The organism is Bacillus sp. AK128 (assembly GCF_053903075.1).
Genome location: NZ_CP096379.1, coordinates 3,630,246 through 4,091,618 on the forward strand (window position 1 = coordinate 3,630,246; position 461,373 = coordinate 4,091,618).

The 461,373-nt window shown below is 36.6% G+C and carries 457 protein-coding genes, 1 tRNA gene, 1 other RNA gene, 11 pseudogenes, 1 riboswitch and 1 other annotated feature (2 of these 472 running past the window's edge); of the genes and pseudogenes, 114 read left to right on the forward strand and 356 right to left on the reverse strand.

The features are described 5' to 3' along the window. The 3 genes from M1D60_RS18180 to M1D60_RS18190 all read right to left on the reverse strand — a co-directional run. Positions 1-84, reverse strand: partial view of a hypothetical protein gene (locus tag M1D60_RS18180; protein ID WP_456276246.1) — the start only. 90 nt of this gene lie to the left of the window's left edge; 84 of the gene's 174 nt are visible here — the first part of the coding sequence; it begins with the start codon at positions 82-84; its stop codon lies beyond the left edge, outside the window. 258 nt (positions 85-342) lie between these two features. Then, the gene (locus M1D60_RS18185) at positions 343-948 is read right to left on the reverse strand and encodes a cupin domain-containing protein (protein ID WP_456276247.1); all 606 of its coding nucleotides are present in this window, start codon (positions 946-948) and stop codon (positions 343-345) included. 184 nt (positions 949-1,132) lie between these two features. Beyond that, positions 1,133-2,806, reverse strand: coding sequence for a hypothetical protein (locus tag M1D60_RS18190; protein ID WP_456276248.1), 1,674 nt, complete (start codon positions 2,804-2,806; stop codon positions 1,133-1,135). Positions 2,807-3,053: 247 nt separating this feature from the next. On the opposite strand from M1D60_RS18190, the gene M1D60_RS18195 reads away from it, so the two are divergent. The 4 genes from M1D60_RS18195 to rnjA all read left to right on the forward strand — a co-directional run bounded on the left by M1D60_RS18195 (position 3,054) and on the right by rnjA (position 6,422). Next, positions 3,054-3,545: a hypothetical protein gene (locus tag M1D60_RS18195; RefSeq protein ID WP_456279485.1), complete on the forward strand. Its 492-nt coding sequence runs from the start codon at positions 3,054-3,056 to the stop codon at positions 3,543-3,545. Positions 3,546-3,839: 294 nt separating this feature from the next. Continuing rightward, positions 3,840-4,022: a helix-turn-helix domain-containing protein gene (locus tag M1D60_RS18200; protein WP_456276249.1), complete on the forward strand. Its 183-nt coding sequence runs from the start codon at positions 3,840-3,842 to the stop codon at positions 4,020-4,022. A 4-nt stretch (positions 4,023-4,026) separates the two neighbouring features. Beyond that, positions 4,027-4,653, forward strand: a complete 627-nt coding sequence (locus M1D60_RS18205; RefSeq protein WP_456276250.1) for a class I SAM-dependent methyltransferase — start codon at positions 4,027-4,029, stop codon at positions 4,651-4,653. Positions 4,654-4,772: 119 nt separating this feature from the next. After that, positions 4,773-6,422, forward strand: a complete 1,650-nt coding sequence (gene rnjA / locus M1D60_RS18210) for a ribonuclease J1 (protein ID WP_456276251.1) — start codon at positions 4,773-4,775, stop codon at positions 6,420-6,422. Between the two features lie 129 nt (positions 6,423-6,551). On the opposite strand, the gene arsC is transcribed toward rnjA, so the two are convergent. The 7 genes from arsC to M1D60_RS18245 all read right to left on the reverse strand — a co-directional run bounded on the left by arsC (position 6,552) and on the right by M1D60_RS18245 (position 12,099). Then, positions 6,552-6,971, reverse strand: a complete 420-nt coding sequence (gene arsC / locus M1D60_RS18215; protein ID WP_456276252.1) for an arsenate reductase (thioredoxin) — start codon at positions 6,969-6,971, stop codon at positions 6,552-6,554. 21 nt (positions 6,972-6,992) lie between these two features. Then, the gene (locus M1D60_RS18220) at positions 6,993-8,291 is read right to left on the reverse strand and encodes an arsenic transporter (protein ID WP_456276253.1); all 1,299 of its coding nucleotides are present in this window, start codon (positions 8,289-8,291) and stop codon (positions 6,993-6,995) included. 14 nt (positions 8,292-8,305) lie between these two features. Next, positions 8,306-8,656 (reverse strand): ArsR/SmtB family transcription factor, encoded by a 351-nt coding sequence (locus tag M1D60_RS18225; protein WP_456276254.1) that lies wholly within the window; start codon positions 8,654-8,656, stop codon positions 8,306-8,308. Between the two features lie 201 nt (positions 8,657-8,857). Next, positions 8,858-10,201, reverse strand: coding sequence for an FAD-dependent oxidoreductase (locus M1D60_RS18230; protein WP_456276255.1), 1,344 nt, complete (start codon positions 10,199-10,201; stop codon positions 8,858-8,860). Positions 10,202-10,214: 13 nt separating this feature from the next. Beyond that, complete coding sequence (locus M1D60_RS18235) at positions 10,215-10,703, reverse strand: arsinothricin resistance N-acetyltransferase ArsN1 family A (RefSeq protein WP_456276256.1); 489 nt, start codon at positions 10,701-10,703, stop codon at positions 10,215-10,217. 17 nt (positions 10,704-10,720) lie between these two features. Next, the gene (locus M1D60_RS18240; protein ID WP_456276257.1) at positions 10,721-11,173 is read right to left on the reverse strand and encodes a MarR family winged helix-turn-helix transcriptional regulator; all 453 of its coding nucleotides are present in this window, start codon (positions 11,171-11,173) and stop codon (positions 10,721-10,723) included. A gap of 368 nt (positions 11,174-11,541) precedes the next feature. Then, positions 11,542-12,099 (reverse strand): TetR/AcrR family transcriptional regulator, encoded by a 558-nt coding sequence (locus tag M1D60_RS18245; RefSeq protein WP_456276258.1) that lies wholly within the window; start codon positions 12,097-12,099, stop codon positions 11,542-11,544. Between the two features lie 145 nt (positions 12,100-12,244). Between M1D60_RS18245 and M1D60_RS18250 the strand changes: the two genes are divergently transcribed. Beyond that, entirely contained in the window at positions 12,245-13,003 is a 759-nt protein-coding gene (locus M1D60_RS18250) for an SDR family oxidoreductase (protein WP_456276259.1), read from the forward strand. A gap of 83 nt (positions 13,004-13,086) precedes the next feature. On the opposite strand, the gene M1D60_RS18255 is transcribed toward M1D60_RS18250, so the two are convergent. The 11 genes from M1D60_RS18255 to M1D60_RS18305 form a co-directional block, all read right to left on the reverse strand. Next, a complete protein-coding gene (locus tag M1D60_RS18255; RefSeq protein WP_456276260.1) occupies positions 13,087-14,370 on the reverse strand; it encodes a diguanylate cyclase domain-containing protein in 1,284 nt (427 codons plus the stop codon). 414 nt (positions 14,371-14,784) lie between these two features. Next, positions 14,785-15,444, reverse strand: coding sequence for a class F sortase (locus M1D60_RS18260; protein ID WP_456276261.1), 660 nt, complete (start codon positions 15,442-15,444; stop codon positions 14,785-14,787). Positions 15,445-15,504: 60 nt separating this feature from the next. After that, complete coding sequence (locus tag M1D60_RS18265) at positions 15,505-16,842, reverse strand: copper amine oxidase (RefSeq protein ID WP_456279486.1); 1,338 nt, start codon at positions 16,840-16,842, stop codon at positions 15,505-15,507. Between the two features lie 242 nt (positions 16,843-17,084). Beyond that, the gene (locus M1D60_RS18270; protein WP_456279487.1) at positions 17,085-17,849 is read right to left on the reverse strand and encodes an anti-sigma factor; all 765 of its coding nucleotides are present in this window, start codon (positions 17,847-17,849) and stop codon (positions 17,085-17,087) included. A 4-nt stretch (positions 17,850-17,853) separates the two neighbouring features. Continuing rightward, positions 17,854-18,408: an RNA polymerase sigma factor gene (locus M1D60_RS18275; RefSeq protein WP_456276262.1), complete on the reverse strand. Its 555-nt coding sequence runs from the start codon at positions 18,406-18,408 to the stop codon at positions 17,854-17,856. 406 nt (positions 18,409-18,814) lie between these two features. Continuing rightward, positions 18,815-20,956: a choice-of-anchor I family protein gene (locus M1D60_RS18280; protein WP_456276263.1), complete on the reverse strand. Its 2,142-nt coding sequence runs from the start codon at positions 20,954-20,956 to the stop codon at positions 18,815-18,817. 257 nt (positions 20,957-21,213) lie between these two features. Next, positions 21,214-23,559, reverse strand: coding sequence for a beta-glucosidase (locus M1D60_RS18285; protein ID WP_456276264.1), 2,346 nt, complete (start codon positions 23,557-23,559; stop codon positions 21,214-21,216). A gap of 231 nt (positions 23,560-23,790) precedes the next feature. Continuing rightward, entirely contained in the window at positions 23,791-24,966 is a 1,176-nt protein-coding gene (gene yhbH, locus M1D60_RS18290; RefSeq protein WP_456276265.1) for a sporulation protein YhbH, read from the reverse strand. Between the two features lie 267 nt (positions 24,967-25,233). Further along, positions 25,234-25,422: a hypothetical protein gene (locus M1D60_RS18295; protein WP_456276266.1), complete on the reverse strand. Its 189-nt coding sequence runs from the start codon at positions 25,420-25,422 to the stop codon at positions 25,234-25,236. Between the two features lie 240 nt (positions 25,423-25,662). Further along, complete coding sequence (locus M1D60_RS18300; RefSeq protein ID WP_456276267.1) at positions 25,663-27,558, reverse strand: PrkA family serine protein kinase; 1,896 nt, start codon at positions 27,556-27,558, stop codon at positions 25,663-25,665. 433 nt (positions 27,559-27,991) lie between these two features. Next, positions 27,992-28,279: a hypothetical protein gene (locus tag M1D60_RS18305; protein WP_456276268.1), complete on the reverse strand. Its 288-nt coding sequence runs from the start codon at positions 28,277-28,279 to the stop codon at positions 27,992-27,994. Positions 28,280-28,513: 234 nt separating this feature from the next. On the opposite strand from M1D60_RS18305, the gene M1D60_RS18310 reads away from it, so the two are divergent. After that, a complete protein-coding gene (locus tag M1D60_RS18310) occupies positions 28,514-28,795 on the forward strand; it encodes a hypothetical protein (protein ID WP_456276269.1) in 282 nt (93 codons plus the stop codon). Positions 28,796-28,891: 96 nt separating this feature from the next. On the opposite strand, the gene M1D60_RS18315 is transcribed toward M1D60_RS18310, so the two are convergent. From M1D60_RS18315 to queG, 4 genes are all read right to left on the reverse strand, one after another. After that, positions 28,892-29,785 carry an SDR family oxidoreductase gene (locus M1D60_RS18315; RefSeq protein ID WP_456276270.1) on the reverse strand — a complete coding sequence of 298 codons (894 nt, stop codon included), beginning with the start codon at positions 29,783-29,785 and terminating at the stop codon, positions 28,892-28,894. 696 nt (positions 29,786-30,481) lie between these two features. Beyond that, on the reverse strand, positions 30,482-30,937 hold the full coding sequence (trmL, locus tag M1D60_RS18320) for a tRNA (uridine(34)/cytosine(34)/5-carboxymethylaminomethyluridine(34)-2'-O)-methyltransferase TrmL (protein ID WP_456279488.1): 456 nt from the start codon (positions 30,935-30,937) through the stop codon (positions 30,482-30,484). A gap of 101 nt (positions 30,938-31,038) precedes the next feature. Beyond that, positions 31,039-31,914: an amidase domain-containing protein gene (locus M1D60_RS18325; protein ID WP_456279489.1), complete on the reverse strand. Its 876-nt coding sequence runs from the start codon at positions 31,912-31,914 to the stop codon at positions 31,039-31,041. 74 nt (positions 31,915-31,988) lie between these two features. Continuing rightward, positions 31,989-33,122 (reverse strand): tRNA epoxyqueuosine(34) reductase QueG, encoded by a 1,134-nt coding sequence (gene queG / locus M1D60_RS18330; protein WP_456276271.1) that lies wholly within the window; start codon positions 33,120-33,122, stop codon positions 31,989-31,991. 88 nt (positions 33,123-33,210) lie between these two features. On the opposite strand from queG, the gene M1D60_RS18335 reads away from it, so the two are divergent. Next, positions 33,211-33,879: a B3/B4 domain-containing protein gene (locus tag M1D60_RS18335; protein WP_456276272.1), complete on the forward strand. Its 669-nt coding sequence runs from the start codon at positions 33,211-33,213 to the stop codon at positions 33,877-33,879. Positions 33,880-33,935: 56 nt separating this feature from the next. On the opposite strand, the gene M1D60_RS18340 is transcribed toward M1D60_RS18335, so the two are convergent. From M1D60_RS18340 to M1D60_RS18350, 3 genes are all read right to left on the reverse strand, one after another. Beyond that, positions 33,936-34,009, reverse strand: a tRNA-Gly gene (locus M1D60_RS18340). Between the two features lie 208 nt (positions 34,010-34,217). After that, positions 34,218-34,760 (reverse strand): signal peptidase I, encoded by a 543-nt coding sequence (gene lepB / locus M1D60_RS18345; protein WP_456276273.1) that lies wholly within the window; start codon positions 34,758-34,760, stop codon positions 34,218-34,220. 130 nt (positions 34,761-34,890) lie between these two features. Then, positions 34,891-35,115: a hypothetical protein gene (locus M1D60_RS18350; protein ID WP_456276274.1), complete on the reverse strand. Its 225-nt coding sequence runs from the start codon at positions 35,113-35,115 to the stop codon at positions 34,891-34,893. Between the two features lie 634 nt (positions 35,116-35,749). Between M1D60_RS18350 and M1D60_RS18355 the strand changes: the two genes are divergently transcribed. Then, positions 35,750-36,190: a cell wall hydrolase gene (locus M1D60_RS18355; RefSeq protein ID WP_456276275.1), complete on the forward strand. Its 441-nt coding sequence runs from the start codon at positions 35,750-35,752 to the stop codon at positions 36,188-36,190. Between the two features lie 62 nt (positions 36,191-36,252). Here M1D60_RS18355 and M1D60_RS18360 read toward each other — a convergent pair whose 3' ends face one another. The 8 genes from M1D60_RS18360 to M1D60_RS18395 all read right to left on the reverse strand — a co-directional run bounded on the left by M1D60_RS18360 (position 36,253) and on the right by M1D60_RS18395 (position 41,891). Beyond that, positions 36,253-36,684 carry a hypothetical protein gene (locus M1D60_RS18360; protein ID WP_456276276.1) on the reverse strand — a complete coding sequence of 144 codons (432 nt, stop codon included), beginning with the start codon at positions 36,682-36,684 and terminating at the stop codon, positions 36,253-36,255. Between the two features lie 432 nt (positions 36,685-37,116). Further along, positions 37,117-38,043, reverse strand: coding sequence for an alpha/beta hydrolase fold domain-containing protein (locus M1D60_RS18365; RefSeq protein ID WP_456276277.1), 927 nt, complete (start codon positions 38,041-38,043; stop codon positions 37,117-37,119). A gap of 120 nt (positions 38,044-38,163) precedes the next feature. After that, complete coding sequence (locus tag M1D60_RS18370) at positions 38,164-38,727, reverse strand: phosphotransferase-like protein (protein ID WP_456276278.1); 564 nt, start codon at positions 38,725-38,727, stop codon at positions 38,164-38,166. Positions 38,728-38,744: 17 nt separating this feature from the next. Beyond that, positions 38,745-39,041: a hypothetical protein gene (locus M1D60_RS18375; protein ID WP_456276279.1), complete on the reverse strand. Its 297-nt coding sequence runs from the start codon at positions 39,039-39,041 to the stop codon at positions 38,745-38,747. Positions 39,042-39,195: 154 nt separating this feature from the next. Beyond that, positions 39,196-39,912, reverse strand: coding sequence for a hypothetical protein (locus M1D60_RS18380; RefSeq protein ID WP_456276280.1), 717 nt, complete (start codon positions 39,910-39,912; stop codon positions 39,196-39,198). Then, the gene (locus M1D60_RS18385) at positions 39,909-40,631 is read right to left on the reverse strand and encodes a hypothetical protein (RefSeq protein ID WP_456276281.1); all 723 of its coding nucleotides are present in this window, start codon (positions 40,629-40,631) and stop codon (positions 39,909-39,911) included. The genes M1D60_RS18380 and M1D60_RS18385 overlap by 4 nt, the downstream gene beginning before the upstream one ends. Further along, the gene (locus tag M1D60_RS18390; RefSeq protein ID WP_456276282.1) at positions 40,609-41,511 is read right to left on the reverse strand and encodes an ATP-binding cassette domain-containing protein; all 903 of its coding nucleotides are present in this window, start codon (positions 41,509-41,511) and stop codon (positions 40,609-40,611) included. The genes M1D60_RS18385 and M1D60_RS18390 overlap by 23 nt, the downstream gene beginning before the upstream one ends. Then, a complete protein-coding gene (locus M1D60_RS18395) occupies positions 41,508-41,891 on the reverse strand; it encodes a GntR family transcriptional regulator (protein WP_456276283.1) in 384 nt (127 codons plus the stop codon). Before M1D60_RS18395 ends, M1D60_RS18390 begins: the two co-directional genes overlap by 4 nt. A gap of 224 nt (positions 41,892-42,115) precedes the next feature. Here M1D60_RS18395 and M1D60_RS18400 point away from each other — a divergent pair, with 224 nt between their 5' ends. From M1D60_RS18400 to M1D60_RS18420, 5 genes are all read left to right on the forward strand, one after another. Continuing rightward, positions 42,116-42,250, forward strand: coding sequence for a hypothetical protein (locus tag M1D60_RS18400; RefSeq protein WP_456276284.1), 135 nt, complete (start codon positions 42,116-42,118; stop codon positions 42,248-42,250). A 268-nt stretch (positions 42,251-42,518) separates the two neighbouring features. After that, positions 42,519-43,217 (forward strand): response regulator transcription factor, encoded by a 699-nt coding sequence (locus tag M1D60_RS18405; protein WP_456276285.1) that lies wholly within the window; start codon positions 42,519-42,521, stop codon positions 43,215-43,217. A 112-nt stretch (positions 43,218-43,329) separates the two neighbouring features. After that, the gene (locus M1D60_RS18410; protein ID WP_456276286.1) at positions 43,330-44,358 is read left to right on the forward strand and encodes a sensor histidine kinase; all 1,029 of its coding nucleotides are present in this window, start codon (positions 43,330-43,332) and stop codon (positions 44,356-44,358) included. Between the two features lie 99 nt (positions 44,359-44,457). Next, positions 44,458-45,399: a D-alanyl-D-alanine carboxypeptidase family protein gene (locus M1D60_RS18415; protein ID WP_456276287.1), complete on the forward strand. Its 942-nt coding sequence runs from the start codon at positions 44,458-44,460 to the stop codon at positions 45,397-45,399. A 97-nt stretch (positions 45,400-45,496) separates the two neighbouring features. Then, positions 45,497-45,697 (forward strand): hypothetical protein, encoded by a 201-nt coding sequence (locus M1D60_RS18420; RefSeq protein ID WP_456276288.1) that lies wholly within the window; start codon positions 45,497-45,499, stop codon positions 45,695-45,697. A 131-nt stretch (positions 45,698-45,828) separates the two neighbouring features. On the opposite strand, the gene M1D60_RS18425 is transcribed toward M1D60_RS18420, so the two are convergent. The 3 genes from M1D60_RS18425 to M1D60_RS18435 are packed head-to-tail and all read right to left on the reverse strand — an operon-like array spanning position 45,829 to position 48,217. Then, positions 45,829-46,335, reverse strand: coding sequence for a DUF1648 domain-containing protein (locus M1D60_RS18425; protein WP_456276289.1), 507 nt, complete (start codon positions 46,333-46,335; stop codon positions 45,829-45,831). A gap of 33 nt (positions 46,336-46,368) precedes the next feature. After that, on the reverse strand, positions 46,369-47,637 hold the full coding sequence (locus M1D60_RS18430; protein ID WP_456276290.1) for a hypothetical protein: 1,269 nt from the start codon (positions 47,635-47,637) through the stop codon (positions 46,369-46,371). A 4-nt stretch (positions 47,638-47,641) separates the two neighbouring features. Next, entirely contained in the window at positions 47,642-48,217 is a 576-nt protein-coding gene (locus M1D60_RS18435) for a hypothetical protein (RefSeq protein WP_456276291.1), read from the reverse strand. Between the two features lie 434 nt (positions 48,218-48,651). On the opposite strand from M1D60_RS18435, the gene M1D60_RS18440 reads away from it, so the two are divergent. Beyond that, the gene (locus M1D60_RS18440) at positions 48,652-49,275 is read left to right on the forward strand and encodes a nitroreductase family protein (protein ID WP_456276292.1); all 624 of its coding nucleotides are present in this window, start codon (positions 48,652-48,654) and stop codon (positions 49,273-49,275) included. A gap of 43 nt (positions 49,276-49,318) precedes the next feature. Here the strand turns inward: M1D60_RS18440 and M1D60_RS18445 are convergent, their stop codons facing one another. Continuing rightward, on the reverse strand, positions 49,319-50,218 hold the full coding sequence (locus M1D60_RS18445) for a hypothetical protein (RefSeq protein WP_456276293.1): 900 nt from the start codon (positions 50,216-50,218) through the stop codon (positions 49,319-49,321). A gap of 260 nt (positions 50,219-50,478) precedes the next feature. Then, a complete protein-coding gene (locus M1D60_RS18450; protein WP_456276294.1) occupies positions 50,479-50,718 on the reverse strand; it encodes a Parvovirus coat protein VP1-like protein in 240 nt (79 codons plus the stop codon). A 170-nt stretch (positions 50,719-50,888) separates the two neighbouring features. Here M1D60_RS18450 and M1D60_RS18455 point away from each other — a divergent pair, with 170 nt between their 5' ends. From M1D60_RS18455 to M1D60_RS18480, 6 genes are all read left to right on the forward strand, one after another. After that, a complete protein-coding gene (locus M1D60_RS18455; RefSeq protein ID WP_456276295.1) occupies positions 50,889-51,221 on the forward strand; it encodes a hypothetical protein in 333 nt (110 codons plus the stop codon). A 210-nt stretch (positions 51,222-51,431) separates the two neighbouring features. Beyond that, positions 51,432-51,551, forward strand: coding sequence for a YjcZ family sporulation protein (locus M1D60_RS18460; RefSeq protein WP_456276296.1), 120 nt, complete (start codon positions 51,432-51,434; stop codon positions 51,549-51,551). A 27-nt stretch (positions 51,552-51,578) separates the two neighbouring features. Continuing rightward, the gene (locus M1D60_RS18465) at positions 51,579-51,722 is read left to right on the forward strand and encodes a YjcZ family sporulation protein (RefSeq protein WP_456276297.1); all 144 of its coding nucleotides are present in this window, start codon (positions 51,579-51,581) and stop codon (positions 51,720-51,722) included. Between the two features lie 248 nt (positions 51,723-51,970). Beyond that, positions 51,971-52,222 (forward strand): stage VI sporulation protein F, encoded by a 252-nt coding sequence (locus tag M1D60_RS18470; RefSeq protein ID WP_456276298.1) that lies wholly within the window; start codon positions 51,971-51,973, stop codon positions 52,220-52,222. A gap of 76 nt (positions 52,223-52,298) precedes the next feature. Continuing rightward, positions 52,299-52,499 carry a YppG family protein gene (locus M1D60_RS18475; protein WP_456276299.1) on the forward strand — a complete coding sequence of 67 codons (201 nt, stop codon included), beginning with the start codon at positions 52,299-52,301 and terminating at the stop codon, positions 52,497-52,499. A gap of 270 nt (positions 52,500-52,769) precedes the next feature. Beyond that, the gene (locus M1D60_RS18480; RefSeq protein WP_456276300.1) at positions 52,770-53,414 is read left to right on the forward strand and encodes a hypothetical protein; all 645 of its coding nucleotides are present in this window, start codon (positions 52,770-52,772) and stop codon (positions 53,412-53,414) included. 78 nt (positions 53,415-53,492) lie between these two features. Here M1D60_RS18480 and M1D60_RS18485 read toward each other — a convergent pair whose 3' ends face one another. The 3 genes from M1D60_RS18485 to M1D60_RS18495 all read right to left on the reverse strand — a co-directional run bounded on the left by M1D60_RS18485 (position 53,493) and on the right by M1D60_RS18495 (position 56,781). Then, positions 53,493-55,253, reverse strand: a complete 1,761-nt coding sequence (locus M1D60_RS18485; RefSeq protein ID WP_456276301.1) for a putative ABC transporter permease subunit — start codon at positions 55,251-55,253, stop codon at positions 53,493-53,495. After that, positions 55,250-56,029 (reverse strand): ABC transporter ATP-binding protein, encoded by a 780-nt coding sequence (locus M1D60_RS18490; protein ID WP_456276302.1) that lies wholly within the window; start codon positions 56,027-56,029, stop codon positions 55,250-55,252. Before M1D60_RS18490 ends, M1D60_RS18485 begins: the two co-directional genes overlap by 4 nt. A 188-nt stretch (positions 56,030-56,217) precedes the next feature. Further along, positions 56,218-56,781 (reverse strand): TetR/AcrR family transcriptional regulator, encoded by a 564-nt coding sequence (locus M1D60_RS18495; protein ID WP_456276303.1) that lies wholly within the window; start codon positions 56,779-56,781, stop codon positions 56,218-56,220. 202 nt (positions 56,782-56,983) lie between these two features. Here M1D60_RS18495 and M1D60_RS18500 point away from each other — a divergent pair, with 202 nt between their 5' ends. Both M1D60_RS18500 and M1D60_RS18505 read left to right on the forward strand, forming a co-directional pair. Beyond that, positions 56,984-59,041, forward strand: coding sequence for an efflux RND transporter permease subunit (locus tag M1D60_RS18500; protein WP_456276304.1), 2,058 nt, complete (start codon positions 56,984-56,986; stop codon positions 59,039-59,041). Then, entirely contained in the window at positions 59,038-60,852 is a 1,815-nt protein-coding gene (locus M1D60_RS18505; RefSeq protein WP_456276305.1) for a YhgE/Pip domain-containing protein, read from the forward strand. The genes M1D60_RS18500 and M1D60_RS18505 overlap by 4 nt, the downstream gene beginning before the upstream one ends. Positions 60,853-60,948: 96 nt before the next feature. Here M1D60_RS18505 and M1D60_RS18510 read toward each other — a convergent pair whose 3' ends face one another. The 22 genes from M1D60_RS18510 to M1D60_RS18615 form a co-directional block, all read right to left on the reverse strand. Next, positions 60,949-61,323 carry a hypothetical protein gene (locus M1D60_RS18510; RefSeq protein ID WP_456276306.1) on the reverse strand — a complete coding sequence of 125 codons (375 nt, stop codon included), beginning with the start codon at positions 61,321-61,323 and terminating at the stop codon, positions 60,949-60,951. 26 nt (positions 61,324-61,349) lie between these two features. After that, entirely contained in the window at positions 61,350-61,556 is a 207-nt protein-coding gene (locus tag M1D60_RS18515) for a helix-turn-helix transcriptional regulator (protein ID WP_456276307.1), read from the reverse strand. A 569-nt stretch (positions 61,557-62,125) separates the two neighbouring features. Next, complete coding sequence (locus M1D60_RS18520; RefSeq protein WP_456276308.1) at positions 62,126-62,362, reverse strand: hypothetical protein; 237 nt, start codon at positions 62,360-62,362, stop codon at positions 62,126-62,128. Between the two features lie 132 nt (positions 62,363-62,494). Then, positions 62,495-62,914 carry a DUF1801 domain-containing protein gene (locus tag M1D60_RS18525; RefSeq protein WP_456276309.1) on the reverse strand — a complete coding sequence of 140 codons (420 nt, stop codon included), beginning with the start codon at positions 62,912-62,914 and terminating at the stop codon, positions 62,495-62,497. 95 nt (positions 62,915-63,009) lie between these two features. After that, entirely contained in the window at positions 63,010-63,393 is a 384-nt protein-coding gene (locus tag M1D60_RS18530) for a hypothetical protein (protein WP_456276310.1), read from the reverse strand. Positions 63,394-63,446: 53 nt separating this feature from the next. Continuing rightward, entirely contained in the window at positions 63,447-63,791 is a 345-nt protein-coding gene (locus tag M1D60_RS18535) for a DUF4181 domain-containing protein (protein ID WP_456276311.1), read from the reverse strand. 77 nt (positions 63,792-63,868) lie between these two features. Continuing rightward, entirely contained in the window at positions 63,869-64,477 is a 609-nt protein-coding gene (locus tag M1D60_RS18540) for a group-specific protein (protein WP_456276312.1), read from the reverse strand. An 82-nt stretch (positions 64,478-64,559) separates the two neighbouring features. Further along, positions 64,560-65,015 carry a GNAT family N-acetyltransferase gene (locus M1D60_RS18545; RefSeq protein ID WP_456276313.1) on the reverse strand — a complete coding sequence of 152 codons (456 nt, stop codon included), beginning with the start codon at positions 65,013-65,015 and terminating at the stop codon, positions 64,560-64,562. A 79-nt stretch (positions 65,016-65,094) separates the two neighbouring features. Beyond that, positions 65,095-65,475, reverse strand: coding sequence for a VOC family protein (locus tag M1D60_RS18550; protein WP_456279490.1), 381 nt, complete (start codon positions 65,473-65,475; stop codon positions 65,095-65,097). A gap of 151 nt (positions 65,476-65,626) precedes the next feature. Further along, positions 65,627-66,262, reverse strand: a complete 636-nt coding sequence (locus tag M1D60_RS18555; RefSeq protein WP_456276314.1) for a hypothetical protein — start codon at positions 66,260-66,262, stop codon at positions 65,627-65,629. 113 nt (positions 66,263-66,375) lie between these two features. Beyond that, positions 66,376-66,600: a hypothetical protein gene (locus M1D60_RS18560; RefSeq protein WP_456276315.1), complete on the reverse strand. Its 225-nt coding sequence runs from the start codon at positions 66,598-66,600 to the stop codon at positions 66,376-66,378. 158 nt (positions 66,601-66,758) lie between these two features. Further along, entirely contained in the window at positions 66,759-68,804 is a 2,046-nt protein-coding gene (locus tag M1D60_RS18565) for a DUF4179 domain-containing protein (protein WP_456276316.1), read from the reverse strand. 144 nt (positions 68,805-68,948) lie between these two features. Next, on the reverse strand, positions 68,949-69,113 hold the full coding sequence (locus M1D60_RS18570) for a hypothetical protein (protein ID WP_456276317.1): 165 nt from the start codon (positions 69,111-69,113) through the stop codon (positions 68,949-68,951). A gap of 143 nt (positions 69,114-69,256) precedes the next feature. Then, positions 69,257-69,883 carry a zinc dependent phospholipase C family protein gene (locus tag M1D60_RS18575; RefSeq protein WP_456276318.1) on the reverse strand — a complete coding sequence of 209 codons (627 nt, stop codon included), beginning with the start codon at positions 69,881-69,883 and terminating at the stop codon, positions 69,257-69,259. A gap of 128 nt (positions 69,884-70,011) precedes the next feature. Then, positions 70,012-71,079, reverse strand: a complete 1,068-nt coding sequence (locus M1D60_RS18580) for a hypothetical protein (RefSeq protein ID WP_456276319.1) — start codon at positions 71,077-71,079, stop codon at positions 70,012-70,014. Positions 71,080-71,084: 5 nt separating this feature from the next. Beyond that, a complete protein-coding gene (locus tag M1D60_RS18585; RefSeq protein WP_456276320.1) occupies positions 71,085-71,615 on the reverse strand; it encodes a sigma-70 family RNA polymerase sigma factor in 531 nt (176 codons plus the stop codon). A gap of 190 nt (positions 71,616-71,805) precedes the next feature. Beyond that, positions 71,806-71,982, reverse strand: a complete 177-nt coding sequence (locus tag M1D60_RS18590; RefSeq protein ID WP_456276321.1) for a hypothetical protein — start codon at positions 71,980-71,982, stop codon at positions 71,806-71,808. A 109-nt stretch (positions 71,983-72,091) separates the two neighbouring features. After that, a complete protein-coding gene (locus tag M1D60_RS18595) occupies positions 72,092-73,048 on the reverse strand; it encodes an ABC transporter permease (protein WP_456276322.1) in 957 nt (318 codons plus the stop codon). Between the two features lie 4 nt (positions 73,049-73,052). Beyond that, positions 73,053-73,958, reverse strand: coding sequence for an ABC transporter ATP-binding protein (locus tag M1D60_RS18600; protein ID WP_456279491.1), 906 nt, complete (start codon positions 73,956-73,958; stop codon positions 73,053-73,055). A gap of 229 nt (positions 73,959-74,187) precedes the next feature. Continuing rightward, positions 74,188-74,661 (reverse strand): DUF5412 family protein, encoded by a 474-nt coding sequence (locus M1D60_RS18605; RefSeq protein ID WP_456276323.1) that lies wholly within the window; start codon positions 74,659-74,661, stop codon positions 74,188-74,190. A 239-nt stretch (positions 74,662-74,900) separates the two neighbouring features. Further along, complete coding sequence (tyrS, locus tag M1D60_RS18610) at positions 74,901-76,145, reverse strand: tyrosine--tRNA ligase (protein WP_456276324.1); 1,245 nt, start codon at positions 76,143-76,145, stop codon at positions 74,901-74,903. A gap of 49 nt (positions 76,146-76,194) precedes the next feature. Beyond that, positions 76,195-76,413 (reverse strand) — a binding site (T-box leader). A gap of 15 nt (positions 76,414-76,428) precedes the next feature. Continuing rightward, on the reverse strand, positions 76,429-76,968 hold the full coding sequence (locus M1D60_RS18615; RefSeq protein ID WP_456276325.1) for a MarR family transcriptional regulator: 540 nt from the start codon (positions 76,966-76,968) through the stop codon (positions 76,429-76,431). A 194-nt stretch (positions 76,969-77,162) separates the two neighbouring features. Between M1D60_RS18615 and M1D60_RS18620 the strand changes: the two genes are divergently transcribed. After that, positions 77,163-77,759, forward strand: a complete 597-nt coding sequence (locus tag M1D60_RS18620) for a class I SAM-dependent methyltransferase (protein ID WP_456276326.1) — start codon at positions 77,163-77,165, stop codon at positions 77,757-77,759. A gap of 178 nt (positions 77,760-77,937) precedes the next feature. Here the strand turns inward: M1D60_RS18620 and M1D60_RS18625 are convergent, their stop codons facing one another. From M1D60_RS18625 to M1D60_RS18655, 7 genes are all read right to left on the reverse strand, one after another. Continuing rightward, on the reverse strand, positions 77,938-78,729 hold the full coding sequence (locus tag M1D60_RS18625; protein WP_456276327.1) for a CPBP family intramembrane glutamic endopeptidase: 792 nt from the start codon (positions 78,727-78,729) through the stop codon (positions 77,938-77,940). A gap of 106 nt (positions 78,730-78,835) precedes the next feature. Then, a complete protein-coding gene (locus tag M1D60_RS18630; protein ID WP_456279555.1) occupies positions 78,836-79,069 on the reverse strand; it encodes an alpha/beta fold hydrolase in 234 nt (77 codons plus the stop codon). Continuing rightward, the gene (locus M1D60_RS18635) at positions 78,999-79,658 is read right to left on the reverse strand and encodes a DUF2306 domain-containing protein (RefSeq protein ID WP_456276328.1); all 660 of its coding nucleotides are present in this window, start codon (positions 79,656-79,658) and stop codon (positions 78,999-79,001) included. Before M1D60_RS18635 ends, M1D60_RS18630 begins: the two co-directional genes overlap by 71 nt. A gap of 202 nt (positions 79,659-79,860) precedes the next feature. Further along, a complete protein-coding gene (locus tag M1D60_RS18640; protein WP_456276329.1) occupies positions 79,861-80,121 on the reverse strand; it encodes a hypothetical protein in 261 nt (86 codons plus the stop codon). A gap of 28 nt (positions 80,122-80,149) precedes the next feature. Further along, positions 80,150-81,040, reverse strand: coding sequence for an acyl-ACP desaturase (locus tag M1D60_RS18645; RefSeq protein ID WP_456276330.1), 891 nt, complete (start codon positions 81,038-81,040; stop codon positions 80,150-80,152). Between the two features lie 285 nt (positions 81,041-81,325). Continuing rightward, complete coding sequence (locus tag M1D60_RS18650; protein WP_456276331.1) at positions 81,326-82,486, reverse strand: anti-sigma factor; 1,161 nt, start codon at positions 82,484-82,486, stop codon at positions 81,326-81,328. Further along, on the reverse strand, positions 82,479-82,973 hold the full coding sequence (locus M1D60_RS18655) for a sigma-70 family RNA polymerase sigma factor (protein ID WP_456276332.1): 495 nt from the start codon (positions 82,971-82,973) through the stop codon (positions 82,479-82,481). The genes M1D60_RS18650 and M1D60_RS18655 overlap by 8 nt, the downstream gene beginning before the upstream one ends. 213 nt (positions 82,974-83,186) lie before the next feature. Between M1D60_RS18655 and M1D60_RS18660 the strand changes: the two genes are divergently transcribed. Then, positions 83,187-83,711: a DUF2179 domain-containing protein gene (locus tag M1D60_RS18660; protein WP_456276333.1), complete on the forward strand. Its 525-nt coding sequence runs from the start codon at positions 83,187-83,189 to the stop codon at positions 83,709-83,711. A 137-nt stretch (positions 83,712-83,848) separates the two neighbouring features. On the opposite strand, the gene M1D60_RS18665 is transcribed toward M1D60_RS18660, so the two are convergent. The 8 genes from M1D60_RS18665 to M1D60_RS18700 all read right to left on the reverse strand — a co-directional run bounded on the left by M1D60_RS18665 (position 83,849) and on the right by M1D60_RS18700 (position 90,263). Further along, the gene (locus tag M1D60_RS18665; RefSeq protein ID WP_456276334.1) at positions 83,849-84,202 is read right to left on the reverse strand and encodes a hypothetical protein; all 354 of its coding nucleotides are present in this window, start codon (positions 84,200-84,202) and stop codon (positions 83,849-83,851) included. Between the two features lie 209 nt (positions 84,203-84,411). Then, the gene (locus tag M1D60_RS18670; RefSeq protein WP_456276335.1) at positions 84,412-84,738 is read right to left on the reverse strand and encodes an STAS domain-containing protein; all 327 of its coding nucleotides are present in this window, start codon (positions 84,736-84,738) and stop codon (positions 84,412-84,414) included. 142 nt (positions 84,739-84,880) lie between these two features. Beyond that, the gene (locus tag M1D60_RS18675; protein WP_456276336.1) at positions 84,881-85,018 is read right to left on the reverse strand and encodes a hypothetical protein; all 138 of its coding nucleotides are present in this window, start codon (positions 85,016-85,018) and stop codon (positions 84,881-84,883) included. 14 nt (positions 85,019-85,032) lie between these two features. Next, positions 85,033-86,271: a helix-turn-helix domain-containing protein gene (locus M1D60_RS18680; RefSeq protein ID WP_456276337.1), complete on the reverse strand. Its 1,239-nt coding sequence runs from the start codon at positions 86,269-86,271 to the stop codon at positions 85,033-85,035. A 210-nt stretch (positions 86,272-86,481) separates the two neighbouring features. Further along, a complete protein-coding gene (locus M1D60_RS18685) occupies positions 86,482-87,030 on the reverse strand; it encodes a DUF3231 family protein (RefSeq protein ID WP_456276338.1) in 549 nt (182 codons plus the stop codon). Between the two features lie 176 nt (positions 87,031-87,206). Beyond that, positions 87,207-88,475, reverse strand: coding sequence for a mechanosensitive ion channel family protein (locus tag M1D60_RS18690; protein WP_456276339.1), 1,269 nt, complete (start codon positions 88,473-88,475; stop codon positions 87,207-87,209). Between the two features lie 176 nt (positions 88,476-88,651). Continuing rightward, the gene (locus M1D60_RS18695; protein WP_456276340.1) at positions 88,652-89,209 is read right to left on the reverse strand and encodes a hypothetical protein; all 558 of its coding nucleotides are present in this window, start codon (positions 89,207-89,209) and stop codon (positions 88,652-88,654) included. A gap of 196 nt (positions 89,210-89,405) precedes the next feature. Next, positions 89,406-90,263, reverse strand: coding sequence for an MBL fold metallo-hydrolase (locus M1D60_RS18700; protein ID WP_456276341.1), 858 nt, complete (start codon positions 90,261-90,263; stop codon positions 89,406-89,408). Positions 90,264-90,446: 183 nt separating this feature from the next. Here M1D60_RS18700 and M1D60_RS18705 point away from each other — a divergent pair, with 183 nt between their 5' ends. Then, positions 90,447-90,638, forward strand: a complete 192-nt coding sequence (locus M1D60_RS18705) for a hypothetical protein (RefSeq protein WP_456276342.1) — start codon at positions 90,447-90,449, stop codon at positions 90,636-90,638. Between the two features lie 44 nt (positions 90,639-90,682). On the opposite strand, the gene M1D60_RS18710 is transcribed toward M1D60_RS18705, so the two are convergent. The 12 genes and pseudogenes from M1D60_RS18710 to sigY all read right to left on the reverse strand — a co-directional run bounded on the left by M1D60_RS18710 (position 90,683) and on the right by sigY (position 98,152). Further along, positions 90,683-91,231, reverse strand: coding sequence for a GNAT family N-acetyltransferase (locus M1D60_RS18710; RefSeq protein ID WP_456276343.1), 549 nt, complete (start codon positions 91,229-91,231; stop codon positions 90,683-90,685). 152 nt (positions 91,232-91,383) lie between these two features. Beyond that, the gene (locus M1D60_RS18715) at positions 91,384-91,599 is read right to left on the reverse strand and encodes a hypothetical protein (RefSeq protein WP_456276344.1); all 216 of its coding nucleotides are present in this window, start codon (positions 91,597-91,599) and stop codon (positions 91,384-91,386) included. 98 nt (positions 91,600-91,697) lie between these two features. Next, a pseudogene (locus M1D60_RS18720) lies at positions 91,698-92,006 on the reverse strand (methyl-accepting chemotaxis protein); the annotation flags it as partial. Between the two features lie 177 nt (positions 92,007-92,183). After that, positions 92,184-92,522 (reverse strand): annotated as a pseudogene (locus M1D60_RS18725) (PAS domain-containing protein); the annotation flags it as partial. Between the two features lie 122 nt (positions 92,523-92,644). Beyond that, the gene (gene dnaN / locus M1D60_RS18730; protein WP_456276345.1) at positions 92,645-93,775 is read right to left on the reverse strand and encodes a DNA polymerase III subunit beta; all 1,131 of its coding nucleotides are present in this window, start codon (positions 93,773-93,775) and stop codon (positions 92,645-92,647) included. Positions 93,776-93,809: 34 nt separating this feature from the next. Further along, on the reverse strand, positions 93,810-94,118 hold the full coding sequence (locus tag M1D60_RS18735) for a DUF3784 domain-containing protein (RefSeq protein WP_456276346.1): 309 nt from the start codon (positions 94,116-94,118) through the stop codon (positions 93,810-93,812). A gap of 84 nt (positions 94,119-94,202) precedes the next feature. Continuing rightward, complete coding sequence (locus tag M1D60_RS18740) at positions 94,203-94,940, reverse strand: CPBP family intramembrane glutamic endopeptidase (RefSeq protein WP_456276347.1); 738 nt, start codon at positions 94,938-94,940, stop codon at positions 94,203-94,205. A 165-nt stretch (positions 94,941-95,105) separates the two neighbouring features. Further along, a complete protein-coding gene (locus M1D60_RS18745) occupies positions 95,106-95,885 on the reverse strand; it encodes an ABC transporter permease (protein ID WP_456276348.1) in 780 nt (259 codons plus the stop codon). Further along, a complete protein-coding gene (locus tag M1D60_RS18750) occupies positions 95,882-96,787 on the reverse strand; it encodes an ABC transporter ATP-binding protein (RefSeq protein ID WP_456276349.1) in 906 nt (301 codons plus the stop codon). The genes M1D60_RS18745 and M1D60_RS18750 overlap by 4 nt, the downstream gene beginning before the upstream one ends. After that, positions 96,787-96,990, reverse strand: a complete 204-nt coding sequence (locus M1D60_RS18755; protein WP_456276350.1) for a PLD nuclease N-terminal domain-containing protein — start codon at positions 96,988-96,990, stop codon at positions 96,787-96,789. The genes M1D60_RS18750 and M1D60_RS18755 overlap by 1 nt, the downstream gene beginning before the upstream one ends. A 300-nt stretch (positions 96,991-97,290) precedes the next feature. Next, the gene (locus M1D60_RS18760; protein WP_456276351.1) at positions 97,291-97,635 is read right to left on the reverse strand and encodes a YxlC family protein; all 345 of its coding nucleotides are present in this window, start codon (positions 97,633-97,635) and stop codon (positions 97,291-97,293) included. After that, positions 97,616-98,152 (reverse strand): RNA polymerase sigma factor SigY, encoded by a 537-nt coding sequence (gene sigY / locus M1D60_RS18765; RefSeq protein ID WP_456276352.1) that lies wholly within the window; start codon positions 98,150-98,152, stop codon positions 97,616-97,618. The genes M1D60_RS18760 and sigY overlap by 20 nt, the downstream gene beginning before the upstream one ends. Positions 98,153-98,328: 176 nt before the next feature. On the opposite strand from sigY, the gene M1D60_RS18770 reads away from it, so the two are divergent. Beyond that, positions 98,329-98,820 carry a hypothetical protein gene (locus M1D60_RS18770; protein ID WP_456276353.1) on the forward strand — a complete coding sequence of 164 codons (492 nt, stop codon included), beginning with the start codon at positions 98,329-98,331 and terminating at the stop codon, positions 98,818-98,820. Continuing rightward, positions 98,798-99,289, forward strand: coding sequence for a hypothetical protein (locus tag M1D60_RS18775; RefSeq protein ID WP_456276354.1), 492 nt, complete (start codon positions 98,798-98,800; stop codon positions 99,287-99,289). Before M1D60_RS18770 ends, M1D60_RS18775 begins: the two co-directional genes overlap by 23 nt. A gap of 96 nt (positions 99,290-99,385) precedes the next feature. On the opposite strand, the gene M1D60_RS18780 is transcribed toward M1D60_RS18775, so the two are convergent. Next, the gene (locus tag M1D60_RS18780) at positions 99,386-100,705 is read right to left on the reverse strand and encodes a Na+/H+ antiporter family protein (protein ID WP_456276355.1); all 1,320 of its coding nucleotides are present in this window, start codon (positions 100,703-100,705) and stop codon (positions 99,386-99,388) included. Positions 100,706-101,032: 327 nt separating this feature from the next. Here M1D60_RS18780 and M1D60_RS18785 point away from each other — a divergent pair, with 327 nt between their 5' ends. After that, positions 101,033-102,040, forward strand: a complete 1,008-nt coding sequence (locus M1D60_RS18785; protein ID WP_456276356.1) for a DUF3231 family protein — start codon at positions 101,033-101,035, stop codon at positions 102,038-102,040. 99 nt (positions 102,041-102,139) lie between these two features. Here M1D60_RS18785 and M1D60_RS18790 read toward each other — a convergent pair whose 3' ends face one another. From M1D60_RS18790 to M1D60_RS18810, 5 genes are all read right to left on the reverse strand, one after another. After that, on the reverse strand, positions 102,140-102,721 hold the full coding sequence (locus M1D60_RS18790) for a CBO0543 family protein (protein ID WP_456276357.1): 582 nt from the start codon (positions 102,719-102,721) through the stop codon (positions 102,140-102,142). A 110-nt stretch (positions 102,722-102,831) separates the two neighbouring features. After that, a complete protein-coding gene (locus M1D60_RS18795; RefSeq protein ID WP_456276358.1) occupies positions 102,832-103,149 on the reverse strand; it encodes a hypothetical protein in 318 nt (105 codons plus the stop codon). A 75-nt stretch (positions 103,150-103,224) separates the two neighbouring features. Then, entirely contained in the window at positions 103,225-103,932 is a 708-nt protein-coding gene (locus tag M1D60_RS18800; protein WP_456276359.1) for a DNA alkylation repair protein, read from the reverse strand. Between the two features lie 46 nt (positions 103,933-103,978). Further along, complete coding sequence (locus tag M1D60_RS18805) at positions 103,979-104,740, reverse strand: kanamycin nucleotidyltransferase C-terminal domain-containing protein (protein WP_456276360.1); 762 nt, start codon at positions 104,738-104,740, stop codon at positions 103,979-103,981. A 22-nt stretch (positions 104,741-104,762) separates the two neighbouring features. Then, entirely contained in the window at positions 104,763-105,221 is a 459-nt protein-coding gene (locus M1D60_RS18810; RefSeq protein ID WP_456276361.1) for a GNAT family N-acetyltransferase, read from the reverse strand. Positions 105,222-105,431: 210 nt separating this feature from the next. Between M1D60_RS18810 and M1D60_RS18815 the strand changes: the two genes are divergently transcribed. Continuing rightward, positions 105,432-106,013: a TetR/AcrR family transcriptional regulator gene (locus M1D60_RS18815; protein WP_456276362.1), complete on the forward strand. Its 582-nt coding sequence runs from the start codon at positions 105,432-105,434 to the stop codon at positions 106,011-106,013. A 220-nt stretch (positions 106,014-106,233) separates the two neighbouring features. After that, positions 106,234-107,175, forward strand: a complete 942-nt coding sequence (locus tag M1D60_RS18820; protein ID WP_456276363.1) for an SDR family NAD(P)-dependent oxidoreductase — start codon at positions 106,234-106,236, stop codon at positions 107,173-107,175. Between the two features lie 135 nt (positions 107,176-107,310). On the opposite strand, the gene M1D60_RS18825 is transcribed toward M1D60_RS18820, so the two are convergent. The 7 genes from M1D60_RS18825 to M1D60_RS18855 all read right to left on the reverse strand — a co-directional run bounded on the left by M1D60_RS18825 (position 107,311) and on the right by M1D60_RS18855 (position 111,524). Further along, positions 107,311-107,841, reverse strand: a complete 531-nt coding sequence (locus M1D60_RS18825) for an isochorismatase family protein (protein WP_456276364.1) — start codon at positions 107,839-107,841, stop codon at positions 107,311-107,313. Between the two features lie 367 nt (positions 107,842-108,208). Continuing rightward, on the reverse strand, positions 108,209-108,412 hold the full coding sequence (locus M1D60_RS18830; RefSeq protein ID WP_456276365.1) for a hypothetical protein: 204 nt from the start codon (positions 108,410-108,412) through the stop codon (positions 108,209-108,211). 16 nt (positions 108,413-108,428) lie between these two features. Continuing rightward, complete coding sequence (locus M1D60_RS18835; protein ID WP_456276366.1) at positions 108,429-108,632, reverse strand: hypothetical protein; 204 nt, start codon at positions 108,630-108,632, stop codon at positions 108,429-108,431. A gap of 30 nt (positions 108,633-108,662) precedes the next feature. Next, positions 108,663-109,130 (reverse strand): DUF2306 domain-containing protein, encoded by a 468-nt coding sequence (locus M1D60_RS18840; protein ID WP_456279492.1) that lies wholly within the window; start codon positions 109,128-109,130, stop codon positions 108,663-108,665. 27 nt (positions 109,131-109,157) lie between these two features. Continuing rightward, entirely contained in the window at positions 109,158-109,724 is a 567-nt protein-coding gene (locus M1D60_RS18845; protein ID WP_456276367.1) for a DUF7010 family protein, read from the reverse strand. 101 nt (positions 109,725-109,825) lie between these two features. Next, a complete protein-coding gene (locus M1D60_RS18850) occupies positions 109,826-110,152 on the reverse strand; it encodes a hypothetical protein (protein WP_456276368.1) in 327 nt (108 codons plus the stop codon). 175 nt (positions 110,153-110,327) lie between these two features. Further along, positions 110,328-111,524, reverse strand: coding sequence for an SEC-C metal-binding domain-containing protein (locus M1D60_RS18855; protein WP_456276369.1), 1,197 nt, complete (start codon positions 111,522-111,524; stop codon positions 110,328-110,330). Positions 111,525-111,812: 288 nt separating this feature from the next. Between M1D60_RS18855 and M1D60_RS18860 the strand changes: the two genes are divergently transcribed. Further along, on the forward strand, positions 111,813-112,124 hold the full coding sequence (locus M1D60_RS18860; protein ID WP_456276370.1) for a hypothetical protein: 312 nt from the start codon (positions 111,813-111,815) through the stop codon (positions 112,122-112,124). Positions 112,125-112,348: 224 nt separating this feature from the next. On the opposite strand, the gene M1D60_RS18865 is transcribed toward M1D60_RS18860, so the two are convergent. Then, complete coding sequence (locus M1D60_RS18865) at positions 112,349-112,579, reverse strand: hypothetical protein (protein WP_456276371.1); 231 nt, start codon at positions 112,577-112,579, stop codon at positions 112,349-112,351. A gap of 190 nt (positions 112,580-112,769) precedes the next feature. Here M1D60_RS18865 and M1D60_RS18870 point away from each other — a divergent pair, with 190 nt between their 5' ends. Continuing rightward, positions 112,770-113,318 (forward strand): hypothetical protein, encoded by a 549-nt coding sequence (locus M1D60_RS18870; RefSeq protein ID WP_456276372.1) that lies wholly within the window; start codon positions 112,770-112,772, stop codon positions 113,316-113,318. 262 nt (positions 113,319-113,580) lie between these two features. Here the strand turns inward: M1D60_RS18870 and M1D60_RS18875 are convergent, their stop codons facing one another. The 3 genes from M1D60_RS18875 to M1D60_RS18885 form a co-directional block, all read right to left on the reverse strand. Further along, positions 113,581-113,856, reverse strand: a complete 276-nt coding sequence (locus M1D60_RS18875) for a transposase (RefSeq protein ID WP_456276373.1) — start codon at positions 113,854-113,856, stop codon at positions 113,581-113,583. Then, entirely contained in the window at positions 113,829-115,397 is a 1,569-nt protein-coding gene (locus M1D60_RS18880; RefSeq protein WP_456276374.1) for a transposase, read from the reverse strand. Before M1D60_RS18880 ends, M1D60_RS18875 begins: the two co-directional genes overlap by 28 nt. Before the next feature lie 337 nt (positions 115,398-115,734). Next, positions 115,735-117,024 (reverse strand): MDR family MFS transporter, encoded by a 1,290-nt coding sequence (locus M1D60_RS18885; RefSeq protein ID WP_456276375.1) that lies wholly within the window; start codon positions 117,022-117,024, stop codon positions 115,735-115,737. A gap of 317 nt (positions 117,025-117,341) precedes the next feature. Here M1D60_RS18885 and M1D60_RS18890 point away from each other — a divergent pair, with 317 nt between their 5' ends. Then, positions 117,342-117,482 (forward strand): hypothetical protein, encoded by a 141-nt coding sequence (locus M1D60_RS18890; RefSeq protein ID WP_456276376.1) that lies wholly within the window; start codon positions 117,342-117,344, stop codon positions 117,480-117,482. A 168-nt stretch (positions 117,483-117,650) separates the two neighbouring features. Here M1D60_RS18890 and M1D60_RS18895 read toward each other — a convergent pair whose 3' ends face one another. Beyond that, on the reverse strand, positions 117,651-118,205 hold the full coding sequence (locus tag M1D60_RS18895) for a GNAT family N-acetyltransferase (protein WP_456276377.1): 555 nt from the start codon (positions 118,203-118,205) through the stop codon (positions 117,651-117,653). A gap of 202 nt (positions 118,206-118,407) precedes the next feature. Here M1D60_RS18895 and M1D60_RS18900 point away from each other — a divergent pair, with 202 nt between their 5' ends. The 4 genes from M1D60_RS18900 (at position 118,408) to M1D60_RS18915 (ending at position 122,163) form a co-directional block, all read left to right on the forward strand. After that, the gene (locus tag M1D60_RS18900) at positions 118,408-118,950 is read left to right on the forward strand and encodes a DoxX family protein (protein WP_456276378.1); all 543 of its coding nucleotides are present in this window, start codon (positions 118,408-118,410) and stop codon (positions 118,948-118,950) included. A gap of 307 nt (positions 118,951-119,257) precedes the next feature. Next, complete coding sequence (locus M1D60_RS18905; protein ID WP_456276379.1) at positions 119,258-120,067, forward strand: alpha/beta fold hydrolase; 810 nt, start codon at positions 119,258-119,260, stop codon at positions 120,065-120,067. Positions 120,068-120,082: 15 nt separating this feature from the next. Next, positions 120,083-121,252: a SpoIIE family protein phosphatase gene (locus M1D60_RS18910; RefSeq protein ID WP_456276380.1), complete on the forward strand. Its 1,170-nt coding sequence runs from the start codon at positions 120,083-120,085 to the stop codon at positions 121,250-121,252. Between the two features lie 398 nt (positions 121,253-121,650). After that, positions 121,651-122,163 (forward strand): DoxX family membrane protein, encoded by a 513-nt coding sequence (locus M1D60_RS18915; protein WP_456276381.1) that lies wholly within the window; start codon positions 121,651-121,653, stop codon positions 122,161-122,163. Positions 122,164-122,436: 273 nt separating this feature from the next. Here M1D60_RS18915 and M1D60_RS18920 read toward each other — a convergent pair whose 3' ends face one another. The 4 genes from M1D60_RS18920 to M1D60_RS18935 form a co-directional block, all read right to left on the reverse strand. After that, the gene (locus M1D60_RS18920; RefSeq protein ID WP_456276382.1) at positions 122,437-123,003 is read right to left on the reverse strand and encodes a PIN domain-containing protein; all 567 of its coding nucleotides are present in this window, start codon (positions 123,001-123,003) and stop codon (positions 122,437-122,439) included. Then, on the reverse strand, positions 122,990-123,640 hold the full coding sequence (locus M1D60_RS18925) for a MerR family transcriptional regulator (RefSeq protein WP_456276383.1): 651 nt from the start codon (positions 123,638-123,640) through the stop codon (positions 122,990-122,992). The genes M1D60_RS18920 and M1D60_RS18925 overlap by 14 nt, the downstream gene beginning before the upstream one ends. A gap of 455 nt (positions 123,641-124,095) precedes the next feature. After that, positions 124,096-124,875 carry a class I SAM-dependent methyltransferase gene (locus tag M1D60_RS18930; RefSeq protein WP_456276384.1) on the reverse strand — a complete coding sequence of 260 codons (780 nt, stop codon included), beginning with the start codon at positions 124,873-124,875 and terminating at the stop codon, positions 124,096-124,098. Next, on the reverse strand, positions 124,850-125,593 hold the full coding sequence (locus M1D60_RS18935; RefSeq protein WP_456276385.1) for a class I SAM-dependent methyltransferase: 744 nt from the start codon (positions 125,591-125,593) through the stop codon (positions 124,850-124,852). Before M1D60_RS18935 ends, M1D60_RS18930 begins: the two co-directional genes overlap by 26 nt. A gap of 449 nt (positions 125,594-126,042) precedes the next feature. Between M1D60_RS18935 and M1D60_RS18940 the strand changes: the two genes are divergently transcribed. Beyond that, positions 126,043-126,537 carry a hypothetical protein gene (locus M1D60_RS18940; protein WP_456276386.1) on the forward strand — a complete coding sequence of 165 codons (495 nt, stop codon included), beginning with the start codon at positions 126,043-126,045 and terminating at the stop codon, positions 126,535-126,537. Positions 126,538-126,615: 78 nt separating this feature from the next. On the opposite strand, the gene M1D60_RS18945 is transcribed toward M1D60_RS18940, so the two are convergent. The 8 genes from M1D60_RS18945 to M1D60_RS18980 form a co-directional block, all read right to left on the reverse strand. After that, positions 126,616-126,933: a hypothetical protein gene (locus M1D60_RS18945; RefSeq protein WP_456276387.1), complete on the reverse strand. Its 318-nt coding sequence runs from the start codon at positions 126,931-126,933 to the stop codon at positions 126,616-126,618. Between the two features lie 52 nt (positions 126,934-126,985). Further along, the gene (locus M1D60_RS18950) at positions 126,986-127,309 is read right to left on the reverse strand and encodes a hypothetical protein (RefSeq protein ID WP_456276388.1); all 324 of its coding nucleotides are present in this window, start codon (positions 127,307-127,309) and stop codon (positions 126,986-126,988) included. Then, positions 127,297-128,394, reverse strand: a complete 1,098-nt coding sequence (locus tag M1D60_RS18955) for an anti-sigma factor (protein ID WP_456276389.1) — start codon at positions 128,392-128,394, stop codon at positions 127,297-127,299. Before M1D60_RS18955 ends, M1D60_RS18950 begins: the two co-directional genes overlap by 13 nt. Further along, a complete protein-coding gene (locus tag M1D60_RS18960; RefSeq protein WP_456276390.1) occupies positions 128,391-128,885 on the reverse strand; it encodes a sigma-70 family RNA polymerase sigma factor in 495 nt (164 codons plus the stop codon). The genes M1D60_RS18955 and M1D60_RS18960 overlap by 4 nt, the downstream gene beginning before the upstream one ends. 179 nt (positions 128,886-129,064) lie before the next feature. Then, entirely contained in the window at positions 129,065-129,823 is a 759-nt protein-coding gene (locus M1D60_RS18965) for a MerR family transcriptional regulator (protein ID WP_456276391.1), read from the reverse strand. A gap of 23 nt (positions 129,824-129,846) precedes the next feature. Further along, positions 129,847-130,674 carry a VOC family protein gene (locus M1D60_RS18970; protein ID WP_456276392.1) on the reverse strand — a complete coding sequence of 276 codons (828 nt, stop codon included), beginning with the start codon at positions 130,672-130,674 and terminating at the stop codon, positions 129,847-129,849. Between the two features lie 240 nt (positions 130,675-130,914). After that, entirely contained in the window at positions 130,915-131,277 is a 363-nt protein-coding gene (locus M1D60_RS18975) for a VOC family protein (RefSeq protein ID WP_456276393.1), read from the reverse strand. 211 nt (positions 131,278-131,488) lie between these two features. Continuing rightward, complete coding sequence (locus tag M1D60_RS18980; protein ID WP_456276394.1) at positions 131,489-131,989, reverse strand: small multi-drug export protein; 501 nt, start codon at positions 131,987-131,989, stop codon at positions 131,489-131,491. Positions 131,990-133,665: 1,676 nt separating this feature from the next. Here M1D60_RS18980 and M1D60_RS18985 point away from each other — a divergent pair. The 9 genes from M1D60_RS18985 to M1D60_RS19025 all read left to right on the forward strand — a co-directional run bounded on the left by M1D60_RS18985 (position 133,666) and on the right by M1D60_RS19025 (position 139,999). Beyond that, positions 133,666-134,373 (forward strand): methyl-accepting chemotaxis protein, encoded by a 708-nt coding sequence (locus M1D60_RS18985; RefSeq protein WP_456279493.1) that lies wholly within the window; start codon positions 133,666-133,668, stop codon positions 134,371-134,373. Positions 134,374-134,405: 32 nt separating this feature from the next. Continuing rightward, on the forward strand, positions 134,406-134,615 hold the full coding sequence (locus tag M1D60_RS18990; protein WP_456276395.1) for a hypothetical protein: 210 nt from the start codon (positions 134,406-134,408) through the stop codon (positions 134,613-134,615). A gap of 96 nt (positions 134,616-134,711) precedes the next feature. Further along, entirely contained in the window at positions 134,712-136,172 is a 1,461-nt protein-coding gene (locus M1D60_RS18995; protein WP_456279494.1) for an EAL domain-containing protein, read from the forward strand. A gap of 175 nt (positions 136,173-136,347) precedes the next feature. Next, positions 136,348-136,536, forward strand: coding sequence for a hypothetical protein (locus M1D60_RS19000; RefSeq protein WP_456276396.1), 189 nt, complete (start codon positions 136,348-136,350; stop codon positions 136,534-136,536). A 120-nt stretch (positions 136,537-136,656) separates the two neighbouring features. After that, positions 136,657-137,124: a hypothetical protein gene (locus M1D60_RS19005; RefSeq protein WP_456276397.1), complete on the forward strand. Its 468-nt coding sequence runs from the start codon at positions 136,657-136,659 to the stop codon at positions 137,122-137,124. A gap of 128 nt (positions 137,125-137,252) precedes the next feature. Then, complete coding sequence (locus M1D60_RS19010) at positions 137,253-137,786, forward strand: ClbS/DfsB family four-helix bundle protein (RefSeq protein ID WP_456276398.1); 534 nt, start codon at positions 137,253-137,255, stop codon at positions 137,784-137,786. Positions 137,787-138,086: 300 nt separating this feature from the next. Beyond that, positions 138,087-138,656 (forward strand): GNAT family N-acetyltransferase, encoded by a 570-nt coding sequence (locus M1D60_RS19015; protein WP_456276399.1) that lies wholly within the window; start codon positions 138,087-138,089, stop codon positions 138,654-138,656. Between the two features lie 599 nt (positions 138,657-139,255). Then, positions 139,256-139,618: a hypothetical protein gene (locus M1D60_RS19020; RefSeq protein WP_456276400.1), complete on the forward strand. Its 363-nt coding sequence runs from the start codon at positions 139,256-139,258 to the stop codon at positions 139,616-139,618. Between the two features lie 150 nt (positions 139,619-139,768). Next, positions 139,769-139,999 carry a hypothetical protein gene (locus M1D60_RS19025; RefSeq protein WP_456276401.1) on the forward strand — a complete coding sequence of 77 codons (231 nt, stop codon included), beginning with the start codon at positions 139,769-139,771 and terminating at the stop codon, positions 139,997-139,999. Between the two features lie 261 nt (positions 140,000-140,260). Here M1D60_RS19025 and M1D60_RS19030 read toward each other — a convergent pair whose 3' ends face one another. Then, the gene (locus M1D60_RS19030) at positions 140,261-140,779 is read right to left on the reverse strand and encodes a hypothetical protein (protein ID WP_456276402.1); all 519 of its coding nucleotides are present in this window, start codon (positions 140,777-140,779) and stop codon (positions 140,261-140,263) included. Between the two features lie 173 nt (positions 140,780-140,952). Further along, positions 140,953-141,408 (reverse strand): NUDIX hydrolase, encoded by a 456-nt coding sequence (locus tag M1D60_RS19035; protein ID WP_456276403.1) that lies wholly within the window; start codon positions 141,406-141,408, stop codon positions 140,953-140,955. A gap of 201 nt (positions 141,409-141,609) precedes the next feature. Here M1D60_RS19035 and M1D60_RS19040 point away from each other — a divergent pair, with 201 nt between their 5' ends. Beyond that, entirely contained in the window at positions 141,610-142,230 is a 621-nt protein-coding gene (locus M1D60_RS19040) for an NAD(P)-dependent oxidoreductase (RefSeq protein WP_456276404.1), read from the forward strand. A gap of 293 nt (positions 142,231-142,523) precedes the next feature. Here the strand turns inward: M1D60_RS19040 and M1D60_RS19045 are convergent, their stop codons facing one another. The 8 genes from M1D60_RS19045 to M1D60_RS19080 form a co-directional block, all read right to left on the reverse strand. Beyond that, on the reverse strand, positions 142,524-144,197 hold the full coding sequence (locus M1D60_RS19045; RefSeq protein ID WP_456276405.1) for an alpha/beta hydrolase: 1,674 nt from the start codon (positions 144,195-144,197) through the stop codon (positions 142,524-142,526). Positions 144,198-144,682: 485 nt separating this feature from the next. Beyond that, complete coding sequence (locus tag M1D60_RS19050; RefSeq protein ID WP_456276406.1) at positions 144,683-144,946, reverse strand: CPCC family cysteine-rich protein; 264 nt, start codon at positions 144,944-144,946, stop codon at positions 144,683-144,685. Between the two features lie 217 nt (positions 144,947-145,163). Continuing rightward, positions 145,164-145,706, reverse strand: a complete 543-nt coding sequence (locus M1D60_RS19055; RefSeq protein ID WP_456276407.1) for a DUF3267 domain-containing protein — start codon at positions 145,704-145,706, stop codon at positions 145,164-145,166. A 153-nt stretch (positions 145,707-145,859) separates the two neighbouring features. Then, positions 145,860-146,075: a hypothetical protein gene (locus tag M1D60_RS19060; RefSeq protein ID WP_456276408.1), complete on the reverse strand. Its 216-nt coding sequence runs from the start codon at positions 146,073-146,075 to the stop codon at positions 145,860-145,862. An 84-nt stretch (positions 146,076-146,159) separates the two neighbouring features. After that, the gene (locus tag M1D60_RS19065; RefSeq protein WP_456276409.1) at positions 146,160-146,942 is read right to left on the reverse strand and encodes an MBL fold metallo-hydrolase; all 783 of its coding nucleotides are present in this window, start codon (positions 146,940-146,942) and stop codon (positions 146,160-146,162) included. A 160-nt stretch (positions 146,943-147,102) separates the two neighbouring features. Beyond that, positions 147,103-147,531 carry a hypothetical protein gene (locus M1D60_RS19070; protein ID WP_456276410.1) on the reverse strand — a complete coding sequence of 143 codons (429 nt, stop codon included), beginning with the start codon at positions 147,529-147,531 and terminating at the stop codon, positions 147,103-147,105. A 65-nt stretch (positions 147,532-147,596) separates the two neighbouring features. After that, complete coding sequence (locus M1D60_RS19075) at positions 147,597-148,046, reverse strand: hypothetical protein (RefSeq protein WP_456276411.1); 450 nt, start codon at positions 148,044-148,046, stop codon at positions 147,597-147,599. Positions 148,047-148,150: 104 nt separating this feature from the next. Further along, positions 148,151-148,543: a hypothetical protein gene (locus M1D60_RS19080; protein WP_456276412.1), complete on the reverse strand. Its 393-nt coding sequence runs from the start codon at positions 148,541-148,543 to the stop codon at positions 148,151-148,153. A 305-nt stretch (positions 148,544-148,848) separates the two neighbouring features. On the opposite strand from M1D60_RS19080, the gene M1D60_RS19085 reads away from it, so the two are divergent. Then, positions 148,849-149,388, forward strand: a complete 540-nt coding sequence (locus tag M1D60_RS19085; RefSeq protein WP_456276413.1) for a DoxX family protein — start codon at positions 148,849-148,851, stop codon at positions 149,386-149,388. A gap of 87 nt (positions 149,389-149,475) precedes the next feature. Here the strand turns inward: M1D60_RS19085 and M1D60_RS19090 are convergent, their stop codons facing one another. Further along, positions 149,476-150,489 (reverse strand): FecCD family ABC transporter permease, encoded by a 1,014-nt coding sequence (locus M1D60_RS19090; protein WP_456276414.1) that lies wholly within the window; start codon positions 150,487-150,489, stop codon positions 149,476-149,478. Continuing rightward, complete coding sequence (locus tag M1D60_RS19095) at positions 150,489-151,544, reverse strand: FecCD family ABC transporter permease (RefSeq protein ID WP_456279495.1); 1,056 nt, start codon at positions 151,542-151,544, stop codon at positions 150,489-150,491. Before M1D60_RS19095 ends, M1D60_RS19090 begins: the two co-directional genes overlap by 1 nt. Before the next feature lie 225 nt (positions 151,545-151,769). Here M1D60_RS19095 and M1D60_RS19100 point away from each other — a divergent pair, with 225 nt between their 5' ends. After that, the gene (locus M1D60_RS19100; RefSeq protein ID WP_456276415.1) at positions 151,770-152,765 is read left to right on the forward strand and encodes an iron-hydroxamate ABC transporter substrate-binding protein; all 996 of its coding nucleotides are present in this window, start codon (positions 151,770-151,772) and stop codon (positions 152,763-152,765) included. A 154-nt stretch (positions 152,766-152,919) separates the two neighbouring features. Continuing rightward, positions 152,920-153,516 (forward strand): MSMEG_1061 family FMN-dependent PPOX-type flavoprotein, encoded by a 597-nt coding sequence (locus tag M1D60_RS19105; protein WP_456276416.1) that lies wholly within the window; start codon positions 152,920-152,922, stop codon positions 153,514-153,516. A gap of 113 nt (positions 153,517-153,629) precedes the next feature. Here the strand turns inward: M1D60_RS19105 and M1D60_RS19110 are convergent, their stop codons facing one another. Then, positions 153,630-154,889, reverse strand: coding sequence for an ATP-binding protein (locus M1D60_RS19110; RefSeq protein ID WP_456276417.1), 1,260 nt, complete (start codon positions 154,887-154,889; stop codon positions 153,630-153,632). A gap of 207 nt (positions 154,890-155,096) precedes the next feature. Beyond that, positions 155,097-155,660, reverse strand: coding sequence for a CBO0543 family protein (locus M1D60_RS19115; protein WP_456276418.1), 564 nt, complete (start codon positions 155,658-155,660; stop codon positions 155,097-155,099). 163 nt (positions 155,661-155,823) lie between these two features. Here M1D60_RS19115 and M1D60_RS19120 point away from each other — a divergent pair, with 163 nt between their 5' ends. Then, positions 155,824-157,221, forward strand: coding sequence for a PAS domain S-box protein (locus M1D60_RS19120; protein WP_456276419.1), 1,398 nt, complete (start codon positions 155,824-155,826; stop codon positions 157,219-157,221). 200 nt (positions 157,222-157,421) lie between these two features. On the opposite strand, the gene M1D60_RS19125 is transcribed toward M1D60_RS19120, so the two are convergent. The 3 genes from M1D60_RS19125 to M1D60_RS19135 all read right to left on the reverse strand — a co-directional run bounded on the left by M1D60_RS19125 (position 157,422) and on the right by M1D60_RS19135 (position 163,676). Next, positions 157,422-158,432, reverse strand: a complete 1,011-nt coding sequence (locus M1D60_RS19125; RefSeq protein WP_456276420.1) for a DUF3231 family protein — start codon at positions 158,430-158,432, stop codon at positions 157,422-157,424. Between the two features lie 272 nt (positions 158,433-158,704). After that, complete coding sequence (gene abc-f / locus M1D60_RS19130; RefSeq protein WP_456276421.1) at positions 158,705-160,345, reverse strand: ribosomal protection-like ABC-F family protein; 1,641 nt, start codon at positions 160,343-160,345, stop codon at positions 158,705-158,707. Positions 160,346-161,228: 883 nt separating this feature from the next. Continuing rightward, positions 161,229-163,676, reverse strand: a complete 2,448-nt coding sequence (locus M1D60_RS19135; protein ID WP_456276422.1) for a putative bifunctional diguanylate cyclase/phosphodiesterase — start codon at positions 163,674-163,676, stop codon at positions 161,229-161,231. Between the two features lie 231 nt (positions 163,677-163,907). Then, a riboswitch (cyclic di-GMP riboswitch) is annotated at positions 163,908-163,991 on the reverse strand. 899 nt (positions 163,992-164,890) lie between these two features. Here M1D60_RS19135 and M1D60_RS19140 point away from each other — a divergent pair. Further along, positions 164,891-165,961, forward strand: coding sequence for a methyl-accepting chemotaxis protein (locus M1D60_RS19140; protein ID WP_456279496.1), 1,071 nt, complete (start codon positions 164,891-164,893; stop codon positions 165,959-165,961). Positions 165,962-166,915: 954 nt separating this feature from the next. Here M1D60_RS19140 and M1D60_RS19145 read toward each other — a convergent pair. Further along, positions 166,916-168,019 (reverse strand): response regulator transcription factor, encoded by a 1,104-nt coding sequence (locus M1D60_RS19145; protein ID WP_456276423.1) that lies wholly within the window; start codon positions 168,017-168,019, stop codon positions 166,916-166,918. A gap of 126 nt (positions 168,020-168,145) precedes the next feature. Between M1D60_RS19145 and M1D60_RS19150 the strand changes: the two genes are divergently transcribed. Both M1D60_RS19150 and M1D60_RS19155 read left to right on the forward strand, forming a co-directional pair. Beyond that, on the forward strand, positions 168,146-169,039 hold the full coding sequence (locus M1D60_RS19150; RefSeq protein ID WP_456276424.1) for a 3-hydroxyacyl-CoA dehydrogenase: 894 nt from the start codon (positions 168,146-168,148) through the stop codon (positions 169,037-169,039). 890 nt (positions 169,040-169,929) lie between these two features. Beyond that, positions 169,930-170,901: a phosphotransferase family protein gene (locus M1D60_RS19155; RefSeq protein WP_456276425.1), complete on the forward strand. Its 972-nt coding sequence runs from the start codon at positions 169,930-169,932 to the stop codon at positions 170,899-170,901. A 206-nt stretch (positions 170,902-171,107) separates the two neighbouring features. Here the strand turns inward: M1D60_RS19155 and M1D60_RS19160 are convergent, their stop codons facing one another. Both M1D60_RS19160 and M1D60_RS19165 read right to left on the reverse strand, forming a co-directional pair. Further along, positions 171,108-171,908, reverse strand: a complete 801-nt coding sequence (locus M1D60_RS19160; protein WP_456276426.1) for a LysM peptidoglycan-binding domain-containing protein — start codon at positions 171,906-171,908, stop codon at positions 171,108-171,110. A gap of 160 nt (positions 171,909-172,068) precedes the next feature. Beyond that, the gene (locus tag M1D60_RS19165) at positions 172,069-173,220 is read right to left on the reverse strand and encodes an AI-2E family transporter (protein WP_456276427.1); all 1,152 of its coding nucleotides are present in this window, start codon (positions 173,218-173,220) and stop codon (positions 172,069-172,071) included. A 339-nt stretch (positions 173,221-173,559) separates the two neighbouring features. Here M1D60_RS19165 and M1D60_RS19170 point away from each other — a divergent pair, with 339 nt between their 5' ends. After that, positions 173,560-174,078, forward strand: coding sequence for a hypothetical protein (locus M1D60_RS19170; protein ID WP_456276428.1), 519 nt, complete (start codon positions 173,560-173,562; stop codon positions 174,076-174,078). Positions 174,079-174,127: 49 nt separating this feature from the next. On the opposite strand, the gene M1D60_RS19175 is transcribed toward M1D60_RS19170, so the two are convergent. Both M1D60_RS19175 and M1D60_RS19180 read right to left on the reverse strand, forming a co-directional pair. Continuing rightward, the gene (locus tag M1D60_RS19175; protein ID WP_456276429.1) at positions 174,128-174,676 is read right to left on the reverse strand and encodes a glutathione peroxidase; all 549 of its coding nucleotides are present in this window, start codon (positions 174,674-174,676) and stop codon (positions 174,128-174,130) included. 106 nt (positions 174,677-174,782) lie between these two features. Further along, positions 174,783-175,685, reverse strand: coding sequence for a methyl-accepting chemotaxis protein (locus tag M1D60_RS19180; RefSeq protein ID WP_456276430.1), 903 nt, complete (start codon positions 175,683-175,685; stop codon positions 174,783-174,785). Positions 175,686-175,990: 305 nt separating this feature from the next. On the opposite strand from M1D60_RS19180, the gene M1D60_RS19185 reads away from it, so the two are divergent. Beyond that, complete coding sequence (locus tag M1D60_RS19185; RefSeq protein ID WP_456276431.1) at positions 175,991-176,524, forward strand: hypothetical protein; 534 nt, start codon at positions 175,991-175,993, stop codon at positions 176,522-176,524. 107 nt (positions 176,525-176,631) lie between these two features. Here M1D60_RS19185 and M1D60_RS19190 read toward each other — a convergent pair whose 3' ends face one another. From M1D60_RS19190 to M1D60_RS19215, 6 genes are all read right to left on the reverse strand, one after another. Further along, positions 176,632-177,633: a DUF4030 domain-containing protein gene (locus tag M1D60_RS19190; protein ID WP_456276432.1), complete on the reverse strand. Its 1,002-nt coding sequence runs from the start codon at positions 177,631-177,633 to the stop codon at positions 176,632-176,634. Beyond that, on the reverse strand, positions 177,623-178,183 hold the full coding sequence (locus M1D60_RS19195) for a sigma-70 family RNA polymerase sigma factor (protein WP_456276433.1): 561 nt from the start codon (positions 178,181-178,183) through the stop codon (positions 177,623-177,625). The genes M1D60_RS19190 and M1D60_RS19195 overlap by 11 nt, the downstream gene beginning before the upstream one ends. Before the next feature lie 254 nt (positions 178,184-178,437). Next, positions 178,438-178,755 (reverse strand): cupin domain-containing protein, encoded by a 318-nt coding sequence (locus M1D60_RS19200; protein WP_456276434.1) that lies wholly within the window; start codon positions 178,753-178,755, stop codon positions 178,438-178,440. A gap of 40 nt (positions 178,756-178,795) precedes the next feature. Then, positions 178,796-179,437 carry a YesL family protein gene (locus tag M1D60_RS19205; protein ID WP_456276435.1) on the reverse strand — a complete coding sequence of 214 codons (642 nt, stop codon included), beginning with the start codon at positions 179,435-179,437 and terminating at the stop codon, positions 178,796-178,798. A gap of 26 nt (positions 179,438-179,463) precedes the next feature. After that, complete coding sequence (locus M1D60_RS19210; RefSeq protein WP_456276436.1) at positions 179,464-180,000, reverse strand: hypothetical protein; 537 nt, start codon at positions 179,998-180,000, stop codon at positions 179,464-179,466. Positions 180,001-180,044: 44 nt separating this feature from the next. After that, entirely contained in the window at positions 180,045-181,142 is a 1,098-nt protein-coding gene (locus tag M1D60_RS19215) for a glycoside hydrolase family 88/105 protein (RefSeq protein WP_456276437.1), read from the reverse strand. Between the two features lie 360 nt (positions 181,143-181,502). On the opposite strand from M1D60_RS19215, the gene M1D60_RS19220 reads away from it, so the two are divergent. Continuing rightward, positions 181,503-183,803, forward strand: a complete 2,301-nt coding sequence (locus M1D60_RS19220; protein ID WP_456276438.1) for a helix-turn-helix domain-containing protein — start codon at positions 181,503-181,505, stop codon at positions 183,801-183,803. A 53-nt stretch (positions 183,804-183,856) separates the two neighbouring features. Here the strand turns inward: M1D60_RS19220 and M1D60_RS19225 are convergent, their stop codons facing one another. The 22 genes from M1D60_RS19225 to uxaC form a co-directional block, all read right to left on the reverse strand. Further along, positions 183,857-185,353: an extracellular solute-binding protein gene (locus M1D60_RS19225; RefSeq protein ID WP_456276439.1), complete on the reverse strand. Its 1,497-nt coding sequence runs from the start codon at positions 185,351-185,353 to the stop codon at positions 183,857-183,859. 195 nt (positions 185,354-185,548) lie between these two features. After that, positions 185,549-186,337, reverse strand: a complete 789-nt coding sequence (locus tag M1D60_RS19230) for an alpha/beta hydrolase (RefSeq protein WP_456276440.1) — start codon at positions 186,335-186,337, stop codon at positions 185,549-185,551. A gap of 12 nt (positions 186,338-186,349) precedes the next feature. Continuing rightward, the gene (locus M1D60_RS19235; RefSeq protein WP_456276441.1) at positions 186,350-187,264 is read right to left on the reverse strand and encodes a pectinesterase family protein; all 915 of its coding nucleotides are present in this window, start codon (positions 187,262-187,264) and stop codon (positions 186,350-186,352) included. After that, positions 187,242-188,849, reverse strand: coding sequence for a glycoside hydrolase family 43 protein (locus tag M1D60_RS19240; RefSeq protein ID WP_456276442.1), 1,608 nt, complete (start codon positions 188,847-188,849; stop codon positions 187,242-187,244). The genes M1D60_RS19235 and M1D60_RS19240 overlap by 23 nt, the downstream gene beginning before the upstream one ends. A 12-nt stretch (positions 188,850-188,861) precedes the next feature. Then, positions 188,862-189,890 carry a dienelactone hydrolase family protein gene (locus M1D60_RS19245; RefSeq protein ID WP_456276443.1) on the reverse strand — a complete coding sequence of 343 codons (1,029 nt, stop codon included), beginning with the start codon at positions 189,888-189,890 and terminating at the stop codon, positions 188,862-188,864. Between the two features lie 18 nt (positions 189,891-189,908). Continuing rightward, positions 189,909-191,465: a glycoside hydrolase family 28 protein gene (locus tag M1D60_RS19250; RefSeq protein ID WP_456276444.1), complete on the reverse strand. Its 1,557-nt coding sequence runs from the start codon at positions 191,463-191,465 to the stop codon at positions 189,909-189,911. Between the two features lie 22 nt (positions 191,466-191,487). Then, entirely contained in the window at positions 191,488-192,948 is a 1,461-nt protein-coding gene (locus M1D60_RS19255; RefSeq protein WP_456276445.1) for a family 43 glycosylhydrolase, read from the reverse strand. A gap of 40 nt (positions 192,949-192,988) precedes the next feature. Then, entirely contained in the window at positions 192,989-194,224 is a 1,236-nt protein-coding gene (locus M1D60_RS19260) for an MFS transporter (protein ID WP_456276446.1), read from the reverse strand. Between the two features lie 21 nt (positions 194,225-194,245). After that, on the reverse strand, positions 194,246-195,355 hold the full coding sequence (locus M1D60_RS19265) for a hypothetical protein (RefSeq protein WP_456276447.1): 1,110 nt from the start codon (positions 195,353-195,355) through the stop codon (positions 194,246-194,248). Between the two features lie 47 nt (positions 195,356-195,402). Next, on the reverse strand, positions 195,403-196,278 hold the full coding sequence (locus M1D60_RS19270; RefSeq protein WP_456276448.1) for a carbohydrate ABC transporter permease: 876 nt from the start codon (positions 196,276-196,278) through the stop codon (positions 195,403-195,405). A gap of 25 nt (positions 196,279-196,303) precedes the next feature. Next, positions 196,304-197,263, reverse strand: a complete 960-nt coding sequence (locus M1D60_RS19275; RefSeq protein ID WP_456276449.1) for an ABC transporter permease — start codon at positions 197,261-197,263, stop codon at positions 196,304-196,306. Positions 197,264-197,351: 88 nt separating this feature from the next. Further along, a complete protein-coding gene (locus M1D60_RS19280; RefSeq protein WP_456276450.1) occupies positions 197,352-198,905 on the reverse strand; it encodes an extracellular solute-binding protein in 1,554 nt (517 codons plus the stop codon). 216 nt (positions 198,906-199,121) lie between these two features. Then, positions 199,122-199,796 carry a rhamnogalacturonan acetylesterase gene (locus M1D60_RS19285; RefSeq protein WP_456276451.1) on the reverse strand — a complete coding sequence of 225 codons (675 nt, stop codon included), beginning with the start codon at positions 199,794-199,796 and terminating at the stop codon, positions 199,122-199,124. Between the two features lie 492 nt (positions 199,797-200,288). Continuing rightward, a complete protein-coding gene (locus tag M1D60_RS19290) occupies positions 200,289-201,044 on the reverse strand; it encodes an NAD-dependent epimerase/dehydratase family protein (RefSeq protein WP_456276452.1) in 756 nt (251 codons plus the stop codon). Between the two features lie 97 nt (positions 201,045-201,141). Continuing rightward, positions 201,142-202,437, reverse strand: coding sequence for a Gfo/Idh/MocA family protein (locus M1D60_RS19295; RefSeq protein WP_456276453.1), 1,296 nt, complete (start codon positions 202,435-202,437; stop codon positions 201,142-201,144). A gap of 76 nt (positions 202,438-202,513) precedes the next feature. Next, entirely contained in the window at positions 202,514-203,344 is an 831-nt protein-coding gene (gene kduI / locus M1D60_RS19300) for a 5-dehydro-4-deoxy-D-glucuronate isomerase (RefSeq protein WP_456276454.1), read from the reverse strand. 28 nt (positions 203,345-203,372) lie between these two features. Then, positions 203,373-204,122, reverse strand: a complete 750-nt coding sequence (gene kduD / locus M1D60_RS19305; protein WP_456276455.1) for a 2-dehydro-3-deoxy-D-gluconate 5-dehydrogenase KduD — start codon at positions 204,120-204,122, stop codon at positions 203,373-203,375. A 38-nt stretch (positions 204,123-204,160) separates the two neighbouring features. Then, a complete protein-coding gene (locus tag M1D60_RS19310; protein WP_456276456.1) occupies positions 204,161-205,156 on the reverse strand; it encodes a sugar kinase in 996 nt (331 codons plus the stop codon). Beyond that, positions 205,143-205,796 (reverse strand): bifunctional 4-hydroxy-2-oxoglutarate aldolase/2-dehydro-3-deoxy-phosphogluconate aldolase, encoded by a 654-nt coding sequence (locus tag M1D60_RS19315; RefSeq protein WP_456276457.1) that lies wholly within the window; start codon positions 205,794-205,796, stop codon positions 205,143-205,145. The genes M1D60_RS19310 and M1D60_RS19315 overlap by 14 nt, the downstream gene beginning before the upstream one ends. Before the next feature lie 45 nt (positions 205,797-205,841). Beyond that, positions 205,842-207,332: a UxaA family hydrolase gene (locus M1D60_RS19320; RefSeq protein ID WP_456276458.1), complete on the reverse strand. Its 1,491-nt coding sequence runs from the start codon at positions 207,330-207,332 to the stop codon at positions 205,842-205,844. Then, on the reverse strand, positions 207,329-208,813 hold the full coding sequence (locus tag M1D60_RS19325; protein ID WP_456276459.1) for a tagaturonate reductase: 1,485 nt from the start codon (positions 208,811-208,813) through the stop codon (positions 207,329-207,331). Before M1D60_RS19325 ends, M1D60_RS19320 begins: the two co-directional genes overlap by 4 nt. A 153-nt stretch (positions 208,814-208,966) precedes the next feature. Continuing rightward, positions 208,967-210,370, reverse strand: coding sequence for a glucuronate isomerase (gene uxaC, locus M1D60_RS19330; RefSeq protein ID WP_456276460.1), 1,404 nt, complete (start codon positions 210,368-210,370; stop codon positions 208,967-208,969). A 253-nt stretch (positions 210,371-210,623) separates the two neighbouring features. Between uxaC and M1D60_RS19335 the strand changes: the two genes are divergently transcribed. Continuing rightward, the gene (locus M1D60_RS19335; protein WP_456276461.1) at positions 210,624-211,616 is read left to right on the forward strand and encodes a LacI family DNA-binding transcriptional regulator; all 993 of its coding nucleotides are present in this window, start codon (positions 210,624-210,626) and stop codon (positions 211,614-211,616) included. Between the two features lie 186 nt (positions 211,617-211,802). Here the strand turns inward: M1D60_RS19335 and M1D60_RS19340 are convergent, their stop codons facing one another. After that, positions 211,803-212,477 carry an NAD(P)H-dependent oxidoreductase gene (locus M1D60_RS19340; RefSeq protein ID WP_456276462.1) on the reverse strand — a complete coding sequence of 225 codons (675 nt, stop codon included), beginning with the start codon at positions 212,475-212,477 and terminating at the stop codon, positions 211,803-211,805. A 284-nt stretch (positions 212,478-212,761) separates the two neighbouring features. Between M1D60_RS19340 and M1D60_RS19345 the strand changes: the two genes are divergently transcribed. Continuing rightward, on the forward strand, positions 212,762-213,505 hold the full coding sequence (locus M1D60_RS19345; protein ID WP_456276463.1) for a GNAT family N-acetyltransferase: 744 nt from the start codon (positions 212,762-212,764) through the stop codon (positions 213,503-213,505). A gap of 161 nt (positions 213,506-213,666) precedes the next feature. Here the strand turns inward: M1D60_RS19345 and M1D60_RS19350 are convergent, their stop codons facing one another. The 24 genes from M1D60_RS19350 to M1D60_RS19465 form a co-directional block, all read right to left on the reverse strand. Beyond that, positions 213,667-214,173: a competence protein ComK gene (locus M1D60_RS19350; protein ID WP_456276464.1), complete on the reverse strand. Its 507-nt coding sequence runs from the start codon at positions 214,171-214,173 to the stop codon at positions 213,667-213,669. Between the two features lie 49 nt (positions 214,174-214,222). Next, positions 214,223-214,483, reverse strand: a complete 261-nt coding sequence (locus tag M1D60_RS19355; RefSeq protein ID WP_456276465.1) for a helix-turn-helix domain-containing protein — start codon at positions 214,481-214,483, stop codon at positions 214,223-214,225. Between the two features lie 288 nt (positions 214,484-214,771). Next, the gene (locus M1D60_RS19360; RefSeq protein WP_456276466.1) at positions 214,772-215,413 is read right to left on the reverse strand and encodes a YesL family protein; all 642 of its coding nucleotides are present in this window, start codon (positions 215,411-215,413) and stop codon (positions 214,772-214,774) included. Positions 215,414-215,514: 101 nt separating this feature from the next. Continuing rightward, on the reverse strand, positions 215,515-216,156 hold the full coding sequence (locus M1D60_RS19365) for a bifunctional 2-keto-4-hydroxyglutarate aldolase/2-keto-3-deoxy-6-phosphogluconate aldolase (protein WP_456276467.1): 642 nt from the start codon (positions 216,154-216,156) through the stop codon (positions 215,515-215,517). Positions 216,157-216,159: 3 nt separating this feature from the next. Beyond that, positions 216,160-217,110: a sugar kinase gene (locus M1D60_RS19370; RefSeq protein WP_456276468.1), complete on the reverse strand. Its 951-nt coding sequence runs from the start codon at positions 217,108-217,110 to the stop codon at positions 216,160-216,162. A gap of 63 nt (positions 217,111-217,173) precedes the next feature. Further along, on the reverse strand, positions 217,174-218,217 hold the full coding sequence (uxuA, locus tag M1D60_RS19375; protein ID WP_456276469.1) for a mannonate dehydratase: 1,044 nt from the start codon (positions 218,215-218,217) through the stop codon (positions 217,174-217,176). A gap of 131 nt (positions 218,218-218,348) precedes the next feature. Then, complete coding sequence (locus M1D60_RS19380) at positions 218,349-218,666, reverse strand: cupin domain-containing protein (RefSeq protein WP_456276470.1); 318 nt, start codon at positions 218,664-218,666, stop codon at positions 218,349-218,351. Positions 218,667-218,687: 21 nt separating this feature from the next. Then, positions 218,688-220,985, reverse strand: coding sequence for a DUF4962 domain-containing protein (locus M1D60_RS19385; protein ID WP_456276471.1), 2,298 nt, complete (start codon positions 220,983-220,985; stop codon positions 218,688-218,690). 45 nt (positions 220,986-221,030) lie between these two features. Beyond that, positions 221,031-221,795 (reverse strand): SDR family NAD(P)-dependent oxidoreductase, encoded by a 765-nt coding sequence (locus M1D60_RS19390; protein WP_456276472.1) that lies wholly within the window; start codon positions 221,793-221,795, stop codon positions 221,031-221,033. Positions 221,796-222,058: 263 nt separating this feature from the next. Further along, positions 222,059-224,581 carry a DNRLRE domain-containing protein gene (locus M1D60_RS19395; RefSeq protein WP_456276473.1) on the reverse strand — a complete coding sequence of 841 codons (2,523 nt, stop codon included), beginning with the start codon at positions 224,579-224,581 and terminating at the stop codon, positions 222,059-222,061. 188 nt (positions 224,582-224,769) lie between these two features. Further along, the gene (locus M1D60_RS19400) at positions 224,770-226,602 is read right to left on the reverse strand and encodes a cache domain-containing sensor histidine kinase (protein ID WP_456276474.1); all 1,833 of its coding nucleotides are present in this window, start codon (positions 226,600-226,602) and stop codon (positions 224,770-224,772) included. Then, positions 226,599-227,639, reverse strand: a complete 1,041-nt coding sequence (locus M1D60_RS19405; RefSeq protein ID WP_456276475.1) for a helix-turn-helix domain-containing protein — start codon at positions 227,637-227,639, stop codon at positions 226,599-226,601. The genes M1D60_RS19400 and M1D60_RS19405 overlap by 4 nt, the downstream gene beginning before the upstream one ends. Before the next feature lie 170 nt (positions 227,640-227,809). After that, positions 227,810-229,420: an extracellular solute-binding protein gene (locus M1D60_RS19410; RefSeq protein WP_456276476.1), complete on the reverse strand. Its 1,611-nt coding sequence runs from the start codon at positions 229,418-229,420 to the stop codon at positions 227,810-227,812. Positions 229,421-229,533: 113 nt separating this feature from the next. Next, positions 229,534-230,412, reverse strand: coding sequence for a carbohydrate ABC transporter permease (locus tag M1D60_RS19415; RefSeq protein ID WP_456276477.1), 879 nt, complete (start codon positions 230,410-230,412; stop codon positions 229,534-229,536). A 12-nt stretch (positions 230,413-230,424) separates the two neighbouring features. After that, positions 230,425-231,396, reverse strand: a complete 972-nt coding sequence (locus M1D60_RS19420; RefSeq protein ID WP_456276478.1) for an ABC transporter permease — start codon at positions 231,394-231,396, stop codon at positions 230,425-230,427. A gap of 394 nt (positions 231,397-231,790) precedes the next feature. Further along, positions 231,791-233,029: an MFS transporter gene (locus M1D60_RS19425; RefSeq protein WP_456276479.1), complete on the reverse strand. Its 1,239-nt coding sequence runs from the start codon at positions 233,027-233,029 to the stop codon at positions 231,791-231,793. A 259-nt stretch (positions 233,030-233,288) separates the two neighbouring features. After that, positions 233,289-234,119 carry a 5-dehydro-4-deoxy-D-glucuronate isomerase gene (kduI, locus tag M1D60_RS19430; protein ID WP_456276480.1) on the reverse strand — a complete coding sequence of 277 codons (831 nt, stop codon included), beginning with the start codon at positions 234,117-234,119 and terminating at the stop codon, positions 233,289-233,291. A gap of 33 nt (positions 234,120-234,152) precedes the next feature. After that, complete coding sequence (kduD, locus tag M1D60_RS19435; protein WP_456276481.1) at positions 234,153-234,908, reverse strand: 2-dehydro-3-deoxy-D-gluconate 5-dehydrogenase KduD; 756 nt, start codon at positions 234,906-234,908, stop codon at positions 234,153-234,155. A gap of 136 nt (positions 234,909-235,044) precedes the next feature. Then, positions 235,045-235,809, reverse strand: coding sequence for a DeoR/GlpR family DNA-binding transcription regulator (locus M1D60_RS19440; RefSeq protein WP_456276482.1), 765 nt, complete (start codon positions 235,807-235,809; stop codon positions 235,045-235,047). 590 nt (positions 235,810-236,399) lie between these two features. Continuing rightward, positions 236,400-236,594 carry a hypothetical protein gene (locus M1D60_RS19445; RefSeq protein WP_456276483.1) on the reverse strand — a complete coding sequence of 65 codons (195 nt, stop codon included), beginning with the start codon at positions 236,592-236,594 and terminating at the stop codon, positions 236,400-236,402. 5 nt (positions 236,595-236,599) lie between these two features. Next, on the reverse strand, positions 236,600-237,010 hold the full coding sequence (locus M1D60_RS19450) for a PadR family transcriptional regulator (RefSeq protein ID WP_456276484.1): 411 nt from the start codon (positions 237,008-237,010) through the stop codon (positions 236,600-236,602). 2 nt (positions 237,011-237,012) lie between these two features. Beyond that, positions 237,013-237,540, reverse strand: a complete 528-nt coding sequence (locus tag M1D60_RS19455; RefSeq protein WP_456279497.1) for a sigma-70 family RNA polymerase sigma factor — start codon at positions 237,538-237,540, stop codon at positions 237,013-237,015. 720 nt (positions 237,541-238,260) lie between these two features. Continuing rightward, positions 238,261-238,776: a YkvA family protein gene (locus M1D60_RS19460; protein ID WP_456276485.1), complete on the reverse strand. Its 516-nt coding sequence runs from the start codon at positions 238,774-238,776 to the stop codon at positions 238,261-238,263. Positions 238,777-238,841: 65 nt separating this feature from the next. After that, a complete protein-coding gene (locus M1D60_RS19465) occupies positions 238,842-239,597 on the reverse strand; it encodes a DUF4230 domain-containing protein (RefSeq protein WP_456276486.1) in 756 nt (251 codons plus the stop codon). 257 nt (positions 239,598-239,854) lie between these two features. Here M1D60_RS19465 and M1D60_RS19470 point away from each other — a divergent pair, with 257 nt between their 5' ends. Next, entirely contained in the window at positions 239,855-241,405 is a 1,551-nt protein-coding gene (locus tag M1D60_RS19470; RefSeq protein ID WP_456276487.1) for a MutH/Sau3AI family endonuclease, read from the forward strand. Between the two features lie 60 nt (positions 241,406-241,465). On the opposite strand, the gene M1D60_RS19475 is transcribed toward M1D60_RS19470, so the two are convergent. The 10 genes from M1D60_RS19475 to M1D60_RS19520 all read right to left on the reverse strand — a co-directional run bounded on the left by M1D60_RS19475 (position 241,466) and on the right by M1D60_RS19520 (position 258,641). Beyond that, positions 241,466-244,027, reverse strand: a complete 2,562-nt coding sequence (locus tag M1D60_RS19475) for an SNF2-related protein (RefSeq protein ID WP_456276488.1) — start codon at positions 244,025-244,027, stop codon at positions 241,466-241,468. Further along, on the reverse strand, positions 244,020-245,303 hold the full coding sequence (locus M1D60_RS19480) for a ParB/RepB/Spo0J family partition protein (RefSeq protein WP_456276489.1): 1,284 nt from the start codon (positions 245,301-245,303) through the stop codon (positions 244,020-244,022). The genes M1D60_RS19475 and M1D60_RS19480 overlap by 8 nt, the downstream gene beginning before the upstream one ends. 1 nt (position 245,304) lies before the next feature. Beyond that, positions 245,305-247,740, reverse strand: coding sequence for a sigma factor-like helix-turn-helix DNA-binding protein (locus M1D60_RS19485; protein WP_456276490.1), 2,436 nt, complete (start codon positions 247,738-247,740; stop codon positions 245,305-245,307). 163 nt (positions 247,741-247,903) lie between these two features. Continuing rightward, positions 247,904-249,199 (reverse strand): DNA (cytosine-5-)-methyltransferase, encoded by a 1,296-nt coding sequence (gene dcm, locus M1D60_RS19490; RefSeq protein ID WP_456276491.1) that lies wholly within the window; start codon positions 249,197-249,199, stop codon positions 247,904-247,906. Between the two features lie 277 nt (positions 249,200-249,476). Then, complete coding sequence (locus tag M1D60_RS19495; protein ID WP_456276492.1) at positions 249,477-250,100, reverse strand: BglII/BstYI family type II restriction endonuclease; 624 nt, start codon at positions 250,098-250,100, stop codon at positions 249,477-249,479. Between the two features lie 225 nt (positions 250,101-250,325). Further along, entirely contained in the window at positions 250,326-252,785 is a 2,460-nt protein-coding gene (locus M1D60_RS19500) for a DUF2357 domain-containing protein (protein WP_456276493.1), read from the reverse strand. Beyond that, on the reverse strand, positions 252,757-255,030 hold the full coding sequence (locus M1D60_RS19505) for an HI_0552 family protein (RefSeq protein WP_456276494.1): 2,274 nt from the start codon (positions 255,028-255,030) through the stop codon (positions 252,757-252,759). Before M1D60_RS19505 ends, M1D60_RS19500 begins: the two co-directional genes overlap by 29 nt. 414 nt (positions 255,031-255,444) lie before the next feature. Then, complete coding sequence (locus M1D60_RS19510; RefSeq protein WP_456276495.1) at positions 255,445-256,974, reverse strand: hypothetical protein; 1,530 nt, start codon at positions 256,972-256,974, stop codon at positions 255,445-255,447. A gap of 611 nt (positions 256,975-257,585) precedes the next feature. Then, positions 257,586-257,852 (reverse strand): hypothetical protein, encoded by a 267-nt coding sequence (locus M1D60_RS19515; RefSeq protein ID WP_163178302.1) that lies wholly within the window; start codon positions 257,850-257,852, stop codon positions 257,586-257,588. 504 nt (positions 257,853-258,356) lie between these two features. Next, entirely contained in the window at positions 258,357-258,641 is a 285-nt protein-coding gene (locus M1D60_RS19520) for a hypothetical protein (RefSeq protein WP_456276496.1), read from the reverse strand. Positions 258,642-258,964: 323 nt separating this feature from the next. Here M1D60_RS19520 and M1D60_RS19525 point away from each other — a divergent pair, with 323 nt between their 5' ends. Further along, the gene (locus M1D60_RS19525) at positions 258,965-259,990 is read left to right on the forward strand and encodes a hypothetical protein (protein WP_456276497.1); all 1,026 of its coding nucleotides are present in this window, start codon (positions 258,965-258,967) and stop codon (positions 259,988-259,990) included. A gap of 378 nt (positions 259,991-260,368) precedes the next feature. On the opposite strand, the pseudogene M1D60_RS19530 reads toward M1D60_RS19525, so the two are convergent. From M1D60_RS19530 to M1D60_RS19550, 5 genes and pseudogenes are all read right to left on the reverse strand, one after another. After that, positions 260,369-262,783: pseudogene (locus M1D60_RS19530) on the reverse strand (DEAD/DEAH box helicase family protein). Next, positions 262,776-263,102, reverse strand: a complete 327-nt coding sequence (locus M1D60_RS19535; protein ID WP_456276498.1) for a pyrophosphohydrolase domain-containing protein — start codon at positions 263,100-263,102, stop codon at positions 262,776-262,778. The pseudogene M1D60_RS19530 and the gene M1D60_RS19535 overlap by 8 nt, the downstream one beginning before the upstream one ends. 17 nt (positions 263,103-263,119) lie before the next feature. Further along, positions 263,120-263,482, reverse strand: coding sequence for an HIT family protein (locus M1D60_RS19540; protein WP_456276499.1), 363 nt, complete (start codon positions 263,480-263,482; stop codon positions 263,120-263,122). 110 nt (positions 263,483-263,592) lie between these two features. Then, positions 263,593-265,389, reverse strand: a complete 1,797-nt coding sequence (locus M1D60_RS19545) for a GmrSD restriction endonuclease domain-containing protein (protein ID WP_456276500.1) — start codon at positions 265,387-265,389, stop codon at positions 263,593-263,595. Between the two features lie 402 nt (positions 265,390-265,791). Further along, on the reverse strand, positions 265,792-267,828 hold the full coding sequence (locus M1D60_RS19550; protein WP_456276501.1) for a hypothetical protein: 2,037 nt from the start codon (positions 267,826-267,828) through the stop codon (positions 265,792-265,794). A gap of 402 nt (positions 267,829-268,230) precedes the next feature. On the opposite strand from M1D60_RS19550, the pseudogene istA reads away from it, so the two are divergent. The 3 genes and pseudogenes from istA (at position 268,231) to M1D60_RS19565 (ending at position 270,912) form a co-directional block, all read left to right on the forward strand. Continuing rightward, a pseudogene (gene istA / locus M1D60_RS19555) lies at positions 268,231-269,820 on the forward strand (IS21 family transposase). Next, on the forward strand, positions 269,817-270,578 hold the full coding sequence (istB, locus tag M1D60_RS19560; RefSeq protein ID WP_456276502.1) for an IS21-like element helper ATPase IstB: 762 nt from the start codon (positions 269,817-269,819) through the stop codon (positions 270,576-270,578). The pseudogene istA and the gene istB overlap by 4 nt, the downstream one beginning before the upstream one ends. Before the next feature lie 13 nt (positions 270,579-270,591). Further along, positions 270,592-270,912, forward strand: a complete 321-nt coding sequence (locus M1D60_RS19565; protein WP_456276503.1) for a hypothetical protein — start codon at positions 270,592-270,594, stop codon at positions 270,910-270,912. Between the two features lie 89 nt (positions 270,913-271,001). Here M1D60_RS19565 and M1D60_RS19570 read toward each other — a convergent pair whose 3' ends face one another. From M1D60_RS19570 to M1D60_RS19690, 25 genes and pseudogenes are all read right to left on the reverse strand, one after another. Next, positions 271,002-271,772 carry a DUF6339 family protein gene (locus tag M1D60_RS19570; RefSeq protein WP_456276504.1) on the reverse strand — a complete coding sequence of 257 codons (771 nt, stop codon included), beginning with the start codon at positions 271,770-271,772 and terminating at the stop codon, positions 271,002-271,004. Between the two features lie 2 nt (positions 271,773-271,774). Beyond that, positions 271,775-272,620 carry a hypothetical protein gene (locus M1D60_RS19575; RefSeq protein WP_456276505.1) on the reverse strand — a complete coding sequence of 282 codons (846 nt, stop codon included), beginning with the start codon at positions 272,618-272,620 and terminating at the stop codon, positions 271,775-271,777. Then, positions 272,610-274,553 carry a hypothetical protein gene (locus M1D60_RS19580; protein WP_456276506.1) on the reverse strand — a complete coding sequence of 648 codons (1,944 nt, stop codon included), beginning with the start codon at positions 274,551-274,553 and terminating at the stop codon, positions 272,610-272,612. The genes M1D60_RS19575 and M1D60_RS19580 overlap by 11 nt, the downstream gene beginning before the upstream one ends. A gap of 387 nt (positions 274,554-274,940) precedes the next feature. After that, positions 274,941-276,173: a DUF5780 domain-containing protein gene (locus tag M1D60_RS19585; protein ID WP_456276507.1), complete on the reverse strand. Its 1,233-nt coding sequence runs from the start codon at positions 276,171-276,173 to the stop codon at positions 274,941-274,943. 307 nt (positions 276,174-276,480) lie between these two features. Further along, positions 276,481-276,782, reverse strand: a pseudogene (locus M1D60_RS19590) (nucleotide pyrophosphohydrolase). Between the two features lie 143 nt (positions 276,783-276,925). After that, a complete protein-coding gene (locus tag M1D60_RS19595) occupies positions 276,926-280,135 on the reverse strand; it encodes an AAA family ATPase (protein ID WP_456276508.1) in 3,210 nt (1,069 codons plus the stop codon). Continuing rightward, entirely contained in the window at positions 280,132-280,821 is a 690-nt protein-coding gene (locus tag M1D60_RS19600; RefSeq protein WP_456279498.1) for a hypothetical protein, read from the reverse strand. Before M1D60_RS19600 ends, M1D60_RS19595 begins: the two co-directional genes overlap by 4 nt. Further along, a complete protein-coding gene (locus M1D60_RS19605; RefSeq protein ID WP_456276509.1) occupies positions 280,787-282,211 on the reverse strand; it encodes a hypothetical protein in 1,425 nt (474 codons plus the stop codon). The genes M1D60_RS19600 and M1D60_RS19605 overlap by 35 nt, the downstream gene beginning before the upstream one ends. Continuing rightward, positions 282,196-283,500, reverse strand: a complete 1,305-nt coding sequence (locus tag M1D60_RS19610) for a toprim domain-containing protein (RefSeq protein WP_456276510.1) — start codon at positions 283,498-283,500, stop codon at positions 282,196-282,198. Before M1D60_RS19610 ends, M1D60_RS19605 begins: the two co-directional genes overlap by 16 nt. 289 nt (positions 283,501-283,789) lie before the next feature. Further along, on the reverse strand, positions 283,790-284,284 hold the full coding sequence (locus M1D60_RS19615) for a hypothetical protein (protein ID WP_456276511.1): 495 nt from the start codon (positions 284,282-284,284) through the stop codon (positions 283,790-283,792). 38 nt (positions 284,285-284,322) lie between these two features. Next, positions 284,323-285,270, reverse strand: coding sequence for a hypothetical protein (locus M1D60_RS19620; RefSeq protein ID WP_456276512.1), 948 nt, complete (start codon positions 285,268-285,270; stop codon positions 284,323-284,325). A 321-nt stretch (positions 285,271-285,591) separates the two neighbouring features. Next, positions 285,592-286,695: a P63C domain-containing protein gene (locus tag M1D60_RS19625; RefSeq protein ID WP_456276513.1), complete on the reverse strand. Its 1,104-nt coding sequence runs from the start codon at positions 286,693-286,695 to the stop codon at positions 285,592-285,594. 177 nt (positions 286,696-286,872) lie between these two features. Then, the gene (locus M1D60_RS19630) at positions 286,873-287,136 is read right to left on the reverse strand and encodes a hypothetical protein (RefSeq protein ID WP_456276514.1); all 264 of its coding nucleotides are present in this window, start codon (positions 287,134-287,136) and stop codon (positions 286,873-286,875) included. Next, the gene (locus M1D60_RS19635) at positions 287,133-287,417 is read right to left on the reverse strand and encodes an ATP-dependent DNA ligase (protein WP_456276515.1); all 285 of its coding nucleotides are present in this window, start codon (positions 287,415-287,417) and stop codon (positions 287,133-287,135) included. Before M1D60_RS19635 ends, M1D60_RS19630 begins: the two co-directional genes overlap by 4 nt. A 234-nt stretch (positions 287,418-287,651) precedes the next feature. Then, complete coding sequence (locus M1D60_RS19640) at positions 287,652-288,062, reverse strand: protein-export chaperone SecB (RefSeq protein ID WP_456276516.1); 411 nt, start codon at positions 288,060-288,062, stop codon at positions 287,652-287,654. Positions 288,063-288,095: 33 nt separating this feature from the next. Next, positions 288,096-288,338 carry a hypothetical protein gene (locus M1D60_RS19645; protein WP_456276517.1) on the reverse strand — a complete coding sequence of 81 codons (243 nt, stop codon included), beginning with the start codon at positions 288,336-288,338 and terminating at the stop codon, positions 288,096-288,098. A 20-nt stretch (positions 288,339-288,358) separates the two neighbouring features. After that, the gene (locus M1D60_RS19650; protein ID WP_456276518.1) at positions 288,359-288,871 is read right to left on the reverse strand and encodes a hypothetical protein; all 513 of its coding nucleotides are present in this window, start codon (positions 288,869-288,871) and stop codon (positions 288,359-288,361) included. 258 nt (positions 288,872-289,129) lie between these two features. Next, positions 289,130-290,050 carry a restriction endonuclease gene (locus M1D60_RS19655; RefSeq protein ID WP_456276519.1) on the reverse strand — a complete coding sequence of 307 codons (921 nt, stop codon included), beginning with the start codon at positions 290,048-290,050 and terminating at the stop codon, positions 289,130-289,132. A gap of 64 nt (positions 290,051-290,114) precedes the next feature. Next, a complete protein-coding gene (locus M1D60_RS19660) occupies positions 290,115-290,564 on the reverse strand; it encodes a hypothetical protein (RefSeq protein WP_456276520.1) in 450 nt (149 codons plus the stop codon). Between the two features lie 49 nt (positions 290,565-290,613). Continuing rightward, positions 290,614-291,177: a DnaB-like helicase C-terminal domain-containing protein gene (locus tag M1D60_RS19665; protein WP_456276521.1), complete on the reverse strand. Its 564-nt coding sequence runs from the start codon at positions 291,175-291,177 to the stop codon at positions 290,614-290,616. Positions 291,178-291,224: 47 nt separating this feature from the next. Continuing rightward, positions 291,225-291,866: a DnaB-like helicase C-terminal domain-containing protein gene (locus M1D60_RS19670; protein ID WP_456276522.1), complete on the reverse strand. Its 642-nt coding sequence runs from the start codon at positions 291,864-291,866 to the stop codon at positions 291,225-291,227. Continuing rightward, the gene (locus M1D60_RS19675) at positions 291,863-292,816 is read right to left on the reverse strand and encodes a DnaD domain protein (RefSeq protein ID WP_456276523.1); all 954 of its coding nucleotides are present in this window, start codon (positions 292,814-292,816) and stop codon (positions 291,863-291,865) included. The genes M1D60_RS19670 and M1D60_RS19675 overlap by 4 nt, the downstream gene beginning before the upstream one ends. A 273-nt stretch (positions 292,817-293,089) precedes the next feature. Then, entirely contained in the window at positions 293,090-294,004 is a 915-nt protein-coding gene (locus tag M1D60_RS19680) for a hypothetical protein (RefSeq protein WP_456276524.1), read from the reverse strand. Between the two features lie 134 nt (positions 294,005-294,138). Next, positions 294,139-294,429 (reverse strand): DUF559 domain-containing protein, encoded by a 291-nt coding sequence (locus tag M1D60_RS19685; protein WP_456276525.1) that lies wholly within the window; start codon positions 294,427-294,429, stop codon positions 294,139-294,141. 409 nt (positions 294,430-294,838) lie between these two features. Continuing rightward, positions 294,839-295,456 (reverse strand): restriction endonuclease, encoded by a 618-nt coding sequence (locus tag M1D60_RS19690; RefSeq protein ID WP_456276526.1) that lies wholly within the window; start codon positions 295,454-295,456, stop codon positions 294,839-294,841. 240 nt (positions 295,457-295,696) lie between these two features. Here M1D60_RS19690 and M1D60_RS19695 point away from each other — a divergent pair. Continuing rightward, positions 295,697-295,819 (forward strand): annotated as a pseudogene (locus tag M1D60_RS19695) (IS110 family transposase); the annotation flags it as partial. A gap of 191 nt (positions 295,820-296,010) precedes the next feature. On the opposite strand, the gene M1D60_RS19700 reads toward M1D60_RS19695, so the two are convergent. Together M1D60_RS19700 and M1D60_RS19705 are read right to left on the reverse strand one after the other, a co-directional pair. Then, on the reverse strand, positions 296,011-296,751 hold the full coding sequence (locus M1D60_RS19700; protein ID WP_456276527.1) for a hypothetical protein: 741 nt from the start codon (positions 296,749-296,751) through the stop codon (positions 296,011-296,013). Beyond that, the gene (locus M1D60_RS19705; protein WP_456276528.1) at positions 296,738-297,265 is read right to left on the reverse strand and encodes an RNA polymerase sigma factor; all 528 of its coding nucleotides are present in this window, start codon (positions 297,263-297,265) and stop codon (positions 296,738-296,740) included. The genes M1D60_RS19700 and M1D60_RS19705 overlap by 14 nt, the downstream gene beginning before the upstream one ends. 370 nt (positions 297,266-297,635) lie before the next feature. Between M1D60_RS19705 and M1D60_RS19710 the strand changes: the two genes are divergently transcribed. Then, on the forward strand, positions 297,636-297,875 hold the full coding sequence (locus M1D60_RS19710; RefSeq protein WP_456276529.1) for a hypothetical protein: 240 nt from the start codon (positions 297,636-297,638) through the stop codon (positions 297,873-297,875). Positions 297,876-298,504: 629 nt separating this feature from the next. Here the strand turns inward: M1D60_RS19710 and M1D60_RS19715 are convergent. The 14 genes and pseudogenes from M1D60_RS19715 to M1D60_RS19780 form a co-directional block, all read right to left on the reverse strand. Beyond that, positions 298,505-299,539 carry a hypothetical protein gene (locus tag M1D60_RS19715; protein WP_456276530.1) on the reverse strand — a complete coding sequence of 345 codons (1,035 nt, stop codon included), beginning with the start codon at positions 299,537-299,539 and terminating at the stop codon, positions 298,505-298,507. A gap of 89 nt (positions 299,540-299,628) precedes the next feature. Next, positions 299,629-299,853, reverse strand: coding sequence for a hypothetical protein (locus tag M1D60_RS19720; protein ID WP_456276531.1), 225 nt, complete (start codon positions 299,851-299,853; stop codon positions 299,629-299,631). Between the two features lie 316 nt (positions 299,854-300,169). Continuing rightward, positions 300,170-300,388: a hypothetical protein gene (locus M1D60_RS19725; RefSeq protein WP_456276532.1), complete on the reverse strand. Its 219-nt coding sequence runs from the start codon at positions 300,386-300,388 to the stop codon at positions 300,170-300,172. Between the two features lie 47 nt (positions 300,389-300,435). Beyond that, positions 300,436-301,416, reverse strand: coding sequence for a 3'-5' exoribonuclease YhaM family protein (locus tag M1D60_RS19730; protein WP_456276533.1), 981 nt, complete (start codon positions 301,414-301,416; stop codon positions 300,436-300,438). A gap of 27 nt (positions 301,417-301,443) precedes the next feature. Beyond that, the gene (locus M1D60_RS19735; protein WP_456276534.1) at positions 301,444-301,908 is read right to left on the reverse strand and encodes a hypothetical protein; all 465 of its coding nucleotides are present in this window, start codon (positions 301,906-301,908) and stop codon (positions 301,444-301,446) included. After that, positions 301,901-302,356 carry a hypothetical protein gene (locus M1D60_RS19740; RefSeq protein WP_456276535.1) on the reverse strand — a complete coding sequence of 152 codons (456 nt, stop codon included), beginning with the start codon at positions 302,354-302,356 and terminating at the stop codon, positions 301,901-301,903. The genes M1D60_RS19735 and M1D60_RS19740 overlap by 8 nt, the downstream gene beginning before the upstream one ends. Positions 302,357-302,557: 201 nt before the next feature. Further along, positions 302,558-302,696: pseudogene (locus M1D60_RS19745) on the reverse strand (transcription termination factor Rho); the annotation flags it as partial. A 44-nt stretch (positions 302,697-302,740) separates the two neighbouring features. Further along, positions 302,741-303,139 carry a YkyB family protein gene (locus tag M1D60_RS19750; protein WP_456276536.1) on the reverse strand — a complete coding sequence of 133 codons (399 nt, stop codon included), beginning with the start codon at positions 303,137-303,139 and terminating at the stop codon, positions 302,741-302,743. Positions 303,140-303,362: 223 nt separating this feature from the next. Then, the gene (locus M1D60_RS19755) at positions 303,363-304,022 is read right to left on the reverse strand and encodes a helix-turn-helix domain-containing protein (protein WP_456276537.1); all 660 of its coding nucleotides are present in this window, start codon (positions 304,020-304,022) and stop codon (positions 303,363-303,365) included. Continuing rightward, positions 304,009-304,551, reverse strand: coding sequence for a hypothetical protein (locus tag M1D60_RS19760; protein ID WP_456276538.1), 543 nt, complete (start codon positions 304,549-304,551; stop codon positions 304,009-304,011). The genes M1D60_RS19755 and M1D60_RS19760 overlap by 14 nt, the downstream gene beginning before the upstream one ends. Before the next feature lie 576 nt (positions 304,552-305,127). Then, positions 305,128-305,430, reverse strand: coding sequence for a DJ-1/PfpI family protein (locus M1D60_RS19765; RefSeq protein WP_456276539.1), 303 nt, complete (start codon positions 305,428-305,430; stop codon positions 305,128-305,130). A gap of 214 nt (positions 305,431-305,644) precedes the next feature. Beyond that, positions 305,645-305,896 carry a hypothetical protein gene (locus M1D60_RS19770; RefSeq protein ID WP_456276540.1) on the reverse strand — a complete coding sequence of 84 codons (252 nt, stop codon included), beginning with the start codon at positions 305,894-305,896 and terminating at the stop codon, positions 305,645-305,647. 21 nt (positions 305,897-305,917) lie between these two features. Beyond that, positions 305,918-306,733, reverse strand: coding sequence for a MurR/RpiR family transcriptional regulator (locus M1D60_RS19775; RefSeq protein ID WP_456276541.1), 816 nt, complete (start codon positions 306,731-306,733; stop codon positions 305,918-305,920). Between the two features lie 588 nt (positions 306,734-307,321). Further along, the gene (locus tag M1D60_RS19780) at positions 307,322-308,758 is read right to left on the reverse strand and encodes a DDE-type integrase/transposase/recombinase (protein ID WP_456276542.1); all 1,437 of its coding nucleotides are present in this window, start codon (positions 308,756-308,758) and stop codon (positions 307,322-307,324) included. Positions 308,759-308,923: 165 nt separating this feature from the next. Between M1D60_RS19780 and M1D60_RS19785 the strand changes: the two genes are divergently transcribed. The 4 genes from M1D60_RS19785 to M1D60_RS19800 are packed head-to-tail and all read left to right on the forward strand — an operon-like array spanning position 308,924 to position 313,072. After that, positions 308,924-309,778, forward strand: a complete 855-nt coding sequence (locus M1D60_RS19785) for a cell division protein FtsQ (protein WP_456276543.1) — start codon at positions 308,924-308,926, stop codon at positions 309,776-309,778. Then, the gene (locus tag M1D60_RS19790) at positions 309,775-311,481 is read left to right on the forward strand and encodes an ABC transporter ATP-binding protein (protein ID WP_456276544.1); all 1,707 of its coding nucleotides are present in this window, start codon (positions 309,775-309,777) and stop codon (positions 311,479-311,481) included. The genes M1D60_RS19785 and M1D60_RS19790 overlap by 4 nt, the downstream gene beginning before the upstream one ends. Then, a complete protein-coding gene (locus tag M1D60_RS19795) occupies positions 311,460-312,278 on the forward strand; it encodes an energy-coupling factor transporter transmembrane component T family protein (RefSeq protein WP_456276545.1) in 819 nt (272 codons plus the stop codon). The genes M1D60_RS19790 and M1D60_RS19795 overlap by 22 nt, the downstream gene beginning before the upstream one ends. 17 nt (positions 312,279-312,295) lie before the next feature. Then, positions 312,296-313,072, forward strand: coding sequence for a PHP domain-containing protein (locus tag M1D60_RS19800; RefSeq protein WP_456276546.1), 777 nt, complete (start codon positions 312,296-312,298; stop codon positions 313,070-313,072). Between the two features lie 117 nt (positions 313,073-313,189). Here the strand turns inward: M1D60_RS19800 and M1D60_RS19805 are convergent, their stop codons facing one another. The 3 genes and pseudogenes from M1D60_RS19805 to M1D60_RS19815 all read right to left on the reverse strand — a co-directional run bounded on the left by M1D60_RS19805 (position 313,190) and on the right by M1D60_RS19815 (position 313,959). Then, positions 313,190-313,588, reverse strand: a complete 399-nt coding sequence (locus M1D60_RS19805; protein WP_456276547.1) for a topoisomerase DNA-binding C4 zinc finger domain-containing protein — start codon at positions 313,586-313,588, stop codon at positions 313,190-313,192. Positions 313,589-313,603: 15 nt separating this feature from the next. Beyond that, positions 313,604-313,708, reverse strand: a pseudogene (locus tag M1D60_RS19810) (nuclease-related domain-containing protein); the annotation flags it as partial. Further along, complete coding sequence (locus M1D60_RS19815) at positions 313,669-313,959, reverse strand: nuclease-related domain-containing protein (protein ID WP_456276548.1); 291 nt, start codon at positions 313,957-313,959, stop codon at positions 313,669-313,671. The pseudogene M1D60_RS19810 and the gene M1D60_RS19815, both read right to left, overlap by 40 nt. A 913-nt stretch (positions 313,960-314,872) precedes the next feature. Here M1D60_RS19815 and M1D60_RS19820 point away from each other — a divergent pair. From M1D60_RS19820 to M1D60_RS19835, 4 genes and pseudogenes are all read left to right on the forward strand, one after another. After that, a pseudogene (locus tag M1D60_RS19820) lies at positions 314,873-315,091 on the forward strand (methyl-accepting chemotaxis protein); the annotation flags it as partial. Positions 315,092-315,262: 171 nt separating this feature from the next. Then, the gene (locus M1D60_RS19825; RefSeq protein WP_456279499.1) at positions 315,263-316,093 is read left to right on the forward strand and encodes a methyl-accepting chemotaxis protein; all 831 of its coding nucleotides are present in this window, start codon (positions 315,263-315,265) and stop codon (positions 316,091-316,093) included. Positions 316,094-316,651: 558 nt separating this feature from the next. Further along, complete coding sequence (locus M1D60_RS19830; protein WP_456276549.1) at positions 316,652-317,950, forward strand: phytoene desaturase family protein; 1,299 nt, start codon at positions 316,652-316,654, stop codon at positions 317,948-317,950. Next, positions 317,934-318,794 carry an RNA polymerase sigma-70 factor gene (locus M1D60_RS19835; protein ID WP_456276550.1) on the forward strand — a complete coding sequence of 287 codons (861 nt, stop codon included), beginning with the start codon at positions 317,934-317,936 and terminating at the stop codon, positions 318,792-318,794. The genes M1D60_RS19830 and M1D60_RS19835 overlap by 17 nt, the downstream gene beginning before the upstream one ends. Positions 318,795-319,001: 207 nt before the next feature. Here M1D60_RS19835 and M1D60_RS19840 read toward each other — a convergent pair whose 3' ends face one another. The 4 genes from M1D60_RS19840 to M1D60_RS19855 form a co-directional block, all read right to left on the reverse strand. Continuing rightward, a complete protein-coding gene (locus M1D60_RS19840; RefSeq protein ID WP_456276551.1) occupies positions 319,002-319,286 on the reverse strand; it encodes a hypothetical protein in 285 nt (94 codons plus the stop codon). A 16-nt stretch (positions 319,287-319,302) separates the two neighbouring features. Continuing rightward, positions 319,303-319,665 carry a hypothetical protein gene (locus tag M1D60_RS19845; RefSeq protein WP_456276552.1) on the reverse strand — a complete coding sequence of 121 codons (363 nt, stop codon included), beginning with the start codon at positions 319,663-319,665 and terminating at the stop codon, positions 319,303-319,305. A 42-nt stretch (positions 319,666-319,707) separates the two neighbouring features. Further along, positions 319,708-320,109, reverse strand: a complete 402-nt coding sequence (locus M1D60_RS19850; RefSeq protein WP_456276553.1) for a hypothetical protein — start codon at positions 320,107-320,109, stop codon at positions 319,708-319,710. A 76-nt stretch (positions 320,110-320,185) separates the two neighbouring features. Beyond that, complete coding sequence (locus tag M1D60_RS19855) at positions 320,186-320,650, reverse strand: hypothetical protein (protein ID WP_456276554.1); 465 nt, start codon at positions 320,648-320,650, stop codon at positions 320,186-320,188. Between the two features lie 570 nt (positions 320,651-321,220). Between M1D60_RS19855 and M1D60_RS19860 the strand changes: the two genes are divergently transcribed. Then, positions 321,221-321,697, forward strand: a complete 477-nt coding sequence (locus M1D60_RS19860) for a GNAT family N-acetyltransferase (protein ID WP_456276555.1) — start codon at positions 321,221-321,223, stop codon at positions 321,695-321,697. A 619-nt stretch (positions 321,698-322,316) separates the two neighbouring features. Here M1D60_RS19860 and M1D60_RS19865 read toward each other — a convergent pair. From M1D60_RS19865 to M1D60_RS19880, 4 genes are all read right to left on the reverse strand, one after another. Further along, entirely contained in the window at positions 322,317-323,519 is a 1,203-nt protein-coding gene (locus tag M1D60_RS19865) for a hypothetical protein (protein ID WP_456276556.1), read from the reverse strand. A gap of 15 nt (positions 323,520-323,534) precedes the next feature. Further along, entirely contained in the window at positions 323,535-324,476 is a 942-nt protein-coding gene (locus tag M1D60_RS19870) for a hypothetical protein (protein WP_456276557.1), read from the reverse strand. Further along, positions 324,455-325,918 carry a hypothetical protein gene (locus tag M1D60_RS19875; protein ID WP_456276558.1) on the reverse strand — a complete coding sequence of 488 codons (1,464 nt, stop codon included), beginning with the start codon at positions 325,916-325,918 and terminating at the stop codon, positions 324,455-324,457. Before M1D60_RS19875 ends, M1D60_RS19870 begins: the two co-directional genes overlap by 22 nt. Before the next feature lie 166 nt (positions 325,919-326,084). Then, positions 326,085-326,204, reverse strand: coding sequence for a DUF4023 domain-containing protein (locus tag M1D60_RS19880; protein WP_456276559.1), 120 nt, complete (start codon positions 326,202-326,204; stop codon positions 326,085-326,087). A 371-nt stretch (positions 326,205-326,575) separates the two neighbouring features. Here M1D60_RS19880 and M1D60_RS19885 point away from each other — a divergent pair, with 371 nt between their 5' ends. Next, on the forward strand, positions 326,576-326,854 hold the full coding sequence (locus M1D60_RS19885; protein ID WP_456276560.1) for a hypothetical protein: 279 nt from the start codon (positions 326,576-326,578) through the stop codon (positions 326,852-326,854). Between the two features lie 231 nt (positions 326,855-327,085). Here M1D60_RS19885 and M1D60_RS19890 read toward each other — a convergent pair whose 3' ends face one another. Genes M1D60_RS19890 through M1D60_RS19910 form a run of 5 tightly spaced genes read right to left on the reverse strand, consistent with a single transcriptional unit; the run spans position 327,086 to position 331,712 of the window. Further along, positions 327,086-327,904 carry a carbohydrate ABC transporter permease gene (locus M1D60_RS19890; protein ID WP_456276561.1) on the reverse strand — a complete coding sequence of 273 codons (819 nt, stop codon included), beginning with the start codon at positions 327,902-327,904 and terminating at the stop codon, positions 327,086-327,088. Continuing rightward, complete coding sequence (locus M1D60_RS19895) at positions 327,904-328,764, reverse strand: carbohydrate ABC transporter permease (RefSeq protein WP_456276562.1); 861 nt, start codon at positions 328,762-328,764, stop codon at positions 327,904-327,906. Before M1D60_RS19895 ends, M1D60_RS19890 begins: the two co-directional genes overlap by 1 nt. Positions 328,765-328,824: 60 nt before the next feature. Beyond that, a complete protein-coding gene (locus tag M1D60_RS19900) occupies positions 328,825-330,090 on the reverse strand; it encodes an ABC transporter substrate-binding protein (RefSeq protein ID WP_456276563.1) in 1,266 nt (421 codons plus the stop codon). Between the two features lie 20 nt (positions 330,091-330,110). Beyond that, positions 330,111-330,890: an endonuclease/exonuclease/phosphatase family protein gene (locus tag M1D60_RS19905; protein WP_456276564.1), complete on the reverse strand. Its 780-nt coding sequence runs from the start codon at positions 330,888-330,890 to the stop codon at positions 330,111-330,113. Between the two features lie 15 nt (positions 330,891-330,905). Next, the gene (locus M1D60_RS19910; RefSeq protein WP_456276565.1) at positions 330,906-331,712 is read right to left on the reverse strand and encodes an HAD-IIA family hydrolase; all 807 of its coding nucleotides are present in this window, start codon (positions 331,710-331,712) and stop codon (positions 330,906-330,908) included. Between the two features lie 266 nt (positions 331,713-331,978). On the opposite strand from M1D60_RS19910, the gene M1D60_RS19915 reads away from it, so the two are divergent. Beyond that, positions 331,979-332,542 carry a glycerol-3-phosphate responsive antiterminator gene (locus M1D60_RS19915; protein WP_456276566.1) on the forward strand — a complete coding sequence of 188 codons (564 nt, stop codon included), beginning with the start codon at positions 331,979-331,981 and terminating at the stop codon, positions 332,540-332,542. Positions 332,543-333,112: 570 nt separating this feature from the next. Here the strand turns inward: M1D60_RS19915 and M1D60_RS19920 are convergent. From M1D60_RS19920 to M1D60_RS20040, 25 genes and pseudogenes are all read right to left on the reverse strand, one after another. Beyond that, entirely contained in the window at positions 333,113-334,219 is a 1,107-nt protein-coding gene (locus tag M1D60_RS19920) for a glycosyltransferase family 2 protein (protein WP_456276567.1), read from the reverse strand. A 39-nt stretch (positions 334,220-334,258) separates the two neighbouring features. Beyond that, complete coding sequence (locus M1D60_RS19925) at positions 334,259-335,797, reverse strand: phytoene desaturase family protein (RefSeq protein WP_456276568.1); 1,539 nt, start codon at positions 335,795-335,797, stop codon at positions 334,259-334,261. A 63-nt stretch (positions 335,798-335,860) separates the two neighbouring features. Next, entirely contained in the window at positions 335,861-337,252 is a 1,392-nt protein-coding gene (locus M1D60_RS19930; protein WP_456276569.1) for an aldehyde dehydrogenase family protein, read from the reverse strand. Further along, complete coding sequence (locus M1D60_RS19935) at positions 337,245-338,747, reverse strand: phytoene desaturase family protein (RefSeq protein WP_456276570.1); 1,503 nt, start codon at positions 338,745-338,747, stop codon at positions 337,245-337,247. Before M1D60_RS19935 ends, M1D60_RS19930 begins: the two co-directional genes overlap by 8 nt. Continuing rightward, positions 338,737-339,633, reverse strand: a complete 897-nt coding sequence (locus M1D60_RS19940) for a phytoene/squalene synthase family protein (protein ID WP_456276571.1) — start codon at positions 339,631-339,633, stop codon at positions 338,737-338,739. The genes M1D60_RS19935 and M1D60_RS19940 overlap by 11 nt, the downstream gene beginning before the upstream one ends. Positions 339,634-339,766: 133 nt before the next feature. Continuing rightward, a complete protein-coding gene (locus tag M1D60_RS19945; RefSeq protein WP_456276572.1) occupies positions 339,767-340,654 on the reverse strand; it encodes an alpha/beta hydrolase in 888 nt (295 codons plus the stop codon). A 182-nt stretch (positions 340,655-340,836) separates the two neighbouring features. Then, the gene (locus M1D60_RS19950) at positions 340,837-341,754 is read right to left on the reverse strand and encodes a MerR family transcriptional regulator (protein WP_456276573.1); all 918 of its coding nucleotides are present in this window, start codon (positions 341,752-341,754) and stop codon (positions 340,837-340,839) included. Between the two features lie 133 nt (positions 341,755-341,887). Next, on the reverse strand, positions 341,888-342,928 hold the full coding sequence (fni, locus tag M1D60_RS19955; protein WP_456276574.1) for a type 2 isopentenyl-diphosphate Delta-isomerase: 1,041 nt from the start codon (positions 342,926-342,928) through the stop codon (positions 341,888-341,890). Between the two features lie 52 nt (positions 342,929-342,980). After that, positions 342,981-343,844, reverse strand: a complete 864-nt coding sequence (locus tag M1D60_RS19960; protein ID WP_456276575.1) for a phytoene/squalene synthase family protein — start codon at positions 343,842-343,844, stop codon at positions 342,981-342,983. Continuing rightward, a complete protein-coding gene (locus M1D60_RS19965; RefSeq protein ID WP_456276576.1) occupies positions 343,841-345,286 on the reverse strand; it encodes a phytoene desaturase family protein in 1,446 nt (481 codons plus the stop codon). Before M1D60_RS19965 ends, M1D60_RS19960 begins: the two co-directional genes overlap by 4 nt. Then, positions 345,277-346,764: a phytoene desaturase family protein gene (locus M1D60_RS19970; protein WP_456279500.1), complete on the reverse strand. Its 1,488-nt coding sequence runs from the start codon at positions 346,762-346,764 to the stop codon at positions 345,277-345,279. Before M1D60_RS19970 ends, M1D60_RS19965 begins: the two co-directional genes overlap by 10 nt. A 301-nt stretch (positions 346,765-347,065) precedes the next feature. Then, positions 347,066-347,308, reverse strand: a complete 243-nt coding sequence (locus M1D60_RS19975; RefSeq protein ID WP_456276577.1) for a hypothetical protein — start codon at positions 347,306-347,308, stop codon at positions 347,066-347,068. Between the two features lie 75 nt (positions 347,309-347,383). Continuing rightward, positions 347,384-350,611: a UvrD-helicase domain-containing protein gene (locus M1D60_RS19980; RefSeq protein ID WP_456276578.1), complete on the reverse strand. Its 3,228-nt coding sequence runs from the start codon at positions 350,609-350,611 to the stop codon at positions 347,384-347,386. Beyond that, a complete protein-coding gene (locus tag M1D60_RS19985; RefSeq protein ID WP_456276579.1) occupies positions 350,608-353,316 on the reverse strand; it encodes a PD-(D/E)XK nuclease family protein in 2,709 nt (902 codons plus the stop codon). Before M1D60_RS19985 ends, M1D60_RS19980 begins: the two co-directional genes overlap by 4 nt. A gap of 462 nt (positions 353,317-353,778) precedes the next feature. Next, on the reverse strand, positions 353,779-354,726 hold the full coding sequence (locus M1D60_RS19990) for a methyl-accepting chemotaxis protein (RefSeq protein WP_456279501.1): 948 nt from the start codon (positions 354,724-354,726) through the stop codon (positions 353,779-353,781). A gap of 39 nt (positions 354,727-354,765) precedes the next feature. Beyond that, positions 354,766-355,485 (reverse strand): annotated as a pseudogene (locus tag M1D60_RS19995) (cache domain-containing protein); the annotation flags it as partial. A 55-nt stretch (positions 355,486-355,540) separates the two neighbouring features. Continuing rightward, positions 355,541-355,981 carry a chemotaxis protein CheW gene (locus tag M1D60_RS20000; RefSeq protein ID WP_456276580.1) on the reverse strand — a complete coding sequence of 147 codons (441 nt, stop codon included), beginning with the start codon at positions 355,979-355,981 and terminating at the stop codon, positions 355,541-355,543. Positions 355,982-356,432: 451 nt separating this feature from the next. Then, positions 356,433-358,193 (reverse strand): methyl-accepting chemotaxis protein, encoded by a 1,761-nt coding sequence (locus tag M1D60_RS20005; protein ID WP_456276581.1) that lies wholly within the window; start codon positions 358,191-358,193, stop codon positions 356,433-356,435. An 829-nt stretch (positions 358,194-359,022) separates the two neighbouring features. After that, positions 359,023-359,964, reverse strand: a complete 942-nt coding sequence (locus M1D60_RS20010) for an MBL fold metallo-hydrolase (RefSeq protein WP_456276582.1) — start codon at positions 359,962-359,964, stop codon at positions 359,023-359,025. A 124-nt stretch (positions 359,965-360,088) separates the two neighbouring features. Then, a complete protein-coding gene (locus M1D60_RS20015) occupies positions 360,089-360,718 on the reverse strand; it encodes a hypothetical protein (protein ID WP_456276583.1) in 630 nt (209 codons plus the stop codon). Between the two features lie 26 nt (positions 360,719-360,744). Further along, positions 360,745-362,208 carry a PD-(D/E)XK nuclease family protein gene (locus tag M1D60_RS20020; protein WP_456276584.1) on the reverse strand — a complete coding sequence of 488 codons (1,464 nt, stop codon included), beginning with the start codon at positions 362,206-362,208 and terminating at the stop codon, positions 360,745-360,747. Between the two features lie 102 nt (positions 362,209-362,310). Then, positions 362,311-362,571: a hypothetical protein gene (locus tag M1D60_RS20025; protein WP_456276585.1), complete on the reverse strand. Its 261-nt coding sequence runs from the start codon at positions 362,569-362,571 to the stop codon at positions 362,311-362,313. Positions 362,572-362,615: 44 nt separating this feature from the next. After that, positions 362,616-362,789: a hypothetical protein gene (locus M1D60_RS20030; protein WP_456276586.1), complete on the reverse strand. Its 174-nt coding sequence runs from the start codon at positions 362,787-362,789 to the stop codon at positions 362,616-362,618. A gap of 328 nt (positions 362,790-363,117) precedes the next feature. Continuing rightward, the gene (yfkAB, locus tag M1D60_RS20035) at positions 363,118-364,224 is read right to left on the reverse strand and encodes a radical SAM/CxCxxxxC motif protein YfkAB (RefSeq protein WP_456276587.1); all 1,107 of its coding nucleotides are present in this window, start codon (positions 364,222-364,224) and stop codon (positions 363,118-363,120) included. Positions 364,225-364,551: 327 nt separating this feature from the next. After that, entirely contained in the window at positions 364,552-365,514 is a 963-nt protein-coding gene (locus M1D60_RS20040) for a Gfo/Idh/MocA family protein (RefSeq protein ID WP_456276588.1), read from the reverse strand. 327 nt (positions 365,515-365,841) lie between these two features. On the opposite strand from M1D60_RS20040, the gene adhP reads away from it, so the two are divergent. Continuing rightward, the gene (adhP, locus tag M1D60_RS20045) at positions 365,842-366,864 is read left to right on the forward strand and encodes an alcohol dehydrogenase AdhP (protein WP_456279502.1); all 1,023 of its coding nucleotides are present in this window, start codon (positions 365,842-365,844) and stop codon (positions 366,862-366,864) included. A 185-nt stretch (positions 366,865-367,049) separates the two neighbouring features. Here adhP and M1D60_RS20050 read toward each other — a convergent pair whose 3' ends face one another. From M1D60_RS20050 to M1D60_RS20070, 5 genes and pseudogenes are all read right to left on the reverse strand, one after another. Beyond that, on the reverse strand, positions 367,050-368,624 hold the full coding sequence (locus M1D60_RS20050) for a methyl-accepting chemotaxis protein (RefSeq protein ID WP_456276589.1): 1,575 nt from the start codon (positions 368,622-368,624) through the stop codon (positions 367,050-367,052). A gap of 445 nt (positions 368,625-369,069) precedes the next feature. Then, positions 369,070-369,897 carry a DUF2935 domain-containing protein gene (locus tag M1D60_RS20055; RefSeq protein ID WP_456276590.1) on the reverse strand — a complete coding sequence of 276 codons (828 nt, stop codon included), beginning with the start codon at positions 369,895-369,897 and terminating at the stop codon, positions 369,070-369,072. A gap of 287 nt (positions 369,898-370,184) precedes the next feature. Beyond that, a complete protein-coding gene (locus M1D60_RS20060) occupies positions 370,185-371,498 on the reverse strand; it encodes a 6-phospho-beta-glucosidase (RefSeq protein ID WP_456276591.1) in 1,314 nt (437 codons plus the stop codon). Between the two features lie 18 nt (positions 371,499-371,516). After that, positions 371,517-372,509 (reverse strand): N-acetylglucosamine kinase, encoded by a 993-nt coding sequence (locus M1D60_RS20065; RefSeq protein ID WP_456276592.1) that lies wholly within the window; start codon positions 372,507-372,509, stop codon positions 371,517-371,519. Positions 372,510-373,124: 615 nt separating this feature from the next. Then, positions 373,125-373,220 (reverse strand): annotated as a pseudogene (locus M1D60_RS20070) (undecaprenyl diphosphate synthase family protein); the annotation flags it as partial. Between the two features lie 207 nt (positions 373,221-373,427). On the opposite strand from M1D60_RS20070, the gene M1D60_RS20075 reads away from it, so the two are divergent. Further along, on the forward strand, positions 373,428-373,679 hold the full coding sequence (locus tag M1D60_RS20075; RefSeq protein ID WP_456276593.1) for a hypothetical protein: 252 nt from the start codon (positions 373,428-373,430) through the stop codon (positions 373,677-373,679). Between the two features lie 111 nt (positions 373,680-373,790). Here the strand turns inward: M1D60_RS20075 and M1D60_RS20080 are convergent, their stop codons facing one another. Next, complete coding sequence (locus tag M1D60_RS20080; RefSeq protein WP_456276594.1) at positions 373,791-375,203, reverse strand: diguanylate cyclase; 1,413 nt, start codon at positions 375,201-375,203, stop codon at positions 373,791-373,793. A gap of 693 nt (positions 375,204-375,896) precedes the next feature. Further along, positions 375,897-376,199 carry a hypothetical protein gene (locus M1D60_RS20085; protein WP_456276595.1) on the reverse strand — a complete coding sequence of 101 codons (303 nt, stop codon included), beginning with the start codon at positions 376,197-376,199 and terminating at the stop codon, positions 375,897-375,899. Between the two features lie 136 nt (positions 376,200-376,335). On the opposite strand from M1D60_RS20085, the gene M1D60_RS20090 reads away from it, so the two are divergent. From M1D60_RS20090 to gerPC, 4 genes are all read left to right on the forward strand, one after another. Continuing rightward, positions 376,336-376,563: a spore germination protein gene (locus tag M1D60_RS20090; RefSeq protein ID WP_456276596.1), complete on the forward strand. Its 228-nt coding sequence runs from the start codon at positions 376,336-376,338 to the stop codon at positions 376,561-376,563. A 95-nt stretch (positions 376,564-376,658) separates the two neighbouring features. Further along, positions 376,659-376,880, forward strand: a complete 222-nt coding sequence (locus M1D60_RS20095; RefSeq protein ID WP_456276597.1) for a spore germination protein — start codon at positions 376,659-376,661, stop codon at positions 376,878-376,880. Positions 376,881-376,905: 25 nt separating this feature from the next. Then, positions 376,906-377,121, forward strand: a complete 216-nt coding sequence (locus tag M1D60_RS20100) for a hypothetical protein (RefSeq protein WP_456276598.1) — start codon at positions 376,906-376,908, stop codon at positions 377,119-377,121. Positions 377,122-377,163: 42 nt separating this feature from the next. Then, positions 377,164-377,676 carry a spore germination protein GerPC gene (gene gerPC / locus M1D60_RS20105; RefSeq protein WP_456276599.1) on the forward strand — a complete coding sequence of 171 codons (513 nt, stop codon included), beginning with the start codon at positions 377,164-377,166 and terminating at the stop codon, positions 377,674-377,676. Between the two features lie 3 nt (positions 377,677-377,679). Here gerPC and M1D60_RS20110 read toward each other — a convergent pair whose 3' ends face one another. The 6 genes from M1D60_RS20110 to M1D60_RS20135 form a co-directional block, all read right to left on the reverse strand. Then, complete coding sequence (locus M1D60_RS20110) at positions 377,680-378,522, reverse strand: ATP-binding cassette domain-containing protein (protein ID WP_456276600.1); 843 nt, start codon at positions 378,520-378,522, stop codon at positions 377,680-377,682. A gap of 6 nt (positions 378,523-378,528) precedes the next feature. Next, positions 378,529-379,203: a cobalt ECF transporter T component CbiQ gene (cbiQ, locus tag M1D60_RS20115; protein ID WP_456276601.1), complete on the reverse strand. Its 675-nt coding sequence runs from the start codon at positions 379,201-379,203 to the stop codon at positions 378,529-378,531. Between the two features lie 65 nt (positions 379,204-379,268). After that, a complete protein-coding gene (locus M1D60_RS20120; protein ID WP_456276602.1) occupies positions 379,269-379,568 on the reverse strand; it encodes a PDGLE domain-containing protein in 300 nt (99 codons plus the stop codon). Then, positions 379,568-380,212, reverse strand: coding sequence for an energy-coupling factor ABC transporter permease (locus M1D60_RS20125; RefSeq protein WP_456276603.1), 645 nt, complete (start codon positions 380,210-380,212; stop codon positions 379,568-379,570). The genes M1D60_RS20120 and M1D60_RS20125 overlap by 1 nt, the downstream gene beginning before the upstream one ends. A gap of 14 nt (positions 380,213-380,226) precedes the next feature. Beyond that, a complete protein-coding gene (locus tag M1D60_RS20130) occupies positions 380,227-381,381 on the reverse strand; it encodes an agmatinase family protein (RefSeq protein ID WP_456276604.1) in 1,155 nt (384 codons plus the stop codon). Positions 381,382-381,522: 141 nt separating this feature from the next. Continuing rightward, positions 381,523-382,005 (reverse strand): Hsp20/alpha crystallin family protein, encoded by a 483-nt coding sequence (locus M1D60_RS20135; RefSeq protein WP_456276605.1) that lies wholly within the window; start codon positions 382,003-382,005, stop codon positions 381,523-381,525. Positions 382,006-382,131: 126 nt separating this feature from the next. Here M1D60_RS20135 and M1D60_RS20140 point away from each other — a divergent pair, with 126 nt between their 5' ends. Further along, positions 382,132-382,422, forward strand: coding sequence for a hypothetical protein (locus tag M1D60_RS20140; RefSeq protein WP_456276606.1), 291 nt, complete (start codon positions 382,132-382,134; stop codon positions 382,420-382,422). A gap of 118 nt (positions 382,423-382,540) precedes the next feature. Here M1D60_RS20140 and M1D60_RS20145 read toward each other — a convergent pair whose 3' ends face one another. The 10 genes from M1D60_RS20145 to kduI (M1D60_RS20190) all read right to left on the reverse strand — a co-directional run bounded on the left by M1D60_RS20145 (position 382,541) and on the right by kduI (M1D60_RS20190) (position 391,581). Continuing rightward, a complete protein-coding gene (locus M1D60_RS20145) occupies positions 382,541-382,948 on the reverse strand; it encodes a hypothetical protein (RefSeq protein ID WP_456276607.1) in 408 nt (135 codons plus the stop codon). Positions 382,949-383,255: 307 nt separating this feature from the next. Continuing rightward, on the reverse strand, positions 383,256-383,876 hold the full coding sequence (locus M1D60_RS20150; protein WP_456276608.1) for a bifunctional 4-hydroxy-2-oxoglutarate aldolase/2-dehydro-3-deoxy-phosphogluconate aldolase: 621 nt from the start codon (positions 383,874-383,876) through the stop codon (positions 383,256-383,258). A 90-nt stretch (positions 383,877-383,966) separates the two neighbouring features. Beyond that, positions 383,967-384,914, reverse strand: a complete 948-nt coding sequence (locus M1D60_RS20155; RefSeq protein WP_456276609.1) for a sugar kinase — start codon at positions 384,912-384,914, stop codon at positions 383,967-383,969. 42 nt (positions 384,915-384,956) lie between these two features. Further along, on the reverse strand, positions 384,957-385,712 hold the full coding sequence (gene kduD, locus M1D60_RS20160) for a 2-dehydro-3-deoxy-D-gluconate 5-dehydrogenase KduD (RefSeq protein WP_456276610.1): 756 nt from the start codon (positions 385,710-385,712) through the stop codon (positions 384,957-384,959). Between the two features lie 46 nt (positions 385,713-385,758). Beyond that, entirely contained in the window at positions 385,759-386,766 is a 1,008-nt protein-coding gene (locus M1D60_RS20165; RefSeq protein ID WP_456276611.1) for a zinc-dependent alcohol dehydrogenase, read from the reverse strand. 84 nt (positions 386,767-386,850) lie between these two features. Continuing rightward, a complete protein-coding gene (locus M1D60_RS20170; protein ID WP_456279503.1) occupies positions 386,851-388,146 on the reverse strand; it encodes a TRAP transporter large permease in 1,296 nt (431 codons plus the stop codon). A gap of 27 nt (positions 388,147-388,173) precedes the next feature. Further along, a complete protein-coding gene (locus tag M1D60_RS20175) occupies positions 388,174-388,674 on the reverse strand; it encodes a TRAP transporter small permease (protein ID WP_456276612.1) in 501 nt (166 codons plus the stop codon). A 16-nt stretch (positions 388,675-388,690) separates the two neighbouring features. Then, positions 388,691-389,722 (reverse strand): TRAP transporter substrate-binding protein, encoded by a 1,032-nt coding sequence (locus tag M1D60_RS20180; protein ID WP_456276613.1) that lies wholly within the window; start codon positions 389,720-389,722, stop codon positions 388,691-388,693. Between the two features lie 23 nt (positions 389,723-389,745). After that, positions 389,746-390,711, reverse strand: a complete 966-nt coding sequence (locus M1D60_RS20185; RefSeq protein ID WP_456276614.1) for a C-terminal binding protein — start codon at positions 390,709-390,711, stop codon at positions 389,746-389,748. 39 nt (positions 390,712-390,750) lie between these two features. After that, positions 390,751-391,581: a 5-dehydro-4-deoxy-D-glucuronate isomerase gene (gene kduI / locus M1D60_RS20190; protein WP_456276615.1), complete on the reverse strand. Its 831-nt coding sequence runs from the start codon at positions 391,579-391,581 to the stop codon at positions 390,751-390,753. Positions 391,582-391,856: 275 nt separating this feature from the next. On the opposite strand from kduI (M1D60_RS20190), the gene M1D60_RS20195 reads away from it, so the two are divergent. Continuing rightward, positions 391,857-392,618 carry an IclR family transcriptional regulator gene (locus M1D60_RS20195; RefSeq protein WP_456276616.1) on the forward strand — a complete coding sequence of 254 codons (762 nt, stop codon included), beginning with the start codon at positions 391,857-391,859 and terminating at the stop codon, positions 392,616-392,618. Between the two features lie 692 nt (positions 392,619-393,310). On the opposite strand, the gene M1D60_RS20200 is transcribed toward M1D60_RS20195, so the two are convergent. Next, positions 393,311-393,460 carry a hypothetical protein gene (locus M1D60_RS20200; protein ID WP_456276617.1) on the reverse strand — a complete coding sequence of 50 codons (150 nt, stop codon included), beginning with the start codon at positions 393,458-393,460 and terminating at the stop codon, positions 393,311-393,313. Between the two features lie 301 nt (positions 393,461-393,761). On the opposite strand from M1D60_RS20200, the gene M1D60_RS20205 reads away from it, so the two are divergent. Next, on the forward strand, positions 393,762-395,015 hold the full coding sequence (locus tag M1D60_RS20205; RefSeq protein WP_456276618.1) for a SulP family inorganic anion transporter: 1,254 nt from the start codon (positions 393,762-393,764) through the stop codon (positions 395,013-395,015). A gap of 36 nt (positions 395,016-395,051) precedes the next feature. Here M1D60_RS20205 and M1D60_RS20210 read toward each other — a convergent pair whose 3' ends face one another. From M1D60_RS20210 to M1D60_RS20255, 10 genes are all read right to left on the reverse strand, one after another. Then, the gene (locus tag M1D60_RS20210) at positions 395,052-396,599 is read right to left on the reverse strand and encodes an ABC transporter substrate-binding protein (protein WP_456276619.1); all 1,548 of its coding nucleotides are present in this window, start codon (positions 396,597-396,599) and stop codon (positions 395,052-395,054) included. Positions 396,600-396,908: 309 nt separating this feature from the next. Continuing rightward, positions 396,909-397,439 carry a chromate transporter gene (locus M1D60_RS20215; RefSeq protein WP_456276620.1) on the reverse strand — a complete coding sequence of 177 codons (531 nt, stop codon included), beginning with the start codon at positions 397,437-397,439 and terminating at the stop codon, positions 396,909-396,911. Continuing rightward, positions 397,436-398,011 carry a chromate transporter gene (locus tag M1D60_RS20220; protein WP_456276621.1) on the reverse strand — a complete coding sequence of 192 codons (576 nt, stop codon included), beginning with the start codon at positions 398,009-398,011 and terminating at the stop codon, positions 397,436-397,438. Before M1D60_RS20220 ends, M1D60_RS20215 begins: the two co-directional genes overlap by 4 nt. A 28-nt stretch (positions 398,012-398,039) precedes the next feature. Next, a complete protein-coding gene (ggt, locus tag M1D60_RS20225; protein WP_456276622.1) occupies positions 398,040-399,650 on the reverse strand; it encodes a gamma-glutamyltransferase in 1,611 nt (536 codons plus the stop codon). 169 nt (positions 399,651-399,819) lie between these two features. Beyond that, complete coding sequence (locus M1D60_RS20230; RefSeq protein WP_456276623.1) at positions 399,820-400,812, reverse strand: ABC transporter ATP-binding protein; 993 nt, start codon at positions 400,810-400,812, stop codon at positions 399,820-399,822. Continuing rightward, a complete protein-coding gene (locus tag M1D60_RS20235; protein ID WP_456276624.1) occupies positions 400,769-401,812 on the reverse strand; it encodes an ABC transporter ATP-binding protein in 1,044 nt (347 codons plus the stop codon). Before M1D60_RS20235 ends, M1D60_RS20230 begins: the two co-directional genes overlap by 44 nt. A gap of 5 nt (positions 401,813-401,817) precedes the next feature. Next, the gene (locus tag M1D60_RS20240) at positions 401,818-402,477 is read right to left on the reverse strand and encodes a DUF1028 domain-containing protein (protein WP_456276625.1); all 660 of its coding nucleotides are present in this window, start codon (positions 402,475-402,477) and stop codon (positions 401,818-401,820) included. 13 nt (positions 402,478-402,490) lie between these two features. Continuing rightward, positions 402,491-403,324 carry an ABC transporter permease gene (locus M1D60_RS20245; protein ID WP_456279504.1) on the reverse strand — a complete coding sequence of 278 codons (834 nt, stop codon included), beginning with the start codon at positions 403,322-403,324 and terminating at the stop codon, positions 402,491-402,493. 60 nt (positions 403,325-403,384) lie between these two features. After that, a complete protein-coding gene (gene nikB, locus M1D60_RS20250) occupies positions 403,385-404,341 on the reverse strand; it encodes a nickel ABC transporter permease (RefSeq protein WP_456276626.1) in 957 nt (318 codons plus the stop codon). Between the two features lie 70 nt (positions 404,342-404,411). After that, a complete protein-coding gene (locus M1D60_RS20255) occupies positions 404,412-405,983 on the reverse strand; it encodes an ABC transporter substrate-binding protein (RefSeq protein ID WP_456279505.1) in 1,572 nt (523 codons plus the stop codon). A gap of 263 nt (positions 405,984-406,246) precedes the next feature. Between M1D60_RS20255 and M1D60_RS20260 the strand changes: the two genes are divergently transcribed. Beyond that, the gene (locus M1D60_RS20260; protein ID WP_456276627.1) at positions 406,247-406,696 is read left to right on the forward strand and encodes an Lrp/AsnC family transcriptional regulator; all 450 of its coding nucleotides are present in this window, start codon (positions 406,247-406,249) and stop codon (positions 406,694-406,696) included. Between the two features lie 396 nt (positions 406,697-407,092). Here M1D60_RS20260 and M1D60_RS20265 read toward each other — a convergent pair whose 3' ends face one another. From M1D60_RS20265 to M1D60_RS20280, 4 genes are all read right to left on the reverse strand, one after another. Then, the gene (locus M1D60_RS20265; protein ID WP_456276628.1) at positions 407,093-408,760 is read right to left on the reverse strand and encodes a glycerol-3-phosphate dehydrogenase/oxidase; all 1,668 of its coding nucleotides are present in this window, start codon (positions 408,758-408,760) and stop codon (positions 407,093-407,095) included. Between the two features lie 243 nt (positions 408,761-409,003). After that, complete coding sequence (gene glpK, locus M1D60_RS20270) at positions 409,004-410,494, reverse strand: glycerol kinase GlpK (protein ID WP_456276629.1); 1,491 nt, start codon at positions 410,492-410,494, stop codon at positions 409,004-409,006. 106 nt (positions 410,495-410,600) lie between these two features. Beyond that, entirely contained in the window at positions 410,601-412,613 is a 2,013-nt protein-coding gene (locus M1D60_RS20275) for an alpha/beta hydrolase family protein (protein WP_456276630.1), read from the reverse strand. A gap of 232 nt (positions 412,614-412,845) precedes the next feature. Continuing rightward, positions 412,846-413,346 (reverse strand): glycerol-3-phosphate responsive antiterminator, encoded by a 501-nt coding sequence (locus tag M1D60_RS20280; RefSeq protein ID WP_456279506.1) that lies wholly within the window; start codon positions 413,344-413,346, stop codon positions 412,846-412,848. Between the two features lie 1,184 nt (positions 413,347-414,530). On the opposite strand from M1D60_RS20280, the gene M1D60_RS20285 reads away from it, so the two are divergent. Then, positions 414,531-415,103: a methyl-accepting chemotaxis protein gene (locus tag M1D60_RS20285; protein ID WP_456279507.1), complete on the forward strand. Its 573-nt coding sequence runs from the start codon at positions 414,531-414,533 to the stop codon at positions 415,101-415,103. Positions 415,104-415,239: 136 nt separating this feature from the next. Here M1D60_RS20285 and M1D60_RS20290 read toward each other — a convergent pair whose 3' ends face one another. The 3 genes from M1D60_RS20290 to M1D60_RS20300 all read right to left on the reverse strand — a co-directional run bounded on the left by M1D60_RS20290 (position 415,240) and on the right by M1D60_RS20300 (position 418,076). Next, entirely contained in the window at positions 415,240-415,677 is a 438-nt protein-coding gene (locus M1D60_RS20290; RefSeq protein ID WP_456276631.1) for a DUF6376 family protein, read from the reverse strand. Between the two features lie 711 nt (positions 415,678-416,388). Further along, complete coding sequence (locus M1D60_RS20295) at positions 416,389-417,363, reverse strand: sensor histidine kinase (RefSeq protein ID WP_456276632.1); 975 nt, start codon at positions 417,361-417,363, stop codon at positions 416,389-416,391. A gap of 14 nt (positions 417,364-417,377) precedes the next feature. Continuing rightward, positions 417,378-418,076 (reverse strand): LytR/AlgR family response regulator transcription factor, encoded by a 699-nt coding sequence (locus M1D60_RS20300; RefSeq protein WP_456276633.1) that lies wholly within the window; start codon positions 418,074-418,076, stop codon positions 417,378-417,380. A gap of 173 nt (positions 418,077-418,249) precedes the next feature. Here M1D60_RS20300 and M1D60_RS20305 point away from each other — a divergent pair, with 173 nt between their 5' ends. Together M1D60_RS20305 and M1D60_RS20310 are read left to right on the forward strand one after the other, a co-directional pair. Further along, positions 418,250-419,002, forward strand: coding sequence for an ATP-binding cassette domain-containing protein (locus M1D60_RS20305; protein ID WP_456276634.1), 753 nt, complete (start codon positions 418,250-418,252; stop codon positions 419,000-419,002). Next, positions 418,992-420,149: an ABC transporter permease gene (locus tag M1D60_RS20310; protein WP_456276635.1), complete on the forward strand. Its 1,158-nt coding sequence runs from the start codon at positions 418,992-418,994 to the stop codon at positions 420,147-420,149. Before M1D60_RS20305 ends, M1D60_RS20310 begins: the two co-directional genes overlap by 11 nt. 117 nt (positions 420,150-420,266) lie before the next feature. Here the strand turns inward: M1D60_RS20310 and M1D60_RS20315 are convergent, their stop codons facing one another. Together M1D60_RS20315 and M1D60_RS20320 are read right to left on the reverse strand one after the other, a co-directional pair. Then, the gene (locus M1D60_RS20315; RefSeq protein ID WP_456279508.1) at positions 420,267-421,169 is read right to left on the reverse strand and encodes a glycerophosphodiester phosphodiesterase; all 903 of its coding nucleotides are present in this window, start codon (positions 421,167-421,169) and stop codon (positions 420,267-420,269) included. Positions 421,170-421,262: 93 nt separating this feature from the next. Then, positions 421,263-421,454, reverse strand: a complete 192-nt coding sequence (locus tag M1D60_RS20320; RefSeq protein WP_456276636.1) for a hypothetical protein — start codon at positions 421,452-421,454, stop codon at positions 421,263-421,265. Positions 421,455-421,517: 63 nt separating this feature from the next. On the opposite strand from M1D60_RS20320, the gene M1D60_RS20325 reads away from it, so the two are divergent. After that, on the forward strand, positions 421,518-422,828 hold the full coding sequence (locus tag M1D60_RS20325) for a YheC/YheD family endospore coat-associated protein (protein ID WP_456276637.1): 1,311 nt from the start codon (positions 421,518-421,520) through the stop codon (positions 422,826-422,828). Between the two features lie 51 nt (positions 422,829-422,879). Here M1D60_RS20325 and M1D60_RS20330 read toward each other — a convergent pair whose 3' ends face one another. Next, a complete protein-coding gene (locus M1D60_RS20330; protein WP_456276638.1) occupies positions 422,880-424,064 on the reverse strand; it encodes a diguanylate cyclase domain-containing protein in 1,185 nt (394 codons plus the stop codon). 211 nt (positions 424,065-424,275) lie between these two features. Between M1D60_RS20330 and M1D60_RS20335 the strand changes: the two genes are divergently transcribed. From M1D60_RS20335 to M1D60_RS20345, 3 genes are read left to right on the forward strand one after another with little or no spacing between them, the layout of a single operon-like run. Further along, positions 424,276-424,830 carry an RNA polymerase sigma factor gene (locus tag M1D60_RS20335; RefSeq protein ID WP_456276639.1) on the forward strand — a complete coding sequence of 185 codons (555 nt, stop codon included), beginning with the start codon at positions 424,276-424,278 and terminating at the stop codon, positions 424,828-424,830. Then, positions 424,820-425,131, forward strand: coding sequence for a hypothetical protein (locus tag M1D60_RS20340; RefSeq protein WP_456276640.1), 312 nt, complete (start codon positions 424,820-424,822; stop codon positions 425,129-425,131). The genes M1D60_RS20335 and M1D60_RS20340 overlap by 11 nt, the downstream gene beginning before the upstream one ends. Then, on the forward strand, positions 425,128-427,344 hold the full coding sequence (locus tag M1D60_RS20345) for a carboxypeptidase regulatory-like domain-containing protein (RefSeq protein WP_456276641.1): 2,217 nt from the start codon (positions 425,128-425,130) through the stop codon (positions 427,342-427,344). Before M1D60_RS20340 ends, M1D60_RS20345 begins: the two co-directional genes overlap by 4 nt. Before the next feature lie 94 nt (positions 427,345-427,438). On the opposite strand, the gene M1D60_RS20350 is transcribed toward M1D60_RS20345, so the two are convergent. Beyond that, positions 427,439-428,692 (reverse strand): APC family permease, encoded by a 1,254-nt coding sequence (locus tag M1D60_RS20350; RefSeq protein ID WP_456276642.1) that lies wholly within the window; start codon positions 428,690-428,692, stop codon positions 427,439-427,441. Positions 428,693-428,825: 133 nt separating this feature from the next. Here M1D60_RS20350 and M1D60_RS20355 point away from each other — a divergent pair, with 133 nt between their 5' ends. Then, positions 428,826-429,716, forward strand: a complete 891-nt coding sequence (locus M1D60_RS20355) for a LysR family transcriptional regulator (RefSeq protein ID WP_456276643.1) — start codon at positions 428,826-428,828, stop codon at positions 429,714-429,716. Positions 429,717-429,883: 167 nt separating this feature from the next. Here M1D60_RS20355 and M1D60_RS20360 read toward each other — a convergent pair whose 3' ends face one another. The 3 genes from M1D60_RS20360 to M1D60_RS20370 form a co-directional block, all read right to left on the reverse strand. Continuing rightward, positions 429,884-431,044: a DUF4317 domain-containing protein gene (locus tag M1D60_RS20360; RefSeq protein ID WP_456279509.1), complete on the reverse strand. Its 1,161-nt coding sequence runs from the start codon at positions 431,042-431,044 to the stop codon at positions 429,884-429,886. A gap of 209 nt (positions 431,045-431,253) precedes the next feature. Continuing rightward, positions 431,254-431,622 carry a VOC family protein gene (locus M1D60_RS20365; protein WP_456276644.1) on the reverse strand — a complete coding sequence of 123 codons (369 nt, stop codon included), beginning with the start codon at positions 431,620-431,622 and terminating at the stop codon, positions 431,254-431,256. A 31-nt stretch (positions 431,623-431,653) separates the two neighbouring features. Then, on the reverse strand, positions 431,654-432,004 hold the full coding sequence (locus M1D60_RS20370; RefSeq protein ID WP_456276645.1) for a VOC family protein: 351 nt from the start codon (positions 432,002-432,004) through the stop codon (positions 431,654-431,656). A gap of 117 nt (positions 432,005-432,121) precedes the next feature. On the opposite strand from M1D60_RS20370, the gene M1D60_RS20375 reads away from it, so the two are divergent. From M1D60_RS20375 to M1D60_RS20395, 5 genes are all read left to right on the forward strand, one after another. Continuing rightward, positions 432,122-432,979 (forward strand): helix-turn-helix domain-containing protein, encoded by an 858-nt coding sequence (locus M1D60_RS20375; protein WP_456276646.1) that lies wholly within the window; start codon positions 432,122-432,124, stop codon positions 432,977-432,979. A gap of 77 nt (positions 432,980-433,056) precedes the next feature. Beyond that, the gene (locus M1D60_RS20380) at positions 433,057-434,094 is read left to right on the forward strand and encodes an ArsR/SmtB family transcription factor (protein ID WP_456276647.1); all 1,038 of its coding nucleotides are present in this window, start codon (positions 433,057-433,059) and stop codon (positions 434,092-434,094) included. Positions 434,095-434,207: 113 nt separating this feature from the next. Continuing rightward, positions 434,208-435,188, forward strand: a complete 981-nt coding sequence (locus tag M1D60_RS20385; protein ID WP_456276648.1) for an ABC transporter ATP-binding protein — start codon at positions 434,208-434,210, stop codon at positions 435,186-435,188. Next, the gene (locus M1D60_RS20390; RefSeq protein ID WP_456276649.1) at positions 435,185-435,967 is read left to right on the forward strand and encodes an ABC transporter permease; all 783 of its coding nucleotides are present in this window, start codon (positions 435,185-435,187) and stop codon (positions 435,965-435,967) included. Before M1D60_RS20385 ends, M1D60_RS20390 begins: the two co-directional genes overlap by 4 nt. A gap of 3 nt (positions 435,968-435,970) precedes the next feature. Further along, positions 435,971-436,759 carry an ABC transporter permease gene (locus M1D60_RS20395; RefSeq protein ID WP_456276650.1) on the forward strand — a complete coding sequence of 263 codons (789 nt, stop codon included), beginning with the start codon at positions 435,971-435,973 and terminating at the stop codon, positions 436,757-436,759. A gap of 106 nt (positions 436,760-436,865) precedes the next feature. Here M1D60_RS20395 and M1D60_RS20400 read toward each other — a convergent pair whose 3' ends face one another. The 4 genes from M1D60_RS20400 to M1D60_RS20415 form a co-directional block, all read right to left on the reverse strand. Then, the gene (locus tag M1D60_RS20400; RefSeq protein WP_456276651.1) at positions 436,866-437,090 is read right to left on the reverse strand and encodes a hypothetical protein; all 225 of its coding nucleotides are present in this window, start codon (positions 437,088-437,090) and stop codon (positions 436,866-436,868) included. An 83-nt stretch (positions 437,091-437,173) separates the two neighbouring features. Next, positions 437,174-438,160, reverse strand: coding sequence for an NAD(P)/FAD-dependent oxidoreductase (locus tag M1D60_RS20405; RefSeq protein WP_456276652.1), 987 nt, complete (start codon positions 438,158-438,160; stop codon positions 437,174-437,176). Positions 438,161-438,284: 124 nt separating this feature from the next. Next, entirely contained in the window at positions 438,285-440,027 is a 1,743-nt protein-coding gene (locus tag M1D60_RS20410; RefSeq protein WP_456276653.1) for a sensor histidine kinase, read from the reverse strand. Beyond that, positions 440,024-440,737, reverse strand: coding sequence for a response regulator transcription factor (locus tag M1D60_RS20415; RefSeq protein WP_456276654.1), 714 nt, complete (start codon positions 440,735-440,737; stop codon positions 440,024-440,026). The genes M1D60_RS20410 and M1D60_RS20415 overlap by 4 nt, the downstream gene beginning before the upstream one ends. Positions 440,738-440,890: 153 nt before the next feature. Between M1D60_RS20415 and M1D60_RS20420 the strand changes: the two genes are divergently transcribed. Next, a complete protein-coding gene (locus M1D60_RS20420) occupies positions 440,891-442,081 on the forward strand; it encodes a DUF418 domain-containing protein (protein ID WP_456276655.1) in 1,191 nt (396 codons plus the stop codon). Positions 442,082-442,151: 70 nt separating this feature from the next. On the opposite strand, the gene M1D60_RS20425 is transcribed toward M1D60_RS20420, so the two are convergent. Both M1D60_RS20425 and M1D60_RS20430 read right to left on the reverse strand, forming a co-directional pair. Further along, positions 442,152-442,895 (reverse strand): YqjF family protein, encoded by a 744-nt coding sequence (locus M1D60_RS20425; protein ID WP_456276656.1) that lies wholly within the window; start codon positions 442,893-442,895, stop codon positions 442,152-442,154. A 645-nt stretch (positions 442,896-443,540) separates the two neighbouring features. Continuing rightward, positions 443,541-443,960 carry an RDD family protein gene (locus tag M1D60_RS20430; protein WP_456276657.1) on the reverse strand — a complete coding sequence of 140 codons (420 nt, stop codon included), beginning with the start codon at positions 443,958-443,960 and terminating at the stop codon, positions 443,541-443,543. 266 nt (positions 443,961-444,226) lie between these two features. Between M1D60_RS20430 and M1D60_RS20435 the strand changes: the two genes are divergently transcribed. Both M1D60_RS20435 and M1D60_RS20440 read left to right on the forward strand, forming a co-directional pair. Then, the gene (locus M1D60_RS20435; protein WP_456276658.1) at positions 444,227-444,391 is read left to right on the forward strand and encodes a hypothetical protein; all 165 of its coding nucleotides are present in this window, start codon (positions 444,227-444,229) and stop codon (positions 444,389-444,391) included. Between the two features lie 41 nt (positions 444,392-444,432). After that, positions 444,433-444,681: a hypothetical protein gene (locus tag M1D60_RS20440; protein WP_456276659.1), complete on the forward strand. Its 249-nt coding sequence runs from the start codon at positions 444,433-444,435 to the stop codon at positions 444,679-444,681. 106 nt (positions 444,682-444,787) lie between these two features. Here the strand turns inward: M1D60_RS20440 and M1D60_RS20445 are convergent, their stop codons facing one another. The 3 genes from M1D60_RS20445 to M1D60_RS20455 all read right to left on the reverse strand — a co-directional run bounded on the left by M1D60_RS20445 (position 444,788) and on the right by M1D60_RS20455 (position 447,158). Beyond that, positions 444,788-445,210: a DUF2935 domain-containing protein gene (locus M1D60_RS20445; protein WP_456276660.1), complete on the reverse strand. Its 423-nt coding sequence runs from the start codon at positions 445,208-445,210 to the stop codon at positions 444,788-444,790. A 114-nt stretch (positions 445,211-445,324) separates the two neighbouring features. Beyond that, the gene (locus tag M1D60_RS20450) at positions 445,325-446,641 is read right to left on the reverse strand and encodes a hypothetical protein (RefSeq protein WP_456276661.1); all 1,317 of its coding nucleotides are present in this window, start codon (positions 446,639-446,641) and stop codon (positions 445,325-445,327) included. After that, positions 446,610-447,158, reverse strand: a complete 549-nt coding sequence (locus M1D60_RS20455) for an RNA polymerase sigma factor (RefSeq protein ID WP_456276662.1) — start codon at positions 447,156-447,158, stop codon at positions 446,610-446,612. The genes M1D60_RS20450 and M1D60_RS20455 overlap by 32 nt, the downstream gene beginning before the upstream one ends. A gap of 454 nt (positions 447,159-447,612) precedes the next feature. Between M1D60_RS20455 and M1D60_RS20460 the strand changes: the two genes are divergently transcribed. The 5 genes from M1D60_RS20460 (at position 447,613) to ssrS (ending at position 452,681) form a co-directional block, all read left to right on the forward strand. Then, a complete protein-coding gene (locus tag M1D60_RS20460; protein ID WP_456276663.1) occupies positions 447,613-448,197 on the forward strand; it encodes a hypothetical protein in 585 nt (194 codons plus the stop codon). Positions 448,198-448,231: 34 nt separating this feature from the next. Continuing rightward, entirely contained in the window at positions 448,232-449,428 is a 1,197-nt protein-coding gene (locus M1D60_RS20465; RefSeq protein ID WP_456276664.1) for a DUF4085 family protein, read from the forward strand. 66 nt (positions 449,429-449,494) lie between these two features. Then, on the forward strand, positions 449,495-451,231 hold the full coding sequence (locus M1D60_RS20470) for an ABC transporter ATP-binding protein (protein ID WP_456276665.1): 1,737 nt from the start codon (positions 449,495-449,497) through the stop codon (positions 451,229-451,231). Positions 451,232-451,541: 310 nt separating this feature from the next. Continuing rightward, positions 451,542-452,366 carry an alpha/beta fold hydrolase gene (locus tag M1D60_RS20475; RefSeq protein ID WP_456276666.1) on the forward strand — a complete coding sequence of 275 codons (825 nt, stop codon included), beginning with the start codon at positions 451,542-451,544 and terminating at the stop codon, positions 452,364-452,366. 119 nt (positions 452,367-452,485) lie between these two features. Further along, a non-coding RNA gene (ssrS, locus tag M1D60_RS20480) (6S RNA) lies at positions 452,486-452,681 on the forward strand. Positions 452,682-452,735: 54 nt separating this feature from the next. On the opposite strand, the gene M1D60_RS20485 is transcribed toward ssrS, so the two are convergent. Then, complete coding sequence (locus tag M1D60_RS20485) at positions 452,736-453,386, reverse strand: SDR family oxidoreductase (RefSeq protein WP_456276667.1); 651 nt, start codon at positions 453,384-453,386, stop codon at positions 452,736-452,738. A gap of 230 nt (positions 453,387-453,616) precedes the next feature. Between M1D60_RS20485 and M1D60_RS20490 the strand changes: the two genes are divergently transcribed. Both M1D60_RS20490 and M1D60_RS20495 read left to right on the forward strand, forming a co-directional pair. Beyond that, positions 453,617-454,756: an NADH-dependent flavin oxidoreductase gene (locus tag M1D60_RS20490; RefSeq protein ID WP_456276668.1), complete on the forward strand. Its 1,140-nt coding sequence runs from the start codon at positions 453,617-453,619 to the stop codon at positions 454,754-454,756. A 96-nt stretch (positions 454,757-454,852) separates the two neighbouring features. Further along, positions 454,853-455,410: a thioredoxin family protein gene (locus M1D60_RS20495; RefSeq protein ID WP_456276669.1), complete on the forward strand. Its 558-nt coding sequence runs from the start codon at positions 454,853-454,855 to the stop codon at positions 455,408-455,410. A gap of 213 nt (positions 455,411-455,623) precedes the next feature. Here the strand turns inward: M1D60_RS20495 and M1D60_RS20500 are convergent, their stop codons facing one another. Continuing rightward, on the reverse strand, positions 455,624-456,334 hold the full coding sequence (locus M1D60_RS20500; protein WP_456276670.1) for a M48 family metallopeptidase: 711 nt from the start codon (positions 456,332-456,334) through the stop codon (positions 455,624-455,626). A gap of 140 nt (positions 456,335-456,474) precedes the next feature. On the opposite strand from M1D60_RS20500, the gene M1D60_RS20505 reads away from it, so the two are divergent. After that, positions 456,475-457,575 carry a DUF4003 family protein gene (locus M1D60_RS20505; RefSeq protein WP_456276671.1) on the forward strand — a complete coding sequence of 367 codons (1,101 nt, stop codon included), beginning with the start codon at positions 456,475-456,477 and terminating at the stop codon, positions 457,573-457,575. Between the two features lie 120 nt (positions 457,576-457,695). Further along, a complete protein-coding gene (locus tag M1D60_RS20510; protein WP_456276672.1) occupies positions 457,696-458,127 on the forward strand; it encodes a hypothetical protein in 432 nt (143 codons plus the stop codon). A gap of 133 nt (positions 458,128-458,260) precedes the next feature. Here the strand turns inward: M1D60_RS20510 and M1D60_RS20515 are convergent, their stop codons facing one another. Both M1D60_RS20515 and M1D60_RS20520 read right to left on the reverse strand, forming a co-directional pair. Continuing rightward, on the reverse strand, positions 458,261-458,575 hold the full coding sequence (locus tag M1D60_RS20515; protein ID WP_456276673.1) for a DUF3892 domain-containing protein: 315 nt from the start codon (positions 458,573-458,575) through the stop codon (positions 458,261-458,263). Between the two features lie 83 nt (positions 458,576-458,658). Next, positions 458,659-459,939, reverse strand: coding sequence for a molybdopterin-dependent oxidoreductase (locus tag M1D60_RS20520; protein ID WP_456276674.1), 1,281 nt, complete (start codon positions 459,937-459,939; stop codon positions 458,659-458,661). An 854-nt stretch (positions 459,940-460,793) separates the two neighbouring features. Between M1D60_RS20520 and M1D60_RS20525 the strand changes: the two genes are divergently transcribed. After that, on the forward strand, positions 460,794-461,373 hold the start of the coding sequence (locus M1D60_RS20525; protein ID WP_456276675.1) for a sodium/glutamate symporter. It continues 761 nt past the right edge of the window; 580 of the gene's 1,341 nt are visible here — the first part of the coding sequence; its start codon is at positions 460,794-460,796; the stop codon falls past the right edge of the window.

A 461,373-nucleotide genomic window follows, 5' to 3' on the forward strand; every position in this document is an offset into this window, starting at 1 on the left:
CTCTGGATAATTATTAGTAAGTATTCTTAACCCCAAATAAAATACAATGACCATTATAGGGATGATTAAAATAAGCTTTTTCACGATGGCACTTCCTTTTGTTCTAAAAATTTATCTTACGTGACAATAAATTACTATACAGAAATTACGGTAAAATAAAAGACCCTATCATTATACTAGTAATTCTCTTCATCATCATAGATTTCTTGCGTATTATATAAAACCGCCGTCCTCTATCATAACAGCTTCCTAAGCCATCTTCCAAAAGCTTGTCCAAATTATCAAAGGCACGAAAAAAAGAAGAGGTTTAACTCTTCTCCCTTCTCTCCAAAAGTCCATCCGCTAATAAAAGCGGTAATTCCGTTCAGCAGCCATAGCCGCAGCTTTTGTTTCATGTACAGTGCCAAATGGATGCTCAGCTGGGGCATAAATCGAATACAGTTTTAGTGGTTTGCTCCCTGTATTTATTAGGTTATGCCACTTACCTGCTGGAATAAAGATCGCGTCATCTTCATACACCTTACGCTCGAAATCAAGTTGATTTTTACTGTCACCCATTAGCGTTACGCCTCTTCCTTCTTCAATTCGGATGAATTGATCAAGGTTTGGATGGATTTCTAAGCCAATGTCTTCACCAGAGTTAATACTCATTAGCGTTAATTGCAAATGCTTACCGGTCCATAAAGCCGTTCGGAAGTTTTTATTTTTCTTGGTCACCTCTTCCATATTAATAACAAATGGTCTCTTCCCATAATCTTTAATATTATTATTTCGGCTATACGTTCCCAACTGATGATTAGCCCAAGGACTTTGATTCACATAATTGACCCAATTGTATGGATCCAAACTGTTGTGGTGATTCCAGTTAGCATGAATATAGGGGTTCATGTTCCAATTACTTTGGATTGGGTTGTACCATTGATACTGGTAAAACGGTGGTTGATGCATTGCCTTCTCCTCCATCTTCTCTCCATTTATTTCCTCCTATCTTATGTAAATACCTAGTTATAGGTAAGTTAATTTGGAAATAATGGGCACAACAATAAGTTACAATTAAATTATGTAACAATCTTGAAATTTTTTTTCAAAACAAAAACCACTCAACAAGTTTATTGTTGAATGGTTTCTTTGGTTATTCTATACCTTCAATTTTTAGTTCCCTAACAGGAAGGAAATCTTCACCTGTATCTAGGTAACTGATTTCAACTGTATCTCCTTCTTGTAAATAGATCACAAGAGGTGAGCTTTCAGAAGATACGATAAAGTTTTGCCCCGTGTTTAACAGGAATGAAACAACAGTATAATCACCGACTTTTTCCTTATACACTCTTTCAATCGTACCGCTCATTTTCTTTTCCTCAGCATCGGAACTGCCATCTACTGAGCTGCCTCCTCTTTGGAGCGCAGTTTTATACTTTCGCAATGCTTCGTTTGGAGTATTGGCATAAACAGAGATCTCAGGATTTGCTGCTGAAACAATAAAATAGTTTTGCAAGAATCCATTTGAATCTAATACAGGTGCCAACCAGCTGGCTTCTCCGTAGAAGTTATATAGAATTGGCATAGCCCCATGCCACTTCTTTTCAATGAATTTCTTTTCAATAATTTGAAGTGCACCTTCTGAGTCCATATACGATTCTTCTAAATTACCAGAATAAAACGTAGCTTTTCCTGTTCTTGCGTTTGTTAGAGAGTAGCCTAACATAGAATCGACACCCTCTTTTGGACTTGTAAAGTCAGTGAAGTAATACATTTCTCCCTCTTCGTCAAAAATAGGGCTAACATTCGCTTCCGTTCCTTCATCAGAAGGCAATTTCACATCTGACTTTCCAAAGATACTGTTCCAAAAACCATGTACATATTTACCAAAATAACTGTTTTGTAAACTTACGGCTTCTGGAGATACGGCACCGTCGATATAGGCTGGTACATCAGATAAAGGATATAACTCTGTTGCCCCAGTTTCAGGGTTAACAACAGCCACTCCTTTGGCAACAAAGCCATTTCTTGCAGATACAAACTCACCAAAGGTTCGAATATACATAGGCGTTCCTTCATCATCCACCTCTAATTGTGGGTCCCCGTAGAAAATATGAGTCGGATATTCCATACGAATCTTTCTCTCAATATTTTTATGGAAGTACGCAGATGGAGCATAATTCATGTCTGCTTTCACAAAGACTGGGTTTGCAGAAGAATCGGTCGCACTTAATTTAAAATATCCCGGAATACTATCGCCGTTCAACCATTTGAAAAAGCCTGAGAATTCCACTGGCGCAATGTAAACAAATTCTCCATTGACCTTTTGGATTTGTAGATTACCAAGTTCATAATAGCTTGTATTTGGTACCTGGCCAAATGCTTTTCTCATTTTATTCCGTGCAAATTGAGGTGGTACACTTGCAGGAGTTTTTGTTTCATCAAATGCTTCAATTTCGGTTTGCTGGTCCATTTGAGATAATTCGTACTTCTCATTTGCATTCCATACTGTCGCTGTGAGCATATAGATAGCCAGAATAAGAGTTGCTGCAAAGAGACCAGCTTTAACCATTCGCTCTTTACCCGTAGCTAAAAGTGCACCTGCTCCCGTCATAAAGATTAGATAAATCCATAACGATGAAAAGTTCTGATCTAAATTACTTAAATAGTAAAAACCGAAAGTGATCGGAACGACTAGAGCTAGTGTAAAAATAAACCCTGTTTGTCTGAACCTATTCTTCTCTTTTTTCTTATTATTCATGAAGGGTGTCAATACAACTGCGGTAGCTAACCCAACAATGACTGAAAATAGTAATATATTCCCCATAGATGTTCTCCTTTCATAACTGCTTATTAGTTAATACGTGTAACTAGGTAAAAGGTTTCAAGTAAATATTCCCGCTTGCAATATATTAATACTCTTTTGATCGAATGTAATTATCTGCATTATACACAGTTAAACTCCTCCACCCCCATGAAAGACTAATTATGACTCCAATTTTGTTTTAATTTTTATTCCATTGAGGGGCATAATAATCAAAATTAACTGAACGGAGGGAACTACATTGAAAGTTATGAGGCGATATTCAAAATCATTATTACTCTTAATGATGCTCATTTCTTGGACTTCACTTCTCCTCTTTGGGAGAAATGATTTCAAAAGGTTTTTACCAGCTGGCTTATTTATGTTGGTTGTAGTAACCATAGAAGATCTTTTTGCCCAAAAACGGAAGTGGTGGGTATGGTATGAGAAGCTCTTTCCACAACTGTCTGGGATTACCCCATTTTTATTGGGACCTTTTTTTATTGGCTCTATGTGGATATTAAAACTTAGTTATGGCAAGTTCCTTAGGTACATTGTCATCAATCTTATGGTTGATTCACTATTCACTTATTTCATCATAGATCGTTTCAAGAAATTCCGAATCGGTGGATTAGTTCATTTAAAGAAAATCCAATTATCATCGTTGTTCTTCCTAAAATCTTTGCTTTTATATGGGTTTCAATCTTTAACAGAGAAAGCAAGAACTGTTGAACGTATTCCTGCTGAAAATACACAAATTTAGGATTGCTTTTACTAAATTAAATAACCAAAAGACCTAGCTCGGTCTTTTGGTCCCCCTCTTGTACTCTACAACTAGATCCGTTCCTCTAAAATCAACAAATAAACAATTTCTACTTTTCAGCATCTTCTTTAACAACCAAAATATGAATTTATCACATATTCTTACAGAGCCACTATTTTTAGTAAGACATTATAACCGAGTCTTTTATAACCATTTATAATTTATTATAACTTTGACTAGTTGGGTCACTTTAAATATAATAAATTATAATATCTTTAAATGGAGGTCTCTCCAATGGACCAAGAAATCATGACTGTATCACAAGTAGCAAAATATCTTCAAATCAGCGAAATGACCACCTATAAACTCGTACAAGAAGGAAAAATCCCAGGCTTTAAGGTTGGTCGACACTGGAGAGTCAAAAAAGAAGACTTATCAGAGTTCATCGAAAAGCAAAAAAAAGGTGAACGGTTTTGAAGCGGTGAATACATTGATAGATAATACAGATGAAAGAGTTATTCCCGAACTAATGAAGCATACAAACCCTTCATTACTCGAACATGTTGCCCGGTATCAGTTTGCCCTTGAATATGTGCGTGGAAACGTTCTAGATTTTGCTTGTGGGGCAGGATATGGAACGCACATGATGGCAAAAACAAGAAAGAAAAATATCCACAAAGCAATTGGAATTGATGTAGACCAAGCCACGATTTCGTATGCAAAGCAAACCTACTATCACCCTTTGGTTACCTATCAACATGAAAATGCAGTGGATCCCCGTTTACCTGAGAAACTGGGTACATTTGATACAATTACTAGTTTTGAGACGCTTGAGCATGTCCAAGAAGAAGAACAATTTTTATCTAATATCTATAACATGTTAAACCCAAATGGAACTTTGGTGATTTCAACTCCTTTTGGTCAAGGACGAGGGAAACCGTGTGGCTCACCGTTTCATGTACACCAATTGACGATCACAGAATTTATGGACCTTTTTCATTCATACAAAGATGTGTCATTTTACGGACAAAATGGTGTACTCATTGAACCATTAGAATCTGGTAGAACAGAGCATTTACCAATTGGGATTGCTGTTTGTAAAAAGTAGAAACCCCTTTTTTCCCCTGTTCCTTCTAAAATTCCGCATCTATAAATGAACCAAAATAAAAAGCACTTATGAATATGTAGAACAAGACAATAAATAATGGTTAATTAACTGGAGGATTTATGGTAGAAATAGAAAATCAATCTATAAAAATTATTCCGTTGGGTGGATTAGGGGAAATCGGCAAGAATATGTATCTAGTTGAATACGACAATGAGTTAGTCATCATTGATGCTGGAATTAAATTTCCGGATAATGAATTATTTGGGGTAGATTATATCATTCCAAATTATTCGTATCTAATTGAAAATTCTAATAGAATCAAAGGAATTTTTATCACTCATGGTCATGAAGATCACATAGGTGGAATTCCATTTTTACTAAAACATGTACAAATCCCCATTTATGCAGGGAAACTAGCGCTTGGTTTTATTAAGCATAAACTTGAGGAACACAATCTTCTGAGGGAATCTACATTGCATGTAATATCAGAAGAAGATTGTATCTCTTTTGAAAACCTGAACATTTCGTTCTTTAGGACCACTCATAGTATTCCTGACTCCTATGGAATAGTCGTCAACACCCCATTAGGAAATATTGTACATACAGGCGATTTTAAATTTGATCTCACCCCAGTTGGTAAGGAACCAGATTTAATTCGCATGGCGGAAATTGGTGCTAATGGCGTTTTATGTTTGTTATCAGATAGTACAAATAGTGGGGTTCCTGGTTTCTCTATTTCTGAGCGACAAATTAGCCAAACAATCTTGGAGATTATCAAGAACCAAACAGGTAGAGTGATATTTGCTACTTTTGCTTCTAACGTCTACAGGCTTCAACAAGTTGTAAAAGCTTCAGTAGAAACGAATCGAAAAGTTGTTGTCATGGGTAGAAGTATGGAGAGGGCGATCTCTCTCGGAATTGAATATGGTTATATTGACGCACCAAAGGAGACCCTTATTTCTCCTTATGAACTTAAAAAATATCCGGCTGACAAAGTTACTATCCTATGTACTGGTAGTCAGGGTGAACCGTTTGCAGCACTTTCTAGAATAGCAGAAGGAAGACACCGACATATTGAAATCATGAACGGAGATACCGTGATCTTCTCCTCTTCTCCTATCCCAGGAAACGGGTTAAGTGTTAACCGTGTAATTAATAAGTTGTCACGTGCAGGCGCAGAGATCATTCATCATAAATTAACCAATATCCATACATCTGGTCATGGTGCACAAGAAGAATTAAAATTAATGATTCGATTAATGAAACCAACTTATTTTGTCCCCATCCATGGGGAATACCGGATGCAAAAGGCTCATCAAACTTTAGCAATGCAATGTGGAATAGCTGAACCAAATACATTTATTCTAGATAATGGTGATGTTCTATCTTTTACGTCTAATTACGTCTCAATTACTGATAAAATTCCTGCTAACCCTGTTTATGTGGACGGAAATGGAATTGGAGATGTCGGTAGAGCTTTAATTAAAGAAAGAAAAGTTCTTTCTGAGCATGGGATGATTTCCATTTTCATGCTAAGAACGAACGGAGTGGTTGTAAAAACCCCTCAGATCATTTCAAGAGGATTCGTCTATATTCGCCAGTCAGAGGAATTAATGGAGAACATTCGGGGACAGATTACTCCACTTCTTAGTGTAAAAAAGAGTCGCTATGATCTTGAAAAGGAGATTAAGGAGACTTTATCTACCTTTATCTATGAGAGGTTAAGAAGAAATCCAATCATAATCGTAAAGGTAATGGATGTAGATTGAAAATACCCTCCAGATGAAGGACAAGATATCAATATTTATGTAGAAAAAAGACAGGTTTCCCTGTCTTTTTTCTATGCCTCATGATATACACTTGAAGAGCTACCTTTGGCACGTTGGGTTTACTCTGCTCTACTTCCCAGTCTCCGCAAACTGCTTAATGCGGTCTCCAATCTCATCCCGTACACGTTGGAAGAATGCCCACTTTTCTTCTTCTGTTCCCTCTGCCTTTGCTGGGTCATCAAATCCCCAGTGTTCCCGATTAACATGTGGTGGTGTTACTGGGCAATGGTCGGCTGCATGTCCACAAAGTGTTACTACTAAGTCTGCTTTGTTTAGAATTTCCGGATCAATGGTATCAGATGTTTGATTAGAAATATCAATTCCAGCTTCTTTCATTGCTTTAAACGCATTCGGATTTAATCCATGTGCTTCTAGCCCGGCACTCTTTACATCCCATCCCTCACCTAAATGATGTTTGGCCCAACCTTCAGCCATTTGGCTTCTACAAGAATTTCCTGTACATAAGAAATAGATTGTTTTTTTTGACATATGAATAGCTCCTTTTATTGTTTAGTGTATAATGAGCAACCAAATATATAGACCAACAAGCGTAATAAACAATGTTGGGATGGTTAAGATTATTCCTACTTTAAAATAAGTTCCCCAGGATATTTTGACTCCTTTGAGAGATAAAACATGTAACCATAAAAGAGTGGCTAAGGATCCAATTGGGGTAATTTTAGGTCCAAGGTCTGAACCAATTACATTGGCATAGATAAGTGCCTCCCTGGTAACTCCTGAAGTATTGGTATCAGCAATAGCCAAGGCATCAATCATGACAGTCGGCATATTGTTCATAACCGATGAAAGAATAGCGGCAATGAAGCCCATACCAATCGTAGCAGCAAACAAACCTTGATCTGCTGTCACTTGGATTACATCCGTTAGCAGATTCGTTAACCCTACATTTCTTAATCCGTATACGACTACATACATACCAATGGAAAAGAAGACAATAGCCCAAGGTGCACCTTTTACGACTGTCGCAGTGTTAACGGCTGGGCTTCTTCTAGCCATGATTAAGAAGAAAATCGCTACAATACCTGCAATAAATGATACTGGTACTCCAATAAATTCACTAGCAAAGTAGCCTACCAATAGGATACCAAGAACAATCCAGGAGAGACGGAACATCTTATGATCACGAATCGCCTCCGACGGTACCTTTAAGTCTGATAACTGGTATTGACGTGGCAAACTTTTACGAAAATATAGAAATAACACTAAAATACTGGCTACTAATGAAAAGAAATTGGGTATGATCATTCTAGACGCGTATTCAACAAAGCCAATTCCAAAAAAGTCAGCTGAAACGATGTTCACAAGATTACTAACGACTAATGGTAAACTGGTTGTATCTGCGATGAATCCACTTGCAATGATAAATGGAAAAACCATCTTCTCTTCAAGTTTTAGATTTCGAACCATTGCTAATACGATTGGAGTTAAGATAAGTGCTGCTCCGTCATTGGCGAAAAAGGCTGCAACTAAAGCTCCGAGTATAGATACATAGATAAACATCTTGATTCCATTTCCCTTTGCAGCTCTTGCCATATGAAGGGCAGACCATTCAAAAAATCCAATCTCATCAAGAATAAGTGAAATAATAATAATGGCAATAAATGCTAATGTTGCATTCCAAACAATTGAAGTTACGTCGACCACATCATTGAAATCAACGACTCCAACGATTAATGCGAGGATCGCTCCTCCACAGGCAGACCATCCGATGGAAAGGCCTTTTGGCTGCCATATAACTAAAACTAATGTAAGTAAAAATATAAAAGATGCTAAAACGATTGAAGTCACTCTTTTTCCCCCTACTACGAATCACAAGAAATTCGTAATCCTTGTTCTTCTAACTCTTGTAATTTAAATTGTTGATCGGGAAGCTGCTGAAGTATAGTTTGAACGAAAGGATAAAATTCACCCTCTTTATGCAGAGAGTATATAATCCATTGACCTCTTCTCGTTTCCCTTACAATGCCTGCATCCTTGAGTTTCCTAACATGCTGGCTTATAGCTGGTTGACTTGCTTTGAAGATTTCTACAAACTCACATACACAACAATCACTGGAGTCCAATATTTTGACCATAGTCAGTCTGGTTTTATCACCAAGAAGTTTTAAGATGGTGGCAGCCTTATCAATTTCTAATGTATTTGATCCTTGCATGAATACACCTCCATTTTTGCCATACTTCCATGTTTAATAATATGCTCAAATCATTAAACAAAACTCAACCTAATATTACGAATTAATTATATAATAAAATGCTTATATACTTATTACAACTCTTTTTATGTAATTTTTATGTAAATAAAAATGAGCTAACAAATATCTGCTAGCTCTTATTAAGCAATAGTTATGTGCCGCTTAGTTTCCACAGCAGGAATTATTTTTAATTTCCAGCTTAATCTCCTTCAATCCTGTTCCACAGCAAAATTCATTTATTGAAGAATTACTTGCAGTAATACCTGTATTACATACTCCAGTCTCCGGAAGTTCTAAATGAACTTCTTTAGCACCTTTCAAATCTCCTGTTAAATAAGAGATTACAGACCTCACTTGCTCATAACCAGTTGCCAATAGGAATGTCGGAGCTCTTCCATAACTCTTCATTCCAACAATGTAGAAATCCTTCTCTGGTTGCCTTAACTCAACTTCACCATGAGGTCTAACTGTACCGCAGCTATGAAGATTCGGGTCAATGAGTGGAGCGAGTTCCTTTACACTCTCAACTGCTTCATCTAAATTGATGCGCACCTCACCCAAGAAAGTCTTGTCAGGTCTAAATCCTGTGCTTACAATTAGTTCATCGACATCAGATAGTTCATATTCTTCTTCATTTAAATAGCCCATTACCTGTATCTTGTCAACATTAGGTTTTAGTTGGTGAACGTAAAATGGAGTTATCACTTGGACTTGATCTGAATCAACTAGTTTTTGAATTCGGATCCCCAACTCCCCTCGGGCTTCTAGTTGATCCTTCTCTTGTCCGCCGTAAACTGCGGCAATTTGTTTTTTTCGCATGATCCAATAAATGCTTGTTTCAGGGTAATCTTCCTTTAATTTTGCTACATCAAGTAAGGCATTAATAGCAGAGTGTCCACTTCCGATTACTGCTATCTTTTTATTCGCATACCGGTCCTTTTTCTCTAACACATTTGGAATCCCATAATAGATTTTATCTTGTATGTTCCGTTCTGCTTTCGTCCATAAACCATTTGACAAAGCTGGATTGGGATTTGTCCAAGTACCTGATGCATCAATTACCACCTTTGCCTCAATGATTTCTGACTCACCTTCTACTTCAACATAAATCTGAAATGGAACATTCTCACGGTTTGTAGTTTTTAATTTATCGATACCCTTCCTTGCAATCCCAACCACATTTGTATTCAACATAAGGCTGTCTTTTATTTGAGGTAACTTACTTAGTGGTAGTAGATACTTTTTAACAAGATCTTCTCCTGTTGGTAGATCATCTCCCTTAGGTGATTTCCAGCCAGATGTCTCTAATAATTCCCTTGCAGACTTGTCGATATTGTATTGCCATGGAGAAAACATTCGAACGTGACCCCATTCTAGTACACTAGCACCTACTTGATCACCTGCTTCAATTACAATAAATCTCTCACCTTTTTGCACCAAATGGGCTGCCGCCGCAAGGCCAATCGGCCCTCCACCAATTATCGCAACTGGTAATTCTGAATTCATTTAACTACCTCCCTTATTTAAGTAATTTCTCCATCGCCATTACATCTACATATTCACCATCTAAAATTCCTTGGTTTCTAAAAACACCCACTTCACGGAAACCTCTTTTACGATATAAACCTTGCCCAAGTCTATTATATGGAAAGGTAAACAAGATCATTTTATGAAAATTTTGTTCACAAGCTTGCTTTTCGATCTCATCCAGTAATTGAGTTCCAACTCCCTTGGCTCTTGATTCTCTTGAGATGTATACCGATAAATCTGCAACTCCCCGGTAAGCTTCCCGCATATTATAGGGATTTAAAGAAGCCCACCCTGCTATATGACCATCTATTTCCGCGACCATCACTTTATATCGTTCTCCATGCTGCAAAAACCAATTTAGCATGTATTGATCATCTTTCAATTCCGTTTCTAGCGTAGCGATCCGGTCCTCAATTCCTTGATTATAGATTTTCAGAATCGTTGGAAGGTCATTAATTGTAGCTTCACGAACTAACATCCGTATTTCCTCCTGAATTAACACTTCTCCTGACTACAGTCAGTTTGATCTCGTAAAGTGGTTTTCTCCATTACATTTGCGAGTAATGCGATCGATCGCTGGACATTCTCTCTTTCAAACTCAGACATTTCCTTGAATATCCCTTCAATAAATTGGTTCATCTGTTGATCAATTCCCACCGCAACTTTTTCTCCTTTTTCGGTTAGCTGGAGTAAAGTGATCCTTTTATCCCCGGAATATGGACTTTTCTTAACAAGTCCCATTTTAACGAGAGTTTGGATTTGCCTACTAAATGTTGTAATATCGATACCTAATAGTTCAGCTGCTTGTTGGATCGAAAGACCTTCTTTTTTCTGAATCTCATAAAGAATATGACTTTGAATGGCTGAAACATCAATACCATCTACTGAACAACAAGTTTTATTTAAAATTCCAAAACGTCTTATAATGGTCTGAAAATACTCTCTCAATTTCTTTCTCCTTTACGTTGTTATATATGTTTTCATTTTTTGTAGTTAAGACCAAATTTACTTGTAATTTGCAATTGAAAAATCAAATGAATATCTTCACATCAACAAGGTTAACCAAAACACGATTACTATTTAATACATTTTTTACTATATATTTACTTTATCATATTATTTGCAAATTGCAAATATTTAAATCAAATATTTTTGATTAATTTTCCTATCGATATTGATACATTGTTTTACAGAGTTATTGACCTAGAGTTTTTCGCCTTCTGCAACTAGGTCAATGAAAAAGACAGGTCTCCCTGCCATTACGTGCATACATAATCATCAAGCCTTACAGGACGAAAAGCCTAAACCATCTGTACCTATATTCTATTTTTAAGAATACTAACCAAATGGACATTCATCTCATCAGCGGTTTCTTGAAAATCTCGACGATACCACTCAATGATTAACCCAATCATGGCATTTGCTGAATAGGAATATAAATAATTGTTTAGTTTTCCATGGTGTTCCGTATTTTGATCTTCTATAAAAATTGAACGTATTTTATCAAATAACATGTAATAGTACTCTGTCGATACTTCTTTAGATAATACGATTTTATAAAAATCCTCATATTTTTTTATATGATGGAAAATACGGACTGTTTTAGGGTCTAAATTTTCAACGTTGAGAAATTCTGTGTGACGATAAGGTTCATGATAAGATTCTTTTAAGTCTAACATGATCTCCTCGAAAAACTCCTTAAAAACATCGCCCACTTCTTGATAATGAAAATAAAATGTACCTCGATTTATATTTGCTTCTTTACAAAGCTCTGTTATTTTTATACGGGTTAATGGTTTCTTTTTTAGTAGATTTGTTAGTGCTAAATGGATACTATTTTTAGTTTTTAATACCCGCAAATCATTTTTATTCAAATAGCATCTCTCCTTTATTGAACAATTTACGCTTAATTGATTAATATTGTACATTTGATCATTTTTTGCTCATTGAATGCGATTACATTTTAATATTATTATTTTATTGAACAAATGTACAATAAATTAAAGGAGGAACTATGATATGAGATTAAAAGATAAGGTAGCCATCGTAACAGGCGCAGCTTCAGGTATGGGTAAGGCAATCGCTGAACTTTATGCAAAGGAAGGCGCAAAGGTAGTAGTTTCTGACTATAATTTTGAGGGTGCACAAGCAGTAGCAGAATCTATTAACAGCAATGGCGGTAACGCAATTGCTAACCGTACAAACGTGGCTGAATTAGCTGACTTAGAACAATTATTCACTGAAACGAAAGAAGCATTTGGAAAGCTAGACATTCTAGTAAACAACGCTGGTATTATGGACGGTATGGAACCAGTTGGAGACATTTCTGATGAAAAATGGGACCGCGTCTTTGCCGTTAACACGACTGGGGTTATGCGTGCAATGCGAATCGCTACTAATATCTTTTTAGAACAAGGTCATGGCGTCATCGTAAATAATATTTCAGCAGGTGGCTTACGTGGTGCACGTGCAGGTGCAGCCTATACAGCCTCTAAACATGCTGTAACCGGATTAACGAAAAACACGGGATACATGTATGCTCAATCTGGTATCCGTTGTAATGGTATCGCCCCTGGTGGTGTTGAGACTAACATTGGTGCATCTATGACGAGCATTTCCGAATTTGGTTACGGTCGTCAATCGACTGGTCAAGGTACAATGCCACGTGTCGGAAAACCGGAAGAGATTGCTCAGCTTGCAGTTTTCTTAGGTTCCGATGAATCTAGCTTCGTGAATGGACAGGTCATCGCAGCTGATGCTGGCTGGACTGCGTATTAATTGTTACGACTATAAAAACTGTGTTAGCAAAAATAAACGAGTTTGGGAAAACCAAACTCGTTTAACTTATATAAAATCAGTAATCACTTAATAAAAAAATAAAACTGATTTTTACCTGCTTGTTTAGCCTTATACATGGCTGTATCTGCCTGTTTTTGAAGTTGGTACAAAGTGGAATTATTACTTCCTAATTCGGAGATGCCTAAGGAAGCAGTTATTTGGAGTTCCTCGCCTTGGACTTCAAAAGGTTGTACTAGCTTATGAATTAGGCTTGCAGCAAGCTCTTTCGTTTCTTCACGACTTAAACCTGGCAGGACAATAGCAAATTCATCGCCACCTAAACGTGCGACCAACCCTCTATTTGCTATAACTGAAACCATTCTCTTCGCCGTTTCTTTAATCACTTCATCGCCACTCTGATGGCCATACTGATCATTAATTTCTTTAAATTCATCCAAATCAATAATCATCAAAGAGAGTTTACTCTGATGTATTAAGGCGTTCTTGATGTGTTCATTTGCTTTTTCTCTGAATGATATACGGTTCGCCACTTGTGTTAGCTCATCGTGAAAGGCTAAAAAATGAATACGTTCCTCAGTTTTTTCTTTCTCTAACGCGATTCCCGCTAAAGAAGAAAATTGTTGAAAAACATCCAATTCCTCTTGAGTGGGCGCTTTAGACTCTTGGCTATAGACAGCAAATGTCCCTAATAATTCTTTTTTAGAGGAAAGGATTGGCACCGACCAACAGGAATGAAGATTTTCATTAAGCACAAGATCTTTATGGGTGACCCATAATGGACTCGTGTTGATATCTTCCACAATCACGCGTTTTTTATAATAGGCTGCTGTCCCACAGGATCCCTGATTCGGCCCTACGTCTACAGACTTAAGTCCTTGCTGAAATTCTGAAGAAAGACTAGGGGCTGCGATTAATGTTAACTGGTTGGTTTCTTCCTTATATCCTAGGACAGTGCAATAATAACCATTCATAAGCTTTTCAACCGTCATACAAAACTCGGTAATCATTTCTTGATAAGGAGCACCAGTTGCAATCTTTACTAATAGCTGGTTTTGATACTGTAAGATTTGCTCTGTCCGATCTTTATTTTGGATATGCTGATCAATCATGATGATGTCAGAAAGGTAGTGAGCTAAGTCTTGTAACAATTCAATCTGATCGTTAGAAAACATATACGGTTCTGCATCGATAGCACATAATGTTCCTAATACAGATCCGTTTTTCCCTATTATTGGAGCACCTAGATAACTTTTAAATGTCTTGGTTAGTTCCATTTCTTTTGTTTTAGGATTTTCTAATAGGTTAGGTATCGATAGTGGTTCACGACCACACTCTGCTGTAAGCATTCAGTAAGTGTCTTCAAAGTCGAATTCAGATCCTTCTCGTACTAGACTACTATTCTTATTAAAAGCATTCACCACTCTGTTTGTTTTTCCATCATTAAGAGCGATAAAGAATGTATTAGTTCCAAACACACGAGACATGGTGTTAAATACCTTAGTAGTAGCATCATATAATCTTTGAGAATAAGTAAAAATACTATTCCCCTCCCCATAACAGCAATACTATTAATAAAAGAGCTTGCTTATATTTTACATAAATGTTAAATCATTATTGCTCTATTTCTACTATTATAATCATTGATTTGTTAAATGAATAGTATTTTAGTTCTTTCAAACATAGGGAGAAAACGGTAAATAGTATTTTTGTGGACTTCCTTAACTGTTTCTCTTAATAGCAAGAGAACTATACTAAATCTTTTACTGTTTCTCTTCCTTAAGCTCTGTATAAATGACTAATCGATCTATATGTCCGCCTTGTTTTCGGTCAAATGTACCGGTACATGTAATCAAGTTTAACATCCTTCTGGAAGTGTATCCAAAAATCTCAGATACGGGGGCATTTTCCTTAGGAAACACCTTTTTATCTCTAACAATAAAGGTTAGTGTCTCACCTTTTTCTCCTGTTACCACCACTTCATCACCTATTTCTAATTTCTCTAAATTAAAAAATATGGCTGGCCCTGTTTTGCTGTCAACGTGTCCGGCAAGTACAGCATTTCCTCGGTCACCAGGCTTCGTACCTGGTTCGAACCACCCGACTTCCATATAGTCTGAGGGAACTCCCATTTGACCATTTTCCAATAATCCGACGTTCATTATTTCTGCGTGAACTTCAATGGCAGGAATGGAAAGAGAGGATGGAATGACTCCCACCTCTCGATCTCGGATGATAGGTTGTTCACTCGTGCCAAAAGTAGATGGCTTATCTTCTATTTGTTGAGGTGTGTTATCTATCTTACTACTAACTTCTATAGCATTAAGCTTTGAATCATTTATTTGACTAGTGTTCTCTTTAGTTTGCTCTTGGCTACAACTAGCTAATAAAATAAAAGGGATTAGAAAGAGTAATCGCAACATATCTACTCCTTTTTTAATATACAGAAAAGAGAGGGGATTCCTCTCTCTTCCATATCTTTTTTAGTTTGTTGTCTCTCTACGAATCACAATTCCTGCTGCTATCACTGTTGCTAATATTCCGACCAACATCCATGTCCAGTTCATTTGGTCCTGAGCAGTACCACCCATACCTGTCTTAGGCATATCTGTCGGCATTTGTGTCTCGAATTTTTCAGGGAACTGATCAACAAACGCTCCAGACAAAGCTTTTGAGGATCCGAACATGTGCGCATATGCACCTCGAACTGACTCGTAAGTTGTCTCGTAATCTTCACTTATATAGCTGTCAAATGCAGCAACTAATTGATCCACGTGCATCTGAAGTCCTTCTGCTAAAACATCTGCTGGAACGCGGCCGTCTGTAGCTGTTTCGATGAAGGCTGAGAAGTCAGCACGGTATCCATCTAACTCAGTAAGCGCAGCTTTTTTCGCTTCCTCATCATTTGCTCCAGTTGCTTTCACATAATCAACAAAGAAACCGATATGAGCAGACCACATATCTTTAAACGCTATTCCTGCTTCTTCACCATAGATGGATGCGATCGCAGCAGATAAATCATCTGTATTATCACTTAAAGCTTGAGCAGATGCAGCGAAATCTTCAGAGCCATCAATCCCATTTTGCATAGCCATCATCGCAAGGCCTGCGTGCTCTGATAACAGGTGATTTAGTGTTGAACGTAAGTCTCCTGCTGGTGTAACGGCTTTCGTATGTTCATATTTATCTGGAAATTGATCAACAATCGCACTAGATAACCCTTTACTTACCATATACATGTGGTGAATGGCTTCACGCTCGTATTCGTACGCTTTTTCGTAGTCACCCGCTACATAACTATCAAATGCTCCTAATAATTGTTTTACGTGCATTTGAAGTCCTTCAGCAAGTGCTCCCGCTTCTAGTCTTTCACCAGTTGCTTGTTCTAGAAACTTTGAAAAGTGATCGCGATACTGGTCTAACTCATTTAATGCCTTTTCTTTTCCTTGTTCGTCATTAGAGCCTGATGCAACGACATAATCTACAAAGAATCCAATATGATCATTCCACATTTGCTTAAATTGATTACCAGCTTCATCACCATAGACAGATGCAATGGCTGCAGATAAATCTTCCGTGTTGGCATTTAATGCTCCTGCTGATGCTTCAAAGTCAGCAGCACCTTGTGCTCCTTTTCTCATCGTTTCAATAGCTAAGTATGCGTGCTCACTGAGAAGGTGGTCTAAAGCAGATCTAAGTTCAACAGCTGGAGTAACCACTGATGGTTTTGTTTCTTCTGCTGCGTTAACCATCCCTCCAGTTACTGGTACTAATAATGATAAGCTTAACGGAACTGCTACAAGTGCTTTCTTCCAATTCATCATCATGATCTCTCCTCTAAAAGTATTTTTTATTTGTGTTTACATGAAGCTAACGATTCAAGTTTTAATTTGGATCACTATTTTTTATTTTTTTTATAAATCAACGACTATCATCTTGTATCGTTTCTAAAGTGCCTCTTTTCCAAGATTTTTCCCACAAAAAAACAGGAGAGGTTAGAGTACCTCTCCTGCATGTGTATCACGTTCAACTAACATATTGTGAGGCAATGCCCCGTGTAGCTTTATAGTTCTGAGCTAAATACAATATTCCCTTGTGGCTGTTCACTTGACGGTGTAGGTTCTAAAGTAATAGCAATCATTTCCCAATCATGTTCACCCTTATAGTTGATGGGGAAAGCGACAGCTCCTTCGCCTAATTCATTGGGTATAAATGTTCCTGCACGATACTTATTTTCACCTTCTATGAGCCATACTTGATAGGCTTCGGTACCTTCAAGCTGTTGCAATTGTTCACCTTGTATCACAAGTGCCAATCCCTCTTCTTGTTGAATCATGGCAGCCGTTACTTTAGCAGTTATAGCCGGATCTGCGGGTATTAACTGCATGGCCTTGTTTACTTTGTTAAGTCCGTCCATGGTTGTCGCTTGTTGTATTGACTCCTTCTGGTTGAGCAAAGTATAACCATTTCCAAGTAACGAAAATAGAAGGGAGGCAGCTAGAAGAGGTGTTAACCAGTTCCTTTTTTGTTTTGGAACTGACAAAGGCTCTTTATGTTTATCGTCATTCAATATCACCAATTTTTCTAAGGGGTCTTCCATCGGCATCTCCTCGGCAAAAACATGATCAAGAATACGCTTTTTCATCTCCATTGGTGGTTCGACTGGTTCAGATAAGAAAGGTAGATCCTCTGTAAGTTCTTGTAATTCCTGAAGTTCAATTTGACATCTATTACAGTCAGATAGATGACGTTCAAATTTTTCCTTCGCAACTTCATCTAATCCTTCATTAAAATAATCAATTAGAAATTCACATCCAACCTGTTCCATCACTTCACACCCCCCTTTCCTTGGAGTTTGGTAGACTTTTTCGAAGATGCTGAAGTGCTAATCGTATTCGCCCCTTCACAGTTCCAAGTGGGATTTCACACGAGTCAGCGATTTTTTGTTGCGATAAACCTTTGAAGTAAAATAAATCGATCATTTTTTGTTGTTCTTCTCCTAACAATGAGACAGCCTTCCTAAGAGTAGTCCCTTCTTCCTTCCATTCTACAAGATCCTCCGTTGAGGGTTCATTACTATGGATGGAGTCTCGCTCTTCTATCGTGTAGGTGCTTTCTTTTCTCTTACGAATCATATCAATACTCGTGTTTCGGGCAACTGTTAATAGCCAGGATGAGAATTTTCCTTTTGATTTATCATAAATACCCTTTTTGGTCCAAAGTTTAATGAAGACCTCTTGGACCACTTCTTCAGACAATTCCTTTTGTCCTGTTATTCGATATGAAAAGGAATAAAGAAGCTTTTCATATCGATCGTACAAAGCTTCTAGCGCTCGTTTATTACCTTCTTGAACCTGGTAATAAAGCTCTACATCATGTTCTCTCATACCAATCTCCTCTTTTTATAATCAATTACAGATATCATAGCATATCCCTACATATCGTAGACTATGGTTTACAAGAACAAGGAAAGAAAGAGTTAAATAGATAACGACTAAAAAGATAGATTGGATTACTTTTTAGCATCATTTGATAAAGACTGTATAAATACAAATTGCCTCCTATTGTAGATTGAAGGCTTTGTTTAAATGTAATAACAGCAAGACTCGCACTATTTTTAGAAAGGAAGTTTTAAGCTTTCAATAATCAGCTGTCATAAGTTTAGTCAGAAACAATCCCCTAAATTATCAACATAGCATCTCACTGGGTGTCATTTTTGTTTAAGCTTCTTTACCTTTTGACGCAAAAAAACTGTCTGAAATTTATACTTTCAAGACAGTTTTTTTAGTAATATTAATTCACTTGATTCATCAATAAAGAAATAACCTTTGCTGCCTGTGCACGAGTTGCTAGATTTTCAGGATGAAACGTATCATCTGCATAACCACTCATAATCTCAAGCTCATGTGCTTTTTGTACACTCACTTTTGCATAATCACTAATTAGGGAAGCATCAGTGTAAGTAAAAGAAGATGGCTCAATTTTAGTACCAGTAACTGTTTCGTAAGCGTAAACTAGAACCGTTGCTAACTGTTCTCGTGTAATTTTTTTGTCTGCACGAATCTCCTCAGCAGGAATAATTCCTTGTGCCACAATTAGTGTTGTTAAGTCTTGTGAAGAATATTCTGGGAACGCTCTCGATAAGATGTTAGAAATTTGTCCAAATGTAATATGGTGATCAGGTGAAAACGTAGTTTTGCTTGTTCCAAGAATTAATTCTTTATTATACAGGTCTTTTACATATTCATAACTCCAGTGATTCTCTGTTACATCCTTAAAACTATATAGTTTTTCTTCCGTATTTCTTGCAATTTCATAAACCGCTACTGTTCCTGACATTTCATGTGTAGCGGCTAATAATGCGTTTCCTGTTGGACTCTTTTCAGCTGGAATAAATCTCAATCCTTCTGGTGCCACGTCTCCCTTAATATCTTCAGAAAAGTCACGGCTTGAAACCATGGACACAAACTTCGCTTTAGCTGGGTTTGTTACGTCATACACCATGATTGCACTGATCCGCTCTAATCCAATAAACGCATAAGTTTGATTTCCTACTTTACCTGTAACAATAGACTCTGGCTCTGGACCTTTCGCTGAACTTCTTTTGTCCATCTCTATTTCATCATTATCCGTGTTGAAATATTTAGGAAAAGCTTCATTCGTTATTTTTTCGAAATCTGAGCCACTATCAAATACTAGCTCCATATTAGCTGCGTCAAATATTGTGAAGCTTCTTGCACCGTATGAGTGTAGAGATTCATAGACTCCATTTACTAAACCATTTTCTGCTGTCACGTCAGTACCTGCCAATGTTTCAAGAAGTCCATCTGCAACTAGTTGATCAAGCTCTTCTTGTGTATATCCTGCATAGTTTTCAGCATTTAACTTAATTTTATCAGCGATATCACCTATAGATACTTCTTCAGAGTACCCGTCATAGTCGCGGGAATCTCCTTCATTTGGTGTTAAGATATATGTCTTTCCATTCACTTCTAGTAAATCAATCGCATCTGGCATGTAATAGCCTAATAGTGGCTGCTTTTCTAGCTTAAATTCACCATTTTCAATTGCATCAAGCTCATTTCCTTTAACAGAATGATCCTTCATTCCAAGTCCTTTTACACTCACGATTTTCATTTTTTCTAAATCCACTGTCGCTATTGCATTATTCTCTTGAAGGGACACATAAGCAATCTTACTATCAGATGAAACCGTTACATACTCTGGTTCTAATTGTTGCGCTACTGTTCCTTTTGAGCTTACACGTACACGTTCATCTAGTAAATCATTTGTAAACTTTAATAGAGTATGAGAAAGAGCCTTGTCCTTCGTTACACCATCTTGAATATCAATAATTGAGATAGAACCTTCAGGATCAACTGCATAATCATCAGCTGGTTCACCTTCGTTGGCAACGACAACCTTCTTACCATCAGGAGTAAAGGTCACCATATCTGGTAACGACCCAACTTGAACCTTTGTGATGTATTCCCCTTTTTTTGTAAGAAATACTATGTATCCAGGATCCGTCTTAGTTTTACTAACTACAGATAGAGCAACAAGATCTTCTGTTGGATGGGATGCAACACTTGTAATATCTTTTACGCTATCAATACCAAACTCTTTGAGATAAACACGTTTATTGGAAGAAATGGTTTGAAATTGATTAGTTTCTAAAGAGTTAAAGGACACAATGTCAAAAGCAGATTCTGCACCGTTTGTTACAAAAGCTGTGTGAGTCTTTTCATCGTAAGCTAAGATCTCAGTACCAGCCTCTCCTACCCCGCTATCATATTGTGCAATTTGAGAGAGATGTAGTGTACCTGCCTCATATTGATAGAACGATGGTGCATCAGCCAAAGCATTGAATGGAGTTCCAGCAGATAAAATAACACCTGCTGTCAAAACAGATACAAACGATTTTTTCAAATTCATAAGTTAACTCTCCTTCATATGGTATTTATTTCCGACTATACCAGTTTAATGTAAAAAAACGATTACACTTAAGTAAAGTTAATCCTAATATCACTTCAGGCATTAGAACCAGAACCTTCAGACATCTAGGAATGAAAATAGCAAATATCTTGCTATCTTTAACACTCCTACATACTACTTAATCAATCTCCCTTGATTCTCAACTAAAAACAAGGCGTGTAATCCATGTTGAGGATTTACACACCTTGTCTCTTTTACTACCACAAATTAATTAATTTTAAAAATCTCTCAATCATTCTTTTGCTAATTTTCCCTTGTGAAAATCGTTCGATCTGACGAAATGGCATATTCAAAACGAACATGACATTATTAGCATCTAATGGTTTTTTTACTAAGAACAGGTATTTCTGAATCCCTAGCAAAACAAGATAGACTAGCTTTCCCATTCCTTTTTTATACCGTGCTTGTGAAATCGTATCATTGTAGCCAAGTTTCCCTTTTCGATCCCAACGTGGACTTGGAGGCTTATAGCCTAATAATGAATAGAATTCTTGATCCGTTAACTTATGAACATCACCTGCATAATAATGTTCAAACTGTTCTCTATTATAAGAATGTGCTGCATCATCACCTTGAATATCAATCGTTTGAGTTAATCGGATATCATCTATTGAACTGCCAATCTGTAATTCATAAGATCCAGTTTCAACAGACCAGTCTTGAATCGACGTATTGTAGTAAGCAAAATCATGATCTTCAAACTTGAAACTTACTTCCTTTTCTTCGTTAGGTTCTAGATAAACCTTTGTGAAACCTTTTAGTTCCTTATTTGCGCGGAAAACTTTTGGTGATAATGGTTTAATATATAGTTGTGCGATTTCTTCCCCAGCTAGATTTCCTACATTTTTTACAGTAAAGGTTACCGTTTGGTTTTCGACTATTATGTCACGATATTCAAACTGCGTATAGGATAAGCCATACCCAAACGGAAACAGAACAGGTACTTTTGCCGAATCAAAATAACGATACCCAATATAAATACTTTCACGATGCTCGGAAGTTGCTTCTAGCCCAGGATAGTAAGGGGCAGAAGAGACATCTTCATATCTTAAGGGATACGACTCTGCTAGTTTTCCGCTTGGGTTATAGTTACCAAGGAGAATTTCTTTTAAAGCTGAGGCCCCACCTTGACCACCTAAATATGCATGGAGAATTCCCTTTACGTCATTAACAAAAGGCATTTCAATAGCAGAACCACCTGATAAAACCACCACAATATTTTCATGTGATTTTCCTAGCTCATGAACGAGAGATAACTGATTTTCTCTCAGTTTCATATCCGTTCTGTCCACACCTTCTGCTTCACTACCCTCATCAAGTCCGAGGAATAGTAAAACGATATCAGCCTTTTCAGCTAATTGTAATGCTCTATTTGTTAAGGAAGCACTCTTTCCACCATATCGTTTAAAGCCTGGTTCATACCCTACGATATTTAGTGATGAATGATTAAGCACATCTAGTGCGTTATCAATTTTTGTTGGGTTAATAAGGGAACTACCTGCCCCTTGATAACGAGGGTTCTTTGCAAAGTCACCAATAATCGCTACCCGTTGGTTTTCTTTAAGTGGAAGAATCTGATCATCATTCTTAAGTAGTACCATAGAGCGTTTTGCGGCCTCAATAGCTTTAACATGATGTTCTTTGAAATCAACATACGGTGTTTCCTTTAATGACTCCTTCGTGTCAAAAATCAACGTAAGCATTCGGTCTACACTTTCATTAAGGATTGTTTCGCTTAGCTCACCCGATTTAACCGCTTCTACTATTTCCTGATCGGTGATACCACCTGTAGAAGGCATTTCTAACTGATTACCCGCTATAAGTCCTTTTACACGGTCATTGTTTCCGCCCCAGTCAGTTACTACAACGCCTTCATACTTCCATTCACCATATAAAATGTCATTCATTAAATGTGTGTTTTCATTTGCATATTCGCCGTTCACTTTATTGTAAGAGGTCATGATGGTTTTCGGTTTTCCTTCTTGAATAGCATAACGGAAACCTTCTAAGTAGATTTCACGTAATGCTCGTTCATCTACCACTTCATCAATGGTCATTCTCATATGCTCCTGGCTATTAACCGCAAAATGCTTCGGACATGCAGAAATCCCGTTTGACTGAATTCCCTGCACCATATTAGCAGCAAGCTTTCCACTAAGAAAAGGGTCCTCGGAAAAATATTCAAAGTTCCTTCCACAAAGCGGATTTCTTTTAATATTTAAACCAGGTCCAAGTAAGACACTTACATTCTCACTTGCCGCCTCTTTGCCAATATAGTGACCCACTTCCTGCAGTAAATCAATATCCCAGCTGTTGGCGAGTGTCGCTGCAGTAGGAAAACAAGTAGACGGCAAGCTTTTATTTAAGCCTATGTGATCGGCCTTACCACCTTGTTTCCGTAAGCCATGCGGTCCATCCGTCAGCATAATAGAAGGGATACCAAGCCGTTCAATCGACTTCGTATTCCAAAAATTCCCACCAGACATCATAGATGCTTTTTCTTCGAGAGTCATTTTATTGATTATATCGTTATATTTAAGCATTTAATCACCTTGTTTGTTTGGAATAAACTAGAATAGCATTTGCTCGGCTTTTCCTAGTACTGTTGCTGGCAATTTTTAAAAATCATGACTGGTACATTCGTTCCACTTGATTATCGATTTACTCATATTCTTATCGTACACCTTTCTCCGCTCCAAATCCAAAGTAATATATACAGTATCGTATTATTTTTTTGTTTAAGTGAATGCAAAAAGACAGGTCTCCCTGTCTTTTTATGCATACATCTTCTTCTCTTCTTCCTTCTTAAAGAAGCTCTTCATGGCATGGAATACATCGGCTTTTTGCTTGAGGATATAGTGACGGAATTTTTCGTTTTGAATGTTTTTATAAGCGGACATTAGGGTTGAGTGGCGGTTGTATTGATTCACTTCTCCATATCCAAACATATTGGATACCTTCATAAGCTCATCTACTAGCTTAACGCAGCGTATATTATCTGAAGTTAAATTGTCTCCATCAGAAAAATGAAATGGATAAATATTATAGCGTGACGGGGAATACTTGGTATCAATTAAATCTAGTGCTTTCTTATAGGCTGACGAACAAATCGTGCCTCCACTTTCTCCCTTTGAAAAGAAATCTTCCTCAGCAACGACCTTCGCTTCTGTGTGGTGGGCAATGAATTCAATTTCAACCGATTCATACTTAGTACGTAAAAATCGTGTCATCCAGAAAAAGAAGCTTCGTGCCATATACTTTTCCCATAAGCCCATCGATCCACTTGTATCCATCATCGCTAGAACGACTGCTTTTGAATCAGGCTTTACAACCTCATTCCATGTTTTAAACTTTAAATCTTCTGGATAGATGGGGTGAAACTTTGCCTCTCCTTGGAGAGCATTCCGTTTAAAAGCACTTAACATCGTTTTCTTTTTATCCACATTTCCCATTAAACCTGTTTTTCTAATATCATTAAATTCAATTTGTTCAATGGTATTTTCATCTTGTTCTTTTCTTTGTAAATTCGGTAAGGCAAGCTGATTAAAAAATTCCTTTTCTAGCTCCATTAACGAAACCTCTGCTTCATAGTAATCTTCTCCAGCTTGATCACCTGCTCCTTCACCTTTACCTGGACCAGGTTTTGGCTTACCAGAACCATCTCTAGCGACCACATCTCCAACCTGACTATCACCATTTCCTTGCCCTACATGCTTATTCTTATCATAGTTATAACGAATCTTATACTCATCTAGTGACCGGATTGGAATTTTGATGACATCTTTACCATTTGACATGATAATACTTTCCTCTGTCACCAAATCGGGTAAATTACTCTTGATCGCCTCTTGTACTTTTTCCTTATGTCTTTGTTGATCATCATGCCCTTTTCGATGGAGGGACCAATCTTCTTTTGAAATCAAAAAGCTATCTTTACCACTTTCATTCATTATTTACTTCCCCTCCTATATTTTTTGTGATTTTTCATCACCATCATCATAAAAAAGCATATACTATCTTGACGGTTTTTTACTTCACTTTTCCTTGATGAAAGGTTGATTACTCTATCCTATGCAGCTTTGATCAATAATTGACAAATTATTTTGATAATTAGGCACCCACCTCTCAAAATTAGACAAGTTATGTTAGACGATGAAACCCTTCATTCCTGCCTTTATAAGCATGGACTTTATTAAGAGTTGCTTTACTCTACTACATTATTTTTTTGATCGTTCTTTATCAGTAAATTGCTTCGGATCTGGAATCTTGTTGTCATCTTTCACTTCTTGATTAGTGGCCATCTGCTCCATAATTTTTGAATGTTTTTCTAGTTCCTCTTCACTGTTAACCATTGAGCTGTTTTTTGGCTTATCGTGTTTTTCTTGTGCGGTTTTATTCGTTTTCATTTTGACATCACCTCTACTTATTACATACCCGAAATGGGAGTAAATGAAACGGCTTGTTAGTTTGGGTTTTGACGCATATAATTAAAATTTCCGTGCATATAATAAAAAAATTTGACGCATATATCGCGAATACGGTGCATTAACCTGTTTTTCTAGTATTCCAACCTTAATACAAGGCTACATTCAACGAACTTATATATAAAAGAGGAGTGGTATCCAAGTACCACTCCTCTTTTTAGTTTATCTATTTAATAGACTTCCCACATATCGAAGTAAATCATTAGCAGAAGTAGAGTTATAGCCGTGTTCCTCAATTAGTCTTGACACTACTTCATTAATTTTCTTCAGCTGGACCTCATCTGGTGTTTTCGATGAAGTCGTGATCTTCACTACATCCTTTAGGTCTGCGAATAGCTTCTTTTGGATGGCTTCGCGTAAACGTTCGTGTGAATTGTAATCAAAACGCTGACCCTTTCTTGCATAGGCAGAGATTCGAATTAAGATTTCTTCACGGAATGCTCGTTTCGCATTTTCAGAGATTCCAATTTGTTCTTCAATAGAACGCATAAGCTTTTCATCCGGGTTCATCTCTTCACCCGTCAGAGGATCTCGCATCTTATTCTTATTACAATAAGCCTCGACATTGTCCAAATAATTATTCATAAGGGTTTTCGCTGATTCTTCATAAGAATAAACAAATGCCTTTTGAACTTCTTTTTTAGCAATTTCGTCGTATTCTTTACGTGCCACCGAGATAAAGTTCATAAAACGCTCGCGGTCTTCATCAGATATAGATGCGTGCTGGTCCAATCCATCTTTAAGTGAACGTAAAACATCTAATGCATTAATAGATGGATTTTCCTTACGAATAATCGCAGAAGAAATCCGGTTGATCACATAACGAGGGTCAATTCCCGTCATTCCTTCATCATTAAATTCCTTTTGCATCTCATGAACATCTACATCATTAAAGCCTTCTACGGATTCACCATCATAGAGTCTCATCTTTTTGACTAGATCGATGTCACCTTTTTTCGGCTCCTTCAATCTCGTCATAATCGTAAACATGGCGGCAACTTTTAATGTATGTGGTGCTATATGGACGTTATAAACATCGCTTTCCTTAATCATTTTTTCATAAATTCGTTCTTCCTCAGATACTTTTAAGTTATAAGGGACAGGCATGACGATGATACGTGAGTGGAGGGCTTCGTTCTTCTTATTAGAAATGAAGGAACGATATTCTGCTTCGTTGGTGTGGGCGACTATTAATTCGTCTGCTGAAATAAGCGCAAAACGACCAGCCTTAAAATTACCTTCTTGGGTTAGTGATAATAAATGCCATAAGAATTTTTCATCACATTTTAACATTTCCTGAAACTCCATCATTCCACGATTGGCCTTGTTTAACTCTCCATCAAAACGGTACGCTCGTGGATCTGATTCAGAACCATATTCAGCAATCGTAGAGAAATCAATACTTCCTGTTAAATCGGCAATATCCTGTGATTTTGGATCAGACGGACTAAAGGTTCCAATCCCAACACGGCGATCCTCAGATAGGACAACTCTTTCCACAACTACATCTTCAATACGTCCACCGTATTCTTTTTCTAATCTCATTAAATTAAGAGGAGATAAATTCCCTTCAATTCGAACACCATACTCTTGGAAGAACTCTTCCCTTAGATGCTGAGGAATGAGGTGTAACGGGTCCTCATGCATCGGACAGCCTTTAATAGCATAAATAGCTCCTCTGTCAGTTCGAGAATATGCCTCAAGGCCTCGCTTTAGCATAGCCACAAGGGTCGATTTCCCCCCACTTACAGGTCCCATTAAAAGTAAAATTCTCTTTCTTACATCCAATCGCTTAGCTGCTGGATGAAAATACTCTTCCACTAGACGTTCTAATGAATCCTCTAATCCATACATCTGACGACTGAAAAAATTATATCTCTTCTTTCCATCAACCTCTTCAATTCCAGCATCCTTAATCATATTGTACACTCTCGAATGAGCGGACTGGGCGACATAAGGACGTTCTTTTACAAGCTCTAAATACTCAGCGAAGGTACCTTCCCACTTAAGACGATGCTCCTCAACACGATGTTCTTCAATTCTTCTTAATATATCCATAAGGACCTCCTTCAATTTCTCGAGTGAAGTTGAGATTATTACAATCTATGCACAGCCGTCCCTTATCATTCGCTTGGATTGGATTTTATCTTAATATTCATCCGTTTTGAGTTGAAATATAGATCATTGCAGGAAGCCGGCTTTTTACTTTACAATAACTCGTTACAACTTAAACCGATTCAATGAAACTGCACTGTATTGCCAATGTTCTATTAGAAATGTAAGTTTAATCAATATCCCATTTATTCATATAAAAGGGATATTGTAAAATAACCTATGCTTTTAAAAGGAATATGTTCTTTAGAGACCCAATTTGATTTCATATAAAACGAGATTTGTTTTGGTATATATCACCTCAACCTTTTACTCCAAAAAAAAAGAACCCTATTAAGAGGTTCCCAAAGTTTTTATGCAAATCAAATCGCTGTAACTCCTATTCAGTTACTGATGAAGCAATATGCTTTATATTCTCAAGAATTGTTGATTTATTACCACCACAATAAAATGCGGTTACCAAGTCATAGCATGTTGGTTGATCTATTAAATAACAGCGGTGTGGTCCCATATCATAAACAAAATAACTTTGTTCTTCACCTTTCATCCCATCAAACACTTTATAATGCTCGAGGTCAAATAATTCGCGAATTCCATGTTGAGCCAAGTCCATAAACTCTTCTCTCGACACTTCTCTTACTGCTTTTAGTCCAACTTTTTCGTTCATTTTAATACCTCCAGTATTTTGTCTTTTTTACGCATATCTATGATTAGTACAGATGTTGATGATTAAGGTACTGCCTGTAAATTTTATCATAATTTTATTTTTAGGTGGTAATTTCAAAACCTGCGTTTATGAAAAGGATATTTTTACCTTTTGTAGAATAATAATTATTTGAAAGGCTTGCCAAAAAATTAGTCTTTACTAATAGTTGAGGTTTTATAGAGGAGGTACATACCGATGAGACTTTACAGTATTTTTTCAGCTGTACTTATAACACTGGCGATGATTTCGTTTGGATTAAGTAAAATGCTTGACGTGTTCTTTGAGCCCCTGGCATTTATAGGCCTACTAGCTTTAATATTGGGTGGTTTATTAGGCTTTATATCTCTCTTCAAGCAAGAAATAGGACGATTGAAGCTTGTATCCATTTCTTCCTTCTTTATCATTTTATATTTGCTAACCTGGTTTGAATCAATCCAATTTATTCGAATATTGACTTGGTTAAAAAATATAGCATAACTACTGAAATAATATTTCCGTTATTCATAGAAACAACTAAAGCATGAGAGCATTGATTACCCCTCATGCTTCATTTAATTAATACGCCTTCTCATCTTACCCGCTTACAAATCCTCCACCATTAACATGGATCATCTCTCCGGTAACATAGCTAGAGTCTTTAGAAGCTAGATATACGTAGGCCGGAGCGAGTTCAAATGGCTGTCCTGCTCGCTTTAATTCTGTTTGTTCGTAGCCAAACGTCATGACCTCATCAGCAGAGAAGCTAGAAGGAATGAGTGGAGTCCAAATTGGTCCTGGTGCGACTCCGTTCACCCGTATTCCTTTATCAGCTAGCGACAGCGCTAATGATCTCGTGAACGTAACAACTGCTCCTTTTGTGGCCGAGTAATCAATTAATTTCTTATGTCCTCTGTAAGCGACAATTGATGCGGTATTAATAATAGAACTACCTTTCTCCATGAACGGTAGGGCTGCTTTCGTTAAGTAAAAAATGGAAAAGATATTCGATTGAAATGTCCGATGAAGCTGTTCTGTCGTGATATCCAAAATACTTTCGGCCACAAATTGCATCGCTGCATTATTGACGAGTACATCAATCTTCCCAAAATGCTGAACCGTTTGACCGACAATCGTTTGGCAAAATTCTTCATTCCCTAAGTCCCCTCTGAATGCAAGACAGCGTCTACCAAGCTCTTCCACTCGTTGCTTCGTTACCTGTGCATCATGATCCTCATAGAGATAGGCGAAAGCAATATCTGCACCTTCTTTTGCATAGGCGATTGCTACGGCACGACCTATGCCACTATCAGCACCAGTGATTAATGCAATCTTTCCTTTTAATTTTCCACTTGGTTTATAGGATTTTACTTCACTAATAGGTTGAGGCTCCATGACATACTGAAGTCCTGGGTGTACGTCTTGATGCTGGGGTGGAAATTGAATAGGAATTTCCTCATATTGTTGAATAGTTCCGTATTTTCGATACATGTATTGTTCCCCTCCTAACAGATATACACTAACCTATGTGATTTTTATGAATGGGGTTAATAAAAATTTAGAAAAATATGTGACAATCGTTCACTTCGTATGATTATTTCGCTATAATAGAGTTAACGTTTTGGGTAGACTAGTTTTAAAGGAGGGCGTTATAGATGGGATTAGTTCTAATTCTTGGAGTTTGTCTTGCTTTCTTAACAGCGATTTTCTCTGCTGGGTATAATTCAAAGCCTGGTATTAAAAACAAGTAATGATAAAAAAGAACCAACCTACTAGAGGTGGTTCTTTTTGTTTGCGGGCTTTCATACCCTCTATGAACCACCGGTTGCTCTTGTTTTGACCTGAAAAGGGCTTTCATAACGCCGATGAACGACCTTTTGCTCTTGTTTTGATCTGAAAAGGGCTTTCATATCTTCGATGAACAACCTTTTGCTCTTGTTTTGACCTCAGAAGGGCTTTCATAACGCCGATGAACGACCGGTTGCTCTTGTTTTGACCTGAGAAGGGCTTTCATAACACCGATGAACGACCTTTTGCCCTTATTTTGACCTCAGAAGGGCTTTCATAACACCGATGAACGACCTTTTGCGCCTGTTTAGGTCTGTCAATGTCCTTCATAACCTCGATGAAGGACTTTTTGCGCCTGTTTACATCTAAAAATGTCCTTCATACAACAGAACGCTCTCTTTATGTAAGACCTGGATAGTTCTGTTGTCTTAACGCTTCATATATTAAGATCGCGGCTGTATTAGAAAGGTTCAGGGATCTTACATTATCATTCATTGGAATACGTAAACAGCGGTCCATATTCCTCTCAATTAGATCCTTTGGTAATCCAGTTGTTTCTCTGCCGAAAACAAAGAAGTAATCCTTTTCAAGATTGCTATAGTCAAATGTAGTATGGGGCTGCTTTCCAAACTTTGTTAAGTAAAAGAATTCGCCTTCATTATATTTGTCAAATAGCTCGTCCAATGAGTCATAATAATGAATTTGAACGTGATCCCAATAGTCTAGGCCTGCTCGCTTTAACATTTTATCATCTGTTGAAAAACCAAGCGGACGAATCAGATGAAGGGTTGTGTCTGTTGCTGCACAGCTTCTTGCAATATTTCCAGTATTAGCAGGAATTTCAGGTTGGTACATAACCACATGTAGTCCCACGATTTACTCACCTCTTTAAATATTTCTACACAGTAGTATACCATTATCAAAAAGAAAAAACTTGGCCTACGCCAAGTCAAATTTTACTGATCATCTATAATATGCAAAAATGCATATTTAATGTTTGGTGTATAAGCCGTTGAATCTGTATATTCCCAGTATCTCATCCGGCTATTATAGGTATGTGCATTCACAAGTGGCATGTTATCACTATCCTTAGCGACGACAATTGTATTATGATTCCATTTTCCATCTCCCTCAAAATCATAACAAATCACATCACCAATCACTAGTTCACTTGCACTGTCCTTTTCAACCGCCCGTAAGCCCGATTTAGCATTAGGCAGATATCGCCGAAGAGCATTTGCCACAGACCAGCTGTAGCTCCAGGAACCATCCCTCATCCACCAGCCTTTTCCACGGTTCGGGTAGCCAGTCATCGGAGCTCCACCTGCATGTAAGCACTGAGAGATATAGTTCGTACAGTCTACTTCGAATTTTTCATACTTTGGATTATAGGAATCCCACCACTGCTCTGCGTAACGAACGGCTTCACGTCGATCATAAACGAAAGGCTCTCGTGACGAGTCCTCATAGATTAAATCATTTTCATCGAAGGTTTCTGCTTCTTCAATCGGTTGGATTAACTGGTCTTGTACAACCTGTTCATCCACGATCAATGCTCGTCTTTCTTCCATCAATTCCTCATTAAAAAACTGATTACCTTGCTTGATTAAATCCTTTAGCTGGACTGAATATCGGACGTCGAGTCCATTATCTCTTTCGTTTATTTCGAGTATTTGACAAACCGCTTGGCTTTTTACAATAACAGCTTTCCTATTTCTTAATCCCTGATACCGAAGCTTTAATTCATCTTCTATAACTGGGCTTCTGCTCCCTTTTCGCCCAACATTCTCATGAATACGAGTGGATACATGGTCTTCCAAAATAGATCTTATATTCATTAAGATTTCACCCCTCCACAATAGGTGTTACGTTAAAGGGTATGAGTGAAAAATTGAATTGATGAACCTTAAATGTTTAGCAGCTCTAAACCTTTTTCAATTTCCTGTAAAACATCCTGATCCTCTTCTTTTGTTCGAGCTTTTACTAAGATGTTCTCACTCGTTTGATGACCGATCTTCCCAATCGCCCATGCAGCGGTTCCTCTCATCACAGGTCTAGGGTCTTCCGTTAACACCTTGGTTAGCTCCTCCATTGCTGAATCATCTTTATAGTGAGCTAACGCAATAATAGCATTTCGTTGAATAGGCTTTTTACCTCTCCATGAACCTGAAATGGAACCAAAACGTTCCTTGAATTCACGGTTTGACATTGATAATAATGGCTTTAGAACAGGCTTGACCACTTCAGGGTCCGGTTCCATTTCGGCATGAAAATGAAAATCCTTACCCTTATTCTCTGGGCAAACTAGTTGACAGGTGTCACAGCCATATAAACGATTACCGATTTTTTCTCGGTACTGATCGGGGATAAACCCTTTTGTTTGCGTAATAAACGCTATACATTTGTTAGAATCTAGCTGACCACCTTGAATTAACGCACCAGTTGGACAAGCGTCAATACATTTCGTACATGTCCCACAGTTATCTTCTATCGGCTTGTCAGGTAGAAATGGAATCGTGGTAATCATTTCTCCTAAGTATACGTAAGAACCAAATTCAGGAGTGATGATGGCACAGTTTTTCCCGCTCCAGCCAATCCCAGCCCGCTCTGCAACCGCTCGGTCAGAGAGCTCGCCTGTGTCTACCATCGACCTGACTTTACTATCTGGAACACGCTCAAGGATAAACGCCTCAAGCTTTCGTAACCGATCACGTAATACATCGTGATAATCTTGTCCCCAGGAAGCACGACAAAAAATTCCACGGCGTTCTGATTTTGTACTTCTTGGTGCATCTTTAAGCTTAGATGGATAGGCTAATGCAATAGCGATAATGGATTTTGCTTGTGGTAACACTAACTCCGGATGAGTTCGTTTATCAAGATCAGGCTCTTCAAAGCCAGATTGAAACCCTAGCTCCTGTTGTCGAACTAGCCTTTCCTTTAATTCTATAAACGGAGATGCACTTGTAAATCCAATTTTATCAATACCAATTGTCTTACTATATTGGATCAGTTCATCTTGAAAAGTACGAATATCCATGCCAACTCACTCCTTTCTTGATTCATATCATTCAAAATTATATAGTGATAGTATCATATTTCATAGCATTCAAAAAGGAGGTAAGATTTTGAAACTAACAATTGCCCCAAATCTAATCCAAAAAATTCCTGGCTTTAAAATCGGAATTATTACATACGAGAATATTACTGTAGGTGCCTCTCCCCAAATGATTAAAGGCCGTCTTCAGCTTTATCAAGAGTCTGTTGCGATTGATTTAGAGACGATGCCTCTTGTTGATTTTAAAAAGGGCATCCAAGAATGGAGACAAGTGTTCAAACAGTTAGGTGTTGATCCAAGTAAATACCGTCCTTCTCATGAAGCATTATTAAGACGAATTGGGAAAAGGCAGTTTTTGACTACGATTCACTCTGCGGCTGATATCAATAATTTCTTTTCCATTCAGTATGGAATTCCTATCGGTATTTATGATCAGCATAAACTGAATGGAGACATCGAGCTGAGACTCGGTAATGAAACGGAAAGCTATGAAGGCTTAAACAACCGAGACATTGATGGAAGCGGAAAGCTCGTAACAGTCGATCAAACGGGACCATTCGGAAGTCCTTATGTGGATGCAAAGCGGACAGCTGTTACAGAGGAAACAACTTCAGCTCTTCAGGTGGTTTATTTGCTACCTTCGATGGAGGCAGAAGAGGCGAGTCAGCTGTTGGAAGCCATTAGTAATATGTTTACCCAGGTCAACGGAGGAACAGCACAAATCTCCATTGAACAGTAAAAAACGCAATACTTCGTTTTCATTTAAACGAAATACTGCGTTTGTAAACGTATGTATGGAGCGGGTGATGAGAATCGAACTCACGACATCAGCTTGGAAGGCTGAGGTTTTACCATTAAACTACACCCGCATGTCACTGTTTTATGAGGACAGGTATTAATATATCACGCCGAAAAATATTTGTCTACATAATTCGGCAAAAAATTCATTTGGAAATAGTAACTAGTTTTCATGTTATGCAGATCGTCTGTCATTTATTCCATGCTATACACAGGGTTTTATTGAAAAATTTTTCAAAGCAAAAAAGCGTATCTAATAGGGATACGCTTTACTATTGATTAACGACCTATTATTTTCAACTCAGTAAAAGGAAAAAATACAAGTTTCGTCGTTCCTACTACCTCTTCAATTGGAATAACACCAATATGGCGGCTATCCTTACTTAATCGCCTATTATCACCTAACACAAACAAATGACCCTCTGGAACAACTTCACTGTTAACAGGAGTATCTTGTAACGTAAAAGAATTTGTAAGCGGTCGATCGATTATGTCTTTTTTATATTCTTCTAAATACGGCTCATCGTAAGCTTCCCCGTTAATATACAAGGTATCATCAATGTATTCAATTCGGTCTCCTGGCAATCCAATTACACGCTTTATGTAATCCTTGCCTTCGGGTGCATGAAAAACAATAATATCAAATCTCTTTGGTTGTCCAATTTTTGTTACAATCATTCGATCTTGATCCTGCAAAGTAGGTTGCATGGATGCTCCTTCAACTACTATAGGTACAAGAATGAAAGTGTGAATAATAAATGCTAATGAAGCCCCAATTAACAATGCCTTCGTCCATTCCAAAAGTTCTTTAGGTCTAACCACTCAATTCACCCTTTTCTTCAATAAAATGCACCTTATCAAGAGTCACGATCATTCAATAGTATATTTTCTACTAAAAAGAGTTATTTCCTTTTTTTCTAATCCATTTATTCCTTTTAGTAAACGGTTTAGTTCATGTTAAAATGGCTTTCCCATAAACAGTGTCAATACTTTGAATCACCTTTGAACCCATAGGTAATGCACTTGATGGAGTAAATCGAAAACCAAAAAAATGTAAAGCTCCTATGGTTAGAATAGATATGACTATAATAAATTTCCACGGACTCCTTTTCTTAATGGTAAAAAGCAACACGATTCCAATCAAAGCTATTGCAAATAAAATAAGTAAAGTATACATGTATGAAACCTCGCTATAAATGTTTTCCTTCAAATGCAGCCATAAGGCCATGAGTTATTCCTTCATAAACATTTCTGTGGAAAATCATGAACTTAAAATGAATAAAAACATATATTAGTAGTCTATATATAAAGTAAATTCTATTTCATGGTGTATCTCTTGATTAGACAACAAATACAAAAAGAAGCAAACTGATGGCAAAAAGAAAAAACGCAATCTGAATGGCTATATACATGATAAATTCTACTGCTTGAAGTTTCCTGTGTTTCTTAGTCTTAACTAGATGCCGAAAGTAAAAGGAAGAGCTAAAAACAAGTATAGTTATAGAAATTGTTCGCAAAGCTTCTGCAAAGATGAGCAAGTACATGACTCCTTTCAGTTCATGCCCGTTCAAACTTTCAATTGATTCCTCTTCCCTTTTATTTTACCATATAAATCCATCACAGTTCATTGAGTTATCTAGGGCAGCACTTAAGAGAAATTCATCCCGCATATATTCTTGACTCATACCTTTTAGATAAATACTGTTTTCTATACTTTTGAGTGTTCCTTGCATAAAGAACATCAATTTATTTTTTTATAAAACATTTTTATTCAATTTTTTCCATACAATTCTTATAGAGGTGATGAAAAAGTGACGAGAGTTGCATTTACCGATAAAGACGTTGATGTGTTAGCAAGAATGATGAGGGCTGAAGCTGAGGGTGAAGGTAAATTAGGAATGAAGATGGTTGGAAATGTAATTGTAAATCGACTAAAAGCTGATTGCTTAGACTTTAAGGATCTAAGGTCAATACGTGATGTAATTTTTCAAGTACAAGGTGGAAATTATTCTTTTGAAGCAGTACAAAAAGGCAATTTATTCTATAACCCAGCAAGAGAAGTTGAAAAGAAATTAGCCAGAGAAACCTTAAAATATTGGAGAGAGCATCCTTCTAAATATTCTCTATGGTATTTTAATCCATATGGAGAGTGTCCACCTACATGGTACAATCAACCATTTGCTGGAAATTACAAACAACATTGTTATTATGAACCTATTGCTAATACATGTGAAGGTGCATATAGGTATTAAAAGAAAGCCTTTCACTACTTAAATTCTTACACAAAAGCCTGCAATTAAAGATTACCCAGTAATCATTGTTGCAGGTTGTTTTTTTGACTCTTATATTTCAAGAAAATCTGGACGGTTAAAATTGCACTTACTGATAAAGCAATTATCAGCAAAATTTGGTCATTATTAGCCAAGTTAAATGTATTGCTCAAGCCAAGCCAAAGAATGCAACTGACCAGGTTCGATCCGAATAATAATCCCCAGATTACTTCTTTAAACTTTTTATAAAACAGATTCCCTACTAAATACCTTATATATATAAAGGAAACAATTCCTATACCTAATACAAAAAGCAGAAAGCTTTTAAAAGGTAGGAGAATTGGTTCTTCCCAAGAAGTATCAATCAAAAACAAATTGGCAAAGTACATCATATTAAATACAGTAACAAAAAGGAGAACATATAAAAATAAAACCCATTCCCCTACATAAATAACTGGGAGAAAAACCCTTTTCATGAACCATTCACCTACTTTATTTCACTCTAAAATGTAACTACTACTTCACGTTTAGTTCCCTTAAGTATTATGTGAAAATAGTAGTTTTAATAAGAACTCCATTACTTTCTAGATAACTTTTTAAAAGTCTTTCTTTCCCTTAGATTTTAGTTTGGATATGTCATAAATCCACAATAAGATAAGGAAAACAGCAAATAAAATAGTTAAAGTGGTATTATTTAAATCATAAATGTAATTAAGAGATAACACTCCAAACAAGTATAAAGCTGCCAATAAAACCCTACTATATTTCTTAAACAGAAAATCACCTCAAAAAAAGTATACAGTTTATAGTACATATTTTTCATTCAAGTATTCTGACCTGGTGTGACAAGTTTAATCAATTCACACTAAACCTCTATTCTCAAAGTTCTAATTCTATAAGGAATAGCTTTAGTCACTACTAATTACATCCATTATTTTTTGTTGAGCATCTTTTGCCTCAGGAATCGGCATCACCACAAATACATGATTCATTTTAGGATAAACGAAGGTATTGATTTCAACTCCTTGTTCTGATAACTTTTCATCTAGTTTAATTGCGTCTGGATATAAGCCTTCGTGCGTTCCAATAAAATGTGTGATTTTTGGAAGTCCTTTAAAGTCACCATGTATGGGACTTATTAATGGGTCTTCTAAACTTTTATCATCTGCCCAGATTTTTGTAATGACTTCCATTCCTCCCACTGACAACATCGGATCCTTTTTTTCATATTCACCTATAAGAGGGTTTTTCAACTCCATATCCACACATGCAGAAAATAATAGTAGGTCTTTAGGTTGAGGCAAGTCGTTCATCTTTAGAAGATGTGCAAGGCCAAGTGTTATATTCCCACCTGCCGAGTCTCCCATAATGGTCAATTGCCTTGGACTTTCAACAGAGCTAAGCATTTCTTTATACAGGTTTAAGATTTTGGGGTACGTATGCTTATAGTTAAAATGAGGGACTTTCGGATAGATTGGAGCAATTATTTTGGCATTTAATGATTGAGCTAATTGATCCATGAAGATCCAGTGATAATGTAAAGGTTGATTTGTCCAAGCACCGCCATGTATATATAGAATAACTTTTTGTTTTGGTGAATTATGGTCATTTAATGTGAAAACCTGCATGTCCTCAAAAAGTTCCTCTTTTATCTTGCTAGAAAAGGTAACTTTCTCAATCGCATATGGCTTAATATTTTCAGTACCTGTTTTTTTGACAAACTTTGTGGTATTTTCTAAACTGGAAAATCCTCTTTTGGTACCTCGCAGAACTATAAACTTCTCAAATAAGTAACTTTGGATTGATCGTCTTTTTCTATAAATTTGCACTCCCATTTTTTATCTCCTCTCTCCTCTCCTAAAAACAGTTTTATGGTTCCTTCGGCTACATAAACATTTCACCAAAAAAGACAAATAAACAATGTAATTGATACATAAGTATTTTTCCCTCCTAAACTATTCTATTCTTTTGGACCACTTATTATATGTCTCTTTTACTCCATTAAGGTTATCAATATTTTGTAACCCAGAGATAATGTTCTCAACACATAGCTCTAGCGGTTCTATATCTGTCCTAACCGAAACATCGTATACTTCATTTTGTTGGTGGACAAATTGCAGCTGGCTCTTCCCTTGTCCCACTGTTCGGTTCTCTCTCTGCAGTTCTCTTCTATTAATCTCCTCTTCAAAACAATAAACACCTACAAACAATATAGGATATTTATGTAATTTCGTTAAAAAATCGTCCATAGTTTCTTTATTAAAAAGAATTTGATCAACTATTAAATTGACTCCATAATCACTGAACATCTTTATATTGTCATGGAAAAGAAACTCGGTTGGAACTGGTATTAATCTGCCGTTTTCAATACCTCGTTCTTCCATTACCTCAATAACTTTATCGAACTCATCTATACTAAGATGATAATAATCTTTTAGCTGGCTAAGTAACTTCTTTGATAAAGTCGATTTACCTGAACTAGAAACTCCATTAAGAACGATGATTTTTCCTTGATTCATTGTTTTTCTCCTCTAGGTTATTTAACTCTTAGTCTTAATTTAAAATAGAGCGTGTAGGAAATAATTACTGTTCCTATCAGTGAAGCCCCTATTATAAAAACCCCATTCCAATCAGTTAAACTTCCTGTTAAACTCCATATTTGATAAGGAATAAATAGCATGCAAAAGACAAGTAATATTCCCCATAGCATAATGATTGTGTTTTTCTCTATCTCTTTTCCCATTGAGCTAGCACTAACTTTTTCTATGGCGGTAAAGTTTTTTAACACGAAGAAAAGGGCAATAATTGCAACTACTAATAGAATGATCTTCATCCGTTCCTCCCTCACTTAGTCTTTATATTGATTATAATGCTATCACCTTCCTTTTTGGAATAAATTTGAAAACAACACTCTGTTTCTCATGTATATACAATTAAAACAAGCAGCCCGGATATAAAATCACCGGACTGCTTTATTTTGTTTTGTCTCATTTAACATATTGAATATTCCCAACGAGTCCTAAATCCTTGGGAATTTTTATATACAGAACATTGACACCAACTGAGGATTCCATCACAAACTGATTGTCTTTCTTATTTGGGTCGAACTGGTTCATTACGAACTCTTTCTGGAGCTTAAAAAATTTCAACTCTATCGATTCTGGGTCTTTAATGTTTAATTCTTCCCCATCTAATTCGACGGTCGGTGGGTGTAGTTGATCTGAGAAATCAATTCCCTGTATAAATGCCTTCGAGGTGTAGTGAGTGGCCTCAATCTTACCGTTCAGTTCACTACTTCTTTCTGCTATGACGAGCATGGATGTTTGGTCTTCATTCATATTAATGGTCAACAGCTCCCCACTATAGGAAAACTCCCATTGTTCATTAATATTAACCTCTTCTACTTCCTCGATTTTCCCTTTATATAACGCATCATAGATGATATTTGTATTGTAATCAACGTCGTCAAGATTAAGCTTTCCAAATTCCTCATCTGTATAGGAAAAAATATCACTTGGCAAAAGATAGAAGGTCAAAAGGGAGACCAACAGGATCAAACAATAAACACCACTCAACCATTTCAAATTGACTTTTGCTAGAAATCCGATTCTCTTTGACTTCAGCATAGGTGAGAAGGCAGGTACGAAAACAAGAGTCAAGACAATCAGAAATATAAAGAGTGGAAGAAAAGTAAGCATACTCATGTCCGAACCTCCATTCGATTATGAATTAAAACTGATGTCGCAAAGAACAGAAACGCAATGGCTACTGCTTTTACAAAAAACAGTAGAAAAGAAGATTCTGAGATGAAAAAGTTGATTACATCTCCATCATTCCTTAACAATAGAAAAATAACGAGAGGTGGAAACAAAAACATTAATAATTTATTTAGCTGACCAACCATTCCTATCAAGTACCCTACTGACATAAATAACAGGATATATAAAGTAGTCACGACCATCCCAAGCAACAACTCACTCAAAGCTATCGGAGTGTTTATAAGCTCTGAATTATAGTATACGAATACAATGATGAGCTTATAGAGTACACTAGACAAGATGGTTGTAATTCCTCCAATTATGCTTGCGGTAACCAGTATGAGGATGTTGGAAATACTACTAGACAACCGGTTCGTAACAAATGTAAAATCCTCATAGCGGTAGGCCTTCGTTGTTAAAAGAATCGCAGAAATGATCCCCCAAATAAATGTAAAACCAATCACGATATTTCCGGAAAAATACGAAAGGTTCACGGATAGAAACTCAGAGCTTGTGCCCCCTCCACTAGTACTTCCTAATGAAATCAAAACACCCAGAAATTGAGTAATAAACAAAGTTGAAAAAATTCCAAAGAAGGAATTCCATTTATATCGGTACTGTTTTACAATAATTTGCGATAAACTAGCTTCGGTTAAAGACATCATCAATCCCTCCCGTCGTATTACTGGTCATAAACATACATAATTCCTCAGCTGAAACTGGTGATAGTTCCATTCCCTTTCCTTTTGCATGTTCTTTCTCTTCCTTACTAAATTGATCTTCGATGACTGCATATAAAACTTCATTAGAGATTCTTTTCTTATGCAGTACTTTCGCATTCTTCGTCCACTCTTCAACTAATGACGGTGTTCCTGATAATCCAATTGCAAATTCCTTCATATCCAACACTGGCATATGCAGACATTTTTCTCCGTCCTTGATTAACAAAATATCCTCAAGTAGATTTTCCATTTCGGTTAGTAGATGACTAGATAAGATGATTGTTCTTGGGAATTCTATATAATCTTTCAATAACGCACGATAAAAGTCTTTCCTCACAGAAGCGTCCATCCCATTGGTTGGTTCATCAAAAATGGTGAGCGGACATCTCGCTGATAGTCCAACAATCATATTAAAGGTACTTTTCTTCCCTTTTGATAGATAATCGTATCGATCCGTTTTTTTAAATAAAAAGTATTTAAACAATCCTTCAGCTAGCTTCATATCCCAATTCGGATAAAACTTCCCCGCCTCTTCTAAAATTTTTGCTAAGGGCATTGAGTTCGGAAAAATCATATTCTCATCAATAAAAATGAGATTAGCAGAAACCTTTAAGCTATTAAACGGCTGCTCCGAAAATACAATGAGTTCACCAGATGTTTTATTAATTAGCCCGGCAATCATTTTTAGAATGGTTGATTTGCCCGCTCCATTTCTTCCAATCAGTCCAGTAATCTTGTTTTCTTCTATGGTAAAGGTTAGATTATGAACAGCTTTTGTCTGTCCGTACTCTTTACTAACCTTTTTACACTCAATCACATTCATCCTAAATCTCCCTCCTCTTTTAATTGAGCTTTTACCATCTCGATTAGTTCAAGCTCACTTACATGTAATCGCTTCGACTCCATGACAACTTCTCGAACGAGGCCTTTTAATGTTTGGTTTTTTCTCTTCTCGAGAATAATGGCCTGCGCATCTTTAGAAACAAACATACCAAGACCCCTTTTCTTATATAAGGTATTTTCTTCCGCTAACATATTGAGTCCTTTTGCTGCTGTTGCTGGATTGATGTTATACATATCGGCAAGTTGATATTGGGAAAAAACCTTTTCGTCTTCTTTTAAATTTCCATTTAAAATCTCTGCTTCCAGCCATTCGGCAATTTGTATATAGATCGGCTTCGTACTGTCTGTGTCTAAAATCAAACGAGTACCTCCCCTCAATACTTAGTGAGTTAGTGCATTAGTGATATAATGTACTATATTACATTTTCCATAAATATGCAATAGTTCCTTGGCCCAAATGTAAATTTTCCACACATAAGAAAACTCCTTCGCTTTAAAAAAGGAGGATCTAAGTCTAATATATAAACCACAATTCTGTTAAAATATGTTAATATTTAACTAATATAAACATTGGAGGATCATAAATGTTCGCTTTTCTAAAAGCATTATTCGTTTCATTTTTACAGTTAGGTGCATTTAAAATTGGTTTAATTCTCCTCATCCCAATATTGGTATTTACTCTTGTTAAGAAACTTAGAAAACCAAAACAAATTTATTAATCAATTCTAGAAACATATTTGAGACATTTTTTCTTCGTGTATGAATTGATGAAATAAATATGTTAGAGCTCTTGCATTTGCAAGGGTTCTATTTGTATGAACAACGATCCCCTTGTTTACCTTAGTTACTCATTATGACTTTTATAAATGTCTCCTCAAGAATCCAAAATTCAGACTGAGATAAAAAGGACATTTCACTTCAAATAGAGAATTAATTAGGGTTTCATATAGTTTGGAAATACTTGGATAGTGAGGAATCAGAATACTGATGATACAACCTAAAAACATGTTAATCGTTGATGACGATCAAAAAATCGTCGAACTTATAGAAATCTACTTAAAAAATGAGGGTTATCATACCTTTCATGCCTATGATGGAGAGCAGGCCCTCACTCTATTAGAAAAAATTCAGATTGATTTAGTTATTCTAGATGTGATGATGCCCAAAATGGATGGTCTAGAGGTGTGTAGGAAGATTAGAAAAACTAATAATCTTCCCATTCTAATGGTGAGTGCCAAGACCGAGGATATGGATAAAATCATTGGAATTATGACAGGTGCTGATGATTATTTGATCAAGCCCTTTAATCCACTGGAACTAACAGTACGAGTAAAAGCATTATTACGTAGAGCAAATATGGTACAGACCGTTGAGCAAAAAGCTGAAGAGGTCATTTATGTGGGTTCTGTTGAAATTAGTAAAAGTACTCACTCTGTTCAAGTAGACGGATACAAAATTAAATTAACATCAATTGAATTCGATATTCTTTATCTACTTGCTAGTCATAAAGGAAGGGTCTTTAGTTCAGAAGAGATATTTGAAAGCATTTGGAAACAAGACGGGACAGGGGCTAATAAAACTGTCATGGTACACATTAGTAATTTACGAGATAAGTTAGAAGAAGCAGCTGAAGGGGATCAAATCATTCATACAGTTTGGGGTGTCGGATATAAAATCGAAAAATAGCTTTTTCAAAACCATCCAAACCATTTCCAAATGGAGGCTTATTTTTTTCGGTTTCCTGATTTTGCTTCTTACACTTATTACCTCTCATTATACTGTACAAGTGGGAATGCACATGGTACTTAGCTCTGTTACATTAAATGGACTCTACCATGAAATAAGAAATTTAGTAGGGCCTTATAAATTTATGGATTTGCAGCGGACGTATGGCCCATTTTTATACCTTCTATTAAATATTGGCTTTTTCATTTTATATAGTTTCCTTTACTATCAACGTGAACAAGGGATATTGTATAGGCGGGCGGTTGAATCTCTATTAGAGGATATCGTAATCATTGCCGATGGAAATTTTCATCACAAACTGATGGCTCCCACCCAAGCCGATCTTTCCGCTATTGCAAAGAATGTTAATCTAATAGTTGATAAACTCCAAAACGCAATGGAAGAGGAACGATTGGCTGAACAAGCCAAAAAAGATTTAATCACAAATGTTTCCCACGATCTACGTACCCCTTTAACAAGCATGATTGGTTACTTAGGGCTAATTGAGCATGATCGATATAAGGATGAGACTGAGCTGAAATACTACGTCCAGATTGCCTATGAAAAAACGAAACGGTTGCATCAATTAATTAATGACTTATTTGAATATACACGCGTCCAAAATGGGGGATTGAAGTTAAAGAAGAATCCCATAAATATAGCAGAAATACTCACTCAGCTTTCTGTTCAATTTCGAATACAGCTAAGTAGTGCCCAAATGGAATGCAGATTGTATATTCCAGAAAACCAGATACTCGTCTTCGCTGATGGTGATCAGCTAGCTAGTGTGTTTGAAAATTTAATAAGTAATGCGATTAAATATGGAGCAGATGGCAGATATGTTGATCTTTATGTAACGGAAACCAATCATCACGTTCAGATTGAAGTCGTGAATTATGGATCTACAATTTCGAGTTTGGATCTTCCGTTTATCTTTGAACGCTTTTACCGAGCTGAAAAATCAAGAAGTGATAGTGACAAAAGTTCAGGCCTAGGCCTTGCGATTGCCAAAGGCATTATCGAATTACATGAAGGAACTATACAGGTTCAAAGTGACGTCGAGCGAACGGTATTCACCGTGACTCTACCGAAAATTAGCTGAAAGATTAACGTTCTTTAGAAATTCTTTACCTTTTCTTTCCAAAATTCTAAGATTTATTGTCTATACTACGTGTAAATCTTGATTTTGGAGGAAAGCATCATGAAAAAATTTAAAATTCCATTCATTTTATTCGCTACGATTGTGACAGTCGGCATTATGTATTTTTCTAGTTTTTACGTTGAGGGTCCTGAAATATTTGCAAAGTCCTATATATTAATAGATGCCGAAACTCAAGCGATCCTTGCAGGTGCAAATACAGACACGCCTTTACCTGCAGCAAGTATGACTAAATTAATGACTGAGTATATTGTGTTGAAAGAGATTAGTGAAGGCAGACTTCAATGGGATGATCAAATTACAATCACCGAACAAACGGCACAAAGTCAAGGGGTTAAAATTGAAGTTGAACCTGGAACAAAAGTATCGGTGAAGGATTTATATAGTTCGATGGTTATTGGTTCTGCTAATAATGCAGCCGTTGCCCTAGCTGAGAGGATTGCTGGAAGTGAAGAAGGTTTTACGAAGTTGATGAACGAACAAGCTCAAAAATTAGGTTTATCTGAACAAAGTGTTTTTGTCAATTCAACAGGACTGCAAAACCAACTAAATAAGGAATCCATCATGACTGCAAAGGATGTAGCCATATTGGCTGCTCACCTGATCCAAGACTATCCAGAAGTTCTTGAAACAGCAAAGCTCCCTGTCTATATCTTAGATTATAATGGCTCTCCCGTTCATACAACAAATAGGATGCTACATACTAACAATCAATCGCTTTGGTTTAAAGGAGTGGATGGATTAAAGACCGGATTTACAGATGAAGCAGGCTACTGCTTTTCTGGAACTGCCAAACAAGGAGATACTAGACTTATATCGGTTGTAATGGGAACAAATGAGACAGATGCTAGATTTATTGAAACAAAGAAACTTTTTGCCTACGGATTTCAAGAACCACATATGATTGATATTAAATCCTATGTAAAAGCAATTCGCCAAAGTATCAAGCCTCTTTTAACTGAAAAGCTATTTGTTAACGGATGATTAGTAATAACAGGTTTTTGTTCTCCATTGTTATGGACCTTGCTTTCACCGAATAGTATTAGTAAATAGGGGTATCTTTAAAAGTGAGGGGTTTTACATGAAAAATTGGTGGAACAAAAAGAAGGAAGCGAGAAGAAGAAGACGGGGTCACAAAGACCCTCGTGAATATACGGCTGGCGACTTCGTGCTAGACACACTGCTTTGGGTTCCCGAACTACTTTTCTTACCGTTTAGAATCATCTTTTGGATTGTTCGAGGACTTGGAAGATTAATTGGAAATATATTTGATATTGTCTAATGAGAGTGAATCTTCTAGTTAAGATTCACTCTTTCTATGGCTCTTTTTGTATAGTAACATCTTGATACTAAGGTGAAAATTCGGCTTTTGGGATTTTTACTCAATGCAACAATCTTTACGATAACAGCCTTCTATTTAATCTTTCGGAACTTTAAGATCCCTATCACAATGGGTATTCCTGTTCCAATAAAGGTAAACGCTAGAAAGTATTTACTCAGCCCTAATCCCCATCCTAATGCAACCGAAACAGATTCCAATAAGATGATAGAAAACAAGATAAGGCAAATATTTTTAACCTGATTTAAAACTTTTCTACTTTGTAAATAGAACTGTGCTGCATTTGATTCATTGAAACGTTTAGGATAATTGTGGGTTTCAGGCAACTTTTCAAATATTTGCATGAAAAGAGTCATAAAGACTCCTACTCCTGGTAGGATTAATAGTTCATATTTCGCTCCCCAACGATCAACTTCCCCTGCCGCATTATAATGCCCCGGCACTTGTTCCGGAAGCTGGTTCCAAATTGCGATTAAAAGAATAATCGAACCAAAAAAGCTTACAAAACCTATAAAATCCCACACCCACTCACTTCTCGTTTTTGGAATGTTTAGCTTCGGTCGTTCCCATGAATAGGACATAAGTTCTCCCCCCAACTAGAATAACAATATAATCTATATATCATCTAACGCAATTACTTCTCCATTTGATCCATTGACAGCATACTGACAGTCCAACTTCCCACATAAAAGATAGCGCTGTTGTTTAAAATCATAAACATAGTAAGGCTTTAACTCCAACAATGGTTTTAGTTTTTCATAAGCTATTTCTTTTGTTAGCGTAATTTCTTCAGCCTCTTCGTATCCCTCATACCTCTCCAACATCATCTCATTATCCATATAATTCACCACTTCATACTTTTGGGCATCTATGAAGGTTTTTAGTTTCCTCTGAAACACACGATGACTTTGATTGGTGGTCTTTAATGTAGCAATGATATATCCTCTATCTCGATGTAAAGTATTTAGTACCCATTTTTCATTATCGTTTGAATACTGTTGTCGCAAAAAATACAAAACAGCATCGATACACTTCTCCACCTCATGTTCAGTGATGGGTTTTAGATCTGGATGTGGCTCACCTGTAAAAGCTTGTTCCGCCTTGATTTCTTCCAATAATGAAAGTATTGTTCTTTGGAATGGTAGTTGATTAGGGGCTTCCCATTTCAATAATCGATTGATCGTTAAGCGAGATTTTTCATCAACAATGAACTCATAAGGAATCGTTGATGTTCTATCATTTCTAATATAAATCTCTTCTATTGCAAAAGCTGGAATCAATCGCTCTTCTGCATCTAAAGGAAGCTCCAGTAACGTAACTTGTTCTTTTGCTACATCCTCTATTTGGTCAAGAGATAGAGTATAAGCCTCTACCTGTATTTGCTCTTTTGACGGAAATTGCCCTTGGAACGAGAATAAAGTAAGCTTTCCTTCTTCATTAAACTTTATTTCAATGAAGCCTGAAGGAGAGACCGCTATTCCCTTAATGCATTCTTTAAAATGAATTGCTCCTTCTTCTTCCTTCACTAGTTGAAATTGCTCCCCATAAATTAAGCCCATCTCATTTTCAATCCACGTAATGATTTGGTCCTTGTTTAAATGATTTAATGGGAACTGTTCGGCAAAGGATTGATTACCAACAAAAATCACATGATGAAACGCAAGGCTCTTCACATCCACATCAATACATGCCGTCCCTTTAGGATTGGAATCTTCATCTTTCCAATCTGTGATGTGACTAGGAAACCACTCCATACTTAGTGTATAAATCGTTTTACCGAAGATATTGATGTTGCGAAAGAAGTGATAGGAGTTTAGGTAATAATCATGTAAGTTAAACTTCTCTCTAGTTAGATTGATTAGTTCGTTTATTCTTCTATCCATAACATCATCCCTTATGAAATGTACTTGAAACATGCTGCGCTAACAGCTGATCTATTCTATCCTTCATTTCTTCAGTCGTGACTACACATCTAATAACTCGATATCTAGTCTGAATTTTTAATTCATATCCTTTGTCAGCCTCTTTTGAAAAACCATAAAAGTTACTATTGTAATCCATGTCAGCAAATGAATAGGATTTAATTTTCCTCCAAGGAATAAACCGACTTCCCTTTAGTAACCCGTCTCTTGTAAAGGCGAACAAATTCAACAAATCTCCTGAGTATGTCAAGGGCAAAAGAACCAATAAATATATGGTCCATTCAAACTGATTGAAATAACTACCTGCTGTGAACATGCCTATTACATATAGAAGCATAATTGAATAAACGATGATTCCTACTTTTTGACTAGAGTAGGACGGTAGCTTAACTGTTTTTTGAGGATAAATTCTGATTACCGAAATCTCCTCTTCTGTCGTAGGCAATAAAATCTCTTTTTTTAAACGAATTAAGACTTCAATAAACTTATAAGCGTAATAACTAATGATGACTAAAAATAATAAATCAACTACTAGCCTCATGCTTAACACCACCTTACAATTGAAACAATTCTTTACTAACTTTAAGTAATGGGATGATTGAACTGTGTTAACCCTTCCTCTTGAAAAATCACTCCTATATACTTCTACGGTTTAACCAGGCAAAAGGTTTCTTAAAATGTAAAAATTTCCAACTAAAAAAGGGAAATCACTGTTGACGATTTCCCTCTCCTCTTTGTTTTTATAAGATGGCCAACTTTGAGTTATGACTGGCTAGCTCAGCTATTTTTATTTTGCAATTACCTTTACAACCAAGCACTTTTCTCTCGTAGTATTTAAAGTTTCCATTTTGTTATTTAGTATTCCTTTAGTTTTGACTGTTTCTAAACTTTAACAACTATTCAATAGCTGTTCAACGTGCATACTAATCCTCGTAGATCTTTCTACAATTCACGATTTTAAAGGAGAGGTTAACCTTGGCAACTACAACGGCACAAGAGACTCTGTCTGTGAAGGAAGCAATTGAAGAACGTCATAGTATCAGGAAGTTCAAGCAAGAGCCGATTTCAAAAGAACAGATCCATCAGATCTTTGAATTGGTCCGTTTAGCTCCAAGTGCTTGGAATCTACAGCCATGGCGTTTTCATATTGCTACCGATTCCGAGCTAAAAGAAAGGCTGAAGGAAGCGGCTTATGGCCAACAACAGGTTACTTCCGCTCCTGCCGTCGTCCTCGTTGTTAGCGATATGGAGGATGTCCTTGAGAATTTAGAACAAACCGTTCATCCTGGGTTGAGTCCTGAACGAAGACAAGAGGAAGTAGCTAATCTCTCTGGATTGTTTAACGGAATGAGTTCTGAGGATCGAGCTCAATGGGGATTAACCCAAACGAATATTGCGTTAGGATTCCTTCTTGTCACCTTACAAGGATTAGGATACTCAAGTGTACCGATGCTTGGCTTTGACCAACATAAGGTAAAAGAGATATTAGGTGTACCTGAACAAACGAGAATTGCTGCCATGGTACCATTTGGGGTTGCAGATATGGAAGGTTTCCCTCATCACCGTTTTGATTTAGAAAAAATCGTGAAATTTCATTAATCATAAAAGGGAGTGGTCCTTATTGAGGCCACTCCCTGCTTGTTTAATATACTTCTTTTTCAAAGGTTTCTCCGTTACTATACAAAACTTTCAGTACTAGTCGCATATCATCAACCTGCTCGACCTGGGTTATTTGGAAGAATCGTACATGAGGTGGATGAGACTGGTCATCTAATTCTAATTCTTCTTCTTGAATTAGTTGATCCCCTTCATACTTTAACAGATACACTTCTTCTAAGAAAATAGAGGAATCGATATTATCATTAATCAAAGTGATATCGGCATGATTATTACCAAGATGAAGATCAGCATGGATGAGTCCATAAAGGCTCGCTCCAAAGTAACCTATGTGTTCAGTAAGAATTTCACTGCTTTTTACCATGTCTTGATTGGATACAGAAACAAAGTACTTGAGTGTATGTTTATTATACTCTTCAACCTTCTTAGCTTCTTCTTCCATTTTAGATTGGTTATCCATATCCGAATTAGAAATCATCCCCACTTCCCATTGTGGTTCTATATCAAATTCTACAGGTATTTTTACTTGGAATAGTCCTTGTTGAATTTCCTCTGCTGGTAGCACTTTATAATTCTCTTCTTTTTCTCCGTACACATAATTAAATAATACTTCTGACTCACTTTGAAGCTCCTTTACCTGCCACTGAATAGCCAATTCTGATTGGTTAGCTTCTACATGATTTATATCCATTTTAAAGGAACTAATCCAGCTCTGTTCATTAATAAACTCATCCAATGTACGTTGCACTTGATTTGACTGATTGCTTACGTTACTAAGTATGTTATGTTGATTTTGAGATAAAAGATAGACTTCGTTCTCTAACTGCCCCACTTTGGATAGTAAGTTAATATTGATAATGATACTAACCAATAAAGTCAGAACCACAAACAATTTAAAGCGCTTATTAGTCTGTTCGTTCCCCAATTTTCGCCCTCCTTGAGTACCAAAATCCCTGCATATACAAAATGATGGAAATTAACCTAATAAGTATTTATTCTATCACATTTTGTTTTTCTATTGGTTAAAGCTTTAAAGAAGAGCCTTTTCTTAAATATAGACAAGTTTTCTAAACATATGGACATAATAACGATAGAGTTTTACCGGTCAACTCATTACAGAAGACATTGAATAATCTCACCCCTACTTATTTTAGTAGGGGCGCTTATTGTATGAAGCAGTCTTATCTAAAACGAACGGTTTAAATTCATTAATCTGTACATCACTCTTGCATCCCTTGCCATTTGTGAACGCTGATCTGTAAGTGGTCGAATCCGGTTTAAAAAAATATCATCACAAATTCTTCTTGAGCCGGTTCTTTGATAACAGAGATCGTGTTCACGACAAATCGCATCTAAGCGATTAACAGGAGCCCCTGGTCCACTACATCCCGGTCCACAATATCGGTAACCTGGAAAGCATGGCATAATTATCACTCCTTTATCCTTTTCTGTTCCGTATATCCTATGTTCAATAAGAAAACTTGGTTGTGAATTTGTCCCATTCCGGTCATTCTTTTATGCCCTTTTTAATGACAAATGGATGAACACCCTTCCTTTTTTGTTGTTTTTGAATATAACAGAATAAGGACAGGGAGGTGGTAAATGATGGGGATATAATAGAACTGGATTCTTATAGAAGATCGAAGGAAGTAAGGTCGATCGTAAAAGATTGGGAGCAACATGTCCTCCCAACATTTAAAGAAAATCAGTTAATTCCTCTCATCGAGAACCTGAAGCATTCACGGGAGACATACTTCAAGGCACTCAACGAATACCTCACCTTTCTCCAGAATTTCCAACTATTATTGGAACCATTAGCCTTGGATAAACTTCCAACCTCTAATATTCCAATTATTACGGCTGATCAATTGCGTTATATAGAAGAGTTAAAAAGAGTTTCGGACCATTTTTTAGAAAATAAACGATAGAATTATGTAAAAGGAGAGCAATCGCTCTCCTTTTGCCGTTCTTGGAGGAATATCTCTCTGCCTATGTGAAAAGTGTTGCTACTTTACAACAGCAACCTTTCTTTTGCCTTAGGTGATCATCCTCCTAATAAAAAATCAGCTAATACCCAAATTTCTAATTTTTAGGCATCTACCCACTCGAATCAAAGGGCGCTACATAGGATATATCGAATGCATCACTTTGGAGGTGTTAAGATGAGTGCAGTAACAGGATATGGTGCTGGATTCGCGTTGATTGTCGTATTATTTATTTTATTAATCATTGTCGGATCAGCTTACGTTGGATACTAACTCAACACTAAAAAAGGAGGAGTTTTCATGTTTGGTACTGGTTTAGGTTGCGGAGGTCACGGATTTGGATATACCGCTCCTGTAACAGGAGGTTATGGTGCAGGTAGCTCATTCACTTTAATCGTGGTTCTATTCATCTTATTAATCATCGTTGGAGCTAGCTGGGCTTAATAGATTAATAGATCATAAATGCAGTCCCTACTTTGTAGGGGCTTTTTTATATTTCCTCACCTTTGTATTTTCCATTTTAAGTGAACAGACCATTATCCTCATTTCCTACAGTAAAATGATAAACACCCCCTGCCTTCTGTGAAATATTTCTTTCCTTTAATTAGACGAACCTACTATTTAAAATGAATGTCCATACCCTTTTCAATCCCACACATATGCTATAGAAAAGGTTGAAAGGAGGGATTTATATGAGTGATATGTTTAAAGGAGTAGAAAAAAAGACCGGTGTTAAAATGCAGGATATTATGAAGGTCGCACAGTCCTTAAACGGAGCTAACCTTCAGGATGAAAAAACCATTAGAGGCCTGGTTCAACAGCTTTCCCAGATGGCGGGTAAAAAGGTTCCAAAGGAGCTTGAGGAAAAGATAGTAGATACGCTTGTTAAGAAAAAGCAACAAATTGATCCAGCTACTATCTCTAAAATGATCAATAAAAAGTAGTAATAGCCTCAAATGTTCTTGTTCTCCTCATCTTATTTTTCCCTAATAATAGAATGAAGGAAAGGAGGTTTTTATCTTGTATCCAGGTAGAAGAGGACCTTATCCTCCAAGAAGACCGCAACAACTTCCATCCCCCCAGAAAAAGCAGAACCTATTATCGCTCATCCAAGATGCTGATGGTAAGATTGACTTTAATAGAATTAACGGTACAGCTAAACAAATGAGACAATTATATAATCAATTTAGCCCATTACTATCAAGATTTTTGAAAAAGTAAGAAGCCTTCCCCGGCTTCTTACTTACGTTTAGGATTACATATGTAAAAGGAAGAGAGTGCTCTTCCCTTTTTAGTGAACAGGTTAAGACAACGAACAAATTAAATCTCCCCTAAATGAATGGCTACTATACACTCTCTTGCAATGGAGAGAATGTGTCTAAAAGCTCTGATTTTATAAGTAAATTAGAAAAATAAATGAGGCATGATGAGCTTGTAATTAAGAGAAACTATAGTTGCTTCATCAACTTAAATTTGGGGAGGTAACAAATAATGAATAACTTTAACCAAGGTTATGGTTCTAACGGCACATTTTCAAACAACTTTTCTGGAACAGATGCACAACATGTAAGACAACAAAACCAACAGTCTTTCCAGTATGGTCCTAATGGAGGCCAACAGCCATCATTCTACAACCAACAACCACAAGGGAATCAGTTCCAAGGTGGTCAGTTTGGTGGTCCTCAGGCTGTGTTCCACCAAGGGTTTGCGGGAACCGATGCACAACATGTTAGACAACAAAACCAACAATCAGCTCAAGGTGGACAACAACAGCCTTTCTATAGCCAACAACCATACAACAATCAGTTCCAAGGTGGTCAATTTACTACTGGCCCTCAAACTGGATTCCAACCAGGCTTTGCAGGGACTGATGCACAACACGTAAGACAACAAAATCAACAGTCTTACCAATATGGTCCTACAAATGGCGGACAACAACAATTCACTAACCAACAACCGTTCAGCGGTCAGTTCCAAAGTGGAGGCTTCGTCGGGGGTCCACAAACTGGATTCCACTCTGGATATGCAGGAACAGATACGCAACATGTAAGACAACAAAACCAACAATCAGCTCAAGGTGGACAGCAATATAGCGGTAATCAGTTTGGGCAAGGTAACTATTTCAGACAACAGTAAACTGAACAAAAAAAGCTGCGAAAGCAGCTTTTTTGTATTGACTATTAAACTCAAGAGTCCTCTTTTTTAAACAATCCATTATCCTCTAAAAAATCCACCTGCTTTGCCTCCACCTAAAGATGAACGACTCCCTTGCACCATTTCAATTTTAATCCCCTTATCAAATCGTCGAGCACTTGCCTTTGTCGTTAGGAAGGTAACCCCTAATGAGAAAATTACCATTAGCAGAATTCCTGAGATCCATACTGCGACAGGACTTGCAGCCTTCCACGAAAGCATCGTTGCCACTAAACCTGCTACAAACCCTATAAACCCTCCTGATTCCCTACTAATTTCCTGTACAAAACTGATTGCGTCAGTAGGAACAAGTAATAATACATAAGGGATAAACGCAAGAAGCACATATACATACGAAACGATAACTAAAATGAAACCAGAACTAAATGTAAGTCTATTTTGTGGATTGGCAGGATTATACTTTGCACCAATCGTTCCAATCCATAGCCCTAACCCGCTAATACCAGCAGTAATGACTGCCTTCATGATAATACCTCCAATGAACTGAAGAAACGTCCATTGCAAGAATAAGCCAATCACAATTTCAATCACGGTTAACACTAAGAACGGAATCAACCAACTAATCCATAGTTTCCCAACTGCAATGTCTTTTCCAGTTAGTGGTAGCATTTGTAGGATCCATAAGGAGTTTCCTTCCCTAGCAACAGTTGCGCTAGCGACGCTCCCATTGAACATTGAATAGATAAACAGGAAGATTCCTTGAGCAATCACCCATGTTACTTCACTTGGTCCTTGTAAATCACTAAGTTCTCCTCCACTCGATAGAAAACCAAATGCCCCAAACACAAAGAAGAAAATTAATGGCATAAAAACTAACCACTCGCGTAGATCACGTTTGATGGCGTACCACTCTTTTACACCAAGGGCAATTACTGGATGACGTAATCCAGATTTCTGTGAGTTCGTTCTCGATTTCTTCTTTCTTTTCCCGCTTCCTTCGCTTAGTCTAACCCAGCCTGTTCGGAAGCCGCGTTCAACAAGAGTTGATGTCACTAACATCAATACAATTGCAAGGGAGATGATCATCAGCAACGGTAAGGCAAATTGAAGTGACCCACTCATTGATTCTACAATTGCATGACTTGCCCATGCCACTGGCACCCAATCTGGAAATAATGGCAGGCCTTTTAACAGTAGATCAGTTAGTGGCTCATCGTTGACCGTGTTCGGTAACATGAATAATAAATAAACAAACACACCAGATAAAACGCTCATCACCGTCATAAATTCATTTGCTCTACTTGCCGGTACAATTTGAATGAGAATAAGATTAAATAAATAAGCAAATGACATTCCGATTATGATTACTGATAGTAAAACAAGAACGACCACAGGATAAAATAGTACATGCACATCCCAAATGATTCCGTACATAAACACTGGAACGATAAATAAAATGAACATTAACAATGGAACCCCAAAGAAACTTTGTAAATATTTCAGCCAAAATATATGCCTTGTTGGGATTGGCATCGTAAATAATAATTGTAAATCAGTAGCAGAATATAAGTTCTTAAAAACCTGCGGGAGTCCTAACAAAAGGATAAATCCGATCATCATTAAAAATCCATAGGATGCAATCCCAGCAAAAAGTGGTTCGGTAATCGAGCTTCCAATTTCTAGTACACTAGTAGAAATCAAGGCTAAGAATATCCCTAAAATAATGAGCATGAAAAAATAGCCTATGTAATTACGTGAAGGCTGTGATTTCAATGTGTTGACATAAATTCTCCATTGGTTGGCTAAGAGGACTTTCATCATCTTCCATCACCAGATATTTCATTAATTACAGCTTGTTGGTCCTCTCCACCCGTTAACTCTAAGAATATATCTTCTAAGCTTTGATTTTCATTTCCTTTACTTTCTCTTAACTCATCCATTGTTCCAAGTGCGATGATTTTTCCATCCAAAATGATTCCAACCCGATCACACATTTGTTCAGCAATTTCTAGAATATGTGTTGAAACAAATGCCGTCATTCCATCATCGCAAAGTTTTCGTAACAGGTTTTTCAAGTTTCGCGCACTCTTTGGATCAAGACCTACTGTTGGTTCATCCAAAAACAATACATCCGGCTCATGAACAAGTGCACCACATATTGCAATTTTTTGCTTCATCCCATGTGAGTAGCTTTCAATTAAATCGTTTGCCTGAGCAGTTAGATTAAAAACCTCCAACAATTCTTCTGCTCTTGCTTCATACTGTTCCTTTGGAATACGAAACACAGAGGCAATAAAATTGAGGTAATCCCAACCCGTTAATTTCGGATAAAGATTAGGTTGATCTGGAACATAGGCAATTTTCCGTTTTGCCTCGATTGGATGTTGCCAAATATCTGTACCGTAAATTTCAGCTGCTCCGCTAGTTGGCTCCAATAATCCGGTCATCATCTTAATGGTCGTTGTTTTCCCCGCACCATTTGGACCAAGAAAACCGAACAATTCCCCTTTTTTCACTTCTAAATTCAAACTTTTTACAGCATCATGATTTCTATATGATTTAGACAAGCTTGTTAGTTTAATAGCAAAATGACTCATTATATTCTCCCTTCGACTGGCTTATTTCCCACTATTGTTCTACGAATCAATTGATAAAAGGTTTCTATTAATTTACAATAACTCCCATGAACCATTTTACCAATAATTTACTCCTAATTCATTACGAATTAGTAACTATACCCCTTCATACTTTCGTCCAGTTACTTCAATAGGTATATTTTTCATTATCATATTCCTGATAAGCCTTTATTCGAAATATCGTTAATAATCCCAGCCATCTCCTTGGGCGATTTGTTTAGTCCATTTTCTAGCCATTTCTTGATGACATAAATACTTCCACTTACAATAAATAGACTTATATAATCAAACGTATCCTCATCCGCATGTATATTTGTTATCCAGTTTTTGTATATGTGTTCCTTCATGATCATCATCCCCTTTTTCTCAAAGTGGGTATCACTATTCTCACTTAGGAGTATCTGGCAAAGGTCACTTTTAACCGCTATATACTCTAGGACTTTTTCTGTCATCTTCAACGAATCTTCTTCCTTTGAGAAATTGTACTGAGTTAGGGTAGTGACCATGTCCTCGATTAACTCGTCCTCAATGGAGTATAGAAGATCGTACTGATTGGAGTAATGAGAATAAAACGTAGAACGATTAATATCAGCCACTTCACAAATTTCTTTAATCGTAATGCTTGAAATTGGTTTATCTTTCAGTAATTGGATTAAACTATCCTTTAAAACCATCTGGGTATATTTTTTTCTTCTGTCTATTTTCGAACTCAAAGTGGAACCATCCCTTCTTGTACTTTTGTGACAATTTTTCAAATTACCCAACACATCATTCTAATGTGTTGGAAACTAAACGGATGATACATAACTGTTTGTTGTATACCCAACACCGTGTCGATATAATAATAAAGTGAAAAAACAGAAGGCGCAAGGCGCTGAAGCTAGATTACTCGAAAGACTCAAGAGAGGGTGAATTATGAACAATCTATCAGCTCAGATCATAAAACATAAAAAAGCCGTAGTCATTGCTTTTGCTCTATTTACGATACTCTCAGCAATCGCTCAATTTTCTGTGTCGGTCAACTATAATATGGTTGACTATTTGCCTGATGACGCTGAATCTACGCAAGCATTGGAAGTAATGGAAAAGGAATTCACCGCCGCTGTGCCAAACACGAGGGTGATGATTCCCGACGTATCCTTACAGGAAGCACTCACCTTGAAAGAAGAGATTGCAGCCATTGAAGGTGTATCGGACATTATTTGGTTAGATGATGTTGTCGATGTAAAGACACCGCTAGAAATGGCCGATCAAGAAACGGTCGAAACCTACTACAAAAATGGGAATGCCCTGTTTTCGATAAGTGTTGAATCGGGGGAAGAGGTAAGAATTACTGATACCATTTATGAACTAATCGGTGAAAATGGTGCAATTGCTGGTGAAGCGATTAATACAGCCAGCTCCCAAAAAATGGCTGGGAATGAATCCATGTATGCAGCGATTCTTTTAGTCCCCATCATTATCTTTATATTAGTCATTTCAACGACTTCATGGGTGGAGCCTATTCTTTTCCTAACAGCAATTGGAGTCTCTGTATTAATTAACCTGGGAACTAATATCTTTATTGGAGAAGTATCCTTTGTAACACAATCAGTTGCTCCGATCTTACAACTAGCCGTTTCACTCGACTATGCCGTGTTTCTACTACATAGCTTCCATGAATATCGGAAGACAACCAATAGTCCAGAAGAAGCGATGCAGCTCGCGATGAAAAAATCTTTCCCAGCGATAACTGCTAGTGCAGCAACAACCTTCTTTGGATTTATTGCTCTTACCTTTATGGAGTTTAAAATTGGTTCTGACCTTGGAATCAATTTAGTAAAAGGGATTGTGTTAAGTTTTATTAGCGTTATGATTTTCTTACCTGCTTTAACGTTATGGTTTTATAAATGGATGGATAAAACACAGCACAAAAACTTTGTCCCAAGCTTTGAAGGAATCGGGAAGTTTATGCTTAAACTCAGAATTCCGAGCTTACTCATTGTGTTTGCGATTCTTGTTCCAGCATTTCTTGCACAAAGTAATACAGCTTTTACGTATGGTCTCGGAGAATTACCGGAAACATCACGTGCCGGAAGTGATTTCATCAAAATTAAAGAGGAATTTGGTGAAGCGACACCCATTGTTCTGTTAGTTCCAAGAGGTGATGTAGCTAAAGAGCTTGAGCTAGTTCGGGATTTAGAAGATCTTAATCATGTGACAAGTGTGATTGCTTATACGAATATGGTTGGGTCAGTGATTCCAACTGAGTATTTAGATGAGTCGATTACGAATGAATTCTATTCTGACAACTACAGCCGAGTCGTCATCAACACAAGTAAAGGTACGGAGGGAGACATTCCTTTTGCGATTGTCCAAACGGTTCAGGATACGGCTGCTAGCTATTATGGGGATGAAGCACTGAGTCTTGGAGAAAGTGTTACGTTGTACGACATTAAAAATACGGTAGCTAAAGATAATGTCGTGGTTAACGCGATTACGATCATTACAATTGCGATCGTTCTACTGGTAACCTTCAAATCGCTAACCATTCCGCTTGTGTTACTGATCACGATTCAAGCAGCTGTCTGGATAAATTTATCGATTCCTTATTTTACGGAAACACCGTTAGTCTTTGTTGGTTATCTCATTATCAGTACAGTTCAGCTAGCGGCAACGGTCGATTATGCCATCCTTTTAACAGAAGCATATCAGCACCATCGTAGGGAAATGCCTGCTTTTAAAGCGATTGTGAAAACATTGGATGAAAAAACATTCTCGATATCGATATCAGCTGCGATTTTATCGAGTGTAGGATTTATTTTATGGATTACGTCTTCCAATCCAATCGTTTCAGCTATTGGTTTACTGCTAGGTCGAGGGGCATTACTAGCCTTTATCCTGGTTATAACCCTCCTACCAGCTATGCTGTTTGTATTTGATAAGCTGATTAAAAAAACGACATATAAAGCAAATTATTACGAGGAGAAATGATGATGAGAAAAAAACAGTTACTTACAGTTGCAATGGCTTGTACAATCATCTTGCCTTCATTTCTTGTGAATGCAACAAATTCAAACGTTGTAAAAGCTGAAGCTATTCAAGGAAAGCTTATTTCGAAGGATGAAGTGGTATATGCAACACTTAACGCTCTTGGAAACCTGAATGATATCTATGTCGTCAATACATTAGATGTATCGCAGCCAGGAATGATTATTGATTATGGTGACTATAGCAGCGTCAAAAATTTAACTGATTTAACAGAAATCACACAAGACGGTCAGGTCGTTAACATTGATGCTCAAGATGGTAAGTTTTATTATCAAGGAAACATGGAAACTGATACTGAACTACCATGGGATATCACGGTTACCTACTTATTAGACGGTAAAGAAGTGGACCCAGAAGAGCTTGCTGGTAAATCAGGACATCTCGAGATCAAGATCGAAACAAGTGCTAATGAAAATGGAGATGTTGTTTTCTTTGAAAACTACCTGCTTCAAGTTTCGCTCTTACTCCCAAATACGTATGAGAATTTAGATACGACGGACGGGGTTATTGCTAATGCAGGAAAAGATAAGCAAATCACGTTTACGGTGATGCCTGCAGAGGAAAAATCTCTTACCGTCGAGGCAGATGTCACAGAGTTTGAGTTTGATGGAATTCAAATTGCAGCCCTACCATCTACTCTCCCAATTGATACGTCGGAAATGGATAGCATGACAGAAGACATGTCCCAATTATCGGATGCGATTAAGGAATTAAATGATGGTGTTGCCGAATTAGAAGATGGAATGTCCCAATTAAATGGCGGGGCCGCGGAGATTCGAAAAGGTTCTGTACAATATCATAATGGAATTGCTCAGGCTGGAGGTGGCTCTTCTGAACTAGTTGGTGGATCCAAATCAATTGGTGATGCACTTAACCAAATCAATGCTGCCCTTTCTGAGAATACGGCCGAATTAGACTTGACGAGTTTGACTCAATTGCCAGCAGGTTTGACGGAACTAGCGACTGGCCTCACTGCTACAGCAAATGGGTTATCAACCTTACAAGAGAACTACGTGGTTGCTTATCAAGCACTAGATGCGACTATTAATGGAATTCCGGATGTTCAGCTCACAGAAGAACAAATCACTGCCTTAAGAGCTAGTGGTGCTGACCCAGCAGTTGTAGATCAACTACTTGCAACCTATCAAGCCGCACAAACTGTCAAAGCTACTTATACGAAAGTAAATGAAGCCTTTTCTTTAGTTGGTCCTTCCTTGCAACAATCTAGTGAAGCCATTACGGTTATGAGTGGCAACATTACATCAATCGTAACAGGGCTCAACACTTCACTTAAGGAAATGGATTTAAGTGCAATTGAAGATTTACAAAAAGGAATTGCAGGGTTGGCTGCTAACTATGGTGACTTCCATGCTGGATTGGTGGAGTACACAAAAGGGATTAACCAATTATCTACCTCTTACAGTAGCCTACACTCAGGTATTGTGGAAATAGCACGTGGAACGGCTGGATTTGATGAAGGAATGACTGAACTCTACAACGGAACGAATGAGTTATACCAAGAAACAAAAGACCTTCCTGAACAAATGCAGGAAGAAATTAATCAGATGATCGCTGAATATGATAAATCCGATTTTGACCCCATTTCATTTGTCTCTCCTAAAAATGAAAAGGTACACTCCGTACAGTTCGTGATTAAGACGGAAAGCATTGAAATGGAAGAAGAAGAAACCGTTCAAGAAGAACCAGAAGAAGAAAAAGGGTTTTTGGATTTGTTGTTTGATTTATTTAGGTAAAGATGGCAGAACCCTATTCTAATTATTAAGTAAAAACGGGCTTGGAGAAATTAATCTCTAGGCCCGTTTTTTATCATCTACCTTGAATTCACCCGACTACATCCTCTTTGACAGGATGATCCAATTCGTCCAGATTGAAACTATTATAACTGAAATTAAGACTCTAACGATTTCTAAAGAGCTTAATGCCAGCAAGTTTAATTGAATCATAAGCATTAAGACGATTAACATAACCAAAACAATAAAGATGGAGTAATACATACCCTTCTGTCTAATCGCATCTATTCGCTCATCTTTATGCTTAAATTGTGGATAAAGGTGACTAATTGCAAATGTCATATAGGCTAGTGAACCCCAATTGATGAGTTCAATGATCGAAACAGAGGTTGTCATAAAGAAAAGGACAAATCTAACAATAAAAATAAATGAAATGAGTAAACCTGCAATGAAAAAACTCTTTTGAGATACCATTTTGAACCTCCTTGTTTTATAACAAATTATTTATAATCTGTTTCCTCCAAGATAAAAATGTTTTCTACATTTGTTTTAAATAGTTCAGCAATGATCATTGCTAATGGCAGAGAGGGGTTATATCTACCCTTTTCAATAGAAATAATGGTTTGCCTGGATACCCCTAACTTTTCAGCTAATGAGTCTTGGGAATAACCGAATTTCTTTCTGTATTCACTCATTTTATTTTTCATATCCTCACCACCTATTTAACAAGATTATATAGTAAAGTTTACTTTACGTAAAATAAACTTTACATTTAGTTTATTTTACAGTTCCTTCTTTATTTTAGAAACCATTTATTCAAACAAAAGAGGCTGGAACAAAACCTATTACACCAGTCTCAAAGCCGAATAATCTCTAAATTAGTCTGCCGATTAAATATAATACTGTTTTCAGTTTCTTTCATACTTATTAACCAGTTAAGTTGGAAAAACAGGGTTGTTCCATTGCGCTTCAGGCACTCGCTTTCCGCGGGGCGGGCGGTGAGCCTCCTCGGCTTCGCCTGCGGGGTCTCACCTGTCCCGCTACTCCCGCAGGAGTCGAGTGCCTTCCGCTCCATTCCACTAGGTTATAAAAATAGTTATGCAAAACCAACAAATTAATTGAAGGGAAAAAATAAAGACCCGAACTAGTAGGTGAAAGATACATCAAAGTATCGCCTAATAGTTCGGGTTTATCACTGGCTGAAATACTTATGTCACAAGGCTCCTAACATCAATCTCGGTTGTTTCATTTTTTTACTTGTAGTCACCAGATTAAGTTACTTTTTAATTGTTTTGAAGAATAGTTGAGATAATGAGTAGGAAAGTGTCGCAATCAATAAAGTTATCAACAACGGAATGAATGAAGTATTTCCAAATGTAACTTCCTGACTGAAGCTATTATTCATGGAAGATAATTCAGGAGTATAAAGAGCTGTCAGGAAGAACCCTGATAAAATCTGAGCGACTACATACAACAGAACAAAACTTAAGATAAATACAAAATATTTTTTCAATTCTTTCACTCCCTTTTACTTCTCTACGAAACAATCTTGGTAAGGTTTCATTTATGACGTAAAAATTCACAAAATAACGTTATTACTTCAATAATCATTCTCTTAGTTGTGTGTATCCAAAAAAGAAGTTCATTAATCTGGATAGGTGTCTTTTAAGAACTTTATTGATTGCAGAATTAACTCCTTTAACACTTCCGTATCGATATCATCGATTTTGTTTATGTATACACAAGCTTTTCCGGTTGTATGTTTCCCGAATTTTTGTAGTAGGTGCTCCCTGTTTGTATCACCTGTAGCAAAATATAGACTGATTTTTGCTTTCCTAGGTGAGAAACCTACTAAAGGTGCGTCCCCCTCATGCCCAGAAGCATATTTATAATGATACGAACCAAATCCAATTATACTTGCTCCCCACATTTTAGCTTCATATCCCGTAGTCTCTGCGAAAATATCTAAAAGCTTATATGCATCTTCCCGTTTTTTAGGATGATCCACCTTTTCAATAAACTCTATTACGTCCAGGTCGTTTTCTTTTGTTTTGAGTTCATACATGTACACTCACTCCTTCTTATATCTCCATTTTTGTTCATTAATAGTAGTTTTATCATTTTGATTGGGTTATAAAACTAAGATCTCTCCAACATATTTTAACCTTCAATCAAAGCATGGTAATCAACTAACTCTCCATCTACTTCTACTATAATGATAAAAGGCGCATCTCCCTTTTGGTATTCCTCGTCTGCTGAAAATACTTCTGTTCCTTTTGGTAGTTTACTTGCGTAGAGATTTCGATACCACAGAGTATTAGTAGTTTTCGCTTTGATCACACCTATTTTTGCCCCTTTGGAATAGCCTCCCTCTGGTTGGTTAAAGTTCGTCATATTTCTTGAGTAAATTAAACCGTCTAACTTAATAATATCTGCATCCTTATTTTCCTCTAAAATATCCTGTGCTGTTGGATTACCTGTAGAGGCAGTACTACATCCTGACATTAACAAACATAATAATATAACCAACTTGATGTGCTTCATAATCATCTCCTCATAGCTTTAATGTGTTCTTGACACATACACAACTGATCTACCTAAAAGAAGATATAGGCAATAACACCTAAGACAAACCAAAAACTTGCATCTAGCAAATAATTTAAATATAGTTTTGTTTCTCTTTGGAAAATAAGTTTCTCAATAGTAAACAGTATGTTTATCAGTGTACCTGCGAATGGGAATAGTAGAAATAAATTAACCTCCGGAAAAATAAACGGTAGTAGGATAATAAGTATAAAGATGATATAAAACAATGTAGCGAAACCTTTATGATCATGTTTATACCAAGTCCAACCTCTTTTTGGCGTGTTCAGCTTTCTTTGCATCACTTTATCAATGATAAAAAAACAAATGATAGCAATAGTAATTAATATAAAACCCATAATAGCTCTCCTAAAACAAAATTAATGTTAATACTTCCGATGATCACTCTAGTACTCTAAACTGACATAACGAAAGGTTAGGTGATATTACAACACTTTAATAAACTCGATATGACCTCTGGACGCTTTTTGGGAATGAATATATCTTCAATTGGCAGGACTGTATACCAAGAATGTTCAGTTCTCCCTGTTATCAATGGTTGATCAAATAGTAAATCAATTTTCAGACGTTTATTGGCATGTATAGAGGTAGAAAGTTCTTTATAAACCTTATTCATTCGGTCATGATCAAACACACTTTCAATGGCTATCTTTCCATAAATTCCGTCCCACCAAGCTAAAAAGGATTTAACACTTTCTGAATAACCAAATTCACCTTTTTCATTGTTCGAAAATAGTTTTTGATAGAGTGCTTGATCATACTTTAAGATAGCATTATGATCATACAAACCACTTTGAAAATTTTTATTTACAGCCTCTCTCCACACTTCTATAAAGGTCATTTTAAAACCTTCATCTACTATCCCACACATTGAAAAATCAATATATGGAAACTTAGGTCTTTCATCGTCATCCAATTTACTATTTAGATAAATGTTTTGAATATATATTAAGTAATTTAACGAGTAAGGGGTATTTACTTCGATTTCAAAACCACTATGTATTACTTCCTGATTTCCCTCCATATGATTACTCATCTCCTAATAATTTCTATCTATTAAACCTATCATCCTCTTAAAGAGAGAGTTCTAATAGACTTTTGATTAACTACCTATGTCCATCTTTCCGAGCTTGAATATAACCGTAATACGCACAAGTTCCATTTTGGGTTAGGTCTTTTACCTCAAAACCACATTGCTCATAGAAGCTGAAATTATTAGCGGATGTATGTGCAAACCAATCTCCATGTGGAAGTTTTTGAACACAAAGTTCCACGAGTTTTTTTCCAATTCCTTTTCCACGATATTCTGATAAAACCACTAAATCCATGATGGTAGCAGCCATAATTTGATCTGAGAGAACTCTTACCATCCCAATCATCTTGTCATAATCCCAGACAGTAAATGCCCAAGTTGAATTTTTAAATATAAGGGTAAACTTCTCTTTTTGCCAATCTGGAGTATTTCTTGACCATCCCGCATCTTTAAAAAGAGCTTCCACATAATCAGCCGGAACACCATCGGTTCCTTCTCTTATGACTAAGCCTTTGAAATATTGATACATCTTGAATCTCCTTTTTTCAGTTTATTTATACATCTAGGTACTTGTTTAACTATTAAAAGGTTTACTTTGAAACAAGACATTATGGTTGGCAAACCCCTAATGGATTATCGTCAGGGTCATAGAAAGTAAAAAACTTTGTAGTCCCTTCTCCACTCATTTTGTTTACTTTTACATTCCTAGAGCGTAATAGGCGATAAGTTTCTTCTATATCATCAGGAATAAAATTATAGTATTTTCCCACTCCAAAGTTATTCTCCGGAAACTTCATGGGTTGATGGTTTAACGTCTTAACCAGACAAACTACCGTTTGAGCTTGCTCGCCAATCTTCATGACAGCAGCATCTTCTTCCATATAAATGAGTTGAAAACCAAGAATTTCCTCATACCAGCTTGCTGAAAGTGCTGGATTTTTTACTGGTATAAAGACTCCTTCCATTCCCTTAAGTAGCGGTTTAGTCATAATTGCAATCCCCCTCAAATTAACATCATATATAAACATTCGATTAGTCATTGCGTAACCCTTCTTAGAATAATAATTCAGTCAATTTCCTTTCAAACAAAAACAGCTTCTAATCCTTTGATTAGAAACTGTTCTGCTAGGTACCTTTTAGCTATTCTCCCGCCATATAGCCAATTACTTTGTTTGTACTCTCATCAACCAATATAACTGGAGTACCTACAACAGAATTCGCATGATCTTCAAAAGAAATCTTGAATACCTCTTTCCCTTCATAATTTTTATCTAATAGTACATAGTCTTTATTAGCGATCATTTTACTGACAGCGGCACTTTCCCATTCTTCCATAGCTCGATCATTCCACCCCTGTTCTCTTAAGTAATTCCAAGCAATTTCTTTGATTTTCATATAATCAACTGAAATCATTTCATTCATCTGTTGGGCTGAAAGTTCAGATAAATTATAAATCGTATGTGAATCTTCAATATTCATAATGGTTCCAGATTTCCCATCAATCCAAAGGAAAAATGTTTCATCCCCGATAGCCACTTTATATTCAGGGTCTGCCATATTAACAACACCTGATTGTTTTTCTGCTTGAACTACTGCTTCTTTAATCATTTCGATTGTTTCTGTATCTTCAAAAACCATCTCTTCGGAAGGATTGTCCATTGGAGAAATGGTGATCTTGTTGTTAGCTTGTAAAATATTTTCCTCATGACCTTGCTGGCAGCCAAATAAAACTATGGACACAAGAAATAAAGAGAAGATAATATTCAATTTTTTCATAGCGCAACATCCTCTCTTATTGCCTTTATAAGTTAGACGAAACAGCTACTTTTTAGTTTCAAATCTACTGACTTTTTTATCCCTACAAGTTTTCACAGCAACTCATAACCATTCTACAATTCTTTTTTTATGGAAATTACTTTTGGTCTTCCCTCGATTAGTCTACTTACTTTACCTACTTTATTTTTATAAAAAATTTTAATATTTAAGTCGATAAGTGCACCTGCAATTAATCCAAGAAATATATTGGTAATTGAGAAACCCGGATTTTCCAATTCAAAAAGTAAAGCTAACACAAAGAAAACAATGCTAAAGAAAAACCCACTTCTAATTGGCATATTCTACATTCCTCCTTTTATTAAATGGAATAATATAACAGTTCTATTAAATGATGAAAAACCCTTTAAATATTTTCATACAAATGTATATTGTTCTAAACAGAGCCAAATAAAAAAGGCCTCGAGAATGTTATCTCTAAGCCCTTCTTATGGATGGATTAATCTAACTCTACATCCACACTTTCATCTATATATTTTCTAAAATCATAACCATGTATTAGAAGCTTTGTAGGAAACGTTTGTTCAACATTAGAATCTCTTATTAATTCTATTTCATACTTAATTGGATAATAGGTGGGTTGTTCCTTATTAGCTTCAAAGATTTCATAATAGTTATACTCGTCTTCTTTAAGTTCCTTGCCTTCACGATCAATCATTACCCACTCAACATGGTTATAATTCATATTGAGCATCTCAGATTCGTTATCCGTGCGAAACTCAAAGTTCAGAGATTCATATCGTCTATCCCTTGGGGGTGGAAGGGTAAGGATAAATTTCGTTTGATTTCCGTTGTTTTCGCTCTCTAAGGTGAGAGGATGATCTAGATATTCAAAGGTCTGTATAGAGTTTTCATTAGCATTTAGGTCAAAAGATACCTCATCTCCCACTCCATAGTGGATAGAGCTAAAATAGATGTTAATATCCTTAGACTTTTCAAAATAAAGTGAGTCAAAACTTTTTATGTAAGCACCGCTTTGATCATCCATATTATAAAAATTATAGAATGGAGCTTGGCTATCACCTTTCACAATACGATCAAGATGAATATCGTGAACGAAACCACTTTCTTCCGTATAATGTTCATAAATGTATTGAAGCATGGTAACCGTTGGCGCAAAAATGATCTTTTCAATGGTGACTGGGGTTCCGTCAACTTCAACTTCCTGATTGACGATATGTTCAATGGAAGCTTGTTTAGTCACTGGTATTTCGACGCTCCAATCACCTTCAAGACCTTCCACCTGATAGTTTTCATACAGCTCACTAAGCTCTCCGTTTACTTCTGTTAGCCTTGATACCTTAAGCTTTATAGTCCCACTTTCGTCAGAAATAGGTAATAGACTAAGCTTACCACTAAATACTTTTTTCTCTCCTCGCTCTATGATCTTACCTTCAAACGGCAATCTAGCTAAATGATGATTCTGGGAGCTAAAAACTTCACTCTCATTTTCAATGTATATCCCCTCAAACATATTAATTGCATATTTTTGTTGTTCATTCTTCGTATCTTCTACCTCATAGAATATAAGTGTCTGGTAATCATCCGCAATCGCCGTTTTAATGGTTACTTTCACACCGTTATGTTCTGACACAATGTTTAATGGCTCTCCCAATCCACCTTTTAAGTAGGCTAGCATTTCTTCATCTTCTGATTGATTCCAGTCAAGCCAGGTATAATACATGTAATTAAATCCATTGGACACAACCCCTAGAAGAATCACCATAGCTAAAATAGAGGCGATAGCTGTACTTTTTATAATCCGTTTCTTTCTTTGATTCTCACTCTTCTTAACAGCCGCCTCTATAAACTCACTAACACCATCCATAATTGTAGAGGGTGCCATGAATTCATCCAACTCGCTGCAGAGGGTTAAATAAGCTTGTTGAAGCAAATACAATCTATTATTACAGCTATCACACTTATGTATATGTATTTCCAGTGCGATTTGATCTCTTCTTCCTAACGTCATGTCTAGATAATCTACAAAACTAGCTTGATACCGAATGCAAGACTCATTTTCGGAGCTGTCTTCCACTTCATCTTGAAGTAATTGAATTCCCGAAAGCAGATGTGATTTAACCGTTTCAATAGGAATTTGGAGCAGATCGGAAACTTCATCATAAGGTAAATGTAGTATATATTTTAATATAATGGCATCTTTATAACTTTCGTTCAATTGACTTAACTTTGTAAGTGTTTCTCCCTCTAACGAATTAAATTCATTCGTAGAAACTTCCTTACATTCCTTTATAAAAAGATGGGTAAACGAAGTATTTACACTACCTTTTAATGGTTGCTTCTCTTCCAGTAGCTCTTTGATTACTCTATTAAAAACGACCTGAACTTGTTGGTCATCTTTTAAATAGAGTAAAGCTGCTTTATAAAATTCATCTTTTTTCGAATCCAACCAATCTATCAATGAACTTACGTCAATTTTTCTAGTTTTTTCTTTCATAAATGGGTTTATCTCTGTTCCATTCACTTTACTCTCTCCCCATACAACCTACTTCACTTTCCCACTATATTCGACGAAAGAAGACAGAATCCTCCCTTTTGCCACACCTAGTGTGATAAGTGAGAAGTTGATCAAACCTTCCAAGTGCTACTTTAGAGTAGTTAGTTTTGCTTATTCATGTGGAAACCAATAGTAATAACTTAATACTAAAATGCTGACTAGCATGATGATTCCGGTGTGTTTCGTTTTTCGTTTATTAACATCCTTGCCAAAAAAGAAATAAAGTGAAAACAGAACATATACAACATACGCTGATCCTTTTAATAAAAAGTCCATATTCCCTCCTAGAACTATTTTTTACTACTATATTCACAGGAAAGGAAACTAATATCTTCTTTTAAATTTTTGAGACTAGTTAAAGTGAATCATATTTAGTTGAAGCAAACTATTCTAAAATGAGTGGTATCGTCACTCTGTATCTATTTGGTAAAAAAGGGCTTAACTTTCAGTAACCCCAGATTAACGGATGTCTCTAAATAACCGATTATTTGATCAAACGTAAACACAGTAAGTTGCTCATTTATTACTTCCTTACCATACTCCATGTCTCCTAAGACATAAGGAACAAATTGTCTTACATCGTCTGATTTAACCTCTTCCAAATCTACTATTGAAGGAAAGTGCTCAAGTGCCTTTCTAAGCTCATTAGTAAAACCATAGTATTCTAATAATCTTCCGTTTAATATTCTAAAATCATTATGATATAACTTATATAATTCTTCATCAGCATCCATTCTGTTTTTTAACCAAGAGAGATAAAAGCCTTTAAGCCATAGATCATCAGCAAGCAAATGTGTATAGTACCCCAGTATATAGTGATTTTTATTTTCTACATGCACCTTATACTTATGTAAAAACCCTTGTTCATCGACTCTTCTTGAACAGTCCTTTACGTCACCTATAAAGAAATGTGATCGGTTCTTTTCTTCAAATGAAAAAACGGCATCCGCTGCAATACTCCCTAGCAAAAATGATGTTTTATCTTCTATTTGTAAAGATTCTGCAATTTTATTACCAATGATTAAATGCATGATTCTAGAACCCAACACGATAACCTCCTTTTAGGATATTTTAACATTATTCCTAATTAATGGTTTAATAATTCCAACAGTAATTAGATAAGAAAAGAGCGACCTTCATCTTGAAGAATCGCTCCACTACCAAACTTCATTCTTTACTTAAATGACTCCCCCACTTGAATCATGGTTTCTTTTGAAAGTAGTTTACTTGAGGTAAATGTATAAGCTATCTCCTCTTCTTCCAACCATTTTAACATGTACCCTTCGATATAAAGACCTTTGTGACCACTAATACTTACTTCTTCTTCCTTCATATTTACTTGAGTACTAAAGAATAGTTCAGGAAGATCTATTATTCCAGACCTTACTGTAAAAATCTCACCATTTTCTCCATTTAGCACAATAGAGATATCTTTTGGTGCATATGGATTATTGGGATCTCCTTCAATAATTTCATAGTTAATAATTTCCACAGGAAGTTTACTAGGTAGTTTGTGTTCTATCCCTTTATTTTTTAGTTCGGCTGCTAAATCCTCAAAGTTATAATCTACTAGTTCTAGGTTGGGATCCAGTAAATATTCCGGAGCTTCTTCCTCTTGGTTTTCTGGAATATATAGGATGACATCGCCGTAGACCTCACCATCTAGTACCACTTTATATTTCCAATACCCACTAAGAGGTGTATTCGCTTCAAAAGTAAATCTCTGTAAACTATCGTACCCAGGAGAAGATTCAGTGATCAGTTTTGGAGGACGTATAGTTATTTGCATGCCCGTGTCTTTATGAGTAGCATAAATCGCCATTGTCTTTCCTTCAAATGTTTCAAATGGTTCTGTAAAACTAACCATATAGCCGTAGGATTTTTTTGTAGTTGCAGTAAGAGCTGGGTCTGGAAAAATAGTGAACAATACTTCCCCATCCTTCACAAACTGATTGCGTGGCTCCCAATCCTGTTCAATCATTCCTGGGCTAGTTCCGCCTTGAGAAGGTTCTGGATTCACTGGAGGTTTCGTTAATTCAACAGTCAGCATAAAGGCTGCAAATGCAATCGTTATAGGTGTAATGGCAAATAGTAAATAATTTTTTAGTTTACTAGGTCTTACAATTTCTTTAGCTTGTATCACATGTTTAATCTTTGCCTTCTGAATATCTGTAAAATGTCTTCCTTTATGAGTGGAAGAATCCATTGCATTACGTAAATTTGTTAGCTTTTCGTTCACCATCCTCTTCACTCCTTTTCCAATATTTCTTTTAATTTTAATCGTCCTCTATTAAGTCTAGTTTTCACTGTGTTCTGGTTTAGTTCCAGTAAATCACTGATTTCTTCTATCGATAACTCATCGTAGTAATAAAGGATGATTACTTCCCGATATTTTACTGACAGGGATAGAACACTTATTGATAAATGTTCTTCTTCACTTCGATGAAGTAGCTCCATCTCTGGTGTACGTTCTTTAGATGAGAAAAAACGAAACAGATTTGAATCATAGATTACCTTTTTCATATAGGAGCTTTTCAACGTATCTTTACATTTATTAATCGCAATTTTATAAATCCATGATTTTAAATAGGCAACCTGATCAATATGTTCAAATTGTTTATAGCAAGTAACAAAAACATCCTGCACAATATCCTCTGCTAAGCTCCAATCCTTCACGTAATTGTAGGCAAGCTTAGTAAGTCTCTCCCCGTATTCATCCATCGTTTGCTCGAACCAACGATCCTTGTCCTCAAGTTCATGTCTATTGCTGTCATTCAAAAAGTTTCACCTCTTTTCTGCTAATGCTAAGACGACTAAATATTGATTTGGTTTCATTTTTTTTATTTTGACATATAAATAGCAAACTAATTAACAACAATACTTTAACACACAAAAAGCTTGGGATATCCCAAGCTTTTTGTGTTTGAATGTGCTGTTCTAATCAATTAAAGACCTTTTAGTCGTATATTTAATACCCTTTATTATCTCTGTTCGAGCTGTTTCTTTCTTTCAGCATTTCCAACTCAATTTGTTTCTCTTTCAAATCAATTTCTCTTAATTTTTGCTGATGCTTCAATTTATTCTTATGAGCATAATAAGTTAGAGAAAATGCAACAATCAATGGTAACCAGAGCCATTCCAACATGATGTCCCCCTCTCGTTCGTTAACTAAGAGCTGCGATATTAAGCTTTCAACACGCTACCGGAACTACTTACTATTATTAGGTAAATACTCTTTTTATACGATCACTGTTTTACGCAGCAACATCCCTCTTACGAAACACACTAAAGGCAAGCAAATGAAACACAACAAAGTATAGGACTAACATGATTACAGAGAAAGTAAGTGTCATCCCTTCTATTGGTGGTACACCGTCAAAGTAGACGGACAGATTGGTGTTTGCAAATAAGATATATTTTGTCCATTCAAATCTGCTTGCTAGCACCATCGTAGCTGTTCCACCCATGAAAAAGAGGAATAAAGAGATCCCTATCGCAAGAGAACTGTTACGGAAAACCGCTGAAATCATAAACGCCATGGTTGCAATCATTAAGATATCAATGGAGCCTAAGAAATATTGTCCGATTAGGTGGAGTGCAATATTTCGTTCAACGACCTCACCATTAGCATAAGCTAAATGAGGTACTTCACTTGATGGCATCCCAAATAGTAAAAGTCCAACTAGACTAGACATGGTATAAATAATAGTGAGTAAAAGTAAACCAAATAAGACAACTGTAAGATATTTTGATAGTAAAATCTTCGATCGACTTAGTGGTCTGATTAAAAGTAATTTCACCGTACCCCAGGAGAACTCGGAAGCAACGATACCCGCTGCAATAATAATTGTAAATAGCCCGGCAAAGCTAATGGCTGCCTTTGCATCGTTAACAAATGACCACACATGCTTTTCCGTTTGTGGAGCGATTTCGTGCTCGAGCTGGTATTCCTTTATAGCAATTTCTCGTTCATAAAACATTTTAAGGTTCGAGTTTATACCGCCCATCTCACTTAAAGATTGTTTATCGTACTCAATCTGTGTTTCTAGTTCCTGCTTCCAACTGGAGTTATTCATTGGCTGTGAATGCGACTCTTCATACTTATTAATTCCGGCATAAGCTAAGATGAAAAGAACCACTAGCCCAATCATGACATATGTACCAGGTCTTCTAAAAATTTTCACCCATTCATTTATGATTAATTTACCCAATGTCCTACTCCCCCTTACCCGCTGTTATTTCGAAAAAGCGATCCTCTAATGATTTTGAAACTGGAAATGCACTATAAACATCAATATTGGAATGGATTAATTTCTGCATAAGTGCCGGAATTGTAGCTTTTTCAACCTCAATGGTAAAACCCTTTTCTACAATCGTTGCGTTAAATTCCTCTTGTAACCAACCTTCAGCTTCTCCTAGAATTCCTGTTTCAAAGGTATACATTAGTTGGTCATTTTGTACAAAGTCACGGACCTGCTGTACATCTACTAAACTTCCATTTTGGATAATCGCAATTCGATCACACATCATTTCCATTTCCGATAATAAGTGGCTCGATACAATTACACTTAATCCCTTTTCCCTGGTAAGCATACGCAGATGATCTCGAATTTCTCTTATACCTGCAGGATCCAAACCATTTGTTGGTTCATCTAAGATTAATAGCTTCGGACTATGTAATAAACATTGCGCTAAACCAAGGCGCTGCCTCATACCTAATGAATAAGTTCTCACTTTATCATTTATTCTAGCTGTTAACCCAACAAGCTCAACCACTTCATTGATCTTTTCTTTTGTAATTCCTTTATGCATTCGAGCGTATTGAAGGAGATTTTGGTAACCTGATAAAAACTTGTACATTTCTGGGTTTTCAACAATCGCACCGATGTTGCTGACTGCTCCTTCAAAATCCTTCTTTATGCTTTTCCCACAAACAACGATATCACCTTCTGTAATTCCCATGAGACCCACAATCATTCGAATGGTCGTTGTTTTCCCTGCTCCATTGGGTCCTAAGAAACCAAAAACCTCTCCTTCTGTAACCGTAAAACTAATACCATTAATAATGCTCTTCCCTTTAATCGTCTTTTTGACGTTATCTAATGTCAGAACCGGTTTCATCATCTTCCTCCTACATCTCTGTTTTGTAGTACATAAGTCCAACCTCTTCTTATTACTGAATTTCCTTTTTTATCCTTATTTATATCTACGGCTGACCTTCCATTTGGTTTCACATAAACCTAAAAAGGGTTTCTTAATGAGCAAAAAAAAACACCCCATGGGTTAGTGTTTTCTAACAAAAGGGGTGCAGTTCTCCATACAGTGTTCATTTTAAAGCCAACAAGGTATATCAATCTTGATAGCAAGTCTCATATTCATCCTTCATTAATAAACTTTTACAAGCTAATCCAGTTTCGTGATAAATCTCTTTCCCAATATCTAATTCGACACTTCTATTTAAATCTGGATTATTTGAATCGTTATTTAAAATAGAAAGGGTATCTTCATCCACCCATTTAATCATAATATCTCTTTTGGCATCACTATAATAAACAGTTTTCACTTTATTTTTCTCATGATTGTAGGTAATTTCAACCCATACATTAACACCACCTGCTGCCCCACCGTATAGTTCATAATAGGCATTAGCCGTATATTCTTCGGTTGGTGATAATATAGGGCCAGGTCCCGCTTGGACCGAAGTTCGGTCAATTTCACTAAATGTAAAAAAGTACATTTCATAAATATAAATGAAGGAAACTATAACAATCCCAGATAATGTTGCAATCAATAATTTTTTAGGGAAAGGTCTCTTTCTAATCAAAGAACCTACTATAAAAGCACATAAAATCAAGAATAATATAACGGTAATGAAAGTTAGTAAAATACCGACTAGAATTAAAATTGTAATCCCCCGTTCTTTATGAAGATTCATGAAAACATATTGACTTAATTTTGATAAACACATATGTTTGTATTCAATTAAAAAAGTATTATTCCTCCCTGGGTTAATATAAAGAACAAAAATAAAGGTACAACATTAAAGTTGCACCTCTACATCGATTACTTCTTTATCTTTACAAACTTTCGTTTACCTACCTGTAGTATTAATCCATCCGTAATAGACACTATTAATTTAGGATCCTCTACTCTTTCTCCATTTATTTTTACTCCTTTGTTTTCAACCATTCTTCGTGCTTCACTTTTTGAGTTTAGTAATTGTAAATCAACGAGTAAATCAATCACTGGTGTTTCGCCGTTTCCGTTCCATTTCACCTCTGGCATCTCATCAGGTAATGTCCCTTCCTGGAAAACAGAGACGAAATGCTGCTCTGCTTTAATTGCTTCTTCCATGCCATGGTACATTCTAACAATCGTTTTACCTAATAACATTTTCGCATCCCTCGGGTGTAAGGATCCTGCATTTAGGTCTTCTTTTACTTTTTGAATTTGTTCTGGAGTAAAATCTGTGATTAGTTCAAAGTATTTAACCATTAGTTCATCGGGAATAGACATGGCTTTTCCGTACATTTCTTGCGGTCTTTCATCAATCCCGATGTAGTTGTTCTTTGATTTAGACATCTTTTCTACACCGTCAAGACCCTCTAATAATGGCATTAACAAAGCCACTTGTTTCTCTTTTCCAAACTTTTCTTGGTAATGCCTTCCCATTAAAATGTTAAAGTGCTGGTCTGTTCCACCCAGTTCTATATCGCAGTCTAGCATCACTGAATCATAACCTTGCATTAGAGGGTAAAAGAATTCGTGCAGAGAAATTGGTTTGCCCATAGCAATTCGTTCTTCAAAGTCATCTCGCTCTAACAAGCGTGCTACCGTTATTTTCCCTGCAAGCTGAATGACATCTTCAAAATTCAACGTTGATAACCATTTAGAATTGTAATGTAGCTCAACCTTTTCCATATCAATAATCTTTGCAAATTGTTCGAAATAGGTTTGCGCATTATGCTTTACTTGCTCATCCGTTAGCTGTTTTCTTGCAACTGATTTACCAGTTGGGTCACCAATTTTACCAGTGAAATCCCCAATTATAAGTTGAATGATATGTCCGTTCTCCTGAAACTGCCTCATCTTGTTTAGGACAACCGTATGTCCTAGATGAACATCTGGCGCTGAAGGATCTAGTCCTAACTTAATCTTAAGTGGTTTATTTTCTAATACTGACTTTGCTACTTTATTTTCTAGCTCTTCAGCTGGAATAATTTCTTGAACTCCTTGGCTGTACATCGTCATTTGTCTCTTTACTTCTTTTATTTGTTTCTCGTTTAATTGTTCCAGTACATGACTCATCCTAATTTCCTCCCAAAAATAAATATAAAAAAACCACATCCCTAAAAAATAAAGGGACGTGGTTAACTTTTACACGCGGTACCACCCTAATTGAAGGATCAACAAATCCTCCCACTTAAGCGAGTTAACGGCTCGACCGTTCTTTGCTTATCCACAAAGAAAGCTCAAGGAATGTAATTCGTGTTATCTATGTATCGGTTTGCACCAACCACCGACTCTCTGTACACAGGGAGATAACTACTACTGGGTTTCCTGTCATTGCAGCTACAATATTTTATTGTTATTAAAAGTTATTATCTCTAATAACCGTTCTAAGTAATTTAGTTATTTCTATTTGCTCATTTGTTGAAAGGCTTGCAACAATTTCAACTTCTCCTTTATGGAACCGAGGGTAAAGTTGCTCCATTACTTGCTTACCCTTATCAGTTAGTGCAACATAGGTAATTCTTCGATCTCTATTGTCTGTTTTCCTAAAACAAAGTTCTTTATTTTCGAGGGTTTTGGTTATATTACTGACAGTGGCTTTTGAAACACCTGAAGACTCCGCTAGCTTCTTTGTCTCAACTGATTCCCATATCCACAAATCATAAAGCATGGAAAATGCAGTCCATGATAATCCGTATTCTGATAAAACTTCCTGCTCCATTTTGTTCTTTAACCCTTGGGCAACACGATATAAATTAGTTACTACAGCAATTGCATCAAGATCTAGAGATTCAATAGGTATTTGCGTTAAACGATTAATGGTATCAATTTCTTCAGGTAGAAGTTCTCCTTCATTTTTATAGGAATGAATTAGAATCCCTCCTTTTTTCTGAATCATTAGCTATGAAACGATATTAACAAATAGATCTGGATTATGCAAGCAGGCTTCTAAAGTAAATTTCTTTATTCCAACCTTATGCTTCTCCAGTTTTTTTGGGGAGGCAGTAAAATAGGAGATTACCTTTAAACTTTGTTATAATATGACCACTATGTAGCATTCGTTTTTATCAACAAGGAGTTGAATATGGAATTATGGAAGATAACGTGTTTGAAGAGATGGCAAAAAGATATGATACAGAACCAAGAGTGGAATTAGCAAAAGTAGTTGCAAATGAAGTGAAATCCGAATTACAGAATTGTCAATCAAAATCCTTACTTGACTATGGGAGTGGGACGGGGTTAGTTAGTTTAGAATTATCAGATCTAGTAGAATCTGTATTGTTAGTAGATTCCTCTAAACAAATGTTGGAGGTTGCCAAAGCTAAAATTTCTAGCAGAGGAATTTCCAATTCAAACGTGCTTTTTTCTGATTTCACTGGGGAAACACCTGAACTAAAGGCAGACATCATTTTAATGTCATTAGTTCTCCTTCATATCCCAGATACGAAGAAAATTGTACAAGAACTGTTCAATATTTTAAACGATGGTGGAAAACTAATTATTGTTGATTTTGATAAAAATGATCATATCAATCATCCAAAAGTTCATAACGGTTTTTCGCATGAAGAACTGAAAAATATTTTGTCCGAAGTTGGCTTTCATTCAATAGAAATGAAGACATTCTACCACGGTAAAAGTATCTTTATGAATCAAGATGCCTCCATGTTTATATCCAACTGTATCAAGTGATTTACTCTTTGTTCACACATAAAAAAGAACCACTCCTATCAAGGAGAGTCTTTGACCTCTACATAGGTTTGGGATCCCGATTGATGTGACTGGTTCTTTGGACTTTGGATTATTGTTAATTGGACTTAAGATGTTCTTCTAAACAATCTACGGTAGTTACCCCATGCCAAAACTAACATTAGAGTTTGATTAGACCACTACTAACCATTAAAAAATTTAAGACAATATGCCATATGATTGTTGGAAAGATACTATTGGATCGAACGGTGAGGCCTCCGAAAAACAAACCTCCTAATGCGAAGAACATACAACTGATCCAAGAGAATCCAAGTGAGTAATGTTGTAATCCAAATCCAATACTTGTTATGATCACAGCCCATTTGTCTCCTACTTGCTCTGAAAATAGTTTGAGTAGTAAACCTCTCCATATGACTTCTTCAAGTGTTGCATTAATAACCGAAAATAGCAGTATTCCTAGTAAGGCACTTCTAATAAATTCAAGATGATCCATATAAAAAGGTAGAAGGGACAAAATATTGATTGATATGGCAATCATCAGAAACTTACTTATAGTAGTGTTATGGAATCCAGTCCATATAAATGGAAACCAAATAAGATTATTCCATTCAGGTTTTTTCCAATAAAGGGATACCTTTCTTCCTAGAAACAGAAATACAATAATAAGTGGAATGATTAAGAGTATAAGATAAACTCTCTCTAAGACAGAAGGCTCTAGATTCCAATGTGACCTGGCATATAAATATAAGTAAAATCCGAATCCCAATGAAAGAATTGTGAGCATAAATTGTTTAATATTCTTATCTGCTTTAAGAAAGAAGAAATAGGTTAGAAGACTCCAGGTTAGTAAAATTAAATAATTATTTATTTGGAGTACGACAATCATGGAAGCAAAGAATATCAGACAAATAAATTTAATAGATTGTTCATTTAAACCTGAAAAGCGACTCATCTTTATAAGGTCCTTCCGCAAACTCATTTTGGTTACGCTCATTGCCAGTTGATATTCCTACGTAGAATGAACTTAATCCACACCAATGAAAAAAGTAAAATTATAGTTAGTAATGTTCTTTTAAGAAATCTTGAATCTCATTATATATAACGACAAGATCACCTTCTGATGGAAAGTGTCCCATATCATAGATTTTACATGCTGTTAAATTTGGAATGATATTGTTAGCAACCTTGCTTATTTTGCTAGCAGGGAAGAACACATCCTTTTCACCTGTAATGACTAAGGTTGGTGCTTTGTAATTGTCCTTTACGATGGATAAACCGAATCCATAATTCAATAGCGATTAAATTCCCCATCCAACTTAGCCAAATAGCTACAATATACCCAATTGTAAAGTGATCAATGGAATAGCCGACAATCGCAGACCACATTCGAAATGTGATGGCTGCAAATGTAACCGCATAGCTCCGATACATCCATTCCTCATGAAGAACCAGTTGTTTTTTGCGAATATATTGATAGGCTTTAAAAGTCGTATACAACCACGCTAGATCTAAGCATAAAAATCCAAGGATGGCGAAAATTCCTCCATGTGCGTAAAACGATAAATAGATCCCCACTGTAGAACTAATCAGAATCATGAGGACGTAAGCTTTTCCTAAATTCCGATGAAGAAGTAAGTTCCGATTTCTCAGCTTTTTTATAAATAAAAATGGCCCCATAATCAAAGGAAGAGCAGCTGTTACTATATGAATATACAATGCTATGTTCCATAACCCATTTTTCATTTCAAACATTACCATTCCTTCTCTAATAAGGATGGCGTTGGTCTCAACGGGATCTAATACAAAATAACGAACAATTGCCGATATTGCTAAAACAAACGTTAACAAAAAAATTAATACAAACCCTATTTTCTTCATCATTTTGTTCGTCTTTCCCCTCAAGTAATTTCCAGTTATATCTATATATTACTAAATAGTTCTAGGAGATTGGTAGTATTTTCTTAATAAGGCCCCTCACTTCACCCTAACCTAATGCAGGACATAAAAAAGAAGGAGCTTTTGCTCCCTCTGCCTATTATTACTATACTTTAGCTACATACGCACCTAAATGCTTGTTCAGTAATTAAAATTTATATTCTATATCCAGAATATCCTCAATCTCTTCTTGAATTTCTTTATTTACTGAAAGTGCACGTTTCTTTCTTAATTCAAGATCCATTCCTTTATCAATAAACTGATTGGTATGTTTGTCAAAACACTCAAAACAAATCGAGTAGAATTCTTTTTTCTCTTTCTTTAAAAAATCAAATTCCCATGTCTCAAGTTCTAAGTAACTTACTTTATCTTTTGTTTCTTTATCACATATTTCACAGGTAGGTTTCATAATAAAGATTTCCTTTCATACGATTCTTTTATTTTTTGGCTAGCTGACGGTCTCTGATTCTCTTTAGACGGCCGTGATATTTTAAGATATTCTCTTGTGATTGTTTAGCCTCTTCGCTAGTAGGTTGTAGGTTAGCAATATCCCAATACGTGACAATCACATCAAGTACCTGGTCAAAGTATTGAAGTGGGCCATAATTGGCATCAATCGCAATGGTTTTCATTCTTTCATTGAAGTCAGGCATCACCGCACCAGGCATCGAGAAATTAATAATGACATCTTCAAAGAAAACAATGAAATTCGGATCAAGCTCAAGATGTGCTTTCACTGTGTCACGATAAAATGCATAATGAAGGGCTTCATCTTTTGCTAAACGTCGAAGTAGTGTCGCTAAATCTTTATCATGCGGAGCAGCTATTTTTGCTACATTATTATAAAAAACGAGTGTGGCTAACTCTTGTAATGACGTATAGGCCATCGTTGCTAGTGGGTTCGTAAAATCTGGAAACCAACCACTTTCCACAACTCTTTTTCTCAACTCATGTAATCTTTTTGGATTCACATTTCGTGTCACTAATAGGTATGTTTCCAATAAGCTAGAGTGCTGGTCTTCTTCAGCGGTCCAAGTACGAACGAAGTCATTAATGACTTCCATTGAGTTTTTAAATGTATAGTCCAGATGCGAAGTATACCAAGGTAAATTAACCTCTGTCAGTAACGCTGTTTCAATGGCTACAATCACACCCTCTGGAAGTGTAACTTGACTTTCCTCCCAAGGAACTCGCTTGAAAGACATAGCCTTGTCCCATGGAATAAATTCATGATAACTCCAATCAATATTGGCAGAACGGTCCTTATGTAATTGATACAATTCTTTAATGCGTGGTTCTAAACGTATATCTAAATCAGAATTTAACATGATATTCTCCTTACCTACTTTGTTTTTTATAGCTATTCTAATTATCCCTCAATAGGAATCTAGTAGAAAGTGACATATGAAGGGTATCATATATGATAAATGTCACTAGTTTTCTAATTAGCTATCTTTTTTAAAGGCCTTGTTAAAACTCGGTGTTGATTTTCGTTACAGGTGGACATTATATTAGCCCACTTGGTACCATCACAATTCTTATTTATTTTCTAAAATTAAAGTTCCACTCGGATTAACTAACTGAGATCTGTTATGAGGCAACTTTCCTTTTCCCTACTGCTCTTCCCAGTTCCAAAATGCTACTTCATCTACTTCCAACTCAGCAATCCATTCTTCATCCTTTAGTTTTAAAATCTCTTTTGTAGGGCCTGTGATTACTGCTCCATAGTGCTGGAATCCATTCTTGTTGAGATAGTCAATTCGTTCATCCAGTTCAAGTTCATGGAATACTAGATTGTTCGCTTTTCTCTCATTAGGCTCTAGAAAGGCTAACGTCTTCATGAATTGCTTTTGAAGCACTTCTTGGTCACCCGTTTCATATTCCGGTGAAGTAGCACCTTCAGATATCACTTTTGGACCAAACCATCCACCCTCTTCTATCTTTCGGTCCGTGACAATAAAATCATCTTCATGCCAGATTGGATAGCTTGGAAATCCGATCGGTTCAAAAACGATTCCTTCATTAAAACCTGTTGTTTCTCTTCCTGTATCAACAGCTAACCAAAGTAGGTCCATGTTTTTCCCTTCAAATGAATCAAATACTTCCTTTGTTTCAAGTAGTTTAGAAAAGGATACATAAGCAGAAACGACTGTCCCATCAGAGATCTCCTCTAGTTGTGACCAATCCGACATCCCTCTAGAACCCATACCTGGATACGTAAACGCTGGTCGATCCTGAGAAACCCTTCCATAATGTTGTTCTTCCGGAATAGCCATCATCGAAAATAGAAAATTCACTTTCAACTCTCCGACCTCGATGCGATCATGCCCTACCATTTTACTTAAATCTCGTGTCGCCTCTAAACCAAAATAGGCTTTCGTGTTTGTACTCGTCCCCCCTAGATAACCATAGGGATTCGTAACCGTAAGCGTGTGATCAATCACGTTTCGTAACACTTCAAGTCGGTCAGGCTTTCCCCACGAATAATAAATACCCGTAAATATACCTGATAACATGGTGAATGCTATAAATAATAAGAGTGCGGTTAACGCTGTTTGAATTCTAGCATTCCATTTCCCTCGTCTTAAGATTTTTTTCTGCTTCTTATCGTTTACATTATTTTTTTTAGCGTGATCTTCTGGCTGATCATTCTCTTGCAAAAATTCCTGATATTCTTCTAGCTTCTGTAACTCTTTTTCAAAGGCTTCCAACTCTGCTTCAGATAACTCGCCTTTTTCATAGGCTTCTAGTTTCCGTTTAAATTCATCACTCATTTTCTTCCGCCTTTCTGCGCCTAATCGCCTGCCTGCCTCTAAATAACAATACTTTAAAATGACTTTGTTGGATGTTCATAACCTCTGCCCCTTCCGTCTGAGACAATCCATGGAAATCATGGAGCAGCACCGCGAATTTATGTTTTTCTGGCAAGCTGTCTAACAGCATAACAATTTCACTAATTTCTTCTTTTAAAACGATAGTATCCAACATAACCTTCTTCTGGTCGAAGAGATTTGAGAAGAAACCTTGTTCCTTTATTACCATTCGTTTATGCTTCCGGTAATAGTCGATGTAAGCTCGGTACGCCACAGAAAACAACCAGGATTTAACGGTTTCCCCATCGTAATGTTCAATATTAAGGTGAGCCCGAAAAAAAGTTTCCTGAACTAAGTCTTCTGCGGTGTGGTGATCATGACTAAGGGAGAGTAGGAAACGATAAATATCTTGAAAATAATGATTATAAATACTGTCAATAGATTTCACTTGCTCCCCCCTTCATAGATAAAACGGTTGAGATACAAAACGGTAACAAGAAAATGAATTATTTTTTGGAATGAATACTGATTTAGGGTAATGAAATTATAACAAAACAAGCTTATCATAGTTGGACCTATTCATGATTTCTACGTTTTAGTAAATGCTAAAGTAAAGAGTCTTAGTTAACTTGAATGAAACCTTAAAGAAAGGGAGATTCCATTGTCTAGCATCCTTCTTATTTTCTTATTACAGATTATACTGGTACCAATCCTATCCCTCCGGATTATTTTTGTTGTGAAGAATATGATCCTACCTGCTGCTATTTTTGGATTTTTAGAAGCATTAATTTATGTGTTTGGGTTATCTATCGTCCTTAGCGGAGAGCAAAGTATAGCGGAGATGCTTGTATATGCAACAGGATTTTCAGCAGGTATCTATTTAGGAGGAGTTATTGAAAATAAATTAGCATTAGGGTACACAACCCTGACCGTCAATTTATTGAATAAGAACATGGAGCTTGTCTCAAATCTTCGTGATAATGGATTCGGGGTGACGGTATTTGAAGGAATGGGAAAAGAGAGTATTCGCTATCAGCTTCAGATTTTAACGAAGAGAAATGTGGAGGATAAATTAATCAATATAATTGAACAATACGAGCCTTATGCCTTTATGATTTCCTATGAGCCTCGGAGATTTAAAGGTGGCTATCTTCTAAAATCGATGAAAAAGAAAAGCAAAAAATAATACATACATAGTATTAGTTCAACCATCCTTATTATTATCACCATTTACATATAAATAGTTAAAACGCTTAGGACTTTAAGTTCCTAAGCGTTTATTTTGCGGCATTTTCTACATAACTCTAACTTTGTTCCTCAAAGTTACTTAAGAAGGAATTTTTCTATTGTCCTATGTTCTATTTGGGTATCAGTATAGATGAAAGATACTTCATCCCCACCATTAATAGACGCCAATTGTTTCTTTGCTTCATCTGTTAGTTGGAAAGGAGTTAATGAACCATCCATTGTAATTTCAACTAAACCATTTTCAAGTTCACCGTTATAAACTCCTTTACCCTCAAGGTTTAAATCCTCTATTCCATCCTTCGACTTCACTTCTTCTGCTGAAACCTTATTTCCAGCTAGCTTCAGATCCTCAATCCCACAACCAGTTAACAAGCCTACACCCATTACACAAACAGAACTGAATAATACCATTTTCTTCGTTAATTTCATTTTACACCCTCCGTTAATTCCTATTTTTTCCAATCAACTATTTAGACTAATGATTGTTAGAGTTTGTTACAGAGGAATATAAAATTTTAATATTGAAATTAAACAATCCAGAAATTAAGATTATAAAAAATGCTTAGGATTACTATGTCCTAAGCTTGTCCAACATTATATTGAATTAGTGTGAGTCATTATCATAATAAATTACTAATTTAGCGGTATGCTCTTTCGGAAGTTACAAGAAACATCTGATCTAATTTTGCCATTATGATTAATTCTCGGACAAAAGAATCCTCAATAATCAGTTCCACTACTTTTGCAGAATCTTTAATTGAATTTTTTAAAGTCACAAGCAGTCCTATCCCTCTGCAATCCAAATCCGTAACTTTCCTAAGATCAATCACATATCTCTTCGCTTCTTGGTTTAAGGTAGTTAATAAATCATGCTGTATAAAAGAAGTAGTGCTAGTCCGTAGCTTCCCAAACAGGGTAAAGATTTGCTTTTCTTCTAACATTTCTGCACGGCAATTATGTGTCATGGTCTATCTCTCCTATTTGTTTGGTTTCTTACTATATTTTTCGATAAAGTGGATAGGTTTCTGAGGGTAAGTAGGAATGATAGAGATAAAAAAAATGGCACAGGTTTTTGCCTGTGCCACAAAATATAATGATTATGTAGAATTATAATGTGAAAGAAAACATGCTATATGGTTCTGGTAGATCGCCTTTACCAGCCTCTTGAGAGACAGAATAGCTTATAGTTGTTGCTACAGCAATTACCACTAATAAAATTGAAATTTTCTTAACTAAGCTCTTCATTCAATTCACCTCCTTTAACTAATAAGTTTCCTTAATAATTCATTAGCACTCTTATATTGTCTGTTTCTTTCATAATAGGAAGCTAGTAGTTCGATATATTCTTTTACTGTATCAATTTCATTTTTAGCTTCAAAATGAGGAATTGCTACATTAATTAGATAATTCTCGAAGAGCTCTTCATTCTCTTGCTTTTGGATGAAATACTTTAATACAGTGAATTTAACACGATAATCCTGATCTTGGTTTTCTACTGCATTTTCAAATCCCTTTTCTAGCCAATCAAACGCAAGTTTAAATTCTTTTTGCTTGTAATATTCCGTAGCTAGTAGGTGCATAGTGCTTGTCTTTGAAGAGTTATCCTCCTTTGTTACAAGGGATTCAAAATAATATTGAATAGCTTTAGCAGAGTCTCCCTCTTCTGAGTATAATAATCCAAGATTATGGTAAACTTTCCCCCTTAGAAGAGAGTTAGTTCTTGATGTATGTTCTAAAATTTCATTAAAATAAACTTTAGCTTTCTTGTATTCACATAATTTAATATAGTTAAGCCCTAGCAACAACTTACAATTTGTAACAAGTTCATCTTTTTCTTTCTTAATAAATATATCTATAGCTCGGTTAATATAAAACGTTGAAATAGAGATTTGGTCTAACTCATGATATGCAAGAGCTAAATGGTAATATACTTCTTCTTTGTCTTCTTCTAAGTACCTCTCTGCCAATAGGTAATATTCTATTGAATCCTGATAGCTTCCATATAAATATTGATAGAGTCCGCAATACCGATAGAAATACTGAGCTGTCCATTCAGATTGATAATTAATATGTGATGCTACCTCAATAAAGAAAGTGTCAGCCTTTAATTTATCTCTATTCATAATAGCCAATCTTAATTCAAATAGAGCCTTTATTAAGTAAGCTTCCGGCTCAATAAGATTAGGAAAATGACTCATAATTTCATTGAACTTAAGTTCAGCTTTCTCTTTATCTCGGTCTCTTATAATACTATGCAATCTATCAAACTCTGTCTTTATCATTTCTAAATTATCATCTTGTTTATCTATCTCTTCACTGGATATACCTAGTCTTTCGCAAAACTTATCTAGAACTTCTGTACTAGGTTCTGCTATTCCATTTTCTATTTTTGAGAGATAAGATATTGAACAGATTCCCGCGGCCATCTCACTTTGCGTGATCTTCTTCTGTGTACGGATATATTTGATATTTTTACCTATCCCATACTTATTCCTCATTTCTGAATCTTTAGTCACTTTTATTATAGCAGATTATAATTGGAAAAGTATAGGAAATTTTTTAAAAATTTCCTATACTTAAATAAGGAAAATGATATTATTTTTCCTAACTTTATTTTTATAACTTTTTTCAAATAACGAAAGAGGAGATCCATAAACTAGTGGTATCTCCTCTTCTAATTACTTCCTATCAATACATTTTAGAATTGGTTATGACTTCGGTAACCCTGGTGGTGAATAATACGGTGGTACTTTGATCCAGCCTCTTTTTCGGAGAAGTGTTTTAGTAGTAGCACCGAAAGTTAACAGCTCCGCGTAAAATTCTGTCCATATTAATCCAACATCTGATCTGATTGACTGAGAATTACCTAAGGCGCATTCCATACCAGCAGCTGCAACTTTTAGAGATACCCCATTTGCAATCTCATCATCCGTAAACTTCACGCCTAGTGGAATTTCATTTGGCTCTGATAGTGGTTTTTTCTTTGGGCCAGGAGGAAGTGGAATTCCTTCTTTTTGCATAAAACTTGATAACCTTTGGGATTGACTTTCGCATAGTTTTTTCGCATCCACAAGTAATTCTTTTACTTCATCGTCTGTAGTTGTGTTTAGACCTACTTCCTCATATCTAATGGCCTCATCAAGAACCGTTAAGTACGTCCAAAAACTCATTACTTCTCCTACATGTAGTGGTGCCTTATCTTCATGATCAACGATTGTTTTTAACGTATTCCAAACTGCTTCAAAGGGATTAGACAATTGTACACCTCCAACTATTTTCAACTTTTATTATGATTTGTAACACCCGAAAAATAATTCCAAAAATAAGTGATTCATCTAAATTTATTAAGAAAAGGAATTTTAAATAAATCCACATACAAAAAAGCTCAGGGGTGAAAAACTACTCCCTAAGCTTTGTGTTTGCTACTAGTCAACTAACCAACACTCTTATAACGTACTGGTTTCTTACCCGTTTCACCGATAAGATCCTTCAAATCATTTCCGGATGGATTCTGGAATACTTTTAGCTCGAATTCACTTGCCACTGCTAATAAGTGATCAAAGATATCAGATTGAATGGATTCGTAAACTTCCCATCTGATGTCTTTCGTGAATGCATAGATTTCAATTGGTAACCCATGTTCACTAGGAGGTAGCTGTCTCACCAATAAAGTCATCTCCTGGTTAATTCCTGAATGATGTTTTAGGTAATTATGGATATAGGCTCTAAACACTCCGATATTTGTGAGCGATCTTCCATTTACACGATTTTCTTCATACATATCAAATCTTGCGTTGTACTCAGAGATCTCTCTTTCTTTTGACGAAACATAATCTTTTAGATAGTGAATTTGTTTACATTTCTCGAGCATCGTTCCCGAACAAAAAGAGATGCAGCTTGTATCTAGTAGGATGGAGCGCTTGATTCTACGTCCACCTGAGCTCTCCATTCCTCTCCAGTTAATAAAGGAATCTGAGATGAGCGCATAACTTGGGACACTCGTAATCGTTTTATCGAAGTTTTGAACCTTTACGGTATTCAAAGAGATATCAATGATATTCCCATCTGCTCCGTACTTTGGCATTTCAATCCAATCTCCAACCCGAACCATATCATTGGCAGCCAATTGTATACCTGCTACAAGTCCTAACAACGAATCTTTAAACACTAACATCAAAACAGCTGAAAGAGCTCCAATCCCGCTTAGTAGAATGAGTGGACTCTCTCCCATCAGGTTCGAAATGACGAGAAGACCACCTAGTATTAACACCATAATATTAACAACCTGAATATACCCCTTGATTGGTTTAATCTTAGATATCTCATAGGTCTGGTAAATATCATTAATGGTTGTTAATAGGGCATGGAAAACCATTAGACTTACGATAATGAGATAAGTAGCAGCACCCTTTTCAATCATCATTTGATAGTCCGGTAAAGTCGCAGCGAAATAATAAATAATAATCGCCGGAACAATATGTGATAGTTTATCGAATACCTTTCTCTTCAGCACCATTGTTGCCCGTGGGAATTTACTCTTTGAAACATAGTGGGTGATCAGTCGGATGACCACCTTTTTCGAGATAAAATTGGCAATGATGCAAATGATACCTATAAAAAGAACCATTATGGTTATAGAAAGATACTTAGCTAAAGCTGGAGCGAGCTCCCAATCAACTAACAATTGTTGAATATATTTCATCAACTTTCCTCCTTCTGTAGGACTCTAGGTGAATAGACAACTAAAACACAAAGAAACTAATCATGACAGCCACTTGTCCAATTAGCTCTTTTTTAAGTTATATGGTGATGGTTGTCTATTTATAACCATTAAGAAGGAAAAGAGATCGAATTTAAATAGGTAGGTGTTCCCTGTCCCTACTTCAGATCATCGATAGAAACAACATCTACAATGTGTAGAGAATCTCCCGAGAATATACAAAACATATCTATAACATCATTTTGCTGCTTAGTATTTCGTATCACCAATCCTTCGTACCCATGACCCATAAGATATTTACGAAATTCAGTATTGGCTTCTTCTTTATTTAAAAGGATGGCTTGATCCTTCCAGGTTAGCTTTCTTTTTTTTGAACCTAAATAATCACAATAGTTGTCACGTTCCCTCATGAATAAATCATATGAATCCTCGGTATTTGATTGATACTCCTTAAGATTTAGTTCATCAAAATACACTTTATAAATCCATCCTCTAACTAGCCGGTCCACCTGTACTACTTTAGGTTCTCCATCCTCCCAAAATTCTGTGTCTGACTCTTTAGTAACCGTTTCAGTTCCTACAGCATTAGGTTTCTCAGAATTAATATCAGATGTAAACCAAAATCCGATCGTATTGATATCATCCCTTAAATGCTGAACTACACTTTCTTGATTAAAGCTTTCAAATTTTCTTATCGAACCATGATAAACGATCAACAGCATGCCAACCTTTCTAAAGAAATTAACTAGTAAACTTTAAACACACCGAACATGCCCTTATTTCATTTAATAATCTTTGATATTTTTTTAAGTTTAACAACCTTTCTTCATTTAATACCCTAGAAATAGCAAAACGCTTAGGATCAACTGACTCCTAAGCGCTGAATTGCTATTTTCACTCACTCAATATGTCTTAATCCTTCTGATAACCATTTACGAAGTACTCTATTGTTTCCAGCTCTTCTTCATTTAGTTCTCTATTTTGAATATGCTTATAGCTTGATTTTATCTGCTCGGGATCACCTTTATATTGCTCAGTTAGTGTAGCTACAGCCTTTAGCAAATTAATTTCTTGCATGTATTCATTTCGATCAATTGCTTCACCATGGGATAGGATGTATGTCTCTGCATCGAATATCTCTAGTTCTTGGATTAATGTTAACGTGCGTTTTGTTGTATAGTTCCTCTTAGCAGAAAAAATATCTGGATAAATACTATCCCCGAGAAATAATATCTTTTCTTCCTTAACATAAACAACAACCGAGTCTTGTGAATGGTCTCCCCCTACATGCTTCAACACACATGTGACATCTCCTAGGTCTATTTCAAGCTTTTGGTCAAACGTGATTTTCGGTAAGACAATATGTATATCTCTATCTGGACCAAATTCTTCTTTTATACAATTCGCACAGAATTCAATCTCTAGTCCGTCTTTAACACGTTCATCTAAAGCCTCATCTGTCCATTCATAATCGAGCAGTTTAGTCATTTCTTCTTTAGTCAGTGAGGATGAAATAGACACTACATCCTTTAGAGCCGACATTCCCAAAATATGATCCCAATGCCAATGAGTTAAAACAAGGAAATTGGGCTTTAATATATTTTGTTCTGCTAACTTTTCTAAAAATAATCTGGTATGTGCTTCTGAATTACCAGCATCAATCATCACGTTCATTTCCTTGCCTATAACCATCGCTAAAATCGGTCTGTCCGTTTCTGAAACAGGAGTCATATACCAAAATGAATCGCCTATTCTTTTTAATTCCTGCATAATAGTTACCTCCATTTACGCTAAAAAGTATTACTTTTCTTTCACTTTTCCTTCACTATACTTCCTTTATCAGAATAGAAAATCAACCTCGCTATTTTATTCTTAAGGTTCCATAAGGGGAGCACACAGAATAACTTTGAGTTCTTTTACGTAACCTAAGTTTGTTTAGGGGGTGAAACGAACATGGCTAATCAAGATAAAAACAATAAAAATGTTTCAGAAAATATTAAAGAAACAGCTGGTGCTGCATTCCATTCGATCCACCAAGGATTAGAAGCCACAGAGAATGCCGCAATGAATGCTGTAGATGCAACTGCAAAAGCAATTAGCAATGTAACTGACAAAGATAAGAATGCGAATAAGCGGAACGATTAAATAACGCCATTATTTGGCGTTATTTTATCTATCTGTTCTTAATTTCAGCTTATTTTAACTAGTGAGAACATAATTAGGTCATGAAACGCTCCTCTTGAGAATTGATAATCTCTAAGCATCCCTTCTTCTATAAACCCTAGCTTTGTTAGTACCTGCTGTGAAGGGAGATTTTCTCTTCTTACCGTTGCACCTATACGATGAATTTCAGTTTGGTCAAAAGCATAGCTTATAACTGTCTTTAATGCTTCTGTTACATAGCCTTTACCCCATTCTGATTTAGTAATCTCATAACCAATCTCTACTCTTTTATGATGGGCATTCATATTATGAAATCCTATTGAACCAATAAGATGATTGGTATCTGCATGGGCAATCCCCCACCGTATAGCTTTCTTTTCTTCATATCCTGTTTGGAATTGGGTAACAAGCGAAATAGCTTGTTGAATGCTTGTAAAAGATTCAATTCCATAAAATTCAGTTACTTCATCATCAGAAAAATATTCATATATATTTTCAGCATCTTTTTCAAAAATTGGTCTTAATTTTAGCCGTTCTGAATGTAGAACCGGAAATTGATTAAAAAGATTTTGCATCTAACTGCTCACTACTTTCTAATATTAAATTATAGCCAAACCAAATAAAAAAGCAGTTCATGTGGGTACTAGTATAGAAATTATACACCAATACTGAACTACTAGTTTATGACTCTATGCTTTTCTCTTATTATGAGGTTGATCTGCTAGGATCACAAAGGAGATTTATGGTCTCTATTCTGGTTCGCTTTCTTCTGCGCCTGCCAAGTGTTAATCATACTAGGAACACCCGCCACCATACTCACGATAAAACTCCACATGACATAACGCCAATCCCCTGTAAAAAGAGACACACCTATAAAAAACACTAATTGACCGACAAGTGCAAACCATGAAGCCACCCAGGCAAGCTTTAGATTTTCTTTCATTTCCAGCACTCCTTAGTAAGAGAGTAATATATGTTATGTAATATGTATGTAATCATTCATTCTTAAATATACGCCTACCTCATCAGTAGGAGGTTTTCTTACTTGCCCACCCAGCGATTAAATAAATCAATCATTTCCTTAAACTCCGTTTGTTTATCTACAACGCTATGTTGCAAGTCTTGGGTTATAACGCTTACTCGATCTACTTCTTCCGTTATATTACCTGCACTGTTATTTACTTTCTTAATGGCCTCATCTACGTTAGCTGCTAATTTCCTTACTTCATCGGCAACAACTTTGAACCCTCTTCCTTGTTCGCCTACACGTGCTGCTTCAATCGCTGCATTTAATGCTAGAATATTAGTCTGTGCGGAAATATGACGAATCGTATTAGAGATTTCGAGAATAGATTTCGTGTGCGTTTTAAGTTCGTGGATTGCCTTAATTTTTTCTGCTGTATTCTGTTCAACTACCTCTACAAGCTCAACTGGTAATTCTTTTAACTTAGACATAATGTCTAATGTCTCGTTTTCCCGTTCGGTAATGTCAGTTGCAATCTTAAGAACACCACTCACATTTCCCACTTCATCCACAATAGGGATATAGGTAGCTTCTAACCATAGAAGTTGGCCTGCCTTGTTTACCCTTTGAATTTTTTCTTGGAATTTCTGGCCTTTTAATAGATTATTCCAAAGATCATCATATTCCTTGCTTCTAGCATAATCTGGCGTACAAAACTCTTTATGCTTCAGTTTATACATCTCTTCTGGCTTATACCCCATTGCATTTGCGAATAGTTCGTTAACCCAGATTACTTCCCTATTCAAGTTAAATTCAATCATAGCTAGGTTTGATTCTAGAGAGAATAGAACGGATTCATGATCGAATACTTGAGAACTTCTTTTGCTAATGGTACTAGTCATAATAGTCTCCTTTGTTCATATAAAATCTAGTATAAAAGTCATAGTAGTATAGTAACATATCTCTAACTTATCACTACTAATTTACAAGAATAAAATAATAGACTATCATGCAAGTAATTTTATTAAGACGACCGAACAGGAGAAATAAGCTGAAGGTATGAATCATTCCCTACAGGTATTACTAATATAGGCCGCATCGTCCCTTGGAAACATAACTGTACTTCCACTTCCTTGATGGCCTTTAAGGCATCCATCATAAAGTTTCCATCAAGAGTGATGGTTAACTCTCCATCTCCTAATATCTTCTTTACAGGTTGGGTTTCTTCGATTTGTCCCATTTCGGTAGATTTGGTGGCCATTATAATTTTTGAACCCTCACTAAGTCGAAAGTTAATATTGTTATTTTTCCATTCGCTTGCAAATATACTAGCCCTGTCAATACCTCTTAATAGTTGATTCGTATCAAGTGTTATAATCGTGCTTGTCTCTTCTGGAATTAAACTCGATACATTCGGATAAACTCCTTCTATTAATCTGGAATATAAAGATAAGTTATGAGATTTAAATAAAATAGTCGTCTCGTTCGCGAAAATATTAATATCGGTTTTATTACTTCCAAATAGTTTCACAAACTCATGTAAAGCCGAACTAGGAACAATAAATGAGCCCCTTAACTCAGAGCTAACTTCACATTTCCTTAAGGCTAGTCGATGAGAATTGGTTGCTACACAAGTAAGTAAATCTTCTTCGAATGAAAAGTTTACCCCTGTAAGGACTGGTCGTGTTTCATTTTTAGAAGTTGCGAAAACGGTTTGCTTAATCATCTCTACTAACTGATCACTGGTTACTCTAAAATATTGGCTTGCTTGTAACTCTGGTAAAGACGGAAACTCTTCACCTGAAAAGCCATTTAATTTGCTAATAATGTCTTCCGATTGAATCGTTACCGTATGATCATGTTTCGCCTTTATGTAAATGTCACCAGGCAGTTTTTTCGTTATTTCGCTAAAATACTTCGCTGGAATAACAACACTCCCAGTTTGAAACACTTCTAGCATTCTACCTCCGTCACTACATTCTGGAACCTTTCTTTCGATAATAATTTCAGAATTACTTCCGATTAACATAATATGATCCGTTTTAGCGATTATTTTGATACCAGTTAATACGGGGAGTGTCGTTTTGGATGATACGGCTTTAGTAACATCAACTATTGCTTTATTCAAGTAATCACTATTTATTTTAAACTCCATTACTTATTCCCCTCACATCTTCTTGTATCCATTTTCATTTCATAAATCGATTCCCAACATTAACGTAAAAAATGGTGATGACAAGAATCCCAATAAATAAAACAAGACCCATTACAAATAACCACATTAATTGATAGGCCTCACTCAGTGCCCAACAGACCATACTAAATGCCAAAGCAAACATCATTTTCCCCATAAACTTACTCAACGCTACTTCATCATACTTTTCTTTTTCTTCATCCGACTTTGTATTATAACCAGCGATCAAGAACGCCCCTTTCCCAGTGGAAAAAATAATCCCGAATACAATAAATACTATTGTAACTACAATGATTGCCGTCATGTTTACCTCATTTATAAAAGATTTGTTTAGTAAATGCCAAAGACAATATCCTTTTCCTATTTGATCTTCTATCAATACCCAAATTTATTTCTCTAGAGTAGCTTCCTCATCGCCAATCTTCGCAACGTAATCCATTAAGAAGTGTAGAACGATTACCGGAAGAAGTGAGTCTAACGAGAGGTATAACATCGCAAAGAATAAACCCATTAGCCCTGTTTTGATTACATTTTGGAATCCCTGGTAGGTGTGAGCAAGTCCGAATACTAAAGAGGAAATGAATAGAACAATCCAAATTGATAAGGTCGGAAACAGTTGCAGCAAGGCGAATATTAAAAATCCTCGGTAAATAATTTCCTCTGTAATCCCTGCTGTCCATGACACATACGTCCATACCTTTTTATCCTGTTTAGAAACAGGCATAATATCGACAAACTGACTCTTCTCTAATTCCTGTTGCTTCATTTTAACAATGTCATTCTTCGTCTTCTCGCTCACCCTTGCAGCCACCATGTAATAGGCTAGACTCAGAATATAGACAGCTACCAATCCCATTACAATATATGTTACCCATGGTCCTAGGATTTCGGTATTAATCTGAATCCTCTTTAAGCCTATATCGTCAAAAGTTAACGGGCCAACTACAACCAAGCTTAGAATAAAAACTGTCGGGGCCCAGAGTCCAATCATAACCTTCTTATAATATCGAACTCGTTCACTTGGGTTGAGTTGAACCCTCCCCTTAAAGTGTTGATAATCATAATATCCGTAGATAGGCTCATAGGATAATAGAAAAACAATAATAAGCCAATACCAGATTTCCATTCCTTTTCCCCCTGCAATCTGATAGGAATTGAAGTATCCCGCAATTTCCATTTGTTTAGTAAATTGTTAATTATAACCAATAAAATTATACCATGCATAGCCAGATTACTAGGCATTTATTTTCATAAAAAAACTCCTCAACCATGAAGAATGAGGAGTTGTTCTTTATTCCAATAGCTCTTTTTGTTTAAAAATTTGGATGGATAGGAACAGAATACCGATAATGATTCCGAATGTGACCACCATTGCTAGTAAGAAAGTAGATGGTAGCTCACCTGCCTGTAGTAAAATTCCGGCATGCTCGGTCATGGTAGCTGGACTCCACTTCATATATTTTGTTATAAGTGAAGTAACGGTTGAAATAATGACAACCACAAAGAGGGTCACAAAAGCAACACCACCGTTTCCTTTCATTACCGTACTAAAAAATAACGTCAACGTTACCACAAACACTAACCATAAGCTATAAATCGCTACACTCTGAAAGATCGGCTTGAACGATACATTTTCAATAAGTAAATTCGTATAATACCAAGATGCTGCATAACCGATCAGCAGTGAAAATAAAGTAATCGTAATGAACCCCGCCCATTTCGATAAAATGTAGGATGAATATGGAACAGGTTTCATCATGACCATTCCTGCTACACCGCTTTGTCTCTCGCCTGAAACGATTCCCATTCCACTGAGTACAAGAATAAGTACACCAATCATCCCAAAATTAGCTAATACCTCCATTAATACTTGTGGGCCCGTTGGAGTCGGTATTTCGATTCTTGCTCCTTCAGGAAGGCCACCAAAGGTTTCTAAAATTTGTGGCAGGTAATAGGCACTCACTGGCTGCATGATTCCTAGTAAAATAAAGACAAGAGGAATCCACATTAACTTATAATTACGAACCATTTCCGTCATTTCTTTTCGATAAAGTACAGCAAAGTGTGTCATGCTTTCACCACCTTCATAAATAGATCTTCTAATGTTGTTTGTGCGATTTCAAACTTTTGAATCGGAAGTCCTCTCTCAGCAATTTCTTTTAATAGAGCTTGTTTTCCAGTATCCATATCGTTTAGTACGATGCTTGCCTGGTATCCTTGAATATTCACTTCAGAAACAAAGCTATACTTCTCAATGCTTTTAAGCCATTCGTCAGCTTGGGACTCGAATTCAATCCGAATAATCGGCTGTTGATGTTGACCGATTACGGTTTTCATTTCACCAGACACAGCAATATTTCCGTCATGCATAATCAACAGATCATCACTAATTTCTTGTGCATCGTGGAGAACATGTGTGGAAAATAGAATCGTCGTTTCGCGCTTCATCTCTCTCATCATGTCAAGAACTTCTCGTCTCCCTAGTGGATCTAGCGCAGATACAGGCTCATCTAAAATAAGTAACTTCGGACGGTGAATCAGCGCTTGTGCCAACCCAAGACGTTGCTTCATTCCTCCAGAATAACCACCAATCTTTCTTTTCTTCGCATGGAGTAGGCCTACACGCTCAAGCAATTCTTCGCTTCTTTTTTCCGCTTCCTTGCGACCTAGTTTAGCCAGTTCACCTACAAAAACAAGAAACTCCCTCCCGCTCATCCAATTATAGAAGGCTGGGTATTGAGGCAAATATCCAATAAATTCTCGTATGTCTTTTACCTTAGTCCCTTGAAACTGAATATTTCCTGAAGTAGGTTCCAATAATCCAGAAAGCATTTTTAAGGTTGTCGTTTTTCCGGCACCATTTGGTCCAAGTAACGACACACATTTACCTTCATCAATCGTAAAGCTAATACCTTTTACTGCATTCGTATTCCCAAACCGTTTAACTAAATCAGTTGCTTGTAATAGCTCCATTAATCATTCTTCCTTCCAACAACGAAGTAAAGTACCGGACCAATTAAGCTAATAAAGATAATCACCGGAATCCATACCAATTTTGGACCATTCGTGTTTTCCTCTCTTATACAAGAAATTAACGCCGTGATCATCAGTAGGAATTGAATTACAATAATCGGTGCAATAGCTCCCCAAGGTACTTCATTTATTAATTCGTTCATTTTTTTCTCCTCCAAAATGTTTATTTACCCTTAATACGATTACGTTTGGAGAATCGTTCACTCTGGATAAAAAAAATCTCAGGAATTTTTATCCTGAGATTTTACGTCTGAATATTTTTCTTACAAAAATAAGATAGATGATCAGATATGTTGGGAATTGAATGAGACCCAGAAATCCCCATAACCAGGCATTATGTCCTCTCTTTCGTGCATCCCAAAACATCCATGAGCCCTGGCATAACAGAATGAACGCCACCCCGATCCATACATACAACGGTACACTACTTAATTCATTGGTGTTCATTCACTACTGACCTTCTTTCTTTTTTTATGAAAAGCTAAAGGCAGTAAGATAATGCCGATCAGTTGAAAATAAAGAAATACAATTGGTTGACGATACACAACCGCAACGACGACAATTAACAGTAGTAAAGCTGTTGAAATAAAAACGAGTAGGTCCTTCCACTGCTTTTTGCGTAATCTTGCTTTCTCCCCTTCAACATGCTCTTGAAACCACTGAATATTTGGAGTAAATACTGGATTCCATTCATCTATTTTGTCTAATCCTTCTTTTAGTTCCTTAATCGTTTGTTCCTCTTCTTGATCCAAGAGTGAATCTCTATGATTAGGATGATTCTTCTTCACGTTCAGTCAACTCCCTTCGTAGGTTTTTTAAACCATTTGATACTCGAGATTTTACTGTTCCTTCTGCGATCCCCATCATTTGTCCAATTTGCTCATAAGAATATCCGTAATAGTGCTTTAACACGATTGGCATTCTAATTTCTTCATTTAATTTAGCAAGTGCATCCAGAACATCCGACCATTCATCATTCCTCACACCCGCTTGCCATTTCATTTTTCGGAGTGCCTGCTCTTGGTCATGATAATTTTTCTCTCGCTTCTTTCTTCTCTGCTGATCAATGTAAAGGTTCGTTGCAATCGTCATGAGCCATGAGGAAAACTTGGACTTCCCATTATACAGGTGGATTTTTTCTATACACTTCATCATCGTCTCTTGCGCTAAATCCTCTGCAAACTGTGGATGAAGGGTAACTTTCATTAAATATTTCACAAGGAAAGAATAATTCTGCTGTAACAGCGTCGAAAGTGCCAAAGAATCTCCCTTTTGAGCCTTGAGAATCAAATCCTTTTCATCCATGTCTTCTACTCCATCATTCAAGATTTATATGTAATACGATTAACCAGTACAAATCGTTCATTTTCTTATGATCAACTATTATCTTAGGAAATAGAGACGGGTTAGTCCTCCATAAATTTGGATATTCCCTTTATCTTCATGGCATACTACCAATAAAACCTAAAGTGGAGGATTATATGGAGTTTGTAGCATTTTTCTTTATTTCATGGCTAGTAATTTCATTATTTGGTGTAATGAAAAAAGAAACAAATCTGATAGAGAATACATTCATTTTTTTGTTAATCCTCGTAATTAATATAAACTTTTCATGGATAATTAACGATGAATGGGGTCTAATTTCAAATACTAAAAAGGCTTTTCCCTATATAGCCTTTCTTTTAAATCGAAGTATCATTATCCCTCTACTTATTTTAATACAACTAAATGTTCTGTTAATGGCTAAAAAACTAGTTAAAAGAATAATCATACTTATTTCTACTGTCATCCTATTAGATGGTTTAAGTCTGTTATCCATCCGTCTTAACGTAATCGAATTCAAAGAATGGAATTTGTGGTATGAATCAGCTTATTTTTTTAGCCTTTGTCTATTATCCATTCTATGTTTCAAGTTTTTCACAAAAGTCTCTAAACGCGAGGTGAAGACCCATGATGCTATGGGAAAGTTATGATCAAAACGAAGCATATATCATTATCATGTTACTTGTTGCATATATAACACTTTATGCTCTCCCTAAAAAACTCTCCCCTCAAATCACCATTTTATTTCTGGTCTGGGGCTTTGCTAGTTCCACCTTATTTGATTTCACGATAGGAGGAGGAATGTTAGATTTTTACAAAGTAAATGATTCTAATAAATATGAGCTCACAGACTTAATGACATACTTTTTATTTGCTACATTCAGTTATTTTTTCATTTATTTTTATCAGGTTTTAAATATAACCAAGAAACTCTTTATTCCTTATATTCTAGGATGGACCGTCATTGGGTTATTTATGGAAAAAGTGTCTTCCTTAATGGGTGTGACACATTATCAACATGGATATCAAATGTACTTTTCATTGGTTGTATTTTTAGTGGTTCAGACAACAACCGCCCTATACTATGAGTACATTAAGAAAAATTTAAACATTACTTAGTAAAATCTACACCTACAAATATACTATAGTAAATCTTTGTATATATAAAAAGACCAAATCATCTAAGATTTGGTCTCCACTACTAGTGTTTAGAACTTATAATATAACCGCTGCAGCAATCCATCCAAATAGAATTAACAAGATATTATAATGAAGGAAAGTCGGTACACATGTATCCCAGATGTGATTGTGCTGGCCGTCTGCATTTAATCCTGATGTTGGTCCTAGTGTACTGTCAGATGCAGGTGAACCGGCATCCCCTAACGCTCCCGCTGTACCAATAATCGCAATAGTTGCCATTGGACTTAAGCCAAACTCAAGACTTAATGGTACAAAGATCGTAGCAATAATCGGAATCGTAGAAAATGATGATCCAATTCCCATTGTCACCAATAAACCTACTAGTAACATCACTAGAATACCAAGTTGCTGGTTACCATTTAACAGGCCTGAAGCTTGCTCTACCAATAATTCTACATGCCCTGTTTCTTTTAAAACGCTAGCAAATCCAGATGCAGCTAGCATAACAAATCCAATAAAGGACATCATTTTCATACCGTTTGTTAGGACAGTATCTGTGTCCTTCCATTTTACTTTCCCACTTAAGGCGACAATGATGATCCCCGCTAAAGCACCCATAATCATGGAATCTGTTGATAATTGAACAATTAATGAAGCGATAATTGCAATTCCTGCTAAAATAAGACCTGTTGCTGTATATGATTCTTTCTGCGTCTCTTCAGTTATAGAGATGTCTTCATATGTTCTTTTCTTACGATAAGAGAAGAACACAGCAATTAACAAACCGACTACCATACCGATTGATGGAACAAGCATCGCAACCGGGATATCCTCTCTCGCTATAGTGAGCCCACTTTCAGCCATGTTCGTTTGTACAATATCATGGAAAATCGCACCGAACCCTGTAGGCAATAACATATACGGTGTAATTAAACCGAACGTAATCACTGATGCGATCAAACGGCGGTCTAGTTGTAATTGGTTGAATACTAGTAATAAAGGTGGAACAAGGATCGGAATAAATGCAATATGAATCGGAATTATGTTTTGAGAAAAAATCGACATGATTAATAGAATAAGAATAATAGCAACCTTTGATAACGATTTTCTCTTGGATTCGCCTTGCTTCCCGACTATTTTTAGTGCAGCATTCACTAATGCTTCCGGCAGGCCTGTCCTAGAAATGACAACAGCAAAGCTACCAAGTAAGGCATAGCTAAGTGCCACTTCCGCACTATTACCTAAACCTCCACTAAACACTTCAATGGTATTGCTAAGTCCGAGGCCCCCAACCACTCCCCCGACTAACGCACCTATAACTAATGAAACGACTACATTTAAACGAGCCAAGCTCAATACAAGCATGACTACTACTGCAATAATGACTGCATTCATGATGAATCCTCCTAAGTTGTATCAGTTATTATCCTTTAGTTTGGTAAATCACTAATATGTTAACGTATTAAAAACATTAAAAATAGTAACATGGTAGATTTGTAGTGTCAATAATTAAAGGAGTTTGCTTTGATGAGTAACAGTTGATTATGAACGAATTGGGAATTTTAATTGAAGTAAATGAAGGTGTTTTGTGGAAAACTCAGAAAATAACACTTTAACTTTGTGGGTAAAATTTAGCGGGAGAGTGGTTGTAATTCAGTGTGAACGTATGAATCTGCCACAAATTACACAACCTAAAATTAACTATTTTAGGGAGGATTTTTCATGCCAGAAAAAGCAGCAATTACATCTTCTGAATTAGGTACCTTATGGCTTACATATCAAGAAAAAACAATGATTCTTCGAATGTTAGAGTACTTTATTGAAAAAGCAGATGATGAAAAAGCTAAAGATATTATGACTAATTTGCACACAGACCTCGAAAAATATGTTGAGAAAATTGTTCAGATTTATAAAGAAGAAGGGGCGGTAATCCCGGTAGGATTTACATCCCAAGATGTAAACAAGGATGTACCAAAGCTATATGATAATGGTTTTGACATTATGTTTGTTCGTCTTTTAAAAGAAATTAGCATAGGGTTACATGCATTAAATTTCACGATGACCTTTCGCGAAGACATCACTATGTTGTTTGAAGAACTAACTGCTCTCACTCAAAAGTATTTCAGGATTTGCTCTCAATATTTGCTTGAAAAGGGGCTGCTGGTTAGAAGTCCTTACGTATCGATGCCAAAATCAGTTGAGTTTGTTAAAGACAATAGTTATCTAGCTGCAGTAGCACTTAATCCTTTTAGCCAAAAACGAACTTTAAATACAGTGGAGGTTGCTCATCTTCATAAAGCAATTGAATCAAATCTTACAGGCGTTCAGATGATTCTAGGGTTTGGACAGTGCGCGAACGATGTTGAAGTAAAAAAGTTCTTTAATGAGGGCGCAGAGCTTGCTAAAGGCATTATAAAGGAAATAAGTGAAGTTATGATTGAAGTAGATCTGGCCATTCCTCAGACACCAGGTGGAAATGCAACTGATTCAACTGTAGCTCCATTCTCTGATAAGTTAATGATGTATTGTACAAGCCTTTTTTGTAGCTTCTCTATGGGAAGCAGCTCATTAGGTACTGCTTTTAGTTTACGTAATGATCTACCTGCAAAAATGGGGATTTTCATGAAAGATATATTTGAATATGCTCATAAAGGTGCGAAGATCATGATTAAAAATGGTTGGATGGAAGAGCCTCCTCAACTTGAGGACCGTAAACAAAAGATGAAATGAGTGGTAATGAGTTAGTTGTTATAGAGGACTATCTTCCACATTCAAAATAACTTGGTTAAAAACAGCAGTAATAAAAGAACCGTGAATTGTCACGGTGCTTTAAGCATTTTTTTCAATCACTTTCACTTTCAGTATTGCCCACCTTATTAGGATCCCACCTACAATATAAATGGGGAAAGAATATAAGTAGTTCCAATGATAGATTTCATAAATTCCTAACCACACAGTTATTGGCTCCAATATAAAAGAAAAAACAAAAGAACTGACCATTAAAGCAATCAAGAACGATTTCCAAGTATTATAATATTGATAGATAATCATATAAATAATAGGAAGATGGATCTTATGGATTTCAAATATTGAATTTATTAAGGGAATAAGCTGATCTGGATATGACCAAGCAACTAATGAGACTCCAATTATGTCTAACAAAAACGTAATCGTACCAATTAAAAGACCAAATGCAGAAATCTCAATAATTCTTCTCTTGTCCAACAATTTAATCCAAATGATGAAAAATATTAGCGAAGAAATTAAAAGTAACCACCAATTGAAAGAAAATAAGGTTTCAGTCAACCAATGTTCGATTGATAAGTCTCTCAGTTTAAGCTTTAACCGAATGATTTCTTCCCATCTACTGTTTATTGATAACATAACGAAATGTGGTGTAAATGTTTCCACATATGCACCCTCCCAAAGATAAAACTACACCTTAGAATGTCCTAACTTATAGTTTTTATTCTTTAGCTAGCTGGTCCTTTTATGGAAGTAAGTACAGTACTCAAATAAACTTACTTGAATAATTCTTCCTTTGTAACAATACGCCACTTATTTGCTACAAGCTTGTCTAAATAATCATCGATCCCTATTTCCTCTACTTCTATCGCCAATGGACTTAGAGACACATAGCATTCATTTGTCTCGTAATTTATTGTCACTTTCACAACCTCATATCCATTATGAAATCTTGAGTCAAATCCAGAATCATCAATGATATCTCCTTTAACAGGACGAATTTGTGATTCGATCGTCTTCATTACCATTTCCGACCTGCTATTTTCATTTCCCGCCTTTGTAGAGGTTATAAAAATAATCAAATTAATTTTCATAACTTTTCCTTTCTTTAATCCATTTTATTCTTGACCATAGAAAAAGCCCTGATTAGACGCAAGGCTTAATTTCTATTAACATCTTACATATTTGCGCTTAAAACCAAGTCTTCCTTTATCTGCTTGCTTTTGAATATCTTCGCGAGCGTTCAAGAGACTGCTTTTTTTCTCGTCGCGTCTCACTTCTACTGTACCTATTTCCTCTGCAGTCTTCACTGCTTTTTCATGTAGTGGTAAATAAGAAACCCCCACGGTATACACAAAATTATTCATCGCAGATTTCGTTCGTTCGGGCGCTTCATGAATGGTCTTCTTGACATGATCAAGCATATCGGAAATCTTGGACTCAGAGAATTCATGATCTTTACGATTTCCTAGTAGCCAACAGTAGCAGCTGTAACCCGCTGATATTTTCAATTCATCACCGCTCGCAATCCATTTGTCAGCAATATCTTGAGCAAGAGGTGATTCAGATAATGTGACGGCAACCACATAATCAGAAATCATATAAAAATATGCACCCTCGATCCAACGTTCAAAATCGGACTCCGTCATAGCTTTCGGATCCGCAATGATTCCTGCAAAATACATGGCATCATAATTACCTGTTGCATAAAGCTCTTCCGCTAAAGGTTGATTTATTTTAATTTTCTTAGCTAATGGTTTCATTGCCCCTGTAGCTACCCCAAAAACCGGCTCGTGTGCACCATTGGATATGTACATTTTTTTAGATCGTGCCTTACCGAGCGCTTCTAGCTCCTGCATTACCGTTTCGAAATCCATGTGGTTCACTTCCTTCCTGTATATATTAATTTTAACCAAATAGAAATTAAAAAGGCAGTTTGTTTAATTTATAAGTAATCCCTAATTCCTCATACCATTCATTCAGACCCATCCATAAATTCTCACAGAGAGTATAGACTTGTTCTATATCCCCTAGTTTCCCTTCCATAACCTTACGCACTAATTCCTCAAAACCAAAAGGCCTTGATTTCATTACAAGTGATTCTTCATACACCCTAGCTCTTGTACTAAAAATCTGTCTATTTGCCAACCCAATAAGTTTAGAGGTTTGCCAAACTAAGTCTGTAGCTCCCATCGGAATATAGCTTACGTTCTTTCCTACATAATTATTTCTGATTTTCCCCATCGTCTCATATGGTTCCCAAATCATAAATTCCCGCATTACCTTTTTAATAGCTATATCGGATACCTGTAACGGTAGTTCTCTCAACTCTTCAAATATATTCTTAGGATCATAGATTGCTAAAATATTGGTGAATACTCCAGCTTTAATGGACCAGGAATCATCTACTTCTACGGCCTGTTCCAATAATTTCTTTTTCTGTTTAAAACTAATTTCGATTTTGAATGGATCATATACAAATTCATAGCCTTTAAGACTCGTTCCATCTCTTGTCACGACATGCAATTCAATGTCAGAATAGGGACCATCCGTCCCTAAAGCGATAGAACCATATGCTCCAATTGCTAACACCTCGTCACCATAAACTTTTAATAATCTATCCTTAATCTTGTCAATCATGTCTATCTTTTCTTCTCTACTAGTTGGTCTTGGGTAAGGTAACATGATTTTCTCCTTTCACAAAAACTTATGAAGGAAAGTACTCCATAGGCTCTGTGCAGTGAACATAACCATTCTTCTTATAGTAATTAATAGAGTCTTCACTTGGCCATACGATCACAAATTCATACTTGTTCTCTTTAATCCAGTTGTTAATAACCGTAAGCATTTCACTACCAATTCCTTTATTCCGATAACCTGGAACAGTATATACATTTGTCATGTACGCAAATGGATGAGTTGTTCTACCTGGACGTGGAACCTTTTGGATGAGTTCTATGTATATATGTGATACAACTTTCCCCTCTTCCTCCGCCACCCATATGAACCATTGATCCTGCTTTATGGCACTTTCTAAGAAGGAACGGCACTCTTTTTCAAAGTCTGCGAATGATGAATCTTTTTTACTTTCATCATACTCAATCGTAAAGTCCCATCTCATTTGAATTAATTCAGTAATGTCTCTTTCTTTAGCAAGTCTAATCATATTCAAAAATTCTCCTAACTTTCATTCTTCAAACAAACTGCTATACAGAGAAATTCCACAAATCGCTAATCAATCCTGCTTAATTAGGAAGCTATTTTACTCAATAGTTTCAGAAAAGGAGCCTTTAATAAAGATTAAAATCCCCCTTGCATTATTCCTAAATCTGGAATAAAATACAATTAACCAATGGTCAATTAAAGGAGTTAAGGTATGTCACCTCGTAAACCAGCTTCACAGGAACTAACAAGAGAAATGATCTTAAGTATAGCTCGTATTCAATTCAGTGAAAAAGATTTTGAGCAAGTTTCTATGCGAGCCATCGCTAAAGAGTTGGGCTGTACACATGGCTCTCTTTATTATCACTTTAAGAACAAAGCCGAATTATTTTACGCTATTGTGGAGGAAAGCTTCCATGTTTTAAACAAACGTCTGGAAGAGACCTTAAATGACCCTCAGGATCATGACGTGCAGCTTTACCTGGTTTATCTTCGGTTTATTGAGTTTGGGTTAGATCATCAAAGTCAGTATGAGTTAATGTTTATGAAGAAGAATGCTGAAGTAGACAGTCTCTGCCAAGAAGCTGCTACCACCAGTTATCAAAAATTCGCCCATGCAGTCGATTCGCTTTCCGTTAAGACGCTTACTGCTCAAGAAATCTACTCTTCTTTTATCGCACTTCATGGCTTTGTGTCTCATCATATCGGCTATGTTAGCAATTTTGAAGAAGCAAAAGAGGAAGCAGATGCCTATGTTCAATTCATTTTAAAGGCTATAAATAAGGCTCTTTTCTAAGACTTTGTTGGCTTTCGTGTCATTCAATTTGGCTGTACACCATTTTTATATAAGCTAAATGGAGGATTGATTAGAAAAGAGCAACTCTCTTAAAGTATAGCAACATCTTGATTTTTACGTAAAGCAACTCTCTATATGAAAACAGTCAAATTGAAAAATTACCTACGAGGTATTTTTTTGAATATTATTAACCACTGGTTAATTAAAAGGAGGAATTAATATGAAAAAAGTATTAGTATTAGGAGCAACAGGTGGAATGGGTTATGCATTAGTGAAGGAATTAGCATCAAGAGGAATTGAAACGATTGCCTTTTCTAGGAATGAAGATAAATTAAATAGACTATTTGACGGAATGAATCAGGTTAGAATTCATGTTGGTAATGTGTTAATCGAACAAGAGGTTATGAAGGCAGCAGAAGGAGTCGAGGTCATCTTTAATGCCATTAGCTTTCCTTATCAGGAATGGGCTGAACATCATCCCCTTTGTATGGAGAACATAATAAAAGCTGCCCAGGTCCATCATTGCAAGGTTGCTCATGTTGATAATATTTATGCTTATGGTAGTCAGCCATCAATCCTGATTGGCGAAGAAACTCATAAGGAACCTCATACGAAAAAAGGAAAGCTTCGACTTCAGCTTGAAACACAATTAAAGGAAAGTAGCCTTCCTTACTTAATTGTTCACTTTCCTGATTTATATGGTCCTAATGCTGAAAGTACCATTTTACATGAAACATTGAAACATATTGTTCTCAATAAAAAGGCACGTTTTGTAGGAAAACCTGATGTAGCAAGAGAGTTTTTATATACATTAGATGGAGCAAAAGCTATGGTTGAATTAGCTATTCGTGATGATGCTTACCATCAAAACTGGAATATTCCTGCTACCCATTCCATCACAGGTGAGGAACTTTTCAATATGATTAGGAAACTAACAGGTTACCAGCTTAAGATTTCGATCGTCACCAAGAATATGCTTCGCTTCGTTGCCCTTTTCTCCCCATTTATGAGGGAGTTTCTAGAAATGACCTATTTGCAAGAATCACCTGTACTTCTATGTGGTGACAAATATGAACAAAAAATAGGTATCCTGCCACGAACACCCTATGAAGAAGGGTTAAAAGAAACGTTAGATTGGATGAAGTTAAAATCCTTTTCATAGTTATAATTCTTATAAACCAGCGAGTGGTCCAAAAGACACAAAGAATCACTGGATTATATTTGAATCCAGTGATTTTTTAAGTCTCTTCCCTTGAAAAGATGCATCTACATGCACCTCATCATAAACCATTTTATTTTACTTATATTCTTCCACATACTCTTCATAATCTAACACTTCAATTGTCTCGGACCAGTGCAGGACAGTCCCAACAAAATCTTTTATATCAAGACCTTTCATTTCGTAGGTCTCCTCTGTATTCACAGTACCCGTCGCTTCTTCTATAAAGGTCACTTTATATCCTCGGTCGAAAGCGGCAATCGCTGTAAACATACAACAAAATTCAGTATTGAATCCAACTATAAATACATGTTCTACTCCTAATTGCTCTAGCTTATCGGATAATTCAGTTTTATAGAATGAGCTTGGCGTCTGCTTTTCAATGACACAGTCAGCATATTCTTTTAATGAATCATGTAATTCTGATCCAGCTGAGTCTCTGTAAAGTGGACTTTCCTCCATCTCATCGATATGTCGCATAAAAATAACGGGCAATTCCTGATCCTTAAAATCCTTGATGACCTTTTCCATTTTGGAAAGTTCTTGTTCAAAATCACCAAAGTTAACAATTCCATTCTGTACATCAATTACTAGTAGCGCTTTTTTCATAGTTTCAGTTACACCTTCTTATTTAGTTTAGTCGTACTAATTCCTTCCATAAACATCTATATAACTCCTTCTTTTTACAAAAAAAGTCCATTTAATCTTAATTTTGGATGACTTGGAGTCTAGTTCATGTTATTCAGCTTTATAACCGTTTGCGGACTGGCAGTATAGTCATCATTCCAAACCCTGTTTTCGATCATTCCACGAAAATTACAGCTAATTCCGTGATTTTTTCTATAATTCCATGAAAACAACCATTAATTCCGCGATTTTTTTGTTTATTCCACGATTTCTTTACGTAATTCCGCGAAAATGAAAAATCACTAAAAAAGACAGAAGAATAAGGCTCTCTTCTGTCCGCTCAACCGCTCTATTTCAGTTTCTCTTTTCTCTCCAGCGACTCTACTCGTTGTTTTAGAGATTCTATTTCGTAATGAAGCTTAGTATCCTGATTTCGTTTTGACTTTTGGGACATCTTAAACAGCTGACTTGCACTCCAAAACACAATAAAAAGACATAATCCAAGTATGAAAATAACAATGAGGACACCTGCTACTCTTTCGAGAATCATCATTTCACTTCAGACCCTTTCATCTATTCCCTGAACTTTTCTTAAAGAAATTGGTTATAACGATTAGCACGATCCCGATTATGATGGCAGGTATAGAGTAAGAAGAGAATTCGCTAGACTCCTCTCCAAGTATACCAATATGTTCATTAAACATAATGCCAAACATAAATACTAGAAAGCCTAGCCAATAGATTACTTTTCCAATCTTCGTATGGTTTTTCATTTTATACTCCTTACTACCTCACGCCCTATGTTACAGCCTTAAAGACATCCCCTTTTTACTACGAGGTTTGTAACGATTCGCCACCTTAAAGATAAACGGTGTTCCAATAATCGTTGGCAAGAACCAGAATATCAGCACCGGCACCTCATTGATCACTGGAATGTTTGGAGTATTCACGACAATAGTTGCCGTCACAATCCCAATATAGGAACCTAGCATTCCACCAATATGGCTTACAATCCAGCCTTTCCATCTTCTTTTTCCGGCCACATACCCTAGAACGCAAAGCGCATAGGAAAATACTCCAATATAGAAAAGATAGGCACTCTCTTCCCAGTGTAAAATGGACATCGTAACGGAAGTTACAAATACCAACACATAGGATGCATGATAAATCTCACCCGCTACCGTATGCTTCCCTTTACGTTTCTTATAAGACATTGCAAAAATACCACTGATGAGACAGATCAAGCCAGTTACAATATGAATAATCAACATTAAATGAAACAAAACACCATCTCCAAATTAGGCTTTAAGTGCTGGGGGTGTAACGCTCTCTGTTTTTAACTCCTTCTGAATCAGAAGGACCCCGATTAAATAAGTAAGCGAAATAGCAATCGGGACAAGCGTAAATGCCTGGTCAATTAACCAACCACCTAAAATAAAGGATGAAATACAAGCTGCTAACGTCACAAACAAATAGGCTTTGCTTTTATAAATCCACATATAAGGAAGAAAGTGTGAACCTCCAAGTAAACCAATCGTAAACGGTAGGTACTCAGGCATATTTTGATAAACGATAATAAAGACGGGAATAAAGAATGCCTGTGGAGCTGCAATAATGCCACCTAACGTACCTAAAGGATTTTTAGACGAGAAAAAATCCACACCAAGAGGCTTGCTGAGTAATAATCCCAGTGGAAAAATTGCCCCTAATCCAAAGATCCAAACTAAATGAACCACTTCCATTGGTAAAAACAACGGTAAAAAAGTAAAAACAAAAAATACAATTGAACCTGCTAACAGAATCGGAAACCCCTTTTTCGCTTCTGCTATAACCTCAGAATGTAAGTTTTCTAGAGTTTTTGCCATAATGGTACCCTCTTTTCAAGTAAAATACATATCGTTACTAATATACCAATTTTTGTATATACTTTCCATGTATTTCACAGCACCCCTTTGGCCCCTTCTTCTTACATCAACAAGCTAACAACAATTCCAATCACGAAAAATAAGACCGAACCGAGAACAAGTGGATTTAAGCCTAACGAAAATGAAGAATAATTCATTTGATAATTGCTCTTGGAGCCGTTTATACTGGTCGCTACCTTGGCTTCATTTGTATTAGACGTCATTCCACCGCTACTAGAAAAAAAGATAAATAGTACACTAAAAGCGATCGCTACATAGAACATCGCATCTAAAAGGTGAAGGCTTGTCATTTGATTCACAAGATAGGATATCCCGAATTCAATCGCGATCACAATAAGCGTAAAGATTACATATTTCATTTTCCCCATGGTACTACCTCCCCATTTTTTCCTTTCATGTATTACGTTTAATCTGATAAAAAGGTTTCAGAAAATTAGCAATCCGTTTTCTTTTCAGCAAAAAAATAAAGAACAATTTATCAAAAAATTGTTCTTCTAGATTTTAAGATTGATATACCTTGTTTATATAAGGCGTTTCCTAAACTCACTTCCCACAACATTTCTTAAACTTTTTCCCACTTCCACAAGGGCACAATGCATTTCTACTTATCTTAACTTCTATTTTACTGGTGGTTTGCTTCAAAGGTAACTCAGATTTCTCCATTTTACGCAACTCCATTGAGGAGTGCCCTTTAAGAAACCATTCCCTTGTGTTATTCATTAAATAAACAACATGATCCATTAATGCTCTAACAGCCTCGATATGATCAAACTCAAATTTATTAGCAAGGAACTGCATAATATGGTTCGGACTTTCTCCCACTCTATTAGCGTAAACACATTCTTCTACAATGTCGTCTGCTTCCGCCTTACTAACCTCAAAGTTTTTTGTAAGAAAGCTGACCAATTGAAGATAGCTTTGATTCCTTTCAACAAAACCTGGTTCACCAGCCGTAAGTAGTTGTTGCTTAGTAAATGGATAAAAAGAAACATCTTTTCGCATCTTGTGCTCATTCTTTACTTTTACTGGGTCAAACACTCTACTATTGGAGTAGCCATCCTTACTTATGCTGATAACCTTTCGATAAGATTTCAACTCGTGGATTACATCCAGGTACTCCCTAAGATGAAGATTTTCTTTTGTATACTTTTCAATCATTTCTTCTAACTGTTGAAGCTCTAACGTTCCATAATAGTATAAAAGACCAGCTGTAAGCTTAATCCATTCTGTATTTCGATTAACCTTTGCTCTTACCTGCAAATTGTCTTTTAAAGCTGTGATTGGTTCAATCAGTTCAACAGGTACAGCCAATATCTTTTTGCCATTTAAAGTACCTGTGTAAAAAAAGCCACACTCACGAAGATAGGTAATTTGACTAGCCTCTAAATCTGGTGCCATCATATGCCCACCATTACCTGCCAAATCCAATAGCATCTTAAAGCGCTCGATATCCCAATATTGGCAAACAAATTCTAGATTCCTCGGAATTCTTTCCTCTAATAAGGAAATAAGCTCTTCCTTCTTCAAGTGACTTGCATTAGGTATGTTTAATCTTTTTCTTATTCCATCCAATTCAGTCTTCGTATATGTTCTAAGACCTTCATTTAGGGTAAAAGGAACATTAATTTGTCCCCAGTTTCTTTTATACTGTTTCTCTTTCTGCTTTCTGCTATATTCCTGTAACCCTTGTAAGGCATGAATCATTTGTTTTTCTATTGCTCTATTAACCTTGTCACTCATCTAATCACCCTATATTATGTATTAAATAATTATATCTTCTACTATAAAGAAAATCCCTGATACATCAATACTTACCTTCAAAATTATGATGATCTATCAGACATCTTTTTTCGTAATTGATACTCAATAGATTTGTGGCATGTAGCTGGGAGAATGAATCAGTCAGTTTAAAAAAACAAATACAAGCAGTTCAGTTCTACATTTTGACTGTATTAGCATATAATATGTGTATTCATTTTTAGGTTCATCATGTATATTGGATATATTCCATTAAGGGTGAGTGAAGTGATGAAAAAGTGTATTAGTTTTCTAGTCCTACTATACTCGCTTTTAATTTTTTCAACTGTACATCAAATCGAACATAATCAATTTGATGCAGTAGTACAAGATGTCGAAAATCTAAGTATTTCAGTACCTGATACGTTACCCATTGATGATGATCTAAAAGGCAAAGTTATATATTCCATTGGAATCTTGTTCTCTACGCTTCTAGTTATTCAACTAGCCAATCAGCTTTACTTGCTGATTAGATGTACAAGAATTTATAGATTATTAAAGTCTCGCTACTATCATTCTAATTATGTGGATGCACTCCTTTAAATTTTTGATATCAAATTAAAATTTGAGGAGGATTCCATATGATGTTGTTCAGAATGATTATGACTACTGTATTTTCAGTAACGGCTCTTTCTTTACTTTCTTACCAGAGTATTGAGATCTTCAATGCTTTTGTTGATTATTTTCATCACAAACAATAGTGACTTTAAGAAGAGTGTGACTTTTGGTTACACTCTTCTTTGTTTAAAATATTTACCGGAATTCAACTAACTAAAAAATCCTAATGCATATTTAATGCCTTCTTCTACTTCTTGCGTTTCATATCCTTCTAAGTCTTCCTTTGATATTTCGAGCACCGTTTTGGATAAGGAATAGCCACTGTCCAAGTTCACATCAAGCGTAACCTCATATCCAGTTTCAGTTGGTTTAATGTCGATAATATCGTAATCACGTATCGCTGTACCTATTTCATATTCTACTGGTTCTAGATCAGACATCCGTTTATCCTCCAGGTTATTAATCAATCCATTCGGATGTATTTTAACCAATTTTCTCTGAGAATACGCACTTAATTTTTTGATGAACTTACATTTCAGACCACTTGAAAAATATGTAATATTTTAGGAAATTTATAGATGTTATAATTAGATGAATAAAGTTACGATTTTTAACAGGGAGAGTGGCACATTGTTTAAATTTATTTTTTATTTAGTAGTATTTTTTATAATTGGCTATTTTTACGGTGAGATTACAGCAGGTACTATTTTTGAAAATGTTTTTATCTTCATAATAGGCATATTTATCTTTATTTTCTTCACTGAATGGATTTCTAGTCGACTTAAGAAAAATAAGAACACGGAAGAAAAGGAATCTAACCAGCAGCCTGAAGAAACATGGGATGACGTGCTAGAAAGTGCAAAGAAGGATTTCGAGAAAACGTGGAATGTAACTTATGGAAATAACGAGCTACAAATTGTTAATCGATATAATCATGAACAGTTATACATCAATGGACATTTAGTATCGGAGAAAAAGAGAACAGGTTGGTATTCTTGGGTGATTCCTTTTCAAACGTTAACTGGTACGATTGAGGAACAGAATCAAACACGGTTAGTAAAGGTCAAATTGGGCGGCTTAGTGAGCTTGAATTGTAAGGTATATGTGGATCGGGAGTTGATTTTTAAGAAAAAGGTTTCATATAACTTACTATCAGGTGGAGTCAAAGAGAGCGATTAACATTAACAGAAGCTAATAAGACTCAGAGTCAGGATGATCTTTTATTGGAATTGCAATAGACGGAGAAATTTCCCTTAATTAGCAAATAGGGTTGAAATTAGCTTAAATAGCCGGAGATATGAGACCGTCGATTAAGTTGTAGTTTATATCGCTTCTAACCCTTATTTCACATACTTTGTGAAATCTTATAGATTTTTTCACAAACTTTCAGTAATTTTTATGTATTTTCCCTTTATTAGGCCTTCTACTGTTCCTGATTTTCCTAATTTGGGCAGACGGGGGCCTTTACCCGATTCTCGCATTTTTTGTAACGATAAATGGGTTGGATGGGTTCAGCTAATTTCTTTACCATAATTTTCACATTGATGACCATGGCCGTTAATTTGGACGTGATCCTTAATGATTCTCTTCCTCTCGTTCTTGGTTTCCTGAGTCCATGATGGTTGGCAGCTTCATGATTTGTTCTTTCCACATCGTATCGCGCTCTTAATGCACTTTTTCCAGCCTTGGTTAGATTATGGGATTTTCCTTGTTCCATGATTTCATAAAAATCACTGATAAAGACGGTTCGTCCTTTTTTATTGGTCGTACATTTTTTAAATAATGGGCAAGTTTGACAGGTTTTCTCTTCAAATTTAAATTGATAGCCTTGGTTAGATTATGGGATTTTCCTTGTTCCATGATTTCATAAAAATCACTGATAAAGACGGTTCGTCCTTTTTTATTGGTCGTACATTTTTTAAATAATGGGCAAGTTTGACAGGTTTTCTCTTCAAATTTAAATTGATAGCCTTGACTAGGGTTATTTCGCACCTTTTTTGAAGTCGAGTACCCTTGAGGACAGGTGACCTCGTCCAATTCTGCATCATAAACAAACCAATCGCTATCTAACAAACCCGTTGGGTTTGTATATTTTTGTATAGGAGCGGTCATTAAAATTTTCATCTCTTGTATTTTCTGGCGATTTTCACCAGTGCCATAGGATGTATCCCCGATGAGTTGTTTCGGTATTATCCCGTGATAATAGATCACTTCCTTCACCATCGGGACAAGACGATCCCCATCCCACTCGTTTCCAGGGATGGGTTCGGTATTCAAGACTAATCCGTTCTCTCTTGACTCTATCATTTGGACTTTATCTCCGGTAAACTTCATGGATTTCGATTTGTATCCACTCCGGATCTCTGAATCATAGGCACTTCGGATTCGATCTTGTGGTTTTTCTTTTCTGGATAATTCTTGGTATTGAAGTGGTTCCTGTTCGGCGCCTTCGGGCTTATCTGAATCAATCGGTTTGGTGTTCTCTTGTAAAATTTGATAGAGGATGGCTTGAAGCTCCAAACAACGAAGCTGTTGTTTTGTATTCCCCCATTTCCAGAATAAAGGTTTTAACTTTTCACTTTCTAGCCAATGTAACAGACTATAGGCTTCTACCACCAGGCGGCTGAATAAGACCAATCGATCATTTTCAGGAGTTCGGTCGGAGAGTCGTTTCAGAAAGCTGTTGAGCGCACAGTCTTGTAAAAGTGAAGTATACAATTTTGGATATGTACGTTTGATGTGTTGAACAAGTTGAAGGATTCCTTGTTGGATTAAACGGTAAGCTCCCACCTTCGCAATGTTCGCATACGTATGAAAGGAATCAATCAGCCAGCGATCATTTTCTTTCCCCCATAGCCCTTTGGCCAAAGCTTGGGCAAGGATGTGGTGATGACAGGCATCGAATAGGTCAGAACCCATGCGATCTCGGTCCATTCCTAAAGTACTATGATCGAATCCGGTAAAAGATACAGGTACTCCCAAAAAACGTTTTAAATGGAGATGATAAAGTATGGCCTCTTCCATTTCACGATCTGAGTAATTGTGATAGCGTTGCGAAAAATGAATCTTTAATTTTAAGGAAGGAGCATACGGACGTTGTCCCTTGGGGGAATACAAGGGTGCACAGAGTTGATCTGCGAAGGAAAAGTCAACCACTTGATCGATTCGACTCCAGAAAGGATGTGGAGGAACCGAAGAGAAGACTTCATAATCTGAAAAGGTTAACTGACCAAATGTTTTATACTGAATGTGTGCCATCACAATCACTCCATACATTAGATATATTTAAATTTTACCGTACATATGGAGTGAGGTGTGAGTAAATTAGAGGATCTTGACACAGTTTGTGAAAAAGGGAGATTTATTAGTTAATCGACGGTCTCGATATTCCGCCTATTTACTCAAAAAACATAAAAATGGGGGAGTTTTCATGGTGTAACCGGAAAAACTCCCCTTATTTAGCCTCAAAAGAGTCCCATTCCTAATTTAATCGGAAAATGTCCGGTTATTTCGCTTGTTACTTAATTAACAGACTTCTGATCGGAGAGTACTTCGTTAACATTAAAAAAAGCCCCCGAAACCGGAGACTACTACTCTAAGCTAACACCTTTTCAACCACTTGCTTCTTCTGCCTCTCAAACAATTGATACATCGCAAAATAAATCAATGCACTAATTACGCAAAGTACCGTCAGCATCACAAACGTCCACTGATACCCCACCCACATTGAAAGGGAAATCGAGATCGGTGCGATGGTTCGGCCTATTGAAAATCGTAAGCTTGCAGCTGCAAAGTATTGGCCTCGCATGTGATCAGGTGCAATTTTCGAAACAAAGCTCTGCTGAATCCCCACCACCATAATCTCAGCCATCGTGAATATAGCCATTGCGCCTAATAGAATCCAAAGCATGGTCGATTGTCCAAATAGAAAAATACCTACTCCATAAAGAAGGGCCGACGCTATAAACACATCTCGTTCTCTAAATTTATCTACCTGCCTAGTAATCACCACCGTTAATAACGCAACCATGAACCCGTTAAAGGCCACAATTAGACCAAACGCCTTTTCTCCACCAAGTTCAAGACGCCAATCACCAATGCCAATCAATGTTTGGAGTGGAACTAATTCTTTCGTATAAACAGCCATTAGAAGATCTAGCTGCATGAAGGTTTGAGCTGACAATACACCTGCGATAATAAATAATAAAAAAATGCGGTCTTGAAAAATAACCTTATAGTCTGCAACCTGCTTCGTAATAGCACCAATCCAAGTTTCTTTCTCTATTTTCTTCACAGCCTGATTTTGAAGGGAAGGTGCGGTCTCGGTCACCATCTTTTGTAAAACAAATCCTATTACAAAGCTTGTGAGACCTGCTGTCATCAGCAATTCAAAACGGTGCTCGAAAAAGAAAATCCCACCAACAATAGGACCAATCACAACCGCTATGTTAATACCTGTATAAAAAATAGCAAACACCGAGTTCCGATTCTTCTCCTCCACTACATCAGCTACCATCGCTTGACTGGCTGGCCAGTAAAAAGAACCGAACACCCCAATCACCGTAAAACAAATGAAGCTAATTACGGCGGACTCAAACCAAATCGAATTCGCAAAGGCAAAAATCAAAAAGAAGACACCTTGCCCAAATGTGGATATGACCATCATCCGCTTACGACCGAAATGGTCTGCACAATAGCCCCCCACTAAATTAGCAAACACCCCAAATACCTGGGACAAAATTAATAATAAACCTGCTTTGTCCTTGCCAAACTCATCGGAAAAATAGATGGCCATAAACGGGAAAAACATCCAAAACAATACATTAACAAAAAACTCACCACATAAACGAACCTTTAAGTTTAAATCCCAGTCTCTTAATCTCATGTTTTACCTCTTCGCTGTTTTTAACACACAAAAGAGATTATACGCCATTGGACAACCTTTTGGATATACAATTCCAATTTGATTTTAAAGTGGAATAAAATCTTGGAGCATTATTACCTGTTTTAAATCTTTTGTTCAGTTAATTAGATTTGTGAAAAGATGATCCATCAAACGAAATAGCCGACCCTCTATTCATAATAAAATTAGATTTAATAAAAATTTGTTCTATATAAATGAGGCTTAATGAGAGAAACTATCTTAGTATTGGCTCTAAGATGACCAAGCGATCACAAACTTTAATGGGGGATTAGCAACTGATGAGTGAAAAAAAAGAAAAGGAACTGAAGGAACAGCTAAGTGTACTTACAGGTCGCAGGGAAAGAATGCAAACCAACCTTTACGAGGTTGAAAAGGAAATCACGGAAATCACAAAGAAACTCTCCAAGCTTAAGAAATAACCCACCCGGACTAAAAGCCTAATTACATAAGTTGTGTAATTAGGCTCATCCATTAACTCCAAAGATGTAAAATGTACACAATGTATACGTTGGGTTTTGTGAAGATTTGTAGAAATAATTAAAAATAAGCCAATAAATTAAGCCTGGTTTATCACCAAGCTTAGTTTGTTACGTTTGTCTTTTTAGCCATTCTTCTCTTGTTAATTGCATCGTAATAGAGTCGATCCATTCTCCTTCGTATTCTAATTCGTTTTCATCGATGCTTTCTACGACAAACCCAATTTTTTCATAAACATTCTTAGCTCTTGGATTGAAGGCATAGACACCTAATGTTAGATGATTCAGTTTCGTGTTTTGAAAGATGTAATCAATGAACAGCTGAGTCGCTTCCGTGCCTAAGCCTCGGTTTCTTCCTCTTGGTCCAATCAGTATTCTGAAATTCATACTTTGACTTTTCTCGTCATAGAGATTTGCTACTACTTCACCCACTAAGATATCTTGTTCCAAATCCACAATCGCAAGATCTAATCGATCATTTTGCTCATTTCTTGTTTGGTACCATTTGAAAATAGATTCCCTATCAAAATCAGGGGTACTACCTGTTAGTTTAATCACTTCTGGGTCCTTCAAGCATTCCTCTATATAAGGGAAGTCTCCCTCTTTAAAAGGCCTTATAATTATTTTCTTTCCCATAATTTGTGGTTTATAACTTAAATCAATCATTTTTCTCACACTCCGGTTTTATGTAAATGCATGATTGTTACTTCGACAATTTAAAAACTTTATCCTTTATTTATGACGTGTGATTGATATCACAGCGAAGGTAATCATGATGAGGTAAATTATAAGTACGAACTAGTTCAAAATAATTTGTGAATCGCTTCACAATATCACTTCCCTATAAGGGAAATAGGAGGAAATTAAAATGGTTGTAAATTTCATAAGAACTCATAAAATTAGTGCATATATTTTAACGGCTATACGCTTGTTTCTAGGCTTTGCTTGGTTGACGACAGGATGGGGAAAACTTACCGGTGGTGGATTTGATGCAACAGGGTATTTGAAAGGAGCCATTGCTAATCCTGTCGCTGGCCCGAATGGAATTGTTTATGGTTGGTATGTTACATTTTTAGAAAATGTAGCTCTACCGAACGTGGCAATCTTTAACTTCATCGTACCACTAGGTGAATTCTTAGTAGGTTTAGGTTTAATTCTTGGTTGCTTTACAACAGCTGCTGCATTCTTCGGAGTCCTGATGAACTTCGCATTCGTTCTTGCTGGAACAGTGAGTCAAAACCCTACTGACATTCTGATGGGAATGATCATCATGGTGGCCGGATACAACGCAGGGCGATACGGCTTAGACCGTTGGGTGTTGCCGATGATTAAGAAGATGATGGTAAGAACTCCCAACAATCCCGACACTCCTAATAAGGATGAGGAGAACCGTAAGGCGGTTGCTGCATAGTTACGGAGATCAAGACATGGAACGCTACCATGTCTTGATCTTTTTAGTTTGGCTACTTATTTTTTCCTTGAATGAAAAAGACGTTCCCATTTATCCCCCATCACATCCTGAATCCTTTTAATGAATAACTTCAGTTAACAACTATGTAAGAATTCTAAATAATGGCCAAAACAATTAGTTACACGCTTCAAATGGATTAATTCAAAACATAATGCAATGAAATTAGGTATAATATGATGTAGGAACTGATTGATTAGTATAAGTAAAGCAAGCATGATAAATAAAATATTTAATAGGGATGATCGATATGAATACCAACATTGTTCAACGAAATAATATCACTATTACAGGAAAAGGTACGCAACCTATTCTATTTGCACCTGGTTTTGGGTGTGATCAGAGAATGTGGAGATTTGTTACACCTGCGTTTGAAGAACAGTATCAAGTCATTTTATTCGATTATGTTGGTTCAGGGAAAAGCGATCTATCTTGTTATGACATAAATAAGTACAGCACCCTTTCTGGATATGCCCAGGATGTGTTGGATGTCATTCAATACTTAAATTTAGAAAATATAATTTTTGTGGGTCATTCTGTTTCCAGTATGATTGGATTACTAGCTTCTATTCAACAGCCACAACGATTTAGTAAGCTCGTGATGGTTGGTCCGTCTCCTTGTTATATTGATGACCTTCCCCACTACAAAGGTGGATTCACTAAAGAAGGAATTAACGGAATACTTACTTTAATGGAGAAAAATTATATTGGATGGGCACAGACATTAGCTCCTGTCATTGTAAAAAATGAAGACCGCCCTGAGCTCAAGCAAGAATTGGAAGAGAGCTTTTGTTCCACAGATCCAGTGATTGCTCAAAATTTCGCCAAGGCAACGTTTCTATCAGATAACCGAGAAGATTTAAAAAAGGCGACTGTGCCTTCGTTAGTTATGCAGTGCTCTGATGATTCTATTGCACCAAGAGAAGTTGGTGAATATGTTCATAGAAATCTACCAAACAGTTCGATCGTTTACTTAAAGGCAACCGGGCATTCACCCCATATGAGTCACCCTGATGAAACAATATCAGTCATAAAGAACTATTTAGAAATAGGTGTGTAGAGAAGAGGAATTAATATGGAACCACTTTTAGATGAAGCACCGTGTGGGTATGTGTCGTTCCGTGATGACGGAATTGTTACGATGGTCAACGCAACACTAGCTACATTATTGGGATATGAAAAACATGAAATAATCGATAAACATTTCAATAATCTGCTCCCACTTTCAGGGCAAGCTTTTTATCAGATGTTTATCTTACCCTTGCTCAAGGTTGAGTCATCTATTCGGGAATTATACTTGTCTCTCCAAGCCAAAGATGGCAGGGAGATCCCCATTCTGCTTAATGGAAACCGCAGAAAAAGGGCAGATGAATTTGTAAACGAATGTGTGCTAATCAAAGTGGAGAATCGAGACAAGTTTGAAAATGAGATCATTTTAGCAAAAAAAGAAGCAGAAGTTGCTCTTCAAGATAAAGAAAAAGCCTTTAAAAAAGTGGAACAGTTGTTAGTTGAGAATGTGAAGTACCAGGAGCAAATGCAAGAAGAATTATCATTAGCGAAAAACATCCAAAAGCTTTCAACCATGGTATCTATGAACAAGAAGGAAATCAATATTCAGAGTTATTATACCGCTTCGAATGATCTGTCAGGAGACATTTTCGGCTATTATCCAGTTGGTGAAAATAAGTACGGGATTATCCTTCTAGATGTCATGGGGCACGGCATTTCATCAGCACTTATATCGATGTCGCTTCGATCATTATTTCAAGCTTTAGTCTCTAATGGCAGCTCTCCTCTTGAAATTGTTCAAGAAATGGATACCTATTTACATTTATTATTTCAGGACCAACATGATTTACAACACTTTTCTACCCTTTTATATGTAGAAATAGATGTATTTACTAAAAAAGTAACGTATCTAAATGCTGGTCATCCTTCCGGTATTATTCAAAACCCAGATGGAAACCAAACTGAATTATCTTCCATCTCACCACCTATTGGCGTGATGCAAGGACTTACCTTTCATCAAGAATCATGCTCCTACATTGAAGGTTCCCGATTATTTCTATACACAGACGGAGTATCAGATCTTATAGCGGTGAATGATTTAAAAGAACTCTTGAAAGAAACAAGGAATCTGTCCATACAACAGGTAAGAGAAAAACTAGCATTAGCGTTGGAAGAAAAAACGCAGACAACGTTGAACGTGGACGATCAATGTTTTCTGTTACTTGATCTACCTTAATAGAAACTGTAAGAGAATCACGATTGTGGTTCTTTTTTATTGGCTCTTTTGGTAAAGATTGTTGTTATTTTATTAGCATTGTTAAAGTATTGAGTTGATTGGAGCGGAAGTCAACGGACCCAATATAAATTCATTTTTTGTGAAATAGCAACAAAGTATGCGAAAACAGCCTTTTTATTTTTCCTTTTACTTACACTCCACGATATTTATACGACTACATCTCCATAATGAATATCAACCACTTGATACTTAAATACCTAAAAAAAAAAGTAAAATTTTCCAAGATGTGTGACTCCCATCACAGCGAGGTAAAGCACCATGATGTAAGTTATAAGTAAGAAATAGTTTAAAACAATAGGTAAAGTACTTCCCGTATAAGGGAGCAGGAGGAAACCATAATGTTGGTTAATTTCATAAGAAACAATCAAATTAGTGCGTATCTGTTAACAGCTTTACGAATTTATTTAGGGTTTGCTTGGATGGTGGCAGGTTGGGGGAAAGTTACAGGAGGATTTGATGCGACTGGTTATTTAAAAGGAGCCATCGCAAACCCAGTAGCTGGCCCAGATGGTGTGGTATATGGATGGTATGTCACGTTCTTAGAAACTTTTGCTCTGCCTAATGTATCTGTATTTAACATATTAGTTGCTTGGGGTGAATTGTTAGTAGGTTTAGGTTTAATACTTGGATGCTTTACAACTGCAGCTGCATTTTTCGGTGTATTGATGAACTTCGCCTTTATGCTCGCTGGAACCGTTAGTCATAATCCAACTGACATCCTGATGGGATTTATCATTATGGTGGCTGGCTACAATGCAGGTAAATATGGATTAGACCGTTGGGTAATGCCTATGATTAAGAAGGCTAGAAACAAGAAAAAAGAAGAAAAACAAAGACCATTTACGGTTTAGTAAATGAAAAATGATTTGATGTAGCTTTCTGAAGAAAATATATAATGATAAAAAATTGGTCAAGGTATTGGGAATTCTATACCTTGGCCATTTTAGTTAGTATTGTATTTTGCCTTAATTTACACTTTCTATAGTGTGTAAAGTTAAAAAACCCTTGACTGACCTATATGGATAAATATGAAATGGTGAGTTAATTATGGTGGATGATTTGAATTTCATTTGTGGTGGGATGTTGTTGAAGTGGAAGATGATACATATATATATTATTTTGAACTAATCCATCATCATATTATAAAGTTGACCCGGTTTAATCCGTTTAATTTCTCCAATGGCTTCAGGAAAGCGTTTCGTGTTTTTCGTTACAATATACGAACATTTTTCTTTAATGGCTGTTACCCAAACATGAACATCTTGTTCATCATAGTCCCTTAAAGGCTTTTGCATTCCGGATTCTTCAGCCAAGCAGACTGCTTCTTCTGTTGAAAGCCCGCTAATTTCCGCGAGGGCTTGTCCAATCTTCATTTCGTTTCGCCGAACAATTTCCCAGTGATGACGACCTACCACACTATTTACCGCGGGATCGTTTTCCAATATCGGATACACAAACATATCTAAGAATCCCTCTACCATCTCGATTGAATAAGTTACACCACTTATTCCATCATACGTTGCATTTCGCATGAATTCCATCAAACAAACTCTTGAAATAACTACTCTATACGATAAGGTTTGAGCAGCTAATTTCAGTAATTGTCGATTAATCCCTTCACCCCGAATCGCCCCACAAAGTACTGTTGTATCAAATAAAACAATAGGAGAGGAAAAATTAGAGGATTTCATCTTCAGTTACCTCCCCATGTTTAGCATTAAATTCATTTAACTTTTGTTCAAAGACATTCCGCTTTCGAGCTTCATCAAGGGAAACTCTAAAATGCTTCTTCGGAATCCGCCAATGACCACCTGGGGTTTGATAGGCTCCTAGATATTTTCCTTGATCACACCAACGTCTGATGGTTTGATCAGAAACACCCAAGATTTCAGCCACTTCTGTAGAGGTGTAGACTTCAGTCTGGTCTGCCCTAATAGGTATGGCCCAATCATATCTCTCTATCATAGACCTACTATAACTTTGTGTCTGTTCCTCTAAAATTTTGGCTAGTAATTTCTTACGGTCTGTTCCAGGAATTATTTCTGATAATTTCTCAATGTATTCCACCAATGATTCATAAGCTTGAGTAGTATCACTACTGTTTACAGATTCATAAACTTCCTTATCCAGTTTACGAATATGGTTCACGAATTCATTAGATGGCAAATCCATCTTGAATTCATCCAAAAACATCGATCGCAGTTTTAGTTTTGAAAATGTTCGTTCGATTAGGTTTTTGAACAAGGCTATGGCGTTTTCAAAACGTTCTTGCTCCTTTAATATTGTGACCGTATCCCATAAGATATCATCTTCACGTTCTTTCATCATGGTATACTCACCTCCTACTACTATTATAATCAACCAAATGTTGGATATTCAATATAAACCAACAAAACTCAACACTAAAAAAATTCCAGATTCGGATTTCTCTCCTGTGAGCCCCTGCCAAAGTATCAAGAGCCTTTCCCCAAATGCTTAACGCTCAAGAGGACAGGCCCAGTATATTTAGTCTACATAATTAATAATCAGTGACCATTTTAGAATGCTGCAGATAATAGAAGGTAAAGTGTTGATTCTTTAGTAATTCAGGATCATCTGTATGGTCCTTAGGAATAACAAATAATTCGAAGTACTTCCCATCCCTTTGTCTTCAACGAATTGGAAATCCAGCTTGGCTTTCTCGGTATCGTTACACAAGTTTAAAAAATAATCATGGCAATTACATTTACACATTGGATTTCATAGACATAGAAATTCTGAGCTAGCAGCCCCTGCAATTTCTATCAAATTTTCCTACAAACATAAACCATTTGATTACTATCATTCGTTAGCGGAGTTTCATTCCAATCTTTATACACACTCAAAATTTCTAATCCATTTCCACTTAACATTCGTTCCATTTCTTTTGGAAACACATATCGCAAACTTATATTTGTTCTAATCTCATCCACTACTTCTTCAGCTTGATTGATGAACTTTCTAATGGTATTGTTGTGTTGCACTTGATTTAGAGAGTCATAGGTGCTAATCGTGTATACATCGACTTTATGCTGAGTCTCCTGATCTAAGTAAGTTTTCCAATATTCCTCTGTTAGTGGTAGCAACAGCTCGTCTGCATTCGGAAACCTTGTTCCGAATATAAAGATTCCACCCGTTTCTAGGTGTTGATGGACCGATCTAAGCAAACCATCTTGAGCTTCATTTGTAAGGAAGTGTTGAAATGAATTCCCTACTGTAAAGATTAGGTTACTTTTTACGTTCAAATTCAATTTGGAGCAATCTTGTTCAACCCATTCTACTTGTAAATCAAGCTGGGCTGTTTTTCTTCTCGCTTCACCTAACATTCCTTTATGAAGGTCCACTCCTATTAACTGGTGTCCGTTCTTTGCTAAAGGAATCGTCGCTCTTCCTGTTCCACAAGCTAAATCGATGATAACTCCCTCAGTCTTAGATACCCATTTTTCTAAAAATCTTACATCATCTTTATATGTATCATTCTCTTGATCATATAAACTTGGATTATTATATTCTTCAAAATTAGCTAATGCTGATTTCTCTGTCATTAAATGTCTCCTCATTCTTTTTTTGAAATAAAGCGGTCAAAAAGTCCGGTACACCAAAGACATCCCCTGGTGGATCGATTACTTTCATGCTTCTAATCTCTACTTCCTTTAGCTCCTTAAAAATAGCCCGTAATTTCTCCTCTGTATAACCTAATCCACCTTGTAGACTTCGCAATCTATAAACGTCCCAATCTGATATTTCGGCTCCACCTAACTTCCCACCTTGAAGAAAACAGGTGATCGCAAAAAAGCCATTCGGTTTGAGAGCTTTCTTAACTAAATTGACATAAGACATTCTTCGATGCGGAGCTAAATGGTGAAAGCAGCCAGAATCATAAACGATATCATAGGCACCTTCTTCTATATCCAATTCAAAGATATTTGCATGAATAAAGTTGATTCGTACGTTCCGTTCATTTGCTCGTTCTTTTGCCCAAAGCAAGGATTCTTGTGATAGATCTACTGCATCTACCACGCAGCCTTTTTCAGCAAAATAAATAGCATTTCGCCCTGGACCACACCCTAGTTCAAGGACTCTTCCTTTTTTAAATAGGTTTTTCTCAAAGTAGCTAACTACGTTTTCATCAGGTACATTCGCAAAAAACGGAACACCCTTATTACGATCAGCATAAAACTGATTCCAAAACTGTGTAGGCTCTCTCAATAAGGAATCTAACATGTTTAGTATATCTTCTTCGTTATAAATCGTTTCTTCCAAGCAGTGCTCCCCCTCTTTTACTTTATAATTCACTCACATTCAATTGTACTAAATATTCCCATTTATTCTGTGACAACCATATTAAAATCACATTATTTTAACCAGATAGAATTTCTTGCTTCTATAGCTTTTCAGCTTATTAGAAGGTTGTAAATCGTGCAAATTTTCATCTTCAATAGCAGTTAATAGGAATATACTAACTCCGTAAAAAACATCACTATAAGCTAATAAAGCTTTTTATTTTAGATAGGTAGTCTTAGATTTTCTAAGGGATTATTACAAATGTTACTCGAATATTACATCAGTAATTTCGAGGTTTTTTACATAAATGAGAGTGTGCTTCGTTTCTCCTCATTCAAGTTCAACCAAAAAGTTGTTGAATTCCTACCTCATAGTTCATCCGTTTTTTGGAAAACTAATCTTAATTTTAAAAATAAGGAGGTAAAAAATTGATTAATAAACCTACATTTATAGCTATCATTTTCTCACTCTTGTTTGTGTTCTCGTGTTCTCAACATGTAAAAGCCCTGACATTTGAAAAATTACCAACTAAGCAAACATCTGAGCAATGGTCGGTTCAAGTCGGTGAAGCGAAAAAAGGTGCAGGATCAACTAAACCAGTGAAAGGAAAGTTTCATACGTATTCTCTCACAATTGACAAGGTTAGTAAGATGGACGTAAATACAGTGGAAATCTATTTGTATAGAAATGACCCAAGTACAACAATCAAGTATTCTCTGGTCAGCTGTCCTGAAGGAGCGGATTGTGAAAAGAAGCAAAAAGAAGAAGCAACTTTATTAGCAAAACAATTCAATGAGGGAGAATCTTATCAATTTAACAACTTCCTTCTTGCCGAAAGAGCATCTGAATTGGAGATTGAAATTGTTTGGAAAGAAGAACCGAATGGTAGGCAACTAAAGGAAACCTTTACGTTTACTGAGTAATCTTTCTAAAATGGTTTACCATAAAAAAGGTCAAGACAATGGTAGCTACCATGCCTTGACCTTTTTCATCCATTGGAATTATTTCTTCAGCAACGATTCACAAAATGGTTTACATAAGCCTTGTTCTGACATACGGTCCAATAATTCTCTAGTTGAGAACTTATTACATATATTAGTTTGGATAGCTGAGTTAAAATGCTCATACTCATAGTAGTTTACATCTTGCTCCACCTTAAATGTTGGAAATTGTTCCTTCAACATTTGAAACGCAGCTGGTTTCTTCTCAGAACTTTTTTGCAGGTATGTTAAGGTTGGAATGAATGTAACTAGGAAGTCTATTTCATGTTCAGTTAGCTTTTTCTCCGTTAACCACTCTGTAACAGTCTGCTTTTCCATATTGAAACCTCCGAACTGACTTTTCTCCCCAATTTTAAACCATCCATCCTACTTAAGGCTTCATATACGTCGCAAATTCAACAAAAAAGATAACGATAATACAAATAAACATAAATAGATATAAGGCGATGGCCCACCATGTGAAGTTTTTTTTATATCTAGTCCTTGTAAAACTAAGTAAAGCAGACAGTATACCTACTGCTGGGATGATTTGAAGAAATAAATTGGAAAAGACATCGAATCCGTCTAGGGTCATTAAGAAGATGTTCAAGTAAGCCAATGATAATAAGGCACAGACAAAGGAGACAATCCCGAGTCTTGTTTCGCGAAGCTTTGGCTCTTTCCCTTTACCACTCAGGCGCTTTACCAATTCCACAGTCGCACCTCCCCCATATTGATATTCCGGATGTCCTGATTACTTTTTAATTTCAAAATTTCCTTTGTTGGTCCTGTAATGACCCCACCATATGATTTCAAGCCGTTCTCTTCTAGAAAGTTGATTCGTTCATCAAGATCTAACCATTTTGCATGGGCAATATCAATGGCTTGCTGTTCATATTTCTGCAGAAAGTAAAGACTATCCATAAATTGTTCATCGTTTGGTTCTCTCTCATTAAACGGAGACCATCCATCTGGATCAGGCTGAGCTGGGTACCCAAGTGGAGTAATATAACCACCTTCCAAACCTACACCAGAAGCTTCAAGTCCTGTGTCAATTGCATACCAACGCCATTCCAAATTGGTCCCCTCTAGAATTCTCTGAAGGTTTTCTGGTTCCATTACCTCTTCTAAAGATACATACACTTCCGCAACTGTACCTTCTGGAAGCTTCTCTAATGTTTCCCAAGCATTAAAATCAGGGTTTGTAATTTGCGCTTGCGGGTGGTACAAGTTCTTCGTATCAAAAGTAGGAATTTCTTTTGGAGGATTTTCAATGACATAATTTCTCTTTGGAAACTGTGCTTCATTAAACCGGTACTCCACTTCCCAATCTCCTAGTTTGATGTCGTTTTTACCAACTCTTTTATATAAGTCCATATATACATTAAAGGAAAACAATCCAAATTCCCGTTCAATCTCCATCTCTTCCAAGCTCATATTTGGTTCTGTCACATAAACAGTTTGAATGGCTACTTGGATGAAATCCTCTGCTTTATGATTCCAACTATAATAGAGATAACTACACACTGTCATGAAGGGATAAATCATCAAAATAATCATGATCACATAGGCAGTTAACGAAAATCTCGCATTTCGGATACTATTCTTAATAATCTTATTAGCTTTTTCAGGCGGAAGAGCTTCTGCTTGGGTAGTCTCTTCCTGTGACTCAAACTCTTCAGCTATCACTTCCTGGTAAGCTTCGTATCGTTCTAATTCTTGTTCGATTTCTGCCGCTTCATCGTCCGAGAGATTCCCAGCATAATAGTCCTTTAACTTCCGCTTCCATTCCTCACTCATTCCTCCACACTTCCTTTCTTGTACAGCTGCCTCAGCTTTCCTCTTCCTCGAAAAATATGTGTTTTCAGCGTATTTTCTTTGATGGAAAGGATCGTCGCTGCTTCTTTATATGAGTAGCCTTGGATATCGCATAACAGGATCGCTCTTTTTTGAATGGGCTTTAACTGTTCTAACATTTTGTACAGCTCATCTTTTTCTAGTTCCTTTTGAACCAATTCATCTGTAAACTCACTAGACGGAATCATTGAAAAGTAATCTGGGTTTTCAATGTTCACTTTTTTATTTCGTCTCACAAAATCAATAAATGTATGATAGGCAATCTTTAATAACCACGGTTTCATGGCTTGAGCTGGACTCTTCTCTAACGCCGAGTATGCCTTCATAAAGGTGTCCTGAGTCAAATCCTCTGCCAAGCTTTCATCCTTACAAAGAGAGAGAAGATACCTGTAGACATCATGGATATATAGGGTATAGAGTTGTTGAATATCCAATTTCCTCCCCCTTTCACTCAAATAACGAGTAGCCCTTCCATAAAGTTGCAGTTCGTATTATTTTTTTGCAAAATAAAAAGGACTCTATATTAAGTCCTTTTTAAGGTTCATGAATATAACCACATATATTAGATAATTTTACCATAAATGCTGTATCGGAAATCAGCATTATCATTGTACTAATTCACCAGCGGTATTAAATAATCAAAGGTGTAATCATCGATATCCGAATATCTCTCTATCTTAGTCCCTTTAGGCTGAAACCCGTAACGGATGACCACTTGTATGTAGGAGAAACATAGGAATGCGTGATCTGCACTACAATCTTTCAATACAGCAAATAAGGTGGGGGGAAATTCTTCATACCGAAAACGTTCGTTTCCAGTCTCTTGAAAATGATTCAACACCTCAAACCCTACTTCTCCAACTACTTTGTCCTTAATAATCGTTTCATATTTTAGATAGACCTCGTTTGAAGATTGTAACCCCTGCTCCTCTAGTAGATGCTTTGCAGTAAGGAAATGTTCACGAAAAGGATGTGGACTTTTATTTGCTTCAAACCTTTGCCACACTAAACATTTTGGAGTCTCCCATTTTGAAAGTAATAGAGTTTGAGGATTCTCTACTTGAATCCCTCCAATAAATTTTTTTGCGGCAAGTAGTACATCTAGTTTTTTGTTCAAATCCTCGTTCCACTTATCAATTAATGTTTTCTTCTCTTGTGAGTTAGCTGCACTATATTGCTTAATATCCTGGATTGCTATATCTGCTTGTCTTAGAGAATCAATCATTTTAGCTATATGTATTTGTTCTTGGGAGTAAACTCTATATCCATTTTCCAAGCGAGTTGGTTGAATCAATCCCTTTTTGTCATAAAATCTCAGTTTACTAGGAGGTAACCCTGTTTTTTTTGAAAATTCCTGTATAGTAAAATGCATAGTTACCTCCCGTTAGCCTTATGTTAATTCGCTTTGTAGGACCAAATATTGATACGATTATTGTCAGGGTCATAAATATGGAATCCGCCCCAACCATTTATAGGGTTACCAGCAATGTCTGAAGGCTTGAGCCCATTATGAATTAGCTTATTGTATTCCTCAAAGAAAACAGCCGGTCTTATATCGAAATAGGCTCTTGCGTTCGTATCATTCGGTTTCTCGACTAGATTTTCTGTATCTTGAAGAATCCAAATATTGTCCCAAAACTGTTGATCTAGTACATTTCTGTCATACGCATCTTCTGTTCGCATATGCGCATAACCCTCTTGTTCATTGAGTTCAACCAATTCAAATCCAAGGTTCTTTTCATACCATTCAACAGATCTTTTTGGATTTTTTACATAGATAATCGTATTCACACTACCAAACCCAATGATACCTGATGCTGGATACTCCTGGTGATCACCTTGGTTTTGCTCCTCTACAATTGTTAGCCTAGTATTATCAAAAGCAAAAATATCACAGTATCTCTGACCATTTGGTAAGATCCTTAATTCTGTAAAATTGACTTGTTTATCATCAAGATAGCTTCGTGTCTGATCAAGGTCATAGGTGACAAATACTAATCTCACATTACCCTCAATATCATATGACTGAAAGTGATCGAATTCTCCTTCAAATGACTTAACCGTCACTACTCCAGATCTAGGCAGCTTCATAAACCCTTTCCTACCTACCCATGAAGTAATTTTGTCCATACATACCCATCCGAACACTTCCTCATACCAGCTGATCCCTTCATCAAATTTTTCAGGGGCTACCATGATAAAGCCTCCATCCCAACGATACATCCAAACCACTCCTTTACTATTTTTTACATATTTAGGATAAAGGTTAAACCTACTTTAAGGTCAATCCCATTTTTAAATTTTCTATCATAATAATAATTTTTTTAAAAGAACCTATCCACTATATTTCAAGATCAGCTAATAATCCATACTAGTAGATCCTCATTTAAGTCCAAGCTTCTTATACAAAATAGAGAGTCTTGCTTTCTAGTAAACAAGACTCTCCGTATTATTTACCAGAATTTATAACTGTATGACACTTATCATATTTCCATTAATGTCAGTTAGATCAAACCGTTTAGGTTCTCCATCTCTTAAGTCCGACACTACTACATTTTTTTCTATTAACTTAGTTCTTACTTCTTCTACATCCTTAACAACATAATTAAAAGGTGTGTATGTAGTAATAGGCTGAAAATTAGAAATTTGAACCAGATGAAACCCACAATTAGGGGCAATCGCAAGACCACACATTCTTTCATTTTTCCATCTTAAGTTAAATCCAAATACTTCCTGGTACCAAGATAACGATTCCTTTAGATTTCTTACAGGAAGGAATACTGCATCAATCCGTTCTACTAATCTTTCTTGCACCTGTCCACTCATTACAATCAACTCCCTAAGGTAAATAAACTCCCATTATAAATTCTACTAGAATTAATTTTTTCCTCTTATTGGAAAATACTTTTAATGATTTCCCTAACTTCCCTCTACTGTTAACAAAATAAAAAGAAGGCATAAATGACCCTCTTTTCACCATTACAATATAAATAAAGAATAGAAGGACTTTCATTACTAAAACTAACTCTTCTAGAAATCAATCATTCGAAATTAAATCTTTAAAAAATCCTTTATCTTCATAACCAAGGAAATCTACACCTAAATGAGTAAATACAGCAAATGCTAGACCCCATACGACGATGCTTGTAACCATCCAGATTGTCGTACTTTTCTTTGTGCCACCAAGTGTAAGACACATAAAAGCCGTCAGGTGACTACCAACAATTAATGGTCCAATGAACGCTAATCCCGGCAATCCATATTTTTTCCATATCTTTTGTGCACGAATTGCTCGTTTATTCGGTTCTTTCTCCGCTTCGTCTCCTTTTCTTTTTCTTCTCCAGGCTTTAATTTTGTTTATAAAAAGGATTAATAATAACACCGTTAAGATGTTACCAAACAATGCAATTAAAATAACAGGTATTTGTGGTAATCCAGCAATAATGGCCAGTGCTATGACTCCATAACCTTCAAAAAAAGGAAGGGCCGCTAAAATAAACACGACTCCATAAGCCCAAGCCAACTCCAACATATTCATATAAGATAAATCCCCCAATGCTTTTTGTATATAAGCGTCACCTATAATAATGACGACTTATTAATATTTGTGAAAGGCTATTGAATTTACTCATTTTTTATTTACTAAATGGTTAGTTAAATTCCAACTTCTTACTTTACGTATTTGGATCCATTAGGTTTCAAATTTTTTTCCCTCTGAGACTATTTCTTATAACCAATTGGATTCTCTGTGTGTTCATCCAATTCAGCAGTTAGCCTCATCCAGAACGTGATTCATTACTGCTTTAGGATTTCTAGCAAGAGCTGTTCATCTTGTCCACACTTAAATGGGGTACGGAATTCGTCCAACTCTTTTCCCTTACATTACATCTACTACTATGGCTTGTACAGGGAGTTGATTATTCTCTACTTAATTTTTCCCAACTGTTCTAATTTGAAACTTTTGGCTATCTGTTACGGTGTAGTTATTATGTTGTCCGTCACTCTCATATCTATTGTTTTCCTGACCTCAGTTTTAAAAAATATAAAAGGATGTATCCTTCTATAATGATTGAAATGGTAAGTATGTAGTTATTCTGTACAAGTTCTTTAACACTTGCTCTGACAGGTGCTCCAGCGCTTTGTTTAATGCCTCAATGTCTTCAAGCGAACATTCCGGAGCTTTTTTTGGTTAAACGAGAGATTATATTACTACCATTAATTACAAATTAAAATGTTAAAAGTTTGCATAATGGATTGGTCAGACCAGCCGATATATTTAAGGTATAGTTGTATCGTATGTGCTTAATTTTTCGAGATGAAACTGTACCCTCTTTAATGGTAGTAGAAAGAATCGCGCCCAAAATTCCAACTATTATAAAGACCTAGAAAACAGGAGTGATCAAGATGAGTTTATCCAAAAATACCATTATGTTTAATTACGCTGTCTGTGCAGTTGTTCTTTCTTTATTCATTCATGTCATGCATCGGTTTTTCAACCCCTTTGAAGACTACTTAACCCTCAATAATTTCGCTAGTCCGAGTACAGGATTGGTCACCTTTGTCATGATTATTCCAATGATTACATTACTTTTGACCATCATTTCAAAAAAATGGATTCCTGCTTGGCAAACCAAGATTCCACTCTTTAATGCATTGACCTTAACGTTTTCAAGTATTTCTATCATTGCCGGTGGAAATGGAATGGTCGAGTACCACTTCTCTATTTTCATGGTCATTGCGATGCTTGCCTACTATGATTCTATTTATCTAATTTTAGTAAGTACGGTTATATTTGCTATTCATCACTTGGTTGGGTATTTTACGGTTCCCGAGTTAATTTGTGGTATGACCGAGTATCATTTCGGACTTTTAATGCTTCATGCCGTTTTCTTACTATTAACAAGTGGATTTACGATCATCCAGATTCTTCATAAAAAGAAATATCAACAAGAAGTAGAATCAGAACGTGCTGAGAAGAAGATGCAGTTCGATGATATTTTACACAAATTAGATTCCGCTTCAAAAACAGTGGTAAATACCATCAACTATCTATTAGACAATGTCAGAAAAACACAAACAGCGTCCAATCAGATTCTACAAGTTAGTAATGAAGTTGCCGCTGGAGCAAATCAACAATTGTCAGCGATATCAAAGAATTCTGTAGCTCTTTCAGAAACATCGATTGGTATTCAGCGAATTGTAGAGAGCTCAAACATGGTGGGAGATCATGCCTCGGAAAGTCTTGAGGCAGCGAAGGTTGGAGAAACTGCTCTTTATGAAACGAGTCAGCAAATGGACTCAATTAACCATTCGGTTCAACATCTAGCTAAAATTATTGAACAACTAACCGATAAATCTAGTGAGATCGGAAACATTATTCAACTAATTACCGGGATCACGGAACAAACAAACCTACTGGCATTAAATGCTGCCATCGAGGCGGCAAGAGCCGGCGAGCACGGAAAAGGATTTGCTGTAGTAGCGGATGAAGTTCGCAAATTAGCAGAGGAATCGAAGAAATCTGCTCATCATATTTCAATCCTTGTGTCCGATATCCAACAAGGCACGAAGGAAGCCTCAACTGCAATGAACAAGGGATTAACCGAAGTAAAAGATGGAATCCATAGTGTGGAGAAAACGGCAACTTCCTTAAAACAAATTGTGGCATCTGCTGAAGATGTGACCATCCAAATTCAAGAGGTTTCAGCCGTTTCCCAGCAAATCTCAGCAGGTACCGAACAATTGTCAGTGACTACCAAGGATATGACCGAAATTAGTAAATCTACTAATCAATTTGCCGGTCATATGATACAATTGTCGAATGAACAATTACAGTTCGTAGAAGAGATTGAATCTGTTTCAGATCAATTAACGAAGATGTCAAAAGAACTTGATGAGCTGATTCACCAGTTTAAAGAGTAAACGAGTTCAATAGATTAGAAAGGATCATATTCATGCAGATACCCTACACAGACATACAACATTATCATGAATTCCATGACACATCATGGGAGATCCTTCAGACATTACGCCAACTAATAGGGGAAGGAACCTTTTTCGTGTCACACATGGACCGAGAAACGTTTTCTATCGTGAAGTCCTTAATCGATAGTGACATTATCCTTTCCGAAGGGACAAGGCTTCCATTAGAGGAAGCTTATTGACAGTATTTATTTAAAAGTAACCGTGAGTTACTAAAAATTATAGATTCTGCGGCTTCAGAATTCACCTGTAATCTAAGGATTACGAATGAATTAGGGATAAAATCTTATTTAGGGGCCCCCCTTATTACAGGGGACGGAAAAGTGTTCGGTAGTTTGGTTGTTCTTAGAACAACCGTGGATTCCTTTTCAGCGGAAGACGCGGGCCATATTAAACTATTCGCTAGCATCCTATCAACCCTTATTCATCATGAATATAACCGAATACATGATCCAATCACAGGTCTGTATACACTATCGTTTTCTATGGAGGTAAGTCAAACGGAAAAAGTCCGTTCAGGTGGCTTATTCTTCATTGATATTGACCGGTTTCGTTATATAAATGATCGCTATGGATACTCCGGTGGCAATCAGCTATTAAAACAAATAGCAGATCGGTTAAATACCAAGTTGGAAGGTAATCAATTTCTGGTAAAAGGGAGTGGAGATGAATTTATTATCTTTTCTTCGGAAGTACAAACTGAAGATCATATGAACAAATTGGCAGCCTCCATCCTCTTTCTATTCAAGCAACCTTTTCAGACCAAAGAATATGACATCTATATCACACCTAGTATCGGATATTCGTTTGTTTCTACCGAAAACATCCAACCAGATATGGTGTATAAGCAAGCTGAACTTGCGATGTATAACGCTAAATCCAATGGCGGCAACCAATATTTAAGATATACGTCAACCTTTAATCATGAAAGTGTTAGAAAACAAACGATTTTAAATGATTTAAACAGTGCGATTGTGAACAACGAATTTCATTTACTTTACCAGCCCCAATATCACTTAGAATCTATGGATTTGATTGGCGTAGAGGCGCTTGTGCGTTGGGAGCATCCAACCCTTGGGATGATTTCTCCAGGTGAGTTTATCCCTCTCGCTGAGGAATCAGGCAAAATCATTGAGCTTGGTAACTGGGTACTGAATCATGCATGTCAGGAGTACAAGCAATACCTTCACAACTCTCAAGCACAATCAGATGTGAAGCTATCGGTTAACATCTCTGTTTTACAATTTCAACAGCCAGATTTTGAAGAAAGAGTTCTAGCAGCTCTAAGCCTCAGTGGACTAGGTTCACATCAACTCGAATTAGAAATTACAGAGAATATTGCCATGGGAGCAGGTCCCCATGTTTATAAGAAGATGGCCTCCCTTAAACGAAAAGGAATCCTCATTGCCATTGATGACTTTGGTACTGGCTATTCCTCATTCGGTTATTTAAAAGAATATCCGATTACCACTCTCAAGCTTGATCGTTCTTTGATTATGGAAGTGGATCAAGACCTGAAGCAAAAAGAGATTGTTAAAGGGATTACGAATATTGCGATGGCTCTTCAGCTCCAAGTGGTATGTGAGGGAATCGAAACCGAAGACCAGCTGCAAATGTTGAAGGAAATAGGTCCAATTATTGGACAGGGGTTTCTATTGGGCAAGCCTGATAGACTACAGATGCTAGATCAGACAGCAGTCTCAACTCGATTTAAATCGAAGCCTGATCTACGTAGTTAACGGTTCCGTTACTGTAGAGAAACAAAAAAAAGCAACAGACCAAATCGCATATGATTTGGTCTGTTGCTTTTTCCTCATATATCAATGTTTATTGGGTATAAACACTTGGATTTTTTTAATTCTAAATATGTTAAAATAAATTAACAATATTTAGGATGTTTGGGAGGGGCAATTAATGAAATACATAAAGCCATTTTTAGTATTTGAATGGATTACAATCTTAGGAGTTTCAACAGCAGCTTATATAAGGTTGGATTTTCCAATTTATATTTGTATAAGCTTCGTTTTATTAGGAATTATCCTTACTCTTTTCTTTTCAAGACGCTATGAAAAGAAAGAAGAAAGTATCAATCATTCTAAATAAAATTGAGAAATTAAGAATCTGTATAGATCTGATTCAATAGGAGCTTGTTGAACTAACGAAGAAGTTTAGTCAAAGAAGAAAAATTTTATAGATCATAATCGTCTTTATAATTGGGGGAGTTTGAAGCTGCAATCGTTTAAAATGGTTATTTGGTTGTTTATCGTCATAGTAGTGGTTATAGCAGGATGCTCAGTTGAAAAGTTAGAAGGTGCTACTCCACCAATACCAATAGTTACTGTTGGAGAAGAAAAAATTGAAGTTGTGCGAGCATCCTATTGTTGGAATACTGGTTGTGTTGACTATGCTGGACCTCCTGAGATACTAGGAGGAAAATTACCCTTCCAAGTTCAAAAAGGTGCAAACATTAAAATTCGATTTGATTATGAACCAAAGCCATCGAGTATTTCTGTATCCAGAATGCTCGACACAGACCAAGAATGGGTAAAAGATGAATTAGTAGATGGTGTACTTACTGCTCCAATTGAAGAAGGTATATATTATTATGATTTTTTAGTGTATTGGCACTCAGAAGATGGTGAGTATTCATTAGGAGATTCCTATTATGCTTTTGTTATAGAAGTAAAATAACCCTAGGTATTCTTCTTCAACAAACGGGTGCGTCGATCCATGAAGGATTTTCGGTTAATGAAGTAACGGGCAGGATAATTGAATATATATTTTTCTTTTTATCTACAGTAAAAGGAGAGGATAAGAGTATGACAGAGAATAGTGAAAAAGAAATTCTATTGTTAAATAGCGACACGAATTTTAAAGCTATGCTTGAAATAATTGAATCTGTACCCAGCAGAAAAAGGGGCATATCTATTGAAACGGAAGAAAGAGATAAAAATTTCCGTGATGTATTGATGCACCTATATGAATGGCATGCAATGCTTGAGAGATGGTATAAGGAAGGTATGGATGGGGATATTCCGTTTATGCCAGCACCAGGGTATAAATGGAGTTCTATCAAGCTACTTAATATGCAAATATGGAAAAACTATCAAGATGTTACCTTGAGTAAAGCTATACAAAAATTAAAGTTAAGCCATGAAAGAGTAATGGACTTAATTAAGTCACATTCCGATGAAGAAATAATGACAAAAAAATACTATAAGTGGACTAAAACAAGTAATTTATACAGCTATTTTGCAGCAAACACTTCCAATCATTATATTTGGGCTATAAAAAAATGTGAAGTTATTGCAAATAATATAAAAGAAGGGGAATTAGAAAAGATTGTGAAATGATGTACTTAAACTATAGGGTGCATTTCTTCAAGATGGAGAAGTGCTTTTTTGTGGAAATTATTAAGATAATAGAGCAGGAATGTTTAATAAGGATTTTCTGACTTTTTACTTGGGTGGGATAAATTTAAAACAAAAAAATTAATTGAAATTGGTTTTTATATTTATTTTTATTATGACAATTAGGAGTTTTGGAACTAACATGTGCCTTGATTCAAGAAGGGATTGACACTATTTTTATAGAATTAACTAAACCAAAGAATAGAAGAAATTCGTACTCCAATAAGAAACAGGAGGATACTTATGCAAAAAGAAAATGCACTGATATTGTTATGTCCACCAGAGCTGTTTCGTTTACCACCAGAACCTTCCCTACCGAAAGGATATTATGTAAGAAATTTTAGAGAAGAAGATAAATTAAATTATAAAAAGATGTTAGAGGAAGAGGGATGGAACTTAAGTAATGAGGATATAAACGATTTCTTTTCAAGAATATTACCTGATGGACTATATTTTATAGTGGACGAAAAAACAGAAGAGATAGTTGCGTCAGCATCAGCTTTACATAATCCAAAATCAAGTTATTATACGTTTCCATTTGGTGGAGATATAGGATTTGTGTTTGCAAATCCTAAACATAGAAAGAAAGGTTTAGGCCTTTATGTTACAGCGTTAGCTGCAAACAGGTTAATATCATCAGGTTATAAAAGTATAAGAATTGTAACAAATGACCATAGATTACCAGCATTAAAGACTTATCTTAAACTTGGATTCAAACCTTTTTTATATTCTTCGGATATGGAAGAACGTTGGAAAGGTGTTTATAACGAATTAGGAATTAAATTCTATGTAGAAGAGTGTATTACACTTTAGTAATGCTCCTTATTATTCAAAAGGGGACGTATATTCATAGAGGAAAGTACCTTCTTCTTGAAGTAAAGCGTAATAATAGTTGAACAGGATATGTAAAGGTGGAGATGTTTCCGATGATAAAAAATCGAATGACATTTATTAAAATTTCAGCTCTTGTTTTGTTCTTATTTGTTGGTTATAAAACTTTTGGATACATATAAATAGAGTTTCTTTACCCACCTAAATATGAGATCTCCATCGTCAAAGGTAATGAAGAAATTATTAAACAGTTTAAGCAATTTGAAGGGAACGATAGAATCATAGCCATTGCTGATATAAGTAAACAAGAGTTTTTAAATGAACGTAAGACTAATTCGACAGAAATTAGAGATACACCATTGGTTAGCATTTTAAAATATTCTAGTGTTAAAACAGCAAAAATTGGAGTAGAAACAAATAATGTTAATGAAGCAATTGATTACCTCACAGAAGAATTAAAGTAGTGCAAATTGATTCCATCTCAATAAAAACTGTCATTGATTAAAAGCATAATTAATGGCGATAGTGAAGTACCGGGAGTTTGGTTTAAGAAGCAAATGTCTAAGGTTTAGGGGGAGCGTATGAAGAAGAAAGTTTGGTCAATATTGGTTCTAGTGATTGCGGTTGGAATTGCAATAATTGTAGCTAATCAAAAACCAAATGATGCAGATTTTGTTAGGTGGATGGAGAATACATATGAAATAAAGTGTCTTGATTATAACTGTACTACTTTCGAAATAGAATCATTAGAAGAAAGTGGAAAGGAACTAATTTTAATGCAAACCGTACAGGGAAGTGACTCCCCAGGTACATTTGTAAAAGAAGCAGATTTGAAATATCGAAATCTTGAAGATTCTTCGTATTATTTAGATATTCATGTAAAAGGATTTTTAGGGGGATTTACAGTAGAAAATGAAAATATAAGTAAGGTACCTAAGAAATAATATGACAATATTAGTCATTCCTTATTTAACGGGACTTTAGCACAAGATAGGAGAACGTCAAAACAGTTGTCTTCTTTAACTAGAAAAGCCAGATCATTGAATAAAGAAGCATGAAAGGAAAGTAATTCACAAAAAATGGAGGTATTAAAGATGGACTTATTACTCTTGATAACTATTGGTTTCATCATAAGTGGATTTTTTGTTCTCGCTTCTATGAAAAAAGGTATGGAAAGTAAGCTCGCTTATATAACAGCAAATATGGAAGACGAGGAAAGCTCAGCAAAAGCTAAATCTATAATTTGGTGGATAGCGAGTACCACAGCTTGGGGAATAGTGAGTATGATTCTTATAGTTTGGTGGTTTCATAATCACTTTGGATAACTGTTTGGTTTACATGTACTTCAACAAAATGGACCTTTAATAAGAAAAAAACAAAAATGTGTGTGCATAAGGGGTAATCCCTAAAAACTAAAGTGAAAACATTTTAACTTTACTAATCAATTCAGTTAGACCCCTTATTATAATTATGACATATCAAAAATTGAACACTACATTACCTTAAATGTATTAACCTATTGAACAAAACTTCCACAATAGTAACGAAAAAAGCATTACCATTGTTTAGTTAATGCACCTTTTAGTTTAATATCCAAATTCAATAATAGAATGAAAAATATCTTTATATATTGAACGAAAATCGCTTTCCGATTTTAAAGGTTGTGGTGGAACAAAAGTCCAAGTTTTTTCTCCCTGTTCGCTTTTAAAATACCCTTGTGCAAAAGCCATACTTTCACTTTCTTTAAGGTCGGTAATAGTAATATCTTTATCCATAAAAACTTCGTATGGCTCATTTAACCCAATAAAATAAGTTGGATAAGGTAATTCTTGATATAGTTCAGCATATTTGGCTTGTGACGTTTTTGAAAATGTTTCTTCCATAACAAACAAAGCATCATAATAATTTATATTATCAGATAATTCATCTATATTTACTTTAATCCATTCTATATTTTCAAAATCATAAAGTGGTTCTGTTCCTACTATTGCAATTTTTAATGATTGTTCTAAGGTTTTATTTTGTTCATGCGATTTATCATTTGTTTGGGAACACCCAACTAATAAAAACACAGTTAATAAAACCATTATATATTGGAGTTTCATTATTAGCCCTCCCAGCTCCACAGTCATATCAAATAAATCCATCCTCTTATTGAATTATTATTGCTTACTTCACAAGAAAAGAAAGGTACTGATCCTGCGTCGATAAGTACCTTTCATACTTCCACATTAGCACCCTTTACGTTATGTACACTTCTTTAAACACTTGTTATTAATTATGGTGAAATTGATAGGGAATATTGTTTAATGAGGTTTTTTATTATGGGATTTAGTCCTTCTGGTAACTCATTAGCTTTAAAAAACTTTGCATCATGAGTTTCTTTACTGTCTGCTTTAAGAATTCCACCCTTTATATCTTTCGAAATATATGCAACTGTAACTGGATAGAATTCATCTCCGTTTGTTAATTTAACATAATGCTGTTTCCCTGAAAAAACTCCTACTAAATCAAGTTTACCTACTTCAATGCCAGTTTCCTCATATACTTCTCTTCTTCCTGCTTCTTCTGTAGATTCGCCTAATTCCATGAATCCACCTGGAACTCCCCAAAGTCCGTCACTGCGTTTTTGTAATAAGAATTCACCTTTCTCATTGATTACAGCTACTGCAACTCCAACTAAAATTAATGGTTGGTTTCCAACCATTGTGCGTAAATCTTCTATATACCCCATATTGTCCTCCTGAAAAAAACTCTGTTTTATAACATATTTTGACAACAGTAAATAATTCCCCTTCTTTTTCCACTACTTTTAATCTAATCATTTTAAAAGCGATAATCCTTCTTAAATCAACGCACAAGGTATCTGGATAAGACAATAAAATAACTTTTATAGTAAAATATTATTAGTATTGATAAAAGGAGCCATATACTTATGAATATTCTAGTTTTAGGTGGAACTGGACGTGTTGGAAGTCATCTGGTTACTTACGCCCTTTGTGACAGGCATCATGTTACTGTTTTAGTTCGCACTCCAGAAAAGATTCAAATAACAAATGAAAATTTAACCATTATTAAAGGGAATGTTTTAAACAAAAATGATATAGAACGTGCAATGCACGGAATTGATGTAGTTATTAGTGCACTTAACACGGATGGTACAACCACTCTATCTGAAAGTTTGCCACTCATTATCGAAGCAATGGAAAACGAAGGTATTAATCGAGTAATCACTATAGGGACCGCGGGGATTCTACAGAGTAGAAATACGCCAAAATCTCTACGTTATCAATCAAGTGAATCAAAGCGAAAGTCAACCCGTGCTGCGGAAGAACATCATAAAGTTTACGATTTGCTTAAACAAACAACCCTTGATTGGACAATTGTTTGTCCTACGTATTTACCGGATGGAGAAAGGGTAGGAAAGTATCGAATAGAACGAGATTTTTTACCGAAGGATGGAGCTAAGATATCCGTACCGGATACAGCAGAATTTGCATATAAACAGATAAAAGCAAGCGAATTTATAAAATCTCGTGTAGGTATTGCCTACTAATTTATTCTTCTCTCATATTGAATTATCCCCGTTTGTTTTTGTTGAAAAAAACAAAAAAATACAGCTGATGGATCTTTTAAAGTCAATATGACAAATAACTTACCCAAGTGTATAACATGGTTATATAAGGAAAAAACAACAGACCAAATCATATGCGATTTGGTCTGTTGTTTAGTATTCTATTACATATGTTTCTCTACAGAAACGAATTCGTTTACCCGAGTAGAGGTTCCTTTTATCACTAATATTAGATCAATTGGAAAACTAGCTGGGACTTCATCCCCTCAAACCAACTACTGATTCAAATACATAAACCGTTCCATATAATACATAAAAATTTGATTATAATAGTTAGAGAAATAGAAGTCACCGTTGTGACCTGCGAATGGCATCATGAATAAAATGGAACCATTGTTATTTTGATTAAGATACGTTTCATCAAATTTTGTTGCAATGGATGAATCCACGACACCATCTGCTGTACCCTGAAAAATTAACGCAGGAGGACTATTCTCAGTAACTAGTAACGCTGGATCGATTAGTTCGTCTGTACCATCAATCCCAACATTTCTTGCTAAGCCATTTGCCGGATACACTGGGATAATCCCCTTAACTTTTAAAGCAGGATTCAATATGTCGGTAAACTGACCACTTGCCAATCCAAGCCCTACGGCATTAGCTAGCTGCCCTCCAGCTGAAGGCCCAGATACGAATACTCTATCCAAATCCCCTTTAAAGTCATCATTATACTCAACCAAATAATTAGTAAAAATACCAATGTGCCGAACCATATCGTCAATCGTAAAGTCTGCCACAATATTGTCAGGCACAGGTGCAAATTCCACAAACTTATCCTCGCTGCTTAACCCATACTGGACATCAAAAACAACATAGCCCTGGCTAGCAAAATACTTATTTACCTCTGCATTGTTTCCTGACCCTTTATCCCCAATGGTCCAACCACCACCATGAATTCGAATTAACACCGCTCGATTACCAGGGAGATCGTTGCCATTTTCAGGTGGTAGATAGGAATCAAAATATAATCTAATATCCTCGTCTACACCTTCCACCCCTTCATAAAACAAAATGTTTTCCTTCAACGTATAATCCTCTGTTCTTGTGCCGAAGAAATAATGTGGTAGTGAAAAAGGTGTGTTTAGGAAGTAAGAACTTACCTCGTCTGGGATCCCTTCTTCCCAGTCCTCCCCAAATACCCCCGAAAACTCCTGCTCTGCTTCATTTAAAGTAAATAAAGTTGAAACGACTGGAGCACTAAAACTTACTGCGATCACGATCCCTACAATCGCTAGTGAGACTCTAGTCTTTGTCCGCTTTCTTTTTAGAAGCAAAGCAGTGATTGCCAGTGTACCTATGCTAAAAAATAGTGCATAGCCTGGGAAGAACATTTCGACAGCTCCACCCGTCTTCCCCACTATGAGTTGATAGGTAACAAACATACCAACCAATAGGCACAATGCTAATAAAATTAAAGCTACTAATGCTCTAATTGATTGTTTAGCCTCACTAGACACTCCCACAAACTCAGAATTGGACCTAGCTCGTTTCGTCCAAGCCACAAACGCTCCAAAACCAAGCAACACAAAAAGCATGGCACTTGATAACCAACTAGTAGAAGCTTGGTTAGAAGGATTGCTAGACGCAACGGTATTAATCACCGGTAGCAAAGTCATAGCCAAAATCGTAAACAATAGATACCCTTGATCCAAGGCATATTTGTGACTTGGCAATGCAGCAACTACAATATTTCCTATAAACGTTAGGAGCAGGACCACGCCAAACACATGTAAGAAGCTAGCCATTTGCAAGTCCAATAAAAATAAAATAGTACAAATAATTGAAAGGATATTCAGTACCATCAATACGGATGAAATGATACGTACGGATTGGCGATCAGATTTCTTTTCCTTACTTGATATTGGATTAGATGAACTGAATGAAGGCATTTCATTTCCCCCTTCTTTTGTTAAGTTATTATTCTATTATAACTTAACAGGAGACGAGGGGACAGGGACCTCGTACCATTTGGCTCTTATCTAATATGTCTTCAATCAAAAAGCTTGGGATGCCCCAAGCTTTTTGTCTTTATTGTGATATTATTTTGGAATTCGATGAATTATCATACTTTTTCGCTTCATAATATGATCCGTTTAGAGATCAGATAAGCACTCGATTTGCTCAATAAGCGGAGGAACTCCGCTTAAATAGAAAATACCATTGAAAATGGCTCAAATAGACGGAGAAATTCCGCTTAAAGACTCCAAAAGCATGAATATAGAGGATTTTGCTTGGCATAACCGGAAATCCTCCCCTTATTTTGCCTCAAAAGAGCTTCGTTCTGAATTTAACCGGAATTTCTCCGTTTATTTTACTTTCTCTGGTTACTTAATTAAGGTCAAGGCAGCTTATTTGCATCCTTCCCTTGAACAAGCTATAACAGCTTCCAATCGGAATCTTTCACATCATCTTTGTTTGGTTTTCTTACAAACTTAATACACCTTTCCTCGCAAGCCCCAAATAATATATAGTTTTTCTGTGCTTGCTTTAAAGATGGGATATTAGCACCACCCTCATAATCAGGGTCATCATATTGTACTCCATCATCTTCCCAGAAACAGATACTGCATATGTCATAGGTTCCAGGAGGTTGTTCATCTAGTGTTTTATAGCCACAACAAGGACAAGTATATTTCATTTAATCACCCCTAATAATAAAAAGACTGCTGATGTTTGTACTTCTTAAAAATAGGTGTATATATGCTCTCACATTGGAATTCCATAAGTTGAACTTGCTAATGTGTACCACGATTATCTAAATTTAGTAGCTGGTGCTTTTATATAATTGAAACAGGCTAGCCAGCCTATCATGCCCAACTCAAACTAACTTAAGTTCATACGTATTTGAGTGACTTTTAATACTGTTTTATTTGGTAATAGCCTCTGCAAAAAACTGTATTCTTGGGTTTAATGGCAATTAGAATTGAATTAATTATATCTGAGCAAGAAATCAGAGTGTTGATCCAAGCAACATATAATAAGACTAATTTAATATTTCCTAATACATAGTACGATGTAATGACAGGCACAACCGATAATACAATAAAGGGCAAGCTCATAAAGACCCAAAATCTACCTTTGGAGAGAATTGCATTTGTATTTATCCAAAAAAATATACCGCTAAACGTTAGGCTAATATCACCTCTTTTGTTTATGACCAAGATGTGTAGATATTCATGAATGATGAAGACAAGGGAACCTGTTATGATGAGTAAAAATATATTAATAGTAGTGAAACTTATAGTAAAGAAGTTTGGTATCAGAAATATGATGATCTGAAGTACGTATACAAACTTCATATAATGTTTTCGATACCAATTATTTTGAATGAAAGGAGTCCATTCTGACAAATCCATACTTTTCTGTGGTAAGTGTCGAAACCAAATGATCATAGGCATCCACCTCCTTCATTAGAAAATTATAAAAGGTTCATGAAATATACCTATTTGTTCATGGTTTTTGAAATGCCTAGCCAACAATCATTTTGAAGCGTCTTGCCCAGTCAGTTAAATTTTCCGTAAAAAACAATAATCAGTTTTTTAGCACTTCTATTATTTTCTTAACTCGTTTAAATCAGGAATACGTTTATAAATATCAGATACCTTTTCTAAAATCTCTAATCTCATTGTATCTCCACCATTTCCCGTCATAGCAAAGTTAACAAATCCATAGATCATTTTTAACAATGATTTAGCATCATCTTCTGTAAGATGATTAACAGCATCTAGCGTATTCTCAAACTCATCAGTATCAATAGTTTCCTTCAAATTAATCCCTCCTTACTATAAAGCTAAGATGTTCAATAAAAAGGATGCCAACTCCTTCTACAAAACTTCTGTTTAATAACACTATTAAAACTGAACACTAAAACCATTAAACTTATGGATTCCTGTTCCGAATTTAGTAAGTTTATTTTCTCTTAAAAACTTAACTGCAATTTTTACTTCTTCTAAAATTTTGGGTTTAAGCCCTAAAGTGTTATGTGAACCATAAACCATTGAAATGTTTGTGATTTCAGAAATCTTCTCCAACGAATTGACTAAATCCACAGGGTTTGTTGATGGATAAAAAGCATATATGGGGGTTTCATCATATAGTAAATCCCCTGTAAACAAATAACCATTTGCTTCATCAAAAACGGATATATGACCAGGAGAATGTCCAGGAGTATGATAGATTATTAAATTTCTATTCCCCAAATCGATTACATCGCCATCAGCTAGCAACCCTGTTGGTTCCCCTTGAAATGGTTGATATGTGTTCGGATTGAATGTATTCGGAGTAGGCAATGTTATATCTCTACTAACATCTCTTCTTATTTGTTCGATTGATAAGCCTTTTATTCCATTAACTAACCAATCCTTATCTCCCTCATGAACATGTATCTTTTCAAATTCGCCATGACTTCCAATATGGTCAGTGTGGACATGAGTAGTGATCACTTCAACTGGTAAGGAAGTCAACTGATCAGTAATTCTTTTTATATTATCAATTCCAAGACCAGTATCAATGAGTGCCGCTTTTTGGTCGCCCAATAATAGAAATGAGTGTACCTTCTCCCAATGCCCATATTCACTAATTGCGTATGTATTACTATTAATCTGTTGCACAGTAAACCACAAATCTTTAATCATACATTACCTCCCATATTATTTAACTCCTTTACTTGTTCTACATTCTAACCCAATAACCTTTGCCTCTTATTGAGCTAATCTTAGAGCTTAATAACTTCAACTAAAGGCGCGATAATCCTTCTAGGATCATCGCGCCTTAAATTAAATACCATTCCTTCAGTTAATGAGCTGGAATTATGCTATCTAACTCCATTATTTCCTCATCAATTAGTCTCTTTAGTTTCTTTACCAAGTCATCTAGTTGATTAAGTTCTGTAATGATAAAGATATTTGATCGCATATAATAAGGTTTATCTTTTTTATTATCAGCTATTACTTCTAATCCGATGTGCCCTCTGCTATTATGCTTAAAGAATCTAATGGATAAGAAATGAGTGACAATTTCTGTATCATTACCTGATGTCCAGGTATATTCACTTGTTCTGGTGTGGGAAAAATCGATTATCCCTTTTCTTAACTCCTCGAGTTCATCATTTGTAGTATAAAAATCTATATATACCTTGCACCCGTTGCCTTTAAACTCCATTTGTACTTCATAAAAATCAACGTCTTCCCATATCTTTGTCAATCTAATACTAGGTTCAGGCATTTTGTAATCTCCTCAATTTACGATTTACTTAAAATTTATAAACACCCGTTCAATAAGTAGACTACTTATTGAACTTCAATTACAAAAGCAAAACTTGAACTACCTTTTTCCCAACTTGCATGGACATCGTACACATATATACCTTTTTCTTTTGGTGCTCTTAATACATTATTACTTCTTAGCGAAACTTCATCTATCTCATTATCACTAGTCCAATTACTAACCCCCAATGAATTTTCGTTAGGTTCTTTTTTAAATTCTATTTTTATTTTAGATTCAGGTGATACAACCACAGGTTTGAGTCCTTGATCCTTAACAAGTTCTGGCGGTGAACTCGTATCAGCACAAATAGAGCTAAGCAATCCATCCCAACAATATGAACCTTGTACCACTTCTACTCTTTCACCTTCAGCAGTTATAGTTGGTTCTGGTGGATTTGTATTAAATAATCCGATAACAAAGTAAATGCTCATCCCTAATAAAACTAACACTATTAAGATAATCGATTTTTTCATAAGTTTCCCCCTAAGGTATATCCTTTCTTGAAAATCTAATCTTACTGTATTAGTAAAATCCAACAATGCTTTAAACCTTATCCACAGCCTTTATTAATATTTTTTTAGTACCTTATAATCTTTAGTACATCATTAGATGGGGTAAGTTCTGCAACGGAAAAATCAGAACGTTGGCGTTGTATTTCAGCATATTGAACAACACTGTTTTCATAAAGAAAAACCAATAAATATATATCGTCCCTACTAGCTATATCGCTTGGATCTTTGAAATCAACACCTAGCTTCTTATTCATATCTTCTTGAGGAGTATAAGGTGTAATGAAAATTGCTTTGTCCCAATTAAAATTTGTCAAATCATTTATAGCTAGTTCACTATTATGTTCATCTTCAAAAAAGGAATTAATCGAGTCCTCTAATTCGGTATTTCGTTGAACACTACTTTGACTACACCCTACAAAAATCAGAAGAGCCAATATAACTACTAATAAACGTTTCATTTCTGATTACCTCACTTCTAGTTTTCTATCTTTTAGTTGAAGAACTGAATTTTTATAATCCTTTAGTATAATTTACCATATATTTCTTTAAATCCTTGCGTTTTCTCAAAATCAACTATTCTTCGAGTAGATCCTTAGAGACTACCTCTATTTCTGTCTATTAAAAAATTCTAAGTAGTGTGATTCACATCACAGCCAAGTAATAAGGAATGCTGTAAATTATAAGTAAGAACTAGTTCAAAACAATTTGTGAAAAACTTCACAATATAACAACTTCCCGCAAAGGGACATAGGAGGAAATCATCATGGTCAACTTTTTAAGAAATAATAAAATAAGTGCATATATCTTAACAGCTTTACGATTTTATTTAGGATTTACGTGGATGGTCGCAGGTTGGGGAAAACTGACTGGTGGTGGATTTGATGCAACAGGATTCTTAAAAGGAGCAATTGCTAACCCTGTCGCTGGCCCAGATGGGATTGTATATGGTTGGTATGTTACATTCTTAGAAACAGTTGCTCTACCAAATGTCGGTCTCTTTAACTTCTTAGTTCCAATGGGTGAATTCTTAGTAGGCTTAGGTTTAATCCTTGGTTGTTTCACAACGGCTGCAGCGTTCTTCGGAGTAGTGATGAACTTTGCTTTCATCCTTGCTGGAACGTTGAGCCATAACCCAACTGACATCCTGATGGGAATGATCATCATGGTAGCTGGTTATAATGCAGGTCGATACGGCTTAGACCGTTGGGTGTTACCACTCATTAAGAAGGTAATCGTAAGAAACACTAAAAATCCAGACACTCCTAATACGGATGGGGAGAATCGTAAGGTAGTTGCTGCTTAGTATACGTCATACAAAAAAGGTCAAGGCATTGGTAAAACACCAAGCCTTGACCTTTTTGTTTATGAAGGTTCACTACTTTTGTTCCGTTTAAGCTTTCATCAATAAATAGATAAAATAAGGTGCTCCAAGGGCCGATACGACGAGACCGACCGGTATTTCAGAAGGAGCCAGTAGATTACGCCCAATTGTGTCTGCAACAAGCAGCAGCAAAGCTCCCATCAGTGCTGAAGTAGGAATTAACATTTGATGTTTTGTCCCCACAAGCCCTCGTGCTAAATGAGGCGCAACCAGTCCCAGGAAGGCGATTCCTCCTCCAACTGCTACACAAGATGCGGCTAATGCCACTGATAATAGTAACAACGTTCTTCTTTCCCTCTCCACCGCAGCCCCTAATCCAGTAGCGATTTGATCGCCTAAATTTAACACATTCAAATAGCGTGACTTATAAATTGTTAATGGGATTAAAATAAGAATCCAAGGCAAGGTAGATAAAACGTACTTCCAATTCGTTGCCCAAATACTACCGGAAAGCCAAATCGTTGCTTGCATGAAATCCTGTGGATTCATTCGTAATTGAAAGATAATTAAACCAGCAGCGAAAGCTGCATTGATTCCAATTCCGACTAAAATTAACCTTACTGGTGTCACACCTTTTTTCCAAGCTAGCACATAAATAAGAACTGCAGCCGTGATTCCACCGATAAGGGCAGCTAGTGGCATGATAAAAATCGACAGTGATCCCATTGCAAACGAAGTTCCCTGGAAAAAATAAATGAATAACACAACGGCGAGTCCTGCCCCTGAGTTGATTCCTAAAATACCTGGGTCAGCGAGCCCATTTTGAGAAACACCCTGTAAAATCACACCCGAAACAGCAAGTCCAGCTCCAACTAAAAGCGCAATCACCATCCTTGGTAACCGGAATTCAAACAGGACGAGTTCGTTCCCCTCTGTGCCAGCACCGAACAATGTTTTCAACACTTCGAGAGTAGAGATTTTTGTAAAGCCTAAATTCAAGCTAACCAAAAACGTTACCAAAATAAGAAATAATATAATAGCCATTACGATAAATGGATTTGATAGTAATGCTTTCTTCTTCATTACAAACCTCTCCTTTCCCTACGTGCAAGGTAGAGGAAAAACGGTACACCAATCAACGCAGTGATTGCTCCAACTGGAGTTTCAAATGGGGCATTCACCATTCGGGCCGCAATATCTGCGACGACTAACAATACAGCTCCTAACACTGCCGCACACGGAATAATCCAGCGATAATCGACACCGACCAATGCACGAGTAATATGCGGGATAACCAATCCGATAAAGCCAACTGCTCCAGCAATTGAAACAGCCGCTCCTGTTAATAGCAAGACCACAATCGTTCCAATCAATTTCACTATAGTCGTGCGCTGTCCGAGTCCCTTCGCCACATCCTCACCTAGGCTAAGCACAGTGATGGAACGTGAAAGCATGAAGGCCAGGGATAATCCAACAATGGCAATGGGAATCATCAAGTGAACACTGATCCACTTTGTCCCCGCTACTCCACCAGCGAACCAGAAGCTCACGTCCTGCGCAATATCAAAATGAATCGCTATTCCTGTTGAGATGGATTGTAAAAAGGCCGTAACCGCCGTTCCTGCTAATGCTAGCTTGACCGGTGTTAAGCCCCCTTTTGAAAAGGCTCCAATCATAAAAACAAAACCCGCACCTAACCCAGCACCGACAAAAGACCAAAGCGTTAAACCAATGGTAGATAGATTGGGTGAAAAAGCAAACGCAATCGCAATCATAAATGCTGCTCCAGAGGTTACTCCCATAATAGAAGGAGACGCAAGTGGATTACGTGTCATCCCTTGCATAATAGCTCCAGACACGGCTAAAAATGCTCCTACAAAGGCAGCTGCCAAGGCTCTCGGAATTCGAAGCTCTTGAATAATTTGATGCTGAGTCACTTCTGGGTTAAATTGAGTGAAGCTTTCCAGAATCATTTTCAAATCTATATCCACTGCGCCAAAAATGATAGAGGTTATCATACTCACAACTAAAAGGATCAGTCCTAAAACTAATATCGTAGACGCAACAAGAGGACGAGTACTATGGCTTATTAATTCCTCTCGTGCTTCTTTTTTTTGTTCGTTACTCACTTCATCCATACTCATATATATCCGACCTTTATTTAATAATGATTTTCATTAACAATTAAGTATAACTTTCATTTTGGTACAAGGTCAATGAATGCATTGCTCCCTTTTCTCTAGTATGTCACATATTATTTAGGAATTTGGACAAAATATCGCATAGTTTTTAAAAAACCATTGTCAATGATAATGAAAATTGTTATCATCTACAATGAAGAAACACATCTAGGAGGAAAAAACATGTTTAAGTTAAACAAAAATGGATTACTAATTGCCTGTTTCCTATTTATTTCAATCCTATTAGTAGGTTGTGGAAATAACGACGAAGCAGAATCTACAGATGAAGAGCCTGAAGTACAGTCGGAGGAAGTAACCGATGAAAATACAGAAGAAGCAACAGAGCGCGTTTTAACAGATGCTCTTGGAAATGAAGTAACAGTTCCGGCAAAACCAGAAAGAGTTATTGCCTCATACTTAGAAGACCACTTAGTAGCACTTGGAGTTACTCCAGTAGCACAATGGTCTGTAGCAGATGGTGCGTCTGTTCAAGACTACCTGCAAGAATACTTAAAAGATGTTGAAACAATTCCTTACGATTTACCATTTGAAGCTGTATCAAGCTTTACACCAGATCTAATCATTATGCCTGCTGCTTCATCAGTAGAAGGTGGAAAATATGAGCAATATAACAAAATCGCTCCAACCTATGTAATTGGACAAGAAACAAATGAAAACTGGCGTGAAAACCTAGAACGAATCGCTGAAGTATTCGGACTAGAAGACAAAGCAACTGAAGTACTAGAGACGTATGAAGCAAATGCTGAAGAAGCTAGTGCAACAATCAAAGAAGCAATCGGAGAAGAATCTGCAGCTGCTCTATGGTTAGTTGGAGGTACCTTCTACATTGTAGGTGACACTGTATCAAGTGGTTCAGTATTATATCAAGACCTAGGAATCACTGTACCTGAAGTGGTGAAAGAAATTTCTGCTGCAGCTACTGGAAACTGGTCTGAAATCTCACTAGAGAAGCTTGCTACTCTAGATGCTGATCACCTATTCCTAATTAATAGTGATGGTGACGGTGCTGAAGCATTACAAGACTCTTTATGGCAAAACATCCCTGCTGTGAAAAACGGAAACGTATACGAGTACCCAGCAGCATCTAGCTGGTTATACTCTGGACCAATCGCTAACCAACAAATCATCGACGATGTGGTTGAAAGCGTAACGAAATAATATTTTAACAAGAGCCTCTCTTCTCGCCAATTGGCAGTTGAGAGGCTCTTTTTTAGTCTAATCAGACATGACGCATAAAAATCAAGTATTGATAATGATTTTCATTACTGTAAAATAGACAGTATGTGAATTCGCAAAGAAAGAGGGTAGTCTGATGGAGTTAATCAACTTTTCTGCCGATGCCATTACTACAGAAGAAGAGCTTCGTGAAATCGTCGGAACGCCACACGAACATGTCGTTAAAAAAAGTGTTTCGGTTATAGATGAACATTGCAAGAAATTTATTGAAATGTCACCACTGTTTTTCCTATCTACATCAAGTGCGGAGGGACAATGTGATGTTTCCCCCAAAGGAGACTTTCCGTGTGGAATACAGATAGTAAACAACAAGCAACTATTGATTCCGGATCGTCCAGGCAATAGACGAGTAGACTCCTTCATCAATATCCTATCCAATCCGCATGTTGGACTTCTATTCCTCATTCCCGGGCTAGAAGAAGTACTCCGCATAAACGGACGTGCAACCGTCATAAAAAATCCTGAGATTTTAAGCAAGATGAGCCTAAACGGAAAACCACCTTTACTTGGAATTGGTGTCGATGTAGAAGAGTGCTTCATCCACTGCTCACGTGCATTGAAGAAATCAAAAGTATGGAACAGTGAATCCTGGCCGGACATTGAGGACCTTCCTTCTAGTTTAGAGATATTCCATTCGGCTTTGGCACACAACGGAGTGGAATTGAAGAAATAGGAATAACAGTGAAAATGATGACCCAAATTCTAAACTGCAATAATTTATAGTTTTCATTAATAGAGGGATGATGTCGGCTTAACATCATCCCTCTTTTGTTAGTTATATAACTACTAATTGGTTTCGATCACTACTGGCAAAGAAACCTCAACGGTAGTCCCTTCATTTATGGCACTTGTTACATGAACGGTTCCATTCATACTTTGGATCGTCTTTAAAATAACCATCGACCCTAACCCCGTACCCTTTGTCTTATTACTATAGTAAGGTTCACCAAAACGAGTAATCTGTTCAGGAGTCATTCCAACCCCATTATCCTTAATGCTTATTACAATGTTTTCCTTATTCATAAAACTGGCTACATGAAGGTTCCCCCCATTAGGCATCGCTTCAATGGCATTTTTCATGATATTTAATAAACACTGCTTACAATATTCTCGGTTTCCTTTTACTTTTGCATCTATTAGTTCACTTGATAGGTTAATACTATTCATATTTGCTAGAGGAGTTAAGGTGTCAATCAAGCTATTCATTTCTTTTTCTATTGAAATACTCTCAATCTTTTCATCAACAGGCCTTGCAAAGGCAAGGTAATTACTTATAATATCCTCTGCATGATTAATTTCTCTCTTCACATGTTTAAGATATTCTAGTCTTTTTTCTTCGGTAGGATTGGTTTGATCTAATAAATGAACAAACCCCTTTGCAACCGTCAAAGGATTTCGTACCTCATGAGAAATACTAGCTGCTAGCTGACTCACAACCTCCATTTTTTCTAACTTCACGATATTGTATTTTAAACCAATTGCTTCTCGTAAAAGCTCAATAATATAAAGGACACTCAGCATGACAACAGGTGGTAGAACAATAAAATAAAACACATAGGCTTCCGTAATAACAAAGAAGTCAGATATACCTACGGAAATCAAGGTTGTGATGATTCCAACCATAAGGGTAAACAAAGGAGTATATAGCAGCTTTTCCTTCCTACTGAACCTAATGAACTTTTTCGAAAAGATAAAGACCATGACAAAACTGATTACATATACAAGTAGGGTTAAGAAGTTGTACCCATATACGATAAATCTAAAAGTTAATAAGACAACTAATAACACAAATCCTACCGTTCCCCCGCCATATAGTGCGCCTAACAGGAAGGGAATTTGTCTTAAATCATGTACGCAATACTCATCAATATAAATAGGATATTTCATCGTTAACATGATTGGCAAACTCATACAAACGGTAATGAGAATTTTTTTGTAGTGGTGAAACCTTTTCATATGTTCAAAGATGGAAAAGAAGACAAACACACTTACCAAAATATAAAATAAGTTATCGATCACATGATTGTTTATATACTCAAAGTTCATTGATATTCTCCATATTTTTCCTATATCCATTATAGAGGAAGAACCTGCTAGGATCATCCTCATTTCCATATACTTGTTTATTTCTACAAAAAATGGAAAATACCTTCATCAAGAAGCGCCAATAAAAAAAGATCACAGTATGTGACCTTCTTTTGCTTATTATTTATCCTCTGTTTTTCAACATTTGCCCCGTAAGTTGGCTACGTTTTATCTTCGAGCTTTTTCTTCTATTTTTAGTAGTTTATCTGTAAAGGTTTTGACACTCACTCCAATTAATATGTAGTAACAAAATGAATAAATATACTTCCACTTATAATATATAATGAGCTCAAATTTATGTGAAAGTGGTTCTCCAATAAAGGAAAAAACTAACGCCATTACTACCAATGCTACACCATACTCTTTCCGCAAAGGAAAAAATTGGAATATTAACATAATTACAACTGGAACCATTCCTAAATCAAAGGCAAATGCCCCAGGTCCTGGTCTTACTAACTCAACAGGATAGCCCCAAAATCCATAGTCACTTCCTGTTACATCAAAAAGCATTGTCACAAGTGCCACTATCATACCAACTAACATTGTTGAGACAATTCTACTTCGTTTACATAGCACAATATAGACGATCCATGGAACAATCAATATTCCTAATAAAAGCCACCAATTCCATGTTAGAAATTCGTTGTTATACCAACCCTCTTTGTCAACTTTCACTAATTCTGTTTGAATTTTTCTAACTTCATCCAATACTTCCCATTTGTTTTTGTCCATAGGTTCAGCCTTTTTCGTTATTTTCCAACATTGCTGATTAAATTATTCTGCTTATTTAAATAATCAATCCATATTATTTAAGTGTTTTTAAAAGGTGATTACCTACTCTTGCAGAATACTTATATAGAATGCTATTTACAGATTAGAAGGGAAGAAACATACGTTGGAATTAAATGCAGCTGAGATATTAGAACGAATAACAGATGGCTTTTTTTCTTTAGATCAGAATTGGAATTTTACTTATGTGAATAAACAGGCTTCCAATCTATTATTTCGTAATCGTGAAGATTTATTTAATAAAAATATATGGGAAGAGTTTCCTGAAGCTGTCGATTTGCTATTTTATAAAATGTACCATAAAGCTCTCAATGAACAAGTTCAGGTCAACTTCGAGGCGTATTTCCCCCCTTTATTAGCCTGGTTTGATGTTAGGGCCTATCCATCAGATAATGGAATCTCTGTATTCTTTAAGGATATAACAGCCAAGAAGCAGATTGCATTGGAAAATGAGCAGCATTACAAGTCTTTGTTTGAACACAATAATGATGCCGTCTTTTCCTTTGATTTAGAAGGAAACTATTTAAGTGTAAATGCTGCCATGGAAAAATTACTCGGTTATTCGGCTAAGGAATATTTGGGTACTTCCTATACCCCATTAGTAGCAGATGACTATTTAATACATACGAATGAATATTTTACTAGAGCAGCTAATGGTGTGACCCAAAATTACGAAACAATTGCAGTCCACAAAGACGGTCATTCTGTTCCGGTGAATGTGACCAATATCCCTATTATTATTGATGATGAGATTGTTGGGGTATATGGAATAGCAAAGGACTTGACCGAGCAAAAACAGTCTGAGGAAATGCTCTTACGTTCAGAAAAGTTATCCGTTGTAGGTGAGTTATCTGCTTCCATTGCGCATGAAATAAGGAATCCACTTACCTCTCTAAAGGGGTTTCTGCAATTACTAAAGGCATCGTTGGGAGTAGTTCCTGATTATTATGACATTATGACAGATGAAGTATCAAGAATCGAAAGTATTACGAGTGAACTACTTCTACATGCAAAACCACAAGCTCATCACTTCCATCTAGAGGACGTACAAGAGTTAACTGAGCACGTAGTTTCTTTACTTAGTTCTCAAGCATTACTTAATCGTGTTGATATTACACTAATTAGCCAAGATCTTCCGATGATTAACTGTATTGGAAATCAGATCAAGCAAGTATTAATCAATGTCTTAAAAAATGCAATTGAAGCGATGCCAAATGGAGGAGAAATAAAAGTCGATTTGGAGAAAATATCTGACCAGGAGATATGCCTGAGTATAGAAGACCATGGGTGTGGAATTCCTGAAGACTTTTTAAGTAAGATTGGCCTTCCCTTTTACACAACGAAAGAAAAAGGAACAGGGCTCGGTATGATGACTACTTTTAAGATTATCGAGAGCCATGGAGGACGAATAGATATTTCCAGTGAAGAAGGAAAAGGTACTAAAATAAAAATATTTCTTCTAGCCGAACCATTTCTGACAGAGATAGAAGTGGGTAATTTATAAATTAAAGGGCATGAACCCGCTGGCAATTTCTATTATATGATCCGTAAAGCGATAGCTGCTTAGTAAATAAATGAAACACTCAACTTACAGTAGAAAATATAAATGGGTCAAGGCATGGTAACCAACATGCCTTGACCCTTTAATGTAAGACAATAACTGTCTGATATAGATTCACCTAGCCATAATACTAGAGAAAACCACTATTTTTTCTTCGCTAATGCTTTTCTGTCATCTGTAATGGGCGGCTGTTCCATCCAACCATTACTTATTAGGAGATTAGCCCCATCCTCCGCATATTTCCCAATCTCAGCCATTAAGCGGGTGAATTGTAGCATTAAATCTCTTCTTTGGCAGACAGAAAAAGCTGTTCCATAGTAACCAACCGTGACGGCTGCTAAGGATACAACATGAAAAAGCATCAGTTTATCTGAAAAAGGTGCTTCTGTTGAGTTTGAAACCTCAGATGTCCAATTCTTAGGAGTATCAAGATTTTCCTCTGCAAAGATAGAATTGAATACTTCAATATGCTTTTTACAAATATCTCCACCTCTTTCGAAATATTTCCGAAGCTCTTTTGAACGTGCTACCTGACTAAAGGCAATTTCTAATATTACTTTTACTACTGTTTTTTGAGTGTTGTAATAAATACAGCCAATCTCTATTCCGTTTAAAGGTCTTCTCTTCCCAAACCACCCTGTTAGGTAGCTTTGCTTCGTAATAAAGTCACGATCATAAGGTGCATTTATATAGGGTGGACGATTATGTAAGCCCTTCTTCAGCATAACGTCTAAGATTCGGTCATATAACTCCATCGCTTCAGAACTACATTGTCTATAATACTTCCTTTGATCCACTCTAACCGAAGATCCAACGGCAAGTGCATAGCTGTTCATACCATGAAGGGTCATAACATAGAGATATTCCATTAAAAGTGAATCAGTAAACAAAGGAGGTGCATCAAGATTCACATCCTCTTCAGTAAAGCCTATCGGTACCGGATAACTCTCTTGATTTAGAAACACTTTAATTTGCTCTACATGTGACTTTGATAAATCCAGGGCAAATTGCAGAACTGACTCAATTTCTTGATCCTTCACATGTTTCAATGAATGTGAAAGAAAACAAATTGACATACTATCATTTAAATATTGTGTCCAAAGAGTTGATAGCTCTGGTGCTGTTAGTCGAGGATTGTGAGTCATTTCAAACATGGGATCCCTCCAAAGTAAGACATTATTTAAGAACTTCTAGTTATTATTTGTATTAATATGAAAAATCTATTCAACAATTTGGGTTATAAATCCACTCATTAATTTGCAGGGCATCAATTCTTCTTGTATAAAAGAACTGAAATTCTTAAGGTCTACCCTGTTTCCTATATCCTAATGCAATAGGAAAGAATATTATAATCACCACCATGACAACAATAAAAAACGATCACTAGAAAGTGACCGCTTTAATTTAGATTACTTATTCCTAGAGTTTACTTTTCAACAGGAAGTTCTTTTATTTGTTTTGTGAGTTCAATAAACTTTTTATCAAGTTCAGCATAGCCAGCATCATGTTGAGTCATAAAACTAAGCTTCCCTAACACTTCCTGCCTCTCTGATTCTAGTTTTAAGCGTAGTTCTTCCGTATCATCACTTTCTTGAAATGCTTCTTTCCATAGCTTTTGTATTTGTTGGTTGGAGATGATCAATTTATTTTCTGTTGCTTTTTCTAAAAAATATTGATCATGAGAAACCACTAGTAACGTACCATTATACTTCGCCAGAGTATCCTCTAATTGTTCCCGTGAAGGTAAGTCCAGATGATTGGTCGGCTCATCTAAAATAAGCACATCTTTTTCTTCTAATATATATGCCATCAATTTACACTTCACACGTTCCCCCATACTCATGGCCTTTATTGGCTCCGTCCATTGTGATGAGTTAAATCCTAAATGCTTCATTAAATTTTGGACTTTTCCTCTGTCCTTAAATGTCTCCTGGTAAAATAATTGCTCTGGTGTTTGATCTAGTGGCAAATCAAACACTTCTTGTGTAAGATAACCAATTCTCGCTGAAGGAGACATCCATACTTCGCCTTCCGCTGATTCCTGACCCATGATGACTTTTAATAGGGTCGTCTTTCCGCAACCATTAGGTCCTGTTATTGCTACTTTTTCTCCATACTGAACCGTAAAGTTGGCGTTTTGAAATAGAATTCGTCCATTAAAAGACTTTGTTAAATTTTTTACCTCTAAGAACCTTTTCCCTACTTTATTAGTTGTGTTCATAGAAAATTGTACCGCATATTCTGGCTCAACTGATTTCACGTTTACTTTTTCAAGCTCTTTTTCTAAACGTTTTTGTTTTGACTTTACCTGGGAATCCATACGCTTTGCTTTCACACGAAAATGCTCTTTAAACCCTTCTTGTTTCGTCGATTGTGCATGAGCCTTATTCGACCAAGAGGTGAGTTCATTAATCTGACCTTCAATACGTTCAACCATCTTTTTCTGTTTTTCATATTCTCGCTGCTGGGTAAGTCTTCTAAGCTTCCGACTCTCTTGATAGCTTGAATAATTCCCCCTATGTTCAATCAGTTGGGTTCCCTCAATCGACCATATTTTCGTTGCAATTGCATCTAAAAAATAACGATCATGAGAGACAAAAATAATGGTTCCTTTATAACTCTTCATTTGCTCAATCAAAATCTCAGTACTTCGTTCATCAAGATGATTGGTTGGCTCATCTAGCATTAATAGATGAGCTTCCTTTGCAAACCCACTGGCAAGTCGTGCTTTCAATTTCTCCCCACCACTCAATTTCCCAAAATCATGGGAAGGTACATGCCATTTCTCCAATAACTCCACTTCAAAATTGGTCATATCATCAGAAGTATGTGACTCCGTTTCCTGATCAAGCCTCACTACTTTTAGCCCCTGCTGCAATCGTTGGATTTGTCCTTGTGTTGGTTCTAAATCTTGATTAATCAATTGCAGCAACGTGGATTTTCCAGCCCCGTTCTTACCAATGATTCCTATTCTGTCTCCTTGCTGCACACTAGCATTTACATCTTCAAAAACGTTAACATTTACGACATCATAAGCAACATTGTGTAACTTAATTAGTTCTTTCATATCATCAATCCCTTCTTAAATAAGGGAGGATCTGGACATATTCATATAAAAAATCCTCCCATTTTACTGGAAGGATTAGCCGTACCTTAAAAGGATGAATAAAACAAATAAGCTACTGTTTTTCATAGCTTTACATGTTTATTAAAACGGGCAGACTAATCCAATTTTTGTTAATTTGAAATATACAATTTCAAACGTCTAAAAATAAGATTAGTTATCCATCGTCCACCCATCACTCCTTTTGATTTAATAAATATAGGATAGCATTGAATGATTTATAATTAAAGTGTTATGTTTACAAAATTTACCTACATTCAAAGAAAGTTGCTTTTTAATTACTAATAAAATGTCTTATAAACATAAGGCTAGAATAGAGAATTTGTAATTTTTATAGAATAGCTGAATACATGATATTCCATTTACTATAATACAACCAAAGGAACAGAGTCCCTGTCCCCTCGTTCCATGCCCCCGTTCCACGGACACTGAGTCCTCTATTCCACTGATTTCTTGTCGTTTTGGACTTGGTGCGGACTCACAGTCCTCTATTTAGGCAATCATAGCGAAAATTACTCATTTTTGAGTAAATAGAGGACTCTCGGTCCACTTTGTCGGCATTTTCACCGATTTTACTAGAATTAGAGGACTGAGGGTCCACTAGATTTCGTTACGGACACTGAGTCGTCTATTTCACCGAATTCGAACCGTTCCTCTGGGCTGCAGGTACAGAGTCCCTGTCCCCTCGTTCCACCGCTTACATTGAATTCATTACCTTTATATACAACCATAGGAAGAGAAACGGAATACTGCAAGCTATAACTAATGCAATCACAAGCACTTTACTTTTTACATTGTTTGCCATGAAGTCCACTGCTCCTTTTTTTTATTTAGAAAGTTCTGCTCGAAGTGAACTAGGAGAACCTTCCCCCTGGTATTGCCTAAATGTACTAGCTGGTAATGGTCTACTGTAGAAATAGCCTTGGATTTCGTCGCATTCCCATTCACGGAGAAAGTGTAATTGTTCTTTTGTTTCGACTCCTTCTGCTGTCACTTTGATACCCAGGTTTTTAGCGACTGATACTAGAGATTGGACGATCGCTGCATGATTTTTGTTACTGGCTAGGTCCCGGATGAAGGATTGATCAATTTTAATCCGATCTAGGGGAAACTTAGACAAGTAGGTTAAGGACGTATATCCTGTACCAAAGTCATCCATTGTAATTTGGAATCCAAAGTCTTTTAATAGATTTATTTTTTCTCTTGTTAGTTCTGTATTTTCAATAGCTAAGCTCTCGGTAATTTCTAAATCTATTTTTTCTGGAGGAATGGAAAATTCGTCTATGCTCCTAAGCAAAAATGGAATAAAATTATCTGCAATAAATTGCTTTGGCGAGATATTTACGGATAGTTGAAAGTCCTTCGGGAACTCCTTTTCCCAATCTTTAAATTGTCTTAAGGCTTCTTTCATAATCCAGTTGCCTAATGGGATGATTAAATCGGTTGCCTCTGCTAAAGGAATAAAGTCTCCCGGGCTAACAAAGCCTTTTATAGGATGCTGCCAACGGATAAGTGCCTCTGCACCAACTATTCCTTCATCTCTCGCACTATGCTTAGGCTGATAATAGAGTTCAAATTGTTCTTCTTCAATCGCAATCTTTAATTCTTCGTACATCTTAATCTTCGATAGCATATCTTTTTCTAAGGATGCTTTATATTCTGAATAACTATTTCGTCCAGCTTTTTTTGCAACATACATAGCCATGTCCGCATGTTTAATTAATGTATGATAGTCTTCTCCATCATTTGGATAATAAGAGATTCCAATACTTAATGTGATTTCCTTCTGTTCTTCCTCAATTTTAAACGGTTGTTTCATTGCGGTTTGAATAGCTTCTATCGTTTTCCTCACTTCTATAGTATCTGTGATTTCAGGTATACAAATCAGGAATTCATCTCCTCCCAGTCTAGCAATGAATCCTTTTCGTTCAACTGTATATTGTAGCCTCTTTGTAATAAGCTTGAGCAATGTATCCCCAGCAGCATGACCGAGATGATCATTGATGTCCTTGAACATATCCACATCAATAATGACAGTCGCAAACGGTAACTTCTTGTTAATTTGGTCTTCCACTTCTTTATAAATTCCTCTTCGATTTAAAAGTCCAGTAAGCTCGTCATGGTAAGCTAGGTAGTTCACCTTCTCTTGGACTTTATTTTGTTCCGTTACATCCTTAACGATTGCATAGATACCTGTAATGGAATCATCTACTTTTATTTGCGTTGCTGTTACATTTAGATTGACTAACTGCTTGTTCTTATTAAGGATAAAGGTTTCAAAACTAACACTGCTCCCTTTTAAAATCTCATGAAGAAAGGTAGTCAATTTTAAAGTTTCCTCTTGGAACAATAAATCCCTTATATTCAACTTAAGAATTTCTTCTAAGGTGTAGCCGGTTAAAGGTAGCGCGGAAGGATTTACTTCCTTAAAATTTCCTTCCAAATCTAAATTAAAAATAGCATCTGGATTGTATTGAAACAAAGAGCGAAACTGCTGTTCATTTATGTTGAGTCTCAAATTTTGATTCTCAAGCATACCATGCTGGTAAATCATTTGGTTTTCAATATAGTTAACCGTGATGATAAACAATAATATTAAGCTAGTGATAGCAATAATTGTCACCGAGAAATTTATATTTTGATAAAGTCCTTGTATAAACATATAAAGAATCGAACCAAATGAAATACTAAAAATCGTAAAAAATAAAGAAGTTTTTGTATAAGTTAAACTCCTATTAATCATTAATCGATCAATATGAAGATGTTCAAATATCCTTGCTATATTATAAATGGAAGTCGTTAATAGGATGACCACATAAAAAACATACTCACTATTAATATCAATGGAAATAGAGTACACTTCTTCAATTAAATAAATAATATAAAACAATATAAAGGCAGCAACACCAATACTTAACATTAAATAAGGAAGGATGCCTTTCTTCTTATTCGTTTCAATTTTAGAAGGCTTTACGGCAACTTTTCCAATACCACTTAAGAGAAGAAAACTAATGAAGCAAAATAAGAAGGTGTAAATACCATTTTTAAAAGTAAGCATTAAATTTTCATTTGATAGTTCAATGATTTTATTACCTAGAAGGGCCATATATGGAATGATCGTTATAATAAACCCACATATAGTAGCTAAAATAAAGGTATATAAAATCTCAGGCATTTTCTTCCCAGCAGAAGAGTTGGTTAAATGCATATTCATATTCAGCAATGTAACGCATAGAATGCAGCATAAACTTAAATATATGACTAGGTTAAACATTGACTCGCTCCTATCTTCGGCACAAAACAATACTTTACTTCTTCTCCTCGCAGATGCGCACCTTCAGTCAAGTCAATTTCACACCTCAAGATGATTGGTTATAAGCTGCTTATGTCAAACTCTATATTCTTCATTCTTAGTTCAACTTCATATCTTATGGGAACTGGTAAAAAAGTCACAAAAAAAGGTGAACGAGAAGAATCTCATTCACCTTTACAGGTCGATCTATTCTTCGGTAGCCAGGCTACCATAGTATAAACCGTAGGTCCTTGGGCTTTGCGTCCTTGCCTTTCAACAAGTTTGCCTTTATCAATCTAGTAAAATTATACCATAAGTTCACTAGGATTGAGGTGTTCATTCGACATTTTTTACATAGATTTAATATAGGGAGTGACAGGGATCTTTCGGAATCATCAGAGAATGAGTAGTCTTTTTATAAAAGATGATTTACTTCAAATAGAAGCATGAACTAATAAAACGTAATCCCCATACAGACGAGATAAAATTAAAGTAACTATCGAAATTTGTAAATCTATGTCGATATAATAATGTATATTTTATCACACCAGGAGGATCTCATGAAAAGACTAGATATGAATATTAGAACATTGTTAAGAGGAACAGCCATTGTAATAATGATTTTATTTGCTTTTACTGGATGGAGTCTATACTCACTTTTTACAAGTATAGATCAAGAAGAACAAGCACAAAAGGTGGACAAAGAGATTGCAGCGCTAGTTGTAGAGTTACAAGGAGCCTCTGATTACTTGACGAATGAAGTTAGAGCATACACTCAATTCGGGAAAAGGAATCATTATGATAATTATCGGACAGAAGTGAACAAGACTAAGACAAGGGAAAAGGTTGTTAACCGACTACAGGAATTAAAGATACCTAAGGAACTGTTAGACCTTGTCGAGCAGGCTGCTGAAAACTCAAATGCTTTAATTGCATTAGAGGAAAAGGCCATGGCAGAAGTTGAGAAAGGTGATTTAGATCGTGCTAGGTACATAGTTTACAGCAATGAGTACGAGGCTGGGAAACAATTTATTGCCGAGCCTTTAAATGAGTTTAAAGAGAAGCTTGAGAAGTGGACTGCAAGCCAGGTTGCTAACGCCATCAACCGTGTTGATTTGGGAATAGCAGGGCTAGTTATATCTTCTCTATTAGTATTAATTGCAATAATTGTTACATTTGTATTGCTATTTATGAAAATGAAGCCACTTGCGTCACTTACTGCATTTGCTGAGCAAATAGCAACAGGAGATTTAAATATTCAAGTGACTCAACCTAAATCAAAGGATGAAATTGGTCGATTAACTCTTTCCTTCATTGCAATGCATGATAGTCTTAGAAATCTATTATTCTCTGTAAATCAGGCAAGTGAAAATGTTGCAGCATCATCACAGGAGCTTCTAGCTAGTGCTGAACAAACAACGAATGCGACTCAACAAGTAGCCACGTCTATAGATGAAATATCGAGTGGTGCTGATGTACAATTAAAGCAGGTTCAAGAAAGTAATCAAGCTTTAGACGAGGTTGCCAATGGAATTCAGCTTATTGCAAACACCTCATCTGCTGTAGCAAAAGCTTCTGAAGAAACGACCATTAAGTCTGAAGCTGGTACAAATAGTATCCACGAAGCTGTTTCACAAATGAAGGCCATCGAAACTAACGTGAATACAACGGCAAAATCGATTCAAACCTTAGATGAACGTTCCAAAGAAATAGAAAAGATTGTAAGTGCCATTACTAATATTTCTTCACAAACAAATCTTCTAGCTCTAAATGCAGCAATAGAAGCAGCAAGAGCTGGAGAACACGGAAAAGGATTTGCGGTTGTAGCAGATGAGGTAAGGAAACTAGCAGAAGAATCCAATCAATCGGCTCAACAAATCACTCAGCTTATTCAATCGATCCAGTCAGACACATTATCCACAGTTGAACAAATGAAAACTGTAACAGAGGATGTCGTTACTGGAGTAAGCATTATCGAAAAAACAGGATTTGTCTTTGAAGATATTTTAAAGTCTGCTCAAAATGTTGCTAATCAGGTTGAAGAGGTATCTGCCGTATCAGAACAAATGGCAGCAAGTGCAAATCAAGTAACCCAATCATTTGAGTCAGTAAACGAAATATCTGAAAATGCTACAGCAAGAACACAAACTGTTGCCGCATTAGCAGAAGAACAAACAGCCTCAATGGAGGAAATCTCTGCATCAGCAGAGACTCTAAGCAAACTAGCTCAGGATTTACAAGAACAAGTGAATAAATTTAAATTTTAGAAGACCGGGGGACGGTTTGAGACCAGTGAAAAAGTAGACATTTCTGATATGTAAACTATTTTTCGGGATCAAATATGTCACCTAGTATAACAAACGAGCCTTAGAATCAATTCAAGAGGCTCGTTTGTTTATATACTTATCCCAGGCTCGGACGGTTCTACTGGTAACTACACACCCCAGCTAGAGTTTCACAAAATGAAGCCATATAAGGGACGTAAAAAGTTACACTGAGGGGCCTCCTAGAATTCGGTGCGGACACTGAGTCCTCTATTCCACTGATTTCTAGTCATTTTGGACTTGATGCGGACACTGAATCCTCTATTCAGTGCAATTACAGGGAAAATGACTTACTTTTAACCAAATAGAGGACTCTCTGTCCACTTTGTCGCCATTTTCACCGATTTTACTAGAATTAGAGGACTGAGGGTCCACTGGAATCCGGTGCGGACACTGAGTCCTCTATTCAGTGCAATTACAGGGAAATGACTCGTTTTTGACCAAATAGAGGACTCTCGGTCCACTTTGTCGGCATTTCCACCGATTTTACTAGAATTAGAGGACTGAGGGTCCGCTACAATCCGGTGCGGACACTGAGTCCTCTATTTCACTGATTTCTAGTCATTTTGGACTTGATGCGGACACTGAGTCCTCTATTCAGTTAAATTACAGGGAAATGACTCGTTTTTGACCAAATAGAGGACTCTCGGTCCACTTTGTCGGCATTTCCACCGATTTTACTAGAATTAGAGGACTGAGGGTCCGCCTAGTCTTACCAATGATAATCAATCCATTGCACAGCTCATGGATGACACTACTCAAAAAGCAGAATCAATCATAAAATAGATTTTTCAAGTATAAAAATCTGTAAAAATCAAGGAAAGCGCCTGTTTAACATACAGTCGCTTTCCTTTTTATTATAGATTTTTTGCTATTTATACTAGCCAGAGCTAGGATTTAGTCAATTAACCCCATTCGAAAAGCCATCGTAATAATTTGAGTTCGATTTTTGGTTTTTAGTTTAATCATCAATTTTTGAATATAATCACGAATTGTAAACTCACTTAAAAACATCAGCTCCGCCATTTCTTTGTTACTGTAACCTTCTGATAAAAGATGAAGAATTCCTAATTCCTTTTCTGAAAGATCTAAGTGATATTTTACACCCACTCCCAATTGTTTACGAGCTAAATACATTCCCATACGGACCCCAACTTGTTCTAGTACATCTAGTTTTATTTTTGAACAATCAAAAGTTTCTCCTTGTTGGTCTAACGTTAACCAACCATACAACTGTTTTTCAAATGTAATTGGAATGAAAATGATGGAAGATAGATTAAATAACTCTATTGCTGCTTGTTGTACATAAGGCTCAGGCTTTCTTAAAAATAACGGCTTCTTTAACGAGAATACTGGTTCTGATTCAATTTTACCTCGCAGTAACTGTACCTTTGGTAATTCTTCACCAATGGCTCCTGAAAACTCCTTTAACCAAGGATTATAACTTAAGAATATACATCTTTTAAAATGAAAGATGTCTTCAATTTGTGTTAGGAGGTATGGTAAATCCTCCGTACCATTACACTGAATAAGAATTTCACTAAGTGCATCTAACTTGTCTGTGTATTTCTGTTTTTCCTCAGTGGCATTAGGTGGGTCCTCAATCCATTTCAGATATAAAGTAGTTACCATTCTAAGCAACTCATTATGGAAAGAAAGTAATTCTTCTTCATAATGATGACGGTGTTGAGATAAGACACTTTTGAATGACTCAAATACGATGTCTTGAAATATATTTGATTTTGTAATGGGCATTTCTTTACTGTGCATTTGTACCCAATAATGTAAAGCATCCTCTTCAATTTCTGTATTTTTCATCTGTATCATTAAGAACGCAATAAATGCAGAAATGAACTGACGAAGTTGCTCCTTCTGGGTTTTATCTATGTCAGGGTTATTTTCCAGTCGTATCAATGAGTTCTTCAATATTTCAGAGCGGTGTATCTTATAAAATAGGAGATATTGAAAGTCAATTTTCTTCATTATTTTACCTACATTCATATAATTTTTCACACCTTAATTACCTATGTTTGTACGTATATTATGCCACGATAGTATTATAGAATAAATAGTGGAAATAATAATTTGAGTATTATTATTGATTACATATGTAAAGGAGAATAACCTATGAATTTTAAAAACATTATGGTTGCAGGTAGCGGTGTCTTAGGAAGTCAAATTGCCTTTCAATCTGCATTTTTTGGTTGTAATGTAACCGTTTACGATATTAATGAGGATGCAATTAAGCTTGGAAAGGATCGTATAACAAAATTACAACCTGTATATGCTGACTATTTTAACGACGAAGCGAAAGCAAATGCTGCGCTGGAAGGGATCTCATTTAGTTCTGATTTAGCTGAAGCAATGAAAGATGTCGATTTAGTCATTGAAGCTGTACCTGAACGTGTTGATATTAAACAAGACTTCTATCAAAAGCTGGCAGCTGTTGCACCTGAAAAAACAGTATTTGTATCAAACTCTTCCACCATGCTACCAAGTCAATTTGCAGAGTTTACTGGCCGCCCAGAAAAATTCTTAGCGCTACACTTTGCAAATTCAATCTGGCAAAACAACACTGCTGAAATTATGGGGCATCCAGGAACTGAACACCAATATGTAGAACAGGTAACTGAATTTGCACGTTCTATCGGGATGATTCCATTTGTCCTAAAAAAGGAACAACCAGGTTATATCTTAAACACATTATTGGTACCGTTTTTAAATGCAGGGTTAACTTTATGGGCAAAAGATATTGCTGACCCACATACGATTGATAAAAACTGGATGATTTCAACTGGTTCACCAAGAGGTCCATTCGGTACTTTAGATATTATCGGCATGGAAACACCTTATAATTTGAATAGAGCACGCGCCGAATTAGATCCAGCTTATGGCGTAATTGCAGACAAATTGAAGTCTGAAATGATTGATAAAGGAAAAATGGGAGCAGCTACTGGAGAAGGCTTCTACAAATATCCAAATCCAGAATACATGGATCCAAAATTTTTAAAACAAAATTAATCTACTTAGACTAACCCCTTATAAAATAACTTGGGGAAGATCCTAATGAACGAAGCAGCTTAATATAATTCAGAATTTCTGATCTAATTTAATATTTTTATCCTTACAAATAATCCTACTCAATAAACTACTCTGAGTAGGATTATTTTTTTTGCATGGTGACTTTTTTACCTCCGAAGTCGAGTATTGAATTCAGTGGTTCCTTTGTCTATTATTGCTCTTTTTTTAGATAACCCCAGTCAATCATTCTACTAGTGAAATGCTTATTAGTGATACTAATCCCTGTGATGCACCCAAAATGAGTTTCTTAGCTCTCTTACGTTTGATTAATGGAAATAAGCGGAGTGCTTCCGTCTATTAAAATTAGACCAGGTCCTTAAACTATAGAAACCAAATGTAGCTCGTTCTCCCGTCTCATGGAACGAGGTCCCTGTCCCCTCGTCACACCCTCGTCACACACCGGAATCCGGTGCGGACACTGAGTCCTCTATTTCACTGAATTCTAGTCGTTTTGGACTTGATGCGGACACTGTGTCCTCTATTCAGTGCAATTACAGCGAAAATGACTTGTTTTGGACCAAATAGAGGACTCTCGGTCCACTTTGTCGGCATTTTCACCGATTTTACTAGAATTAGAGGACTGAGGGTCCGCCTAGACTCCGGTGCGGACACCGAGTCCTCCATTTCACCGAATTCGAACCGTCCCTCTGGTCTGAACCGTCCCCGCTCCAACTCAATATCCGTTTCTATATGTTGTTGATCATAAGGTATATAAACTTAAAATGCTTTTGAAATTTACCATTTATTTGGCAGGGTTTTTTGTTATTTTATTGAATGTAACATTGGAAAATAATAGGTGAATATTACCTTATTGGAAGGGAGAGGTAAGGGTGGAAAGCAGGACAAAGAATAGACAAAATAGAGAAGTAATTGATGCTATGGTACGGAGGGGCTTTAACGGTGTAGGGATTGCAGAAGGAGTGGATGCACTTACAGAACTCAAAGAAGGCTGGTTTAATGTTGCATATAAAATCACATTAACAGATGGACGAGAGACTATTCTCAAAATAGCACCACCCCTAGATGCAGAAATTCTAACCTATGAAAAAAACATCATGTTTACTGAAGTTAACATGATGAAGTTGGTTGCAAGGGAGACAGAGGTAAGGGTGCCTGAAGTTTTTTACTATGACCAAAAGAGGGACCTCTGCGATTCTGACTATTTCTTTATGGAAAAGCTATCTGGAAGCAACTACGATCATAAAAAGAAGAACTTATCCGAAGAAATAAACAGCTCCATTAACACTCAGATTGGAAAGTTTCTCAAACAGATAAACAGCATCAAAGGTACATCCTATTTTGGCTATGAAGGCAACCCGGAGCTTCGTGGAAAGACCTGGAGGGAAGCCTTCTCAAAAATGATTTCTTCAGTCCTTGAAGATGGAGAAAGGAAACAAGTAGACCTAGGCTGCAGCTATGATGAGCTATATGCCCTGATAGAAAGGAAGCTAGATTATCTAAAAGTAGTTACCACTCCACAGCTTATTCACTGGGATTGTTGGGATGGAAATGTTTTTGTTAAGGATGGTAAGGTTGTGGGCATTATTGACTTTGAGAGGGCATTATGGGGAGATGCTCTAATGGAATCCTTATTCCGATGGCGTAATCCTCATCAATTGGCAGGGTATGAGAAACAAAACCTTACATTTGAGGAGGAAGTAAGGTCGAAGCTCTATGACTTATATATGTATTTAATTATGCTAATTGAATGTGAATACAGGCATTATAGTGATGATGGCGCTCTGAACTTTTCATCAAAAGGCTTAGCTAATACGATTGGTTGGTTCAGGGAGAAAGAATAACTTAAGAATACCTAGGGATTCTTACCGTGTAGAAGGAATCTAAAGAGGCACCCTTTTTTTTCGGGTGCCTCTCTCTGTCCTCTAATTCACTTTTTCAAATAAAGACTGTGCAAGAAATGCTTCAATCGTTTGAGCGGAAACACCTAGCCCTTAAGAATAGATGGAAAGGTAGCTGGAACAAGGTCCCTGTCCCCTCGTTACACTCGTCACAATACTTCACTTTCGATCGTATCCACAACCCAATGATCATCTTCATAATGTAAGGTGTAGATCATATATCTATGTCCTAGCATTTCTGTTTCTCGTTCTTGGATCACCCTAACTTCTCTTTCATTCAACTCTTCTATAATATATGGAGTATTAGTGTCTAACCAAGTAATTCCATCCATTGGAATCACATATAGCCCATCATCTTTTTCTTCAAAATAGTTTTCGGCAAACCATTTACTAAATCCAAGTGACATAAACGAACGAACATGGTCGACCAACTCTTGCTTGGATTCTATATTTGGGATTTTAAGTTCATCATTTCTGCTTTCAAAAATAGAATCAACTGTTTCCCTAGCTTCAGTCATTAGCTCGGCTACATCAACTTCTGGAACCGTATCTTCGTTCTCTTGGTCCACATTCACATAATCAACCACTACAATTTCTGAACCAATCGTTAAACTATAAGGGTCAATTTCTGGATTTAATTCAACTAATTCGTCTACAGATACACCATCATAGACAGCAGCAATATCTGTTAGTGTATTGCCAGGTTGTATAACGTGTGTCACCCTTTCTTCTGTTGGGACTGTTATTTCTGCTCCAACAGGAATGGCATATGGGTCATACTCATTCGCTTCCATCATATCTTCAACCGAAACATCATCATAACTTTGGGCAATTCCCCAATATGTGTCACTTGGCTCTACCGTTACTGTTTTGGATGCTGAAACGTTGACAGCCCCAAACACTAGTCCCAATCCTAGAGCCGGTACTAATAATTTTGTGGCTTTCTTCATGTCTTTCTCCTCCTTAAATAGTAACCTATTAATCTTTTTCCACGTTAGAAACTTTTAAAACATTAACTTACTATAAGAAGTAGTAGACATGATTAGTATGAAAAACATTTCTGCTAATTATCAAGCTAATATGGAATCCTAATAGTCATAAGAACACTAATTAATCTTCTATCTCATAATACCCACGGTCATCCCCATAATACTTGTTATATCGTTTCTTAAACTTATAGAAAAGATAAGAACCAATAACCTTGACAATGGCATAGCCCGGAATTCCAAGAATGACACCGATGACACCAAATAAATTACCTGCAATCAATAAAACTAAGATAATCGTTAATGGATGAATTTTCATCGTTTTTCCCATGATATTGGGAGAGACGAAATTTCCTTCTAGAAATTGGACTGCGATCCATACAATGGCTAGCTTTAGCAACATAAATGGGGAGCTGACAATTGCAATGATCGCAGCAGGAATGATAGCAATGGTTGGCCCTAAATAAGGAACAACACTTGTCACTGCTGCGACTATAGCCAATGTAAAAGCATATTCAAGTCCTATAATCAGATAACCAATAAATAATAGAATACCAATCACCGTTGCGACAATAATCTGACCCTGGATGTAAGAACCAACTTGCGTATCGATGTTATTTAAAATTTGCTTGGTATCATCTCTAAACTTCGGCGGAAATAATTTAATAGAAAAACGTTGAAACCTTTTTCCATCCTTTAATAAGAAAAATAAAATAAATGGAAAGGTTACAATAGATATAATCGTATTTGTAATCGTACTAGCAACATTCTGTATCCCTTGAAAACCACTTGAAATATAAGTTCCAATCAATTGTGGAAATTCACTTAATCTCTCTGTTACCCAGTTATAACCATCATCATAATACGGCCCTAAAAAAGAATTCTGTGCCCATTCTGTCATGTTATCTTCTAGCTGTTTTAGATAACTTGGAAATGTTTGAACTAAATCTTTCACCTGTGCTTCGATCGATGTAGCAGTTAACAGGAGAACTCCAGTTAAAGCACCAGTAAAACCAATAATAAGAATGATAATTCCCCAAATTCGTTTTATCCGAAATCTTTCGAGCAATTCAACAATTGGATTTAATAGATAATATGCAATAAATGCTAGGATTATTGGAGGTGCAATGGTCGATACAATGACCTGTAGTGGATAAAAGATAAACGAAATTTTCGTATAAATATATATGGTAATACCATTTAGAATCAGAAATGCTAATAAGTATAAAACATTTTTACCACCAATCAATTTTAAAAACCTGTTTTGTTCTTCCATTCAAGACATCCCCTTTACCCGCTGTTCGCTCAAGTACAATCTCTCACCTAAAAGGCCGAGTAACACGAAAAACGGCCACTTTGAAGTGACCACCTATTAAAAATTCAAAACAAACGTTTGTTTAAAGTAGTTATGCTTCAGAGGTAGTTTATCTCTTTTTACTATTACCACAGTTCATATCCTTTCAAACGAAAATTAAATGTTAGAAAAATGATGATTTTTTATATAGGAATCGACTTCCACCTAATATCGAATTTGTATAAATAATACAATCTGTCAGAAACTAATCATCATTACCTAATCGTATAATCTTCGCATGTAAGAGGAGTTCAAAAAATCATGTCAAATAAAATCATTATATCTACTAAAAGTGAAATTCATATGGAAGTTCATCAGAAGGACTTCTTTTCCGATTGGAAAGAAATTTTAAGGAGTTATGAAGAAGAAGGCTATTTCGATCACCTTACCAATCAATCTGAGAAAGTATTTATTACATCACCTGAACCGATTGGAATTACATCATTAGTAGACACGGATGAGAATTCAGAAATTGTTTACGCTAAGCGGAAAGAGAGAAATTTATATACGAGGTTTGTGAAACATAGACAAGGCAGCATAACCAATTCCTTTGTTGTCATTCTTAACAAATCCAGACATAAAGAAAATGAATACTTTTTAGTCACGATGTTTCCTGGAAAAGGGGCATATAGAGAGCCTGAAGATCCTAACATCTCAACAAAAGAAGAACTCAACGAATCCTTACTTTTTTGGAGTAGCCACGCGTTGGTATTTGATGAAAGTACAATTGATCGCACTACCGTCACACCAATATGTCCATATAAAGATCTTTATCATTGAATAAAATTAAGTAAAAAGCTACCCACATTTGTGGATAGCTTGTTTAGTGTTACAGCAGTGCTTCAATTTCTTTTTCAAAATCAATAGGTTCCGTTGTTGATTCGTAGCGAGCCATTACATTACCTTCTCGATCGATTAAGAACTTTGTAAAGTTCCACTTAATAGAAGAATTATCCGTCATATACTCTGGGTGTCTATCGTTAATAATTTCCATCAACAGTTTTGAAACCGGGTGACTCATATCAAAACCACCAAATGACTTTTGTTGAGACAGATATTTGAATAAAGGGTGTGCATTCTCATCTCGCACATCGATCTTTTTAAAGATTGGGAAGTTAACTCCGTAATTAATAGAACAGAATTCTTCAATCGCTCCATCTGCTAATGGTTCTTGCTCCGCAAATTGATTAGATGGAAAACCTAATACAGTAAAACCTTTAGCCTCATATCTAGCTTGTAATTTTTGCAAATCCTCTAATTGCGGTGTAAAACCACATTTAGTCGCTGTGTTAACGATTAGCAACACTTTACCTTTATATCTCGATAATGTTCTTTTTAGACCAGCAGGTGTTTCTATTTCAAAATCATAAATTGACATTGATTTTCCCCCTCCTTTAAAGCTAGATAAAATATACCACATTTTCGACAAAATTCAACAAGATTCACCAAAAATTGTACCCATAATAATAGGACATATAGACCATCTAAAGGATTTGTTTAAATGCTCCTGCTCCTTCTTTTAAACGGTTAGAAGCTTCAGCCATATTACTGAATTCTTTAACAGCTTCCTCGATCAAAGCTTGATTCTTTTTTATAGTAGATTGTGTTTGACCAATTCTTTCAATTTCAGTTGTCATTGCTTCAATATTATCATCTATTTTTTCTACGACTAATTTTACTCTTTCTGCTAGCTTTTTAACCTCGCTTGCAACAACCTTAAACCCTTTTCCATGGTCTCCTGCTCTTGCGGCTTCTATACTTGCATTCAATGACAATACTGTGGTCTGTGAGGAAATGGCTTGTATATCTTTTAAACTACTTTGGATTAAGCCAATTTGCACACTCAGGTTATCTAGTATTTCCGAATTTTTCGTTGAATCTTTTGTCACTACTTGGGTGTTGTGAGAAACATCGATCATTTTTTCGATACCTAGTTTTGAGCTATGCTGAAGTTCCTCTGAAATATGTTGTAATTCTGATACCAATTCATTAACTTTTTGTTCTCGACCTGTAATATCACTCGCAAGTTTTATAATAGCTACCACTTCTTTATTTTCATTTATTACTGGAGAATAAGATGCATGTAACCAAATGTGTTCACCATTCTTTTTAACTCGTAAAATTTTATCTTGAAAATCCTTACCACTTTTTAATTTATCCCAAAATTTTTCGTAATTACTACTATTAGCAAAGTCAGGAACACAAAAGTTTTTATGACTAGTTCCTAATAATTCGCCTACTTTGTATCCCATGCCTGAAGCAAAATTATCATTAGCCCATAGAACTCTTTTATTCAAGTCAAACATAATCATCGCATACGAACTATTAATGGACTTTAATAACAATTCTAGTGTAATTATTTTCGATAATGAATTAATATTGCTCATAAACATCATCCTTTACATGATTTACCAATGATAAAAACGACATACAAAGACATATTTCGACATACAGAAATTTTACCACACAAGAAGAATAATGTATTTAGTGTTTTAAATATTAATTCATTGTAAGTTTATACCATGTGAACCATGGGTGTGAACGAGGGGGGTGAACCATGGGGATGAACCATGGGGACAGGGACTTTGTTCCATTAGCTTCTACTCACTAGCCTATTTATCTAGTAGACTTGTTCCCAATCTCTTTGATTATCCATATAGATACATGGATGAAACTGAAGGAGGCAAATAACATGCAAGATATGAGAATGAGGCACCACTATTGGTTACAGGAGGGTGAACGTTGTAGTTGTGGGTTTCAACAACCTACAATGAGCCCAGCAATGAATCCAGGTATGAACCCAGCTATGATGAGTCCAGCAATGAATCCAGGTATGAACCCAACTATGATGTATCCAACAATGAATCAGGGTATTAACCCGTCTATGATGAGTCCAGCAATGAATCCGGGTATGAATCCAACTATGGTGAGTCCAGCAATGAATCACGGTATGAGCCCATCTATGATGAATCCAGCAATGAATCCGGGTATGAGCCCATCTATAAAGAATACAGTAATGAATCCAGGTATGAACCCATCTATGATGAATCCATCAACAAATTCAGGATTTAACTTTCAGTCCGAGATCAATCCGTCTGCACAAGTAAACCCGTATTTAAACGTTAGTCCTTATACACAAGTAAATCCTAAAACTCAAATAAATCCAAAAGCTTATTTAAATTTTGACCCAGATTTCAATTTAAATATTGGAAATCAATGGGGGTAATGAATCAAAGGTCCTACTCTTTTTTTGAGTAGGACCTTTTTCTCGGAAACATAGGGACAGGGACTTTGTTCCAAATGGCATTCAAACCTGATGGATTGAGGCACAAATTAATTTAGTATGGTTCCCTCTTTACTATAGATTTCTATTTTGTAAGAGTCCCCTTTTAAGCTTTCCTTCATCTCATCTGATTCTAGCATCTCAGTTATTCTTTTTTCTAATTCAAGGGAATAGTTTTTGCTATCTGGTTCTGAAGCAGACACAGATGATTGAATCATTATTATTGGAGATGGATGAACCGTGTATCCAACGCTTTTCACCTTAAATTGTTTATTGTTTGTCATTTGGTCCGATAAAGGTGTGACAATTTCAACGGACCATCGATTTTCTTTCAGCAACTTCGCTACGTCTATTTTTTTTACTTGGACACTATTTATTTCCGAATCATGTTTCTTTGCTACGCCTAGTACAATCTCTTTTATTAACCCCTCTTGCATTTCTGTATGTGGGACCTCGACTTGAATAAATTCTTTGCCATTCCCGTCTGTATTCACATAGAGGGAGAAGATATTGAATTGTTGGTTTTTCAACTCTATTAACATATCATCCGTTAATTCTTGATGAGGTGCTGCGAATGCCTTAACCTTTATATCATAATCGCTAAATCCTTCTATACTTAAAGTTTCTTCTACCGTATGAATCACATCACTCTTCACTTCTTTAAGATAGTCGTCTGAACCGGAAACAACAACTAACACATCCTTTTGAATAGGACTTACATTAATTCCTATTAGATCGATTCCCTTTTCTACTAAAGGAGCAGCCAATTTTTCTTCCATGCTTGGATGTGTGAACAACGTGTTTAGATAAGGAATTTTCTCTACGACACTCGCAACAGTTGGTGAAACATTTGCTGTAAAAAAGAACGCTGTTAGAAGGAATACAGGAATTGCCACAGCCAAAACCACAGGCCTAAACTTCCACCGTTTTACAGGCTCTTTTTCACCTACCATTCTTTTCTTAATCTTCATTTCAAGTGAACGGTCAAATTCGATTTCAGATAAAACGGTCGTTGTCATGCTCTGTTTAAGATTTTTTAATTTATTTTCCATATGAATCACCGTCCTTTTCATACATTTCCTTAAGTAAGTTGCGACCTCTATGAAGCCTACTTTTAACTGTATTAGGTTTAATTTTTAGTAAATCACTGAGTTCGTCAATATTGTATTCTTCAAAATAATAAAGAAAAATGACTTCACGATATTTGACAGGAAGAGATAGCACCTTCAAAGATAAACTTCTATCTTCAAATTTACCCATCATTTCCTGTTCCGGATCTCGACCTGGAGATATATGATGATCAAACAAATATTCGCTCATTTTTTTACTACGATAACTCCAAGACTTCATAACGTCTTTACAGCGATTTCCCGTAATCCGGTAAAGCCACGTTTTTATACTAGAATCACCTCTAAACCTATGTATGTTCTTATAGCAATTAATAAAGACATCCTGGGTAATATCTTCAGCTAAGGTTCGATCCTTTACGTAACTATAGGCGAGCCAGAGTATGTTTTGACCATATTCTTTTATAATAGATTCTACTGTAAGGTCTTCTTGTTCTAAGTGATCAAGAACATCTTCATGTAAACAGCTTTCCATCTTATCGCCTCCTTCCTACAAATACAGACGACGGTTTTTCTAATTGGTTCCCAAAAATTTTAAAAACATAGGGACAGGGACTTTGTTCCACTCTCAATTCCATTATGTACCAGAAGATAAAAACCAGTCTATCCCCCTTATCATGACCATAGTTCTTAGCATTACAACCTAAACAAGTCGCATTCCCTTTATGGTAAGGAACCCGACTTGTTTAGATTGACTAAATGATCGTCAATTCTTAGGATTGAATTAGCTTATGCCTTTAATAAATCCTCTCGAATAGGCGTAAAGGTATCGATAATGGCAGATTGTTCTAGTGCGGTCGCACTGTGCCTGGCATTACTTGGGATATAGATAGATTCACCTTGAGAGATAATCGTTTCTTTGCCATCGATATAAAAAGCTATTTTCCCTTTAAGGCAGTAAGTCATTTGTTCATGAACATGACTGTGTTCGTACCCTTGTGCTCCTTTTTCAAAGTGCACCTCCATCATCATGATCCCTTTACCAGGTTCAAAGATTTTCCGCTTCACGCCTGGCTCTGCATTTTCCCACTCTTGAATTTTACCCATTAACAAGACCTTCCTTTCACTAAGATAGTCAGACGATTAGTTATACAGATTCCACCTCTGAGTTATTCACTAGTAAAACCTCGGTTTTTGTAAACATTTGAAAAGATACCCACATCACAAAGTAAGCTAATAAACTCACACTAAAGAATGGAATGATTCCAGGTAAAAGGGAAATAAGAAAGTACAGTATGAACATCCCTATGATCATTCCGAATGTGTAATGCGGAAAAGAAGCTCCTAATATAAGGGCGTACTTAATGTACGTTCTGTTTTTCCAATTGTAATGTACGTAAACGGGAAAGATATAAAGTAAGACAATAAAAAACAAAAAGGTAACGACAATTACAGCGAATCTTAATACGATGAACAATATGCCTTCAGTTGGAAGGAAGGCTAAATCTACATACAAAATATATCCTAATACGAATAACATGAGACCGAGGAGATTTGACTTGAAAAACTCTTGACGATAGGTTTTCCAAAAAGTAGTAAAAACAGGAACATCCAGTTCTCCTTTAACCCATTTCCGAGTAACGGCAAACAGAGAAACTGTTGCTGGCATAAAACCAATTACTACTCCTCCAAGCAATGTAAACAGAATCCAAAGGAAGTTGACATAAGCAAACCTTGATATCCATTCACTAATTAAAAAAAATCTCCCTGATAGCCCGCCTAACTGCATCCTGTTTCACCTCCCTTAAAAGATTTCTAATTTCCATTACTTTTAGTCAATATTTCTAAAAGTTTGAGAGCTGCTTCTTTATCATCTGTATACTTTGGAATAATTGCAACCACTTCACTAGTATGTTGATAGTGTAGGTCCTTTAATAGAGTTGCTTCAGCCTGAATGGGTAGTGCATACATATGTACATCACCATCTTCATCCTGCAACTCGTATTCTTTTAACCTCGTATTCGTTATGTCATCTAGAGGATGAAGACCGACAGGATCAAAGATAGATGATAACAGTTCTTTATCCATTAAGAGGACATCTCCTGAATGATCGATAAATTCAACGAGTAATTTTTCATACATGGCGGAAAAGATTTCAACGCGAACCGTTTTATCCCCCACTAACTCTTGGTTTACCATATCTGTCAGGTTTTGTTTGGACTCCTCTGGTAAAGAGGAAAAAATAAACACTTCAAAATCCTCACTTTTCTTTTGACAGCCCGTCATAATGAAAAAAATAAGAACGGATACTAGGAATGTAATTAGTGGTTTCTTTTTTAGATAGGTTGTCATGATGATCTACTCCTATTTTTTACTCTAACAGTGTGGAAAGGCGTTTAAGAAAGTAGCTTTTGTACTTCCATACACGCAAGTACAAATGCCCCTGCACCATGTAAGTCGTTTTCGCTACGATCTCGATTTATATAGTAATCGTATACCCCGATTGATGTACCGATACAAATGTCCTTCAGAACAGCTGAATCCTCTGTTTCTATAATCTTATTTTCTATTAATCCCTCGAATCCTTTTTTCACTAGGGTTGTATACTCTTCATCAACATATTGTTTCCTAACGGCTTTGGCAATGGTATAGAGGAATAAACAAGAGCAAGACGCTTCCAACCAATTCTCTTCATTAGAACCTTTATCTACTATTTGATGCCATAAACCTGTTTCTTCATCTTGGAACTTCGTTAAAGAAAGAACTAGGTCTTGGATTACACCGATCCACTCAAGTCGTTTTGGATGATTCTCAGGTAATAGGTCAATCATGTCAATGACAGCTAGACCGTACCAACCTAATGCTCTCCCCCAAAATTCAGGAGCGGTATTTGTCTCCTCTTTCACCCATGGCTGCTGACCTTTTTCATCCCACCCATGATAATATAATCCAGTTTTTTCATCTTTTGTGTTCTTTCTCATTAATTTTTCCTGATGAATGACCATATCAACTAGGTCAGGCTCCTGAAACTCACGTGCATAATGAAGCGCAAAAGGACCTCCCATGTATAAACCGTCTAACCACATTTGGTAAGGATATTTATCCTTGTGCCAAAAACCACCTTCGCTTGTTTTATTTAGAGTAGGATATAGATTTCTAAGTTTCTCAGCAGCCAGCTTGTATTTTTCTTCACCTGTTTCTTTATAGAGCGGATAAAATAGTAAACCTGCTTGAATAGAATCTAATTCATCTCGACTAAAGTAGAAGTTACCGTAATCATCCACTAAGTTATCCACGTAATCCTTTGTATATTGGAAGTACTTCTCATCTTTTGTTTGTTCCCATAGACTTAACATTCCACATAAAAACACCCCTTGGTGATAGTGCCAACGGCTGGCAGGAGGTAACTCAGCTGGAGTGTATGTATTCATCACTGTATCGCATAGCTTGTTTGCCCAGAATAACGGAGATTTTACCTTTACATTTTCTTCCATTTTAGTCATCCCTTCATTAAATAAATTTGTGCTACCTTACTTTTGTTTGTAAGCGGTAACATTTTACAAAGTCCAAAGGCTAAGTAGACCTTCCAAGTCGAATAAACTTTGTTAGTAGTCCCCTTAAGTGATGCCCATGACTTTACCTTAAAGGAGATAGAAGATGACATCTACAATCATAAAGACAGAATAGGTACATTCTGAGCGAAAAAAGAAAACATTTGAGTAAAAACCTAATATATTGACCGCAATATTAGAAAATGATTATACCGATACTCCTCTTCATTCTATATAATGAATGATAATACACCTATATATTTTTGGAATATTAGATATAATCATTTTATAAGGGAGGTACTTATGAAGAGAAAATCAACTAACTTTTACTTGAAATTAATGACGTTTATTATCATCTTATCTACAGTCCCAGTTATTGTGGTTGGATTGTTCTCTTATTTAAAATCTTCTGAGGTTATTCAATCAAATGTTGCAAAAGAAAAACAGCAAAGTATCTATCAAATTCAAACAAATGTTGAACAGGTTTTAAAAACAGTGGATCATTCACTTACTCATTTCGTCAATTCCTCTCAGCTTAGAGAGGTGTTAAAGGAACCGTTACATGCCGAACAATTTCAGTTATACAATCAAGTGAGAGAAGAGTTAAGTCACCTTCAGACATTTGATACTGGATTGCATGATGTGCTATTAGCTAGTCTTCAGAAAAATTGGTTAATCAATAATACTGGACTACAAAGACTAGATGAAGATCAAATTGATGAAATCCATAGTAAATATCTATCTTTGCCTACAAAATCCGCATGGGTTCTAGAACGAAAGAATACGGATCTCTTCGACACAGAGAATGAGGATTCCTGTTCTTATCATATTAATCTTGTTAAACAGCTACCTCTTAATAGCGTTAATAAAACAGGTGTGGCTGTAGCAACCATTCCTATTTGCAAGATTTCAGACATTTTCTCTCAACACTCAGAACTAGAGACAACCATTATTTTAGACGAGAAACTTCAAGTAATTGGTCATACTGTTCCTGGTGGTCATATGGGGAAAGATTTTTCCAATGAGGAATACGTTAAAAACTTAATGGAGAGTAGTCAATCTTCAGGTCAATTTAATATGAAGATTAATGAAACCGATTACAAAGTCACGTACCGAAAGTCAAACTATAATGAATGGACATACATATCCTTAATTCAAATCAGTGATTTAAATAAACAATCAAGCTCTATTGGTGTGTTTACCCTCGTCATTTGTTCTTTATTACTTGTTTTATCTTTTATCATTTCATTTATTGGCTCAAATCGAATGTATAGACCGGTTCAACACCTTCAAGAAATGATACTTCAGACATTTCAGCCAAAAACTGAAATAAAGCATCGAAACGAATTTGAATTAATTGAACATCAAATTCAGCATATGTTAGATCAGAATAGTCAGCTTGAACAAAAAGTTCGGGGGCAAATCACCCAATTAAAACAATTCTTTATGGTCAAGCTCTTACAAGGGAAGGTTAGCCAAGAAGAATTAACAACAAAGCTAGCATCCTTTGGATGGAAACAGCAATGGAAACGGCTATCAGTCCTTACTTTACAAATAGATACATTGGAAGGCACCGTTTATCATAAAAAGGAAGAGGATTTATTGCTTTTTGCCATTAATACGATGGTTGAGGACCTACTACCTACTCAAAGCAGATTGACACCTATCGTGATGAATCGCACACAGGTTACGATTCTTCTTAGTAATCATGAGACGGATGAAGAATATACGGCTTTTTTAAATGAGACGGCTCAAATCATTCAAACGAGAGTGAAAGAAGAATTACATCTTCCCGTAAGTATTGGAATCAGTTTACCTTATTCCACTTTATCCTCGACCATCCATGCTTATAAGGAAGGGCTTGAAAGTTTAAAGTATACAATTCAATTAGGTAGTGAATCGATTATTTTCTTTGAAAACTTAGAAAGAGGAACGTCCTTTTATACCTTCTTTCCTAAACAAATTAAAAATGAATTATTCGACTCTATTAAAGTTTGTGACAAGCCTAAGGTAGACGAGCTATTAAATAGCTTCTTAACGACCATACTAGAAAAAGACTTAAATCATACCCAATATCAAATATCGATTGTCCGATTATTGAATGACTTAATAGAATTAATGCAAACGTTAGGAATCGATATCATTGAATTAGATAATCAAAAGTCCTTATTTGATCATTTATACGATTTAAAAACACTTTCTGAAATACAAAATTGGTTTAAAGACGTCCTTATTTATCCACTAATGACTAAAATAGAAGAACGTACCGAATCTCAATATAAAAATCTGTCTGATAAGATTATTCATATTGTTCAGCAAGAGTTTGATCAAGATATAACTCTTGATTCTATTGCATCACGACTACATTACAACCCCAATTATTTAAGTAGTATTTTTAGAAAAGAGACCAATATTTCCTTTAGTGAATATTTATCCTCATACCGCCTGAACATGGCTAAAACCTGGTTACTTGAGACAGAGATGTCGGTAAAAGAAATATCAGAAAAGCTCAAATACAATAATTCACAAAACTTTATCCGTTCATTCCGAAAAAGTGAAGGAACGACACCAGGAAAATATCGTGAGCTAAAAAAGGCTCAATAAAAGGGATGGATCTCCGCTATGAGATCCACCCCCTTTTTGTTTTACATTTGTTTTTACTTCACAAGCTCTTCGTTGAATTCCTCTATTATTTGGTTTCCGCCGTTCTCTCTCCATCTTCTAATCTCTGAATGAAATTCTTCCTCGTTCATTTCACCAATAATGAAGTGAAAGGTCGCATTATCAATAATCTTTCGTATTTCACTACCATATTCTGTATAGGTTGGTGAGAATAATCCTTCTGTTGGATTCATGACAGCGAATGTCTCATTATCCTTAACAAGAGTGTCAAACTTCATTCTTAGAGGCTCATTCTTATTTAATAATTCTTGATTACCTATACTCTTTAAGGTTAGTAAAGGCTTTACGTCTCTTTCATATAACTCTTTATTTTCAGCTAACATTTCATATGTTCCATCGTCTTTTTTTATGTGATGAATTCCTTCTATGCCTATCTCTAATAAAGACACTATATCCTCTTCTGCCATTCTGTCCAGGAAAGCTAATATCTTTTTCAGCTCCTCTTCTGTCTTAACAGACGTTTTTGGAATGGCAAACATGCCATTCTGACCACCGATGGCCCAGACATTCAGCTTACCATCGGGACCTTTAATCCGATTTGTGAAATCCATCTCGAAGGAAGGATTTAGCTTAACTGCTTCATTTCTCATATAGATTCCATCAACCATGTTTCCTATGTAGATCCCTGCTTTACCTGTTACAAATAGGTCCTGCTGCTGTTTTTTACTCGTAATGGTAAAGTCTTGATTCATTAATTTCTCATCATATAGTGTTTTCATGAAATGCATTGTGTTCCAATACGGTTCTGTTTCAAAATCAGGGATAATCTGATTGTTTATCACTCCCCACTCATTTGGTGTCCCCATATAGGAGGCAAGTGTTTTAAAAATTCCATAGGTCAAATCATTCCGATCTGTGAAGCCAATCGTATCATCCATACCATTTCCATCAGGGTCATGATAGGTAAAGGCTCTTGCTACTTCATATAATTCGTTAATAGAGGTAGGCATCGACAATCCCAGGTTTCTCAGCCAATCAGTTCGGATCACAACTCCCTGTCTTGAAATCGGTCTTTCTCGGTAGATCCCATACACTTTCCCTTCAACTGATATATTATTTAATATGATCTCATTCATTTCTTTTAAGTTGGGATAATCCTTTAAATAGGGCCCAAGCTCCCAAAACATCCCTGATCGAAGAGAGTGCTGAACAGATGATGCTTTAAGATCAGTTAATGTGACTATTTTCGGTAATTTCCCAGATGCAAACGCCATATTCAGACGATCCTCCTTAATGGCATCAGGTACCCAAATCATATCTAGCTTTGTATTTGTTCGCTTTTCAATTTCCTTTATAACGGCATCCGTTGGAGGATTCTGTTCATACAGAACAGCCATCCATTCTACATTCATGCCAGAGTAACTACTTTTATCTATTAATGGCTCCTTCCCCACTGCACGTGAGTGAATGGTACACCCTGATCCCAAAATTAATATGAATGTAAAAATAAGGAATCGTAGTTTCTTTTTCATCGTAGACCTCCAGCAATCAAGTTAATTCAAATTACAGATTAATGATAACGCTTACATAATAGAATAAATGACAATCGTTAAAGCTGTATATTTACTAGTTTCATCATACCATATACTTTTCTGAAAATTTACATATTCTTTTATTTTTTTCCATTATAAAAGGGGAGCTACGAAATGTAACTACCCCTTCTAACATTAAAAACCTTGCTCCTTTAACCAAGACTGGCATAAATGGGGCCAACTACTGACAATTGGATCCTTAGCTGCAAGTCCTAGACCGTGTCGCCCGTTCGGAAAGATGTGTAATTCGTATGGTATTCTTTTTTCACTGAGTGCCTGCGCATAAAGGAGGCTGTTTTGTACAGGTACAGATGCATCATCACTAGTATGCCATAGGAAGGTAGGAGGAGTATGTGGTGAAACGTTTCTTTCATTAGATAGTAAGTGTTGACGTTCACTTGTGTTATTTTCACCTAATAGATTTATTACGGATCCCTCATGACAATGCTGTGTAAATGATATAACCGGATAGCAAAGAATAGAAACGTCTGGTCGACTGCTTAGACGTTCTATCGGATCACTCGAATTCGCGTTACCTTCATCAAACTGAGTAGACATAACAGATGCTAGATGACCACCCGCTGAGAAGCCGAGAATCCCTATTTTTTCAGGATGAAGATTCCACTTTTGAGCGTGATAACGAACATAACGGATCGCACGCTTGGCATCAAGCATTGGTGCAGGGTAAACATAAGGTGCAACCCTATATTGTAAGACAAATGCTGATATACCAATACTATTTAACCACCTTGCCACAGGTTCACCTTCATGAGCAGCATGATGGTGATACCCGCCTCCAGGGCAAACAATTATCGCCCCATGCAGCTGGGAGGATTTTAACAGATATGGAGTAAGGATTGGTAGTTCGTCATCATAGTCTTTACTAGATAGCGGTACACCTTCAGGCCATAAGACATTCTTCATTGTATGATTCTCCTAATGTTGTTTAATAAGTGTCACTGGCCAATCGTCTGTTTGGCCAAATATCTTCTCGAGAGTAAAATCTTCAAGCTCACTTTCGCTAATCTGAGAGGACCAATTCACACGAAGATCGTAAGCTGACCCAGGCCCAGTGCTTTGATATTCAGCATACCGAGCTGTTCTTTCGTTTTGTGGGTTTCGCCAGTTATTCCAGCCTTCAAATCTAATATGCGGACCCATCCAGGTTCTTATAAATGCGGTTTGGGCATGTGGTCTCCAGGGCCGCCCAAGGTACACAGACCGTTCTTCTGCAACACCCGTAAGCTTACAATCAAAGAAGATAAACCCATATTGCTTATCTTCCGGAGTGGAGGCAGCTGTAATATAGCCCATATGTAAACTATGTATCTCACATTGATCGAAGACAGCGGTTCCAGAGCCGAATATGAAATCAACATGGCCCTCAATGTAACAATGTAAGAAATACTGCCGCCCTTTACTAGAATAAAATGTGTCTTGATAGCCTAATAGTCTAACGTTCTTAATAAATGCTCGATCACCTGATAAATATAAGGCTAATGCTTGCCCGATTTCTGGTCCATACCCCGCTGTATTTTCTACTGTGATATTTTCCATGACAAACTCATCCGCTGTAACGGTGACTGTAGGTGTTCTGAATGTACCAAGCGGTTGATTTTCGGCATCTCGCATTTGAGCATATAAGCAGCCTGAAATGATTGTTTGCTCAGCACTTTCCCCGATTAATCGGATATTCGGTTTGTTATCAGGGATTACTAATTTCTCTCTATATTTACCATTTTTTATATGAACGGTAACTGGCTCAAGGGGATGAACCCTAATTGCGTTAATCGCATCCTGAATCGTTGTAAAGTCACCATTTCCGCTTTTACAAACCGTTATTTCCATCATGCGTACCACCGCCTATCTTCTCCACTTTAAACCAATCATAGGTTGCAAAGCCTGAACTCTTCTTACTCACATGATTCAAACAAAATAAGCCTATTTGGGCGCCAATCCACTTGCCTTTAGAGGCGACAAACTCCTCACCCACAGGATGAAACATTACACCATCAAGGCTATAGCTAAATTGACAAATAGCCCCTTTTTTCACTTCAGTCCGTAAGAAGAACGTTTGATGATCCACTTGACGTATTACGGTTTCGGTTTCTTCATTGCCCTTTTCAGGAGATAATCCAGATAGATACACAAGATTTAGCCCAGCCCCGCGTTTTCTTAGCATAAGTCCTTTATACTCATAGCCTAAAATGACAAGTCCAGCTTGGTCGTTCTCATCCAGATCGAGCGATAGCTTTGTTGTCACCACAAATTCTGGTGCAGGGAACTTTTGAGTGAGGATATTGGGCGTTCCATAAAGGGTATTGACATGATTTGGTGGGTTAACCGCATATAAGACAAGACGGTTATCCTTTAGGGTAAACCATTCCTTTTTCACGTTTGCTTGCCACTGCCATTGACGTCCTAGGGAGTTCCCTGTAAATTCATCATTAATTGGGGGAACTTGAATTTCGTGCTGTTTTAACCCAACATTCGGCTTCTTCCAGCGCCTTATAGGCTCACCAATCCCAGTTTCACTATTCTTCTTACCCATCACGGGCCAATCGTTCTCCCATTCCATTGGTTGGAGATGTGTGATTCTTCCGTAGGCGTCTTTATCTTGAAAATGCAGAAACCAGGACTCCCCGCCTTGTAACTCAATCCAAGCACCTTGGTGAGGTCCATTCGTCTCTGTACGACCTTGCTGAAGCACAATTTTATCTTCATATGGTCCATATATGTGCTTCGATCGTAGAATGGTTTGCCACCCTGTGTCCACTCCGCCTGCTGGTGCAAAGATATAGTAATATCCATTCCTCTTATATAATTTAGGACCTTCAATTGTAGGGTGATTGATCCTTCCATCAAAGACATAAGTACCTTCATCAAGTAGCTCCGTGCCCTCTCGGTTCATTTTGCATATTTGAAGAATGCTTTTAAAGCCAATTCTGCTTTTGGCGAAGGCATGAACTAAATAGGCCTGACCATCATCATCCCAAAATGGACAAGGATCAATCCAGCCTTTTACTTCCTTTACCAAATGTAAGGGACTCCACTTCCCATATGGATCTGTTGTCGTACTCATAAATACACCTTCATCTGGCGCACTAAAGAACACCCAAAACTTACCTTCATGAAAGCGAATACTAGGAGCCCACACCCCGTCCCCATGCCTCGGTAAATCGTAGGATGAAAATGGAAGGGTTTCGCATACATGGTTAATGATTGTCCAGTTCACAAGATCCTTGGAATGGAGAATTGGAAGACAAGGTGACATATGAAAGCTGGATGATACCATAAAAAAATCTTCGCCTACTCGTATACAATCTGGATCGGAATAATCCGCATAAAGAATAGGGTTTTGATAGGTCCCATCCCCTAAATCAGCCGTCCATACTTCTTTATCTCTTTCGTTCACTAGTGTATATGCACTTTTCACGATAAAACCTCCCTACTTTCCTTCTACTAAAGAGCTATATAGCCAGTCAAACGATTTAGCCCCACTAATTTCATGACGACCCTCAAAATAATCGTGATTTAATTCATCACTTGAATCAAAACTCTGATAGATATTGGTTAAAACATTTACAGCATGCTTTACGTGTTCAATGGGAAAAAGATGGTCCTGTTTTCCTGCTTCTATAAATAATGGTCTTGGAGCTATTAAACCAATTAACTCAGGAAGTTCTGCGTGCTGTAAGATACCTGGAACATAATTATCTAGACAATGTTTTCGATCCATGATGCTTCCTTTAAAAGTATTGGTATAACCTGTAATAACGGTCGCTTTTATTCGATCATCAAGAATAGAAGTAAAGGCTGCAACAAGCCCTCCACCCGAGAAACCCATACAACCAATTTTTTGAGAATCTACTTCATCAAGGGTTATAAGATAATCTATTATTCGCCTACATTCAAAGACTCTTAATCCCGCTAGCGTTTTGCCCATTACTAACAGCTGACTAGCTATAGAAAAGCAGGAATTACTCGATGTAGACGCTGGATCTATATCAGCTTCAAGCCGTCTATCTCCGAACCCTATAATTTCTGGAGCCACTACAACCAATCCTTTTCTTACAAGCTGAATCGCACAGTTTTTATGAATGCCAGGCTCTCCATCGTTCACGGCACCATCTGCCTGTAATCCAACCATTTCTTTACTGCCATACCCATGACCATGTAAAGCGAGTACAGCAGGGAGTTTCAAGTGGTGGGTGTTGGTTGTTGGAATCAGTATATAAACAGGGGCCCTTAAACCACCTATCGTTGTAATTTCCACTCGTAATCGAACATATTCCTCTGTTTCTATTTTTTCTACTAGCTTTGGATAAAAGTCTTCTTTGCTAGAATAAGAAAACTCGCCCAATTGTTCTTGAAAGCGAGCTCTTAGATTTTGTTTCCATTCTTCATGATACATTCCCGTATACGGCTGATAGGTTTGGTTATATAAGTTTTCTAGAAAAGGCTTTATAAACGTCAACAAATCTCACTCCTTACCTTATTTAACGGCTACAGGATAAGGTCTACCACATACAACGACATCCTCAGCACGACCTTGTTCAATATAGAGATAAGATTTTTCATTTGTTCTTGCTTGACGCCCTTCAACATAGACATTATCAACATTTTTCAGCTTCACGACCGGGGTGTTGTCATGTAATTTTTTCATCGATACATGATCAATTTCTACATCTGACACGTTTTCCATGTGTAGTGCCGAACCTTGACGTGTTTTTATTTTGACACGATGTAGCTCCAAGCCTTTTACATACCTACAATACATGCCAGCTCCTGCCATGATAATCTGTTCTTTTACCATGTCTGGTTCGCCGCCCTGTTCGTCTGGATCCTCTGTCATTTCAAAAGTAAGGTCTCGAAGGGAAACATCTTGTACTGGCATTTCTGGAAGCCCATAAATAAATCCAGCTGCTGCTCTACAATTTTTCGCGGTGACATGACTAATTTGAATATGTTCAATTACAGGAGTCTTCTCAGAAATGGGGATCGCCTCTACACTATTGATGGTTTGATCTGTTTCATCCACTCCATGTCTATAAAAGGAATTAATTGCTAATGGACAGAATACATCCTCCATATAGATATTGGTAACAAGGATATTTTTGATGTACCCACCACGAGCACGGTTTGTTTTAATTCGTATCCCCCGGTCTGTTCCTATGAAAACACAGTTTGAAACGGTGACATTACGGATACCACCAGAATTCTCACTTCCCATCACGACCCCGCCATGACCACTCTGCATCGTACAATTGGTGATGGTTACATTCTCTGTTGGCCTTCCAACTCTTCTTCCGTCTTCATTAATTCCGGACTTTAGGCACAAGCAATCGTCACCGACATCGAAATGACAATCTGTTACTCTTACATAGGAGCAGGAATCAATATCAAAACCATCCCCATTTGGTGTGTTAGAAGGGTTTTTAAATGTCACTCCACGAACACTTACATCCTGACAATAGACTAGATGTGTGTTCCAAAATGGTGAATTTTGCAACGTTATTCCCTCTAGGGTTACATGCTCACAATTTATCAATTGTAATAATGGCGGACGTAGGAATTGAGATTCCCATTCTACAAGATTAGTATTCAAGGGTCCTATTAATTGTTGATTTAATTTCCCAATCTCTTTCGTAGTAACCGAAGAATAGGTCTCACCTTTTCTTAGCTTACGATTGATTTTCCACCAGGCTTCCCCTTGCCCATCAAAGCACCCTTCCCCTTTAATCGTCACGTTCTTCAAACCATCTCCAAAGATTAACGGAGAAAAGGCATAGCATTCATAGCCTGACCACCTTGTTTTAACAGCCGGATAGGTATCAAAATCATTTTGGAACAGGATTGTTGCTCCTGCATCAACATAAAGGGTCATGTTACTCCTTAGCCTGATAGGTCCGGTTAGGTAGGTTCCTGCCGGAAAGTAAACCGTCCCTCCTCCGTTTATCGCACAATTTTCAATGGCCGTTTCTATGGCATCTGTGTTATCAGTTATACGATCACCTTTTGCTCCATATATCGTTACATCATAAAAGATCATTAGTATGTTCCTCCTTTCACCCTCACAGTGTTCGATATTCAAAGTTTTTGTAGGTCACACAACCAGTTCCGATTGCGTCCAACCCAATTCTAAGACTTAGGAATCCACCAAATGTATTATGGTGAAAGCCAGAAGCGTCAATTACTTTATCATACTTGGTCCATTCCTCCCCTTCTTGCTTATAGTAGAAGGAAACAATATGACAATCGTTTTTAATTCGGAGTCGAATGGTTCTGCCGTTGTTTGGCAGTAGTCGGTACTTCTTAAAGGTGCGAAAATGACGGACACCTTCCTTTGAAACAGAAAGTCCTAAATGATGAGAAGTATCATAAAACAGCATAAATAAGCCTTCTACCTCCCCCTCAACTTGAACATCAATCTCTGCTTCATAGCTTTTATGACCCGTCATATATAAAATCGGTGACGGAGTGACCTCCTGTTTGCCGCTCACAACGAGTCCACCATTCCTTACTTGAAACCGTTCCTTGTCAGGCTCTCCAAGCCATTGCCAGTGAAAATCTAATGAGTCAGAAGAAAAATGGTCTATAGTAGGAAAACCATGAGCTCCTGTTTTACCCTCTGGTTTTTTCAACACTTGATTAGGACGAATATGATCTGGTACCTTCGGCCATCCGTCCTCTGTCCATTCAATCGGAACTAGCATAGTCTGACGCCCTAACGAATGGTAACCATTTTCATAGGCATGATAAATCATCCACCATTCGCCAGACGGAGTATCGATTAGCGTACCATGTCCTTGCGACCAAAAATACTCGTCTCTCGAGTTTGTTTTTATAATAGGGTTATAAGGAGAATGCTCCCATGGTCCCCAAGGTGTTTGGGAACGAGAAGTAGCAACCATATGACTTGTAGGAGGACCAGCCGTTCCACCAATGGCCAGCATTAAATGATAATAACCATTATGGTATCGCAACTTTGGGCCTTCTGGACTCAGTGCCTCTACCTCCCAATCGTCAGGATATACCCAAGGTTCATATACCTTTTGTACCTCCCCGACTACAGATAATCCATCCTCTGCAAGCTCGACCATATGTCCATCAGATAAATGCAAATAACGCTTTCCATCTGGACCGACCACATGACCAGGGTCAATTAATGTTGTATGTAAATTAATGGGGTCACTCCAAGGACCATGAGGATCGTTTGCATACACGACCCAATTCGTTTTTTCTGCAGGGAAATAGATATAATACACCCCTTGATAATAAACAAATTCAGGTGCCCATACATCCCCAACTAATTTCTCTAACGCATAGCTGATCGGCTCCCAATTGACTAGATCAGTAGAATGCCAAATGATTAAACCAGGGGTATACTTATAAGACGTATTCACCATATAATAGTCTAAACCAACACGGATAATGGAAGGATCCGCATAATTCCCTCTTAGAATAGGGTTTCGAAACGTCCCATTTCGTAAATCTCCACTCCGTATTTCTTCGTTCGTCTGTTGTGTAACCATCTTTCACCTCTCCAATTTGTCCTGTTAAAGAAAAATGCTTCTAACTACTTGAATTCACGTTTACGTTCACTGTAAGCTTTTTTTCGCTAGCTAAATAAGGGATTAGAAACTGAATAGCCATGACAGCGAGTATGATCCATGGAATGGTGGTTGGATTAATCTCCTTTGAAAAAATCATAAAGATGATAATCCCCACTCCTCTGCCAACATTAATAATTGATTCACGTAAAACCACCGACTCGACACGGAAATTTTCTTTTAGTGGAAGCCTGTCGATCCAGCTAAAATAATGAGCAGCATAGGCATTTGCTTGAAGTGGTTTAAAGAGTGAACTGATTGACATAAACAACACAACCGTCCAAATCGATAGATCCGAGAGTAAAAATATAGATGAAAAAGTAAATCCGATAGCAGAAATATATAAATATTTCACGGTAGAATTCACATCCGCAATTCGTGAAATTAAATAGCTGGCGATAATAGACATGCTCAAAAATATAACATTTAAATACCCAACAAACTGCTCCTCAGGCAAGATGTTATACAATAAAATGGGTGGGATATACATTAGGATTCCTTGAGGAAACCCAATAATGAACCAACCAATTAAGACATGTAAAAACTTTGGCTTTCGTTGAACCATTAAACCTAAATACTTCATATAATATTCTCGGTGATGGACCTGGTCTTTTCTAATGCGCATGCTACCAATCGTGGCAAAGAGGAACATCAAAAAGGCTAAAGAGAACACGATAATATAGCCGTTCAATTCATTATTCATACTAATAATAAAACCTGCTAAAGCTGGTCCACTCAAGTTAGCACCGCTCATGACAATCTGATTCCACCCTAAATAACGGTGACGATTTCCGTCATGTGAGACATCATGCACTAACGTAAAATAACCTAACCAATAGAAAGCCTGTGACATCCCTTTTAAGAGCGCAAATAAGAAAAAATAATGAATAATGTTTTCTTGTGTAAAAATGATACATAGATAAAAGAACCCTGTTAAAAAAATTCCAATCCGATACGGAATTAAGCGATCCTGTTTCTTTGCATATTTCCCCATCAAATAGGTAGTCAATGCTTGAGAGAGGATCGCCAATAAGTTAAACATCCCATTGATAAAAAGGTCATTTGTTAATCGCCAAAGATACAAGTTCACAAAGATAATCGATAGCGAATTGCCAAATTGATAGATTGCATGAATCACTAATGACATAACTGCCTGCTCTGATAATCTTTTTTCCTTCGCAATGTTAAAGAGGTTCATGAGCTCCAACACTTCTTTCTTTTATAGGAACTGATAAAATTCACGAGCTCCTTTTATGGGCGATGGCCTTAGTCCGGACAATTTATAAAGTTGCTGCCTAATAAGAGTGGTTTGGGTACTAGCATTCATATCCCCTTCATATAAGCCTTTACTTAAGTGAACGGCCTCTGGCATATTGGGGTAGAACTCTCCTTTTTTCACTTGTGCCACATTTGGCGCAGATGGAGAGGTTTCTAGCTCTCTTGAAAAACCCCCATCCTCTCGTTTGAGCTTTGCCATATTTTGAATCGTAATGTCCATGATCTCCAGTAATTCTTGATGTGGTATCTTGATGTTTGAGTAGGATAAAAGATCAATAGGATTGCGAATATAGCACATATCCTTTGCCTCTTCTGTTCGAAGACAGGTTAGAATGCTTTGATAAATCTTGTCTGTATTTGGCATTGGAAGGTTGAAACGACTATAAAATGTATGGAGTTTAAACGTACCAGATATCTTGACATACAAGCTTCCTTCTCCCCATAACCCTGTCTCCTTATCTTGGATGCTTTCCAAAAATCGGATGGCCTCATCCAAGTAGGGCTGCCTCTTCTCCACATCCATTTCACCTATATAAACACAGGAGGTTGCTAGCAAATCACAGCCTCTCCAGCTGTTACTTAAATCAATGCTTTTCCATTTATGTAAATATTCAGCTGGTGAACTCACATAGGTTGGTGCCGCATTTGCCTCTAATGGAAGAGGATACAACGGCTGACTTCCGAGTCTTATGATAGAGCCCGCAGAATAATTGATAGCCCTATGCACCATCACCTCATCCTTTTTCATAGCTGGATTCTCATCCAAGAAATAACCGGTAATCGGGTCCTGTTTTTCTTGGAAGAACTGGACAATTTCTCGCCTCATTTTATCGGGCATATAGGACAGTAGTTCGTTTCGATTCAGAATATTTAAAGCTTGAGCTGTTGATTCAATATCTGGCGTAAACTGAGGGGCTTCAATTGAGCTTTTCGCATAATAAAAGCCCCCCGTACTCGCATCATACTGACCTGCTAACCATTGAAAAAAGCCAGTAAATAAATCCTCTAACGTCTCCAATTGCGCTACATACTCCGTTTGCTCTTTACTCATTTCTTCACCTTCTCATTTTAGAAATCCATGCTTTTACACCTAGACTGTTATTCTTTAACCGAACCTAACAATGCACCTTTCGTGAAGTGCTTCTGTAAAAACGGATAAACTAATAACACAGGGAGAGTGGCTACGACAATTACCGCCATTTTTACTGTTATATCGGGTGGTGGAACGTCTGTAAATTCAGATCCGTCATAATTTAATCCGGTGGCTAATACAACAATTTGGCGTAAAAGGACTTGAACAGGCCAAAGAGCAGAATTATTTAGATAAAGAATCGCATGCATATACGTATTCCAATACGTGACCGCATAAAAAAGTGAAATCGTGGCAATGGCGGGCATTGAACACGGGATAATAATCCTAAATAAGATTCCAAAATCACTACATCCATCAATTTTGGCAGCATCCTCTAAGGAATCTGGTAGTGCCTGGAAGAAGCTTTTTAAAATGATCATGTTAAACACATTGATTGAAACAGGAATGATTAAGGCCAGCAATGAATCTAGTAATCCCGTATATTTCACGGCTAAGAAAGTTGGAATCATCCCACCATTAAATAACATCGTGAATACAAAGAAAAACATAATGAATCTTTTTCCCACTAAATCCTTTCGGGACAGTCCATATGCCGTTAAGACCGAAAGAAACATACTCCAAAGTGTTCCTCCAGCTGTGACCCCAATCGATACTAAAAGAGAACGAAAGATGGTATCCGTCGAAAAAATATACTCATAAGCTGCTATACTCCAATCCGTAGGAAACAGAACAAACTGCTTTTCAGCTAGTTCTGCACTTGTGGTAAAAGAAGCAGCGATTACATGTAGAAAAGGTATGACTGTTGCTAATGCGATTATGGCTAACAAGAACATATTAGTGTAATTAAAAATGCGACTGCCTAAAGATTTGTCTTCAACCATTGTTGCCCCTCCTTAACTAAAACTACTAGTAGATACCTTCTTGACCGTTTTTCTTGGCTAACCAGTTGGCAAATACAACGAGGATCAGTCCTACAATTCCTTTAAAGAATCCAACTGCTGTACTATAGCTAAACTGACCTTGCTTTAAACCGGCTACATATACATATGTATCAAATATTTCAGCCACTTCTCGATTGGCAGCATTTAATAATAGGTAGACGTGCTCAAAGCCTAGCTCTAAAACATCTCCGATTTTTAAGAGTAATAGAATGATAATGACATTTTTAATAGATGGAAGTGTAATATGCCACATTTGTTGGAAACGAGTCGCACCATCCATTCGTGCCGCTTCATATAATTGTGGACTAATAGAGGCCATCGCTGCTAGGTAAATAATCGTTCCCCATCCAGCTTCTCTCCAAATCACTTGTATAATATACATAGGACGGAACCAATCTGGGTTGAGAAGGAAGTTTACTTTCTCAAAGCCTAATGCCACAAGGATTCCGTTTACAATCCCTCCATCAAGCGTTAGCATGACATATCCAATGGAAACAATAATAACCCATGACATAAAATGAGGGATATAGATTAAGGTTTGTACTGTTCTCTTAAAAGCCATTAATCGAACTTCATTCAACATTAAGGCTAGAATAATCGGAATAGGAAAGAACAAGACTAAATTCAATGCAAACAAAATCAATGTATTTCCAAAGATCATCCAGAAATCGGGCTCTGTAAAGAGTCTTCTAAAATGCTCTAAACCTACCCATTCACTACCCGTAATCCCTAAGTAAGGTTTATAATCTTGAAAAGCGATAATCAACCCATACATAGGAATATATTTATAAATGATAAAATAAAGGATTCCTGGCAAGATCATTAAGTAGATCCATTTATTTTTCAAAATTTGTCTCTTCAACTCTAAACGCCTTGCTTGCTTAATGGATACTGCATCTTTTCCAACGACTATATCCGTGTTCATTAACGTCACCCTTTCTGTATATGGATAGGGCTGACATGATAAATAAAGTCAGCCCCAACCACAATTTTAGGAAAATCATATTTACGGATTATTTAGAATTCGCAAAAGAAGTATTGTATTCTTCGATGACTTGATCTCCACCTTGACTCTTCCAATTTGCTACAGCATCATCAAAACCAGCCTTATCAATTTGGCCAAGCATATACTTATACGTAGCATCTAAGATGATTTGGTTTAGTCTCTCACCTTTTTCTACAATTGTAGCTGAATCTAATGCAGCAGTCGGATCATGTACTAAGTACTTTTCATTATCAATGATAAGTTCTTCTGCTTTTGCCTTTACTTCATAAGTGTGAACCCCTTCAAATCTTCCATTTGTAGCCGGCTCCCCAATTTCAAGAGCTTGGTAAGGCTTCACTTCACGGTCCGTTAAATCCGTGTCCTCAATCGCATCTGCTTTACCATTTACAACTGAATAATGTTCTCCTTCAAGTCCCCAGAAGGTTAAATTGGCAATTTCAGGATTCATTAATTGATTGAAGAATCCTAATACTCTTTTTAATTCTTCCTCATCTTCGATTGCTGATTTAGGGAAGATAACAAGAGAACCATATCCTGGTATTGCCCATACATTAAATTCTCCATGTGGTCCCTTAATATTATTTTGTACATCTAATACGATATTTGGATTAATCTTTACAGCATCGTTGTTAAGAGTCACGACATCTGCCATTGAACCAACATACATACCAGCTGTTCCATTTTTAAATAAGGCTTGCTGATCTGGTTTACTCGTAACAGGGAAGTCTTGGTTCATATAACCGTTAGCACGAAGTTCTTTGAAGAAATCCATTGTTTCTACGTATTGTGGGAACATAAATTCAGGCAGTAATTCTCCATCCTTTTCTCCCCAACCATTTGGAACACCAAACCAAGAAGCTACCGTTTTAAATGCCCCATATACTAAATCACTGCGATCAGTCAGTCCAAATGTATCATTCTTTCCATTTCCATCTGGATCATCCTCTGTAAACGCCCTTGCCATTTCTTCAAATTCGTCCACATTCGTTGGAGTAGAGAGACCAAGCTTATCAGCCCAATCCTTACGGAAAATTAAGCCTTGTCGTGACAATGGTCTTCCTTGATAAAGAGCATAAATCTTTCCATCTACTGCAGTATTTGCTAGCACCGTTTCCTTTAAATTACTTAAATTATCAAACTCACTTAAGTAAGGTCCAATTTCCCAAAATTGGTCATCACGGATTGCTTCTTTAAATTGAAGATACGTTGTTTGATTTTTCATAAATACTGCCTCAGGGAATGAACCTGTCGCAAAGGCAGTATTTAATTTTTCTTCATAACTACTGTCAGGTACCCATTGAATCTCTAATTCTGAGTTTGTTTTTTCTTCTAATAGCTTCTCAATCTTATCTGAAGGAACCTCTGGCGTATGAAGATTCGCCATAATGGAGAATTTCACTGGCTCATTACTTTGAGCGACCTCTGTTTGTTTTCCATCAGAATTTTTTGTTCCATCCGTCGTGTTTGAAGCGCTTTCATTTGCACTTGAACAAGCTACCAAAGATCCAAGTCCTAATGAAAGTGCACAAAACGTACTTAGGAATTTTTTAGACTTAATCATGTACTTACCCCCTATTAAATTTTTTGGATGTGACTTTGCACACCCTTAGACTAATTGAAACGCTTACATTCCGCCTATAATCAATTTCTTATATTCTTTGAAAACACAGGGGTTTTAAAGGGTTATCACATAATAACTAATGAAATGATTATTAATTTGCAGAAAATTTAATCAACTATGTAGGTAACCATTTTTCTTCACGATCGCCTTCTTACATCAGCGGAGAAACTTTTCTAAAGGAATCTTTAACTCTACAATTCCTTCTACAATTAACTTCGCAATCTCTTTAGCCCCTTGTGTGGAAAAATGAGTATTATCTTCAACACCATGAGGATAATGTTCATGTTTTCCAGGTTCCAGCCAGAGAAAGACCTCTTTTGATTTATTGACACCTATAGATTCAATAAATGCTTTACTTTTGCTGGTTAAATCAATAACCGGTATATTATTTTCTAGTCCTAATTGATGAATGGCAAATGGATATAAACCGTGAGTGTCTTCCATTATTCCTTCTTCATTAAAACTTCTTCTTTGTACGGGGGTGATGAGTATGGGAATTGCCCTTTTATTCCACGCGGTATCAATATATTGACTAACGTAATACTTAAAGCTTGTCATAGCCTCTGTATACCTTTCATCATTCTTCGCGTCATTATGGCCGAATTGAATAAACAAATAATCTCCTTCTCTGAGCTGATTGGTAATCGTTCTTAACCGCCCCTCTTCAATGAAGCTTTTTGAGCTACGACCTGACGCAGCCTCATTGATTACACGGATCTCATCCGTAAAGAAATGATGTAAAACTTGGCCCCATCCTGCACGGGGAAATACTTCAGAAGAATAGGAAGAAGCGGTTGAATCTCCTGCAATGAAAATAGAAATCTTACTCATGTTAATCCCCTCTTTTTTTTATTTATTTTATCTAGTTATTGGTATTTACTTTACCAACCAGAAAGGATGACAGCTATAATCTCATTCAGTCAAACGCTACTCCATAGGTACTAAATCACATTATGATTATCGTGTAAGATGATGAGTACTGGGTCTGAAATTTGGTGATAACCTGACATATTCAGAGGTACATTGGCTATAGTCCTATTGATTACTTAACTTATTTACGGATTGATCGAGCAAAGGAGCTCCTAGTCCATTCTGTTATTTGAATAAAAGAAATTAGTGACGAACAAACAATTCCCCTTCCCCTATAGAAAAGAAATAGAGGCTGACCTCCATATCATGAAGATCAGCCTCTATATAATGACTCAAAGCAAAACTACACCTTTGTTTTGTTCGTTTGCTTTTGTGTTGATAGCCACATAACAATGGATTTCCCTATCATGTTATATGGATTGCTCACTAAAGGGTGTTCCCAATGGAAACACCCTAATCTTGCAGCAAATCAGTTGAATTTACTTTTGAACTATAGCCTAGTTCTCTCCATGCGTTTTCAGTGGACCACGGTTTCTCTGGATTACCAGATACTCCATAATACGTTCCATATTTAACAGATGATTGAATCGCTAAATCAAACATCTGGACAGTGTCTGCATGTGATAATAAAGTGTGATGGAGGCGACCTTTTTCTTTTACTGCTTGTTTTTCGTCGTCTTGAACACTTCCGATTCGTAAATTGATGACGGAAAGATGATTTGCCTCTTCTCTTGCCAAAATATGACCGATATTTTCAGATGCCAGCTTTAATACCCCATATAAGCTCCTCGATAAGGGATAGTCCTGATTTGTAATCTCTCTACCTAGTGTAGAAATTCCTTCGTATTCGTAATAATCGGTTGTATGGTTACTGCTTGCATAGACGACCTTTGGAATCCCTTTTGTGATGGCTGCATGTAAGATATAGAAGGATGATGTAAAGTGAATATCTGTCATCTTCCGAAATTGTTCTGGATGTTTTAAATCATCCTCTGTTTGAATGGTCAGTAAATTGATAAGAGCAACCGTATCCTTTGGGATATTCGTCATTAATTCATCAACGTTCGTGGCGTCCGTTTCGATAAAGGGTACACTAGAATCCGTTGGAGCCTTTTTATCTAGAATGACGATTTCATATTTGTCACGTAACCCTTTCGTTAAAATTCTTCCAATCGTTCCCGCTCCACCTATAATCGTTACTTTCTTCATTTGCTTCCTCCATTGTCAGTTTGATTCCATATCTCTTTAGACTTCTTCTAAATTCTAAAAACATACATGGAGGATGATGAAAGCGTTTGTTTATCATTTATTGCCTAATACCGTTTGGACTTGGCTGTAAATCCGGAATTGGAATGGGTCTCTTTTCCTTACTAGAACGCCATACCCCTTCCCCAACTGCTATGGAGTAGGCACCCGCTAATGCACCTGCCAAAATGTCGTATTTTCTTGTAGGGTCTACCCCTAAGAAGAGGTCCTCTTGCAAGATGGGGTCACCACCTCCATGCGAACCTTCACTCTCTAGCACATGAATGGTTTCTTTCGATCCAAAGAGTGGAAAATAATCGATTGTTTGCTTTGGAATGGGAAAGGGGACACGATTTGGTGCGTGAAATTCAGTAGTTTCTATTCTGCCTTTTGTCCCATTAATAGCGAGTCGATACCCCTCATAAGGAAGAGAAAAATTTATCGAATAGCTCAGCAATGCACCCTTGTCATACCTCACTGTCGCAACATACGTATCTTCAATATCAATTTCATGATCAAAAATACAGGCGTCAGGTCGATAATGGGTATAGTTGTTCCTTGAGGCTTCTTGTTGATTGATATGGTCGTCGTGGACAAAGCTTTCACTTCGTCGATTAGACCATCTCATATAATAGTGGCAGTTTTGTTTCTCTTGACAGGTTCCACAATAGCGCTGATCGGTTGGACTTGGATTTAGCTCGCCATTCTTTCCATAATAATTTAGCGCTCCATAGGCAAATACTTCTTCCGGTTTTTGATCTAGCCACCAATTGACTAAATCGAAATGGTGAGTGGATTTGTGAATGGAGAGCCCCCCAGATAAATCTCGATTTCGATTCCAGCGTTTAAAATAACTCGCACCATGGTAGGTGTCAATATACCAATTGAGGTCAACCGATGTGATTCTCCCAACTTTTTCTTCTAGTAGCATTTCTTTTATTTTTCGATGATAAGGCGTATATCGATAATTGAAAGCGACCGTTACTTTCCCTTTACTTTTTTCTTCTGCTTCTATTACTTTCCTTGCATCTTCTAGCTTTGTGACCATCGGCTTTTCGGTAATAATATGTAGGTCATGCTCTAATCCTTGTAAAATATAATCAACGTGCGTATCATCTCTACTCGTAACGATGACGGTATCTGCTTTTGTTTCCTTTATCATTTTTTCGAATTCATCTGGTTGATAAGAAGGAACAGCTACTAAGCTAGTGAATCTTTCTTTACATAGCATGATTCTCTTTTCATCACAATCAAGTAAGCCGACAATCTTGTTAAGATGACTATATTCTTTCAAAATAGGTTGAATAAACATACTGAAGGCTCGATTACTAAGGCCGCAAATCACGATTTTTTTCATGTTCTCCTCCTAGACGATTTAGATAAAAAATACCCGATTTTATGGACCTATTAAAATCGGGTATCTTCCTTATTTTTTATTTCAAATCTTCCATTTTAACAAATTCCATATCTTTAAAGGTATAGTTCTCGCCTGCCATTGCCCAGATAAAGGTATAGTTGTTGGTTCCTACGCCTGAGTGGATGGACCAAGGCGGGGATAGGACAGCTTCTTCGTTTTTAACGACTAGGTGGCGTGTTTCACTTGGTTCACCCATGAAATGGAACACTCTAGATTCTTCGTCCATATCAAAATATAAGTACACTTCCATACGTCGGTCATGGATATGTGCTGGCATCGTATTCCACATGTTATTTGGCTCTAGTAATGTCATCCCCATCATTAATTGACAGCTTTGAAGACCGTCCTGGTGAATATATTTATAGATGGTGCGCTTATTGGACTCACTATCTGAACCCATTTTAACCGGTTCAGCGTCCGTAATTGGAAGAACACGAGTTGGGTATTCTTTATGTGCAGTTGTAGATACAAAATAAAAACGTGCAGGGTTATCAATATCCTCACTATGGAAGGAAACTTCTTTGTTTCCTAACCCTACATATAAACAATCTCTCTTGTTCAGCTCATATTCTTGGCCTTCAACGATGACCTTACCCTTTGGTCCGATATTAATGATTCCGACTTCTCTTCGTTCTAGAAAATACTCCGTTTGTAATGTATCACCTGCGTCTAGTCTTAATGGAGATCCTGTAGGAATTGCCCCTCCAACAACCACACGGTCATAGTGAGAATACACCATATTAATTTCACCCTTTACAAAAAGGGATTGAATTAAAAATTCATTTCGTAATTTTTCTGTTGTATATTGTTTACTATCCAGTGGGTTTGTTGCATGTCTAATTTCCATTTTTCGTTCTCTCCTTTATGGGTTATGATTATGAACTCATCCATCCGCCATCTACACATAACACATGACCATTTACATAGCGTGAGGCATCAGATGCTAAAAATACGATAGGACCTTTCAAATCTTCAGGTGTTCCCCACTCTCCGGCAGGAATTCTCGACGTGATAAAATCATTTCTTTCTTTATTTGCTCGTAACGCAGCGGTATTGTCAGTGACCATATAACCAGGAGCGATGGCATTCACATTGATCCCCTTCCCAGCCCATTCATTGGCAAAGGATTTTGTTAACCCCGCAACCGCGTGCTTACTGGCTGTATACGCTGGTACTCGTAAGCCCCCTTGAAAAGAGAGCATAGACGCAATATTTATAATTTTTCCCGATCCATTTTCAAGCATATGCTTCCCAATTTCTCTCGTTAGCTTAAAGACCGCGTTTAAATTTACGTCCATCACATCATGCCAATCTTGATCGGAAAAGTTTTCCGCTTCGGCACGTCTAATAATACCCGCATTATTCACTAAAATATCGATTTCACTAGTTTTCTCTAGAGCATCCTCTACTAGCTGATACACAGCGTTCGGTGCGGATAGATCGACAATGAGTTCATAGAATCTATGGCCAGTAGCTTCAACTTTTTCCTTTGTTTCACGGAGATCACTTGTACCAACTCCAATAACATCGGCACCTGCTTCCGCAAGTCCAACTGCCATTCCTTGACCTAGCCCACGACTTGCCCCTGTGACTAAGGCCACTTTCCCTGTTAATGTGAAAGACATTTGTTACCCTCCTTTTTTAAAGTGAAAGCTGTTATGAATTACCTTGTAACGCTTTGTTTCCCCTCTACCAATTTTTGCACTTCCTGAAGGGTAGGCGCGCCGTCCCAGTCCCCTTTGTATTGAGTGGCTAATGCTCCAAGTGTATTAGCTCTTTGTAAGGCTTTTGGTAGGGAAGTTGTAAGTGCTTCTGGATGTAGTGGATCCACTTCATCTAAAAGAACCGATAAAAACCCAGCAGCAAATGCGTCCCCTGCTCCCACTGTGTCGATGACTTGCTTCACGGTATAAGGATTTGCTGTGTATGTATTCTCTTTTGTAAAACCAATTGAGCCCTCGTCTCCCAATTTTAGCGCAATGATTTTGGGACCCATTTGAAGGAATTGCTCCCCATAACCCTCATGAGTGTTAGGTCCTAACAGGAATTCTGCTTCTTCTACGCCAGGTAAGAAAATATCACAAAGCGGAATCATGGAGAGAAGCACGTTACGAGCTTCCTCCTCACTCCAAAGCTTTCTACGTAAATTAGGGTCAAACGAGATGGTAAGTCCGTTTGAACGAGCCACTTTCATGACTTCTAGCATGAATTCCTTCGTATTCGGACCGAGCGCAGGTGTAATACCTGTTACATGCAAATGACGAACACCTTCAAACCAGCTAGGATTTATACAATCTACACGAAGCTGACTTGCTGCTGACCCCCTCCGGTAATAGAAAACATTGGGATCGCCATACCCTTTCACTTCTTTAAAATAGACAGCTGTTGGATAGTGGGAATCTCTTGTTACAAAGGACACATCCACACCTTCCCCAGCAAGTGTTGAAACTACCATATCACCAAACGGGTCTGCTCCAAGCTGACTAATCCAGCGTACTTTTTTACCTAATCGAGATAAACCAATGGCAACATTGGATTCTGCCCCTGCTAGTGATTTCATAAAAAGCGGGGAATGTGTTAGTGAGCCCTCTGTGATGGATTGAAAGAGAATCATGCTTTCACCAATCGTTAGTACATCAAGCTTGTCATTTTGCGTCAACAGTCCCCACCTCTTTCACTAGGTCAACAAAGCCTTTTGCTATCGATGTGATTTCTTGGAATCTTCCTTGCTCAACAAGTTGATTATTCACTAGGTTTCCTCCAAGACCGACTGCCATCGCTCCATTCTGTAAAACTTGATTCATATTTTGAAGGTTGATTCCACCTGTCGCAATCATATCAATATGATTTAACGGTCCACGAATTTCTTTTATATAGTTGACACCAAGGGACCCGATTGGGAACACCTTAACGGCCTTGGCGCCGAGCTTATGGGCTCTCATTACCTCTGTAGGTGTCATCGTACCGGGCCACACATGGAGACCATTTTCTAATCCATATTTCACAACTTCCTCATCTAGATGTGGAGAAATAATATATTCGGCCCCGGCCGAGACTGCTTCTTTCGCCATCATTACGTCTAAAACTGTTCCTGCGCCAATTTTCAAACGATCTCCATATTTAGTTTTCAAATCTGAAATCATTTGTAAGGCACCTTCCGTATTTAATGTTATTTCTAGAAATGACACGCCTCCATTCAATAGTGCTTCAGCGATATTCTCACCCGAATCTGCTGGCACACCTCTCATAATGGCAATAATTTTTTCTTCTTTTAACTGATTGATTAAGTCCTTTGTCATCAACAATACCTCCAGTTGAATCGAGCTGTTCTATACCTACGTGACTTATAGTGTTACTCCTGTTTTAAAAATAGCAATTTCTCTAAAATTATTTTTTTCATTGTTTACTAGCTGTCCGCTCGCAACATTAATAATATAGTTTATAAAATCATCTAGTACCTCGTCTGAAGAAACGTTTTCTACTAAAGGGCCTGCATTAAAGTCAATCCAGTGCTTTTTTGTCTCATAAAGGGTGGTATTCGTAGAGATTTTAACAGTTGGAACAAACGTGCCAAACGGCGTCCCTCGTCCCGTTGTAAATAAAACCATTTGACAACCAGCTGCCGCTAAAGCAGAGGATGCTACTAGATCGTTTCCTGGTGAACTTAGAAGGTTTAAGCCTTTCTTTTGTAATCTTTCACCGTATTTCAATACATCAACAACAGTTGACGTTCCTGCTTTTTGAGTACAGCCAAGTGATTTATCCTCAAGTGTCGTAATCCCTCCATCCTTATTTCCAGGGGACGGATTTTCATAAATGGGTTGGTTGTGCTGGATAAAATATTGTTTAAAGTCATTGATTAACGCAACGATCTTATGAAACACTTCCTCATTTTCAGCTCTTTCCATCAAAATCGTTTCGGCTCCAAACATTTCAGGTACCTCTGTTAAAACGGAGGTTCCTCCTTGGGCGGCGAGATAATCGGATAATCTCCCTAGAAGTGGGTTGGCCGTGATTCCTGAGAAACCATCGGAGCCCCCACACTTTAACCCAATCTTCAATTCGGATAAAGGAACATCCACTCTACTATCCTGTTTTGCATAGTCATAGATTTCCTTTAAACGTTTTACCCCTTCCTCCACCTCATCTGAAACCTCTTGAGATAATAGGAACTTTACACGGTTTGTATTGTAATCACCTAACGACTCTTCAAATTCGTTTATGTTGTTGTTCTCACACCCTAGTCCTAACACTAGTACACCACCAGCATTTGGATGCTTTACCGCATTTGCTAGAATCGTTCTCGTATTTTCATGATCATCGCCTAGCTGTGAGCAACCATAGTTATGCTTTAAAACGAGCACATTTTCAAAGGGACTAACATCTCCTATTTCCTCTTTAAAGCGTTGAATAATTAAATCGGCAACACCATTTACACAGCCTACGGTCGGGACAATCCATAATTCATTTCGGATACCAACTGTCCCGTCTTCCCGTTTAAATCCTTTAAACGTTCGATTCTCAAGCTGAAAGGAGTTAGAAACGAGTTTTTGCTTATATTCATAGTCTTGAATGCTATCTAAATTTGTTTTTGTATTATGTGTATGAACAAACTCTCCCGTGGCAATAGCTTTAATTGCATGGCCAATGGGAAAACCATATTTCACCACATGTTCCCCTTCTTTGATATCCACTAAAGCAACCTTATGCCCTCTTTTGACAGGATCTCGTAACTGAATTTCAATTCCGTCCACCACGATTCTCTCATTTTCGGAAAAGTTTCTTAAGGCAACAGCAACGTTGTCTTCTTTCTTAATCTTTAATAGTTCCTTCATTGGGCTCCCTCACTGTTTAGTACATTTTTGTCCAATATATCCTTTAATGCGCTTCTCATACCAAGCGTTTCTATTAGATGAAGATTGCTAGTTATAGCCTCTTTTAATCCAGGAATATCATTTAAATCGAATCCCCAATGTTGTTCATACCCTAACACAGTCGTAACAAGTTGTTGTAAGCTCTCTTTTGTTCCGTCATAGTTACTCCATGAGGAACGGAAGAGCTCTAATATACGTTCATCATCTACAAGTTGGATCTCCTCACCTTCTCGCTTTCCTTTATACAACGCAATCAAAGCACTAAAGGAAAAAACTAATTTACGAGGTAATTCTTTTTTCTGATTTTGATAGGCAAGTAAAGAAGGTAGATTTCTAGCTTTAAACTTAGACATCGAGTTCAAAGCAATACTTGTAAAGTAGTGATGGATATAAGGATTTAAAAACCTGTCTACCACATCCTTTGCAAACGTTGTCAATTCTTCTTTTGGTACATCTAGCGTAGGAATAACTTCTTCATGAATCAGTTCTTCCACAAACTCTCTTGTTTCCTTATCCGTCATTGCTTCCCCTACTGTGTTTAAACCATACAAGTAGGCAACAGGTGTCATCGCTGTATGAGCACCATTCAAAATGCGGACTTTCGTGGTTCGGTAAGGCGTCATATCCTCCACGATTTTTACCTGTTTCGCAATTCCTTCTATCGGTAACTCCTGTTTAATCCACTCCGGACCTTCTATGACCCAAAGATAATACGGCTCTCCCATCACGACCAAGTCATCCCTATAGCCTAATTCGGTCGTAATCTCTTCTAGGTTATCCTTTGGAAAACCAGGTACAATCCGATCAACTAACGTACAGCAAAATGTATTGGCATCATGAACCCAGTTAATAAAGTTTTGTTCTAAGCGCCATAAGTCTGCATATTGAAGGACACACTTTTTCAGCTCTTCTCCGTTCCGGTCAACCAGCTCACAAGGAAGGATGATAAAGCCTTTATCGTGAGCTCCTTTGAACGCTTGATAGCGATCATATAATAACGCCGTGAGTTTTGCTGGAAAGCTATTTTGTGGCCGGTCTTCTAATCGATCGTTTTCGTCAAAGGTGATGCCTGCTTCTGTTGTATTCGAAACGATGAATCGCAAGTCTGGATTAGCAGCTAGCTGTAAATAGTCATCGTATTGGGTAAAAAGGTTTAACCCCCGACTAATACTGTTGATGACACTATGCTCTCTTGAAGGCTGTCCATCTTTTATTCCTTGTAGGTATACCGTATACAGTCCATCTTGTTCATTTAGTTGATCCACTTTACCTCGTTCTGTTGACTGGGCCACAACTACACTACCGCAAAAGTTAGCTTCCTTATTAAGTTGATCGATAATCCAGTCTGTAAAGGCTCTTAAAAAATTCCCTGTTCCAAACTGTAATACTTTTTCTGGATACGACCGGAATTCCTTATACGTTTCTTTTGAAAGAGTTTGCATGCTTTTCCCTCCTTTTTTTTTTGTTACATTAAGAAAGGCTGTGTTAAACTTCGTTGTTGATTTTCGTTACAGGACACTCGCGTCCTTCCACTTCAATCAACTGTGCAAAAAAATTAACATTGTACTTTAACACAGCCTATAGAAAAGAAGTCCCTATTCAAAACGGAAGTATTCTCTTGCATTTTCATAGGAAATGCCTTTTACCATCCGACTCAACAACTCCCGATCGTTTGGCACCTCACCGCTTTCAACCCAGCCTCCGATTAAATCACACACTAGTCTCCTAAAATACTCGTGTCTTGTATAAGAAAGAAAGCTTCTAGAATCAGTTAGCATCCCTATAAATCTACTAAACAAACCAACACTTGCGAGTGTCTTCATTTGGTCAAGCATTCCATCCTTTTGGTCGTTAAACCACCAAGCTGTACCAAGCTGAATTTTTCCTGGTATCCCACCACCTTGGAAGCTCCCCATCGCTGTCGCAATAACGTAATTGTCGTTTGGGTTTAGGGAATATAAAATCGTTTTTGGCAAGGCATCCTCACGATCAAGGGAATCCAGGAGCTGACATAATGGCTTCGCAACCTGACCGTCATACATGCTATCAAATCCTGTATCAGGACCCATATGCTGAAACATTCTTGTATTTGTATTTCTTAAGGCATGCATATGGAATTGCATCACCCAGCCGAGTCTTGCATACTGCTTCCCTAAAAATGTAAGTGTATAGGACTTATATTTTTTCTCTTCCTCTAAGGATACAGTTTCCCCGTTTAGCGCTTTCAGGAATATGGAATCAACCTCTTCTTTCGTTGCTTCCGCATACATCATGACATCAAGAGCATGGTCTGATACTCTTCCTCCATGTGAATGAAAGAAGTCCACTCTCTCGGAAAGAGCAGCTAACAATTCATCGTAAGTCGTAATTTCTCTTTCAACTACCTCCGCTAATTTGTTTACCCAGCTTAGATAACCTTGACGATTAATCTCTAACCCTTTATCAGGCCTAAAGCTTGGTAAAACCTTGACATTAAAATCGTTCTCTTCCTTTAGTTTCAGATGATATTCTAAGGAATCTGTTGGGTCATCGGTTGTACAGACCACTTCTACATTTGACTTTTCAATCAATTTTCTAACGGTAAAATCCTCTTGGTTCAGTAACGCATTCACTTTTTCCCAAATGTCAGGTGCACTCGTTTCATTTAAAATGTCATGAATGCCAAAGAACCGTTGTAGCTCTAAATGCGTCCAATTATAAAGTGGGTTTCCGATTGTCATGGGAACGGTTTTTGCCCACGCTAGAAACTTGTCATAGTCACTTGCCTTTCCGGTTATGTATTCTTCATCGATTCCATTACTTCTCATCATTCTCCATTTATAATGATCACCGTGAAGCCAGGCTTCTGTTATGTTTTTAAACTGTTTATTTTCATAAATCTCCTTTGGATTTAAATGACAATGGTAATCGATGATCGGCATCTCTTTAGCGTATTCATTGTATAACTCAATGGCTGTTTGGTTTGTTAGAAGAAAAGTATCATCCATAAATTTTTTCATGCTTCCACCCTCTTATTTTTTTTAAAATTACCGTGCGTTAGGATGCTTATCAGAAAATAACAACGTTGTTATTATTATGGTAAATTAAATGTTAAAAAATTTCAACTATTTTATTTTTTGTTCTATTCTGGTGATTATTCTTGACAAATTAAGTGATTTACATAAAAATTAATAGTATTATTATTGATTTTCAAGAACGTCACACAGGTTTAATAATAACGTTGTCATTACAATAGGAATATATGGGTGAATAATGATGAATATTACGATTAAGGATATTGCAACTGCAGCGGGGGTAAGTTTTTCTACCGTATCAAAAGCATTAAATGATAGCCCGCTTGTAAAGGAAGACACGAAAAAGAAAATCATTCAAATTGCGAAGGATATGGGCTATGAACCCAATTTTGCTGCACAACGACTTGTCTCCAAGCAGTCTAAAACCATAGGACTTATTTGGCCGACACTAGAAAGAGTCACGCCTTCTACGTTAGTCACAAAATTGAATGAACAAATTACAAAGCATTCCTACAATATGATTTTATCTATTGATTCGATGAAATCTTCTGTTGAAATGTTTAAACGATTCCAAGTAGATGGGATTATTGTATTTGAGGAAAATAACGAGGAACTGACGAATACCTTCGCCTCTACCATTCCCTTTGTCTCCTATGGGGTAGGTGGTCAAAACACGTTCCCCATCATCGATGTTAACTATCAGGAGGCTATGTTTCAGGCTGTAGAGTATTTATATAGCCTCGGTCATCGAAAAATTTCCTTCGTTGGTGATTTTTCACCTGTAGATCGAAAGCAAATTGAAAAATATAAGGGATTTCAAAAGGCAATGAAGCACTTTGATTTACGGATTGATCATCAAACACTCGTCAATACTGGTGGTTTAACCTGGTTTGATGGGTATACCTCGACCAAAAGGCTACTGGATTCTGGCTATATTCCAACCGCCATCATTGGATCAAGCTATGATATAAGTGGAGGAATCATACGGGCCATTCGTGAGGCACAGCTTATTATTCCAAAGGACATCTCAGTCATGGGATACGATAACATTCCACAAATGGCTAATCTTGAAACACCCCTAACGAGTGTTGGGGTTTCCGTAGACGCCCTTGCAGCAGCCATGGTAAATACCTTGCTACACTATATAAGAGATAAGGATTCTGTACCTCTTGTGCAACCATTAACGCCCACTTTAATGGAAAGAAGCTCGTGTGCTCGTACGGGGGTCTAGTGGCGTGAAACATGGGGACAGGGACCTTGTTCCACTCCCAATTCTATCCAGGCAAAAATAAAAGGGCACGAACCCAATACTGAATTGGTTCGTGCCCTTCTTTATTTGTGTCTATCTTTTTTGTTCAAAAAGCAATGCTGCTTGTTAAGGACAACACACAGGTAAGCTTAAAGCATCTTTACTATGCTAGTCAATCCACTGCACAACTTCTTCCATCACTCGTCGCGTTTTCGGACGTGCTGGATCCTCTTGGCGATAACCGAAGGCAACCATAGCTGATACGGCAAGCTTGCCATTTTCAAGAAGTCCTTCACCCTTCAAAATCGCATTTACTTTCTCATAGCTAAAGCCTTCAATTGGACAAGAGTCGATGCCGATTTGAGCGGCAGCTGTCATCATATTGCCTAGCGCAATATAGGTCTGCTTGCTCGCCCAATCAAACAATGCTCGGTCGGTTTCAAACAAACGCTGATCATCCTCTTGAAAACTTCTGTAACGATCCTTCAGTGTCTCAAGTAATTCATCAGGCATGTGCTTCACATTCTTTTGCAAGTTCCGCACATAATCAGAATCATATCTTACATCTGTACGGGCAAGAATCACAACAAAATGACTGGCAGTCGGCAGCTGTCCTTGTACTCCCCATGACACCTCTCTCAGCTTTTCACGTAAGCCCTCATTTTGGACCACAAGGAATTTCCACGGCTCGTATCCAACAGAGCTTGGAGACAAACGGCCTGTTTCTAAAATAAATGCAAAATCCTCATCGGAAATTTTCTTAGTAGGGTCAAATACCTTTGTTGCATGGCGAAAATTAAATGCTGCTATGATCTCTTGTTTTTTAGCGTCGTGATTGCTCATGATGAATTCATCCTTTTTTATTAGATTAGATTCAAAACTAGACTTGATACTAGTTTGTATTAAGACATATTGTATATGATTCACTTTCCCTAAACAAAAAATTAGCTCTATTCTATGCCACTCTTAGGTTGCGAACAAATGCGAAGCATAAATTTTATTCAAAATCTCAGTCATTCACTGTATAATGTAAGGGAATAAATGGAAAGGACTGATCAAATGATTCTGCTCAATGTAAAGCTCCCAAAATATTAATCAATCATCTAATATTTTGGGAGGAATAGAAAATGAATCAATATAAGTCGTTTACAATCTCAGAAAGACCTGACCTAGTTAATGAAATTAGCATTTTACATGGACTAGGATGGTCAAAATTCATGTTACAGGATGAAGTAGCTAATCAATATTTTGGGTATCTTCCAAAGGTATTTCCTCATTTACAATTTGTACTATTAGATCAGGATGAAAAGGCTATTGCCTGTGGAAACGCAGTCAGTTTTCATTGGGATGGAACAGTAAAAGATCTACCTAGTGGCTGGGATGATGTCCTAAAGCGTTCTGTAGAAGAATCTAAAAAAGGCATTAGGGCAAATACCGTTTCTGCAATTGCCATCGTGGTGAATCCTCTGTATAGAGGTAAGAGCATTAGTGAATTAATGGTGAGAAGGATGAAGGAAATTGTTAAGGAGCATGACTATCAGTATATGCTTGCACCTGTTCGTCCCTCTTTAAAACATAAATACCCCCTAATACCTATGGAGCAATACGCTTATTGGGTGACAAATGAAGGCCAAGCTTTTGATCCTTGGATTCGAATACATTTACGAACAAATGCCAATATCCTGTCGATTGCGAATGAATCAATGATCATAAAAGGAAAGATATCGCAATGGGAACAATGGATTGGACTATCTCTTCCTGTTACCGGAAAATATATTGTTCCTGAAGCACTTGTTCCGATTTCCGTTAATAGAGAAAGGGATTGTGGAGAATATATCGAACCTAATGTTTGGATTCAACATATATTGTAATCTTTTCGAAAAAGCCTTACACCATTAGTAGGGCTCGATTTTCGAAAAAAACTTCCCCTTCTGCCTTACAAGGCCAAAAGTACTCGTTACTTTTGGCTTTTACTTTATTCCACGAGAACCATCCTATCCTCATGATGGTGATTAAAAATAGTACAGGTATTCTATAAAGATGTAATTGGAAAAGTACGGTCTGGATTATACAACCCTTTCCGTCTTCTAGGTTTACTAAACGAAACAATACAAGATTCAGTTCGGGATAGTTGCTTCTTCATCACAGCAATTGAAATCGGAACTTCAAGGGTTTGTTGGTTACGAAAAGTTATAATTGTAGATTGGAGTTGTGGTGTTAGATAGTGGATATGTTCATAGAAAATCCAGTTACAATCGTAGGATTCAGGAGAGATGGTTGGAAAGGCATAGATATCTTCTAGAGGGTTAATGGGTATAGGAGGACATTGGTGAAACGACTTTAAGTGCCGTAGAGCTTTCTTTCTTCCTTCTAACGAGGCGCCACCTTCTAAGCAGGCGTGTTCAATGAGTTTAATCGGAGTTTCTTTACAATAATATTCACCTTGGAGATCGATGATTCTGGATCCATATGTAGGATGGTATGCAGGTACAATAGCGAGGGTGGTTGAGGATATTTCGTAGTGTTTTAGTTCTAACAAATATTATTCTCCTTTTCATTTAATGGTTTCATAGAATGCTCAAAAAGGATTATTCTTCATCTGGAAAAATTTTCTTAGCCTCGGCTTCTGCTTCAAGCACAAGCTTCGTCATGTCAATCCCACATTTTGTAATGAGACGTATGATCGTTTGTCCACCTGGAGGATTTACGCCACGTTCAATATTCCCATAATTGTTCACATGGATGCCAAGCTTATCCGCAAAATCGTCCTGAGTTTCAGCCAGTTCTTGTCGCTGCTCACGAAGCTTTTGTCCTAGTAATTTTGTAAATAACAGGTCCCTTTTTGACATCACTCTATCTCCTTTGAACCCTATTATCTTGGTAGGGATAGGAGATTTGAACAATGTATACGTTGGGAATTGTAAAGATTGCAGTAGTTTGAATTTTAGCCCTTGCTGTAAATGTGGTTACCAATAGAAAATGTTAGGAATTCGAAAGTAAAAAAGCTTATACCTCTTTATTTTTTTCCGAGGAATAAGCTTATGGTCTTTTGCAATGAAGCCGATTATCATATCACTTTGTGATGAATAGTATTTTTGTACATGTTCCTCGAATAAGCAGTAGTTCCTTCTCAATCCTTAACTGTCAGATGCTAGAAGCCTGTCAGTTTTTTCTAAACGTTGAAAGACTTTAAAGCTACACCACATACTAAGATAGGCATACATTGCGATTGAGAAAAATGGGATAAGCCCTGGTAGAATAGCTAGTACTTTATAGAGGATAAAGTATCCAACGACAATTGTTACTGTTAATATAGGTGATGTCAGACTAAAGAGAAAGCTATTTTTAATATATTCCTTCAAGGAAAACGAATAATGAACATATACAGGAAAGAAGAATAATATCGTTAAGCTATATATAAATAGTAGGCTTATCACCATGATTCGAATTAGAGTTGTTAATCCATTTTCACCAAACTTAAAAATCATTAGATCCACTACTAATATGAATCCAATAACAGCTAATATCCAGCCTAATCCGTTAATCTTCCAAAAATCTTTTTTATAAGCTGATTTAAAAGTAACATAAATCGAAATATCATGCTCACCCATAACCCACTTTCTAATAACGGTAAAAAGAGCAGAGGTTGCCGGAAATACACCCAAAACGCCAATGCCAGCCAATGTAAAAATAAACCATAAAAATTGAACATAAGCTAATCTCATTATCCATTCACAAATTCGGTAAAATCCACCATATATCCCTTGCATTTCCATCATACTCTCTCCTTTCTTTGGGATTATGAATCTTTTTTTAACATAGTAAATTATCATTTATCGTTCACTTAAGTAACATCTTAGCATGCTAACTTTGTAACACTTTAATCTCTTCTAAAAGCATGTAAATAGGATTCAACTTTTAACCTAATAAAAGATAAGTCCCCAGTTTTTGAAGCCTGTTTGGTTAAATCACTTCCAATACCTATGGCAAATGCTCCTGCATCCAGCCACTCCTTTATGTTTTCCAAGTTTACCCCTCCAGTGGGCATCACTTCCAGTTGTGGTAGTGGTCCTTTTAAGTGGTTAATCATGGACGGTTCAAATATATCCCCTGGAAAAAGTTTCACAATAGGACAGTCCGCTTGCAATGCAGTAACTGCTTCATTCACAGACATGACACCCGGTAATATAGGTACTTGGTATAAGTGACACTGTTGGACAACTCCTTGGTCAAAGGATGGGCTTACGATAAATTCAGCACCTTGTAAGATTGCTAGTCTAGCAGTCACAGAGTCTAGTACTGTTCCCGCTCCAATGATTACCTGCTTGTCTTCCTTATATTTTATTGTCATTTCCTTTATGATGTCTAGTGCAAATGGAGTAGTCATCGTTACTTCAATAAGCTTAATGCCCCCGGCGATAATCTCATCAATATATTGTAGAGCTTTAGCAGAACAATCCGCACGAACAACAGCAATTAACTTTTGTGATTGAATTTGTTGAATAATTTCTATTTTCCTCATAAGTTACCTCTCTATTTTCCTATGATTCATATCAAAGTACTGTATCTGCCTCTTGGTTGGTAGACCTTCTACATCACCCTTAAATTGAATAACATGTGCTCCGACAGCATTCGCAAACTCCGCTGCTTCTTCAATTGATTTTCCGTTCGTAATAGAATAAAGAAACCCTGCACAAAAACCATCCCCTGCACCAACGGTATCTACCACTTTGTCAACAATTTTCCCATTTATGACTTTGGTTGTTTCCTGTTGCACGATCATACAACCACCCTCACCAAGTTTTATAATCGTTGTTGGTATGTTTAGTTTTTGTACTTCTTGAATCAGTTGATTTTTATCCTTTGAATCAAACAGTAATGCTAATTCATCGATCCCAGGTAAAAAATAATCACTTAACCTTGCCAGTTCTAATACAATCTTCTTTATTTTTTCAAGAGATAATAGCTTTAATCGAATATTCGGATCAAAACATACTTTTAAGTTATGCTTTTTAGCCAATTTAATCGCTTCGAGGATAGTTGCATAACAGCTCTCACTTAAAGCTGGCGTGATCCCTGTGATATGCAATATATTTGCTTCTTTTATATACTCTTCATCTAAATCGTTAGGCGTCATGTGACTGGCAGCAGAATGCTTTCGGTAATAATAAACATTTGGGTTCCCAATTCCCGTTATTTCTTTAAACATCACACCAGTTGGGTGCTCTTCATCAATTTTCACCCTAGATACATCGACGCCTTCTCCGCGAATCGCTTTTATCAAATACTCACCAAAGGGATCGTCACCTACACGGGAAAACCATCCAACCTTTGCACCTAACCGAGCAAGGCCTATTGCTACGTTTGATTCTGCTCCTCCAAAAGATTGCTCAAATAAATGTGAATGATTAAGTAAACCATCTTTTTGGGGAGTAAATAACATCATACTTTCGCCAAAGGTTATAATATCGTTCAATTCCGTTCCTCCTATCCTACTATTCTGTATACTACTTGAAGCAATTGCTCTTCCATTCCTATATCAGTTCGATTTATGAATAGCTTCATATAGTCCATTTAAATAAACTGCTCCTAATGCTCGGTCATATAACCCATAACCAGGCCTTCCTGTTTCTCCCCAAATCATTCTTCCATGATCAGGCCGCAAAGGCCCCGAAAAACCAATGTCATGAAACGCCTTCATGACTTCATACATATCTATAGATCCACTTTCTGATCGATGGGAGGATTCTTGAAAAGATTTTTTTCCAACCCGCTTTATATTACGTGCATGCACAAAGTGGATTCTTCCTTGCTTTCCAAAATGACGAATGAGAGCTGGTATATCATTCTCTTCGTTTGCTCCTAGAGACCCCGAACACATGGTAATTCCATGATTTTGACTGTCGACTAACCCTAAAAATCGGTCCAAATTATCTTTATTTGTTATAATCCGTGGAAGTCCAAATATTGGCCAAGGGGGATCATCGGGATGAATCGCCATTTTCACATTGACCTCGTCTGCAACTGTGATTACTTTCGTTACGAAGTATTCCAAGTTCTCCCAAAGATTCTCTTCCGTAATAGACTGATATTTCTCTAATAGATGTTGTAAATCCTCAGGGTGATAGCTCTTATCCCAACCTGGTAAATCAAGTTCTCCATTTAATGGATTCATTTTTTGAACTGTTTCTTCTATATAAATTAATGTAGTCGAACCATCAGGAAGTTCATAATCTAACTGGGAACGGGTCCAGTCGAAGACAGGCATAAAGTTATAACATACTAAATGAACCCCAGCCTCTGATAAATTCCGAATCGTTTGCTGATAGCTCTCTATATATTTTTCACGCGTAGGTAGACCTAATTTAATGTCCTCATGAACCGGTACACTCTCAATTCCTTCTAATACCAGTCCTTTTGATTCGACCTTATTCTTCAATTCTAAAATCTTGTTGACTGGCCAAACCTCACCAACGGGTACATCATAAATAGCTGATATTACACCTGAAACACCAGGAATTTGTCGTATTTCGTCTAACGTTACTTTGTCGTCCACACCATACCATCTTAACGTCATCTTCAATGTAAAATCCTCATTTCAAGTAAGTTGTCTTAAAAGCTAGTAGACAGTTGACTATATGCAGAATACCCCTATGTTCAATAGGGGTATTCCAACTCTAAACTACTTTTTTGCTTTCTTACACTCTCGCCCAATTATCTATTAAGCAAATCATCTCGAAGAGGAGTAAAAGTATCAATGATGGCACCTGCTTGCAGTGCTTTAGCCCCGTGCTTTGCGCCTCCTGGTATGAAAATTGTTTCACCAGGACCGATAATATGTTTTTCACTGTCGATTGTGAATTCAAATTGACCTCTTAAGCAATACGTAAACTGCTCGTGTGGATGACTATGCTCATACCCAACTGCTCCTTCTTCAAAGTGAACTTCCATCATCATGATGGTGTCACCAGGAGGAAAGATTTTTCTTTTCACACCTGGCTCCGCATGTTCCCATTGCACGTGAGTACCCATCCTAAATCCCCCTATCAAGTATTAATATGCTTTCGTTACATCAACACAAAACGTTTTTCCATTTTCCGTTAAATAGATATGCACACCATGATCTTGGTCATCCATAAAATAAGATACGTATTTGTTTTCTCCTTTACGGTTTGGAGTTAAAAGCGTAACAATACGATGGCGTTTAGACTTTTTAGTAATGGCTTTTAAGTGCCACTCTTTAGGTAGGTCTTCTACCTCGGAAGGATCAACGTCATTAAATTCATTAGATCGATCTAAGAACAAATCACCGGAAGAACTATAAATGAAGCGACCTTCAAGTTCAGCTTTTTCACCCGCAATTTTAAATACTTGATCGTTAATTTGCATCTCATGTAAGGAATGTAATAACCAATTCACACTTCCTTCTTGAGTTAAATCAACACTGTCCACTACGACAAAATACGATTGATTGACGAAATAGATTTCTCTCTCAAACTTTTCTAGATATGGCACAGTTTCTGAATAAGCTTTCGTTGCATCTTCTCTTACATAACTATATTCATCATTGGAGAAAACCTCTAAAACCTCTCCCTGTGCTGACTTGTTAAGTACTTTATTAGAGTCCGAATACTGACCTACTCCATCGAATAATAATGTATTATGCGATTGAGTTTGTCTTCTCCACTTTTTGTGCATCGTACTATTAAACCCAATATAATAACCAGATTTAATAGCAAGTGGTTCACCAAATGCATGGATAAGAATACTATTTTGGTCTCCGTGACTATGACTTAATGAACCATATGGGCTACTCTTTGTTAAAAGCATGATATGTTCATCTGGTTGGTCCATCTTATGATGGAACGCAACCCAGCCTACATCTTTAAACCATTTTACAGGTTCTACCTCTGTTGGTGGTGTGGCTTCTACATGAGGGAAATCATGTAAATAAATCATATCGTCAAATGGGAAGTCCCACCATCCGTAATTAAAAAACTTTTGATCGGCATCTGTGTCCCAAGCCTTAACCTGCTCATAATACCATTGGTACAATCCATTTCCTGTTACACCAGCAAACTGCCTAATATTAAAGGCTGTTTTTAATCCTGGTCGCTCACCAAGATTAGACTGATCACCAAAGCTTGCTCGTCTAGTATCTTGGCTGTAACAATACAATGGGAAATCTCCTGTCTTTTGGAAGAACGGGCGTTGATAGAAATCTATTTTCATATAATTTTTAACAAGATTTAGTGCGTCAATAAGGTAGGCCATTCCCGTCGTCCAATACATGCCACCTTCAGCCCATCCACCATCTTTACCTCCCCAAGGAGTGTAGATGCAAGCGTAATATTCTAATGTATAATCAAGCCATTCCTTTGCTTCTTCTGCATCATCTAAGAGTGCAATCGAGCATGGAATAAGGACAGATGATAAGGAACGTACCGCATGGCTATCATATGGTACTTGGTGAATTTTCGAACGTTTGATATTGTGATCAGCTACCTGTTCGGTTCTTCTTAGAAGAGAATGACGAACTAATCCTTTTTCTTCAGGAGTTAAATGATGGTATAGCCAATCATAGCCCCATGCTAGTCCTGCCACAATACGGAAAGCGCATTCATCATTATAATCTCTTGACGTTGTTCCTTCTGTGTCCCATTTTGCCACATGAAGCAACCATTCCTTAGCACGATCAATAATTTGTTGATCTTCAAGGATCACACCAGCAACACTTAAGTGACGAATAGCATATAGAGTTTCTTGACAGTCCATATACATTTGTCTCCAAAGCTTAATGACACGTTTGTTTTCAGGGTAAGGACTCGGTTCTGAAATGAGTTCGCGTTCAAGCCATGGTAAAACGGACTTTTCATAGAATACATTCCAATTACAATGCGTAGCGTCTTTCTTTATATTTTCTTTGAATTTCTCGAGTTGCTCTGGACCTAACCATAGCCTTGGATGAGCATGGCTCACTCCTTCATATCGTTCCTCTCTACTAGGCAGTGATGTATCAGGAAGATTCTCCGGAATATCAAACCTTCTTGTTTCACTCCACGTCGAAAGGACGGAATCTGTTGTCGTATCGATTTGACAATAGCGCCAAAAATACGTTCCAGGCTCCATTGCTTGATTAGGTGTATAGAAATTATATGGAATCGGTTGAATGGTTTCAGTATCTTCAGGTGAAAAAACTGAACTTCTAGAAATCTGTAAGCAATACTGGTCATTCTGTAATTGTACAGGCATCCAGGTAAATCTAGGTGGATTCTCAATATGTTCTGTATTTTCATCTGGTGCATACTTAACATCTAGAATGCCACTAGCAGGTTGATAGATTGATTGCATCTCATTTCCTCCTTTATTGTTAGTTGTAAAATATTGACACAAATTTTATTTCATAAATAGTCCGCCATTAATTTCAATCGTTTCTCCCGTAATATAGGAAGCAGAAGGTGAAATAAGGAATAGAACGGCACCACTAATATCCTGAGGAACTCCTCCTCGTCCAAGTGGAACTCTAGCAGCCGTAGCTTTTCTTCCTTCTTCCGTATTAAATGTAGTATGGAATTTCGTTTGATCTATAAAACCAGGTGAGATGGCATTAACTCGAACTCCAAATGGAGCTAATTCCTTTGCCAATCCCTTGGTAAATGTAATGATAGCCCCTTTTGATGTAGCATAAGGAACTGCACCTGGTCCACCTCCATCATGTGCTGCAAGCGAGCTTAGATTAATGATGGAACCGCTTCCTTTTTCTTTCATACCAGGGATAACGGCTTTACTCATAAATGCAGCAGAAGTTACATTGACATCAAATACTTTCTGCCATAAATCAATCGTCATCTCCGCGATTGGTCGTCTCTCTACTAAATGCCCAGCATTGTTTACTAAAATATCCACTGTTCCTAGTTTTTCTTCTACTTCGGAAACAAGTGATTCAATTTGAGAAAGGTCGGTTACATCTGCTTGAATCATGACCGCCTCTCCACCCTTTTCTTCAATGAGCCTAACTGTCTCCTCTGCACCTTGACTATTACTTAAATAATTTACAGCTACCTTCGCACCACTTTCAGCTAGTTCAATCGCAATGGATTGCCCAATACCTCCGCTTGCTCCCGTAACTAATGCGACTTTATCTTTCAGATCAATATTCATATAAGCCCCCTATTCTGATAAATGATGCTACCGTGTAATAATGCTATTTTATCACTCAGCTCCTCCTACAATCGTCGGAATAGTTTTAGACTCTGTTGTCTTTTTTTTAGAATTTACTATGATTAATCTCTGTTTCATGAATAGTAAATCGTCTAGAAAATTGGTTACAGAAGAAATAGCCCCCTTTTTAAAAGGGGGCACTATAGAAAACTACTATATAGATTGGTAGGGCATAAGTGCCCGGATAGGGTAAGCAAGACGTTTTACTTTCCAATAATTAATGCCGGCCACCTTGACTCGTTACTTTCATCTTTTGAATAGATGTTAACGTTTCCATTTTGCCCTATGGTATCCACAACCATAAGAGTTACTTTCCCATCCGATTGGGCTTTTACAAAGTCAGTTACATCGATATTAATTTTTTCAGCTTCTGATGTAGCCACATTAATATGTCCAAGAAGGGTTGCCGTTTCACCAATTCCTGTCACTTTTACTGAATCTGCTGCCAAATTAGGGGCATTCTCCCATGTAATGGTTTCTTCATTCCATTGATCATTCGTTAAGCCATAAACGTCCAGTTCAACACTGGTTGTATTACTTCCAATTTTGCCAGTGAGTTCAAATAGTACGTTTCGTATTTCATTTAGTTTATTTACTTCAAACTGAAAGAAAGCTACTCGACCTTTACTAAAGTCCGAATTACTTTTCACATTAAAGTATTTATAATAGTTTTTATCAGATGTACCTGCTGATGTTAAGTCTGGATCTTCTAAACCATAGTTTGATGTAGGACTTTCAATATCAACAAGAGCATCAGCAAAAGGGATGACAACTTCCTCTTCTCCTGGAATGTCTGTCTCTTGTTTAGTTTGTTGGAAGTTAAGATAAAAATCATTTTCTACACTTTTACTGACATCATTATCATTCATAAAAATATTGCTGCCAGCTTCAACTCTAATTCCATTCGTATTTCCTTTTATTTGATTTCCTGAGATTGTAATATTAGTTGGATCACCTGAGCCGATGTTGTTCGCATTACTGTCACCTTTATCATGCGCTAATAAAATTCCAACAAACCCTTCAGCCTTGTTGTTCATAATCTTGTTATCTCTAATAATCGTTCCTGGAGCATTTAAAATATAGATTCCCTTCGCATTACTAGGTTCTGTAGTATTCATGATGGTATTATTTTCAATAATTGTATTTGGAGAACCCAAGTACACCTTGATCCCTTCACGGGAGTTCGTAATTTTATTATCATGAATATAGTTATATGGACCAGATGCATCATGATTACTTGGCGCAGTACCACCTGTGTTCCCCACACCGATTCCTGCACCGGTAATAATACCAGAAATCGTATTTTGATAGATTTCATTTAAGTATTCATCTTCACCATGTAAATCAATCGCGTCTAAGACGGTGTTCTCAAACGTGTTATTATAGATCTCATTATTATGAGCATAATACTGAAGTAATGTGCCGTGACGTATATACGGTCCTTTAAAGACACTGTTACGAACTACATTAAAGCGAGTGTCGTTTTTGTACCCTGTACGGTCGACTTTTGGTACTCCCTGGATACTCACCCCGTATCCAGCTCCACCGCCACCAACATCTGTAGCATTTTGGAATAGAGCATCTTGTACGACTATATCATGGCTGTTTTCAATGCGAACACCCATCCTTTGATATTTTTCAATGGTGACATGTTCAATTAAAATGTTAGAAGAAGGGGTATTGCCAAAGCCATCCGCAATATAAATACCGTACACTGGGCCCCCGCGATCTGGATTGTTCTGCTTTGAATCAGATGAATAGTTGCCATTGAAAGTAGACGTAATGGTCAAATTCGATATCACAATATTATTTAATCCATAAGCCCGAAACACTTTACCGCTTGGATCATCTGCATCAAAATCAGAAACTAAAAAGACATGTTTTTGGTTCTCTCCTCTAATATTCACTCCTGACTTCAAGGCGATATGTGAAGAGCCATCATTAGGTAAAGTGCTTTTTAAATTATACGTTCCTTTTGGGAGAAACACTTCATCTCCTGCATTTGAGGCTTCAATTGCTGCTAAGATAGCAGGAAGGTCATCTTGATCACTGTCTGAAGGATCTGCCCCAAAGTCAATAACATTCAATTTTTTTCCTGTTACTTTATTTGCTTTATGAATAGGATGCTTGGAACCGTCTGGATTAACGAGTCCTGGTTCTGTATATGTAACATCCTCTCTCTCTTCCGGTTTAGGTGGCACTAGTTCCATAAGTAGTAATTCACCACTTTCTGATGGGCGATAAATATGCGTCACTGCAATACTATTCCATTCGTTGGATGTATTCCCTTTCCCTACAACCTTGACATATCTTGCGACCGAATCTTCAACATCATATGCAACTAATCCGGCCTCACCCTCTTTACTTATACCATCAGTTAAGACCGTACTCCAATTCACTCCATCAGCAGAGACTTGGATATCAAAATAAGATTGCCTAGCATCTCCTTTGTAAAAAGCCAGACCTACATAGCCTACCTCTTTCGAAGAGCCTAAATCATATAAGATCCATTCTGCTGTCCCTTGAGAAGACCATCGTGTCGATAGATTATCATCTAACGTATTCTCAGGAAAATTCCCATCATGTCCACTTGCCGTTACATCTACAACTGTATGTTTACTTGGCTGCTCTTGTTCAGAATGTACCTGGATGCTTGGAATAACTAAAATGAATACAAGTACATACAAAAAAATTGTAAAACTCTTACCTGACTTTCCCCTCATCATACTCCTCCTTCATCTTTGTTTGGTTTAATCTAAAAAAAGAAACTAAATACACCTTTCGATCATAACGATTTTGTAAACGCTATCAATTCAAGGGATTTAGTATCCTTTTTTATTGTATAAAGAAGGTTAAGAGTATGTCTGTTGTTTTCTTTATATCAATTTATATATTTTTTAGAATATTTAAAATTTTAAGAAGACAGCTTTGTAGATTCAATATGCTTTCTTTGAAATGGAATCGTAATGGTAACAGTTGTCCCCTTATTTTCTTGACTACTTATCGATACCCCAAACTCATCTCCAAATAGAAGCTGTATTCTTCTATTTACATTTGCAATTCCAATTCCTAAATGACTACCAAGCTCAGATTCTTTCATTCTATTTTGTTTCAAGTGCTCCATTATTTCATCTACTCTTTCATTTGTCATTCCCTTCCCATTATCTATGACACATACTTTTAAAGAAGAGCCAGAGATTCTGGTTCGAATCTTAATCGACATGTCTTTCATTGATCGTTTCATACCATGCTCAATTGCATTCTCCACTAGAGGTTGCAAGCTTAACTTTACCATCGGGACATCATAAAATGCAGGCTCAATTTCAAGGTTTAAATGAATGGACTTTTTGTTTCTGTGCTCATGAATGACAAGGTAATTCTTGATATGTTCTATTTCATCTCCTATTGTAACCAGTTCTAAGTTTCGCACAGAATAGCGAAACATCGTTGCTAAACTATCACCCATTTCTGAGATTTCATCGATCCCATTAATCATTCCATAGGCTCCCATCGTCTCAAGTGTATTATATAAGAAGTGTGGGTTGATTTGTGATTGAAGTGCTTGAATCTCTACCTTTTGTTTTTCAAGCTCTCTCTCTTGTAATTCAATTTTTATTTGCTTATGATCTAATTCAGCTTTATATACTTGATCAACAAGTGTGGATAATCTGTCTACCATATTATTATAACTATTTAAAAGACTACTAATCTCGTCGTTTCGAGCTAAATTCGGTAGTTTCTTCCATTTACCTTCCTCAACACTTTTCATTGTTTTCTCTACCAATCGGATTGGGTGAACTATTTGTTTGATAAAATTAATTGAAATACTAAATGCAAGAAGTAAAACAAAAATAGCTGATAAAAACGCTGTTAATCGAACACCTGAAATTGGTACGAAAAGCTGCGACTCTGGAACTGCTGCAATAAGCTTCCAGTTCGTATACTCTGATGTAGAAAAATGAAAGAATGTAGACTCGTTATTCCATTGGTCAAAAAAACTTCCTTGTTTATGAAGACTAAGCTGATGTCTTCCTGTTTCATTCAGTTGGTGTCCAATCAATTTAAAGTCTGGATGATAAATGACTTTCCCCATTTCATCAGCAATCATAAAGAAGCCCCCATTGCCAAGGTTTGCCTCTTTCCACATTTTCCCTAATTGCGACGCACTAATTTCTATTGCTAGTATACCGTTGGGTACAAATGACTCCATTCCTCTTATCTTTCTTGCTATTGTAATAGATATATCACCAGATTGATTGGAAGGTTGAATAATAATTTTTCCGCTCTCTGGTGTTATGGATTTTAGGTTTTTGTATTTTTCTAACCGCTGAGAAGTAATCCCCTCATTTCGTAAGGAGATATGTCTTCCATTATCCCCAATGATATACATTCGGTCTATTTCAGGATTTTGCAAAACGATATTTTCCATCATGGTCCAAATGGCTTGATAATATTGGTAACGAACGTGCTCCTCCACGTTATCTTCCTTTAAATCTAGAAAGTACTTAACATTAGGATTTGAAACAAGTGGCAAGGTCGCTAACTCATAATCCTTAATAAAGCGGTCAGATTGAAAAGAAAGATTAGTGACACTTTGTTCAAGAAAGTCTTCAGCTTGCTGCTCAAGTAGCTTGGCTGATTGCATATAAATGATACTAGCAACAATGATAAGTGGCAAAATCATAATAATAGCAAAATATAATAGTAGTCTTTGAAACAAGTTTAAACGAAGAATCCATTTTTTCATGCGTCAATTCCTAATGATTTTCTATACTCAGTAGGGGAAAATCCAGTGTATTTTTTAAATGTTTTCGTAAAGTGGGGAGCATCATCGTAGCCAATTTCACTGCATATATCAATGATCCTCATTTCGTTACGCTCAAGAAGCTTTTTAGCCACTTCCATCCTTAAATTAATTCTATACTCTACAAAAGTTTGACCTGTTTCTCGTTTGAATAATTGACTAAAGTAAGAGGGATTAAATCCAAGTCTTTCCGCCACATCATCTAAATTTACTTTTTCACCAATCTTACTTATCATATATTCTTTTGCAGCTTCAATAGGATCTATCATCTTGCCCTTTCTTTGATGTCGTATGGCTTCAATCATTGTTTGACAGTGAGTAATAAATGCATTTGTGATTTCTTTAAACGTATTACCATTAATATCAAAAGTTAAATCTAGATTAATGCTTCCTTTTTGGTCAATCCGTTCCACTAATGTTTGTAATAGATGGTTCAACACATGCTGATAATAGGATGAATGGAGCTGCTTTTTTTCAATTTTATTTGCCCAATCAGTGATTGTCTTTATCATCATTTCTTCATTTAACACCCACAGGGCTCCTTCTAGAAGATCTAAGATTTCATCCATCTCATTTACCTCAATGAAATCAAGTTGTCTTTCTTTATAATTAGCGACTAAGCGTTCGAATGTTGTGGTTAGCTTTCTTCTTGTAACCGGTTTCAAAAGATAGTCCCTTGCGCCATGAATAATGGCTTTTTGCGCAAAATGAAAAGAATCATGTCCAGAAATAATCACCCATTGTGTGTTTGGATGAGACATTTCCCACTTACCTAGGAGAGTTAAGCCATCCATATCAGGCATGTTAATATCCGTAAAAACAATATCAAAAGTGTGAGAGACTAAGAGTTCATCAGCTTCAATTCCATCCTCTGCCTCCCATATACTTTCTATATGAATGTCTGGCAAGTCCATGTTTTCTAATTGATGACGAATACCTTTACGTATCATAAATTCATCTTCAATAATTAATATCTTCATCAGCGCTTCTCCTTCTAAAGATAATAAAGTATTCAAACTTTTTCTAAAATTAATAGAATTATAGCACAAAACATAAATTCACAGGAAAAAAATAGCATATTTTGTCATTCAAATAGCATAAATACAAAGAGGCTATCCTAAATGTAGCATTTAGAACAGCCAGTTCTTTTTTATTTTCTTGGAGCTTGGAAATCTCCTTCTTTATAACGTTTTGCAGCCTCTTCTAATGCTTTACTTCCTCCTCTTTCCTTCCATTCTTCCACAACTTTCGACCAATCACTTATAGGTTCAACACCTGTAATCATCTTAGCCATATGTCCCATAAGAAGTTTTGGTGGAACATCAGAACCAGGCTGTAAATCTGGTAACGTATCTAATGCCTCTAATGGTGGGTCAAAACGTATACCATCTCTTCCTTCATTTGCAAGAACTGTATCATATACTTTAATTAGTTCTTGCCCCTCTGGAGTCAATTCTAGCAGTCCTTTGATATAGGTTGTATCCTGAACCATCCATAAGAAGGCTGTACGATAGCGTTCAATGTTTATATCATCAATCGATTCAGGTGTATTATAATTAATTTGTCCATTACTTTCCGTGTAATCTTTTCCTTCAATTCCGTAAGTAAAGTACTTTTGTGCTTCTTCAGATAGCATCCAATCAAAGAATTTTACAATTCTTGCTGGATCTTGAGCATCTTTATTAATAGCATATGCACGGGTGACATCGCCGTATAGATAATAACCACCGCTTCCATCAGGTCCAACTGGAGCTGGAATAAGCGCAATTTCAGCATCAGGCACATTTTCCTTTAGTTGCTGCTCCCATTGTAATAATTCATTTGCATTCATAACCCACATTCCAATATTTCCGTTAACTGCTTCGTTTTTATATTGCTTAGAATCAATTGTTAAAAATTCTTTATGCAATAACCCTTCATCATACATCGTTTTATATGTTTGAAGAGCAGCTTGCATATTTTCTGAATCAAAGAACTTCGGTACAGGATTTCCACTATCATCTAATTCCCACATACTTACATATGGTTGAACATCATATGAACCAAAGAATGTATCAGAATACTTGAATTCTGCACGGCCTCCATATGGCTGTGGTACACCCATTTTTTTGAACTCACGTAAGACATTTAACGTTTCTTCTACAGTTTTAGGTACTTCAAGTCCAGCCTTATCTAGCAAGTCTTTTCGAATCCAAGTCGCACGGCGAGATGGATTTGATAGAAACTCAGGAATGGAATAAATTTTACCATCGGTATACCTTTGCTGCTCCCAGGCTTCTTCTGGAATATACTTCTTTAAGTTAGGTCCATGCTTTTCAATCAAGTCATCTAGTGGTAAGAACACGCCAGCTTCAACTGCTTGCTGCAAAGATTGCCCACTTCCTTGACCAAAGCCACCAGAAGTTTGAACTACATCAGGTATATCACCAGAAGCAAACATTAAATCCATTTTTGTTGTGTATTCTTTATGAGGTAATAACCTAATGTCTAAATCTACATTTGTTAGCTTTTCTAGCTCAAGTACGTATTCATCCTGATTAATATCAGGAGAATTTTCTACATGTGTAAATGCTAGAGTTCTCATAGAGATTGACATTTTTAGCGGATCCTCATCTACAGCAACATCATTTGGTTCATTTGTGTTCTCTTTTTCAGTTTCTAGAGTTTCTTCTTGCACAGGTTCAGCTTGACAACCTACCACTATCAAAATTGACAATAATGAGACAACAAAAAGCTGGAGTACTTTCTTATAATCTTTCATCCATCCTATCCCCCTTTAAATTTAAGCGCTTTCAAAAGCTTGAATTTATTATATTCTGAATATTACCGGGCCAACTATAGGTTAACTTTAGTACACTTGTCATTTTTTTGTTGTTATTCTTTTATGGATCCAATCATTGATCCTTTAACAAAATGCTTTTGTAAAAAAGGATATAATAATAATATCGGTAGAGTTGCAACCACAACTGTAGCCATTTGAATTCCCTCTGGTGAGTTTAGTGCCATAGAAGAAAATACTGAATTTGCTTCAACTGCCATTTCATCGTTTACAATCATTTGGCGTAATTTTACCTGTAGTGGATATAATTTCGGATCATTTAAAAAATACAAAGCTGATTGATAGTTATTCCAGTGACTTACACCGTAGAAAATACCAATTGTAGCTAAGACAGGCTTGGAGAGCGGTAAAACAATCCTAAATAAAATACCTAACTCCCCGAGTCCATCAATTCGAGCAGCGTCAATTAGGGTGCTCGGAATATTTTGAAAGAAGGATCTCATTACAAAGAAATTAAATGCACTTATCATACTTGGAATAACTAAAGCCCAAAGTGTGTCAACCATCCCAAAACTCTTAACAACTAGATAAGATGGAATTAATGGAGCTGAAAAAATCATTGTAAATAATACGAGAAAGAGAATTACTTTTTTCCCTTTATATTCCGGTCTTGATAGAGGATATGCAAGCGAAGTAGTCGCCAATAAATTGATTAAAGTTCCTCCCACTGTAATCAATACTGAGATGAAAAATGCTCTCCAAATGGAAGCGTCATGGAAGACATATTCATAGTTTATAAGAGTAAATTCAACGGGCCAAAAAAATACTTCGCCTTTCGAGATGGCTTCTGAACTACTAAATGACTTAGCCATTACAGAAATAAGTGGTAGAAGCATACTTAATCCAAGTAACGCTAGAAATAGGATATTAAATAAATCAAAAATTCTTGAGGAAAGGCTTACATTTTTTTTCATTAAGTTCAACTCCTAATATAGACTATTACCTGAGATTCTCTTACTCATAAAATTAGCAAAGACCAACAATATTAGACCAACAATGGATTTGAAAATTCCAATGGCTGTCGTGAAGCTATATTGAGCATTTTGCAAACCTACCTCATAAATGTACGTATCCAATATATCTCCATTCGCTTGGTTTAACGGATTTAGGAAAACGTAAACCCTTTCAAATCCGAAATCAAGAAAATGTCCAATATGAAGAAGAAATAAAATACTGAACGTAGGAAGTATAGCTGGTACAGTTACATGTAACATTTGATGAAAACGATTTGCACCATCAACTTTCGCTGCTTCATAAAGTTCAGGATTAATTCCAGCAAGAGCAGCCATGTAGATAATGGTACCCCATCCTACACTCTGCCATAGATACGTAAATACAAGAATTGGCCTAATGAACTCTTCAGATCCCATAAAATAGATAGGTTCATGACCTAACCACTCTATAAAATGATTTACAAATCCTGTAGTAGGAGAGAGAATACCAATAAATAATCCACTTATAATCACCCATGAAAGAAAGTGCGGCATATAAACGATTGTTTGTATTAAGCGCTTATAGATCACTAACCGTAACTCATTTAATAATAAGGCTAGCAATAAAGGTGCTGGAAAAACCAAGATATCATAAAAGCTTAGTAGTAGTGTATTTTTTAGTACACGAATGGAATCAGGGTTTACGAAAAGTGCTTCAAAATGTTTGAAGCCAACCCAAGGGCTGTCCCAGATACCAGCGAAGATATTGTAATCCTTAAACGCAATGACAGAACCCATTAATGGTACATATTTAAATATAATAAAATAAAGAATACCTGGAATTGAAATTAAGTATAGCATCTTATACTTATTAAGTTGACCTAATTTATGACGAAAGGTCGTTTTCTTATGAAGTATGACCGTTTTATTAGGATCTACTTTTTCTGTTTCAACTATAGTTTTCATCCCTCTTCTCTCCCCTTATGAAGATCTTTGATCTATCTCTTGTTCTATGTGATAAAAAGCTATAACCTCCTTAGCAAGTTTCTTTCGAATTCACAGTTGTTTTATTTTTACTTTTTTCGTATAGATTGTTGCTTTGTGTAAAAATCCCAAAAGCCGGATTTTTACTTGGTAGTACAATGTCTTTTGCTTTACATCTAGAGAGTTGCCCTTTTCTAATCATAAATACGGCTTTTGTAGTATCAATTGAGCATAGCTTTAGATAAATAGATTCAAAAGCAACAAAGTTATAGAAAAAAAGGCCTTTATATTAAATATTCTCTATTTTTTGTATTCTCATTTTATCAATCAAGTAAAATAAGTTCTTCGGTTACATTTTAGTCGCTTTGTGTTTTTTTTAGGTTCTGAGATTTACCGGAGTGGATTTTTTTTCGGAAGACCCATCTATAAAAAAGCTGATAGATATTACACAGCTAAATAAAAACAAAATAATCCAAGGAATGAATGTATAATTCTCTTGTAATCTGAAATAATCATGGAGAAATCCTCCACCCATATTCCCTAGTAATCCACCTAAGGCAAAGCTCCATCCCGTAAACCCAAAATAGGTTGCGAAGGATTGAGGATCAGCATAACTAGAGATTAAGTGGTTCATTGTAGGGACCACCATCATTTGCCCCACTGTAAATAGTAGGACCGCAAATAGCATGGACCATAAGCCTTTTGTAAAACCAAACATCAACATACTAGTTCCAAGAATGATCGTCCCTAAAGCCATAACATGTAGTTGTTCTAGTTTTTTCGATAACATTTGTAGTAATGGGATCTGTAAAACAACCATAAAAATGGCACCAGCCATATATAAATAGGCTACTTGATCAACATCCTTTAGCAACATTTCAGCTCTTACTGGAACTGCAAGGTACAGTTGTACATTTAAAGACCATACACCAATGATTAATAAACAAAATAGGAGAAACCTAGTATTTTTTCCGATTTTCTTTACTATTGGTATGAACTCCTGTTTCATCGGTGAACTTCCCTTCATCTCGGGCAGTAAAAGCCAAGATAATAGAAAAGCTAAGATAAACATAAAGGCTGAACAAAAACTTACAATGGTAAAGTCAAATTGTAGTAGAAACATCCCAATGACTGGACCTAGTATGAAACCAATATTACTTAGTGTCTCTCGGATACTGAATATCTTTGTCTTCATTTCTTCAGACGTTATTCTGGCGTATGCCCCAAAGCTTGCTGGATGGAAAAAGGCCCCTCCTATACCTGAAATGAAGGCAGCGATTGCAAAACCAACAGGGTGACTTACAACACCATACAAAACAAAACCTATAATACGAATGCCCACTCCTAATAAAATCGCTCGCTTATAGCCAATATGGTCTGCTAATAATCCACAAAAAAACCGTAAACCATTTTGTGATATCCCACTGACAGCAAGGATCAAACCCGTGAGAGAAATACTCCAATGTAAATGATGAATAAAATAAACACTTAATAACGGTACAAGCATATAAAATCCAATTGCCATTAAGAGTGTATCAACATACATGGCTAGTAAACTAGGACTCAAATAGCCTTGAACAGCTGTATCTTTCTTTATCTTCAAACCTTTCAGCATTTAACGGATCACCCTCTTTTCTTTTCTATTTAGGATACTTGATCGCATATATTCAAAATACTATCACTTCATTTAGGTGAAGGATATTGGTCTATTTTAGGTTGGAGTCGTTTTTTTGTGGGTTGATATAAAGTACAAATTTCCTTCTTATGCGCCGATTAACAAGATGCTAACCATTATCCATTAACAGGAAAAAAACAAAAAAGTGCTATATTCTCTTTTAAAAGGGAATATAGCACTTTTTCATTTTTTACAACGGTTATTTTAATTCATCCATTTTTACTAGATCCATATCCGTAAATGTATAGTTTTCTCCAGCCATTGCCCAAATGAATGAGTAGTTGCTAGTTCCTACCCCTGAATGGATGGACCATGGCGGTGAAAGAACGGCTTGCTGGTTTTCAACAACTAAATGACGAGTTTCCTTCGGTTCCCCCATAAAGTGGAATACACGTGAATGTCGTTCCATATCAAAATATAAATAAACTTCCATTCGACGATCATGAAGATGCGCTGGCATAGTATTCCACATATTATTTGGTTCTAATATCGTCATTCCCATCATTAATTGACAGCTTTGAATTCCATCAGCATGAATATACTTATAAATCGTGCGTTTATTTGATTCACTATCAACTCCTAAGTGAGTTGGTTCAGCATCCTCGATAGGCGCTATCTTTGTAGGATACTGTTTATGTGCAGGTGTTGAAACGAAATAAAATTTCGCTGGATCTAAAATTGCGCTGCTTTTAAATAAAATTTCCTTCTTTCCTAATCCAACATATAAACAATCTCGTTTGTTTAATGTATAAGCCTGACCATCCACTATGACGATACCTTCAGCCCCAATGTTAATGATTCCTACCTCACGTCTTTCTAAAAAGTAATCCGTTTTTAATGTGTCTTGGTCCTCCAGTTTAAGTTCTTGATCTGTTGGAATCGCTCCTCCAACTACAACCCGATCGTAGTGTGAATACGTCATGTTGATTTGACCTTTACAAAATAACGAATCTATTAAAAAATCATCTCTTAATCTTTCTGTTGTGTATGATTTAAAATCCACAGGATTTGTCGTATGTCTAATTTCCACTTTTTTTCCCCTTTCTAGTCATTATTCTTTTGTTCAGGAGCTCATCCATCCGCCATCAACACACAGTATATGTCCATTTACATAATTTGAAGCATTGGAAGCAAGGAAAACAACAGCACCTTTTAAATCTTCTGGAGTTCCCCATCTGCCCTGAGGAATTCTTGAAGTTATGTATTCATTTCGTTCTTGATTCGCTCTGAGCTGAGCCGTATTATCTGTTTCCATATATCCAGGAGCAATTGCATTTACATTTACTCCTCGACTTCCCCATTCATTTGCTAAAGATTTGGTTAAACCCACTACTGCATGCTTACTAGCTGTATAGGCAGGAACCCTTAATCCCCCTTGAAAAGAAAGCATGGAAGCAACATTCACAATTTTTCCGGTTCTGTTTTCAAGCATATGCTTTCCTATTTCTCTACACAATTGAAATACAGAGTGTTGATTGACTTTAATAACCTCATACCAATCATCATCTGAAAAATTTTCCGCATCCGCTCGCCGAATGATACCAGCGTTATTTACTAAAATATCAATCTTGCTCGAGAGTGATAGCGCCTCTGATACTAGCTGCTGGGCTGATTGATCCTTGGATAAATCAATCTTCAAATCATGAAACGTTCCACCAATTGATTCGATTTTATGTCGTGTACATGACATATCGCTCATTCCTGCTCCAATTACGGTTGCTCCTGCCTCTGCTAGCCCTAACGCCATGCCTTGACCTAGCCCTCGACTCGCTCCAGTTAGAAGAGCTACTTTACCCTTTAACGAAAAAAGTGATTCCAATGTATAACCTCCTTCACAGCATCTTTTGTTCTATTTTGTTCTTTTATGTTCATTATGGTTCGATTATAGCACAAAAAAATAAGATAACAACGAAAAATTATTCGTTTATCATCTTATTTTAAAGAATCTCTGAATTTCATACCCTTGCAAAATGTAGGCGGACTTGATTGCTTTTAAATTTCCCTTTTATACTTTCACTAAGATTAGAATCTGTAACAATCTCGTCGACCTCTTCTAATGAAGCAAATTGGATAAGGGCTACCTTCTCAAACTTAGTAGAATCAGCTAAAAGAGTAATATGGTCTGCAATGTTGATAATTTGTTTTTTCCAATCTGCGTGAATGCTATTAAAAACTGTTAATCCATGTTCAATCGAGACACCGGTTGAACCGAAAAGCAATCGGTTAACTCTCATTCGATTGAGCATTTCTGTTGCTTGACTGCCCACTAAAGAAGAAGATTTTTCAATTCTTGTACCACCTAAAACTATTAATTGAACATTACTCTTGGTTAGCAACACATTCGCTATGATAATATCATTCGTAATGACGGTTATTGGAAATTCACCCAAAAGCTTTGCTACAGCTAATGTCGTGCTTCCCCCATCCATCAAAATTGTTTCATTTGGCTTTATTAATTTTAGTGCCGCTCTAGCAATGGCAAGCTTCACTTCACTATGCCCTAATTGACGATCAACAATGGGTAGCATTCTTTCTTCACCTTCTGCCAATTTTGCTCCACCATGTATTCGTTTTAAAAGTCCACGTTGTTCTAATAATTCAAGGTCACCTCGAATTGTTTTTTCAGTTACTTCTAATAACATACCAAGCTCTGATACTTTGACTATTTTATTTTTATCCAGTTGATCGAGTATTCGCTCATGCCGTTCAATTGCAAGCATTCATTGTGTCCTCCGTTCACATATAGCTGAGTTAATTCATTTAAACTAAACGAATCCTACTTTTGCAAATTTCGATTTGGTTCCTATCGGGGCATCAAGGTCAATTGTGATTTGACTTACATCAACGTTTTCCCCTTTAAAAAGATAAAATAGATTTACCAAACTCATCATCTCCTAACTTACTAATCCATCCAGCACGATGCCCCAATCATGCAAGACCTACTGCCTCCAACAATTGACTCTTCTCCACCAGAATTCTGTGACATTACACGGGAAGCATTAATCCTATTCTGGTTGATGCACCAGCCTCTAATTCTAATTATCGCCCTAGAAAGGATGTATTTCAATGGATGTAGCCATAGAAATAGCCTGTGGAAGGATGTCCATAAAGATAACATTACCACATGTATTATCACACCAGAAGGAAAGGAGATTCAAACGTTTTCTATTAATTCGTGAACTCGTTCGTTATCGTCGAAGCGTTATTTAGGAACGTGCTAGGCAGCATAATCGTTTTCAAAAAGTTCTAGAGTGAGCGAATATTTAGTGTTAGGATCAGTTGTTTCAGATAGATGTTATGGGGGTCTCAGCTAGAGATATGCTAAATGCGATTGCAGATGGTGAAGATGTTCCTGGAATTCTAGCGCGTTCTCTCCCTTTGATACGAGCTCGTTCTTAGACATTTCTAGGTGGTAGCTTAATTCATTGTGAACAACTTCCTTGGCTTCTTTTAATTTGATAAAATGGATAACTTCAGTTAAGTACTGTTCCTTAAGATTCTTCATCTGAATTACCTCTCTGCGATTTCTTTTAAAAAGAAAGCCTTTCCCTCTGCTTTGGTTTCAATCGCCTTTAAAATTTTCATTCCCTTGTTACTGAGCTGATAGTATTTCACATCAGGCTCTTCCCACCCAACCGTCAAGTAGCCCTTATGCTCAAATTTATGTAATGACATATAAAGGAAGCCTTCTTCGTTTTCAATCATTTCCATTCCTCTTGTCCGCAACAGTCTGCTTAGCTCAAATCCCGTCCGTTTCTCCTTGAGTAGCTGAAAAATCGCGACTAAGACATCTTCTTCTGAATCAGTAGATAACTGGTTAATTTTTCGTTTAAAGTTTTCTTTATGTGTAACAGTAAAGGTAAGATCTTCAGAAGCCATTCGTTTCATCGCATTTTTTAAATTCTTTAATCGCTCTTCCATGTTTATACCTCCAAGCAATCTTTTAAAAGCTCTTTTGCCCGTTTTAATCTCGTCTTGATTGTATTCTGATTCAAACTCGTCATGAAGGATATTTCCTTAATCGTCATTTCCTCATAGTAGTACAAATAAATTACTTCCCTATATGGATCAGGTAAACCTAACACTGCTTTTACTAAGGTTTCGTCTTCATCTCGCTGAATCACTTCATTTTCCACTTCAGTCTCATCTACCGTATGTCTTATTTTTTCCTCAGAAAGGATAATATGGTTATGATGCCAGCTCTTTAAAAAATCCTTACAATGATTAATGGCAATCCGCCAAAGCCATGATTTTAGTGAAGACTTTCTTTGGTACTGATCTAATTTTTTATAGCATTTCACAAAAATCTCTTGAGTCAGGTCTTCTGCAATGTCCCGCTTCCCTACGTATGAATAGGTAAGCTGCAATAGCGACTGACCATAGTCATCCATTAATTGATCAATTACTTTTTCTTTATCCTGGAAACATGGGGACAGGGACTTTGTTCCAATGCCTTTTCAGAGGTAAGATAAAATCCAGTCTATCCCCCTGTAGCGGTTAAAAATACCTCAGCATAAATTATGGCTTTCTTCGTTTCATGATGTGACCTCTGTGACAACCTCAAATAAGACGAAGGCAAGATTAAAGGGCACGAACCTGAAATTGACTTGGTTCGTGCCCTTCTTTATTTGTGTCTACCTTTAGCATCAGTTCAATACAGTCATGCATGTTGAGGGCAGCACTTTCTGCTACATGCAAGATTACAGCATTTTACTATGCTAGTTAATCCACTGTACAACGTCTTCCATAACTCGACGCGTTTCATATAACAGTTTTCGTTTCCTAGGTTTACTAAACGAAACAATACAAGCAGTCCGGGATATTTGCTAATTTATCACAGCAATCGAAATAGAACTTCTAGGGTTTGTTGGTTACGGAAGGTTATAACAGTAGCTTGGAGTTTGGGTTGAAGATAGTGGTTATGATCATAGAAAATCTAGTTACAATCGTAGGATTCAGGAGAGATGGTTGGAAATGAATAGATTCTTCTAAAGGGTTATTCGGTATGGGCGAACATTGGTGAAACGACTTAAAGTGCCGGAGTACTTTCTATCTTCCTTCTAACGAGGCTCCACCTTCTAAGCAGGCGTGTTCAATGTGTTTAATGGTATGGTGTTACAAGAAAATAAAGTCTATTTCCTAAGACCCTCGGAAACAGACTCATACTTTCTTTATCTACCTAATTTATCATCAATCTCTGATGTATCTACATTCTCTCCAAACAAATCCTTTAGTTTACTCTTCGCTTTCATTTTAATTTCATCATCCACATATAAAGCGACCTGAACTAAAGCGAATAGTACAACACTTAGGTCGTCAGCATATCCTACACCAGGTGCTAAATCAGGTATTAGATCTAGAGGTAAAATAAAGTAACCTAAAGCCCCAACGATGGTTGCTTTAACTTTCAATGGCACCTCTGGCTTTTGGAGTGTGTAATAAAGTAATAGAACAGCATAGACTACAGAAGTTCCCGCTTTTTTAGCGAATTTTTGAACCTTCGTCCAAAACTTTTCCTCAGAGAAATGCTTTTCGTGTTGGTTAAGATTTTCTGCATTTAGCTTTTCTGCTTCATCTTTCAAATCAGCAACTAGTTCTTCTTCCAATTCAATTTTGTCGACTTCATCAATAGTAGATGAGGATAATTCATCAAGGTCTGTTTTCTTCTTAAATGGATTCTTTAACATGAAATCACTCCTCAGATTAGTAAATTAGAACAGGTCTGTCCAAGTAGCATGGACAGGCGTCCCTTTTATTTAAACGTGACATTCACCGTATAACCCATATTCTTAAAAAATTCCTTTAACGCTGTTTCTGCGTTTTTCTCTGCCGTATCTAGTAAACCAATAGAAATGGCTTCTTCACGAATTTGCTCTTGTGCCACAGCAGCCAGTTCAAACCCCTCATCCATTTTAAAATCACCACGGAAAATCCCACTATTGTCAACGGCTTGTATTTTATCCATCTGTAGTGAAGGTTCCTGGATCAGCTCTGCATGAGGAAGGGTTAGATTTATTTCTTTTGTTTCTTCATTAATCACCATGTCCTCAGAAGTAACCCCTTTTAAATCAACACCAGCAATAACCGTCGCAGGGACAACTAAAAGAAGTTCCCGCTTTGTTCCTGGTAGATTAATAGAGAAGAAATTCTTACTATCCTCTTGGTGTATTACCGCTTTCGTATGAGCTTCGGCTGTCGCCAGTGTAGCTAACTCCTGAACATGTTCAACAAACACAATAGACTCTTGTTTGAAGTTACTGCCCACAAATAGCTGAAACCCTCCAAAAGCGATGATCGCTAGAATCACCATGGCCAAAATAATCTTCAATCCACCAGCTTGTAAGATAGACTTAAAGATTCCTTTCGGAGGAGAAAAAGATCTTGGGTTATGATCTACCGCCATAGTTGCAGCACTTTGCTGTTGTGCTTCAGTTAATTCTTTTATCTGTCTTTTTAGCTGTGCAATTTGTTCGTCTTTTTCTTGTATAGTATCTCTATTATTATCCACTTTTTTCTCACCTTTCATTAACCATTCTTGCTTATCCTCTTAAATCACTAATCTATTCTGTGGAATTATTTAAATAATAGCACACATAAATAATTTTATACTAGAAACAATAATGTTCCAAGGAGTCTCTATCTTCCATTTTCTAGACAACGATCACCTAAAAAACTTAAGCTAATCCTTTTGGTGGGAAACTATTTTTGGTAGTATTTAGTATAAGATATATCAGATTTATATTTACTTGAGAAACGGGTGATACGATGTCCAACAATAACTTAAATAATGATTTAGAAAATGACATTAAAGTTAATATAGATTCTTTTAATCAATTTAGAAACCTTTCTACATATACCATCGGTCAAACTTTAGGTATAAATCCTTTCTTAATGGGTCCACATCTAGGCACTTCGTCTTTAGTAAAAGAAATGTACTCATACACTGCCTTAGAACACTTAGTAAAAAAGTACAAGAAAAATAAAATCTCCATTAAAACTATACGTCTACAAGATAGTGGATCACCAAAAGAATCAATGTCTTTTGAACAAATTGATTTTCAAAAGGTATCAGAAGAAAAGTGGGAAGATAGTTTTATTAAAAGTAAGTTTAAGAATACAACTTTCCTTTTTGTCGTTTTTCAGCTACAAGATGGTATTTTGTATTTTAGAGGTATGAAACAGTGGAAAATGCCTAGTGAAGTTCTTGAAACAGAAGTTAAAATTTTTTGGACTCACTTACATAATAAACTTTTAGAAGGTGTTACATTAACTCCCGTACAGCAGCAAAATAGTACTATTATCGAAAATGACCTTCCTTCCTCGACAGATAATAGGGTTATGCATACTCGCCCTAAAGCTAATGATAGTAATGACAAAACAGAATTACCCGATGGTCAGTTGATAACGAAACATTCTTATTGGCTGAATTCGAGTTTTATAGGCGAAGTTGTTTCGGATTTATCAGATTTAAAAGTAGATAATTCTATTGAAAACTCTGTATCAGAGTTATCTTCAAATGAATTCAATATACTCAAAGCAGCTATTCAAGAACCAATCTATACCATAGAGCATTTCTATCATTATGTAAAACGCCAATTACCAGGTTTTAATTTGTTCCAAATCACTGACAAATTTTTAGATGAGATAGGATATAAAATACATCCACCTTATGTCTACTCAAAAAAATATAAAAAAGTTAAAGATTACTTTGAAGAAGTTATTATTGACCAACCGTATTTCAATTCTTCTAGTAGAGACATTTTTCAAACTGACTACTTCCAAAGATACCTTAAAAACTTAGAAAAAGCCCTCTCTATTGTAAAGGTAGACAATACTTCTTATATAACGAAAAAGGCTATGGAATCAGCTGGACTTAGAAAGAAAGATTTAGAATCTTTTCAAACTGCCGTACTCTCAGCAGTAAAGAATAAAGATTATTTCACTTATAAGTCACTAACAAGAGAAGGTTTTTCTCATGATATTTATAAATACGGGTTTGATTCAATTTTTTACGAGTCTCTTATTACTCAGGTATCAAATTTTAGGTCATTAAAGATATTAGATACTACATTTTTTAAGAAGTCCAACCGAACATTAAAAAGTGAGGCTTTCTTTATAAATGTAATTGAACAGAAAAAGGAAACTTCACTAAAATTAAGTGAGCTCTGTGATACTATAGAAGAACTCTACACCGAAGTTGTGTCTTATGATTCATTAGAAAAAGTATTGTTGAAATACAATAAGAAACCCTACTATTCACCAGATTTAGAAAGACTGTTTATTGATAAAATTCATTATGTAAATTACCTTCAATAATAAAAAGATGCATAGCTCTCTATTTCTAGCTATGCATCTTTTTACAAGTTATCAGTTAGATCAATTACCAAATAAAGCTATAATTTCTTCTAAATCAACTTCTGGATCAGGTTCAAGAACGCCTCTTTCAATTGCATCAACCATTCTTTTTTCTTTTTCTTTTAACCGATGATAAATGCGCTCGTCAATGGTGTTCCTCTCTCCTTCATTCCCTTGTAGCATGAAGTAATAGTATTGTGTATAATCAGTATCCTTTAGTCCTAAGCGGTGGATACGATCACGAGACTGAAGCATGTGAGTAAGATTAAAGGAATATTCAAGGTAAATAGCATCATGACAAGTATGATGTAAAGATACTGATTCTGCTAATGTATGTGGATTTGTTACTAATACATCTATCTCTTTATTTTTGAATGCTTTTATCATCTTATCTCGTTCATCCTGAGGTGTACTACCATATATCACCCCTGCCTTAATACCTTTCAAACGTAGATCCTGATAGACTTTATCAATGGTATTTACAAACATGCACCAGATAATAGTTTGCTTACCTTCAGCATGTAAATTCTTTGCTAGATCAATCGCTGCATAATATTTTGAGGATTTAGGAACTCGTCTTATTAACTCAATCTCATCTTCAGTAAATACGATTTGATCTGATTCCATTTCTCTCCATGGATTATCTTCTTCCCCGTACATTTCAATATAATCTACTGACTTCAATAATAACTCCGGATTAGCTGAAGCTTGAATGAGACGGATATATAAATGAAAGGCACTTCTACCATATTTACGATAAAGTAAGTTAATGACTTCCTGTTCTTCAGGTGATGCAAGCACTTGTACCAAATCATCTTCATTAGCAGCCGGTACACCAAGCTCGTTTTTATTCGTTCTCCAGAAGAAAGGATAGAGTTTATCATTAATCTTCTCTACCATTACTGGACTAGGCTCTTTTAAATCATTCTTATTAAAGTTAAAGAATATCTTATACTCATCATCATATAAGATATTTAATAAGTTATATATGTCTTGATAAGTATTTGGTATCGGTGTTCCTGTTAGGGCGTATTTATAACCCGCTTTAACGGAAATACGTTTAGCAGCCTGAGCCCTTACACTCGTTAAACCTTTTATTTTATGCACTTCATCAAAGACAAGCATTGTTCGTGAATCGATTATATCTGATAATGCCGATTCATATTTAGGTAGAGATTCGTAGTTCACTAAAATCAGATTGCGATCTCCGCTTTCCAGACGAAACTCAAATTCACTTAATTTAGTCTTCTGAACATCTAATACTTTCAATGCTTTTTTATCTTCAAAATTGGCTTGAAATTCATCTTTCCAAGATAAGAACGAGTTCTTAGGACCAACCATGACAATTTTATCAACCTTATCTACTGCTCGAGAATTTAGGTATCCAAATGTCCCATAAACCATTGAGGTTTTACCTGCACCAGGAACTGAGAAGTTGGCAGCATTTCTCATCTCACACATAAAAAATGCGCTCCACATCTGCTTAGGACGTAGTGTTCTCTGTAATTCCACTCCAACAATATCTTGAAATTTATTGAAACGCTCAGCAACGATTGGGTCTAACTCTTCTTCATAGTATTTAATAGCTTTTCCATAATCAGCCCGTTCTTTAATAAAATATGCCATTGTGGTTAAAAAGTCTTTTAAAGACTTACTAACAATAAAATTAAACTTTTTCCGCTTTGCATATTTCTCCAAGATACTAATAACATCTTGTATTTCAATGTAAGATAATTCAGGAGAAAAATTAGGATAGTCACCATCATAATATGGTACTAATTTTTGTGAAATAGCCATATCTCTCGAGGTAATTTGATACGACTGCAAATTATCATATAATACAATTCTGTCGTTCTCATACGTTAATACTAATGAATCCTCAGTTAATGTATCTGTGTTCAAGATGACACGCCCCTTGTCAAACTGGATAATCTTCTTTCGTACTATTTCATTAATCTCTTTTACATACACAAAAGAGGTATTATCAGTTAAATTCCATAGCTTCTCAAATTCACTCTCAGCTCTATATAATTTTTGGATATCAAAGTCCGAACATAACCATGATGCTGTGACATCAAATGCTTCGTAGTTTGATTGAATCGCAGCTTCTGTTTCATTGTTAGAACCAGTAAAATAAATCACATTTCCATCACTGTCTTTACATAAACCAAATTTTGAATGAAAAATGCCTTTCTTCGTGAATCCAATTTTAACATCTACATGTCTCAGAGCAATTAAATGCGCCAAGTTAGAGTAGTTTTTTTCTTCTTCAAGAGAGAGGTCATCCTCTAAGCTACTCTCAATCTTGTCTTTTATTTCTTCTCGTAAGTTATAACCAGCCTTAATGGATTCAAAATCATCTTCACTAATTTCTAGTGAGACAATCAACCGCATTTTCCCACCATTATGAATTAAGCCCGAAAGCCCCTTGGCGTAGGCTGCCAAGGCTTTCGAGCTGAAATATGCACTTACACGATCATATTGTATCGCTACAGACAAAACCGGATTATAAAATTCTTCAACAATATCTGAGTTATCTGTTTTAGTATAATATGAAGGTTGTAAAGTAAGCTGATTAAACATTTAAGGCCTCTTCAAATTCTTTTATCTTTTTCTTAACTTCTTCAAAGACTACTAAAAACTCTTGCTCCGTCACAGGATCCATACGTTTTACTTGCTCAACTTCAATCCGCTTTAAATCATCGAATGCTTTATTTAATAAATCAACAGGTTTCGCTTTTGCTGATACTAAGCGCGAATCCTCTACATGCTTCTCAATAACATTTTGTGCTTCCTTACGCACATCTGCTAATTCTCTACCTGCTTCTCTTACTGTCGAGACATCAACAGAGTCTAACTCTTGGAAAGTTTCATATACTGACTCAACAATTTCGTCGAATTCCTCTAAAAATTCTTCTCTATTACTAGAATTAATTATATATTTCCCCATTTCTCGAATTTCACGAGATAAGTCACCTTTTACATCTGTTTCATTTAATTTGCGCTTTGAGAAAATGGCTGTAAATAATGCATTTCTGACTCGTAAATAGGCTGCTTGTTCCCCTTTATCTTGATGAGTTGGTGATAGAATAGTACGAATGTCAATCCCCTTAAACTGACTCTCCAGAATACGAACCATTTCTTGCAGTGGACCATCAAGTGCTAAATCACGAGCAATATAATATTTTCCTTCTGCATTAATAAAGTTTAAGAATTGTACCATTAGATCTGCTTTTTTCATCATAAGAGTAACTTCAGAAGGCTTTTTGTTTGTGCTTTCAGAATATTCCTTTTCAGTAAACAGTTTATGTTCTATTAAATCACGATACACATCCACCAAATTATCAATTGGATCATAATCTACTTGTCTTTCCTCTGCGTGCTGGAGGTTTAACTCTAGACGTTTAATATCTTTCTCTTCAATTCCTTCTTCTGGGTTAAGAATAACTGCTTCAAAGTATAAGTCTTTCCCAGTGTCACGTTTTAATTTACGTAAAGCAGTGAAACGTCTATTACCATCAATAATTCGACCATCATTTAGCACAACGCCTGCTACTCTCTGACCAAAACTATTAATATTATTCTTAGTAGCATCTAAAGCCGAGGGATTAGACTGGTAAATGAACGCCTCAAGGATCGAATTGTATGTTTCTAAGTCTTCTTTAATAAGAGCATTACCGTTGGAAATATGTTCACTAATATAAGTGGCAATACGTCCATTTTTTTCATTGTAATGACATAAATCTAATGGAATCTTATAAACCTTATAAGCTTTAGTCTCATTTCTAATGGTTAATTTACGTGCTGATTCTGTATCAGTGATTCTTGTGTTAATTAATTCATTTAATTTAATCGCCATTTTAATATATCTCCTCATAAAAAGTTTCTTTATCAATAAATAACTTATTTAATTCTTCAGAGTAATACATGTTTGTTTCCTTCGATAAATAGATTACTTTTCCAAGATCAATTTGCAAATTATATTTATCTTGTATCTCATCCTGTAAGACGTACATATTAATAGACTCGTATTCTTCAACGATGGATTGGATAAAGTCAATAAAGCTAATATCTTGGTCTGTTTTTAGGAATATACTTCCTACAGCTAAGTGAATAGTCTTTACTCTAGAGTCTGTCCATATGATTCGTTCATAGGATACTTCATCAAATCCAAATTGATCTAAATCATGAAGGAAGCCCCGTTTTCTCAAAGTATGAATAGTAAAATACTCCTCTTCCGGTGCAAATAAAAGCGCTTGTTCCCTGAAATCATGTAACATTTGTTTGGTGATACCTGCGCTTTCTAGCTTCTTAGCTGTAATATAAACATCCTTCTCGACCTTCACTATATCTAATGACCTTTCTAGTTCATACAAAGCTCTTAAAAATGATACGGTGCGATTAATATTGGTTCGATGATTAACAAAATAATCCTCTTTCAAAATTAAATTAGTAAAGTAACGGTCTACAGATTGAAACTCTCTTCTTATAACAAATTGACCTTTAATATGATAATCCACTTGTAATAAAGCATTATTATTTAAAAATTTATCATGAAAGTATTCGTCGATAGCTTTTCCTGTTAGTGCAAGCTTATCAATCATATAGATATCTTCTGTCAGCATGCTCCTTAACTTCTCTATATCATCATTAGTTAAAGGCATATAATCTACCCTAATCTCAGTTCCTACCAAGTAGTGAATATAATCGGTTTGTAATAAGGCTCTTAAAGATGTTTGTTTCAACCCGTAGTTTTCCTCCACAAATTGAGTAAAATCATCCAAAGATATTGGGGCTTGCTCATAAAACAAACCTTTTAGAAATTCATCCTTTGATACTTTACCAACTGAAAACTCAGGCATTCTAGTGTATTCAACATCGTCCAACTCTATTTTCTTCTTATAAAGATTATGCAGTTCATATCCAGTTTGAATACCTATTTCATTCATAAACTCTTCATAATCTTGATAAATTTTCATCATACTATAAATGCCAGTAGGTAATCCTAACATTTGCCTTAATTGTTCAATCGTTTTTTCATCTAAAGCATCTAAATCATAAAAACGAAATGAGTTACCTCTTTCACGTATTACTTTACTACTACGATCAACTAATCCTCTTACAGAAGTAATATCAAAAAGTAAATTCGCATGTTCTAGATTAGATTCAAATATATAGTTATTAGCTATTTCTACGAATTCGTAGTCTTTTATATTTTCTTTACCGTATTTAAAGGTTAAGTGTTCAAAAAACTCTAATTTGGAGGAATAACTAACTAGTATGTTTTCATAGTTAATGAAAAACTTATAATATTTACCAATTTTTTGTTTTTGCGAACTCTTAAAATCAAGTTCATCAAAATTATCAATCAAACTTTTACTTCCTTTTTTTAGGACTAAATTAATAAATCTGTAAACCTGTTGAGATTCACTAAACACATCCATAAAAAGGGCTTCTTCCCAGTCGAACTCAGTAAAGATATCTTCATAGAGTAAAACTTCTTCAATGACAGGTAGATTGTTAATGACTCGTTTTTCTTTTTGTCTAATTCTTTCACGACTTACATCAAACACATCACCAATTTCTTGAAGAGTCATATTATTCATTCTAGCTATAAGAATGTCCTTGTCTGCAAACTCATCTTGAAGAAATTCCTCTACTTTTTTATATTTTTTAGCGAACAGCATATCCTTAGTATAAATCAATTGTTTTTCTTCAAATTTTTTCAAAGTTTCCAATAACTCATTTTCATTTACTTCATGAGTATGGATATTGAAGTGGTTACTAATTTTCTCTTTTAGGTCACCCAGAGTCAGAAATTCTTTCGGTGCCAATTGATTAAATGCTTCATTTATAACATGAGTATATGAAGGTGTGGAAATATTCATTAGTTCTTCTTCAACTAATTCAAACGCTTCTTTAATTTTTGTTAACATTGCGTTTTTGGATGTACCTGTTAAAGAAGTTAGTGTTTCATTTGTTAAGGTTGGAATATCTAGATAATTAAAACCTAGTTCTCGTAGAGTTGTAATATTTCGAATTGAAATTCCTTTGGAGGCTAATTTAAATAAAGTAGTCTTAAATATATCCTCATCTACTAAATCTAATCTCTCGTTAATCTTTTCAACTAGAGCTGGTTTACTCTTATTCAATTTAACTACGTTTTCATTTCCAACCTGAAAATCATATAAGGTGAAATGATCATATACCAATTTTTGAATAGTTGGTAAGGCTAATCCATCATGTTCCAATAAAGTATACATACCATATGGATGATGTAAAAGTGTAGAAGGCATATCTATCTATCCCTCCTTAATAAATTTTGAATTCTATATCTTGTTTTTCTTTACGTTAAATAAAAACTTCCTACAATAAATTCTAACATGATCAGGGGAACTCTGATTGTTTTCGACAAAAATAGACAGTGGTAATTAGCCACTGCCTTGGAAGATAAAACTATTAGTTTTTAATGAAAGAAAAGATATCTAGCTGGTTTTTGTCTTGGACTTCTTCTTTCTGTTTAGTTGATCGAGTAGTTTTACCTTTCCTTGTTTTGCTTTCTTGTGCAATGATACTATTTAAAGTGTTTCCCATTTTTGTAACAAGGCCAACAACTAATGCATTCCCCATTGTAAAGTATCTAAATTTCTCTGGCATTCCTGAATTTGTCCAATCGTCAGGAAAATCATTAAGTCTTTCACATTCAATAGGAGTAAGTAATCGCAATTCACCTGTTTCAGGATCCCTTACAACGTGAGTACTTCTGTTTTTACTAGATTCACTCGTTAGCATTGTTCTACCAGGCTTGTCTAATGGATCTGGAAAAGCAACTGGTCCTTCTGCATACTGATATTTATGTCCAGTTGCTTTACTTACTCTATCTATCTTTTTAGCACCCTTCATATACGTCCATACACTCAAATCTTCTCCAAGATAGTATTTCTTATCTACATTGGTTTGAATAATTTCTCCAAGCGTTTTAGGAGGTATTGGTACCGGAATAGTCTCTTCTGTATATAACTTACTTTCTATCATGATTCCACTATTTCGAAATTGTAAAGTATATGTATTCGATACCTCTACAATGTCTTCATTTAATTCTGAATTAAATGGCGGATGTTTCTTTGAGTACTCCTTTTTAACTGGAAAACTGTCAGCAAAGAAACCTTTTCCATGTAGAACTTTCTCAAAAGACGATTTTTTTACACGTTTATAATATTTCGTAGACTCGTGGAATGCAAAAATAAACACTCTTCTTCTACGTTGTGCAAATCCATACTCCGCTGCATTAATTACTCTCCACTCAACTCCATAACCTAAATCGCGGAAAGTTGCTAACATAACAGCAAAATCACGTCCACGTCGTTTGGCAGGTGATTTTAAGAGACGATCCACATTTTCTAATAACACAAAAGGTGGACGTTTATCTTCAAGTATTCGTCGAATTTCCCAAAAAAGCACACCCTTTTTCCCTTCAATCCCATTAGCTCCAGTACGGGCAACAGAGTAATCTTGACAAGGAAAACCTCCGACTAATAGAGTATGGTCTGGTATGTCAGCTGTTTGAACAGTCGATATATCTTGATTAGAATGTATTCCTGTCATAAATTTACTGGAATAACAGTCGAAAGCATGCTGTACTTTTTTCCCGGGCTCCCATTGGTTAGCAAACAAAACTTCCCAATTGCCAGCTGCTTCCAGCCCTAAACGAAAACCTCCAACACCAGCAAAGAGTTCAATAACCGTTTTGTTCATTGCCTTTCCCCCAATATTAAAGCATTACGTGTCATAACTTGTCGATGCATGTCCATTATAAACACATTATACTATAATACCTAGAAAAGATTAAATAGGGAATAGGGGAAGGGGATAATTACCTAACGATTATATTTTTGATAATAGTTTTCTTTTTTAATCAATTTAATTTATTTATTAAAAAATCAGCAAGTCTCCACAATACCCTTGATGGTTAAATATTTACATACATTTCTAATAACAAGGTTTTACCTACAAAATAGATTCCTATTTAAATTCAAAATAACGACTGTTGAATATATTCTACCTTTTTGGATTTTTTATTAACTTTGAATGTCTCAGGAGCCTCTAGACCTATAATTACTATCGGCACAGTTAATATGTTTCTGAACGGATCTAGGTATTGAAGAAATTTCTCGTAAGTCCCTGTAGAACTATCAAAATTACCAGCTATTTTTAACTTTTTAGTGGCTGTTATAATTACACCTCCTTTTGTTTGGACTTTTTTTTCTACATGATTCAATTCACTTGCAAGTACTGGCTTTATTAAATTCCATGCAACAGCTTCACCATGGTTAAATGCTACTTCAACTGAAATGTTTACCTTTGCAAAATCGAGTGTCCACCAGTGACTCTTACCCGTTGGTTTATAAGAAGAACTATTGAATATAGGACTTTGTCGATTCCATCCCATAGACACTAACCTTTCGTCTATTAAATAATTTATTGATTCAGATATACTTTTTTTGGTCGAGCGCAAATTATTCTTAAAATGAGTTATTAAGTCTTCTTCCGTAATACTATCTAGTGCATTTTTGATATCAGTCCATTCCCTATTGAACTCTTCCTCTTTTGAAAATAATTCTTCTCCGTAGCGGAAGGAGTGTGTTTGATATTTCACTAATCTACCTCCTTTAATAAACCACTGCTTACTTAACTGATAAGTAATAAAATAAACCTATTACTAATGCGTCCGACGTATTAATAGGAACTAGTTCATTAATTTATAATCTTTACATATAAAGCATAAGATATTTATTAAGAGTAATTGGAAATAAAAAAAGACTGCACCGTAGCAGTCTTTCGAGGATAGAATAGGAGTTAAATAACATTTTCCCTCACTTTATTAATTACAAAATAAACCAATGACATTTCTAAACACTATTGATGGTCGTTTTAATAACAAATCTTCATCTACAAAAAGTTCTTGTTGATCCTTCTTAATTTTAATCTTTTTTTCTTCTTTCATAATACTTATTTCAAAGTCCATGATAGAAAGCTTGATAATGCTTGAAGCTTTATCTATATCAAAATCATCCAGCTCAATGCTTACTGCATTAGATATCCTACGAAGCATCCTCCAAATATTAGTCTCTTGAGCACTTCTCATGTAAAGCTCTGGTAACTCTTTTGCTTCTTTTAACTGGTTAATTGTTGTCATTGAATTAGATGCTATTCCATACTTCACAGGTTTTATAACTTGATTAGTATTCTCCCAGCCTTGTACATAGAATAATGTACTTCCGTTCTCTGACGTAACTTCTTCAATTTTTCCATAATCCATAATTCCGTTCGAAATTGCTACCCCGATAGTAACATACAATGCAATATATTTAGCCTCTTGCCAACCTTTCTTTAGACTATTAGAAGATATTCTAAAGAATTTTTTTTCAATAAACTCTTTGTATTCTTCCAGAGTTGATACTGTTCCTATTAACACTTTTTCATCATGAGATAATTCCCAATCCTCTTTTGCACCACGAGGTAGTATTCCTTCTATTTGTAATTCTTCCGGACTCTTTTCTATTAACCTTTTCACAAACTGTTCTACTAAGTCAGTTGCTTGAGGTAGAAACGGCAAGCCTCCTATATTTACTTGATTAATGCTTTCATACAGTGGATGCTCTTTGTACTTTTCTATCTCCTTCCATGGAAATAGAACATATGCTCCAAATGCAGTCCTTTCATATGGACCATTATTCTTATATACTATGGAATCACGATACCGGTGCATTGTGTTAATATCATCTTCAACTGGACCAGGTGTTTTATATTTCGAATGGTAACTGCCATCCTCTTGAGCATAATCCACTCTATACTTAGCATCGAATATATAATTATAAGTAAAGTTTTTACCTTTTTTTGATATGGAAAGCATAGTATCAGGTTTCTGATTAATTGTTGGTAATCCTGTTTCATGTTTTTGAAAAGAAAGGATAATACGCTCCTTTGTAATTGGATGCTCAAATATCCTTTCTGCCTTCTGACTTGTATCTAAATTTACAAAAAGACCACTTCGGTTAACTTTAATGATATCTTGACTTATCATAGTATAGTTTCGTTCTAAGATTTGCCCTAGTTTTAAGAAAGTCCAATACTCATATAAAGTCGCAACGTCCTTAACAGACATATGATAAATCTTGGATTGTAACATGAGTCCCTTTGTCACAGTTAAGTAGATTTTAAATGCATCACGATAACCAAGTGCCATTTGCATGACTATGCTCATGACTGATCGATCTAATCGACTAACTTGGTACCAAAATGGATTCTTTATTTTTCTTTTTAAAGTTGCATTCATGTCAGTAAGACCTTTGATAATCTCATGGTCAGGTTCCTGTTTCCAATGCTTATTGAGATTATAAATCGTATTAATTAAGTCTTCAATTTTTTCTGTCAGTCGCTTAATCATCCACTTCACATATTGATTCTCGAGGGTATCGTACAAAAGCTCTTTCTTTATGTTAATTCCCTCTTTGGGCATGACTGTTTTTCCCTGAATGGAAATTCCATTTTGCACCTCAACAAAATTACCTTTCTTTTGAAGATATTTCCGTGTATAGGAATTCATTTTTCTTAGCTGATCTCCTCTGACATTCACATATACGGTATTCAACTTATGGTGAGGCTGTTGCTCTATCCTATTAATTGCTTGGATGAACTGCTGAAAGTGTCTTGATATTAAGCGATAGAATTCTGTAAGACTAGGTGTTCCGTCAAGCTTGATATTAGCTCCAAGGTATGTTTTTCGAATGAAATGAAATGCTAAATTGTAAATTTCATCATTTACTTCACTCATCAGCTGCCAATAATCTTGACGGTAATCAAGCTTAACTGGGAAAATTTCCAAATCTACTTTTAATACTGTTTTTCCAGCATTTTTAATCTCAAATGTAGAGTAGCCAATCTCATTTTGGAACTCGAGATTTCCCATTAGCACAGGTATACCAGCCAAATCAGATGTTGTAATTGCATTTCGGAGGGCTTTATGTTCATGATAAAACTCAAGAAGTTGTCGTTGCTTAGGTATAACAATGATTTGGTAAACTCCATTTTCAAAAAAGATTGGCTTAACCTTCAGATTGTTCGTTAATTCATCTGTATCAATATTGTATAGTAGAGTTGATCGTAATGTAGGTCCTACAGCTATGAAATCCATAATGTCATGAGAATTGATTTTTCTGTATTGTTTAAGACTTTCATAGTGATGATGATATGGCCTACCTTTTATGACAAGTGAAATTTCATCAGTGTCTATTTTTACAAGCTCTATATCTCTACGAAATCCAGAAGGACGTGAAACCATCGTATTCTAACCTCCTGAGCATCTCAGACACCTTAGAAGTACTCATTGGATAATTAGTATCGCGTATAGTGTCTTCAACGTCTTGAATATTGAATACCCCGCCCGTAAAATACTTGTAAAGGCTCATTAATAAGGTGTCCACTCTCTCATCACTTCCTGAAATTCTGGGAAGAATTTTTTGTAAAATACAATGATCCAGTGCTTTTTCAAAGCTCATTAAATTACTAATTTCGTTATAGTTCATATAAAAACTAATTTCATCCCGTACACGATAGCCAAAATGAACATTCATTGGTATTAATATTTTGTTGATGTTCTCCAGTTCTTGTGTAACCCTTACAACTAAATCCTCATTCTCTAAGTATAAATCTTTTAAGTGTAGATACTTTGATTGGAACATACCATTTGGAACCTCTATAGGGTCTAATGTTTCTAAATCTCCAAGGAATGATATGTTGGTGAGCTCCACACGATTATATTCAATTGTACTAGCACGATCTAAAACTCTCTTACTAAAAGGGTGAGTGGTTTCATCCATATTAACTGTTCCAATTATATATACATTGGATGGTAGCTTTATTTCTCTCTTTGCCACTTCTTCTGATAATAAAGATGAGGAAACTATCTTCCCATTCTTCCATTTCCGGCTCTCCATTACACTCAATATATCGCTAAAATAGTGCTCGACTCTAGCGAGGTTCATTTCATCAAGTAACACAAAAAAAGGCTTGTCAGGATTTATCTCTGCTTGTTGAAGAACAACTGTTAATGGTCCCGGTATAAAATCGCCCTTGATATCTATATATCCTAATAAATCTGATCCGTCATTCCAATCAGGGCGGATGGAAATCAACTTAAATTGTCCGTTTTCTTCCGTTGCACCTACACTTTCTGCCAACCACTGAATGATTTTAGTTTTCCCGGTACCAGATATTCCTGATAGTATAACAAAAGGCTTTGTCTTAATGCATAAAAACAAGTTCATAACTTCTTCTTTTGTGTAGTTAAATCCCTTTTTCTTTATATATGTGTATATATGATCAATGACTTCTCTTTGAGATAAAGTTGATCTTGGCTTTTCTTTTATCGTTATTGGGTTAGTTCCATCTAGTAATTTCTTAGAAAATTGATAGCCTTCTTCTGTAATCTCAAAAATTGTAGAAGAACTCATCACTGAACTACCCACTATTCCTAAATCCCCTACAAAACTAGTTCCCCTATAAGAGTTTGGAAGATCCATTGCCTTTATCCAATCCACGCCAACACGTTGCTTCCAGTTTGCTCCAGTTGCCTTAATAAACTTTCTAGGGTCTTCCTCCTCAAAAAACTCTCTATCTACTACTCCATATCCTAAGAGACCTTTACTTCCCGAATATGCCACAATGTAATCACCGACGGAGATTTGCTGAATTAAATTTATATGTTTTGTAACGGACGGGCTAGCTTCTCGTCCGTACTCATATTGCATGGCTGCCACACCTAGTTCTTTTGATTTTTCCCAAACATAAGGTTCATTTGCATAAAAGACGTTAAACAACCAATACTTTGGGCTTTTCTCTGTATCAGTATCATTTTTTATAGGTCCTTTCGTAATTTTTTGGTAGAACCATTCTAATTCTGAGATGGTGTTTGCCATCTCAGTAGTAAAGTTATCGTGACTTAGAACTATTCCTTTTGAAAAAACCTTCCCAATTCTTACCCAGTTTTTATTATCACTATCTAGATATTCTTTAATAGTCTGTTGCATTTCGTTGTTTGTTAAATAGTCTTCTAACGTCCAATACTCTAAAAATTCTTCATCTTTATTATCTCTTGTCCATATTTTATACTGTGAACTATCAATCTCGTTCTCTTTAATCCATTCTTGTATATGATATATCCAACTATTATGTATCTTTCGCTGTTCAATTAGTTTTTCGTTTTTATATCCATGCCATTCAAAATAGACTCGTAAATTGTCACTACTAATCATTGCAGCAATGCAAGAAGGTAAATCTTGCAAATGCTTGCCCTTAATTCTGGACCAAAACCTTTTACTCAAATTCCCGCTGTTCTGCCAATTTTCTGTGTTCTCGACAACTAAACTATGGTTACCAGATTTTTTAGTAGCCTCTTGCACAATTTCCTTCCATTGAGTCCAAGCAGATACGTAATCGTTTTTTACTTGCTTAGAACCTTCTGTACCTACACGATAAATAAAGTTGTTACGATCAAATACTTCAAATGAATGATTTTTTATTTTCATATATAAATTTCAACCTTTCTCGTGAGTATAAAATTTAATGAATTATTTCAGTCTATTAATAAAATACCACAATATGGATAACAGTGTTGCTAACGTACACTATTTATTTTTCTTCGATTTTTATTGAACATGGACCCTGTTTAACATTAAGAATGGATTTCAGTAGGATAGTAAATGAGGTAGAAAGGCAGTAGCATCAGGGGCTGAAAGTGATAGCACTCTATCGGTCTTTTTTTAGCATTTACTTATTTAATTGATTGAAGGGCTTATAAACTATGCCTAACAAGGAGTGGGAGGGGCTTATAATAAGTCATATAAGGAAAAATGCATTAGGGAAATCAGGTAATAACAATTATAAATTCAAATAAAAGAATGTTAAAAGGATGATTAACATTCTTTTACTTATTAATTACTTTAAAAAAGTTCTTGGCCTGCCGTTATTCCTTGTGCTTTCCATGTAGTTAAAACCAGGTTATACTTGTTTCCTTTTGCATCATTCATACTATTAATTGAATCAATAATTTTATAGAGTTCATTTGTGAAGCCATCCGAAACCAACACTGCCTGAAAAGGAGTTAGACCATCATCTACACATCCATCCCAGTACATTCTAAGCTGATGAATAGCTTTAATTGTTGCTTTTGCTTTTTTTCCTTCAAACAAATATAACTTTGATCCATCAAATACTTTCAAGTCAACAGCTACAGGAGTTCCAGATTTTTTGTACACTTTAAATTCCCTAACAATACTGGCATCAGGATGGCTATTGTGTTTCTTTTTTTGAATCTCCAGTTGATCAACCCAATCTTTTTCACTACACTGGTTATTAAGCTTTTTCGGAGGTTCGTTTATCAAGAGTCTTAGCCACTCATAAACTTTTGCTATAGTATTATCCGCAACACGGATACCATTTTTCGCTGTTTTTCCTATTGGTAATAACTTCTCATTATTAGAGGTTATGTCCAATATAGCCAGAAAGTTATTCTGTGATGGGTGTTTTTCCTTGTCCCATATTTTTGTTATTAAGCCTGATTCAAAGACACGTCCGTTAATTCTGACTTCTACACCTGAACATCTTTGATTTGGATGATAAAACTCATGACCATCATTATGATCTACCATTTCTCCGATGTGATAATGAACTTCAACTTGCTCTTCTTTTTTATCATCTAAATAAATTGTCTTGACACCATTATATAGAGTCTGTCCCCAATTCGGTCTTATTGCTTTTACTCTCTCACTATACTTTAAAGCTTTTGATTCAATAGTAATTGTCATCTGAGAAGATGAAATGGCTCCGGAATAAACATATCCAAAGTAATTCTTTAATGAAATGAGGCAGTCTATAGGTTCTGTTTTTTTATTTACTTTATAACAAGCAGTGTAAAGTAAAGATTCACTAATCTCAAAGGAAGTTACAGTTCCATGAGGAAAGTTACCTACCCATTGACCATTTGTTTCAGAAGTGTAATGAATCGGTTGATTGTTCGTGTAAGGTGCTTCAGTATAGTAGAAACTATTATTTTTCCAATCTGATTCTGATCGAGTATACACACTCCATGCATTATTTTCAGGATTCGCTCCAGCCAAAGCTGCTTTATAACCATAACCGTAGTAATTGATAAAAGATTTTGGAGAATCATTAAAACCAATTACTAATGTTTTAGCCAAATCCATCCCTGTTCCGTAATCATGTAATGAAACCTTGAACTTAGGGTATTTCTCTGGTGCACTAAAACTTGGTTCTATCTCCAAAACTACATTTGGATTTCGAACCTTACCAATAATAAAATTACCCAAAATGTTATCAAGAAGCTCACTAAAGATTTGTTTGAGATTATCATAGTTTCCTCCTAACCCAAGCCAAAGTGTCTCGTTATTAGGACGGATATCACATACAGACGTCCCATGGTGATTTTTTGAAATTACTGTTGCTACAACCATATTTCTCTCCCCGTTCTATTCTTTATTTTATTAATTACTTCAACTGTGCTAATATTTTTCTGCTTTCCTGCATTTTTGTAAGAATGCTAATATATACACAAAACTTTTAGATTGAAGAACTCTTAGTTTAGTATTTGTTACCTACTAAACTACTTATAAATCAATATAATTTCGTGAAAAAGCTTCTTAGGAATCAACTTTAATTGCTACTTTTTTCGTTGCTTTATCAATTTTCTCACCAATTCTTCTACCTTATTTACCAAAAAGACTTCCAATCTTCGTTGCTACATCTTCAATACGAAGGCCTTTATACTCGACGTTTAAATTGTTCTTTGGCAGCTTGAACATTAATTTCCCTCCTATCTTTTAGAATTTAAACCTTTGGTGATTGCTAGTATGTTATTATCACTGTTATCAAATCACCATTTAAGGTAACAACACTACATCACCCATTCTGACCAGATTGATCTTTTTTAAACATCAAAAATAAAATTATTTTAATCAGCCCCAAGTAGAGCTTTTTGAATCATTACTTATTTACAAAAAAATAATAGAGCCTACTAAGTAATTTTTTACTCAATAGGCTCTAAAAAGTGATTTAAAATATATTATTATAAACGATCCATTTTCTTTTTAATCTCAATTTCTAATCCTAAACAATCCAAAGTCTTCAATAAGGTATCAATAGTATAGTTTGACCCACTTGTTACTCTGGAAAGTTGGGTATAACTAAAATCCTCAATCGTTTCGGCTGCTTGACGATAAGTTAAATTTTTATCTTTTAATTGATTTCTTACAACATCAGCTATTTTCCTTTTAGGTATTTGTAAAACTAAAAATTCCTTCTGCAGTTCCTTTGAAAGTTCATAATTATTCATGATTAGTTCTCCTTTCAGAGATATAAAACTAAACCTGATTCTCTTTTAGTTATTTCTAATGTATATATTTTGACTATTTACATTTGATCTCTCATTCCAACTATTATTAATCCTCAAGTTCCTACATAGTTTCCAAAACGGATCCTTAAAGTTAGGGCAATTTTAAAGACTAAAAACATCCTATTTATTTAATCATTTGTTAGTGAGTATATAGTTTAAGTTTCTACTAAACCCAATTTATTTTTATGTGTTCTTTTCTATTAATTAAATCTTTTATAACCTTTTCAAGTAAATTTGCTTAATAAGATGATAATAAAGTTAGATGTATCTTTCTGAATGATTCCAAAACTCTCATTTACGTCTAGTTGACACTAAACTCTCCTTTTAATATTTCCAATAGCAGAAAACATTATATCTTAATCTTTAAAATTTATTCTCATACTTTAATTAATTATTTAGGAGGGAGAGTTGAGAAAAACAGATTGTTCTTCTCAACTAATTAATTTATAAGTTAATAATCTCTATTTTTTCAAAGACAAATTCTGTGTCCGTTTCTCTAATATATATTTTATATTCTCTATCCATGAAATGAAAAGAAATATGCCAATAGTCTGCATTTATCCTTTCAACTAGATCCCCATCTTCAGATGAAACTATCATTTCTGGTTCACTTAAACCATAAACATCAATTGCATCAACTATTCTTAAGATATCACTCCCTCCCTTTTGATATAGACTTTCAACTTTAGCAAGAAAGCCATTTTCTAATCTTACCCTGTTAAACTTCATCTCAAAGTAATCCCCCTAAATTAATTCATCAAAGTATTATATAAACTAGTAATTAATACTTTCCAAACATATTCTGTTTTAAAATTACATATTCCTTCTAACCTCCAAAAGCTTACAATAATCGCTAAATTATTGCTCTTTCTGTTTAAGTGCTCCCAATATATTAAGTACTCTATAAAATTTGAAGTGCTTATGTTATAGGGGACTATGTAGCAATAAAGGACACATTCCCGTCACGTCGTTACATAATACTGTTAATCGAAGAGTAACAGTAACTATATATGGTATAATTTTCTAAAATATTTTTAAACTTGGAGGTTCGAATGAATAATAACTTGTTATACTTTCCTAATATTTCAATACCTAAGACACCATGGTTATATAAAACCTTGCTTTATTGGGATTCTATTGGAGTTATATCCCCTGAACATTATATGAAATCTCCTGATAGATTTGAACAGCATATGGGACCACTATTGGAATCTGGCCTAGTGAAACCATTAATGCCTCTTCATCAAATAAAAAATTTACCTTTATTCAAAGAAAAATTTCTATACTATTTGGATAATAATTACACTGGAATTAAGGGCGTGAATTCTAGTTATTCCGTAAGGATTCATTTTGAAAAAATGGATAGTATAGGCTCAGAACTTATAAGAAGAGGGTTCGCTAAACGTACCAATCACTGGGAGTGGTTACTCGTGAAGAGAGACGTCGGTAATCTATATATGTCTTACCTTGCTACTGTTTTGGCAAAATTAAATGATTTTACTCCCATAACCAATAGCGCATTGAACTTAAATATTCATACCGAAAGGTTTAAAAGGGTTGACAATCATGCGATTCATTATAATGCTATTCGTAATATAATTGTTGATTCCATCTTTCCAGTACCACTAGAAGTTGAAAATGTTTGGGATTTAATTAGATTTAAAGAAAAACATGAAGTTTCTTTGAGAGCATTCAGAACGAAGATAGAAGAAGAAATTCCGAAAATTTTAAGTGTACCAATTGATAAGAGAGAAAACTTAATACAAGAATTCACAAGGTCTATGAATGAAGAAAAGAGAGAATTATCAGAGAGATTTCATAGTAAATGGAGAGGTATAGGAGGTGCAACATTTATATATTCTATACATGGTTTAAGTATTGTTGATTCCTACATTAATAATAACTTTATTCAAATGTCTGTAGCTGCTTTGAATTTTATAAGAGATATGAACAATACTTATAAACAAACTGATATACCAATCGATTCAATGTATTATACATTAATGGCGGAAGATAGATTCGTAAATAATAAAAACAAAGCTGGCCAAAACTTGGACAAAGAGATTATTATTTTATAATTAAATATTTAGCAATGTTCCTGTTTCTATATAACTCTATAAAGGATTGAATATATAACTTCATAATAAAGGTGATTATTCCATAATTCAAAAAGCTATCCAACCTCTTTTTTAGAGTAAAAAATAACATAATCGACTGGGGGTGAACCACTGGCTTTGCTTAACTGTAAGATAATTAAATTTTTAAATATACTTTTTACATAGAGTACAAAAACGACACTCACTAATAGAGTGTCGTTTAATCCAATTTTCCGCAAACTACTCTACTTAAACTCCCTTAGATATAAGAGGAGAGAACTTTGTCCTTTCTGTCATCTTCGTAAATTCTTTTTTACTTTTATAGTCTAAGAAATATTATGGAGATTATTTCATATAACTTTATTCTTTTGTCTGCCTTCTCTCAAAATGCCTATGTAGACGATATTCACAAATCTCCTTGGTCCATTTATATATTATGTCTTCATGTTGCTGTTTCACATTCAAAGAGAGATCAAAATAATTATTTTCAAAAGTAGAGTTTCCTCCCCATTTACTCATCGGCATTCTGGAAATAAGTCTACTAACCTTTTTCTGATCATATTCCCATAAGGTCATTGACTCTTTGTCTGAGAAATCAATTCGTTTGCGGTATTCTTTTTCTGTTAGGTAGTGGTGAAAAAATGGCGCTACTTCTTCTGGAGTAATGGGTTTGAACCAAGTTTTCTTACCTCTCCTTAACATAGCTGCTAAAACTACCATTTTATAACTCTTTGTCATAATTGTCTTTTCAACTTCAATTAGCCAATCTCTATACTCATTGTAGGCTTCAATTTCTTCATCAGACAGTTCGTCAGCCCAATCCAAAAATGCAATAAATGTCTTAAATTCCTACTTGTATTCATTTACGTCAATTGTTCCTTTTAAATGTAGCTCAAGATATGTTGGTCTTCTGCCAATCTCCTCTTTCAATTGGCGATAGTTTGCTAATAACTTGTCCTTTCTAGGCTGGTGCTTCTTAGAAAGTTCTTCAAGTAAATTTATCACACGTAAGTCTACATCAAAAGTACAATTCTCAGGTACTTGAGGAATGAACGGTCTATTTTCACCCTTTTTATCACTTGGTGATAGATCGAATAGACTTAGCTTATTATCTGCATTACGATAGTTACCAATTAAATCAATAATCACACATTTTTCTTTAATAGGATGTAGGCGTAGTCCTCGTCCTACTTGCTGTGTAAAAATAGTTAATGATTCTGTTGGTCGTACAAATAATAATGTATCTACAGACGGGATATCGACACCTTCGTTAAATAAATCAACGGTGAAAATGATATCGATTTCTGCCTTGGATAATTGATCTATAGCTTGCTTTCTAGAAGTATTTGATTGAGAATGAAGTGCTACTGAACGATACCCTTTTCGCAGAAAATATTGTGATAAAAACTCTGCTTGGCGAATAGATGAACAGAAACCCAATGTACGGGTTTGCTTATTAGATACCCAAGCTTCTAGCACCTTCTCAGCCATATCTTTTTTTAATTGGACAGCTAAAAGCTCTTCTGCATCATAATATTTCCCTAGCCAGGTGATTTTCGAGTAATCGGTCTCATCGTATACACCAACATAATGAAACGGAGCTAGCCAATGACGTTCTATGGCTTCCATAAAATCAATTCGGTAGGCTACATTTCCTTCACATATCGCATATACATCTTTACTATCATTCCGATCCGGTGTGGCTGTAATCCCTAACAAAAAAGAAGGTTGAAAATAATCTAGTACACGTTGATAGGATTGTGCAGCAGCGTGATGAAACTCGTCGATCACGATGAGATCGAATTCATCTCGTTGAAAAACTTCTAAATGCCTCTTTCTACTTAACGTCTGGATAGAGGCAAAGATCACCTCTGCACCTGGATCTTTTTCTGTTCCATTGTAGATACCGTAAGCCTTGTTAGGATCTACTTTTTGAAATGAAAGTTTAGCCTGGTTCAATATCTCTTCCCTGTGGGCTACAAATAAGATACGCCTAAATCGCTGAGAGAAAAAACCAGCCAAGTAAGTTTTACCAAGTCCTGTTGCCATTACTACCATTGCTTTGTTATAGCCCTCTTCTACTGTTGATTCTAGTTGTTCCAGAGCTTCAATTTGAGCGAACCTCGGATTGATAACATCATAAGGAGATGGTTCCTCAGCAATTCTATCAGGTTGAGGTTCCTCTTGGGTTGGGGTAAACATAATATTTATTTCTTCCTGCTTCGTCATTTTATGATGCAAATGAGGGTTACTCACGTGAAAGGATTCATAATCCTTTTGGTAAAGCTTAACCGTTTCATCATTTATCGAAATGGTTTGATCGGAATAAAAGAGTTCAATAAATTGCCTCAATGCTAATTCAAATGTTTCTTCATTTGTTGTTTCTTTTAACAAAACATTCCACTCTACACCCCTTGTTAATGCAGAGTTAGACAAGTTAGATGACCCAATGATTAACGTCCCATTATCTTTATACTGAAACATATAAGCCTTTGGATGGAAGGCAACACCATAACTCTTCCAAAGTCTTAACTCAATTCCTGAATGGATATTATGCAATTTTTCAATTGCCTCCGGCTGAGTAATGTATAGGTAATCCCCTGTACAAACCTTTATTTCAGCTCCACGAGTAACCGCTTCTCTTAGTGGCTCCTCCAAGAGCTGTACCCCGGACTTCATTAAGAAGGAACTTAGTATATATATAGAAGAGGCTTCTTGAATTCTAACCTTTAACTCTTCGATCAAATTACTCGTGATTAACTGGGTATTACTCATCACTAACCTCAATTAGTAAAACCTTGTCCTTAAATCCACCTCTATCCATTTCTTTCTGTTCTCTTATTCTTTCAATTTCAGCTATAGTAGTGCCGTGATACTGAGCCATCGCATGCATAACTTCTAGTAGATCTGCTAATTCCTCTACTACTTCCTTTTGGTCTGTAGCATTTAAATATTCTCCTAGTTCCTCTTCTGCTTTCTTATTTAATTCAATTATGTATTCTTCATCATTAAGAATTTTTGTGGTGAAAGACTTTCCTGTCTTTTCAATAACCTCTGGAATTAAATCTCTTACAAGCTTGTTATATACTGGCATCTTAGATCTCCTCTTGATTAATAGATTCTTTTATCTGGTATAACCCCTCTAACACCACCACGAGGATTTTCTAAATCTCCCTTATAACGTGGAATTAAATGCACATGAACATGGAAAATAGTCTGCCCAGCTGTTTCTCCACAGTTTATTCCAATGTTAAAACCATCTGGCGTAAATTGTTTATCTAACAAATCTTTACCTCTATATAAAAGTTCATCAATGGCTAATCTTTCTTCACTAGTTAAATCGAAGTAGTTAGCAATATGTCGTTTAGGAATGATTAATAGATGTCCATTTGAGACCGGATATTTATCATAGATAGCAAATGCTAGTTCATTCTCTAGGATTTTTTCTGTTATTGAGCAGAATGGGCATGTCATAAATCTAACCTCGTTCCTAAATAATTGGAAATATACTTACAAATTGATTTTATCAAAAAAAGTATGTCGAGGTGACATACTTTTTGATTAATTATTGTTTCATTAAACTATTAGAGCAAAAAATAAAACTCTTTAATTTTACCAGCCATTGATTTTCTTCTTAACTCCAAGAATTCATCATATCTGTTATAGTCCATATCAAATATTTCTACTGGTATACTGTTTTGCTTAAGGTTGTCCATAAGTACATTAATATCTTTGATCTCACCGTACCTATTACTGTCTGAATTGATTTGTTCCTTAACTTTTTCCATATAAACATTAGGAGCTTGGTCTTTAATCGTAATATTAATTTCTTGCTGTGTGTATGCGTAATTGGCAATCTGATTATACTGACCTCTATTGTTGTATCCATTTTTCTGCAAATATTTTTTAGGAAAAATATGGTGTATATCTCCACGTTCTTCTATTAGATGTTTAACCTCTACTTCTTTAGATAAAAACCCTTTATCTCCACTCTTAATTTGAGCCATTAAATATAGATTAAAATATGGACTACTTGCAACAGAGGTATTTAATCGAGTAACCAATATATTGTTCCAGAATGCATCTGAAAGCTCTCCCTCTTCAATGTTTTTAACATAATTTTGTGGATCTGACGAATTATTAAATCTTCTTACATCAAATTCGAACATTGATTCAGGTGATCCAGAATAACGTCCTGTTAGCATCGATAACACTAGCCATTTACGTACTGTTTTATTTACGATAGCCTGGTCAACCTTCTTATCCTTCAGCAATAAATATAATACATAACCAAAATTCAGTGTATTTTGGGAACGTATAAGACTCTTATTAATAATCCCTGCTGACTTAACAATCATTAAGTATCTCTTAAAGTTTGTTTCATTGACGAATGAAAGTACACCTTCTTCTAAAGTTTTAAAAGAAGCTTCAGCAATTTCTTCTTTATATTCTCTAGTCTCAAAGTCTCTTCCAGATAATAAACTCACCAGGTTGGAAAGCCTTCCCCTGTAAAACTTAGAGGTAAAGGCCACACGAAGTAAATCAGAGTAATCAGGTATAAAAAGAGACTCATTATGATCTTTTATCCATTTAATTTTGTTAAAATAATCAGTTATTGCAAATTCCGTATCGTTTGATGCAATTGTAGAATAATCAGCTGGATTTTTGGCTAAGTGACAGAAGTAATCTATTGTCTTTCGAATGTGTACACCATTGTAATTTTCATTTACAGCAATCTTTGACATAGCAAAGTCAGCTTGACTTAAAACTACACCTTGGGAGTTTATTCGGATAAAAATCTCTGTTACCGTTTCTATGTCTAGTTCATGTGAGAGTTCAATTATACCTAAATTACTATTCCGAATATGTAATAATTTATTTATGATCTCCCCAATACTGTTTTGGTCTTGAATATTATTACTCTGACAATAACTATTTACAAAACCAAACATGTTAAATCCACTTTTAAATACACTAGAGATGTCGCTGATCCACTCAACATCTTTTTGAATTGCTGGGTTAGTAACTTCAAATTTCTCTTCTTTAGGATTGAAAGCAATACGAATTTTTTTCTTTTTATAATCTGAACCAACAACTTCTTCTCCTAATAACGCTGCAGTCATAGCAGTAATTCTTTGCTGTCCATCTATCAATATTTTCTTCCCCATTGATTGTGTTCCATCTTTTAGCTTCGTATCTGGGTTTCTCCAAGTAATAATATAACCAACTGGAAACCCTTGATATAGTGAGTCCATTAGATCTCTGACTTTACTTGAATCCCATACAAAAGGTCTTTGTATTTCTGGAATTGCTATTTCACCAGCTTTAATCCATCCTAAAATTATATCTATTGAACCATTATTAACAATATATTTTGCCATAGATAACACCACCTTTAATTTGAGCTTCACACCTTCTACATGATCATTAGTAATTTGTTTATTTCTAAAAATTAGCAGATATTAATTTTATTTCGACAATTAATTCAAATTCCCTCCAATAAAAAAACATGTACCTTTTTTGTAATAGAGTACATGTTAAATTCTTTTAACTTAGAGTGCTAATTATCCATTTTTTAATCACAAGAGTAGTTTTTACTTTAGATATACTTTGAAATCCATATAAAGATTAATGTTTTTATATTATTCATAATAACAATAACAATAAACCCGATATACAAGGGAACAATTTCCTATCGATGTTGGCGTAAAGTCACATGGATGCAATTTATAAACCAATGGAAATGTAATATCACTTTTGATTCCAATTCCTAGCCCCTTATATTAATACGTTTTACATGCTTTTAAATAAAAGTCAAATTTTTGTGCTGCATCTTCAATAGAACCTAATGCATAATAACCCTCTTTAGCATTTCCAACGCAAGAAATTAATGGAGAGGAAAGAAACTCTAACATGAATTGTATCTCATTTAAATCAGGAGGAGTATCGAATTTATCATTATTTTTCAACAGTAAATAGATTTCACGAGCTTGTACAATTCCTTTAGTAAAAGGATCGCTACTTTGCTCTGATAAACATTCTAATATTGCCTGAAGCAACAATCCTTCTCTAGTTATTTTATTACGGTCTTCTTCCAGAACTGTTAAGTCTACTAATCCTTTTTGTTCAAATATCTTTTTATAGGAATCTGATTTTAATGGCACTTCAATATGAAGTCTAATTAATGTTCCCAAAGAGTCAACATCAATGAGAACTACATCTCGATTTATTGCTCGATCAATCAATCGATTTCCTTGGAATTTTGTACCCACTATCACAGCATAATTTGCTCCATGATTGTTTTTATGTTCAACAATAGTATCAAAATCAATTGAACTTTCTGAAACAACACTATGATATGTTGATTTCGCATCTACTGTTACAGAGTATGCAAATTTAGGGGCTGTTGGTGCATTTAGAAGAATGTCCGTTTTTCCTGCACCACCTAGATGTTCAACTTTAAACCCTAATAATCTAAATGCCACCTCTAAAGCTTTTTCAAAACGCTCAGGATTTGTTGAATCTTTAGATGCTAACCTTATTTCATTTAAACAGTTATCCACATAACTAGGATTCTCATATTCTATCTTAGAATTATTCGTTTGTGATTTTTCTATTGTATTTACTGAAATATGATCTTTTATTAAATCATAGAAGTTACATCCACGGTTTGTTAGCCCATATAATTCAGTGCCAATCTCCTGTACTAAATTAGCTGTCTTTAGAATATGTAACCTTTTGCGGAGTTCTGTATGGTCTTGATATGAAAAATTATAAGAAACTTTTCCTCTTGCAGAAAGTTCCTTAAGGCTTAAATCTCCTTGATTAAGTTCTGCAAGTATTTCAAATACATAGTTGAATTTGTGATTAACACAGCATGCAAAATCTAATTCAAAATTATCGGTTGGAAACTTCCTTCCCAAGCTAGTTGTTTGGAACTGTGTCTTAGTTTTTCTTTCAATAAAACCTAGATTTGAGAGGGTAGTTAATAGTGCGTTAACCGAGCTTTCCTTAATACCGTAAGTTTCATTAGAATAATTTTTTATAGTTCTAATATCTGTTGGATTAGCCATTAGTAATAAATAGGCATAAACAGTGTCATGCATTGCATAAACATTTCCAGGAAGATATCCAAAGCCGTTTTTCCTTTTTAACTTTTCTTCAGAAGATAATTCACATAGCTCTAATGCCCACTCTGATATATGTACTTCTGCTTCATTGATAGTACTATCGAGTTCAACTTCAATATTTTCATGATTAAAGTAACCTACTAAGTTTAGAAATTTCTCACCCATATCAGTAATGCTATAGGTAAAAGAAAAATCTTCATACTTGACAAGGTCTAGATCCCTTAGCCAACCTAATCTATTATGTATTTCGGATTTCTCTTTCCAGGGCAATTTATAATCATTTCTCGCAATATCTCTTATTTCTTGGATCTGAGCAGTTTTTTTAGATAAAATATGAAGAATCTCGGAAAAAAATCTAATATTAGCATTTAAAATAGCAGCTAAATAAAAATTATCTTCTGTTTCTAGCCACTTCGAAATTTCTTCTGACATTTCCCATTCGCCATTTAACCTCTTTTTTACAATACCAGTAGGACGCAAAAAAACAAATAAACGGTCTAATGTATCTTTTCTATTGCTACCTTCAATTTCAATTGGCTTAGTATATGCTTTATTTTCTTTAAGTGCACATAATATAACCTTTAATGCTTCTGGGTAACCTTTTGAACTTCGTGGAATTTTAGGCATCGAGAAAACTTTTGTATCCCAGTCTCTTATCTTTGGATACTCTGATGTTTCAATAAAGTACATATAAACACCTCATACCTTAATAATGTAAACCTTTTCCATTATTATTATAAATCTTTTAATTAGTGTCAATATATTTTTTATTTGAAGTAATATTTTATATATCCCAATTCTAAAAATACTGAATACAGTATGGGAAAAAGTAAGGATAACATTTAACAAAATTCTTAAATATCGTACATTAATTAAATTTAACTATTTAATATGTTTAATAGGTGGACCTTGGACCTATAAAAAAAGGGATAGAATCCCTTTTGATTTTATCCCAGAACACCTTTGCCCATAAATAAATAATGAGAGCTGTTTATAGTAACCTAAAAATGGACCACAGTAGTCATTGAAAAATCCCCCAGTATATAATAATCCCACAAAGAAAAATATTCATTATGTGGGGAGTCTGGAGAGTTGATTACATTGAAGAAGAAACAAGAGGTCCTACTTATGTATTTAAGGGAGGGCAGATCGCAGAGAGAGATTGCTAGAATGCTTGAAATTGACCGTAAAACAGTTAGTAAATACATAAATGAGTATGAAGACAGGCGGAAAGAAATTGAAGAAAACAAAGATTCTATTCATATTGGGGAGCTGATACAAGAACTAGTTGAATCTCCAAAATATAAAGTAGAAAATCGTACAAGCCGAGTTATGACAACGGAAATTAAACAACAAATTATGGATCATCTTAGGGAGAATGATGAGAAAAAGCAAAAGGGTTTGAGAAAACAATTAAAGAAACCTATAGACATCTATGAGGCTTTGGATGCCGAAGGTATAGAAATTAGCTATAGTACGGTTCTTCGAACCATTCGTAAGATAGAAAAGAAAGTTAAAGAGGCTTTCATCAAAGGCTCCTATTTACCAGGAGATATTTGTGAGTTTGATTGGGGTGAAGTGAAAGTAAACATAAACGGAAAGTGGACAAAGCTTCAAATGGCGGTATTTACATCTGCCTTTGGGAACTTCCGAATGGCCTTCTTATTTACGAAGCAGAAGATGGAATGCTTCCAGGAAGCGCATGTTCTCTTCTTTAAAGAAACTGATGGCGTATATAAAACAATGGTCTATGACAATATGAGGGTCGCTGTTAAACGCTTTGTTGGTACAGAAAAAGAGCCAACAGATGGCCTCTTAAAGCTATCAATCTATTATGGGTTCGATTATCGCTTCTGTAATGTTCGCCGTGGAAATGAAAAAGGGCATGTTGAACGAAGCGTTGAAGTCATCCGAAGAAAAGCATTTGCGTTCCGTGATACCTTTGAAACCCTTGAAGAAGCAAATCAATATCTGTATCAAGTTTGTGAACGGCTTAACCAAAAACCACAGCCATCCAACCAAAATCAGACTGCGAAACAGTCTCTCATACTAGAACAGGAACTTTTCCTCCCTCTTCCCCATCCGTTCGATGCAGCTCGTGTCCAAGACGTGCGCGTGGACAAATATTCAACCGTCGTCATTGATCAAAGCCATTACTCGGTTCCTGATCATTTAGTCGAACAAAAGGTAACAGTGAAAATCTATTCAAATCGAGTTCTCTGTTTCTATGAGGGGAATAAGATAGCTGATCATGTCCGTCTTACTGGGTGTCATGAGTGGAGGCTACAACTTGAACATTATCTAGAAACGATAAAGAAAAAGCCTGGTGCATTAGCTGGTAGCACAGCATTACAACAGGCAGACGAAAAACTAAAAAATATATACAAGACTTATTATATCAGCCGCGAGAGATAATTTGTAGAGTTAATACAATATTTAAAAGGAGAATCAAGTGTTAGTGAAATTGAACAATGTATTGAAGAGCTTCGCCGAATTAATCCTGTGCATGTAACAACAGACAAGATTAAAGTTTTATGTGCAAAGAATAAAACGAAATTATCCTCCAGTCTGCCTATTTCAAAGGAATCAAAGGAAATAAATGATCAAGCTATTGCTCACCTTAAAAAGTATGATGAGCTATTCCAGATTGAGACACTAGGAAAACAGGAGGCCATTGCATGAACAAATCAAAACAAAGAATCGATGAGATCTGTACTTACACAAGTGAGTTAAAGTTACCTATGATCAAACAGACTTTTCAAGAGGTCATTAAAGACGCGAATCAAAAAGAAACATCATATGAAGAGTTTCTAGCTTTACTATTACATTTCCGTCAGGAAAATGCACAATATAATCGAATTAGAAGAGCAGAATTTCCTTATAAAAAATATTTAGAGGATCTTTCAGTCGAAGATTTACCTGAAGATGCCCAAAAGAAATATAAACACCTTAAAACGCTAGAATTCATAAATGAAGGCAGGAACTTAATTTTAGCAGGTAATCCAGGTACTGGTAAGTCGCACATGGCCATAGGCTTAGGGTTAAAAGCTTGCATGGAAGGTTATAAGGTTTGGTTTACTACGGTTCCCTTATTGATTAATCAGATTAAAGAATGTCGATCTGAGAGAACTCTTCGTTCTTTTCAAAACCGATTCGAGAGATTTGACCTCGTGATAGCGGACGAAATGGGCTACATCTCATTTGATAAAGAAGGAGCTGAGTTATTGTTTACTCACCTCTCACTGAGGGCTGGACAGAAATCAACTATCATTACAACAAATCTATCCTTCGAGAGATGGGGAGAGATCTTCCAAGATCCGATTATGACAGCTGCCATGATTGATCGGTTGACCCATCAAAGTTATTTTGTAAATATGAACGGCAACTCTTACCGAATGAAACAAACAAAAGAGTGGCTAGCAAAACAACAATTAGGGTAAGGGAGAATTATTAATGAAAAGATTAGAAGCAGTGGAGACTATGATTTTCTTTCGGTCTTATGGAGTGAAGTGCGAAGAGAATCTAGTCCAGCAGTGGTTGATAGAAAGTCAAACCGAAAGAAAATCTTCTGTAAGTGAAGAAGATTTATATCAGTTTAATGAATGGTGTAGATGGAAAGGTACTCCTTATGAAGAAGGAATTGATGAAAAAACAAAAATGGATAGATTGCTTGAAGAAAATAAAAATCTAAAAAACGAAATTAGAAATCTGCGGAATGAAAAGGCTAGAATAATAGAGCAATTAGAAGTTCACTTAGAGAAACTGCCCTTTTAATAAGTCGTTCCTCTGCCTAACTGGAAAAATTAGGTGGGGGAATTTTAAATGATTATGTGGTGGAATTTTGAGTTGACAATTACAGAGAGCTATTTAATTGAAACTAACTCAAAATCTAACAATCCATAATACCTATAGAGATAACTACTAACCATTTCCTCAACTTCCTCACTAGACAACATATCTAATATCATCGCTCCACCAACAACGTTTAGATACTTATTTGCCTGAACAAAATGATCCCTTGTTATATTAATCCCACTTTGCTGCCACTTAACAAGCGTTTTAAGAATACCTTTTGTAATATTAGGATTAGAAGTAAGGTTACTAGAAAAGAAAACAACTGATCTGGCAGAAAAGTCTTTTTCACAGAAGAATTCTGTTAGCCAATATGGATTGGTAGGATGATCTTTATCATAGGTCATGTACCCAACCCACCATAATCGAGCTAATATATGAACAAACAGAGATCTCTTATTACCATTTTTGAAAAACAAGGCTGTATTAATACGTTGATCGTTTTTATTTTCTAGTTCATTCTTTAAACGATAGTATGAAAAATTTCTTAACTGAAGATGAGCTAAGCCTGACCAAAGTCTTTCTTGAGTAGCTTGTGAAACGGTAAGATCCTTTAGTGCCTCGTATATAACCTTAACGTTCTCCTTATCACTAATTGCATAATCCTCATTCAAGTTTAGCTTGTCCATGTTTAAGTCTATCTTGGATTCTAGTACTCTTCCTTCTTGGTTAAAGTAATCGTTAAACCATTGATCGTTCTTATTATAATAATGCTCTTTATAAGCATCATAGTTTGTCCTTAAATCAATAAGAGTTTCATCGGATAAGAATTTCATTTTCATAATTAGTCCTCCGTCTTACTAAGCTGCTCAATTTCTAGGAAGCTAGTTTTGATTGGTTTTCTTAATACTAGTTGAGCTGCTTTTAGTGATGACAATGAGTCTGTCCCTACATCTTCTAGTCGATAATTGTTTGCTTCAAACGTGTTCTCTAGCACTTGGTACCATTTATATTCTTCCAAATCCTCACGACTATCTTTTATTTTAGAAAACACATAAACTAAGCTAGGAACGATCACTGAAGCTAGAATTGTGCTTTTGAATCTGGATTTCGAATGAAGTGCGTACTGATTGTATTCATACTCAGGAAGTGAAATCGTAATAACATTTGAATGAATATCTACTTCCATAAATTCATTCTTTAATGATTTCGTTACCTTTACAATGGAAGGTAAGTTTAATAGCTCTTTATTATCCTCAAACAAAGTTGTTTCGATAGCATCCCCAATCGCTAGAATATTCCCTTTTTCATAGGTAATAGGACTATCTTTGTACCATTCATTTAATGATTCATTTGTATAGTTAGCTATTCGTTCATTGGCAATGATAAAGGTATGAATTAGGAGTTTCCCTCGTAGTTTTTCAGTAGGAATTCCAATCTCCATCACATTTCTGCTAGATTTAATCGCGTTTCGAAAACTTGTTTGTGGACATTCTATATGAACTAAATAAACTGCTTGTTCGTTTTCTACTAATCTTTGAATTCCTTCATTCAATAGATTGAAGTTTACATTGATTTTCACTTCACCGAATGATTCAGTAATCCCAATCTGACCATGGAAACTGGAATTGATATAATCATCATTATTCATATAAAGAACCGGATATGGATAGGAAGTACTAATTTTCATATAACTCTACCTCCAATACACAGTAGTCAGAGTAATCGATGTCCACTTGCAATGTAAATCGTTGATCTTTAACAAGTGATTGAAGATATACTGTATTCGAACTAACCTTCTCAACGGATACATTGTGGTCATTCGTTGATGCATTTTTTATTGGTAAATCATAATCGCTTTGTTCACCAACTACCTTGAAGACTAACCGACCGCTTTCAAGTGTTTTGGTAGGTGAGATAAGGAAATTGTACTTGCCATTGCTCTTATCCATACAAAGATATCTTTGTGTAATTCGAATTGGATCCTTACTTGGTTTTCTTTCCTTTTTCTTATCTAGATCACCAGCTTCGTCCTTGTTCACTTCATTTTCCCCACCAGGATTAGAAACTCCGGATCCATCATTACCGCCTTCCGTTTCATTACTACCATTTCCATTGCCACCTTCATTACCTGAAGGTGTAATACCAAACTCTCCAGCTAGTTGATCCTCAATATCCTTTGTCTCTTTTCCTTTTCGGTTAGCTTGGCGTTTAGATTCTTGCTTCACTTCTTTCGTCACGATTGATTTAATAGAAGAGTTTAATGACTCGCTCTTCTTGGTTGAACCCGTTAAATCAAAGCTTGTATCCGGTAAGAAGTCATTTAAACCCACCGCGTCCATTTCATCCGTAATTTGTTCCTGGAATTGACTCTTTACTGTATCTCGAATAAACTTTCTTAATTCCGAAAATATTTTCTTTGCTAGTTTAGGATTTTTTTCAAAACGCTCGGGGGCCCATTCATTATGAGCAGGATTCTCTAATTGCTTGAAAATATTATTCATGTTTGTACCTGTGATCATTAGAATTCCTGTAAACGAAATAGAGCCATTTATATTCTTCTGCTCAAATATACGCATTCCAGTCTTTCTAGTCATGAGTACCCGTCTATTTAAATCTTCACCGTTTATTAGATATAAAGTTGCTTCACCTTCGTGAAAATGAATACCTTGTGGATATTTCTGTTCTGGGTATAATATTTTAAATGCTTTTTCTGAAGTTAGTACAGTATAGTAACTCTTTAAGAATTGATTTTCCTCATTGTCCTCTAACTCATGGATCAGTTCACCAATGTTATATTGATTGATTTCAAACCCGTTAATCTTAACCACTAATTTATTATTAAATATAGTAATAAAGAAGTTCTTTAAGATAGAGAGTTTAATTTCTGTTTCCCAGTTACCTTTTGGTTCAAAAGCTGAAACATAGATATCGGTACCAGTACTTTCTCTCCTATAGTCTTGATCCAGCATTAACTGACCATGAATGGCAAGTGAATTAGGATTATTGGTAAGGTATCCATTACCTAATGTTATCTCATTATCTCTTGTTCGGTACGACATTATATTTGCAACACCAATATGAGATTCATATCCTGTTACATCAAAAGAAGAATAAAACAAAGTTCGTAAGTTAGAATTTAAGAATGGCGCTGATTTTCCGATTCCAAAGCTTCCACCAGAACTTTCACCTTTGTTGGAAGAACCCGCTTCTTTTATTAATGATGACCAAGGTGATCCTAACTTCCCTTCTTTTGCACCTTCAAGCCCCTTCGTATTATAGTCACTTATACGTAAAAAATTTATTTCATCACGGTTCAAGATGGCTAATGCATCTTGAATAAAATCTTCACTCTTCTTGTTGTTACCTTTCCAGGTTAGATCACATTGTTTAAATACATCTATTAACTCGTTTCGATTAGGAAACTGGTTGCTTGAAATCGTAAAACTATTAAACTCTACCAATACTGGTTGCGTAGTATCTTTTACAGCATCCAGTGAGTTTTGGCAAATTTCTCTTGTTAAAGCATCAAGTGCATTCCCTCTAAAAGTTTCTAATCCCGCATTATTAATGGAGTTGATCATTCCACCAGTAGCAGATGGGAAATTCCAGTATGTTGTCATGGCTATCTCTCCAGTACATATTTGAATATATATATATCTAGCTTCACAACAAAATAAGCTAGTAATTGACAAATTTCGTATAATGCTATTTTACTAGAAAAGTTATAGGTTTACTAAAGTTAGATATTGTCATCGTATTTTGTACAAATAAAAAAACTCTAGTCGATATTCACTAGAGTTTAATAAAATCATTTAATTACCAGATGAAATATCCATTCTACTTAAAATTTCTTTTTGTAGTGCATTAATAAAAGCTTCCATCTCTTCAAATTTTTCATTTCTATATTTATGTCGATTTGCTTATTGTGCGAGTAAACAGCATTACTTAATTTCTTGTTATATCATTCACCTCTCTATTTTTGATTCCTTTTGTCTTAATGCCTCTTACTAATGAAGTGGTTTCTCTTTGTATTCTTCTATCCAATATGGATAATATGGGTTTTCCCAGGTTGAGCCATCATAGAATGATGTACTTTTTACTAGTGCTAAAACTTTTGATATCCCATGTGTTTCACTGAGTTCCCATCCAACATTTTCTCCAAATCTCCCTCCCTTAATAATGTTTACATCATCAGCATCACCAACAAATTCATAATTACCTCCAGAGAAATCAAAATTCGCTATGATTTTAACTGGATATCCATTATTATCAAATCCCAAGAACCCAACTTTCATATTCTTTATTGTTTTGTCCGATTTATTTGTAATAATTGCTTGGAGCATATCAGGATATAATGTCTTATAATTTGCATCTTGAACCATAATTTTTGCGTTCTCAACTATAATCAACTGCTCTGCTTTTGCATTCTCTATTTTATGTTTTCTATCCGTTTCATTTTTCTCCACTAATTTCTTCTCATAGACTGTTAACATTGCAGTAATATCAATATCATCTGGTACTATTGAAGAAGCTTCTTTAAGTAATGAAACAGACTTGTCATAATCCTGAGAATTTGCACTATCTTGAGCTTGCTTTAATACATCAACTTTATAGTTCTCTACTATTTTCTCTATTTGTTTTTGTGCTAACTCATAATCCTCATCTTCTCTTATAACCTTTTTATATTCTTTAATTGAATCAATATAGTTTTTACCCTTTTCGAATTCTACAGCCTTTTTATAAGAAATCCTTGAGTTATTAAGACTTTCAATTTCGGTGATTATAGTTTTTACATCCTGAGGTATCAAGCCAAAGGTTTTTATTTTCTCAATTCTCTCTTTCGCATTTCTAAAGTCAATATCCTCATCGATAAACAGTTTCTTAATATTAAATATTTCATCTTTTAGAATTGGCTTTATCTGGTTTTCCTTTTCATTGTTCCCCTTAATTTTTTGATCATAGATTTCAATTGCATCAGAATAGTTATTATTTTTTATGTCTTGTTTGAAACTTCTCACAGGATTTTGTAAGAAGATAGAAAGAAGTACTACCACACTCATTAATAGCGCAATTGAGGAAAATAAATAAATAGTTTTTTTATTCTTGCCAATACGAAACAAGGTCTTAGACGACTTTTCTATTACTTCATTTCCATTCTCTTGAATTGGTAAGTGAGCTCCACACTTGCTACAAAATAAATCATCCTTTTGAATTTCCGAGTTACATCTTCTACATATCAATTGACTTCCCCCAGTATAATTATTTCTACTTTTTACCAAATTAAATTTAAAAATAAATGTTCTTAATCAACAAAAACAATATCAGTTTTCTCGCCTATTTATAAAACTAAATTGGTTTATCAAAGCTCTTCTTATTTGAACATCTTTTATATGCTCATCACATACTTCAATAATTGTACACAACAGGATATTCAACGTAACTTTCTTTACTAATACTATCTATTGATGCCTTGTTAAATGGGAATGTTTTTATCTCTACTTGGCTCATAGGTAGATCTCCTCTTATTCAATACATCCCCCTGTAGACCTACTTTTTATTAACAGGATATTTTATCGCATTCTTGTCCATCTTCTTATGTACTTCCTCTTCTAAATCTACATCTAGCTTGTCCGCTAGCTGGCAGTAGATAAATAAGTACATCTGCCATCTCTTCAATTTATATTCTGCATAGATTCAGAAGTAGCTTCCTCACTACTTCTCCACTGGAAGTTCACTAGAAGCTCGTTTGCTTTTAGTGAACTCGAAATGGCTAGATTTTTTGGGTTGTGATATTCCTTCCAACCTAGTTCGTCTCGGAATTGGGTGATTTTTCGGATGATTTCTTTCATTGTTACTCCTCTGATTGTATATATTTGTAATTATATTTTAGCATTTTCTTTGTTTGTTAGAAATTTATTGAAAAGTTTTATATTAGAAAAACAGTAGGAACTTAGCGGGCCTACTGTTTTACACTTTTCTCTATTTTTCCTCATCATACTGTTTCTTTTTTAACAATCCCCACTACCTTACTCTCTGGAATTAAAGGATTGTGAGTTACAACAAATGCTTTAGAGAATTTATTTAAATATGCTTCTTCATGTGATTTTGGTGTAACGATAATGAGCTTTCTATTTAACTCTCTTTCATACAAATCAAATATTTTAACCTTCCTACTTTCATCCAGTGCACTATCAAATTCATCTAGTACAATAAAGCCAGGGCTTATGTGAAGGTTTTGGAGCAATGCAAGCGCAAAAAGCAAAGAACTTAATGATTCCTCGCCCCCAGAAACTCCTTTACCAACTCTTCCTCCACGAGCCTTCGTACTGACATCCTCCATCATACCACGATGCCCTTCTTTTCGCGCTTTTATGAATAACTTGAAATGAGTTCTCTTACTACGGTCCTCGTAAGATTCCCAACTTATGTCACCCTCAAATTGAAAGTGGTTCATATATATCTTAAATCGCTTCTGGATTTCAGCAACTCTCATATTAACCGTCGTTTCTAGTTGATCCTTTAAACTTTCCATTCTCTCTTTATCTTGATCTAATAGAATGACTGATCTCTTATATTCACTTTCAAGCCTTTCAAATTCCTTTTTTATCACTTCATAATTTTCAGGTGCTGCGGGATCAATGCCATCTTCCATCCGTGCTTGTTTAAACTTCACCCTACCATTCTCACGATTTTGTTTAATTGCAGTAACAGAAGGGAGAGTTGCAGTTAATATTTTATCTTTAGTTTCCTTATAAATTTCTCTCATGAGCTTTTCAATATCTGCTAACTCTTTTAGTACATTAATAAGCTCTAATTTAGCTGCTTCTTCCTCTTCAAGTTTACGTCCTTTTTGCTTCTCCATACTCTGAATATTTAATTGTGAATCATAAATTTTATCGTCTTTATTGTTAATGCCTCTTTCAGACTTTTTAATTCTTTGTGCTAAATCTTCAAATGTTTCTTCTAATTCTTCAATTTTTCTTTTTTGTTTCTTCACTATCTCTTTCTCTAACTCTAATTCTTGTTCTAAGGTGGCTTGTTCCTCATACTTTGCTTTCATTTTCCCAAGCTCTATATAAAATGATTCTTCTCTTTGCAAAGTTTCTAGGTAGAGATTCTGCTCGGCTCTTTGGGTTAACAATTTTTGATTATTATCATTTAATAATTTGCGTTCTTCCTCTAAATGTGACTTATCTACTCTAGCCCTTTGAAGTTTTTCCTTCAAAGTAATTCGGTCATGCTCTCCTAACATAAATGCTTCAGATTCCCGAACATGTTGGATAACACTATATAAATTTTGAATGCTTTTAGTGTCTCCTTTTATTAGTAAGTTTATGTCTCTAATCCTTGTATCTAATCGGCTTAGTGACTTCTCAACTTCTTGTTTTCTCGAAAGTAGCGCCTTTTCACTGAGTATATAACGTTCTTTCTCTTGTGGACCGCGGAATCCAAACTGATCTCTTAATATACCATTCTCAGTTGAAATAAAGCCTTCCTTAAAGAACTGTTCAACCCACCATAAAGCTTTTAAGGCATGAGGCATAACGTTCTCTTCTAATTCAGGTTTTATTGATAATTGGAGCTCTGGAAGTCTAGAAACCATATGAGTAGGGATTATATTTTTAAGGGATACATGATAAAGGTCGTTAGGTGGACTGACCTCTTTCGCATCATAAAATACAGTAAATTTTATTGCATCGAATATTTTCTCATCTTTTAATTGGCTACTTTTCTCCATTTCTATTAGTTCCCGAAGTGGATAAGCACTAACACCTATATGTTCAAAATACTTAAGAGATTCTATTTGTCGTTTTGACAGCTCTTTATTTTCTTCAAGAAGACTCTTTTCTTTCTTTAGGTCCGATTCCTGCTTACGCAGGCTTGATTCGACCTCTTTGTTTTTAATAATTCTAATATCAAGTTCATTTATTTCCTCTTGAACCTTATGACTACTCTTGTATTTCTCTAATCTATCCCTATGAACGAGATCCTGCTTTTCGTTTGTTTTTACTTGCTGTTCAAGATCTAGAATTTTCTTCACAATATCTTGCCAAGAGCTATCAATCTCATTTAAGCTTTCTTGTACTTTTTTTATTTCCTCTTTTGTTGCTTTATAATCATTTTGTGATTTAGATAACTCTGACTTAACTTCCTCTTCTGTCCTTTCAATTTTGTTTTTCTTTTTGGTCAACTCTTTTAGTTCATGATTTAGCGTATCTATATTATCTTGAATTTGTTTAATTTTTTCCGTTTTTACTTTCTGGGATTCCTTTTCAGATTCAATTTGTGAATCTAATTCAACAAACTGTTTTTTCGTTAACCCTAATTCCTCTTTCTCCTGCTCTCTTAGTCCTTTTAATAAGTTCAAATCATCATTAGCAACAAGGATATCCTCTTTAATCTGGTCAATTGTTTTTCCTAGTTGATCTATTTCTTTATTTAGATATATTTCTAGTTGTAACAGAGATTCTATATATAATGTTGCTCCTTCATTTAAACGTTTTTTATTATCTTCGTATCGGTCCAAGGCTGTCTTTTTTAGCGAAAGTTCAGCTTTCTTATGCTTGACATTATTCTCGGAATACCGGACTGTTTCTTCTGTTTCCTTCACTTTCTCCATACTTTCTTCCCAATCACGCTGCACCTTATCAATTCCATGCATCTCACTAAAAATTCTAAACCGTTCTTCAGGATGCATGACTGCAAACTGATTCACCTCTTGCTGATACCAGATTAAATAATAATGGTCTGAATCTATCTTGTATTTGTACCTTAAGTCTTTTTTATATTCAGTAAAATTATAAACTCGGTCTCCAGAGCTATATCGAATAGTGTCTTCCCACTTATCAACAGCTTCTCCTAACGAGATTGTAAATTCCTTTTTTATTGGCTGCCCCGGTTCCTGTATAATTTTTATTGAGAACTCTATAAAACTTGGAGCATCTATCTTCATTACTCCTTCATTTTTAAACAATAATGATATACTTGCTTTCCAGGTTTGATCTGAGGGAAGATTTCGAGACTTCAATCCCTCTATATCCACTTTTGAGGAATATAAGACAGCCCCAAGACAAAAAGTAATGGTAGATTTTCCTGCCCCATTTGGTCCAGTAATTAACACATGATCTTCAGTCCCTGATAGGTCAGCTTGGACCGGGGGATAGTCTCGTATTCCAGAAAACTTTAATCTCCAAGGAATCATTGGTCTTCCCCTTTCTGATACAGGTTGTATCGCTTAAAGAATTTCAGGACTTCTTCTTTATTTAACTGATTTGATTGACTGAATTCAGTTGTTCGTCTAAGGAAAGAGTCTGAAAACATATTTACACCAATTGCTGTTATTTGATACGCTTTTTCATTAGAGCTGGTATCATATTCTTCAATTGCTCCTATCTTTTTTAAAGAATCTAGATTTACTAGCATTCGTTGGTTTGCTTTTGTAGTCTGATGTCCAAAAGCTTCTAAAATTTGCTCAAACAACGTAAATTCATGCTGTAATACTTCTTGTTGATAGAATATATATAATAGTAAAGCCAAACTTTCTTTAGAAAGTGTATTTCTAGCAGCTCGAGCAGGTACTCTCATCATCACAATTACTTGATCACGCCGTTGATCATATATTAGTTTCATGTAACGACTAACAGATTGATTTACCCTTGTTATAAATGAATAGAATTGTTCGTCATTTTCCTGTAGAGATAGAAGCTTTTCCACTTCTCTTCTTGTTAACCCAAAATTCCCCGAGCGGATCGTAGCAGAAGAAGAAAAAATTATATTCATAAACGCTATTTCTTCTTTCTCAGATAAAATGCCTTTTAGTAGTTGCATAGCATTTAGGGAGTTAGTATTTATTTCATGTTCCCCCTCCGGTTGGGCCTTTTCTTCCATTTCTTTTTCGGATAATGTTGGATCCATCTTCACGATTCATCCACTCCCATTCTCTTTCATAGTGTTGTAACTGTGTTCCGTTCCTTCCATTAACCATTTCTAGTTTTTTATCGGCTACCAAAGCTGAGATAGCAGTAACAGCATTGATTGCATCACTCCATTGTGATGATGTTGCCTCAATTACTACTTGTTCAACCGGGGCCTCTTCATGATCTTCAAAATATGTTTCAATTGCTTCCGTTTTTATCATGGACTTGGTGAGTACCCAGTTCGCTTGCCTCATCAACTCGTCTAAATCTTCCTCTGATAACTCTTCTGTTGTATAAATCAATTCTTCTGTTTCTTCTTCAATTGGAGTTGATAATGGTTCATAGGTCTCCATAAAATAAATGGCTTCATCAATAGCTTCAGATGATATAGGTGCAGCCATTTTAAAAGGTATCCATAAACCATCTATTGCCTCATTTTCATATTGATTCTGTTCCATAAAACTAAAAAGCTGGTAAACATTAGGGATATCCGATTCAAGTGGAGGGTTATACATCTGAACAATAAATTCCCGTACTTTTTCAGGTTGAATGATTGAAGATAGTGGAGTATTTTGCATATGTGAAAACTTCAAATACTTATTAATAATTCCAAGACTTAAGTTTGTCCCCTCTGCAAGGGCAGATGTACCTTTTTGCATTAGATTAGAAAGCACCAAACTCTCTTCAAGAGTCTCAAAGGCTTGTATACGCTCCTTCAATTTAACATCTAATTCATGCATTAACTTATGAATCTTCTCCAATTGAGGAAGAGCTGTTCGGTCTGCTAACATTTCAAGTTCTCTATCCTTAATTAATTGGATAGCATTTTCTACATTACGGATCATACTAGCAATCTTATTTCCACCTGAAATGCCGTTATCATCGTACGCCTCACTTAAATCTGCATCACGACGTGCCTGAAAAAGAGCCCGTCCAATATCGTCTTCCATATAGTAGGCTAAAGAATCATTGGCTAAGCGAATAAGAGCATCCATCATTCTTTTCCCAACATCTCTCATTTTAATCCGCCTTGATTGCTTTGATATCCAGTTATATTTAACAAGTATATTAATTACTTGCTCAACTTTCTTTTTAGAAGGAGGATCTGAGTCTTGGTATCGATTTCGATAGCGGTAATAAAGCATTTCAGCATTTTCAATTGGCTCATCCAATCCAAGGGCCTCTTCATTTATTAATTGAATTACCCTAAGAAATCGTAGTATTTCTCCAGGAGATCCAAAAGAATAAAGTGAACTCAAGTCACTTAACACACCAGAAAGTGTCGCTAGATCATTCATTGTCTGAAAGACTTCAGGAGATGACTCATTAGCCTGAAATATCGATACTAGCTTTCTATCCATTTTTTCCACTCCTCTACACCTCCTAGTATCTGCTCTTGTTCCATTTTATTTTGTTGCAAGTAATTCTGAATTAGCCCCTCATAGGTATACCAATTGGTGACTACATCTTGATTAGGAGTAATCCACTTTTTTATAACATGATCACTCTCTGGTATAGCAGCATGTAACTCTTTTGAAATATTCAGTCCATCCGAATCATAGTCTGTCCATATCAGTACCTGGTTTAGGGAACTGTTTTTAATAAGTTGAATGATACTATGCTTATGTGATGTGCGAAGATGACCATCTACACAAACTACTAGTGAATCAGTTTCTTTTAAGAAGTCTCTTGCAGCAGCTAGTCGGGTTAGAATTGCTCTGTTTTCTACTAACCATAGATACTTCGCCCTCGTAGAATAATTTTCAACGGATATTGACAAGTCTGTCAAAGCATGTACAGGACCATACTGATGACTTGAGTATTTTCCTTCTAAGTGTCCAGAAAAATATAAGGGTGTTATTTTACCAAGACTCGTCATTCCCAACATGTGTACAGGATACTCCACTGAAGATTCTAGTTGTTCTATAAACTCGTCCTTATTCTGATCAAACCTTTTTGATCCACCAATTTCTTTAAAGTAACTCGCTCCAACTTCTTTCCAATCAAATTCCTTCTTATTAAGTGCTAATTGAGTAAATGCTAGAAGGAAATGAAGATACTTCAAATTTTTGGTTAAAGTCCATTTATCGTTAATATAATGGGATTGGTTAATTTGACTTAAATCCTTCGCGGATAAATCCAACAACGCATCCCTTAGTCTTTTTAGATTTTGGTTAAAGCTCTGGGTTTGTCCATCTACTGCAGATCGAGCAACCTTTTTCCAGTTAATAAACTCTTCTTCTATTTTTAATTCCTCAGCCCGAGCCTTTAATTCTAAGAATTTAAAAAATCGAAAACCCATTCGGTAATAGGATGCTTCTGGAGTCCTACCATCTTTATTAAACCTTAGTTCCTTCATAATCCATCCTTCAGCTAACCACTTTAGTGTTGAGCGGTCATGGTCCTTAAGTTGAATCTTCTTTTTAGGAGTTAACTTAAGATTCAATAATTCTTGGTCAAACTCAATAAACTGATTTTCATTTATACCTACAGTCAATATTGAAACTAGGCGAATTGTTCTTTCTGTTTTCTTTATTATCTTAAGATCTATAAATGCACTTTCATTGTTGCTATCAGGAGGAATTTCTAATTCCTCGCCTTTCTTTAAAACATATATATATAAATAATTTAATTCTTCTTTATTCAGCATTTTATCACCATATTTAGCTCTTTTCTTTATATTAGCAGAATTATTAAGAAAGAGTAATTGTAAGATATTAGGTGATGGAAGTAATAAGCAATATGTTTATTCAAAACAAAAGTCCTGACTAGAATAAATAATTTCTATGTCAGGACTTCATTTTTTCCAAGGAGGTTTGGTTTGGGCTATTTCATAATTTGAAGGAAAACAAAAATTAATTTATTTATGTAAAAAAGTGCTACCCTACAAGAAACACCTTTCACACACATCTTAATCTTCTTATGCTATTCAACAAGCTTCAGCTATCTATTGACATTAATTCCTGAAGGAAACTCTCGTACAACTCACCACGTTCGTATCGATTCAAATAATCAATCATTGTTTCTAAAGTCCCAATCCTTAATGCTGATTCTATGTTTGAATAATTTCCTCCTTCAATATTCGTCCTCTTTAACTTTTCTACTTCAAGCATACGCTTGGATAATTCTTTAAAACCCCTTAACGAAATTTCCTCTTTATACTCAAATTCCCTAATTAGATTAGTGTTTTCTAACTGGTTTTTATATGTATCAATCAACTCTTCATTATAACGCTCTGCCTCATCGTATCTTAGTTGATCGGGACCAAACCGGAATTTTGTTCTCCATTTTAAAAATGTCTTATCTGGAACACCTAATTCTTGCGCTCCCTCCCATTTACTCACATTTCTTAATACGCACATTTCATACATAATATCCCTTAAACTTTTACCGTACCTTTCTTCAACTATTTCCTGATACTCTTTATTCGTCATATACATGTCCCCTTACCAACAACATTTTAGCATCATAATCAAACAACATTTAAAGTAAATAAATCCATAATCATGATTGGTCCTTCGTTTGTACTCCCTTTATTTATTTCTTCAAATCCAAACGATTCATAGAATCTCACTAATCTTTCTATATTTTTTCCTCTATCTGCTTCACTTTGATTCCCAATAGGTGGGGATGCTTGCAAAACAACAAAATCTGCTCCCAACACTGTCCAATAGGATAGTAACTTCTCCATGGCCAGCGTCCCTATTCCCGTTTGCTGATACTGGTCTTCAACATTTATCGAATTTAGAAGAACACCTCTACCTTGCATCTCTTCTTCTAATATATCTTTTAATCCAACCATCAGTTTATACTCATCGCCTGAAAAGCTGTCTGCAATATCCATTACATCTGACCAAGCCTCATACAGACTAAAGTTATAGAATGAAAAACTGGAGCTACCAACTACTTCATTAGAATCGGTGTTAAAACAATAGTTCTTAATTGAAGTAGAAAATTGAATTACACCTGTTTCTTCATCCAAAGTAGATGAATAATCTATATCAATGTATTGGTAATCATCTTCTTTCTTACCTGAACTATTATTGTTTAACTCTTCAGCTATTATTATTTCTACTACCTTATCAATGATAATTTGCTTCTCTTTATTGAATTTTGTTAGATCTGCTTTATCCCATTGCATGCCAAACATCTTATAAGACTTCAAAATGTTATCTAATAGGTACCATTCTCCTTTTTGCATAGAGAGAATCAAGCCCGTTAATTGATTTGTCATGTATTTATTAATGGTTTTCATATCCGATTCCGTCAAATTCCCTTTGCTATGGATAGTTTCAACCGGTCCATTTCGAAAGGCAAAATGGACAATTGCCTTAGCCAAAACTTCCGCTAGTGCTGGATCCTTCATTTTATTCAGAGATTTAATATTTAACTTTTTATCCTTTAAGATGATCTTGGCCATTTCATAATCACTTTCTTTTATTTTCTTCTACCTCCATTTCATATAGACTAAGTTATTTTCGAAAAAATGAAAGATATAACAGTCACTTACTGATCACTTTCTATTGTTTAAGGCAAGATACTAAACCTTATGTAACCACTTAAATTCCAGAATTTAAAAGACAAAAAGTTAACCTTTTTACAGGTTAACTTTTTTTAGTGTTACCATACTTTATTCTGAGTATTTCCTTTATTAGCAGAAGGTTTAAAATAACCTTCTGTCCCATTTTTATTATACCAATCGAAAGTCATCGATCGTAAAGCAGCATTGACATAAATTCACTTAAAAATCCTCGATTGTAGTCTGATATTGTTCCTTCATTTTTTCAATAGCTCTAATTTTATCCGAATAAACAAGCTCAAACTTGCCTTTAAAATCTTCCATGTCACTTGACAGTTTCATTACAGGAATTAGGCTTTCAAGATGTTCCCTTAAAAATTTTAATCCTTTTTCTTCTGAAAGGTATTGATGTATACGATGTTTTCTATACCAACGATCCTTTTCACTATTGTAAATTAAAGGATTCATATTATCTAATTTATCCCATACATTTGGTGGTAGCATATCGTAGACATATTTACGAGTGAATCCTGCAAAATATCTAGGGCGTCTTGAAGATGTAGGATCATATGGAAGATTATATAAGCGAAACAACTGTTCAAAGTAATCACGTCGAAATTCTCGAGAATAGGGACGCAGTTCCTCAGAAATGAATTGCTCTAGTAGGATTTGAAGTTCATCCTTACCTCTAATATCCTGATAATTTGTTGCTTCATCAATTAGAGCTGTAATACCAACCCTTGCTAAGGATCTTAACAAAATTTTTGCTTTATCTAAGACATGTTGCTGGTTGGCTGTAATTAAGCCCTCTTTTTCAGCTTCCATGTAAAGGTCACAAATCATAGGAATTGTATTTGCGTCATACCATTTTCCTGTCTTTCCATTAAATTGTGCTACTTCAAATGGCATTATTGATTCGAGATAGTGCGGATACTTTTCAGTTAATAGCGTAGCTAATGTTTTAGATCCTATTATTGGAGGGAAACCTTCAATCCTCGTTTCTCCCTTTCTTGATCTATCAAGAGCTTTAAATAGACTGGTATCCTTAATTACTCTTCTTCCATCATTTAATACTGAACAAGTTAATATTGTATCACCGATATTTAAATCGGATTCATTTACAATAGCACGAGGTATTTCAATGAATTTACTAAAGTCTAAGAATTCTTTCTTTGCATCAACTATTTCCTGTTGGTCTTTGTTAAAGAAACATTCACCATTGTCATGGATCGCTGCATAGACTTTTTCTTCTTCAACCAAGAAATAACCAACCTTTTTTGCATGAGGCATTTTCAGGCATTTTTCTACAAACTGATTTTTCTCCATAATAACTGCCCACTCCATTCGGTCCGTTTTTTTATTACACTCTTACTATTATGGGACCATTATAACAAATACACATGATTAGGTCCAACTTTTATTAATTATTATAAAAAAGACGGACCAAACATCCCTCGTAACAAAGATAAACCAGTGCCCCGTACTCACAAAAAAACCGCCACTTTAGGCGAGCGAAGGTAACCGCAATAATCCTGCTTTCGTATATTCCATAAACTTAACTTTAGTCTCAAACGGCACTATAAAAATAAAATCGGTACTCTCTTGCAATCTCTTAGCCTGGTACCCTCTTTCCCTATCATTCTCAGGAACACCAAGCACCATAATCCCAAGAGCCTTACCATCATAATCACTAATCAACCTTCCAAATTCATTTTTACGAAAGCCAGTAACTAGCACGTCAGCATACTGATAATTGATACACTTCAACCAGATTGACTACGGCTTCCTGTTTCGTATTTAGAATTTTTCTTCTTCAAAACGATCCCTTCAAGTGACTGTTCCTTCGTTAGCTCGAAAAGGGCACTACCATTACCTTCAACAAACTGTGATTTTGAGAGTAAGTCAGTATCAGTCTCAATGATCTCCGCAAGTAATTCCTTACGCATCAATAATAGCAGGCTGGTTGTTGATTCTCCGAGATGAAGTAGTACATCAAAAACTACATAACTAATGCGGCAATGGGATCTTATAGACTGAGAACGGCTCATCACTCTGCGTCAAAGTACGGCTTCCAATCCTCATTAGTTACGATCAGTTCTCCGTCTAGAACAGTGCCTGGTGTAATACTTACTAGGGAAACTAACTCAGGGAATTTTGATGCAACTTCGTTCTGAGGTACAAGGGGACTATAGACATTGTTCCAAAAAATGTACCGATGCTATCCAAATTTAATAAAACACCTTCGAGTTAAAGGTGTTTGTTGGCATTATATAAGAAGCAAGTTATATTAGATCATCATTTTTATTTTTAAAGTAATTATAGACATTTATTGGTGGTAAAATAACCGGTGGAATACCTGACTGTGAGGTAAAGCTTGTGATAAAAGCTCTCAAATAAGGTAGTAAAATTGCCAGTGCATTAAACTCAAAATCTTCAATACTCACATTCTCGCATTCAAAATATCCAATTATTGTTGTCTTTAGATAAAATGGTGCTTCTCCATTCATAAAGTACTCATCAAATAATTGACATGTTAACTCAAGATTTGCTTTATCCTTATTTTCTGATAAAATTGCATTTGCACTAAAATTAAACTCAAGTTCAAACTCACCAGGTTCTACATAATTTCTTCTGAAAATTGTTTCTTCAATTATGAAATCATTGAACTTTAACGCACTCTTTAATTCACTCATAAAATACCTCTTTTAGAAAGATTAATAGATTTTTTAACTAGCGAAAGAATAACTCCTAGGAGCATATTCTTCTGTTTTTCCAGAACCGATTTTAGACTCCAAAGTGTAATTACCTTGCAATTTAAAATTCATATCTTCCTTATGATAAGAATCTCTTATTGTAATTTCCCCGTTACCTTCTTTAACGTTAAAGCCTGAGTTTAAAAGTTTGGCTAAAATCTCTTCTTTAGATAAGCCAGAGAATGATTCTCTAATCTCTTTTCTGATGTTAGACATTATGACACCTCATTTTTCGGTTATATTATTTGTTTTTGTTTTATAATTCCATTATGTTTCACACACAGTTCAATACCATTAGCAAAACGAGAGAATAATTTTCTATCATCTTGCCTGTCAATTTCTTGAAAAGTGTAGGTAAACGCTCTTACTAAGAGTATACCCCTCAAATCACATAAATAATCTAAAACTTTTCCTTCAAGGGCACTTTTTTCTTCATCTAAATCTATTCCGTTTTCTACCATTATATTAATTAATTCATCTCTTGCCTCATAAAAGTCTTTAGTGTCGTTACTATATGGGTGTGTTATATCGAAGAATTTCCCATCTGGAACATCTATAACAACTTCTAATACTTCTATAGCCAATCCAAATCTGAATATTGCCCAGCTTCTTGCCATGGATTCCTTCTCTTCAAAGAAATAGGTTCCTTTACCCAACCAGCCTATTTTATGACTTACGATAAAATTTGTCTTTTCTATTCTTTTTGCAACAGATCTTTTAGTCCCATGATACCCAACAAATAACGGCATTTCCTTACCTCATAATTCTATGTTATTATTGACAGATTTTAGAACTTTAGTCAGTACTCTTCTTATTTATTCTACATAACTAGTTAATTACCTTCAACAACATAGTCCTATTTACTGCTAAAATTAGATAAAATTTACAAACTTGATATTTGTGAGTTCTCCTACTTATATTATTTATATATCTAAAACAATAAATTGGTGCCACTGATTAAATTTGCATCACCTTTGTCCGAAAGACTAAGAAAGATAGAACTCCCTCTAAACTCCCTCTCCCCCAAAATAATCCTTATTAATCCGCTTCACAACAAACCTCTTACATTCCAAAACACCGAGACCATATTCAATCATGAGTTGAACTAACCACTCTCCGTCTATTAACGCAATCTTTTTATTGATGTTCTGAACATAGTCTTTTGCTTCAGTTGAGAATTTAGACGTCGTAATAAACACACCTTTTTTGGCCCTCTGCCCTTCTAAGCTTCCTGCAAAAGCTTGTATATCAGGTCTGCCTATCGTGTTGTTCCATCTTTTGGCTTGAATATAGATGGTTTCCAATCCAAGTTTATCTTCTTTAATGATTCCATCAATTCCCTCGTCTCCTCTTCTTCCAATTGCTTGTCCAACATCTTCTTTGGTGCCACCGTACCCCATGGCTAGTAATAGATCAACCACCATCTCAAGGAATTCGGGTGAACACTCTTTGATCATTCTTAGTAATTCAGTCGAGAGTTCCTCTCGCATGCGGTGGTAGCTCTTTTCTAGTATCTCTTCTGGTGTATCATTTTCTGTAATCTGAAAAGTTGTAGTTGAGCTCTCTTCTAGGAGTTCTTGATCCGAAATCGAGCTGAATTGGTTCTGTTCATCGAATTCCAAAGGGTAAACGTTAATGAGATTAGGATTCGATGCTAATACTTCTCGTCCACGCTTAGTGATGACATACCTAGCCTTAGAAACAGTTCTTATTAATCCACCTTTTTCTAAGTAGGTCTTTGCCCATCGAACTCGATTATTAAATTTCCTTTCTGCCCCACTTGGTAGTAATTCATTTTTATCAGCTTCACTTAATCGAATGTCTTCTGCTAGTTGTCGATAAAGATCTTTCAACAAATGTACTTTTCCATCCTCTAGAATTTTTAATATAGGTAACATAAGTGCTTGAGAATCAGGTACGGCCACCATTTAACCTCCTTTCCATTATTTTTCCAAAAAATTATTAGGACTCTATTACATCCGGTCTATCTAATTAATCTAAAACCATACTAGCTTGTGCTGCCACTTTCCTGTAATAGCCCACTACTGCTGGAAAACTACTAAATTCTTTCCTCATCTCCCGAAACGTAACACCCCTCTTTCCTCTCACCATTTTCAATTCCAGTGAATATTCATGACAGTTCAACGGGTTGGCACCAAATGTTTTCATATAGAATTCATAAGCCTCAGCAGGACTATGTGCAAAGATAAAAACGAAAACATCTGAGTTCTTTTTCATTGAGTAGATATTAATAGGTTTAATGCCTAATAGATTTTGTTGAATCAACTCCTTTACTATTTGGTGATCGGCCTGATTCAAATCTACTTTCGATGCATCATCCGTTAAGGAAAGCTTGCCAACCGCTAGTAAGTGGTAGATGTAATGGGCTATGGCTGATTCTTCATATTCTAGACTGGCCTGATATAATTCCTGCACCATCATGTGTGTTCACCTCATCATTCTTTCTTATAGGGAAGTAGTTGACGCTGAATTAAGCAACATGATCCTTTAGATTCTCAATGGCTCCTGTATGTTCGTTATACTTCACTGTGATCGTTCCAACAGGGCCGTTGCGGTTTTTGGAGACAATAATTTCGAGGGCTGAGTCGTCGGAGTCCTTGTCATAATATTTCTCACGGTATAAGAACAAGATGACATCCGCATCTTGTTCCACACTTCCAGATTCACGAATATCTGACATCATGGGGCGTTTATTGGCTCTCGTTTCTACTGAACGGTTTAATTGAGCTAGACAAATGACAGGGCATTCGAAATCCTTCGCCATTGTTTTTAAGCTCTTGGAAATTTCAGTTACTTGCAAGTGCATATTCCCTCCATAGATTTGACTAGCTTGAATAAGGGTTAAGTAATCAATAAAAATAACAGGTTTCTTGTTTGGATGTTGGTTCATGATTTTGCGCGTTTTCGCTCTCATTTCAGCGACCCTTTGCCCAGCACTATCGAAGATCTGGATATTGGTTTCATTCAGATTCCCGATGACCTCTGACCATTTATCCTTTTGGCTTTGAGTTAGCATCTTTTTTGGATTTCGCATTTTGGTGCGATTGAACCCTCCTGTGGAAGCAATCAGCCTTGAGGTAATTATCGTTCCGGCATTTCTAAAGAGAAGATGATCGGTACATCCCCTGCCCACCCTGTAGATTTTGCAAAATGGAGCATGACATCTGTTTTTCCCATGGAAGGCCTTGCCGCAACAACGATTACCTCCCCGTCCTGAAAGCCTCCAGTAATGTCATCAAGTTTTTCAATCCCAGTTGGCGCGTTCTTTACTTCCTCTTGATCCTCCCACGGAGCAGAATAGATGGCTGATAGTACCTGTTCGATGGATGAGTGATCATTGATTCTAAGCTGGTTGATTTTATCCAGTTCTGCTATGACTCTTGAAATCTCCCAATCATTCACAGCAGCAATCTTTAGGATATTATTCTTCTCACGCTCCTTCCAAACCTCAATCAAAGTTTCTTCTAGTACCTCAAACTTTTCGATATCTGCGTACGATAACACTTCAGCTAGGTATGATACCCCACCATAGGCATTAAAGTCAGTTAATGTCGTGATGGTGATTAAATCTGCACTTTTACCATCCTCAATTAATTGAATCATCGTATACATTAATTGTTGATGAATAGCACCCTCTAGCTGCTCGGGACGAATGACTGTATCCTTGATTAAGTAATTAGCTTTCATCAAACTTCCTAGAAACGTCTTTTCTGCTATACTCACCAATCTTCACCAGCCGTTACATCTAGTTTGAATTCCTTTGGTAGATCGGAGCCTACCTGTTCCACTAGCTCCGTACCCCGCTTCTTCTTCTCGTTAATTGTTTCAACTTCATCTAACGTCAAAACTGATTCATTTTCCCAGTTTTTGAGGATCCCAACCACATAATTAAGTCTCCTAACACCACTAGAACACGCTATCTCCAAGGCTTTTAATATCATTTCCTTTGGATTTAAAAAGCTAGAATCATATAACCACAACAACAGTTGTTGCTTAGCATTTACATTCGATAAACCAAAACCATTTTGATCCCAAAACTCAATAATCTCTTTGATGTCTTCTTTCTTGGAGCTCTCTCTATCTAGATCAAACTCAATACCAAGTTCAAGAGCTTTTTGTTGTTGTTTTTCTTTATGTTTATATTTATGTTTTTCTTTATGCCCACGTATCGTAAATAGGTCCCTAGACGAATCGGGGGACGACTCGTCATCTTCCAGGAATTCATCTAATTCAACCTCTTCCATTTTGTTGCAAAAAGATTCATAGACAGCTAAAATATCTTCCTTCTCCACGCATTGCGCCACATAGGCAATAAGAGAAACATCCTCGACATCCTTTAACTCAGATAAAATACAATCCATAACCGGCTTTCCACCCTTTTGCAGGTTATACCTCCCCCAGTTTTTAATGGCGATCTCTCTCGTATCAGGATTGTACCGGATCAGCTCATGATGCTCGATAAATCGATTCATCAACGACTCCACACTCTCAATCGAATACCCCATATCAAACGCCATTTGCTTTTTCGTAATCTTATAAATTCCAATCTGCGTCGTATGTGGATTCGTCAGAAGATATAAGAAAAAATACCGATCCTCTGGAGTCATCTCCTCGGAGAACATTGGGTTAAGCCAAAAATCTGTTCGAACTATTCTGTATTTGTATTTTGCCATTAAAATCACAACCCTTTCGAATAAAAGTGCCTTCATATTCTATATAGTGATTAAATGGATAAAAGGGGTTAAGGGTTTAAAAAAAATTTAAACAGCAACAAATCACCTAGCACATATTTGTGTAGGTGATTTGTTTAATAAAGTCTTATTAAGAATGGACCAGCAGGTAGTTTTACTATAGCCACTAACTATACAAGGGGCGTTATATTTTAAATTTCTTCACTTAATCCTGTAGATTGTCCCTAACATAGCACATTAAAGTGTAGGTGATTCCTATTGTTCCTTAATTATAAGTTTTTCAACTTCCTCTTTACTTAATCCAGTAGCCTCAATAATAGTTTCTAAGCTAACGTTAAGTTTTATTAGTTTTTCCGCAACTTCATGTCTTTCCTCTATTTTAGCCTTTTCTCTTGCTTTATTTAACAGGTACTGACCCAAGACTGTATCTTCGATTGATAATCCCACTTGCGATCCCTCCCTTTCAACTAATGGTTCTATTTCTTGTATCAAGGCAATCTCTTCTTCATATGGCATTATTATAATCTTATCAATGAATAAAAATAACTTACTAATATTTTCTTTTTTAATACTTCCCTCCTTCATTTTATCTTGAAAAAGGATCCTCATCAAATGTCGTTTAAAGTGATACTTCATATCCTTATTTTTCTTACTCCTAATGGCGTATAATCCTGCTAAAACCGCCAATGCAAACGGATTTTGTGATTGTAAAAGTGTGGTCTCAGATTGAGAAGCAATACTGAAGGTATTATAGTTGTAGGTAACTTTTGTTTCGAGAAATTCGTAGAAATAATGATTTTTGTTGTAAGAGGCGCGTTCCTCTGTGAAAAGCGCTATGGCATAAACCGGCTGGTCATACAAATCCATAATTCGATAGAAGGATTGAAACATTCGTTTTGGAAAATCCTTTCTATAATCTCCTTGAACCTCAATATGAATATATACCCATTGCTCGTTACCATCCTTCAAATGTAACTTGACTAATTTGTCTGAGGTTCTCTTGTTGCTGTTGGATTCTGGAATGATCGTTAGAAGTTCTTGTTCGAGGAACTCTGGTTGGACTGAAAAGTCTACCCGTTCGTACAAATCAGGAGAGAAAAACAGTAGAAATTCTTCAAATAGTGAAGTAATGACATCCTTCCACAGATAGTCATAATCTGGATTATTCAATTCATCAACACCTTTCTTTAACTTACACAATATATTCAATAAGGTTTTATAAATTCCTCCCTAGATTAACCCCCCACAAATATAAAATGTGGGTGGCTGTTTGGGATTTCTAAATATATTTTGTATTTTTCCATTTACCTTCTTAAAACTTCGCTTTTAATACTCTCATCCTCAACCAATTGCTTAATCAACTGATCAATCCGTTCAATCTCAATACTTGAATTCCGCCACCAGCTTCGACTCCATATACGAGTAACCTTCCACCCTTTAGACTCAAGGAACCTTTGTCGATATACGTCTCTTTCTTTCGCAGATGCATGAGTATGTACATTAAGTAACTCTGTCCATCGTAGTATAAAGAATATTTGGTTACGGTTGTAATTTCCCCATTTTAATATATCTTCATTATTTAAATGCCTTTCCACCTATATCTCTCCTAAAATAATATTGACATTTTTAATGTTAGTGTATATAATCGACAAGAATAAACATATAATATACCGATAAATAAGGAGCCCCATGGTCTTGAGGAATTTTCCCAACCCATGGATCGCTCCTTTTATTATACAATAAAAAGGAATGTATGTTCGTTATTAATTAATTTTTTCTTTTGTTTATTATGCCACTACCTAATAGTACATAAAGGGGACTTTGTTCCAAGTCAAGAAAGACCCAGAGGGACGATTCTAGCGGTTTCTTTATTTACTAAAGAACCACCAGAACCGCCCCTCGGTCCTCAAAGGAAACTTCCCCCATCTGCCTTGCCGCTATTTGTGGTTCAGTCACCTAATCCTATTTAAATGTTAAAAAGTTATTAAAGAGGGGTATCCCCCTTCACTCACTACTGATCATTTGTGCTATTTTTATAGTCTGTATCTCTTTTTGAACATTGTTTATTGACGTAATACTACTCTTGGATCGTTGAGCCAATTCATTAGGTAGCTTTCTAATCTCCTCTATAGAAGCATCTAAATCTTTTTCTAAAGTTTTATTTATATTTGCCCCAATTTCAGAACTGTCTTCATTTCCTTTCCAGAACTGAATAGCATTTAGCGCATTTCCCCCCATTTCCTGTATCGAATTTATATATCTCTTACATTCCAAAACACCAAGACCATACTCAATCATTAGTTGAACTAACCATTCTCCGTCTATTAAAGCAATCTTTTTATTAATATTCCGAACATAGTCTTTTGCTTCATTTGAAAACTTTGATGTTGTAATAAACACACCTTTTTTGGCCCTCTTCCCTTCTAAGCTTCCTGCAAAAGCTTGTATATCAGGCCTTCCTATCGTATTGTTCCACCTTTTGGCTTGAATATAGATGGTATCCAATCCAAGTTTATCTTCTTTAATGATTCCGTCAATTCCCTCGTCTCCTCTTCTTCCAATTGCTTGTCCAGCATCTTCTTTGGTGCCACCGTACCCCATGGCTAGTAAGAGATCGACCACCAGCTTTTAAGGAATTCGGGTGAACACTCTTTGATCATTCTTAATAATTCAGCCGAGAGTTCCTCTCGCATACGGTATTAGCTCTTCTATAGTATCTCTTGATGTATCATTTTTCTGTAATCTGAGAAGTTGTATTTGAGGTCTCTTCTAGGAGTTCTTGATCTGAAATCGAACTGAATTGGTGCTGCTCATAGAATTCCAAAGGGTAAACGTTTATTAAATTAGGATTCGATGCTAATATACGATAAGAAACGTAGTGAAGGTAAGCTTTTTAAAGTAGCTGTAATTGCAAGTGCAAACAAACTATTACAATGGATATTTGCCCTGTTAAAAAACAAAACCACTTTCCAAGATCATGCATAATAACTAAACTTATCAAGACAATGAAAAAACCTTCCAGAATAATGATAAAGGAAGGTCATTTGGCATGCATATTTTTAGTATATCATGATAGATTTTAAGATTTCATTGAAGAATGTTAGACGCTGCAAACATAATGATTAAGAACTATTATACAATATCCATTAAGACTTGTTGATTCAATAAGTAGTGCTCTATTGAGACAAGCTTATTATATCACCGTTGGAATCCACACCTATTTTTACATTTCCAAACGTGACAATTGCTTCGCGGCTGTTTACAATCTCTTCCATTCCTTTATCCATTTTTTCAGAGAAAAATAGATTAAGCGCCTCTTTACCTCTTTTTAGAGCAAGTTCTTTTGTTATTTCATTTTTAAAATAAAACGAAGGCTTATACTTATAACTAAGAGAAAATGAGTCTATCACTCCTCGCTTAGCATCAATAACTAATTGAGCCACTTGACCACTATTAGTCCCTAGTTCGTTAAAGTTCAACGTAAGAGTGGACTCATTCAAATTAATAAAATCTACATTCATTGTACTAAATTCATTGGATAGATAGTAAAGATGACTGAGGATCGTGCTAATGTCACTAAGTAGTTCGTCGTTTCCTTCAAAGTTGATGATCTCTGGGTGCTGTGAAATAACTTTCATAGTATCATGAACCGAAGTAAGCTTATATTCTTCTAGGTGATAATCAATAGAACTGTTACGAGTCACATCCTCTGCTTGGAAAGTCAAGAACAAAAGAAATGCGAGGGCTAGAGCCGCTAATGAACTGGCGAACGTTAAGATGTACTTCCACCGTCTTGTTTCTTTCTGCCGTTTTACTAGTTGATTGGATAATACTTGTAAAAACTCCCTGCGTGGTAATTCTTCGCTAATCACCTCTTGTATGACAGAACTCATTTGATTTTCGTTAGACACATTCATCCCGGCTCTCTCCTAACCACTCATTTTTTAATGCTTCTATTTCTAACATTTTTAAAGCACGATGATATGTAGTTTTTACTTTTGATTCGGACCAGCCTAGTATTTCAGCTGTCTCTTTTACACTTAAATCTTTTAATGACCTTAAAATAATAACCATTCGATATTGTGAACTTAGCTTTAATAGTTCCTTTTGAATGACAAACTTCAGCTCTTTTTGTGCAAACTCTTCTTCTGGGTGGCCATCCCTTGATTTCACTTCATCACTATGTATGGAAAATAAACTAGTAAACTTTTTCTTCCGATAATGTGAGATAGCTTTATTCCGTGCAATGGTTAAAATCCACGCCTTTATCGTTCCTTGATGGTTGTATCGGTCCATTGACTTCATAACCTGTAAAAATACGTCCTGAGTTAAATCCTCAGCTTCAGTTACAGACCCTGTAAAAAATCTTAAAAAACGATATACATCATTTGTGTAAAGACTATATATATTCTCCAATTCCCTTTGGTCCAAGATGCGCCCTCCTTCCATTTCGACTATATAACGCTTAGGTGGATAAAAAGGTTACAAATGCGCAAAATTTATTCAGAAAAACCTGGCTAGTGTTTCCTATACTCGAGGAACCTTTGAAGAAATCCGCTCTCTCAACTGCTGCACAGACAAATTAACTCCATCTTCCTTACGATGTAGCATCGCATGACATTCGACGAAAAAATGACCAATAGTAGACGAGTTGTAAGAAATAACAAAACAGCCCGCATGTTTGTACAAGCCATGGAGACTGCAACGATAAAAGGATAAGTTAAAAGGATTACTATTTTATTTCTAAGAGACAATAATATGTTGATAAATGGTATAATGAAAAGTAAAAGGAGGGATTACTATGGAGAAACTGTTAATAGAGATCTTAGGTAAATTAAATTCAATAGAAACAAAAATTGATACTCTTGAAAGTGGTCAAAAGGATATTAAAGAATCGGTTCACCGTATCGAATTAAGTCAACCACAAGATATTGTCGCCTTATTAGAGAGAATGAATAAAACTCTAGAGAACAAAACCGAAGTGTTAAACAAACGTGTGTTCAACGTAGAAACTGAAATTGAGCGCTTAAATAGACAATAAATATGAATTCACTATACCTAGCATTTATATATTGTTCTTTTTTTGCCATCTGATACATAGACACGTAAGTTCTTCATTTACTAGATTAAGGCAAGTAAGGTTAAAACCCTCAATTCCATCTACTTCTAAAAAACTTCTATTATTTTCTATCGTTTCATAAGTTTGAAAACCATTTTTCTTTTTTGCTCTTTTCTACATTGTTGTTTTCAATCCTTTACTCTGGAAATCCGCCCCTATTTAATATGATATAACTGTAAAATAGAGCCTTCTTTTTTTAGTATGCAGAGCAGTAAATATAAACCCGAACTATAGGTTAAAGATTCATTAGAACCTCTCCTGATAGTTCGGGTTTATCATTGACGGAAAGTAATTATGTATCATTCTCTATGAGATTATATACCTTGATCTCAAACCCATCGTCTAAGCATACGTTGAGTTGTTAAATTCAATTAATAAAACAGAAAAAGAATACCTTGTCCCAATAGATAAGGACAAAGTCCCTTTCCCTATTGTCCCTCCTTATTCCCAAATATAATGGTTAATTCATAGTTTTATATTTCTTTCTAATCTACCAACCTAATACTCTTCAAAGAAATCGCAATGAGCGCATTATATATACAGATTATTCCTTAACTACTCTTTTTTTTCATTCTACATGCATAGCTACAATATATTTGATTATGCGAATTTGCAGTAAATTTTTTATTACAATTTGGTTGAGCGCAGTATAAAGAAACACCAATTCTGTTTTTTTTACATGTAGCTAATAATTTATCGATGGAGCTTAAAAAGAATTCAACTTCTTTTCGTTTCTCAATAAAGGAATATGAAGCATCCTCATAGATTTTTTTGAGGATCGTATAAGAATCAAATTCACTTTGAAAAACCAAAATATACTTTGAGCCCAACTCATTTGTTGATTGATAGATCTTTCCACCATGCAAGTTATAAACTTCTATGCATTTTCGATTTATCCAGGTTAGAAATGACTTAGATCCAGAATATAATCTCACTTTCACCTTTCTTTTTTGACCATCTTTTACTACATTATAATTACCATCACCATCTAAAGTTCCTCTTAAAAAGTCAGAGAAAAATACATTAGGAATATTTATTTCATTCATTATATATGTCTTATTAGAAGTAATACCGACAGCTAAGCAAAAATCATATAAGGGATAACTAGTAAATTGAACCTGATAGTGGTCAAATATTTTCCCATTGAATTTAGGGGTAAGGTGGTTTGCATAATGTGTTCTTCCTGTAATACCACTTATAATCTCAATCAGATTATCAATAAATTCCTTACTATAACTTGAGATTTTAAATTGCTTTCTATTTTTTCTAAGCGTACCATCAGTAGCAATAATGCCCAGTAAGTATGCTATTTCCTTTGTCCATGTAATGAATTCTAGTTCATTTTGAACTTGTTCAATATTAGCACCTAGCCTTTTAGCATTGACATAACCCATGTGTGTTCTTGAACAATAATTTTTTTCTTTTAACTCACTTGGAATTACTTCAATCTTTTTTCCACACCATGCACATTTTGTCTCTATTCTTTTTCTTCTAGCTGACGAATTGTACACACCTACGCATCTATTAGAACAAAACTTCCTTTTAACATTACTTAATGCCTTTGAACATATCAGACACTTTTTCATATACAGACACTCCATTTTACATTACTGGATGCTTTAAATATAAACGCAACCGTATGGGCTATATTGCCTATCTAATTGTTATGGTATAATTAGAAGTGTTCTTTTTTCTTTTTCTCTTTAACTTCCTCTTTCCATCTAGCAATCTTCTGTTCTCGTTCCCATTCATCTGACCAAACTTTTTTTACCTTCCCACAATACTCGCAAATAAGATAGGTTCGAAAAGCCCCACCTGGAACCTCACTAAAAACAACATATTCTTTATCTTTCTCCAAATAACGATGTTTGCATCTATTTTTAAAGAGCCACTTCCACATTCCAAATCTCCTTTACTCCTCTTCATCCTTCATTAACTTCCAATTAACGTAGATATCAATGGCAAGCATAAGAGCTCCTGCCAGTGTTGAAACAACCAGAAAGTTGATCCTGTTTCTGAAAAACAGGAGTAGTACGCTTTTGCTAATTGGGTCAATGTTTTTTTTGGAAATTTCCTCATTGCTAGAATTGTCATCAAGGATCTTGTCAATGAAGATAAACTTTAGTCCAACTACCAATCCTATCCCTAGCCATATGCTGGTACAAATCGCAAAGTAATAAAAAGAGAACATCTTGTTCACCAACCTATAAAGGAGATTAAATTGCTCTGTCTAATTCATTTTTACCTATATATTCATTTGTGCTTAGTTCAATTTGTTCATGGCAGGTATCACATTCTCCCCAATGCTCTAAATGCTTTAAGTCTAGTGAGAATTGGTAACGGATGCTACCGATTGGGCAAGTAGGACATGTTGATAAAAAGTAAGCTTTAGGATATAACGGGTCAATCTTCACTATTTTCTTTTGTAGACACATACGCAGTACCTCCACATTTTTAATATTAGCAAGGGGATCGAACTTGTTTAAAAAGGAGACTTGTAAATTTTCCCTAATCCATAAATCTTAGATACATCCCCTACTTCCATGTTTACTAATTCCTTAGAAATCATATTAATTTTTGCATCAATGTTATCAATCATATGACAAAGATATGCTTCTAAAGTCATGGCCTCTGCTGTACTTCCCCACCCATTCGACAATGGGCCATGGTGAGCACTAATACAATTCATTAACTCATAGACTAACGTTATTTCTTCTACGGAAACCTCTCGTTGCTTGCGAATGACAACAAGTTTACGGTCAATCATTTGATTCACGATTTGAATATGACCAAGGAATTGCCCGACTAGCGAATATTCTGGTGCTGTTCCTCTTGTCATTTCCACGATTTTACCCAAATCGTGGAGTAAAAGAGCTGCATACAATTTACTACGATTGACAATTTCTTCGTACTGATTTGCAATTGATTCTGCAATTCTTAACAAAGATAAAGTATGGTAGGCTAAACCACCTATAAAGTTGTGATGCATTTTTGTAGCAGCTACCTGAACCATGAAATGCTTGCGATTCTCTTCAAATAACTCGCTTGAAATTTGATGGAGAATTGGAATATCAATAGCTTGAATATATTCTCGTATTTGTTGCTCCATTGATTCGGAAGTTTCCGGCGCACACTCTATAAAGTCGCGAACATCTCCTTCTCCTTCCTTTAGCATCCGATAAGTAGAAATCGTAATTTGTGGCTGACTATTGTATTCAGAAATTTCCCCTTTTACAAAAAGTAGGCTCCCTGGTCGGAATATATCCATAACTTGTACTTCGCTAAGCTCTCGGAAACCGTCCTTCCAGACCTTACCAATCACTACTTTTTGCTTTTTCGCTATGCTTACATTTAGGAATGGTTCATTTTTTTTCGTCTTACTCAAAGTGGCCTCTTTTATAAGGCAAGGGCCTTCAAAGGTGTCCCCAATTACAATGTCTAGTAAGCAGTTTTTAGTATTCATGTTTACTCTCCTTTTACTCAATGGACTTTATTCAAATGCGTTATGTTGAAGATCTTCGTCAATTCTTGAAAATCTATCGCGAAAGAACCTAGAGATTTCTTTTAGTTGATTATCCCCTTCCCCACCTGTTATGTTTAAGGCTTCCTTGTACTGGCGATAGGAAATCTGTTTTAAGAAGTAGAGACAAACAATCTCATGATTTCTCAATCTACTTATATCTAAATCATTCATATTACTAATAAGCTTCTGTATTTCATGAGATGGTTCTCCTAATTCGTCTGGTTCTACTTTTCTAATTAGTAGTGAGATGGGATTAGTTGGTATCTTTACCACAGACTTTTCTACTTCATATTGTTGCTGGCATAGAAGGAAGGTACATTCTGCCCAGACATCAATGACTGAACCCTCCTCAACGATGTTTCGATATTGAATGACCCCTTGATTGCAAACCAAACATGTTCCTATTGGATACCCATTATGGAGATTACTCATCCTCTTTATCCTTTTTTGGATGGACTTCTAATCCAAGTGAAGATGCAAGAGAAGAGACCAATTGAATGGTTTGCTGCTTTTTTTCTTCAAAAGCATGAACCATGTCACGTTGAGATATTTCATTTATAAGAAATAGGCTCATAATCTCAACGTTGGATAAGCTAGAAATCTCTTCACTAGTTTTTCCTTGTTGTTTTGCATTAGAAGATTTCTCATATTTAAATCTCGATAGGAATGGTGATTGTTCCAAGATACTGAAGGTATCGGTAGGGATATCAAAGGTTCCCATGCCTAGATTCACAGTATGTTTACATAGGAAGTTATCCTGACATTCAAGGTATGAAATAGTTTCACCATTCTGACCCTCCCAACTCCTAAATATTAAGTTTGATGTTTTGCACTTTGAACAGATGCATGTAACATCTCCATCCTTCAATCTCGTTTTCATTCGGCATTCTCCTCTTATGACTGCTTTTTTAATAATAGGCGCAAGTAGTTAGTAATTTTCTATTTAATGCCTACATTCTATTAATCTTTAAGCATACCCATAAACTCACTATTAGAAGTAGTCATGCGTAATTGAGTCAACAGTAGTCCATTTAGATTTCCAACCTCTTCCGAGTAGTTCGCAATGTTTCAATGAGCTTGGTTGGTAGGAATAATTCTTCCTTCCTTGTACCAGAACGAATGAGAATAGCTGGAAAGATGCGTTTTTCAACTATTGAACGTTCAAGATGTAACTCCATATTTCCAGTTCCTTTAAATTCTTCATAGATTACATCTGCCATTATTGTTTGATTCATTTTGATGTTCTCCCTTGTGTGTTTTTTTGTTAGGATGATCTACGTGAATACGATTGTGGGAGTGGATTATAGCCAAGATAATGAACCAGTCGTTCAATTGCTTCTTCAAGGTTTATTGAATATAAAGGATTACAGTGACTGGACTCTGTTATTATGGATAAGTTTTTCTGTAATTCTGAAGTGATGGGTAGATGGAAATAGTAGTCTCCAATCTGAATTAATAACAGATAGATAGGTGGAAGTAAGGAATGTTTTTTATTCTTTCTTACTTGAATCCCTTCTATGGTAGCTAAACCATCTGCTAATAGTTTTTGAAGAACTGGTTCTTTTAAAAGATAGAGAGTAGAATCTCGCTTTGCTCTTGAATTAATGCGTTGAATGGCTTCAGCGAGATAATGAAGAGTGGATTTAGAATATAAATGATACATATGAATGCCTCCTTTTAGTATTGCTATCTTTGTTATGTAAAAGAAAGATAGCTATGTAGTCCCGTCGAATGACGGGTGGAGGATAGAGAGATTTAAAAGAATAATTGTTTAATAGTAGCACCAATCATTAAGCCTGCAATCATGCATAGCATATCTCCTATCATGATAACCATGTTTTCTCTTGAAAAAAGGTTTAAAAAGTTCATCACTGTACACTCCTTTCTTAGAATTGAGATTTATAAGTTGAAATAAGCTTTACTATTTTATGAGATTCATCAAGAATCGTCTCTTGATCCCACTCAGACTGGTGAATGACATCAAGTAACGTAACTAACTGTTTCTTTTGGTCAATGGTTAATTCGTGTTCTCTACATTGAATGCGGTTATACATTATGGCTTGGTTCAAAGAAAGTACCTCTTGCTTTTCCTTTTCTGTGGCTAGTTCTAGTAATTCTTGAACCGAGACATTAAGTGCATCTGCCATTGCCTTTAGTATATGGGTACCAATCCTTCTTTTCTCACCTGTCTCAATACGATGCCAATAAGAGTGGGAAACAACATCACCTGTTTTGGCTGAAGCTTTTGCAAGAGATAAACCGAGAGTAGTCCTAAGTTCTTTTACTCTTTCTCCAAAAAATACAGGAACACTTGTGTCTAGCCTTTTTCTTAACATTCGATATTTGGATTCGAGGCTATTTTTCATAATGGTAGGAATAGAATCAATTTGGTCTAATAGCAATCGTATCTCCATTAACTTCTCTTCTGTCTCTTGCCCGTCCGCCGTGTCTAATTTCACAAATACTTGATACGGGCGCTTATCTTTTAAGTCTTTGGATAATTCCTTAAAGTTTTTAAAGCGTTCACTTCTCTTACTGTTCTTCATGTGATTTCCTCCTTTGCTCTCTTCTTCTCTCTCGTTCCAAGCGTTCCTGTTCTTCTAGTTTTATTTCTCTTAGAACCTCTTTTCTAACATCGTGCTTGATATCACGCAATAGAATGTCTTTTAATGTTTCCTTTGACTCTATATAGTGGTCAATTATCTGAAGTGCTTCATCAGTCGTAATTCCTCTGGTCTTAAAATAAAGATCGAAGTCTTTGTTACGAATATATAGATTTGGAAAATAACGATTTGATTTATTTTCATAGGATTCAAGAATCTCGATATAAGTCGACATCATATCAATTTCAAGTGCATATGAGATAAAAATCATATCTAATGCTTTGAGTTCGTATTCACCTAACTCAGCTCTTCGAACAGTAGACTCAGATATTTGGTGCCCATATTCACAAATGATTTCAGCTAATTTCTTATATGAAAGACCTCTTGCTTTTCTCTTTTTCTTCATTTTGTCTAAAAAAGGAACTAAGGCTTTCTGTACAATCTCTTCAGTCAATTTCTGATTGTCTTTCATTATTTCTCATCTCCTTTAGTTGATTATATCGATTTGTTAACTGTAGTGTACACCGCATTTTGAACGAAAGCAACACCACAAACCTTGATATATAAAGGTTTTTAACACTTGCATTTTTTTGAAAACATTCAATAGTGAATGATTTAAGATTTTTAATAGCTAGATAAGAAGCGAGTTCATTTTAATACAGTTAGGAAACTAACAAGAGAATTTACATCACCTGTGAAGGAAAAAATGTTTTTAAAATTTTTTTCCATAGTTGATTTTCATATAGTAAAAAGACCACTATTGTCAGTGGCCTTGAATCTTTAGCCAGTATATAGTTAACAATTTGAGTGGCGAGTTAGATATAGAGTACACACCACTTTCAATTCATTATTCCACCATAAAGCAATGGAATCCTAAATCTTCGAAATTACACTTTGCAGGTTAAAATAGAAAAAGACACAATAAACGTTCCATTTATCGTATCTTTCTTTTGAATTCTATTCGATTACACTAGCTGCTTTAATATCTCTCGAATAAAAGCCGTTTCATCCAGAGGCATCCGAGAGGTCACAAGATTTTCACTCACCACTACTTCTTCCATCTTTGTAGTTCTGCACCGGCTAATTTGACATCGTCTCTAATTCCTATGTAGCACGCTGTCGCTTTTCCTTTTAGGACATCTGAGCTAATCATAATCTGAGGTCCATGACAAATAACGGAAATGAGACTTCCTTTTTCATTTGGCTCTTTTACGAAACGAACCACATCCTCATTCACTCGCAAACCCTCTGGAGCTGAACCTCCTGGAATCACCACTCCATCAAAGTCATCTCCTGCTTCAGAAGCGGCTAGCTCAACCGTATAGGATACTGTACTTTTTTTCTTGCACATACACTAGCTAATAGAAACGCTACTTTTTCCATAAGGATAATCACTTCATACATTAGTCTTTGAAAAGCTAACGATTTAAAAGAACGGTTCTTAACTTTAAAACTATAAAGGAAAAACCGTTAAATTCTAGACAAGCTCTGGTACAAAGGGACAAGGTTGATGTGCACCTTGTCCCTAACCCAGCACATTAAAGTGTAGGTGATTCTATTGTTCCTTAATTTATAAGTTTTTCAACTTCCTCTTTACTTAATCCAGTAGCCTCAATAATAGTTTCTAAGCTAACGTTAAGTTTTATTAGTTTTTCCGCAACTTCATGTCTTTCCTCTATTTTAGCCTTTTCTCTTGCTTTATTTAACAGGTACTGACCCAAGACTGTATCTTCGATTGATAATCCCACTTGCGATCCCTCCCTTTCAACTAATGGTTCTATTTCTTCTATCAAGGCAATCTCTTCTTCATATGGCATTATTATAATCTTATCAATGAATTAACGCGGCAGTTCTTCTTTATAGCTTTTCCTAAGCCTGTTTAAGAGCTCCATCTGATCTAGGACATTTTCATCTTTCCCAATTTCAACAATTAGATTTTCAATCATAAACAGTGGGGCAATCATCGAATGGAATTCATCCTTCTTTCCTCGTTCTGCATATAGTAGCACATCATAAGGACAAGGCGTTTTTAACAAATGTTGATCACTAATAATAATCGATTTGCACTTTATTTCATTGGCATGCTTTAGTAGGACCTCTCCCTCTTTTAAAAGTCGGGAGAATGCAAACATTAAAATGGCCGAGTTTTCCTCCAAATGAACGAGTTCTTCAAGAACTTCACTACCCATCCATCTAATTAAACGGGCATCGATTCCATAACGGCGTAATCGGTAGCTAAGTAATTCTCCTAGGCTAAGTGATGGACCAGGTGCATAGATAAATAGTCGATCGGTGTTTTGAATAATTGATATTGCTTCCTGGAACGATTCACGTTGAAAATGATTTAAGGTTTCTTGTAGATGGTGGATACTCCTGTTTAAATGATGGGCTTGTACATCACTATATTCTAAATCGACAACAGTCTTTAAAATCTTTTTAGCAGGAGTGATTTCCTGTTTCTCTTTTAATGCTTTTTTATATTCTTTCAGATTGTTATATCCGACAATCTTCCAAAATCTAGACACAGATGCCACACTCACCCCAACAGCTTGAGCTATATCCTTTTCCGTTGAAATCATAACAGTAGTTTCATTGTGTAATACCCACTGACCAATTTTCCACTGACTCTGCGATACACCCTCTAATTCAAACACGAATCACTCATCCTTTTTTCTTTTAGGCTCTTTTCTAAAACTTTGTTGTTTTCGTGACATTTAGTTTCGGTGCATAACCAGTTTATTAACAAATTGAGTGTTAATTAGAAAAGAGCAACTCTCTTAATGTATAGCAATATCTTACTACTAAGGTAAAAATCCGGCATTTGGGATTTTTACGCAAAGCAACAATCTATAAGAAAACAGCCTTCTTTTATCATATCACTCCATGATAAAAAAAATTCATAATGTAACAAAATGATAATATATTTACACCGAGTTTACATGTTTCCTATGATGTATTAATATCCCTTTCGTACAATAAAGGAGAAATTACGGGTAGTGTCAAAAGTTCTATGAAAACTACCTGAAGATTTAAACCCTCTCCTAGTTATTGGGATGGAGGGCCACGCAACCGCTCTTGACAAACACGCCAATGGTTTGATGGTAGTTTAACAAGGGCGAAGGGGACAAAAAGATGGCAAGCCAAATAGCCCTTGGTTATTTCCATTTTAAACCATTGGCAAGTTCGGTTTGTCAAGAGTTCGCTCCGCCGATTGCTGAATTAGGGCTCTGCTAAACAAAAAGTTAGGCAGTCTGTTCTACAATCCAATGTTGTGCTAACTCAATCAATTTTGTCCACCGTGCAGGCATATTAGGAAGCCCTAATAGTTCTGGATTAACGACTGGCACCTTTCCTTCCAAAGAAGCATGTGGTCTTAGAAAGTTAAAATAAGCCACAAATAAGGTGACATAGGATACTGATCCATGTTCCGATCCAAACCCGTGAGTAGATCGATAATTGCTCTTAAAAGTGCGATTAAGTCTCTCAATAATTTGTTTCAATGGTCGGAACTCCTTTGATACTTCATCCTCATTGGTTAGCCCAATAACTTGTGTGACATCAAATGAGATTCCGTGCTGAGCGAAAAAGTGTTGTGCTAGTAGATAGATGGGATTACCATCTACCACGAATGTAAGGTTCTCAGGAATGTCTTTCATTTTTAACAACACTTCATCAATTGCACGAATGGCAGACGTTGTATCTCGGTTTGCTGACACTGGATAGGAAAGGATGATCTTTTTCACCGCGTCAAAGAAAAAGAAAAGGTAGTGCCATCGGCCGTTTACTCTGATGTAGGTTTCATCACCACAGAATTGATCAGATAGTTCATATGGATAATGATCCACATAAGGCTTAAGCATTAATGACACGCTGTTTTCGTAGTTCAATATGGTCTGGTGTGAAATAAGCACACCATGAATATCCTGCATAATGGCAGCTGTTTTACGGGCCGAAAGGCCATAGTTGACATGATAGGTTAATATCAGTCCTAATGTATGTGGCGAAGCATGAAGCCTAGATAAATCAACCTTTGGTCTCTTTGGAGAATCCTTCGACAGTGGTTGAAATTCAATGTGAAACTGACGGAAAATGTATCTTAATTTAAATGCCTGAGGATGTTTTTTAAATTGATTTCTCTCTTTAGATGACATCGCGTTTAACTTTTTTTGATAATACGGACACTCATCGTTCTTGCATTTGAACACGTGAAAGTCTTTTCTTTCTTTGATCTTTTCAAGATTTTTGGAACAATGCGGGCACTTTAATACGGCTTCTTTTGAAAAACGGTTTTTATCACTGAACAGACAGGAACAGACCTTACACTGATACTGCCCTTTATCTCCATTATTGGTATAAAGGTAAGTAGATGGAGCACCACACTTTGGACAGATCGTAGATTTTGGTACCGTAACCTTTGTGTTCTTATGCCTGCGTACAGGTTTCAAGGGTTTACCATTTTTCTCTACGTATTCCCTGAGGAGAACTTGATAATCTTGTTTTTCTGGAATTTCAATGATCGGCAGATCATCAACCTGGAGTTTACGATAAGGTTTATTTATAGGCTGTTCAGTCGGTTTATCAAACATATTTTTTCCAATAAGTAAGGTTAGTAATGTTCGAATAATTTGTTCTTGGTAGTTTATAAAAGTTAATAAATAGGTTATAATTTGAGGGTACAAATTGTCGCTTCCTTTCTAAGGTTGTTGAGAGTGTCGTAACCTCAATTATCCTTAGAATTCAGGGGGTGGCAATTTTTTTGCTTATAAAGCCCTCTATCACAGTATTCTATAACCTATTTCTTATAAAAGTTTTGACAATACGAAATTACGATTGGAGGGAATTAAATGAAAAAACCGTACGAGTTAAATCAGTCGCAGAAAATGATGATCTTTATTTTATCTATGTCTCTTTATGGCTTGTCAAACATGATTACAGAACTTGTCCCATCGATTTATTTAGGTCCTATTGAGTTTTCTATCGAATATTTTGCCTTTATTCCCTTAACTCTTTGTATCTTATTCCATCCATTATATGCTGCTATTGGAGCTGCGCTTGGTGAAGTAATCTTTGGTGAGCTCATGCTTGGGCAATTCGGTGGTTTTGGTGAATTAGAAAAATTCATCTTGTTCTCTTTAGCTATGTATATTGCGGGAATCATGGTAACCAATCCAAAAAATAAACGTCAGGTAGGAATTGCTGCGATTACAGGAGTAGCCATTCACCAGTTCTTTAGCAGTGTAATAGATATCGGAAAAGTATGGGTAGGAGTCGATGATTTTGATACTCTGCCAGGCTTAGCGGAAAGTGTTGTCGTTGTTGAGGGCTTCTCTTTCTTAAATGATGTTTTATTCTCAGGCGTTTTATTTGCACTTCTTCCTACACTTTATCTTGTACCACGTCTTTATGGAAAAATTGAACCACTCCTAGGGATAAAACCAAGATCAAAGGAAAGTGCTAAAGCCATTCGTGTCGTCCATCCAAAACTAATCATCACATCGATTATTCTAGCAGCCGCTTCCTTTGGTTTTGCAGTGGTGAGTGAAACAGATTGGAACATTATCGAATGGGAAGCAACCTTCGCTGAAGACTCAGAAGGATTGTTAATCTGGATCAGCATCGGAATAGCGGCTATTATATCAGTCATTACTATGTATAGCATCACCTCTCGTCATAAAAAGATTGGGAAGGATGTAGCATGAATCCTGTCATAGATATACAAGATGTTACTTTTACATATCCAAATGAAGAATGTCCTACTCTACACAACATTAACTTAAAAGTTGGGCAAGGAGAATTTCTCGCAATTATTGGAGGTAATGGTAGCGGAAAATCAACCTTATGCAAGCTCTTTAATGGATTAATTCCTCATTACTATATAGGTGATTTTGAAGGAACAGCCTTTATTAATGGACTTGATATCACCTCTAGTACGGTGGCAGAACTATCAGCAAATGTCGGATATGTATATCAAGACTTTGAAAATCAGCTCATTCAAGCGAGAGTGCTTGAGGATGCAGCTTTTGCCCCACTTCATTATGGATATTCTGATTATATGGAACGTGCTCAGGAAGCACTAAGGCTAGTTGAATTAGATGGTCATGAAGAAGAGTTTGTATGGCAGCTCAGTGGTGGGCAAAAGCATTTGCTCGCACTTGCGGGCTGCCTGGCTTTAAATCCCGAAATTATCGTCCTTGATGAACCCATTGCTCAACTTGATCCTCATCATGCAAAAATAATGTATGAGGTATTAAAAAAATTACATGAGGAATATGGTAAAACGATTATCGTGATCGAGCATCACACGGAGTTTATTGCAGAATATTGTTCATCTGTTCTCCTTCTCGATAAGGGTGAAGTCGTCTGGAAAAAATCTGTTAAGGAAGCGTTAACTTCTGTTCATGAACTCATGAAACGGCATATCTTTCCTCCACAGGTTACTCAGGCAGCCTACCAATTTTCTAAGGAAGAATTACTTCCTATCACACTATCAGATGCAAACGTCTATTTTTCAAAAAGGCTACTCAAAACAGAACCGTCCTTGCAAATGGTTGAAGTACCAGTGGTAAAGGAGCCAGTAGCACTATTAAAAGATGTCGATTTTTCCTATAAAACGGTGGATCGATCCTTTCATCATATTCTTAAAAGTATTAATGTTACTTTTTATAAAGGTGAAAAGGTTGCAATTGTTGGGAACAATGGTGCCGGGAAATCAACCCTGTTGAGACTACTAACTGGTTTTCGTAAGCCTTCTTCAGGAACGGTGGAAGTCCTGGGTAAACTGACCACTAAGCAGTCTCCAGAACAGTTGGCCGATTATGTAACCTATATCTATCAAAATCCAGAGCAAATGTTTATTGAGGATTCTGTTCGAAAGGATGTCGAATTTTTCTTAAAAGCTCGTAATCGAAAAGACTATAAAGAAAAGGTAAATGATATTCTTGAGGTATTTGATTTAGTAGAATTACAGGACAAAGATAGTAGGCTCATGAGTGGAGGCCAACAGCGTCGAGCTTCCCTTGCAATTGGAGCAGCGATGGATCCTTCAATAATCCTACTAGATGAGCCAACGGCCAATCTTGATATTGCAACACGCAAGCACTTGACGAAATTTATTAATAAGCTTGAGCAACACACAGACCTAGTCATGATTGCTACTCATGATATGCAGTTAGTTAGTGAATGGTCGACTCGTATTATCGTCATGAACGAAGGACAGATCATATACGATGGTGACAAAGAAGGACTTTTTTCAAATTTATTTTTAATGAGGAAGGCTGGGATTGTGCCACCACAGATCGTGGAATTAAGTCATGAATTAAATCTAAAACCGACTGCTTACTCCATTGATTCGTTTGTTGATTTATTTCAGGAGGATGACGCATGGATTATGCAAAAAGTATAATTGACAAGATAAATGTAGAACAAATAAAGATTGAACTAATGAACACGACATATGGGAATGATGGTACATTAATTGCTAAAATGGATCCACGAATCATGTTTATCTGGTATGGATTTTTTGGGATTGTACCTTGGTTTATTCATAATGAAATCATTCTATTCGGCTTATTGGCAGTTGTTCTTATTACTACTGCTATGACGAAAGTCAGTAAGTTAATCTTATTCATTCTAGTCCTTGGCTTGCTAGGTCAAGGTGGTTATTTGCTCATTGCTTCTCTCTTTTTCGGAGGAGATATAAGCATCCTTCACCCATTATTAATGCTAACTGTTAAACTAACTGTTATTTCATTAGCAAGTATTACCGTTTTTTGTTCCATGAACCCTGAAAAATTAAGTGTAGGATTACTAAGCATCGGGGTACCTGGACAGGTTTCCTTTTCTATCTCGTACGGATACCGTATGTTACCGCTACTTTTAGAAGAATACAATCATATCTTTATGTCATACAGACTACGTGGAAAAGCTCCCGAGAATAGAGGAATCCTCTATTGGCGGTCGGTTAGCTACTTTGTGAAATTATCTGTCATGTCCTTTTATCCACTGTTGTTAAGTACGGCAAAACGAGCACGGACCACAGTAGAGGCACTAGAGACAAAGGGAAGTAAAAATGCATTTAAAGACCCTGTTGTAAAAAAATTAAAGCTACAATCACTAAAAACTGGGCGCAAGGAATATATTTTTCTATTAATCAATCTTACTTATTTACTGGTTCTTTTTATTGCAGGATTCAGTTTTTAAGGAAAGGGAGGAAAAAAATGAATATCGATTTTCACACACATGTTAAAATCTCAAAGAAATCAGAGTTTATGCCAGAATACTTTCAAGAAATGATGAAAGAGGCCAAAGCTGCTGGGCTAAATGCTATTGCGTTGACAGAGCATTTTAACACGAATAATTTTATGGATGTTTATAACTACCTAAATGCTCACTACCCTTATTACGATGATTATTATTATGTAGAAGGTCTAAAGGTTTTCCCTGGTATGGAAGTGGATGTAAAAGAAATAGGACATATTCTTATTATTAGTAATAAAGCGACTATATTCGATCTCTTTGAACAATTGATCCCCCATTTAGAAGAAAATAACTTTATTTCTTTTGAAGACTTACTTAATCTAGCAGAATCTCCACAAACGATGATCATAGGGGGCCATCCATTCAGGCAGAGCACTCCTCTTACTCAGCATGACCCGCTTCTACTTAAACGGTTAGACGCTTTGGACCTAAATGGAAAAGACCTTCACTCCATTGGTATTGAGGAAAATAAAGAAAAAGTGTATGCATTTGCTGAAAGCCTAAAACTGCCTGTAGTTGCTGGAAGTGATACCCACCAATTCTTACAATACGGCTCAGTATTGAATGAGCTTTCTGAAGATTACCCCACCGTTATTGAACTGAAAAAAGCAATCCAAAGCAAGGCTTATACGATCCATATATCTAGTGATTTACACTTAAAGGTACGTTCAGCGAAGATTACAAAAAAGCTAATCAAAAAACTGTTAAGTACAACAAATGAACTTATTATAAGTTGATCCAGGGGGATCTAGGGGGACAGGGACCTTGTTCCAAAGGAAACACGTGGACGGATCTTGCTTTTCTTTCGTTTTGCTAAACAAAAGAAACCGGAGATCCGTCCCTTTGTTTCATTTTTATGAAGCACTAGTATATCTACACTTTGGATAATTACTACACCCCATAAACGTACCATATTTACCTTTTCTACTAGTTAAAGCATGACCACACTTCGGGCACTGCCCTAGCTTAGTTTTAGCATGTTGTATGTTCTTAGATTCTCTAATCTTCTTTACATGGTTCTTTTTGATTTCTCTTTGTACTTGGAAGTCCTGATCTTTTATAGAAGATAACTTTACTAATATTTTGTTAACATCCTCAGTTGAGATCTTCCTTCCAATTTCATTATGTATGAATCTAGTAATCTGTTTGGGATGCATGACTTTGGCTGAAGTAAATGATGTGGGATCAAACTTCAACTCGGCTATAGTCGTAAAGACAACAATATTATAGAATGCTAAATCGTTTATCTCCAATCCTAAGTAATCTTTCAGAGCCTGAATATGTCCGTAATTCTGCCAGATGGGATTACTAAATTTTTCTTTCCTTTTATAAATTACCTGTGTCCATTGTTTCTGATTTTCAGAACCAAAAATCCAACCCTCATAATTCTTTGTCTCATCTCAATGACGAAAATTCCATATTCAGATACAATCACATGATCAATTTGCGAGGTTCTTCCTAATTTTGTCGGGACGTAAAGATCATGAATAGACTTATACACTTCAGGGTTTAGAGTATTAATTTGTTTTCTTACATACACTTCACCAATAGAACCTATGATTTTACTTTTATAAAGTGAAAATAGAACAAACAGTACCAGTAGCACAATTCCTAAAAACTCCAACCTTACTCCTCCTATAACTCTTTATAATTCAACTTTAGTAGGTTAATTGGTAGTTTACAACAATTTCTTACAAAATCAGGGAAGACTAGACATTAAAATATACAATATTTTAAAACTCACAGAAAACAAGGGAGGCTTGTCTTTATGAAAAAAGAGACAAAGTCCTGATGTGCCACCAAAAGAAATAGCTAAAAACTAGTAAAAAAATGACGATAGTAAGAGTATCCCTAATAGTTATTTTTTTCTAAACCAAATTATGAAAACGGCTACATTTTTCGGAAAATTTTATAGTGGAAACGGAGGGCATTGTATGTGGAAAAGGTTTAGAAACCATTTTTTTAAGTACAAAAGGGATTTTAAAATTCCTTGGAGCAAGAAGGGTACTAGAGTCAGACAGCAGAATGAAAAAAGAATGGCAAAAAAGTTAAAGCTTCACAATCTAAATATCGGTACCAAATATGGTCTCATTTTTTTGTTTATTATTTTATTATTTGGAATTTCTACTACTATTGTAACGATTGTAATGGCAAGTATTAAGGAAGAAACCTCTATTTTAGAACAAAAGAGTGATACGGCTGTAAATATTACAGAAATGGTAGCACTTGTCCATTCTAAAGGGGTTTGGATGACTAATTTTGTATTAGATAAAGCTACAGTGAATATTACTAATCTTGAGGCTGACATTAAAGAATTTAATAGCTTGGATGCTGAAGTTAATGGAACGATGGATACAGATAAAAAAGCAGAGCTATATAATCGGATCATCAGTAATGACGACAAAATGAATAAGTTATTCTCGGAAGAAATTTTACCCGCAATGAATAGTGCTAGTCTAACAGATGCAGAAACTTATTTAAGGTTAGCAACTGACCTACGTAAAGAAAATATCTTTCTCTTAGAAGAAATAAGAAAGATGACAAATGAAGAACGTGCCGAAGCCGTTTTAAATGTAAAAAGTAGTGAGCAATTAACACGGGTGATCCTCATTATTTCTACGCTTGTATCAGGAATCATCGGTGGGATACTTATTCTTCTTATCAATCGTGGTGTGACTAAAAACCTAAATAAAGTGGTAGAGGTTAGTAACAAAATTGCTGACGCTGACCTTGTCATAGAAAGAATTGAATACAAGGGTACGGATGAAATTGGTCGTATCGCAGTTGCGATTAATGTCATGAGCGAAAATCTTAGATCGATCATTCAAAAGATTACAAATGTCTCTGAGATTGTAAGTAAGCAAAGTAAGCAATTAACACAATCTGCTTTTGATGTTCGAAATGGTTCAGAGCAAATTACTTCCACTATGGAAGAGTTAGCATCTGGCACTGAATCACAGGCAGCAAATGCCAATAACCTTTCACTTGGAATAAATGGATTTATTGAAAATGTAAAGGACGCAAATATGAAAGGAAAGCATATTTTTGAATCCTCCAATCATGTACTAGGGATGACTGATGAAGGACGAAAATTAATGAATTCCTCTATTAAACAAATGGTAATGATAGACCAAATTGTTCAAGAATCTGTAATGAAGGTTAAGGGATTGGATAAGGAAACACAACAAATCACTAAATTAGTTTCTGTCATTAAAGATATCGCCGATCAAACCAATCTATTAGCTTTAAATGCAGCTATTGAAGCTGCCAGAGCAGGAGAACATGGAAGAGGTTTTGCTGTTGTTGCAGATGAAGTTAGAAAACTGGCAGAACAAGTGTCATATTCTGTTAAGGATATCACCTCTATTGTTGCAACGATCCAAAATGAATCCAAGACTGTAACTGAATCTTTACAACTTGGTTATAAAGAGGTAGAAGAAGGAACTAGCCAAATAAAGGCTACTGGACAAACGTTTGAAAGTATTAATGAATCAGTAAACGAAATGGTTCTTAATATCAAAAACATAACAGAAAATCTTTCTACGCTCTCTACACAAAGCCTAACAATGGGGACTTCTGTAGAGGAAATTGCATCCTTTACGGAGGAATCAGCAGCTGGGTTAGAACAAACTTCAGCAGCAGCTCAACAAGTAAGTAGTACAATGGAGCTGATGACCACTAATTCAGAAGACCTTGCAAAATTATCGGAAGAATTAGAAGCTCTTGTCAATCATTTTAAATTAGAAAAAACTAATTAGGTGGTACGAGGGGACAGGGACTTTGTTCCAGATAGTGAATGTGGGTATACATCAGCATTTTTTAAAGGATAATCACCGATAAGGCAAAAGTACTTTATTATAAAACATAAGTAACTATAAAGGGGCCGTTCTCTACTTCACACTAGAAGTATAGAGAATAGTCCCTTTGTTTATTGAAATATAGAACATTTGAATAAGGCAATCATATAGACTCGTAGTTTTAAAGAAACAGAGTCTTATAAGGGGACCTTAAAATCTCCGTTCCCTAAAAATCAGAGTCAATTCTCTTGACTATATATCTCTTACATTCCAAAACACCAAGACATACTCAATCAATAGTTGAGGCTAACCCTCTCCGTCTATTAACGCGAACTTTTTATTAACGTTCTGAACATGGTCTTTTGCCTCATTTCAATAGAGAAGGACAAAGTTCATCCCTGTCCTACTGTCCTCCTTATTCCCAAAAATGAGCAAGATTTTAAAATTTTATATAAACACTGTCACATCTATTCACCCTTTGTCGTCTTGAGTTATGAAAGATTATGAGGAGGTTATCATATGACTAGAAAATGGGATATTGTCATTGTTGGTGGTGGATTAGCAGGTTATGTTGCAGCTAATTATTTAACTAAAACCAATTTATCTATATTAATAGTAGAAAAAGGTAAAAGTGTTGGTGGAAGGGCTAGAACAAATAAGATGGATCAACACTATTTTAATCTTGGACCTCATGCCCTTTATAAAAGAGGAAAATCCATATCTATCCTCGAAGAATTAGGTATACAGCTTAATGGGAAATCACCCAAATTGGGTGGGCTATTAATTGAAAACAATATTGAATATGATGCTCCTTTTTCTCCATTAGGGCTTCTTACAACCAAGCTTTTAAATGGGAAAGAACGTTTAGAGTGGGGCGCGGTTTTAATGAAGATGATGAGCCTAGATCCTGAAAAGTTAGCAGAGATCACTTTCCAACAATGGGTTCAGCAAGTAACCTCCTCTAAAAAAGTGGAGTCATTACTCTATACACTTAGCAGACTTGCAACCTATTGTCATGCCCCTGATATGGCGAGCGCAAAAGTAATGGTTTCGAATTTAAAAATTGCAATGGGAGGAGCACTTTATCTGGATGGCGGCTGGCAAACGATGATTGACCAACTTCACAATAAAGCAATCGTCTCAGGTGTTCAGATTCAGTCACATACTTCTGTTAAACGAATTGAACCTACCCGGGATCAATTTAAGTTGGTTTTATCTAATGGCGATGAAATTTTGGGGAAGTATGTGATTTGTACAACTGGCCCTCACGAACTGAGTGAAATATTACTAAACGTGAACCATCCTTTTCAAAAAAGCTTTTTCAAGGAAATCATACCTGTTAGAGGAGCAACTTTAGATGTTGCTTTAACACAACTTCCGAATCCAAAGCGATTGTTCGCCATGGGCATCACAGAACCCCTCTACTATTCTGTCCATTCAAATTATGCGCGTCTCTCTGATGATTCAAAAAGTGCCGTTCTTCATGTATTTAAATATCAACATCCAGACAATCAAATAGATGGAACGAGCATTAAAAACGAGCTTGAACAATTCTTAGAAAAGTTGCAGCCAGGGTGGAAGGAATATGAAATTACAAGTCGCTTTATCCCTACCATTACAGTGAACCAACGCTTACCCCAAATAGGAGATGAGCTCAAACTGCAGCGTTCTAAAGCAGACATACCAGGATTATATATAGCAGGAGACTGGGCTTCTCCCACCTCCATTTTGGCAGATGGAGCAGTCAGTAGCGGAAAACAAGCAGCAGAAGAAATCATTTTAAACGAAAAGAGGAAAAAAGGTGCAAATTTCCAATGAGGATTTTCTACTATATAAACCATTGTTGTTTTCATTAGGTTATCGAATGCTAGGTTCCGTAACAGAAGCAGAAGATCTTGTCCAAGAGACCTTTTTAAGAGCCTACCAAATAAATGAGGAGGACATTAAAAATAAGAAAGCCTATTTCTGCAAAATGATGACGAACCGCTGTCTGGATGTATTAAAGTCTGCTAGGTCCAGACGAGAAAGTTATGTTGGACCATGGAATCCTGAGCCATTATTTCTAGAGAAAATTCATGCCTTTGACCCATCTGAAATCATTATACAAAAAGAAGGATTAAGTATTGCCTATTTACGAATGATGGAGCATTTGACACCAGATGAACGAGCAGTCCTCCTATTAAAAGAGGTATTTGATTTCTCACACACTGAGATTGCTACCATTATTGAAAAGAAAGAAGAGAACTGTAGAAAAATTTTTAGCAGGGCAAAACAAAAGCTTTCACATGTGGAAGGCGAAAGTTTAAGCTTCGAACAGAATAAGGAGATTATTAATCGCTTTATAGAAGCATTTCAAATGCAAAATATGGCTGCCTTATTAGAACTTATATCTGAAAATGTCACACTATTCTCTGATGGTGGAGGAAAAGTTTCAGCGGCTATCCGTCCAATCCTATCCGTTCCAAGCGTCTTGGCCTTATTATATGGAGTCATAAAAAAGGCACCTGAAGACTCTTATTTTGAAGTGAAACATATCAATTTTCAACCAGGAATCGTAATCTACATGAATGGTAAGATTCAGAGTATCCTTAGTTTTTATATTAATAATGGAAAAATAAATGAAATCTATATAACAATGAATCCAGATAAATTACCTATTTAAAAACGATAGAGGAAAAAGAAGTATATCTGTGATATTGATACTCCCTTTACCTTTCTTGACCAGAGGGACGGTTCTATTGGCTACCATCCAGACGTGCACCATAATTGAACCATGAGAACCGTCCGTCCCCTGGTATTCATAGGGACAGGGACCTTGTTCCACTGATTACAATGTTTATAAAATAATTCTTCTTTCGCAAAAACCTATCTATTTAATTTTCCCCTTAATTCTATTAATAACAATTGAAGCCTCGCTATGCCTAACTAGCATATCATCATCGTCAAAATAATCTACCAGAGAAAAAATAAATACCCAATTCGGCTTTAACTCAGATGGCTCTATAGCACCTACAAATCTAGTCATTTTTTTACTATACGCTAATTCGACCACATCTTCTAACAATGCCTCGTCTTTTAGTAGGTCAGGACTACTCGTATGAACAGATATGTTTATTTCTGGCCCTTGCTCTTCTATTTCAAACATACTTCTCATATTCTCTCCCACCTTATTATTTACGTACTTCGACTAATTCTAGCACCTTACTTAATGTTTCCCGTCTAAACCCATAAACCTCTTTAATCCCTAAACACAAAGAAAGCCAAATCGTTGTTCCGTCTGAATTCACTTCAAAAGGCCCCATCGCTTGATCGGCTAGAGGAAATAATTCTCTCACCTGGTCTTGTCGGTAATAATAATTAAAATCCTTATGCTTTATAAGCAATTCCACTAGATTCTTAAACATCGGTTCTTTTAACATTTCCTTAGTTGAACGACTTAGGTGTTCATCTATTCCATAGACACAATCAAAGATCGCATTTATTGCTTTTTTATCTAAGTAGACTAATCCTTTATCATTTCTAGTAATATTCATAGTTTCCCCTACTCTCTGTCTAACAATTTATGAGTCTTTTATCTATGTGTAATTCTTTATTACCTTTACAATCCTATCTACAGCTTCCTTCATTGATTCATCCAATTCCTCAAATTTAAAAGCAATCGACTGTGCTTCTGGATTTACAGCTGGGCCCGTATTTTTATCTCTACGATAGGATGTTATTCTTTCTAAATCTTGCTTTAGCTCATGTAGTAATAGATCTCGTTCAAATCTCCAGCCAACAATATGAGGTTCCCTATTCTCATAATCATTACTGCCTTCATATTGGATGGCTCCAATTCTCTTAACCTCATTTTCTTCCTTTAGAAATAATTGAATAGTCTCCTTTGCTTCATCATAACGAAGGAATAATCCTGCTTCTAAGCTTCGATCCTGTATATAACGAAAAATAGGGGTTATGTTAAAAACATGTTTAATCATACTGATTGTCCTCCATATCTTTGATTCTCTCGTTTTTAGCTTTATATAGATTAATAGACAAGTTGATCCCTTGTCTCTACTTTAGATTAACTTCTTCAACAGCCTGCGAAAACAACTTATTTGGAAATGAATTATGAGGCAGTGTTCTAGGTAATTTCCCTACTGACCCTTTTACATGAATGGAACCACCTGGAGGAACTTCTACGATAATTGATTGATTTTCAGTAGTTGTTACATCTATTAAATTTGAAAACTCCTGCTGACTTAATGCACAGATAGTTTCTGCTCCACAAACTAAACATAAAAACACATGACTGGACTGTTCCATATCACTTTGAATAGCCTGTAGTTCATTGTAGCTAAACTTAAAATGCCACGGAGATGATTCCTTCGTTAAGTATTTAACAAATAGTCTAGTATCATGGTTGACTAGATAATGCCCATAAGTCGAATCTACTTTATTAAGTGCCTTAAACGATGAATGCTCCGTAATCTGAGTAAGAACCGCTCCATGGTATAAATCTTGTATTTGGATTTTCATTCCTCTCTCCCTTTCAATGGTTTCTATTACATTTATTATAACAACAACTTACATTTTCTTCTAAAATTTACTATGCAGTAGCAAAAGGACGGTTCTCTTACCATATTTTACAGTAAGTGAACCGCCCCTTTATTCTATCGAACTCTATTTCTAATAATTAAATGATCCATTTTTCCAATTCTTCAATTGCTGAAATTAAAACACTAGATTATTATTCAGAACATCAGCTAAAGCCAATTGTTTCTAAGAATGTCTATTTACTAGAAGTAATATAAATTAGCTTATGAAGAATTGTCAAAATCAGCTCAGTTTGGAAAAGTAGTTTTTAAGATTGACAGGGATTTGGATTAATTTCACGAATAAATACAAGATTGTCTCTATACTTAATGGAGTATATTATGACTCAATCAGAATGGGATTAATAAGAAAGAGTGAGAACTATCTAAAGTAAAAACTGAGTCATTAGTTTAAAGGGCGGTTAAACTGAAGTTGACTTTTATGCGAATTAGTCAGTGGTTTCACTTAAAAATTACATATATCGTTTTAATAGAATAAAAGGGAGGATTTTTTTTGATTATAGCTGATTCTATTCATTTAGTACATTTTTCAAACATATATACAGAAGCACTAAACTCTTTTGAGCTTCCTGAAGAACAGTCACAATTTACGGCTTTACCAAGTGAGATTACAGAAGTAAAGGAAGGACAATATCGTATTGTGATTTTAAGTGAAGATCAACCTGTAGGGTTCTTCGTCTTGCATTCAACGGAACGCGTAAAAGAGTATACAGACAATCCGAAAGCCATGCTATTAACTGCATTGTCAATTAACCATATAAACCAAGGGAAAGGGTATGCTAAAAAAGGCATGATCATATTGAGTGATTTTGTTAAATCAAAATTCCCTACCTGCAATGAAATTATATTAGCAGTCAACCATAAAAACATACCTGCTCAGCAATTGTATTTGAAAGTAGGGTTTGTAGATACAGGGAGACGTAAAATAGGTCCAATCGGAGAGCAGATCATCATGAATTTATCATTATAATCGCATAATGAATGAACAGAATAATAGGGCTTACCTTCTATCATATACATACCTTCACCTGCTAGAAAGATAGAAAGTCATACATTCAATGGAATAAGAGGGAATAAGAGACAAGAGAGACAAGGGGACAGGGACTTTGCCCCATGTAATTTTCAAAAAAATAATCGATGGAACATGAATGATTATTAAAACTGAGAGTGCTTAGAGATTCCATAGAGAAACTTAAGCAGGATAAGCGTTATGGATTCCAATATAAATAAAAGATCAAGCAAGATTTACTTCATCCGCCAAAAGGCTAATATAACATTCACTATTTATTATAAAAAGGATAAAAAGGCTGTCTCTACCTCAAGACAGCCTTTTATATTCTCTCACATAAGTTTGTAATCGTAGGGACAGGGACATGTTCAATTCTTTTAGTCTTCCCGCTAGAATATGTATTAGGTTAGTATTGATGATCTGACAATTGCAGTTCATGTTTATCATGAAAAGCTAGATTCAGTATCTTCGCCCATTGTTTTATACCTATATTTTGAATCGTACATATTCTTGCTCCTCTAGTTTTAGCTTTAGATAGATGTAAAGAACCGTCCCTTTTTCTATCGAACTTCATTTATATCTATAAATTAACTGATCCATTCGAAATTCCTGTTTCCAATTCCTCAATGGCTTCATTCACATACATCAAATGTTTGACAAAAGCATGATTCAATTTCCTAAAATGATCAATCTTCAAGTTTCCGAAGTAACTTGCTTCCCATTGATGAACGGTCTCCTCAATGATTTTATCACCAAGTTGTTCCATATAAATGGAGATGCTCTTATTTCCTAAAGATTCTAGCGGAAGTGTGTACAACTGAACTAGGAAATAATGATGATATTCATTAACAGCCGCCGCAATGTCCTTCTTTCGTTTTTCAATAGCTTTGTCTTTAGTAAGTACACCAACTACAACGGTTGCAACTGCTGCAAAGATTGCCACTGGTGGAAACACATTTAACATCGCATATGTCATGGTATGCCATCCCATTGCTAGTCCCACGGTTCCAATTACGGCTGAACCCAGTCCCATAGCTAGTACCTGTTCGGTTGCCCCAAATTGAAAATCTACCTTAACATGATTCCTTGCCGAATCAGCAATAGAAAAAGCAGATAATCTCTTCACACTTGGTAAATTATCAGTTATTTGCTCAATCCACTTTTTCTCGAAATTTTTGGTTGCGTTTGAAAGGATATCACTCATTTGGTTTGATACCTTACTACTGTGGAGGTTTTTTTCTAATAATTCTTCCACAATTGTATTAGAATTCAATACTTTCTCATTTTCAAAAACCTGTTTACCTTGAAATTCTTTCGAAACCGTATTAATTCCTTTTAATGTAGCATTAACAAGGAGTCCACCACTTTTCTTTGCAGAATCCCTTAATCCACTATACCAAGCTCCATCTTTTTCAACTTCATTATGCATTTTCCCCTTTTTATCCATTAACAGCCTAAAGACGTTTTGTTCTACTTCTTGCATAAACTCATGATAAATTTTCGGTTTGCTTTCTAGCAATTTATTCTTCTTTTGAGTGATTTCATCCGTAATATTTAAATATTGACTACTCTGTGATTGTATAAAGATTTGCTCTTTTATTAATCCAAGGTTTAATTGTTCACTTGAAGTAGCTTCTTTAATAAGCATGTGGCTCTCACTAAGAGAGGATCTCAATGCACTTTCAATATTTTCACCCATACTACTGTCAATCTGTTTTATTTCTTTAAGAATAGATTGAAAGGCTGTTAAATTTAATATTTCATCTTTATAAACAAATTCCATTTATTCACCTGATCCTTATAATGACAAAGATACTTTTCTCAATACAGATGTAGTTGGTTTTATTAATTGATGAACTCTATTAAAAGTGACTTCTGGTTTTTCTATGGCATAATTTATCGCGATTGCTGCTGCAATGGAAGCAATGCAGCCGATCCAAATAGGCCCCCCAACTAAAGAACCCACCATGATTGAACCACCAGATACGATGGCTCCCTTCCCTGCTTTAACGAATGCCTCTTTCTTATTTTCTGCCTTATAAATAGAATAAACTAAGCTACTTGCAGCTACTGGAAATAAAAGTGGATTAGCACTTGTAATGGATGAAACTACATATGCCCCAGATAGTTTAGAGATTAATGACGGATCAGCTTTTTTTCCTAATACGATCGTTGAAAGGATGGCAATGACTCCACCAAGCAATTCTGGAGCGTTTATCGTGAGCGCATCTCCCAAGAACGGTTTTGAAATTCCAAATGACTTTGCTACTTCTGCTAATCGATCAAACTGTTCAGGACTTAAGGAGAAAAAGGGGTTAATCCCAGAAACCGAAGCCGTATCTCTTAGTAGATGCTCTCCTGCTTGTAAAAACTCCGTCACGAACGAGTCATCAGCTTTAACATCCCTAACTGCTTTAAAAGCTCCTAGAACTGAATGTTGCCCATCTAATAAGTGATGATAAGAAGACCCACCAACATGACTGCTATTGTAGACTGCATCAATAGCCCGGTCATACTCATCAAAATTATGATTAAATGTACTAGCCATCCATTGAGCCAGAGGATGACTACCTGTAACGAGACCGGAATCAAAAGCTATAGGAACTCGGCCATCTCCACTCAATCCTAATCTAATATTATTTAATCTCTTCTCATGCTCCAACAATCTCATCTCTCTTCTGATCACTAAAGTTAATAATCCTTTAACTGTTCCTATTACTATCTGTTCACCTTTAACCATTCAATTACATGATCCTGTGTTAGTTTCCCTCTACCATTCTTGGTGCGGCTCAAACGATACAAATGTACCGTATGGTTTTCCTTATTAAAATAGATGCGTCCGACAGAGTCGGTTCCGAACGGATACTCCAATATGGTTGACGTCTTCGTTTTAATTGGGTTTTTACGGACATTGGAAGTAGTTACGTCATAGTGATAGTTTAAATTCATGATGACCACTTCGACTTTCAACCGATCAGAAGGTGTTATTCTAAAGAAATCACTTAAAAATTCAGGGTGGAACTTACAATTTTTATATAAATTATTAAAACGTGGTTCAAATTCTCTTTCCATGATTTTATATTCTTCTTCTGATAAATCTTCTGCTTCACCATTTTCCGCTTTCGCAATGGCAATTTCATTTTGTTTATCAATCAATTCATTTTGTAAATCTTGAATTCTTTCTTCATAGAGAGCCATATCATTAGTGAAGTCTTCATAATTCTTTGCTAACTTATCTCTTTCTTTTTCATAATCTTGTAAAGCAGTTTGGTATTTTAATTCGTAAGTATCCTGCAGTTGTTTTAATTTCACTAGCTCTTCTTGTAACGTTAAAATTTGTTTCTTGGATTGTTTCAATGCCTTCTCTTTAGTTTGGAGCTTCGATTTTAGGCTTGTTTTTTCTTTCTTGGTTTCTTCAAGGGTTAAAATAGACGCATTCAATTCATTGCTTAACTTTGTAATCTCTGTCATTTTTTTAAGCAATGATTGTTCCATCTCTTTTTGTTCCTGTGTAACGCGGTCAAATTCATCTTTTAAGAGCATTTGACCTTCTATCTTGCTCTCATACTCCCGCTGCATGTCTTTTAACAGTTGCTCATACTTTTGTATTTCCTCATTAGAGACACTTTTATCTAGTAACGTTTCGTAATGAAGTTGTCTTTCTTGTAAATCCTTTATTTCTTTCTCGAGCTGATTTGTCTTATTTCTATTATCTGCTAATGTCACCTTAATTTTTTCATATCTTGCTTTTAAAGCATTACGGTCACGTTCTATATTTTGTTTATCAAGGACTAACTCTTCTACTCGCTTTTGTTCAGCTTCGATTTTACTCTCTAACTCATAATATCGATGCTGACTATTTAATAAATCATCTAATTTATGATTTAATTCATCCCTTAAAGAATCTAGTTGATCGTTTTGGGATTGACTTTTAATATGGTTAATTTGTTCTCGAAGTTGACTAACCTCAAATTCTTTCCGTTCAATTTCCTTCAGTAACAAATCCTTATCTTGAATAAATTGTTTTATTTTATCTTGTTTTTCTATTAAAATCTTAATCGTTTTAGTCAACTCAGAATCCACTTTATTAAGTATACTTGAAAGCAATTTCTGCCCTATTTGTAAAGATTGTTTGACTTTCGGGACTACTTCCTTAGATACATCTTCAAAAAACTTTTTCATCGCTTAAACACTCCTGTAATAATGACCATTCTACTAAATCTATTTTACTAAAGTCATTAAAACAATCCTATCTAATTCTCTAGGCAGATTTTGGTACTAGAACTAGCAAAGGCTGTCTCTAAATCGAGACAGCCTGCGTTATTCTTCATATAGATTTCCTCTAAGACTAATGTTGTTTATTCGGTAGTTTTTGTTCCGGATGGCCTTTCCCTTGCGTCTTTCTATTTTGCTCATCCTTTGCTTGCTTTTCATGTAAGTGATCCACGAATTTCTTAGTATCCTCCATTACAATTCCTCCTTCACAAATGGTGATACGATATAATCTATCCATTTTTGTCAATAACATGCATGTTGAAAGGCTAATGGAGGAAAAACTATGCCTAGTATTTTGACTCAAGACTTAAAGCTAGAGGATCATCTGATCATTCAAAATCTCGACATTCATGAAGTCCCTCTATCTAACAACTTAAACTGTTGTAACTTCTTCTTGGACTGGCCATTCTTCAAGCTTATAAGACATATCGAAAAACATGTATTCCAGCTGGCAACTTGCCATAAAGTAATCCTTCATTCTATGTTGCTCCACGTTATCATTTCATCTTTCTATGATATAATAACCATATTAAATAATTCGTAACATGAAAGGAGTGAATGAATATGAGTGAAATGGATAAAAAATTAGAAATGATCATCAACATTCTTGGCAATTTCAAAGAAGAATTCAATGTATTCAGAAGTGAAACAAACAAAAAGTTAGAAAAATTAGATCGTATTGAACGAACATTGTCCCGAATTGAAAATGACCAACCTAAAGATATGACAGGCATGTTGAAACAAATTAATAGTAAAAACAAAGAACATGATTCTCAAATAGAAGTACTTAACAAACGTGTCTTCAATGTAGAATCAAAAATTGAACAATTAAATCAATTGTAATTTGTATTTTCTTAAAAATATTCCACTTTGACCATCAATGTTCTCCTTCATTAATAACTTCAAATTAGATATTCAAAATACGAAACAATAATGTGACCATTCTTTGACCCAATGATAAGAAGATAGGGACATACCTTCATGGTTAGACCTCCACCTCAACAAACTAACTTTTAAGAGGGCAAAAAGACGGTTCTCTTACTCCTTTTGGAAGCATTAGAACCGTCCCCGTGTTTACTTCACTGCCCCTCGCGTCAATCCACCAATAATCCATTTCTGGGCAAAGACATATACAATAATCATTGGTAGTAATGCAAGTATATAAGAGGAGAAAGCTAAATTGTAATCGGCACTAAATTCAGATTGAAATACATACTGAACTAGCGGTAAGGTTGCTTCTTCTTTATCGTTTAAAATAATTAATGGTAATAGGAAGTCATTCCATGCTTTTAAACAGGTTAAGATTGCAATGGTCGCATTCATAGGTGCCAATAATGGGAAGATAATCTTCCTGAAAATAGTCCATGTGCTTGCCCCATCCATAATGGCTGCTTCTTCTAATTCCTTAGGAATTGATTTAATGTACCCAACATATAAGAAGACATTAAATGCTAATCCGAACACAACATAGAGAAGAATTAATCCAATCATATTGTCTAATCCAAAGTTGCTCATTTGCTTCACTAGTGGAAGCATTAGTATAGGAAACGGGATAAATAGGGCACTCACAAAGTAGTAATATAAAATTTTAAAAAAGCGCTTGTGCATATTACGAGCAATTGCATAGGCAACCATTGAATTGGTTAAAACGGTTATGAGTACGGAGCATACAGTGACAATCGTACTGTTCTTTAGCGCATTAAAGAAGTTCGTCTTTTCAATGGCTGCCGTAAAATTTTCAAAATGAAGTACTTCCGGGAATGCCCAAAGCGATTGAGACATTTCAACGGGCGTCTTCAACGCAACAACAACGGTTAAATAAAGAGGAATTATAATCGTTAATGTTCCTAGTATTAAAAGGAATGTTAATGGCCAATTTTTCTTCGTTTTCACTATAAATCTACCTCCCTTTTTTGTAGGAAGTAAATTTGAATGATAGAAATACATACAATCACAATTAAATAGATAACAGCATTTGCTGATTGGTAAGCAAAGTCACCATCTTGAAATGCACCTCTATAAATTAATAGTGAGATTGATTCAGTTGATGTCCCTGGACCTCCGTTTGTTAGTGCAACAATATGGTCAAATGCCATCAAAAATTCCCTCATCGCTAACACAATATTGATAGTGAAAAACGGAGCAATTAATGGGAACGTGATTTTCCAAAACTCTAACCATTTAGAAGCACCATCCACTTTCGCCGCTTCATACAAATCTGCTGGAATGGTTTGTAGACCTGCTAAATACAATATCGTGTTAAAGGCAACTGCCTGCCACACTGCCACAATAACGATCCCAATCCAAGCCAGATTTTGATTCCCTAGTATATTCTTTTCAAGAAAAGGGATGTGTAAATCCTTTGCCAGTTCCGGAACAGCATATGAAAATATAAACCCAAATATAAAACCTACAATAAGGACACTTAATATATTTGGTAAAAAGTAAATAGCTCGTAGTGTTTTCTTAAACATAATATTTGCATTTAAAGCCATAGCTGTAGCTAAGCTTATGATATTTACGAGTATGGTGGAAAGAATGGAATATTGAAAAGTAAATGCATATGAATGTTGAGTACGGTCATCTGTAAAAAACCGAATAAAATTTTCAAATCCCACAAACTCCCAATCTCCATAACCCTTCCAGTTCGTAAAGCTATAAAAGATTCCTTGTATAGTAGGATACGTTTGAAAGATAAAAAATAATAGCATCGCCGGGATGGTCATATAATAAAAGATTCTTTTATTTGCCATAGATTAAAACTCCTTTATAAACGAACAGGGCATCTATTCAAATGCCCTGTTCCTTTATCTTTACTTCACAGATGCATCCCATGTTTCATCTAATTTCTTTAAGAACGCATCTTTATCTTTGTTTCCTAAAAATTCTTGAATCATTGCTGCTGCTGGGAATCCAGCTGGATAATAATGTGTAGGTGCTTGACGAATCATATTATTGGCAAGCTTATCCTTTAAAGGCTCCATAATTGGATCAATATAATCAATATTTTTCATCGCTGAAATGGCAAATTGCTCTTCTAAATACTGAGTAGCACTTTGTTCTTCATACATAAATTCAATAAACTTCATAGTCTCTTCTGGGTGCTCCGCATTTTCAGGCATTGTAAATAGTACGTCAATACTTGCAACAAACATGTTATCATCTGCATTATTTAAAGCTGGTAATGTAAACATGCCTAATTCAATGTCTGGGTTAAACTTCTTGATTTCAGGTACTGCAAAGTTCCCTTGTAAGTACATCACACTTTCCCCATTTGCAAAGGCCTGGTTTCCATCTGCATAAGCCTTACCAAGGACATCATCATGGCTGTAATCTAATAGCTTCAACATCTTATCTGCTACTTCACTGTAACGGTCTTCAAACGTTACCTCACCTGCTGTTTTCTTTTCAGCAAAATCATCACCAGCTATATTGATGACAAGGTCATTCCATGGGCATGTAATGGTCCATGCATCCTTAAAAGTGTGATAAAATGGCATTTCACCCTTCTGTTTAATGGTTTCTGCCGTTTCAATAAATTCATCCCAGGTAGTTGGAATCTCTAATCCTAGTTCTTCAAACTTTGTCTTATTATAAATGACACCTACTGCGTTTCCTGCATAAGGCAGCCCGTATACCTTTTCTTCATCATAGCTGACAATATTCTTTACTTGGTTTAGGAATTCATCATTAATATTATCTACAAGTGGATCATCGGAAAAATCCTTTAATACACCCGCACGAGCAATCTCTCCAAATGTTGGATTACCACCAATTGCAATAATATCAGGTAAATCATCCTTCGTTAATCTTGTTTTTAATACAGTCGTAGAATCTGGTTGTGACACAACCTCTACTTTAATAGTGGGATTCTCTTCTTCAAATTTATCTACTAATCGTTGGTACGTTTCAGGATTTTCTGTTTTCGTAGAAAATAATTCTAATTCCACAACCTCTGATGACTCACTGCCGTTACTGTTTCCATCTTCTGTCGTTGTTTCAGTACTGCCATTACAACCTGATAAAAATACAGAGACTGCTAAGAAAGTAGTTAACATGCCTAATACATTTTTTTTCATATTCCATCCCTCTTTCTATTTTATAATGTAAGTTTTGTAACTACAGGATAGTGGTCTGATGGATAACCATCTTGTATTTGATTCCGTATAATTTCAGTTTCCTGTATGGTGATATCTTTTGTAACAAAGATATAGTCAATAGGTTGCCCCTCAGTGACTCCTTCAAAATTATGAAAAGTACATCCATAAGACCCAGAAGAAACAAATGTGTAGGCATCTACAAAATTCTGTTTTAGTGCTACCACACATTCCTCATCCGGATAGGCATTAAAATCACCCATGATTATAACAGCAGCCTTTGTTTGTTCTAGCTTTTTTCTAATTTCTTCTTTCACTACTTTTATTCCATTATCCCTTGCTTCTCGACTAATATGATCTAAGTGGACATTGAACACATAGAACATCGTCTTTGAGTCATCCTTGCTTTCAAATAGACCCCATGAACAGATTCTAGGATGTTTCGCATTCCAGCTTATACTGCCTTTTTCGTCAGGTTGCTCAGATAACCAGAATGTCCCACTTTCAAGTAAATGGACCACTTCAACAGAGTAATAGATTGGACAATATTCATTAAACTGAGAATCTTCCTTATCTCTTCCTTCTCCTAAACTACGATAGGAAGGTAAGCCTTTCTCTAAATCTTCCATCATGATGGGTAACACTTCCTGTGTCCCTATAATGGCTGGATTCATTTCTTTTATAAGCGTAATAACTCGGTCAACCCGGTAAGGCCATGAATTTTCTCCATCATTCGGTACATGTAATCGTAGATTGAAGCTCATTGCAGTTAATTCCATCATCGTCCACCTTTTCCATCATTTATGAGTAGCCAGGAAAATATGATTTATGAATTTTGTAAGATTGCTTAATACATAGGTTGGTTTAATGGTGCTAGTTTCGACATCCTCTTCTCTTGCCACTCCAGTCAGGACAAGTAATGTTTTCATGTTCGCATCATTTCCAAATAAAATATCAGTTTCTATGCGATCACCCACCATCAAACATTCTTCTTCCGTTATGCCTAAATGCTCAACAAGCTGTTCAACAAAAAACAATGATGGTTTTCCGATGATTATTGAGGATGAAACCTCACTTGCACACTCAATCGCTTTTAAGAGAGCCCCTGTATCAGGAATGGTTTTTTGGTCCTCAACTGGACAATAGGGGTCTGGATTAATTCCGATTAATGTAGCACCATTTCTAACTGCCCTCGCTGCATTGTTAAGCTTTTCATAGGTAAAAAATTTATCTAGGCCGACAAGAACATGACTAGCCTTCTGTGCATGGTCTATCACATTTATTCCATGTTCATTTAATTCGCTTTTCACTGCATCATTTCCTATAACATAGACGTTTGAATCAGGTGCATATTTTTGCAAGTATTTTGCGGACAAGTACGCAGCTGTAATCACCTCATTCAAATCCACAGCAATACCAATAGTGGATAAGTGCTCGATGACCTCTTGTCGCGTACGTATAGAAGTATTAGAAAAAAAGAATATCCTTTTGTTCATACTTCTAAGCATTTTAATTGATTCGATGGCACCAGGCAATGCTTGGTTACCTACATAGATCGTGCCATCTAAATCAAAAATGACCGCATTAATCGTAGATGTGCTCACAATTTTTACTTTTCCCCCTTTCAGACAAAACAAAAGAGAGCCCTTCATGAATGCATAGAAAATTCTACTAGATAATATATCTAGTTAATTTCTACTCAACATGAAGGGCTCTCTCCACGGCGTCTCAGCCCATATTATCTTGATTACACTTTCACTATACAATACTCATGTAAAGAAGTCATTAAGAATCTATGAGAAATTTGTAAATTACGGTAAATATTCCCTTAATAAAAATGTGCTACTATAAATAAGAGGAGGTTGATTATATGAAAGTTAGAGAACTATTATCAACTCAGGGAATGATCGCTGCAGCAAAACCAGAAGATTTCAAGGAAGCACTAGATTCAAATGCTCGCTTTGTGACTTTAATGAACAGTAAACTAAGCTTCTTCTTAGACAACCAATCTTTTTTTTCAAAAATAACAAAACCCTTTTTTATACATACTGATTTAATGAAGGGACTTTCCAATGACAAGGAAGCCTTTCAATTTTTAGTGAAAAACGTTAAACCTACAGGAATTGTTACTACTAAAAGTAATATGATCCGTTCTGCAAAAAAAGAAGGACTTCAAACCATTATGAGAATTTTTTTAATTGATACCAGTTCCTTAGATACCGCCATTCAAAATATAAAAGAAAACCAACCGGATGCCGTCGAAATCATGCCAGGTATTGCTCCGCAAATTGTACCTTTCATTCAACATGAAGTTCAAAAGCCAATTATAGTTGGTGGCCTAATCTCAACAAAGGAACAAATTCAAGCAGCCTTTCAATGTGGTGCGGACGGTGTATCCTTAAGTAAAAAAGACTTCTGGAATGCTAGGTACTAAGGAGAGGGAACGGGATCGGGAAGAAAGGGAATTGAATTACCCAAGACCTTCTTCTGCCCCTTAATCCTTCGTATTTTACATTCAAGAATTTCATTTATTGCATAACTAAACTTAGGGTACTGCCCCCACACTCATGACTATTACTGCAAATAACTTTCATTTTGTTTTGTAGGTGGCAAGAATCTCATTAAAATCACCTTACTCTTCATTGTAGGGGTCTCCTTATTCAAAAAAACTTTTGTTCTTTCACTTCATTTATTTTGTGGTCAGTGTGAAATAAAGGACTCAGTGTCCACATGGGAATCTAGGCGGACCCTCAGTCCTCTATTTCTAGTATAATCGGTGAAATTGCCGACAAAGTGGACCACGAGTCCTCTATTTGCTCAAAAACGAGTCATTTTCCCTGTAATTGCCTTAATAGAGGACTCAATGTCCGCACCAAGTCCAAAACGATCAGAAATCGGTGAAATAGAGGACTCAGTGTCCGGCAAGAGAGTTTAGGCGGATCGTTTTCATTGTGTGAAACGCTTGCGGGGTGTTTAACCACTTGAACCGTCCCCTTTGTTTCATTCAAACCTTAATCTTCCGCCCCTTCCAACTCACAGAATGGAAGACATTCACCCTAACAAAGGAATACAGATAGATTCCGACGAAACACATAAACAATATCGGATAAAAAGGGAAAACCATCCATCCGAAATTACCGACCCTGCTGGCAAACCATGCTGTTTGAATCGTATACAGAATATACAACAACCCACTGACTAGCATTGCGATAGGGTTCCATTCGATAATGGAAGTAATCAATGCTCCCGCCGCGATAAAACTGCCGGAAATCCAGAAGATGACCATCAGCATGACAAGTGGATGAGTGGACTTGGAACCGACGGCAAAACTTTTGCACCAGCCCTCGATCAGGCTTCCCACACCTTCTGGGTACATGCGTAAAGACATAATTCCTTTCCCGCCCAGGCAGCGAACCGGGAGATCCTGTTCAAGAAACGCCTCTCCCAGTGCCAGGTCATCCATGATGGCTCCCTCGATTTTCTGATGACCTCCAGACAAAAAGTAATCCTCTTTATTACATAGGATGCATGGACCGAATGAACCAGCGGTTTTAAACCGCGATCCCCAAATCGTAAATAGATTCATCCCTACCACGACGATGATGTTGAATACAACGGAGATGTGTTCATACAAGCGCTCAACGGTATGAAATGGCTGTAAGGCCGTGATTCCCTTGGCTCCCTTTGCTTGATAGAAATGAAGCAGTTTGTGTAACCCATCCACACTGGTGAATCTCGTATCTGCGTCTAAAAATAATAACCAGCTTCCTTTCGCCTGTTCGGCACCGAGCCAGCAGGCTGATGACTTTCCTGCCCCGGTATTCCGTAGAACCCTTGCACCGTAGCTTTCCGCAACAGCCGCAGTATTGTCAGATGAATCGTCATCCACAACCAGAATTTCAAATTGCCTGAAACGCTGCTCCTGCAATGATTGCAATAACGGTGAGATCCTGCCTTCTTCATTCCTGGCTGGAATAATGATGGACAGAAATGGTAGATCAGATTTAGATTTGGATGAGAAAACAGGAACTGGCAAAGACCAGAACATGATAAAGCCAATTATAATTGTCACAAATCCAATACCGAGATTAATCACCTCTAAAGCAGTCATAAAACATCCCCCCTCCCGCTGCGTGTCAGCACACAGCTTTTATAATCCCTGATTTACTGAGTAATCAAACATATTTCCCGTATCGTCTTGGATCAGTTCCTGTGCGGTAATTCTAGCGGATAACAGCACGATTGGGACACCCGCACCGGGGTGTGTGCTGCTTCCTGTAAAGTACAAGTTTTCACAATGGCTCGCCTTGCTTTGCGGACGATAGTGGTTGCTTTGTTTCAAAATTGGCTGCAACCCAAACGTGGCACCATTATAGGCATTGAATTTCGATTTAAAATCCAATGGTGTGGTATGCGTTTCGGTGACAATCTCATTTTCAATGTTTTCAAAGCCACGGATCTTCTTCATCTCATTTAAAATATAACTGCGATAATAAGAAATGGTTTCCTCGTCCCATTCGTAATTTGCTGTTGCTACATCCGACACAGGCATCAGGATATACAATCCATCCTTTCCCTCAGGCGCAAGGGAAGGGTCCATTTTTGATGCAATGTATACATAAAAGGAGGCATTCGTTAGTTTCTTCCCATCAAAAATATCTTTCAAATTTTGATCAAGATTTTCGTTGAAAATAAAATTATGTACATGGTCAATTTCTTCATATTTCCGGTCCATACCGAGATATAACAGAAAACATGAACAAGAGTATTTCATGCTGTCGATCTTCTTATCAGTATATTTGCCTTTGGCAGGCTTGTCTTTTACCAAGTGCTTCATCGCATATGGGAAATCTGCATTACAAACCACATAATCCGAAGAGATTTTCTGTCCATCCACGGTAATCCCTTCCGCTTTGCGATTGTGAACGGTGATCTCCTGCACATCCTTGCCATAGTGAATGGTTCCTCCAAGTTCCTTGAAGAGCCTCTCCATGGCCAAAGCCATCGTATACATACCTCCTTTTATAAACCATACTCCGTATAGAAATTGAATCATCGGAATCATGGTGTAAAAAGAAGGACTTGTAAGAGGAGAAATACCTATGTATAACGTTTGAAAGCTGATCAACTGTTTCAGCCGTTCATTTTTAATATATTTTCCTACAAACGCATCTGCCGTGTCGTATGGTTTCAGTTTCACTGCTTTCTTCAACATCGCGAGGTTATAAAAATCAGATCTTTTACGGAAAGGTCTTTGAAGAATGTGATGCTTGGCGATGACAAAGCGTTTGTAAATCTCATTCATATATTGAAAAAAGCCTGCCGTGTCCTCTTCGCTGATGGATTCGATCGTCTTTGTCAATTTGGTTAGGTCAGAGGAGATATCAAGTGGCCGGTCAGGAATATCACTGAAATAAGCCCGATAAATCGGGTCCAATTTTTCCATCGGAATGTAATCATCAGGGTTGCGGCCGCATAGTTCAAATAGTTCCCGATATAACTCCGGCATCATCACGATGCTTGGCCCCAAATCAAATTTATACCCTCCATCCAGCTCAATCCGATTCATTTTGCCTCCGGGCATTAAACCTTTTTCATAGATTTCCACCTGATAACCCGCATGCTGCAGCCTTATGGCACTGGCAAGCCCCGCTACACCGGCTCCAACGACAATCACCTTCTTACTCATGTAAATTCCCTCATTTCTTAACAGTCTTGAAGTAGAAAAGCACAATTATGTTCAATTATGTAATTACAGCAGCCACTTTCGTAACTTTTTCAACGCTTGCATATTTCGGTCGGAATACGGCGGGAATTTACCTTGAAAACGTAGGTAATGATACGTTTTGTAATCTGTTTTCTCATAACTAAAAGCTAGAAAACCCGTTTTACCGTGATAAGCACCGTATCCGCTTCTTCCAACCCCTCCAAATGCGATATGGGGGCTTGCGGCATGTTGGATCACTTGATTAACACTGATGGTTGGTGAACGCATATGTTCCTTGAACAGCTCAATTTGATTCTTGTTTTTACTGAATATATACCCTGTAAGTGTATCGCGCTGAAGCCTGCCACTCGATAATAATGTTTTTAAGTCTGTATAGGGAATGACAGGAAGGACCGGACCGAAAATTTCTTCCTGCAAAATCGGACTTCCGGGTTTGATATCCGTTACCACGGTCGGGGCGATGAACATATCGCTTCGATCATGCTCACCACCATGCCGGACAACTCCCTGTCCGATCAACTCTACCATCTTTTGAAAATGTGCATCAGTACAAATCCTGCCATAATCTCCACTCTCCTCTGGCCGATCTCCGTAGAAAGCGGAAACCGTCGCGGAAATTTCATCCAGCGTTTTTTCATAAATGGAGTGATGGACAAAAAGGGTATCCGGTGCAATGCAGGTTTGTCCCGCGTTAAGGAATTTCCCCCAGACGATTTCCCTAATCGCTGCTTTTGAAAAACCTGTTTCATCCATAATACATGGGTTTTTCCCGCCGAGTTCCAGTATCACCGGTGTAAGCTGCTTAGCTGCCTGCTCTGCCACCACTTTCCCAGTCTTTTCACTGCCTGTAAAAAAAATCAGGTCAAAAGGGGCTAACGTCAACTCACTCGCAGTTTTTGCATCTCCTGTCACAACGTGTAATTGTTCAGGCGAAAATGAGTTATTAATGATTTCTTTTAACAGTTCTGCCGTTGCCGGTGCATGTTCAGAAGGTTTGATTACGCAGCGATTTCCTCCAGCAATTGCACCAATTGCAGGCATCAAGGTAAGCTGGACCGGATAATTCCATGAACCGATAATGAGTACACTCCCATATGGATGCCTCACTCTATTGATTGCTTCTACATACCCCAATTTAAGGTGCTGGGAACGGACAGGCCGATTCCATTTTGCTAAACGCTTGGATACATACTCGACTTCGTTCAATAGAACAGCGATTTCAGATGAAAAGGATTCGAAGGCCGGTTTTCCCAAATCTGAATGAAGGGCCTCGATTAACGCCTCTTCATGCTCCATAATAATGGTTTTCAGCTTCAAAAGCTGTTTGTTACGGTCTTCAATTGAGGGCCTTCCCGTGGACAACAGGTCCTCCTTCTGCATGACCGGTAATGTCTTCAGAAAATCATGGTCAAGCATGTAGTGAATCCCTCTGAACGATTTTGTCCCTTACAAGCTGGCCGCTTAAGGTGACCATCGGCATTCCACCGCCGGGGTTTACGGTTCCACCGACAAAATATAGATTGCTATAGCGTTCACTTTGTTTAGGATGCTTGAATCCTTTGTTTTTCTTGCGGTCTGACACGGTTCCATAAATGGCACCCCGGTCAGAGCCATACATCCTTCTAATATCCTCTGGTGTCCATAGATCTTTTGTTACGATATTAGCCCGCAAATCGTGCAAGCCCATTTTTTCTAATTTAATTAGAGTCCGCTCAGCAAATTGCTCATATTCCTGTTGCGTGAAAGGTTTCTGATCACGAATATAAGGAATATGAGGTAGTACTTTTATATTTTCATGTCCGTCAGGAGCCTGCGACGGATCTGTTTTATTCACGTTGACTAAATAAATAACCGGATCATTCGGCAGTTCACGACGATGGAAAATGGATTGCATTTGCTGCTTCATATTTTCTGCGAAAAAGAAATTATGATGGCGGAGTTGTGGATAGCTCTTTTTCACGCCCAAATGCATGACGAGACCCGAGCTAGCCGGTTCAAATTTCTTCTTTAATTTGTTTACAAACTGGCTGTCTTCCTCCAGTAATCGTTCGTAAACCGGGATGACTTCCATATTAGAAACATAATAATCTGCTGTTAGCTTTGTCCCGTCTTCCAAAAGTGCTCCTGTGATTTCGCCGTTCTTTTTTTCAAGCTTGGCGATACTTTTGCCAAGGTGGAAACGAACACCTACTTCATCCGCTAACTTCACCAAACCATCCGCCAGTTTATTCAAACCGCCGGGTACATACCATACACCTTGGTCATGTTGCATGTAGATCATCATGTTCAAGACAGCCGGTGCATCGTAAGGGGACGAACCCACGTACTTGATGAAGTAGGATAGCATATCGCGGAACTGTTCATTACTAATTCGTTTATCAATCGCTCCATGAACGGTAGAAAACAGATCAAAGTTCTTAATAGCAGAGAACAGGCCCATATGTTTCATGATTTCTCTCGTTCGATCCACACCATGCTGAAAATAGGTTTGATCCGTCGCATCATAAAGTCTTTTCGAATAGTGAAGTAAATCCTGATATTCACGCATATCCTTTTCACTCAGAGATGCATTCTTCTCTTGCATTTCCTTCAAATCTTCATATAAGTCTATGATTTTTCCATCCGGGAAAAAGGAGCGCCATTGATGATCCAGCTTTTCAATTTGGACGTAGTCCTTCATTGATTTCCCACTGGCAGCAAACAATTTTTCAAAGATTTGAGGCATTGTGAGAATCGATGGACCCAAATCAAAACCGAAACCATCCTGATCTAGCCGGTTCAGCTTTCCACCAATATGATTATTTTTTTCATATAAGGAGACATCGTATCCTGCCTGCTGAAGTGAAATCGCAGCCGACAGTCCTCCGAGTCCTCCTCCGATCACTAGTACGTTTTTATTTTTAGTTTTCACCTGTTTTTGCCTCTCCTTCTCGTAAATAAGAAATTCTGTTCGCTGCAGTATTGATTTGGTCCATTTTATCTTTTGTCACATAATTCCGTTTCGTTAGACACTGATAGCCATTGTTCCGTACAGTATCAAGTATGCTTCTGTATATATGAGCAGACAGATAAACAGGGACTCGGCTATCACCATCCAGCAGCTCTACGTTTACTAAAAACCCTTCATATAAAGCTTCTGCACGTGTAGCAAGTTTCTCCCATAGGTTGATGAAGTGATCATTAATTAAGCTATTATGTAAATCAACCTGTGAATATTGAAAATGACTTAATTCTTCTACTGGTAGATAAATACGATTTTTCTCATGGTAATCTTCACCAATATCACGGAGGATGTTCGTTATTTGCATGGCAACGCCAAGATTTGTTACGGCTACACGCAAATCCTCCGAAGATTTCGAAGCGATAATAGGCAAGAGCATTAAACCGACAGACCCCGCTACATAGTAACTGTATTTTTCCAGTTCATTCATGGTACTCGGGGTTGTAAATGATAGATCCATGGATTGCCCAGTTAGCTGGTCATAAAAGGGGTTGATATCCATATCGTACGTATTAAATACGTGTCTGAGTGCGCGCCAGAGTGGTTTGTCTATTTCAGCTCCATCATTGAACAAATCTAGTTCTTTCTTTAATTGTCTCAAAAGCCTAGTCTTTTCTATGGACGAGTAGTTTCCATCTGCACATTCATCTGCCGTTCTGCAAAAAGCATAGATCGCATAAACGGCATTTGCTTTTTCAGAAGGGAGTTGTGAAAATGCATAGTAAAAGCTTTTGGAATGTTTTTTTATCATACTTTCACAATAATCAAAATCCGCTTGCCTTTGCTCTGTTTCCATATCCATCTCCTTTTAGGTCTATTTCCAGATCATGTACTACGCTAAACCGTCGATTGACCTTTTTTTCTGAGCCAAGTCTACAACTTTACACTTATTGCTTTACCCGCCTAAAAACTTGATCGAAGAAAGTTCCTCAACTTCCAGTGGATTCAGCCACTTCCCTGAGTTTCCTTGCGACAAGCTTCCATGCTTCTTCTGCTTTTTCTTTTGGGCCTAGATGGGTAAAAGCATGCTTACAATCTTTAAATATCTCTTCTTGAACGGTTATCCCAGATGTTTTTAATTTCTCAGCATAACATTCGGCTTCTGGCCTGAATGCGTCGTACTCCGCTATGAGAATAAGGGCAGAAGCTAAGCGGCCACTCATCTCAGCACGAACAGGGGAAGCGAGAGGCTGTTCCGCTTGTCCTTTGTCAGGTACATAGCACATGTTCAAAAAATGGGCTACTTGAGGATATCGGGCACGCCACTTATCCGGTTCGGGTTTATCTGCATGCGGGGTGGAAAAATCTAGCATCGGGCAGGACAGCACTTGGAGCAGAGGCTGATTTTCCCCTTTCTCTTCTAAGTAGAGACAGAGAGCTGCTGCTATGTTTGCCCCTGAACTCTGTCCGCCCACCATCATTTTTTCCGCATCAATATTCAAATCATCGGCATTTCTCTTGATCCATTGAAGAATTTCATAGCCCTGTTCAATCGGTTTGGGAAAAGGGTACTCTGGTGCTTTCACATAATCGACATTAACAACCACACATTCTCCCTGATTGGCCAGGTAGCGGCAATATGGATCATCCATCTCTTTTTCATGCATAATGAACGCTCCACCATGAAAATTAATATAGACAGGGAACTTGTTATGTCTTGCTTCTAAGGGATAGTACAAGGAAATATTCGTTCGTTGAACAGATGTTTCGACTACCACATCTTTTTTCATTTTCACTTGTTGCAAGGGAATCATCGGTGTCTTTTTTGCTTCATTAGGAAGTAGACGCAGTAATCTTGCAATCATAACAGTGAACATTCGTGTAACCTCACTTTTTTACCATTTTGACTTTAATGAAACACATTTATACTCCAACCATTAATACTATTAGTCAGGAAGCCTGCAGTCCCTCCATTGTGTTGATAGATTATATGAATGAGTGGACGAGTTTTATGTATATATAACGTCTTTACTTATTCCCTCTTTCTCCCCGCAAAAGATCATTTTATTTCTAACAACTGATTTAAAGACCGAGAAAGTGTAATATACTCTAGCTTCATATTACTGTTTGACATATATTCGACTGCCCCAGGTCCACCTAGGTAGAAATCAGTTTTCTTGCAGGTTCCTGCAAATTGGTCTAATTTGAGCAAGGCATTAGGATCCTGCTCGAATGGGGTCGTGGTGGTTGCTGATAGAATGACTCGATCTGGGAGGAGCTTTTGAACAGTGTTTTCAATAGAGCCTTGGGCAGGCGATGCTCCGATTAACATGGTTTTCCATCCCTTCACCATGGCCTGCAAAAGAATGAGCATGACCGGAATCTCATGTTTTTCGTATGGAAGACATGCACCTAGTAGAGTTGGTGCTTCTGTTCGAACGATAAAATTTCTACGAAGTTCGATCAGAAAATCCCTCAACGTCATACTCGCGATGGCTTCCTGATACTCCTCCCATTCTCCTGTTCCCCACCTGTTTCCGATCTCAAGTAAAAAAGGAAAGGCAACTGAATGGATAAAATACTCTATTCCTTTCTCATGATAAGCCTGCTGAAAAATATAGTTCATACCGGCTTCATGACAGCTTGTGCCTTCCTTTATTAGTTCCATTACATAATCATTGGTTGCTGGAGGTTGAGACTTCGTTTGCCTGTCAGGAGTTACGAGTGTTGGTTCTGGTTTTGTTTCAATGTTGTCAATGATCAAGGCAGCCTGCTTCACCGAGTACCCTTTTTCGGTTAAACCTTTTACTGAAAGGATTTTGTTTACATCTGCTTCTGTGTAGACTCTGTATCCATTGTCAAGTCGTTTCGGACTGACAATTTGATACCGTTCCTCCCATTTCCGAATGACGAGCTTGGACAAACCTGTTATTTCAGAAACTTGCTGAATGAAATATAAAGGTTTTTCTATATTCATGGTTTAACATACCTTTCTTTAAAGCATAGGAAAGACCGGACATACTTTACATGTATCAACTATCCCTCTCGTTGCCACCAGACATTGGTCTTCTTCTAAACTCTCTCAAACTTCTAGGGAGCGGTCTTTTAAACTAGTATCTCATTCGCTTTATAGATGAAGTGTTCTTCAACTCGTTGATGGAAGATGCTCCAATGCTAAACATCGCTGCTTTTAATTCGTATTCTGTTTGCGTGAAACGCTCGATTAATGCCCTTTCCGACGTTACGGCCTCTGCTAAGATGGAGCGACCAAAACCAGCAAGATCGGCACCTAGCGCAATAGCCTTTGCTGCTTCTACTCCATTGGTGAGCCCGCCACTAGCAATAATCGTTCCGGTATGTTCATGTTGTTTGATATCAAGAAGACATTCCGACGTTGGTATGCCAAAGCCACTAATCGCATCAGCTACTGCACGTTTTAGCGGATCAGTGGAGCGAAATTTTTCGACCTGACTCCAGCTCGTTCCGCCTGCACCAGCCACATCTATAAATGAAATGCCTATATCAAATAATTGATGAGCTAATTTACCATTAATTCCCCACCCTACCTCTTTCACACCGATTGGTAGATGGAATGATTGACAAAGCTCTTCAATTTTTTGGAATAACCCACGGAAGTTTGTATTTCCTTCAGGCTGAATTAATTCCTGTAGACTGTTTAAATGGAGAACTAAGGCATCAGCTTCAACTAAATCGACTATTTTTTTGCATTCGTCAACGCCGAAGCCATAATTAAGCTGCACAGCCCCGACATTCGCAATGATTGGAATGCTTGGTGCGTACTTTCGTATTCGAAAGGTATAGGCTCTTTCAGGATCCTCGATTGCAGCTCTTCCTGATCCTACGCCAAATGACCATCCTTTTTCTTCTGCTGCGATAGCGAGGTTTTGGTTAATGGTCATCGCCTTTTCGGTTCCTCCGGTCATCGAGCTGATGAGAAATGGAGTAGCCACTTTCTTTTCAAGGAAAGAAGTCTCCACGTTAATTTCTGTAAAATCCACCTCAGGAAGAGCTTGGTGGATAAATGAAAATTGCTCGAATCCTGTTGTAATTCCTCTTCCTTTCACATCGTCATTAAGACAAATCTGGATATGATCTGCTTTTCTCTTGTTCACATCATCACGTTGTTTCAATGATCTCCCTCCCTCTCACGATAATTAGATCATGGTTTTTGCAAACAAATAATTAAGCTTCAATCGATTGGTTAACACCCTCTAAAGCACTATGTAGGGTTGTTAAGTAGATTGCTTTTTTCTTCTTATCACTCACGACGGCTCGTTTTGTATACACCTGATATTCATTCATTTTGACCGCTTCCATTATGGCAGCATAATAGTTGGATGCTAGTTTAATTGAAAACGCACTTTCTGTTGGATAGGATTCGATGTCTGACAACCCCTCTTCAAACCAACTCCACGCAAGGTCCATCAAACCATTGATCATTTTCTTGAACCTAAAATTGACCGTCATCTCTTCAAATTCAGTATCAGTATATTGATACGCTGACAGCCATTCATCCGGAATATAACGGCGGCCTCTGTTTAAATCCTCTCCGACATCTCTAATAATGTTGACAATTTGCATCGCTTTCCCGAGCTGAATTCCTGCCTTTTGCACTTCTAGGGTCGGCGAATCATGAAGAACGGGTAGAAGCATTTCACCAACAGAGCCAGCTACTTTTTCACAATACATTTCTAATTGCTCCATTGATTGATAGTGTGTGAGCGATAAGTCCATTCGTTGACCCGACATTTGCTTTAAAAATGGCTCTTGATCAATAGGAAAGTTTGCAAACAACCACCTTAATGAAGGCCAAATAAAGTGCCCATCTGCTGTCTCAAGATGTTTAAATTGCTCTTCTAGTTTTTCAAGTGTATATGGTGCATTTTCAGGCTCATCAACAGAGTCGTCTATTAATCTACAGAATGCGTAAATGACAAATACTGCTTCTTTTCTTGGGGAAGGAAGAAACCGAAAAGCCTCGTAAAAACTTGCAGAGCCTTTCTTCATCATTTTTTCACACTCTTGTATCCATTTAGAATGAATCATGCTCCCAGCTCCTTTTTCATTAATTCACTTAAGATACGTGCCCCTTGTAGTACAATGGGAACCCCGCCTCCAGGGTGAACAGAGGCACCCACACTATATAGCCGTTCAATGTTGTACGGGGATAGTTGAGGTCTGAATCCTCCTGACTGAAAAAGAGTTGGCGCAATACCAAAGCTCCCACCTTGAAATAGACCATCTTTTATCGCATCTTTAGGCGTTCGGATCTCTATCCATCTGATTGATTCTCGTAACCCGTTAAAATGTCTCTCTTCAGCCTTTTGGATCACTTTTTCGACAAGTGCAGGTGCTTCCGTTTCCCATTCAATGTCCTCGCCAGAAGGTACCGGAACAAGGAAGTAAAGGACACTTTCTCCAGGAGGTGCTGCCTCTTCATCTAAGGCGACAGGATTAAAGATATAAAAGGAAGGATCATCCGGCAGTTGCTTTGTTTTAAATACTTGCTTCATATTCTTTTCAAAGTCTTCAGGTAAGTAAAATTGATGAGCTTTCATCGCCGGAAACCGTTTCTCCACTCCTAGATATACTAAGATACAGCCCGATGAAGGTTTAAAGTTCTTCTTACGTTCACTTGTTTTTATCATAGGATATAAATTTGGGAAATCACCATTGAAAACGACTGCGTCAAAACGGTAATCCTCGTTGTTCACCACTAACCCTTTGCACACTTTCTGTTCAATTTGAAGGCGCTCTACCTTTGCATCGACATGAATCTTAATTCCCATTCGTTTACAGGCTCTCTCTAGCATTGGTATTAGACTGTGATAACCGCCCTTTACATACCAAATACCAAAAGCGTGCTCACTATAAGAGACCAATCCATACAGTCCTGGTACCTCTAGTGGAGAACCGCCAATGTATAGGGATTGTAAGGAATATGCCTCTTGAAGCTTTGATTGTGAAAAGTAGGAAGCATTAAAGCTTTTCAAATCTTTATAGGCCTTTGAATCAACTAATAGCTTCATGTTTTCGAGTGTTAGAAAATCTCGCTTTCTTTTAAAGGTCTTGCTTAGAAAGGCTTTCATTCCTAGTCGATAGACACGAGACATGTCAGAAAGATAACGAAGAAAGTGATCGGACTCTCCTGGGAACAATCTCTCTATTTCGGCTAGCTGAGTAGGCAGATCTCTAAACTTTGTATATGTAGTTCCATCATTAAAATGAATATCGTAAAGTGGGTCACAAGGAATGAGCTCTAATTCTTCTTCTGGTATCCCAGCTTCCTGAAGGATTTCCTTCAATAAATCTGGCAAAAGGACAATCGTTGGTCCTTGATCAATTCGATAACGCTCATTTCCATGAGACGTTAGTCTACCTCCTAAGAAGGCTTCCTTCTCAAATATGGTGACAGAGTTTCCTTGTTTAGCAAGTAATAGCGCTGTTACAAGTCCACCTACTCCTGCTCCTACAATTCCTATTTCCATAATGGCGTCTCCTCTTTTTGTAACGCATCTTCTTGTGTGAAATAGACTTCTTTCTTTCCATATTGCTTGTTTATTAGATTTGCGCTAATTCGGGCTGATTCAAAAATGGTTGGCAGACCGCTACCTGGGTGGGTCCCTCCCCCAACTAAAAAACAATGACCAACATCTTCAAATTGGTTATGCGGCCTGAAATACATCATTTGGTCGAGGCTATGCGCCAAATTAAACGTCGCTCCCTTGTATACATACACCTCGTTTTGCCATTCCAGAGGAGATATTATTTTCTCCACTTCAATAGAGTTGCGAATGTCTTGTAGCTCTGGCTCTTGCTCCAAGATGGATAGCATTTGCTCTCTTACCTTCTCTTTTTCAACATTCCAATCAATATCAGCCGTTAAATTCGGCACTGGCATTAATACGTAGAGAGAGGATTTCCCTTTTGGAGCCAGGGTTGGATCGGTTTTAGATGGATTGTGAACATAAATGGATGGATTTTCCGATAATTTCAACGTTTTCGTCATTTCTTCCACGTTTTTCTGATAATCATCCGCAAAAATAATCATATGATGTGGAAGGTTTAGTTGTTTATTCACACCTAAATACAACATGAATGTAGAACACGATAACTTCTTCTTTTCTACATTTTCCTTTCGATACTTCTTCAAATCTGATTGATCAAAAAGGGTCGTAACGGCATGACCAAAGTCGGCGTTTATAATAACGTCATCGCTCATCACGGTTTCTCCACTCTCTAACCTAACTCCTACCGCTTTTCCTCCTTCCACTAGCACTCTTTGTACACCGGTATCTGTATGAATCTTCCCTCCATATTCTTCGATCACGGTTGCCATTGCCTTACACAATTGGTTTACTCCACCAATGGGGTGAAAAAGCCCGTATCGATGCTCAAGATAAGAAAGAATCGTAAAGGTGCCAGGACATTCCCACGGAGACATTCCCAAATATTTGGCTTGGAAGGAAAACGCCCATTTAAGGCGTTCGTCTTTAAAGTATGTAGATAAACGGTTATATACGGTATCAAGCGCATTTAACTTAGGTAACGCTCTCACCATATTTCCTGTAATAAAATCGGTCAGCTTCGTAAAAGGCTGCTGAAGTAATGGGGTAACGCGGTCAAACTTCTCCCCTTCTACCTTCATAAATTTCTCATAACCAGAGAAGCTACCTGGGAACTTTTCTTCCATTTCCGCTCTCATCTTTTCCTTGTTTCTCGATGGAGAAAAGGTCATGTCTCCAAATTTCAATGTATATAACGGATCCATTTCCTGAAGATCCATATAATCCTGCAAACGACGTCCACTCATCTGAAATAATTCTTCAAGGATGGAAGGCATCATAAAGAATGTGGGACCTAAATCAAAGCTGTAATCACCAAGCGTGAGTTTTGACGTCCTGCCACCGATGACTGGCTGCTTTTCATACACATTCACCTCATAGCCCTGTGCGGAAAGAAGCATAGAAACCGCTAACCCACCAGGACCTGCACCAACCACGGCGACCTTTTTCCTCTTTGTCAAATTTATCAATCCTCCATCAATCTTATACAAACATTATATACAAATGTATAATGTTTGTATAATGTTTTCTTTTCTTGCCATGGGGACAGGGACTTTGTCTCATATAGCAAAAGGAACAGAATCCATTTCCCTTCAATTCATCCAAATAAAAAAAGCTGAAGACACTCTTATCTTCAGCAATCCAAAAACTATCTAAACATTTACCCAAAAAAAGAAGGGATATCCCTTCTTTGATTTCATCCTAATTTCTTAATTTATTTATTTCCTCTTTGGTTAAACCGGTTGCCTCGATAATGGCTTCCAAACTCACATTAAACTGTAATAATTTTTTCGCAGTTTCAACCTTTTGTTCTCTTCTTCCTAGTTCTCTTCCTTCTTCTCTTCCTTGTGCTTTACCTTCTTCTCTACCCTCTTTTTTCGCCTTTTCTCTCGCTTCATTTAACAGGTACTGACCTAGGACTGTATCTTCGATTGATAATCCCACGACTGAACCCTCCCTTTCAATAATTGGTTTCATTTCTCGAATCAAGGCAACTTCTTCAATTTTTCTCCCCCAGTTTTACTCACTTGTTTTTAAATCAGCTGCTGAAAAGTGAATCATTGCCCCAACTATAGGCATATGAATCCAAGCCTCATAGACTGGTTTTCCTGTTGCTTTATACAATGCCTCTGCATAGGTTTGGAGCTGGCCAAGATAACTTTCCCCACGTGAAAGCCAGTCCGCTTCTTTACCTGGAAAGGATTTATGATCAATGATGACCCAGCCCTTTGGTGTAAGGAGCAAGAGATCAATCCAACCGGAAGCCTTTTGCAGTCCTTTTCGCATGTGAACCGGCCACTCACTGTGTTTGGATATCAAATCTGGATACTGTTGAGTGATAAATTGCTCCAACCGATCAGACGCCTCTAGCATGCTTTCTTCTGAGAGGGCATGAATGTCAAATCTGGCTTTAATGGTGCGGGCCATGTTCAATCGCTCATCCTTGGATTTACTTCTTTCATCCGCAGCTAAAAAGGCATGAACCGTGTCACCAAGTATGGCCATGTCCGGATTTCCTGAGAGTGGAAGTCGATGGCCGATACGGTGAATCTTTGTACTTTCTGTCTCAACTGTAGGTTCACTACGTACCTGCTCGGCCTTTTGTCTGCTTGGGCTATATCGGGCCGGAACAAAGGCTGTCGCTTCTACCGTTTTCCCCACATAGACGAACTCGGCTTGTCCAGCTGAAAGGGAGAGTTGTCCTGGGTCCTCTTCCATTGATAACACTCTGACCTTACTAGGAAAGGTTTGGCCGTTGATGAAGATGTTTCCTTGTTGGTGATCAAAAGAAGAATCCTCTTGATCTCCATTAGCAGCCCCAAGATTTTGTATCACTTGATGTCCAGAAGCATCGGTCAATTCATCGATCCAGCCTACTTTTGAAAAGTCACGAGCGGTTAGGACAAGATAGTCTCTGGCTCTTGTCATTCCAACGTACATTAGCCTTTGATTTTCGTCCACGAGCTGTTGCATTCTCTGCCTGAGCTCAGGAGACTCTTCTACATAAGCATTTAAACTGACATTGCTAGACTGACCTCCATAAGGCCAAGGCCAGTAATAGAGCCGGCGCCCATGAAGAGGATCCATAACATCAAAATCTGTTGTACTGACAGCTGTCACCTGATCAAAGACTGGCTGTTTTTTTCTTATTGATGATTTTTCTAATGAATGTAAGATTACAAAGGGCCATTCTAATCCTTTTGCCTTGTGGTAGGTTAAGACTCGAACTGCCTGATCGTCAGTTGATTCAGCAACTAAATTCAATTCTTTGTCTCTCTCAACACTACTTAAGAATAGAAGAAACCCAGTTGTTGTTGCTGTTGTTCCATTTGTGGCTGACATCTCTTCGAACCTTGCCACGATTTTACGGAGCGCATCTAAGTTAGCCAATCGTTGATCACCTTGCCCCCATTTCACTGAAACCTCATCTACCTTAGCAGTAACTAATGCTAAATCGACTACTTCAGAAGGACTCATCTGGACGATTTTTTCTCTTGCCTTGTCTAATTCTTGAATCAGAGGTTCAGAGGCCAAAATCCCTTCTCGCTTCTCGGCATCTAGCCAATCAGATAACCATCGGCCTTCACCCCAAGCCTCTGAAGAAAAATGAATGAGTTCCGCAAGCGCCAATGTATCGTTTGGATCCACTAAGTATCGAAAAGCGGCAATCGCAAACACTACTTCAGGTGTAGCCAGTAATCCACTCTCACCCACAGTCGCAGATATTCCTAGTTTGGAGAGTGCCTCTGCTATTCTCACACATTCATCATTTGAACGACATAATATCGCAATATCTCCTGCCTTGAGGGTGCGAGGCTGGCGCGAAATTTTATCTACAATCACATAGTCTTCTTTTTGATGTAAAACCTTCTGCACCCCAACTGCAATATGTGCAGCATCGGACTTCTGATTTTTAGAGTTCGGGTAAGACCAGGTCTCAACCGCTATCTCCTGCTCCGGCATATCCTCACGCTTTGGATCTAATGCAATACGTTCTGCTGACATTCCTCTTGCTTCAAAAACAGGAACAAACATCGCATTCACCAATTGAACGAGCGACTCACGTGAACGATAAGAAGCATCCAACACTTCAATTTCCATGTCAGGAATACTGGTCATAGCCGTTTGCATAAGCTCCGGATCGGTTCCACGAAACCCATAAATCGCCTGTTTAACATCGCCTACCCATGTTGCTTTTTCCGCTATTTCACGAAGTTGCATATTTAACGCGATTTGTAATGGACTCGAGTCCTGGAACTCATCGACAAATACATTGGATATACGGTCTTTTAACATTTCTGCATTATTTGCATCCTTCAATAGATGTAGCGCTAATACTTCTTGGTCGGTAAAATCAATGAAACCACGTTTACTTTTTTCAACTCGGTACGTTTCCATCGCCTCTGCGGCACAATGAAACAAAGCAAACATCGCATGCTTCATATCCTCATGTAACCTTGGATGACGATCATGGACAGCAGCCGCTGCATGAATCGGTGAGGCAGTGTCACGGCTTTTTGCCCCGGTCTTCAATTTGCTTAATTTAGCCCAAGATTGCCAAGTAATGGAACCATTTTGATCCCATTCCTTTAACACATCTTTTATATCTACTACTGCTTTGGCAGTATCTTTGGTTGTATCTTCACCCGGTAAATCTGAATTTGCCACCTGTAATGCTGACTTTAAGGCTTGGTCACACTCATCAGGATTTGGCAATGGTTCTGGTAACCAGTCTGACATACGATTCCAAGAATACTGAGCACAGGCTTGTACATCATTAGAATTCATACCATTCTGACGGGCAATCTCGATAATTCTAAGCACTTGATCGCGCCAATCCTCTAAGCCTAGACGTATAAAGACCTGGCGATAATCACGGTAAAATTGGTCCGTCACTTCTGCTGCAATACTTTGAAACAGAGCTTTAGCATCTGATTCAGCAATCACCTTCTGTACAGGTGATAAACCCATTTCAAGGGCAAATTCCCGTAGCAGTCGTCCAAACACACTATTCATCGTCCCTACATACCCGTCTAGAATCCTTGCCGCAGACGTGCGATCACCTGCTTCCAACAGCATAAGACGAACCCTTTCAATCAGTTCATCCGCTGCCTTTGTCGTGAAGGTGGTTGCGACAATGTTTTCCGGAGGGACACCGTTTTGGATCGAATTTAAGATCTCCTTTGATAAACGGTAGGTCTTCCCTGCCCCCGCTCCAGCACTCAGCATGATTAATTTTCCGGTCATTCCGTCACCCTCCTATATCCACAAAGATTCTGGTATTCACAATACGTACACGGAGGGTCGATTGTTGAGATATGATCATTAGCGTCCGCATGGTCTTCTTGTTTACTTGGTACTCCTGGCGCAATCACCGTTCCTTTTTCAAGTAGACCCCAGACATCTTCGACTGATTTCCGTACCACCTGATGTGCGTCAATGAGAGATGGCCCGTCAACATGGTAATTAGAAGGAAAATCATCATGAGGCAAACTGAAGAAATCACCACTACGTAACATGAAATAAGCAACAGGTAATTCTTGGTCTTCATGATCAGCTAATAACCAGTGATACAGTGTCAATTGGACCGATAGATTTTCCAATCTTGCTTTATAATTACTTGGTTTTCTGGACCATTTTGCATCAAATAGAATCTTGTTCCCACCAGCTGTTTCCCCTACAAGGTCTAACCGCCCGTTGAATTCGACTCCATCCTTCCACGACTTTTGTAATTCTAGTTCAGTATGTTGAATCTTAATTCCCGCTTCATTTAATACTTTGAAAAACTGTGGTAATGAATTCTGTAATTTTAGTCGAGTTTCATTACGAGTGATCCCGTTTTGAGGCTCTAAAAGAGTCGCTGCAATCATAGGAATCAACTCATCAAATAAATCTCCTGTACGAACCCGAACTTCTTCCTCATTCCAATCGGTCTTTTCCGTAATTAAATGTTCCAAGATCACATGTCCTAAATTTCCAAGCATAATGGCCTCATTGGGTATAGATAATACCCTGCCTGGACGAACATGGGCCACATACCTAAAGGTCCATTTTAACGGACAAGCCATTAAGCCTTCCAAGCTTGTTGCCGACTCCACTTCACGAGGAAGGATCACATTTCCAGGAACCTTCCACGCTCTAATTGGCTCAGGAATATGTGTTAGCTTCACCTGGACACGATCAAACGTACTCTCTGAAATCGTAAGAATCGGTTGCTTTCTTAATTCAGATGCATCAACCGTTATTTTTTTCTCTGTATGATAATTTTTAGCTATCGCGTAGCGAATTTCATCCCATAACGGGTGAATTGGAATTTCCTCACCCTTTACTTTAGATGGAGCAAATAGAATCAGTTTTCGTTTTGCGAACCTTGCTGCACGCTGCCAAGAAGAAGCTTCCCTACGACGTCGTGTATCTTCATCAAGGAGCTGAACGCCTTGTTCCATTAACCAAGCCCGCTCTTTAGACGTCCACGTTCGGATACTTGGACCTGACATATTTTTATGAAATCCCCACCAAAGGATGGTATCTGCCTTCTCATATATCTGCCCAGGATGGCTAATCACACTCCATTTTGAGGCTTCCTGGTTATAGTCTGGTAACGGAGCTCCTTCTCCTAACACAGATTCAAGAATCCGTCCCACTTCTAAACGTGATACCTTTTTCACGCCAAGTGTTTGTAAGCCTTCCATTACTTCACGTGCAAGTTTTGATGCTTGTACAAACATCAGGTCTTGCGTATTGTGATAGCTCAAATCAGCCCAATGACTCACCTTTTGGCAAATGTCTACTAATTTCTCATATGGAATTCCATCATACGGATCGTAAAACTCATGAGTGACCCACAGATTAAGCTTTGCTTCCAAGCTTTTTCTACGCTTTTTTACCTCATGCTCATCCAGACCTTCTGCTAACCACGATTCCTTGTAATCAGTTATTCCATCCTGAATCGCCTGCTGCCATTGTTCTCCACCAATTCCAGGATGAGAAGCTAATACATTTGCTAATCGGTAACGAATCTTACCTGGTACAGGAGAAGTTGGAATCGTCAGCAATTCTAGCATTCTGTTTACCATAACCGGATCCCAGTAGGTATCAATGGTGAGCGGTAATACCTGTAGAGCGGTCCGCCACTTTGAAAAAGTGTCCACTCCCGCTGCCGCCATTCCTCTTCTATGAAGGAGCTCATCCATGAACAATTCTCCTTCTCCTTTAATCAAAACCGTATTTTCCGTTCCATTTTCTTGTAGCCAACTAACTAGGAAATCGGCAGCATCCCATTCCTGTTCAGAACGAATAAGTAGTACACTTCCATCACCCTGTGCCTCTTCATAAGAATTCCCACCAGCCATCACCGTTTGCAGGCGAGATAAGTCTGTCTGCTGCTTTTCTTCAAAAATAGCAGACTCCTTCTGAATTTCAACAGCTTGTCCTTTTAATCTATTTAATAATTGAGTACACCACGGATCCCATAGTGATTCATCCTCGTCTACCAGCTTAATTATCTTGATCGGCAAATCAGCCTTCTCTTGCAACCGTGCTAAGATCGCTTGAACCCGGTCTGGAAACCCCATTGACTTCTTAGAGTGAGCAAGCTCCAGTTCTGCCAGGGTATTAATCCAGACACTCCCACCGACATGAATAGAAGGATTCCAACCAGCGAGCACCAGCTCATCTCTACGGCGCAATAATTCTCTAGCCGTATTCCATGAGTCCGTCTCAAAAGATTGCGAGAATGGCTGATGACCAGAATCCTGTTTTCGAAGAAGCTCCTGCCACTCCGCAATCCGCAGATTTTCTGATACATATGGTGAAGTAAGCCCTAACTGTGTCTCAAGTATCCCAATTAAACCTTTAAAGCCTGTAACGACTGTCCCAACCGCTGCCTCATGATCCCCAAGTGCATCTGGATACGTAGTCGAATCTAGCCAATAGCCAAGTATAATGTTCAAGATGGTATCCTCCTACTCACTTTTTTATATAAAAAAGATTCTCTATCTTACTTTCAACTATATTTACTTCCTTTATTTTACACAAAAGGGTGTACCAAAAGTAGTACACCCTTTGAAATCATCTATATTTTCAGGGTCTATAGAGGACAGGACTTTGTCCCAATAACAAAACAGAAGGGTTCATTGTGTTCCTTCTGTCGCTATGTTTTTATCGTCAAAAATTACTCCGAAAGTTTTTGAATAAATAAGAAAAAGACGATCCTTTTAATGATCGTCTTTTGCATAACTCTTGACTGTAATTTTAGGATTGGCCCCTTCCCCCGTTAACACAACCTACGGGGGTTTGGAGCTACCATTTTCTTGACCGACAACGTTAATCCACTGATACCTTAATCAGATTGGATAACTATCTCTTATACTTATTTGACTTTTTTATGATTCTTACACTTACAAGATTATTTGTTATAGTTTAAACTTGCCAACCATTAGCTGCAATTCTTCTGCCATTTTAGTCAGTGAATTAGCAGAACTTGATATTTCCTCCATTGAAGCGGATTGTTCCTCGGCTGATGCTGCTACATTTTGAGAACTATCAGCTGACTGTAGTGAGATTTGAGCTACTTGGTCAATTGTGTCTACCATGGTTTTGGAACCAGAGCTTACCGCCTCGACGACAACTGCAACTTCTTTAGATTGAGCAAACACATCTTCTACCATCTTCATGATATCCTTGAAAGAGTTTCCTGTTAGGTTAACCATTTCAATTCCCTCTTTAACAGAATGTGTTCCCGCGCTCATTGAATCTACAGCTCTTGAAGACTCAGATTGAATCTCTTCAATTAACTCTTGTATTTCACCTGCTGCCTTGCCTGATTGTTCTGCTAGCTTTCGCACTTCATCAGCTACTACCGCGAACCCTCGACCATGTTCTCCTGCTCTAGCAGCCTCAATTGCAGCATTCAAAGCTAATAGATTCGTTTGAGCAGCTATTTGTGTAATCAACTCAACGATTTGACCGATTTCTTTAGATTTTTCTCCAAGCAAGTTAACAACTTCGGCTGTACTGCCTACCTGTTCTTGAACAGTATTCATTTGCTGAATCGTCTTATTTACTACTTGATTACCTGCTATTGCTTTTTCATTAGTAGAAGCTGATAAATCAGATACAAGCTTAATAGAAGAAGCCACTTTATTCATCCCTTCTGACATTTCAGAAACGATATTAGTTGCCTCCGTTACACTAGAAACTTGTAACTCAGATCCAGAAGCAACAGCTTCAATTGATTTTGTAATATTTTCAGTAGCTTTACTTGTCTGCTCAGCACTTGCCGTTAGTTCTTCTGAAGATGCAGCAACCTGACTGGCATTATCACCTACTTGTTTTATTATGTCTCGTAAGTTTTGTGCCATAGTAGCAAATGCATTTTGAAGTCTACCAATTTCATCTTGTCTCTTTGTACTAACCACCTCTATTGACAAATCAGCCTGCGCTATTAGTTCTGCCTTTTTTGTGATATCATCCAACGGCTTTGCCACTAGTCTCATCATAAATATATAGACAGCTATAAGTAAGAGAATAGACGCACCAATGAAGGTAATTATCATGTAGCGATTCATTTCCTTTAATCCACCGAGGAAATCATTCGTTTCTATAAAAGTACTCTTAAATCCAACAACCTTGTTATCAACCTTTATCGGTTTGTAATTTACGATAAAACTTTTTCCAAGTGTAGAAACAAACCCTTTATACTCTTCTCCTTTAAGGAGTTTTTCAGTCATATCTTTAGTTGCAGGTGTACCTGTTGCCCGTTTCGAAGGGTCTTTATCAGATTTTGCATTTGTCGCAATACGCATTCCTTCTTCCCCATAAAATATGGTAGCGCCAAATCCAGTTAAATCAACAACTTTATCCACAATTTCTAGCTCTTCATGAAGGAGATAATCTCCAGCATATAATTGTCCATTTTTTATATTTATAGGTCCTTTAGAGGCTAAAAGCTCATCAAAGACGTTTTGTGCATATTCACTTCGATATGTTTGGTTTTCAAAAAGTGTATCCTTTACGAAATTTTGAATAATCATATAAGTGCCTGCCATTATAAAGGCTAGTAATATAAGAACGACTAATATCATTTTCAAACGTAAACTAAGATTATTTATTCTATTCATACTTCACTCTCACTTTTCCATGTAATTAAATTAGTAATTAATAATTTCTTAAATTTTAAGATTCCCCTAAATTTTCTAGTAGAGAATGTGTATCTATTAGAAAAAGGAGTCTTTCATTAAGCTTTGAAATTCCAGTTAAATAGTTTGGATGATTAGTCGAAAGCGTTGACTGCTTAACTGTGTCAACAGGTAAATCTAAAACATCCGTTGCATAATCGACTACTAAGCCTAGAAATTGTTCTTCATTTTTTACAACAATGATCCTTGAATTATCTGTATCCACGCTGCTTACATCCATAACTTGCCTTAAGTCAATTAAAAGGGTTACAATCCCTCTAATTGTCGTAATTCCTCTCACATAGTTGGCTGTCTTAGGTACAGCAGTAATTGGCTGCAATTTCTCTATCGAAACCACATCCTTAATAGGTAAGCCGAACTCCTCTTGTCCTAATCGGAAGACTACCACCTTTATATGTTCTTGTTCTGTGATGTCCATCTATTTTCCCCCAGTACAAAGATGCTGAAACTATTAATATAATGTCACACACATGACTTTAGTACTATCACCTGGTGTTCCTATTTTTTATCTTTTTCTCCTTCTCAGTAATCATTTTTCCTTGCGTAAATATAGGAATGATATCCTATAGACAAGTCCATGGGCAGGTCCATGGGGACAGGGACTTTGTTCCATTTTTTACAGAATAGTAAACTTCCTCTTATGCTTATAACCTAACTAACAAAAAACAGTAGTAGCTACCTGGCCACCACTGTTTCATACACTTACTATTAATATTCCATTCAGTAACTTCTAGCGTCTTCGTCTATTCTTTTTCCCACAAAAAATGTCCTTCACACTCATGATGAAGGACATTCATAACCCTAGGAACAGTTCAATCGATTCATTTGCTGATTAACCATAATCTGAACTGTTCCCCGAAGGATTGAATTTATATAGTAAATCTCTTCAATAAATCGTTTAACTCATCACTTAATTGATTCAGTGACTCGGCTTGCTCTGAAATACTTCGAATCGCACCTGCCTGTTGATCGACAGAAGCCAATACTTCCTCAGATGTTGCTGACGTTTCTTCCGATACACTTGAGACACTTTGAATGGACGTCAGAAGTTCTTTAGTCGATTCGTCAACCGACTGAATGTATTCACTACTCTTCCCTACATACCTTAAGATATCTTGTATTGTAGAAGAGATCGTACTGAATTCACTTTCAGTATCTGTAACAGCTTGGTCTAATTGCTGTGAATAGTCCATTGTATGAGCCATTTCTGCTACACTAGTGCTCGTATGGTCTTCTATTGCTGTAATCATGGTATGAATTTGGGTCGTAGCTTTGTTCGTTTCCTCAGCTAATTTTCTTACTTCCCCTGCTACCACAGCAAAACCTTTTCCATGTTCTCCTGCTCTAGCTGCCTCAATAGAAGCATTTAAAGCTAGTAAATTCGTTTGCCCAGCTAATTGCTCAATTGTTTTAACAATCCCAGCAATTTCTGTCACTCTACCGTTAAGTTGTTGTACCGTAGTTTCTACATTGATGAGTGCCATTTTAGAATTTTTGTTAGCTTCTTGAAGACTTGAAATCTGTTTTTGACCATTCGTAACAGCGTGTTTACTTACTTCTGTCAGTTGAATGATTGATTGATTTTGATTAGATAAATCTTGCATCGTATTGACTAATGCTTCTGCCCCAGAATTAATGGATTCAATATCCGTTGATTGTTCAACTGCCCCTTTTGTTATTTCATCCATCGCCTTAACCACTTCTTCACTTGAAGCTGTTGTTTCCTCTGATAGAGCAGATAGCTCAAGAGAGGCTTGAGAAGTATTCTGGCTAACCTGTTGTATGTTCTGGACAAGTCCTCTTAGTTGATTTGTCATTTTATTAAAGGCAGTTGCTAGATTTCCTATCTCATCCTCTGATTTAAAGTTAATCTCCGCTACTGCAAGATTACCGTTTGAAATTTTAGCCGTTTCAATTGTGATTAACTTTAATGCAGTTAGCTTTTTACGTAATAATAAGAAGATCCCGATGATGCTTACGATTAGAGCAATAACTACAATAACAATTGTAAGGAATCCAATGGTATTCACTGATTCATAAAACTCATCTTCATATGCACCAGTAGTTAACACCCAATCCCATGGTTCATAATACGTAGAATAGGCTATTTTTTTACTTGGGTTTGTTTCTCCTGGCTTTGGAAATTCAAACTCATAATAACGATCCTGTACTTCTGTATTTTTACTAGACTCTATCAAACTTTGTATTAATGGATCTCCATTTGTACTTTTGACATCAGACATATCCTTACCTAAGGGTAATGCAGGATGTAAAGCTACAGTATTATCAGGATTGTAGGCAAAAATATAACCAGTTTCTTTATACTTAAAGGATGAGTTTGAGAAGTCATAGAATAGCTTATCATTCCCCTCCACTTTCGGACCAAGCATCATAATTCTTGCTTTTTCCTTTGCCTCATCTAGTGAAAGATTTCCTGCTTCAACTTGCTCATTTAAACTATTTAGTAAAGGAACTGCTGCTTCCGTTATATGCATGATATCAAGCTTGCCACTTTCCACCATTTCCTTTTTAGCAAATAGATATAACGTACTACCCTGGATCACAGATACTAATAAAATCAGTGTAGCTGTTATAAACAATATTTGAGCAAATAAGTTCTTTTTAAGCATGATTTCACCCTCTTTGTCGATATATTTTAATATTCAAAAAACAAGCTACTATGTATATCGACAGTAATCGACATTTTTCCAGAGTATTAAGGAGATTTTCTCGTTCCAAAATATGGGAGGATCGAGGGGACAGGGACTTTGTTCGAGGGCCGAGGGGACAGAACTTTGTTCCAAGGTGAGACGAGGGGACAGGGCTGGTCCCAGTATAAAAACAGAAGAGAGAATGTAACACTGAAAAATACACCAATGTATAGCACTTGAGTAAACTGTTGTATTCCTGAATGATAAAGAAATTTGTGGACGATTAGAAAAGATGAGGCTGTGAAGTGGACACACTGTCCTCTATTTGAAGGAAAAAGAGCAAACTCAACGTAAAATCACCTTAATAGAGGACAGAGGGGCCGCTAAGTGTTCAAAACAAGCGTATAATGGTGAAATAGAGGACAGAGGGTCCTTAGCAAAGCTGTGACAGCCGTGACAAGGGGGGCAGAAACTTTGTTCCATTTAAAATAAGCCATAACCATACGGAAACTTCAAATCGGTATCCTTCTCCCTTAACGTTTTTCCTAAAAAAAATCACCTACCATAAAACAATGTAGGTGACATGCAAATGCTATAAAGAAAACCATCTTCCATATTACTTAACTGCACCTCGCGTTAATCCACCAATAGTCCATTTCTAGCATATATGTATACTATATTCATAGGTAATAACACGAGCTTATATTCATAGGTAATAACACGAGCTTATATTCATAGGTAATAACACGAGCTTATAAGAGGAAAATGTTAGGGTAAGGACACAAGTCTGTCCCTTCTATCCACAACTCTATTTTAATTTTGACAGATAATCTAGTAACCCCATCGAGGACACTTGTAGATCTAGGTTTATATGCTGTGCTGCTTCATCTGACAATGGAGATTCAAGCTTTTCCATGACTAGCTTATATAATTCTTCTTTTAATTTAGAGAGTAGCACGTTAGGATCCACGGATGATGCCGATTGAACGACTCTTTTAGTGGTTTCCACAAATAACGGAACCCAATATTCCAACTGTTTATGAACTTCTTCTACTTCTTTTGTCATACCAAAATGACCGAAATATATATAGGAAGGCTTTAGTTCCATGATTCTCTTGGAAGATTGCAGCATACTTTCTGGATTGAATTGATTGGGTGAAGTAGAAGGTAGAAAGAAAGGCTGTTGAAGCACTGCTTCATAGCTGACACCCACTGTATCACCTGTGTAACAACCATTTGTAGAAGAATCATGAATTGTATAATGGTGGTTCGCATGACCAGGTGTATCCAGAAACGTTAACGTACAATCATCGCTCAGTGTAAGTGTGTCTCCATCGTTCATGATTTGGACTCGGTTTTCATCAATTGGAAGAATCGGATCAAATAACTGATCAAACGATTCTCCATATACCTGTTTAGCCCCTTGAATTAACCTAGACGGGTCAATTAAATGTCTAGCCCCTTTCGTATGAACCACCACGGTCGCATTAGGACAGAACTGTAGCATCTGACCTACTCCTCCAGCGTGATCGAGATGGATATGAGTGACAATGATATAACTAATTTCATCAGGCTTAATATGTAACTCTTTTAATCCGTCCAACAGATGGGGAACCGATGGACTCGCACTAGTATCAATAATCGCTTTCTTCGTTTCATTTAGAAAGTAGGATCCTGTCCGATTCGGCATTCCTAAGTCATACACATCAATCAAATAACGATTAGGATGAAGAGTTTCAATTTTACTCATTGTAAGACACCTCCATTTCCCATATTAATAAAAGAAGTGTGCCTATGTAAAGAAGATTCAGATAACTTGGTGTTTCGAAGCAATACACTTAAAAAGACAATCCTTTTCTACTTTTGGTATCACTCTAACCATCTATCATCATTACATGATTACAGTTAATGAGAAATCCACTGATATTCTTATCACTAACTTCAACCTGAACTTGTGTCGACTTAGCCCGTGTTCCTTTAATATGTACTAACAGCAAACCTTTTTCATTTTCTCTTGGAGATGATTTTACATATATATCTTTTAGAGTTTTGACTCTGTTCTTAATATACTCATTTTCATCTTCTTCACTATATTTCAATGAAGTAAATACCAGCATCTTATAATCACTATTAATGAGAAGTAACTTACAAAAGTCTTCTACAACGTTTTGCATAATGCCGTAAGCGGAAGAGGCACCACTCCCACCTAATTCTGATTCTACAGCTAGATAGGATTTAATAGTAGTTCCAGGTTTAATAGCTAGAATTTCCTTATTATTACTTCGTTGTGATTTTTTCTCTACTACCTCTAAAGGAGAAAAGCTTGTAATATGAACATCTGTAAGATATTCAGTTCTAGAACGCGAGAAGATTCCTAAATTATTATTTTCCTCTATATTAAAGAAATCCTTAATATCCTTAGTGATATCTTTTGTTTTTACCGGGTTCTTTTTACAAAGATATGCTTTAAGAGATCTGTATACCTCTTCATAGTTAATGTCCATTTTTTTACTCCTACACTCATTAGTTATCACTTCATAATTCTATCTATTTCATCACCTATGAGTCTAAGATCGTTCGTCATCTTGGTACTCAGGATTTCCAATGTGATGTCATTAATGTTTTTCATTTGAGCGATTTGCAGATAGTAGTTGGCTAGTTTCCAGTCTTGATGTTTTGCTATCTTTAAACCTTCTTTGATCTTGTCCCTAGTTTCAATATATTCCTTTTTCTCAATCTCTGATAATTTACTTAATGGTTTATATTTTAACGGGGAAGTTTTAATGACTAAACTAAAGTCATACGTATCCCATACTAAATAAGCACTGATAGCTATATTCTTTCTTGCGCTTGACCAACTTACCCTACTTAACTCAAAATGCCAATCCACATGGCCCTTACCCTGTACACTGTATATGTTTGTTATAAAATCGCTGGATATGGAATTAAATAGATACTCCGTCACTTTTTGAAATATGATTTTTTCTGGGAATCCTTTTTCTCTTACCAATTTAGAAATACTCTTTAAAGTCATGCCTTCATCACCCTTAAAAGCTTTGGCTAATTTTATAGGTTGATAGAATTTTTGATTAAAATTGACCCACCAACTATGAAGAATGATATTATCTTTTAGTATTTGTTCATTTTTTGAGAATAGCTCATAGATTTCTCTATATCCGAATACCACAATTTTTTGATCCTCATATTCTTTCTGCTTTTCATTGGTTGTGTATCCTGTTTTAAATAGAACTGGAATGATTGTTGCTGCTTGATCTTCATCCTTTAACTTCTTCGTGTAATATTGGATTTGGTTCTTCCTGCTTTCTCCGCTTACCGTCTTATCTTCTATGATGATATAAACCTTTTCTTCTCCGTACCTTGGTGTTAGGGTAAGTAATATATCTATTTTATGCTTCTGTTGCTCAATCTTTAATGTATACTCAAATAGATTTTTCATTTCAAATTCTGGGTGTAGCTTCTTATACTTAGTAAATAGTGTTGTTAGTAGCTGGCTTCCTACTTGGTTTACCGTGTCATTTGTCTTTAATCTTACATGTTCAAATAACCAGCATATAAATGCATCCTGTGATAATTCACTTGTGGCAAACTTAAATAGATTAGGAGGACCTTCAAAAGCGGTTTCACTATCACGCGCCTTTTCTAGCAGTGTATTTAAATCATGGTTGCCCATATAATCCTCCCATCCTCCTCTTCCAAGAATCGACTCATAATACACAGATGGCCAAAGAACAGAGTCTCTCACATCCAAAATTCTCCCTTGTAAATCAGGATAAATGATTAACAGACGGTCTTCTCCCTGTTGGGCAATAATTCTTGGTTCATCTTCGATTCGTTTTGAATATCCGCATTGACTCTCGCAAACAAAAGCTAGAAATGCATCCAGCATGATGCCTCCATCTTCTTTTTCGTATGTATTTTCCCAAGCATCTTCTATTAAACTAGCATTGCAGTTTGGACAAATTAAAGAATTCATTATAATCCTCTCCTTGGGTTATATAGACGTTTATACTTTAAAATTTCAGCTATAATTTATGGTCCAAGGGGTAATCCTATTCCTTCTACCATACGAACAAGTTTATTTCGCATTGTTAAATCTATTTTCAATTTCTTTTGAAATTTTTTCACTCTGCTCATCTAAGTAATTAATACTTAAAAACCATAAAACACTTATTCCTATATACCAGATTGCTAATATGCAAAGGGTGTCTATCAGGTTCTCCCATAAGAGTTTAGAGGTGAAAAAGTAACCCCAAGTAGTTGATAGTATCAGATAGAAAATTGGTGCAATTATATGCACCAAAGCATATAGGAATCTCATCACTTTATATTTACTCAAAGGTCACACCTCCCCACTTCATTCATTTACATTAAACCTATGGTTTAGTTTTTTGGTTTAGAGTAATTAGGAATAATGACAAAGCCTACTAAAAATATGGCGCATGTTATCCACCGAACTAGATCATACCAATTTTCATCCTTAAAATAGGTGACATTGATTACCATCACAGTTGCACTTGTGATAACTAGTAGTAGCCCCATCAGCTTTTTTGACATAATTTCCCCCTATGTGTAATAAAAATCTTAATTTTATGTACGTTACAGTTAAGAGAAAGGTTCCATAAATTTACGTGAACCAAGGGGACAGGGACCTTGTTCCATTAAACATAATCCGTAACCTTGCTGTATGTTCTCGTTTTTCCTAAAAAAAACACCTACCATAAAACGATGTAGGTGAAATGCAAATACTATAAAGAAAACTATTCCTACTTAACTACAACTCGTGTCGATACATCAACAATCCAATTTCTTACAAATTCACTGGAAATAACGCTCGTAGGAAAATGTAGGTGAACGAGACAAGGTCCCTGTCCCTACGGACCACCTAAATAACCGACTTCCTACTCGTAAAATCCACATCTGGGTAATATGAATTCTTCACGAGAATATTAGGACCTAAACATTTTACTGCCGGACAATGACAAGTAAGTGATTTGGCAGTCTCTGTCGTGAGCCACTTTTTATATGAATCTAGTAAACGATCATGTTGGATATTCCCTAGAGCTGGAGTATCTCCAAAATCGGTTACAATCACGTCTCCTGAGAATATATTAACATTTAATCTTGTGCGACCATCTGGGTCATTCCGTACCGTTACGTTGGGAGCGGAATATAGTCGACGAATGAGATCAATGTCTTCTTTCTCATGGTTGCAAGGATAAAACGGTAATGTCCCAAACAGCATCCATGTGTCTTCATGTCGAGTATCTAGTAGACGAGTGATCCCTTCCCGCGTCTCGCTCAATGTTAAAGATTCTAATGAGCTTGCAAAGTCACTTGGATACATAGGGTGGACCTCATGACGCCCACACTCCATTTCATTCACGACCTGCTTATGAATGGACTCTAAGTATGGAAACGTCCTTTTATTTAACATCGTTTCAGCAGACACCATAACACCTGAACGAGACAATGCCTTGCTATTTTCGATCATTCTCGTAAACAACTTTTCTCTTTGAGCTAGGGATGGTTTTCTATCCATATTCGCAAAACCAGCTTCCACAAAATCTTCAAGCGTTCCCCAGTTATGAGAAATATGTAGGACATCTAGATAGGGAATTACATTCTCATATCGATCAAGCTCTATCGTTAAATTTGAATTCATTTGCGTGTAAACATCACGTTCATGCGCATATTTTAATAGAGGTATCACATAATTATTCACTGAACTTTTGGACAGCATCGGTTCACCACCGGTGATACTAATACAACGTAGATTTGGTATTTCATCTAGCCTTTTTAGGATCAATTCAATCGGTAATCCTTCTCTGTCTTTATTCGTTAACGTATACCCTACCGCACAATGTTCACAGCGCATATTACATAAAGTCGTTGTGGTAAACTCAACATTTGATAAAAGCAGACTTCCTCTTTCTTCTACTTCTACATAACCTTCCCATGGATCAAACAATGGTGTCATTTTCTTCTTCATAGATAACTTCCCTCTTATTAAATTCAGCCTTCATTATACTATTCATTCGTACATTTTGGAACCAAGGGGACAGGGACTTTGTTGCATTAAAAATAATCCACAGTCATACTGTAGCTTCAAATTGCTCTCCTTCTCCCCTTCCGTTTTTCCCAAACAAAAAAACACCTACCATAAAACGGCGTAGGTGGTGTAATAAATGCAAATACTATAAAGAAATTACTCCACTGCCCCTCACGTTAATCCACCAATAATCCTGTCTCGGCAAAGACATACACGATACTAATAGGTAATAATGCTAGGTTTATGAGACGAAGTCCCTGTCCCCTACTATCCTATAATAATAGGTTTCCCCGTCATTGCTGATTGTCCAGCTGCAGTTGTCACTTGGTGAGTTTTTACAGCGTCTTGGTATGTTGATAGGATGTTGGAGGGATCCCCTGTTCTTACAGCATCTAGAAAAATCTTGTTTTCAACTAAATAAGGATTTAACTCATCTGAATATTTCTCTGTAGTGCCTTCCCTACTATCTCTTGCTTCATTCATACTAACTTCTAGTACACCTTGATTTGTGTAAAGTTCTAATCCAACCTTGTATGAACTAGGAAGAATACATGTATTTGAAATAGTGGCAATGATTCCATTTTGCAACGTTAACATAACACTTCCTACATCTGATACCGTTGTTCCATCCACTTTCTCATGCATCATACTGCTATTAAAGGCAGCATACACTTCTTTGATTTCTCCACAAAGATAGCGTAACAGGTCAACAATATGTGTAGTCTGCTCAACAAATTGTCCTCCAGATTTATGTACATCTCTCCACCAAGGAACCATTGGCATATCACCCATCCAGTATCCAAGAGCCATGCCTACTTTACGTTCCTGAAGAATTGACCGCATTTTTTGAGTCGTATCTCTATAGCGCCATTGGTAACCAACGGAAGTAATTAAACCTTGTTCTTCGACCTTTCTTGCAATCTCATATGGTTCGTCATAAACTCCAAGCGGCTTCTCTACAAAAAAAGGAATATTTCTATCTAGCAACTCTTTTTCAAAGGTACCATGCGCCATTGGAGGTACACAGATGTAAACAGCATCTAGCTTTTGCTGATCTAACATCTCTTCCACATGTATAAACCCTTTGGCGTTTGACCATTTTCTTGCTTCCTTTTCTGCCTTTTCTATACTTGTTCCCAAAAATGCAGTTACTTCTACTCCATTTAATTCACTAAGAATACTAGAATGCTTATTTGCAAAAAAGCCAGTTCCAATCATCCCAATTTTCATAACAGTATTCCTCCTTTTTATTCCGTGATAGGGTGGTACTCTCCTACTTTAGAACAACTTTCCTGATTGGTTGTCCACACCCAACATATATAATTTCTACTTAAGAGTATTATACTCGTTTAGATTTATGCAAAATAAGTAAAAAACTATAAAGATAGAAAACACCAAGGAGACAGGGACCCTCTACCCCACTAATAGCCATAGATATATTAGAAAATAATTCCATATTTAGTGACAAATCTCACAGATAGGATTTCATATTACATGATAAATTCAAGGTGTAATCATGAAGCACTATTTTGGCAATTTAAAGGAGAGATCATCATTATGAAAGCAGTAGTCGTGAATCCAAATGCTAAAGCAAACATTGAAGTAATTGAAAAAGAAGTCAGATCCCTACAACTAGGTGAAGCTTTAGTTGATGTAGAATTTTGTGGAGTTTGTCATACTGATTTACACGTAGCTGCTGGTGACTTTGGTGTGGTTGAAGGTCGTATCCTTGGCCATGAAGGGATCGGTACGGTGTCTAAAGTGGCTGATGATGTGACTAGCTTAAAGGTCGGCGACCGGGTAAGCATTGCATGGCTATTCCAATCTTGTGGTAGATGTGAATATTGTACAACTGGTAGAGAAACATTTTGCCGTAACGTAAAGAATTCTGGTTATAGTGTTGATGGCGGCATGGCTGAACAATGTATCGTAACGGCTGATTACGCCGTTAAAGTACCTGAAGGATTAGAACCAGCACAAGCGAGTAGTATTACATGTGCAGGAGTTACTACTTATAAAGCAATCAAAGTTTCGAATATTGAGCCAGGACAATGGATTGTCATCTATGGTTGTGGTGGATTAGGAAATCTTGCTATCCAATATGCGAAACAGGTGTTTAATGCAAAAGTGATTGCTGTTGATATTAATGATGATAAACTTGCTTTGGCCAAAGAAATTGGTGCAGATATGACGATCAACCCTCTAACACAAGGGGATGCGGATCAAATCATTCAAGAAGAAATCGGTGGAGCGCATGCTGCCGTTGTCACAGCCGTTTCTAAGGTAGCTTTTAACTCAGCAGTCAATGCTGTCCGTGCGTGTGGTAAGGTCATCGCTGTAGGTTTACCATCCGAAACGATGGACTTAGATATACCTCGACTTGTACTGGATGGTATTGAAGTAGTTGGATCATTAGTGGGTACACGTCGAGACTTAGAAGAAGCTTTCCAATTCGGTGCAGAAGGTAAAGTCGTACCAATTGTTCAAACCCGTTGCCTAAATGAAGTACAAGATGTATTCGAAGAAATGAAACAAGGAAAGATTCAAGGTCGAATGGTGATTGATTTTAAGAAGGTATAAGAGTAACCTCATTCAAGATAAATCATTAGTGTATTAACAGATAGATCTATTGTATTTGCAATTTAATAGGTTTATTTGAGGCTGGATCACTATATACTTGTGGCCCAGCCTTTTGTTTTTAAATAGATTGTTTCGCCATAAAAAACCCACCATAAGAGGTGGGGTTGGTTTTACATGTAGCATTCTTATAATTTAAATCGAGCGGCAAGCATATTAAGTGCTTCTGCCATTTTAGCAAGCTCTGTGGAAGTAGCAGCTGTTTGTTCTACTCCAGCAGCTGTTTCTTCAGAGACCGCCGCAATATTTTGAGTAGCAAGTAACACTTCCTGCGATTGTGCCATTTGCTCTTCACTTGCAGCTGCAATTTCAGCTACCATTTGGGCAGATTTTTTGACAAGTAACACAATTTCGTTGAATGTCATTCCAACATTATTAGTTTTCTCATTTCCTTGATTCACCGCATCCACTGTTTCCTTCGTGTTTGACTGGATAGACTGAATAAGAACAGAGATTTCTTTTGTTGCATTTTTACTTCGCTCCGCTAATTTTCTCACTTCATCTGCAACGACAGAGAAGCCTTTTCCAGATTCACCTGCTCTTGCTGCTTCAATGGCTGCGTTTAATGCCAACAGGTTGGTTTGTTCAGCAATTTCATCAATGACTTGTAAGATATCACCGATTTGAATCGATTTATTAGATAGCTCTGTAATTCTTTCATTAATTAATTTCATGCCTTCTAGTGTTTCCTGTACAACATGCTGTCCTCTGTTTGCTGCGTCAACAGTAGATTCAGCAGACTGTGATGTACTTTCAGCATTTTTTGTAACATTCTCCACAGCAGATGCCATTTCTTTAACCATTTCTGCTGCACTACTCGCTTCATTTGCCTGTTGCTGGCTTCCACTTGCAATTTCTTCCGTACTTGCACTGATTTCTTCTGAGCTTGATGCCAGATTGCTCGCACTCGAGCTTAATTGATAGACGATTTCTTTCAAAGAAGTGACCATTGCATTAAAGCTCTTTGTAAGAGTAGCCACTTCATCTTTTCCTTTCACTTCAATCTCATTCACTCGAAGATCACCATCAGCCACAAGCTGTAGGTTTTCCGTCACACGGATTAATGGCCTTGTAATTCCTCTTGTTAAGAAGAAGGCAATCCCAACGCCAAGTATAAGTGAAATGGCTATAAACATTATGATGAGTGTTCTAGCCTGTGCATATTCGACATCCCCTTGATCACTTGCACTGGCTGCACCTGTTTGATTAATTTCCACCAGTTCATCTAATTTGCCAATCATCTCGCTATACTGCTGTTCTGCTTCCTTCACTTTTGCGGCAGCTTTTACGTTATCATTATTTCTACTTGAGTCAATTACCTCAATGTGAACGAGATTAAATTCTTCAAACTCTTTTTGAAAATCATTAAATAGCTCTTTTTCTTTATCTGTCGTTAAAAGTGGTTCGTATAACTGTAAGGAATCATTTATTGAAGCAGTAGTCTCTGTTATTTCTATTTCGTATTCTGCCATCACATCTTCATCAGTTGATGTCACATGCTTTAACTCTAAAGCTACTAACTTCTCCAAATTGCCTTTTGCCTCTAATACATATTGCACAGAAGGTAACCAATTTTCTTTAATTTCTGTAGATCTATCGTTAATATCCGACATTTTTACAATCGACAATACACCTAATCCACCCATAATAAGTAGAATTGATAAAAAACCCGCATATAACTTTTTACCCACGGTCCATTTCATTTGAAATTCCCCCAGTATTTTTCTGTGTTGATACTCTTAGTATAATGAGAAAAGTACAAGAGCCATATAGCCCAACATTCCTGTATCTTTCATGGATTTAGTAGGATGTACACCATGTATAATAGGATGTCATTCCTACATAAAATTTAATAGTTTTGCCGTGGATCAAGGGTGAATCAAGGGTGAATCAAGGGGACAGGGACTTTGTTCCATTAAAAATATCCACAGCGATACTGCAGCTCTAAATTACTCTCCTTCCGTTTTTCCTAAACAAAAAAACACCTACCATAAAACGGTGTAGGTGTAATGATTGCAAATACTTTAAAGAAAAACATCCTCCATATTACTTCACGGCCCTCACGTTAATCCATTGATCCACGTGGTGCAAAGACATAAATGCTAGGTTTGTGAGACGAAGTCCCTGTCCCCTTCTATCCCTCCCCTTCTATCCCTGATATCTAAAATAATCAGAAACCGCACAATTAGGCTGCATGCCTGGTACAAAATCAGATAGCTTGTTTAAGAAGTAACAGGATTCTGGAAAGTGATGCTCTAAAAAGCGTAAATCAGTTGAGTTGAACACTTCATCATCTTTGTATAGCTCTAATATATGCTCCACTGTTTCATTAAAGGCGGCGACCGTTTTAATAACGTCTTGAGCGAATTGAATTTGTGCGGAGAAATTGGGTTGAATGAATCGTAAATAACCTTTTATGGCATCATTTTTTAGCATATGTGCAGAAAATACTTTAATCATGTTATTCACACGTTCAAGCATCAACTGCTCGACCCCATCTAATGATCTTCTTAATAAGGAGGCATGACCAAGCTGATCTTCTAGCCATAGATCTAATAAATCCACCAATGGAAGCGGAGGATATTCCATGCCCTTCATATAGTATTGAAGGATTCTTAAGTACTCAGCATTTTCATTTGTCGTCCCGTTAAAGTAGGTTGGCGTGATGTTTATTTTCACTTCATTATTAATTCTGAGATTCATAATCTTTCCTTCAAAACGATAATAATCATAAGCAGCCTGTGCAGAAATCTTAGAAAATTCAATTAGTGCCTGAGAACTTACATCACTTTGACTTGAAATTTGTTGAAGCTGAGCTCTAATCGTAGCAAATCTAGATATAAACCCATTTGCCTCGTTTACCAGTGTAGTTTCTGCTGGAGAAAGATAATCCCTCACAAAAACTGCATGATCTAAAAGAATATTCACCCAAAAATAGTGTTCTTCCCATGGAGTGAGCCTATTACTTCTATTCACAATCATCCCCCTAACTTAATCATCCTTTCTATATAGTATTTTTAAAAACCATGAACATGAATAAATTACCTGCTAAAGTAGAAAATGAGGTCAATGGTATATGGATGAACCTTCTCCCCCTAGTAATATAAAACCTCAACGAATAAGCATTTTATTCAAACTTTACTATATGTATTACCTTGAAAATGATGATTACATGTAACAAAGTGGACAGAACTCGTCCCCTAATTCCTAGCCATCCATAATATAAAGGGAGGGGATAGAACTGATCCTCTCGCCCCCAAACTCTACTTATTAAACTGCGGCAAATACTCCTTATTCTCTTGTAGAATATCATGCAATATATTCTTTGCTTTATCCACTGATCCCACTAACGGGTGAATCGTAAGTGCTTGTAGGGCAGCATCGTAATCTCCATGTACAGCTGCTTCTACTGTTAATTCTTCAAATGCTTTTACAACCTGCAGTAATCCTCTTACTTGTGGAGGAATCGGTGAACGTAGCTGTATTGGATGAGCTCCTTCTGAATCAATCACACAATTAACCTCTATCGAAACATCATCCGGCAGTGCTGGAATAATCCCATTATTTTTCACATTCACGGTCTGAATATCTTTTTTATTGTTATAAATTGATCGAATGAGGTTGATGGCAGCCTCAGAGTAATAGGCACCCCCACGCTTTTCTAACTGTGGTGGTTTAATGTTTAGATTAGGGTCTTTATATAGTTCAAATAATTCTTTTTCTACCTGCTTCACTTCGTCCGCTCTCGTTCCTTTTTCTTGAAACGAAGCCTGTTGCTCCTCTAGCATCGTATCACTCATATAGTAATATCTGTGATAGCTACAAGGAATCATTCCAAGCGATTGTAAAAACTCAGGATCCCAGAGAAGATCAGGAATGTTCTTTGCCGTTAAGTTCTTCTGTGTTGAGAACGCATTCAACATTTCCTTCGTTCGATCTTCACCATTAATTAATACCTTTGTTGTCCAATTTAGATGGTTGATTCCTAGTACTTCAATATCAACAGCTGAAACGTCTACTTCCATCATTTTTGCAATCGCCATCTTCGTTCCGATTGGAAGATTACATAAACCAATTGTCTTTACATTTGAATGCTTGATGACTGCCTCTGTTACAATCCCCGCTGGATTTGTGAAGTTTAGTAGAAAAGCATTTGGAGCTAATTCCTCTATTTCTTTACATATATCTAATATAACAGGAACTGTTCGTAATGCTTTTGCAAACCCACCCGCACCTGTTGTTTCTTGACCGATACAACCATAACGAAATGGTATTCTTTCATCTCTTGAACGTGCATCTAGCATCCCTACTCGGATTTGTGTCGTAACAAAATCAGCCCCGGCAATTGCCTCTCTCCGATTTAAGGTAAGATGTATATTAATTGGAACGTTTGCTTTTTCTACCATTCTTTTGGCAAGTGCTCCAACTATTTCAAGTTTTTCTTTACCTTCTTCTATATCGACTAGATATAAATCTCGAACTGGTAATTCATCGTAATTCTTGATTAGACCTTCGATCAGTTCAGGAGTATAAGAAGAGCCCCCACCAATTACTGCTATCTTAAGATTCTTTTCCATGGAAAATACCACTCCCTACTATTTCTTAGTATCATACCCACCATATTGGATAAACTTATCCTGCATTTCTTGAGTCACAGGTAGATTCAGATGATCCATCGCTAACATGATTGCCCCATACACAGGCTCCATTTTCGGAATAATGATGTCTATCCTAGGATTTTCCTGTTCCATTGTGCTTCGTAATAATCGCAATAGGTGTTCATTCTTCCCTTTTTGAACGACACTACCCACTAACACAATCGGGATTGGAGTAGTTTCAATACCGCCAAGCCTTTTTATCACAGAATTAGCCGCAAGCCCGAGTTCTTTACCAACACGTTCTAGTAAACTGATTGCCAGTTGATCTCCACAATCTGCTGCTTGGTGTAAGACAATAGCAAGACTACTAGGAACTGTATTGATGTCTTTGTCTAGATAGTCATGAAACACTTCTTCCATACTTTCATACCCTAAATGCTTTGATACCATTGCTGGTAGGACAGACGCGGGTTCACGAAGTTCCCAAGAGCGTACGGCCATTCTAAACGTCTCTTTTGCCAATTCATAGCCACCTACACCAATGCCATCACCATAAAAATAACCAAATCCACCTGTTTGAATGACGTCTCCTTGTTCATTTCTACCCGCGGCATTTGTACCACTTCCACAGACAAGGACTACCCCTACATTATTCGAACTCCCTGTTCTAAGACCCTCCATCGTATCACAAACAACCTCCCAGTTATCAAAAGGTAACCGTGACAACGCCGGCCTTAAAATAGAAAAATCCTTCTCCCGATCCGCCCCAGCTAAACCATACAACACAAAAGATATATCCCTATAATCCAGATTAGCTGAGTGCAAAGCTTGATTGATCGAATCCTTAATATTTCTGATAGCGCTCTCAATTCCATTTAACTGATGATTACCATGTCCAGACACACCTTGCCCGACGCGGTTCCCATCTTCATCACATATTACCGTGAAGGTTTTACTTCCGCCTCCATCCACTCCCATAACATACCGCATCTGATCTGCTCCTTTTCATCATGCATCATGTCTTGTCCAGCAGTGTCAAAACCTCGTTCTTCTATTCTCAATAGAGAAATTCCCTTACTAAAATAGATGAGACAATATCTTCATTGCTTAGAGCCACCTGTGTTTTTTTATAAGTATATCACTAGTTTGGTATATAATTGGTAGGATAAATTATGGATATATTCGGATAAAAAAAACCCCTCACTTTTTTTAAATAGTGGGCGCTAGGTCCAAATGGTCAGGACTTTGTCAAAATTATTTAGAAAGAAGGACATCCCTACGAGAGGGTACTTCCCTCATCTCCTTCTACTTGTTTCATATAATACGTCATCCAGAATGAAAACAAGAGGAAAGAGATACATTCTTTCCTTTGACATAGAATCAGTCGTGAACGCTAGATTATGATCATGTCAGGGATAAGATATTATTATTCTAAAGTAATAGTTTTACGAACCAATTTGAAGTTAATTTATTTCCACCATAGAGAAACAGCTGTATAACAATTTACTTTGAAAAGTTTAATTAAACGTTTGTTTAAATTCGGTCGACTATTTGCTATTTCTAAATACTAAGAAAGGCCTCTTATTTCTAATTCAAGTATGAGCCCTAATCTAGAAATTCTTTCTCAGAAAAATCCGGCCACAGCACATCGGTAAACCCAAACTCAGTGTAGGGCAACTACCAGAGCAGGAAATTACTTAGAATCGTACCCTTGCTCCCCTCAGCAGATGAATTACTTTCTCATTTCATCTATCTCGGTTTTATTGATAAGATAAAATGGAATACTTAACTTGAACTCATTAAATAATCTATTTTAAAGAAGGAACATAATGGAGGAGAAATCTGATATCACTTTATGTGATTACTGAAGTCAGGAATTGATTCTATTTTGTAAAAGGAGGCGTCACGATGTCTGTTGATTGGGCTAAATGGGAGAAGACCAGAAAATTAGGGATGTTTAGATTTATACTACTGTATGGAATTTTACTCTACGGGACAGCTGTATTCTTTGTGATCTTGGGACTTGCTGTGATTATCGGCATTTCTCAACCTATTAGTGAACACATAACCCGAGCCATATTTTTGGGAATATTCTTTGGCATTTATTATTGGCTCACTACTGAATCAAAGTATAAAAAACATATAAATAATAAATCTTGAAAAACTAGTAAAAAGTCTCCTATAAAATAAAAAAGGAGAAGCAGAGTTACCTATCCTTAGTCCAAATTATATAAAAAGAAGGGAGCATCATGATCTGATGTCCCTTTACGTTTATTGATTAAATAATAAGATTTGATTCTTCCCATTTTGCTTTGCCTGATACAGACTCTTGTCAGCTAATTGAAAGAGGTCTTTAAATTCCTTTACCTGCCCTTTTTGATTGTCTGCTACACCCATGCTCGTCTTAATAGCTAATGTTTGCCCTTGACTTTCAATGTGTAAGTCCTTTAGAGATTCTTGTAGCATTTCAGCCTTCCATAAGCTAGCCTCTGTTGTTTCACCATATAGAAGAATCACAAACTCATCTCCACCGTAGCGACCGATTAGGTTATGTTCATTGAATGTACTTTTACACACTGTACCTACTTGTTTGATGACCTCATCCCCGCATAAATGACCATACGTATCATTTATTGCTTTAAAATCATCCACATCAAATGCAATACACACGACGTTTTCATTCTCACTATTTGCTTTTTTAAGCCATTCATTTGCGGTTGTTTCCAAATAACTTCTATTATAAACACCTGACAGAAAATCCATATTAGCCTTCCGTTCCATTTCTTTCACATGATGTTTAACTTCAATCTTAATTGCTTTTAAAGAAAGCTCTCGTTGATTGATTTCATTTAATAGCGAAATGTACTCTTTTTGAATAAGGTACCCTAGCTGTATATCTCCCATTTCATCACAGATTTTACAGCGTTCCTCTTGAATGATTTTAAGCAAATAAAGATCCTGGTAGCTTTCCACAAGTTCTTTGGCTGCATTGAAGGATTCCATTGCTTCCTTCCAATTAGTCTGCTTCACATGCCATTTGCCTCTCAATATATAACTCTGAGATTTCTCTCTAATGAATGAATCAAGTACGCTCTGTTCCTCAATTTCCTTAATGAGGTTATCAGCAATCTCCATCTCTCCCAGTCCAATATATGCTAGAGCGATATTTAAACTGACACGAATTTCTAATATGGGACTTGCTGGAGTATGCTTCTTCGCCATGTCCAGTCCTAGCTTAGCCGTGGTTAAAGCTTCCTCATAGTTTTCTTCCAGAATCAGAACGTGGGTTAAGTTACTATATCCATTACTGACTATATTGTATTTCTCAAGCTTTTCTCCTAGCTCAATACTTTTCGTCAACGTCTGTTTCGCACGATCGTAATCTTTATTATAGTCATAAAGCAAAAATAGCACGTTAAAAAGCTGAAGATGATCTGCTTCATCACCATGAGTCCTACATATCTCGCTATATGCTTCTATACTAATAAATGCTTCTTCTATGTCACCTATACAATAATAAGAGGCAGCTAGATTGATATATGCCACTAATAAAGACTTATGGCTATTTACTTCCACCGCCAGCCTTATCAACTCATAACAAGCCTCAATCGTTTCCTTATATTTACCTTCTGCTCTAAGTACAGTAACCTGCTGCTGAAGTACAAGTAAGTCTCTTTGTTCCATATGACCCTACCCCATCCGTTGTATATATGATTGTGATTTTTCTATGGCTCAGTAAAAAATACTTATTTTTATTATATAACATTTACTGGTAGTTGGATGGTTGAAATAAGCGATGAATGGAAAAAAAGAGGAAAAAATAGGGGTTAATTTAATATAATCGATACAAGGGGACAGATTGATCCCTTATGTCCTCCTCTCAAAGCCTTAACTACCCTCAACAACACGCTCACACTTGGGACAATCAAAAAATACATCATTTGTATGAAATCCAACAAACCCATGCCTCCTAAGGACTAACTAATAATTCAACTGTAGTAGTTTCATTGTGAGTTTTCAACAAAATATTATAAATTTATCCATTAAAATAAGCCCGGAGCTCAATAACTAGGTCGCAATAATTATTTCTAGGTTATGACTAAAATTCTTTGTTTTTTCAACTATTAATTTCTTTAGAATTGTATTATTAGAAGATCGTTCTCAAGTTAATTTTTTGGCATCACAAAGAAATCCCCTCAAAACAAATCATTATGTAATGTTTAATTAAACGTTTTTTTAAATTAGAGTAATTATTTTCTATTTCAAAATAATACATCCGCCAAAACATAGGAACGGTTCTCACCCTTCCATCGGAAGCATAAAAACCGTCCCTTTGTTTCTAAAACAAACAGGCTTTCCTATCTACACAGGCAATCTCTAGTAATAACGATATGGTGCATAATTACCTTGATGCAAAGTATGTGCGAATCCTTTAGGATGGGGCATTGTATAGTCTTGGGATGGCCAATGTTTAACATCTAGTTTATTGTAATAAATCGGTGTGCCCGGGGTATATGCACAAACATTGCCTTCTAGCACAGGGTAGTTCATATGTGTCTGAGTTATATTTGTCGCATTCATTTGAACTTGACCACCTACCTGAAATGGTAAATAGTGGCTGCTTTTATAATTCCGAGGGACATTTCCATAAGGATAATAATTCAATTGTAGTACCTCCATAAGAATATTTTTTCCTAATATCTTTATGCACCAATTGGGTATTTGCTCATGAATAACCCCTAATTTACTTTTCGTCTTCACGAACACTGATCAATATGAATATACTACGTGTATCAACTTGAAATGAGGTGAAGTTATGTTTCCAACGCACATTAACAATATTTTTGGCATCCGTATTAATAACAGTTCAAACAATGCTTCCATTAACTATGGGAATGCATTGCATAAGGGACACCAGGCGAACAATAAAATGAATGTAGGTTACCTGCAGCCAGGAGATGCAAATTTCTCACCACTCCAATTCAATAATTCAAACTTTTCAAATGATCCGGATGTTTCTGATCAAGCACAAGCACAGATTTAAGCAGATAAGCATGATATGTATCTAGTAAATGCCAGTTGTTTAGTAGAATTTATATAAATGTTTTTATGTCTAAGTGTTTGAAGGAGGTACCACACATGACTCATGTTAATAACATTTTTGGCATTCGCATTAACAGTGCTTCTAGTAATGCCTCCATAAACTTCGGGAATGTCTTGCATAAGGGACACCAGGCAAATCTTAAAATGAATGTTGGTTACCTTCAGTCTGGGGATGCCAATAATAGTCCCTTACAATTTAATAATACCAATCATGCCAATGATTCTGATGTACAGGATCAAGCTCAACAACAACTATAATCAACCCAATGAAAGGCTGACTACTATGAACTTGCAAATTAACATTAAAAACATAAGAGTCAATACCATCAGTACATTGGGTTCTATAAATGTTGGGAAGGTAGTTCTAGCAGATAACAGAGCCCAATCCTTAAAGGCTCCAAAGGCAAATTACGAAGAAAATAAAGTAGATAAACAGGACATAGGAGATCTTGTCCCCGAACAGATGGTTTCCGAAAAAAAATGGCCGACAGATTCCTAATTCATTCCCATTTCAAAAGACTTGTGACGAGGAGTGTTATTTTTGAATAAGCAAGGGTACTACTATCATCAACCCAATTATTATTATCCCCACTACGATCCTTACCAACGATTATATGTTCAACCAACCTATCCATCTCCACATGCTTCACTCAATCAGCATGTCCAAGAGACTTCACATAAAATGAGGGAATCATATGGTAAGGAACAGATTGAACAGTCAAATGAGAACAAAGCTTTAGATTACACTGAACAAACACTCGGCGAACAGATAAAAAAAATCTACGATAAGTTAAACCAAATAGAAGAAGAAAATAAACAATTAAAAGAAAAAATTGAAAAGATACAACCCGTCACGATAGAAAATATTAATTACAAAATACAAGATTTAAGTGTAAAAGATCTTTCTGGAACCTTACTTGTCGGATTAACCTCTTTAAGCGATGCTGAAAATTTAAAAAAGCTTCTACAAGGAAATGATTCCATTGAGCTTAGCGATTTGGATACTGAAGATACTGACATGCCAATAGATCAAGAAGACGAAGATCAATTGTAATACTTATGTAAAGAAATTGCTCTCCTTTTCTCTTAGTAATTTATACAACAATCTTACAGCCTCTTGCTCATTTTTCGGTAGATCCCCTGATGATACTAAGTCAGGTACCATCCTAAATAGCCGTGAAATAATAGGCATGTGTAGTTTTGCCTTACGAATACACTCCTCATTGACAAGGAGGTCAATCCCTCCTACATCTAGAAGTTCGCCGTCCTTTAAAATAACAACCATATCTGCCCAGCTGGCTGCAAAATTAACATCGTGGGTTGATAAGATAATAGTCTTACCCATATAATGTAAGCCTTGTAATAATCCTGCCACTTCATCTTGACCTTGTGGATCTAAATACGACATAGGCTCATCTAGTACTACGATATCAGGTCTCATTGCTAGAATGCCAGCAATGGCCACCCTTTTCTTTTGCCCATAGCTTAACTGATAAGGTGGCTGATCCTTAAATTCTAGCATCCCTACATTTCCTAGTGCAGCAGTACAAACCTCTTTCGTTTCAGTTTCCGATAATCTAAGGTTCCGAGGACCAAATTCAACATCTTCCCACACAGTTCCTGAAAATACTTGATCGTCTGGATCTTGAAACACTAAGCCAACTTTTTTCCTAATTTGACGAGCTGTTTTTTTGGACAATGGTGTTCCCATAATAGAAATTGTTCCTCGAGCAGGAAGCTTCAGTCCATTAAGATGATGTAGTAATGTTGATTTACCCGCTCCATTTGGACCGAGTAAAGCTACTTTTGCTCCCATTGGAATGGTCAAGGATATATCCTTTAATACCTCATTGCCATTTTGATATTGGTAGTATACATTTTCAAATTCTATTGCATTCATTCTCCACTACTCCTTATCTGAGGAATGAAGCCCCCTTGAGATCATTGCATCGTGAATTTTCATGCTTCGATGGTACGAGCGAATCAGTAGCACCCCTAATAATTCTCCAGATCTCCTGTATGAAGACCATGAAGCAAAACTCCTTATCGATAATCCTCTTGATTGTTGTGCATATAGCATTCTATCTATCTCATCCATTAAAACCGCCATATAGCGGAGGGTAATTTTCATAATCTCTACTAGAATGACTGGAAAACCTAGCTTTATAAATGTGTTAAACAGCTCTGTTGGTGAGGTTGTGGATAACAGCAAACAAATAATAAAATGGCAGATTAATAATTTACATATGAGAAGTAGAGCAATGGTTACGCCTTCCTTCGAAACTCCAAAGCCCCCCCAAACCTCAATGTCTCTCTCTCCTACTGTAAAAGGTAATAGTACAATGGCTCCTAAACCAAAGGGAATTAATAAAAGCATTCTCAAAAAAACATAGGTCCATTTAATCCTTGCAACCAAACATAAGGTAAATACAACAGTAAAAGATATACTTACCCAAAGAAAATCTTGAAGAGAAGCGCTGATCGCTAAAAGAGCTAATAAAAATATCACACGGCAGGTAGTATTGGAAATCATTTTATTTTTTGCTCCAACCTCTGATATATCAAAAAAGCCACCAAACAAGATTCTCACCTTCTCTTACATAAACAGGCCTGCTATTGGTGATAGCAAGCCTATTTTTTATTTACCTATTCTCTAGCAACTGACCTTCTATTGGCAAACCTTATAATACCAAAGGTTACAAGCCCGATGATGAGAATTCCGATTAGTCCTGATATAGAGGTGCTTACAATATCAGATGTAACAAACGAAACACTATAATCTGGAAAAATCTCAAAATAGGACCCTTTTTCCATTTCAATAAAGCTAAGATCATGAGCTACACGTTCCAACCCATCAGGTGACGAAGAGGCTAGCGGCGAAATGAATACTCCCAAAATAATAGTGATTATAGCCAATCCCCAAATGCGCTTATTCACTTTCATCATTACACAACCTCTTTTCGATCTAAGAGAGTAAAGGTTTGATCTTGCCTAATTAATAAATACCGAACGACCACCACCGTAATAATTCCCTCTCCTATGCCTATAATAGAATGCCAGGTAATCATTGCTTTTAATGCCGCTCCTAATGGAACAATTCCTGAAAGATATAACTCAAAAGCTACTGCAATCGCTGCGGCAACAAGTGATACCCACGAGGCTATAAACACACCTATCAGCAGCATTTTTTCCGATTTCATTTGTTGAAAAAGCTTGTAGATCAAGTATCCTAGCCATGGAGCAATGACCCCTACATTCAACAGGTTAGCCCCTATTGCCGTAATGCCCCCATCCTGAAAAAAGAGGGCTTGTATAATGACCACCGAGGCCATAACCAAGGTGGCTAACCATGGGCCAAACAAAATTGCTGCCAGCACACCACCAGCTAGATGTCCTGACGTTGCTCCAGCAACAGGAAAGTTAATCATTTGGGCTGCAAAGATAAAGGCCGTTACAATCCCAATGAGCGGAATATTTTGTTGATTATCCTCCAATTTGGTTTTCTTTACTGATAACGCAACAGCAGCAGCGGAAATTCCCATTGTTGAAGTCCATACGGTTAAGCTCAAAAATCCATCTGGTATATGCACATGGCACCTACTTTCTAAGCAAATTTTTTCCCAATCTTCCCTGCATCCACCATTGCCGCTAACACATCACAGATCACCCTTAATCCTAATAGGGCTGTCTGATCACTGACATCATATGGTGGAGACACTTCTACAAGCTCCATCCCACAAATACCCTCTCTTGCCACAATATCTAAAAACTTTAGACCCTCTCTCGGTAAAAAGCCTCCTGGCTCTGGCCAACCGGTTCCTGGAACAAAACCGCTATCAAAGCTATCAATATCAACACTTAAATAGACGGCTTTAGCTCCTTTCCACGCTTTTTCTAAGGCAATCTCTGCGACCTTCTCGATTCCTAATCTTTCTATATCTCCCATGGTAATAACCGTTGTATTAAATTTCCGAACATTTTTCACGGCATCTCTTGGAACCTGCCATCCACCAATTCCAACTTGAACTAAATTGGAGGCAGGAGCATTAGGAATATTAGTTGCATGAAACCAAGGAGTCGTATGCATCCTCTCATCCATGTCCTTTTCCTGTAAGTCTAGGTGGCGGTCCATATGAATAATCCCAACATTGCCATCCACGTGATCCGCAATTGCTCGAAGACAAGGATACCCAATGGCATGGTCTCCACCTAACATAACAGGAAGCGTGCCCTGTGAAAAAACATGAGAAACAGCTTTATAGATTTGGTCAAAACTCTTCTCTATATTAGCAATGGTAAATACATCACCGACATCACACATTTTTAACGATTCTCTTAAATCAACACTCTTTTCATAACTATAGCTCGTATAAAGCTTGGATATTCTACGAAGTGCCTCAGGGCCGTATCTAGTCCCTGGTCGATAGGTCGTTCCAATATCAAATGGGACTCCCATAAAGGCTACATCATACTCACCTACACGACGAACATCCTCTAGAAAAGGGGTTCTTAGGAAGGTGGCAATTCCAGCATACGCTGGTCTTGTTTCTCTTGTAAAAGTAGAAATGGTACGATCTCCAATGGAAGGGGCAGCCTCTAATCCATATTCAACTGAGCGTCTTAACATCTCTTTTCCTTCAATTTCAGGAATCTTGGCTTCTTCCATTGCTTTTTGAATTCCAAGCAAATCTGTTTCTCTTCCACTTTCCATCGCTTTCTTCTGACGGAAGCTCAATCCATGGTTGTCAAAAAAACTCAATCACTACACCTCTTTTCTAGATGTTTACGATTCTAAGTGTTCGGGTAAATGTATCACTTATTTATATTTTTCAACAGGAATCAATATTCCATATAAATCCAGAAGGCAAAAAAATAAACCAGCTCACAATAGAAGACTGGCTTACTTTTCTAACTCGTCAATTACAATTTTAGGTTTTACTTCTGGAGATCGAAGTAGCCGATGTAAATAGATTACTAAATACCCGTTTTTATAGTTCGCTTCAATTTTATCGGTTCGAACAGGATAAGGTAGCTTCACTTTCCGATGAACCGGACCTTGGTATAACTCCTCAATAATAGGTCTGAAATGGTATGACTCCGTCTGAACTTCACCAGTAACTGAAATGATATCATCATAGACATCAATATCTACTTCCTTTACCTTTAGCCCAGGTATTCTAAACACACACATCAATTCATGACCATATTCATATACATTTACTTTTATGCTAGAATTTTTACTTGTATTGGGCATGGGTTCTTTTTCTGTACCCGTACCAGTACCCGCATTCATTTTTTCAAACTCATCAAACATCGCAAAAAAATCCTCTCCTAAAAAAGAGGGCAACTTCTTCTTCCAATCTTGTGGCCAATCCTTGTTCAAGTTGAATCCCCCCATTACAACTGCTTTATCTTATTCTTATGTATGCGCTAGGCAATGGGTGTATATCTCTCATAGGGCAATCAAGCCAGACATACAATTAGCTTATATATATAAAGGAGGAAGGATATGTTAGAGAAAAAATTGGAGCATATGGAAGAGAGAATCACTCAACTATCGAGAGTGGATGATATGTTAAAAAATCGAATAGATGAAATACAATCAGTACTAGAGGATGTCATAAAAAGCACTTCAATTAACGATCAAGTACAACGTTCTGGGAATAAACAGCTAGAGGAAATTAATGAAGAGATGTTCCAAAAAACAATACGACTTCGAAACTTAATTGAATATTGTATAAAAAAAGAAATTCCTCCCACTCACAACATGTATTATCGCGCTTTAAACGGAGATCCCTAGAGGAAGCATGGGGACGGTTCTCTCGCTTGTCACTCATACTTTGATCACCTCGGGTTCAACGGGACACGCTTATTTAAACAGGAGGGAAAGATCATATCTTCCCCCCTTGTTTTTCTATTTAATTTCTTAATTTTTTTACTTCGTCTTTGGTTAGGCCAGTTGCCTCGATAATGGCTTCCAAGCTTACATTCAACTGCAATAACTTTACCGTAGTTTCAATCTTTTGTTCTCTTCTTCCTAGTTCTCTGCCTTCTTCTCTGCCCTCTATTTTCGTTTTTTCTCTCGCTTCATTTAGCAGATATTGACCTAGGACTGTATCCTCGATTGATAATCCCACAACTGAACCCTCCCTTTCAATAATTGGCTTCATTTCTCGAATCAAAGCAACCTCTTCTTCATATTGCATGGTTAGAAGCTTGTCTATGAATAATAATAACTTACGAATGTATTCTCTTTTAATACTCTCTTCCCTCATTTTATCTTGAAAAAGAATCGTCATCAAATGGCGTTTAAAATAATAGGTCATATTCTTTTCTTTCTTACTCTTTATGGCATATAATCCCGCTAAAATGACCAATGTAAATGGGTTATATTTTTGGATCAGTGCTCATCTTCATTCCTCTCCCTAAACAAAAAGGAGCACCTCAGATTTATTATCTAAGGTACTCATCTATCTATCTATTGTTAATTCCACATGGGTATTAAAGCGAGAAGTTCCAATTGATATTCAATCTGAATCTATTACTCTAAAGTATGGTTAGTATTGGAATAATTATTCATAATTGCTATACATATAAAGTGAAAATGAGCGTTTTAACATTTCCCTTGCCTTTTTACCCTATGCTCACCATCCACCTTGCTGCCTCTTCCTTTAAACCTTCCCAATTCTCTGACGAAATAAGGTCTTCACGTACCAATGCTCCTCCGGCACCGACAGCTGCTGCACCAGCATCTAAATAATCCCTAGCGTTATCAAAGGTGATGCCACCCGTCGTCATAATACAAATGTGACTCAAAGGACCTCTAACATCTTTAATGAATTTTGGTCCGAGTGTCGATGCAGGGAATAATTTAACCATGGATGCACCCAAATTAATTGCATGCTGCATTTCACTAGGAGTAAACACACCAGGAATTGCTGGAATACCACATTCATGTGCATACTTGATTACCTCTGAATCAAGTATTGGTGAGACAACAAATTGTGCCCCTGCACGTATGGCCCTCTTACAGTCATCTACGTTTAACACGGTCCCTGCCCCTATTAATATCTGATGACCAAACGTGTCTACAGACTCTCGAATAATGTCTTCGGCACGCTCCGTTTCCATTGTAATTTCTACAGCCCCAATTCCCCCATGCATAAGTGATTGTACAATTTGTTCACTTTTTTCATAGGGAATCTTTCTGAGAACTGGAATAATACGTACTTCCTTAAGCTTTTCTATAGTCACGAACTATCCCCCCCTTAAAACAAACTCTTCTTTGGAGACTTGTTTCATAAATTTTTTATAGTAGAGTGTGGTATCCAGCTTATAAAAAAACTACCGCTCAATCAGTTCCCTGGCACCTAAGAACACTTCCACTTCCTCTAACAATGGAAGACCTTCATTATCTCCATTTACTTGAACAACCATTGCTCCGATTGCATTGGCGAACTCTAATGCCTTTTCAATCGACCAACCTTGAATTACACCATAAAGGAAGCCCGCATCAAAGCCATCACCAGCTCCTACTGTATCAACAACCTTTTTTACAGGTATTCCAGGAAAATGCACCCATTGGTCGTCCATTAATAAGTAACACCCGTTGGCTCCATCCTTCATCACAACATGTTCAAATGAATATCCTTTTAATGCACTTATAAGTTCTTGATCATTACATGTTTCAAATAATAGTTCTAGCTCTTCACGTCCAACCAATAGATAATCTACATAAGGTAAGTAAGCAAGGATGGTTGTACGTGCCTCTTCCTTGGTCCATAAACGCAACCTAATATTTGGATCAAACGCAACCTTCACACCCAAACCTTTTGCCATTTGGATGGCTTTAGCGATTACTTCTCGGTTATTTTCTGAAATAGCTGGAAACACACCTGTTACATGCAAAATTTTTGAACGTGCTATATAGGTTTCTGGTAATAAGTCAGGAGTTAATGTATCTGTTGGCGACTTCTGACGGTAGTAAAAAGTACGACCAGATCCTGATTCTTGAACCTCTTTAAAATTCAAGGATGTCGCATAGCCATCAGCCAACTTTACTTCCGATACATCAATTCCTTCTCCACGCATTGTATTAATAATATGGCGACCAAATTCGTCTTTCCCCAACCTACTAATCCAACCAGTTTTTAAACCTAATCTAGCACACCCCAGAACAACATTTAATTCTGCTCCTCCTATTTTCCGTTGGAACTGATTAACAAAACGGAGCGGTCCCTTAGTCTGGGGGTCGAAAGTGATCATGCCGTCCCCGATTGTAATAATATCCATACTCTCTCCCTCTTTACTCGTTTTTTAACCGCTCTTCTTAAACTATCTGCCTAACCAACCACCATCTACAGCAATCGTATAACCGTTGACATAGTCAGAAGCACTTGATGCTAAGAAAATAGCAGCACCTCTCATATCCTCCGGTTTCCCCCATCGACCTGCAGGTATACGTTCGAGGATTTGTCTACTACGAGTTTGGTCATCGATTAAAGCAGTGTTCATTTCCGTTTCCATATAACCAGGTGCAATACAATTTACATTTACCCCATGGCGAGCCCATTCATTAGATAGTGCCTTTGAGAATTGCATAACCGCTCCCTTACTCGCCGCATAGGCAGGAACAGTCAATCCACCTTGAAATGAAAGTAGGGAGGCAATATTAATGATCTTACCCTTACCTTTTTCAATCATCATTTTTCCTACCTTTTGGCACATAAAGAATACAGAATTTGCATTTATATCCATAACGAAATCCCAATCCTGTTTTGGAAACTCTACTGAAGGGTGTCTTTTTTGAACACCCGCATTGTTTACTAAAATATCAATCGTACCCATTTCCGAAACAATTTGGTCAATTAGCTGGTCATAACCATCAAAGTCTTGTAAATCAAAGTTAATACCAAGAGCTTTTACACCTTCGTCTTTAATTTCTTTTATTACTTCGTCACTAACATTACGTGCAATCACTACTACATTTGCACCAGCACTGGCTAAGCCTAAGGCCATTTCTTTACCTAAACCCCTATTTCCACCAGTTACGACAGCTACTTTTCCATTTAAGTCAAATAAAGAATTCATATTTATTCACTTCTTTCTTTCAAACACTTTATTGATAAAAGTGCAATTAGAATTTATACATCACCTTAACCGCATCTGTAACAGTAGTTAACAAGTCAAAGCCACCCTGCGCTTCTTCTGGAGAGAGTACATGAGTGATCACCTTTGAAAATTCCCTCTTGTTACTACTTAAAAGTTCTGTGGCAATTTCAAAGTCTTTTTCTGTATACACCCGTACAAACCTGATGGTAAGTTCTTTGAACATCCCTTGAAGTAAGTTGACTTCAGCTGGCTTTTTATAAGCTGCAACAATTACAATATTACCCCTAACCTTTACAATGTCGGTTACCTTAGAAACGACTGATGAATGACCCGCACAATCAAAGACAAAATCAGCTCCTACTCCGTTTGTCCAAGCATTTATTTTTTCACTTACATCATCGTTCAAAGGATTGATCACCTCAAAGCCCATTTCCTTTGCTTTTTGGAGGCGTAATGCATTTGTTTCAACAATAGTGGTGTTAACTGCCCCATACTTTTTTAATGTTAATGCTACACACAAGCCAATCGTCCCGGCACCGAACACTACCACGTTGTCCCCTGGAAGATAACCACCTTGTCTAGCCGCATGAACCGCTACTGCCACCGGCTCCGTTAGTGCACCCAACTCTAATGAAATTCCTTCTGGAAGAGGTATAATACATTTTTCAGGAACTTTAACAAATTCAGCCATTCCTCCATCACAGTCGATCCCAATTAATTGGAGATTCTCACAAACATGAGTTTGTCCTGTCTTACATGGAATACATGTTCCACAGGTTAGCAATGGGTTTACCGTCACAGGAGCTCCAATTTTTAAAGTAGGGTGATGACTAGCAATTGTTCCGGAAAACTCATGGCCCATTACTAGTGGTTCAGTAGCTCGTGGATGTGCTCCTGCATAAATATTTAAATCTGTTCCACAAATCCCAACATAGGATGTCTTAATAAGCACCCATCCTTCTGTTGTCTTAGGTACATCTGTTTCCTTATATGTGATCTTTTCGGGACCTTCATAAACAATCGACTTCATCATAGGTACTCCTTTTTATAAGGTTTGATTTATAAAGGCATTCTGAATAGTAAAGGCAAGATTTTTACTTTTACTTATACATGCAATCTATAAACCTAGCATATTCGGAATAAACAATGTTAGTTGTGGTATATACGTCACCAATAACAAAACAAGAACGGCTAACGCAAAGAATGGTAATAAAGGTCTCACAACATTTTCTATTTTTAGATTGGCTACCTTGGCTCCAACAAATAATACGGGGCCAACTGGAGGTGTTATTGTACCGATACTGAGATTAAACACAATCATAATTCCAAAGTGGACCGGATCAATTCCAAAGCTTGTTGCTATTGGTAAGAAAATAGGTGTGAAGATTAACACAGCTGGTGTCGGGTCCATAAATGTTCCAACAATTAATAAAACAAGATTCATTATTAATAAAATAATAATCATATTATCTGAGAATCCGAGTAATGCATCTGCGATAATTCCAGGAATATTTGTAAACGCCATCACCCAAGACATAATGGAAGATACACCGATTAAAAAGATTACTATTACTGTTGTTCTAGTAGATTCTAATAAAATTCGCGGCAAATCTTTAAATTTGATCGTACGGTAGATGAAGGATAAAAGTAAGGAATAGACAACAGCAATTGCAGAACCCTCTGTAGCAGTAAAAATACCACCTATAATTCCGCCAATTACAATTACAATTAGTAATAAGCTTGGTATCGCATCTAAAAAAACACGTAAAGCGGTAAGGAAATTAACACGTTGTTCACCTTTATAGCCATATCGCTTTGCTAAGAAAAAGGCAACAACCATACAAGCCAATCCCCAAAGAATCCCTGGGATATAGCCTCCCATAAATAAAGCTGCAATTGAAGTTCCACCACTAGCCAACGAGTATACAATAAGTGTGTTACTCGGAGGAATCAACATTCCTGTTGGAGCTGATGCGATGTTAACCGCTGCGCTAAATTCTCGTTTGTATCCCTCTTTTTCCTGTAGTGGTCCCATCGTTCCACCAACAGCTGCTGCTGCTGCAACAGCAGATCCACTGATTGAACCAAACATCATGTTTGCCACCACATTGGTTTGAGCAAGTGAACCAGGTAAACGTCCACTAAGAACTTTCGCACAATTCACTAACCTAATCGCAATTCCGCCATTATTCATTATGACTCCCGCAAGTATAAAGAATGGAATGGCAAGAAGGGTGAATGAATTCATTCCAGTAAACATACGCTGTGCAGATGTTAATAAGCCGTTATCAAAGCCTACAATGGCGAACATAGCAAGTACCGACGCAACCCCCACACTAATGCTTATTGGGGTACCGATTACAAGCAATAACAAAACACCAAAGAATAGGATTAATGCGGCTAGAACGGCAATATCCATATAAAATACTTCCTTTCCAACTTAGTTACTATCAATTGGTTCTATAGGCTGTTGTTCTCGCTTATTAATGCTTTCACAAATGTTATATACACTGTAAAAAATAATAAATAGTCCGCTAACTGGAATTGCAGAATATAAGTATCCTACCGGAACCCCTAATGAAGCCGAAACCTGTGTCCATGCAAGTGTGGTTGCGCTATATCCTCCCTTTACTAAAACAAGGGCAGCAAAAAATATCACCACAAGCTCAATAAATACTTCCACAGCTACTTTTAATTTCAGTGGAAACCGATCCTTAATAAATTCAATGGCCATATGACCTCTTTCACCAAATACATAAGCAGCTCCGAAAAGCACAAGCCAGACAAAACAATATTTAGCTAACTCTTCGGAAATAACACTCGGATCGTTAAAAACGAACCGAGTGATTACTTGCCAAGTGACGAGTAGAACAAGAAAGCCAAACAAGAAAATACTTACTGTTCCTAAAACCTTATCTAATAGTTTTTTGATACTATTCATAGAATCACTCCATCAATTATTTAGCAGCAGCACGTACCTTTTCATATAGTTCTTTTGCAGTATCAGTGGTTAATTTCTCTTCAACCAATGGACGAACGGCATCTTGGAAAAGTGTAATATCAACCTCATTGAATTTTGCACCTGCTTCTTCGGCAGCTTTCTTCGCCACTTCTACTTCTTGATCCCACATTTCTACTTCTTGATCAATAGCAGCAGCTAGCTCTTCTTCCAGAATTTCTCTATGTTCTTCGGACATACCATTTAAAAGTTCCGTATTCATGATTAAGTAATCCGGGAACATTAAGTGTTGTGTATACGAATAATAAGGTGCAATTTCCACATGTTTTAAATTCGAAAATATAAGCTCATTATTTTCTCCACCATCTAGCACTCCTGATTGGATAGCTGTATATACTTCACCCTGCCCCATTGGAGTACCAGTTCCACCCATTAATTCCATCATCTCAATATTTGTATCACTCTCAATGATACGAATCTTTAACCCAGCTAAATCTTCTGGAGTGTGGATCGGCTTTTCTTTGTTATAAACGTTTCTTACTCCGCCGTGGAATGCTCCTAAGACACTCATTTTTTCAGATTCCAAAGACTTATATAGGTCTCCAACAATAGCCGGGTCGTTTATAACAGACATTTGATGATCTTTGTTATCAAATACATATGGCAAATTAAATACAACAAAGTCTTGATTTAAGTTCTCTAATAATCCACCTACTACTACAGACATTGCTATTGTTCCTGATTGTACTAACTCCATTGTTTCACGCTGTGCTCCAAGTAGCTCATTTGGATAAAGCTCAATTTTATAAGCGCCATTAGTACGTTCTTCTAGCTTCTTTCCTAGTTCCTCAATTGCTTTATACTGTGGATGATTTTCTGGTTGATTGAAAGCAACCTTTAATACAGTTGTTTCTCCACTTTCATTAGCTGATTCACTATTTCCAGAACCCCCTTCATTTCCACATGCAGCAACTAACAACAGCAAGAAAACGGTTACAACAATACTTAAAGACCTAATTGCTTTTTTCATTTTTAAAATTCCCCCTATTTTTATTAGATTTGATTTACTGGGTAGTGAACCTTTTCGCCTTTTATAAACCTAACTGCCTCTTCGGCAACCTTACGTTTTAACTCTTGTGCTGCTTGTTCTGAATACCATGCCATGTGAGGTGTGCACAGGAAGTTTTCATGACGAAATAATTTTGAATCAGCAGGTAATGGCTCGATAACAGCTACGTCAACTGCTGCTCCTGCAATCCATTTCTCTTCAAGAGCAAGATCTAAAGCATCTTCGTCAATGATTCCACCTCTTGAAACATTGATAAGGAAGGCGGTAGATTTCATTTTCTTTAGCTCAGCCGTGCTGATTAAATGGTGAGCTTGATCTGAAGGACAGTGGATTGAAACGACATCTGATTTCTCTAATAACTCTTCTAGCTCTACATATTCAACACCGTCTAATAGCTGTCTTGTGTTGTTATTTCGAAATTTCGGATCGTAACAAATCACCTTGCACCCAAGTGCCATGACCTTTCTTGCAAAGGATGAACCAATTCTACCAAGTCCTATAACGCCTACAGTTTGTTCACTATGCCTAAAAATAGGAATACTTTTTTGATAATCCCATTCTCCTTTGCGAACAGCTGTGTTCATTAAAGGTATTTTTCGTGTATGCGCTAACATTAAAGCTAATGCATGATCAGCAACTTCATTTGTACCATAATCAGGCACGTTACAAACTTGAATACCAAGCTTGGTGGCAGCTTCCAAATCAACATTATTCACACCTACTCCGTAACGGACTACCAGCTTTAAATCTGGCAGTTTTTCCATTACCTTTTCGGTTAGTTTTGCATACTGGTTAATGAATACCGTTACTCCCTTACCTTCTTTAATTACATCTTGTTCTGTTTTACATTGCTTTAATTCAAAAGGTATTGAAGCCTTCGTAAGAACGTTTGATTCAATTTCGATACTTTCATGATCACAATCTGTAATAAGTACCTTTTGATTCATCATTACACTCACCTTCTTCGTTGTAGTAAAATAGCTTCTATATTAACGTAAATCCTTCATATTAACATGGTCCATATCGTCAAAATCTTGATTTTCTCCACACATTCCCCAAATAAATGTATAGTTCTGAGTACCCATTCCTGAGTGAATCGACCAACTTGGAGATAATACGGCCTGTTCATTACTCATCAAGATATGACGTGTTTCATGGGGCTGTCCCATTAGATGGAAAACACGTGTATTTTCCTCCATATTGAAATAAAAGTAGACCTCCATACGACGTTCATGAGTATGACATGGCATGGTGTTCCAACCACTACCTTCTTCTAGTACCGTCATTCCCATACTTAATTGGCAAGATTCTAATACATCAGGATGTATGAACTGATAGATTGTTCTTTTATTCATTTTTGCATCTTCACCTAGAGGACGAGCGATTGCATTTTCTAACGTAACTTTTACGGTAGGATATTTCTTATGAGCAGGACAAGAATTCAGATAAAACTTGGCTGGATTTGAAGAATCATTTGATGCAAATACTACATCCTTCTGACCGCGCCCTATGTAGATACCTTCTTTATTATTAATCTTATAATCCACTCCATCAATCGTGATTTTTCCATCACCACCCACATTGATGACCCCTAACTCACGACGCTCTAAGAAATAAGCAGCTGCTAGTTCTTTTCCCGCATCTAATGTTAACGCTTTCGTTACTGGCATTGCTCCGCCGTATATAATTCGATCCACATGACTATAGGAGAGTTCAATTTGGTCACTGCTAAATACTGTTTCCATTAAGAACTCTTCTCGTAGCCTGTCTGTCGTGTAGCTTTTTACATCTTCTGGATGATGTGCATAAAGGGTTTTCATTTCTTGATACACTCCTTTTCATGTTTTAATTACGCTTACAATTTTTAATAGGTTTTTTAACTGTTCCACAATGCGGAACTATATTCCAATAACCACAGACTTATCATAAACTGTATTCTGAATACTTTCAATACTAAATTTTATTTTTTTAAGTTTATCTTTAATAGCAATGCTCTATTTACATTTTTGACCTTTTTTACTATTATAAAATTGGAACAGGATTTCATTTTTATACTAAAATACTTCTATTTTTTATAGAACTAGGAGGAAAAATCGTGTCTAATGTTCAGTCTTTAGAGCGAGCTCTCACTCTGTTAAATGTATTATCCGATTATCCTGATGGTATTCAAATTACGACACTATCTGAAATAGTTGGTTTGTCTAAAAGTACTACACACAGGCTATTAGCTACTCTATTAAACATGAATTATGTTATAAAGGACGAGGTTTCTGAAAAATATAAATTAGGGTACCAGCTTATTTATTTATCCCGAAATATATTGAGTAACTTAAATGTCATTGAAGTAGCAAAACCCTTCTTAGAGAAACTTTCACAAAAAATAAATGAGACTATTCACTTATGTATTGAAGATAATGGAGAAGTTATTTACGTTGATAAAATTGAAAGTAACCAAACGATTCGAATGTATTCTAGAATTGGAAGTCGTGCACCAATGTATTGCACAGGGGTTGGAAAAATTCTACTTTCTGATATGACAAGAGCTAGGTACGAGGAAGTAGTATCGAGGATGGAATTTGTCCCCAAAACGGCGAAAACAATTATCTCTAAACAAGAACTAGACGAAGAAATTGAGAGAGTTAGATATCAAGGTTACGCTCTAGATAATATTGAGAACGAAGAAGGTATACGTTGTATATCTGCCCCTATACGAAATTTCCAAGGGAAAATTATCGCTAGCTTCAGTATATCTGGTCCTAGCAATCGAATTACAATGGAACGTGTACAGGATGAGCTTATTCGAGAGATTCGGGATACTTCAGCAGAGATATCACGTCACTTAGGCTATCAGAATTAAAAAAAACTTCTTTAATCCACCTTAATAATCAAAAGATTGATCTCTTTTGATTATTAAGGTTTTTTATTTCAGAAGAGTGTCTTAGGAAAAGAAACTTCTGCCTCTATTTCCACCTGCTGATATAATAAAATTCCAAACTTAATACAAACTAAATATTCATTGAAATAACCAAAAAGAGAGCAAAAAGTAGCATAAATGAGATAACACTCGAAAATACGACAAAAATCGTTAAATACTAAATATTTTGAATATTTACAATTAACTATTAAAAGTTGTATTATTAGGACAAGCCAAACAGAAAGGATGAAGCAAATGAAACTTACATACGGTATACCTTGAAGGAGAAAGAAGAAGGGGCGTGATACCAATGAAGTAATGAAAGCTGATATGTACAAATGGTATATGAGCATGTACTTTAATTACTACCCATAGGAGTGGTGCTAATGTAAATAAGCAATTACCTATCTTAATAGAAGGAGGACAAGGCAAAGAAATATTAGTAGCAAAATCTATCAAACTTGTACAAGAATTCACTACATTCTATTAGAAAAGGTGATTCCAATGGAAAACAGAAAGGCGAAGGCATAGCAATAGATGCTGGGATTTTAAATTAACGGAAAAGGATTTGGATGGTAGTTTCCTAGAAAGGATTATAACGTGGATATTATTATAGTATAGCGATCTTGCCGTTCCTACATCATCGGAATGACAAGATCGCTATTTATTTTGTTAAAATTGGAACAGGCATATAATTCTTCATAATCCCGCTTCAACATCATATCAATTTCGTTAGATGTATAAGGTGCAATAATAGTATAATCACGAATCATTTTACCCACCAAAGAAAATTCCCCTTGCTTCTCAAGCTCCCATAAACATCTCTTAAAGACCTTGAAATGTGAAGAAAACATTCTTCTACTTCTACACCAATCCCAAAATATTTTCGAATAAATCATCTCGACGAAACAGAATCTCCCTAAATCGCTTTAATATATTTCAATTCCTTTCCTTATTTCCTTAATCTGAATAATTCTCAAAAGATAAAAAACGTTTTGTTATGTTAACTAAATTGACTCAAGAGAATAAAAGAGTAGCTGACTTAATAGAGTATAGAAGGAGTATAAAGCCTGGAGGTAATGGAAAGTGAGGAAAAATATCCATATACAATATGATCATTTATTAGGAGATTTAAACGCAGGTTTCGTTGTTGCTCTGCTATTACTACCACAATGCGTTGCGTATGCTATAATCGCAGGTGTTCCTCCAGTTATAGGTCTTTATGCGGCAACGCTCCCACCTTTAATCTATTGCTTATTCGGCTCCTCTAATCAACTATCAGTTGGACCTGTTTCAATTGTTTCTTTATTGGCCTTTTCGGGTGTCTCTGAAATTGCAACACCAGGAACAGCACTGTTCTTAGAAACAATTATTTTACTTGGTTTAATGGTGGGGAGTATTCAGTTTTTCCTTGGAATAATGAGGACAGGTTCCCTGTTTGAATACATCCCTCACTCTGTTGTAAATGGCTTTACTATGGCAATAGCATTAATTATTGCTTGTAATCAGTTAGATTCAGTCTTTGGATTAGAACTAAAATCTCATCACAACCCCTTTTATAATATAATTGATATCTTCAATCACTTTCATGAAGCTAATTTGATTTCCTTAGGAATTGCAATAATTACAGTTATCGGCTTAGTACTCATAAACAAAAAATCTACTATACCGATAGGACCAATCATCGTTATTATAATTTCGATTTCATTAGTAAAATTTGGACAACTTCAAGCTCATGGAGTTTCCATCATCGGGGAGCTTCCAAAAGGGTTACCAAATTTTGAAATTCCTACATTTTCCTACAAAATTTTATCTACTTTAATTCCAACTGCATTAGGAATAGCGTTTATTTCTTTTATAGAGTCCTTCGCAGTCGCTAAAAATATTTCTCAAAAGGAAAATCGTTCTCTTAACATAAATAAAGAATTAGTGGGTTTAGGTTTATCCAATATTAGCACATCTTTTATTGGGACAATTCCGGTATCCGGTGCATTTTCCAGAACAGCTGTAAACCATAAGAGTGGGGCAAAAACAAAGATATCACTACTTACAAGTGCGTTTCTAGTCGTTGTTTCTTTACACTACTTCACTTCAATGTTCTATTTTCTACCATATGCTAGTCTCTCTGTTGTAATTATTTATTCCATTTTAGGTTTTGTAAATGTTACTAGTTTTCTAAAATATCTAAGACAAGTCAACTTTGATTCTTTCATTTATTTTTCTACCTTTATTTCAACTCTATTTATTGGAACACTGATAGGTTTTGCAATCGGAGTTTTGGGAAGTATACTGTGTTATATGCTTAATCGAGTGCTCTTTTACCGTGCATATAAAAGCTAAAAGTGCTGTATGATTAACAGCACCTTTAGCTTTTTATTATTCAAAATATATAGTTTCTGTTCTAACCATTGTATCTGGAACATGATTGAAGCCTTTTACGTTCTTTTTCATAGCTTTGTAGTCTTTTTCATGATAAATAAAGACATAAGGGGCATCTTCCCATAGCATTGCCGCCGCTTCCTTATACATTTCAGCACGAGTCTCTTGATCAGTTGTTGTACGTGCATCTAATAGCAGTTGATCAAATTTTGGGTTGGAATACTTTGAATAATTGTTTGGTCCTCCTGTATTAAAGCGTCCATATGAGTTCCCATCTGGATCAATACGACCACTCCACCCTAACCGCGCTGCTTCAAATTCCCCAGTACTTAGTTGCTCTAGCAATGTACCAAACTCCACTAGTTCAAGCTCCATTGTAATTCCAACAGCTTTTAACATTTCCTGCATCATCTGAGCCATTTGTTGTTCTTCTGGCTTAGGGTTAATTTTCAGAGTAAAGCTTAAGTTACTAGCACCAGCTTCCGCAAGTAAAGCCTTTGCTTTGTCAGGATCTGCTTTTGGCGCATCCTCACCACTATGTGCCCAACTTGTTGGTGCAAATGGACCAGTTGCTGGTATTACCCCATCATGGAATACTACTTTAGCAATTGCGTAACGATCTATTGCTATATTGATTGCTTGGCGTACTTTTGGGTCTTTGAATTTTTCATTTTCAATATTCAGGTACATACCTTGGAAACCAATAGGTCCCTGTTCCATTAATGTTATGTCTGGATTCTCACTCAAACTCTTAATATCTTTAAATGCAATTCGATTTACGATATCAATATCTCCTGAAACTAAGTTAGTAATACGTACATTCGAATCAGAATAAGGTTGGATTACGATATTTTTTATAGCTGGTAGCTCTCTCCAATAATCTTCAAATCTGACAAGATTAATATGACTTTGCTTCTCACGGTCTACAAATTTATATGGTCCAGTTCCAACTGGAGAGTTGGCAAAGTCATCCCCTAACTCTTCTGCTGCAGTAGGTGATACCATCATACCTGCACGATCAGTTAATGTAGCCAAGAATGGAGCAAAAGGGTCTTTTAGTTTGACATCCACTGTGTACTCATCAACTACTATAACCTCCTGTATTAATTCCACTTCAGCTTTTCGTGGTGAACCAAATTCAGGATCTAGCATTCTCTCAAAATTGTACTTAACTGCCTCTGCGTTAAAGGGGGTCCCATCATGGAATACAACTCCTTCTTGTAGAACGAAGGTGTAGGTCTTTCCATCTTCAGAAATTTTCCATTCCTTTGCTAGTTCTGGAATAAATTCTAAATTCTCGTTAATATCTAGGAGTTTATTGTAAATACTTTGGAAGGTTTGACGGTCAACTGCCGCTGATGAACGATGTGGATCTAGTTGTGGAGGATCATCATCTAATCCAATTACTAACGTATCTTTGCTCTCTTTTTCAGAAGTCTCTTCATCCTCTTCAGTCGGTGTGGTTTCTGGAGTAGCTGCAGTTGAACAACCAGAAATCAACAGAAAAGCAATTACCGAAAATAAACCAATCAAGAACTTGTTCATAAATCTTCCTTCCCCCTTTTTATTTATATAACTTACGTAAAAAGCTTAAGTAGTATCCCTCATGTTACAAAAGATACCATCTTATGTAACTTAATATACAACATCATTTATCATTATGTAAAGAGTTATTTTCATAATATTCCGTTTTGTCTGAAAAATAACCATATTACTTAACAAATGAATAAATACCTAGCTACTGCAAACCCTTTCACCTTACAAAAATACCAGTATGTTTGTTATTAAAACAAAATTTGTTAAACAAAATAAATAGGAGATTAGACTTTTTAGTAGTCTAATCTCCTTAACATTTCATTGTAAAAATACACCGCCATAAACTAACGCCCCAACTATTACATAAGCAGGATGAACTTTCATTTTTTCCAAAAGTAAGAAACCTACAACAATTAATATAATTGTTTGCATTATTCCAGCATCAATGTAAGAAGTTGAGAAGAAATTAAAAGTCATTACACCTAATAAAACCGCAATAGTAGGTCGAATATAATTCGTCATTCGCTTAACCTTTGGTGAGTCTTTGAATTTATATAAGATTCCAAGTAAAATAATCATTAATATAAGAGATGGTGCTACTGTGGCAAAAATCCCTACTACTGCCCCCAGAATCCCGCCCTGCTGATAGCCAATATAGCCAGCCATTTTGGTAGCTATTGGACCAGGTAGCGCATTACCGAGCGCCAAAACCTCACTAAATTCAGAAACGGTCATCCACTCATATTGATCAACTACTTCATTTTCTACAAGTGGGATAGATGCTGGTCCACCGCCATACCCGACGATACCCGGTATAAAAAAAGCTAAAAATATATACCAATAAATCATAGACCAACACCCCTTTCAACCGGCTGCTCTATCTCAGTATCTTTATCCTTTTTAAGCAATGCAAAGGCTAATAGACTACCGATAATAATAGCAGGATGGATGTGTAGAAACTCTATTAAAACTAGACTAGCAATTACAATTATAATGGCATACAACCAACCAAGTGTTTCTTTTGACTTCTTGAAGAAGTCCCATGTTAAACTTGCAAGCATCACACCTACAATCGGTACTACCGCCTTTGACATCCCACTAACCCAGGCTAGATCTTTATAGGATGAAAGAAATGTTAGTAACACAATCATCAAAATAATCGTTGGTACAATGGTCGCTAAAACTGCATTAATCATACCCAGTACACCAGCTACCCGGTAGCCTATATATCCAGCCATTTTCGTTGCAATAGGCCCAGGTAATGTATTTCCTAAAGCTAATACATCAGCAAAATCATCTTCATTCATCCACTTATATTTATCAACAACTTCTTTATGAACAAGTGGAATTGAAGACGGTCCTCCACCATATCCCAACATACCAACTCTAAAAAAAGCTAAAAATAGGTGAACATGTCTCAAATGAATCCAGCCCCCTTATGAATTTTCTTTACCATGCTGCAATTGAGCCGTCTGTTCTTGATTCAGTTCCACCAACAAGAACACCTGTCTTTGGATTTCTCCATATAATCTGCCCTCGGCCAAATCCTCCACCATCAAGAGCAATCTGAATTTCATGCCCTTTACGAGCTAATTCCTGCGCGATATGGTTAGGAAATGTAGGTTCAACCAACACCTTCTTTCCTTCTACCCACTGCCACCGTGGTGCATCCAATGCTGCCTGCGGATTTAAATGGAAATCAATTGTATTCATGATGACTTGAGCATGACCTTGTGGCTGCATATATCCCCCCATTACTCCAAAAGGACCGACTGCTTCATGGCCCTTAGTTAAGAAACCAGGGATTATCGTATGATAAGTCTTCTTACCTGGCTCTAACGCATTTTCATGAGTCGGATCTAAAGAGAAGTCATGACCACGATTCTGAAGAGCAATTCCTGTACCTGGAACAACAATCCCAGAACCAAATCCCATATAATTGCTTTGTATGAAAGATACCATATTTCCTTCTCCATCAGCTGCAGCTAAATAAACCGTACCACCACTCGGAGGAGTACCCGGTTCTGGCAATATGGCAGTTTCATTTATTAGACTACGTCTCTCAGCCGCAAACTCTTCTGATAAAAGTTGTTCGGCAGAATAGGACATCTTTTGGGGATCAGTTACATACTTCTTTCCATCAGCAAATGCTAATTTCATAGCTTCAATTTGCTTATGGTACGTATCAACAGCTTCCTTTTCGCTAAAATTAAAACCTTTTAATATATTAAGAGCCATTAAGGCTACTATTCCCTGTCCATTAGGAGGAATTTCCCACACATCATATCCACGGTAGTTAACGTTAATTGGTTTAACCCATTCTGGCTTATATTCCGCTAGATCTTCAGCAGTAATATATCCTCCGTGTTCCTTTGAAAATTGGTCAATTTTCTTAGCTAATTCACCACGGTAAAAGCTCTCTGCATTTGTTTCTGCAATAGAACGTAATGTATCTGCATGCCCCTTTGAACTCCACACTTCTCCAATTTCAGGTGCCTGATCATCTGGAGCAAACGTGTCAAACCACCCCTTATACTCATCACCTTTAAATATTTCTTTAAACCTCTTAAAAGCACGGTTCCAATTCTTCCCTAGAGTAGGAGATACCACAAACCCCTTTTCTGCATAATCAATAGCCGGTTGTAAAACTTCAGTTAATGGTAGTTTTCCAAATTTACGCGACAATTCGGCCCATGCTGAAGGTGCTCCAGGTACTGTTACCGGTAATAAACCAAAAGTTGGCACTTTCTCGTGTCCTTGTGCTTTCAATGCATCAATTGATATAGACTTTGGTGCAGGTCCGCTCGCGTTAAGTCCGTGAAGTTCTCCCTTTGTCCAAACTAATGCGAATGCGTCTCCCCCAATCCCGTTTGACGTAGGCTCAACAACAGTTAAGCATGCAGCTGTTGCAATCGCTGCATCTATCGCATTACCGCCATTTTTCAATATATCTAATCCGGCTTGCGCAGCTAGTGGTTGAGAAGTTGCAACCATTCCGTTTTGGGCAAAAGTTGTTACCCGCTGAGAAGGATATGGATAATTTAAATAATCAACGTTCATGTAAATTCCCCTTTTCATTAAAAAGTAACATTTGTAAAAATCAACTATAAACTACTTATGGATCTTCTCATCAATAAACGAAAGCAAAACTATTAAATTATCAAACAAGTTGTTTTATCAGAAACTCGTTCGAAGGGAAAGGTCCTTACCAGTGATAAGGACCCTCCTTTTATGCATAATGACATGCTACAAAATGATTTTTCTTCATCTCTGAAAATACTGGCTCTTCCTGACGACACTTATCTGTCGCAATAGGGCATCTTGTATGAAAGCGGCATCCTGAAGGAACATTTAAAGGACTAGGTACATCCCCTTTTAAGATGATTCGTTCTCGTTTCTTTTCTTCGTCAGTGGAAGGAATCGCTGATAGTAAGGCTTGTGTATATGGATGCATCGGGCCATCATATAAGCTTTTTTTATCAGCAAGCTCTACAATCTTACCCAAGTACATAACCGCTACTCGATCACTCACATGCTTAACAACGCTTAAATCGTGAGAGATGAACAAGTAAGTTAACTGATGCTCTTGCTTTAGGCGCTGTAACAGATTTAAAATCTGGGATTGAACAGATACATCTAAAGCCGAAACTGCTTCATCACAAACAATTAGTTTCGGGTTTACACTTAATGCCCTCGCAATTCCAACACGTTGCCTTTGTCCACCAGAAAATTCATGTGGAAAACGGTAATAGTGCTCTGCTGCCAAGCCTACTTCAACTAATAGATTACAGACATAATCATAAGCTTTATTTTTGGGAACTATTTGATGTGCATGCACAATTTCAGATAGCATTGCCCCTACTGTCATTCTAGGATTTAATGATGCATAAGGGTCCTGGAAAATAATTTGAAGATCTTTACGTTTTTCACGCATACTTTTTTTAGAAATATGGGTAATATCTGAGCCCTCAAAAACAATGGAGCCAGAACTAGGTTCATGCAGACGAAGAATCGCTCTCCCCATGGTTGATTTACCACAGCCCGATTCTCCTACAATTCCTAAAGTTTCACCCTTTTTTAATATAAAAGAGATACCATCCAAAGCTTTTACAACTTGCTTCTCTTTTGAAAACAGACTCTGACTAGCAACTGGAAAGTATTTTGTTAAGTCCTCGACCTCAAGAAGATTTTGTTGAGGCGATTTCACTAATGGAAGACTCATATAATTCACCCTCCTTTTCCTTAATCCATTTGTCCGTATATTTCCAACAGCTAACTGAATGGTCTTGATCTACTGCTACAAGAGGAGGATTACTCTCTACACATAACCCTTGAGCAAATGGGCATCGATCCGCAAATCTGCATCCTACTGGCATTGCATCAGGTGAGGGAACAGACCCTTTAATGACATATAATTCTTTTATCTCATTTTCATCATCCATACTAGGAATACACTTCATCAATCCATCGGTGTATGGGTGTAATGGATTTTTGAATATAGCTCTTCTAGTACCATATTCAACAGCTTTTCCTGCATACATGACTAATACCTTGTCTGCCATTTCTGATACGACTGCAAGGTCATGGGTAATCATAATGATTCCCATTTCTAATTCCTGCTGTAGGTTCTTCATTAATTCAAGTATTTGCGCCTGAATGGTTACATCGAGTGCAGTCGTTGGCTCATCTGCGATTAGTAATTCTGGATTACAACTTAAAGCAATTGCAATCATAACACGCTGCCTCATTCCCCCGCTAAGTTCATGGGGATAGGCATCTATTCTCTTTTCTGGAGAAGGAATACCAACAAGTCTTAACATTTCAATTGCTTTTTGACGAGCTTCTACTTTGCTAAGCTTTTGGTGAATGATTATGGTTTCTGCAATCTGCTTTCCAACCGTCTGAACTGGATTTAACGAAGTCATAGGCTCTTGGAAAATCATTGAAATTTGGTTCCCACGAATTTTACTCATTTGTTTCATTGATTTCCCAGCAAGATTTTCTCCTTTTAGAAGGATTTCACCTTCAATTTCACCTGTTTTCGGAAGTAACCCCATCACTGACAGGGAGGTCATACTTTTCCCACAACCAGACTCACCAACAATACAGAGTGTTTGTCCCTTCTCTACAGAAAAGGATAAACCAGCAACAATATTTGTCTTTTTTTTCTTTGAAGCAAAGCTTACCTTTAAATCGTTTACCTCTAGTAAAGATTTTGTCATCTGACCTATCCCTCCTTTCGTTTCACTAGATTAATCGTATATGGAAACAAATCTCGTTGACATACCCCATAAATTCGAATCAGCTCATTAACAGGGTCATGATGTTCATCTACTCGAAGATCAATAAATGGATATTCTTGATCATCAACTATATACAGAGCAGAGGACTGTTTTCCTCTTTTATCTCCGCCTGCTTCTTGACCACTTTTTAGTGTTGCTAACATTCTATCTGGGAAGCTTTCATTATCTAATTCTTCAAATCTTTTAAACATAGCTTCTAGCGTCTCTGGCCCAGTTAACATATTACCTGCGACCACAAATTGTGATCCTATTAGATGCCCTTGCCAAGGAACTGTCTCCGAACCTGTGAAGGCATTTGCACCTCCAGTATGATCAACAATAGCTACTTGCCTTCTCTCTCGTTCTTGATCATCCTGTAATAATTGAACTATTACTTGATCCACGTCTATTCCTTGGGATAAGTATTTCAGACCATCAATTCCATAAAAAGGGTTGACTAGTGCCTGGGTGGAAATGGCACCAACACCTGCTTTAACATACGGTGCTAATGAACCAACAGCCGGTCTTGCAGTTGATACGGCAACTCCAAGCATTCCTGTTTTTTTACATCTAGCCGTAATAGAAAAAGTATTGAATTCTACCAATGTTATCTCTCCCTTATTTTAGTTTTGGATCTAATGCGTCACGGAGTCCATCACCAAATAAATTTATGGAAAGCACGGTTAGAAATATAAATAGTCCTGGGAAAAGTGAAATCCAAGGTGCGTCCCCTAAGTAACCTTGCCCCATTGATAACATAGCTCCCCAACTAGGTGTTGGAGGTTGCGTCCCCAATCCTAAGTAACTCAAAGAAGCTTCTGCGATAATGGCTGCCGCAATTGATAGAGTTGCCTGAACCAATATTGGTGGTAAACAGTTAGGGAATACATGTACAAACATTATTTTAAGGTCACTTATACCTGATGCTTTTGCAGCAGTTACGTACTCTCTTTCACGTTGACTTAACACTTCAGCTCTCATTAACCGGATAAAATTCGGTGTAAAAATAATCCCTATCGCAATCATTGCATTTTGTAGACCAGCTCCTAATACAGCAGCAAGTGATAATGCTAATACTAGAGGTGGAAAAGATAACAGTGCATCGGTAAAACGCATAACTACATACTCATCTAGTACGCCGCGGTAATATCCAGAAAAAAGTCCTACCGGAATTCCAATTATTAAAGCGATTCCTACAGATATAATACCAGCTTGCATAGAAACTCTTGCTCCATATATAATTCGACTAAGTATGTCTCGTCCTAGCTCATCTGTACCTAGCTTATGTTCTTCATTTGGAGCTTGAAGAAACTTGGCATAATCCTGTTCCGTAGGATCGAAGGGTGATATAAGTGGTGCAAAAAGTGCCATAAAAATTAGTGAAAGTGTGAATAACCCACCTATTACGGCAAGTTTATTTTGAAAAAAGCGAGAAAACATCTGCTTCATCATTTTTTTCTTCGGATTTTCTACAACAGTAGGCATTACTTGATTAGAACGAACAACTTCCATTTATGACTGCCCCCCTGTTAACTTAATTCTAGGATCAAGAACGGAATATAAAATATCAATTAAGAAGTTTACGACAACAACAGCGATTGCCATAAATAATACGGCACCTTGTACAACTGGGAAATCTCTTGTTAAAATGGCGTCGATTACTAATCGGCCAAGCCCAGGAACTGCAAAGATGGTTTCCGTAATAACCGCCCCTCCTAAAAAGGTTGCTAGTTGTAATCCACTTACTGTTACAACAGGTATTAATGCATTCTTTAAAGCATGGCCAATTACCACACCTTTCTCTAGCACACCTTTCGCATAAGCAGTTCTAATGAAATCAGCTTGTAAAACTTCCAACATACTTGAACGGAGCATCCTCGTTATCTCTGCACTCAAACGTACTCCAACTGCGAATGCCGGTAAAATCATTAATAGCATACTTTTTTTGAAATCTACCCAAGGCTCTACATACCCTGATGGAGGTAACCATCCCAAGGAGATAGAAAAAATAAAGATTAATAGAATACCTAGGAAGAATGGAGGTATTGATACCCCAGATAACGCAAAAGTTGTTCCAAAGTAGTCCCAAAAAGTCCCTTTCCTTGTAGCAGAAATAATACCAGCAGGAATTGCGATAATCAAAGCAATTAGGAATGACATTACTGTTAGTTGAAACGTAACAGGTAATTTTTGTAATAACACTGTTAGAACAGGCGTGTTATCCTTTAGTGAATTACCAAAATCACCTTGAAGGACATTGGTCACCCAGCTTAAATACTGTACATGAAGAGGATCATTCAGACCCATTTTTTCTCGAAGAGCATGTAGTGCTTCTTCTGTTGCTTCTTGACCTAATATCATTCTTGCAGGATCTCCTGGTGTAAGGTGGACTAACGAAAACACAATAATACTAACGATAAATAAAATAACAATCATTAGACCTAATCTTCTTACTAAAAACTTAATCATCTTTACGTCCCTCCTTTTAAATGATTAAACACATCGGCTTGGAATTGGTTCCAAGCCGATGTTGTGGAAACTATTTTAAAGTAACGTCATGGAAGCGCATCATTTGATCTGGAATATGACGGAAACCTTCTAAATTGTTTTTATAAGCTTTGTAATCTAACTCATGGTAGATGAAAATAAACGGTACTTCTTCTTTACCAAGCTCCTCTGCTTGCTTATATATTTCTTTACGTGCTGCTTGATCGGTCTCTACACGAGCTTGCTCTAATAATGCATCCATTTCTGGATTAGAATATCCGTAGTTGATTGAACCAGTTGTATGGAATAAAGCAAATATATTTCCATCTGGATCTGTTCTTCCACTCCATCCTAGACGAATCGCATCAAATTGGAAATTATCCATATCATCTAGCATTGCTCCAAACTCAACAATTTCGAGATTAACTGTAATTCCAGCTTCTGCTGCCATTGATTGAATCATTTGAGAGATTTGTTCCTCTACTGGCTTAGGACTTAGCTTCAGAGTGAACTCAAAGCCATCAGGATAACCTGCTTCAGCCATAATTTCTTTTGCCTTTTCAACATTTCGTTCGGTTGGTTTAATAGAATCACTATAAGCCCATGTTCCAGGAGGAATAGCTCCTGCTGCAGCAATAGCAGTGTCACGAAGTGCTACTTTAATAATTGCATCACGATCTATTACTAAATCTAATGCTTGGCGTAAGGCTTTGTTGCTAAAAGGACCAGTCTTATTATTTAAGTACAAACCTTGGAATCCAAGTGCACTAGCTTCTGAAAGAGTTACATCAGTATTTGTTTTTAGACTCTCAATGTCTTTTGGTGGAACCTTGTTGATAATGGAAACATCACCCGAAAGTAAGTTCGTTAAACGTACGTTTTCATCACTATATGGACGATATACAATTTTATCAAAACTCGGCTCTCCACCCCAATATTCAGAGTTCTTCTCAAGTTCAATCTTATCTTGCTTAACTCTTGACAAAAACTTAAAAGGGCCTGTTCCTACTGGAGAATTAGCAAAATCTTCTCCCTTTTCCTGAACTGCTGTTGGTGAAACCATCATTCCAGCACGATCTGATAAAGCTGCAAGGAAAGGACTAAATGGAGTTGATAGTTGAACTTTAACCGTAAGCTCGTCAACTACCTCTATTGATTCCACTGCTGAAAGTTCTGAAGCACGTGGCGAACCAGCCTCTGGATTCATCATTCTCTCAAAGTTAAACTTTACTGCTTCAGCATTAAAAGGAGTACCATCATGGAACGTTACACCTTGTTGCAAGAAGAAAGTGTATGTTTTTCCTTCATTAGATATTTCCCATTTTTCAGCAAGCATTGGGACGAAATTTAAACTAGCATCAATATCAATTAATTTATCATATAAACTATGATATACCTGACGATCCACTGCCGCTGTTGAGAAATGAGGATCTAGTTGTGGCGGATCATCGTCTAACCCTACTACTAAAGTTTTATTATCTCCACTAGTTTCTTGTTCAGAAGAAGAATTATCTACATTCTCTTCAGCGGTTGAATTCGAAGTATCAGCTCCCCCACCACTACATGCTGCTAGCAGAATTAAACATAACATCATTACTACGTACCAAATCTTGTTACCCTTCATCACTTACTTTCCCCCTATTCTCTCTCGGAACAAATCATTAAGTAACTAAATACCTAAAATAAACTTCCATGTGAAAGCGTTTCAATTGATTTGATTCCTTTTTGTAACTTTTGTACATTATATAATATGAATTTTCAAAAATCTATATGTATTTTAAAAATATTTAAAATTCTATATTATTAGATAACTCAAAAGAAAAGTGATTGATTACTAACAATTATTAGGATAATATAGCTGTAAATGTAAATAAGTGTGGTGCTAATATGAAACTAGATGAGATTGATCGAAAAATTCTTCATCTACTAACTGAGAATGCTAGGATGTCATATGTAGATATAGGGAAGGAATTAAACCTCTCTCGAGTATCAATCCGGGAACGTGTTAATCAATTAATGGAAAAAGGGATTATAGAAAAATTTTCAGTCGTGATCAATTCAGAAAAAGTTGGGAAGGGTGTCTCAGCTTTCTTCGAGGTAGATTGCGAGCCATCTTCACTAGTACAAGTAGCTCAAACCTTAGTTGATAATCCTGCAGTTGCGAGTTGTTATCAAATGACTGGACCAAGCACTTTACATATGCACGTATTAGTTGAAGATTTTTCAAAACTAGAGTATTTCATTAATGAGGAATTGTATAGTCTACAGGGTATTACTAGGGTTGAGAGCCACATTTTGTTGAGACGTTTTAAGAGTAGAACTGGATTGAAATTATAATAGATGAATTCTAAACATGAAAAAGCCTTACCCGGTAAAAGAGTAAGGCTTTTTGTTCATTAAATATTTTTAATGTTTAACAGAATCATCAAACGATATTATTAGATTGCCTGAAATTTTTATAAAAAAAACAGAATAAAAATTCTAACATAGACCTTTTTGAAGTAAGTTCCAGGTAACCGTTCTCTTAATGTCAATGTCTCCGAAATAGTAGTTCTAATCTATCATTATCTTATAGATTTTCTTCACATAAGAAAACCCTACTAATTCTTTCTTTTTGAAGGATTCTTCTTGATTTGCTATAAGGGATGTAATGCAGTCTTGCCATTCCTTCATACTCGAACGACAAGACTCCTTTTTAGAAATTCAGAATTGTTATTGAATTGTCTTATTATATTAAAACTCTTCCCCTTCAATCGGATGAGTCGCTTCATACACCAACTGCTCTAGCTCTTCTTTATAAGCCTTCTCCTGCTCATCTGACCAGTTGAATTCTTTTTTCATATACGTAATAACGGAATTCATGTGCTGACGAACCCAGTCAATTGCGAAGAATAGTGCACCTGTTCTTCTAATGAAGAAGTCTACTGGCTTATAGGCAAGCTCATAGTCAATCGCATATCTTAATGTGGCATAAACCACTGGATCTAGGTTTTCCGCTGCAGCCTTTTCTTTTTCAGTACTGAATATATTGAAGACTGTTTCTACATTTGAACCGTAACGGTAAACAAGTTGATTTGCTACCTCTGCTGTTAAGCCAAGTTCCACACCTTTTTTCGTTTGATTCTCTAGGTACGTTGTAAAACCTTTTGAACCACCTACATCTCCACCAGACATTGGTAAATGCTTCGTATTTGAACTTGGGTATTGTTTTCCTTCTTCTTCTTGAAGCTGCTTGGCGACAATATCGACAACACTTTCGGCCATTTTACGGTAGCCCGTTAATTTACCACCAGCAATGGAGATAAACCCTGAATCTGAAACGAATATTTCATCCTTACGGGAGATTTCAGATGGTGATTTTCCTTCTTCATGAATTAATGGTCTTAGTCCAGCCCAGCTTGACTCGACATCTGCTTCGGTAATCTGGACGTTAGGGAACATGAAGTTAATTGAATTTAGGATATAGTCACGATCAGCCACTGTCATTTTAGGATGAGCTATGTCACCCTTGTAGACGGTATCTGTCGTCCCTACATAGGTTTTACCTTCTCTTGGAATCGCAAAGATCATCCGTTTATCAGATGTATCATAATAAACAGCTTGCTTTAGTGGAAATCTTTTTCCATCAAAGACTAGGTGAATTCCTTTCGTCAATTGCAGGGTTTTCCCTTTTTTAGAATGATCGATTTCTCTTAATGTATCCACCCATGGGCCGGCAGCATTGACGATTTTTTTTGCTTTCACTTCTTGTGTAGATCCATCTGTTAGATCTTCTATCTTTAAGCCGACTACCTTGCCATTTTCATACACTAAATCTGTTACCTTCATATAATTTAGTGCATATGCACCTTTTTCAACAGCCTTTTTCATCACCTCGAGGGTTAGGCGAGCGTCATCGGTTTTATATTCCACATAATAACCAGCTCCCTTTAGTCCGTCACGTTTTAATAATGGCTCACGCTTCATTGCCACGTCAGGCTTAAACATCTTTCTTCTCTCACTCTTTTTAACTCCAGCAAGAAAGTCGTATACCTGTAAACCGATATTGGTTGAAAACGGCCCGAACGTACCACCCTTATAGAATGGAAGCATCATCCATTCTGGCGTTGTCACATGGGGTCCATTTTCATACACAATCGCGCGTTCCTTTCCTACTTCTGCTACGACACCCACTTCAAATTGCTTTAGATAACGTAATCCACCATGTACAAGCTTAGTTGATCGACTTGACGTACCTGCAGCGAAATCCTGCATTTCAACTACCGCTACTTTTAATCCTCTTGTAATCGCGTCTAACGCAATCCCCGCACCTGTAATTCCTCCACCAATAACAAGGAGGTCCAATGCTTCATTTTGAATCGAATCTTTTATTTCTGATCTCTTAAGATTTGTAAATTTCATGATCATCGGTCCTTTCAAAAATCTATATTGTTTGATTTGAGTAAGATCGTAAAAATTTCTGAGAGGATAAAAAAAGAGACCACAATACAGCTCTGTTTTCAGTTTACCCGAAAAAAGAGTGATTATGGTCTCTCGAAATCTCCATCCAATATATTAACTTGTTTTTACTATATCATAGTTTGACGGTTTTTTAAAGGATTTTACCCTAATTCGTTAGGGAGAAACTAAGTTTTAGAAAAGTGCTTACTTAAATGCTCGTGTTGCAGCCACTGCCTTTTTCCATCCTGAATAGAGGTCTTCACGTTTTTCATCCTCTAGTTGGTTTGTAAAGGTTTGATCGATGTTCCATTGTTTTTGGATTTCTTCTTTCCCAGACCAGAAACCAACGGCTAAACCGGCTAAGAAAGCAGCCCCTAGTGCGGTCGTTTCATTGATGACTGGACGATCAACCGGAACCCCTAAAATATCACTTTGGAACTGCATTAAAAAGTTGTTCTTTACAGCTCCACCATCAACACGAAGTGATTTTAATTCGATTCCTGAATCCTGAGACATCGCTTCTAATACATCACGAGTTTGGTAAGCTAATGACTCGAGGGTAGCACGAATGAAGTGATCCTTTGTCGTTCCACGTGTTAGGCCAAACATTGCACCACGTGCATCACTGTCCCAATATGGTGTTCCTAGCCCAACAAATGCTGGAACCAGATAAACACCATCTGTTGAATCCACATTCGTTGCAAAGACTTCGCTTTCTGGTGCGTCATCAATCATTTGTAACCCGTCCCGTAGCCATTGAATAGCTGAGCCTGCTACGAAAATACTTCCTTCGAGTGCATATTCAACTTTTCCATCTACACCCCATGCCAAAGTAGTAAGAAGGCCGTGCTTTGACTTGACACCTTCTTCCCCAGTATTCATGAGCATAAAGCAGCCCGTTCCATAAGTGTTTTTCGCCATTCCTTTTTCAAAGCAAGCCTGACCAAACAATGCTGCTTGTTGATCACCGGCAATACCAGCGATCGGAATATTTTGACCAAAGAAATGGTAGTCCACCGTATGTGCATAGACCTCTGAGGATTGGCGTACTTCTGGTAACATACTCTTTGGAATCGTTAAAATATCAAGTAGCTCATCGTCCCACTTCAGTTCATAAATATTGAATAGTAATGTACGAGAAGCATTTGAATAATCAGTCACATGTGCCTTCCCACCTGAGAGTTTATAGACTAACCACGAATCAATCGTTCCGAATAATAAATCACCGTTTTCTGCTTTTTCTCTAGCTCCCTCTACATTGTCTAGGATCCATTTTACTTTTGTACCAGAGAAATACGGGTCGATCAGTAGTCCTGTTTTTTCAGTAAACAGTTCATTATAGCCCTTTTCTCTTAGCTCTCGGCAAATCTGCTCTGATTGACGCGATTGCCAGACAATTGCTTTATAAACAGGTTTCCCCGTGTTTTTATCCCATACAACCGCTGTTTCTCGTTGGTTTGTTATCCCAATCGCTGCAATGTCCGTAGCTTCCGCATCTGCCTTACGTAACACATCAGCAATACACGCAAGAATTGACGTCCATATCTCATTGGCATCATGTTCGACCCACCCTGGATTTGCAAAGAATTGTTCGAACTCTCTCTGTGCTGTTTGTACGATTTCCCCGTTTTTATTGAAAAGAATCGCTCTAGAGCTTGTCGTCCCTTGATCAAGAGATAATATATACTTGCCCATCCTTATTCCTCCCCTGGTATTTATTTTTTCTGTACCATTACGTTATAAAAAAGAGCTAAGGACCTAAGCCCTTGCTCTTTTTATCCATAATTCTATTATATTACGTTTATAAAATTGTATAAAGCGCTGTGTTCGCTATTGTAATTAATGTCATTAACAATGTGTTCAGGAATGCTGCCACATAGACATTTCCTGTCTTTCTAAAGAAATAACGATTAAAGATCGCAGCTACTAATAGTGCCGGTACAAGACCAATTACAATGATAGAAGACAATGCTTCTGCAGGATATCCTGATGTTCCTGTCATGAAAAGTAATCCATAGTGGTAACCAAGGTATAGCACTAGACCGCCTATGAAGTGTGCAATCGAAATCAGATAACCTCTATATCCATCATACTTCGCAGTAGCCGTATTAATATTAACCGACAGACCTACGATGAAGTAGTAGATAAAGAATAATGGTGCATATTTCAATAATGCAATCACATGCTGATCTTCAAACGTCTTGACTGCAAAAGTCCATAGACGGAAGTCTACCTTGAATACTGCATCAACAAAGTATAGTACTCCGTAACCAATTACTAGAGCAATCACTGCTGTTACTAGAGAAGCTATCACTGACTTAGGACTAGCCTTAAGTCCATAATTTGCAAGCGTTGCACCGTCAGATTTTCTCCAAGCATAATGTAAGGTAACCATAATAATTAGCGTTAGAATCGCAACGTTAACTGCCCAGAACATAATTGGATTGACAGTTGGTCCACCAAAATACTCAGTTGTTGCTGTGATTTTAGCTTGATTTCTTAACACAATATACTGAATCACACTTAATACAAGTACGATGAAAGAACCTTTTTTAATATGGCTTCCTAAGCCTTTTACAAGTGAATAAATCAGAACAAGTGCTGATAAAGCAATAAAGATCATAATACCTTGTCTGAATATCGTCATTCCTGCAACATTTCCACTGTATAACGCAGGGAAGAATATAGCTGGGAATAATCCACTAAATACTGCAATGATTAAGCCTACAAGTCTTCCACCATCCGTTTTTGACTCTGGAAGTGGAGTTGGTTTTGGCGTATAAATACTGTTTAAGAACGGTAATTTAGATAACAGTGTAACGACCGGAATAAATAGCATAAAGAATCCGATTAGAGCGACAAATGAGAACCACTCTTTGTACACCCATGTTTGACCATCTTCACCGATTGTTACTAGATTGCTATAATCTGCGAACGCCGTATCATAAAAGTCGATCGCAAATGCAGTTGATGTCGCTGAGAAGTGATTCCAAGGATGTGTTTCATTTGGTTGGTACACAATTCGTTGTCCACCATTTACATCATAAAACGTTCCTGCTTCAGGCGCTTCTATATTTCCTAAGAATCCTGCACCCTCTGGAGTTCCTACATAGTTTTTCTTAATAACAGTTGCCCCAGTTGCCTGCGCCTCTGCATCGAAGAAGAATTCATCATAATTTCCAGCAATTTTACCTGAAGTTCTTGGACCGTATGCATTGTTAATATCTTCAGCCGTTAATTGAAGAAGGTATAACCAACGATAGTCTGAACCTACTGTTAAATCAGCGAATATTTTTCTAACACCCGTCTCTTGGAAACCTCTTTCATCCAGAATGACTGCATGAGTTGAAGAGAATCCTCCCATTGAGTGACCCGTTACAGCAATAATCCCATTCCCTTGCTCATCCTTTAGAACAAAGTCCTGTTCATACATATATTGAACCGCGTCGTACATGGCAGTTGGCCAGAATGAGAAAAACGGTGTTGGTTTTTCCATCGTTCCAGTTGAATGTCCATGGTCATACATATCAAGTGCTAATACGACATAGCCTCTTTTTGACATTTCAATCGCCTGAGCATCCTGCATTTCACCTGAGTTCAGGTAACCATGTGTAGCGATGATGGTCGGTCTTGCTTCATCATCCGCACCATCTGGCTTGTATAATAGACCAGATAGTTCCCCACTTGGTGTTTCAAAATAAATACGTGATACATCTACATCTCCACTAGAGCTATTAAAGTTTGAAGCTACTAAGCTTCCAACTAAAACTAGCACTAAGGAAATCACTAATAAGATCAACGGTTTTTTCTTCATAATATCCTCCCTTTATCTTTTTATAATGTGTTAGGAAAAAGAAAAATAGCAGTTCAGAGAACACAAAAGAAGACACATTTAATACATCCTTGAATCTTTAATTCAAAGAATATAAATGTGTCTCCGTAGTCTCTTCACATATTATTAACTTAGTTGTAGTATAGAGTAAATTGTAAACGTTGTCAAACCAAATTTGTATATTTTGTGTCGAAATTTGTATGAGTTTATTTTCTTACCAAAGTGCCCTATTGGAAGTAGTCACCGCAAATGCACCATTATCCAATGCATGTTGAACATCCTCTTTTGTTCGGATCAATCCTCCTGCAATAACGGGAATTTGGGTTTCCTCATGAATTTCTTTTAAGACACTCGGAATGATACCTGGTAGTACCTCGATGTAATCCGGTTGAATCTTTTTACTCATTTTCAAATTCCGTTCAAGCGCATGACTATCCAATGCAAACAGCCGTTGAATACTGATTACCTTATGTCTTTTAGCAAATTCAATCACGTTCATTCTTGTTGAAACCAACCCGTCTACCTTCACATTATGAATTAAATACTCAAGACCATATTCATCCGGTTTTAACCCTTGAATCAGATCCGCATGCATCAACACCTTCTTATTATGCTGCTTAGCATACCTAGCAATTACCTCAACCTGTGAAAGTCGTGTCTCTAAATAAATGATCTGCTCATGATCTGTCTTCAATACTTTTTCAAAATCCTTCATACTTCGAATAGCTGGTATCACTCGACTAGCCAAACAATCACCCTCTGATTTGTCTCAATTTATATAGTATTTCCATGATAGCAACCACTCTAAACCGTGTAAAGATGATCGTTTTTCTAAAGCAAGGTCGCCTGCTCTGATACAGACAGGATTAATAGAACATCATTATCGCGGCAAGCATTCGCTTTAAAATTTTGTATATCTTTGTCGAATTTTGCTGTAAAATGTAAGTGGAATCATTTATATGTTCAATTAAAATACAAATTGTCTAGAAAGGACTCAAAAACATGTTCAATCGTAAACAGTTCGATTCACAATTAAGCTTAAAAGAACTAGATATGGTTAAAAGAAATAGTGCAGTAAATACTGCTCTTGCCATTGTTACAGTTCTAGTCTTCTTGGCTATTAGCGCTAACTTTACAGCTAGCTCTCTCTTGATCTTAGGAATACAGTTAGCCATTTGGTTACCCTTCTTATTTTTGCATCTAACTAGGAAGATGATTTTTCAAATTAAGTTTATTGCCATCATTGGTTCTGCATTATCTACTACTTACAGTATCATTAATTCCCCAGAAGCAACTAATATTGTCACTATTTTTTATCTTGTCATCCTAACTCTTATTTATATGGATATGAAACTATCCATTGCTATAAGTGTATATGGTGCAGTAATGATTGGGTATAAATTTATATTTCAACCACAGGTCTTTAGTGATGGTTCAGGCATAACTTATGGTATTTATTATGCATTAATTGTCATTGTTACTTTCTCTCTTCTACGAGTTTCTACATATATGGTCCAACAAATTGAGGTCGGTAGAAAGAAAGCTGAAGAGTTTTTCGAAGAACAAGAACAACAAAAACAGTCTCTACAGGAACTGATTGAAACGGTAACTAACAAAGCGGAGAGTATCACCTTAAATAGTGAGCAAACTAACGTAGCCTTCCGTGAGATGAGTGCTGCATTTCAAGAGATTGCATCAGGTGCCAATTCACAAAGTGAATCAACCCAGGATATTAATGAATCACTGGCAAGTATGAATTCCATGCTCGATCAGATGGATAGCTCGGTTAAAGATCTAACAGAGGAAACACAAACAACAAAGCAACTTTCTTCAACAGGTCAGATTCAAATTAGTAATCTTACCGAAATTATCGATGAATTTAATAAAGACATTGATGAAATGTCAAATGAGATTACTCAATTAATTCAAAATTTAAACGAAACACATCAATTCAGTAATACGATTAAAGAAATCTCTAATCAAACCAATTTACTGTCTTTAAACGCTAGTATTGAGGCTGCTAGAGCAGGTGAACATGGTAAAGGATTTGCGGTCGTTGCTAACGAGATCCGTAAACTAGCTGAAATGTCTAATCATTCGGCTGAAAGAATTTCTGAGCAATTAGAGTCTTTTTCGACCCAATCCGATCTTACTAGAAATAAGATGGTGCAAGTTGCTAAACGAATGGCTGATAGCTCAGAAATCACTGAAGCAACCACCAACTCTTTCAAACAAATCAATAATGGTATTATGAAGTTAGACAACCTATCAGCAACTTTAGAAAACTTGATGAAGTCAGTATATCAATCAAGTAAAACCATTAGTAACTCTTCTGGAGAATTAGCTGCTTTTAGCCAAGAATCGACTGCATCCATTGAGCAAGTTACTGCTACGCTAGACAACAGTTTGAAAAGCAATGAAGATATTTTAACTAATTTAAAAGAGTTAGAATCTATTTTAGTTAAAAAATAATTTCTAAAAAACAGATCACCCCCAAAAGTGATCTGTTTTTTCAATTTCAGCAGTAAAATAAGCTGAATCATATTTGGTAAAAGCTATTGATGAACTTAGCTCGAAGAATAAGAATCGTCCTTCTGTTGTGCCTTAATTAAACCTCTAATCCCTCAATCAGATTCTTCAGTTCTGTCATTTCATTAACAAACTGTAGTAATTCAGAATTCTGAAGCTTTTCCACAACTACCTCTCCGTTAACCATCGCGTTTTCAATGATGCCTTTTATTGCATCATTTTTCTCAACAATTTGTTGGTGAATATCCTGTGCAATGGCTGGAGGCTCTGATTGGTTAAACTCTTCGATTTCAGTTAACAGAGTAGTGAGTTCGGTTTCTAGCGCTTCCTTAGCCTCTGGATTGGTTGCAGCATCTTGAATTAATGCTGGTGCTTCCTGACCAAAATTACTCCAAGTATCCACATGTTCCATTGCGTTATTCGTATACTCTAGTGTGTCATTAATTCCTTCTACCACAGAACATCCTGACAATAAAATGGCTGCAGATAATGAAACCCCAATTAATAATTTTCGCATGATTTTTATCTCCTTTATTTTTAATCTGTCCTATTTAGCACAGCTCTTACAAGTTACACTTATAATTTTTTTATTTATGACTCTGTTAAAGTGGAGTGTTCATTTTCAGCAGAGTTGATTGTAGTGGAAGAACGCGAATATAAAGGTCCCTCTACTAAAGGCTGCCACGTCCTGTGGCAAACGTAGAGGTCAGCACATCCTGTGCTAGCGCGGGAGCAGCGTGTCAGGTGAGACCCGCAGGCTCATGCCGAGTCTAGCTACAGTGCCCAGCCCCTCAAGTCAAATAACCCTACATCAAGTAAAGGGAAAGTTCACCCTTTTCTTGATGTAGGAACATTTGCCGGTCGGGGCTACCCAGGGCACTTCCGCTTTTCAATGAGGAGGCTCACCGCACGCCCCGCGGAAAACGAGTGTCCTGTAACGAAAATCAACAACAAAATTTAACAAAGCCAATAAAAAAGGCCTTTTACTTAGAAATCCAGTAAAAGACCTTAGAAAACAAGAATCTTTGCCAGATTAAGTACTGACAAAGGTCTCGCTACAATTTAAAATTGCTAATAAAGCCGGGGCTTCACCCGTATTGACGACTTTATTATAATGCTACTCCCCTTTGAGTAAAAACATATGATTTTACTTATAACTTTATTCTAGCCTATGGTTTGAAGGTGGTCAAACAGGAGTCACGGAAGAAATCTATTTAAGGACCTGTCCCTACCGTATAGCCGGTATCTTAATCTTCACTGCAAACTCTTCATCCTTATACTGAAAATCTAGATATCCCTGATTTTCTTTGACAACATCGAGAATTTGCTTTGTCCCTAATCCCTCGTGTCCTTCCTTTTTGGTTGTAAGACCGAATGATCCGTATAGTTTATCCAGTATATTCGTCGGAATCGGCAAACTATTATTTTTGCATATCAAAAGATGTAGCCCACTTCTTTTATAAAATTGTAGTGTTATGGTTGCCTGTGAGTTTCTTTGTTCCTGCCATTCTGCAGCAGCCTCGATACTATTTGACAGCAGGTTTCCAAGAAGGGCTACCATCTTTTGATCTGAAATTGGAAGAGTTGAAAGAGGTAAGTCCACGTCATATATCATGGAAATGCCGGATTGGGTGGCTCTTTTATACATTTTATGTAGAATGCCAGCTACAATCCCCCGCTCTCCTTTAATTGCTAGATTGGTTTCTTCATAGGTTCCAACAAGCTGTTCCAAGTATTTACGTGCGTCCTCTTGCTCCTCTCTTTCTAATAAAAACTGAATCGCAGAAACGTGCTTCAAGAAATCATGTCGCTGACTTCTTACAATTCTAAATGTTTCATTTAAATGTGTTCGTTCCTCTTCATAATTGTTATTTAGCTGCTTTAAGGCGGATACTTGATTTCCAATAATGATCCTAGTGGTTTCAATCCCTATAAAAATTAAAACTAAGAGGAACTGTATCCAAAACTGCTCACTATACAAACTCACCAATACCAGAAGGAACTGAATAGCAAACCATACTCCATTTATCCAATGATTCAGAGAACCTATACTGATCATAATCTTTTTATATAGGAAAAAACTTAGTAATAATCCCATCAAACTAGCAATAAAAAATAATAATTGGACGGAAGAAAACATCGCATGCATATGTAGAACAAGTAATAACCCAATCCCACTCCAATATAAAAGTCCCTTACTCAACGTCGATTCCACCTTTAAAAGTAATACTCCTGTAGAAAGTCCACCTTTTCCTTCGTAATCATGGCCTGCTCCTTGATGCCTTCAAAGTTCACCATATAGGAATTTTTCGCATATAGGGAAAAGTTCGTTACATAATGAATGTTAATAATGAAAGACCGATGTGAACGAATAAAATCACGTTCTCTCAGCTCCCCTTCTAACTCATTTAGAGTTTGATAGGTTTTGATTGGACCAGATTTCGTATAGATCGTTGTGGAACGACCCGAACGTTCAATAAATACGATATCCTTCTTTTGAATGATGTGAATATCTGTTTTTTGTTTAATATAAAGTCTTCCGGTCATTTCAGAGGACTTCGTTTTCTCCATCAACCTCTCTATAGACTTCACTAATCGCTCCTTCGGAAAAGGTTTCATAATGTAATCATGAACATTTAGCTCAAATGCATGAACAGCATACCCGCTGCTTCCCGTCACAAAAATAACCGCTATATTTAATGCATGAGAATGGATAATGTCTGCTAGTTCATAGCCTGATAGATTGGGCATTTCAATATCGGCAACTAGTAAATCAATTTCCTCACGTTTAATTTGCTCATATGCCTCTTCTGCTGACTGAGTTGAAAACAAAATCTCTACCCCTGGTATTGCAGAAACAATGCCTATTAATTTATCCAAATCAATCATACGATCGTCTACGAGACCAACCTTCATTTTCCTTCTCCTCACATTACCACTTCTGTAAAAATCTTCTTTATTTTACCATTCTTATCATGGTATTTGTCACTTTTGCGACAGAAAAAGGCATTTTCGCGACATCTTCAGAGACTTCACCATGGATTCTTTGTATCATCAAGATAGAAAAACACACGAAAGGATGAATAAACATGATCCACATTCAAGATGTAACGAAAACATTTAAAGATAAAAAAACGTATGTAACAGCCTTAAAACATGTGAGCTTTTCTATCCAACAAGGGCAAGTCGTTGGACTGCTGGGAGAAAACGGAGCTGGAAAAACAACCTTACTTCGATCCATTGCTACCCTGTTACAACCAACAGAAGGTTCAATCACAGTGGATGGCTTTGACACAATTAAAGATGCAAACGAAATTAAAAAGAAAATCGGCGTTCTTTTTGGAGGCGAAACGGGCCTTTACGATCGCTTAACGGCTCGAGAAAACCTTGAATATTTTGCAGGTCTATATGGGCTAAGCAAACATGAAACAAAAGTAAGAATTGACGAACTTGCAAGGATGTTTGGAATGCGTGACTACTTAAATCGTAAGGTAGGAGGCTTTTCAAAGGGGATGCGTCAAAAGGTTGCGATTGCCCGAACATTAATTCATAACCCAGATATTATTCTATTCGATGAACCAACAACTGGCTTAGACATCACCTCATCCAATGTATTTCGCCAGCTAGTTCATCAGTTAAAGCGAGACCAGAAAACGATCATATTCTCCAGTCACATTATGGAAGAAGTAACGCTACTCTGTGATTCGGTTGCGATGATGCATAAAGGTGAGCTTGTCTATCAGGGAGATTTAGAAGCTCTATATCAAGAAGAAAAATCTAAGGATCTAAACTATATTTTCATGAGCAAATTAGTAAGGGGGAACGAATACCATGCTTCTTAAAATCTATTTAAAAGAAATGAAAGATGCCTTTAGAGACAGTAGAACATTATTACTAACCGTAATCATCCCTATCATCATGATGACAGGATTGACTTTATTTTATGAAAACCTTGCTTCCGATGGTGAAGGTGAAACCTATTCATTAGCTGTAAGTGAAGTGGCCACTCAAGAAGAATTGATTTTTCTGCAAGGTATTGAAGAAATAGAAATTGTTTCCTACGCAGACCCTGAGGAAGCTGTTATACAAGGAGAAGCAAAAGCAGCTCTTCTATTTGACGAAGGATTCCTAACAAAAGTAGAAAATCAGGAAGAAGCCTCTGTAACTATTGTCGGTGACTCTTCCAGCCAAAACTCATCCATTTTAATGAGTATGGTATCCGCTGCCTTAACAACTTATGAAAAAGCTGTAGTTGCAGATCGATTAGAAGCTGAAAATGTTAACCAACAGATTATTCAACCTTTTACAATTAACAGTAAAGAAGTGACAGAGGAAAATCCTGCACTTGCTTTAATTGCGATGATGATTCCGTTATTTATGGCTCTCGCGATCGGAATTGGTTCAAGTCCGTCTGCCTCTGATTTATTCTCTGGAGAGAAGGAAAAGAAGACGATGGAAGCACTATTAATGACTCCGGTTAATCGTGGAACTCTCCTGTTAGCGAAGTGGATGACCATTTTCTCGATTGGTGCCATCACAGGAATTATTACATTAATTGTCGTAGCAATAGAAATTACATTCTTCACAGAAACATTAAAAGAAGCCATTTCCTTTGGTGACAATTTCTTAGTCATTGTCGGTCTTGCCATCTTGGTTACAATTGTGTATGCGATGTTTATATCTTCCTTACTCATGTTAACTAGTATTATGGGTAAAACAGTGAAGGAAGCTCAGAGCTATAGTACTCCAATTATGATGCTCGCAGCCTTCCCTGGAATGATCACAGCAAGTATGGGAGTCAACGAATTTACGTTTCAACACTTTGCCATTCCAATTCTAAATTTATTCACAATACTAAAGGAAATTTTATTCGGAGTGGTTAACATCGAACACATTGCCATTATGTTCATCAGCAACCTACTCGTCATGGTTATTGTGTTTGTTATTGGTAGGGTGATGTTTATGAAGGATAAATGGGTGATGAATTAACCCTAAGATAAATTAAATAAAAGCTCATAAGTCCACTGTCATCACAAATAATCGAGTATAAACAGCCTTTATACTCGATTTTTCCATTTTTAGAGATTATTCTTCAACATCTGATCACTACTTATCACTTTTATACTCTTGTAATACTTCATCAAACCGATCAGGAAAATCCGTAAATAGTCCGGTCACTCCCCATTCCACTGCTTTTCTCATATCCTCTGTTGTATTGACGGTATAAGGGTGAATCAACAAACCACTTTCTCTTACCTTCTTCACATACTCCTCATTAATTTGTAAGAAGCTCATTCCTACTCCAGCTGCATATTCTTTAATTGATCGTAGTTGATCGTCCGATATTTGAGCAGGCGTAGAATAGTAGATCAATTGGATTAATGGAAGCTCTGGGTTCATTTTATGAATTTTAGCCAAGCTCTCTGGATAAAATGACTGAATCATCACTTGGCTTGAATGGCCATTTTCTCCAGTTAGCTTATACTCTTCTAATACCTGTAGCAATTCTTCTTCCATTCCCGGATAGACAAGTGGAGATTTAGTCTCAATGTAGTAGTTTGCATCTGTTCCAAATTGGTCAAATACTTCTCTTAATGTAGGTACCTCTATTCCCACATACTCCTCTTTTGCATATTCAGGATAGGTTTCATTAAACCATGAACCGGCATCTAGTGCCTTTATTTCTTTTAGAGTCATCTCTTTTACCACCCCAGTCCCATCTGTCGTTCGATCCACCTTTTCATCATGCATCGCGATTAACTCACCGTCCTTTGTCATCTGGAGGTCAATTTCAATATAATGTCCATTCATTTCCTCTCCCATTTCATAGGAGAGCAACGTATGCTCAGGAGCATGTCCGGAAGCACCGCGGTGAGCGACATTTAAAATTTCCGTCTCAGGAGTTGATATCGTTGACTGTGAAACGGGTGTCTTTGTTACCATAATCGTTGATATAACAATTAGTAGTGTTATCCCTGTTCCTAGTGTGTATATGATTAATTTTTTCATCATTAACTCTCCCTTACATATAATGGATCACCTTTATTATATGGAAGATTTGTAAACTTCAAATTGTCGTTTTGTAAATTATGGTAAATAGAGCTAAACACTAGATTTAGGTTGGATCATTTTTAAGTAAAATGTAAAAACCAAATCAATAATACAATGTGCTTTTTTCTTCATCTTCTCACGCTTCTCTGTATAAGAGTTGTACCTTACCTTCTCGTGATCACGACCAAAATCCCAATCCTTAAGAAAATAGCCGTTTTTTCTATTATGTATACTCTTGTCCACACCATTACTCTCATGTTTTCATAAACTAACTTGTATGATTCAAAAATAGAGAAGGGTGGTACTATGAAATACCAGGTTTTAAATAAGAAGTCTAAGAAACAAAGAATTTTAGTTTCAAAAGAGTTTGCGACGAGATATAACCTGACTTCGAAAACGTTTACGTTAAAAATAGGACAATGGTCAAAGCAACTTCCTATTGTGATTTCAAGCAAAATATCCAGTCATGTCATTAAACTACCAAAACGTATAATTCCCTTCACTCTACCTTCTAGTTTAAAATACGAAGTAAACGTCGAAAAGGACATCATCCATATCGGTCCTGTTATTGGTCTTCTCGTGAAAAGAAAAAACTCATTTACAAGAAAGACTTTAAAAAAATATAAATCTCGTTTACGTCAGTATAGGAAAATTAATGGACTCGTCTTTGTGTTCTCGGCAGCTGGTATTAATACAGAAAATCAAACAATCACCGGTTACTATTATAGTCCGAAGAAAAAATCAAAGTGGAAAAAGGGAATCTTTCCTTACCCAGATTCAATTTTCAAACGTATCAGAATAAAAAAAGACCTCTTTAATAAACTCCAGCAGACGATGGGGAACACTATTTTCAATTCACATGTGTTCAATAAGCAAAAGCTTTGGGAGGTATGTTCAAGAGAATCACAAACTAGTCAACTCGTACCTGATACAATGCGATATAAATCGTATAAAAGCATATTGAAAATGCTTAAAAAGCATGAGCATGTTTATATTAAGCCTGTCCAAGGTATGCAAGGTAACGGAATTAAAATGGTAAAAAGTAAAGATGGAGCATTTATCATTACTGATCATCGTAGAAAACGAGTGGTTCTTCATTCCAAGAGGGAGTTAAAAAAGTATTGTAAATCAAAGCTAACCAATAAAAATGGATACCTTTTACAGCAAGGCATCGCCACTCATTATAAAGGAAAACATGTAGACTTCAGGCTCTATTTTCAAAAGGATCAAAACAAAGAATGGATTTGCCAAGGAACGGTTGGGCGTGTATCTAAAAAGAATAGTATTGTGACGAACTATAAACATTTATCAGGCTTGTACACTGGAAAAAAGGCTATTAAATTACTATTCGGCGTTAACAACAAAGAGGCAGTTCGAATAATCAATCAAACGGTTCAGCAGTGTAAGAAGGTTGGTAACCTTATTGATCAAGAAATTGGTCACTATGGTGATGTTGTATTCGATGTCATAATTGATAGAAATAAACGTGCATGGATCCTTGAAATCAACAATAGAATTTATGGTACTAAGAGCTTAAAGAAACTAAAAAAACGAAAAACATTAAGGAAAATCAGGACAACTCCCATCAAATATGCAAAATCTCTTGCTGGTTTTTAGAGATTTGGGACCGTTCTCTTGCTTCTTTTGGAAGCAAATAGAACCGTCCCTTCATTTATTTTTCTTATTTTGATACATAGCAGTGTCCGCTTTTTTTATTAGGTCCTCTAATGTTTCACCTGGAGATGAGATAGAAACTCCTATACTTGCGGTAACCGAGAGTTCATTACCTAATATCACTATTGGTTGAGCTATTAAATCATCAATTCTTTCCACTAAAGATGCTAACTCTTCTTCCTCTGCACTCATTCTAAATGCTGTAAATTCATCTCCACCCCATCTGGCCACCAATCCCTTTTCTCCAACTGCGTCTGCTAACCTTCTTCCTACTTCGATTAGTAATAGATCTCCAATGTCATGACCAAATGTATCATTCACGTACTTAAATCCATTCAAATCAATAACCATGAGACCGTGGGAATCACATTTATTCTGTTCCAAAATCAAATTCACCCGGCTTATAAACTGGCGACGATTTGGAAGATTCGTCACACTGTCATGATAGGCCAGGTGAGTCATTTTCGCTTCTGTTTCCTTACTTTCTGTGATGTCACGTCCTAGACCAATCGTTTGAATAATCTGCCCTGAGTCATCTCGTATATAATTGGCAGTTGTTTCATACCAACGATATTCCCCGTTCTTATGTCGAACTTGACTAATAAATCTTACTGTATCCTGACTCATCACTAACTCACTGCGATGTTCAAGAAGTTTTTTGTTCGTGTCTGGATGGTTGAAAAAGGTCGCAGGTTTCCCCACTACCTCTTCTGGTGTATAACCGAGAACTGATTTTACATTTGGAGTGATATAGGTGAATAAGCCCTCTGCTGAAATAGTGGAGATCACATCATGCGATTTCTCTGAAATTAATGAGATAATATCGCGAATATCAGTTAGTTCTGTTTGTTGTTCCACTTGCTCTACCCTAAGAAACTTCCCTAGCTCTTCCCCGTCCATTATTAATGGTAAATCGGTCAATCTTACCGTGATGGTGTCACCTTCTTTATGGACCAATTCAAGTCTGGAGTTGTATTTATCACTCCCTCTTTCACCATTCGTTTTTTCTAGTTGATTTAGTGATAATTGAAGGAGTTCATTCTTGGTATACCCTAACATATTGACCAACGCTGAATTTATATATATAAATTGACTTTTAGAATCAATGACGCATATTCCATCAGGATGATTTTCAAACAAATTCTGAAACGAACCTTGTTCTAGTAAATTTTGTAGCATGATGAACCACCTTTTAAAACACTGAGTGATGTACTATATACTAATAGAGTTTTTCTTTTATTTTCTTCCGTAACCCTAACTATTATACTTTTATACATTTCAGGACTACAAACCAGCCCTGTATTAAAATAAACTAGCCAATAAATTTCCAAAAAGATGAAACCAAAATGACATCAAGCAGCATCTACATTCATGAAAGGAGGAGAAGATAGTGAGCCTTGTTCAAAGATTGCAGCAAAAGGAAGAAAAAGCACTTGCCCAGTTAATGGAAGATCACGGTGACTATCTTCTTCGAACGGCGTTTTTATTAGTAAAGGATCGTCAGGTGGCAGAAGAAATTGTTCAGGATAGCTTTGTTATGGCATTTAATAAAATTGATCAACTTCAGCACGAAGAACGGCTGAGGAATTGGCTAACGATGATTACATTAAACCTCTGTCGGTCGCGAATGCGAAAGTGGAGCTGGAAACATATATTAGTAGGCTTTGAAGATCAGTTTGAGAGGTTGGAGGATGACGACACCTTCGATAGCCCTGAGGACGTGTTATTGACGCTAGCTCAAAATTCGGAATTATATAAAGCAATTCAACAGCTAGACTACAAGTACCGGGAAGTGATTACCTTACACTACTTTAATGAATTAAAAGTTTATGAGATTTCAGATCAGCTTAAAGAAAAGGAAGGCACAATTAAAACTAGACTTTCCCGAGGTAGGAAGCTGTTAAAAGAAATTTTAATTAAAGGGGGGTTAAAGCATGCAGAATAACCAACAGCAAATGAAGCAGCAACTAGATCAGGAGTTACGAGATGTAACGTTTACGTCCTTTGAAAAAGTTCTACAAGAAACTCGTCCTAAAACAATTCGTCAAAGATTGAACCTTCTTTGGAATAAGGAATTAACCATCCCTGTCATTCCTTTCGCTACAGCTACCCTCCTATTTATTGGGATTGCTGGTTCAGTGATGTTTCTCCCTCAGGAACAAGTACCTACTAATCGTAAGTTAGTCGAGGTATCCGGTAATGTGTATTGGAGTGATTTATATGAAAAGGCGGTGGCGAAAAAATGACCGTTAAAGTAAAGGTTAAACATCTTGTGTATTCCTTTATCATTTTGTTTGCAGCACTCCCTTTATTCGCTTTTTTCATCCAGCCTAAAATAGAACTTAAACTCGCACACCATGAGTTAGCCAATCATGAAGAAACAAAAGCACGAGGACGGATAGAAGGATTGTTGCAGGGTTCGAGTGATCATTACAGATGGGAGGTCATCAAGGATTTCATGATTGAGCCAACCGCTATTGGTCATTATAACGTGTACATTGGCTCAGCGATGTCCTCAGTGAACCATGATTCGACTAGTCCCTTGTTTACTTTAGAGGAAATCATTCCTTATCTTCATGATTATATTTCACATGCTCCGGTATCAGGATATATCCAAAGCGCAGCAGAGATTTTAGCTTCTTATTACACACAGAATAATCAATATGTAAAAGCTGATCAAGCATTAGCTGAAGCTCAAAACCGTTATGGCTCAGCTACTTATCAATATCAAAATCTATTGCTCAAAAGAATGGAGTTTGCAGAAAAGGCAGGAGAACCTGCTAAGCTTGATCAATTTATAACCTACCTAAAAGAGCAAAAGCTTGATGATCATTTGGAGGTTTATTCAAAAATCACGGAAGCAGAAGTGAAAGAGATGCTTCGAAACCATCAGTATCAAGAAGCATTTGACCGACTAACAAAGGTCATCGAAGAGTTAGAAATGGAATGGGAAGAGCAGACTTTTGAATCGGATGAAAAATTAGAGCATGACAACATGTTTCTGCATAGTAGCCCGTTTATTTCAAATCTTATGTCACTTAGAAATCATCTAGAAAAGGCTCTTAACAATGATGAGACCCATTTAACAACGATAAAAGGGAGAATTGTTAAAAGCAACGGGGAGCCACTTGCAAACGTCGGTGTATTTTTACGTGATGAAAGAACGGCAAACATGAGTCCTAATCCTGACGATCCCTTTTACACAGTTACCAATCAAGATGGTCACTATGAGTTTAACGGGGTTCTCCCAGGAAGCTATCAATTACAATTAGGACTTACCTTCCATCAGGTGGATGGCTGGACGTGGCCGGTTGAGATGGATGAGTGGATTGATGTGCAAGGGGAAACGGAACTCATTGAAAACATCGAATTTATGCCATTGATTACGGCCCATTCTCCTGTAGATTTTAAGGAAATTACCACGGATTCAGTGACGTTCGAATGGAGTCCTGTAGATTATGCTGCATACTATGAGTTAAGTCTTCAGGTTGAATATGAATCTGGATCAACTGGAGTCCCTTTCCTCGGACGGATCAAAGAAACTAGGATTGATGTTCCCATTGAAGAGCTTTATGCGAAAAGTGTAGGACTTGTCTATGGGGGTGATCCAATTATGGAGACAATCCAGCCGGAAAGTTTATTAGCATTCGCCAACACAGCCGGTCGCTTTTCTTGGTATGTAACAGCCTATGATGAGGATGGAAATCTCCTAACAAGAAGTAATGGCTATCGATTAAATGAAGAAACGATGGATGGGATCCCTACTTTTTATTTGAAAGAAAGAACCATGACAAAAGCAGATCGACTTGTGATGGATCGTAAAATTGAAGAAGCCCTCACCCAGTACAAAGAGGATTATGAGAACAACTCAAACGATATTCATAGCCTACGAATGATTACAAGGCTAATAGGATTAGAGGAAAAAGGCTTTGAGGCAAGAATCGAAAAGGCCTTCCCATACACGAAGAAGCTGGCAGAACTTCAGCCTACCGAACACAACGTGTATCAAGTGGTGGACTATTATTATCGAAAACAAAACTGGGAAGAATTTAATCACTGGTTCAAGAAGTATCAAATGATTGTGGACGGAGAACCTTCTACGTATGTACAGTCCCTTTATGCTACAGCCTTAATGAAGCAAGGAAAACTAGAAGAAGCACGAGATCGTTTCCAACATGTAATGGAGGAAGACCAGAGTCATCGGTTTGTCGGGAATTGGATTGCAGTTGAAATCTATCTCAATAATAGTTACGAAAAAGCCCTTCACATTGCAGAAAACTATCCAGAACGTGGGTACAATCAAAAGGATTGGAAACAAATGATCATCCAACTAGAAAGTGAGCCCATTGAAGACGTGAAACATTTCCTTGACAGCTATTTTGAAGGAGATGTAGAACTAAAATCAATTCAACCTGTCGCCATAGCTTCTTTTATTAAGGCGTTATTGGAAGTAAGGTAATCTGTAATTAAGTATTTAAATTATAAATAAATCCCCTTCTTGGTAATAGATTCTCAGAGAAATCTATTCTACCAAAACAGGGGATTTTTCTATTTTATCCGTGACTTCGTATCGTCTCGGGAGTGCTTTGTTTATTTTCCCTAAATTGAGAATACATAAAGCCAACAATGATCAAGACAATGGTTACCATGATTGGGATAGATGAAAACAATAAGATGGTGATAAAGCTCAATGCTAACACGATGCATACAACTTTCATTTTCAGTTCAGAGAAGAGCCTGAAAGAAGCTAATATACCAAGTAGTGCATTACATAAAAAGAAGGCATTTGCCATCGCGACGAGCTGATGAACCGAGATTATTTGAAGAGTTAAAAGTCCTACGACGATGACATGTATGGCAAACATCATGAGCAACGCATTCACAGGTACATTCTTATGATTCTTGTAAGCTAAAAATCTAGGAAGCACGGCAATTTTAGCTTGATCACTGATTAGCCGGGATACAGCTCCAATTACTAGTAGTACCGTGCTCAAACATAAAACGATCGTAATCACAGAAATCAATGCGGTTGACCATGGCCCAAAGGCAGTCGACAACAGGAGATCAAGCGACTGGGTCTCACTAGAAGCTGTTTGCTGATAAGCAAATGCTACCAATATGCTGACAACGGAAATAATGGAAAAGCTCAAAATTACGGTTTTAGGTATCGTTTTTTCAATATCGCGTATTTCCAATGAATAGCTCCCGATTACCTCCCAGCCAATCAATGCCCAAAAGAGAAGCAGCAGGCTATACCCGAAGTTCTTTATTTCAAAGGGATTCGATAGATGAAAAGAATTCGGCGTGGCATAAATGGTCGAAACACTTCCTATTAAAAGGATAATGACGGCAAAGCTTGACATGAATAACGCGACTTTTCCGATGGAAGTAATGTTTCTAGTCAGTATGATGTAGCATAGACCGAATAGTAGTAATGTAACCCATCCCCCTTCTGTCACGGGGAGATTCAAGACTAGCTGTAGATATTGTCCTGCTGTTGAAAGGACTGCGATCGGACCGAAGCAGACAGCCAAAATGAAGAATGTTGCAGACATATTCTTCACCGATTTTCCAAATGCCTTCTCAATCACAAGAGATATCCCTGAATCTCCTGGATAAAGTATCGCTAATTTGCCAAATAATTGAGCAAACAAAAAGCTTAGGATTAGGATAATCCCCCATGCAATAATGGCATATTCCTTTGATGATTCAAAAACGGCTGGTGGTAAAATGATAATTCCAGAACCAAGGATTGGTCCAATAATGAGGCCGCTCAAAAGGATCGGGCCTATTTTTCTATTTTTCATACATTCACCCCAAAAGTTATTGATAATAATTTCCATTTCCTATATTTTGATTATATGTCGTTATTTTCAATCAGTAAAATAGATAGATTAGATGCAAATCATCGGTAAATTCGATTGAAAAGGGGAATGATTCATGGAAATCAGACAGCTCATTACTTTTAAGAAAATAGTGGATGCAGGAGGTTTCACACGTGCTGCAGAGCAATTGGGATATGCTCAATCAACGATTACGGCACATATTCAAGCACTTGAACAGGAACTCGGAGCACCTTTATTTGATCGAATTGGCAAAAAAGTCATTTTAACAGATGTAGGAAAACATTTTTTACTTCATGCCACAGAAATGATTCAGCTATATATAAAAGCAAAAGATATTACTAATCTAGAGGATCAACCTACTGGAGAACTTCGGATTGGGGCCCCTGAATCACTTACAGTTTATCGCTTGCCACCTGTTATTCAGGCCTACAGAAAGAAATATACCAAGGTTCAGATTACGTTTAAGTCCGGTACCTGTTGGAGCTTACAGGAGGACCTTCGAAAGGGTGAATTGGATGTTGCTTTTTTCATTCAATCTGAGTTTGAGGATTCCGACATTTATACGGAGAAGCTTAAGGATGAGCCTTTAGCAATGATTCTCCCTTTACAGCATCAGTTAAGAGAGCAATCTCTTGATTCTATGGAATTAGCAAACAATGAAAATATTTTGTTTACCGAACAAGGAAGTTATCGGGATTATTTTGAGGCCTTTTTACGAAAAAAGGGGGTTCAAACTGAAGCAGGAATGGAATTTTGGAGTATTGAGGCAATCAAGCAATGCGTAATTTGTGGCTTAGGGATCTCCCTTCTACCAATCGTAACGGTCCAGGAAGAACTTCGAAACAAACAATTAGAATCTATCCATTGGGACGATCAATTGGGAAGCGTAGCGACCATTCTGGCTTATCATAAAAATAAGTGGCTATCTCCCGCTGCTTTAAACTTTATCAATCTGGTAAAAGAGCATGCACGCGATTGGGATTGAAGACCAGTGACCAGGGGTAGTGGAACTTGGGTAAAAGGGTAGCCTTCTAAAAAAATGAGCACCTCAGATTATTTTCTGAAGTGCTCTTAATTCCCTATATGTTAGATTCATTCCCCTTTAATAAAGAAGACCTGTTATCTATCGAAAAAGTATAGGCTTAGAATTAACTACATTGTTTCAACATCCAACTTAAACCCTTCAATTTCCATATCCTCATCCACTTCAATTAATATACATTTCTTGCCGTTATAATTGATTTGTTTGACATACTTTAAATCCTGAGGACTAATGGAGATGTTAGCGACTTTTGTATTGATTTTAATTGATTTCGTTTTATAGTTTGGCATGATACTACTAGCCTTGAGTTCGTATCTCTCATCATCTACTACTTTTTGAAAAGCCATCTCAACCTTTTCGGTGTTGACCCCTTCGACCCCACTCACTTTTAACACACGTTCTACATCTTTGTAATCCAGCTGTGGCGTCTCTTCTTCTGACTCTTCTATGACTCGGTTTATTTCTTCATAAACATTGGATAGGATAGTTGTATCCAGATGGTCACCTGATACTTCCCTAACGATTTCTTCAAAAATCTCTTTATTCTCTTTCGCGGTTGTAATCTCTTGGCTATTTAACACATGCTCGATAAAGTGGTAATCAGGCTGATTCGGCTTGGCTGCAGAATATAAGATATGGTTTACATCTGCTGCGTTGTCGATAAAGCAAGGAAATAAGAAGCCAGCAACAGGTGATGAAAGATTAATAATCGGATCAACGACCAAATTGTATTTAAATTCTCTTTCCACATAATCAAACAACAAATTCTTTTTCGGAGCCTCTGTCTGATTAATACTACAAAGAATAAACGAGTGCGAATAGACCGTATTCATGACACTTTCATCGTCAGAATCATTTCTTTCTTTCGTTGGCTTGTAATATTCCCCTCGTATAAATGTAACGACAACATCCATTTCATATGTAGTTTCCTTAAACATCTTCTCAACAAGCTGGAGCATTTCCTCCTTCCAACCTTCCGCATCAGAAACGAGCAGTCCCTTATGAAGAATCAGCTGGCTATGATTGTCTGCCTCTCTTTGGAACTTTAGCTGAAATAGCTTCTCATCTAGTTGGCCTCCAAGTACCTTTTTAAAGTTATTAAAAAATAACTCCTGTTGGTCTTGATCAAGCATGGAAAAAGGCCGACTTTCCTGGTATAAAATATCACTACTTTCTTTCATCACATATACATTAAAGATGTCATTAATTTTCATTCGATCATTATCCGGTTTAAATTGCTTACGAATCGCTGCTACGTCTTTTTTGTTCATCATTAGTTAATCTCCCGGTTCGATTTTATAGTTATGGTTTGTTTATTATTATATTTCACTCTATTATACTATCATTTTTTAGTTTCCTTGATAAACGAACTATAGGAGAGTGTAGATTTTCATTTTTTTAGCGCATATAATTATTTACCAGCTATCTCATAGCGCAGACTAATGCACAAAAAGCCTAGCACATGCTAGGCTAGACAAGACTACATATTCTCAAATTGGATGTATTCTAAAATATTTCCAAAAGGGTCTCTAAAGCTTATATATTTTCCTGGAGGACAGCTGGTTGGTTCATCGACCACGAAATCCACGCCTTTGTCAGTTAAGTGTTTGATTGTTTTTTCGATGTCTTCCGTTCTAAATGCTAATACTATTCCTGAAACTTCTTTATTTTGGTTGTAGACTACTTCTTCGTTTTCCTCAATTACCATTGGGATCTCTCCGTTAACAAGCGTGACAATTTTCGATCCATATTTTTTGTTAACTTGAAAATCTAGCGTATTTGTATAAAAGTTAACGGCTTTATCTAAGTCTGATACATAAATACCTATCACACAAACCTGGTTACTCATAGTTACTCTCCTTATCGCATTATCAGATTTTCTATAACAAGTCTTCATATAATCCAATTCTATTTTCCCATGGATCACTAAATGTACACCATGCTGCAGGAACACCTTTTCTTGTTTGAACAGGCTCAATTTCAATATGAAGCACTTTACTAATTCGCTCCCTCTCCAGATGAATATCCTTTACCCCTAGTCTGATGGGACCGCTGTTCTGGGAGGGTTCTCCTTTTGAAACTTGTAACCAAGTATCGTTGGTTAATTTCCACTCTACAAAATGATCATGAGGTGTAAAATCTGGTTCTCTATCAAAAAGTGTTGTATACCAATTCACCCCTTTGTTAAAATCATTAACTCGAACTTGAATAGTTAACCCTATGATATTCATTTGTTGTCATTGTTCCTCCTATTATTTTCCTGTGATATATTTTAAGTATAGAATTGTATGGTATTAACGGGTATATGCATTCGCGCATAAAATTAGGAACATTTAGCGAGGGAAGTTATGAAACTAACAAAAATTCGCTTTTTTAGAGATCAGCTGGGGATGACAAGAAAGGAACTAGCTGATGGAGTCTGTGATGAATCCACCTTATATCGTATAGAAATGGGACAACAAACGCCTAGTTTAGAAGTCTTATTAAGGATCAGTAAAAAACTAAATGTATCCTTAGATGACTTACTTCATAATCAAGATGACCTTCAGATTGATAAATATAAAGAGATATGTAGAGAACTAGCCTATAATCAACAATATATAGAGCTATCTCTCGTTGTACAGGAATTCGAAGAAAAAGTAAAAGTACATGAAGAGTATAAAGATAATGTTGAGATTTCCAGATTCATTACTTGGCAAAAAAGAATATGCAAACACAAACAGGAAGAACAGCATGAGGAGGCCTTATCCCTATTAAAATCAATTTATAATCCCCATCTTCTTAAGGAACTAGATATTTTTATTTGTAATTCAATTGGAATGGTATGTCTTGATAAAGAAGGGGTCCATGCTTCTTTCCCTTATTTCCAAAAAGCTTATTATGCGGCTTTCCAGGTGAAATTAAAAGATAAAAAGATCATCCCCATTGTAGGGTACAATCTAGCCTACTGCTATTACTATAAAGGGAATCTAGAAAAAGCTATTTTCATTGCTTACGAAACCCTCTCATTTTTAGAAAGAAATCAACTAAGTTTCATGCTTGGGAAAACTACACATATGTTAGGTATGCTCTACAAGAAGCAAGGAGAGATCAAGGAGAGCCTATCATACCTGCGTCAGTCAAAGTTCTTTTTTGAATTCGAAGCAAAAGGAGAACTTGTTAAAAAAGTAAAACAAGATATCGAGGATCTATTAAAAGAAGAATAGAATTCCTTATATTAATCCTTGTTTCTTTTATTAGATGGTTGTCTTATAATGATAGTTGATGAAAATGAGGTGTTAACATGGCGTTTGAATGGGAAAATCGTTCTAATGAGCAGGAGGAAGTGGTGGAACATTTATATTCACCGGTTGTTGAGAGCATAGCCTTTTTATCCACTTTAATGAACCCTGAACAACAATCGCAGCTATCCACATTACATAGTCAGTTATTAAACGAATTAGATCCTGAATCTACAGAATTCCTTAACAGCTGGGAAAGATATAAGGATTGGAGTTTTTTATTCCTATTTAATTATCTCCTCCCTTGCCCTTATTATTATGACGCTGAATTATTTCAACAAAAGGTAGCTACACTATCTGATTGTGATTTTTTATATCATTTTTTTGGGGAGTCAATACCTCAGGATCAGCTTGAGGAATTCATTAAAGCTCCAGACAGGATTCTACAGGCTGAAGTTTCGATTTGGTGGGAAACGGAGGAGAAACGAGCTAATCTAGTCCACCTCATTACAACTTTATCTGAATTTAGAAAGAAGTTTTTGAATATACTCGTCAAGGTAAATCAATCCACTGTCTTCCAACAAGAGCTGGAGCATAGAAATAGCCTGGTTAAGGAAGCAATTAACAAAGTCAAAACGTTAAAAATGGAGCCTCTTTCCCTAGCGCAATACATTATGGGGAAAACGTTTAGACGTACAAGCTTATATCAGGTATATCAATTTATTCCATCCTACTTTTTTTCCACCTACCGGATGCGAATTTTTGACTCCAAAAGCTGCATTGTAATTTACGGGGTTCAGGCTCCTTTGCAGGACTTGAGAGAAAAAAGTGCAGAGCTTGAGCTACAAGTAAAGGCATTATCTGATCGAAATCGAATCCTTATTTTAAAAATGCTATCAGGACAAAGGGAGTATGGTGCCAAAATTGCTGAATACCTTGGGATCACAACTGCTACGGTGTCTCACCATCTCGAATTATTAAAGAAAGCAGGATTTGTAAAGGAAGAAAAGGTAGGAACGATTAAATACTTTTCCTATAACCAAGAACATACCGAATCTATTTTAAACCAACTACAGGAATTTATAAGTCCAATAAGATAGTCTAATCCACAAAGGATTAGGCTATCTTTTTATTTCTAGAAAATGGTTGACTTTCCTATAACTAGTAATATAATCATCTTATAAGATAAGCATCTAATAAGGAGGTATATATAATGAACCATGCTGCGATTAACGTATCAAATGTCACCCGTTCTTATTTAACGGAGGTGGGCTTGTTCAAAAAAGAAAGAAGACAAGTAGATGCTTTAAAAGGGATTTCATTCTCTGTAAAAAAAGGAGAGATTTTTGGCTTGCTTGGGCCAAATGGAGCTGGGAAAACGACGATGATCAAGATCTTGTCTACTATGCTAATCCCTAATTCAGGTGAAATTTCGATTTTAGGACTTAATCCGGTTACCGATTATTCTCTCTTACGACCTCATATCAATTTTATCCTCGGAGGAGAACGGAATTTATATTGGCGCTTATCTGCTTATGATAATCTATCGTATTTTGCTGATTTATATAAAGTACCTCCCGCTATTAAGAAAGGGCGAATTCAAGAATTGCTGGAATTAGTAGGGCTTGACGAAGTAGCCCATCAAAGAGTAGAAACCTTTTCAAAGGGTATGAAGCAAAGACTACAAATTGCTAGGGGTCTCATTAACCAACCTGAAATATTATTTCTTGACGAGCCCTCGATTGGCCTCGACCCTGTAAGCGCAAGACAGCTTCGTGATCTTTTACGAAAGCTCAATGAAAAAGGAACAACCATTCTACTAACCACTCATTATATGTATGAAGCAGACGAACTTTGTGATCGAATTGCGTTTATCAATAAGGGAGAATTAATTGAGGTTGATACACCTTCTAACCTAAAAAAGAAGGTCGATGGATTGTCGATTATTGAATGTAGCATTTTAGGAGCAACTCAAGAAGAAATTGATTCTATTAAGAGTCTCACAAGTCTCAAGCATATCCAGGTAGATTTGCATGACTTTACCTATAGATTGCGTATTCAAACAAATAATCCTGAGCTTGTTATTCCTTTCATTTATGATACGGTCAAGGATTCAGTAATCACTGATTTATCCATATCAAAGCCTACACTTGAGGACGCGTATGTGAAAACAATTGGTGAGAAAGTATCATGATGACTTTAAGATCTTTATATCAAACAATCCTTGTTCATATGAAGCTCTCTATTGCTAGACCCATGTTTAAGTTTATTATTTGGATATCTCCTCTGTTCTTTTCAACTTTGGCTATTTTTATTTATGGAACAGATTCGAGTGAGACAATTTTCCATTATGTTTTTTTAGGTTCAGGATTCATGGCTCTTTGGTCTTCAATCGTCTTTTCTTCTGCAAGCGATGTGAATAGAGAGAGGTTTTATGGAACACTTGAAATCATTTTTATTTCACCTGTTCCGTTTGCGATTACCCTAATCGGCAAGATTATCGCTAACATGATTTGGGGACTTGCTTCTATGGCCCTATCGTTTTTATACTTAAAGATTGTGTTTCAACTAGAATTAAATTTTTACCACCCTTGGTTATTCGGCCCTGCTCTTATATTGGTGTTACTAGCATTGTCTGTATTCTCTTTCTTTTTAGCCTTAGCATTTACACTTTCCAGACAAGCCGAAGCTCTCATGAACTTTATTGAATATCCTATTTATTTAATATGTGGCTTCATGTTTCCTATTTCATATTTACCAGCTTGGGTTCAAGCCTTTTCATATTTAATACCACCAACATGGGCGATTCAACTACTTCGAGATGTGACCACGGAAACATTGTCCTATCAGAGTATCATTGTTTCTTTTACAGCGATTATGGTACTTATCTTGTTCTATGTATTAATTGGTTTGTACTGTTACCGGTTAATGGATTTAAAAGCTAGAATTAGTGGAAAACTGGGGGTTTACTAGAGAATGGAAGCAGTATTTCGATTTGCACGGCATAGTTTTTTATCGTATAAAGCTTTATTTGGGTGGCTTGATCCGAAAGTGTACTTACTGGTTATGGTGATAAGTCCGCTAAGCCAACTTCTCTTTTTCGCTACTTTAGTAAACTATGTTTACAATGGAGAAAATCTGGCAGGTTATTTAGGCGCAAATGCCCTGCTTCTTTGTGTAATGAATGCTGCATTTGGGATTATGTCTGTCGTCACCTCTGATCGAAGGATGGGAACACTTCACTTAGTTATGGCTTCTCCAGCAAATAAGGTTAGTCTATTTCTATCTCGATCTCTGGCCCATGTAATCAATGGATTAGTGACAGCCATCATCGGTTTACTGTTTGGGTTGCTGCTTTTTCAAGTATCTATATCGCTCGAAGATAGTCTCGTATTGCTACTAATTTGGATCTGTTCTATATTTTCAGCGTGTGGACTTGGCCTCATCGTTGGTAGCTTTTGCCTCTGGTCACCTTCCATGCATCTTTGGTCCAATTTGCTTGCAAGTCTTTTACTCTTAATGAGTGGTGCGAGTTATCCATATACAAGATTACCAGAGTGGTTGCAGAACATTGGACAGTTCATCCCTTTAACAAGAGGTGTTCAGTTAACAAAGGAAATTCTAAACGAAGGGACCTACTCTAATATTTTTCCTTTATTAAGTGAAGAGCTCCTATTAGGGTGCGGATTTTTCACCATTAGCCTTTTCCTACTAAAATATGCAGAATATCTGTCTCGTTCAAAAGGTACCATGGAACTTGATTAATAAATTGCCCTGAAAGGTTATCTTTTCAGGGCAATTTTTTGCGCAAATATGAGATTTATTTTACCATAACGAAATGAGCCATAAGAACTAATCCTATCCTTCAAACTCACCATAAAATCGGACGCATCGGTCGCAAAGGAACAGTTTGTACTGCATCCCAATAGGGAAAACCAGATATTGATTCTGGATTAATATTATATTGTGTCCCTCCAACTACATAGTAATGATATGGCGGGCTACCCAAGATTGGCTGACTCCAAGCCCCCAACGAGTGAGGAGGAAAGCCGTGATAGGTTACCCCATTCATACCAGTAATCACAACTCCACGCATAAGATCACTTACTTTCTAATGTTTTTTTATCTTATGACTCTATAAAGTTACTTGTGTTAGGTAAGAAAACTGTCCTTTAGTAATTATTTATTAAGCAATTTAACTAGCTCTTCCCCAACAGCAACCCCTGAAAGGAAGGCACTTTCCAAGCGCGTGCGGTCTGCTTTATCCTCTTCATGTAGGAAGGCATCTCCCGCTATTAATAATGGATACTCTAGATTCGTATTCAAAAAAGGCTGGCGTAAAAACTGAACAGCCTCAGCATAGCGCCATTTTTTCAGTTGTCTAGAAACAACAGATTCAAAGTCAACATACTCACTTGTCACCTGCTTCATCTTTTCTAGCACCTCTTCCTCCCTCAGATCATAATGAGCTTTACTCCACTCACCCGTCATATAGATACTGACTGTTGTTATTGAAGAAATCCCCTTTTTCTCATGGTCAACAAGGCGCATTACCCCCTCTGGAAGGTTAGTATCTAAGTGGCCATTTTCCGGCAATTTTGTTGGCTGTTGAAGATGAAATAAACCTACCAAGCATGGCAGAAACACAATCTCGTCAAGCTTCCGCAAAACCTTTGCTTCCACCTGTAAGTCATCACTTTCAAGCAATGCCTTCACCTGGGGAGCAGGGGCTGTTATAATGACAGCCCTTGCCTGAATAGACTCACCTTGGTCTGTTATGACGATATATCCACCAGACACTTTCTTCATGTCTATCATTCTAGTTTGTAAACGAACTGGAATTCCTTCGGCTAGATTTTTTGCAAGGGGATTCATACCTTCAACACTTGAATAGCGCGGATACATCTCACCAAACCAACGATTAACCTTTCCGTTTTTAAGTAAATCATCAACAAATACTTGAAATTTTTCCGTTCGTACAGTGAAAAATTGGGCACCATGATCGACCTTACCTTTTTCGATTCTACGTGTTGCCATTCTGCCTCCAACACTTCGACTCTTTTCCACTATTAGTATGTCATCGCAACCACTTTCCTTTAACGTTCTGGCAGCCATGACCCCAGACATTCCCCCGCCTATAATGACGATTGGTGCATGCTTACTCATGTAGACATCCCCCTTTTCTCTTGTACCATCTATTGTATAACTGATAGCCAAACTAAGTCACCAAATAAAGACGGTTATGCTTCACTTGGATGCATAACCGTCCTACATTTGTCCATTATTTCTGCTAATCCGTTTTACTATTATTTATCGGTAGGATCACGGTGATAATGGTCCCTTTATTTATCCCAGAATTTACGGTGATCGTTCCCTTATGGAGCTGAGCGATACCCATGGCAATGCTCATGCCTAGCCCTGAACCTTCTCTTCGTTCATCTGTGCTTGTTCCGCGGTAGTACCTGGTAAATAAATGCTTTTGGGTTTCTTCATCCATCCCCAATCCATCGTCTTCTACTATCATGTGGAAGTCATTTTCAATCCTCTTAAGCTTAATTAAAATGGTTGTTCCTTCTGGATTATGGTTGATGGCATTATAAATTAAGTTATCTAGTAATCGTTCAAACCAAAGCTTAGCAATCGGTAGGAACACCTTTTCTGATATTGGTTCAAATCTGAGATGATCATGAACTATTATCCGGTCTCTCCTATACTTTCTTAAGATGGTTTCGACTAGTTCGTTCACATCTGTCTGTTGAAAATATACCTGTGAGGAACTATTTTTCAGTTGAAAGGTTAAAGAAAAGTCTTCAATAAGGCTTAGCATGTAACTGCTTTTCTCACCAATGGTCTTTCCAATTTCCTTGAGCTCCTGTGGAGACCAGTCATATTGCCCACGATCAAGCATTGTGCCATAGCCCTGCATGGTTGTAAGAGGAGTACGGAGGTCATGAGATATGCCAGTCATCCATTCTTCTCTCGTTTTCTCCAATCTCTTGCGTTCCTTTGTTGAGGCATCTAGCTTCTCTGCCATCGTGTAAAAAGCCTGAAAGACCTCTGAATATAATCTGTACTTCATTCGAACTTTACCGTTTTTCTTAAAAATCTGTTTTTTCTCTTTTTCTGTTAATACCTCTTCATACTGTCCATTTCCCATTCGACTAAGCCAGCTTGTAAAAATAAACAGTGGTTTTCCATATCGGAAGCTATTCCATATGGATAGACCAATGGTTAGTAAAAGGAGAATTGCGGCTGATACAGCAAAAGCAATAATAACCCCCAACACAGAGTTCATGTTAATATCTTCTTTGTTTTCATTAGGGGTGTAAAGAATCCAGAGGTTTCCTGTTTCCGGCTCTTTGAATGTATTTACTTTCTTTTCATATATATCAGGTGTTAGATCACGAATATATATATCTAAAGGTTTTTCATTCTCAACGGTTTCTCCCACAGTTAGTAAGCTACGGTTATCCTTGCTTAATACTAGTAGCGATCCCTCGAGCGAGTGGACCTTTTTTTCAAGCTCTGTAATGACACTGGTTGAAAACGGTTGGCCTGCATAATCATCAACGACCTCTTGCAGGAATGCTCTTGCTTTATCCTCCACCCCTAGCACAAATAAATAAGGCTCTTCAAGCATGGTTTCTAGATAAAAATGGATTGAGTATCCTTGAAGCTGTTTCGTTTCCTTCATTTCAAAGATCTGCTGCTCATTATATTGTGTAGGAATCCCCTCCGGTACATTACTAGACTCAATGACCTTTCCATTATGATTTAAAATCTGTACCCAAATTCCATCCTTAACAAAGTCCTTGTCCCAGCCTTCCATCATCTCTAATGTTGTGACGGAACTTCCTGTATCAATTGCAATGGTTTCTATTTTTGTATCATAGTAGTTGTATTTCATTTCATCCTTTGTCAGCCAAAGAACTAAGAGTAGCATTAGAAAGATAAATAAAATGATCAGTCCCGCTGCAAGTAAAATATATTGAAGGGTAAAGTGAAAGAACAATCGATTTCTTAATCGTTTCATGACTGTCTTCCTCTTACTAGCTTATAGCCAAGCCCTCTAACAGTGAGCAGGCATTCTGGATGGCTTGGGTCTCTTTCAATCCGTTCTCTTATCCTTCTAATGTGAACAGAGACTGTATTATCATCCACATAATGATCAAAGCCCCAAACCGCCTCTAGCAATGCTGCCTTGGAAAGGACCATATTAGGATGCTTGCAAAAATAGAGCAATAGCATATACACCTGTGATGGACATGGAATAGGGGTACCTTCTACGATTAACTCGCCTGCCTTTTCATCCAAAACAAATCGACCAAAATCATATCTCCTTGAGCCCTGAGATATGGTTCCATCCTCGATTTTCGGTGATCTTCTAAGATAGGCTTTAATTCTTGCCGCAATTTCAAGTGGATTAAAGGGTTTCGTTACGTAATCATCGCCACCTGTCGCAAAGCCGGTTAGAACATCTAAATCCGATACTCTTGCCGTCAAGTATAAGATATATGCTTGAGATACCTGCCTGATTTGGGGACAAAGATCAAACCCCGTACAATCAGGTAGCATCACGTCTAATATAATAATTTCGATTTTTGTTTGTTCAAGAATTGCTAAAGCATCACGACCAGTGTGAGCTGTGTATATATTCTGAAAGCCTTCTTTTCTTAGCATCATCTCCAACATTTTCACAATCGCTTTTTCATCATCCACAATTAGAATGTTTTTACTTTCCATGATTATCCACCTCGACCATATCGTAGCACAGCAACATTACGAACAGTTGAACAAATTGAAAAAATGTTTATCTCGTCGTAACCCCGTGTTTACGTACACGAAAGCTTCCAAATTTACACTAAGGTCATGGAAGTTACAAAGGGAGATGAAGAAATGAAAGAACGAATTAATTTGATCGATGGATTAAGGGGCTTTAGTTTAATTGGAATTATTTTGGCGAATATGCTTATTTTTCAATATGGAATATGGGGAAAGGATGAATTGGACTTCTTTAACCCAACTAAAGTCGATCATATCAGTCATATATGGCTTAAATTATTTGTGGAAGGAAGCTTTATGCCGATTTTCATGTTCTTGTTTGGCTATTCATTAATCAAAATGAAAGAAAAGCTTGAAGCTAAGGGCAGTAGAGTGAAATGGCACCTCGCTCGTCGCTTCCTACTTTTGATTGTGTTTGGAATTCTCCATTCCATTTTCCTATGGGAAGGCGATATTTTATTCATATATGGCTTCAGTGGATTGTTAATGATGGTTTTTATCAATCGTCAAAAGAAAACTCTACTGATTTGGGCATCAGTACTGTTGATCCTTTCATCACTAATTGGCTTGGGGACCTTAGAAGAAACAGCTGAAGATCAAAAACGGATGAATGACTATTTGGAAAAAGCTAATATCGCTTATTCTAGTGGAGACTATGGAGAAGCCATGGAATTTCGAAATAGTGCAGAAGATCCACTTGGGCTTCCAGACTTCGTCTATCTATTGCTCACCATCGCCTCACCAATCATTATTGGCCCTATCTTCTTACTAGGACTCTTTGCTGCGAAAAGTGGTTGGTTTACCAATCCAGAGCAGGAACGAAGAAGGTATGTAGTTGGTTCTATTGCCTTAATTACCATAAGCTTACTATTGAAGAGTATGATGATTATTTTTCCTGATTCCTTCTTTTCTGGAGCTGCAGCACTAATCGGTTCACCTTTACTTTCAATCGGATACATCTTAGCCTTTGCCTTATTATACACAAGAGAATCTATTCCTCTTTTAAGGTTATTTGAAAACGTCGGTCGTCTATCAATGACAAATTATCTGCTTCAAACCCTAATCTGTACCACTATTTTCTACGGATACGGATTGGGCATGTTCGGTAACCTAGGTGTTCTAAATGGTGTATTCCTATCGATCCTGATCTATAGCCTCCAAGTCGTGATGAGTCATTATTATTTAAAGGTTTGGAAATCAGGACCATTTGAAAAGTTGATGAGAATAGGTACCTACTTATCATGGAGTGGAAAAGCGAAGGTACGGAAAATCAAAACGAACACAGTGAATGTCGAAGGAATGTAGAGATTGGAAGCAACAAGTAGTTACGTTAAATAATAAAGGGACGATTCTTGTCCCCTTTCATTTTTATTCCTTATTCAACACGATCTAGCATCCACACAAATGCGCGAATTGATGGTGAAAATAAAAGTAACGGTTCCGTATCAAAGTATGCCTCCGGTAAAAATGGCGTAAGCTTATTGATTTTAATTTCTGCCTCTGCTTGTTGGAGACTCCACGGTACATGATGAATGTCTCCCCTATACACACGCTTACCTTTCGTTGTCCATAAACAATAACGTGCGGTTAGCCAATCTTCAATACTTCCTTTTGAAGCAGTGAAGACAGGCGATGTTGGACGATACGCTACATGGTAGCTAGCACTAGGATACCCTCGGTGCGTGCGTACACTTTGATAATCAATTGTACCGTTGCTATCTATCATTTCCATCGTGGCATGTACATATGGTAAGGAAAATAAGGCTCGTGCAGCTGTTACCGCTAGCTTATGATTTGCATCAAGTGTAAAAAAATACACACCTGGCTTCCCATTAATGGTTACATAGGTCCGCACATTTAATTCAAGAAAGGAGTGAGCATAAGGAACCTTTGGTAATCCATGCATCCTCACTTGATTCATCTGAAATGGAACAAGTCCAATCCAGCCTGTTCCATCAAATGTGTCCGGTTCAAACTGAGGTGGTAAATGCTTTTTAAGCTCTTCAACCGGAATCGGCCAATGCATAAACAGCAATTGATCCCATGTTTGTGTCATCACCCATGGACTACTTGGCGCCGGAAATGGACGATGGTCTATTTCGTTTAGTTCCTGATACATCTTACTCACCCTCTATGAATCGAATTTTCTATTCAACCATACCATTCATTCATACATGATTACCATTCCACCATCAATCTATTTATAGTAGCAAAAAGGACCGTTCTGTACTTCCTTTATGGAAGCATAAGAACCGTCCGACGATCCAATTGGTTAGACACCCGCAAGCGTTTCACATAATGAAGCCATATATCCGCCTACCTTCTCTTGCGGACACTGAGTCCTCTATTTCACCGATTTCTGGTCATTTTGGACTTGGTGCGGACACTGAGTCCTTTATTACGAGCAATTACAGGGATAATGACTCGTTTTTAAGCAAATAGAGGACTCGTGGTCCACTTTGTCGGCATATACACCGATTCTACTAGAAATAGAGGACTGAGGGTCCTCCTAGATTCCCTTGCGGACACTGAGTCCTCTATTTCACCGATTTCTGGTCATTTTGGACTTGGTGCGGACACTGAGTCCTTTATTACGAGCAATTACAGGGATAATGACTCGTTTTTAAGCAAATAGAGGACTCGTGGTCCACTTTGTCGGCATATACACCGATTCTACTAGAAATAGAGGACTGAGGGTCCTCCTTGATTCCCTTGCGGACACTGAGTCCTTTATCTCACTGGACTCGAACCGTCCCTTTTTAGTTTAGTAGATTTCAGGTTCATCATAGGTTACATACGTCCCTGCGATAAAATCATGAATAGACCGTTTATCTTCTCTTAGGCCTACCATAAAAGCACTGACAATCACTCCGATACCGAGCGTAATCCCATATACGATTCCGGCTACTACATTTCGAAGAAGCATCGTTCCAATCCCTACTTTTCCCCCATCTACCCGTGCAATTCGGATTCCTACTGCTCGTTTTCCAATCGTGTATCCATACCACAAAATTGGTAGCAATAAATAATATAAGAAATCAATCATATTTGTTAGAAAAGTGGCTTCTGTAACGAATTCCTGATAGACTGCCAGATTCAACAATACAGTCACAATAAACAGAAGTATACCATCAAGGATAGATGCCCCAAATCTTACCCAAAAACCAGCTGGGTTACTTTCCATATTCAGCCTCCTCCCTCGTGCAAAAAAAGCAACTCTATTCATACTATTCTATAGTTCTCTTTTTCTTTCCCCATTTTTTACATAATGCACTGGGAAGAAACTTACTTATACTTAAAAAAGTGAAACCAGTAGTATTTTTATTCGTATAAGAATATAGAGAACTATTGAGGTATTGATTCAATGAGTGAAGTACTTTTGGTCTCTATTTAGTCTTACTATAAATTCCTTTCTATTAATACAAAGCAAACACTTTTTGGAGGTATATAATGAGCGGTAAAGAACAGGATAAAAAGTTATTTTATGGAATGTCCTTAGGTGTTGCTTTAGGCGCAGCATTTGGCATACTTCTTGATAACCTTGCACTAGGTCTCGGTTGTGGTATTGCTATAGGTGCTGGAATTGGTTCAATCCGGAACAGTAGGAAGAGATAGTTTGATATAGTAAGAGAATGATATGATTTGAAGGAGATACTATGAAAAAGACATTTGAAGTTACGTATGAAGGGCATCATATTCTTGTTGAGAATACTTGGTTTCATGGTGAAAGATTGTTTGTAAATGGTGAGCTGCAGGATGAAACACTAGGTTTTGCTGGCAGAGTTACATTAACCGGGGTCCTAAAGGATCAAAAAGGAACGAGAGAAATTAAGGCTCATCTCGGTGGGAATTTATCTATACATTGTAGAATATTCATTGACCATCAATTGGTTTTTCCTAGATAGGTTTTTGGCAACTACTTTTACCTTATTTTATATGGCAAAAGCAATAGGGAAGGTTCTTACGTTACCTTTATGAAAGTGTGAGAGCCTTCCCTCTGCTTTCTTTACTTTAAGAATACAACAAAGTCTGTGCAATCCCCACAAAGTATTCGGACTCACGAATGATATGGTCAATAACTACCTTGGCTGTAGTGTTGTTTTTGATGGGTTCACTGTTATCTTTTAAATACTGACAAAACTGGATAAATTGCATACTTTCATCTAACAAGTATTGAACTAGCTTCAGTACTTGTTGATATAAGTTTGGAGATAGAGTTTGACCAGAGCGAATGACTGTTTCAATCCATCGCACAACAGTTTGATGAGTATGCGACAGAACTTTCTCCCACTCTTTTAACCCCTCCACATACTCTGCTTCTAATTCTTTTACAAGTTCACGTATGACTACCGTATGTTCTTCTTCTTGATGCTTCCAAAATTCTGCCTCATCTAAAATCCGTAATGGCATCTGGTTTCCATAATAAAACTGCATATGACCACCCCCGTATTATTCCTTAAATAAGTATGGGAGTACGTACAAACTTAGAACACGTATTATTAGCAGCAAAAACACCCACATCATTATAAAGTGGGTGCATATCTCCTCTTAATATAATTTATGAATTAACCGATTGTTGATTTCCGATAAAGGCTGGTTCAAATAGTTATGGACCATATACTTCAATTCATGCATGTTTAACTTCACTAATTCAGTTTCTTTATTGGTCTCAAGTGTGTATCTCATTAGCTTATAGGAATGTGTTTCTGATGTTTCCACTAAATAATCTAAATATTTCCCATCACCACTTGGAATAATCGATACAATATTTTGATACTCAGATGATATACTCGGTTGAACTTGACCGTCTTCAAAAATGGTCACATATTCTTGACCAGCTTCACCAGCCACTACATAAAACAGCTTATGAAAAGTATCGTACACAGGTGTTGAAGCTTGATCTTCTAGCTTTGATATTTCATTTGTTTGATGATTCATAACATACGTGGAGATTTCTTGATCTCCTCCTAAAATTTCTAGGAAGCCTAATGAACTTTCTTTTGAACCAACTAATCGATTTATATAAGGTTGATCGTCTAATTCTAACTCGAATTTCTTGTCAAAAGAGTTAATTTGAATTTTTTTATCTTGAATATTTAAGGTTACAGATTCATTCTCACCAAGCTGCATTTCCATGCTATGATTGCCACTCATGGATGTTGCCTGATACACATCATGGGCCCACGTATTAGCTACATATTCTTCAAATAATTGATCAATACTCTTAAAATCTATTTTCACCTCAGCTACTTCCTTTATGCCGCTCTCATTTATATGCGTAATGGTACGAACATTCCAGTTTGAATCGCTATACTCAATGGTGTAAAGATAGGCTCCCCTCTCATCCTCCCAAAAAAGATAAGCTGGGGATTTTCTCGTATCTTGAATAGGTGCTTTAACAAACAGGTTAGGTAAATTATCCGTTGCACCTAGGATATCTTGCAACTCTCGAAACGCAGTGGTTCCTGGTAAATTATAAGCAGGGTGATAGTTTTCTAGTGAGAGATTAAATAGATTCTCCATCTTACTAATTGTTTCTTGTTCCTTTTGTTCTATTAAGGCTAGCTCCTCATCTGACAAATCACTTGATCCTGTTTTTAAAGTTGAAGCTGACTCTTCTCCTTGTAAGGACAGTGCATTCTTCAGTGAAGTTTCAGAGCTATACATCAAAAATGCAACAGTTAATACAGCAATGGTTGCGGTAGCAGGAACAATAGAACGATAGAAACGTGTGAAGAATTTAGGTCTTCGTACTTTATTATGTAGCCATCTTCTCATTTCCTCCTGATCCTGAACGGATAAAGAAATTGAGTTTAATTCTTGAAAATTCTCCTCAAAAGGCTTGCTCACTTTCTTTGAACTCATACCCTATGCCCTCCTTTGAAATCTCAGCCTTTAAGGCCTGTAATCCTCTTACTAAATTAGACTTTACCTTTGCTTCAGAGCATCCTAATATTTCACTTGTTTCTCTCGTTGAAAACTCTTTAATCTTTCGTAAGATAATAACCTCTTGATGGTTTTTCTTCAGACGTGAAAGTGCTAGATACAAAACCTTTGTATCCTCTTTTAGGTTTAGTAATTCATCCGGTAATAAATAGTCAGGAGTTTCACCCGTTACAACTCTGAATTTCAGAAGGTCAACTCTTTTCTTCTTTCGCAAATAATCATTTATGGTATTACGAGTGATTGAGTACAACCATGTTTTATACTGAGCTAATCCATTAAATGAGTGTAATCCCCGGTACGCCTTGTAATAAGTATCTTGAATAATATCCTTTGCTTCTTCTTTATTACCTGTTCGTAGTAAGGCATACCGATACAATTGTTCACTAAATTGCTCATATAACTCATTAATAAGCTGTTCATTTTCTGAAGATTTCACTGTTTCACCTCCATTTTCTACATCATTAGACGATACTACTAAAAAAAACGATTCGATTTTTTTCTTTTATAAATTAGTTTAATATGGCTTCTGTAATCCACTGCCACAATTATTAGAAACGATTGAAATTTATTCTTAGTAGGTAATTCTGTTAGCACTGGTACTCTTGACTTATGTAACCATCCTTATTTCACATGCACCTTCTATTGTATATTTGCTAGGTAAAACTGGCATGTAAAATTATTGTTAAAATAAATGGACTCTCCAAAAATAAACTGGGGGATCTATTTGTTTTTTAAGAAGAGAATACTTTTACTTTTTTCACCTACTAGTCACCTCCATCATAGTTGTTGCCCGCCCTTTCTTTTTAACGAGCCAATACTCTAATTATCTTGAAACCAATAGTAAACATAATCGTATCTATATAAGGACTTTCTTATTGAGGGCTCAAGACATGTTTGAACAGCACAATGAAATATACCTAAAAAAAGAGACACTTTATAATAGTCAGGGGAAAAGATACTCAATATCTTCTAATAGAAAAGTAATTGGTACCATAGAGGAAACCTCTACTTCCAAAAATATCGGAAACTACTTTTTAAAATTACTTACTCTTTTCAGTGCGGTGAGTTTAGAACTGAGATTATTAGATCACAAGGATAATAAATTAGGTACGATTACGAAAGAAAAAGGTTTTAATAAAGACTTCCTTCTCTATTCAGAGAAAGGTGAGCATGTAGCAACCATTAAACCCTCAGTAAAAATAAAATCACCAGCTTTTACTGTTTATGATGAAAACGGAAATAACATCATAAAAGTAATTGGGAGGTATGGTGCAACTGATTTTTCAGTGATTGATTGTAGAACAGAAAAACAAATCTCCACGGTCAAAAGACGTTCTTTAGTGTATACCACAATTAAAGAAAACTTACTAAATGATGACGGTTACTACATTGATAACAGTGCTCAAGAGAGTTTAACTACTTTTTCATTACTAGCCATAGGCATCATGTCAGATCTGTATTTTTTTCAAAATTAAATTTAACTCTAATATTTTGAGGTGAAGTGATCGTATGTGGAACATATCCAAACAAGCTAAAGAAACATTTTTAAAGCATAATCTCTTGCCGATCCCTGAAACCGACCAAGAATGGGAGATTCTATTAAGAGAAGCAGAAGAAGAAGGCGAAGATCTCATTTCACGTTTAAAGGAAGAACTTAATGAAGTAAAAGGAGAATTGTTACACGTCTTGCCTAATCGGTTTATCCCCTATTTAGAAAATGGGACATTAACTGGACCGACACTACCTAGAACAGTAAGGGATGATTATTTACAGTGGATGAGAGTGGCAGACAAGGAATTCGAACAAATTTTAGATGCTGCTTATAAACGGACACAACAGACTCTTCCTTTTTTACCAACTGCTGTTCAAGAAGTCTTTACGCAAAGCCTTCATGATTCAACAATTGAAAGAATTATTCGGGACGGGGATACCCTTCATCTTTACGTGAATACGGATGGTGGATTTTCTTCAAAGTCGCTGATTCACTTTATTTTTAAAGGAGTTACTTCTGAGGAAACGGATGAACCCATCCAAGTCGGCCAATGGTTCATCTATGATGAGTTGCAGAAAACGGAAAATGGATTTGCTTTCCGTGTTTTATTCGAATGTCCGGAAAGCCAATGGACGATTTCCATGAAGGAACTAGATGCCCAGTATTTTTACCATCCAAAGGAATATACGGGATTGAAAGATGAGGAGAAACTTGAAGATACGTCCTTGGTTGATTATTTTTCCATGTTAAACCCAGAGCATCGCTATTGGTTGATTACTCCTCATGTTGAGAGTGTCATACCATCACTATCTGATAGCCTCGTTTTAGAAAATGGAACGATTGAGATTGGAAATAGTGAAATGGTAGTTATAGTAGGAAGTAAACGGTATACATATGACTTGAGCGAGTACAATCCTATTCAGTTTATCTACACCGACATCTATGAAGATCCTTATGCACAGTTTAATGAACCTGTCCCAGCTGAAGAACTAGAAGAAGCAGCATTTAGTGATGAATTAGAATGGCAAGTACGTGCATGGAACACGATGTATTCCAATCCTAAAGAACTGGCGGACATTATTAATACAGTATTATTGAAAGTGAACGTTACGGAAGAAAATGAAATGATGATTAGTGTTTATACTAGTCATTTTTATAAAGAAGGGATTTTAAAAAAAGAAGTGATTGAGAAACATCAGGCTTTACTTGGATGATGGATCTCTCTTGAGATTGAAACTAATCCATTGTAAATCAGTGTTTACACTAAAAGGAGACTACTCATGGAAACTGATAATAAACAAATGCTAAAACCCTTTCTCTCCCTAATTCTATCTACAAAAATACCAAAGCTTGCCCTCACTTTAGGGCTAATCGGAAGCCTTATTACAACGATTGTTGGTCTTACGATTCCCCTTTTAACAAGAGAGTTGGTCGATGGATTTTCAATTGAAGCATTGAACCTATATCTGATTGGGGCAATCGTCATTGTGTTTATTTTACAAACTGTTATAGATGGTGCCTCGACCTATGCGCTTGCTTATGTTGGTCAGAATATTGTCGCCAGATTACGAGAGCAAATGTGGTATAAACTTATTCGTCTTCCTGTGACCTATTATGATAAAAGTAAAAGCGGAGAATCTGTAAGTCGTGTTGTTAATGATACAGGGGTTGTGAAAGACTTAATTTCACAGCATTTCCCTCAATTTATTAGCGGAGTTATTTCCATTATCGGGGCAGTAATTATCCTGTTTATTATGGATTGGAAAATGACCTTATTAATGTTTATTGCCGTTCCCTTTACCGCTTTATTTATGGTTCCTCTTGGAAGCAAAATGGGAAAAATCTCCCGCAGTCTACAGGATGAAACGGCAAAATTTAGTGGGAGCGTCCAACAAACCCTAAGTGAGATTCGCCTTATGAAAGCTTCAAATGCTGAAGTGACAGAAGAACAGAAAGGTATGGCAGGCATTAATAAGCTGTTTTTTTACGGCCTAAAAGAGGGACGCATTTTTGCCTTCATTGCGCCGCTAATGTATTTGGTAGTCATGGTCGTAATTGTAATCATTATTGGTTATGGTGGAATTCGTGTTACGGAAGGAACAATGACAACTGGTTCTCTCGTTGCCTTTTTACTTTATTTATTTCAAATTGTCTTTCCCATCACATCCTTTGCCATGTTCTTTACCCAGTTACAAAAAGCAAGAGGTGCGACAGAAAGGATTATTGATATCCTTGCTTTAGATGTAGAGGCAGGACAAGTCGGAAAGGAGATGGATATTTCCAATCAACCGATTAAAGTAGAACATGTTTCCTTTTCCTATAATGATGACGAACCAATCATACAGGATGTCTCGTTTGAGGTCCTTCCTGGTAGAATGGTTGCCTTTGCTGGGCCGAGTGGTGGTGGTAAGACCACTATGTTTGCCCTACTTGAGCGCTTTTACGAGCCCACTCAAGGTAGCATTTTGATTGGAAATATCCCCGTTACAGAGTTATCAATGCATTCGTGGAGAAAGCAAATTGGCTATGTCTCACAGGATAGTCCGATGATGGTTGGAACGATACGTGAGAACCTGTGCTACGGTTTAGAAGATCAAACAGATCTTGCCGATGAAAGGTTATGGGAAGTTGCCAAAATGGCTTATGCGGATCAGTTTATACAAGAGTTTCCAGAAGGTCTCGATACTGAAGTTGGAGAACGTGGCGTCAAGCTCTCTGGTGGCCAACGACAACGAATTGCGATTGCTAGAGCATTCTTGAGAGACCCAAAAATCTTAATGATGGATGAAGCAACCGCAAGCCTTGATACCCAGTCTGAAGGTATTGTTCAACAAGCATTAGCACGACTCATGGAAGACCGCACCACCTTTGTTATCGCTCACCGGTTATCAACGATTGTCCATGCCGATCAAATCATCTTTATTGAAAAAGGACGAGTAACTGGAACTGGTACACATGATGAACTCGTCCAGAACCATGATCTTTACCGTGAATATGCTGAACATCAATTGACATAACCATCCGGTAATGACTACATGAAACGAGTACTCAAAAAATTGAAGGATAGAAAACAAATGAAGAAAGTTCTTTTACTTACTGAGAAGCATGGGAACCTATTCTTTGTTTTCTTTTGATTTTTGACACATTTTCTAACTCGTGAGGTAGAAAATCCTTTACTAAGTACAACTTCCTATTTAATAATAAAGGCAGTGTTAACCTTTGTTCTTTGCAATTACATTATTTTCTTATAAAACTATCGTTTTAAATTTGCTACAATAAGGCTATATATACAACAATAGACTCATTCATAGAGAAGGGTAGGTACAAATGCTCCATTATAAAGTACATGAAATAACTGATTTTCATGAGTGGGTCGTCTTCATTCATGGCGCAGGTGGAAGCTCATCCGTTTGGTATAAGCAAGTAAAGGAGTTTAAAAAGCATTTTAATGTCTTGTTAATAGATCTAAGGGGACATGGTAAGTCTAGAAACCCCATCATGCTCAATAAAACATACTCATTTGACAATGTCAGCCAAGATATCATTGAAGTGCTAGACTATTTAAATATTATGCAAGCTCATTTCGTAGGGATATCATTAGGAACTATTCTGATTAGAAATATTGCTGAAATGGAACCTAACAGAGTAAAATCAATGGTCTTAGGTGGAGCAGTAATTCGCTTAAATACCCGTGTGAAAACGCTAATATGGCTTGGTAATATTTCAAAAAGGCTCATTCCTTATATGTGGTTATATAAATTCTTTGCTTGGTGCTTAATGCCTAAAAAGAGACACCAGGAGTCTCGAATACTATTTGTTAATCAGGCTAAAAAACTATGCCAAAAAGAATTTATTAAATGGTTTAAATTAACGAATGATGTTGCACCTCTGCTCGTTCACTTTGAAGAAAATAAAGTTGATACTCCAACTCTATATGTAATGGGACAAGAGGACTATATGTTTCTATATCCTGTAGAGCAAGTTGTGAAAAGGAGCAATGCAGCACAATTAGAAGTTATAGAAGATAGTGGTCATGTATGTAATGTGGATCAGCCAGAAAAATTCAATCAAGTTTCGATTCAGTTTTTAAAGGGATTATGTACAAGACAAATTCAGTTAATAAATGGGACCGTTCCGTTAGCTAATAATTAAGGAATTGAAGAGGTGTTCTTCTCCATATTTGATCCCTAAGATACAACCCGACGGTTCTCTTGTTTTACCCCTACACTTTTTACCATTTGAAATTATATCAAGTTTAAGGTACTATAAATAACAAGCTGCATTGTTCGTAGTTATAAAAAAGTTTTAACCTTTAAGCTATAATAGGGAGTTTTACCTGATACAGGAATGACAAGCCTTTGTCTATACGACTTGGAGGACATGCAGGAATGTATCTACGAACACCCACTTTGAGGAGTGGTGGTTTAAAACTTTTTTATAGTTAATTACGGCAACAGCGGCCTTACATATTAAAACACAAACAGCTCCCGTCAAAGGAAGCTGTTTTTTTATTACTTTCTATTAGATTGAACGAATCGCCTCTTGTATTTGCCTTTTACCACCAATCACTTGAAATTCCTTTCCAATCGTACCCTCATTTTCTAATGATGCCAAAATAACTTGCGCAACATCCTCTCTAGGAATTCCACCTATTTCGATATTGTCTCCAATTTCTATTTGACCGGTTCCTTTTTCATTCGTCAAGGCTCCAGGGTGGATGATGGTATAATCCAAGTCTGTCCGTCGCAACCAATCATCCGCATAATATTTTGCAGCTATATAAGGGACTAAGGATGGTGGACCTGCTTGAATCGCTTCTCTTCGCGTATCAAACGAGCTGATCATGATGAAACGCTTCACCCCTGCCACTTTTGCTGCTTCAATCGTTTTAACTGCACCATCTAAATCGACTAGGATGGTTTTGTCACTTCCTGTATGAGGTCCAGATCCTGCTGTAAATACGACAGCATCTACTTCTTTTGCTGCTTCTGCAATCGTATTAATATCTTTTTCTAAATCAACTGTAACGGTTTGGGCCCCAAGCTTCTCAAAGAACGAGGCTTGCTCCTGGTTACGAATCATCGCTTTAGCTTCCATATCCTCACGATTTTGAATAAATGTGACTAAATGTTTTCCGATTTGGCCATTTGCCCCTACAACTAAAATTTTCATATTCCTCCGCCCTTTCATCTGCTTATTTTTCTCGACCCTTAAACTAGCTAACAGTGCCACTATAACATGTGAGTGATCTATTTTCGACTCTAAGGCTGTATATGAAAAATAAGCATATCATTTCCTTCTGCTTTGAAATGTTGTTATAACTATAGTTGTTAAACAAACATAAACTTGAGTTCAATTGCCAACTATACCATGGTAAGAATCATAAGGAGGAAACGTACACAATGACAACAAATAATGAATTACTGTCTTCCTATACTCTCCCTAATGGAGTCGAATTAAAAAATAGACTAGTGATGGCACCAATGACGAATTTCTCATCAAATCCAGATGGAACGGTTACTGAGGCAGAGGTCTCTTACTATGCTCGTCGTTCTAAAGGGGTAAGTATGGTCATTACGGCTTGTATTTATGTTACACCGAACGGAAAAGGATTCCACGGTGAATTTGGTGGAGACCGTGATGAAATGATTCCTAGTATGAAACAGTTGGCTGATGCTATTAAAGGGCAAGGTGCCAAAGCAATTCTTCAAATCTTCCATGGTGGTAGAATGTGTCCACCTGAGTTGGTTCCAAATGGAGAAATCGTTAGTGCAAGTGATGTACCAGCTGAAAGAGGTGGGGTCTCTACAGAGGAGCCACAGGTGAAACCAAAGGCTTTATCTGAGGCGGAAATACAAGAGATTGTAAAAGCTTTCGGAGAAACAACTCGACGTGCAATTGAAGCAGGATATGACGGGGTTGAACTCCACGGAGCAAATGGCTATTTAATTCAACAGTTTTTCTCTCCTCATTCCAATCGTCGTGAAGATCAATATGGAGGCAGTGTGGAAAAACGAATGACTTTCCCTCTTGCTATTTTGGAGGAAGTCCAAAGAGTCGTAAAAGATCATGCCACCTCACCATTTATTGTCGGATATCGTTTCTCACCAGAAGAACCAGAAACTCCTGGTATTACAATGGGAGATACTCTCAAGCTTGTCGATTTATTAGCAGATAAGGGTTTAGATTATTTACATGTCTCCTTACAAGATTTCCACTCAACAGCTAGAAAGGGCGTTGACGATTTAGATAAAAAGCGAATTGACTATTTACTAGAGACGATCAATAACCGAGTTCCACTTATTGGTGTTGGCTCTATTTACTCGGCTGAGGATGCCCGTAAAGCGTTTGAATCAGGAGTTCCTATACTTGCTCTAGGTAGAGAGTTAATTATTGACCCTGATTGGGTACAGAAATTTGCTGAAGGAAAAGAAGCTGAGATTGTCACAAAGCTGGATAAAACAAAACAAGAAGAATTAGTCATTCCAGATCCACTATGGAATGCGATCATCCACACTCCAGGGTGGTTCCCAGGCGTTTAAGTAGCTTTTACATATAAGGAAGTCATTTTATTCGCAGAGTTTAGAAATTCTAGCTATAGTTATAGTAAATTAATTTGCGAAAGAGGAGTGAATGAGATGTCCTTATTAGATTGGTTTACTAAAGGAATGACAACAGAAACCTATATTTCAAGTATGACCGTACATCAAGACAATTTGTTAGGCGTTTATAACAAGTTCAATATTTCAGAAGAGGATCGTCAATCGCTTCAAGGATTACAAACAAAAGGAATTAAAGCCGTTGTCCTTACTGCTGATTGGTGCGGGGATGCGATGGTTAATCTGCCTATCTTTATTAGACTAGCTGCAGAAGCACTAGTCGACATACGATATTTAATACGCGATGAAAACCTTGAATTAATGGACCAATACTTAACAAACGGAAAATCACGTTCTATCCCTATCATTGTATTCTTAGACAGTGAGGGTAATGAGCTTGGGAAATGGGGACCTCGTGCTGAATCTGTTCAACAACTAGTAGACGAGTTAAGAAAAGATGTCCCTGATAAAGAAGACCCTTGCTACGAAGAAGCTTTCAAAAAGATGATCAAGTCCATTACAGAACAGTTTGCAACCAACTCTACCCTTTGGGAAGATGTTAAGCAGGATCTGATTCAAGTGATGAAAAGATTATAGTATCCATTTTCTTATATAAAAAAAGAGGAATCCCTTGTTTACTGAATCTCAAGGGATCCTCTCTTACAAATATTAATGGTTGTAGATTTTAGTAGAAAAAAGTAATTTCACCATCATTTATTTCCTCAATTATTTATAATCCACATTATTTCCCGGGAATTCGACAACATTATTTTTATCTTTGGGACATTCTCCAATTACTTATTAATAAGTCTATACTGTCATCTTCCAATTGGATAATGCCAACCATCGTTCTTGTTCCTTATAGTCAGGCATGATTTTTCCAACGAGCCTCCAAAAGGAACGATCGTGGTTGAGATGAAGCATGTGGCACATCTCATGCACAACTACATAGTTGATTACCTTCTGTGGTGCCATAGCTAGCTTCCAATTAAACGTGAGCTGCAGCTTAGAGTCACATGTTCCCCAGGTTGTCGGACTGTCTGTAATTCGAATGCTGCGTGGCTTGGATTTAAAGTTGTGTTGGTATTCCGTAATGCTCGCTTCTACTAAAGCTTTACATTGCTGGTAGTAAAAACGTTTTAAAGCTTGTTTAGGTCGTTCGTCATCAGGGAGTTTAACATGAATCTGTAGTTGGTTTTGATCAAAATTAACATAGTCTTTTTCTATCTTTTGATCATGTACCACCTTAATAGGATACGATTTCCCTAGATAGAGAAAACTCTCTCCATGCTCGTAGGACTTTTCCTGTGGTCCGTTCCACCTGTCCTCTGTTTCTTTTATTTTCATCTGAAGAAGCTCCCAATTCTTCTCTAGTAAATGTATAATCTCATCATGGGGTGTCCCTTTCGGAGCTTGGACTTCAATGTTCCCATAATGATCCATGGTCATTCTCATCGACGACTGTTGGGTTTTATATTTTATTTCAAAGCGGATTGTCTCATCTAAGTAAGTATGTATCATTCCATCACCTTTTGTTCTCTTTTGCTGTTTATTTTTTCTATCTATTCTTTATTATAACTGTTAAAATTTCAAAGCCAATGGCTTGGGAATATAACGAGATCATTAAACTTTGTTTTTTTACACAATCTATAGGAAAAATAATGGAATGGTGCTTATTCTTCAGATTTATCTATTCAAATTTTAACTACGAATATGAAACCATTAAACTCTTTCATTCGTATCATAGTTACCAACCATTTCTAGGAGTGATTACACTGAAAACGACTTTAGAAACCAAAGTACAAGATTATACAAACATCTACCAGCAACTTTATAAGGCCCTTAAGTGGAAGGTAACTGATTCACGAACATTAATGATGGTGGCTTCTATGTATGTGGTGAAGCAAAAGACCTTTGACCTTGAGCGATTTCTCGATATTAGTGAGGACATTAAGAAGAATGTGGGGATGTTTTCGACATTAAATTCACCTCACCGTTTTACGATGGCGGCTATGCTGGATATCCAATTTGATGACCCGATGGAAAAATTCTCTGCTCTAATGGACATCTATGAAAAATTAATTGAGTCAAAATTCAATCGAGACCAGTTTACATATCTATGTTCTTATATTCTTTTAGTAAATGAAGGAGAAAGCGATTTACAAGAAAGAATTTACCGAAGTATGTCTCTATACAGAGGGATGAGGTCTAATCACTTTTTTCTCACATCTTCCAGTGACTTTCCTTTAGCAGTTTTATTAGCCGATGAAGAAGGTACCCTTGATGAGCTCTTAGAGAATATGGAGCAATACTATTCTAAACTAGATCAGAATGGATTTTCAAAGGGGAATGAACTACAGTTTTTAAGTCATATTTTATCCCTTCATCCCGCAAATTCTGACACGGTCACCGAACGTTGCACGACACTTTTAGATGAGTTCAAGCGTCGTGGAGATCTAAAACTAAAAAAAATGCACTACCCTGTATTAGGATTACTCTCTTTTCTTGAAAACGGGAATCAGGAGCTTGAGACTATTCATGAACTCGTCCAAATACTTAATCATCAGAAGTCATTTAAATGGCATAAAGATATCAATCTCATTATGGCCATTAATTTCCTCATGAGTGAAAAGTTGGAGGATACTAGCTTAATTGGAACCAATATGTACACCATCATAGAATCAATCATCCAAGCCCAACAAACGGTTATGTTTGCTTCAATTGCAGGTGCTGCCATTGCGACAAGCACAGATGGTGGGTGAAAATAAACGAGGACGGTCTCTTGCTTCAAATTTGAAACAAAAGAGCCGTCCTTTAAATTTATTTCCACTACCTCATTTACACTAGAATTTAGTATAATAGTAAAAAAGGAGGTGGAAAAGATGGAGGAAATTTTAAAAGCTATTCAACAGTTAGAAACAAGGCTTGATCAGAGGTTTAAAACAATGGAGGACAAGTTTGATCAAAAACTTGATGCAATGGAAGGTAGGTTTGATCAAAGGTTTAACGAAATGGAAGGTAAGAATGATCAAAGGTTTGGCGAAATGGAAGGTAAGTTTGGTGAAATGGATAAGAAGTTTGGTGAAATGGATAAAAAGTTTGGTGAAATGGATAAGAAGTTTGATAAGGTTACTACCCAGCTAGATCGTATGGAAACTACTTTAAATAACGTTGCACAAACTGCAAACGATGATACGATTGCTATTCTAAAAAGAATAGACACAAATACAAAAAACACAAATCGTGACATTGAATTTTTATCTGAGCTGACAGGAAAACACGAATTGTATTTTAATAGAATAAGTAAAAATTAATCTCCTCTGCATCTCTATCTTATCTAGTATTAACTACTCTTTAATCCTCATTTCTACCGCAATCCTATATGACCAAAGGGACGTTACATTACTTCATTCAGAAGCAAATGTAACGTCCCTAATGTTATTACGTTTAGAATGGAGGCAATTGATCAAGATTATTTTCTTGAATGCCATCAGGTTCACTTCGAATGATATCTCGTCCATATTTATGGAATACGTCGACATGTGACAGTTTACCCGCTTTTGCCTCTTCAAGAGCCGTAACATAATCAAGCTCTCTTCCACTACTTGTTTTAAAAGCTATAATATCATCATCATCGTTCTTTCTCACCGCAACAATCTTTTCCAGACCTGCAGCTGGCTCTTCTGCCGCTTCCATCTGTGCCTGCTGTTCTCCCTGTTTTAGGTAGTTTCGATAAATTTCGTTAAATGATTGTTTTTCCATCTCATTCCACCTCCGAACATATGTTTAGTGTGTCCGAAAAGTGTTTTTTTATGAAACTTTATATATTTATATCAACCATTAATTTAGGGTTTTCTATTAAGCCATGCATCAGTTAAATACCCTCTTTCTTCCCAATAACCTATATGTTCTTCCTCAATTAGTTCAATGGCCTGTAACCATTTAACAGACTTATAGGCATACATCTTAGGTACCACTAATCGTATTGGTCCTCCCAATTTTTGAGGAATTGGCTTTCCATCCATTAGAACAGCAATCACCACATCTTGCATTCGAGCCTGTTGTACGGTTAAGGTATCCGTATAAACACCGTCTCCCGAGTAGAATTTTACATATTTAGCCTGACTCTTAACACCTGCTTGATCTAAAAAATCCGAAAGTCTAATACCCTCCCATGTAACATTGAACACTGACCACCCTGTAACACAATGGAAATCACTCACTTGAAACTGTCTAGGGATCTTCAAGAATTCTTCCCAATTGTATGTCACTGGCTTATCCACTAAGCCACCTAAAGCAAATTTCCATGTGTCTGATGAAAAGGACGGGATATCCGTTACTGTATAAACTCTAAAATTCCCTTTTGCTCCTCCTCCAACTGGTGGGACGGATTGAGGATTTGGGGTTGGTTCTGGAATCATTCTATTTCCATCGTTTAAAGCAGCATCATCAATCCGTGTTCCACCATCATCGAAAATACGTTTTACCCATCTATAAAAATAAGGCCCTACTGAAATAATCAAAAGTATGATCGTCATCCCACGAAGAAAGGTCCGCCTTGAAAAAGGAGGTTCAGTAAACCTTCTTTTTATGTACTGATCTGCCGTAAGTTGCTCTTCTTCATCTCGACTGATTTCCTTAGAAACCGGTGCTAGCTTTTTCGGCTTGGAAGAGGTTTTCAACCACCGACTTCGTGAAATAGAGTGATAGATAGTATAAGGAACCCCAATCCAGGTTAATAAATCATGCCAAATTAAAGCAACAGTAGTCCATTCTTTTGGTAAATTTCTCTCTTGCCAAAGAATAATTCCAGAAATACTCCAACCTATTAGTAAAAATAGAACAAGCCAAAGATTGAAGTATTGACTCTTTTTTCTACGGATTTGCTTCACATGTCTACCAATCAAAGGTAAATAAAGCAAGATGATGAACACAGAGATCAAACCTAAAATAATGTGGAATTCTTTCAGTCCCACTCGAAAGGAGGCAATCAAGCCTCTCATAAAAGGTAGATAAAGAAGGATACCGGTAACTGCTAAGAGCAGCACAATCCAAGCGTTCCATGAATGCAATTTTTTAAGTTTCTTACCAAACGGCTGTTTTAACCAACTTTTGAATTGTTCCATCCCTCCACCACTCCCTCTATATTTAGTTATTTTTGTTAATCATAACGAAAACAAGTAGGTTTTGGGAAGTACGAGGATGGTTGATAACTAGACTATGATTTTTATCATCCTAAATTAAAGAAAACAAACCCACCTTAAATTTACTACTTTATTAATATCCTAGAAAAAGATTACCTTAAACCGTAATCATGTTGACTTAATATCACCCTTATTATATCAGTGTTTTTCCATTCAAGTGATTAAACGTTTGTTTAGGACAAGACGGTTTTATATCATTTTGAAATAGATGTCACTACTAAACAGCTATTGCTAAAGCTGTGTGTATTCTATGTTCATTAACCTTATGAACGACTTTTTCTTGCTGCTTTTCCTTCATTCGGGCGTTCATTAACCTCATGAACGACCTTTGCCGGCTGTTTTTACTGCTTTCGGGCGTTCATTAACCTTATGAACAACCTTTTCCTGCTGTTTTTCCTGCATTCGGGCGTTCATTAACCTTATGAACAACCTTTGTCTGCTGCTTTTGCTTCATTCGGTCGTTCATCAACCTCATGAACGACCTTTTCTGCAACTTTTCACTTCGATTGGTCGTTCATTCATGAGTCATCTACTAATCTAGCACTAAAGGGCTTAACATTACCTTTGTCTTTCCCAGCTCTATTGTTCAAAATCGGTTTGATCCATTCTATTCTGGAATCCATCATTTCATACTCTGAACAAGGACAATGATAATGGAATCTATTCATCTTTAAGATTCGCTACTAAAGCTAGCACATGTTTATTCACCCTATATCAAGGTTAAATAATAAGAAAGAGATTGTGCGTAAACTAGTTTTTACTTAAGGAGGATGAACATGTCTGCAGAGATGGTTGGGTTTAGTATTTTACTAGTAGGTATACTTCTACTAATAGGCAAATGGATTCGGGTCAGTGTTCCTCTTTTTCAGAAATACTTTTTACCTAGCTCTATTATCGCTGGCTTTATCGCCTTATTTCTAGGATCTGAAGTATTGGGTAGACTCATTGCCACTTTTAAAGGTGAGTCAGCCGTTCTAACTCAAGGGATTTTTCCAGAAGAGGTCATTGAAATATGGTCTGCTTTTCCAGAGCTTTTAATAAGTGTGATTTTTGCCGCTCTTTTTTTAGGAAAAAAGCTACCTAATATAAAGGATATTTGGTTAACTGCAGGTCCTCAGGTTTCATTTGGACAATCTGTCGCCTGGGGGCAATATGTGTTTGGGCTGCTTTTAACGTTGGTTATCCTTACTCCCTTCTTCGGAATTAGTCCACTAGCCGGTGCTCTAATTGAAATTGGATTCGAGGGTGGACATGGAACGAGTGCAGGGTTAGCAGAAACATTTGAAGAATTAGGATTTGAGGCAGGAGCTGACCTTGCCATCGGTTTAGCAACGATAGGTGTTGTATCAGGTGTTG

What these genes read in the sequence shown, in the direction of transcription:
- M1D60_RS18185 (WP_456276247.1), bottom strand. Translation starts at nt 948, where the DNA reads ATGCATCAACCACCGTTTTACCAGTATCAATGGTACAACCCAATCCAA.
- M1D60_RS18190 (WP_456276248.1), bottom strand. Translation starts at nt 2,806, where the DNA reads ATGGGGAATATATTACTATTTTCAGTCATTGTTGGGTTAGCTACCGCA.
- M1D60_RS18195 (WP_456279485.1), top strand. Translation starts at nt 3,054, where the DNA reads ATGAGGCGATATTCAAAATCATTATTACTCTTAATGATGCTCATTTCT.
- M1D60_RS18200 (WP_456276249.1), top strand. Translation starts at nt 3,840, where the DNA reads ATGGACCAAGAAATCATGACTGTATCACAAGTAGCAAAATATCTTCAA.
- rnjA (WP_456276251.1), top strand. Translation starts at nt 4,773, where the DNA reads ATGGTAGAAATAGAAAATCAATCTATAAAAATTATTCCGTTGGGTGGA.
- arsC (WP_456276252.1), bottom strand. Translation starts at nt 6,971, where the DNA reads ATGTCAAAAAAAACAATCTATTTCTTATGTACAGGAAATTCTTGTAGA.
- M1D60_RS18225 (WP_456276254.1), bottom strand. Translation starts at nt 8,656, where the DNA reads ATGCAAGGATCAAATACATTAGAAATTGATAAGGCTGCCACCATCTTA.
- M1D60_RS18230 (WP_456276255.1), bottom strand. Translation starts at nt 10,201, where the DNA reads ATGAATTCAGAATTACCAGTTGCGATAATTGGTGGAGGGCCGATTGGC.
- M1D60_RS18235 (WP_456276256.1), bottom strand. Translation starts at nt 10,703, where the DNA reads ATGTTAGTTCGTGAAGCTACAATTAATGACCTTCCAACGATTCTGAAA.
- M1D60_RS18250 (WP_456276259.1), top strand. Translation starts at nt 12,245, where the DNA reads ATGAGATTAAAAGATAAGGTAGCCATCGTAACAGGCGCAGCTTCAGGT.
- M1D60_RS18255 (WP_456276260.1), bottom strand. Translation starts at nt 14,370, where the DNA reads ATGCTTACAGCAGAGTGTGGTCGTGAACCACTATCGATACCTAACCTA.
- M1D60_RS18260 (WP_456276261.1), bottom strand. Translation starts at nt 15,444, where the DNA reads ATGTTGCGATTACTCTTTCTAATCCCTTTTATTTTATTAGCTAGTTGT.
- M1D60_RS18265 (WP_456279486.1), bottom strand. Translation starts at nt 16,842, where the DNA reads ATGAATTGGAAGAAAGCACTTGTAGCAGTTCCGTTAAGCTTATCATTA.
- M1D60_RS18270 (WP_456279487.1), bottom strand. Translation starts at nt 17,849, where the DNA reads ATGGAACAGGTTGGATGTGAATTTCTAATTGATTATTTTAATGAAGGA.
- M1D60_RS18275 (WP_456276262.1), bottom strand. Translation starts at nt 18,408, where the DNA reads ATGAGAGAACATGATGTAGAGCTTTATTACCAGGTTCAAGAAGGTAAT.
- M1D60_RS18280 (WP_456276263.1), bottom strand. Translation starts at nt 20,956, where the DNA reads ATGAATTTGAAAAAATCGTTTGTATCTGTTTTGACAGCAGGTGTTATT.
- M1D60_RS18285 (WP_456276264.1), bottom strand. Translation starts at nt 23,559, where the DNA reads ATGCTTAAATATAACGATATAATCAATAAAATGACTCTCGAAGAAAAA.
- yhbH (WP_456276265.1), bottom strand. Translation starts at nt 24,966, where the DNA reads ATGAATGAAAGTGGTAAAGATAGCTTTTTGATTTCAAAAGAAGATTGG.
- M1D60_RS18295 (WP_456276266.1), bottom strand. Translation starts at nt 25,422, where the DNA reads ATGAAAACGAATAAAACCGCACAAGAAAAACACGATAAGCCAAAAAAC.
- M1D60_RS18300 (WP_456276267.1), bottom strand. Translation starts at nt 27,558, where the DNA reads ATGGATATATTAAGAAGAATTGAAGAACATCGTGTTGAGGAGCATCGT.
- M1D60_RS18305 (WP_456276268.1), bottom strand. Translation starts at nt 28,279, where the DNA reads ATGAACGAAAAAGTTGGACTAAAAGCAGTAAGAGAAGTGTCGAGAGAA.
- M1D60_RS18310 (WP_456276269.1), top strand. Translation starts at nt 28,514, where the DNA reads ATGAGACTTTACAGTATTTTTTCAGCTGTACTTATAACACTGGCGATG.
- M1D60_RS18315 (WP_456276270.1), bottom strand. Translation starts at nt 29,785, where the DNA reads ATGTATCGAAAATACGGAACTATTCAACAATATGAGGAAATTCCTATT.
- trmL (WP_456279488.1), bottom strand. Translation starts at nt 30,937, where the DNA reads ATGTACCAACCTGAAATTCCTGCTAATACTGGAAATATTGCAAGAAGC.
- queG (WP_456276271.1), bottom strand. Translation starts at nt 33,122, where the DNA reads ATGGATATTCGTACTTTTCAAGATGAACTGATCCAATATAGTAAGACA.
- M1D60_RS18350 (WP_456276274.1), bottom strand. Translation starts at nt 35,115, where the DNA reads ATGTATACTTTACTTATTTTATTTGCAATAGCTTTGATTGGAATCGTG.
- M1D60_RS18360 (WP_456276276.1), bottom strand. Translation starts at nt 36,684, where the DNA reads ATGAAAAGGGTTTTTCTCCCAGTTATTTATGTAGGGGAATGGGTTTTA.
- M1D60_RS18365 (WP_456276277.1), bottom strand. Translation starts at nt 38,043, where the DNA reads ATGGGAGTGCAAATTTATAGAAAAAGACGATCAATCCAAAGTTACTTA.
- M1D60_RS18370 (WP_456276278.1), bottom strand. Translation starts at nt 38,727, where the DNA reads ATGAATCAAGGAAAAATCATCGTTCTTAATGGAGTTTCTAGTTCAGGT.
- M1D60_RS18375 (WP_456276279.1), bottom strand. Translation starts at nt 39,041, where the DNA reads ATGAAGATCATTCTATTAGTAGTTGCAATTATTGCCCTTTTCTTCGTG.
- M1D60_RS18380 (WP_456276280.1), bottom strand. Translation starts at nt 39,912, where the DNA reads ATGAGTATGCTTACTTTTCTTCCACTCTTTATATTTCTGATTGTCTTG.
- M1D60_RS18385 (WP_456276281.1), bottom strand. Translation starts at nt 40,631, where the DNA reads ATGATGTCTTTAACCGAAGCTAGTTTATCGCAAATTATTGTAAAACAG.
- M1D60_RS18390 (WP_456276282.1), bottom strand. Translation starts at nt 41,511, where the DNA reads ATGAATGTGATTGAGTGTAAAAAGGTTAGTAAAGAGTACGGACAGACA.
- M1D60_RS18400 (WP_456276284.1), top strand. Translation starts at nt 42,116, where the DNA reads ATGTTCGCTTTTCTAAAAGCATTATTCGTTTCATTTTTACAGTTAGGT.
- M1D60_RS18405 (WP_456276285.1), top strand. Translation starts at nt 42,519, where the DNA reads ATGATACAACCTAAAAACATGTTAATCGTTGATGACGATCAAAAAATC.
- M1D60_RS18410 (WP_456276286.1), top strand. Translation starts at nt 43,330, where the DNA reads ATGGTACTTAGCTCTGTTACATTAAATGGACTCTACCATGAAATAAGA.
- M1D60_RS18415 (WP_456276287.1), top strand. Translation starts at nt 44,458, where the DNA reads ATGAAAAAATTTAAAATTCCATTCATTTTATTCGCTACGATTGTGACA.
- M1D60_RS18420 (WP_456276288.1), top strand. Translation starts at nt 45,497, where the DNA reads ATGAAAAATTGGTGGAACAAAAAGAAGGAAGCGAGAAGAAGAAGACGG.
- M1D60_RS18425 (WP_456276289.1), bottom strand. Translation starts at nt 46,335, where the DNA reads ATGTCCTATTCATGGGAACGACCGAAGCTAAACATTCCAAAAACGAGA.
- M1D60_RS18430 (WP_456276290.1), bottom strand. Translation starts at nt 47,637, where the DNA reads ATGGATAGAAGAATAAACGAACTAATCAATCTAACTAGAGAGAAGTTT.
- M1D60_RS18435 (WP_456276291.1), bottom strand. Translation starts at nt 48,217, where the DNA reads ATGAGGCTAGTAGTTGATTTATTATTTTTAGTCATCATTAGTTATTAC.
- M1D60_RS18450 (WP_456276294.1), bottom strand. Translation starts at nt 50,718, where the DNA reads ATGCCATGCTTTCCAGGTTACCGATATTGTGGACCGGGATGTAGTGGA.
- M1D60_RS18460 (WP_456276296.1), top strand. Translation starts at nt 51,432, where the DNA reads ATGCATCACTTTGGAGGTGTTAAGATGAGTGCAGTAACAGGATATGGT.
- M1D60_RS18465 (WP_456276297.1), top strand. Translation starts at nt 51,579, where the DNA reads ATGTTTGGTACTGGTTTAGGTTGCGGAGGTCACGGATTTGGATATACC.
- M1D60_RS18470 (WP_456276298.1), top strand. Translation starts at nt 51,971, where the DNA reads ATGAGTGATATGTTTAAAGGAGTAGAAAAAAAGACCGGTGTTAAAATG.
- M1D60_RS18480 (WP_456276300.1), top strand. Translation starts at nt 52,770, where the DNA reads ATGAATAACTTTAACCAAGGTTATGGTTCTAACGGCACATTTTCAAAC.
- M1D60_RS18485 (WP_456276301.1), bottom strand. Translation starts at nt 55,253, where the DNA reads ATGATGAAAGTCCTCTTAGCCAACCAATGGAGAATTTATGTCAACACA.
- M1D60_RS18490 (WP_456276302.1), bottom strand. Translation starts at nt 56,029, where the DNA reads ATGAGTCATTTTGCTATTAAACTAACAAGCTTGTCTAAATCATATAGA.
- M1D60_RS18500 (WP_456276304.1), top strand. Translation starts at nt 56,984, where the DNA reads ATGAACAATCTATCAGCTCAGATCATAAAACATAAAAAAGCCGTAGTC.
- M1D60_RS18505 (WP_456276305.1), top strand. Translation starts at nt 59,038, where the DNA reads ATGATGATGAGAAAAAAACAGTTACTTACAGTTGCAATGGCTTGTACA.
- M1D60_RS18510 (WP_456276306.1), bottom strand. Translation starts at nt 61,323, where the DNA reads ATGGTATCTCAAAAGAGTTTTTTCATTGCAGGTTTACTCATTTCATTT.
- M1D60_RS18515 (WP_456276307.1), bottom strand. Translation starts at nt 61,556, where the DNA reads ATGAAAAATAAAATGAGTGAATACAGAAAGAAATTCGGTTATTCCCAA.
- M1D60_RS18525 (WP_456276309.1), bottom strand. Translation starts at nt 62,914, where the DNA reads ATGTATGAACTCAAAACAAAAGAAAACGACCTGGACGTAATAGAGTTT.
- M1D60_RS18530 (WP_456276310.1), bottom strand. Translation starts at nt 63,393, where the DNA reads ATGAAGCACATCAAGTTGGTTATATTATTATGTTTGTTAATGTCAGGA.
- M1D60_RS18535 (WP_456276311.1), bottom strand. Translation starts at nt 63,791, where the DNA reads ATGGGTTTTATATTAATTACTATTGCTATCATTTGTTTTTTTATCATT.
- M1D60_RS18540 (WP_456276312.1), bottom strand. Translation starts at nt 64,477, where the DNA reads ATGGAGGGAAATCAGGAAGTAATACATAGTGGTTTTGAAATCGAAGTA.
- M1D60_RS18545 (WP_456276313.1), bottom strand. Translation starts at nt 65,015, where the DNA reads ATGTATCAATATTTCAAAGGCTTAGTCATAAGAGAAGGAACCGATGGT.
- M1D60_RS18550 (WP_456279490.1), bottom strand. Translation starts at nt 65,475, where the DNA reads ATGACTAAACCGCTACTTAAGGGAATGGAAGGAGTCTTTATACCAGTA.
- M1D60_RS18555 (WP_456276314.1), bottom strand. Translation starts at nt 66,262, where the DNA reads ATGAAAAAATTGAATATTATCTTCTCTTTATTTCTTGTGTCCATAGTT.
- M1D60_RS18560 (WP_456276315.1), bottom strand. Translation starts at nt 66,600, where the DNA reads ATGCCAATTAGAAGTGGGTTTTTCTTTAGCATTGTTTTCTTTGTGTTA.
- M1D60_RS18570 (WP_456276317.1), bottom strand. Translation starts at nt 69,113, where the DNA reads ATGGACTTTTTATTAAAAGGATCAGCGTATGTTGTATATGTTCTGTTT.
- M1D60_RS18580 (WP_456276319.1), bottom strand. Translation starts at nt 71,079, where the DNA reads ATGGTGAACGAAAAGCTAACAAATTTACGTAATGCAATGGATTCTTCC.
- M1D60_RS18590 (WP_456276321.1), bottom strand. Translation starts at nt 71,982, where the DNA reads ATGTTGGAATGGCTCTGGTTACCATTGATTGTTGCATTTTCTCTAACT.
- M1D60_RS18600 (WP_456279491.1), bottom strand. Translation starts at nt 73,958, where the DNA reads ATGAAACCGGTTCTGACATTAGATAACGTCAAAAAGACGATTAAAGGG.
- tyrS (WP_456276324.1), bottom strand. Translation starts at nt 76,145, where the DNA reads ATGAGTCATGTACTGGAACAATTAAACGAGAAACAAATAAAAGAAGTA.
- M1D60_RS18615 (WP_456276325.1), bottom strand. Translation starts at nt 76,968, where the DNA reads ATGATTCAGAAAAAAGGAGGGATTCTAATTCATTCCTATAAAAATGAA.
- M1D60_RS18620 (WP_456276326.1), top strand. Translation starts at nt 77,163, where the DNA reads ATGGAAGATAACGTGTTTGAAGAGATGGCAAAAAGATATGATACAGAA.
- M1D60_RS18625 (WP_456276327.1), bottom strand. Translation starts at nt 78,729, where the DNA reads ATGAGTCGCTTTTCAGGTTTAAATGAACAATCTATTAAATTTATTTGT.
- M1D60_RS18635 (WP_456276328.1), bottom strand. Translation starts at nt 79,658, where the DNA reads ATGATGAAGAAAATAGGGTTTGTATTAATTTTTTTGTTAACGTTTGTT.
- M1D60_RS18640 (WP_456276329.1), bottom strand. Translation starts at nt 80,121, where the DNA reads ATGAAACCTACCTGTGAAATATGTGATAAAGAAACAAAAGATAAAGTA.
- M1D60_RS18645 (WP_456276330.1), bottom strand. Translation starts at nt 81,040, where the DNA reads ATGTTAAATTCTGATTTAGATATACGTTTAGAACCACGCATTAAAGAA.
- M1D60_RS18650 (WP_456276331.1), bottom strand. Translation starts at nt 82,486, where the DNA reads ATGAGTGATGAATTTAAACGGAAACTAGAAGCCTATGAAAAAGGCGAG.
- M1D60_RS18665 (WP_456276334.1), bottom strand. Translation starts at nt 84,202, where the DNA reads ATGAAATTAACGAAGAAAATGGTATTATTCAGTTCTGTTTGTGTAATG.
- M1D60_RS18670 (WP_456276335.1), bottom strand. Translation starts at nt 84,738, where the DNA reads ATGACACATAATTGCCGTGCAGAAATGTTAGAAGAAAAGCAAATCTTT.
- M1D60_RS18675 (WP_456276336.1), bottom strand. Translation starts at nt 85,018, where the DNA reads ATGAAGAGCTTAGTTAAGAAAATTTCAATTTTATTAGTGGTAATTGCT.
- M1D60_RS18680 (WP_456276337.1), bottom strand. Translation starts at nt 86,271, where the DNA reads ATGAGGAATAAGTATGGGATAGGTAAAAATATCAAATATATCCGTACA.
- M1D60_RS18690 (WP_456276339.1), bottom strand. Translation starts at nt 88,475, where the DNA reads ATGAAATATATTCAACAATTGTTAGTTGATTGGGAGCTCGCTCCAGCT.
- M1D60_RS18700 (WP_456276341.1), bottom strand. Translation starts at nt 90,263, where the DNA reads ATGCAGGAATTAAAAAGAATAGGCGATTCATTTTGGTATATGACTCCT.
- M1D60_RS18705 (WP_456276342.1), top strand. Translation starts at nt 90,447, where the DNA reads ATGGCTAATCAAGATAAAAACAATAAAAATGTTTCAGAAAATATTAAA.
- M1D60_RS18710 (WP_456276343.1), bottom strand. Translation starts at nt 91,231, where the DNA reads ATGCAAAATCTTTTTAATCAATTTCCGGTTCTACATTCAGAACGGCTA.
- M1D60_RS18715 (WP_456276344.1), bottom strand. Translation starts at nt 91,599, where the DNA reads ATGAAAGAAAATCTAAAGCTTGCCTGGGTGGCTTCATGGTTTGCACTT.
- dnaN (WP_456276345.1), bottom strand. Translation starts at nt 93,775, where the DNA reads ATGGAGTTTAAAATAAATAGTGATTACTTGAATAAAGCAATAGTTGAT.
- M1D60_RS18735 (WP_456276346.1), bottom strand. Translation starts at nt 94,118, where the DNA reads ATGACGGCAATCATTGTAGTTACAATAGTATTTATTGTATTCGGGATT.
- M1D60_RS18740 (WP_456276347.1), bottom strand. Translation starts at nt 94,940, where the DNA reads ATGGAAATCTGGTATTGGCTTATTATTGTTTTTCTATTATCCTATGAG.
- M1D60_RS18745 (WP_456276348.1), bottom strand. Translation starts at nt 95,885, where the DNA reads ATGACACACTTTGCTGTACTTTATCGAAAAGAAATGACGGAAATGGTT.
- M1D60_RS18750 (WP_456276349.1), bottom strand. Translation starts at nt 96,787, where the DNA reads ATGGAGCTATTACAAGCAACTGATTTAGTTAAACGGTTTGGGAATACG.
- M1D60_RS18755 (WP_456276350.1), bottom strand. Translation starts at nt 96,990, where the DNA reads ATGAACGAATTAATAAATGAAGTACCTTGGGGAGCTATTGCACCGATT.
- sigY (WP_456276352.1), bottom strand. Translation starts at nt 98,152, where the DNA reads ATGGATGAAAAGGATTTGATTCTCAAGGCTCAAAAGGGAGATTCTTTG.
- M1D60_RS18770 (WP_456276353.1), top strand. Translation starts at nt 98,329, where the DNA reads ATGGAGTTTGTAGCATTTTTCTTTATTTCATGGCTAGTAATTTCATTA.
- M1D60_RS18775 (WP_456276354.1), top strand. Translation starts at nt 98,798, where the DNA reads ATGATGCTATGGGAAAGTTATGATCAAAACGAAGCATATATCATTATC.
- M1D60_RS18780 (WP_456276355.1), bottom strand. Translation starts at nt 100,705, where the DNA reads ATGAATGCAGTCATTATTGCAGTAGTAGTCATGCTTGTATTGAGCTTG.
- M1D60_RS18785 (WP_456276356.1), top strand. Translation starts at nt 101,033, where the DNA reads ATGCCAGAAAAAGCAGCAATTACATCTTCTGAATTAGGTACCTTATGG.
- M1D60_RS18795 (WP_456276358.1), bottom strand. Translation starts at nt 103,149, where the DNA reads ATGAAAATTAATTTGATTATTTTTATAACCTCTACAAAGGCGGGAAAT.
- M1D60_RS18800 (WP_456276359.1), bottom strand. Translation starts at nt 103,932, where the DNA reads ATGGATTTCGAAACGGTAATGCAGGAGCTAGAAGCGCTCGGTAAGGCA.
- M1D60_RS18805 (WP_456276360.1), bottom strand. Translation starts at nt 104,740, where the DNA reads ATGTTACCTTACCCAAGACCAACTAGTAGAGAAGAAAAGATAGACATG.
- M1D60_RS18810 (WP_456276361.1), bottom strand. Translation starts at nt 105,221, where the DNA reads ATGATTAGACTTGCTAAAGAAAGAGACATTACTGAATTAATTCAAATG.
- M1D60_RS18815 (WP_456276362.1), top strand. Translation starts at nt 105,432, where the DNA reads ATGTCACCTCGTAAACCAGCTTCACAGGAACTAACAAGAGAAATGATC.
- M1D60_RS18820 (WP_456276363.1), top strand. Translation starts at nt 106,234, where the DNA reads ATGAAAAAAGTATTAGTATTAGGAGCAACAGGTGGAATGGGTTATGCA.
- M1D60_RS18825 (WP_456276364.1), bottom strand. Translation starts at nt 107,841, where the DNA reads ATGAAAAAAGCGCTACTAGTAATTGATGTACAGAATGGAATTGTTAAC.
- M1D60_RS18830 (WP_456276365.1), bottom strand. Translation starts at nt 108,412, where the DNA reads ATGATGATTCTCGAAAGAGTAGCAGGTGTCCTCATTGTTATTTTCATA.
- M1D60_RS18835 (WP_456276366.1), bottom strand. Translation starts at nt 108,632, where the DNA reads ATGAAAAACCATACGAAGATTGGAAAAGTAATCTATTGGCTAGGCTTT.
- M1D60_RS18840 (WP_456279492.1), bottom strand. Translation starts at nt 109,130, where the DNA reads ATGTTGATTATTCATATTGTAACTGGCTTGATCTGTCTCATCAGTGGT.
- M1D60_RS18845 (WP_456276367.1), bottom strand. Translation starts at nt 109,724, where the DNA reads ATGGCAAAAACTCTAGAAAACTTACATTCTGAGGTTATAGCAGAAGCG.
- M1D60_RS18850 (WP_456276368.1), bottom strand. Translation starts at nt 110,152, where the DNA reads ATGGGGAAAATGAAATATGTAATCTTTACGCTTATTGTGATCGCGATT.
- M1D60_RS18855 (WP_456276369.1), bottom strand. Translation starts at nt 111,524, where the DNA reads ATGAGTGACAAGGTTAATAGAGCAATAGAAAAACAAATGATTCATGCC.
- M1D60_RS18860 (WP_456276370.1), top strand. Translation starts at nt 111,813, where the DNA reads ATGAAAAAGTGTATTAGTTTTCTAGTCCTACTATACTCGCTTTTAATT.
- M1D60_RS18865 (WP_456276371.1), bottom strand. Translation starts at nt 112,579, where the DNA reads ATGTCTGATCTAGAACCAGTAGAATATGAAATAGGTACAGCGATACGT.
- M1D60_RS18875 (WP_456276373.1), bottom strand. Translation starts at nt 113,856, where the DNA reads ATGGAACAAGGAAAATCCCATAATCTAACCAAGGCTGGAAAAAGTGCA.
- M1D60_RS18880 (WP_456276374.1), bottom strand. Translation starts at nt 115,397, where the DNA reads ATGGCACACATTCAGTATAAAACATTTGGTCAGTTAACCTTTTCAGAT.
- M1D60_RS18885 (WP_456276375.1), bottom strand. Translation starts at nt 117,024, where the DNA reads ATGAGATTAAGAGACTGGGATTTAAACTTAAAGGTTCGTTTATGTGGT.
- M1D60_RS18890 (WP_456276376.1), top strand. Translation starts at nt 117,342, where the DNA reads ATGAGTGAAAAAAAAGAAAAGGAACTGAAGGAACAGCTAAGTGTACTT.
- M1D60_RS18895 (WP_456276377.1), bottom strand. Translation starts at nt 118,205, where the DNA reads ATGATTGATTTAAGTTATAAACCACAAATTATGGGAAAGAAAATAATT.
- M1D60_RS18900 (WP_456276378.1), top strand. Translation starts at nt 118,408, where the DNA reads ATGGTTGTAAATTTCATAAGAACTCATAAAATTAGTGCATATATTTTA.
- M1D60_RS18905 (WP_456276379.1), top strand. Translation starts at nt 119,258, where the DNA reads ATGAATACCAACATTGTTCAACGAAATAATATCACTATTACAGGAAAA.
- M1D60_RS18910 (WP_456276380.1), top strand. Translation starts at nt 120,083, where the DNA reads ATGGAACCACTTTTAGATGAAGCACCGTGTGGGTATGTGTCGTTCCGT.
- M1D60_RS18915 (WP_456276381.1), top strand. Translation starts at nt 121,651, where the DNA reads ATGTTGGTTAATTTCATAAGAAACAATCAAATTAGTGCGTATCTGTTA.
- M1D60_RS18920 (WP_456276382.1), bottom strand. Translation starts at nt 123,003, where the DNA reads ATGAAATCCTCTAATTTTTCCTCTCCTATTGTTTTATTTGATACAACA.
- M1D60_RS18925 (WP_456276383.1), bottom strand. Translation starts at nt 123,640, where the DNA reads ATGATGAAAGAACGTGAAGATGATATCTTATGGGATACGGTCACAATA.
- M1D60_RS18930 (WP_456276384.1), bottom strand. Translation starts at nt 124,875, where the DNA reads ATGACAGAGAAATCAGCATTAGCTAATTTTGAAGAATATAATAATCCA.
- M1D60_RS18945 (WP_456276387.1), bottom strand. Translation starts at nt 126,933, where the DNA reads ATGGAAAAGCAGACTGTTACAGAGTGGTTAACGGAGAAAAAGCTAACT.
- M1D60_RS18955 (WP_456276389.1), bottom strand. Translation starts at nt 128,394, where the DNA reads ATGAGTGAGGAATGGAAGCGGAAGTTAAAGGACTATTATGCTGGGAAT.
- M1D60_RS18965 (WP_456276391.1), bottom strand. Translation starts at nt 129,823, where the DNA reads ATGCATTTTACTATACAGGAATTTTCAAAAAAAACAGGGTTACCTCCT.
- M1D60_RS18970 (WP_456276392.1), bottom strand. Translation starts at nt 130,674, where the DNA reads ATGTATCGTTGGGATGGAGGCTTTATCATGGTAGCCCCTGAAAAATTT.
- M1D60_RS18975 (WP_456276393.1), bottom strand. Translation starts at nt 131,277, where the DNA reads ATGAGTGGACAGGTGCAAGAAAGATTAGTAGAACGGATTGATGCAGTA.
- M1D60_RS18980 (WP_456276394.1), bottom strand. Translation starts at nt 131,989, where the DNA reads ATGAATATGTTGGAGTTGGCTTGGGCTTATGGAGTCGTGTTTATTTTA.
- M1D60_RS18985 (WP_456279493.1), top strand. Translation starts at nt 133,666, where the DNA reads ATGGTGGGAGATCATGCCTCGGAAAGTCTTGAGGCAGCGAAGGTTGGA.
- M1D60_RS18990 (WP_456276395.1), top strand. Translation starts at nt 134,406, where the DNA reads ATGCAGATACCCTACACAGACATACAACATTATCATGAATTCCATGAC.
- M1D60_RS19000 (WP_456276396.1), top strand. Translation starts at nt 136,348, where the DNA reads ATGAAATACATAAAGCCATTTTTAGTATTTGAATGGATTACAATCTTA.
- M1D60_RS19010 (WP_456276398.1), top strand. Translation starts at nt 137,253, where the DNA reads ATGACAGAGAATAGTGAAAAAGAAATTCTATTGTTAAATAGCGACACG.
- M1D60_RS19015 (WP_456276399.1), top strand. Translation starts at nt 138,087, where the DNA reads ATGCAAAAAGAAAATGCACTGATATTGTTATGTCCACCAGAGCTGTTT.
- M1D60_RS19020 (WP_456276400.1), top strand. Translation starts at nt 139,256, where the DNA reads ATGAAGAAGAAAGTTTGGTCAATATTGGTTCTAGTGATTGCGGTTGGA.
- M1D60_RS19025 (WP_456276401.1), top strand. Translation starts at nt 139,769, where the DNA reads ATGGACTTATTACTCTTGATAACTATTGGTTTCATCATAAGTGGATTT.
- M1D60_RS19030 (WP_456276402.1), bottom strand. Translation starts at nt 140,779, where the DNA reads ATGAAACTCCAATATATAATGGTTTTATTAACTGTGTTTTTATTAGTT.
- M1D60_RS19035 (WP_456276403.1), bottom strand. Translation starts at nt 141,408, where the DNA reads ATGGGGTATATAGAAGATTTACGCACAATGGTTGGAAACCAACCATTA.
- M1D60_RS19040 (WP_456276404.1), top strand. Translation starts at nt 141,610, where the DNA reads ATGAATATTCTAGTTTTAGGTGGAACTGGACGTGTTGGAAGTCATCTG.
- M1D60_RS19045 (WP_456276405.1), bottom strand. Translation starts at nt 144,197, where the DNA reads ATGCCTTCATTCAGTTCATCTAATCCAATATCAAGTAAGGAAAAGAAA.
- M1D60_RS19050 (WP_456276406.1), bottom strand. Translation starts at nt 144,946, where the DNA reads ATGAAATATACTTGTCCTTGTTGTGGCTATAAAACACTAGATGAACAA.
- M1D60_RS19055 (WP_456276407.1), bottom strand. Translation starts at nt 145,706, where the DNA reads ATGCCTATGATCATTTGGTTTCGACACTTACCACAGAAAAGTATGGAT.
- M1D60_RS19065 (WP_456276409.1), bottom strand. Translation starts at nt 146,942, where the DNA reads ATGATTAAAGATTTGTGGTTTACTGTGCAACAGATTAATAGTAATACA.
- M1D60_RS19070 (WP_456276410.1), bottom strand. Translation starts at nt 147,531, where the DNA reads ATGCCTGAACCTAGTATTAGATTGACAAAGATATGGGAAGACGTTGAT.
- M1D60_RS19075 (WP_456276411.1), bottom strand. Translation starts at nt 148,046, where the DNA reads ATGAAAAAATCGATTATCTTAATAGTGTTAGTTTTATTAGGGATGAGC.
- M1D60_RS19080 (WP_456276412.1), bottom strand. Translation starts at nt 148,543, where the DNA reads ATGAAACGTTTATTAGTAGTTATATTGGCTCTTCTGATTTTTGTAGGG.
- M1D60_RS19085 (WP_456276413.1), top strand. Translation starts at nt 148,849, where the DNA reads ATGGTCAACTTTTTAAGAAATAATAAAATAAGTGCATATATCTTAACA.
- M1D60_RS19090 (WP_456276414.1), bottom strand. Translation starts at nt 150,489, where the DNA reads ATGAAGAAGAAAGCATTACTATCAAATCCATTTATCGTAATGGCTATT.
- M1D60_RS19095 (WP_456279495.1), bottom strand. Translation starts at nt 151,544, where the DNA reads ATGGATGAAGTGAGTAACGAACAAAAAAAAGAAGCACGAGAGGAATTA.
- M1D60_RS19100 (WP_456276415.1), top strand. Translation starts at nt 151,770, where the DNA reads ATGTTTAAGTTAAACAAAAATGGATTACTAATTGCCTGTTTCCTATTT.
- M1D60_RS19105 (WP_456276416.1), top strand. Translation starts at nt 152,920, where the DNA reads ATGGAGTTAATCAACTTTTCTGCCGATGCCATTACTACAGAAGAAGAG.
- M1D60_RS19110 (WP_456276417.1), bottom strand. Translation starts at nt 154,889, where the DNA reads ATGAACTTTGAGTATATAAACAATCATGTGATCGATAACTTATTTTAT.
- M1D60_RS19115 (WP_456276418.1), bottom strand. Translation starts at nt 155,660, where the DNA reads ATGGACAAAAACAAATGGGAAGTATTGGATGAAGTTAGAAAAATTCAA.
- M1D60_RS19125 (WP_456276420.1), bottom strand. Translation starts at nt 158,432, where the DNA reads ATGTTTGAAATGACTCACAATCCTCGACTAACAGCACCAGAGCTATCA.
- abc-f (WP_456276421.1), bottom strand. Translation starts at nt 160,345, where the DNA reads ATGAAAGAACTAATTAAGTTACACAATGTTGCTTATGATGTCGTAAAT.
- M1D60_RS19135 (WP_456276422.1), bottom strand. Translation starts at nt 163,676, where the DNA reads ATGTTTAACCTAGTCATATATTTAAGTTTATGCTGCATTCTATGCGTT.
- M1D60_RS19140 (WP_456279496.1), top strand. Translation starts at nt 164,891, where the DNA reads ATGAAGCCACTTGCGTCACTTACTGCATTTGCTGAGCAAATAGCAACA.
- M1D60_RS19145 (WP_456276423.1), bottom strand. Translation starts at nt 168,019, where the DNA reads ATGAATGTAGGTAAAATAATGAAGAAAATTGACTTTCAATATCTCCTA.
- M1D60_RS19150 (WP_456276424.1), top strand. Translation starts at nt 168,146, where the DNA reads ATGAATTTTAAAAACATTATGGTTGCAGGTAGCGGTGTCTTAGGAAGT.
- M1D60_RS19160 (WP_456276426.1), bottom strand. Translation starts at nt 171,908, where the DNA reads ATGAAGAAAGCCACAAAATTATTAGTACCGGCTCTAGGATTGGGACTA.
- M1D60_RS19165 (WP_456276427.1), bottom strand. Translation starts at nt 173,220, where the DNA reads ATGGAAGAACAAAACAGGTTTTTAAAATTGATTGGTGGTAAAAATGTT.
- M1D60_RS19170 (WP_456276428.1), top strand. Translation starts at nt 173,560, where the DNA reads ATGTCAAATAAAATCATTATATCTACTAAAAGTGAAATTCATATGGAA.
- M1D60_RS19175 (WP_456276429.1), bottom strand. Translation starts at nt 174,676, where the DNA reads ATGTCAATTTATGATTTTGAAATAGAAACACCTGCTGGTCTAAAAAGA.
- M1D60_RS19180 (WP_456276430.1), bottom strand. Translation starts at nt 175,685, where the DNA reads ATGAGCAATATTAATTCATTATCGAAAATAATTACACTAGAATTGTTA.
- M1D60_RS19185 (WP_456276431.1), top strand. Translation starts at nt 175,991, where the DNA reads ATGCAAGATATGAGAATGAGGCACCACTATTGGTTACAGGAGGGTGAA.
- M1D60_RS19190 (WP_456276432.1), bottom strand. Translation starts at nt 177,633, where the DNA reads ATGGAAAATAAATTAAAAAATCTTAAACAGAGCATGACAACGACCGTT.
- M1D60_RS19195 (WP_456276433.1), bottom strand. Translation starts at nt 178,183, where the DNA reads ATGGAAAGCTGTTTACATGAAGATGTTCTTGATCACTTAGAACAAGAA.
- M1D60_RS19200 (WP_456276434.1), bottom strand. Translation starts at nt 178,755, where the DNA reads ATGGGTAAAATTCAAGAGTGGGAAAATGCAGAGCCAGGCGTGAAGCGG.
- M1D60_RS19205 (WP_456276435.1), bottom strand. Translation starts at nt 179,437, where the DNA reads ATGCAGTTAGGCGGGCTATCAGGGAGATTTTTTTTAATTAGTGAATGG.
- M1D60_RS19210 (WP_456276436.1), bottom strand. Translation starts at nt 180,000, where the DNA reads ATGACAACCTATCTAAAAAAGAAACCACTAATTACATTCCTAGTATCC.
- M1D60_RS19215 (WP_456276437.1), bottom strand. Translation starts at nt 181,142, where the DNA reads ATGGAAGAAAATGTAAAGGTAAAATCTCCGTTATTCTGGGCAAACAAG.
- M1D60_RS19220 (WP_456276438.1), top strand. Translation starts at nt 181,503, where the DNA reads ATGAAGAGAAAATCAACTAACTTTTACTTGAAATTAATGACGTTTATT.
- M1D60_RS19225 (WP_456276439.1), bottom strand. Translation starts at nt 185,353, where the DNA reads ATGAAAAAGAAACTACGATTCCTTATTTTTACATTCATATTAATTTTG.
- M1D60_RS19230 (WP_456276440.1), bottom strand. Translation starts at nt 186,337, where the DNA reads ATGAAGAATGTCTTATGGCCTGAAGGTGTACCGCTATCTAGTAAAGAC.
- M1D60_RS19235 (WP_456276441.1), bottom strand. Translation starts at nt 187,264, where the DNA reads ATGATGGAAATAACGGTTTGTAAAAGCGGAAATGGTGACTTTACAACG.
- M1D60_RS19250 (WP_456276444.1), bottom strand. Translation starts at nt 191,465, where the DNA reads ATGATCTTTTATGATGTAACGATATATGGAGCAAAAGGTGATCGTATA.
- M1D60_RS19255 (WP_456276445.1), bottom strand. Translation starts at nt 192,948, where the DNA reads ATGGTTACACAACAGACGAACGAAGAAATACGGAGTGGAGATTTACGA.
- M1D60_RS19260 (WP_456276446.1), bottom strand. Translation starts at nt 194,224, where the DNA reads ATGAACCTCTTTAACATTGCGAAGGAAAAAAGATTATCAGAGCAGGCA.
- M1D60_RS19265 (WP_456276447.1), bottom strand. Translation starts at nt 195,355, where the DNA reads ATGAGTAAAGAGCAAACGGAGTATGTAGCGCAATTGGAGACGTTAGAG.
- M1D60_RS19270 (WP_456276448.1), bottom strand. Translation starts at nt 196,278, where the DNA reads ATGGTTGAAGACAAATCTTTAGGCAGTCGCATTTTTAATTACACTAAT.
- M1D60_RS19275 (WP_456276449.1), bottom strand. Translation starts at nt 197,263, where the DNA reads ATGAACACGGATATAGTCGTTGGAAAAGATGCAGTATCCATTAAGCAA.
- M1D60_RS19280 (WP_456276450.1), bottom strand. Translation starts at nt 198,905, where the DNA reads ATGATTAAGTCTAAAAAATTCCTAAGTACGTTTTGTGCACTTTCATTA.
- M1D60_RS19285 (WP_456276451.1), bottom strand. Translation starts at nt 199,796, where the DNA reads ATGAGTAAGATTTCTATTTTCATTGCAGGAGATTCAACCGCTTCTTCC.
- M1D60_RS19290 (WP_456276452.1), bottom strand. Translation starts at nt 201,044, where the DNA reads ATGAAGAAAGTAACGATTATAGGTGGAGCGGGAACGATTGGAAGAATT.
- M1D60_RS19295 (WP_456276453.1), bottom strand. Translation starts at nt 202,437, where the DNA reads ATGAAAAAAATCGTGATTTGCGGCCTTAGTAATCGAGCCTTCAGTATG.
- kduI (WP_456276454.1), bottom strand. Translation starts at nt 203,344, where the DNA reads ATGGAAATTAGACATGCAACAAACCCACTGGATAGTAAACAATATACA.
- kduD (WP_456276455.1), bottom strand. Translation starts at nt 204,122, where the DNA reads ATGTCTTTCACATTAACAGGGAAAGTGGCCTTAGTCACAGGGGCAAGT.
- M1D60_RS19315 (WP_456276457.1), bottom strand. Translation starts at nt 205,796, where the DNA reads ATGACAAAGGACTTAATCAATCAGTTAAAAGAAGAAAAAATTATTGCC.
- M1D60_RS19320 (WP_456276458.1), bottom strand. Translation starts at nt 207,332, where the DNA reads ATGAAGGAACTATTAAAGATTAAGAAAGAAGACAACGTTGCTGTTGCC.
- M1D60_RS19325 (WP_456276459.1), bottom strand. Translation starts at nt 208,813, where the DNA reads ATGCAAACTCTTTCAAAAGAAACGTATAAGGAATTCCGGTCGTATCCA.
- uxaC (WP_456276460.1), bottom strand. Translation starts at nt 210,370, where the DNA reads ATGAAAAAATTTATGGATGATACTTTTCTTCTAACAAACCAAACAGCC.
- M1D60_RS19335 (WP_456276461.1), top strand. Translation starts at nt 210,624, where the DNA reads ATGATGAATATTACGATTAAGGATATTGCAACTGCAGCGGGGGTAAGT.
- M1D60_RS19340 (WP_456276462.1), bottom strand. Translation starts at nt 212,477, where the DNA reads ATGAGCAATCACGACGCTAAAAAACAAGAGATCATAGCAGCATTTAAT.
- M1D60_RS19345 (WP_456276463.1), top strand. Translation starts at nt 212,762, where the DNA reads ATGAATCAATATAAGTCGTTTACAATCTCAGAAAGACCTGACCTAGTT.
- M1D60_RS19355 (WP_456276465.1), bottom strand. Translation starts at nt 214,483, where the DNA reads ATGTCAAAAAGGGACCTGTTATTTACAAAATTACTAGGACAAAAGCTT.
- M1D60_RS19360 (WP_456276466.1), bottom strand. Translation starts at nt 215,413, where the DNA reads ATGATGGAAATGCAAGGGATATATGGTGGATTTTACCGAATTTGTGAA.
- M1D60_RS19365 (WP_456276467.1), bottom strand. Translation starts at nt 216,156, where the DNA reads ATGAGGAAAATAGAAATTATTCAACAAATTCAATCACAAAAGTTAATT.
- M1D60_RS19380 (WP_456276470.1), bottom strand. Translation starts at nt 218,666, where the DNA reads ATGGGTACTCACGTGCAATGGGAACATGCGGAGCCAGGTGTGAAAAGA.
- M1D60_RS19385 (WP_456276471.1), bottom strand. Translation starts at nt 220,985, where the DNA reads ATGCAATCAATCTATCAACCTGCTAGTGGCATTCTAGATGTTAAGTAT.
- M1D60_RS19390 (WP_456276472.1), bottom strand. Translation starts at nt 221,795, where the DNA reads ATGAATATTGATCTGAAAGATAAAGTCGCATTAGTTACGGGAGCAAGC.
- M1D60_RS19395 (WP_456276473.1), bottom strand. Translation starts at nt 224,581, where the DNA reads ATGATGAGGGGAAAGTCAGGTAAGAGTTTTACAATTTTTTTGTATGTA.
- M1D60_RS19400 (WP_456276474.1), bottom strand. Translation starts at nt 226,602, where the DNA reads ATGAAAAAATGGATTCTTCGTTTAAACTTGTTTCAAAGACTACTATTA.
- M1D60_RS19405 (WP_456276475.1), bottom strand. Translation starts at nt 227,639, where the DNA reads ATGAAGATATTAATTATTGAAGATGAATTTATGATACGTAAAGGTATT.
- M1D60_RS19410 (WP_456276476.1), bottom strand. Translation starts at nt 229,420, where the DNA reads ATGAAAGATTATAAGAAAGTACTCCAGCTTTTTGTTGTCTCATTATTG.
- M1D60_RS19415 (WP_456276477.1), bottom strand. Translation starts at nt 230,412, where the DNA reads ATGAAAAAAAATGTAAGCCTTTCCTCAAGAATTTTTGATTTATTTAAT.
- M1D60_RS19420 (WP_456276478.1), bottom strand. Translation starts at nt 231,396, where the DNA reads ATGAAAACTATAGTTGAAACAGAAAAAGTAGATCCTAATAAAACGGTC.
- M1D60_RS19425 (WP_456276479.1), bottom strand. Translation starts at nt 233,029, where the DNA reads ATGCTGAAAGGTTTGAAGATAAAGAAAGATACAGCTGTTCAAGGCTAT.
- M1D60_RS19440 (WP_456276482.1), bottom strand. Translation starts at nt 235,809, where the DNA reads ATGCTTGCAATTGAACGGCATGAGCGAATACTCGATCAACTGGATAAA.
- M1D60_RS19445 (WP_456276483.1), bottom strand. Translation starts at nt 236,594, where the DNA reads ATGAAGAATCTTAAGGAACAGTACTTAACTGAAGTTATCCATTTTATC.
- M1D60_RS19450 (WP_456276484.1), bottom strand. Translation starts at nt 237,010, where the DNA reads ATGGAAGAGCGATTAAAGAATTTAAAAAATGCGATGAAACGAATGGCT.
- M1D60_RS19460 (WP_456276485.1), bottom strand. Translation starts at nt 238,776, where the DNA reads ATGTTAAAGAATCCATTTAAGAAGAAAACAGACCTTGATGAATTATCC.
- M1D60_RS19470 (WP_456276487.1), top strand. Translation starts at nt 239,855, where the DNA reads ATGTCCAACAATAACTTAAATAATGATTTAGAAAATGACATTAAAGTT.
- M1D60_RS19475 (WP_456276488.1), bottom strand. Translation starts at nt 244,027, where the DNA reads ATGTTTAATCAGCTTACTTTACAACCTTCATATTATACTAAAACAGAT.
- M1D60_RS19480 (WP_456276489.1), bottom strand. Translation starts at nt 245,303, where the DNA reads ATGGCGATTAAATTAAATGAATTAATTAACACAAGAATCACTGATACA.
- M1D60_RS19485 (WP_456276490.1), bottom strand. Translation starts at nt 247,740, where the DNA reads ATGCCTTCTACACTTTTACATCATCCATATGGTATGTATACTTTATTG.
- dcm (WP_456276491.1), bottom strand. Translation starts at nt 249,199, where the DNA reads ATGAACAAAACGGTTATTGAACTCTTTGCTGGTGTTGGAGGTTTTCGT.
- M1D60_RS19500 (WP_456276493.1), bottom strand. Translation starts at nt 252,785, where the DNA reads ATGGTTTCACGTCCTTCTGGATTTCGTAGAGATATAGAGCTTGTAAAA.
- M1D60_RS19505 (WP_456276494.1), bottom strand. Translation starts at nt 255,030, where the DNA reads ATGAAAATAAAAAATCATTCATTTGAAGTATTTGATCGTAACAACTTT.
- M1D60_RS19510 (WP_456276495.1), bottom strand. Translation starts at nt 256,974, where the DNA reads ATGGTTGTAGCAACAGTAATTTCAAAAAATCACCATGGGACGTCTGTA.
- M1D60_RS19515 (WP_163178302.1), bottom strand. Translation starts at nt 257,852, where the DNA reads ATGAATAATTATGAACTTTCAAAGGAACTGCAGAAGGAATTTTTAGTT.
- M1D60_RS19520 (WP_456276496.1), bottom strand. Translation starts at nt 258,641, where the DNA reads ATGAAGTTTAACAGGGTAAGATTAGAAAATGGCTTTCTTGCTAAAGTT.
- M1D60_RS19525 (WP_456276497.1), top strand. Translation starts at nt 258,965, where the DNA reads ATGAATAATAACTTGTTATACTTTCCTAATATTTCAATACCTAAGACA.
- M1D60_RS19535 (WP_456276498.1), bottom strand. Translation starts at nt 263,102, where the DNA reads ATGCCAGTATATAACAAGCTTGTAAGAGATTTAATTCCAGAGGTTATT.
- M1D60_RS19540 (WP_456276499.1), bottom strand. Translation starts at nt 263,482, where the DNA reads ATGACATGCCCATTCTGCTCAATAACAGAAAAAATCCTAGAGAATGAA.
- M1D60_RS19545 (WP_456276500.1), bottom strand. Translation starts at nt 265,389, where the DNA reads ATGGCAAAATATATTGTTAATAATGGTTCAATAGATATAATTTTAGGA.
- M1D60_RS19550 (WP_456276501.1), bottom strand. Translation starts at nt 267,828, where the DNA reads ATGTACTTTATTGAAACATCAGAGTATCCAAAGATAAGAGACTGGGAT.
- istB (WP_456276502.1), top strand. Translation starts at nt 269,817, where the DNA reads ATGAACAAATCAAAACAAAGAATCGATGAGATCTGTACTTACACAAGT.
- M1D60_RS19565 (WP_456276503.1), top strand. Translation starts at nt 270,592, where the DNA reads ATGAAAAGATTAGAAGCAGTGGAGACTATGATTTTCTTTCGGTCTTAT.
- M1D60_RS19570 (WP_456276504.1), bottom strand. Translation starts at nt 271,772, where the DNA reads ATGAAAATGAAATTCTTATCCGATGAAACTCTTATTGATTTAAGGACA.
- M1D60_RS19575 (WP_456276505.1), bottom strand. Translation starts at nt 272,620, where the DNA reads ATGAAAATTAGTACTTCCTATCCATATCCGGTTCTTTATATGAATAAT.
- M1D60_RS19580 (WP_456276506.1), bottom strand. Translation starts at nt 274,553, where the DNA reads ATGACAACATACTGGAATTTCCCATCTGCTACTGGTGGAATGATCAAC.
- M1D60_RS19595 (WP_456276508.1), bottom strand. Translation starts at nt 280,135, where the DNA reads ATGATTCCTTGGAGATTAAAGTTTTCTGGAATACGAGACTATCCCCCG.
- M1D60_RS19600 (WP_456279498.1), bottom strand. Translation starts at nt 280,821, where the DNA reads ATGGAAGAAAAGGCCCAACCGGAGGGGGAACATGAAATAAATACTAAC.
- M1D60_RS19605 (WP_456276509.1), bottom strand. Translation starts at nt 282,211, where the DNA reads ATGGATAGAAAGCTAGTATCGATATTTCAGGCTAATGAGTCATCTCCT.
- M1D60_RS19610 (WP_456276510.1), bottom strand. Translation starts at nt 283,500, where the DNA reads ATGCTGAATAAAGAAGAATTAAATTATTTATATATATATGTTTTAAAG.
- M1D60_RS19615 (WP_456276511.1), bottom strand. Translation starts at nt 284,284, where the DNA reads ATGACGAATAAAGAGTATCAGGAAATAGTTGAAGAAAGGTACGGTAAA.
- M1D60_RS19620 (WP_456276512.1), bottom strand. Translation starts at nt 285,270, where the DNA reads ATGGCCAAGATCATCTTAAAGGATAAAAAGTTAAATATTAAATCTCTG.
- M1D60_RS19625 (WP_456276513.1), bottom strand. Translation starts at nt 286,695, where the DNA reads ATGGAGAAAAATCAGTTTGTAGAAAAATGCCTGAAAATGCCTCATGCA.
- M1D60_RS19635 (WP_456276515.1), bottom strand. Translation starts at nt 287,417, where the DNA reads ATGAGCCGTTCTCAGTCTATAAGATCCCATTGCCGCATTAGTTATGTA.
- M1D60_RS19640 (WP_456276516.1), bottom strand. Translation starts at nt 288,062, where the DNA reads ATGAGTGAATTAAAGAGTGCGTTAAAGTTCAATGATTTCATAATTGAA.
- M1D60_RS19645 (WP_456276517.1), bottom strand. Translation starts at nt 288,338, where the DNA reads ATGTCTAACATCAGAAAAGAGATTAGAGAATCATTCTCTGGCTTATCT.
- M1D60_RS19650 (WP_456276518.1), bottom strand. Translation starts at nt 288,871, where the DNA reads ATGCCGTTATTTGTTGGGTATCATGGGACTAAAAGATCTGTTGCAAAA.
- M1D60_RS19655 (WP_456276519.1), bottom strand. Translation starts at nt 290,050, where the DNA reads ATGGTGGCCGTACCTGATTCTCAAGCACTTATGTTACCTATATTAAAA.
- M1D60_RS19660 (WP_456276520.1), bottom strand. Translation starts at nt 290,564, where the DNA reads ATGATGGTGCAGGAATTATATCAGGCCAGTCTAGAATATGAAGAATCA.
- M1D60_RS19665 (WP_456276521.1), bottom strand. Translation starts at nt 291,177, where the DNA reads ATGCGAAATCCAAAAAAGATGCTAACTCAAAGCCAAAAGGATAAATGG.
- M1D60_RS19675 (WP_456276523.1), bottom strand. Translation starts at nt 292,816, where the DNA reads ATGGCAAAATACAAATACAGAATAGTTCGAACAGATTTTTGGCTTAAC.
- M1D60_RS19700 (WP_456276527.1), bottom strand. Translation starts at nt 296,751, where the DNA reads ATGAATGTGTCTAACGAAAATCAAATGAGTTCTGTCATACAAGAGGTG.
- M1D60_RS19710 (WP_456276529.1), top strand. Translation starts at nt 297,636, where the DNA reads ATGGAGAAACTGTTAATAGAGATCTTAGGTAAATTAAATTCAATAGAA.
- M1D60_RS19715 (WP_456276530.1), bottom strand. Translation starts at nt 299,539, where the DNA reads ATGAAAAAGTGTCTGATATGTTCAAAGGCATTAAGTAATGTTAAAAGG.
- M1D60_RS19720 (WP_456276531.1), bottom strand. Translation starts at nt 299,853, where the DNA reads ATGTGGAAGTGGCTCTTTAAAAATAGATGCAAACATCGTTATTTGGAG.
- M1D60_RS19725 (WP_456276532.1), bottom strand. Translation starts at nt 300,388, where the DNA reads ATGTGTCTACAAAAGAAAATAGTGAAGATTGACCCGTTATATCCTAAA.
- M1D60_RS19730 (WP_456276533.1), bottom strand. Translation starts at nt 301,416, where the DNA reads ATGAATACTAAAAACTGCTTACTAGACATTGTAATTGGGGACACCTTT.
- M1D60_RS19735 (WP_456276534.1), bottom strand. Translation starts at nt 301,908, where the DNA reads ATGAGTAATCTCCATAATGGGTATCCAATAGGAACATGTTTGGTTTGC.
- M1D60_RS19740 (WP_456276535.1), bottom strand. Translation starts at nt 302,356, where the DNA reads ATGAAAACGAGATTGAAGGATGGAGATGTTACATGCATCTGTTCAAAG.
- M1D60_RS19750 (WP_456276536.1), bottom strand. Translation starts at nt 303,139, where the DNA reads ATGTATCATTTATATTCTAAATCCACTCTTCATTATCTCGCTGAAGCC.
- M1D60_RS19755 (WP_456276537.1), bottom strand. Translation starts at nt 304,022, where the DNA reads ATGAAGAACAGTAAGAGAAGTGAACGCTTTAAAAACTTTAAGGAATTA.
- M1D60_RS19760 (WP_456276538.1), bottom strand. Translation starts at nt 304,551, where the DNA reads ATGAAAGACAATCAGAAATTGACTGAAGAGATTGTACAGAAAGCCTTA.
- M1D60_RS19765 (WP_456276539.1), bottom strand. Translation starts at nt 305,430, where the DNA reads ATGTGCAAGAAAAAAAGTACAGTATCCTATACGGTTGAGCTAGCCGCT.
- M1D60_RS19770 (WP_456276540.1), bottom strand. Translation starts at nt 305,896, where the DNA reads ATGCCATATGAAGAAGAGATTGCCTTGATAGAAGAAATAGAACCATTA.
- M1D60_RS19785 (WP_456276543.1), top strand. Translation starts at nt 308,924, where the DNA reads ATGAAAAAACCGTACGAGTTAAATCAGTCGCAGAAAATGATGATCTTT.
- M1D60_RS19790 (WP_456276544.1), top strand. Translation starts at nt 309,775, where the DNA reads ATGAATCCTGTCATAGATATACAAGATGTTACTTTTACATATCCAAAT.
- M1D60_RS19795 (WP_456276545.1), top strand. Translation starts at nt 311,460, where the DNA reads ATGGATTATGCAAAAAGTATAATTGACAAGATAAATGTAGAACAAATA.
- M1D60_RS19800 (WP_456276546.1), top strand. Translation starts at nt 312,296, where the DNA reads ATGAATATCGATTTTCACACACATGTTAAAATCTCAAAGAAATCAGAG.
- M1D60_RS19825 (WP_456279499.1), top strand. Translation starts at nt 315,263, where the DNA reads ATGGAAGAGTTAGCATCTGGCACTGAATCACAGGCAGCAAATGCCAAT.
- M1D60_RS19830 (WP_456276549.1), top strand. Translation starts at nt 316,652, where the DNA reads ATGACTAGAAAATGGGATATTGTCATTGTTGGTGGTGGATTAGCAGGT.
- M1D60_RS19840 (WP_456276551.1), bottom strand. Translation starts at nt 319,286, where the DNA reads ATGAGAAGTATGTTTGAAATAGAAGAGCAAGGGCCAGAAATAAACATA.
- M1D60_RS19845 (WP_456276552.1), bottom strand. Translation starts at nt 319,665, where the DNA reads ATGAATATTACTAGAAATGATAAAGGATTAGTCTACTTAGATAAAAAA.
- M1D60_RS19850 (WP_456276553.1), bottom strand. Translation starts at nt 320,109, where the DNA reads ATGATTAAACATGTTTTTAACATAACCCCTATTTTTCGTTATATACAG.
- M1D60_RS19855 (WP_456276554.1), bottom strand. Translation starts at nt 320,650, where the DNA reads ATGAAAATCCAAATACAAGATTTATACCATGGAGCGGTTCTTACTCAG.
- M1D60_RS19865 (WP_456276556.1), bottom strand. Translation starts at nt 323,519, where the DNA reads ATGGAATTTGTTTATAAAGATGAAATATTAAATTTAACAGCCTTTCAA.
- M1D60_RS19870 (WP_456276557.1), bottom strand. Translation starts at nt 324,476, where the DNA reads ATGGTTAAAGGTGAACAGATAGTAATAGGAACAGTTAAAGGATTATTA.
- M1D60_RS19875 (WP_456276558.1), bottom strand. Translation starts at nt 325,918, where the DNA reads ATGAAAAAGTTTTTTGAAGATGTATCTAAGGAAGTAGTCCCGAAAGTC.
- M1D60_RS19880 (WP_456276559.1), bottom strand. Translation starts at nt 326,204, where the DNA reads ATGGAGGATACTAAGAAATTCGTGGATCACTTACATGAAAAGCAAGCA.
- M1D60_RS19885 (WP_456276560.1), top strand. Translation starts at nt 326,576, where the DNA reads ATGAGTGAAATGGATAAAAAATTAGAAATGATCATCAACATTCTTGGC.
- M1D60_RS19895 (WP_456276562.1), bottom strand. Translation starts at nt 328,764, where the DNA reads ATGGCAAATAAAAGAATCTTTTATTATATGACCATCCCGGCGATGCTA.
- M1D60_RS19900 (WP_456276563.1), bottom strand. Translation starts at nt 330,090, where the DNA reads ATGAAAAAAAATGTATTAGGCATGTTAACTACTTTCTTAGCAGTCTCT.
- M1D60_RS19905 (WP_456276564.1), bottom strand. Translation starts at nt 330,890, where the DNA reads ATGATGGAATTAACTGCAATGAGCTTCAATCTACGATTACATGTACCG.
- M1D60_RS19915 (WP_456276566.1), top strand. Translation starts at nt 331,979, where the DNA reads ATGAAAGTTAGAGAACTATTATCAACTCAGGGAATGATCGCTGCAGCA.
- M1D60_RS19920 (WP_456276567.1), bottom strand. Translation starts at nt 334,219, where the DNA reads ATGACTGCTTTAGAGGTGATTAATCTCGGTATTGGATTTGTGACAATT.
- M1D60_RS19925 (WP_456276568.1), bottom strand. Translation starts at nt 335,797, where the DNA reads ATGAGTAAGAAGGTGATTGTCGTTGGAGCCGGTGTAGCGGGGCTTGCC.
- M1D60_RS19930 (WP_456276569.1), bottom strand. Translation starts at nt 337,252, where the DNA reads ATGCTTGACCATGATTTTCTGAAGACATTACCGGTCATGCAGAAGGAG.
- M1D60_RS19940 (WP_456276571.1), bottom strand. Translation starts at nt 339,633, where the DNA reads ATGGAAACAGAGCAAAGGCAAGCGGATTTTGATTATTGTGAAAGTATG.
- M1D60_RS19945 (WP_456276572.1), bottom strand. Translation starts at nt 340,654, where the DNA reads ATGTTCACTGTTATGATTGCAAGATTACTGCGTCTACTTCCTAATGAA.
- M1D60_RS19950 (WP_456276573.1), bottom strand. Translation starts at nt 341,754, where the DNA reads ATGAATATAGAAAAACCTTTATATTTCATTCAGCAAGTTTCTGAAATA.
- M1D60_RS19960 (WP_456276575.1), bottom strand. Translation starts at nt 343,844, where the DNA reads ATGATTCATTCTAAATGGATACAAGAGTGTGAAAAAATGATGAAGAAA.
- M1D60_RS19965 (WP_456276576.1), bottom strand. Translation starts at nt 345,286, where the DNA reads ATGGAAATAGGAATTGTAGGAGCAGGAGTAGGTGGACTTGTAACAGCG.
- M1D60_RS19970 (WP_456279500.1), bottom strand. Translation starts at nt 346,764, where the DNA reads ATGCTTCTTTCCGCACAGGGCTATGAGGTGAATGTGTATGAAAAGCAG.
- M1D60_RS19980 (WP_456276578.1), bottom strand. Translation starts at nt 350,611, where the DNA reads ATGACCGGAAAATTAATCATGCTGAGTGCTGGAGCGGGGGCAGGGAAG.
- M1D60_RS19990 (WP_456279501.1), bottom strand. Translation starts at nt 354,726, where the DNA reads ATGGCACAAAACTTACGAGACATAATAAAACAAGTAGGTGATAATGCC.
- M1D60_RS20000 (WP_456276580.1), bottom strand. Translation starts at nt 355,981, where the DNA reads ATGGACATCACAGAACAAGAACATATAAAGGTGGTAGTCTTCCGATTA.
- M1D60_RS20005 (WP_456276581.1), bottom strand. Translation starts at nt 358,193, where the DNA reads ATGCTTAAAAAGAACTTATTTGCTCAAATATTGTTTATAACAGCTACA.
- M1D60_RS20010 (WP_456276582.1), bottom strand. Translation starts at nt 359,964, where the DNA reads ATGAGTAAAATTGAAACTCTTCATCCTAATCGTTATTTGATTGATGTG.
- M1D60_RS20015 (WP_456276583.1), bottom strand. Translation starts at nt 360,718, where the DNA reads ATGGACATTAACTATGAAGAGGTATACAGATCTCTTAAAGCATATCTT.
- M1D60_RS20020 (WP_456276584.1), bottom strand. Translation starts at nt 362,208, where the DNA reads ATGAATTCTTTAATTTGTCCAAACTGCAATGCTAGTTTAATAGAAGAT.
- M1D60_RS20030 (WP_456276586.1), bottom strand. Translation starts at nt 362,789, where the DNA reads ATGTCAAAAAAGCTGATGGGGCTACTACTAGTTATCACAAGTGCAACT.
- yfkAB (WP_456276587.1), bottom strand. Translation starts at nt 364,224, where the DNA reads ATGAAGAAGAAAATGACACCATTGTTTGATCCATGGGAAGGTTATGTA.
- M1D60_RS20040 (WP_456276588.1), bottom strand. Translation starts at nt 365,514, where the DNA reads ATGAAAATTGGGATGATTGGAACTGGCTTTTTTGCAAATAAGCATTCT.
- adhP (WP_456279502.1), top strand. Translation starts at nt 365,842, where the DNA reads ATGAAAGCAGTAGTCGTGAATCCAAATGCTAAAGCAAACATTGAAGTA.
- M1D60_RS20050 (WP_456276589.1), bottom strand. Translation starts at nt 368,624, where the DNA reads ATGAAATGGACCGTGGGTAAAAAGTTATATGCGGGTTTTTTATCAATT.
- M1D60_RS20060 (WP_456276591.1), bottom strand. Translation starts at nt 371,498, where the DNA reads ATGGAAAAGAATCTTAAGATAGCAGTAATTGGTGGGGGCTCTTCTTAT.
- M1D60_RS20065 (WP_456276592.1), bottom strand. Translation starts at nt 372,509, where the DNA reads ATGCGGTATGTTATGGGAGTGGATGGAGGCGGAAGTAAAACCTTCACG.
- M1D60_RS20075 (WP_456276593.1), top strand. Translation starts at nt 373,428, where the DNA reads ATGTCTGTTGATTGGGCTAAATGGGAGAAGACCAGAAAATTAGGGATG.
- M1D60_RS20080 (WP_456276594.1), bottom strand. Translation starts at nt 375,203, where the DNA reads ATGGAACAAAGAGACTTACTTGTACTTCAGCAGCAGGTTACTGTACTT.
- M1D60_RS20085 (WP_456276595.1), bottom strand. Translation starts at nt 376,199, where the DNA reads ATGGAGGTACTACAATTGAATTATTATCCTTATGGAAATGTCCCTCGG.
- M1D60_RS20090 (WP_456276596.1), top strand. Translation starts at nt 376,336, where the DNA reads ATGTTTCCAACGCACATTAACAATATTTTTGGCATCCGTATTAATAAC.
- M1D60_RS20095 (WP_456276597.1), top strand. Translation starts at nt 376,659, where the DNA reads ATGACTCATGTTAATAACATTTTTGGCATTCGCATTAACAGTGCTTCT.
- M1D60_RS20100 (WP_456276598.1), top strand. Translation starts at nt 376,906, where the DNA reads ATGAACTTGCAAATTAACATTAAAAACATAAGAGTCAATACCATCAGT.
- M1D60_RS20110 (WP_456276600.1), bottom strand. Translation starts at nt 378,522, where the DNA reads ATGAATGCAATAGAATTTGAAAATGTATACTACCAATATCAAAATGGC.
- M1D60_RS20120 (WP_456276602.1), bottom strand. Translation starts at nt 379,568, where the DNA reads ATGATGAAAGTGAATAAGCGCATTTGGGGATTGGCTATAATCACTATT.
- M1D60_RS20140 (WP_456276606.1), top strand. Translation starts at nt 382,132, where the DNA reads ATGTTAGAGAAAAAATTGGAGCATATGGAAGAGAGAATCACTCAACTA.
- M1D60_RS20145 (WP_456276607.1), bottom strand. Translation starts at nt 382,948, where the DNA reads ATGACCTATTATTTTAAACGCCATTTGATGACGATTCTTTTTCAAGAT.
- M1D60_RS20155 (WP_456276609.1), bottom strand. Translation starts at nt 384,914, where the DNA reads ATGGATATTATTACAATCGGGGACGGCATGATCACTTTCGACCCCCAG.
- kduD (WP_456276610.1), bottom strand. Translation starts at nt 385,712, where the DNA reads ATGAATTCTTTATTTGACTTAAATGGAAAAGTAGCTGTCGTAACTGGT.
- M1D60_RS20165 (WP_456276611.1), bottom strand. Translation starts at nt 386,766, where the DNA reads ATGATGAAGTCGATTGTTTATGAAGGTCCCGAAAAGATCACATATAAG.
- M1D60_RS20175 (WP_456276612.1), bottom strand. Translation starts at nt 388,674, where the DNA reads ATGAATAGTATCAAAAAACTATTAGATAAGGTTTTAGGAACAGTAAGT.
- M1D60_RS20180 (WP_456276613.1), bottom strand. Translation starts at nt 389,722, where the DNA reads ATGAAAAAAGCAATTAGGTCTTTAAGTATTGTTGTAACCGTTTTCTTG.
- M1D60_RS20185 (WP_456276614.1), bottom strand. Translation starts at nt 390,711, where the DNA reads ATGATGAATCAAAAGGTACTTATTACAGATTGTGATCATGAAAGTATC.
- kduI (WP_456276615.1), bottom strand. Translation starts at nt 391,581, where the DNA reads ATGAAAACCCTTTATGCACATCATCCAGAAGATGTAAAAAGCTACACG.
- M1D60_RS20210 (WP_456276619.1), bottom strand. Translation starts at nt 396,599, where the DNA reads ATGAACAAGTTCTTGATTGGTTTATTTTCGGTAATTGCTTTTCTGTTG.
- M1D60_RS20215 (WP_456276620.1), bottom strand. Translation starts at nt 397,439, where the DNA reads ATGATTTATTGGTATATATTTTTAGCTTTTTTTATACCGGGTATCGTC.
- ggt (WP_456276622.1), bottom strand. Translation starts at nt 399,650, where the DNA reads ATGAACGTTGATTATTTAAATTATCCATATCCTTCTCAGCGGGTAACA.
- M1D60_RS20230 (WP_456276623.1), bottom strand. Translation starts at nt 400,812, where the DNA reads ATGAGTCTTCCATTAGTGAAATCGCCTCAACAAAATCTTCTTGAGGTC.
- M1D60_RS20235 (WP_456276624.1), bottom strand. Translation starts at nt 401,812, where the DNA reads ATGACAAAATCTTTACTAGAGGTAAACGATTTAAAGGTAAGCTTTGCT.
- M1D60_RS20245 (WP_456279504.1), bottom strand. Translation starts at nt 403,324, where the DNA reads ATGATGAAGCAGATGTTTTCTCGCTTTTTTCAAAATAAACTTGCCGTA.
- nikB (WP_456276626.1), bottom strand. Translation starts at nt 404,341, where the DNA reads ATGATTAAGTTTTTAGTAAGAAGATTAGGTCTAATGATTGTTATTTTA.
- M1D60_RS20255 (WP_456279505.1), bottom strand. Translation starts at nt 405,983, where the DNA reads ATGAAGGGTAACAAGATTTGGTACGTAGTAATGATGTTATGTTTAATT.
- M1D60_RS20260 (WP_456276627.1), top strand. Translation starts at nt 406,247, where the DNA reads ATGAAACTAGATGAGATTGATCGAAAAATTCTTCATCTACTAACTGAG.
- M1D60_RS20265 (WP_456276628.1), bottom strand. Translation starts at nt 408,760, where the DNA reads ATGAAATTTACAAATCTTAAGAGATCAGAAATAAAAGATTCGATTCAA.
- glpK (WP_456276629.1), bottom strand. Translation starts at nt 410,494, where the DNA reads ATGGGCAAGTATATATTATCTCTTGATCAAGGGACGACAAGCTCTAGA.
- M1D60_RS20275 (WP_456276630.1), bottom strand. Translation starts at nt 412,613, where the DNA reads ATGAAGAAAAAACCGTTGATCTTATTAGTGATTTCCTTAGTGCTAGTT.
- M1D60_RS20280 (WP_456279506.1), bottom strand. Translation starts at nt 413,346, where the DNA reads ATGAAGGATTTTGAAAAAGTATTGAAGACAGATCATGAGCAGATCATT.
- M1D60_RS20285 (WP_456279507.1), top strand. Translation starts at nt 414,531, where the DNA reads ATGTCAAATGAGATTACTCAATTAATTCAAAATTTAAACGAAACACAT.
- M1D60_RS20290 (WP_456276631.1), bottom strand. Translation starts at nt 415,677, where the DNA reads ATGCGAAAATTATTAATTGGGGTTTCATTATCTGCAGCCATTTTATTG.
- M1D60_RS20300 (WP_456276633.1), bottom strand. Translation starts at nt 418,076, where the DNA reads ATGAAGGTTGGTCTCGTAGACGATCGTATGATTGATTTGGATAAATTA.
- M1D60_RS20305 (WP_456276634.1), top strand. Translation starts at nt 418,250, where the DNA reads ATGATCCACATTCAAGATGTAACGAAAACATTTAAAGATAAAAAAACG.
- M1D60_RS20310 (WP_456276635.1), top strand. Translation starts at nt 418,992, where the DNA reads ATGCTTCTTAAAATCTATTTAAAAGAAATGAAAGATGCCTTTAGAGAC.
- M1D60_RS20315 (WP_456279508.1), bottom strand. Translation starts at nt 421,169, where the DNA reads ATGAAAAAATTAATCATATACACACTAGGAACAGGGATAACACTACTA.
- M1D60_RS20325 (WP_456276637.1), top strand. Translation starts at nt 421,518, where the DNA reads ATGAAATACCAGGTTTTAAATAAGAAGTCTAAGAAACAAAGAATTTTA.
- M1D60_RS20330 (WP_456276638.1), bottom strand. Translation starts at nt 424,064, where the DNA reads ATGCTACAAAATTTACTAGAACAAGGTTCGTTTCAGAATTTGTTTGAA.
- M1D60_RS20340 (WP_456276640.1), top strand. Translation starts at nt 424,820, where the DNA reads ATGCAGAATAACCAACAGCAAATGAAGCAGCAACTAGATCAGGAGTTA.
- M1D60_RS20345 (WP_456276641.1), top strand. Translation starts at nt 425,128, where the DNA reads ATGACCGTTAAAGTAAAGGTTAAACATCTTGTGTATTCCTTTATCATT.
- M1D60_RS20350 (WP_456276642.1), bottom strand. Translation starts at nt 428,692, where the DNA reads ATGAAAAATAGAAAAATAGGCCCGATCCTTTTGAGCGGCCTCATTATT.
- M1D60_RS20355 (WP_456276643.1), top strand. Translation starts at nt 428,826, where the DNA reads ATGGAAATCAGACAGCTCATTACTTTTAAGAAAATAGTGGATGCAGGA.
- M1D60_RS20360 (WP_456279509.1), bottom strand. Translation starts at nt 431,044, where the DNA reads ATGAACAAAAAAGACGTAGCAGCGATTCGTAAGCAATTTAAACCGGAT.
- M1D60_RS20365 (WP_456276644.1), bottom strand. Translation starts at nt 431,622, where the DNA reads ATGAGTAACCAGGTTTGTGTGATAGGTATTTATGTATCAGACTTAGAT.
- M1D60_RS20370 (WP_456276645.1), bottom strand. Translation starts at nt 432,004, where the DNA reads ATGAATATCATAGGGTTAACTATTCAAGTTCGAGTTAATGATTTTAAC.
- M1D60_RS20375 (WP_456276646.1), top strand. Translation starts at nt 432,122, where the DNA reads ATGAAACTAACAAAAATTCGCTTTTTTAGAGATCAGCTGGGGATGACA.
- M1D60_RS20380 (WP_456276647.1), top strand. Translation starts at nt 433,057, where the DNA reads ATGGCGTTTGAATGGGAAAATCGTTCTAATGAGCAGGAGGAAGTGGTG.
- M1D60_RS20385 (WP_456276648.1), top strand. Translation starts at nt 434,208, where the DNA reads ATGAACCATGCTGCGATTAACGTATCAAATGTCACCCGTTCTTATTTA.
- M1D60_RS20390 (WP_456276649.1), top strand. Translation starts at nt 435,185, where the DNA reads ATGATGACTTTAAGATCTTTATATCAAACAATCCTTGTTCATATGAAG.
- M1D60_RS20395 (WP_456276650.1), top strand. Translation starts at nt 435,971, where the DNA reads ATGGAAGCAGTATTTCGATTTGCACGGCATAGTTTTTTATCGTATAAA.
- M1D60_RS20400 (WP_456276651.1), bottom strand. Translation starts at nt 437,090, where the DNA reads ATGCGTGGAGTTGTGATTACTGGTATGAATGGGGTAACCTATCACGGC.
- M1D60_RS20405 (WP_456276652.1), bottom strand. Translation starts at nt 438,160, where the DNA reads ATGAGTAAGCATGCACCAATCGTCATTATAGGCGGGGGAATGTCTGGG.
- M1D60_RS20410 (WP_456276653.1), bottom strand. Translation starts at nt 440,027, where the DNA reads ATGAAACGATTAAGAAATCGATTGTTCTTTCACTTTACCCTTCAATAT.
- M1D60_RS20415 (WP_456276654.1), bottom strand. Translation starts at nt 440,737, where the DNA reads ATGGAAAGTAAAAACATTCTAATTGTGGATGATGAAAAAGCGATTGTG.
- M1D60_RS20420 (WP_456276655.1), top strand. Translation starts at nt 440,891, where the DNA reads ATGAAAGAACGAATTAATTTGATCGATGGATTAAGGGGCTTTAGTTTA.
- M1D60_RS20425 (WP_456276656.1), bottom strand. Translation starts at nt 442,895, where the DNA reads ATGTATCAGGAACTAAACGAAATAGACCATCGTCCATTTCCGGCGCCA.
- M1D60_RS20430 (WP_456276657.1), bottom strand. Translation starts at nt 443,960, where the DNA reads ATGGAAAGTAACCCAGCTGGTTTTTGGGTAAGATTTGGGGCATCTATC.
- M1D60_RS20435 (WP_456276658.1), top strand. Translation starts at nt 444,227, where the DNA reads ATGAGCGGTAAAGAACAGGATAAAAAGTTATTTTATGGAATGTCCTTA.
- M1D60_RS20440 (WP_456276659.1), top strand. Translation starts at nt 444,433, where the DNA reads ATGAAAAAGACATTTGAAGTTACGTATGAAGGGCATCATATTCTTGTT.
- M1D60_RS20445 (WP_456276660.1), bottom strand. Translation starts at nt 445,210, where the DNA reads ATGCAGTTTTATTATGGAAACCAGATGCCATTACGGATTTTAGATGAG.
- M1D60_RS20450 (WP_456276661.1), bottom strand. Translation starts at nt 446,641, where the DNA reads ATGAGTTCAAAGAAAGTGAGCAAGCCTTTTGAGGAGAATTTTCAAGAA.
- M1D60_RS20460 (WP_456276663.1), top strand. Translation starts at nt 447,613, where the DNA reads ATGTTTGAACAGCACAATGAAATATACCTAAAAAAAGAGACACTTTAT.
- M1D60_RS20465 (WP_456276664.1), top strand. Translation starts at nt 448,232, where the DNA reads ATGTGGAACATATCCAAACAAGCTAAAGAAACATTTTTAAAGCATAAT.
- M1D60_RS20470 (WP_456276665.1), top strand. Translation starts at nt 449,495, where the DNA reads ATGGAAACTGATAATAAACAAATGCTAAAACCCTTTCTCTCCCTAATT.
- M1D60_RS20475 (WP_456276666.1), top strand. Translation starts at nt 451,542, where the DNA reads ATGCTCCATTATAAAGTACATGAAATAACTGATTTTCATGAGTGGGTC.
- M1D60_RS20485 (WP_456276667.1), bottom strand. Translation starts at nt 453,386, where the DNA reads ATGAAAATTTTAGTTGTAGGGGCAAATGGCCAAATCGGAAAACATTTA.
- M1D60_RS20490 (WP_456276668.1), top strand. Translation starts at nt 453,617, where the DNA reads ATGACAACAAATAATGAATTACTGTCTTCCTATACTCTCCCTAATGGA.
- M1D60_RS20495 (WP_456276669.1), top strand. Translation starts at nt 454,853, where the DNA reads ATGTCCTTATTAGATTGGTTTACTAAAGGAATGACAACAGAAACCTAT.
- M1D60_RS20500 (WP_456276670.1), bottom strand. Translation starts at nt 456,334, where the DNA reads ATGATACATACTTACTTAGATGAGACAATCCGCTTTGAAATAAAATAT.
- M1D60_RS20505 (WP_456276671.1), top strand. Translation starts at nt 456,475, where the DNA reads ATGGAATGGTGCTTATTCTTCAGATTTATCTATTCAAATTTTAACTAC.
- M1D60_RS20510 (WP_456276672.1), top strand. Translation starts at nt 457,696, where the DNA reads ATGGAGGAAATTTTAAAAGCTATTCAACAGTTAGAAACAAGGCTTGAT.
- M1D60_RS20515 (WP_456276673.1), bottom strand. Translation starts at nt 458,575, where the DNA reads ATGGAAAAACAATCATTTAACGAAATTTATCGAAACTACCTAAAACAG.
- M1D60_RS20520 (WP_456276674.1), bottom strand. Translation starts at nt 459,939, where the DNA reads ATGGAACAATTCAAAAGTTGGTTAAAACAGCCGTTTGGTAAGAAACTT.